Source organism: Stieleria neptunia (genome assembly GCF_007754155.1).
Classification (GTDB): Bacteria; Planctomycetota; Planctomycetia; order Pirellulales; family Pirellulaceae; genus Stieleria; species Stieleria neptunia.
In genome coordinates this window covers 5,266,236-5,700,466 of record NZ_CP037423.1, presented here as the reverse complement: position 1 = coordinate 5,700,466, position 434,231 = coordinate 5,266,236, and the positions used below count along the sequence as shown (strand labels likewise).

Below are 434,231 nucleotides of genomic sequence, written 5' to 3'. Positions count from 1 at the left end.
GATCTCCTCACCGACACGGCCCTTGTTCATTGCCCGCAGCAAGATCTCCTGGCCTTCGGTTTTCAGTTGCCCGCCGGGAAGTTCCACGTTGTGGGCGCGCAGAATGTCGGCGACCTGCGTCAGCGTCAGGTCATGACTGCGGAGCGTCGACTCGGGAATTTCCACGTCGATCTGGTACGGCCGCGTGCCCATGATGGAAGACGACGAGACGGTGGGCAGCATCAGCACGTCGTCGCGGATACCTTCGGCGATTTCCCGCAGCTTCAGTTCCGCTTCCTGCGAGCGGTCTTGGGGGCCGATGATCCCGATGCGGATCGCGGCGTCACGAAACGTGATCTGCTGGATTTGTGGGTCTTCGGCCAACACCGGAAAGCTCGGGATCCGATCGACTTCACGATCGATTTCCGACATCACCTTTTGGACGTTCTGCACATCCGATCGCAGTTCGGCGAGCACGTACGCACCGCCTTCTCGGGCGATCGAGGTGACTTTTTTGATCCCGTTGATCGAGCGAATCGCCTCCTCCACCTTTTGGCAGATCGCTTCTTCACAGTCCTTCGGCGTCGCCCCCGGATAAGGCACCGTCACCATGACGACCTCGAGTTCAAATTCCGGAAACACCTCCCGGCGCATTTGAACCAACGAGAGCGCACCGATCGTCATCAGCGCCACCATCAAGACATTCATACCGGGCGCGTTGGTGATCGCCCACGTGATCAGTCGCTTCATTCTTGAATCTCGGCTCGCGCGGGCAGCCCTTCTGGCGGAATCGAATCGAGTGGGGAAACCACGACATAGTCGCCGGCCGCCAAGTCCGACGTGTCCGCTTCGCAAACCCAAACACGATCGGGCGACTGAAGCGAGGGGGCCAAATTCGGGTCCAGTACCCGCGCGTCTCGCAACCGCAGCGAGTCGATGGGAAAGACGGTTTGCGAGTATCGGACCAAGCCCGCGTTCCAGGCGGCGGGGTCGAAGGGCTGGTCCTGCGGTGCTTCCGATTCGTCGCCGGGTTGTGGAGCGTTAGCGTCCGTTGCCGGGGTGGCAACCACCGTCGACGGAGCCGCTTGGGCCGCCTTCTTTGCCGCGGCAACCTGTTCGGTCAGCACCGCCTCGTCTTCGTGGAATTTCCAGACGCGATTGCCGGGGCGAAGGGCTTTGGCGGGAATCACGACCAGTTCGGACTGGGGGCGCAGTTGCAATCGCACGCGGACGAACATGCCGCGTAACAGAGCATTGGTACGATCGGCGATTTTTTCGCGACCTTTTTCGTCGATGTAATGCGTCGGGTCATCGACCAGCAAACGAACCGGCACGGTGCGGGTGTTGGGATCGATCCCGATTCCGTCGTAGGAAACCAGGGTGCCGTTCCAGCGATGCACGGTGCCCTCACGTCCCGCGACTTCGTACTCGATGATCGCTTCGGTCGCGGGCAAATCGTATCCCGCCGATTGGCCGGTCGGTTCCTGATCCGATCGCCGTTTCTGGTCCAGCACCCAGTGCAGTTGATCCATCCGCATGCTGGCGGCGACTTCCACTTTTTCCGTGTCCTCGATCGTCACCAGCGTGGCGCCGCGATTGACAAAGGAATTGACGTCGGCTTGCTCGCTGACGATCACGCCGCTGATCGGGGCGACGATGGTGCAGCGTTTCAGATTGACTTCGGCCGCCCGCAGCTGTGTCGCGGCGAGTTGTTCGGCGGCTTCGAGACGCAGGCGTCGCGAACGCAGCAGGTCGAGCTGGTTTTCCCACGTGACGAGTTGTTGATTGGCTTGCAGCAGCGCGCTTCGGGCTTTGTCGACTTCCGCTTGGCTGGCGAACGTTTTCAGTGCCGCCTGACGATCGACTTCTTTCTGTTGCAATTTCACGTCTTCGCGAGCGATCTCGATCGAACGTTGCGTGTTGGCAATCTCTTGATCGTTTTCGCTGATCGCCCGGTATTCGCGATCCCGTTGGTTCTTCAGTCGCTCGACTTCCAACTCGTAGTCTTGCGGATCGATTCGCATCAGGACTTCCCCTTGCGTGACGATCGATCCGGCTTCGCAGTTGGCGGATTTTTCGATCACCGTCCCGGCGACTTCCGATGCCACACGTGCCTCGCGAAAGGGAACGACCGTGCCGTCGATCACCAGTTCGAGTTGTTGACCGGTTTCGGCGAGCGAGCGGACACGTTCGACGCGGGTCGCCGGCAACGATTGAAGCACCGCGGTCGGCGACGTGTCCGGCGGGGGAACCGGTTTCGCTTCGGCAACCCCCAGGGTGCGAAAGATCAAAACACCGGCGAGCACCAACAGGATGGGGATCGCAACGTTGTACAGCAGGAACAGGTCCCAGCGTTTGGGTCTGGCGAATTCGTGCGGCGAAGCGGCGGAGTTGACCACGTCGTAGCCACTTTGATCGCCGACCCTGGCAGACGCGTGAGGCAAGCCTTCCTCGCCCCTCTTCCGGGCGGACACCTCGGTATCATCGGCGTATTCAGATTCTGTCGTCAGTGGCATCGGCAGACGGCCCATCCGTTGAAGTCAGGAAGACAAGAAAAGTCGTGTCGGCAGAATTATAGCTCGAAGGCCAAATTTTAGGCCCCCTACAAACCGGCTTCGGCGAGTTGACGGACCTCCATCGTCGACAACGAATGCTGATCCGCCAGGCGCCGCGCATCGTCATCTTCGACTTTGACGCGTTTTTTCCCGCCCGGCAACGTGACCGATTTCGCCTGGACCGGCCCCAACGCGGTGTTGATCGTGATCGACTGCCGCGGCAACGTGTCACGGTCGGCGACGTAGCGTCGGATTCCGATCGAGGGGGTGTGTTGAAAGATCAGCTCTTCCAGTCTGGCGATGTTGTCCGGACGCGTCATCACCGACAGCACCACGCCGCTTCTGCCTTTTTTCATCGTGCAGGGCGTTTGCGTGACATCGAGCGCCCCGGCGTCCATCAACCGGTTGGCACAGTCGGCGATCTGCTCGCCGGTCGCGTCATCCAGATTCGTCTCCAGCACCACGACCTGGTCGTGGTGGGTGTGGGCGTGCCCGCCGGCGGATTCGTTGGCGTGGCGATGACCGAGCAGGACGCGGAGCATGTTGGCCTGGTCGGGCAAATCCATCGTGCCGGCCCCGTAACCGATCGAGTCGACGATCATGGAGGGAATCGGCCCAAACTCGGTGCACAGTTCCTTGAGGATCGCCGCGCCGGTCGGCGTGGTCAACTCTTTGGCGATCGAACAGGGAGCGATCGGGATTCCGCACAAGATTTCGGCCGTCGCGGGGGCCGGGACCGCCACCAGCCCGTGATCGATCTTGACCGATCCGGTTCCCGTCGGAACCGGCGACGCCATCGCCGAAGTGATGCCCAAACCCGTGATCGCCACCGCGGCCCCGACGATGTCGGCGATCGAATCGATGGCCCCGACCTCGTGAAAATGGACTTTTTCCAGCGTCGTTCCGTGCACCTTGGCTTCCGCGACCGCGACATGGCCGAAGATCCGTTTGGCCAACGCTTTGGCCGCCTGGTCGATTTCGCCGGCCGAATCGATCATGTCCGTGATGTGGTGCAGGTGCCGGTGGGCGTGCTCGGGAGGATGGTTGATTTGAACCGAAACGGCACGAAACCCGCATTTTTTGACGTCGCTGGTCGTGATCGACAGATCCGGCAACCCCATCGACCGAATCGCCGCCTGGATCGCCGCCGCATCGGCCCCCAAATCGATCAAGGCCCCCAGCGTCATGTCGCCGCTGATCCCGCTAAAGCAATCAAAGTAAGCAAATCGTGTCATCGCTGGCCAAAGAGTGATTGGGAATGGGTAGGGAATCGGTAGGGTACCCCAGGGCATTCGCATGCCGTAGTGCCCCCTTGCCAAGGACGCTGATCACCCCAGAAAGCCCTGGCCACGGCCACCCAGGAATTCGCCGAGAAAAGGGAGCGGAAAGTGATTGCTCTGGACAGGGTCACAGGGTCGCTATACACAGTCCACGAAGGTCGTTATACTCCGCGACCCTCAAAGCGACCATGGATCGCGAGAACCCGGAGAGAGGCTTCGGGGCATAGACACAAATTACCAGCGTTCTTTCGAGAGCGCCACCCGGTGAGAGATTCCGATGAAAGTTGTCAGCAGCATTGGCGCACTGAAGTATCGCCACCCCGATTGCCAAGTCGTCAAACGTCGTGGTCGGGTCTACGTGATTTGCAAGAGCAATCCGAAATTCAAAGTCCGTCAGGGCGGCGCAAAGGTCAAAAAGACCCGTCGCTAGGGTTTCCTTGTGGGATAGGCTTCCAGCCTGTCATGCACGAAGGGTGATAGGCTGGAAGCCTATCCCACTTTGAAGCAAGTCCAACGAATCGGCAGTGTTATGCTGCCGATTTTTTGTTTGCGCTGCCGGGGTGACTGCGACGTTTAGATTTTTTCGACGTAGGCGAAATAGGCGCCGAAGACTTCTCCGGAGTCCGTTTCGAAGGTTGCCGTCATCGTCGTCGTTTCGGGATCCAGATCCAATTCAAAGACGACTTCTTTAGCGCCTTCGGGAACCGTTGCCGACTTTTCGACGCCGCCGATTTTTAGCGTGGCCTTCGCTGCCGCGACGGGCTTGCCAGGCGTTTCGCGGTACGCCTTTTGGCCGGGCACCGGTGCCCCGGGTGCCAGCGGACTGGTGATCGGGCGATCGATTTCTTGCGGCCAACGACGCAATCGAACCACGTACTTGCCGCCCTCGGTGATCTTGACGTTCCAAAATCCGGTGTTGGCGGGGCCGTTCATCGCCGCCCGGACTTGGCTTTGATTCCAAGGTGTCATCCGCGTGGTGATCCAATCGTGGCTGGTCAATCGGGCCGGGTTGTCGGCGGGGTGCCCCAGGTAGATCGCCGTGGATTGGTCAAAGGTCGGCTCCAGTTCCGCCCACCAACTTTCATAGAAACTTCTTAGTCGCGTGACGACATCTGGGTGCTGGGACGAGACATCGTTCTGTTGCCCGGGGTCGGCGTCGATGTCGAACAACTCTTGTCCGTTGCACAATCGCCAACGGTCGGTCATCACGGCCGAGCTTTTCCATTTGATCGGATCTTTGACGCGTTGCGAGTCGGTGACCAGGATCCGATCCGGCCAATCGGTCGCACGATCAAAGATCAACGGGGAGATGTCGACGCCGTCGAAGCGAACGCCTTGTGGCGGGTCGACACGGCACATCGAAATCAGCGTCGGCAGCACATCGACGTACCCGGTCAGCGTGTCGACGTCGCGGCCGCCGACCAGATCAGCGTCGGGCCAACGAATGAACAACGGGACGCGGTGCCCGCCGTCATAGTGGCTGCCTTTCTTGCCACGCATTCCGGCATTGAACACCTTGTCGCCGGCGGAGGTGCCGTTGTCCGTGGTGTAGATGAAGATCGTGTTGTCGGCAATCTTCAAATCTTCCAAGAGCCCGAGCAACTGTCCCACGTTCTCGTCGATGTTGGCGATCATGCCGTAGAAATTTGCCAATCCCGTGCCCTGGCTGGCATACGGCTCGCTGTACTTTTTGGGGGAATGCATCGGGCCGTGCGGCGCGTTGGTGGCGATGTAGGCCAGGAAGGGTTTGTCGGCCGAATGCGAATCACGAATGAACTGTTCGGCATAGTCAAAGAACACGTCGGTGCAAAAGCCATTGACCGGAGTCACCGTGCTGTTGTGCCAGTAGGAACCGTCGAAGTAGGCGTTGTCCCAGTGATCCGGTGTCTGGCCGACTCCACCGCCGCCGTGCCGCATCACTTCGGTAAAACCGCGGTCTTCGGGGCGATAGGGATAGTTGTCGCCCAGGTGCCACTTGCCGAACATACCGGTCGCGTAGCCAGCCGCGGAAAAGACGTCTCCCATGGTGACCTCGTTTTCTCGCAACATCGAACGGCCCATGATCGTGTGCCAGACTCCGGTCCGATTGGTCCAGTGACCGGTCAGGAAGGCACAGCGAGTCGGCGAACAGGTCGGCGCGACGTGATAATCGGTCAGCCGGACCGAATCGCGATGTAGTTGATCCAGGTTGGGTGTTTGCAGAATCGGGTTCCCATGGCAGGACAAATCGCCATAGCCTTGATCGTCTGTGATCACGATCACGACGTTGGGTCGAGTTTGTTGCGCGGAGGCCGAGTCGGCCAGAACACCGAGAGCGGGCAGGGCAAGCGCAGCGAGCAAAACTGCGGGTGCCGGGCATCGGAATGGAAACTTCATTTTCGATGAATCTCGAGGAGTGGGGAGCAGAGGGATCGGGCAGGTCGTTGAGTTCTGCAGAGGGTGCGGTGCCGCACGTTTCAGGTGCGACACAGGGGACCTGAGATCGATATGGATCGCCATTGGCTGCGTCACCGACCGAGGTCAATGTGCGGCAGGTCACCGATAGTTTACCTGCCCTCGGGCATCGGGATCTACACACCGCCGGTAAAACGTCTTGTTCAGGCCCCGACTTATTCAGGCCCCGACCGCGCGGCAAATCGTCAGGCCTCGGGAATGACCTCGATCGCCGTGTCCAGATGTCTCTGCCGCTCGGCGACGACGTCATCGGACATCAGCACGCGTTGAAAAAACAGCATCAGTAACGTGCACAAATAGCGGCGTCCCATTTCGCGCATCCGCAAATTGGTGGAGCCCCATGTCCGGCCTTCCCAGCGGATCGGGATTTCCTTGATCCGGTGTCCGCTGATCAGGGCGCTGAGTGACATTTCCAGCGTGATATTAAAATGGCAGGCGCGATACGGCCCGCAATGATCGACGACATCGGTCCGATACGCCTTGAACGCATTGGTCAAATCGTTCATCGGCGTCCAGAACATCCACTGGATCGCTTTATTGACACAGCGATTGACCCACAATTTAACAGTCGGATAGCGCTTGACTTCGGCGCCTCGGATGAACCGCGACCCGAACACGCAGTCGTACCCTTCTTGAATCGTTTCGTAATAGCGCAGCGCGTCTTCGGGGTGATCGGACCGGTCCGCCATGTAGATAATCACAACTTTGCCGCGAACGAATTGCAGCCCGCTGCGGAGCGCGCGGCCGAACCCGCCGGGCGGCTGGCGCCGGACCAGTCGGATCGACGGCCAACGCTCGCGACGTTTCAGCACCTCGGCTTCGGTCGCATCGCTACTATTGTCGTTGACCACGATGACTTCGGTGTCGATCCCCGACTGATCGACCAACAACGTCATCAGTTCCTCCAAACAGGGCCCGATGTTTTCCTGTTCGTTGTACGCAGGGATGACAATCGACAATTGGCGGTTGCGTCGCTGAACGCCTTCATCGTGGCTGATCATTCGCTGTCGCCATCGGGTGGAATGGAATCGTGGGGTTCTGCGAGGTGGACAGGTGCCGGCCGATACAAATCCACAAAACAGTTTTGGGGAATTTCACGGTTCCCGATCCGCCGTACGTGAAAACCGTCGTATTGGTTTGCCCAGCCCGCGTCGTCACCTTCCCAGGAGAGCAGCAAGTACGTGTAGGGAATCGGTTCGTCCCCCCAGTATTGCTCACGTTCCTGGCACAACCGCGTCTCGCGACCACTCAAATAAACGTCAAACACATAAGACAAATCAGCGTAGAAAACACCTTCTCGCGGCAATTCGTCGAGCACGCCATCGATGAATGCAGGCGCATAGACGGTCGGATCTTTCCAACGCGACAAGTAAACCCATGTGGTGCGAAGTCCGGCTCCGGGAAGCAACATCAACACCACCATTGCCAACAGCGTCCCGCTCACAACCGATGCGCGTCCGGCACGTGGGAACGAACTGTCATCGGCCGCCGCATTCACGGAGCGAAACGCGCTAGTGCTTGATGGGCCGCAACCTGCCTGGAAACGGCGATCACCGAAACGCCTGGCAATGAATCCGTCGATCCCGACGACGGCGATGGCGACGATCCAAACGAAGGGGTAGATCCAATAACCCTTGGTCGGGTGCAATCCGGCGACGGTGGCGGTCAGGAACACGCTCGACCAGACCAGCGCGATCAAACCCTTTCGCTCTGACGCAGAAAGTGTTCGCTGTTGCCAGAACAACGCGGTTCCCAAGACCAGTCCCAATGCAATCAGCAGACACTGAAGGGGACCGGCAAATTCATACAGCAAACGGGCGTGATGGATCATCGAAGGGATCGGCCAAACGATTCGAGCCGGCAGCCCCGGACCGGCCCGATCGAGCACGTTGGCAAAAAACTGGCTGCGAAATTCATAGGGATACGACACGATCAGCGGAATCCACCATGAAATGACCAACGCGTTTCCGGCAATGAACAGCGCCGCACGTTTGGCCTTGTGTCCGACGGTCGCCGCCCCCAACAGCATCGCGACTCCGCCCTGCATCGCAAACACAAGCGCGAACGGATGAAACAAACCCGCCAACCCCGACAGCGCACCGCTGGTGAATGCCCAGCGACCGTCCCTGGCCGGCGCGTTTCTCAACATCTGCCACGCCGCGATGACGGACAGCCATCCCGCGACGGCGCAAAGCAGATCGGGACGTGTGGTCAGCCCGGTAAACAAAAGCGGTCGAGACAGGGAAACGATCAGTGCCGCCGCGCCGGCCGCCGGCGTGCTGCCCCCGATGCGCTTGACGATCCAAAACACGATCGCGATCGTCGCCAGACCGGCCAGAAACAGCGGCAGCCGCGCGGTGGCGTAGCCCGGCGGAAAGATCGCAAAGAAGGGGGCCTGGACGTAGAACAAACCCGGCGGAAGCGCCATCAGGCAGACATCCGCGTTTTCAAACAACGTCGCGCGGTTGCGGGTCGGAACATACGGAATACGCGGAATGCCTTCGCGCCAGACCGTCAATCCTGGAACGGCGAACCATTGTTCGTCCTGCATACCGGGTTGATGGATCAGCGTGGGGAGTCGCAAAACGACAAACAGCAACATCGGCGCGGCCAACCAGGCCAACGCCAGCAGCGGCCGACGGTCCGGCCGACAGCGCGGATGACAGTGCCGACTCACGACAAAATCTCCAACCCATCCGGCGACCGCAACGCGAACTCGGCGGTTTTGTCCAAGATCATGTCGGTCGTTCGTTGCGGATTCAACCGCTACACCTGTTGGCTTTTAGCAAACAGGGCACCGGCGATACCGCCAAGGATGATCATCACCAAGAATGCACCGATCCGTGACTTCGGTTTTTGGAACACGAAATAAAACAGATAAACAATGGTGCAGCACAGGAAACCGACTTTCTTGTCCTCTTTGAATCCTTCGACGATCAGCTTGACCAGGGCGCCGAACGCGACCAGTGCACATGCCGATCCGGCCAACTGCAGGAAGGTCTGCATCGCGTTAAAATTGTCTTGCCCCGTGGTGCGGTTGGCGGACATCACGGCCATCACCGCCAATCCCGTCGCACTGGCCAAGATGAACAGGATCAAGCCGAGCATCCACCAGGGCATGCCGGCGCGCTCGGTCATGTCCTTTTGCATCTTGTCCGCACGACGCATGTCTTCGGCCGCTTTCTGTAGCGCCAGTGTTCCCGTCGAGATGTCGACGCCGGGTGTCAGGTGACCACGCACCGACTCGCCGGTGGTTTTATTGAAACCACATTTGGTGCACAGCACCGCGTCGGCCGCCATGGCGGTCCCACACGACGGACAGACCGCGGCGATGTTGGTCCCGAACCCTTCTTCGTCGAACAGATCGTTCATCGGGTTCCCGGCCGCAGTCGTACCGACCGCCTGGGCCGAAGGAGCGGCGACTTGCTGGGCGGACGCCGCGGGAACCTTGATCCCTTGCCCACAAGCGGGGCACTTGACCGCTTTACCTGCGAATTGATCTTTTACCGCGAGAGCTTTCCCGCACTGGCATTTGATTTGAATCGGCATGGAGGCAACGAACGAAAACGTGGCATGGAAATCGGCAACCCAACAATTTCCTTATTGTCCACGTCAGCTTCGGGTCTGTCTACTCGATTCAAACCGGGCCGGTTGGAATCAGTCCGCATTTCCCCCAAACTGCGTCGCCGATCGGCAAAATCCGGAAAACCGCTCGGAACCATCGGACGGCGTTGTTCGACCCAGAGGCCCCTCGGCGGGCCCCTCGGCTCGGATCAGGTATCCGGGCGATAAAGATCACTCGAAGAATGGGTTGGCCTGAACCACCGATGATTTGGACGATCGCTTTTTCCCTGCCAGGGCTTCGGCCGAAGCGTTCTCGTTGATCCATGCGGCCAAGTCGTCCGCCGATTGGTACCCCACCGCGTCGGCGATCTTGCGACCGTCCTGCAGCAAGATCAAACGCGGAATGCTGCTGACCCCATAGCGTTCGGCCATCTCCGGACGCTCGTCGACGTCGATTTTACGGATTTCGACCGGCAGACTGGTCCGCCCCAGTTTGCGGAGTTCTTTGTCGATCATCCGGCAGGGCGGGCACCACGGGGCACCAAATTTCATCAGCACCAACTTCGGGCTCGAACCCGACGCCGGGTTCGGATTCAAACGCCCCTGCCCGGACGCGTCCGTGGCCGACGCATCGGTTTCGATTTGCGACTCGTCCGCGGAACGTGTGGCGTCTGAAAGCGTGGTGAGTCTGAAATCGGACGACGACGCCAAATAAATCAAGCATCCGACAGACAACAGGGCCAAGGGGACAAGGAATTTCATCTCAAATCAACGTCGTACTGGAGGGGAAGTACTGGGGGGATCCTACTGGGGGCTCAATTCCCGGCGGCGACAACAAGGCCAACCTGCGTTATCGGAACTTAGACCACGTTTCGGTCCGCCGCATTAGAGAAATGGCCAGTTGTCGGCGAGTCCCGCCAGGCGGGCTGCCGCCCAACGCGGCCTCGACTAGAGCGCGTCGTCGAGCATGCGAGGCAATTGACGCAGCACAAAACGGGGCAGAATGGCGACGCATTTCTGGCTTGTCGGATCGACCGCAACCGCACCGATGATCTGCTCGTTCACGGCCGCCCCCTGCAGCACCATCCCCACGCGCTGTTGCGTCTCTTGGGAGCCGGCGGCATCGTCAAACCAAATCACGACGGGAAACCGATCGAGTGAGGCATCCGATCCGATCCACCAATGCTCGGCATCGACCACACGCGCCAGCATGTCCTCGGGCTCGAGCAACTGTTTCAGCGCATCGGCGGCGGAAACCCCTTCGCCGGTTCGCGGCATGCGTTTGTCGGTCGGTTTTAAATCGCGGCGTGCGGCGTCCTGCCAATTGACATAGCACGTTGCTCCATTGAGTTTTGCGAGTTGCCGAACCAGCGCCGCCAAGGTCGCCGCTTGAATTCGCGGCGGTCCCGAAACACCGGCTTGCAGTTTCGGCCACGCGTTGACTTGGTCCTCGTACGTCCCGCCCCATCGGGCGAAAATCGCGTCGGGCAGTTTTCCTGGCGCCCCCCGTGCCCGTCGGATCGCCTCGCATACGAACACGGCCAATTGCGCCGGCCCACCTTCGGTCGGAATCGTCACCTCGGTGGGATCACCGTCGGTTTGCCCCAGCAACGCTCGGGCCACGGTGACGGCAGAATCGTTTTCGGGCGCCAGATCACTCAGATCCAACAGCTCGGCGACGGCTTGATTGAATTTTTCGTCGGTCGGACGCAGCGTGATCGTGCGGGCGTTTTTGTCGAACGTGCAATCGGTCGCCGCACAAACCGCCGTCAAAATGTCTTCCACCGTCGGCCAGCCCTTGGGCAGCGGGACGCGCGAGTTGATCGGTATGCCGACGATGTCAAAGGAAACCCATTCGACTTCGATTGGCACCCCGCTGAGTTGGCTGAGCAGCAACATCAAATCGTTCAGCGGATAACCGTTCGGATCCGAGGTCTGCATCGCCACGGTCAACCCCAGGGCTTGCCGCATGTTGGCCGCATCTCTCGGGTCGAGTGCGACTTCCAAATCAACGTCCACCTCGGCGGCGCGATCCAATTGAATTTCGTCGATGGTTTCCGGAGCCGGTTGGGTTTCGGTGAATTGCGGTCGACCGATTCCGCCCAGCCCGTTGAGCAGCCCTTGCAATTCTTTGGGCAACTCCGTCAGCGTACCGGTCTCGTCGGTCGATTCGGGGGCGTCCCCAAGCGGCGGTGTTTCAAGCGGCGCCGAGGGCAGTTGCGTCATCCCGTCCAATGGGCTGGCCGACAGCAGCGGACTGTCGGTCAACAGGTCGCCCGGCGGGGCGGCGTCTTCGTTCGCCCGATCTGTTTCGACCGGCGCCCTGTCCGCCGCGTCATCACTGGGGTTGCCCGAGTCAGCGGTCCCCGGCGGTTCGTCGTCGGCAGCGGAGGCATCAGCGGTTGGATCGGTCACCGTCTGGTCGGTGTTTGCCCGGTCGTCGGTGTCGGCTGTGGCGTTGCCTGTGTCCGGTGTCGCGTCGGGCGTCGGTTGAGCAGGGTTGTTTTCCGGCTCGGCGACGGCCGTGTCGGCCCGCTGGGATTGGGCGGTACTCGAAAGGCTTCGGCGTACGACGGCGAACAGGACGGACGCAGAAACAATGCTCGCCAGAACGACGGCGACCAGCATCGCGATGCGACGTGAGCGGGCATTTTTTTGACTGTGCCAATCCGGTGGCGGCGCGGCAGGTTGTGGAGCGTTCGGGTCGCCGGGTGCTGCGGTGCCCGAGGACCGGGGGGGGGCCGAGGACTGCGGGGTGTCCGAGGACTGATGGGAGCGCGTCGGATCCGATCCGACGACCGGTGGCGGCTCGGCGAATCCGCCCGCGGGCTCGGTCGCGGGCGCCTCTGAATCCGGCCCGTCTGACTGGCTGATCGAATCTTCCGTCAAGGCATTGCTGTCGACGAGGTGGGTTCCCACCGCGATCGGGGCGGCGCCCGCCGGATCCGTCTTCGGTGGTGCCAGCTGAACCATCGACTGACACTTGGGACAGCTCACGATGCTGCCGACCAGTTCCGGGCGGCTGACGCGCAACCGGCTGGAACAGGTCACGCAGGTGACGGAAAAGGGCTGGAAATCCAAGCGGCAGGTCCTTCAGGGACGGTGGAATTCGACTTCAGACCCTCTATGTTACCATGCGATTGCGGGGACTCGACACATTGGTGTGGGCGAGATTCGCACGGTTCACTAGGATTGCAGCTCTAGCGATGACCTACACTCCGATAACCCCCTGGAAAACCAGACTCGAAACGACGCCCACTGGAACGGATTTTCTTGATCACAACGATGCTGGACACTCGGCGATATGACGACCGCGAGCACATGTTGCTCGCCAGTTTCGCGATGCGCAGCCGAGACACTCGGGGGCGCCGGTATGCGGAACCCGATCATCCCTATCGTGGCCCCTTCGCGCGTGACCGCGATCGAATTCTCCACAGCAGTGCCTTTCGGCGGCTGTCGGGAAAGATGCAGGTGTTCACCGGCGAGATGGGGATCTACCATCGAACCCGGCTGACCCACACGTTCGAAGTCGCATCGATCGCACGCACGATTTCGCGTGTCCTGCGGCTCAACGAAGACCTGACCGAGGCCCTGGCGCTGGTCCACGACATCGGGCATCCGCCGTTCGGGCATTGCGGCGAAGACGCATTGAGTGAATGCATGCAGCCGGTCGGCGGGTTCTCCCACAACGGGTTTGCCCTCGTCATCGTCGAGCAACTCGAACAGCGTTACGCGACATTCCCGGGGCTGAATCTGTCGTTGGAGATTCTGGACGGGCAAGACGTGCGGGCCCACAAGGCGGAAGCCGCCGTCGGCCGCAGCCCGCTGTTGGAAGTCCAGCTGGTCGACGCCGCGGACTCGATGGCCTATGACGCCCACGACGTCGACGACGCCCTGCAAATGGGATTGTTGTCGATGCACGAGTTGATGGAGCTGTCGATTGTCCGGCGCGCGATGGAATTGGTTCGCGAAAAACAAGGCACCGATCGACTTCGCGAAGAACGTCAACTCTTGGTACACGAGCTGATCGATCTGCAAGTGACCGACTTCCTGAGCGAAGCCACCGAACGCGTGGTGGAGTTCCAAGGCCAGAGCGTCTCGGAGGTCCGCGATGCGGGACTGAGACTGGGACACAGTGATCAATTGGCACGTGAACGGGCCGAGTTGGAATCGTTTTTGTTCGAAGCGGTGTACCGTCATCCGCGGCTGATTCCCGTCCGCCGTGCGGCCTACCATCGATTGCAGGACATGTTTGAAGTGCTGCGGCACGATCCGTCACGATTGCCGCTACGATTTCGCCGCCGCTGTGAATCGCATCCGATCGAAACCGTCGTCGGCGAATACCTTGCCGGCATGACCGACTCGTTTTGCAACGCCCAATACAAATACGCGACCGACGGCAGCACCGGCCCGCTGGCCGACTGGTAACCATCACGTGATCTCGTTCGGGCACCGTTCCCAGGCGATAAAGTGGGGTAAGCATCCTGCTTGCCATCCGCGCCGGCTCTGCCGGCGCACCGATGACGGCCCGGGAGGCGGGAGCCTCCATGACACCGTGTTCCCAGGCAGGAGCCTGGGAACAAGGCGAAAGTTCTCGTCGTCCCAGCGGCGTCAGGGAACCATTCGCGTGATTCCGCTATCTTAGTGCCATCACCCCCAGGTGGTTCCGAAGCGAACGATCCCCCCCTTCTCCTTCCCGACTGCCCTGCTTCATCCGATGAGACCGATCAGTTCCAGGGTTGCTCGACAAGCAGCCTGCTGTTTCCTGCTGCTATGGTTGTCCTGTGGCACGCTGCACGCCCAACGCCCCTCCGACGCGATCGCACCGGTCCGCGTCGGTGATCAGGTCGAAGTCCAGTGGTTTCGGACTTGGTACCCCGGCACCGTGCAGTCCTATTCCGAGGGCACCGTCAACGTCCAATACGATCGCGGCGGCGGACGGATGACCACCGGCGAATTTAAATTGGAGGACACGCGTTTTCCCAACGGAGAAGGCGCGTGGATGGTCTGGAAAGACAGTTCAGGCAAGTTCAGCGTCGAAGCACGCTACCTCTCTCGCACCAAAACGGAAGTCAAGATCCGCAAGGCCGACGGATCGGAAATGACCATTCCGATCGACAAGCTTTCCTCCGAGTTGCGGAAACAAGTGCTGAAGGTCCCGGTCACCGGCAACGAAAACATGATCGACGGTGCCAATCCGGTTCGCGTCGGCGACCAGATCGAAATCGAGTACTTTTCCAAATGGTATCCCGGCGTCGTCAAACGCGTCCTGCCCGGTCAGGTGGAAGTCGACTACGACTACGGTTCCTTCAAACGGGAAGGAACGTTTCCGTTGGCGGAAATCCGGTTTCCAAACGGCGAGGGCCGGTGGCGGCTTTGGACCGATGCCTCCGAACAATTCAAAGTCGTCGCGCGCTACATTTCACGCACCCAAGACAAGGTGACGATTCGCAAGGAAGACGGTTCGGACGTCACGATTCCCATCGCACTTCTGTCACCCAATTTGCGCAGCTTGCTGGCCAAGACGCCGATCACGGGCGAAGAAAACAAGATCGATGGCGCCAACCCGGTGCGTGTGGGGGATCAAATCCAAGTCAAGTATTGGTTCCAGTGGTACGACGCCGTGGTCACCAAGGTGCTTGCCGGCGAGGTCGAAGCGCAGTTCAAACGCCACAATCGTGATTTGACCGAACGGATCAAGTTGACCGACATTCGTTTTCCCAATGGCGAAGGCCGTTGGCGCGAGTGGTCCGATGCCTCGGGCAGTTTCACCGTGATCGCCCGATTCATCAGCCGCGACGAAACCCATGTCACGATTCGAAAGGAGGATGGGACCGACTCACGCGTCGAAATCGACAAATTGAATCCGACCCTGCGTCGGCTGCTTGCCGAGACGCCGATCATCACCCCGCGGCCGAGAAACTTTGATTTTCAATCGCCGCGCCAAGAGCTTGAAGTTTCCGCCCAGGCTGCGGATTTGGAGCAATTGGTGATCTCTGCCTCCGCCGCGACGCAACCCGTGTTCGGCACCGGCGGCACCGGATTCGCGATCTCCAAAAGCGATTCCGTTTCGGCGGCCATTCCCGTCGGCGGTGAATCGCAATGGGTTGCCGTGGGCGCGTTCTCCAAGAACAGCAGCCGCAGCGGGGGCGAAACACGACTGTATTGGGCCAGCCCCAAAACGAAAGCGGTGGTCGAAGGCCCGGTGTTCCTCGATGACGAACGGATCGTTGATTATTCGGCACAGCAATCGCGTCTGTTGAATGTTCAAGTCGGCGGATATTGGAGCCAACCGATTCGATTCTGCACCTATCGCGTCGGCGTCGGCGAAACCACGGCGCGGGCCGAAGCCAGTTGGGAGATCCCGGAGTCGAAAGGTTCCTTCGGACGACGCTCGCAGTACATGGCCAAACTGATCGGCGGCAGTCGATTGTTGTTGGGCAACGACGCCTCCGTTTCGCTTTACGATTTTGCCACCCGAGAAATCGTCTACTCCATCTCGGGCGTGTACGAGAATCGGTTTTACCTGCACCCCAGTGGCGAATTCTTTGCGGTGATGGACAACAGCGGCGGCGTCGGCGTGTTCGAGATCGATGGCGGCCGGCAATTGGCGTATCGCGGCGGCGGGCGAACCTATGGCGGCGGCGTCGGTTTCAGCCAAGACGGCCGACACTTGTTGACCGTCAGCGGCAGCGAAATCTCCGTCTGGGATTTGTTCGAAGGCGGCCAACCCAAAACGCTTCGGCAAGGCGGCCTGGCCGTCGGTCCGGCAACGCCGATCAGCATGCTATCGGGCGGTTGGATCTCTGCCGGTTCCCAGATCTACAGCACGGGATTGAAGCTGGTCGTTTGGAACTACGTCGGCAAAGGCGTCTCGATCGCCGATCGCCAGATGCTGGGACGACAAATGTTGGTCGCCGCCACCACCAGCGTTTCCGGCCAAGCCCACGCCCTGGTCGGCGTCGCGACGGTGCCCCACCAAGACGCGATCGAACTGATGAAAAAAGTCGATCCCGATTCGCTCGTGATGCTCAAACCCGGACTGGGCGTTCGCATCGAAGCGAGCGGCGATTCCCGGATCGCCCAAGGGTTGCGACGGGCCGCGGCGGCGCGTGGATTTCGCGAAGACCCGAGTTCCGAAGTCATCTTGAGCGGATCGGCGGGGCCGGGCAAACCTGAAAAACGCACCTATCAACTGACGTCGTTCGGGCGGATCGGCGGCCGTCAAACCGAAGAACACACGGTCACGCCGTGGATCCAGAAAGTGGAGATCCGGTACCGCGACCAATACGCCTGGGGAACCCAGCAAGGCGGCGTGCCGTACTTTGTGTCGTTCAAAGAAGGCGGCTCGCTCGGTGCGGAGCTGCAGAAATCATCACAGTCCTCCTACGACATGTTCAACAATTTAAAGTTACCCGAGGAACTGCTTTATCCACGCTACCAACATGGCCTGGGCACCACCGAAATCACCATCAACGGTTTCGTCGACAAAGCCAACTAGCCGCGTAAGCCGCCAAGTGGCGTAAGCTTCCAGCTTGCGACCCCAACAGCTGCCTCGCAGCGCGTCCACCGCCCCACATCACCGATCGCCCCGTTTCGTCAACACGTTGAAGCATTCATTTCCGAGTGTTCGACGAAGTGTTAGCGGCAGGGCGCGAGCCCTCCGGTCTTTGAATCTGAAATCAGCCCGCTCGCGGGCTGTTCCGCCACGAAACGCTTCACCGTTGCACGGGGCAGGTTGGCGTGCCAAGCGGGGGGGCAGGCAAAGCCTGACCGACGCAAGCTGGAAGCTGATGCCACGCGGATCGCAAGCTGGAAGCTTATGCCACGCGGATCGCAAGCTGGAAGCTTACGCCACGCGGATCGCAAGCTGGAAGCTTACGCCACGTTAGAACAGTTGGGTTCCGAATCGGTTGATGAACTCGGATCGATCGACGGCCTTCTTTTGGGGTTTGGCATCGAAGTCGAACAGGGAGCTTTGACCGGCGGTCTCGTCGTCAGCGAAGAAGCGGTCGCTGTCGGTTCCGTCGACGTCACGATCTCCATCGCTGTCGCCGAACAGGCGAAAGAAATCATCGGTCGCGTTGACACCGTAGCCGGCGCCGTTAGCATCGATGCCCAGCTTCGCTCCCTCGATGGTCAGCCGGTACTCGCCATCGACCAACATCGCATCAACGTTGCGTTTCTTTCGCGAGATCGCTTCGACCAGCTCGGTGCCCGTGAATTTCAAAACGACCACTTGTTGTCCGGCGATCACATCCGAACGGACGACCTCCAGCCCGACCCGGGTTCCACGCGACCGTCCGCTCGTCGACTCGAGGATGAAACTGTCGTCGGTGACCGCTCCGATCGGGACGCTCGTGGGGCCGCTGAACGTCACACGAATCTTGCGAATCACGGACCGTTGGCCGGTGCCGTCGGGGCTGTGATTCAATTCGGAATCGGCGTCTTCGTTGAAGTAAACGACGCTGTAGACCTGCGGCGCGGCCCCGCCGGGATCGTCGTTGCGAATCGTGGCCGTCGCTTCGGCAGCGGCGCCCGTCTGGTAGTCATCGTCTTCGGCCAAGGTCAACGTGACCGACTCGTCCGGTTCGACGACGGAATCCGCCGTCGGCGTCACCGTCACCGTCGTGGTCGATTGGCCGGCGGCAAAGGTTGCGGTATGGACGGCGTCGGCGTTGTAGTCGTTCGCGAACGTCGCATCACCGGCGAGATCAAAGTGGATGTCCAGTGCGGGCGAGTTCGTGACAACATTCGTCCGCGTCAACGTGAACACGATCGATTCGGCCGCGTCTTCGTGGACCGTGGCCGGATCCGCCGCGACCGTCACCACGCTGACGTCATCGTCGGCGATCGTGGCCGTCGCATTGGAATCTCCGATCACGAATTCGGATACGCTGGGGTTGGAGATTTGGGCGTCGATCGTTTCCTCGGTTTCGACAAACGCATCGCCCATCACGCTAACGGTGATTGAACCGACCGACGCACCATCGGGAACGCTGATTTTGGCGTCGCCTGGGATTGCGGCGTAGTCCTCTCCGGACGTCGCACTGCCGGTCAACAAATCATCCATGTCAAACGTAATGGGTGATCCCGTTTCGTTGGGGCGGCTCAGCGTGACCGTGTAGACGACGTTCACCGGACCGTTTTCGTCGCCGTGGGTCGTGACCGATAGATCGGCGGTCCCCGGGGGAACGGGGGGGATTTCCTGTATCGCAGCTCCGCTGATCAAACTGTAATCGGCACCCGAATCGCGAGTGACCGTGATTTGAATCTCGCCTGCCGCGTTGGACGTCGCGCGAACCGCGTCGTCGGCGAGGGTGCGGGTGACATCGACACTGGCGCTGTTGATCAGCAACTGATTGACCGAGGGGGCCATGACAAACGGCGATTGTGCCACCGACGCCCCCGACACGGTCACCGATTGGCCGATGGGATTGCCATACGGCCATTCGGCAAACAGCCAGACGTCGTATTCGGTATTGGGAGCCAGATCAGACCATGTCATGGTGATGCCCGAGGTGCTGAACCATCCGCCGGCGAGTTCGGCCAGAGACGTCGGATGGTCCGGTAGCGATCCGAGGGGAAAATCGTCGTACTTCCCAACACCGCCCGCGAGATGGATCGACAGATCGACGGCCGTCATCGAACCGTCTTCATCAACCAGATCGACAAAGTTGCCGGTCGAGGGATTGGTCGCGATGTTCCAGTTCGCAGGCGCTAAATTGGGGGCGGGCGAATCTTCAAAGTCGATGCCTATCAAGGGTGACTGCAGATCGTCGCTGGCGGTCACGGGTAACAAGCGATCGCCCACGACGCCGTAGTCCGAATCGGTCGTCGACGCTGTGTCGACGGACAGCCGCACACGAACCGATTGTGCTCCGTCGGCTTCGCCGTCGGCGACTCCATGGACCGTCACGGTCTGGGGCGTGTTCCAGTTCGTCGCATCAAACGTCAATGTGCTGGGCGTCACCGAGGTTTCCGTCACATCTTCGTTGGAGATGTCAATCACGACCGTTCCGGTGGGCGGTTTCTTCAAGACGACATCGAACGAGTCGCTGGTTGCGGAATCCGAAACGGTCGTCTCGTCGTCGGTTTGAATCACGCTGATTCCGGCGATGTCCGGCCCCACCTCCTGAATCGCGGCGGCGCTGATCGCGGGGGCCTGCGACAGGCCGCTGGTATCAAAAATTTCCAATCGGATTTCACCGTTCGCGTCCGCCTGAGCCATCACCCGGTCGTCTTCGATCGGCTTGGACGAATCGGCTAGTCCCTGATTGACCAACAAACCGCTGCCGAGCGCGGAGGTGTTTTGGATCACGGGATCGGGTGAGACGGCGGCGGAAATCCGAACCTCCTGGATGGCATTTCGCCCGCCAATGAAGTTCTCCGTCAGGAACGTGTAGAGGTTGTAGTCGGTGAACGGCGTCAGCCCGGTCCAAGTCAATCTGACATAGTCGCTGCCGCTGATCACGCCGTCGACGCCATCGAGCGGGGGTGAGTGCAGGGGAAAAACGGGCGGCGTGGCGGTCGAGGAACCAAGACTCGGGCCGGCCTGGAACTCCAGTCCGATCGACGAAACGGATCCGTCTTCACGTGGCAGGGTCTGCAAGTCCGCCGAGAACACGCCGACGATTTCCGTCCAATGAAGTGGGGCGCCGGACTGGATGTCAAAATCCACGCCCACGACCGGCTGCAATTCGTCATCGGCGATCGTGACGGCGACGGAATTGCCGATGCCCCCGAGCGGATAGGCTGGGTCAGTGCTGGCGGAAACCGAATGGGTGATCGATCCGCCGTGCACGCCTTCTTGGATCGTATCGTCCACGCCGCGAACGTAGATCGTCGCCGCCGTCATGTCGGTTCGTGTGACGGTCACGCTGGGCGTGAAGGTCACGCCGTCGGTACTGACCTCGGTTTGGGAGTCGGCGTTCACGGTGACATCGACCGGTCCGGTCGGCGTCGTGTTCAGCGCGATCGTGTAGCTGTCGATCGGCGAGCTTCCCAACAACCCGTCTTCGCCGACCCGCGTGTTGCCATCGCTTTGCGTCACCGTCAAACCCGGACTGGCCGAGTTCGCGGTGATGGAGAGGTCGGCGTCGGAGATGTCAAAGAAAACATTGCCGTCGGCGCGAACGCGAACACGCGCTTGGCCGGCCGTGATGTTGGGCACCGTGATCGACTCGCTGCCATCGTTCGGCGTGGTCGCAGCCAGCGTCAACGGATAGGTCAGTCCGCCGTCGAGCGACAGGTCGATCACGACGTTTGAAACGTCGATCCCGTTGGCATCCGTCCCGCCGACATTCCAAACGATGGTTTGTGAGGTTCCGCCGGTCCAGCTGACCGCGGTGTTGGGCGAGGTCACCGCGAACGGGGTCCCCGTGTCAACGACCGTCAGCAGAACATCGTCGGAGTGGACTCCGCCGGCACCGTCACGCACCGTCGCGCGAAAGTTCAAACTTCGATCGGTCGTCGGCAAGGCTTCGCCGAGCTGCGCCGTGTTCACATTTGCGGCCAAATCACTGAGACGCGGAAACACGCGGGTCGGATCTTCACCGGGCGGAAACGACCGGAACAACGGGCTACTGCCGTTGTCACTGATCGGCAAACTCATCTCGGGGCCCAGATCGAGTTGCTCCCAGGTGTACGTCAACCTGTCACCGGAATCGGCATCAGATCCCGTTGCGGTCAACTGAAACGGCGTACCGGCGGGAATCGTGTAATCGGTTCCGCCGGAGACAACTGGAATGGCATTGCCGCTGGGGGTCAAGGAATCGGGCGGCGCGCTCGATGCGAGAAAACTCTGGATCGATTCAAAGCTTGCGGCGTGAAAATAAGGATCCGAATCGTTTTGCAAATCATCGGCGCCCGAAATCCCCGCGTAGCTCATCAACGTCGTGCCGCTGGCCGGTTCATAAGCGCTGCCGGCGTCCCGATTGTTCTTCGCCGATGCAAACGCGTTGGCATTAAAGGTGTGTTCGGCGTCGAACTGGTGACCGATTTCATGGGCCACCAGTCGGACCCAATCGGCGCCTTGGGGATTGGTGGAGATCGAAGCGCCTTCGCCCTTCCTAGTCGGCGAATTCACCACGCCCAACCCCGCCAGGCCGGCGCCGCCGCTGGTCGCCGTGCCGAAGACGTGCCCGACGTCATAAGCCGAATTGCCCAACTCGTCATCCAGCACCCCGGTGTTTTGACTGAGCATCTCCTCCGTGTTGCCGTTGGTGTAGCCATCGGTCGCGGAGTCGGTGAAGACGGTGTTGGTCCCCGAGACGAGATCAAAATGAATCGAGAGTTCCGCTTCAAAGATCTCATTGACGTCGCGCACGAAGGATTCGATCGCCGCAAACGCATTCGCTTGCCCCCCCAACAACGCCGTGTATTCGGCGGTCGCCGCAATCGCCAAGCGGAAGTTCTGAATCTGGTCGCCGACGCCGATGTTGTTTCCAATCGTCGCCGACAGGACGATGCGATGCTCAAGATTCTCCTTGACCAGCCGCCGTGTGCTCCTGCGTCGCATTCCTGTGCCACGCGTGTGCTTGCTGAGTCTCCGAGACCGCCACTGCCCGCTCATGCCGCATACTCCGGTGATCGTCACTGGGGCAGACATGCCTCTCTCTCGGTCGAGACACACATCCGATCCGCCTTGCCACTTGCCATTGATTTTGGATCATCCATTCAATCCACGGGCCGAAATTACAGTTCCGCCCGTGCAGCGACTTTAATGAATCCGACGGGGGGAAACACGGTACGGGCTGCAAATGACGACTGATTTCCAAAAGATCCGTCAATCGGCGACGGGAAAGGCCATCGCGGCGCGCTGTGCCTGGTCCAGCTGGGGCACGTCTCGGGGCACCACAAATTCGATCTCCGCGCCGCCCGCGTCGGGGTTGCGGGCGAGAATCTGGCCGCCATGTGCTTCCACGATTCGACGACTGATCGACAGCCCCAGCCCGGTCCCGTGTTGCTTGGTCGTGTAAAAGGGTTCGAATGCACGGACCAGAGCTTCGGCGTAAAACGGTTGCCCATCGTTGTGAATGCAGATCCGCACGGCGGCCCGATTTCGGATCGTGGTTCGTTCATGGCTCACGCGGATGTTGACGCGACCGTGTGGCTGGTCAAAGGCATTGTCCAGAATCTGATGAAACACCTCCTGGAACTTGCCGCGGTCGACGCAGGCCAAATCATCGTCGGTGTCGTCCCCCGCGATCTCGATCCGGTTCGCCCAGGCGTCGCATTTTCTTTGCAACTCATCAAACACGCTGTGACACAGGGGGGCCAAGTGGGTCGCGGTTCGACTCAACGTGATCGGTGCTGCGAATCGCCTGACCTCGTCGTAGTTCTCCAGCAGATCGGAAAGGGAACGGCGGATCTTGCGAGACAATTCCAGGTGGCGGTCGCTTTCGCTGAAGTCCAATTCGAGCAGGTCCAGACAGGCAACGGCTCGCTGCAGCGCGTTACGACTCTCGTGCGCCAGACCGCTGATCATCTTGGCGATCGCATCGAACCGTTCGGATTCCAACCGTTGGCCATCGAGCGTGCCCGAGTCGGACCTCGAAAAATTGGCCAGGATCAACGATTCGGATTGTTCTTCAACCGGGACCAACGTGACGTCCACCACCATCTCCGAGCCGTCTTTACAGACAACGCGTTGAGGGCCCCCCTGTTCCATGTCGATCGGTGTCTGTGCCATTGCGTGCGCCGAGTGTGCGTGGTCGTCACGTTGACTGATCTCCGGTAGCAACCCATCAAGTGCTGATCCGGTGATCTCCGAACGCGCATACCCGAACCACTGCTGGACATTCTCGTTGGCAAACAAAATGGTCCCTGCATGGTTCGCAACCACGACTGCGGATGGAGAAACTTCCATCATTTGACGCGTTAGCGAAGAGCTGGAAAAGAGATTTGCGAGTGCATTCATGGTTCGAATCTGCCATGTGAGAGGACTCGTGAACACACCCCCACACCGCACGCAGAGTGCCGAACGAGAGCAAAACTCAAATTTTCTTATTCCAAAAACCGGAGGATTTGATCCGGTTTTGTCAAGTGGGCATGAGTTTCGCAGGATGTGGAATTTGACTGATGCAACGAATCGTGTTTTCCCATAGGCACCCGGTCACCCCCGGACGGCGTGCTCAAGGAGTTGATGGAGATGATGTCGACTGTGCGAACCTCCCAGACGGACTCGGATGCAGATTCCAGCGAAGATCGCAACACGGAAACGACAGGCCAAGCTGCCGGTGCCCCCGACGACCACCGCGAAAAGGATGCGTTGTTTCGCGAGATCCTTGCGAATTCCGGGTCTGGGGAACTGCGGCAAATCGAGGTGAACGTGCGAGACGGGCAAGTCGTTCTGAGCGGCCGCGTTTCAAGTTTCTACCAAAAGCAACTGGCCCAGGAATCCCTGTTGCCGGTCGCCATCGGAATGCAGATCTGCAACCAGCTCGAAGTCGACCCCTAGGGTACCGCTGTGAAGCATTGATTTTCTGTGTTCTTCGGGGTGTTAGCGGCAGGGCGCGAGCCCTCCGGTTCCTCATCGCCGCCAACATACCGGAGGGCTCGCGCCCTACCGCTAAATAATGCTTCACAGCGTTGCCCGTAGGGGGCAACGATGTGCGGAGCGCGGTACGACGTCCTTTCCAGGTCGTCGGCGAGAAGGCCCGTCGATTCTTTTTCTGCAGGATTTGGCAACCCATTTAGATTCTCTCCCTCTGGGAGAGACGGCGTTTGCGCAGCAAGCAAACGCCAGAGAGGGCCGGCGCTGCGAAAGTTTTAGCGCCGTCCGCTACGATCAAATCCGTCACTTAGACAATTGACGTCCCGGATGGGCCGCCGTCGGTGCGAAAAGCTGCCACCTGAGCCTGGACGGTGCACCCTAGATATGGGGCCTTCTCTCGGTGTACCATGCAGCGTCGGATCATCCAGATGACGTCGTTGTTCTTTTCGTCGCCGGTGCCCATGAACGAATCACTCAGCATTCTAGTTATCGAAGACGATGCTGATACGCTCACCAACCTCTGCGATATCCTGGAACTGGACGGACATCACGTCGTCGGAGCCTGTTCGTTGTCCGAAGCGAAGGCACGAGCCGAACACGACGCGTTTCAGATCGTGATTTCAGATCGCAAACTGCCCGACGGGTTGATCGAAGATTCATTGCCGGAACTGATCCAGTCGGTCAAGGGATCCGACATCATCGTGATCACCGGGTTTGCCGACATGCAAAGTACGATCACGGCGTTCCGAATGGGCGTGACCGACTATGTCATCAAGCCGATCATTCCCGATGACTTGCGGAGCACGGTTCGCCGGATCGCAGACAAAAAACGTCTCGAAGCGGAATTGGCCAATGAGCATGCGTTCGCCGATCTCGTTTTGGACACGGCCGAAGCCATCGTCCTGGTCTTGGACCTCGACGGCAAGGTGGTCCAATTGAATCCGTACCTGGAACAACTCACCGGCTGGACCCCGGAAGACCTGAGCGGAAAGGACTGGTTCGAAGTCTGCATCGCCGAGGACGAGCGGGAACGCGTCAAAGAGGTTTTCATTCGCACCGCCCACGACTTGCACACGCGAGGCGTCGTCAACTCCGTCGTCGGCAAGGACGGCAGACGGTACCAGGTGCGGTGGTCCAACACGACGCTCAAAAACCACAGCGGCGAAGTGACGTCGGTGCTGGCCGTCGGCGTCGACATCAGCGACCTGACGGCGGCCCAAACCCGGGCGTTGCGGTCCGAACGGCTCGCCGCGATCGGGCAAACGATGACCGCACTGGCCCACGAAAGCCGCAATGCCCTTCAACGCATCCAAGCCGCCGGCGAAATGCTGGGGCTGGAGATCGCCGGCAACGAACATGCCCTCCACGACCTGAAAAAAATCCAACGAGCCACCGACGACCTCAAGTGTTTGCTGGAGGAGGTTCGGTCGTTTGCCGCCCCCATCCAGATGCGTCCCACGACGGTCAATCTGCCCGAGATTTGGCGACGCGTTTGGGATGATCTCGCCGTCTCCCATTCACGACGTGACGTCCAGCTGATCGAAAACTTCGAGTCGTGTAACGTCAAGGTCGACGTCGACACGTTGCGGATGGAACAGGTCTTTCGAAACCTGTTTGAGAACGCGTTGGCGGCGTGTCACGATCCGGTCCGCATCGAATTGAACTGCCTGTGCGATGGTGATCAAATCCAACTCACGGTCCTGGACAATGGACCGGGGATGTCCGAAGAACAATTGGAAAAACTCTTTGAACCCTTCTTCACGACCAAGCAGAGTGGGACCGGCCTCGGTTTGTCGATCTGCCAACGTATCATCGAAGCACATCGCGGCTCCATCGCGGCACGAACACATCCCGACGGTGCCGCATTCGAAATCAGACTTCCCCGCCAAACCTCCTGCGACGTCGAAATCTATCCCTAACCGGGAGACGTTTGAAGGAAAGTGGAATGCATAGTCAAGATCAAGCCGTGCTGTTGGCGATCCTGGAAGCCGCCGTCGACGCCATCATCGTGATCGACAGCCGAGGTGCCATCCAAACGGTCAATCCGGCGACGATCCGGTTGTTCGGCTTTGAAAAGGGCGAAATGCTCGGGCGAAACGTCAACATGCTGATGCCCAGCCCGTTTCATGAGCAGCACGACGGCTACCTGGCCAATTATCTGCAAACCGGCGAAGCCAAGATCATCGGGATCGGACGCGAGGTGATCGGAAAACGCAAAGATGGCACCACGTTTCCGATGCACTTGGCCGTCAGCCGAATGGCCGTCGGCGACCAAATTCTGTTCGCCGGAATCGTTCGTGATATCACCGACATCAAGAACGCTCAGCAACAACTTGCCTTGGCCAACGAACGACTCGAACAACGCGTTCAAGAACGAACAGCCGAATTGCGCGCCGCACAAGCCGATCTGCTCAAGTCCGAACGGATGGCCACGCTCGGCCAAGTCTCCGGAGGCATCGCTCACGAGATCCGAAATCCTCTCAATGCCGTCCGGACTTCGGTCTACTATCTGCGGAACGTTCAGAATCCTTCGCCGGAAAAGGTAAATGAACATTTGGAGAGGATTGATCGGCAAGTCAGCATGATCGACAATGTGATCACGGCGCTTTCGGATATCGCTCGGATGCCGGAACCGGCCGTGATTGCCTGTGACGTGAAAGACTTGCTCGGCAAAATTGTGTCCTCCGTTTCGATGCCCGCTAACATTCGAATCGAATCGAATCTTCCGGACAGCGGCTTCCAAGCGGCCATTGATCCCAACCAGGTTTCCATTGTTTTTCGCAATCTACTCCGCAACGCCCGCGACGCCATGCCCGATGGGGGTAAAATCTCGATCGCCGGACGGGTCGCTCCCGATGAATTGGTCGTCCAGGTTTCCGACACCGGCATCGGAATCAAACCCGACGACTTGGCACGCGTGGTCGAACCACTTTTTTCTACCAAAGCCCGCGGGATGGGACTCGGTTTAGCCATTTCGGTTGCGATCTTAAAAAAGAACAAGGGGCGACTGGCAGTGGAAAGTCAGCTCGGAAAGGGAACAACGTTTTCGGTGCATCTGAAACCGTTCTCACAGGAGGAACGAAGCCACGATGAATGAGAGCGGATCGAGGGTACTGATCGTCGACGACGATGCGGACATCCGAATGAACTTTGCCGACATCCTCAGCGACCTCGGGTACCAAACCACGACGGCCGAGGACGCCATCGCGGCGCTTCAGTGCGTCCGCGACAGTCGCTTCGACGTCGTCCTGCTGGACTATCAAATGCCGGGCATGGACGGTGCGTCGCTGTATCGCGAAATCAAAAAACTGCAGCCCTCGGTCGCCGCGATCATGATCACCGCTTGGGCCGGCAGCGACGGTGCCCAGCAAGCGAAAAACGCCGGGACCTGGGACGTGCTGCGAAAACCCGTCGACATTCACGACCTGTTGGAAAAACTCGCCCGCGCCGCCAAGGCACCGATCGTGCTGGTGGTCGACGATGACGAAGACTTCTGTCAGTCGCTTTGGCAAGTGTTGAACCTGCGGCATTTCCGCGTCGCGTTGGCACACAGCGAAACCGAAGGGATCACGCAGGCCAGTGATTCGCAATGCCAGGTTGCGATCGTTGACCTGAAACTCGGCAGCGGTGACGGACGCAAGGTCATCCGACGGATCCATCAAGCCGTCCCCAAGGCGCGAACCATCATCGTCAGCGGCGACCGGCAGATCGCCGCCGAGGCCTATGACGAACTCGGTGATCAAGTGGTCAACGCCGTCTGTCAAAAACCCATCGACATCGATCAGTTGCTCCGGATGATCGAAACCGACGGCGGCCGAAATTAGGGCGCGATCGTCGGCCCAGCTTGTTTGAACGCCGCCTCCTGCGAGATCACGACGATCGGTGGTCCTGGCCCACCGATCGCTGCCACCGTTCCCGCTTCCGTTTTGGGTCAACCAGCAGTGTGCGGAAGAAAGCACATGGGGATTAAAAAAGTCCGTAGTAAGACAACGGAACTTCCAAATCCTCTTCCTCTCTCCCGAATTCGCCAAACAGATCGTCTTTGCTTTGTGTATCGCGGTCACTGCCAAGGTTTGACTGGTTACTAAACCGCAAACTGTCCGCCAGTTGATTCGAAGCATCCTCCAGAGCAACGTTTAGGTACGGGTTGTTGATTTCGGCGACGCGATGCTGATCCCCCTGTGTCGACTCGCTGATCGGACTGACATCCGGTACGGAATTGCCTTGCTTGACTTGAGCCGATTGTGCGTATTCGGCGCTGCCGAGATAATTGATGATCATCAAAGCGTCGATGGCGCTGATTTTTCCGTCACGGTTGAGATCCATCGCCGCGTTTCCGACGTTTCGGATGACTTCACCTTCGCTATCAACCATGCTCATCGCATTGATGATGCGAAGTGCATCGATCGCAGAGACCTCCCCATCGCCTGAAACGTCATAGCGACTGGTTCCGTCAATCTTCTCAGTGACAGCAAGAATCGGATCTGCGATGCCTTCTGGATCAGCGTTCTCACCCGCTAATGCAAACATCGCATCGGAGGATTCGCTGCCGGACACGACGCCAGTCGCGTCATCAAATTGATAGACCGTATCCGATTTTTTGTCGACAATCCAAATCGTCGACCCGCCGTTGGGGTCCACGGTAATGCCCCGTGGTTCTTCGAGCGCCTCATCAGCAATTTCCCAACTTCCGACCAGCGCTCCTGTGGCGATGGAGTACTTGAAGACTTTTTCTGTCCCGCCGTCGTCGTCGACGACCCACAACGAAACCCCGTCGGTCGTGAGTCCTTTCGGGTGGTCGTTTTTGGAGTCGATGTCGTCATCGAGATTCAATGAAAAGCTGGAGGTCGGATCGAGATCACCTCCGGAATGCGTCTTGCCGGTGGCGTAATAGAACACCGCCTTCTCTTTCTTGTCGACAATCCACAACCCGGTGTCGTTGGGATCGGGATGAACCGCAATCCCCTCGGCTTCGCCGCCTATGCCATTGGCTTTCCAGGACCGGGCCAACGAGCCATCGGAATTGTAAACGTACACATGCTTGTCCTTGTCGATCACCCATTTCAGATCGCCATTCTGATCCGCACTGATGCCGCGTGGATCGGAATTCCCGTCGGCAAGCGGTGAATCGCTGATCGGCCTGCCGCCGTCGGTGTAGCTGTAGTTTGCATCGTCACTCTTGTCGACGACGAAGAACTTAAGCGTTTCGACAAAGTGATGTGCAAGATCGCTGGCGGTGAGTTCCGCCTCGCCGGTCAGGTCGTCGACCGAGTTCGCGGTCACCGTTCCGACGTTCATCTGCTGTCCCGGCGACGAGGCGATGATCGCAGCGCTGTAAATCCAGACTTCACCGGGATCCAGGATGTTGTTGTTGTTGACATCTCCCTCGTCCAAGATCGGCAACAACCCTTGGTCGTCGGTCACCTCCACATTGGTCAAGCCGACATTGCCGACATTGGCGACCTCGTAGTAAAAGACCACTTCATCTCCGGCGATGACGCTTGGTCCGGTCGGTGAGTCGGCAGGATCTCCGAGTCCGGTCGCTTGGGTTGCCGATCCATCCTCTCCCTCGTAGCCGACCAAAACGACACTGCCGACGGTGTCGCCGAGTTGAATCGGTTGCGAACAGGACGTGTGATATTCCAAAACCTGGAGCGGATCGTCGCCCGCTTGAAAGGCCGCGAAATCGTCATAGATCTCGAAGACGGTATTCGAACCAAAGCTTCCGCCCACATCAAAGACAGCTCCCGCCGCAACAATCCCTTCAAAGAGGTCGCCTCCACCGACAACGATGTAAGACTCTCCGTCGTTATCGGGAGTGCCAGTGGCGGTCGCTTTGCTACTGTCCTGGCCGCTCAGCACGACCGTCCCCGGCGAGTATTCGAACGAGAGTGTGACGACCTTGCCATTGACGTCACATTGATCTTCGCTCGACGGCGGCGTCGGAACATATACGTACTTTTCGAACACGAGTGGGTTGACGATGTGATTGCTCATATCGGAATCCATCACCATCGTTCCCGCGGAATCTTCCGCACGGACCTTGGCCGTATTCTTGTGTTGGCCGGGTTCGGTCACGATTTCCATCGCTTGGTAGTACCAGGTTTCGTTCGGATCCAACAATCCATCGTTGTTGTCGTCGCCGATATTGAAGCCGCCTGCCTTTTCAACCGGTGCGGGCTCAAAATCGTCGCTGCCCAAACCCGGAATCTGGTCATTCGTTTCATTGTCATCAAAAACACTGATGATGCTAAGCGGAACATTGCCCGGGTTGCTGACGACGTAGGTCCAAGTGGCTTTCTCGCCCAATTGGGCAACCGGTCCGGTCGGCGAATCGGCATTCAAGCCGATGTTGTTGGGGTCGAACGGCGCGTCGGTAGTAAACAAGATTCCGCCGAAATCAATGACCGGTGGATCCATCGTCGGCGGCAGTGTCGCCGAGCCGTCTTCACCGTCGTAGCCGACCAGGATGACACTGCCGACGACGTCGCCCAGCTGGATAGGCTGCGAACACGACGTATGGTATTCAAGCGTCTGCAGCGGTGACGCATTGGCCTGGAAGGCGGCAAAACTGTCGTAGATTTCGAAGACGGTATTGGACCCAAAGTTACCACTCACCGTGAACGTCGCACCTTCAACAACGGTGCCTTCAAAAAGATCGCCGTCGCCGACGACGATGTAGGACTCGCCGTCGTCGTCGATCATCCCCGTCGCAGTCGCTTTGCTACTGTCTTGGCCAGTCACCACCGTTGTGCCTGGAATGTATTCAAACGTCAACGAGACCACTTTGCCGTTGATGTCACATTGGTCACCCTGCGTGATTCCAGCCGTGACGGTGAAGTGGGCCGGGTCCATGTCCATCACTTCTCCGCCGCCCGAATTGGTGCCGACGACCGTCGCCTTGTCAATATGCAGACCGGTCGGGGTCGTGCTTGTGACGGAGGTGGTCGACACGTAGAGCCACACTTCGCCCGAATCGAGGTTGTTGTCCCTATCCGTGTCGCCAACGTTAAATCCACCCTCGGAGACCGGATCCGGCTCAAACTCCACGCCCCCGGGCGGTGCCAATACCAGGTCTTCCACCTGGATGTTTGACAATTCGGTTCCAGGAACCGGGTTGGTCACCACGTAGGTAAAGACCACCGTGTCACCGGCTGCCGCCGATGGCCCTGACGGCGTATCCGCATCGGCATCGTTGACGCCTGGCCCATAGTCGGGGGCCTGAATGTCGCCACCCGGCGTGCCGTCGTTGTATCCGACCAATGTCGCACTCAACGGCTGGGCTCCCAAAATGATCGGGGCCGAGCAGGACGTGTGATAATGGAACGACTGCAACAGCGGCCCTCCCATTTCATCGAAGAAGAAGAAGTAGGTATTGGACCCGAAGCTTCCCGACGCGGTGAACAACTCGTCCTCGCTGACGTCTCCCTGGAAGAAGATGTCGCCAAAATCATTGGGATCGTCGTTCTTGGAAACGACAACGTAGCTCGTTCCATCATCATCGAGCCCATTGTTCGCCAACACACCAGCTTTTCCGCTCGGCTGAAGCGGATTGAAGTCCGTGCTCGGAATGTATTGGAACGTAAGGGATACCGGTTTATTTAACACCTCGCACACGTCGCCCTGAATCGCCGGCGACTCAACCCGAACAAGCTTTTCAATGTCGATCGGATTGACATCGATCCGTGTGAACTTTTCGATGTCAATTTCGGGAGCCGCGGGAGCAACGAGCCCGGCATCGAGCGTGCGGTCGTAGTCACCCGACTCCAGCGTGACCGTCTGAGTCATGCCGGACATCGCCGGGTCGGCATCGCTGTCCAAGTCATCGGGCACACCGGCGGCGTTGACCGTGGTGAACACCTGGCCGCCGGGCAGCACGAATTGCACCGAATAATCACCCGGGGTCAGGCCCGCGAACTTGTAGCCGCCGTCACCGTCCGGGGTGCCGTCCCCGTCCAGGTCGATGTTCGCCGTGACCGTGCTATCGCCGGTCAACACGCCGTCCTTCTTGAGCAACACCGTGACACCATTGACGCCCGGTTCACCGACATCTTGTTGGCCGTTGCCGTTGGTGTCTTCCCAGACAAAGTCACCCAGCGCCGCAGGCGTGATCAGCCCGGCGTCGAGCGTGCGGTCGTAGTCACCCGACTCCAGCGTGACCGTCTGGGTCATGCCGGACATCGCCGGGTCGGCATCGCTGTCCAAGTCATCGGGCACACCGGCGGCGTTGACCGTGGTGAACACCTGGCCGCCGGGCAGCACGAATTGAACCGAATAATCACCCGGGGTCAGGCCCGCGAACTTGTAGCCGCCGTCACCGTCCGGGGTGCCGTCCCCGTCCAGGTCGATGTTCGCCGTGACCGTGCTATCGCCGGTCAACACGCCGTCCTTCTTGAGCAACACCGTGACACCATTGACGCCCGGTTCACCGACATCTTGTTGGCCGTTGCCGTTGGTGTCTTCCCAGACAAAGTCACCCAGCGCCGCAGGCGTGATCAGCCCGGCGTCAAGCGTGCGGTCGTAGTCACCCGACTCCAACGTGACCGTCTGGGTCATGCCGGACATCGCCGGGTCGGCATCGCTGTCCAAGTCATCCGGCACACCGGCGGCGTTGACCGTGGTGAAGACCTGGCCGCCGGGCAGCACGAATTGCACCGAATAATCACCCGGGGTCAGGCCCGCGAACTTGTAGCCGCCGTCACCGTCCGGGGTGCCGTCCCCGTCCAGGTCGATGTTCGCCGTGACCGTGCTATCGCCGGTCAACACGCCGTCCTTCTTGAGCAACACCGTGACACCATTGACGCCCGGTTCACCGACATCTTGTTGGCCGTTGCCGTTGGTGTCTTCCCAGACAAAGTCACCCAGCGCCGCAGGCGTGATCAGCCCGGCGTCGAGCGTGCGGTCGTAGTCACCCGACTCCAACGTGACCGTCTGGGTCATGCCGGACATCGCCGGGTCGGCATCGCTGTCCAAGTCATCCGGCACACCGGCGGCGTTGACCGTGGTGAAGACCTGGCCGCCGGGCAGCACGAATTGCACCGAATAATCACCCGGGGTCAGGCCCGCGAACTTGTAGCCGCCGTCACCGTCCGGGGTGCCGTCCCCGTCCAGGTCGATGTTCGCCGTGACCGTGCTATCGCCGGTCAACACGCCGTCCTTCTTGAGCAACACCGTGACACCATTGACGCCCGGTTCACCGACATCTTGTTGGCCGTTGCCGTTGGTGTCTTCCCAGACAAAGTCACCCAGCGCCGCAGGCGTGATCAGCCCGGCGTCGAGCGTGCGGTCGTAGTCACCCGACTCCAGCGTGACCGTCTGGGTCATGCCGGACATCGCCGGGTCGGCATCGCTGTCCAAGTCATCGGGCACACCGGCGGCGTTGACCGTGGTGAACACCTGGCCGCCGGGCAGCACGAATTGAACCGAATAATCACCCGGGGTCAGGCCCGCGAACTTGTAGCCGCCGTCACCGTCCGGGGTGCCGTCCCCGTCCAGGTCGATGTTCGCCGTGACCGTGCTATCGCCGGTCAACACGCCGTCCTTCTTGAGCAACACCGTGACACCATTGACGCCCGGTTCACCGACATCTTGTTGGCCGTTGCCGTTGGTGTCTTCCCAGACAAAGTCACCCAGCGCCGCAGGCGTGATCAGCCCGGCGTCGAGCGTGCGGTCGTAGTCACCCGACTCCAACGTGACCGTCTGGGTCATGCCGGACATCGCCGGGTCGGCATCGCTGTCCAAGTCATCCGGCACACCGGCGGCGTTGACCGTGGTGAAGACCTGGCCGCCGGGCAGCACGAATTGCACCGAATAATCACCCGGGGTCAGGCCCGCGAACTTGTAGCCGCCGTCACCGTCCGGGGTGCCGTCCCCGTCCAGGTCGATGTTCGCCGTGACCGTGCTATCGCCGGTCAACACGCCGTCCTTCTTGAGCAACACCGTGACACCATTGACGCCCGGTTCACCGACATCTTGTTGGCCGTTGCCGTTGGTGTCTTCCCAGACAAAGTCACCCAGCGCCGCAGGCGTGATCAGCCCGGCGTCGAGCGTGCGGTCGTAGTCACCCGACTCCAGCGTGACCGTCTGGGTCATGCCGGACATCGCCGGGTCGGCATCGCTGTCCAAGTCATCGGGCACACCGGCGGCGTTGACCGTGGTGAACACCTGGCCGCCGGGCAGCACGAATTGAACCGAATAATCACCCGGGGTCAGGCCCGCGAACTTGTAGCCGCCGTCACCGTCCGGGGTGCCGTCCCCGTCCAGGTCGATGTTCGCCGTGACCGTGCTATCGCCGGTCAACACGCCGTCCTTCTTGAGCAACACCGTGACACCATTGACGCCCGGTTCACCGACATCTTGTTGGCCGTTGCCGTTGGTGTCTTCCCAGACAAAGTCACCCAGCGCCGCCAACCGGTAGAAGCCCTGGTCGAGGCTGAGGTCGGATTGACCGGCGGTCAACGTGGTTGTGGCCGTCATCAGGTTCATCAACGGATCGGCATCGGGAACACCGTCGCTGTCGATGTTGTCGTTGACACCCTCGTTGGCTGGACTGATCCCGCTGTAGCCGAACGGCTGGACAAACTGGACGGAATAGGTTCCCGGCGGGAGATCGTCGAACAGATACGCGCCATTGAGTCCTGTCGTGGTGTCGTCAATGATGGTGCCGCTGGCATCCTTTAGGTAGACGGTAACACCACCGATTCCAGGTTCACCCGGATCCTGTATACCATCGGCGTTGAGGTCTTCCCAAACAAAATCACCGAGGGACACATCGCCAGCGCCAGGAATATTGCCGAAGTTGAAGCTGCCGGTGACGATAATGCCTTGAGTCCGAGTCAACGTCGGGACCGCCGGTGATGGTGGCGGCACGTTGAGAAAAACAGCCGACTCGGATTTATTCAATGAGTCTGTCAGGTAGAAAGCAGCTTGATTGAGAACCGCACTCCCGGGATTAGAGGTAACCCTAAAGTTACCCGCCGAGAGATTGCCGTCCGGGTCGCCCGCGTCTGCGTCGTAAAGCAGTTCCCAAACGGCGATTTGCAAAGCAGCCGCGCTGGCAGATGGCAATGCAGATTGACCATAGTGATTGTAAAGGTACGCAACACGTTCGGCATTGTGAGGTGTGCCGCTGCCGATCGGGTTGCTATCCGGGGTGACCACAAAAGGTCCATTGACACCATTGCCCAAGTCATTGAAGAGGTCAACGCATAGGGTCAAGAACTCATCCGTCGGGTTTGGAGTCAGCGCGTTGCTGTGCAGTTTCGCTGGCAGTTGACCACCGCTTGCCGAGACTTGCGTTCCAAAAATGTTATAGGAAAAATTCCTGAACAACCCTAATTGGTTATAGCGATTGATATCGATGCTTGCCGTCAGGTCCGCCGGATCCAAGAGTTGGACATTGATACTGTTGGTTGATGTGCCCGTCACCGGACTGATTTTCGACAGGGCATCGCTGGAGGAAGCGTTGTAGCCGGAAGCAGCCAGATTGACCAACTGGTAATCGCCGGGAGTCAGGCCACCGAAGAAGTAGCCGCCCTGCGCATCGGTGACCTGAGTCGCGATCAGCCCATTGCCATTGGCCACCGACTCGCGCAATTCGATTGTCGCACCGGCGAGATAGCTTTCGGTTGTGTCGAGCTTTCCGTTGGAGTTGGAATCGATAAACGCGGTTCCAGCCAAGAAGTCATTGGCCAACAACATTCTCGGCTCAAGGGATTCGGCAATCCGGATGCGGCTTCGCATGGAAGTTCGCGCAATCTTGTTCCGTCGAGAACGACGCCGGCTATTGGTCGATGAAAATTTCATAGTTGCAACTCGATCAAAGAAATGAAAGTAAATCTTGTGAGTAAATTTCGTCCATAATCGCTTGCCGCCATTGTGCCGCTTGCGATGAATCTCTGGGGAACGCGTAAGCAAGGTGATTTGACTCTGTCATGCCCACAGTCCCCAATGCCTAAATAGGATTGCTTGTCCGGCAATCAATGCGTTGGTCGTCGCGTGGGCAAGCACTGCGTCCATCAGGTGCCCACGGCGGCAAAACGCAAACGAATAGATGCCGCCCGCAATCGTTGCTTCGATCCATCGGCCTGGATGCAGCGCGCCAAAAGCGATGGAGGAAATCAAGATTGCATTCCACGACCACTGGCTCGTCCCCGGCTCAAATTCCTTCCTTGATGAAAACCACGGGATCAGGTACCCACGAAAAGCGAATTCTTCGGCCAGCGGGACAGTGATGACTGAGCCGAGCACGCGAAACAAACACCATGCGGCAAACCATGCCGGAGCTTGTGCTCGAGCTTCGGTGTAAAACGCCACATCCGACGAAAAACGCTCTGGTGACGCTAGTGCGAGCCAAACGAAATACACCAGCACACCGCAGATGGGACCAAACCAATTGCCACTCCGCTGCCACACACGTGGAGGGTACTGTTTTGCAAACCACAGGATCGCTGCACCAATCGCCAAGAACCTCATCGGATACAGCCAGTCAAACCCGGTTTGAACCACACCGGTTAACATGACCGTCAGCATCAGCAACACGAATGGTCCTAAAAACGGCAACGATCGGGACCGGGGCGTCTCGACCGACCGCATCGGGACACGGCTAAAAAAGGGACTGACACGAGCCGTCGCCACGATTGCCAATACCACGAAGTTGAATGCCAGCCATCCTGCCTGGGAATGAAAGCCACCCACGGCAATTTCGGGCCAGCCGAAATGACCGAGCAAGATCAAGAACACGATTCGGACGCAATTGGCCGCGAACATGAGACCGACCGCAATGGGGAGTAGGAGCAGCGAGCGAGGAAAAAAATGATCGCTCCGACACCACCACAGATAGCCTGAAACGAAAACGACGGCTAAGCCCATTCCCTCGTATCCGGAGCATGAAGGCGCGATTCGCACCTGGAATTCGGACGTCCCCAGCGTAAAGCTTGCGATATCTCTGGACGCTTCCAGCCCCATGCAACGCAGCGCAAAACCGACGCAATCAAACGTCAGGCCGGCTAATACTCCCCAATACTGTGTCGCATATTGCCCCGCAGCCCATGCCAACACCCCGATCACCGCCCCCACTAAGACGTAACCTGCCAGTCGGGCAGCCAATCGTTGCCAGTTGGAGGGATGGACCAAAGCAGCGAGCCACGCCAATCCGCAGGCAGTGCCCAGAGCGGCCCAACCGGCGATCCACGCGAGCGACACCCCGCGGTTGATCTCAAAGACTTGAATCGTCACCCAATAAAACAACAAGTACAGCAGCATCTGCGCTGCCAACCAAACAGGCCAGCGACGGTGCCTACCGTCGGAATGACACAGTCTGCTCAGTTCCTCTGAGACTTGCCGACCGCCAAAGACAAGTGTCGCGACCAACATTACCGCCACTAACTGCGGAAGAATCGAAATGTGATCGCCGAACGACGCTGCCCATTCGCTCGCCTGAGAGAGGCTCGCGGTGTCAAAGCGAATGGTTAGAAATAACAACTCCGCTAGCAGAATGACGGGCAGCCCACACCACTTCAGAATCGACGCAACAGACGCGTTGTGGCCCCACTCCGAACCCGCTACATCGACAGGTCGGTCGGAATCCGAAAGTGATGTCATCACTGCACGTACGACTCGCTCGGCGTTTAACGGTGGGGGCTCGTGAGATACCGATGGCCGACACTCCCACAGGTCTCATCGAATTGCGAGGAAGCCATCTGGCCAATGACAGTTCAACGGAACGCGACGCACCCTGGTTTGCACCGAGGATGCAGGCGAGCCCCCTGGAAACCAGAGCCCCCGCTACCACAGCAGGCAGTGTCCTTCAATTGAAACCAATCTCCTCACTTGCGCCGCCCGACTCCGTATCGAAGCTTGCCCCCACGGAACGGTCGCAACTGTTTATCCATCCGCCGACTACTTACGACGCAAACCCAAACGTTCTGCGACCATCAGGCCGCATCCGCTGAGGACTGCCAACGCGCAGGCAGCCGAAGATGGATCAATTTCCGGCACGCCAGCCGGTGGTGCAGCGGAAGCTGTGGAGGCAAGATTCCAAAGAGAAACCGTAAAAGCCGACAACAACGCGATGTAAACAATTTTTCTGAACGACACTTTGAAGCTCCTCATGCGAAACAGCAGCAAATACAAAACGATTCCGGTTAGAGCGGCTAGGGAGGTTATGTCCGCTCTGCGGGGTGGTGAGTAAATTACCACTATCGGCTGGCGTGTCAAATGAAAAACCTGGCGAAAATCGATTTGCTAGCACGCGTCCATTCCCAGCTGGACAAGGCGACCTTGAACAGGAGTAACGCCATCTGGGAATCCTGCGCGGTCAGGCCAACGCGACCGCGGAGAGGCGGAACGGCAAATCGGACCAGAATGATTGGGGCTGAATCGCGGGAAAGCGATCGACAGAAGAGGGCCGACAGAAAGACTGAGTACTCGCTAACCGCTGCACTAAGCCACCGGCGCAATCGACGTGATCCAGGCGAATTTTTTGCCCCCATTCTTTTCGCCCTTCGTCATCCGCACACGCTCCACTATCCACGCTCCAATTTCGAAATCCGAGGTTTCTGATGCGGATCTGCTGGCGTTATCGTTGATGCAAAGGGAAGTGGGGGTGACCGACGACGTCGATCCAAAGGCCACTATCGATCCCGTACGCCGCCAGCGGAACATCGCGAGCACGATCAGAAACACCCTTACCGAGATCGACAGATCCGGCTCCGGGATCGCCGTCGTCCCAATGTTCAATGTCACCGAGTCGGCGTTCGCCCCCGAACCCCACGTCCAAACGAGCTGATCACCATTGGTGACCCCCATCGAACTGAAAGTCTACAGATCGATTCGACCGGTAAAGGAAAGCGGTGCCTCTGACACGTAATTGGTTGGAACAAACAGCATCCCGCCGAGGTTGAGATCGGTTGTGACCATAAACGCATCGCCATTGGACTGTGACATTTTCTTGCCACCCATTTTCCTGTCTTCCTTCTCGGTCCATCCAATCAGCCTTGTTCGCCGAGCCGTGCTCCCAGGCTCACCAGCCAACGATCACGGTCAGTGGGGCAGAGCGTTCCGACCGTCTGCAAGCCCCAACCGACTCGCCCGCGTCACTGCCGCAGTGCACCTTCGTACATCCCACCAAACCGTCAAAATCGGTCGTCTTTTCTGGAATTGGAGAACGCACCCACTTAAGATCCTTGCATTGACGGAACCCAGCGACCTTTCAACGAGCTTAGAAAGCAATGCGATCTCTATTCCGTTCCAAGCCAAAAGCAGTCATGCACGCATCAAACCGACGGCGTTCACGTGCACGCAATCAGGGACAATGGAGCCTCTCTGCCCTGGAGCAGCGGCTGATGCTGGCCGCCGATTGCGCTGCTGCGTTCAGCGATCCTGGCGGCGAAACCGCTGCCGCCGAAGTCACACCGCAACAGCTGACCGCCTCGCACAACGCTGCCTCCCAACAGACTTCCCAGATCGTCTTCATCGACTCCTCCGTCGATCAGATCGATCACCTGGTGGGTGGACTGGCGAAACATCACGAACTCGTCTTGCTTCAACCCGATCGCGGTGGCCTGGAACAAATCACCGAAGTCTTGGCAACGCGCCGCAACGTCGACAGCGTTCATCTTCTCGCACACGGTCAATCCGGAGCGTTGCAGATGGGGAACCAGCGCGTCGACTCGGAGATGATCCGGAATTATGAATCCGAGATTCGAAGCTGGAGCCGCGCCTTGACCGCCCATGCCGACCTTTTGATCTATGGCTGCGAGACCGGCGCCGGGGTGCGCGGTCTGAATCTCGTTCAACAACTCGCCGAATGGACCGGTGCGGATGTTGCCGCCTCGACAGACAAGACGGGATCCGCGTCGGCCGATGCGGACTGGGATCTGGAACGGCACGTGGGCACGATCGAAGCCGGCTTGGCGTTCGACTCGGCGACCCGCCAAAGCTACCAAGCATTCTTGCCGATCACGATCCAGGCCGCCGGCGCACGGGGCGAAGAACAGATGCTGGTCCAGATCGACCAAACCACCGTAGCGACCTTCGACAACGTCGACAGGTCCTTGCAATCTTATACCGTCGATGTCGACGGCATCGATGCCGATCAAGTCCGCGTCGTCTTTACCAATGATCTGTATGACCCCGCCAACGGAATCGATCGCAACCTCCGCGTCGACAAGATCATCATCGATGGCGTGACCTACGAGACCGAAGCCCCCGAAGTGTTCTCGACGGGAACGTGGAAGCCGGTCGAAGGCATTGTGCCCGGTTATCGCCTCTCCGAAACGCTTCACTCCAACGGGTATTTTCAATACGCCGGGTCGACCGTTGATCCAGGCGGCGATCCGAGTCTGTTGGTGATCAACGAGATTCATTACAACCCCGGGCCGGACGGAGCGGTTGATTCCGACGCCGAGTTCTTGGAACTGTACAACTCCGGTGACCAGTCCGTCGACTTGGGCGGTCTGTCGTTTACCGGCTTTAATTTGACGTTCAGCTCCGGGACGACCCTGGGTCCCGGCGCGTATGCGATCGTGTCACCTTCGATTGCGATCGCCGAAGCGACCTGGGGCGTGACGCCGATCGCCGAATTCGCTTCCGGCGGCCTGTCCGGTGGCGGCGAATTGATCCAGCTGTTGGGCGCCGACGGAGTCACGGTGATCGATGAAGTCAGTTACTTGGACGAATCGCCCTGGTCCGCGCTGCCCGACGGTAACGGTCCGTCACTGGAATTGCGTGATTGGGCGTTGGACAATTCAGTCGCGGAAAACTGGGGCGTCTCCATCGGCGCCCCGACGCCGGCTGCGGAAAACTCGATCTTCGGCGAACCCGCAGTGGATCCGATCACCGACATCGTCGTCTCACCCGGCATCGTCCTGCCCAACCAAGATTTCTCGATCAACGCCACGATCGCAGACGCGACCGAAGCGACGCTGGTCTACAAAGTCATGTTCGGCGCCGAGCAATCCCTGGCGATGACCAACACCGGCGGCAACACCTGGGACGCGACGATTCCTGGCGCCGAAGCAGGCACGTTGATTCGATATCGAATCGAATCCGATGTAGCCGTCGCGCCCTTCAATGACACCATCAACTACTTTGGGATCGTCGTCTCGCCGACCGACATCACGGGCAACACGTTGCCGCTGTTTCAGTTTTTCGTGGACGAGTCGGAATTCACCGAGCTGACGACCACCGAACTTGCGCTGACCAACACGACCATCGGCGCAGTCGTCTACTACAACGGCGAAGTGATCGACAATGCAACGGTCCGCGTTCGCGGCGGCGATTATTCACGTGAGTTTTTCCCCAAGAAGAGCTTGAAGTTTGAATTGCCCAAGGGACACACGATCGACATCGGCGCCGAAGGCAGTTATCCGATCGATGAATTCGGCATCAACGCCGACTTCGGCGACTGGTCGGTGGTGACCCCCGATATCTCTTGGGATGTCTTCAACGCCGAAACCGAGTCCTTCACCAGCTCCTTCTTTGTCCGAGCGGAAATGAACGGCGATTTCCACGGCGTGTTCCGGTTCCAAGAGCTGTACGACGGGGCATGGCGAACGGGCAACGGAATCAGCGACGCGGACGAATTTTTCAAGGCCGAACAAGGCGGCTTCGGTTCCTCCCCGAAATTCGACAAAAAATCACCTGACGATGGCGACCTGACTTCGCTGGCCCAACTCAACAGTGTGCTGACCGCGCCGCCATCGCCAGCCAAAACCGCGTATCTGTACGACAACGTCGATGTCCCGAACGTCATCAACCACATGGCGATTTCGACGCTCATGCGCCACGATGACCAAAGCAGCCAAAACTTCTACATGCTGTTGGATCAGGAGACGGGCCTGTGGTCGATCGTCGAATGGGACGTCGACCGCACGTGGACCCCTGACGGTCTCGGCCCGTTTACCACGCCCGAACCGATCGAACATGAATTGCTCGATTCCATCTTCGAAATCCCCGAGTTCCAGGACATGTATTGGCGTCGCATGCAAACCCTGGTCGACACCTACCTCAGTGACGACCGACTGCTCACGCGGTTCGATCAATTGGTCGATGGGATCGGCGCCACCAACTCGGCACTTGAATTTGCCAAATGGAATCGCAACGACATCTATGCCAACCCCTACTGGGCCAACCAATTTGAAGCCGCGATCGAGACCCGTCGTGCCGATTTTGCAAACGAAATCCGGATGCCGGGTTCGGCCAGCGGAAGTAACGACATCGTGATCAACGAATTGCATTACAACCCGTTGGACGGCGACCCCGAGTTCATCGAACTCTATAACAACTCCGCCACCGAGTCCGTCGATTTGTCGGGCTGGACGATCGATGGTGTCGGCTTGCAAATCGCCTACGGTACCGTGATCCTTCCCGGAGAATACGTCATCTTTACCGATGACTTCTCGAGTTTCCGTTCGCTCTATCCCGGCGATCTTTTTGTCAGCGGACAATACTCCGGCGGACTCAGTGGCGGTGGCGAATTGATCACGCTTTCCGACGCCGCCGGAAACCTGATCGACTCCGTCGAATACGACGATGTCGCGCCATGGCCGACCGAACCCGACGGCAACGGGTTCACGCTGGCGTTGATCGACCCGGCACTGGACAACAGCGTCGCGGCGAACTGGTCGCCCAGCAACCAAATCAACGGCACGCCGGGGCTGCCCAACAACGCGCAGAACGTCTCCACGCTGGTGAAAATTTACGCAGCGGGATCACTGGGCGACGAGATCGTGACCTTGCAGGTCGCCGGCCAACAGGTCGCGATCTTTGACCTCTCGAACTTCGGCGGCGAAGCAGGAGACCTGCTCGATCGAAACTTCACCGAGTTGCGCTGGGTCACCGATACGACCGTGGATCCGGCGGACGTTCGGATCAGCTTCATCAACGACCGTTACGATCCGGCCAACGGAATTGATTCCAATGTCGCGATCGATCGCATCGAGATTTCGGGAACGGTCTATGAGACCGAAGCGCCGACGGTTTATTCGACGGGAACCTACGTCAATGGCGTCGGCATTTCCCCCGGCTTCCGCCTGAGCGAGATCCTGCACACCAACGGCTACTTCCAATTCAACGCCTAAGCGACTTTAGCGTTTCCATAACAACAATCGCGCTACGATGTCTCTGATCGGAAGGTGGAACGGCAGGATGCAGAAAATGCACCGGCAAGGGCCAGACGACATGGCAGAATGATTCGGGGCAGAATGATGGCGGCGGGAAGAAAACACGGGACGGGGGTTGAATCGCACAGATGCAAGCGCCGGTCGATTAAAGAGACCGCAGGACCGCGTCCGATCCCAAGCGAGGTAAGCCGGGAACGAGATGCTCAGTCAACCCTCAACCGACAGCTTGCCTGTTCGGCCGAGGCCCTTTGCGAATCACCGACAGGCATGCAATGGCTCCATATCGTTGGTGTCCAGCCTTCAGACGCCTCCCCGCGACGCCTTCGGCCCCTGAACGAAGCCAGGTTATGCCGGGCCATAGCCAAGGCCACAAAAAAGCCAGCTCCCGATCGAGACGTTTCCGCCTGGAATCCCTACTAGTCTATTCTCTACGGACTAGAAGCCTGTCGGACAGAGCCCCCATTGAGTTAAGTGTATTATCCATTGCTAACGCCACGTTCTGTTTGTCCCAACTTCGCGCAGTGGCGAACGCCAAGTTCAAATTTGATTGCTAGCCAAATGACGCAGCACACAGAGCACCAAATACTTCATCGCACAATAGTTTCGGCATTGACTTGCCTTGCAATGCTATTGGCTACTCGTCCGCACGCCGCATTCTCGGACGCACCTTACCAACAGTTCCTTGGCACCTTTGAGACTCCACGAGAGGCGATATTCTCGGAATGGCATACGAAGCTTAAGACATTTAGACTTATGGGATTATTGTCGTACGAAATGAGTCGTTTTGAGCGAACCGTTGGGGAGATCGACCGGGGTGCACTTGTCGGGCAGTTGAGAGGAGCCCCAAAAATCGACCATCCCAATTTGCTTATTCCAACGTTCGAAATAGGGGAGGAACGAACAGAAAAGGAGCCTCCTTTTTTGAAGATTTTGGAATTTCAATCATACAGGGAAGGAAGCCAAGCTCTCATCGCAAGTCCGGATACCATCCGAAGAATTTCGGAACGCAAGTCGGTCCGCCCCTCCGACGTACTTATCCGGACATCACGAATGCCTTCAACTGGCATAGATCCGATGGGGAAATCCGATGGACCAATTCCGTCTATTCACCAATTTCAGAATGTGCGATGGGCGCTCTATGCAGACGGGAGTAGAAGAACAATACCTTTTAAAGACGAAAAGGAACCCAATTGATCAGCGTTGGGTGCCACCCACCAACTGTAGCCGATGCTACCCAGCTACGGGTTCGCCAGCAGTAGCGTGCGTCTGCGTTGCCGTACTGGTTTGACGGGTGAACGCCATTCGCTCGCGACCGACCACAGCATTTGTCCGACACCGGCGCGCTCGTCTCGGATGGTGGGCTGCGGATTGTCGCCGGATGATCGTAGCCATCCTTCTGCACTTTGATCGTACGTTTGCCATAGGTTGCCTGCCCAGTTCACTTGACACAGCGAAGGAATTCGCCTTGAATAGCGAATACCTTCGCTGACCATGTGACGCCAAAGGAGTTTCGATGCCCCGCCCTGCCAATTCCACACCGACCGACGTGGAGCTACAGATTCTTCGTGCACTGTGGGAGTATGGCCCATGTGGTGTGGGGCCAATCCATGAGTGCCTGCACCGCGTGAAGGGGACCAATTATTCGACAACGGTGAAAATGCTTTCGGTGATGCTCGGTAAAGGTCTCGTCAAACGAGACGAAAGCAAACGACCGCATATCTACCGCGCCGTTTGGACGCGAGAACGAACCGGCAAGAGCCTGCTGAGAGATCTGGCAAAGAAGGTTTACAACGGATCGGTCTCGTCACTCGTTATGCAAGCACTCTCGTCCAGCAAGGCGAGTGACGAAGACATCGAACGAATCCGCGAAATACTCGAAGAGATGGAGAATCGAGATGATGGCTAACGGCATGCAATTGACGTGGATGTCTCAGACGGGTGAGATTTTACTGCACAGTTTGTGGCAATTTCTGCTTGTGGCGATTGGCGTTGGGACTCTCAATCGCACCTTGAAGGACTCCGTCGGTGGCCAGTATCGGTTGGCGAGTTTCGGCATGATCGTGATGGCGTTGTGCCCCGTTTTTACCTGGTGGACTGTTTCATACGCGGCAAACTTTCCAAGCGATGACTCATCCATCGCAAGAGGAATCAACCTCTGGATGGGAGCATTGCTCCCGTCCCTTCCCATCATGTGGATCATCGGAGTGCTCCTCTTTTCGGCCCGTCCGATTGCGGGTTATTGGGGACAACTGCGTATGATGCGAAAGCCATGCCTGGACGCGCCAGAGTTGCTTACCACGAGTTTTCGGCGTACCGCCTTGCGGTTCGGCATTCGAGAAACCGTCCAATTGAGGGTCGTTTCCGAGAACATCGGCCCCATGGCGCTCGGATGGTTTCGCCCAGTCATCGTCGTACCAATTTCGTTGGTGACAAGCATGCCTCCGCATGAAATCGATGCACTGCTCGCTCACGAACTCGCTCACGTAAAACGCCATGACTGTTGGTTCAACGCGTTTCAGGTCTTGATCGAAACCGCTTTCTTCTACCACCCGGCGGTTTGGTGGGTGTCACGACAAGTTCGGGTCACACGTGAACATTGCTGTGATGACATGGCCGCGCCGGACCGTCAAGCAAAGCTGATGCTCGGGAGGGCATTGATGACGCTTGAACAGAATCGTGGGTTGCAGTTTTCGCTATCCCTTGCTGCCAACGAGGGAGATTTGCTGCGACGGATTCGTCGACTCTCCTCCCGGAAGGCACTTGACCCGACTCGCCCCTTATTGAGCTTGGCGTCGTGCATGGTGCTCGTCAGCACGATGGCATTGATCACGATGATCCTCGTGCCAAATGAACATCTTGCTCAAAGGGAGGATACCTTCAGCCCACAGATGGCCCAATCGACGAGCGGAGAGACCCATTCAGATCAATCAGAAGTCGCACATCATGAAACGCAGACTTCCCAGGCCCCAAAAAAGGAACTGGAGAGAGTCCATGAGGTCGATTCCACTGCCGCAATCGAACCGGCACCGACCGGCGAACAGACCCAATTCGAATCTTGGGATTTGACTCTCTCTGAATGTGTCGCAATCGCAGTGAGTCATTCGGCAAAAACCACCACCTCCAGCGAAGACTCGGCAATCAGCAGCGTCCAAGAGTCTGCCGAAGTGATTGCCGACGCTCCGCCGTCTCAATCGGGCGAAGCCGTTCAGCGAGCGGAACGCGTGGGAAGTGCGGCAGCCCTGCTTGCGGAATATGAGCGAATCTCGCGTCATGCTTCCACGAATACGGAGCGAATCGCGGCAGTCCATCCGACGGTCCAAGGACAGCAGTTGCCGGGGCTGGGACCATCGCAGGTCAACCGACGCCCGATCATCGTGGCCCCGCTGGAAAACGACGAGAGCCTCGATCACTTCGAGATAAAGATTCACAACCTTGTCCGGGACGTTGAAGTGGCTTACTGGGACTTGCACGTTGCGTACCGCGTCGCAAGAGCGCAATCGATTGCACGTGACGACATTCAGAAGACAGCGGAGTTCACAAAACTGAATCTGGACGCAGGTACGGGAACGATCCAAGAGCTGTCGCAAGCCGTTGGACAATACTGGAATGCCCAACGAAGGCTGACTTCTTCGCTGAACGGCTCGACCCTGCCGGGCGACGATCGATTGGGTGTTTATGGAAGAGAAAGTAAGCTGCGCGCTCTATTGGGCCTTGCCTCCGTGGACGGCCGTCTCATTCATCCGACCGACGAACCTTCCGACGCACAAGTCCAATTCGATCTGAACGAGAGTGTCAACATGATGCTGAAGGCAAGCCCGGAACGTCGTGATCAGAACGCGCGCAATGAACTTCAAAAAGCCGCACTGGCCTGGGCAAAGAAGCGAATTTCGCAAGAGGTTAATACTGCGGTTGAGGAGCGTCTCGTGCTGTCGCAGTTGAGCGAGGCGCTGGCGAATTCGACCAAACAGCATCAGCTGGTTCAAACGTACGAGCAACAAGCTCAGGCGTCGGAGACCGAAGTTGCCGTCCGATTCACGGAATTTCAAGCCGGGCGCAGCCCCGTCAATACGGTGCTACAAAGTCTTGAGCGGCGCACGGATTCTCAGGTTGCATACTTCCGCGCGAAAGCAGAATACCGCAAAGCCACTAACTATGTGGCTTACCTCAGCGGAACGCTGCTTGCAAACAACAACATCCAACTCAACGCAAGACTAGAATAAGCAATCTGTTCGGCCAAAGCCGTTTGCGAATCTCCGACAGGCACCCCGGCAGTCACGCGATGGATCCAAACCGTTGGTGTCCAGCCTTCAGACGCCTCCCCGCGACGCCTTCGACGCTCGCACGACCGGACAAGGAGAGGTTTAGAAACAGGTAGAGGCGATGAGAAATGCTACGATCACGCTGACAATCGCGACAACGACGTTGGGCAGCAGGAACGAATGGTTCAACACGAAACCGCCGATCCGAGTCGTTCCGGAGCGGTCGAACTGTATCGTGGCGATCTGGTGTCTAGCGGCGATTGGTTTTCCCGGCCGTGTTGCCTCAGCCGAGAAGGATACCCAAATGGAAGGACTAGAAAGAATGCTGGCATAGGGCTGCTGAGCGTAGCGAAGCCGCCCTATGCCAGCGGTTACATTTTTCATAGGCGAGCAAGACACTTAGGTCGCCGTGGTGCCCGTCACTAATTTCCTTGCCATGATATTCCGCCACTGACTCACGCGACGTTGAAGCGTTCGTAGTTGACCGCCGTTGTATTTGTCGGGCGATCGTTCGATGAGCCTTTCGAGTAACGACGACGCAGTTGCGTCTGGGGATTTTTCAAGCCATCCAAGAATCGTCGTCCAGTCTCCTTCAAAGGGGTCTGGACGCGTTCGATAATCTCGCGTTCGCATCGGCTTCGGCTGATGAGTTGGTCGGGCCTCGCCTTTCTTCCATAGCTCCGGTAACTGTGAAAGAAATTCTTCGAGATCAATCTGCTGCTCCTGGGAGAGCGAATCCTCCGTCGACAGCGAATCCAGCGCAGCTTGCGATTGTCGGATTGCGTGTAGTAGTTCTAGCGGGTCCTGTTCAAGACGGTTGCGTCGCAAATACTCTTTCGATTCGGATGATACTCGCGAGTCACTAAGTAGCCGTTCACATGGCGTTTGAGGTGAGTGAAACTTCTTGCTTACCCTGGCGCCGTCACGAGTCTTGCTTAAGAGCTTGAAGGATGGCTGAAACATGTTCACGTACCAACGAACACTATCGAAAAGATGTGCGATGGTTTGGCATGCGATCGGTCCCGAGAATCGCTGATAGCCGAGGTGTTTGCGAACGATAGAACCGTTCTTCTGCTCGATCCATGCCTGATCGTTTTTTCGATAGGGCCGTGATCGAGTAAATGTGATACTTTGGGAATCGCAGAATTTGATGACTGATTCGTTGATGAACGAACTGTCATTGTCAGTGTTTATTCCCAGGACTGGAAACGGAAATCTGTTCCGCAGCAATTCCAAAGATTCGACGACGAGAGACTGCTCGCGAATCAGAATCGGGATGCATTCCGTCCATCCAGACGCAACGTCTGTAGCAACCAAACTGTGTATGAATGGGCCGGATAGATTCCCTCCGCAGTGAGCAACAAAATCTACTTCGAGACTCCCAGGGGCGACATCATCCCATTCGGAAAAGGTCTTGACGGCAACTGCAGCGCGGACCTTTTTCTTTGGGCGAACGCGTTTCTTTCCAGTCGCTTCCTCACGTATAGGACGAAGCAGTCGGTCTATGGTTGAAGCACTTGCCGACAACACCCGCGTCTTGAGAGAATCATCAAGATTCATGTGACCGTGCGACTCCATCGACTTCAGCAACTCGGGAAGAATCGCTTTGAGGCGTTTGCCGCATAGGCGATCGGAAGATTCCCAGAGCGTTACAAGCACCTCCTTGACCGCGCAGTCGTATATTTTGCGGCCCACGACTTCACAACGCTCTGGGGTGGTGTTTTGGCGTTCAGCGAGAATTCGCAGCGCGTACTTACGTTGGTGTCCGGTAATCGCAACAAATTCATCGAGTATCCGCGACTTGTCTCGTTTCCGTGCGCCGTAGTATCGCGAACGAATCGAGTCAATCAGTGCAGCTTTTGCTTGCATTTCCATGGCGCCACCTACGATTTGGGTATCTTTCTGTTGAGGCAACCACCATCGTTCGGTATCCGAATTGTTGAGGCAATGCGACGGAAAGGTTAAAGAACTGCGGCGTTTGCTAGCATCTGGCAAGTCACTGGCCGCATCGTCAAGGATGACTGAGATGGATGAGAAAACGGCAAGACATTATCGAAACGACAATCGGCTCCCCTCTCAGCGGAAGAAGCCGCGAGATTACCGGACTCGCATCGATCCATTCGCCGATGTCTGGAACGAGGTGCAGATCAGGCTTGAGGCCGAACCGCGACTGCAGGCCAAGACCCTTTTCCAGTGGCTGCAAGACCGCTATCCAGGCGTCTACCCAGACTCCACTCGACGAACCTTCGAACGTCGAGTCCGATTGTGGCGCAGTACAGAAGGTCCAGACAAAGCAGTGATCTTCCCGCAGGTCCATCATCCGGCTCGGGTTGCTGCGAGTGACTTCACCGTCATGAACACACTGAACGTGACCATCGCGGGCGTTTCGTTTGAACACATGCTCTTTCATTGTGTCCTGACGTATTCCAACGTCGAGTCGGTCTCTCTGTGTTTCTCCGAATCTTTCGAAGCGCTCAGCGAGGGGATTCAAAATGCGTTTTGGGAATTCGGCGGAGTGCCCGAGCGTCACCGCACTGATAGCCTTAGCGCTGCGATCAACAATCACTCTTCAAAGAAAGAACTCACTGCTCGCTATGGAGCGTTGATGGATCACTATGGCACCAAGTCAGAGCGAATCAACGTTCGCTGTGCGAACGAAAACGGCGACGTTGAGTCATCCAACGGTCATCTCAAGAATCGAGTCGACCAAGCATTGCTACTTCGCGGTAGTCGCGACTTCGCCAGTCGTGAAGACTACATGCATTTCGTTCGATCCCTGATCGTTCGCGCTAATGATGCGCGCTTAAATCGATTTGAAATTGAACGCTCGCATTTGCGACCACTTCCCGATAGTAAGCTTGATACCGATGACAACCAACAAGGCATCATCGTCGGCAGTAGCAGCACGATTAATGTCAAGAAAAACATCTATTCGGTTCCTAGCCGATTGATCGGTCAAAAAGTCGATGTGCGGATCGGTGCCGAGTGGATCGATGTGACGCATCACGGCATCCACGTGCAACGGATGCCACGACTTACTGGCGTCGGCGGATCGGCCATCAACTACCGGCACGTGATCGATTCATTGGTTCGCAAACCGGGAGCATTCGAAAACTACAAATACCGTCAGGACATGTTCCCGACGAGTCACTTCCGAATCGCCTATGACATGCTATGCGACGCTCACAGCGAGAAGGTGGCGGTGAGGAAGTATCTTGAGATCCTGCAATTAGCGGCTCGAGAAAGCCAAGATGCGGTGCAGAATGCACTGCGTCTTCAAATCCAATCGGGACAATCCATCGATGTCGATCAGGTTCGGCTGATGGTGAGTGAAGCGATCGAGATCAAGCCGGTGACCGACATCGATGTCAAAGCACCGAACTTGAAAGACTATGACGAATTATTTGACACGTTTGACAAGGAGAGTCCAAACGATGAATCAATCAACCACACGAAAGCCCCAATCGAAAAAGACCGAATCGTCGATACGGCAGCCTCCCAAGACCCCGCCCACGAGGACGAGCAACGAACGGACCGAGGAGCGGCTGAAGGAGCAGTTTCGCAGCTTGCGTCTGCCGATGTTTCGCGACCAGTTTCAAGCGACGGCCGACCGAGCAGCCGCGGAGGATCTCAGCCATGTTCAATACTTATCGGAACTGGCGGAACTGGAATGCCAGGCCCGCAACGAGAGTCGGATCAAGCGTCTAATGACCAACTCACGTCTTCCGCTGGGCAAGACATGGGAGACGTTCAACTTCGATCGCTTGCCATTGTCAGTGACACGACAACTGGAGAGTCTTCGGGAGGGATCGTTCTTGGATCGTCGGGAGAACGTACTGATTTTCGGTCAGCCCGGTGCGGGGAAGAGTCACGCGCTTTGTGCCTTGGCGAATCAACTCGTCCAGCAAGGCCGGAGCATGCTTCTGACAACGTGCAGCTTGCTGGTGCAACAGTTGCTGATCGCAAAGCGGGATCTTCGCCTGCAGAAGTACATCAAGCAACTGTCTCGTTTCGAGGGCCTGATGATCGACGACCTGGGTTACGTGCAGCAGAATCGAGAAGAGATGGAGGTGCTGTTCACGCTGCTGGCGGAACGTTACGAGAGAGGGAGTGTTCTGTTGACGAGCAACTTGGCGTTCAGCAAGTGGGACCAGATCTTCAAAGATGCGATGACGACGGCGGCGGCGATCGATCGCTTGGTTCACCACAGCGTGATCATCGAGTTGAACGTGCCAAGCTATCGCGTGGAAACAGCCAAGAAAACGAAGTCAGCTGGACGGTCAGCAAAGGCCTCTCAATAAAAATCGGATTCGTAATCGGGAATACTAGTTGTCGCTAAAGCGGAGAACCAATTGTCGCCGAACATCTGGCTACCGTTGGCGGGAAAGAAGTGGATACCGATCACCGCCAGCCATGAAGCGACGATGAACTCCGGTGCGATTCCCATGGCCAGCGCCACCGGCGTAATGATCAGCGTGGCGGTGGACTGGCTGGTCGTCAACGCGGCCGTCGCATAGTAGGCGACCGGCAGCATCCAGACATGCTGTTCTATTTGCCCCAGCATCACGGACGACAACAACTCCTTGTGCGCGCCGATAAACGTATTCGCCATCCAGGCAATCCCCATCAACGCCAGAGCAGACACCATCCCGGACTGAAACACGTCGCTCCTGGGAATCTCGCCGGGATGAACCTTGCCGATCACGATGATCACGACTCCGGCCACCATCATCACAATGGCGATCAACTGCGTCATTGCCATCGGCTGGGTCAAGCCATCCGGCATCAAGACCTGGGGCCGCAGCGAATCAACAAACCCGAGCATGACGACCAGAAGGATGCCACTCAAGAACACTGCCACACTCCATTTGGCTCGCTTCGTGATGTGCGCCAGCTCGGGCGGTGTATAGTCCGGTTTTTGAATCTCCCCGGCTTCCAAGCGACTGAGAAAGAGCGGATCGTGGTCCAGTTCCTTTCCCACTCGGTTTTGAATCAACGCTGCCACCGCGATGCTGACGACCGTCGACGGAAGCACGATCACGAGGACATGGCCGAGTTCAAATCCCAGCGGGGACAGCATACCCAGCAGCACGGCCATGGCCGCGGAGACCGGGCTGCTGGTAATCCCCATTTGGGAGGCTTCCGGCGCGAGTGCGAGAGGTCGTTCCGGCCGCACCTTGTTGCTGTAAGAGGTCTCTTCAATCACCGGCAGTAGCGAATAATAGACATTCCCCGTGCCGGCACCGATCGTAAAGATCCATGACACGTAGGGAGCCAGGTACGTGATCGCGTTCGGCCGAGACCTAAGAATGCGATGTGCGATGCCGACTAGATAGTCGATCCCACCGGCAGCTTGCATCGCACCGGCAGCCGTGACGACGGAGAAAATGATCGTGATCGCCGCGATGGGAAAGCCACCCGGCGTCAGATGAAAGAAGGTGGAGAGCAGCAGGACGCCGATGCCGCCCCAGAGTCCCACGGCGACTCCGCCCATCCGGGATCCGATCCCCAGACAGCTCAACACAACCAGCCCCTGCGCCAGGATTTGCCAACTCATGGCATGCTCCATGCGCTCTCAGGTGGCGAGCCGAAGCAGTCCGCTTTCCGGGATATAAAGAGTCTCACTGCATGAACGTCAACGAAGGGAATGGGCAAGGCAGCATTCGACGTCTTGCGAATGGACTCATTGGCAGATCTACCACTGAAGCCGGCGTCAACACCACTCATTCTTCGATCTCTCGCGCCTTGCCCAACGCGGACGCGATCAACCCTGCGGGCACGGAGACGATTCCGAACAAGAGGTCCAAATGTTGCGGCTTCGATTTGAGAAAAGAACAGTCAGGTGTTATCGGATTGCACCGTGATAGTAACATTACCGTCATCGTCTTCGCTCCCCAATGATTCAAGCGATTTCAGCCACCGATCCAACCAAGGACAACCGGCGCGCAGCTTTGGCAAACCAGCGTCCAGAGCCGCTTGAATCCCACCGAACGATTTATCGTAGGCCGTGAAGAGATCTTCAATCCGCTTGGATGGCTTTGTCTGATAGGAATCGTTTATCCGTTCGACATGGCCAAGGACGCGATCCTTAATCTTCACAAGTTCAGCATTTCGTCTGGCGACGATTTTCTCATCCTCGCACCCCTCGGCAATTGACAATGACAACGCGGTTGCCGCGTGGTCGACGAACAACAAGGACTCGAATTCATGGAACGCAACGCACGGATGAAACCTCCCTGAAAGTTCCGGCAGATCCTCACGTAACATTCCTTCTACATAGCTACCACGATTGTCAATTGCTTGCTCCGGCGCGTTTTCGCGACCAGGCCATGACAGTGGCATTCCGTAATAATCAACCATGACACCGACGTGTCTTCCCCGCCTTGCCGCATGACGGAGCATTTCCTTGCGGTAGAGTTGCCAGGTACCGATTCCGGGGCGTTTCTTGAATGCCTTTCCTGCAAGTGTCCCGGCAAAGTGAATTCCGCGCGTGGCCAGATACGGAGCAATGACCGTTCGACAAAACTCCCGCTCGGTTTGGCCTTCGCAGACGACCAATACTTCGGCCATCAATTGCCCTCACTCTGCTGACCGACAGGCGCGGGAGGGGATTGGATCTCCGCATTGACCAGCCCCTTTTGCCATGCTTCCCCCAACGTGTATTCTTGCAACCACTGCTCAAGTTGAGCAACGTCTAATCGGCGAAACCGCGAGCAGCCTTGCTCATGGTCAATCGTAATCACGTCTTCGGCATCGAACTGCGAAAGCATTGTGGGCGACTGCGTGGCGACGATCACCTGCATTCGTTTGGATGCTGAGCGAATAAGGCCACCGAGCAACGAAATCGCTTCTGGGTGCAATCCTAACTCTGGCTCGTCGAGAACAATCACCGATGGCGGACTGGGCTGCAACAGCGCCGTGGCCAAACAAAGAAAGCGAATCGTTCCATCGGACAAGTGTCCCGCAGTAAAACGATAAGAACTACCATGCTGCTTCCAAATCAATTGGATTTGACCTTCATCACCACCACCCCCGTGAAGAAAATGGTTGAACTGGATCGTATCCAGATAAGGAGCGATTCGACGCACGGTTGATACGATTAATTCGAACACGTGTGAATGTTCAGTCCGAAGAAAATACAGGAATGCAGCAAGATTGCCAGCGTCGTACTGGAGCTCTTCGTTTTGCGCAATCCCCGACTTGCGCCGCATCCCGGCAGTGTGACTTGTGTCGTGAAAGTGATAGACGCGAATTCTCGTCAACGCGATCACATCGCTCGCCAACGCGTCTGACAAACTCGACTTGGCAGCATCATGCCAATTGGCCGGTTCGCCGATCAAGGATTCGTAAGTCCACTCCGAGATCTTGTTGCTCGCAACGGAGGAAACAGGAGCGACGTACTCTGAGCGAACAATCAATTTTTCATCGCTCGTCGTCTCTAGACGAAACCGGTAGCGCAGGGAGGTTGATTCGATCACCGCCTCGATCACTTTGGTTTCCGAAGGCCCTCCGAAGAAAAAACCGTCTACCGGGCCATGCTTGACGACAAATCCTTGGAGCCGTCGGTTGCTCATTTCTGATAGCATTCTTAAGAAGCCGATAAGATTGCTTTTGCCCGCCCCATTTGCCCCAATCACAACATTGAGCGATTCAAACTTAAATCCAATCAGCAGGGCGATGGACTTGAAGCCTTTGATTGTCAACTTGCGAATCAGCGGCGGGCCGTGATTGTCTGCCGTCATAACCGTTCCTCTGAGACTAGCCCTGGCTCCGAATCCCTCTCCTGTCACTCGCCCTGCGTCGTCTTCCGAATGCACCAGAACCGAATGAGTTGAGCCGGTGCGGCGGAGGCGGTTGGCGGGTTCGTCGGCACAATGGGCGATCGCATGATGTTTCGCCGTGCGTTGCGATCGTCGCACAAAAAAAGCCGGGTCGCATTGACCCGGCAACGTGCAAGTGCGCGGCGTTTTTTCCGCAGTACCCCCGGTAGGGCTCGAACCTACGACCCACGGATTAAGAGTCCGTTGCTCTACCAACTGAGCTACAAGGGCTTAAGCGTTTTTCAAGTGCCTGCGACAACCGGACAACAGCTGTTAGCCTATTTTAACACGCAAAACACATGAAAAACGGCCTGAATGACGCATTTCCGCCATTTTCGGCCGTCACCTCCTCGCTTTTGGGCAGCTCGGTGATGACGAAGGAAGTTGTAGCAAATGGTTGTAGGAAACGAAAGCCTTCGAAACCAGAAAAACCGTATCCGGATTTCGCTCTACCGCCCACGGCCAGCGGCAAGTGGTGCAAGAAGATCCGGGGCAAGAGAGCGTGACTGAAAACGGAACAGTCGACAACATTCACGCACTGATCGAGACCGCCCGCGATTTGAACGTGCCGGTCTTCGTTTCCCTGCACTATGACTACCCACACGATCACCAGTGGAAGTTCGAGGGTGCATTAGAGTCGCTCATGCATCGCATCATGATGTCCGACCGAAAAGACGCGAAGCAAACGGCGACGCGTGTGTTACGTTGTTCCAAGGAATCCAACACCCTGACATCTGAATCCAGAGAGCCAAAGCTCAGCGATGACAGCAATCTTGACGACAATCATGGTGATTGCGGTGGCGGGCAGCGGGCTGATGGCCGGGCTGTTCTTTGTCTTCTCCGTCTCGGTGATGGAGGCCTTGACGCAAATGCCGGCATCGGAGGGAATGAAAGCGATGCAGCTGATCAACCGAACGATCCTGAATCCGGTGTTTCTGAGCGTATTCTTTGGAACGGCTTTGGCCTGCATGCTCGTCACGATCATCTCCGCATGGCAGCGGCCACCCGCGTACGGCTGGGCGATCGCGGGAGCCTGCGTGTATCTGTCTGGCGGTTTCATGGTGACGGCAGTTTTCAACATCCCGCTTAACAAGGCCCTCGACCAATTGCCTCTCGACGCGCCGGAGAGCCATGACGAATGGGCCCGCTACCTGAGGCTCTGGACGCGATGGAATCATCTCCGCACCGCGGCGTGCATCTTGGCGTGCGTGCTCCTTACGCTTGGGCTTGCGTAGCAGCGTGCGAACAACCAATTCTGAACTCGGGAATAACGAGATGATTGGGACGATGACCGTTCTCGAGCTTGGTGCAACTGGAGCGACGGGCCGGCTGCTCGTGCAGCAATTGCTTGACCGCGGCCATTGGTCAAACCTTCGGCCTTCGCGACAACCCACTGGGATTTCGGCGAAAAACGTGTGACACGATGCGCTGGGCGCGCTCCGGCGTCGGCCGCCGGTGATTCAACGCGTCGGTGAAAACGAGTGAAACGACTTCGCGAAATCGCCAACTGCGAGAAGTCGATATAACCGCCGCGACCTCAGTTGTCAGTCATTGTTGCTCGACTGGACAACGAACGATGGGGGCAAGACGATGGGGGCAAAACGATCACAGCCTAAAATTGTTTTGCCCCCATTGTTTTGCCAATCTGCTGATACGTCTGTCGTCGGGCATTGAGCAATGAATACTGAGCAATGAATATTAAGCAATGAATGCTGTCGTTCGGCAAACGCTTCCAAACAAGCATCCTTGCTGTGACGCCTTTGATGTCTTGGTGAGCCCCGACGCGTCAGCGGGCGGGCTGCGGGTGTGATGTTGCCCGGTGCCCGACCGGCTTGATGATTTAATCGCAACGCGTTTGTTTTGGGGGAGTCGCTAGCCGTCAGGCCTCAGTTGACCGGCTGGCCCACGGCTCACGAAGGATCCGATGCGGGGCTACACGACGGGCGAGCACCAATCGACAAAGGGTTCGTCAAGGGGGTTTCACCCCCGCTCGACGTCCGCTACAGTGGAGTGGCCGATGCCCCCTCCAGGCATCGTGTCGCAGTGGAACATCGCAGCAGTGTAGGTACCTCTCTTCGGTAGGAGCTATTGTGCAGCCTTTAATCGATGTGTCCCGAAGTCGCGAGTTCGTTGATCTGGTGGATACTTACTACCAGGATGAATTTCTGCACGGATTCGCTCTCGACGTCGATCCCGTCTACGTTGCCCTGCTCCGGAGCCAACAGCCATTGAGAGAACTCAACGACGCGCTCGACGCCGAGTTGGTTCCCGCTGGCTGGCCGGAACATTGTCGGCAACGGAATTTTGCGAACGTCATGTCTCCTGTCAGGGTGATCATCTATAGCGGTGTGGATCCGGACACCTATCGCAAGACACGCAACATCCCGCTGACAATCGGACAGATTCACGAAGTTCTGATTGAGTTGCGGGGCCCGTTCATCGCCGCGTCGGGTCACGGCAAGCACCGGCCCCTCATTGGCGGCATTTGTGTGGGAAATGCCGGCCGCGGCGACGGCGGCACACTTGGTGGCTTTGTCAAGCAGCGCGGGACGTCCGATCCTGAGCTGCTGAGTTGCCAACACGTTCTCGTCGATTCGTCTTCGACCGACATTCTGCAGCGATCGAAAAATCATGGCGGCTCGGCGCCTTCAGAATCCATTGGCACAGTCAGTCATCAGGTTCCACTGACCATCACACAAACATATACCCACGGCGCGCCCTACAACGAAGTGGATGCGTGTTTGGCGAAGGTCGATGCGACGGTTCCAGTCACGGCAGGTTCGATTCGACTGACCACGGCGCCGACAAGTACGTCATCGACCGCGAGCATGTCGTTGGGCGATGACGTCGAGTTTGTCGGGAAAGAGAGCGACCGAAAACACGCCAACATCCTGCGGTTCATCAGCCGGCAAAAAATCTCGATCGACAACAACACCTATAACTTTGGAGATTTTTTTGAGATCTATACGACTTCCACGATTCCGCTCGCCGTGCGGGGCGATTCCGGGTCGTGGGTTCTGCGAAACGTGACTTCGAACAGCAGCGAGCTGTGCGGTCTTCTCTTTGCAATCGATACCTCCGCCACCGACCGCGCGTTCTGCTGTTTCATAGAAAGCGTCATCGATAAACTGAACAACGTCTCCGGTGCCGACTACGAGCTGTATTGAGTTTGAATTCGATTCACTGGCGCGATTCCAGGGGCCAATCAAATGATCGTTCCTCTCCATGTCAGCAAACGGATCGCTGCTCTATCCCTATTCATGGGTTGCGCGTCGATAGCCTGTGGCGCAGAACCACCGAAGCTGGTGATTGCGGCCGAGCCTCGGGGCGATGCGACGGACCTGAATTACCAGCTCGACTCGTCCGACATGACGTCCATGTTTTTTGTGCGGAACGCGGGCGACGAGGAAGCGAAGAATTTGCAACTGTCGGCCCGCCTGCACGAGACGGGGAAGCCGCACGGTTCGACCGTCTTGCAATTGTCGAGCGAGACCAAACGACTCGATGACGGAAGCCTCTCCCTCGGTGCGGGTCAGGCGATCCCCGTCGAACTGAAAACGACATCGCTGGAGCTCGGAACAACCACCGGTTACGTGCTCGTCGAACAAGGCGAAGAACAGTTCAGTATCGGGACTCTCACCTTCGAGTACAACGTTGCGCCTGAGTTGAAGGTGATTGGTTTAGCCGATGGCGCGGAACTGCAGGTCACAGCTGAGGCCCCTTCGTTTCAGCATGTCCTCTCCATTCAGTCACGAAATAACACGCCGATTCGAGAATTAATCGTCAAATCGACGCGCGTGACTGGCCCCGACGGCGAGCAGCGTGATGCGACGGTGGAATGGATGCCACAGACAACGATGCCACAGACAGCGATGCCCATCCCGTTAGCCGGTCATCAGCTTGTCGACGTCCGCGTGACAACGGAACTTCCGAAAATCGGAATCTACAAGTTGACGTTGATCATTTCGTACGACACTCACACTTTGGAGGTCCCCTTCGCAATCACTCGCAAGAAGAAGCCGTTGCCGTACGAGATGCTGTCGCCCGAAGCGGTGCGCACGGACCTCGCCTTATACGGTCCCGAAACGCGTGTTCGTGTCACCCTTCACGAATTGAACGGACTGCCTGCGAAGTCGACGGCACTGCCGGAGCTGGTTTCATTGCATCAGGTCGTCACGGGTCAAAAAACCTATCAGTCCACCTTCGGCGAAGTGTTTTGGACGGACGATGCCGGCACATCAAAGACCCATCTCGCGCTGTCGCCCGGCGAGTCCAAGTCATTGTGGTTGGTCATCTCGGGACTGACTGCCGCTGGGGAGCATGTTGGTAGACTGCAACTGAGTTTGCCGGACGGCCAAACCGTCACGGCGAACGTTTCGATCATCGCGCGGAAGCACATCGCCATCGTGATCGTCTTCATCGTGGCGGGGATCGTGATCTCGCAAGTCCTCAAGGTATTGGGCTCGTGGGCACTCAATCTGGAACAACAGGAGCAGTTGTTGCGACTCGACAGCAATGCGGAACGACTTTCTCTTTCGCCCGAGTTGAGCCGCGAAGGCCGATCCATTCTTGAGGAACTGCGATCACGGATTCGAATTGTCCTTGCCGATAGCCAAGCGAACCGTGGCAAGAGCTACGCCGATAAGATCAATGAGCTTGACCGCAAAATTCGCTTGACTCCGCGCTGGGCCGCCGCGGCGCAGTCCGCGCGGGCGATTCGACCGACGCAACCCAGTTTGCTGGACACGGCAGATCAGATCAAGCAGTGTCTTCGCGATGACAACTCGAGTGCACAGGAATTGGACTCCAACGAGGCATTGGTCGACGCGTTGGAGAGGGAAACGGTGACGAAACATCGCGAGATTCTGCAGCAAGCGATTGCTGAGCTGTCGTCTCAAATCACCCGCTATCGGGAACTTCAAACGTTATCGGACGAATCGAGCGAACGACTGCGACGGGTGAGCCAGGATGTCCGGCTCGCGGAGAAAACGGTCGCCGAAGACACTTCGTCTGCGCAGGAACTGTACGATCGGGCCAGGACCGGTTATGCATCGTCATTGATCCTGGACGTGCGCGAATTGGTTCGCCGTCCGCCCCGCGTGCTCGCACCGGAGATCGACGGCAATCGATGGAGCGAGACTGGCGATCGGCTCATCGTTCCACTCGATCAGCGACCGCTGCTCGCACGCGACGATCCGAACGACGCGCTGCGACTCGTGTGGCGGGTTCGAACGAACTACTGGTCGGAAAGCCTGCGTGCGGCGATTGCGACGCTGCGAGAGAAAACCCGGCCCGATCAGGAACCGCCTCCGACAGATCTGGATGAACTGAAAAGCCGGTTGGCGGAGCTGGAAGGCTTTGCCGCCAAATTGCAACAGCTTGGAACGGAGGACAACATCAGTCCTGAATCCCTGCTAGGCTTCGAGCAACAAATCGACAGGCTTGGACATCGCGCGCATGCCCCGAGAACATTGAATGCCAACATGGAGGCCGGCGTGATCGCCGAGGGCGTCGCAGGAAACCGCCTCCTCGCCGTGCTCACCGCCGTCGGCTTCCCCGGGGCAACAGACACGAGCAACATTCACTTGTCGGACATTGATGCGTTACGCACGCAACGATTGTGGAATGACATCTGGATCTTTGTGCTTTCGGGTGTGGTGGCCGTTATTCTGGGGATCAAGCTGCTCTGGGTCGATGACCTTGATTGGGGTACCAACGGCGACTACTTGATCGCAGTCTTGTGGGGACTCGGACTGCACCAGGTTGCGAATGTCTCGTTCAATTTCAATTCGCTTGCCAGCCGCCTGTCGAGCCCAGCCAGTCCGGGCGCTACGGCGAATGGTTGAGTCCCATTTGCCAGGACAGATTCCCCCGATGTCGTTGTAACGCGGGACGACACAGAAGTGGCGAAGTGGCGAAGTGGTAGCTGATGCTGTGGCCGCATCGCAATGGCGCCGACGGGATGCCAGTTGATTCGGCCAGTGAACGAAACCATGAGACGCACCTTGAGTGATTCATCCTCTCAAGATGTCGGAAAGCTTTCGATCGCACGAGTCAGACGGCTTCAGAGATTTTGGGGTTCGCCGAATGATTGACCGGTGGCGTCAATTTTGCCCGGGTTTGGGGCGGCGGAGTGGGGAGCGCGTTGAGCATTCCGGTCGCCTTGGCCCAGGTCTCGGCCTCTTCGGCCGCCGGATGGCTCCGCGCCGTGATGCCGCCGCCCACCGGGATCTGCAGCCGGCCGGCCGTGGCCGTGATCGTGCGGATCAGGATGTTGAAATCCGCGTCGCCCCCGCAACTGAAGTAGCCCATCGATCCGCAGTACGGACCGCGCGGATGAGGCTCCAGCTCGGCAATCGTTTTCATCGCTTCGATCTTCGGCGCCCCCGTCACGCTGCCGCCGGGAAAACAGGCCATCAACACTTCCACCGCGTCCACGCCGTCCACCAAGTCACCTTCGACGACCGAGACGAGGTGTTGCACGAATTGATACCGCTCGATCTCACAGAGCCGACTGACGACGACGCTTTCGTCTCGGCAGACGCGTGACAGATCGTTCCGCATCAGGTCGACAATCATGACGTTCTCGGCGCGGTCTTTTTCGCTGGCCAGCAAGGTGGCCGCCAAGTCCGCATCGGTGGCCGCATCGCCCGTGCGGGGCACGGTCCCCTTGATCGGACGTGTTTCGACGTGGCGGTCGCGGAGCTGCAAAAATCCTTCCGGCGAGGAACTGAGCACCTGAAAATCGCCTCCGTCGTAAAACCCGGCGAACGGGGCCGGATTAGCGCTGCGGAGCCGCAGATACAACGCCGCCGGGTCGAGTGACGAACTGGTCGTCAGTCGTTGGGCCAAGTTGACTTGGAACGAATCGCCGCCGCGAATCCGTTCCACGATGTCCGCGACCGACGCCCGAAACGCTTCGCCGGTGAAGTTGCTGGCCACCTCGCCAGAGGCGTCTGGTGACGAATCGACACGGTGAAGTTGATGCGGCGCGTGATCTGCTTGGGGCTTCACGTCGGAAATCAAATCGCAGATCTGGTCGGCACGTTCGCCCGCGCAGCGCAGCCGACGCGCGGCCGCCGATGCCGGGGACGAATCGCCACCGCCGTCCAAGTCTTCCGCCGTGAAGCCTTGGCAGATCAACCAGGACCGGTTCTCAAAATGGTCGATCGCGAGCGTCCAATCAAAAACGCCAAACGAGAGCGCCGGGGTCGGCAAGTCGTTTTCTTGATGCGCGTGGCAATCCGCCAACTCCTGCGGTTCCAACCAGCGGGCCGCTTCGTAGCCGATCACTCCGACCAGCCCGCCTTGGAACGGGGGCAAGGAAGCGTCGAAATCGTTGGGCAGTGCGTCAACCCAACGCGCCAGTTCGGGCCAAGGGTCCGGCTGGTCCGGGAACACGCTGAGCCGCTTGACCGGGTCCGCGGACAAAAACGAGTACCGGGAAAGCCGCCGCACCACCTCGTCGACGGACGTCTGCACGGTCGCCGAATCCAACCAGACCCGCCCCGGCAAGCCTGACAGGGCTGCGAAGAGATCGGTCACGTCCAAATCCGATGCGATCGGACGCACGACGGGCGGACGGCAAATTTCAGGACGTTTGGGCACGAAAATGGGGAGGTGAACGAAGGAAGATGGGCAGGCGGGCGGTGTGTAGCTTGACTCTCGGTCGGGCGGCGTTCAACCGCAAATGCTGGTTGGGGCGGGGGATGGCAGAAAGAGGGTCGGCAGGAAAATGGGGCAGGAGGGAGGAGTCAGGAGGGGCAGGAGGGAGGACTGGTGGGAAGGCAGAATGATGGAGTGGCAGAATGATGTTCAAGCCGAACGGGAACTAGGTGTCGGATCTGGCGAGTGGGATAGGCTTCCAGCCTGTCATTCCAGCGTCGACAGGCTGGAAGCCTATCCCATTAATCTTCTGTGTGTTGCTTAGCACGGAAGTGGCGTGGTTGACATTGCATTCGGATCGTCGGTTGTGATGGTCGTGAGCAAGTCCTCGCAATCATTCTGCCCCGTATTGATCTGCCTCCTGTCTTGCTACCCCGGTCGCCTGGCGTTCTCACGCCGAAACCTAGAGGAGGTGTCTGGAACCCCTGCAGCGGTGGTTTTTGCGCCACATTTGTCGGTTTTCTGGTACCCTAGTTGAGCGACGCCGGTGGCAGAATCCGCACAGCCCCTTTGCCTGGGCAACAGCCCCTTTGCCTGGGCAGGCGCGTTCAGGGCTGGTTGCGCGAGAGTGGATGTGACAGGCGTCTCACCGTCACATGACAACATTGCGGATCCGCGTCGCACACTTTTCCGTTCGGTCTCTTTTCAACGCCAAAGTCCCATCGGCTCGCAAATGTCCCATCCGTACCGTTGGGCTTCACGTCGGTTGTCGCGCCGAGCGAAGTCAAATCGGCGCAACACCGCATCCCGACCTGTTCGTCTAAGACGGTTCCAGTTGCTGGAATCACGCGTCGTGCTCGATGCCACGTTGATGCTTGAACCGGATGCGTTCAGCGATTCGCCTTCGCCCCCTGCAGTGTTTGGCGATCTGGCGGAAGACCCGTTACCGGTTTCGGCGGAGGCGGCGTACACCGCAAGCAGTTTGGCGGAATTGCGCGCCCTGGGCACGACGGTCAATGCCAGCACCGTGACGCTGAGCACCAGCGGAGGCGATCCGCACCCGGTGACTGGCGTCGTGACGCCGGGTGTGTATTGGATCAACGGCGATCACATCGCGGACCCGGCCAACTCCGAGCCCATTTTTCTTGAACTGGGTGGCAGCAACAATACCTATGACCTGACCGGTACCAGCATCAACCTCGATACACGAAAGCTTGACGGTTTCGGCCGACGTCTTGGCCACGACAGCGGCGTCCGTGTGGTGAAGGTGAGTGGCGATGGCAACACGGTCACGGGACTTCAGGTCACCGGCCATGACCTGGCGATGGACACCGATCCCAATGCACAACGACATGCCGATTGGGCGGCGGTCTATATCCAGATGACCGGATCGGGCAACACCGTCGATGGTGTCAACGTCTTGACTCGCGGTTCGACCCCTTATGGCTACGGCGATGTGTTCGGGAAAGGCGCCCGGAAAGATCCACAGGGATGGCCTCCCGGACCGGCACTGGATGAGAACGGCGACCCGGTTGGCGATGGAGTCGGGCTGCCATGGATTGCCCATCGAAAGACATCCGCCTTCCAGGTCATCGACGCCGTCAATGCGGTGGTCAACGACATGCATCTGGACGTCAAAACCTACGGCCACGGATTCTTCGTTCAGGGGACATCGGACAACACCACGCTGACCAACAGCACGGTCACCGGCGAGCTGTTCTCCAGCAACGACGTCATCGCCACGGATCTTTACCAGGACTACGGCTTCACTTCCCACGGCAACGTGCTTGCCCCCGACATGATGATCTCGGGAGCCGAAGACGGCGTGAGGATGTACTCCGGTCCCACCGGGTTAACGGTCAACAACGTGGTCGTCACCAACATGCGGACCGGGTTCTCCGTGGCGTTGGGCAGGGGCACGATGACTCTCGACAACGTCGAGGCCTACGGCACCGAAAACGCCTTCAATTTCAAGACCAACACGACCATCACCAACGCCAAGGGCGACATCACTCACGGCCCGTTGCTGTACACGCCTTACGACAGTTCACGCGACTCGTCGATCGAGGTGGAGTTGGTTGGCGGTGTTCCCGAAGGCGTGGACTGGGCGGTCGCGTATGTTGCGGGAAACAACATCGACGTGACGATCGACAGCGATGTGCCTGCGGGGGCGTTGCCGGAGGATTCGCTCGTCCGGTTCGGTCAGGTGTTTTCGACCAACTGGCGCGACACGAAACACCCCACCGGCCCAGATGACGGCGCGTCCACTTACGACTACATCAACTCCACGTTTCACAACAACACCAACCAGATGATGGTGCTGGGCATCGAAGTCACGGGCAACCAGGGGAGTTCCCAAGCCGGCGTGATCAGCAACGGCAAAGACAACCAATACGATGGCGTCACGGTGGTTCTCAACGATTCGCGGTTGTTGGTGCAACATGTCAACGGTCTAGGCAACAACGGCACCGCCGCCGACGGAACGCTGGAATCCAACGCGTCGATTGTCGCCGACGGAGGGACGCTGGAGATTCAACCGGGTATCCGGATCACCAACGAAAAACTGACGATCAGCGGTGACGGAGTGGATGGGAAAGGCGCGTTGTATTCGGAGGGCTCCGCCAATTCCGGCACCCGTTTTGGCAGCTCGAACAACGGTGACGAAAGCACCCTCTTTCTCGATGGCGACGCGTCTATCGGTGTAGGTGTTCAAGGCAATCAACTGTTGGTCGGCCGGATCCAGGGAACGGGCACCCTGACGAAACTCGGTGCAGGCAAGTTGTCGATGGAAAAGTCCAGTACGTTTGATGGATCACTGGTGGTCGCCGAGGGTCACGTCACGGGGCGAACCGGTGTGGTGCACCGAGAGTTGACGGTTGCCGCGGCGGCTTCGATTTCAGCCATCAGCAACAATACGTTCAACACCCAAGGCGACGTCCTTGTCGACGGCCTGATGGACCTCAACAGCCGCACCGGCGCGAGCATGCTACCCGGAAAGGTTGGCCGGTTGCTGGGTTCCGGGCAAGTTGTCTCGACGAATCCGTTCGAAGGCGCCGGCGCCCGTTTGGAAATCGCGTTCGGATCGGACGATGCGATCTTTTCAGGGCAGATTGCAACCGCGGTCTCGCTCGTCAAATCCGACACGGGCACGCAGACCCTGGCGGGCAACAACACGTACGCGGGTACGACGACGGTCAATGGCGGTGTACTACAGATCGATGGCGCACACACCGGCGGCGGCGACTACACCGTCAATGCGGGTGGCACGCTCGGCGGCAACGGGACGATTGGTTCCGCTGTGATCGTGAACGCTGGTGGGCATCTCGCACCGGGGGCGAGTGCCGGGACGCTGTCCGTGGACGATTTAACCTTGTCGCCGGACGCCCATTTCGATGTGGAACTCGGCGGGACAACGGCCGGATCGGGATACGACCGCTTGCTTGCCAGCTCCGCAACGCTTGGCGGGGTGCTCAGCGTTTCATTGCTGGATTTGGGAGACGGAATGTTTCAACCTTTGCCGACGGACACGTTCACGGTCCTTGTGTCCGAGGCGAGTTTGTCGGGCGCGTTTGACAACGTTGCCAGTGGCCAACGGCTGGAGACACTCGGCGGCGAAGGGACGTTCCGGGTGACTTACGGCGGGCCGGCCAATACCGTGGTGCTTTCCGATTATCAGCTTGTTCCGTATGACTACGGCGACGCCCCGGCATCCTACGGGACCTTGGTCGGCGACGACGGGGCACGGCATCGTGGCACCGGGCCCCGTTTGGGTGAGACACGCGATCTGGAAACCGATGGGCAACCGAGTGCGGATGCTGATGGCGATGGCAGCGACGAAGATGGCGTGCTGTTCGGCAACATCGGAATCGGCAACCCGATGGCCGGTGTGAACATCGACCTTCAAAATGCCGACAACGCCAAGGTCGATGCCTGGATCGACTTTGATCGCGACGGGATCTGGCAAGCCGACGAACAGATTCTTGCCGATGCGCCGGTGATCGCGGGGTTGCAAACGCTCAACTACGATTTGCCGGCCGCGGCACCGACCGGACAAACCGTCGCCCGCGTCCGTCTCAGTTCAAACGGCGGCTTGCAACCGGTCGGCTCGGCCGACGACGGTGAAGTCGAAGACTATGTGGTGATGATCGGCGAAGCGGTTGACCCGGCGGTGGAGAGCGTGGTGATCAATCAAGGCCAGTCCCAACGTTCGCGAGTGAGTGAATTGACGGTCACGTTTAACACGGACGTCACGGCGGCGACAGACGCCTTCTCGGTTCGCAATCGGTCCACCCATGAACTTGTGAATCTGGCGTTGAGTTCGGAAGTCCAGGATGGGAAAACGGTTGCGACGCTGACCTTCCTGCCGGGGCCTTCCGTCGTCAACGCGGTTGAAGGACGACACACTCTGGATGATGGCAACTACGAACTGGTCGTCACCGGAGCATTGATTGATGCGGGCGGCCGAACGATGAACCACAACCATCCATTCGGCGATCAGGCGGCGGATTCGTTTTTCCGCTACTACGGTGATACCGATGGAGACCGGGACGTGGATGGGCAAGACTACGGTCGTTTCGGCGCGACGTTCTTGCGACCTTCATCCGACCCCGCCTTCGATCCGGCTTTGGATGCCGACGGAGACCTTGATGTCGATGGACAAGACTACGGTCGATTCGGACAGCGTTTCTCGAAGCGGTTGGGCTTCTGATCGCTCTCGGTTGGCAAGACGATGGGGGCAAGACGATGGGGGCAAGACGATGGGGGCAAGACGATGGGGTGGCAGAATGATGGGGTGGCAGAATGATGGGGTGGCAGAATGATGGGGTGGCATTAGGAACCCCGCATTTTTTATTCCACTCTATCACACGACCCACTCTCCCACTCTCCTTGTCTCCCTCTCTCCCTCTCTCCCTCATTCTGCCACTTCTCAATCAACGACAACCCCACCGTTCCTCCCAACCTCTGGGTGCGTGCTTTGACGGCCGCGGGAAGTTCACCTAAAATGCGAGGCTTCGCGGGTGTAACTCAGTTGGTAGAGTGACAGCTTCCCAAGCTGTTTGTCGCCGGTTCGAATCCGGTCACCCGCTTGGGTGTGGCTGCTCCTCTGGGCACGCTAGATCACAAAGTGGCTGCGTTCGGCATCGGCCGCGCGAAGCAGCTCTTGGAGTTTCCGCATGTCGAGCGTGTCGTTGCTGATGCGGTCGATGATCTCCAACTTTTCGGTGTTGTGGCAAACTTCGGCCGCCTCTCGACAGGGCTCCAAGGCTTTCACCGGATCGCTTCCGGGAGCGATATAAACACCGCACCAACCGGCGAGATCCCGGCAGAGATCGTCACGCTGTTCTTTGAGTTCCAAGTACCGCTGTTCCAACCTGTCGCGAGTATCGCCCGCGATACGCGAATCGGGTGACATGGCTCTGCTCCTGGGATGCCTGTCGATAGTGGATCTTCTCGCGTTCACTAGAGGGGCAATTTTCGTGCCAATGGCGGCATCGCTGTGATCAGGCTGTCCGGCTTCAGGAAAACCGCCCAGCGGCGATTCGTTTTGGCGAGTGCCGTGCATCCACGCACAGTTTTCCACGCCCTCGACGGTCTCGGTGTGCCATCGAACGCCCTGCTGATTCGTCAAAGGTGGAATCGGCACTGGCAGGTGCGACATCGATAATCATAGGCCCGCGATGCGGGATGTCTTGTGAGACGGTTATCTGCCCGCCGCATTTTATTCTCGTCAAATCCTGATCGATTCTCGTTCAACATTAAGTCCAATTCGTGCGCCAATTTTCGATCTTGTTTTTCGTGACATTTGTCATTCAATCGTCCGCCCATGGCGCGATCATTACTTGGGGGGCGGTGCAGAACACGACGTCGAGTGCGGCGAACGACGTGGTCGATGCCGTCGTCGTTTTCCATCATCGCGTTGGGCATGACGGTTGTCGTCGCTCGCCGCAGACGCAAGTCGATTCGCTAACCGTCTACCGCCTTCAGAAACGAGCATGCCTGTCAGCCGCAGGTTCTGGATCGTTCCGCCGACTGATGATTGGCAGAAAAACGGAGGGCAGAAAAATAACAGTGCCCGGTACCGGGGCGACCAGAAGATTGGTGACAAGAAAATGCAGCACAGGAAGCGGTCAGAGCGTTGCTTTGTGTGCAGTTGGGAAAGTGGTGTTGAACGTAGCAGGGTGATTGGGACGGGCGGCTGAATGTCGTCCTTGATTCTGCCCCGTATCATTCTGCCTTTCGGATCGACGCCGTGGTCCGCTATCGCCCGGCAGGCTGCACGCAGGCGAGGGTTTGTTCGGCGATTTCGAATTCTTCGTCGGTGCTGACGACCAGGACCTTGACGCGGCTGTCGGCGGTTTGAATTTCGCCGATTGGAGGCTCGACCGCGGCGTTGAGCGCGGGGTCGATGGCGATGCCGAATGACCCCAGGTTGCTGCAGCTGCGGGCCCGGATCTCGGCTGAGTGTTCGCCGATTCCGGCGGTGAAGGCGACGGCATCCAAGCGTCCCAGCACCGCGTGGTACGCCCCCATGTACTTTTTGATTCGATAGACGAACATCTCCACCGCCAACGCCGCAGCCTGATCGCCGGCGGCTTCCCTCGCCAGTACTTCTCGCATGTCGTTGGCCCCGCACAGTCCCTTGAGTCCGCTCTGCTTGTTCAGCACCCCGTCCATCTGATCCAAACTGATCCCGGATTGTTTTCCCATCTGAATCAGAATGGCGGGGTCAAGATCGCCGCATCGTGTTCCCATCACCAGGCCTTCTAGCGGGGTCAGGCCCATCGAGGTGTCCACGCTGATTCCGCCCCGAATCGCCGTCACGCTGGCCCCGTTGCCGAGATGGAACACGACCGTGTTCACATCGGTCAAGGGGCGCCCGAGATGCCGGGCCACCTGCTTGGCAACATACGCGTGGGAGGTGCCGTGAAAGCCATAGCGGCGTAGGCCATACCGCTGGTACCAGTCCTGCGGGACGGCATAGCGGTACGCATAAGGCGGCAGCGTTTGGTGGTAGGCGGTGTCAAACACGGCGACTTGGGGGACATCAGGAAACGCCGATCGGGCGACCTCCATGCCGATCAGGTTGGCGGGATGATGCAGCGGCGCGAGTGGCACCAATGCTTGGATCGCCTGGAGGACGTGATCGTCGATCAACGTCGGACCGGAAAACGTTTCTCCTCCGTGCACGGCTCGATGACCGATGCCGACCAGATGTTCGCCGCCGGCAAAGCTTGCATTTTCCGACAGCGCACGCCGAATCAGGTCCATGCCCTGGCGGTGATCGGGAACCGCAACGTCGATCGAGCGAGACTGGGACGGGGACTTTGGCGTCGACGCCGGCAGCGTCTGCTTCAGGCAGCTCTCGCCTTCGCCGATCCGTTCGACCAATCCGGACTCGAGCGCGCGACCGGCATCCATGTCAAACAGCTCGTACTTGATCGACGAGCTGCCGGAATTGAGGACTAGGATTTGCTTCACGATTCCGCTCCGTTGCGCTGTGCCTGGATCGCGGTGATCGCGACGGTGTTGACGATGTCGGTGACGGTGCAGCCGCGGCTCAGGTCATTGACAGGTTTTTTCAGCCCTTGCATCACCGGACCGATCGCCACGGAGTCGGCGGACCGCTGCACGGCTTTGTAGGTGTTGTTGCCGGTGTTCAGATCGGGAAAGATGAAGACCGTTGCGCGGCCGGCGATTTGGCTATCGGGGAGTTTCGTTTTGGCAACCCCCGGATCGATCGCCGCGTCGTACTGAATGGGGCCTTCGATCAACAAATCCGGTCGGGCCTGGCGAACCAGCGCGGTCGCCTGCTTGACCCGTTCGACCTCTTCGCCGCTGCCCGATTGGCCCGTGGAATAGGACAGCATGGCGATGATCGGTTCAATGCCGAACGCCTTTGCCGTGCCGGCGGAGCTGATCGCGATGTCCGCCAGTTGGGCGGGATTCGGCCTCGGGTTGATCGCGCAGTCGCCATAGACGAGGACGCGGTCTTTCAAGCACATCAGAAACACGCTGGAGACGATCGAGCACCCCGGTTTGGTTCGGATCAGTTGCAGCGCCGGCCGAATGGTGTGGGCGGTCGTGTGGGCCGCACCGGAAACCATCCCGTCGGCGATGCCCTCGTAGACCATCAGCGTGCCGAAATAGCTGACATCCTGGACCGTATCGTGGGCCTGGTCCTCGGTGATGCCCTTGTGTTGACGCAGTTGGAAGAATCGCTGTGCGAACGCTTCCAGGTAGGGATTGTCACTCGGATTGATAATCTGGACGTCCGCCAGGTCGATGCCCAGTTCGTCCGCCAGCATCCGGATTTTGAGCGGATCGCCCAGCAAGATGATCTCCACGACGTCACGCCGCCGCAAGACCTCGGTGGCCCGCAGAATGCGTTCGTCTTCTCCCTCGGGCAACACGATCCGTTGGCGGCGGCGTTTGGCTTGTTCGATCAATTCGTATTCGAACATCGCCGGCGTGACGACGGTCGAGCGTGCGACGTCGATCCGCTCGACGAAGGCTTTGGGATCGATCGACGACTCGAAGACACCCAAGGCGGCTTGAATTTTGCGTTCGTTGTCGGGCGTGATGGCTCCATCGACGGCCATCACGTTTCGGACCGTTTCGTAGGTATCGGTCTCGACGGCAAAGGTCGGAATCAACGGGCGGCGAATGCCCTCGATCAATCGGGTCACGCTATCGGGAGGACGCATGCCACCGGTCAGCACAATCCCGGAGATTTTGGGGTAGTTGTCCGACGCGACCGTGGCCAGACATCCCAGTAAAATGTCACTGCGATCACCGGGAGTGATCACCAGTTTGCTTTCCTGGACGCGCTCGAGAAAATTGGGCAACTGCATGGCCGCAACCGAGATGGTCAGGATCTCTCGATTCAGATCCATCTCGCCGTCACGAATCGGGACCGCCCCGAGCGCCTCGGCCACCGCGCCGACCGTGGGAGCTTCCAAGGTCGGTTCGTCGGCGACAAAAAAGACCGGATCGTCATAGGGCCAACTCTTTTGCACCTCGCTCCGCATCGCTTCGATGTCGTCGGCCGCGACGCGATTGACGAAATTCGCCGTGACCGTGCAGCCTTCGTCGACCATCGCAATTCGCGTCGAATGCACGGCGCTGCGGACGCTTTCGGGTGACTTGTTTCGTCCCGACAGAACGTTCACAACGGGGGTCCCGAGATGGGTGGCGATCTGCGCGCTCAGATCGAATTCAAACGCCGATGTGACGCCTTCGAAATCGGTGCCCTCACAGAGCACGAAGTCGGACCGCGATTCGATCGCCTTGTACCGTTCCATGATGATTCGTAGCAGCACCGACAGCCCTTTCTCGGTCGCGATCGCTTGCGCGTCGTCCGAGGTAAACGCAAAACTGTCTTCGTAGTTTTGATCCAGCGAGTACCGATTGAGCAGCAGTTCGGTATCGTTGTCGCGTTTTCCGTGACTGCGAATGATCGGGCGAAAGAAACCCAGACGCTCGACGCGTCGCGACAAGACTTCCATGATGCCCAGCACCACGAGCGATTTGCCGCTGTCGGGTTCGCCGGCAGCAATGTAGAGGTTTTTGGCCATTGAACTCGATCCGGATGCGTCGATAACGGTCGCTGTTTCAGTGGTTTTACCGCGTCACCGTCGACAGCAACATCGGGCGTTACATTTTCCTGACACGCGTTTTCTTGTCTAATCGAACGTCGGCTTCAACCGGTTTCTTCCGCCAACATTCTTCGCTGATACTCTTTCCCATGTAAGTGATCAAGAACATACATGGATTGTGGGGTATATTCAGTCTTCCATTTTCGTCCTTGGCTCTTTCCCGCACCACCAACACAGCGGTGGTCGTGGAGATCCGCGACATGCCGCCGCAAGCGGATTTTGCGGCGCAAAGCGTTCTCTCGACCTTGGGGGTCAAAAACTAAGCTTCAATCCTGTTGCGAGATAGAACGGTGCGATACTTCTTGTTATGTGTGATTTGCATTGTCGTTCTGGCGAATGCTGAGGCGCAGGAAAATGACTTGACTGGACGAGTCTATGCTCTGTTGGCGGATTATCAAGTCAACTGCGAGGAAGTGCGGACTAAACCCTGGGCGTTCGTTGGCAAGGGCGTTTCTGTCGTGTTAGATGGTGGGCACGTTGCGAGCAAAGACCGCTGGTATGTTGGATGCCAGCAAGGCAAGAACTCGCTTTTCGCATCTGCGGAAACATACAGTTCGTCAGATAATAAATACCGCGAAGGATGGAACCAGCGATTTGAGTCCGATCGCGGCGTGTTGTTACGCACACGTATCTACAGTGACAAATCGACGATCGTTGTGGAGGATCTCAATGACGAGGAAAAGAAAAAAGCCTTCAGGCGAATTTCACGGATTGATCCTTTTGAGCAAGTGCTCTCGACCGCAGGCAATCTAAACGCCGGAGGCAAATCGCGACGGAATAGCTGGGAACTACTCTTGGCAGACGAGTGCGAACTTAGTGAAGGCCGGTATGACAAAGATGGGAATGTGATTGCCGTGTTCAAACTTGACTGGAATATCCCATCAACACTCGATATTGTGTTCGGCAAGAAATCTCGCTTTTTTCCTGTTGAAGCAAAGTGGACTCTGGTACTTCCGGAAGAACGGAGACTCCTTCTTTCACACCAACTTATTAGATGGAAGAAAAAGGGGGCATTGTTTGTCCCAGTCCAATTAAAAGCAATTTCCAATCAGCCTAGCGGCGGAACAAAGACCTTTGAAATCGATTTTGACTGGCGGCTTGACAAAGAAGTTCCTCCAAAGCTCATCGCAAGCTCGATGCCGGACTGGAGGGAAAATATCCGAACTCTTTTTGACGTTGATTGGAAACGGCAAGGAGTAGCACCTGCCGATTTGGTGATTGAAGAGGAGGACGTAGAATGAGATACGTTAGCATGCTGTGTCTGATCGCTGCGGGCTACACGAACGCCCAACCGCCCCTTCCGGAGTTTTGCTTCAGCTACTCGGCTATTCAAGGGTCTGACACGAAAGTATGTCGATAGCAGTTTTGGGTTGAGCTGCTTTGGCGGCGGTGTCTGATGATGCGGTTGCGTGCTTCTCTCCGGACTCACCGTTGTCCTTCGATACCTTTGATCGGGATCAGCGTCCCGCTACCATGCTTTCAGCGTCCGATCCAGTGACGCAAGCACCATGTACGCGATGTTGCTCTCGTGATTGTCCAGGGAAGCGCTCCGCGCGCCACTGGTATTGAGTTAGTTGATCGTATTCTCTTGGTTGCAACGCTTGTTGCTGGCGTACTTTGGCGTTCACTCGCAACCCTCCGTTGGGTGAGTGGATTGAGGTCTTAGTATCCTCCACTGCACCCGCAAGACGCCGAGGGTTTTCGAGTTTTTCTTTTTTTCTAGATCAGGTGATCGCTTGATTGAGAACTAGAGATCGACCCAGGTCGAACCGTTGGCGGAGCTGTTGACCGCGGCCTGGATGAAGTTCATTCCGTTGAGTCCGTCTTGCACGTTGGCGTACTTGCTGCCGTCACAACTGAAGGGCTGGCCGTCGTTGTAGGCTCGCACATCTTGTTCGAAGCAACGATGCAGGCGTGCATAGGCATCGTGGAAGGCTTCCGGGTGACCGGCCGGGATATTGGGCTCGGCCATCAGTTCCTCTGGCAAATCGCCGAGGAATCCGTCGTTGGCGGCAACCGCACCGCGGAAATACGTCCTGTCGGGCTGATCGGGCAACAAGATTTTCAGCTGTTCGGGGAACTCCTGGTCCCAGATCAACGTGCCCTTGGTGCCGTTGACTTCGATGCCCAGATCATTCTTGTGACCGATGGCGATCTGGGACGCACGCACGAGCGCCTTGCCGCCGTTGGACAGTTCGCAATAGGTCGTGAAGTGATCATCCAGTAGACGCCCATCGACGAAGGTGACCAAGTTGGCCTGGACCTTGGTGACATCGAGTCCGGTGATGTATCGCAGTTGCATCAGCGCGTGCGTTCCGATGTCGCCGCCGCAGCAGCTGATCCCGGATTTTTTCGGATCGACCCGCCACTCGGCCTGGGCGACGCCGGCGTCTTCGGTTCGCCCGGCCAGCCAGCCTTGCAAGTAACGTGAATCGGCCCAACGGACCTCGCCCAACAACCCGCTGGTGACGATGAATCGGGCGAACCGGCTGGTCCAGTGGCCGAGATAGGTGTGCGCGACACCGAACGGGATTTTGGCTTCTTTCACCGCATCGACCAGCTGTTGAGCTTCGTCGAGATTGAGCGTGAGCGGTTTCTCGCAAAACACGGGAATCCCAGCGCGAACGCATTTGATCGACGGGTCGAAGTGAACATGGTTGGGCGTGACGACGACCACATAATCGACGCGTTCGCCGATCGGTTTCTTGGATTCCACCTCGATCATTTCGTCGTAGTTGGTGTATCCCGTGATCGGGTAGTCCCAGTTGGCCGCTTCCTCCAAGGCCACTTTGGGATCGGGATGCAGTGCCGCGGCGACCACACGCCGGGTGCCGTCAAAATGGATCGCGCGTTGATGCGGTTGGACGATGAATGCACCACCGCCACCGCCGATCAAACCAACATTGAGGGGTCGTTGACTCATAAAATTCGTTGCCGTTGTTCGATTAGAGAGGAGTCTTGTTCGTTGCCCACCGATCTTGGGGGATGCTAAGTATAGGGCGTGGCCTTGACGGTCAACAAGCCGCCGAGCCGATCGAGTCCGCTCCGCCACAACCCGATCGTCCGCTGATCGATTCGTGCGCGTCACGAAAGACGCCAGCGGAGAAAATTGGCGAGTGGCGAAACCGAGAGCGCCGCGGTGAAGTTTTTTTTGTGGCCCCGCCAAAAATCCGATAGACTTTGGGTAGGCTGTCGCCACCGAAACTGGTGGGTCTTTTCCTTTACCCTGGCGATTGATTCGCAGGCTTCGGATCGGCGATCGCTCACAGCGATGTAACTCACAACGTTGTAGGGATCGACCGAAACCAACGAACGACGAGGCGTCAAAATGATCCACTTTCCATTCAATCTGCCGTTAGCTCAAGAAGGTGGCGGCGGCGGCGGTGTCGTCGGGCTGCTGATTTTGTTGATCCAGCTCGTGATCATCGTGGTGATCGTTGCGGGGCTTTGGAAGACGTTTGAGAAAGCCGGCAAGCCGGGTTGGGGGGCGATCATCCCGATTTACAACGTGGTCTTGCTGCTTGAAATCGCCGGCAGACCGATCTGGTGGATCGTGCTGATGCTGATCCCGTTGGTGAACATCATCGTCGCCATCGTGATCTCGATCGATATCGCGAAGAACTTCGGCAAGGGCGCCGGGTTTGGGATTGGGCTCGCCTTCCTCGGCTTTATTTTCTACCCGATCCTGGGATTTGGTGATGCCCAGTACCAGCGTGTCGCGGCAGCTTGAGGGATTCCCGAGCGCGACCGATCGGCGCTGATTGACCGGCTGGGGCCGACCGGTTGGGGGCGTGCCTGGCGTGCTGCTGTAGTTTAGTGCCTTGCGAGCGATGTTTTCCCCGCGAGCTATTTTTCACCCGCGAGCGCCTCGGCGATATTGACCAGGTGGTCGCGGACGCGTCGGTAGGCGGCCACCATACGGTTGTACGAAACCAGGGAACGCACTTCGAGCTGCTCTTCCGGCGGTTTGGAAATCACTCCCTTGTACAGCGACTTGGCATGTTTGGTGATCGACTCGCCGTGCGGAAGTGCTTCCACGGCCCCTCCGGCATGGCTCAGTTGCTCGTAATAGTGGCTGACGAGACCGAGGTAGTCGGACACCATCGTGTGCAATTCCAGCAGCTCTTGCTGCTGAGCGTTGGGCAATCGCAAGTCGTGCCGTTCGAGGTGGCGATGCGCCTTGACCACCGTTGCGATGCAGTCGCTGATCGATTCGTATTCGTCGACCAATCGCAGTTGCCGACGCGATTCGGCGACCACATCATGGGGAACATTGCCGACCAATAAGTTCGACATGAAGGTGACGATTTCGCCCTGCATGACGTCGAGTTCCTCCTCCATGTCCAGGATTTTTTTTCGCAATTCTTTGCCCGGGCCGTCGGTTTCATGCAGTTCCTCTAGCCATGCCATCATCTGCTTGCAGGCGTTGACCATGCGAAGGACTTCGACACGAGATTGCTCGACGGCGACGACGGGGGATTCCAGCATGCGAACGTCGAGATTGGTTAGGTGTTCCTCTTCGTCCGACAATCGCCTTCGATCGGGGATGACCCGTTTCAGTCCCGACGCGATGTGTCCAGCCAGCGGCAGAAACACGATCGTGTTGGTCACGTTGAATCCGGTGTGTGCCATCGCAATCGCGGCGGTGATTTCAGCGCTCGAGATCACGCCCAGCGTCATGTCCGCGTTGACATCCCCGGCGACCACATAGCGAACCAGCATCAGGTACAGGTGGAACACGGCGGTGATCCAGGCGACGCCCAAGATGTTGAAAACGATATGAAAATAGGCCGCCCGTTTGGCATTGGTGTTGGATCCGAACGAAGCCAACCAGGCGGTGATGGTCGTGCCGATGTTTTCTCCCAGCACGAGCGCCGCCGCCGTTTCAAAATCGATCACGCCGATCTGTGCCAGGCCGATCGTGATGCCCAGCGTGGCCGAAGACGATTGCACGATGAAGGTCAGGACACAGCCGACCATGGCGCACTTTAAAACGCCCAGATAGGTCCCGGCATCAAAGGCCTTGAACCAGGCCTCGAACTCGGGCAGTTCTTTGACGATCGCGAAACCGTCTTTCATCAACTCCAGTCCCAGGAACACGAGCCCCAGCCCCATCAAGGCCAAGGCACCATATCGCAGCCGATCTCGCTTGGAAAACAGGTAAACGAATGCCGCGGCGCCGGCCAACGGAAGTCCGTATTTGCCGATTTTCAAAACCAGGATCCAACCCGTGATCGTGGTCCCGATGTTTGCCCCCATGATCACTCCGACCGCTTGGGTCAGCGTCATGAAGCCACTGTTGACAAACCCCACCACCATCACCGTCGTGATCGAACTGGATTGAACCAGCATCGTGACCAAAACCCCGACACCGGTCGCCATCAGGCGATTGTCCGTGACGATGCTGATCATCCGCCGCAGCCCGTTGCCCGCGATGGCCTGCATCCCCTCGGAAAGGTTCTTCATCCCCAACAGAAACAGCCCCAGCCCACCGAGCACCGTGAGAATCAGCTTCCAATAATCGGGTTCCCACAGCTCGACGTAGAACTTGGTGTCGACGGTTTTCCCCGAGGCACTCGTGGCCCGCAACAAGACCTCGCGTTTCTTGGCCGTTTTTCGCTGCCAGTTCAATCGTAGCTGGTGTCCATCGACGACAGCCTCTGCGACATCTTTCTTGCTCCGCAGCACTTCGATCTGGAACGGTTCATCGCCGATCTCGGTTTCCGTAAAAACCTTTGATAAATCGATCAGCGTCGCCGGCGATCCGAGAAATGCTTTCTGGTCCGGAATCAGTTTGATCGTCAATCCATTTGAATCGCCTGGAGTTCCGGTTGACGAGTCATCCGAGACGTTCAGTGGTGCGGTGACCGCTGGGGTGTCGGTCTGTGGAGCGGCGACAACCGTGCCGGCGAATGGGCCGAAGAGGATGGTGGAAACCAGCAACGCCAGGCCAACGCTCCCCCAACCACGGCAACGACGCACTGAAACGACAGAGATGAATCGACGGAAGCTGTTTCTGGGGTTGCGCGTCACTGTCATGCTATGTTGTGGGCGAAGGCCGATAAGCCGGTGTGGTGGCGACGAGGGAGTGTCGATCAGCCCGTGCGTATTCGCCCATCCGTCTGCCGGCGCGGATGTCCAAACAGGCCGGTGGCCAAATCGGGGTGAAGCTTGTGTTAAGCTTTGGGGAAATGCAGGTGAATCTTAATCTCTTATCGGACCGCCGTGTTGCTGGCTGAAGTCACATCCGACTCGTTGCAGATCGGGCCCCTTTTGATGGGGTTGCTGGGCGGATTGGCGTTGTTCCTGTACGGGCTGGAGCAGATGTCCGAGTCGCTGAAGTTGATCGCCGGCGACGGCTTGAAGAAACTTTTGGCGACGCTGACGACGAATCGTTTCACCGCGGCGTTGGCCGGTTCGATTGTGACGGCCATCGTGCAATCGTCTTCGGTGACGACGGTGCTGGTCGTCGGCTTCATCTCGGCCGGACTGATGAGCTTGACGCAATCGATGGGCATCATCATGGGAGCCAACATCGGCACCACGATCACGGCCCAGTTGATCGCGTTCAAGATCACCCATTACTCGCTGCTGTTGGTCGCGATCGGATTTTTCACGCTGTTCGGAACGAAGAACGAAACCGTCCGTCACTACGGCCATCTAATTATGGGGTTCGGGCTGATCTTCTTCGGCATGCAACTGATGAACGACGGCACGGCGCCACTGCGTTCGTACGCACCGTTTGTCGACATGATGCACCAGATGGACGATCCGCTGTGGGCGATCCTGCTGGCCGCGGTCTTCACGGCACTGGTGCAAAGTTCGTCGGCGACGACTGGATTGGTGATCACGCTGGCCGGCCAAGGTTTTATTTCCCTGGAAGCCGGCATTGCGCTGATTTTCGGGGCCAACATCGGCACCTGCGTCACGGCGGGACTGGCCTCGATCGGAAAACCGCGCGAAGCGGTGCGGGCCGCCCTCGCCCATGTGCTCTTTAACGTCGCCGGCGTCGTGATCTGGTTCGCGTTCATCCCCCAGCTTTCCCAGATCGTCACGTGGATCTCACCGGCAAGCCCGGAACTGAGCGGTCTGGCACGCGTCGCCGCCGAGACGCCGCGTCAGATCGCGAACGCGCACACGGTGTTCAATGTCGCCAACACGGTCCTGTTGATCGGGTTGACGACTCCGCTGGCGTGGCTCGTCACGCGTCTGGTGCCCGAGAGCCTGGTCTCCAAAGTCGAGCCGGATCACCCCAAATACCTGGACCCGATTCTGTTGCAAACACCTTCCCTGGCGATGGACCTTGTTCGCATGGAACTGGGCCGATTGGGTGCCGCGGCGTTGCACATGATGCGAGGCGCGTTGGAGACCGTCATCCATGGGTCACGCCAAGAAATCGATGCACTTGAGGAACTCGACGATCACGTCGATGCGCTGCACGGAGCCATCGTGACTTATTTGGGGCGGCTCTCACAGGAGCAATTGACGGACCGCCAGTCAGATCAGTTGCACGACTACTTGGCCGTGGCGAATTACCTGGAAAGCATCGGCGACATGATCGAATCAAACCTGATCCAGGCGGGGCGCGAGCGAATCGTGAACCATTTGACCATCAGCGAAGAAACCGAAGCGATCCTGACGGCTTTGAACACCGAGGTGATTCGGGCAACCGAGCGGGCGATCCGATCGATCGTCTCGGGGGATGTCGAGATCGCGCGCGAGGTCTCCGCCATGAAAGCGACGATCAACGCCCTCTCCGGAAAGGCCGAACGCCACCTTTCGTCCCGTCTCGCCGCGAAGGCCCCGAATCGACTGGCCATGTATCGGCTCGAATCGGAAATCATGGAATACGTCAAACGGATGTATTACTTTGCCAAACGCATCGCCAAAGTCACCATGGCCGACCAGGCGGAAGTCGCTGTCCCGGAGCAACCGGAGGCGGTGGAATGCGGCGAAGCGGCAACACGTGATCGCGACCGCGAGGCCTGAGGACGTCAATTGTATCAGTGACGGATTTGATCGTAGCGGAAAACGCTAAGACTTTCGCGAGCCGCCGGCCCTCTCTGGCGTTTGCTTGCTGCGCAAACGCCGTCTCTCCCAGAGGGAGAGAGTCTAAATCGGTTGCCAAAAGCTGCAGCAATCGAATCGGCGTCCTGAGGCTTTACCGTCGCGTCACGGACCGACCGGATCCGACAATCCGATGTCGATCGGTTCGGCCTGGTTGTCGAAGGCCTGGTCCCAGGGGATTTCGAAGCATTCGCAGGCGTTGGTCGAACTCTGTGGCTGATGCACGTGTGGCTGCCGCGCGTGGGCTTGTTCCAGGCGTTTGAAATGGTCGATCTGTTTCGCGCGGGCGTCCAATTCGGCTCGCAAGGGGTCGATCCCAAAGGGAACCGGGTCGGTCGGCGTTTGATTGATTTGACCTTCGAGGATTTGGTTGACGCAGTGCTCGCGAGCCGTTCCGATGCTTTGGTCGAGGATGATTTGCGGGGTGATGAAGACCAGCAATTCACTTTCGCGGGTGGAGGCCGAGCGATGCCGGAACAGTTTGCCGAGATAGGGGATCCTGCCCAAGCCCGGGATGGCGCTGCGTTCGGAAATTCGGGTGCGTTGCCGCAGACCACCCAAAACGATCGTTTGGTTGTTGGCCACTCGAACGGTGGTCGTCGTCTCTCGTCGGTCGATGATCGGCGCGTTGTCCGGTTCGCTGAATCCGGTCAGCAGACTGAAACGTGGATTGACGACCAATGCGATCGTGTCATCTTCGGCAATGTGCGGCACCACGTTCAACGTCACACCGGCCTCGCGAAATTCGGTCGTGCCGATCGTGCCTCCCTCCAGGCCCTGGGTCAATTGTTGGTAGGGTACTTCGGTGACAATCTGAATTTCCGCCTTTTCATGATTCATCACGACGACGTTCGGATCCGCCAGCAATCGAGAATCATCGGCGGTATCGAGCGCCTGGATGATTGAATCCATATTCATGTATCGATTGAGACTGGTCAGGGTGACCACGCCGTTGGTGCCGCTATCGAGCGGTGCCGTAATGCTCCTGACGGCGATCGATTGTGCCGCCGAGCCGGTGGCGGTAGCGATCGAAGCGCTGTTCAGGCCGCCGCTCCAGTTGACCCCCAGGCGTTCCAGGTCATCGGTGCTGCAGTCATAAATCAGTGCCCAAATCCTGACCTGGGGCCGCGGCTGATCCAACTCGGCCAGCGCCAATGCGATGCGTTGGACGTTGGAGGCTTTGTCGGCGACCACGACTTTGTTCTCCATCACAACGGCCGCGGCTTGTCCGCCCTCACTCAACAGCGGTTTGATCGCTGCGGCCAAAATGTCCGACGAGACGTATTGGGTTTGAATGACACGCACGATGTCGCTGTCTGGAGAAGCCGGTTCGCCACCGATCGACCGCTGCTGAACACTCGCCGAGCGTTGCTCTTGGCGATACCTCTGCGCCGCAGATTCCAAGGATTCCAGGTGTCGTCGCACGGTGTCGATGCGTTCGGGATAATCGATCACGACGATCGAGTTGCTGGATTCGACACCATGGGCTCGGCCCTCAGGGGAAAGCATGGATTCGATCGAGGACAAGACGTCAGTGGGAGTGCAGTGCACCAAGCCGATGACCTTGGTTTCGAACAGCGGCAATTGATCGCCCAGGCTCGCCAGCGGAACGATCGCCAGACTGCCGCCCACGACCCGGTATCCATACCCACGCGTGATCAGCAGTGAATCCAAAATGTCATAGACGGCCGTGTCGGCGAACGACGCATTGACCGTTCCGGTGACTTCATTGCCAACGACAATGTTCAACCCACTGACATCGCGAACCGCAAACAGGGCTTCCAACAACGTGGCGTCGCGGAGGTCCAAGCTGAAACGCTTGGACAGCTTTTGCTGAATCTCCGCCGAAACGTCCTTCTGCACCGACAGATCGGTCTGTCCGGAAGCCCCACCCACCAGGCACAGACAGAGCACCAACGCGATCGCCGACGTCCATGGCCATCGCGGTGCCTCCATCCGCCTTCGTTCGAATCGAACGCACGTGGTGTGGGGATCCAAAATACCTCTCCGTGGAATGGTCCGGTCTGGCGCGAAAACACCGATCGGCGCGTCTGAGCATCCGTGCCCACCTGCTCAATCGAACGTCTCGGTAAGGTTGAACAAAGAAATCTCAACGTCCAAGATCAAATGTCCGTCATTGCCCTCACGCTGCAAGGTCATGTTTGACGGTACGGCAAACCGGTCCAGTCGGGTCAGCGCGATTGTGAGCTTTGTAAGCTCTGCGAGACTTCCGCCGACGGACAACGTCAGCGTCCGCGTCTCCAACATAAAATTCGTTGCTTCGGCGTCGCGCGACCCGTCTTCATCGAACGGATTGTCGTTGACATGCCAGGGGCGAATCACGGGATGGCTCATCGTCAAACGCCTCACGCGACACCCCATCTGCTGGGCGAGTTTCGTCACTCGCTCGCGGATCTCCGCGGCGGCGTCCCCGTCCAACATCTGGTTGCTAGCATTCGGTATCGATTCGACTTCTCGGAGCTTGGCGCGGAGCAGTTCCAGGTTGGACAACGAGCACGAGATCTCGCGGAGTTCGGTGTTGTACCGCGCCACCTCGCCCCGGGTCCCGGTGTAGTGGTCCCAGGCGGGGATCACCAACAGCAGGGCCAGCACGATGGCGGTCGCCCACACGAGGGTGCCGCGGCGGGGATGTTCAAGAAACGCTTGGACGAACTGGTTACCCACGATCAAGTTCCCCGACGATGGTCGACGCGAATCGGATGGACGATTCCGGTTGCGGCTTCGGCTGGACGATCGCCGAAACTTGGAATCGATATTGGGCGCCGACGCTGTTTCGCGTCGCGCTGGTGGATTCCAGTGCCACACGCGAAAACATTCCGGTCTGTTTCAGTCGATCGATATAGGTGTAGACGGCTTCACCGGAGTAGCTGGCGCCGCTGATTCGGACCGTCTGATCATTTTCGATCCGCACGGATTCCAGCCAGGATCCCTGGGGAAGGCTTCGTCCGGCTTTCAAAAATACGTCGGCCCAATCGCGTGTGGGAATCCCGGCGGCCAGGGTTTCGACCTGTTCGGCTCGCTGCATGCGCCGCTGCAGGGTCAAGCGAATCTGATTGCCCTGAGCGTTTTGCAGGGTCAGCGTTTCGATTTGTGCCTCGGTGCGGAGCGCCAAGGAGCGGGCGTGTTGGCCCATCAAAAACAGCGCCAGGGCGATCGATGCGGCCAGCGTGATGGGCCAGGTGTGCTGGATCAGCGGAAGCCATTGAACCCGACGTCCGGTGCGCAAGGTGGACACCAAATCGTTCGTTTCTTCGGCAGACCTCGCGTCATTGTTCAGCCGCGCCAGCCCGATCGCCGCGATCGTGCCGGAGTCTTCCGAGAGTTCGCCCTGCACCTGAAATCCGTGGCACAACTCTTCCATCGGAAAACGTTGGCGACGTAGGATCGAGGGTTCATCCAGACTTTCATCCAGCGATTCGTGGTCGGAATGTTTTTGGGTCACAAACAGGGGCGACAAGTCGGCCGAAGCGGTGGGCAATTGGGCATGGATATAGCGCCGCAAACACTTCAAGTGCCGCTGGACGATCGAACCATGGGTCACCGAGGCCTCGGGAATCGCCGGACGATAATCCAGCAACAAGCGGCCTTGGTAGGAGATCCCAAGGTCGACGCGGCCCAATTCTTCGACCATAAACAGGACCGGCTCATGGCTGTCTTTTTCATAGGCGTGCAGGATGCGGCACAGCACCAGCATGCTGTGTTCCAGGTGGGCCAGCCGCATCCCGGCGGACTGGACCGCCGCGGCGATCGCATCGACCATCTGCCGAATCGCAATCGTGACGCAGACACGTTTCCGTTTGGCGTCGATGCGATGGGTGCTCTGGCAACTGACCTTGCTGCCCAATCCCATCCCGATATAGCGTTGTGTCCGGTGTGTCAGTTCGCGGATCTCGTTGTCGACTTCTTCGTTGTCCCCGGCGACCACGCGTGTCACGCAGGGGTTGCCGCCCAGCCCGACCGTGACGGCTTGTCCGCCCAGGTTGTATTTGGACGCCAATTCGTTGAGTGCATCGGTGAGCGTGTTGTCACTCCAGTCACCGTGTCGCGGGCCGCTGTCGGCGGGAAACGCGATCCGCTCGACGATCAGCTTTGACTCGCTGCCGGACTTTTCGACGACTGCGATCGCGATGCCCGACGGCGAGACGTCCATCCCGACGGTCCGGCTGACGCCTTTTCGTCGATCGCGCCGGACCCGCCGTCGCGGGGACTGGCGCCGTTCGAGCGTCGCGGGTTCGCGATCGGTGGCCTTTAAAAGATCGTTCTGCAGTTTGCTTGCCATCGTTGCGTGTTCAACCTCCCTGCTTGACGGTGACGTGAAGCGTTCGTGTGAAGTTGCCGACGGTCCCGGTGGACATCAGATCGACGGTGCCGTCGGAACCGTCGGCGACGGTCACCCGGTAGCTCCAACCGCTTCCGGCAGGAAACTCGGTCCCCGGAATCCCGCCCCGCCACGAGATGTTTTTCTCCAGCTGCGCGAATGCATCGTTCAGACCCGCCTCGGCCAGGTAGCGGGCTTCATCCCACTGGCGTGTATTCCGGAGCGCCATGTAACGCATCATTTCGGCGTCCAGCGTCGCCACCGCCAGCGTGCTGACCAGTGTCATTACAAAAATCGCGAGCAACAGCGCGGCACCATGCCGAACGGGGCGCCGAACGGGGCGCGGTCGCGGGAGGTTCATTGGGTTCATCGGATGCCCCTTGGTCGGTTTACCATGATCGGATCCACACCTTGCACTGCGTGGTCCGCTGCGGCACGGCGGAGCGCGGCAGCGTCACCGTCGCAGCAACCTGGATGACATGAATCGCGTCTGGGTCGTTGGTCGCGGTGACACCGTCGGCGGCGAATCCCGTAAAACTGAGGTCGTCGATTTGTTGCGCGAGCATGGACTCGGATGGATTCGAAGAATCGCGAAACGTCACCACGCCCAGTTGCCCGCCGCGACTGGGGTACCATTGCCAAGTCGCGGTCTGATCGTCCGGTTGTTTTAATGTGATGGCATTGCCGTCGGCCGAGATCGCCGCGACGCCGACGGCTTCACGTGCCGCGCGAACAAAGTGCCGCGAGGTGGCGTGCGCCTGCTGCAACACCGCATACTCGCTGTCGATGGTTTCCCAGGACTGGCGGGCGGTGCGCATCACGAGCGACAACCCGGTCATCACACCGGCCAGCATGCTGCCGGCGATGACCAGTTCCAACATGCTGACACCGCGGCGTCGCGGGCGAGCACTCGATGGTGGCGGCTGTCTACGGATCACTGAACTCGCTCTCGTAGGCGACAAGTTTTGCAAGTTTGGTTGCCAGTCTGATCCGCTGCTCGTCGGCGTCGAGCGTGGCGTCGGCATCTTGGTCGTGCCAGACCGTCACATCGATTGTCGCCAGTTCGCCGGGCCGTCCACCGGCCGCGATCGCATCGGATTTCATGACTTGGAACCAGACATCGGCATGTCCGATGCTGGCGAAGTGGCCGCGATGGGAATTCAGTTCCCAATTCGCAGCCGTGTACGCCAACTCCTCTTCCAACTTGCTGGTGCACAGGGCCAGACGCGTTTCGGCGCGTTCCAGATCTTCCGTATTGGCGATCCGTGTACGCGTCAACTTGAGCGCCGGAACCAACGCAATCGTGATCACGATCGTTGCGGCGATCAGCTCCAGCATGGTCTGTCCGGTCCGCGGTTGGCTTCTGTTCATGGCGAACCCTCTTGCGTTCGGATCATCCGCGTCAGGGGTTCCACCTGGACGGAGAACATTCGATTGGGCCCCCGCAGTTGAGCCGCAAATGGTTGCGAGCCGACGCCTTCAAAGTCAAACCAGATTTCGCCGGCACTGACTGAGACCCGGACACGTTCTGCGACGCCGTGCGGTCCTTCGACGGTCACCCGAGAACCGTCCTGACGCCGCCCGACAACCGCCCAACTGGTCGCGGCCGCCGCCGGGCCTTGCAGCACCACGCCGTGCGGATCCCCGGTGCGAATCGCCGCACGCTGGGCATGAAGCATCGCCAAAGACAGCAACCTGGCTTCGGAGCGCGCCCCCGTATCACCGAAGGTGTCGCGGCCGAATCGCATCAATGCCGCGGTCGCGAACACGCCCAGGAGCGTGACGACGACCAGCAACTCGATCAGACTGAGGCCGCTTCGTTGACATCGACGTCTCAACACGGAATCATTGGGGGGCTCGAATGCTATTTGATCACACGGTGCGTTGCTGCATCGAGTTGATACGATGAATTGTCCACGGGGTTTTTCGGGATACCCTCAGGGAAATAGTTCACATCAGCCGCAATGTCCGACAGGTTCAGCTGCGGGTAGCTTCCTTTTTGGAAGTACCAACGTTCCACCGCGGCGTTGATCTCTGCCATGTTTTGTTTGTTCACTTCTTGTTGTGCGGCGACTTTCGAACTGGAGATTCGCGGCACAACGACGGCAGCGATCACTGCGAGAATTGTGACGACGGCCAACAGTTCAAGAAGCGAAAAACCGGAGCGTTTGACGTGTCTTGTTCGTTGCATGGTGTGCCCTACTTTCGAGGCTATCGGGGATCAAATGGCAAGATCGAATCGCTTGAGCCAGTTAACTGAAATATGGAAAGCCCTTTGTCATGGTGGACCTTCAGTGATCAAAGTTAGGTCAAAGCATCCCTTCGGGGCCCTCCTTTGGCTCAGTGATGATGCCCGTTTACCCTCCCCGTTGAGGCATCGATCGTGTAGCGTGTGGAATCCACCGGACATCGGGGCAGACCATCGGGGAAGAAGCGGACGTCGGAGCCGATATCCGAGAGATCTTGCATTGGCCAGCGACCGTTTTCCCGCTGCCACAACGAGACTTGCACTTCGATGACCGCTTTTCGCAGTTGACAACTGCTGTCGTTCGCCTGGCCCGCTCCGCCGCTGATGCGAGGCACAATCGCGACTGCGATCACGCCCATGATGGCCAACGCGGCGAGCAGTTCAAGCAACGAAAGCCCGATTCGTTTCGCGGGATAGAATCGCGGCAACGGAGTCACTGATTCACCTTTCCGATCAAGTCAAACATGGGCAGGTAGACGGCCAGCAAGATGCCCCCGACGGCGACGGCCAGTACGATGGTCAAAATGGGTTCGATCGCGCCGACGATCGCGTCGGTACTGTCCTCGACGTCGCGCCGCAGGTGTTTTCGAATTTGATGCGTGACCGGAACCAGACGCCCTGTCCGTTCACCGACAATCACCAACTGATTCACGACCGCGGGAAACAAATCGCCTTCGCGCTGCAACGACTGACTGAAACGTTCGCCACGCCGGATGGCGGTGTACAGCCCCAGGATTTTCTCCTGGACATGACGGTTGCCGATCGCGCGTCCGGCCGGCGGCAAGGCCTCGGCCAGCGTGAATCCGCTCTCCATCAGGTTTCCCAACACATCGGCGAACTGCAAAATCGCCAGGTTGCGAAACCACTCGCCGACGATCGGAATGCGTATCAAATTGCGATCGATCCAACGTCTCGATTGGACGTTCTTGAACAAGGTGATGACGGTGATGGCCAAGACAATCGATAATCCCAACAGATGAAAGCCATAGACCTGGACGATGGCGCTGACGTCGATCAGCAATTGGGTGATCGCCGGAAGCGTCGCACCGGCATCTTCATACATCTCTTGAAAGGTCGGTATCACGCACAACAACATGAAGATCACGCTGCCGGTTCCCGCGACGACCAAGATCGCCGGATAGGCAAGCTTTTTGAGGATCATCTTGCGATGCCCCGACGACCGTTCCAGTTGCTCGGTGATGCGAAGCAAAGCCTGATCCAGCTTGCCGGAACGTTCCCCGACTTCGACTTGGCTGACCAAGGTCATGTTGAACGCGCTGGGAAAGGTCTTCATCGACGCCGACAACGACTCACCGCCTTTGAGTGCCCGCGAGATTGAGGACAAAATGTGCTGGTACTTTTTCAGCGACCGATCGCGCGTCACGGTTTCCAACGCGTGTGTCAACGACACGCCGTTTTGCACCAGCGTGGTCAGGTTCCTCAGAAACACAATCAGGTCTTTGCGTTTGAAGCGGTGCTGGGGATCGTTGCCGAACTTGATCTCGTGCAGGCTCTTCAGCAGAGCCCACGATTCGGTCTGGTCGCGACCGTTGACGGCACCTGCACCGCCGCGGCTCGATGCGGTACTCATGGTGATTAACCTGACAGTTTGAAGTAAACTTCTTCGATAGACGTGACACCCTGTTGGGCAAGTTCCACGCCCATCGTGGCCAGATCGACCATCCCTTCGGAGCAGGCGATGCTACGCAGGGTGCTGCCGGGCATGCCGGATTCGATGGCATGTTCCAACTGGGGCGTCACGACCATGATTTCAAAGATCGGAACGCGGCCCGAGTATCCGGTGCCGCCACACTGTTCACAGCCGACGGCTTCAAAGAATCCGCCGCTCAGATCCAGACCCGAGGGAATCTCGCGGCCTTGGTAGATCAGTTCCAACAATGACCGATTGAGCTGGCACTCGCGTTTGCAGTGCTCACACAGTCGTCGCAACAGACGCTGTGCGATCGAGGCGACCAGCGCCCCGGCGATTTTGAAATTGTCGAGTCCCAGATCGCTCAGCCGGGCAACCGTTCCGACCGCGTCATTGGTGTGCAGCGTGCTGATCAGCAGGTGTCCCGTCAGCGAGGCTTGGACGGCCGTCGTGGCGGTTTCGTGATCGCGGATCTCTCCGACCAGAATCACGTCCGGATCCTGTCGCATCAAGTATTTCAGTCCGTTGGCAAATCCCATCCCGAATTCGTTGTTGGCATGCACCTGATTGATGCCGGGGAGACGAAATTCGACGGGGTCTTCGATCGTGGAGATGTTCTTCGACGCCGAGTCCATGCTGCACAGCATGGAATACATCGTGGTCGTTTTCCCGGATCCCGTCGGCCCGGTCATCACGATCATACCGTGTGGTCGGTCGAGCAATTGTTTGACGGTTGCCAATTGACGCTCGTGCATCCCGAGCAGTGAGAAATCAAACGTCTTACTCGATTCATCGAGCACCCGCATGACGACTTTTTCGCCGCGCACACAGGGGATACAGCTGACTCGAAAACTGGCTCGGGTTTCACCGTCCTGGATGGTCAGGTTGCCGTCCTGGGGACGTCGTTTCTCTGCCGTATCCAAATCCGCTAACACTTTGACACGTCCGACCAACGCGTCCTCGCTGTCGCCCGGAACGGTCATGATCTGGTGCAATTGACCGTCGATTCGATAGCGGACGCGCATCTGCGGTGAATCGGGTTCCAAATGAATGTCACTTGCTTCGGCCCGCACCGCCCCCATCAAAATGGCATCGAGCAAACGCACCACCGGCGCGTCGCTGTCCTCCAAATTTTCATCCAATTGAATCGTCTCGCTGCCGCGTTCCTCCAGCTCTTGAATGCGGATGTCGACGGCGGTTTGCTTGGCCTTGATCTTGTCATCAAACGCCGATTCGAGCATCCGGTCGATATCCGCTTCCAGGCAGATTGCCGGTTCGACCTGATAGCCGGTCATCAACTCGATTTCACTGATCGCTTCCATGTCGCTGGGATTGACCATCCCCAGCCGTAGCACTTTGTTTTGCAACTCGACCGGTGCAACTTTACGCCGACGCGCAAAGGACTCGGGCAGCAACCGAACCAATTGCCCGTGCGTGACATGTTCGTCAAAGCCACAGAACGGCAGTTCGTATTGTTCGGCGAGCGCCTTGCCCAACTGTTCCCGCGTGACCAGGCCGCGTCTGAGCAGAAAGACGCCCAACTGCAATCGAGTTTGGCGTTGATCGACCAACGCGGTTTGCAGCTGTTGTTCGGTGATGACACCATGTTCTAACAGGATGTCACCGATGCGACGAATTTTGACGCTGCTCATGTTCGTTCCGTGAGATCTCGTTGGGTCGCGATCGGTTCAGACACGAGATTGAGCAGCGTGACCAACTTGGATTCGAGAACGACCGGATCGTACGGCGAGATCACGAAGCTCTTGGCCCCGGCCTTGTAAGCGTTTTCGACCTCGACCAGGTCACCGCGGCTGGAGATGCAAATGATCGGAATATGGCTCGTGCATTCGTCCGACGCGATCTTCTCCACCCAGCGAATGCCTTCGCCCATCTCCAGATCAAGATCGATCAAGACGGCATCCGGCAACGCTTCGGCCAACGCCTCGGTCATCTCGTCGCCACTGCGCACGCCCGTCGTCCGCATCCCCAGCAACTCGAGACGAAACACCGTGACCTCCAACACCGTTGGGTGGGCGATGTAGACCAGGATTGTCTTTGCTTCGGAATTCATTGCAGGCACAAAATGGCACACTGATACGGTGAGACTGTCAGAACGCTAGGTTGCCGAAACCTTCGGTCAAACGCAGACATGACAGTTGGCAAAGATCGCACAGAAGCCACCTGAGATCGCCCTCAAGCGAGGGAAAACCGTCAATTCGCCATGCGAGTCGGCCGCCGCATGCGGGCGTGTCACAGAGTGCGACAGAGAAACGTTTTGATCAATCGACAAGTCATGTGCTGTGCCACCCATGCAACCCCTCGCATCGTCCACTCCCCAGCGTCACATCGTGTCGGCCTTCCTCGTGGCCCTGATCTGCGTATCAGGATGCGGACCGGAGCCGTCCGCGGTGATGACGCAACGCCAAGAGACGCTGCCGCTGACCCTGGTCGATCGACGCGGGCCGGCTGCAACGGCGATGTCTGACGCCGGGGCGCCCGCAACCAATGCCACCTACGCTGACACGGAAGCAGCTAGCGGAACAACGCGAGCCGTCCGGTCCCAGCCTGAGAACACCTTGAAAGACCGGAGGGCTCGCGCCCTACCGCTAACAAAAAACAACGCGTTTGACGAACAAGACATCTCAGCGATTCCCGATCATCTCAATTTCTTTCTGCCCCCCAAGACGGCGACCGTCAAAGTCGAAGTTGACGCGCCGGAACCAGAGACCGAGCAGTCGACCGTGCGACTGATCGGGTTTGTGTCGTCGGATGCAGAAGACGAACTTGCCACGCTGGCGCTGCTGCGGGTCGGTGGGAAACTGGTCCCGATTCAAGCGGGAGAAGAGTTTGAGGGCATCTCGTTGCTCTCGACGAACATGAAAAACAGGTCCGTGGAAATCCGGCACCTGGACGAGTGCATGACGTTGGCGATGATGGACCAACCCATCGAAAACCCGGCGGTTCAAGGTCTGACGCCGCAACCTGTCCGACGACGCACGACAAGCCCCAGTGCGATCTCTCGTCATTCAGCCGCACCGGACGAATTCCATCTGTCGGATCCAGGATTTGCGACTCCGCCGGATCCGGACTTGGGGCTCGGATCCATTCCCGCCGGCATGGACCTTGAGCTTCCCGAAGAACTGCGGTTGCCCGAGATGCCTGAATTGCCCGAGTTGGAGGGTTTTCCGGACTTGCCCTGAGGCGACTGAGCCGCCAGCGAATTCAACCACACCCCTTCAACGGTCCCTTCCCGTGACGCACTGCATTCCACGTTGTCGACCACTCGTCCTGATCGGGCTCTTGGTGCTGCTGCCGATGTCGACGGCTCAGGCGACCAACTACTACGTTCGCACGACCGGCAACGACAGCAACCCGGGCACCGATCGCAACCAAGCGTTTCGCACCATCGGCAAAGCCACGTCTGTCGCCGGACAGGGGGACGTTCTCTTCGTCGGTGCGGGAACCTATGACGAGAACGTCATCATCAAGGGAAGTGGCGGCGCAAATTCAAACGCATGGTTGGTGCTGTACGCAGACAAGACGGGCATCTACACGGGCGACAAGGGATCGGTCGTCATTCGCCCCCAAGCCAAGACATGGACGGTACGTGTTTTCAATACCGGCAACGTCTTGTTCTACGGGTTTGCCTTTCAACGCAACGCATCGATCGACGGCAATAGCTACGGCAGCCTGGTCACCAACACGACCGGATACGCGTATTATCTGAACTGCAGTTTCAAGAATCTGACCTACGCGCTCCGCGATCTGGGCGCCCACCGATTGCTTGTCAACGGATGCAGCTTCGCAGGGGGCAGATTCGGTCTCTACACGACCGGGATTGAATCCGCCAACGTCAGCAACTGCCAATTCGCGGCGACACAATACGGATGCATCGGATACGACGGGACGTCATTGACGGTGACCGGCACGCGTTTTTTCGATCGGATCAACGCCGGCGATGCACCCACCAAAACTCGCGGCGTGTACGCGGTCCGCACGGGATTGACGGTGTCCCGGTGCGAGTTCAACGGCAGCGCGATCGGTGTTTATGGAACGGCATTGAAATCTGCCACCATCACACGCAGCGACTTCTTGGACACGACGTCGCATGCGGCGCGTTGTGACGGCCAATCACTCTCGATGAGCCGTTGCACCATCAAGGGTGGGAACTATGGCGTTACACTCGGTGACACGACCGGAGCATCCGTTGAACTTTCTGATTTGCAAATCGAATCGATGCGTGTCGGTATCACGGCGCACCAGAGTGATTATGACTTCCGCAAGGTCACTTTGCGTGGAAACCAATACGGTCTGTACCAGCGGTCGGGCAACAAACGCTTGACCGTCTCGAAAAAAGATCGCATCGATTTCGTCGACAACAACTACGCCATCTATTCCAACCACGCCGAGGGAGAGGATGCGGAACTGATCCTGTCAGACCAGGACTTGAGCGGCAACGACCGTGGGCTGGTCAGCTACCGAACGCGAGTGTCGGTCGACAAGTGCACGTTCGGCGGCGACAAGATGGGCGCCTACTTGTCGGATAACAAGTCGGCCACCGTTTCCGACAGCAAGTTCAGTGGAAACCCTGCCGATGCCAACGCATGCACCTATGGGCTGTACGTCCGCTCGGACGACATTGATGTTCAACGATGTCGATTCGCAAATTCGCGATACGGTGTCATGGTCCACAACACCTCCGCGACGGCTCCGGTTCTGAAAAGACTGACCTCGGAGGATCATACCGCGGCGGCGCTGTACATGCGGGGCGGTACGTGGACCTATGCAGGGGCCGACAAAAATACGTTTCGCAATTGTCCTCGCGGCGTGATCGCCAACACGGTCGAGTGGTCGATCGATGACGTGACCACCAGCGATTCGTGCAAGTACCCGATCACGGATTACTACGGTGATTGCACCATCAGCAACACGACCGCACGAGGAACGACCACCGGTTTCTATGCCTATCAATCCCAATCGGTCATCATCGACGGATTGGCAATCAACGCCTGCGGTTCCTACGGCGTGGTGTTAAACGATTGCGCGAACGTGCAGATCGACCGATGCGTCGCCAATGGCAACGGCCACGGGATGTATGTCTACAGCAAGCAGAACATCCGGCCGACGATTCGCAATTGTGATCTGTCCGGCAACACTGGATACGGGTTGCTGATGACGGGGGCAACACTTGATCCGTCGTCGACCGCCAATCTCGAACTGAACAACAACCGTTACGGGCTGCGGGTCAACAATCAACCGTTGACGCTCACACCGGCGATGAACGTCCGAATGACCGGAAACCAGTATGGCGTGCTCTGTCAACGCGGCAAACTGACCATGACGGGCATCCAACTCGCCGGCAATGAAACCGGTGCCTACTGCTCTCGCGGCAGCCTGTCGATCGGGCAATGTTCATTTACCGCGACTCGGTACGGTGTGCTGGGCTACCTGGACGGTGAATGCGAGATCACCGATTCCAGTTTCAACGACGCTGCTTACGGCATTTATCTGCGAACGGTCGGAACAGCGAACCTACCGATCCAGATTTCCAAAGCCGTCGTGACGGGGGCAACCCGCGGCGGGATTTATGTCCGCGGCGATTCGGCGAACCCTTTGCCCGTGGTGATCCGCAACAGCAGTATTCGCAACGGCCGACAGGGCCTGGTCTTGAATCGCACCCGAGCGACGGTGGATTCGTTGTTGTTCGCGGATTTATCCAGCACCGGCATTTATCAATCCAGCGGATCGGGAACGATCCATGGGTGCTCCTTCAGGCGGCTGACAGGGAGCTGGGCGATCCTGGCCAGGGGCGACCGTTGTGACGTTAGGCAATCCACCATCGCCGCGGGACGATACGGAATCGCGTTGCAGACCGATCGGGGCGCGGTCACCAACACGGTCATCGCGGGAACGGACTACGGCATCTACCTGCGGGCGGCGGACGCTGACTATTCGATCGTGCACACGACCGTCGCCGCCGCGAAGTACTATGGATTGATTCGTTACGAAGGTGCGACCACGATCCGCAATTCCATTTTTGACGCGACGTACTATGGACTGTACAACGCCCGACCCGGCGGCACGTTCGACCACCAGTACAACTTGGTGCACGCGCTGCGTCGCCCTTATGGGAACAGCTCCGCGGGAATCGGCGAGACCAGCGACCCGCCGCTCTTCGCCGATCCAGCTACGGGAGATTATCACCTGTCGATGGGGTCACCGGCAATCAATTCGGGCGCCGACCTGTCCGGTTTGGTCTCGATCGACTTGGACGGGAACTCTCGCCCCAGCTTTCAGGGTTTTGAGATGGGGGCGTATGAATTCATGGAACCGAGCGGATCGATTCGCGTGTTGAAATGGGATGAAGTGGCGCGCTGAGGTTGCGTCGGGGACCGTTGGGTGAAAGACGTCCGGTTCCAAACAACCATCGCCGCGAAAGTTGCCTTTCGCGGCGATCGGTAGAGATTCGTCGAACGGGTTGCGGAGGGTTTAGTTGTTCCGCAACAGTTCCTGGATTCCGTAGGTGAAGAAGGTTCCCAGGCCGAAGTTCAGCAGTTCTTCTTCGGCCTTGTACTGCAGGATCAGCGTGTCACCGGCTTGGATCAGCGGTCGTGATCTCGGGTCGTTGATGGCCTTGGTCAAGTCGACTTCAATCGCAACCTGACCATTGCAGTCGGTTTGGCGTAAGATAAACAGCCTTCCCGGTGGGATCGTCGCGATCTGCCCGCCGATGCCGCCTGGGCGTCCTCCCCCACCCACCGCTCCATAAACGCCTTGGCCGGCCAAGGCCATGGCACCCAGCACGTCCAGGTCATAGTCACGCGGCATGGGGAACTGGCCTCCGGGCAACAGCCCGCCGGTGTAGAAGATTTCGGTTGCACGTGATTCGATGTAAACAATGTCGCCATCTTTCAGCGTGATTTGTTCTTGGGACAGATTGGGAGATTCACCTGGCGGCAGCCGCAATGGGATTCTCAGGATGTTCGGATCTTCGGGCAACTTCGGCAAACAGGCACAGGGATCCAGCATCGCCGCCTGACGTTGGGCGCGGAATTTCTTTAGGAATGCTTCTCTTGCTTCCCTGTTTTCTTTGGTGGCTCGAAGGATTTTGACCTGGTTCTTGGCGTTCAGCCCCGGCAATCCTCCGGTTTCAACCAAGGCGTGCAGAATGTCGTTCTGGTAGGCCCTCAGTTTGACGAGTCCGCCGGTTGCGCTGCGGTCACTTCCGCCCAAGACGAACTGAGCTCCGACGCTCTGGTTGGTCAGTCCTCCACCGCCACCGCCGTCTTCACGGACGACGATCACGTCGATCGTACGCTCCCGAATGATGGTCACGATGGGGCGTGCTTTCTCGGGCCGTAAGATGTCATTATCGATGTAGGCGTCGCGAATTGCATCGCGGACCTGATCGAGAGTCAATCCATCGACATTCAGTGGTTCGATCAGGGGCAACGCCAGCGTCCCATCTTCCTGCACGGCGATGGGGTAACCGATCGACGGCGGCAAGGTGCTTTCGGCGTCGGGGAAGTTCACCGGCGGAGGTTCCGGCGGTGCGTTCGGCGGGTTGAACGGCAGCACGCCTTCGATGTAAACACCGAGGATGTCGTCTGGACCGATCAAGTATTCTCGCGGCGGCTCGAGTGACAACGCCGAGATGTCCACGGGAACAAGATCGTTCTTGGGTTCGGCGAAGTACTGTTGCGGAAGTCGATCCGCGGGCACACCATCGATCGGCTGTGTCAACGCGGAGCATCCGGTCAGCGAGCCCGCCATCAGCACGGCCGCAGCCGCCTTGGCACTGAGACACCGAACGCCAGTGCGAAGGGAATCGAACAGACCGCCGCGGCAGGCTCGGCTGTCGCCGCGGTCACGCCCTTCGGCCCGCGGCTGTTTTTTTCCCAAGTTAGCAATACTGTTATTCATCCCTGCACTCGTCACTGTAGGTTTTCAGCGTGGATTGAAGCGACCGTTGGCTGCTGCTATTCAAACTTAAATGGAATCTCGTCGGAGTCGGCACTGGCCGTCTCGACGATCGCGTCAGCTTGGCCGGTAGGCTTCGATTGAGCTTGTGCCGCATTCGTTTTCAACGAGGCGTCACTTGAATTGGCGGGCATTTCGATCGAACCAAAAATCCCTTCGATCGCATCTTCACCCAGGGGAACGGTCGGGCGACCGGAGTCCTGCAAGGTGTAGGTGGTTGCCGATTGACGTGGCACCAACGTCGCCGCATCGACCAGGCTGTCCACCTCGCCGCCGAAGCCCGGCCGATCGGAATTCGATTTCAACGCGGCATCGTCTCCGAGCGCGGGGGTACCGAGCGAGGGGGCACTGAGCGTGTCCGCATCGAACGCCGGTTGGCCGCTCCCGATGGCGGGCGGGGCCAGCGTTTCCGCCGGCAACGACTCGATCGGCGTTGTCGTCTCGATGATCCGCGTCGATCCCGGGACAATGATCTCCGGAGGGACCGGTTTTCCATCGGGCCCGAGCACCGTTGAAGCCTCGGTCGGCGTCGCGGCGGTGTCGCTGTCACTCGCTGGCGGCTGCTGGACCATCATCGGGGCTCGACCCCAATAGCCAACGCCATCCTGTTCGGCTGCCTTGACCCCCAATGGATACCCGGCGAACCAGGCATCGATCGCGGCTTGCCCACCGGGGGACTGGTATTTCCACCCCCAGTATTGGCTCGGCGCGACACGGGGGATGCAGCCGTCGGAGCCATTGGCCACGTCGGCGTAGCCTTCCAGGAAACCTGCTTTGAACTCGTTCAGGTGTGGACGGTTCTTGTGGCAGTGTTTTTCTCGCAACCATGCCTTTGTGGCAAAGACCTTGTTGCGATGGGCGAGCATGAACTCGTCCAGGTACTCCGCTTTGCGTACCTGACGATACGCGTTGGAGACCAAGGAGCATCCCGAGGCGCCGGTCAGCATCAACGCTGCGGTCCCGGCGATGACAAACGATCGCAGACGGCGCCGGGCCGTCCTGCGACGCGTCGGTCGTGCGACGCGATCGCAGGTGGATTGCGGTGGTGTTTCGGAGTTGCGTCCCGACGGAATCGGGTGGTGTTCGGGTGCGCTGGCCGCACGTGTTGAACGAATCGCCATTTGGCCCCCCTTGGCTGCTGGCGGAATTCGAAATTGGGTCAAGCATTTCGGGCAGCCCACCGGTTCATGGCGTACCGTCCTAGGGGTGTTTATCGCCGTAACGGTCGAAAGGATTTAGCCAAAACTGACGGAAACGCCAGCTGTAGGGGTTCTATCGGCTTTGCCGACCGTTCTTTTAGTGATCGTTCCACCGCCCGGGAGGGGATATCCGGGCGGGCTTTCCCTCCGATCGTTGCAAAGAATACTCAAAATGAAGATTCAAAGCATTCTCTGAAACGGGTTCTGTTTTAGACTGAGTGCTTCTGTAATCGTCGGGTAAACTGTGATGACCTACACGTTTTCCCCGAGGGGGGGCGAGTCAAACGGTCAAGTTCGACGTTTCGACTTTTCTAGCCGCATGATACGACACCAATGATTTGGTTGACCCTGGTTTCGCTCCTTTGTTCCGTCCTCGCTGCGACAATTCTGGTTCCGGTCGTTCGTTTTTTGGCTCGCCGGGTCGGGATGGTCGACGCGCCTGACGAAGAACGCAAGCTTCACCGAGAGCCGATCGCGCTGTGTGGTGGAGTGGCGGTGTTCGGTTCGCTGCTGGTGGGATTTGTTTGCACGGTTCTTTATGACCGTTCCTTCGGCGACTTTGCCTTGGGATACGTTTCAGCGCGTTGGTATGGACTGGTCCTCGCCGCCTTCGCGATTCTGGTCGTCGGCTTGATCGACGATGCCTGGGTGATGCGAGGCCGCCAAAAGTTGCTGCTTCAGATACTGATCATTTCCGCACTGGTGGGCAGCGGCACGGTGGTCGAAAAGATCGGCCTGATGGGCTTTGAGATCTACCTGGGGTCGCTCGCCTTTCCCGTCACGGTGCTGTGGTTGCTGGTTGCAGTCAATGCGCTCAATTTGATCGATGGCGCCGACGGTGTGGCGACGACCGCCGGGTGTTTCATCAGTCTGGGGTTGGCGGTACTGAGCTGGGAATACGGCACGCCGCTGGGCTGTATTTTCGCCTTTTGTCTGGCGGGCAGCTTGATCGGATTCCTGTTCTTCAACAAACCCCCGGCGACCATCTTTCTCGGTGACGCCGGCAGCATGGTGATCGGCTTGCTGGTCGGCGTCCTGTCGGTGTGGGGTAGCGTCAAGGGTTCCACGTTGCTGGCCTCGGCGCCGGTGGCCATCCTGGCGGTACCGCTGTTTGACTCCGCCGCCGCGATTGCCCGACGATGGCTGACCGGCAGAAGCATTTACGCGACCGATCGCGCCCACCTGCATCACTTGCTGCAGAAGAAGTACGGGCATTTCGGCATGCTGTTCATCGTCGCCGGTCTTTGCTCGTTGACCACGGTCCTGGCGATTGCATCGGCCCGCTATGCGATGCCCTGGCTGGCGCTGCTGGGGGTGGTCCTTGCCGGCACGTTCCTGGTGGTGACTCGCTCATTCGGTCACGCAGAATGTCAGCTGTTGATGATGAAAGCCTCTCACATGACGCGATCGTTTTTTATCACGCCGCGGCAGTCATCGCTTGAAAAGAATCACCGTTGCCTGCCGTTGCAAGGCAGCGGCGACTGGAACCTGATTTGGGAGCCGCTTGTCGATTTTGCGCAGATCCACGACCTGGCCAAGATCAGCATCGATCTCAATTTGTCGTGGCTACACGAAGGCTATCACGCCAGCTGGTCAGATGTTCGGATGCCCGATCGCGACAAACAGCTGCAAATCAAATGGCCGATCGTGATCACGGTCGGCAGCAAACAAATGACGGTGAATATCGGCACGCTCCACGTCGTGGCATCGGTTGCTTCACCAAGAATTCACGAACAAATCGCGGATCTGAGTTTGAGGTTGATGGACCTTGAACCGCAAATTCAGTTGATCATTGCCGAACTGGAGCGGCAGCACGCCACGCCCGCCGACGTCCGGGTGAGCGGAGTCGTGCCGGCACCCCGATATGCAGGTGCGGAGCGTCGGGCGGAACCGGCGCCGCTGCTGTCCAGCCGTCACTGATCGGTTGCCCCCACTGATCGGTTTCGTTGCTTCGATCGGCACGTTTGAGCGCCGAAGATCGACGAAAATCGCCTTCAGTCTCTCTTCCCCTGTCCTTCTCCAGTTCGCCGCTGTCTGGGACAATCCTTCAGTAAGCTGGTCAGCGAGACAGGTACCTCAATCGGGGGCCATTCCCGCACGATCGGCACAGCAATCAAAAACGCATCGTTGCACACCGAACGCGGATTTGAATGCGTCCGGCGGTCGGGTTGCTCATTGAAGTCTGGCTGTTACGCCGACACAATTTGTAGCCGACAGGCAAAACGAGCCGACTACGCAAACTTGTCGTTGTGGATCGGCCGAAATCGTGATTGAACAAAGGTCGGGTAATCGCACGCTACCCCCATCCAAGGGCAGGGTGTCACCCACGTGGACGAAGTCCGCGCTAATCGAAGCGCCCCTTGACTTAACAATCTCCGCCGCCTTGTTCAAACTACGTCTATCGCATTTCCAATCCACCCGCCCAAGCACCACTGGGGGTGATCCCAATGCCAATACTCGCGAAAGAACCCGATCGATTTCCTAACGATCTGATCGCGTCGGACCAAGCGAAACTTTCACGCTGGTGGTTGCTGTACACCAAGTCGCGGCAAGAAAAACAATTGATGCGTCAGCTCCGCGAGCTTCAGGTTCCGCACTACGGCCCCCAGATCGAGCAGCGCCGACGCGCTCCCAACGGCCGCATCCGAACGAGCTACGTGCCGTTGTTTAACAACTACGTGTTTCTCTGTGGCGATGATGAATCGCGTTACCAGTCGATCTGCACGGGCTGTGTCCAAAAGGCGACCGAGATCACGGACGTGGAACCGCTGATCTACGATTTGACTCAGATCAGCGAACTGGTCGACATCGGCGTTCCGCTGTCGGTCGAAGGCCGGTTGCAACCGGGACAGCAGGTTCGCGTCAAGAATGGTCCCTTCGCCGGGTTCGAAGGCGTGGTGATCCGCCGTGATCAAGAGACGCGACTGCTCGTTTCAGTCCGATTCATGGACCAAGGCGTCAGCGTCAAATTGGACGACTGCCAATTGGAACCACTCGGTAGTGCCCCGGAACCTCAAGGCAGCGACGCCTGAATTCTGACATTGGTAACTGACTCTCCTTTCGCGATGGACCAACGATGACAACCACGATTCCGCCCGTTTCCAAGATTTGCTGCATCGGAGCCGGGTATGTCGGCGGCCCCACGATGGCAATGATTGCGCACAAGTGCCCTCACATTGACGTCAAGGTCGTCGACATCAACGCCGACCGGATTGCGCAGTGGAATTCAGACCGTTTGCCGATCTATGAACCGGGCTTGGACGAGATCGTTCAATCCAGCCGTGGCAAGAACCTGACGTTCACGACCGAGATCGACCAGGCGATTCGCGCCGCCGACATGGTCTTCATTTCGGTCAACACGCCGACCAAGACGTTTGGCGTCGGGGCCGGGCGAGCGGCGAATCTCGAATTTGTCGAGAAATGCGCGCGACGCATCGCCGAGGTTTCCGAAGGCCACAAGATCGTGGTTGAAAAATCGACGTTGCCGGTGCGTACCGCCGAAGCCGTCAAACGGATCCTGTCCAATACGGCCAACAACGCGAGCTTCGACGTTTTGAGCAACCCCGAATTTCTGGCCGAGGGGACGGCCATCGAAGACTTGTTGGAACCCGATCGCGTGCTGATCGGAGGTGAACGTCCCGAATCGATCGAGGCGCTGGTCGAGATTTACGCCAACTGGGTGCCGAGGGCCCGCTTGCTGACCACCAATCTGTGGAGCAGCGAACTTTCGAAGCTGACGGCCAATGCGTTTCTCGCCCAGCGGGTCTCGTCCATCAACGCGATCAGCGCCCTGTGTGAAGCAACCGGGGCGGACGTCGATGAAGTTGCCGCCGCGATCGGGACCGATTCGCGTATCGGACCCAAGTTCCTCAAATCCTCGGTCGGTTTCGGGGGCAGCTGTTTTCAGAAAGACATCCTGAACCTGGTGTACCTGTGCCAGTACTTTGGTCTGCCCGAAGTCGCCGACTACTGGGAACAAGTCGTTCGGATGAACGATTACCAAAAGGAACGCTTCGTCACCCGAATGGTTCGAACGATGTTCAACACCGTCTCGGACAAAAAGATCGGCATCTGGGGGTTCGCCTTCAAAAAAGACACCAACGACACGCGTGAATCGGCATCCATCTATGTCTGTCGCGACCTGCTGTTGGAAAAGGCCCGCCTCTGCATCTACGACCCGCAAGTCAGCGAACATCAAATCTTGAACGATTTGGAATACGTGTTTACCGAGGGCGACAACAAAATCAGTGAAGCCAAACGCGAGTTGATCGAACAACATGTGACGTTTGCTTCGAGCGCACAAGAAGCGTCCAGTGACTCCCACGCGATCGCCGTCCTGACCGAATGGGACGAATTCGCCGACGCTAATTTTGACGCAATCTACGCCTCGATGAAAAAACCGGCGTTCGTGTTCGACGGCCGCAACCGACTCAAAGACCTGGATCTGAAAGCCAAGGGATTTGAGTACCACGGAATCGGATTCTGAGCAACGCTCGGGAAACAAGTGGGAGAGGCTTCCAGCCTGTCGACGCTGGAATGACAGGCTGGAAGCCTCTCCCACTGGGAAGATCCGACACTCATTTTCCGCTGCCGCGAAAGTCATCCCGGCTTTCGTTTTCATGACCCGACCTACAGCAATCGTTTCAGCCAATGACTTCGGAACAACTCCCCAGCGGACGAATCTATGTCGCCGGCCATCGTGGAATGGTGGGCGCCGCCGTCGTTCGTCATCTCCAACGACTCGGCATCGCAGATCATGACCTGATCACCCGCGACCGGAGCGAATTGGATTTGATCCGGCAATCGGACGTCGAATCATTCTTCGAGGCCGAGCGTCCCGATGTGGTCGTGTTTGCGGCCGCCAAGGTTGGAGGGATCCACGCCAATCATACCTATCCGGCCGAGTTCATTTATGACAACTTGATGATGGCCGCCAACGCGATCCATGCCGCGTATCGATTTGGCACCGCCAGGTTTCTGTTTCTCGGCAGCACCTGCATCTACCCCCGCATGGCGCCCCAGCCGATGCCCGAAGATTGTCTGTTGACCGGCCCGTTGGAATCGACCAACGAAGCGTACGCGTTGGCGAAGATCAGCGGATTGAAACTGTGCGAGCACTATCGCACGCAGTACGGCGTCAAATTCCATTCCGCCATGCCGACGAACCTGTACGGGCCCGGCGACAATTATCATCCGGAAAACTCGCACGTGATGCCGGCGATGATCCGTCGTTTTCACGAAGCGGTGCGCGACAATCGTGATGAAGTGGTGATTTGGGGGACCGGCACACCGAGACGCGAATTTCTGCATGTCGATGATTTGGCACAAGGTCTGATCCATCTGGTCAATCTGGATCAACCGCCAAATCTGGTCAATGTCGGCACCGGAACCGATATTTCGATCCGCGAATTGGCCGAATTGATCGCCCAAATCACCGGATTCAGCGGTGAAATCACGCAGGATACCTCCAAGCCCGACGGCACGCCGGTCAAACGCACCAACATCGACCTGATCAAATCGACGGGGTGGCAGCCGCGCATTGATCTGGAAACCGGCGTCGGAAGAACCTACGATGACTTTTTACGTGCGAGCCAAACCGGCACGCTGCGGGCAGTCTAAACGGTCCAGCGGCACCACCGTGATGCGTTTCGCCGTATCCAAAAACCACACATTCTTGCTATCAATTCGACGGCGAAACGAACCATGAGCAACGCATCCGGCAATCCGAAGACAGCACTGATCACGGGAATCACCGGCCAAGACGGATCGTACTTGGCCGAGCTGTTGTTGGAGGAAGGTTATTTTGTCCACGGCATCGTCCGCCGCAGCAGCACGTTCAACACCGATCGGATCGACCATATTTACACCGATCCGCACAACGCGGACGCGCGGTTGTTCCTGCATTACGGCGATCTGACCGACGGGCAAAATCTGACGAATCTGGTTCTGAACATCGAACCCGACGAGATTTACAACCTGGGTGCCCAGTCCCACGTCCGCGTCTCGTTCGACAACCCGGTCTATACCGTTCAAACGACGGCGGTCGGTGCGTTGAACGTGCTCGAGGCCGCCCGCCAACTGAACCGCAAAAAGCCGACTCGGGTGTACCAGGCATCCAGCAGCGAAATGTTCGGCGATGTGTTGGAGACGCCGCAAACCGAAAAGACGCCGTTTCAACCGCAAAGCCCTTACGCCTGTGCCAAGGTTTACGCGTTCCACCAGACGGTCAACTACCGCCACGCCTACGACCTGTTTGCCTGCAACGGGATTCTGTTCAACCACGAGTCACCACGACGCGGTGAGACGTTCGTCACGCGGAAGATCACGCGCGCCGCAACGCGAATCAAACTGGGGCTGCAAGAAAAACTCTATCTCGGCAACTTGGACGCCAAGCGTGACTGGGGCTACGCCAAAGACTACGTGCGTGGGATGTGGCTGATGCTGCAACACGACACGCCCGACGACTACGTGTTAGCCACCGGCGAAACCTACACCATCCGTCAGTTCCTCGATTACACCTTCGAACACCTCGAGCTGGACTGGAAAGACTACGTCGAAACCGACCCTCGCTATTTTCGTCCGACCGAAGTCGACTTGTTGCTCGGCGATTACAGCAAAGCCAAGAACGTGCTCGGCTGGGAACCCGAAACCAGCTGCAAAGAATTGGCTCAGTTGATGGTCGATTACGACCTGGAATTGGCGCGAAACGAAGCGGTGCGTGCGACCATTGCGCAAGGCAAGTCAGCCTGAGCATCGCTCTGAAGCGGCATGCCACGACGCGGGAAGCAACAAGGCAGATCGTTTCCAAAGCAGGGCCCCAGAATCGTCTTGGCCGCGGGGCTCTCGAATAGTTTGCTGATGAATAGAATCCAGCCGTCGATTGCGGTTTCATTGGTGGTCTGCCTCGGGGGTCTTGGACCGGTTGTAGCAGCCGATCTTGGTGGAGTTCTTCCCTGGACGCATTACGTGGCCGCATTGGCCATTGTTGCCATTTCTGCTGTTGCAGTACTTTCCGCAGTTGCAGATCGAAGCGGAATTGGGATGCGAGGATTCACTTTTTTGTGGCCGCTGGTCGCATGGGCTGCTTACAGTTGGTTCCAAAGCTATCCGCTTAGTCCTGCATTGGTATCCGTTCTCAGTCCCGGATCTTACGCGGCCTACGTCGACTGGGTGACACCTATTTTGCCCGCTGACTTGCGACCGAGTTCGTTTCCACTTTCAGTCGCACCGGAATCCACGAAGCATTCCGCCGCGATGCTCACGCTGCTAATTCCCATCGCCTATTCGGTCGCGATTGCCTGTCGGGAACGGACAAACGTCCTGGTGCTTCTGGGAGTGATCACCATTGGAATTGCGGGGCATTCCATGGTCGGTATGGTTTTTACCGAAGTGCCATTGCTGGAAACCTTGGATGAGTTTGAGACCGCTTCTTCGACTAGCTTTGGAACGTTTTTCAACCGCAACAATACAGCGTTACTTCTAAATCTCGGGCTCAGTTGCGGCCTTGGGCTTATCGCCCATCGTCTTGCCACGTTTCGCACGGACGATATCAATCATCGAAGCCCTCAGTCGGGCAACTGGACGATGATGTTTCATCACAGCGATATGCTGATTGGCATGGCATCTGTTGGGATCTGTGCGACCGGTCTATTGGCATGTGGCTCCCGCGGCGGAGTCGTGGGTGCATTTTTGGCAGGGCTGGTCGCGTTTGGCTGGCTTAGAAGCCGCCGAGGCTTCGTGGCGATTCCGGCGATCGGTTTGGTGTTCGTTGTCTTAGTCGCACTCGCTATCTCCACGTTTCCGAACGTCTTTACCACCTTTCGACGGTTTCAGGATATCGATCTCAAGTCAGGCGCCGGAACAAACGATGCTCGTCTCGAGCACTGGCCCGATGGGGCACGCGCCGCAGCGGGTTATTTTCCCGCCGGCTCGGGACTTGGAACCTATGCGCATGCATACCTGCCTTACCAAGAAACAAGTCCGGGCTATTGGTTTCACCATGCCGACAACCTCTGGCTCGAACTTTCAGCTGAACAGGGAGTGCCTGGAATCCTGCTGGCGGCCTGGATCATTGGAATGCTTGTCTTGGCCGTCTCCCGTCTATCGCATTCGGCTGATCCGATTGATAAAGGACTTGGTACATGCGGCTGGTACCTGATCGCTGCGACGATCGTTACCCAAATGTTTGATTTCGGCTTGATCGTACCGGGCAATTTGTTCACCTTCACCGTTTTGGCATCCGCGATCATCGTCCGTGGTTGCAGGCCGGCCCTCAAGGCAACGTCTGGGGGACGGCATGCGATTCAAGATGACGCGCGTTCCGCTGGTGTGTTGTTCAGTAGCGGTTCCTTTCGACTCTCGCGGCGAACGCTCCCTGCCGCCTTTGGCCTGCTGATTGTGTTTTTCGGCGCCGCATGTCTGCCCCGCCTGAAATCCGATGCGAAAGACGACACGCTTGTGCGTTCGGCCGAACTGGAACTCGCTCGTGAGAGGGTCGATCCGAGGGCCGTTGAGCGAATTCTCGACTCGATTCAGAGCGCGACGGTCGCCCATTCGAGTCCGGAAATTCTCCTCGTCAGCGCGCAGATTTATAGCTGGATCGGTCGATTGCAGACGGTTACGGCGCAAGACTTGGACACCGTCGAAGATGTCCAGATGGCCTTTGACCGCGCCCGCCGGATCGAACAGAGGCGCCGTTGGTACCGTCAGTCATCCGCGTTGACAATGCCGGCGGAAGCTTATCTCGCCGCGGTGCAGTCCAGCCAGCTTGCGCTGACCAAACTGCCGCTTGGAATCGAGCCGAGGATGCAGCTTGCCTATCTTGATTTTGCGCATCAGGATGCCGGCCGATCGCAGATTGCAGTCACGCAGTTAGGGATGTTGCAAAGTCAGTCGGCGAAACAGTTGGCGGTCCTCGCTGTTCTAGCGGGCGATGCGGGCGATTTTGAATCCAGCGCCAAGTATTGGCGAAATGCCACGGAGCTGAATGTTCGATTGACACGCAATGCATTGCTGCACGCGGAGAGAACGTCTGGACTCAATCTGACTGATATCATCTCAAGCACACCCCAGAGCTTGCGTGCAGCGTCTCGCTATTTGTTGGAGCACGAATTCGAATCGCCTGCGATGAAGGCACAGATCGACGGGTTCTTGGAGCATGCCATCGCGAAAGTCGACTGTGACAGGTGCGAGACGATTCGAGAAACCGCGGTCTGTGAGGAGTTATTGGGTGACATGCATTTTCAACTCAACCAGCTAGACGATTGTTTCGTTCACTATGAGAAAGCTCTGCAGCTGACACCATCCAACCGTCGACTCCGGGCGAAATTGGTAAAGAAACTTGCGGCGAACAACCGAGCCGAAGAGGCCGCGCGCCTGCGGGGCAGGTGAGTGCACATGAAAAGAAATGTTGACAATCTTGTGAGCAAACGCATCGATCAAATGAAGTCAGAAAGCCGGCCTGTGCTCGAGGCTATTCTGGGACGAAGAGAATCGCTGCTGGGCGACGACATTGCAGCGAATGGGGAGGCGATCGGGCATCAGGTTCGATCGTCTCGCGTCTTAGTGATCGGCGCCGCCGGGTCAATCGGCGGTGCGTTCGTGAAAGTGTTGTCAAAGTACGCTGTTGCCGCATTGCATCTTGTCGACATCAGCGAGAATTGTCTCGTCGAGGTGGTGCGAGATCTGCGTTCATCTGGATTTGCATTGCCGGGCGACTTCAAAACGTTCGCGGTCGACTATTCACAGCCTGAGTTCAAGGCGCTGCTAAAAACACAGTCCTATGACTTCGTTTTGAACTTCTCGGCACTCAAGCACGTTCGGTCCGAACGGGACCCATTTACGTTGATGCGACTGTTGAACGTCAACGTGATTGCGAACGAGGCTCTCGTGCAGTCGCTCGAAGGTGGAGCAACCAAGCATGTATTCAGTGTTTCGTCCGACAAGTCCGTACGCCCTGCCAACATCATGGGCGCATCTAAGGCGTTGATGGAGCGAGTGTTTCTTGCACACTCCGGAAGCATGCCATTTACAAGTGCTCGGTTTGCAAATGTCGCGTTTTCAGCTGGTAGCCTTCTCGACAGTTTTCAGTATCGCCTCGCAAAACGTCAGCCATTTTCCGCTCCCAACGACGTCAAGCGATACTTCATCAGCCATGAAGAAGCGGGGCAGCTCTGTCTTCTCGGCTGCTTTCTGGGCAACAACAAAGAGATTTTCTACCCCCAATTCAAACAAGAGTTGGACATGCTCTCGTTTGCCGAGATTGCCAGGCTATTCCTTCGTTCCAAAGGTTTTGAGCCGATCGAGTGCGAATCGGAGGCGGAGGCACTTCGGATCGCCGGCTCCCTGGGAGATTCAGCCACCGGGTGGCCTTGTTTCTTTTCAGGATCCGACACCAGTGGTGAGAAGCCGTTTGAAGAGTTCGTCGACCCGCGCGAAGCGACTGATCAGTCCCGCTTCGCAAAGGTGGGCGTTGTGACAGAGCCCGTTTTCCACGGCGTTGAAAGCGTCCAGCGGTCAATGACGGCAATCAAGAACGCGTTTGCCAGGGGAGTCTGGACCACAGCAGAACTGATCGAAGCAGTTCGGTTCGGTGTTCCCGAATTGAATCATGTTGCGACTGGAAAAAATCTCGACGAAAAGATGTAGCCGGCGTGTCCCCCTCTTCACACAACGACGATCCATTGCACGGCGTCATCGCAAAAACCGTTTCGGCAATCCGCTCTGTAATCGGCAGTGATGATGCGATGCTGCATGCGCCGGTCTTTGATGGCAACGAACTGCAATACGTCAGCCAATGCGTCTCGACCGGTTGGGTTTCTTCGGTCGGAAGTTTTGTCACGCGATTTGAGGAGATGTTACGCGAGATCACCGGCGTGCAAAGAGTGGTCGCCTGTTCCAATGGAACGTCCGCTCTGTTTCTTGCGCTCAAACTCGCGGGGGTGGAAACGGGCGACGAGGTTTTGGTGCCGGCACTGACCTTTGTCGCAACTGCCAATGCCGTTTCTCATTGCGGGGCGGTTCCGTATTTGGTCGACAGTGAACCGGTGACGTTGGGAATCGATTGTGCAAAATTGAGGTCTGAGTTGGCGGAGTCAACCCGCGTTGTCGGGGGGCACACCTATAGTCGGAAAACGGGCAGGCGGATCTCTGCGATCGTGCCCATGCACTGTTTCGGTCATCCCTGTGCCATGGATGAAATCGTTTCGCTTGCCGAGGAATTCCGTTTGCAAGTCGTCGAGGATGCGGCCGAATCGTTGGGGAGCACCCGAGACGGACGACATGCCGGTACCTTCGGTAGGGTCTCCATCATGAGTTTTAACGGAAACAAAATCGTCACGACGGGTGGAGGTGGCGCGATACTGACAAACGACGCTGACTTGGGGGATCGCGCCAAGCATCTCACGACGACCGCCAAGGTCCCTCATGCATGGAAGTTCTATCACGACGAAGTGGGCTACAACTTGAGGATGCCGAATTTGAATGCGGCACTCGGGTGCGGCCAGTTGGAACAACTTGATCGTTTCATCGCGGCAAAACGGGACCTCGCAAGCCGCTACATCAAGGCCTTTCGAGACGTCGACGGTGTTTCGGCTTTTGAGGAACCTCGTGGCTGCAGAAGCAATTACTGGTTGAACGCGATTCTGCTCGACGCGACCCATGTTTCCCTTCGAGATGCGATGCTGAAAGAGACCAACGAGGGGAACATCATGACTCGGCCAGCTTGGGAACTGCTGCATCAACTCCCGATGTTTCGGTCCTGTCCACGAGTCGACTTGAGCCAGGCAGAGTCGATTCAGTCACGTCTAATCAATATCCCCAGTGGTGTGTCCGTCGCCGAACGACACTCCCAAATCCCGACCCGGGGCTCGTGAAACCGTTAGTCTTGATCGGGTGTGGCGGGCATTGCCGCTCGTGCATCGACGTCGTCGAGGCGACGGGTGATTATCAAATCACGTCGATCGTCGGCCAGCAACACGAAGTTGGCCAGCAGTTGCTTGGTTACCGCGTCGACTCTACCGATCGAGATCTGCAGGCCCTTGTGAAACGAGACGGGAACTTTCTGGTCGCGATCGGGCAAATCGAGACGAATGCGATACGCGTCAAGCTTTACAACGAGACGGCGCGACTTGGGGGGGCGTTTCCAACGATTGTTTCACCGCTCGCCCATGTTTCCAAGCATGCAGTCGTTGGGCGGGGAACGATCGTGATGCACCATGCGATCGTCAACGCGTCGGCGAGCATTGGAGAGAATTGCATTATCAACTCAAAATCACTGATTGAGCATGATGTTGAAGTGGGGAATCATTGTCATGTCGCAACAGGCGCGATCGTCAACGGAGGTACGACCATCGGTGATGATTGCTTTATCGGAAGTGGCACCGTCGTCAAACAATCGATTCAAATTGAGCCCGGCATGGTGATCGGTGCAGGGCAATGGATTGATGGGCGAGGCGGCATTCGCGTGAGGAAAACGAACCGATGATGAATGGACAAAACGTTCTTGCCGTCATTCCGGCGCGTCAAAACAGCAAGGGGTTGCCGGGCAAGAATACGATTGGCCTGGCCGGCAAGCCTTTGATCGCGTACACCATCGAAGCCGCCAGAGCGTCTTGTCTGGTCGACGAAGTTGTCGTGTCAACCGACGGCGAGGCGATTCGAGACATTGCGATTGGACTCGGTGCCTCCGTGCCGTTCCTTCGTCCCGCGGAATTGGCGACGGATGATACGCCTGGTGTTGCAGCGGTTCTACATGCCTGCCATGCGTTGCCCGGGTACGATTTGACGGTCGTGCTCCAGCCCACCAGTCCGTTGCGAAACGAACATGATATCGATGCTGCGATCCGTCGGCTTGAGGAGAGGAATGCCGATTTTTGTGTCAGCGTGACACCCGCAAAACACCATCCGAATTGGCTCTTCAAGGAAGAGGGGGGCGGGTTTCTTTCACGATATGAAGACAAGCCAATTTCGGGGACGCGCCAGTCGCTCGACAAAGTGTTTGCCCTGAACGGCGCGATCTATGTCGCAAGGACTGATCAATTGAAGCGTCAGCAGACACTGTTCGGTCGGAAAACGACCGCGTATATAATGACACCTGACCGGTCGTATGATATCGATACGGAGTTGGACCTGCGAATCTGTGAAATGGTTATCAGAGGCTAGTGGTATGGTTCCATGGTTAAGTAATCGTTCTGTTTATGTCATCGCTGAAGCGGGCGTCAATCACAACGGTTCGATCCGAATCGCAAGGCAGTTGGTCGATGCCGCCGCCGAAGCCGGTGCCGATGCCGTCAAATTCCAGACCTTTATCGCATCGAAGCTTGTCACCAAGGGGGCGGTTGCGGCCGAGTACCAGACTGCATCGACCGGTGAGTCGTCGCAGTTTCAAATGTTGAAAGAACTTGAACTATCCGCGTCGGACCACGAGGCGTTGATGGAGTATTCCGCGGCACGGAACATTCAGTTTCTGTCAACCGGTTTCGATGGCGAAAGCGTGAGCATGCTTTCTGAATTGGGCGTTCCGATGTTCAAGATTCCTTCAGGGGAAATCACCAATTTTCCGTTGTTGCAAATCATCGCGAGCTTTCAGAAGCCCACCGTCGTCTCCACCGGAATGGCGAGCCTCGCAGAGATTCGCCAATGCGTACGAGTGCTTTGTGAAAATGGACTGACGCGCGAAAAAATCTCGGTCTTGCACTGTAACACACAGTATCCCACTCCGATGGCAGACGTGAATTTACGGGCGATGCTGACGATCCGCGACGCCATTCCTGAAATCACAGTCGGGTACTCTGACCATACCCTCGGAATCGAGATCCCGATCGCGGCTGTTGCGTTGGGCGCCAAATTGATTGAAAAGCACTTCACGCTCGATCGAGCCATGCCAGGTCCAGATCATGCAGCAAGTCTCGAACCAGACGAACTCAAGAAGATGGTCTCTGCGATTCGCAACACGGAGGCGGCGATGGGAGATGGCGTCAAACGGGTCAGTCCGAGTGAGCTTCCGAATGTGATCGTCGCACGAAAAAGCATTGTGGCGGCCATTCCGATTCAGGCCGGCGATATTTTTACCGAATCCAACCTCACGACAAAACGTCCTGCGACCGGCCGCTCGCCGATGGATTGGCTCCAGGTGATCGGTTCGAGGGCCGGGCGGGCGTACCAGGTCGACGAGCAAATTGACTGAGGACATGCGTACTCCGAAGACAATTTGCGTGGTAACCGGATCACGTGCCGAGTATGGGCTGCTGCGTTGGTTCATGCGAGAGGTTCAGTCGGATCCAGATCTTGAGCTGCAGGTCCTGGTCACAGGGATGCATGTCTCTGAGAGTTATGGATCGACATGGAAAGAAATCGTGAACGACGGATTCGACATCTCCCGACGCGTTGAGATGCTCGAGGAGGATCGATCATCGCTCGCCGTGGCGCGTTCAACGGGGCGTGGGGTAACCCGTTCTGCTGAAGCATTGGCAGAATTAGCGCCCGATCTGCTTGTCGTCCTCGGTGATCGTTTCGAGGCGTTTGCCGCAGCCGTCGCCGCCACCCTTCTCAAAATTCCGATCGCACATTTCCACGGCGGCGAAACAACCGAAGGGGCGTTTGACGAGTCCTTTCGGCACTGTATCACGAAGATGTCGCATTTTCATTTTACCGCGGCCGAAGCCTATCGGAACCGTGTCATCCAGATGGGAGAGGCCCCCGAACGCGTGTTCAATGTTGGTGCGTTTGGACTGGACAATGCGGCGAAGTGTGACTTGCTGTCAAAGACGCAGCTCGAAGCCGCTACGGGGATACGATTTCGCGAACGAAACCTGCTCGTCACTTTCCACCCCGTGACACTCGAGGATCAACCTGCCCTTTCCCAATTCATGGAACTGATTGCTGCTCTTGATGAGCTCTCGGACTTCGGTGTGGTGATCACTCACCCCAACGCCGATCCTGGAAGCGATTCAGTGGCAGACGCGATCAACGCGTTCGCGGCCCGCAACTCGGAACGAATTTGGCATTTCAAATCATTGGGATTTCTTCGCTATCTGTCCGCCGTGCAAATCGTCGATGCCGTGGTCGGCAATTCGTCGAGCGGTCTGATTGAAGCGCCCTATTTTGGAACGCCGACCGTCAACATCGGCGATCGGCAGAAAGGAAGACTGGCGGGGCCAACCGTTGTGCATTGCCCCGCCGATTGTACGGCAATCAAAAATGCGATTGAACGATCTTGTAGTCGTCGTTTTCTCACTCAGATTGCGGGCGCGCCAAACCCCTACGGATCCGCCGGCGCTGGTTTGGAAGCCAAGAAAAGACTGAAGCGGGTGGACCTGGACGGTGTTCTGAAAAAGACATTCTTCGACGTTGCGGTAGGTTGAAGCCGTTGCCGAACGACGTCACGACCGACAAAGATCACCCGCGACTTGAAGCCATAGACTACCTGCGCGGAATGTTCGCCCTGTCGGTCGCCGTCTATCACTATGCCACGTGGAGCGACATTCCGCTGCATTGGTTTCCCGCACAGGTCCTGAGCAAGTTGGGCATTTATGCGGTGTGCGCGTTCTATGTCATTTCTGGTCTTAGCTTCGGTTATGTTTATGAGAAGATTAAACTCGACGGACGAAACCTGTCTTCGTTCTGGGTAAAGCGGTATTTTCGCTTGGTTCCGCTGTACGCTGTCGTCTGCGTTTCGACAATTTGTATTGCGTATGCCAGAGGGAAAGAGGGGTATTCCCTGAGTACGATTCTCAATAATATCACCCTGTTGTTCGGGGTCACCGATCCGGACGACTATATACCGGTTGGTGGTTGGTCGATCGGGAATGAATTCTCTTTCTACCTCATCTTTCCTGTTCTCATCCTAGTGAGAAGGGCAGGGCGATTGGGTGCGATTGGGCTGGCGATGTTTGCATTGTTCATGTCGCTCCTGTATTCATTTCACATGCTCGATGGAGAGGAGACGCTCTCGAGTCAGTGGCCGACCTACATCAACCCGCTCAATCAGGTCCCATTTTTTATCGGTGGCCTGCTGATCGCTCCGACAATCCACTGGGGGAAGTCGATTTCACCTCATTCCTTAGTGCGGATGCTCACTCTGCTGTGCTTGGCATTTGCCCTGATACCGATTGATTCGCCGATCGCGATGGTGACTGGATATCGCCGCATTCTTCTTTCGGCGATCACGGTATCAGCTTGCGCGGTCGCATTTTGGTGTCCGAAGACCAAGTTTGTGACGCTGAACCGGATCCTTTCCCTGCTAGGCCTTTGTTCCTATTCGATCTATCTGATCCACCCATTGGTTTACAATGTTTGTTGGAAAATCACTAACATCCTTGCGGTCCCCACGCTTCAAGTGCCAGTCGCGTTTGCGGTTACCTTGTTCGTCGCGCGTCTGTCGTATCTCTTCATCGAAAAGCCGATGATCGGAATAGGGAAAGTCGTTGCCACTCAACTTGCCCCGAAACCTAAACCGGAGTATCGACTCGCCGAGCGAGCGGATACCTGAGTGAAATTCGAAGACTCCACCCATGAGATCATGAAGACTGAGACCAGTTTGCTGAACGAGAGCAGGATTGAACGTCTGCTGGTACGTCCAGACGCCACGATTTTTCAATCGATGAAGGTGATCGACGAGGGGGCTGTTCAACTGGCCCTGGTGGTCGACGATCGCAAAAAGCTTTTGGGCGTCATCACCGATGGCGATTTGCGTCGAGCACTCTTGAGTGGGGCAGATCTCGACGCCGCGGTCTTGCCATTTGCCAATACCGCGTACCGATTTGTCAATGCGAAAACCAGTCGGAACGAAGCGTTGGATTTGATGAAATGTTTTACGATCAAGCAATTGCCCGTCTTGGATGATCAGGGGTTCGTTTGCGGTCTGCATCTTCTGAACGAACTGATTCAGGTGGAGACGTTGCCCAATGCGGCAGTGATTCTTGCCGGTGGAAAAGGAACTCGCCTGGGGGCTCTCACAAAAACGACTCCCAAGCCGATGATTAGTGTTGCCGGCCGTCCAATCCTTGAGAGGATCATCATTCATCTGGTCGGTAGTGGAATCCGAACGATCTATCTGTCGGTCAACTATCTTTCCAATCGAATCGAACAACATTTCGGCAACGGTGACAAGCTTGGTTGCTCGATCACATATTTGAAAGAAGACCAGCCGTTGGGAACTGGCGGCCCACTCGCCTTGCTGAATTCTCATCCGGTGGACAACGCAACTCTGGTGATGAACGGAGATCTGGTCGTCGACTTTGATGTTCAAGCGATGCTATCGCAGCACCATCGGGATGCGAATGCGATCACGATTGGAGTGAAAAACTACACGCATCAGGTACCATTTGGTTGCCTGCAGACGAGCGACGGTGTTGTTACCAAACTTGTGGAAAAGCCGATTCTTCAGCGAACCATCAATGCGGGGATCTACGCAATGTCCCCAGAAATCATCGCGACCGTCCGGCCAGAATTTACGCCGATCACAAGCGTGATCGAAAACGCACTGGTGGAAAAAAGGCAAGTCGGCACGTTCCAGATCGACGACTGGATTGACGTCGGCCAGCCGCAACAACTGGCTGAGGCGCGGGGCGAGTGAGATTCGCAGGGCAGTCAACTGGTGACAGCTGAAGCTTCTCCGAAACGACGCCTGAAAACGCTGCTGGACACCCTGGCCTATGGCATTCAAGGGGTGCTTCCGCAGTTGCTCTCGTTACTCCTGCTCCCTGTACTGACTCGCGTCCTGACGAAGGCGGACTACGGAATTGTAAATCTGGTTGCGACTTTCTCGGCGATTGCGAGCGGGTTCATTGCGCTTCAGTTGCCGTCTGTGGTCGGCAGATTTTTTTTCGATTATGAGGAGCATCGTGTCGCACGTTTTTTTTCGACGATTCTCATTGCCAGTTGCAGCATCGGCATTTTTGTCTTTTCGCTGCTGTGGATATTTGGTGACTTTCTGGTCGCGCTGTGTTACCCGAAATCACAACTTGATTTTTTCCCGTATTTCTTTCTCGCGGCGGTCGCGACTTACCTGGGCGTCGTTACTCGATGTTGCGGCACGTTGCTTCAGGTGCAGCGCAAGGCCACAACTCTGCTCGCCAGTTCGGCTGCCGTTGCGATCTTCCAAGCAGTCGCAACTCTGGTCCTGGTGGTGTGGCTGCGTTGGGGGCCGTTGGGAGTGTTTCTGGCGACCGCGCTTAGTGCATTCTTCAACGTACTCGTGTTGCTGTTCCTGGTTCGAAGCTATCTCAAGTTTCAATTCGATGTGTCGATATTGCGACCTTGCATGTCGTATTGTCTGCCGCTCATTCCCCACTTTTTCGGCGCGTTTCTCTACACGTCGTCCGACATATTGATCTTGGAGCGATATACGGATCTTGCAGCGGTGGGGGTTTACGGAATCGCGGTGCGGTTGACTGGACCGCTGCGGATTTGCGTCGATGCATTCAATCGCGCCAATTCGCCTCAGTTCATGAAGCGGTCTTCGGAATCCAAGCCAGACACGGTCCGTGAGTATCGGCAGGTCATCACAAAATGGACCGCTGTCATGCTGTCTGCTTGGGTTTTGCTGAGCCTGTTCGCCAATGAGGCACTGACGATTCTTGTTCCGCCGGAGTTTTACACGGTGAGTTCATTTATTCCCATCTTGGCTGCGTCCTACGTGTTCCGCGGGTGGTACTGTTTTGCCGTGCAGACGCTGTTTTATGAAAAGCAGACGAGATGGATTCCGATCATCACTCTGTCGTCGGGGGTGGTCAACGTTGTCTTGAACATCGCTCTCATTCCGGTCATGGGAGCGATTGCGGCGGCCTGGACGACACTGATAGCATTCGCGTTGTCTTTTCTGATTGCATGGGTTCTTTCGAATCGATCCTACGCGCTCGATTGGAATGCGGGAAACAATGTCGCAATGACCGCTATCGCGGTGCTCACCGTGGCACTGAGTGAACTCGTTTTTGCTGACTTCGACCCGCCTTTCAGGCTTGCGATCAAGCTTGTTTCAATGGCGATGATGAGTGCCTGGTTTTTCCACCTGAGTGGCATTCTGCGGTTGCGCCAGAGAGCATCACGACACCCGGTTGAGTCTTGACTGGATGTACCTTGATCGGTGTGGGCCCGATGCGCGGGTCGGTTTTGTAGGCGAAAAACGATGATGGCACTCTTTGACCTACCGCCCATTCTCTTCCAGGCCGTCTTCCTGGACGTCATTGAACTCAATCCAGTGAGAAGCCAAGTTGGATTCGAATTTGGTTTGCAAAGATCACTTGCGAGCGAGGAAGAAGCGAACAAAACCGATAGTCGATTCGCGCGCTTTTTTCGGCGAATCGGAAAACTGATCCGTTCGCTGACTGCCCCGGGTGTCCCGGTGGTTTTGCTTGGAGGAAGACCGGCGTGGATCGCCGGTACGAAAAATCAAGAAAATGCTCTCCGTCCGGTTCATGCACGCTTCCCGCGTGAGTCGGCGTGGGTGGATGCCAAGGCGTTAGAGGTGCTCTTGGTTTCCGCGGCAAAGTTCAGTGTTTTTTACTGCCCAGCATTGTTCGTTCGGTGGCTGAGATGCGACCGACGGCTGAGGAAGACGTTTCGGGAGAGCGTACGCATTTATCTACGGACCTACGGCGTCTACATCGCTGCAAGGTATTGGTTCAAGAAGTCCAAGCCCGGTTGCATCATCCTTTCGAATGACCACGTCGGTACCTACTGTGCCCTCAACAAAGCGGCGCAAGACGAGGGTGTGCCGACGGTCTACATCCAACACGCGTGTGTCGCAGATCATTTCCCCGCGTTGAAATTCGACTACGCCTTCCTGGATGGTCGGGATGCGTTTGACAAATACGGACCGTCAACAAAAACGAAAGTTTTTCTGACGGGAATCGCAAAGTATGACCATACCTTTCGTGCAAAAGACTTGACGCGTCCAAAAGACGGCGAGCAACAGTCGTCCATCGGCATCTGCTTCAATCTGTTGGATGATTTTGAGTACACTCGAACGGTTCTGTCGCAGTTGCGAAGCGACTTCGTTTCACGGGAGATTTTGGTGAGGTTGCACCCTGCGACACCTCCGGCAATCTTCGATGCGGTTCGGCGGCTGTGTGAAGACATGAACCTGTGCATGTCCGAAGCAGCAGTCGAGGATTCGTTCGCCTTTCTGGAGCGTGTAGGGATTCTGGTGTGTGGCGCCTCCTCCATCGCATTGGAGGCAGCACTGATGGGAGTGCCGAGTGTTGTGTATTTCTCGTCGGAGACCGAAGACGTCTACGGCTTCGTGAAGCATGGATTGTCTCGGCATGCTCGCAGTCTCGAGCGGATCGCAGCAGAAATCGTCGACTTGGACCGTCAGCCACGATCAGTTTTGGCAGAGAAGGCCGAATATTTTTGTGCCGGTTGCAGTCGACCGGACCGCCCTCCGTCGGCCGCCCTCGCAGCGGATTTGATTTCTCGAATTTGCGATTCGGAAGAACCACTCGGTTGGGAAAGAACGGACGACGGTCATTACGAGTGGAATGCCGGAAACCGAAATAGGTGAGTGGATGTTGAGATCGATCTACCGAAAGTTGCTTGCAGTGCGCAGCCGGTTCATGCGGGAGTGGAGATCGCGCAGGACCATGCGGTGTGTTGCTTCCTGCAAGTCTCGGCCCAACGTCAATGCCAAATGCAGCTTTACAAGGACAACTCACCTGGGGCACAACACCAACTTCAACGGAGTGCAGATCGTGGGTGGCGGTAAGGTTGTCATCGGAGACAATTTCCACAGCGGCACCGAAGTGAGAATGATCACGCAGAATCATCGCTACGACGACGGGGATTCGATTCCCTACGATTCGAAGGAATACCTGCTCCTTGATATTCATATTGGAGACAACGTCTGGATCGGTGATCGAGTGATCCTGTTGGGCGGAATCACCATCGGCGAAGGTTCAATCATTCAGGCTGGAAGCGTTGTCGTGAGCGATATTCCCAGATGCTCGATTGCCGGTGGGCACCCTGCGAAGGTATTTAAGATGCGGGATGTCGATCACTATGAGAAACTGAAATCCGCCGGCAAGTTTGCGTAGGATCCTGATTAACAATGTCAGTCGTTTGCGCACGTCTAATTCGAAACGCAGGCCAACGCACTCGCGCCGTGTCGACGGTGACTCTCGCACCAAGGGTGTGAGATGACTTGCCAGTGCGCGATGACGTTTCGTTACCGCGAATGTCCCGAAGATGAACCGAATCCTCCTCTTATCGAATACGTTTTATCCCGACCCGACGGTCGCGGCGATTCGAGTCACCGAATGGGCGAAGCACCTTCGAGATGAAGGTGAGCAAGTGACGGTTATTTGCAGGCAATATCTTACGCAACACCAGTTGGATTCGGCGGAAGACCTTGAAGACGTGAACATCATACGTCTCGGCGCACCGCGGGCCGCAACGAACGCGGATCGCAATGCTTCGGTATCATCTTCGAGATCCGCCTCGCAAAAGGTCAACCGAGCTGCTCGGGAGATTGCCACTGCATTGATGAACGGAATTTCTGTTCCGGACGTGGCGATTTGGAGGCAGCGTCGTTTATTGACGAAGGCACTCTCCGTTGCTGAGTCGGTCTCTCCTGATATTCTCCTGGTTTCTAGCCCTCCCCATTCGATTCATTGGCTAGGGGGCCGAATCGCCGGCGCAATGAAAGTGCCTTGGGTTGCGGACTTCAGGGATCCCTTCACGATCGACAAGCGTTTCAGTTCGTCAAAATCCAACTTTGCCAAGCGTTGCCTGACCAACCGATTCGAGAATTCTGTTTATGAACGAGCGTCGCTCGTCACGCATGCCATTCCGATTCACTTTCGATGGGCAAGACGAAATCGAAGCGAGTGGGCTCATAAGATGAGGCTCATGACCAACGGTGTTCCCGATGAGATGGCAGAAATCATTCATGCAACGGGTCAAACTCCGTTGATCGAACAGCCCCACATTCAGATTTTTTCATCGTCGACGATCGAGCCTGAAACACTCATCAATCTCGCCAAGGCCTTCGGCGAAACGTTTCCAGACAAGCGTCTGAGCGTGCGGTTTTGTGGCAACGTTCCGTCGAGCATACCGGGCGATACCGACAAACTGAAGTTTCGATTCCTGGGCAGGATTTCGCATCAGGAAGCAGTTGCGGAAACGATCGCTGCGGACGTGTTGTTCAGTCACCTTCCAGATCGCCACGCTGCCGGGATGGGGCTGAGTTCGAAGCTATTTGAATACTTGGCGTCAGCTCGTCCGGTGATTCACGTCAACCCGACGCGGTCGGATAGGCTGTTTTTAAAACGGTGGCCGCACGCATCCGTGCTCGACAGCCCATCCGTTTCCGAATTAAAACGCGCGTTGTGTGAAGCGATGTACGCTTCACGGTCATTTCTCCAGGATGAATCGTCAAGATTTATCTCCGTTTACCAACGCAAATCGCAGTGTCGGCAGCTCCACGCCTGGATGAAGGGCTTGATCCGCAAATCCGATGGTGCTCTTGAGCCGAAACGTTGAGCAGAACTGCCCCAATTGACGCGTCGAAACCGACCGCGTCTGAACGAAAAGTGCACACATGATCTTTTTTCTTATCGTTGCCAACGCGATGGTTGCAGTGTCGGTCGTTTTTCTTGTCGCGAGAGACAATCGGACAGGTAGCGTTCCGTTATTTTGCTGTCGAAACCTTTTTCTTCTCGGATTTCTTTATTTTCAAAACTTCGGTCTAAACATCTGGCTTCTCAATCGACGCGGTTTTTCGCTTTGGGCGTATAAGATCAGTGACCCCGGATCGATGACTTCATTGAAGTATATTGGTTTGGAAATCCTTTGCTTAGTTTTCTTGTTTGCTTCATACCGGTTTTTCAGCCCGAGGTTTAGGGAAACCGAAATCATCGAGCCTCAAGAGATTGGAACGCATACGCTTTTTTGGCATTCGGTCGGTCTTTCGTTGGCCGCGACGATTGTTTGGGGGCTGGGCTTCATTGCGATGCCGGACCTCATGCTCTATGCGTCTTCCGGAATTGGGGCGACCGCGACTGGAATGGCGGGTTACGCTTGGTTTCGAGACCGGCAAAACGTATTCTTGATGTGGGTTTTCCTCGCTGTTTTGGCAGCAAGCTGCGTCCCGCACTTAACCGAATACGGACGTCGGGGGCTGCTCTCGCTTGCATTGATCGTTGCCTGGGTTGGGCATTTGCAGTTTATGGCAAACGTGAATCTGCCGAAGCTCGCGATGACAGTCGTACTGCTGACCAGCCCCATGATTATTCTGCTTGCCGCATTCTCGGAGGCACGTGTCCGCCACCCCAGGACCGTTTCACAGTCGATCGAATACATGATGGAGGCGGATATAGGTCATGGCCTTCAACGACTGGCGAATTTTCAAGGGTCGGCGACGATTTCCCTGTGGTGCATGGAGAACTACCCGAAGCGTTTCGCCTATCGCCACCTTTATTCCGCTCGCGCTACCGTGCACTATTTCGTTCCACGGGCGTATTGGCGCGACAAGCCGGAAGGATTGGGGATTCAGATTCCTGGACAGGCCCGGCTTCGAAACGTCGGGGGACTCAATGTCGGGGCCGGTTTGATCGGTCATGCGATGTGCGAAGGCGGTGCGTATGCATTGGTCATCTATGCGATTTTGATCGGCTATGGACTGAAGTGGATGGACGGCTATATCGACTCCAGACGCCATTTGATTTATACACTGCCCATGCTATCCGGGCTCGGCCAGCTGTTTGCGATCCCACGTGGCGAAGTCAATTTCTTCATCGACACGATGGTCATTGGGATTGTTTGCTCAATCGTGTGCATGAAGATCATGCACCGTTTGGTGCCGATCAGTTCCAAGCCGGTTGCTTATGGGAACCCGTCTGATCCATCAACCTATTGACCAAGATGACCTCCGCTTGCAAACGATTTAGGGCGGTTGAACATACAGCCGGTGGATTTCAACAACGATGAAACTGATGCTACTGTGGGCAAGGCTGCCGAGCTATTTGGCGGGATTCTGCCGGGCAATGGAGGCAATGTACGGTCATGAAGTGATCGTTGCCGGCATCGGAAATGACAACTTGGGCGAAGGGGAGTCGCCCGTTAGCGACAGGCTCTTCGAAGGGATTCGAAGACTCGAAATGACCGAGCAAACTGCAAACGATGCGGAAGCCGTTGCAGAATTGGTGGCAAGAGTTTCTCCCGACGTGCTGATGATCAGCGGGTGGCAGTACAAGGGGTACGCGAAGCTCTATTCGAACCGTGATCTCGGTGATCTCCCAATCGTTCTTTGTGCGGACAACACATTCCGCGGGACATGGAAACAGTTCGTAGGCAAATTTGCCTTGCGGTCGTTCTTTTCTCGATCGGCAAGAGTTTGGGTGCCGGGAAAGGCGGGGCGTGAGTTGATGGGGTACTGGAACGTACCCGAGTCGAAGGTACTCGTCGGGCTTTACAATGTCGATTCGGAACGGATCCACCAATTTGAAGCCGGGGCGCACGAGAAGTGTGATCCGCCGTCGTTCTTGTTCGCAGGCCAGCTGATCCAACGCAAGGGATTCGACTTGCTTTGTGAGGCTTACTCGCGATACCGCCGGCAGGTCGACTCCCCGTGGGCGCTGACCGTATGTGGGCGCGGGCCGCTCGATCACCTTTGCCAAGCCGATGGAATCGACTTCAAAGGTTTTGTGGACGGCTCAGAGTTGCCCGCATACTTCTATCGGTCAGATGTATTCGTTCTCCCCAGCGTTTATGACGCATGGGGCGTGGTACTCGCAGAAGCGGCGTGTTGCGGAATGCCATTGATCGGGACAACGACATGTGGTGCGACCGCTGATTTGATCGTCGATCACGACAATGGTCTGGCGATTGAGCCGGGGAGTTCCGACGCGATTCTCGAAGCGATGTTGTGGTTTCACGAGACCGGCGTGGTTCGGCGGAAAGAAATGGGGAAACGGTCTCAAGAGCTTTGCGATCCGCATACGGCGGCATTCGTCGCCCATAGGATGGACGAAGAATTGAGATTGCTGATCCCAGCCCAGTAGCATGTGCGGCTAAAGGAATTCGATTGTCTTCAATACACCTTTTGATCGATGCGACCAACCTGAGTGGCGGCGGCGGCGGAACGCTGCTGCGAACGCTGATCGATGCACTTCCGGAAAATGAGACGCGAGTGATTGCATCGAGCAATACCCGTTCATCCTTGGCCGTTACAAAATCTGAGCGAACCAACGTTGTTTTCAATGCTCCATGTCATCCGTTCTCGGGCAGCCGACGGCGGTCACTCGTTGAAAACGTGCAACGGTTCCGACCCGAGCGATTGCTCTGTTTTGGGAATATTCCGCCGACTTGCGAGCTGGCCGGAGTGGAGGTCGCGACGTACTTTCAGAACGCTCATTTGCTCGCGAGTCTGGACAATCGCGTCCGGTACAATTTGAAAGACCGTTTTCGCTTTGCCGTGCTGCGGCAAGGATTGAAACGAAATGCGAAACATACCGATGCTTGGATCACGCAGACTCCGACGATCAGCCGAACGCTGGAACGAGAGGTGCAGAGCGATGCGGATCGCATGGAGTGCTTTCCCTTTTTCGATGTGCGCGGGATAGAGACCGCAATTCGCAAGGCTGAAACAGGTTTCCGCGAGCCTAGGTCCTTCGTTTACATTAGTGATGGGCGTCCGCACAAGAACCACGCCCGGCTTTTCGAAGCGTGGCGACGTGTTCAGCAAACGGAAAATGATGCAAGCCTTTACGTGACGATCTCCCGCAGCGACAGGGTTTCGTCGAACGAGGTGCCTTCCAATGTTCACTTCCTTGGTCCCGTAGCGTGGGCAGAAGGGCTCGCGTTGGCCACGAGGTGTGAGTACGTGATCTTCCCATCCCTCTTGGAAACGATCGGTCTCGGAATCGTCGAAGGCGTTTCGGCGGGTTGTAAAGCGATCGTCCCCCAGGACGCGTGCTTCGCCGATGTCGTTCAAGCATCGCGGACGTTTGACGCGATGTCGGTTGAGTCCATTGCAAGCTCGATCCGAGAGGCAATTCGCGGGTCCGAGCTGTCCAACGAATCGGACGGTCGACGGCAAGCGATTCGACCTCATCCATTACCCCCTAGCAAAATTGTGCTGCCGAATCGGCTCGATCCGTTTGTCGAATGGTTGATGCGGTGACAGGCGTTTAAAAGAAGCATTCATGAGACAAATTCTGCAAAACCTTGGCAGCGGTGAAACGCTGCTCGCCGAAGTCCCTTGCCCGCGGCGGGCCGAGGGGGGCGTATTGATACAGAGTGTACGTTCACTCGTGTCGCTCGGCACCGAGAAGATGCTCGTTGATTTTGGAAAGGGGAGCTATCTTGCGAAGGCTCGATCGCAGCCGGACAAGGTCAAGCAGGTCCTTCAAAAGATCAAGACCGATGGTCTTTTGACGACGGTCGATGCCGTTCGGGCAAAGCTTGATACACCGATTCCATTGGGCTACTGCAATGTCGGAGTTGTCGCGGAAACTTCGCGTCAATCGCGTTTTGCCATTGGGGACAGAGTGATCAGCAATGGACCGCACGCTGAAATGGTCAGCGTGCCCGAGAATTTGGTCGCAAAGATTCCGTCTGGTGTTTCCGATGAGGCTGCCGCGTTTACAGTGGTTTCTGCGATCGGATTGCAGGGCATCCGATTATTGCAGCCGACGCTTGGTGAGCGAATTGTCGTCAGTGGACTTGGTCTGATCGGACTGCTGGCCGTGCAAATGCTCCGCGCTCACGGTTGCGAGGTATTGGGAATCGACTTTGACGACGACAAACTAAAACTTGCCGAATCATTCGGCGCGATGACGGTCAATCTCGCTGCCGATCAGGATCCTGTCCTCGCTGCGGAGCACTGGACCGGCGGGCAGGGCGTTGATGGAGTGCTGGTCACGGCATCGACGAAGAGTGACGAGCTGATCCATCAAGCCGCAACGATGTGTCGAAAACGCGGCAGAATTGTGCTGGTTGGTGTTGTCGGACTGAACCTCCGACGTGCCGATTTCTATGAGAAAGAGCTTTCGTTTCAGGTGTCGTGTTCTTATGGTCCGGGACGCTACGATGCGAACTACGAACAACGCGGGTTGGACTATCCGATCGGCTTTGTGCGTTGGACGGAGCAACGGAATTTCGAAGCGGTCCTGCAATTGCTCGATGGTGGAAAGATCGAGACTGAATCCTTGACGACCCATCGCTTCGTTTTTGACGATGCATTAAGAGGCTATGAAGCGATTCACGAAAAGGGCGCGATGGGCATTCTGCTCGAATACGAGCAAGAGAATCGACCGGAACGACACTCGCGATTATTGTGGGTCGGCAACCAAAGCAAAGAGTTGCCTGGATCCAAAACGGATGATCCGTCGGTGGCGTTCATCGGTGCCGGCGGATTCACCACGCGAATGCTTCTGCCACTGTTGCCGAAGCAGAACGTGGTCCGTCATTCGATCACCAGCGGGACTGGAGTCTCGGCGTCTCACGCGGCGAAAAAATTCGGATTCTCTCGGTGCGGAACCGACACGCGTGCGGTGCTTGAGGATGAGACGGTCGACGCCGTGTTTATCACAACACCGCACAGCACGCACGCGTCGTTTGTCGTCCAGGCTTTGACGCATGGGAAGCACGTCTTCGTCGAAAAACCTCTCGCGATGAATCGAGAGGATCTCAATCAGGTGAGTGACTGCTTGAACGAGAATCCGTCACAGCGTTTGATGGTCGGGTTCAATCGTCGGTTCTCCCCGCACACCGTGGCGTTAAAGAATTGGCTGCGATCGACGAGTTCATCCAAAGCCCTGGTTCTGACCATCAATGCGGGGAAAATTCCCGCGGACCACTGGACGCAAGATTTGGAGGTAGGTGGCGGGCGAATCATCGGTGAAGCATGTCACTTTATCGATCTCGCGCGATTCATCGCCGACAGTCCGGTCGAGAGCGTGGTCGCGACCGCGATGCGAGGCGGCGACGGGATTCTCGGTGATTGCGCCGCGATTCAGTTGACCTTCCAGGACGGATCGATCGCCACCATTCACTATCTGGCCAACGGACATAAAGCGTTTGCCAAAGAGCGGATTGAAGTGTTCGCCGGCGGCAAAGTATTCGTGGTCGACAACTTCCGACGATCCTACGTGGTCGGCGACAAAAAATCACTCAAGACACGCGGCCAGGACAAGGGGCACGCCGGTGAAGTCGAAGCGTTCCTACAGCTGGCTTGTCGTGAAGGCCGTTGGCCGATCCCGACGGAAGAATTGATCGAGGTTAGTCTAGCGACGATCGACGCTGACGAGCAAATTCGCACACAGATGTCCGCCTTCTCTTAGCCTTCTCGGTCCGCAAATCTCACCAGTCAACTCCAGCCTTTCTCGCTGTATCGTTGTCCGATCAGCGACGGGCGCCGAACCACGCTGGGCTGTTGGAACGACTCGCCGCCATCTAATTGACGGTCGTTATTCATTCGCCATGAAAATTGGAATAATTTTCCCGATATCCAAGGGGATCCTATTCGAATCTGCGTGTTCAGGTGTTTGGATGCTTGCGAGTGTTCTTGGCATGGACAATCATGTAGGATCCCCCGTCGATGCGAGATTGACCGCTCAGTGATCACCATTTTCTATCTAACGCTCTTTGCTTTGTGAAAATCGTATTCTTCTCGCATTACTTTACGCCGGAAGGGAATGCACCGGCGTCTCGAACGGCAGATCATTGTTCACGGTGGCTGCGCGAGCCAAATGTTGACCAAGTCACGGTGATTACCTGCGCGCCGAACGTGCCGGACGGAAAGGTGTACAGCGGGTACAAAAACCGCTTGTGGCCGCAGCGGGAGACGATCGATGGTGTGGAGGTCGTCCGCGTTTGGACCTTGATTCAGAATAGTCCCGGGCGAATCGGGCTGATCCTCAACTATCTCAGCTATCTGGTTTCTGCACTGGTGGCGTTTGTGTTCTTCGTACGACGTCCGCATGTGATCGTCGCGACCACGCCCCAATTTTTTTGTGGAGTCACCGGGGTTCTGGCCAGCTGGTTGAAATGGTGTCCGCTGGTGTTGGAAGTCCGCGACATCTGGCCGGAGTCGATTGTGACCGTCGGTGCGATTCGCCGCGGTGTGATCATTCGAGCACTCGAGTGGATGGAACGTTGGATGTACCGCAGTGCCGACCACATCGTCACCGTCGGTCCGGGATACCGTGACAACATCCTTTCCAAGGTTGACGTGGCGAATCGAATCTCGATGGTGACCAACGGGGTGGATCCGAAACAATTCCAGCCTGAAACCGATTGTGCTTCGTTCTCCAAACGATTTGAGTTGGACGGCAAATTCGTTTGTTCCTATGTCGGGACCGTCGGCATGGCGCATGGCTTGGACGTGATCGTCAATGCGGCACAGCGTTTCGAAGCGGTCGGCCGAGAAGACGTCGTGTTTCTGGTTGTCGGTGGCGGAGCCAAGTTGGAGGAAATGCGGCGCACGGTTGCGGAGTTGGGGCTCGGCGATCTGATTCGATTGACCGGCCGTCTGGACAAATCGGAGATTCCCCAGGTCCTCTCGGCCTCGGATGCCTGCTTGGTGCACCTCAGCAAGGTGGACCTGTTCGAGCACGTCATCCCGTCAAAAATCTTTGAAACCATGGCGATGGAGCGGCCGATCATCATGGGCGTTCGCGGGCGTGCCCTGGACATCGTGCTCGCGGCCGAGAGCGGCGTTGCGATGGAGCCGGAAAACGACGCCCAGCTGTTTGAAATTCTGGATTGGATGATCGGCGCCCCAGGTGCCGTCCGGGAGCTGGGGCGAAACGGGCGCAGGTTCGTGATCGAACACTTTAACCGAGACCAGCTTGCGCGGGACATGTTGTCGATCATCCGGCGGACATCCCAAGGTGACGTGTTTTGTCTAGAGGATCGAGACTGGGGGGAAAGGTCGGGCGACGGATCAGATGATTCGAAACTGACCCCTGTCGCGTCCTCCGGCGGCACGCGTCGCTGATCTGCAAGACATTCCATGGCACCGCGCCGCCTGTCTCGTCTGGTCGCACTGCTTCGCTACCATCGACCACGTCAATTCGCCTGGCGGCTGTACCGGACCGTGCAGCGTCATCTTCGCCGGCGTTTGCCCGAGCGGTTGGTCTTTCAAGCCGGGCAAAGCCAGGCTCGCTGGAAGCCGGGCGCCCGGTCCGCGTTCCAGCGAATCGCCGCACGCAGATTACTGCTTTGGCCCGAGCGCAACGCCCAAGCAGCCGACATCGTCGCCGGGCAGTTTCGATTCCTCCATCAAACGCGCGATCTGCGAATCGAAACCGCGGGCGATGAACCCGAAATGGACTGGAATCCCGCCGCGCCACGGTTGTGGCGTTTTCATCTTCAGTGCCAGGAATACCTGACCGACCTGGCCGACCAGCAGGGCGCGGATGCCGCTTATAACATTGTCCGCTCGTGGCTGGGGCAGCCGCGTCATCAGGGACCGACGCGAGACCCCGATGCGTGGCACCCGTTTTGCATTTCAAGACGTCTGCCCGTCTGGCTTTCCCTCGCCGCTGCCCACGAACCACCCGCCGCAATCGCGGGACAATTCTGGCGCAGCGTCGCCGACCAAGTCCTCTGGCTGCGGCGCAACTGCGAATGGGATCTCGGCGGAAACCATTTACTGGAAAACCTGACCGCACTCTCCCTCGCAGAATCGTATCTGGACCTTGGGGCCGCAGCCGGTGGGACATCGGTTCAGCCCAGACTGCTTGCCGAGCTGGACGAACAAATCTTGCCGTCGGGCGAGCACTACGAGCGGGCGCCGACTTATCACGCGTTGATGATGGTTAGTGTCTTGCAATGCGCCGAAGCGGCCCGATTTGCCCAGTCGAGCGTGTTGGATCCGCTCAGGATCGTGATCAGCCAGATGTTTCAGTTTGCTCAGTGGATTCGTCAACCCGACGGTCACTTTCCCTTGCTGGCCGACTCGGCGCGCGGCGAAACACCGGATTTGGACAAGCTCTTCGAGTGGGCGGAGGCATTCTGGGATCCCGACGCGCGAGGCAATCCGACGGCCGACTATTGGGCAACGCAAACCGACCGCGGCGACCGTCTGTTGTTTGACGTCGGCCCGCTCGGATGTGATCACCTGCCGGCCCACGCACACGCCGACCTGCTTCAGATCACCGCCACACTCGGTGGCCGAGACGCGATCGTCGACACCGGGAATTTTGACTATGAACCCGGTCAGCTGCGTCAGCGTTGCCGCCGGACGTCGGCCCACAACGTGTTGCAACTCGGATCGCGAGAACAATGCGACATCTGGTCCAGTTTTCGCATGGGCCGCCGGGGAAAGGTGATCTGGCAGCACCGTGGTACGACGGATGGGTATTCGTGGTGCGCTGCCGCGCATGACGGTTTTGGTTGTCCGGTAGGCCGGATCGTCGTCTGGAGCGGATCCGCCTGGACCGTGCTTGATTGGTTCGATGGCGATCCTGGACCGGTCGATGCGGCCTCTCGCTTGCACTGGCATCCGGACTGGCGACTGGCGCCCGGTCCCGGTCGATCCATCGTCACCGCGTTTCACCCCGACGCACCAGAGTTGATCTACACGGTGAAGCGTCTCGGTGAATCCGCGAACCTTTCCATTGAAGTCAGCCTATACTGTCCCGACTTTGGCCAGCAGATTGCCAATCAGGTCATCGTGAATGTCCAACGTTGCGGTTCGAATGATTCGGCCGGCTGGCTCGGTTTTCATCTTTCACTGCCAGCCGAACCGACATCTCCGGTCCCGCGTGTCCACTTGGATGGCGGATGCTTGAACGTGTCGCTACCCGATGGCGGCGCGATTTCGCTTTCGGCCGAAGGCGGGCATCAGGTGGGATAGGCTTCCAGCCTGTCATCGCACGCTCGCTTCCGCTACTTCCCTTTCGGCCGAAAGGCCGTCATCCGTTCTGGATTTGTCTCGAGTCGCGGTCCGTTCATCAGGTCGATGCAGTAGGGGACGGCGGGGAAGACCGCGTCGAGGCACTCGGCGATTGCTTTGGGTTTTCCCGGCAGGTTGATGATCAGACTGTCTCCCAGTAGGCCGGCGGTCTGTCGGGACAGAATCGCCGTTGGGACCTTTTCCAGCGAAACCTTCCGCATCAGCTCGCCGAAGCCCGGCATCATGCGATCGCAGACCGCTTCGGTGGCTTCCGGCGTGACATCTCGCTCCGACGGCCCGGTGCCACCGGTGGTCACGACCAGGCAGCAGTCTTCGATTTCGCAGAGCTGTCGTAGCGTCGCTTCGATGGTCTCGCGATCATCGGGAATCACTCGCGCAATCGGCGTCCAGGGGCTCGTCAACACCTGGCGCAGGTAGGCGTCGATCGCCGGCCCGCCCAAGTCTTCGTACTCGCCCCGACTGGCGCGGTCTGAAACGGTCACGATCCCGATCTTGGCCGCATCGGGCTGATTCTGATCCGAGGGTGTCATGTCCAGTCGAGTCCTTCATGCAGTTGATTCAGGCTCTGGGCGTCGCCGTCACGAACGACCAGCATGTCTTCGACGCGGACGCCTCCATCCCGGCGACCGTACAGCCCCGGTTCGATCGTAAACACTTCTCGTTCCAGCACCGGTCCGCCGCCTAGGTCCAACAAGATTGGTTCATGCACGTCCAACCCGATCCCGTGGCCGGTCCCGTGCTGAATCGTGGGCTGGTCCGATACGGTTCCACGGGACAATTCGAACCCGGCATCGAGCAATGCCTGGTTGGCAGCCAAGTGCACCGACTCGGCCGTCTGGCCGACACGGAGCTGCTTGACGGCGGCTGCTTTGGCGGCAACCACCGCGTCGTGCATCTTGCGAACGGTCTCGCTCGGTTGGCCGTGAACGACGGTCCGGGTGCAATCGCCCCAGTACCGTGTTTCATTGTTCATCGGAAACAGGTCGACGATCACGGGAACGCCCGTTCGGAGGGCGCCGGCTCCGGCATGGTGACAATCGGCAACATCGGGGGCGGTCGCCACAATCGCACCGTGTGACATTGAATAATCACGCTTCAGAAATTCGGCGGCTGCCAGCGCCCGGGCACGCTCGCTGGTCAAGGTTTCGCCTTCGTGCACCAACGTGCCGTCGGCCGCGACGGTGCATCCGGCGATGGTTTCACAGAGGTATCGCATCACCGATTCGGTGACCGACTGGGCTTCAGCCAACCGCTCGATTTCCTGTTCCGATTTTTGACGCCGGTCGATGACGCCCAGCTCGGGATCGTACGACAGCTCAATACCGGCCTGTTGAAGATGCCAGGCAAAGACGAAGGGCAAGCTGCGATCGACTCGGACGGTCGCCAGGTTCTCGCGTCGGCAGAACTCTGCCACCGCTTGCGCGGTTGCGGTCTCCCGATCCGCGTCCAGCTTTCCTGCCGGCTCATAGTCCATGGGGCAGACGACACGGTCGGCGTTGCTGAGTCCACGGACGCGGTCCATTTCGATATCGCGAACCAACGCCACACGCCGATCAGTGGTTTCAATCCAAGCCGCGGGGTCTCCGAGTGGTACGCAGATACGGCGAAAGAGCGATGGGTTTTTAAGCGGAATGCCGGCGAAAATGGCCGGCGAAGGAGCGTCTGGCATCCTGGAAACTCACGGGAAAAACGTTTGTCTGGTTGAGGCGACGTTATAGCCGATCGCCCCGGGTCCTCGCGAGCCGTCCGGTTGCACCGTAAAAGACCGGCGGGCTCGCGGGCTGTCGATTTTAGCCCACATGCGTTAGCAAGGGGCGACGCGGCGCCCCTCGCTAACGCGTCGGGCTGGGGTGATCGCGTTGATTTCGAAACATCGACTAAATCGACAACCCGCTCGCGCCCTGCCGCTAAGAAATGCTTCACCGCGCCCGCCGTTTAGGGAGGGGCGGACGCCAGGTGTGAGCGGCCGGGGGGAGTTCTTTGTGGCTGGGCGTCACTTTGTCACAGCCAATCGACCCTCCCCTCGCTGCGCTCAACCCTCCCTGCCAGGGAGGGTGACGGTCGGAACTGCACGGTTTCCGATGCTGAGGCCGGAGCCGTTTTCTTGTTGTGCGACGGTGCTGGATCAGAGCTTCGGTTATTATGTGCGGCTCCCACCTTCATCCCCACCTCAGAAAGACTCTCGAATGAAGATCGATTGCTCTCGTCGCCAATTCCTGTCTCTCTCCGCCGCGGGCATCGCGGCATCGGCGACACCTCGATGGACGTCGGCCGCCGATTCCTCCGAAACCCAATGGCACGATGTCCGTGATTGGGGAGTCGAAGGCCGCGGATTCGACGACACCGAAAAATACTTCGACCGCCTACCCGCAAGAGCCAAGGGCGTTGTTCGCGATGCGGTCTGGAATCTGAGTCGGCATTCGGCCGGAATGCTGGTCCGATTTCGAACCGACGCCCGCGAGATCCGAGTCGACCATTCGGTCACGTCGTCCAACCTTGCCATGCCACACATGCCGGCAACGGGAGTCAGCGGTTTGGATCTTTACGCCAAAGACGAACAGGGGAATTGGAAGTGGGTGGCAGTTAGCAAACCCAACGCGCAGCACATGCAGACCACACTGGTCAAGGGGCTTCGTCCCGGCGCGCGAGACTACTCGATCTATCTGCCGCTGTACAACGGAACCGAATCGCTGAAGATCGGCGTCGACGCCTCGAGCCGGTTTGAACCGATCGCGCCGCGCAGCGAAAAGTCCATTGTGTTTTACGGCACGTCGATCACGCACGGCGCTTGCGCGTCGCGACCGGGGATGCCGCATCCGTCGATTCTCGGCCGTCGACTCGATCGCCCGGTGATCAACCTGGGGTTTTCCGGCAACGGCAAACTGGAACAAGAAGTCGGTCAATTCTTGGTCGAATTGGATCCCGCGGTTTACGTCTTGGATTGTCTGCCCAACATGGTGGCCGCCGAAATCACCGAGCGCACCGAACCGATGGTCCAACAACTTCGCGAGGCCCATCCGAAGGTCCCGATCGTGCTGGTCGAAGACCGTTCCTATTCGGGGTCATGGTTGCTGGAGTCACAACAGACCCGTAATCAGACCAGTCGCGAAGCGTTCCAGGCGGCCTACCGCAGATTGCTGGACGCCGGCACGGAACGGTTGTTTTATGTCGACGGTGAAAGTCTGTTGGCCGAGAATCGCGACGACACCACCGACGGATCCCATCCTTCGGATCTCGGTTTCTTCAACCAGGCCAACGCGATCGAACCGGCGTTGCGCGCGGCCTTAGGGGCCTAGTACCGCCGTGATTCATCAATTGAAGTGCCGTGAAAAAACGGACCCACGGATGGCCAGGCGTACCTACGGATGCTAGGTACGCAATCGAACCGTGGGGCCGCTTTGCCATCGGTGGGCTTTCTCACTCGGTCCACGCTTGGTCGGCGAACCCCGTTATGCTGTGGCCTCTACAAAACACAAAATCGTCTCCCGAGTATTCTGCACTGAAGATGTTCAAGACCTCCTTTTCCGCCGTTGCTCTGCTCACCGTCGCGTTGGGCAGCACGTTCGTGTTGAACAGCACATTCGCGTTGAACAGTGCGTCCGCCCAGACGCCCACGTTTCCCGCGACCGATTGGCCGTGGTGGCGGGGGCAGCAGCGAGACGGCAGCGCCGCGCCGGACCAGAACCCGCCGACGCGGTGGAGTGAAACGGAGAACGTGGCGTGGAAAACCGCGCTACCCGGTCGTGGCCACGGATCGCCGATGTTGTTTGGGCGGCATGTCTATTTGGCGACCGCCGATGACACACGCCAGGTGCAAGTGGTGCTGTGCTTGGATCGCCAGAGTGGTGCGTTGCAGTGGGAATCGGTGGTGCACCAAGGCAACTACGAGTCCAAGGGCAAACGGAAAGCGAATGAAAAAGCATCGTGGGCTTCCTCGACCGTTGCCACCGACGGCGAGCGATTATTTATCAATTTCTTCAACGATGGAGCCGTTCACACGACCGCTCTGGATTTGGCCGGAACGATTCTTTGGCAACAGAAATTGTCCGACTACGTCATTCACCAAGGTTACGGATCGTCGCCGGCGATTTACCAGGATCTGGTCATCTGCTCGGCGGACAACAAAGGCGGTGGCGCGATCGTCGCCATGGACCGCGCGACGGGCGAAATCGTTTGGCGTCGTGATCGTCCCGCAAAACCGAATTACGCCTCACCGTCGATCTTGAACGTCTCGGGCAAAGACCAGTTGGTGTTCACCGGTTGTGATCTTGTCACCAGCCTGGATCCCGGCACGGGCGCAACGCTCTGGGAAATCGAAGGTTCGACAACCGAATGCGTGACGACGACCCTGACCGATGGCACGCATGTGTTTACCAGCGGCGGGTATCCCGACAACCACGTCTCGGCCGTCCTCGCCGACGGATCGGGCAAGGTCGCTTGGCGGACCAACACCCGAACCTACGTCCCGTCGATGTTGCACAAAGACGGTTACTTGTACATGACGCTCGACGCCGGAATCGCCGAATGCGTCGACTGTGCGACCGGCCAGACCGTCTGGAAAGCCAGACTGGGCGGCGTGTTCAGCAGTTCGCCGGTTCTGGTGGGTGATCGGATCTACGCGACCAACGAGCAGGGGGAAACGTTCGTTTTCAAGGCAAGCCCACGGCGGTTCGAAAAGGTCGCCGAAAACAAGCTGGGTGAGAGCGTGTTCGCCACGCCGACGATCTGTGACAGCCACATTTACACGAGAGTCGCTCACTACGAAGGTGACCGACGCCAGGAATATCTCTACTGTTTAGGAGCCCAAAACTGATGACTGAAACGAACGTAACGGGCACACGCTGCTGGTGCCTGGGCTTCCGGGACCGTCCAGCTTGGAAAAGACGCGAAACGCAACAAAGACCAATGGTCTCGTCGATTGAGTGTGATGCGGTCAACGGACCGTTGTACGACGTCCGATCTGGGTCGTCGTTGGGAGTCCAGCGGACGACGGCCCGGAAGGGCCATCGTACCCAGGAAAACCGTCGCCTTGAGCTGGACGTTCCCAATCGCCAATGCCTCGGCGGTGCGGGACGTCTGAACGCTGTGCAGCAACGATGGCTGTCGCTGGTGTTCGGCGTCATCATCGCCGGCAACGTTGCGGCACAAACGCCCACGTTGAACGGGCAACGCATGGGCGGTTACCAGGGCATTTGGTTTACACTCGGTCAGTTCTACGGCAAGGGCAACGATGGACAGCCGTACGGAAAAGCATCGCGAAAACCGGTGTTTCCCTACGGAGACAAATACTCCGGCGGATTGGGGACCTACACCGCCAAGCACACGCCGCTTGCGATCTACTGTCCCCAAGTCGACAAGACGTTTTTTGTCTATGGCGGAACAACGGCGCCGAACCAACGGCACCTGCTGTGCATGATTTCCTACTACGATCACGCGTCAAACCGGGTTCCCAAACCGGTCGTGGTGCATGACAAACAGACGGTCAATGATCCACACGACAACCCCAGTATCGCCATCGATGATGCCGGCTATCTGTGGGTTTTCGTCAGCGGTCGTGGCCGGGTGCGACCGGGATTCAAGTACAAGAGCGTCAAACCGTACAGCATCGATGGCTTTGAGCTGATCTCTGAGGAAGAGATGACGTACCCGCAGCCGCATCATGTTTCCGGCGAAGGGTTCTTGCACTTGTTTACGAAGTACACCGGTGTCCGCGAGCTGTACTGGGAAACCAGCGATGACGGTGTCACATGGACCGCCGATCAGAAACTGGCCGGGATTCGCGAGCCGGGTGACAGTCGTGGCGGACATTATCAAACCAGCGCGACACGCGGCGACGTGACCGGCACCTTCTTCAATCGACATCCCAACGGCGTCGTCGATCAACGCACCGATGTTTATTATGTCCAGACACGCGATCGGGGGCAGACATGGACGACGATTGATGGAACGCCCATCCAACCGCCGCTTCAGGATGTCGTGTCGCCGGCGCGCGTGATCGATTATGCGTCGCAAAAGTTGAATGTCTATTTGAAAGACATGGGGTTTGACCGTGACGGACACCCGGTCCTGTTGTACGTCACCAGCCCGGGACACGAGCCGGGACCGCCGAACGACCCTCGTCAGTTCCGCGTGACCCGTTGGGATGGCCAGACTTGGAAAACGTCGGTCATCTGCGGCACGGACCACAACTATGACATGGGCAGTTTGTATTTGGACGGCGAAAGGTGGGCCTGTCGGATTCCGTCCGAATCGGGGCCACAGCCCTACCAAGGCGGTGGCGAGCTGGTGACATGGACGAGCGCAGACCAGGGGGCAACGTGGCAGCGGGAAACGCAAATCACGTCCGGTAGCGAGCGCAACCACAATTACGCGCGTCGTCCGATGGGAGCCAATGATCCGTTTTTTGTCTTTTGGGCCGATGGGGATCCGACGAAGCTGAGCGAAAGCCACCTGTACTTTGCCGATTCAACCGGCAAGCGTGTCTGGGAGTTGCCCTATGAAATGGACGGCGAGTTTGCCACGCCGGTGCAGGTCAAGGCGCCGGTTGAAGAGTAGCCGGCGTTCGCTTGACGTCAGCCGATTGGCGTGTGCCCAATGCCTCTACTTTGGCTCGAACGGTGTTAGCGGAACGGCGCGAGCCGTCCGGTTGCGTTGCAACAACACCGGGAAAGACCGGAGGGCTCGCGCCCTACCGCTAACATCAAACACCCTGCCTGGCGTCAAAGTAGATGGCACGTGCCACTCGCTGACGCGTCCCGCTGGGGTGGCGGGGCTGGAAGCCTATCCGACGTTCGACTCGGCGATCCGCAGGGCTTCGACGAGTTGTTGGATTTGTTCGACGGACAATTCTTCGGCACGCGCCGTTTCACCGTGTCCGAGTGATTGCAGTATTTCGTCGACTTGGGACTTGTCCAGCCGGTTCTTCATCGCGCTGACGACGTTGCTGCGCAAGAATTTTCGCCGGTGGAAGAACAGCGCGCGGACCGTCTGGTGAAAATAGTCCAGGTCACCAATGGCGTCGCGTCGCTGGTGATCCAGATCCAATCGGATCACCGCCGAATCGACTTTCGGCCGCGGCCAAAACACCTTGGGGCCGAGGATGCGTACGATTTCCGCGTGACACATCGACTGAATCCAAATGCTCAGTGCCCCGTAATCCTTCGTCCCGGGCACTGCGACGATTCGCTCGGCCAATTCCTTTTGGATGGTCACGACCATCGCATCGGGTGGCGGCGTCTGGTGCAGCAGATTCGAAATGATCGGTGTGGCCACGTTGTAGGGCAGGTTGGCGACCAGCAAGAACCGTGCGTCTTGGCCGATGCGCTGCATGGCATCGACGATTAAGCCTTTCAAGTCATCGCGCAAGGAATTTTTGTTCCGCAGCGCGTCGCCTTGGAGCAGTTTGACGTTCAGTCGCCCGGCCAATTCTTCGCCGGCCAGCTGATGCAGGTTCATGTCGATTTCGACCGACAACACGGCGCCGGCGGCATCGGACAGTCTTGAGGTCAGCGATCCAACACCCGTTCCGATTTCTAAAACCACGTCGGTTTTTCGCAGCTCGGCCGAGTTGGCGATCAGGTCGACCAGGTTCAGGTCGATCAAAAAGTTTTGGCCGTATTTGGAAACGGGCCGCAACCCGGCTTCGGCGAGTCGTTTGGACAGATAGCTGGCTGTTTGGCGTGGTTGATTCATCCGTCCGCTTTGCTGTTTGGATCGTGGATCTGGTCGTCCGAGAGCAATCCCAGCGAGCGTTGCACGTATTTGGCCAAAATGTCGGTCTCCAGATTCACGGCATCCCCGATGTTGCGAAATCCCAAAGTCGTCATGGCCAGGGTGTGCGGAATCAAGGCAACGGTGAAGGAATCCTCGTCGGCGTCGACGACCGTCAAACTGATCCCATCGATCGCGATGCTGCCCTTGCTGGCGACCTGGCTGGCGTACTGGGATGGAAGTCGAAACCGCAGATTCGCCCACGGCGGGTCTTCGGTACGCTCGATCAGCTCGCCGAGGGTGTCGACGTGCCCGCTGACGTAGTGGCCGCCCATCCGGCTGCCGACGGCGAGGGAGCGTTCCAAATTGACGCGGTCCCCGGTGACGAGTTTGCCCAAATTGGTCCGCGAAAGGGTTTCCTGGCCGGCCTCGAAATCGGCGACATCCCCGTCGATCGCCACGATCGTCAGGCAGCATCCGTTGATGCAGATGCTGTCGCCGATCGCGGCGTCGCTGGTGATCAGCGACGAGCGGATTCGAAGGCGTTTTCCGGGCGGATCGTCGACCATTTCGACGAGATCGCCCATTGTTTCGACCAGACCAGTGAACATTGCGGATAGCAGAACGGCGGAAAATGCGTCAAAAGTACTCGGCGGGTAGCCACTGTGACGCGCATTGGACAGAATGCCGACCAATCGGACAAGCGATGGCACGCGCTCGTCGTCAACAAAACACTTCCCGCCACACCCCCAACACTCTCGAGAGGTCCCCGATGACCCTGATCGAAGCAATTCACGCCCGCCAAATTCTGGACAGCCGCGGCAACCCGACCATTGAATGCGAAGTCCTGCTGGAAGACGGCGCCCACGGCCGCGCGGCGGTCCCCAGCGGTGCCAGCACTGGCGCCCACGAGGCTTGGGAGTTGCGTGACGGCGACAAGTCCGTCTACATGGGCAAGGGCGTTCAAACGGCCGTCACCAACGTCAACGAAAAGATCGGCCAAGCCCTGCAAGGCATGGACGCGCTCGATCAAGCCGAAATCGACTCCGCCATGTTGGCCTTGGACGGCACCGAAAACAAAAGCAACCTGGGCGCCAACGCCATCCTGGGCGTCTCGCTGGCGACCGCTCACGCCGCCGCCGCCTCGACCGGACAACCGCTGTTCCGCTATCTCGGCGGCGTCGGGGCACGCCTGCTGCCCGCACCGATGATGAACATCATCAATGGTGGCGAGCACGCCGATAACTCGGTCGACATCCAAGAATTCATGGTCATGCCGCTCGGTTTCGAACGGTTCAGCGATGCACTGCGATGCGGCACCGAAATCTTCCACAACCTGAAAAAGGTGCTCAGCAGCAAGGGCTACAACACCGCCGTCGGCGATGAAGGCGGCTTCGCGCCGGACCTGAAGAGCAACCAGGAAGCGCTCGACGTCATCATGCAAGCGATCGACCAGGCAGGCTACAAAGCCGGCGAACAGGTCTGGATCGCGCTCGACGCGGCGTCGACCGAATTCTATGACCGCGACCAGAAGAAGTATTCCATCGACGGCAAACAATTGTCCGGCGACGAAATGGTCGACTTCCTCGCCGATTGGTGCGAAAAATACCCGATCTGCAGCATCGAAGACGGTTGTGACGAAGACGACTGGGAAACCTGGAAGAAGCTGACCGAGCGCGTCGGTGACCGAGTTCAATTGGTCGGCGACGACTTGTTCGTCACCAACGTCACGCGTCTGCAAAAAGGCATCGACGAAGGAATCGCCAACAGCATTCTGATCAAGGTCAACCAAATCGGTTCGTTGACCGAAACGATCGACGCGATTCAGTTGGCCGGACGCCACGGCTACACCGCCGTGACCAGCCACCGCAGCGGTGAAACCGAAGACAGCACGATCGCCGACTTGGCCGTCGCCCTGTGCACCGGCCAGATCAAAACCGGATCGGCCAGCCGTAGTGACCGGATGGCCAAGTACAACCAGTTGCTTCGCATCGAAGAAATGCTCGGCGACGCGGCCCTGTACGGCGGACCCCACTTCGCCGCCAAGCTGCGTTAGAAACGATTGTCAGCGGGACGCGTCACGGTCTGTTGATTGAATCGGGATCAGCGGAGGCAATGGTGAGCCGCTGGCCGTAAGGCCTCGGGCGGGCGCCGAAATGCCCGGCCGCTTACGCGTCGCGGCTCACTCAATCGACAGGCCGGTCAGAGACCGTTGGTGTCAGCCTTGAGGCGATTCCCTGTCGCTGCTACGCAGCGACAGGGGGCGGCTAAAGAGACCGTCCAGCTTAGGGCTAGCGCGAAACGCGACAATTCTGAATGATCTGACCGATTGGTGAGAGGTGGTCGGCGGAGGGGTGTACGACGTCCTTTCTAGGTCGTCGCGCAGAGCCCCACGGGCGACGGCCCGGAAGGGCCATCGTACATCAGAAAAGCGATCGTCTTAAGCTGGACGGTCTCTAAAGCCTGCACACCAACTCTTATGCCCGTGCCATTCGTACCTGCCGCCTTTTCCGCTCGCAAGCTGCAGAAGCTACACGTCCAGGTTATCCAGCTGATCGATCAGACTGTCCAAGTTCTCGTCTGACCGGGGCGAGGCGGGGGCGACCGGAGTCGGTTGGCGAGGGACAGCAGTCACCGGGACCGGACGTACCGTGGCTTCATCGTCCCTGTTCCCCGTGTCCCTGTTCCCCGTGTCCCTGTTCCCCGTGTCCCTGTTCCCCGTGTCCCTGTTCGCTGCGGGTTTCACTGTCGCCGAGCCGACCGATCCCAGGCCGCCGAGCGAAACGGTTTTGACACTCAACGAAGCCCTCAGGCGATCCAGCTCCGCAACGATCGTGTGGACGTCTTGATGTTTCGTCAAATCGAACAGAAATAGGCGCCGCGATGACTTGCCCGGCGCAAACGGTCCGCCCGGATCGAGTTGGTGGGGGCAACGCGATCCATGAAACTCGATCGTTGCGAGCACCTCCATCATCTCCGACTCCGATCGCCAATCGAGGATGGCCGACGGCACCGTGATCCCGTCCAGGGTCATCCGGTCGGTTGAATCGCCGGCGAGGGAGTCGAATCGTCCGACGAGGGTCAAATCCAAGCCGGCGCGTCCGATCAGGTTGCCGACCAGGGACTCTGCAAGACCGGCAGCCGAGGCAGGCGGGTTCTGGACAAGGATGACAGGCAGTCGCATCGGAGCAGGTGGTGGGGAGCAGGGGCGGAATCGGGAAGGCGTCCGAGGCGGTCCATCGAACAGGGTACGGTTGGCGCGGAACCGTCGCAGCGAGAGGTTTACGTCAGCCGTGGAATTTTAGTTCGTGCGTGTGGGCGTCTTCGACCATATCATACATCTCGAACCACAGTTCCCGGACATTGGTCGTCGGCGTGAGCCGTCGGTCTTTTAAGTGGCCATCGATCATCTTGCGAAGCTCATAGGGCGAATCGGACAAGAGGTCGTCGGCCAGGGAGCGAATCAGTTTGGGGTTCGCCCGGGTTTCGTGAAGCACCGTCCATCCGGGCATGCGGTAGTGGCAGGTCGCAAGCAGCGTCAATTTTCGATTCGATGCGGTTCGTGCGACGCGCAACCTGGAAACGTGTGTCATCTGTTCCCAGCCGTCGACGACCAACAGGCCGTCTTGGGGAAGTTCCAGCAGTCGTTGGCGAATCCGCTTGCCGGCTCGAAACCGATCCGCCAAACGTTTGCCAAGGCTCATCGAGGGATCGTTGCTGAGCTGGTGGAACGCGACTTGCGGATAGCTCCGCTGCAGCTTGGGTAGAAAAGTATGCAGCAGCGTCGATTTTCCGGTCCCGTGGGGCCCGACGATCACCGCCCGGCGGGTGCTTTTCAGCTTCGCCAGCAGCGACTCCAATTGCGCGTCCACGTTGTGCGGATTGGTCGCGTTGGCTCCGTGGGAGAACCGATAGACGACCTGCGACGGCGCAATGAACGACGTCGAAAATGGATTCGTGGGCTGGAATTCAAACGACGACTTCAAGGAACGTTCTCGCGATCGTTTTCGGGAACAACGTGATTTGCGGCCACCGGTCGAAAATCACCGAGACCGAGCGGCCCCATTCACCGATCTCCACGACGGCCAGTATACCCGAAATGCGGTGGTGACAGTCGACCGGCCGATCGGCAACGCCAGGCATCGTTGTTTGCCAGGCCGCTCGCCAGGGTGTGGAAATCAACTCCCCTGCCCCAGTCGGCCCAGTCCGCCCCAGTCGGCCCAGTCCGCCCCAGTCGGCCCAGTCCGCCCGGCCCCCGTCAGTTCCCTGATTGCGCTTGACCTTGGTTTTCGTCAGAGCCTATGGAAAGGGCGATGGACTCGACCCCGACAATTCCGGTGCAGCGTCCCAGCCGATGGGACGAACCGCTCGACGCATCCATGACGGATGCCGATGTCGCGTGGCTGCGCACGCGCGGCCCGTTCAATCAAATGGATCAGTCCGCGTTTCCCCGTGCGACACCGCTGTCGGGAATCTTGCGTTACGATTGTCGGCTCCATCGTGTGGAGCCCGGTGAGGTGATCGTCCGCGAGGGAGATTACGGAAACAGTGCATTCTTGCTGGTCACCGGCAACGTGCGTGTGCTGGTCGATTCGTTGACCGATCAGCAACTCGGTCGCCAACCGGCTCGCTCGATCGGCTGGGGTGAAGCCCTCTCACGGTTCTTGCGACGCTCGCCCCACCCGGAAACGCGAACCGCAGAGCAGGTCAGCATCAACGCGGGCCCGGGGGGCCATCAATCGATTCGCCAGGTCGACGATCGTCCCGCGATCTTCTTGCAGGACATCGAGGGCGTGTTGCGGCGGCACGAGAGTGTTTCGCTGGGGCCCGGAGAGTTGTTCGGCGAAGTGGCGGCGATGTATCGATCGCCGCGAACGGCCACGGTGGTTGCGGAGACCGAAGCGGCGCTGGTCGAGATCCGTTGGCAAGGGTTGCGAATCCTGCGACGCGACCGACGCTTCGCCGACACGTTGGAACAACACTATCGTCGGCATTGGTTGCCCGTCCACCTGCGCGAAATCCCCTTGCTGCGGTACCTGCCGGAAGAAAACATGCAACGGGTGATCGAAGCGACGGAGCTTCGGTCGTACGGCCGGATGGAATGGAACGCCGATTACAAGAAGACCCGCAAATTGCATCCGGCGGATCAAATCGCATCGGAACCCTTGGTCGTCGATCAGGGGCAATTGCCGACCGAGTTGATTGTGGTGCGGAGCGGATTCGGGCGGATGTGCGTGCGTCACGGTGCGGCCCATCGAACGGTCGCCTATCTGGGCAAGGGGCACTTATTCGGGATCGAAGAGATCGCCTACAACGCGATGCGACCGGAATCCATGCCTGCGCTCCAGTACCAACACTCGCTGCGGGCCGTCGGGTTCTTGGACGCACTTTCGATTCCGATCGAAGTGTTTGCGACGGAGATTTTGCCCCACATCCGCAAGTCTGAATTGCCCGAGAGCGCCCAGACGCTGCAGAAAGCGTTTACGGAGAAACGGACGGATCGGCGGCGCGTTCGCAGCGACCAGCGGAGCGAACCGGCGGCCAGTTTTTCGCCCGATCCGTCGCAGGACATCGAGCACGCCGCCGGTGTCAGTTTCGATTCGACCAGCATGCTGGAGTTCATCGTTCAGCATCGCTTGAATAACGGTCGCGAAGCGATGGTGATTGATTTGCATCGCTGCACCCGCTGCGATGATTGTGTCAAAGCCTGCGCGGACGTCCACGACGGCAATCCACGATTCGTGCGACAGGGGATCGTTCACGACCGTTTGCAATTCGTCCAAGCCTGTATGCATTGCAGCGATCCGGTTTGCATGATCGGCTGTCCCACCGGGGCGATCGCGCGTGATCAGAACACGGGCGTGGTTTCGATCCACGATCCGATCTGCGTCGGCTGTGGGGTTTGCGCTGCGGCGTGTCCCTACGAGAACATCGCGATGGCGGAGGTTGTCGATCGCAAGGGCCGGCCCTACGTCGACGAGAAAAGTGGAAAAGCAATTCGCAAAGCCGCCAAATGCGATCAGTGCAGTGGGTTGCCGTCGGGACCGGCGTGCGCCGCGGCCTGCCCGCACGACGCACTCGTCCGAATCGACTTGAGCGAGTCTCCCCCCCTTTCTGATTGGCTGGAAAAACGGAGCTAAAGCGATGTTGGGCAAGATCAATGTCGGTCGCTGGACCGATCGGGCGAATGCGTGGACGCCAGGAGAGTTGCAAGCGTGAATCGTTCACAGGGGCCCAGCTTGAGAACACGTCGAGTCGTCGCCTTGTCGGTGACGCTGGTCGTGATCGCGGTCTTTTGGGGAATCACCCGCTGGGAAACAGCGCGTCTGGGGATGCCGGCATTCTTCACCGGTTTCACCTTGTTGGCAGGTCTGTTCCTGTTGATGTTGTTGGGCGTGCGCCGTCGCTTGCCGTTTTGGCCGCTGGGCAGCGTCAGCACCTGGACGCAGATCCATCTTTATGTCGGCGTTTTCACCACCGCGATCTACCTGCTTCACGTTCCGGCGTTGATCGCCGGAGGGATGCTGGAGGGTTGCTTGTCGATCGTGTTTTTGATGGTCACCGCGAGCGGCTTTTATGGGATCTATGCCAGTCGGACGCTGCCGAAAAAACTCACGGCGGTCGAAGGCCAACATCGATTCGATCGTATCGATTGGGTGCGGAATCAAATCGCCGCCACGGCCGATCACGCCTGTCGCCAAATCAGCGAAACGTCGGCCAAACAGGTGTTGGAGACGTTCTACCAACAAGCCTTGGCACCGTTCTTTGTCAGCCGTCCGACGTTTGCCTACGTGATCGCACCCAACGGGAATCGACGCCGCAGGTTGCTCGCTGACCTGAAGGAATTGGATCGTTATCTGGAGCAGGACGGACGACGCGTTGCCGGACAGTTCGCGGCACTGGTGCGTCGCCGCGACGATTTGGATTATCAATTTGCCCTGCAGCTACGACTGCGTTGCTGGGTCGTGTTTCATTCGCTCCTGTCGCTGGTGTTGTTGGCGATGTCGCTGATTCACATGGTGATCGTGTTGCGGTTCGTAGGTTGAGGACGAGGCGCAGAGCAAGCCATGCGAAGAGACAATCTTGAAATCCCGCAACCGCCCGCAAACGACCGGCCCGGCGATTGGTGGATGCCGGCCGTCGACGCAACCGGATCGACCGGTGACGCCCGCGTCCGCACCTGGTCGGGGCGACGCCGTCGTTGGACCGTTGTTTTTATGATCTGCGTTGCGCTAGGCGGCTTGGCGATGTTGGCGATGATGCCCCCGGACCAATTGCTCAAGCCCGGTGAATTGTCGACGCCGCATGCCCAGATTCTGGCCGGCGCCGTTGCCGGCGACAAATGCGGCGCGTGTCATCATCAAGCCGCCTTGTCACTGACGGCGTGGTTTCGTTCGGCAAGTGGTTCGCATGCCGGTGTCCGGCAATCGGATCTGTGCGTGGATTGCCACCACCGCACGATCGATGCCAACCTGGCTTTCGCGGCACACAATCTGCCCCTGTCGGTTCGTGATCAGATGACCGAAACGGTTCGGCTGGCTTCCCAGCGTTCGACCGCCGGCAGCACCGGCTTGTTGGCTCGACTGATTCCCGACGCGGCCGTCGACCAAAACGATGTCGCTTGCCGGACCTGCCATCAAGAGCACCATGGCGCCGATGGAGACTTGTTGTCGGTGTCAAACAACCAATGTCAAAGCTGTCACAGCAAACGCTTTGGCGGGTTCGCCGATTCACATCCGGATTGGAACGGTTGGCCCTATGGTCGCGGCGGAGAACTGTCGTTCAATCACGCCACTCACCAGCAGACCCATTTCCCGTCATGGAAGTCGGGGGCGGAAAAGTTCGATTGCTCGATCTGCCATCCCGCGGGCCCGACAGGGGAACTGGTTCGCGTGGCGAGTTATGAAACCGGCTGCCAAGCTTGTCACGATGACGCGATGAACGTGCAGGCGGGCAAGGGCATCGATTTGATCGCCCTGCCATCCCTGCCGCCAAGCGTTTTGACCGACGTCAGCGATTGGCCGGAGGGCGCGACCGGGTTTGCCGATGGAGTGATCTCGCCGCTTGCCGAGTTGATGTTGCGCGGCGATCCGACGGTGTCCGGAATCGTGCGGGTTGTACCGGGGGCGGATGTCAGTCGCTTGTCGATCGAAGACCCGCAAGCCAATCAGACGCTTGCTCGTCTGGCGAACGGTTATCAAACGCTGATTGACGACGTTGCCAGACGGGGCCAAGCGGCGATCCAAGAGCGGTTGTTGCAACAGGGGATTTCTCCCGGTCCGTTCCGGCCTGTTCTGCGATCGCTGCCGCCGCAGTTGATCGAGTCGGCCGGCAAAAATTGGTTCACGCGGACCAACAGGATCGGTCCGCAAAACGCGACGATCGCACGACCGCAAGCGAAGATCCGTTTGGTGCTTGCGGACGAGGACGACTTGTTGGAGGACGACCTGCTGGGATCGAGCCTGCTGGGCGATCCGGGCGATGACGACTTGCTGGTGGAAGATCCGCTGCTGGAGGATCCGCTTCAGCAAGATCCGCTGGCCGATTCGGCGGAACGGTCGTCAACGGGCGTGTCCGCTGTGTCGCCATCGGAGTTGGTGCGAGTCGGCGGCTGGTATCGCGACGATCAACGCATGGCGGTCAGCTATCGAGGCAATGGGCATGCCGATCCCGTGATGGCGGGCATGATTGAAACATTCGCGCAGCTGGGTGAACACGATCCGCTGAAGCAGCGTTTCTTCGCCGCATCCGTTGTCGCCGCGTGTGTGTCTTGCCATCCCGCTGCGACCGCGATTCCCGCGACCTGGCGGGCGGAACGTCAGGTCGGACGACGGAGCGAGTTCACCAAATTTTCGCATCGCCCCCACCTGAGTGTCTCCGCGCTCGGTGATTGCAGTCACTGTCACCAAGTTCGCGATCGACGGACGATGCCGGACCATGAATTCGTCTTTGCCGGGTCGGAGTTCAAAGCTCTGGGGCGTGAATCGTGCGCGGCGTGCCATCACACCAACGCCGCCGGCGAGGCCTGCACCCAATGCCACCGCTACCACATCAGCGATGGCGGTCTGCGATAGTGGCGTAAGCTTCCAGCTTGCGATTCCGGCTGCCGCGGAAAAGGGGGCAGGTACCAAAAATGCGAAGCACCCTTCGGGCCATTTGGTTTTTGGTACCTGACCCTTTTTCCGCTCAACAAACGCAATCCGAACATTTAACGCTGACACAGCACCATCGGGGCGAATCAACAGGAGGTTCAAGTCTTGGACGTTGCGATACTTGGTGGCGGAATCGCCGGATTGGCGACCGCAATTTCGCTGAAACGGATTGGGATGAAGGCGACCGTCTACGAACGGCGTCAATCCGTTCATGATCTCGGCGCCGGCATCGTATGCTGGCCGAACGCGTCATTCGTGCTGAACGAATTGGGCGTCCTGGATGTGCTGCGCCCGCACGCGGGAAAGGTCAGGGCGATGCGACGAATCTCGAAGGATGGAGTCGAACTCGGAAGTCTCGATGTCCAGCGTCTTGATGCGACGATGGGATATCCCAGTCTTTCGGTTCTACGTCAGGACCTGATGCGAGTCCTCTTGCGGCGTGTGGAGCGCGACGAGATTCCGATCCACTACGAGATGCCAGTGACATCGATTGTCGAAACCGGGGCGACATGCCGGGTGCAATTTTCTGACGGCACAACGATCGCACCCCGCATGGTCGTCGGAGCGGATGGACGAATGAACTCGATTGCCCGTCGGTACATTTTGAAGGACAACCGACCGGCGTTTCAGGGATTTGCGAATTGGATCGGAGTTTTCCGGTGCGCCCGTACTGCATTCGATCGCATGGAAATCTGCGATTACTGGGGTGTCGGTGCACGCTTCGGGATTGTCCCCGTGTCGGCGAATGTGGCCTACTGGGCTGCAGGAGCGGTGGCCAGAGGAGACGAGGAAGAGCAGGTGGACGAGCACCTTGCTGATCTGCGACAGACATTCGGTTGCTGGCCTGGTTGCATCGGAGAGATCATCTCACAAGCCGCAGATTCAAGGGCGAAGTACATTCGCTTGTACGATCATGATCCGGTGTCCACATGGCATCGAGGCAATGTGATCATGATCGGTGACGCAGCACATGCAGCGTTGCCCACGTCGGGCCAAGGGGTCGCACAAGCGTTGGAAGACGCGTGGTGGTTGGCTCGCGAAATCGACGCCTCTCCCACCGATCTCGACGCGGCAATGACTGCATTTACACAGAGGCGGTTCCAGAAAACGACCACGATCACGATGGGCGGTCGTCAGTTCGCCGACACGTTGTTCTGTTCGGACGCCGACGCGTGCGAACGGCGAGACCGACAAGCACAGCAAGCGGACTATGTGAAAATGGCAATGGGGATGGCTGCCGCGTGGAGTGCCGGACTGCCTCTCGGGGGATAGCCGATTGGTACGCCCTGTCGACCTCGATTGGGCCGTGTCGACTTCCAACCCCAAGCGTCGTCTTAGCGCGAGGGCCGGTACGGTGCCAACACACGTCGGCTGGTCATCGGACGCAACTCGATCGGTTCTTCGTGATTGACCGGTCGCAATCCACTGCCCACGGCGCGGTCGGGCTTTTGGGTGAACTGCATCGGCGTCTTGGGCGTGGGGTAAACCGGTTGATAGGTCGGCGTGAGCACGCGGCTCGCACGTTCCAGCATCGGCCGAATGGACCCGTATTGGCGCTGCAGGCGGGCGGCATCCTCTTGGAAGGGATCATCAAGGTCATCCAAGGCGTCAAAGATCGAGCCTTCTTTTGGGGGCTGCTGTGGCGGATCGACCGGGCTCGGCGTGGGGGGCAAATTCGGTCGACTCGGGGGCGACAGATCTGGAGTGCCCAAGGGGGCTGGCGATTCGGCATCCGGCTCGGGCAGGGGCATCGCAGGCCTCTCGGGACGAGGGGTCGGCATCGGTTCGGCTGGAATCGCTGGCGGCGGAGCGAGCGTGGGTGGGGCCGGCGGTTTCGCCGCCGGTGGGACGGCGGGGATGGTTTGTCGGCGCGACGATTGCGGGGGCGCGGGCGATGCCGGCGCGGCAGGCTTGGGGGGAGCAACCTTCGGTGCAGCTTGCTTCGGCGCAGCTTGCTTCGGCGCGGGGGCCAGCGGCGGGACCGTCGGCAATTGCGGCGCCGCGTTGGGCGGTTTGGCCATGGGTTGGGCCGTCGCCGGCGGATCGGGGATCTGCAACATCGGCGGGTGGGTTGATTCCAGGTCCATCATCCAGGGGGCCGAATCGCATCCACCATCGCAGGCATGCGTGGCGCATCCGGCCTCGCAACAACGATCCAGTCCCAGCAGTTTTTCGATACCGCCGGCCACCGTGTCCAGTGTTTGGTAGACCGGGTTCGACGGTCGCCCCGCTTTTCCGCAGCTGCCACAATCGCACAGGCATGGGGTGCGACTGGCGGAGTACGCATTGCTCGGCGTCTCGGCTGCCGACGCGTGGGGCTGGCCCAGCAACGAAAACGCCGAGATTCCAGTCGCAAGGCTGGTCAGCACCAGGGCTTTGCCCGCTTGCCAGCCGTGTCGGCGTGTCCGAGACGACATACGATTCAGGGGGTGAGTCAAAGTCATGGGGATCAACGTCTCTCTTACCAGCCGGAAGCCATTTAGGAATCAGTCCTTCATCGAAAAAGCTTATCGACAAGAGACAACCCGAATGACCAAGAGAATCGGTACGTCCGGTACACAGGCCGCAAGCTGCCTAGATTGACAGCTGCGGATTTTTGAATTTTTTACCGGGTCGGGCGGCGGAACCTGCCCCCGCCGGCGTGGCAATCGGCAGGGTTGAACCGACGCCAATCGCGACGACGACATGCTCTTTGGTGGGTCGCCGGCCCCAAAACCGCGATCTGAGGCGGCTAGGAAAGCATTCGTCGCTGGCTACCGTCTCCAGCGTCGGCCGTGCCCCGATTCGGTCCGTGACGGCCTGTCGCAGGGGCGATTTATTCGGAGCAAAACGCTAGACTGTGGCCGTTGACCGTCCCACTTCCGCTTTGCACTCAGAGACACACGCAGTGAGTTTTGACCCGTTTAGCGTCCGCGACCAATTCGAAACCGGCAGCGGAGCAGCCACCATTTACCGGCTCAGCAAATTGCAAGACGCCGGACTCGGACCGATTGACCGGATGCCCTTCTCGATTCGAGTGTTGCTCGAGTCGGTGTTGCGCAACTGCGATGGATTTTCGGTCAGTGAAGAGGATGTGAAAAACCTCGCCGCCTGGAACGCGACGGCGCCTGCGAAGCAGGAGGTGCCGTTCAAGCCGTACCGCGTCGTGTTGCAGGACTTCACCGGCGTGCCGGCCGTCGTCGACTTGGCGGCCATGCGTTCGGCGATGCAACGGATCGGCGGCGATCCCAACAAGATCAATCCGTTGATCCCGGTCGATCTGGTCATCGACCACAGTGTTCAAGTCGACTTCTTCGGCAGCGAAGCGTCGCTCGGTCAAAACGTTGAAATCGAATTCCAGCGGAATCGTGAACGTTACGAATTTTTGCGTTGGGGCCAGCAAGCGTTCGACAACTTCCGCGTCGTTCCGCCCAACGTCGGCATCGTGCACCAAGTCAACTTGGAATACCTGGCTCACGTCGTGGCGATTCGCGACACCGGGGACGGTCCGGTTGCGATGCCCGACACCCTGGTCGGAACGGACAGTCACACCACGATGATCAACGGCCTGGGCGTGCTCGGCTGGGGCGTCGGCGGAATCGAAGCCGAAGCCAACATGTTGGGCCAACCCTTGTACATGTTGATGCCGGAAGTGATCGGGTTCGAATTGACCGGCAAACTGCCATCGGGTGCGACGGCGACCGACATGGTGCTGCGTGTGGTCGAACTGCTGCGTGCCGAGGGCGTCGTCGGTAAATTTGTCGAATTCTTCGGCACCGGAATGAACGCGATGAGCGTTGCCGACCGGGCGACGATCGCCAACATGGCGCCCGAGTATGGCGCGACGATGGGCTTCTTTCCCGTCGACGACGTGACGCTGACTTATTTGCGTCAAACCGGTCGTTCGGAAGCCGGCGTGCAACTGGTCGAACGCTATTGCAAAGAACAAGGGCTGTTCCGAACCGACGACGGTCCCACCCTGAACTACACCAAGACGCTGTCGCTGGACTTGGGAACCGTTGAACCGAGTTTGGCCGGACCGAAGCGTCCCCAGGATCGGATTTCGCTGTCCAACATGAAATCGGCCTTCAATGAAGCCCTGACCGCGCCGATCGGCAAGACCGGGTTCGGGCTCGATCCGGGCGACCTGGACCACAAGGGCACGATCCAAGACAACGGGCACAGCAGCCAGATCGGACACGGCGCGGTCGTGATCGCCGCCATCACGTCCTGCACCAACACCAGCAACCCGTCGGTGATGATCGGCGCCGGGTTGTTGGCCAAGAAGGCTGCCGAGCGAGGATTGAAAGTCCCGTCGCACGTCAAAACCAGTTTGGCGCCGGGCTCCCGTGTCGTCACCGAGTACTTGGACAAAGCCGGATTGACCGAGCCGCTCAAGACACTCGGTTTCCACACCGTCGGCTACGGCTGCACGACCTGTATCGGCAACAGCGGTCCGTTGCCGGCACCGGTCGCCGAAGCGATCGAGTCGGGTGACCTGGTCGCATCGGCCGTGTTGAGCGGCAACCGTAACTTTGAAGGCCGCGTCAATCCATTGACGCGTGCCAACTATTTGGCGAGCCCGCCGCTGGTGGTCGCCTACGCCCTGGCCGGAACCACGGACATCGACCTGGTCAACGAACCGTTGGGCAAAGACGCCCAAGGCAATGACGTCTTCTTGAAAGAGATTTGGCCGTCGGCCGAAGAGATCCTGGAGACGATCCATACTTCGATCGATCCCGAGATGTTCACCCGTCAGTACAGCGAGGCGGTCGAAGGGAACGAGTTATGGAACGCGATCGATGCCGCCGAAGGCGCGATTTATCCGTGGAGTGAAGACAGCACTTACATCCACCATCCGCCCTTCCTGGATCACGTGACCGGGGATGCGGTTCCGCCGATCGGTCCGATCGAAGGCGCGCGATGCCTGGTGTTGCTGGGCGATTCGGTCACCACCGACCACATCTCCCCGGCCGGTGCGATCGCCTCCGACGGCCCTGCCGGCAGCTTCCTGCAAGAAGTCGGCGTTCCGATCAAAGAATTCAACAGCTTCGGATCACGCCGCGGCAACGACCGCGTGATGGTCCGCGGCACCTTTGCCAACATTCGGATCCGCAACCAACTGGCCCCGGGAACCGAGGGCGGTGTCACCCGCTACCTGCCCAGCGACGAGGTCACCAGCATCTACGACGCGTCGATGCGGTACCAAAAGGAAGGCACCCCGTTGGTCGTCCTGGCCGGTACCGAATACGGAACCGGCAGCAGCCGTGACTGGGCGGCCAAGGGCACGATGCTGCTGGGAGTCAAAGCGGTGATCGCCGCCAGCTACGAACGGATCCACCGTAGCAACCTCGTCGGCATGGGTGTCTTGCCGTTGGAATTCGCCGACGGAAAAACGTGGCAGGCGCTCGGCTTGACCGGCGAAGAAACGTTCTCGATCCCCGACCTGTCCGATGACCTGGAGCCCCGCAGCACCATCGCGGTCACGGCAACCGCCGCCGACGGATCCGTCACCACCTTTGATTGCATCGTGCGGATCGACACCCCGGTCGAACTGCAGTACTACCGCAACGGCGGGATCCTCCCCACCGTCCTCCGAAATCTGGCCCAGGCTTAATTTTTATCAACCATGAGTGACATTCACAGTCAGTACAACGACGTCGAAAAACTGATCGACGACGAGAAGTTCAGCGAAGCGATCGACGGTTTGAACTCGATTCTCCAGGAAGACGATTCGTTTGTGCTCGGGCACCTCGCCCTCGCCCGTGTCTACACCAAGACCGGACAGCACGACGAGGCGATCCGGCACGGCGAGAAGGCGTGTGAGTTGGAGCCGAACGATCCGTTTAACTTCACCGCCATGAGCGTGACCTACCAACGCGCTTGGGCGGGCACTCAGGAACAGCAGTACATTGCCAAAGCCGAAGATGCGATGGCGAAGGCGCAGATGCTGCAATCGCAGTCCTGAGTGACGAGTGGTTCATTGTTGATCACGCGTCACTGGCTGACGGTCTGTTGATGGAGTGAGTCGTGACGCGTAAGCGGCCGGGCATGCTGGCGCCCGCCCGAGGCCTTACGGCCAGCGGCTCACCATGGACTCAGCAGATCCCGATTGAATCAACGAGCGGCGTCAGCAAGCGGCGCGTGGGTGTTTTTTCACACGCGCCACTCGGTTCACTGATCCGACACCACCTGGGTCGTCACCTGCGACCGCGCGCCCTTCGGTTTGCCGCGGCTGACCGCCTCGGCGGTGATCGTAAACGTCTTCGGTTGATTGCAGGTCAACAGGATCAGGTAGTCGATCGATTCAAACGGTCGCAATGTCCCGATGTCTTTTAAATAGATGTAGTTCCCGTTGGGGCTGAACTCGCCGAGTTCGGGGCTCAGCGGTTGTGTGATGCGCACCACCTGAACACCGTCGGGAAGATTGAATCGGATGCTGACGTTGCCGTCTTGCTGCGACGACGGGTTGGTGACGCGCAAGTCATAGCGGATCGGTTGATTGACGAACACGGCCGAGCTGGGCCCCGTGATGGACAGACCCAAGGATTGCGGTTCGGCGGGTTGGCTGGGGGCCGGCCGCGGCGTGGGATCCTGAGCGGGAGCGGGCGGCGTTGGCCGCCCCGGGATCATCGGGGGAGCCGTCGCCGGGGGCAGCGTGCTGGGCGCGGCCGGTGCGGGGGCCGGTTGCCGGATCGCCGATGGCAAGATTTCGAACTGCACTTGTTCGCTCGCCCGTGCGCCTTGCTGTGACTCAACCGCCATCACCACGCTGCTTCTGGGGTTGGTACCGATGACCTGGAAATTCGCTTCCAAGGTTTCGCTGGTTTCGGGTTCCAGACGAGGGATCACCCACTCGATCATGTACCGACCGGCGCGCGGCTCGGACAGGTATTGGTCCGTCGCACCGATCGGACGCAATTGCGGATCATAGGCCATCGTGACCCGAACGTTGTCCAGGGGCACGCTGCCGGTGTTGACGACGATGCCGCGGAACAGCGTTTCGCTGCCGACCGAAGTCCGACTGCGTCCGGAGAGCGTCGCGGTGACCGCGGGCGTCGGTGGCGGCTGATTGATCACCGTCACGCAGGACTCGGTCGTCGCGCGCTGTCCCGCATCCGCGGTCGCTTCCAACTGGATGCAGCGGCGGCCCGGATCGGTCGGAATGAAGGTCACCGCGACCGGCCAAGTCTCACCCGGCTGCAACGGGATGTCTTCTTGCGTGTTCGGGTCTTGCTTGGGTTTGACGACCCGCCGCAGGTTACTGGGCGTGTGCAGCATCGAATCGTCACCGTTGGCGATCAATTGCAGATTCGTGAGCGGGCGGTCACCGGTGTTTCGCACGTCGATGTTGAACGTCACCTCTTCGCCGACCTGATAGCGATCTTTTTCCGGCGCCACGCTCAACACCAGCGAGGGGCGAAAGACGTCGACGGCGACGGATGTCGTCGCCACCAACGGGCCGTCGGCACGGGCTTCAAAGTTCAGTGACAATGAGGATTCGGTGGTGACATTGAGCAACAGATCCAATTCCTGCTGGGGTGGCAGTTCTCCGATCTCCCACACGATCGTGTTGGGCAGGTTTTGGGCGAACGAATCCGTACTCGATGCTTGAACACCCGGCGGGATCTGCATGATCACGCGGACATTGGTTGCGGGTTGATCACCGGGATTGGAAACCGCCGCGGCGGCTTGAAAAGGGATGCCGAAGGAAGCGATCTGAGGCGCGCCGGCGCGAATCGCCAACTGCGGCGCACTCCACGTGACGAAGGTTTCGCCGGTGAACAGCGTCAACGGCGGCATGTTGTCGGTTTCGCCACCGGGGCGAATCACCCGCATCGCGATCGCCGCCGTTCCCGACGTGCCCGGTGTCGGGATCAACTGCACCGTCGCATTTCCGGCGTCGTCCACCGTGGCTTCAACGAAGGAAGATCCGGTCGACGCGAACGATCCGAGTTCGGGTTGCATGATTTCGTAATAAACCTTCCATCCACGCGCCGGCAACATGCCTTCGGAGCGAGTCACCCGCGTCGTCAAGGTGACCGGGGTTCCAGCCGGGACGATTTGCGTCCCCGGAAACTGCCGCGCCGCATCGACCCAATAGATCGTCGCGGTCGCTTTTCGCTGATCCCAACACTCACTTTCCGGCGCCAGCACGGTGACTTTACTGGTCCCTTCGCTGGGGCTGCTGACGGTGATCCACGTTTGTCCCTTTTCGAGTTGGACATCATCGTTGGGATTCAGGTTCCCGCGCGTGATCTTCATGCGTTTGGTACTGGTCACGCCGAACGCATAGGCGGGATCTTGTTTGGATGCCTTTTTGATCCGTGCCAATCGGTGCATCACGCCCGGATCATCGTCACCGACTTGGATAAACGTTCCGACGCTTTCCGGCGTCAGCATCCATTCCAGCGGCTCGCCGACTTGCAAATGCCCTTGGTCGCCACAGATTCCCGACAACAGAACCACTTCGCCTCCGACCGGCGCGACGATCTTCTGGGGCGAGAGCAGGATGCAGCCCCGCTTGCCGCGTTTGGGAAGCCGGCAAAGCTCTCGCATCTGACACTCGTTGCCATACAGAATCGCCGGCGGACCGTTCAAGCAATCCGCCGGGCAGGGGGCGCTCGGAACGCACGGTTCATTGGACGCACCACCGATCGAAGTCAGCGGTGGCGTTGACGTACTGGGCACGGGCGTCAGGCAGGATGGCGGCGCGACCGGTTCGGGGAACGCCGGTTCGGGCAACGAAAACGGACGCGTGTTCAACGGGTCACCGAGTTTTCGAAGGCAGCTCCCCAGTCGGCCTTCACCCGCGGAACCGGGAAGCGCAATCGTGGTCGTCGCCGGCAGTGGATTGAAGATCCGTTGCCCCGTCGGATCAATGGCGGGAAGCCGCAGTCGCGAGCAACCGGCAAACTGCAGCAGCGAGACCATCACCACGATCGCCATCACCCTTACCATCGCACTCACCTCTCTCATCGCGCAGCCATCGCGGGCCGTCGCAAGGGAGGTTGAGTTTGAAAACAGAGCGAACATCGGCTTGAGTCAGTCGCATGCGGGTCGTCGATCCGGGTCTGAGTCCATACAGACCTCGTCCGAGGAACCCTAGCACGCAGTTGGCAGCGATGATGCGAAAATGCAACCTCGTATGATGCGGAAACGCAACGAAGGTGTACCGGTTGTAATCCTTCTGTCGAAAGTTCCAAGTTCCAAGTTCCAAGTTCCAAGTTCCAAGTTCCAAGTTCCAAGTTCCAAGTTCCAAGTTCCAAGTTCCAAGTTCCAAGTTGTTGGAACTCAAACCTGAAACCTGAAACCTGAAACCTGAAACCTGAAACCTGAAACCTGAAACCTGAAAAAAAACGGGACAGATTCCCACGTGGAGAACCTGTCCCTGGTCGGTGCAGCGGAGCGCTTCGCTGCAGTCGACGTTTCAATTCGAGCAGCGAACTCGTCTCGTTGCGATCGGTCTACTCTTCGGAATCGGGGCGCTGGCCTCCACGTCCTCCGCGTCCACCGCGGTCTCCGCCTCTTTGTCCGCCGGGGCCGCCACGACCACCGGGGCCGCCCGCTCCGCCGCGGCCGCCGAATCCGCCACGACCTTGCTGTGCCGGCATTTCAAACGGTTCGCCCTTCATTTCTTCGAAGTCTTTTTTCTGCTCACTGGTCAGCACGCTGACCAGTTTGACTTCCATATCCTTTTGAGCTTCTTCCATCTTTTCCCGCATGTTTTCGCGGTCACCGCCTTGGAACAACTCACGCATCTTGCCCATCATTTCTTCGCGTGCTTCTTCGGATTTCTTGGTCAGTTGTTCTTTCTGGCTGGCCGTCAGTTTCAATTCGGTCGCGACACGCTCATTCATCAGCGCGCCGGCTCGCATCTGCTGGACCTCGATTTGTTGCAGCCGTTCCATTTGCTCTGGCAACAACACCTCTTCGAGTTGCTCGCGGATTTTCTTTTCCCCTTCGGCGACCTTTTTCATGTACGCCTGCAGTTTGGCGACATTTTCTTCGCTGTCGCGATTTTCACGATCAAAATCGCGTGGGAATTCGACGCGTTCGCGGCCCTCGGCGACCTTCTTGACGGCCTCTTCCTGGTCGGGCATCAACTCGATTTCTTCTTGGACTTCTTTGACTTGCAACAGTCCCAGGATAGAACCGCCTCCGCCTCCGCGTCCGCCGAAGCCACCGCCCCCGCCAGGGCCGCCACGAAATCCGCCGCCGCCCGGACGGCCGCCCCCACCCCCCGGTCGGCCACCGCCACCGCGTTGAGCCATTACATCCGTGGCGACCATCGCCAAGATTGCCGCGAACAACAGGGCCATTGGGCCGCTTGTGATCTTCATTGATTTCGATTCCCAGAAATTAACAGAAAGAGAAGTTGGCTGCGGAGGAGTTCCGCCGTGCATTGAAGCCGTACACCGCCCCGCGACGTTTTTCCGATAACCGCCGAGGCGATCGATGGATTTCGTCGAGAGTTACCCTGTTCAAACCACGCCGATGCGGCAGGGTTTCACGAAAGATCGAGTTTTTTGCCAAAAAAGAGAGGCAAAAAACGATGCGTCCCGAAACGTGCGGCCAGAAACTTCCGGCCAGTGCGAGCTTCGCTGCTACGGCTTCACCACCGGATTGCTCCGCAATTCACGCTGGGCCCGCTGCAAAAATTGCATCGCGTCGATCGGAGTCATCGAATTCAGGTCCAGACGTTGCACCTGACTGAGCACCGGATGGTCGGAAAATCCGAACAGCGTCAACTGGTAAGACCCGCCGCTGCGGTCGCTGTGTCCTTGGGGCGGAGCGATCGAGGGCCGGTCGAGCGCGTCTCGGTGGTCGATTTCCAATTGCGCCAGCACGTCTTTGGCACGCTCGTTGACCTCGCTGGGCACGCCGGCCAGCCGGGCGACGTGGATCCCATAACTCTTGTCCGCGCCGCCGGGAATGATCCGGTGCAAAAACACAACTTCGTCATTCCATTCTTTGACGGCCACGTTCAAATTCGACACCCGCGGAAGCGACTCTTCCAACTGAGTCAGTTCGTGGTAGTGGGTGGCAAACAGCGTCCGGCAACCGATCTGCTCGTGCAAGTGCTCGGTGATCGCCCAGGCCAGCGAAAGCCCATCATAGGTGCTCGTTCCGCGGCCGATTTCGTCCAGGATCACCAGCGATCGAGACGTGGCGGTGTTGAGAATCCGCGCCGTTTCGACCATTTCGACCATGAACGTACTCTGCCCACGGCTCAGTTCATCGCTGGCGCCCACGCGTGCAAAGATCCGGTCGGCGATCCCGATCAAGGCGGATTCGGCGGGGACATAGGACCCGGCCTGGGCCAACAAGGTGATCAAGGCGACTTGGCGGATGTAGGTGCTCTTGCCCGACATGTTGGGACCGGTGATCAGCAGGATCATCCCGGTCTCGGGCGCGTGGACACAGTCGTTGGGGACAAATTCGCCCTGGGGTAACGTCACATCCAACACCGGGTGCCGGCCCGCTTCGATTCGCAACACCGAATCGTCGGTCATCTCCGGACGCACCCAATTTCGCTGTGCCGCCAGTTCGGCCAGGGCCGCCAGGACATCCAACTCCGCCATCGCAACGGCGACTTCCTGCAACGTCGCCAAATGATGGTGGGTTCGCGTCCGCAAGTTGTGGAAGATCAATTGTTCCCGCGCTGCGGCTTTTTCATCTGCGGCCAGGACTTTCTCTTCGTACTCTTTCAACTCCGGCGTGATGTAACGCTCGCAGTTCTTCAGCGTTTGTTTGCGAATGAAATCATCGGGCACCTTGTCCTTGTGGGCGTTGGTGACTTCTAAGTAATACCCGAAGACCTTGTTGTAGCCGACTTTCAAGTTGGGAATGCCGGTCACGTCCATCTGACGCTGTTGGTATTCCAGAATCCATTGTTTTCCGCCTGCAGCCAACTCGCGCAGCGAATCGAGTTCGGGGTCGAATCCCTTGCGGACGAAGTTTCCGTCGGCGGCGTTGAGCGGGCACTCATCGGCCAACGCCGATTCCAGTTCACTGCGCAGCTCGGGGCACAGATGCAAATGCGATTCCAGGTGCACGATCCGCTTGGGAGTCCGTCCGGCCAGCTTGGCTTTCAACGTCGGCAATCCGGCCAGCGTTCGTGAGACTTGCTGCAGATCCCGCGGCCCCGTCCGACCGGTGGCGATTCGCGCCAACAGTCGGGTGATGTCATAGGTCTGTTTCAGGATCGAACGCACTTCGGTGCGGAGGGACGCCTGGGAAAAGAACTCTTCGACTGCATCGTGTCGCAGGCAGATCGCATCAAGATCGACCAGTGGCGCGGCGATCCAATCGGCCAGCATCCGCGACCCGGCCGACGTGCAAGTTAAATCGATGGCATCGACCAGTGATCCGGCACGTGACGACGTTCGCAGTGTGCGAGTGATCTCCAGACTTCGTCGCGTCGATGCATCGATTTCCAGCACGCCGCTGCGGTGATGCGCCGAAATCGATCGAAAATGATCCAGCCCGCCGGGTTGGGTTTCTTGCAGATAGGTCAGTGCCGCGCCGGCCGCCCGAATCGCCGCGGTGTCATCGTCACGAAAGCCGAACCCTTCGAGCGAACCGACCGAAAACTGCTTGCACAGCAACTCGACCGAGGCGTCTTCGGCAAAGCTCCATGCCGGCCGCGCCGTCCAGGACCAAGGGGCGGTCGAATCCGGCGAGAATTTGGCGTCGTCTTCTCGGTAAATCACCTCCGCCGGACCGATCCGCGCCAATTCGTCTTCGACCCGTGACATCGGGAACACTCCAGCGCAGAACCGCCCGCTGGACAATTCCGCCCAAGCGATTCCCGCGACCGGCTCATCGGTTTGCTTCTTGCCTTTTCGTGGCGTGTGCAACACCACCGCGGCCAAATAATTTGCTTCCCGCGGATCCAGCAGATCGTCATCGGTCAGGGTGCCTGCGCTGACCAGGCGGGTGATTTCTCGTTTGACCAGCCCCTTGGCTTGTTTGGGGTCTTCAACCTGTTCACAAACCGCGGCGCGGAATCCCGCTTGGATCAATTTGCAGAGGTACGAATCGAGCTGGTGATGGGGGAACCCCGCCATCGCCGTCGGATTGGCACTATCTTTGTCGCGGCTGGTCAGGGTCAGCCCGAGGACACGAGCGGCCGTCTTGGCATCCTCCAAAAATAGTTCATAGAAGTCGCCCATGCGAAAAAGCAGCAATGCGTCGCCGCAAGCCGCCTTCGCCTCGTGGTACTGTTTCATCATCGGAGTCATGGCGGAAATCGTACCCGTCGGGGACGTCGATTAACAGCCTGCCAGCGGCAAACTTCGCGACGTTTCCCCCGTGACACGCCACCCGGATTCCGGTCAGCGAAACTCTGCGGGACAGGGGCGCCGTGAACGATCTTTTAGCGGCAGGGCGCGAGCGGGCCGGTGTGTTGGCAATAACAAGGAACCGGAGAGCTTGTGGCTGTCGATTGAGTGGAATGGGTCGAGGCAATGGTGAGCCGCTGGCCGTAAGGCCTCGGGCGCGCGCCTGGATGCCCGGCCGCTTACGCGTCGCGGCTCACTCAATCGACACCCCGCTTGCGCCCTGCCGTCGCCTTGTTCCCTGGCTCTGCCAGGGAACACGAGGTCGCAGAGGCTCCGCCTCGCGAGTGAAGAAGTGACGAAACCCTCCCTTTGAAGGGAGGGTCGCGGAGGAGTTTACGCTCGGAGCGGGGAGGGTTGTTGCTTGGGTCGCCCATCTAGAGTGAAGTGAACGCCGTGATTCACCGGTCGACCTCCCCTCGCTTCGCTCGACCCTCCTGCCAGGAGGGTGACTTCGTCTTGTTCCCTGGCTCTGCCAGGGAATAAGTCGGGCCAGCCCCTCAACCGCGTTTGGGGCGAGGGATCTTGCTGCGGCCGCCGGTCCCCTTGGTCCCCTTGCGTCGTCCGCGTTGACTTTGTCGACCCGTCGCACTGGACGGCTTGTCCTCTTCGACTTCCGCCAACGGTTTGCCGATGTTTTCTTTCAGCTGCAAGACTCGGTCCCGCAGCTGTGCGGCGCGCTCAAACTCCAAGTCCTCCGCCGCCGATAACATTTCTCGCTCGAGCGCTTCGACGAATTCGAGCGTGATGTAGGTCGTTTCGGATTCCTCTTGCGCCTTGGCGATCGTTTTTCGTCGCTTGGCCGCGTCGGTCTCGATTCCCGCTTTGATCTTCTTCCGCACCGTTTCGGGCGTGATCCCGTGTTCTTCGTTGTACGCCTGTTGAATCGCGCGGCGCCGTTCGGTTTCACCGATCGCCAATCGCATCGACTCGGTCACCTTGTCGGCATACAAGATCACTTTGCTGTTGGCGTTGCGAGCCGCCCGGCCGATGGTTTGAATCAAGCTCGTTTCGCTGCGCAAAAAACCTTCTTTGTCGGCGTCCAGAATCGCGACCAAGGAGACTTCCGGCAGGTCCAAGCCTTCGCGAAGCAGGTTGACGCCGACGAGACAATCAAAATGCCCGGCCCGTAACTCTTGCAACAGATCCACACGCTCGAATGCATTGAGTTCGCTGTGCAGCCAACGACAGCGAACGTTTTGTTCTTGGAAAAAGTTCGCCAAGTCCTCGGCCAACCGTTTCGTCAACGCAGTGACCAGCACCCGCTCGTCTCGTTCGGCACGGATGCGAATTTCGTTGATCAAGTGATTGACTTGCCCGCGCGCCGAAACGACTTCGACCTCCGGATCCAACAGTCCCGTCGGGCGAATGATTTGTTCGACCACCTCGCCCCCGGTGCGTTCCAATTCGTAATCGCTTGGTGTCGCACTGACGAAACAGATCTGACCGGTCCGTTCTTCCCACTCCTCGAACTTCAGCGGCCGGTTGTCCAGCGCGCTCGGTAGCCGAAACCCGTGATCGACCAGCGTCAGCTTTCTGCTGCGATCGCCGGCGTACATCGCGCGGACCTGGGGCACGGTGACGTGGGATTCGTCGACGAAGGTGATGAAGTCATCGGGAAAGAATTCGTACAACGTGTCCGGCGACGAACCCGGTTCTTTTCCCGACAGTGGACGCGAGTAGTTTTCGATGCCGGGGCAATGGCCCACTTCGGCCAGCATCTCTAGATCAAATCGCGTTCGGGCGGACAGACGCTGCGCTTCGAGCAACTTGCCTTGCTTTTGAAACAATTCCAATTGATGTTTCAGTTCCGCGCGGATCACGCTGATCGCCCGTTTGATGCGGTCGTCGGGCATCACAAAGTGTTTCGCCGGGTAGACGAAAACTTGCGAGAGCGTTTTGACGGTTTCGCCGGAGACGGGTTTGATGATCGAAATCTGCTCGATCTGGTCCCCCCACATCTCGATCCGATACGCGAACTCTTCGTAACTGGGCCACAGTTCGATGCTGTCGCCACGCACACGAAACTTGCCGCGTTCAAACGCCATGTCATTGCGTTCGTACAACACGTCGACCAGTTTCAACAGCAAATGATCGCGGCGAATCGATTCGCCCCGCGTCAGACTGACGACCAGTTGTTTGTAGTCCTCGGGTGACCCCAGGCCATAGATGCTGCTGACCGAGGCGACGATCACGACGTCGCGTCGGCTGACCAGGCTGCTGGTGGTGGCCAATCGCAGTCGATCGATTTCTTCGTTGATCGAGGCGTCTTTTTCGATATAGACGTCGCGCTGGGGGATGTAGGCTTCGGGTTGATAATAATCGTAGTAGCTGACGAAATAATGAACCGCGTTCTCGGGAAAGAACTCCTTGAACTCGCTGTACAGTTGGGCGGCCAGCGTCTTGTTGTGGCTGAGCACCAGCGCCGGGCGGCCGACGTTGGCGATCACGTTGGCCATGGAGAAGGTTTTCCCGGTTCCGGTCGCACCGAGTAATACCTGGGCCGACGCCCCGGAATTGAACCCCTTGGTCAGCTGCTCGATCGCCGCAGGCTGGTCACCGGCCGGAGGAAAAGGCTGGTTGAGGTGAAACTCGGCGCGGGGCAGCTCTGCGGCGGTCTGCAGTTCTGTTTGTTCGTCCATCCTGATCGTCACCGGGGTTGTCGCCAAAGGGGTCGTTTCACGTCGAATTATCACCCAGACGGGGAGACGACCCAAGGCCACATCAACCAGGGGGGCGTTGTAATCGGCAAGATCGCTACTGCAGCGCCGTTCTGCCGGATCGACGCGGCGCCGCGACAATTTGGCTCGAAAATGAAATCGACGACGACGATGACGAGCGAAAACAGGTTGTTTCCCCCGGCTGAAGCAATCGATTCGGAAACAAACCAAGGACCAAGGAAGGGTCTGTATGGACGATTGGTCTTCGCTGGACAATCTGTCGGAACTCGGCTCCACCGCATTGGCGAGCGAAATCCAACGCCGGCATTTCGGCCAGGCAGCCCTGGCAGCCGGCGTCTTTCCGTTGAGCCTGTTCAATTGGGGAGGAAAACCGAAGCAAGATTGTCCGATGAACACGATTCGCGAAAAGCGTTTCGACACCCTTGTGGCCATCATGGCCGCGCAAATCGACGCGCTGTGGTGCGGACGCCAAGGCGACAGCGCCTGTCAGGTCGCCAAGGATTTGCTGCGGTACGCCGATCACCTGCCCCACCGGATGCAGTTGGGGATCAGCGTCGCGCTGCTGTGGCTGGATGTCTACAGCGTCAAACACACCGCGAAGCGGTTGAAACACCACACGCCCGAGGGAGTGCGACGGGTTCTCAATCAAGGTGAAACCCCACGCCGACCCGGGGCACCGCCGTTGATCGTGTGGGACGAAGATCACCTGTTGCACATGGCGGTCAGCGGATTGGCGATGCTGGGGCGATTGGTGATTCACTCACGCGGTCCCGGCCGCCGGCTGATCGGATTGGGCTGGAGCAAAAAATGCGAAAGCGTTTCGAATCTGGTCTCATTGCCTGCGCCCCCGTTGGCCGACCTGGGCCGGCACTACGATGTCGTCATCATCGGCAGCGGCGCCGGCGGCGCGACCGCGGCCACACGATTGACGGCGCAAGGCCGAAAGGTCTTGATTTTGGATTGCGGGGATTTCGTCAGCCCCGATGCGCTGGTTCAACGCGTTCGCGACTCTGACGGAAACGTGCGGTTGGCACCGCCGCGAAGTGATGAAGTGCTCGCCCGACTCTACAAAGACGCCGGCGGCCAGATCAGTGGCGGGCTTGGCAATGTCGATTCCAAAATGGAATTGGTTCTGCCCCACCTGCGAAAAAAAATCCCGCCACGACAAACCATCAACGTCTGCCAGGCCAAGGTCTTCGGCGGCGGGCCGTACGTGAACAACGCCATTCACCTGCCGATTTCGCGGGAGATCTACGAAACGAAGTGGGCCGGGCGACAACCAGAGGGACTCGGCTACGATCAGCTCGCGCAGCTGATGGAGGGCATCAACCAGGAACTCGGCGTCAACACGGAGGTCACCGAATCGCAAATCAGCGACCGCAGCATGCGCTTCGCCGAAGGCTGCCGAGCGATCGGTGAAGAAGTTCAGCCGTTGCCGGTCGCCATGCGCACGCAATGTTTGGGATGTGGAAGCGACAACTCGGTCGATAGCTTCGGCGATCACATCGGCGGGCTGCATCCGTACGCTCCGGGTGGCGCCAATAGTTTCCTCGTCCAAGCGATGCACAACCCCGAGCCCGCGCGGGTTTCTTATCGGACCGAAGCGACACAGATTCGTGTCCAGGCCGATGACACCGGCCAACCCGTTGTCACGGGCGTCGATGTCACGCGTGTTGAACACGACGGCTGTCGCACCCGCGCGACGGTCACCGCAGACCAATACGTCGTTGCCGCCGGAATCGGCCCGACGACCAAGTTGATCGCCCAGGGTTTGAAATCCGCCGGCTATCGGAACCGACACCTCGGACAACGATTCACCGCAAACGTCGGCACGGCGGTGTATGCGATGTTTGACAAACCGATTTGGCCGTCCGACTCCGAACGCCCCGAACCCGGTGTCACGCAGTGTTTCCTGGTGGACCGGCGGATGGTCGAACGAGACGGCCGGATCGTGGAAGAGCCGACGCTGGAAAACTGGTTCCATTTTCCCGGCACCGTCGCGCTGGCATTGACCGGATGGTTCCAGGAATTCGCTTGCACGATGCGCCGGTTCAATCACCTTTCGATGGCCGGCATCGTCGTGCCGACTCAAGTCAGACCGTGCAATTCGATCGACGCCTGCGGGAACATCAACCTGTCGCTGGACTGTGACGAATTTGAAATTCTGTTGCTGGGCATCCGGCGAATCGCAAGGATCTATTTCGCCGCCGCCACGCCCGATGACGGAGTCACGTTGCATCTGCCGACCAAGGCGATGATGCTGCGGGGCGGACGCCCGTTGCGGATTCGTGACATGAACGATTTGGATTGGGCCATCAGCGAGATCCGACGACGCGGTCCGGCGTTCATCAATCTGTTGACCACACACGGCCAAGGTGGCGCGTCGATCGGAGACGTGGTCGATCCGCAATCCTTCCTTGTCAAAACGGATGGTGGCCGGCAAGTTGCGAACCTGGCCGTCGCCGATGCGTCCCTCTTTCCGGCAGGTTGTGAAATCAATCCGCAGCTGACGCTCAAGGCCCTGGCCACGGTCGCAGCCGAACAGGTGATCCGGCGGACGGCCTGAACGAGTGCTTTGCCACCGCGGCAAAGTGGCGTAAGCTTCCGGCATTGCGAATGCGCGGCGGCTGGGGATGGCAAGCAAGATGCTTACCCCACGGGGGATGGCGAGCAAGATGCTTACCCCACGGCTGATCATGGCATTCAAGATGTTCCATCGTGAAGCCTTTCTATGAATTCTCTTTCCGACCGACTCGCGCGACGCTTGCCATTTTTTTATGGCTATTTGATGCTGCCGATCGCGATGTTGATGCAGCTGGGGACCAGCCCGGGGCAGACGTTTGCGGTCAGCGCTTTCACCCCGTCGCTGCTGGCCAGTTTGGACTTGACGCAAAGCCGGCTCGGTTTGGCGTACATGTTGGGCACACTGTTTGCGGCCGTTCCGTTGACGTTTGTCGGCCCCGCGGCCGATCGCCACGGACTGAAACGCGTCGCGTCGATCGTCATCGTCGGCCTGGCGCTGGCTTGCCTGTTCGCGTCCAGCGTCAGCGGGTTTTATGGTTTGCTGGCCGCGTTCTTTTTGCTGCGTTTTCTCGGTCAAGGCTCGCTGACACTGTTGTCCGGCAACACGACGGCGATGTGGTTTCGCAACCGCATCGGACGCGTCTCGGCGGTGCTCAGCATCGGTTCGGCGGTCGCGTTTGCGTGGGTTCCCGATTGGCTTGCGAGTGCCATCGAAGCGATCGGATGGCGGTCGACGTATCAGTCGCTGGCGGCCGTGCTCGTCCTGACGCTGCTACCGCTGGTCCTGTTGCTCTATCGCAATCGGCCGGAAGACCTCGGGCAGTTCGTCGATGGACATGCCGGCCGCTTGTCACTCGGGCACGCCACCGAGACGTCTGATTCAATGGAAGTCGAGCTGGAAACCGAAGCGGAGATTGAAGAGGACCCCGAGTCGCTCAGCCTGGCTCAGGCGGCGCGGACGGGGTCGTACCACATTCTCGGCCTGTCCAACGTGATTTGGGCGATGGCCGGTACCGGTGTTTTGTTTTATTTGTTCACACTGTGCGAGCAGCGCGAGATGCCGTCGGACACCGCCAGCGGATTGTTCAAAATCCTCGGCATGACGATGCTGGCGATGCAACTGGGCGGAGGCGTGCTGGCGGATTTTTTGAAACTGAACCGATTGCTCGGGCTGGGCACCGCAATGGTCGCCGGTTCGTTGATCTGGCTGTATCTGGATCCTTCGGTGCGTGGCGCCCAGGTATTTGCGGGTCTGTTCGGCGGCGGTCAAGGGATGCTGATCTCGGTCAGTGGTGTTGCCTGGGTGCGTTATTATGGTCGCCAACACTTGGGCAGCATTCGTGGAGCGGTTTGGTGTGGCACCGTCGCCGGCAGTGGTTGCGGTCCGTTGATCATGGGTTGGGTCAACGATGCCACGGGCAGCTATGACCAAGCGATTCTCTGCTTCGCGGCGGCCATGATGCCGCTGGCGATCGCGGCCTGGTTCATCCGCCCACCCCAGCCGGTGACGGCCCGTTGAGTCGAAGCCCGCATGCGTCAGCAAGGGGCCAGACGCAACGCTGTGACGCAATTTTTTAGCGGCAGGGCGCGAGCGGGCTGTCGATTTAGTCGGGGTCTGCTGCGTTAATGGTGAGCCGTTGGCCGTAAGGCCTCGGGCAACGTTGGAGTGCCCGGCCGCTTACGCGTCGCGGCTCACAAAACCGACAGCCCGCGAGCCCTCCGGTCGCGCTTCAAAAACACCCGGAAAACCGGAGGGCTCGCGCCCTGCCGCTAACAAAAAAACACCCCGCTTGGCGTCAAAGTAAGTGGCATTGGGCTAACATCCTCGCGCGGATTGAGGAACATCCTGCCAGCCTCCGCCGCCCCCGGCGCGTTGGGGATCGACTATTCTATTGGGCTTCCGATCCATTTCCCTTCCACCCCCCCTCCTTGTTCCCAACGGATTTCTGACATGTCAACGAACCGTCGTCAATTCATCCAAACCGCCGCCGCTGGTTCGGCCGCCGCCGCAACGGTTGCCGGGCTGCCCTTCGAAGCACCGGTGGTCGCCCAAGACAGTTCCTCCAAGTTGCGTCTGGCATCGATCGGCGTCGGCGGTTCGCGGGGACGCTACAATCGAGGCGGTCAGATTGCCCGCCAGGCGGCGAAGTTCGCCGAGATGATCGCGGTCTGTGACGTCGATGATCGCCACACCGAAGAATTCAATCAAGCGTTCGGCGGCAAACTGGCCAAGTACCGCGACTATCGCGAGATGCTGGAAAAGGAAAAGCCCCAAGTCGTGACCATCGGGACGCCCGACCATTGGCACGTCCCGATCGCGATTGCGGCACTCCGCAGCGGCGCAGACGTGTACTGTGAAAAACCGCTCACGTTGACGATCGACGAAGGCAAACAGATTCGCGCGGTCGTTGAAGAAACCGGTCGCGTGTTTCAGGTCGGGACACAACAACGCAGCAACAAGAACCTGTTCTTGATGGCGATCGCCATGGTGCACACCGGACGACTCGGCGACAACGTCAACGCCTATGTCGCCATCGGCGGTGCTCCGGGGGACGGCCCGTTCGAATCCACCGACGCCCCCGACGATTTGGACTGGAACCTGTGGGTCGGGCCGGCACCGGACGCGGAGTACTGCGAAGAGCGACGACGGATGTTCCGGTGGTACTTCGAGTACTCCGGCGGCAAGATGACCGACTGGGGCGCCCACCACATCGACATCGCGCAGTGGGCTCTGGCGCCGGGAGAAGACGGACCGACGCGAATCAAAGGGACCGGCCAATTCCCCGAATCGGTTCCCAGCGATTTGGATTGGGCCGCTTTCCTGGATGGCGACATCGCGTTGCCCAACGCGTACAACACCGCGACCAAATTCAGCATCGATTTGAAGTACGACAACGGCTCGCTGATCAGCGTAAACGACCACTACAAACGTGACGGTGAAAACGTTGATTTTCCCAATGGGATCCTGTTCGAAGGCGACAAGGGACGGATCTTCGTCAACCGTGGAAAACTGCAAGGTTCGCCCGTCGACAACTTGACCGACAGCGACAAAGCCGAGCTGAATGACTACATCGTCGAACTGTGCAACGGCAAGACGCCCGGCAGCCACATGGGTAACTTCTTTGAGTGCATCGGCGATCGCGGCAAACCGATCTCGGACGTCTGGTCCCATCACCGCACGATGACCTCCTGTCACCTGTGCAACATCGCCTTGATGACCGGTCGCGAGCTGACTTGGGATCCCAAGCAAGAAGTGTTCGTCGGCGATGATGAAGCCAACAAGCTTCTCGGCCGCAAGTCGCGAGATTTCTCGACCGTCGGCTGATCCCCGCCGAGAAGGCGTCAGGCGTTGAAATCGATTCGCTTCGTTTCGCCGCCCGCCCGCAGCATCGCGTAGCTCCATTCGGCGGTGACGGTGTCGCCGCTGTCGGCAAACTCGCGAATCAACCAGCCGCGTTTGGCCGCCGGTGAATCTGCCGGCGGCGAGCGGCGTCGTCGCTCGATGCGTTCCAACGCGATCAACGCCAGCGATGGATTGGTCGCGGCGAGCTTTTGGAAATAGCCGTCCGGCGACAACTCGTGGTACCGCAAGTCGGTCTTCTTTCTCTCCAGCCACTGAGCCCCTTGCCCTAGTTGATCAATCATCCATCGTTTGCTCAACCAATCCACTCGGCCCAGCGCCGGCGTCACGTTCCGCGAGTCACGCCGAAATGCGGAAACGACGTTGACCAGATCCGACCAACGCTCGATGACCAACGCGGCTTCGCCCCGATCGCGAATCGGGGTCTCGTCGACAAACCGTTTTGCGGCTTTGAGATATCGGCGTTGAATTTCCAGGGCGCTCAACCGACCGCGACTGGTCATCACACGACGCACCAGATTCCAGTCCGAGGCGATGTCGTGCAAGGCAGTGATCGGACGCGAAATCGTGACAAACTCGTTCGTCGCTCCGGATTCAATCATGTCCAACACCAACGAGACCGAACCGAATTTCACGTACTCGGCCAACTCGGAAAGATTGGAATCGGATAATCCGATCTGAAATCGTTGCCGCCGGGCGAACATCGCCTTGGTCGATCCCAATGACAGAAACGATCGCTCGCAAAATTGTGCCAGCCAATGGCCGTAAACATAAATCGGTCGTTCACCGCGATAACCGCCCATGTCTGCAACCACATCGATTGCCATCGCTTTGGGACTCAGCCGATAACATCCGTCTTCATCCAAATCTCCGGCGCCGCAGAGTGCGACGCGGGAAACCAGCAGTGCGGTCAAGTACTTTCGCTGCCTTCGAAACGCAACGTGGCGGACGACAAACCGCAACACGATCACGGTCGGCAGATGGATGCCGCGGAGTAACCCCATGAACATCGCCTTGGCCCAAGTCGGCAATGTTTCAAACAGGATGGCGGCCGATGGAGCGTTTCCCGATGCATCCGGGGCGGCCGACGGTTCGTCTGCATCGAGCGTTGGTTTCCGTCGAAACCGAATCAGGAAGATAAACGCAAACGCGCACGCAAGCACCGGCAACGAGATCACCACGCTGATCAGTTGAAGCATCCACAACAACGCGATGCAGAAGCGGTAAACGCAAAGCCAAACGCCGCTGGCCACGACCGCTTCATAGTTCTCTTGGCAACCGTAAACGTGACCCAACGCGTCGGTGCTGTTCTTCAAAATCCGCACGTCCCATTGCCCGGCCGCCTCTTCCGCTGCGCCGGCAACCAGTTCATCAATGGAGCATTGGCAAGCGAGCAATTCATCCGGGCTGGTCACTTCCGGTGTCGCGATTTCGATCAAGCCACCTGGCAGTGCGTGCAGTGAAGGATGCGTTTCAAACGTCACCGCACCACCGCTGGCCAGAAACATCTGGTCTCGATCAAAGACACCGGGGACGGTGGGCTGATTGCGACCGATCGCCGCGCAGATCTGGGTGTAGATCTCTGTGGAACTCGGCAGATCCGCCGTGATCCGCTGGGGCTGGTTCAAAATCAGCGTCGCATACTCGGTTTCCATTCCCAGCAGTCGCGACACCAGTCGTCGCGCCGGGACGCGCCGACGAGAAGAGGATGCCTTCACCAATCACTCCCAGCCGAGGTAACGCATCGGCAATTGCCCGTCGATTGCCACGGCATGATTGTAACGGATTGGAGATCCCGGCGCGAACGAGAAGCCGCCTGCTGGACGGGGGGGGGCGCTTCCAGGCGTTTGTCGCAACCGAACCATCGGCTAGTGCTTCGTCAACTTTTATTCTTAGGGTACCGCGGAAAAGGGGTCAGGTACCAAAAATGCGAAGCACCCTGCGGGCCATTGGGTTTTTGGTGCCTGACCCCTTTTCCGCTCGACAAACGCAGGCTCGAAAATTGAAAGCTGACAAAGCACTAGCGGTCTTGCGCTTTACCAGCGAAGACCGAATCGTTCGCCGCCGGTGTCACGGTTGTTCCCGCCCTTGAGCGGCCCTTCGTGAGTGGGTTTAACGGCCACTTCGCGTTGGGGTTCCTCGACCTCTTCTTGCTTCGGTTTGGAATCCTCGGCGATCTGTTGTGCCGCTTTGATCGACAACCCGATCTTTTGGCTGTCGCGGTCGAACGACAGGATCTTCACGTCGACTTCTTGGCCTTCGCTGACAAACGCATCGACTTTGGAAACTCGATGGTGCGCGAGTTCGCTGACGTGCACCAAGCCTTCGACGCCGGCCGTCAAGCGGACGAAACAGCCGAACGACGCGATCCGCGAAACCGTGCCCTTGTGAACGCTGCCGATCGCGAATTCCGCTTCGGCGGTGTCCCAAGGATTTTCCAACAGGTCGCGATAGGACAGCGAGATCTTACCGGTTTCCTTGTTGACCGATTCCAGTTTGACCTTCACCTTTTGGCCGACTTCCAACACCTCACTGGGATGCTTGACGCGATCCCAGCTGAGCTTGCTGACGTGGATCAACCCGTCGAGTGCGCCGAGATCGACAAAGGCGCCGAAATCCTTGACGCTGCGAACCACGCCTTCCATCACATCGCCGGGTTCGATTTCGGCGAGTTGCTCGGCGCGTTTTTGTTCGCGTTCGCGTTCCAAGATCGCCCGACGGCTGAGCACCAAATTACCGCGACGCTCATTGGCCTCGGTGACCAGACACACAAATTTCTGGTCGACGAATTCGCTGGCGTCTTCCACGCGGTATTCGGCGATCTGGCTGATCGGCATGAAACCACGAACGCCCCCGACCTTGCACTCCAAGCCACCGGTGTTGTGACCGGTCACGACGGCTTCCACGACCGAGCCCTCTTCCAAATCGCTCCAGTCGGCGACGTCGATCGTCGATCCCGGCAACGAGCACATGTACAAGCCATCGTCGCGGTTGAATCCACGCACCATGACTTCCACGGCACTGCCCACGGCCGGTTCGACGTCTTTAAATTGCTCAAACGGAATCACCCCCTCGTCGGGGCCGCCCAGCGCGATGTACACGCTGTCTTGGTGGATCTTCAGCACCTGTCCCGAGATCCGTGTGCCCTCGGCCAAGGCTTCTTTGCGATCCGACATGCCCGCCGAACCACTCAACATCGATTCGATGTCCGCAGCGGCCAGCTCTGCGTCCAGTTCCGCCTGCAGGTCGTCGCTCAGGCCGGCACGCAAGGAGGGTACGGCGACACGCTGCGGTTTCTGGGACGCCGGAGCCGCGGCGGCGGGCGTTTCTTTGTCACCCGTGATCCGCGGTCGAGGCGGCTTTTTCTTCTTGTTCGGTTTGCCGGCTTTCTTTTCCACCGCTTCGAGTTGCTCGGTCGACACGCTCGGAGAGGCCGGCTTGGCGATCCCCAAGCCCCGGGAGGCGAGCGGTCCCGAACCGCCGCGGGCCGGTTGGCCTGCCTCGGTGGGTGCGGTCGCCTCGGCGGGTGCGGTCGCCTCGGCGGGTGCGGTCGCTTCGGCGGGTGCGGTTGCTTCGGCGGGCGCGGTGGCCTCGGCGGGCGATTCAGCCGGCGCCGAAGCTGCGGGTGGCGCCGCCGGTTCGGCCGGCGTGGAGGCAATGTCGGTGGCAGGTTCGTCCGTCACAGGCTGTGGTTCGTTGCTCATCGAAACAATCGACGTGGGGAAAAGTGAATGGGGTCGATCCGGCAGTCTAGCACCCCGAAAACATTGTCGGTAGTCTTCACCCCAGGTTTGTCCGCTTCTGATGGAGAACAACGCCAGATGCCCGAATTTACCGATTTTGCTCAATCGCTCAGTCAGTCCTTCTCAACCGAACTTCAATCCGCGATCCAGGCCGCACCGCTGCCCCCGCTCGGGGATGGTACGCTGCAGAAACCCCTGTTGACGCTATTGTCCGGTGGAATCGGCGATCATTTGATCGATGTCCCCGCCGCGCGTCAGATGGAAGTGATGAGCGGATTGTGGCTCGTCGCCGGTGACATTCACCGTAGCCATTCGATCAGCCAAGACCTCGGTAGCCCCGAAGGCAGTTTCCTGCACGGCATCATGCATCGGCGTGAGGGCGATTTCGGCAATTCGAAATACTGGTTCCGCCGAGTCGGCTCGCATTGCGTGTTCGATCAAATCAACACCGAAACCGACGGTCACTACGCCGACCCGTTCGAGTTTGTCGATCAGTGTCAGCAAGCTCTCGCCGGCGGATCCGACGAAGCGGTCGACCAATGCGTCGCTTCGCAGTGGATCGAATGGCAAGCATTGATGATGTATCTGGTGCAATAGCCATCACGATCTTCATCGTCGCGGCGTGCCGCAAACATGGCGTTCTAGGGCTGACCCGAACGGGTTTTCAAACCGCTCAACGTCAGCGGACGTTTCGCAGCCGTCTTGGAGACCGACACAAAGATGCCGACCGTGGGCGATTCGCCGATCGACGTCACCCCGATCGTTCCCGTCTGAATCCGGTCGCCCGAGTCGACAAACCACTGCAGCGTATCGGGCTGCTTGGCATCTCGCCAAACCGATAGCGTTGTGGTTGTGTCGGACGTCGTGAGTTTGTCCACCGGATCGCGGCGAGACGCCTCGCCACGGTCGCGGGCGAACACTTCAACGCCTTGCTTGACCGATCGCAGCCCGATCCGAATCCCGTCGACTTCGAAACCGACCTGTGTTCCCCCCGGCATCCCTGCCGATAGCGAGGAGGTGAGTGCCAGCGCCGACCCGGCGGTCAGCTTGAATTGCTTGTCGGACAGCTGGTAGGACTGCGGACCCTTGATCGACTTCAAACGGAGTTCTCCGTCGGTCGTTTCGAACCAGTCAAAACCCTGCTCCGATTCGAAGCGATCGGCCAACTGTGCCGGGAACGCGTCGACTGGGCTGAGTCCCTGAAGCGACATGAGCGCCTCGGAGGACTCGGTGAGTTTCTTTCCAGGCCCGATCGACAAACCGCCCAGCGGCCGAAATTCTCCGGGACTGCGCGGCGTTGCTTCGGACGGCATCGCGCGTTCCTCCGGTTGCTTGGCGATGTCCGAAAGCACTTCGCCAAACTTGTCACCGAGGCCCGCCCCGAGCCCGCTGCCCGTCTCTCGTCGTTTCGCAATCGGAGATCGGCTCCTGGGGACCGACACACCAGAACGCGTGGCTTGTTGGCTCGCCTTTCTCGTCCGCCTCGCCGTCCCCTCTCGCCCGCCGGAACCCGACTTCTGGTCCTGATCGGCGACATCGTTCGTGGCGGTCGTGGTCAACGAGGATTCACGGACCGGTGACTCCCGTTGCGACGGACGCGCTTCGGCCGCACGCCTGCCGCCGGGATTTCGATTGACCCAAAAAACGATTGCCACAACCGTCAACAAGACCGCCGCACTGATCCCGTGGTATTTCCAGTCGCTCGCCTTTGTCCGTGGCCGCGGCACCGTCGACTCGCGGCGCTGCGACGATTCGGATGCGACCGCAGCGGCTGGTTCGATCGCGACCGGCGTCGAAGCCCCGGGTGTCGCGTTGGTCGCGGCGCCCGATCGCAAGGATTCGTCATACGCCGATCGTGATTCGCCGCTCAGCAACGTGCGCCGGGCAATCGCCACCTGGCCCAGCATTTCCTGGACGATCTTTCGCCGCGGACCGGCCGCGATCTGATGCAGATAGGCACTCCGCGACTTCGCTGCCGATTCGATCAACGTCTCGTCGGACTCGAAGTCGTAGAGGCCCAACAGGGCATAGTGATTCGGAGGCAATCGGTCCGCCGGAATTTCCAGCCACTCTTGGTACAACGCATTCAGGTCCGCGGGATCGGGAATCGGCATCGCAGGAATAAAACAGAAGAGGAGGTTTGGAGAGCCCCTTTTATACCACGAAGCCGCACGTGTTCGGCGGCGAAATCTCGCCTGACGAGCCCATCGAGAAAGGATTTTTCATCAGCGGCGTTCACAAGCCATTCGAGCGGAAATGGTCGGCGAAACGCTTCGTGAATCAGAGACGCATGCCGAGAAGCTTGTTGACGTGAGCCGCAGGGATCGGTTCCGACACCTACAGACTGCGAGGTCTGCTCGTCGGTGCCGGCGTGTCGTTCGGCTGGGCCGCCAAACGCAGCACTCGACGGGATTTTTCAGACAGCTCGCGTTGTCGGCGATCGGCGGTCATTCGATCGTGCGGACTGATGGTCGGTAGTGTCTGCGCCACTGCGAACGCTCCCGCGGCCTGCCAATAACACTTTGATTCGAGGTCACCGTTGGAGGCGCGTTTGCCGAACCCTTCCCAGGTTTCGGCCAGCCAAAACAGGTCGTCAACCGAGAACTGAACACCTGTTGCGTCCAACTGGTTCACCGTTTCGCTGAAGTGGAACAATGCCTCCTTGCCGAGCGTCTCGTCGGAATCGAGTTGCCGTGCTTGCAAATAGACGGATCGCAGGAATTCAGAGAGCTTCAACGACGGCTGTCGCATCCGTTCGGCCGAGTTCACCTTCGGCGACAACGCATCCTGCACAGCGCCAGCTGCTCCGTCCCCGATCACCTGGGGTCTGTCCCCGGTCGCCTGGGGTCTGTCCCCGATCACCTGGGGTCTGTCCCCGGTCACCTGGGGTCTGTCCCCGATCACCTGGGTCACCTGGGGTCTGTCCCCGGTCACCTGGGGTCTGTCCCCGGTCACCTGGGGTCTGTCCCCGGTCACCTGGGGTCTGTCCCCGGTCACCTGGGGTCTGTCCCCGGTCACCTGGGGTCTGTCCCCGGTCACCTGGGGTCTGTCCCCGATCACCTGGGGTCTGTCCCCGGTCGCCTGGGGTCTGTCCCCGGTCGCCTGGGGTCTGTCCCCGGTCGCCTGGGGTCTGTCCCCGGTCGCCTGGGGTCTGTCCCCGGTCGCCTGGGGTCTGTCCCCGGGGGACTCGTTCGTTGTGGAAGCCGGGGGGCCGGCCGGTGGGATCGGTATCGGACCGCCGCGTTTGGAGGGCTGGGCGACGTTGACCGAGGCCAGGCGTCGGATCCCCAAGCGATCGCGGTAGACGAATCCGATGGCCGTCGTCATCAACAGGAATCCGATCGCAACCATGACGAAATTCCCCGCGAAGTTGGACTGGCGGTGCCGGCCCTCGATTATGGCCGCATCAGGCTGTCTCCCGCGCGACCGCTGCTCGGTAGGCTCGGCCATCGTGACGTCACTGACCGCCACACGAGTCCCGGTGCGATCAATCGCCAAGGGTTGGAAAGGCATCAGGTCGGTGCAAAACGCCGAATCCAACGCATCGACATGCTCTTGCATCACAAACACGAAACCACAGTTGCATTCTGCCGTTTGCCCCATGTCCGCTCGCGTGACGGAATATTCCCGCTTGCAACCGGGACAGGACACCATGGCTGACTCTGTTGCTGACTCTGGCGCTGACTCTGGCGCTGACTCTGGCGCTGACTCTGGCGCTGACTCTGGCGCTGACTCTGGCGCTGACTCTGGCGCTGACTCTGTTGCTGACTCTGGCGTCGCCGCTCCCACCTGCGGTTCCCGATCCTGCGTCTCATCAGACAGCTGCATTTCCGGCTCTTCGTCTTCGGTTGAACGGACCAGTCCTGCATCGACCGCCGGAGCCTGCAGCTGGTACAGATCAGGAAACGCCACGATCGGCAATTTGATCGCACACGCTTCGGCGGATTCCGCTATCGAAGCGGCTTCCGGATCGATCTGTTTGGACGCATCGACCTCCGGAAGCTGCAGCTGGTACAGATCGGGAAACGCCACGATCGGCAATGCGATCGCACACGCTTCGGCGGATTTCGGTAGCGAAGCGGGATCCGCATCGATCGCTTCGGACGCATCGACCGCCGGAGCCTGCAGCTGGTACAGATCAGGAAACGCCACGATCGGTAACTCGATGGCACTCGCTTCGGCGGATTGCGGTAGCGAAGCGGCTTCCGCATCGATCTGTACGGACGCATTGATCTCCGGAGCCTGCAGCTGATACAGATCGGGAAACGCCACGATCGGCAATTCGATCGCACACGCTTCGGCGGATTGCGGTAACGAAGCGGCTTCCGCATCGATCTGTACGGACGCATCGATCTCCGGAGCCTGCAGCTGATACAGATCGGGAAACGCCACGATCGGCAATTCGATCGCACACGCTTCGGCGGATTGCGGTAACGAAGCGGCTTCCGCATCGATCTGTACGGACGCATCGATCTCCGGAGCCTGCAGCCGATACAGATCGGGAAACGCCACGATCGGTAACTCGATGGCACTCGCTTCGGCGGATTTCGGAAGCGTAGCGGCATCCGCATCGATCTGTTCGAACGCGTCGATCTCCGGAGCCTGCAGCTGGTACAGATCGGGAAACGCCACGATCGGCAATTCGATCGCACACGCTTCGGCGGATTCCGGTAACGAAGCGGCTTCCGCATCGATCTGTACGGACGCATCGATCTCCGGAGCCTGCAGCTGATACAGATCGGGAAACGCCACGATCGGCAATTCGATCGCACACGCTTCGGCGGATTGCGGTAGCGAAGCGGGTTCCGCATCAATCGGTTCGGACGCGTCGACCTCCGGAAGCTGCAGCTGGTACAGATCGGGAAACGCCACGATCGGCAGCGGGACTGCGGTTCGGGGGGGCTCGTCGACACGTGGGGCGGAATCAACGTTCGATGGTTCGGGGGGAACTGGACTCTCGCTCTGCCCCACGGAGACTTCCGTGAGGATTGCCGTCGGGACTTTGACGATGGCCCCGCACCGGCAGGGCAATTCGACACCGGCGCCCGATCGATCGACGACGTATTTGCTGCCACACTCGACACACTCGGTCGCAATCTCTGTGACCGACGACAGGTCCGTGGCGATCAACGTCGCGTCGCACTGACAACGCAGGGTTGGCGTTCCCGGCGGCAGTGCATTCGCATCGGGAGACAGTGCATTCCCATCGGGAAGCGCAGCGACGAGCGACGCTTCGGTGAAAGCGAGCGTCGTACGGCAGGCTGGGCATTGGCCCGACAGCGTCATCGCGGAGCTTTGATAGCAAGACGGCTAGGCGAACTGGATCGCCGAGTCTAGCAATCTGGCGCGGTACAGCCCAAGATTGGTTTGTGGATCTGGGGGCCGATTCGGCGCGCAAAGCGAAAGTTTCACCGGTCCGGATCTGAGCTAAAGCTCAAACGCCTCGTCATCCAGATCTTCCGGCTCCTCGTCATACGGATCGTCTTCATCGTCCCCGGTTCGCCGCATCAGCGCCTCGGGCGGATCAGAGCCGTCGTCGGGGAACCAGCGAATCGTTTCCCGCGGCGGATCCGAAAGACTTTCTTCGCATTCGATGGCGTTCCAGCTGAGGTCACCGGGCCCATCGGCGACGTCCCCGTCTTCGAATTCCTCGTCGGTGCTCATCAGATACAGCGACGCATTGCGTAAGAACCGCTCGACTTCGGCCGGTTCGTAGCGATCGGTGTCATAGACGGCTTCCATATCGGGCATATCCAGTTGCCCCATGCCGACCGTGTCCATCAAGGCCCAGGATTCATCGACGCGAAACAGTCGCACGTTGGTCCACATGTCCAGGGGCGGCAATTCGTAGTTCCAGGCGTAATTGAGTCCTTGTCGCAGCCCATTTTGATCCCGCAGGACTTCGCCGCCCGGATTGAAATAGCAGATCGCCTGGGGCAGTTCCAGCAGCGCCGAAACGGCCTTGGTCAAGAAACGGAGTTCTGCGATCGGATCGTAGTCATCCGGGATCAGCACCACGTCGTCGGAGTCATCTTCCTCCGATTCCGATTCGTCGGCCCCCAACACGTAGCTGATCAGCAGACGAATGTGGGAGGTGTGTTGTTGGGGAACGTCTTCGCCATCTTCCCAGCCCCAGGACTGTTCCGCAGCCCGCTCCAAACATCCCGGGAACGCCAGCGGCCCGAATTGTCCCAGCGACCAGGCGACGAAGACGTCGGGAGAGGTGTCCGGATCTCCCATCTGATCAGGCCACCTTTCCGTCGAGGGCGTGACCAACAGGTGGCCCCCCACCTCGGGCCGAAAACTCATCACCAGGGTTTCCGGAGACGCACCATCCATGGCCGATTCCTGGACACCAATCATGTCAAACGACGAGAGCTTGTCCTGCAGCTCAGCCATCCCGACGGGGCTTCGCAGCAACACGCACATCCCTTGAGTGAACAAACCCTTTGCCATGATCGCCTGCAATCGCTCTTCTGCCACAATGAAAAAACGGCGACAAAGAGGGTCGCCGAGGGGTGATTCTTACCGCATCAAGCCGCCTTCGACGAGTCCAAAGGATCGCCGATCGCCAAGCAGGGTGAGAAAAAGACGGCTCACAGCCGATCGTGGGCGTTTCCGGGCCGTCGACGGGCGGTGGCGTGATGGCGTCTTGATGGAATCGAATCACGGCCGGGATTGTCCGGGACCGCGTGAGCAGCCGGGCCCGTCCGGCCCAGCTCAGCAACGCACGGAAACGAAGTGGGATAGGCTTCCAGCCTGTCGATGTTGAAAAGACAGGCTGAGATCCTACAAACAGAATCCTACAAACAGAGTCCTACAAGCCCAGGTCGCCGAACAGCGGAGTGCTCAAGTAGCGTTCTCCCAAGCTGCACATGATCGTCACGATCCGCTTGCCTTTCATTTCCGGGCGTGCGGCGACTTGGGCAGCGGCCCACATGTTGGCCCCGCTGCTGATTCCACCGACGATGCCTTCTTCTTTGGCCAGTCGTCGTCCCCAGGCGAACGCGTCTTCGTCGTCGACCTGGACCACATCATCGATGATGCTGGTGTCCAGATTTTTCGGGATGAACCCGGCACCGATGCCTTGGATCCGGTGCTTTCCGGGCGAGCCGCCGCTGATGACCGGCGAATGCACCGGTTCGACGGCGATCGCTTTGAAGTCGGGGTTTTTCTGTTTCAAGTAGCGGGCGACACCGGTGATCGTTCCGCCGGTGCCGACGCCGGCCACGATCGCGTCGATCTGGTGTCCGCTGTCTTCCCAGATCTCCGGCCCCGTGGTCGCTTCGTGGATCGCCGGGTTGGCGGGATTTTCGAACTGTTGGGGCATGAAGGCGGTTTCGTCTTGGGAAACCAATTCGGCGGCTTTGTTGATCGCCCCCTTCATCCCATCTCCGGCGGGCGTCAGCACCAGGTTGGCTCCCATCGCGCGGAGCAACGCACGGCGTTCGACCGACATCGACTCGGGCATCGTCAACGTCAGTTTGTACCCCTTCGCCGCGCAGACGAACGCCAGCGCGATGCCGGTGTTGCCGCTGGTCGGTTCGATCACATGGGTGGCCGCGGTGATCGTGCCGTCTTTTTCGCCGGCTTCGATCATCGCAACGCCGATCCGATCCTTGACGCTGTTGAGCGGCTGAAAGAATTCGCACTTTGCGAACACGCTGGCGCCGCCCTCGGGCACCAAGCGATTCACTTGGATCATCGGGGTATCGCCGATCGCTTTCGTCGCGTCTGGGTAAGTCTTTCCACGTGGCATGTTCATTCCTCCCTGGAACAACCGTTGAATGATGGCATCATCTGTAAACGTTTTAGCCCACGACCCAGGTGTCCCCGGCGTGGAATAGTTTTTCTAAATCACCTTCGCCGCGGGTCTCTTTGGCGAGGTCGACTTGATCATTGATCTGTTCGTCGTAGGTCGAGACATTGTCGACGTCGCGCAAAATACCGATCGGCTCGGGCATTTCAGGATAACGCATTCTCGCCAACATCATTTGAATCGACGGGTTGGGATCTTTTTCGTCGTGGATCAGCAGGTCATCATCGGGCACCTCGCTGCGGTTGACGATCTCCAGATGGGTGCCGACCAGACGGATGGCTTTCTCGTTGTCTTTGCCAAACACGAGCGGCTTGCCGTGTTCGAGTTCGACGACGTTGTCGGCACGCTGTTTCTTTTCTTGGGCATAGGCCATCGCACCGTCGTTGAACACGTTGCAGTTCTGATACACCTCGACCAGCGAGGTCCCCTTGTGCTGTGAGGCACGTTTGAGGACTTCGCCCAAATGTTTGACGTGGGCGTCCAACGACCGAGCCACGAAGGTTGCTTCGGCGGCCAACGCGACCGACAAGGGGCTGAGCGGATGGTCGATCGATCCCATCGGCGTGCTCTTGGTGACCTGGCCTTCGGTGCTGGTCGGGCTGTATTGGCCCTTGGTCAATCCGTAGATCCGGTTGTTGAACAGGACGATGTTGATATCCAAGTTGCGGCGCAGCACGTGAATGAAGTGGTTGCCGCCGATCGACAGCGCGTCGCCGTCCCCGGTGATCACCCAAACCATCAGATCGGGGCGGGTCGATTTCAACCCCGTCGCGAACGTCGGCGCCCGCCCGTGAATGCTGTGCATCCCGTAGGTGTTCATGTAATACGGGAACCGGCTGCTGCAGCCGATGCCGCTGACGAAAACGATCTTTTCGCGAGGCACGCCAAGTTCCGGCAGAACCTTTTTCATCTGCGCCAGAATCGAATAGTCGCCACATCCGGGGCACCATCGAACGTCTTGGTCAGAAGCGAAATCAGCGGCTTTGAGAACAGGCAGGGACATGGCGGAAATATGGGGAATCGTTTTGTGTTTGAATGGATGCTTCGGCGTTTGGTCACCCCGCTCGGTGCGTCGAGCAAGGTGACGGTCTTGCCGATGAAACGGCCGCGGCGATCTAAACGGCGACGGGGGCCGGCACGAGGGATTCAATTTGCTGGATCAGTTCGCTGACGGCGAACGGTTTGCCTTGGACCTTGTTGTAACCAATGCAATCGACCAGGTGCTCGGCACGCAACAACATGCGGAGTTGCCCCATGTTCAATTCCGGTACCAACACCCGATCGAACGACTTGAGCAGGTCGCCGAGATTTCGTGGCATCGGATTCAGGTACCGCAGGTGGGCGTGACTGACGCGGTGCCCGGCTTCCTGGCAACGACGGACCGCCGTCAGGCAGGCGCCGTAGGTGCCGCCCCATGACACGACCAACAGGTCTCCGCTGGTTTCGCCATAGACCTCTTGTTCGGGGATCCGCTCGGCGATCTTGGCGACCTTGGCGGCACGCGTTTCGGTCATCAATTGGTGATTGGCAGGGTCGTAACTGACGTTGCCGGTTTGATGTTCTTTTTCCAAACCGCCGACGCGATGCATCAGTCCTTCGGTCCCGGGAATCGCCCAGGGCCGGCCCATGTTTTCATCACGGAGGTACGGCAAGAAGGGCTCACCGTCGTTACTGTCGACCGGATGCTGGATTTCGATCTGCGGCAACGAATCAATCGTCGGGATCTTCCAGGGCTCGCTGCCGTTGGCGATGTAGCCATCCGAGAGCAGCATGACCGGAACCATGCACTCGGTGGCGATCCGCCAGGCTTCGATCGCCATGTCAAAGCAGTCGGCCGGCGACCGCGGTGCGATCACGGGAATCGGGGACTCGCCGTTGCGGCCGAACATCGCTTGCAGCAAATCACTTTGCTCGGTCTTGGTCGGCAACCCGGTGCTCGGACCGCCGCGTTGGACGTTGACGACGACCATCGGCAATTCCAACATCATCCCCAACCCCATCGCCTCGGCTTTGAGCGCAATTCCGGGGCCGCTGCTGGCGGTGACCGCCATCGTGCCTCCGAACGCCGCGCCGATCGTGGCGCACATCGCGGAGATTTCGTCTTCGGCTTGGAACGTGCGAACGCCAAAATTCTTGTGCTTGGTCAGTTCATGCAGAATGTCGCTGGCCGGCGTGATCGGATAGGTGCCATAGAACAAATCTTTCTTGCTGAGCTTGCTGGCCGCCACCAATCCCCACGCCAGGGCCTGGTTTCCCATGATGTTGCGATAGGTCCCCGGAGAAAGCTCGGCCGCCTCGACCTGATAGCTTTCGCCGAACGCTTCGGTGGTTTCGCCGAACGCCCAACCGGCCCGCAGCGCCGCGACGTTGGCCGACGCGACATCCGGCTTTTTGCCGAACTTGTTTTCGATGAAACGCAGCGTCGGATCGAGCGACCGGCCGAACAGCCAGTACACCAGGCCCATCGCAAAAAAGTTCTTGCAGCGGTCCGCAATTTTGGGGCTCAGCCCGTGCTCGGAGACCGCGGTGCGGGTCAGCTGGGTCATCGGCACCTTGATCAGCCGATAACTGTCGTTGATCACCGTTGCCTCCAACGGATTGGCATCGACCTTGGCCAGCTTGAAATCCTTGTCGGTGAATCCGTCTTCGTTGGCGATCAGGATGCCGCCCTTGCGCAGATCCTGGATATTGGTCACCAACGCGGCCGGATTCATCACCACCAACGCATCGAGCGTATCGCCGGGCGTGAAGATTTCCTCTTTGGCAAACTGGACCTGGAAACCGCTGACCCCGGCTCGGGTCCCCCGAGGGGCGCGGATTTCCGCCGGGAAATCCGGGAACGTGGCCACGTCATTACCGGCCAAGGCGCTAGTATTGGTCAGCTGGGTCCCCAATAACTGCATCCCGTCGCCCGAATCTCCGGCCAGTCGCACGGTGATTCCGGAGACGGATTTGACATGTTTTGTAGTCGTCATGAACTGCATCTTTCGCGTCGTCTGGTGGCTTCGCCGGGGCATCTGGCGGCGTTGCCGAGGTTTTTACCGCGCCATCGCTGCGGCAATCCGTTTCTGGGCCTCAAGTTTTAGCGGCCAACGGACTGTAGGGGTTGTATCGAGTGTTCCAATTCGGAAACTTCGTCAAATTCTATAATTCGGCCATCAAAACGTAATGACCGAGAGTGTTGAAACAGGGATTTTGCGCAAGAAACGCCCGGTCCAACGGGTTTTCGCGTTGCAAATCGGGTGTTTTCTTGCGGTTAGACCGCGACACGATGTCCCGGGGAGTACCGCACTTCCATCATTTCGATCTTCTGACGGGTTGCTTGAAGCACCTCGAAGGCGGCGTCTCCGATCTGGAACGTCGCCCCGGCCTCGGGGATTTCCCCCAAGTTGCACAGCACCAACCCGGCGACCGTTTCATAGTCGTCGCTCTCGGGCAGTTCCCAATGCAGCCGGTCGTTCAGGTCGTCGATCATCACGCGACCACTGACGATGACCGTGGACTCGTCGATGATTTCGAACCGCGTTTCCTCGTCTTCGTCGGATTCGTCGACGATTTCACCGACGATTTCCTCCAAGGCGTCCTCGATGGTCACCACCCCGGCGGTCTGTTGGAATTCATCCAACACGATCGCCATGTGGGATCGACTATGCAAAAATTCTCTCAACAGCGACTCGACGCTGCGATCCACCGGCACCGTCCAAGCGTGCCGCATGATTTTTCCGAGCGGATGAGAGGGCGTTTTCCCGTCGGAAAGCTCCGGCAGCAAATCTTTGACGTACAGCACCCCGACGACCTTGTCCAACGTCCCGTCGTAGACCGGCAACCGTGTCCGCCCCGACTCGATCACCTGTTGCATCACCGCCGGCCAGGTGTCGCCCAGTTCGACCGCATCGATATCCCCACGCACGGTCATGATGTGCCCGACGGTATCGTCGCTGAGGTCCATCACGTTTTGAATCATCTCGCGAATGCCGGGCCCGAAAATACCTTTGTTCGTCCCCGCAGCGATGATCGTTCGGATTTCGTCTTCGAGCAATTCTTCCGACTCGTCTTCGTTTTCGTCCTGCCCCGACAGTCGGCGGGTGATCGCTTCGAGCACTTCACCGGGAATCGAAAACGGGTTCATGACCGACGTCAATGTGCGCCAAAACGGCCAGGTGTGGTAGAGCACCGGTGCCGACGCGAATCGGGTGACCGCCGCCGGCAACCAGGCATGCACGAACATCATCGAAAGCGTCGCCAAGACGACCCATGCGACCAGCGAGCCGAGCATGTTGGTCAAGGCCAGCGAGCCGGTGCCTTGCTTGGAAATGATCAACGCAGCGGTGCCCGCGATCAGAAACAAGACCGTTCCGATCATCCGCAAGTACTCGCTGCCGCGAATCGCCGCATCCTGATGCTCCAGCACGCTGCTGAATCGTTCCCGGCGTTTCTTGACGCGGCAAAACGCTTCCAACGAACGTCCCGCGAAACAGTCCAACAATTCCGCCCCCAATCCGCCGATGCTGCTGAGCAGGAATCCGGCGGCGGAAACCATCAGGTAGGGCCATGCGTTATCCATGCGGGTCGGCCTCCGCCACAGCCGGTGTCTGGATCCCCAGATGCGACAGCACCTCGCGTTCGGCGCGTCGCATCATCGCCCGCTCGTCGGCTTCGGAATCGTCCATGCCGCCGATGTGCAACACGCCGTGAATCACATACAGCAACACTTCATTGGCGATCTCCCAACCCACCTCCGCGGCGTTCTGTTGGGCGGTTTCAACGCTGGCGACCAGTTCGCCCTCGATGCGATCGGGATCGTCCGAATAGGGAAAGCTGATCACGTCGGTCGGGTAATCGTGCGACAGGTGTCGGGCGTTGATTTCATGAATCGTCACGTCGTCGGTGATCCGGACGCCGATTTGCCCGCGTCGGAATCCACGCAGCGCCGCCGCCGCTCGCACCGCGTCGGTCATCCGGTCGTCGCCAAGTCCCAGGCGATCCTGCCAGGCCGCCACGTCGGCATCCCAGAGGATTTCAACCGCGACGCCTGCATCGTCGGACGCTCCGTCGCCGCTGTCACGGCGGTCGTCTTGATCTGGGGGAACGGTGCGAGGACTCGCACCGGAAGGCTCAGGCTCCTCGATGTCGGGAGAAGCCGGCGGAGACGTCGAATCGGTCTCAGGCTGGTTGTTGGCTCGGGTATTTGACACGTGCGTGATAGATAGCGGTAAGGGACTTCACCAAACTCTTTCGGACAAGATTCAATTGCTGGAACGTCAACCCGCACTCGTCGAATTGACCGTCCGCCATTTTCTTTTGCGCGATTTGGTCGACCAGGTTCTGGATCCGAGCCGGAGTCGGATCCACCAACGTACGGCTGGCGCTTTCAACGGTATCGGCCAGCATCATCACGGCCGCTTCCAAGGTCTGGGGCTTCGGCCCAGGATAACGGAAATCCTTGTCACTGACCTGTTTTTCGTTCGGATTGTCTTCACTTCGTTTGGCCGCTTCGTTGAAAAAGTATTCGACCAGCGTGGTGCCGTGGTGCTGCATGATCAAATCGATCAGCGGCTGGGGCAGATGGTGGTTGCGCGCCAAATCCGCTCCATCCTTCACATGCGCGATGATCACCAACGTGCTCATCGCCGGTTGCAATGAATCGTGCTGATTGACTCCGCTTTGATTCTCGATGAAGTACTCCGGTTTAAACATCTTGCCGATGTCATGGAAGTACGCCCCGACGCGGACCAACAAACCGTTGGCCCCGATCGCATCGGCGGCGGCTTCGGCGATCGATGCGACGTTGATGCTGTGATTGTAGGTGCCGGGGGCACGCTGTGCCAAACGACGCAGCAACGGGTGACTGGCATCGCTCAGGCTCAACAGACTGAGATCGGTTTGGACGCCGAACGCTTTTTCGATCAACGGCAAAATCGGTGTCAGCGCCGCCGCGGAAATCACGATGAACGCCCCGGCACGCAACCCTTCCTGCGCCAGACCGTTCAACACTTCCAAGAAGCTCACGGTCGTCGGTGCCAGACGCTCCACGCCCGTCGGGATCGTCGTCGTATCACCGGTGACGATTCCCACCCCGACCACCGTCAGGAACGTGACCGCCGCGGCGACGCCCCCGACGAACAACAGATGGCTTTGCGTTCGGATCCGCCCGGTCAACAGCGTCGACGTCGTGACCGCCGCGGCCAGCATCACCAAATGACTGAGCCCCTCGTTCAAGAACAACGTCACGCTGATGATCGCCGCCGACATCAGCAGCAACGACAGATCGCGACCGTAGACGATCGCGGTGATGATCGAGGCGATGACCAGCGGGGCGAGTTCGCTGCGATACTTGTCGCTGGCGACCCAGTAACTGATTCCGATCGTGCAGACGAACAAGAACAACAGCTTGGAAAGTTTGACGCGGTCGAACACCAGCGTGCGATCGTCGACAAACAGGATGTAAGAACCGCACAACAAATAAAGTGCTGCGATCATCCCGCCGTAGGCGGCCACCCGGGCGATTCGGTCGATCGCGCCGCGGTAATTGGTCCATTGAAGATGCTCCATGTGCAACAAACGGAGTTCGTGCCCATCGAGCGGCTCACCCGCATCGGCGAGTTCCGATTGCCCGGCATAAAACTTCTTCATCACCGGCGGGACGCTGGCGGCAATCTCCGCCCGCGCCTTTCCACTGGCCTCGTCGTCATAGGACAACGTCTCATACTCTGGCAACCGCTTGTCGATCCAACGGCTGACCATTTGCGCGACCAAACGGTGTTGATCGGTTTCGACCTGACCGCCAAATAACGAGCGAAACTCTTCGGCCAGCATCGATTCGATCTTGGGCTTCATCAACGCGATCTGGACGTCGTCGACGGTGACTTCCACGGCGTCGGACGGCTCGGTCGAATAGACGCGGATGAATCGTTGGCTGCCCTGTTCGGGCTGGTGCTTGATCGATTGCAACAAGCCATTGTCGAACTCGTCTTTCTGCAAGTTCTTGATCGCGGTGTCCAGTTTTTCCAGTTCGGGATCACTGGCGAACACCGCCTTCAACGCGCTGAATTGCTGATCGGCCGATGGCTGATCGGCGGTCGCCGATTCGGGCGTCACCGCAGCGACGGCGACAAACTCCTCAAACGCCTTGCGCTCCTCTTCATTCATTTCCTTGAGCGACTGGGCATCCAAAATCACGAACAAGCGATTCTTCAAACGTGCCCGCAACTGCTCCAACGGCGCTTTCCAGTTCCGATAATAAACCGGAACCTCACGCACCTTTTGCAGCCGCAGCGCTTCGGTTTCGATTTGGTTCTCGACCTCAAAATTCACCCGTGCGATGATGTCACGCACCGGGATCATGCCGGTGCGATAGGCGAATCGGGGTTCCCAAGTCCGGCAAACCACCAGCAGCGCGATCGCCGCGGACAGGCCGATCAGGATCCGGACGGCCCAATCGGCCTTGTCGCTGTCGATCCACCACTGAACCATCTTCGGCTTGGGAATCCCCAGCGATTCGATGCGTTCCTGTCGCGTTCGCGTCTTTGTTTGGCCGTTCATGTCTGCGGATCCGATTCCTCGGGTGGGGCTACCGATCCAACGTTTCCTCGCCACCGCTACGCCCGGACAATTCGCCTCCGATCACCCGCACGCTGCTGCGTCGCGGACGAGTCGAAGCTCCGGTATTCTCAGTCTCTTCATAGGCTTCGACGATGCGTTGCACCAATCGATGTCGGACGATGTCTTCGCCGGTCAAGCGAATCATGCCGATCGCCTTGATCCGATGAAGTCGACGGATGGCGTCTTTCAATCCGCTCGTCACCCCACGCGGCAAATCGAGCTGCGTGGCGTCACCGCTGACCACCATCTTGCTGCGTTCCCCCATCCGCGTGAGAAACATTTTCATTTGTGCGATCGTCGTGTTTTGTGCTTCATCCAGAATGATGAAGGCATCGTTGAGCGTCCGCCCCCGCATGTAGGCCAGTGGAATCACTTCGATGACTTCCTGCTCCATTAACTCACGCGCCTGGTCATAGTCAACCATTTCCCCGAGCGCGTCCAGCAGTGGCCGCAGATAAGGGTTCAGTTTCGCGCGTAAGTCGCCGGGCAGAAACCCCAGGCTCTCGCCCGCTTCCACGGCGGGGCGGACGAGGACGATTTTTCGGATCTGGCCCGCTTTGAGTGCCTCCACTGCGGTCGCCACCGCCAAATACGTCTTGCCGCAGCCCGCCGGCCCGGTCGCGAAGGTCAAGTCGTACTCGCGAATCGCATCGACATACTTGGCCTGGCCCTCGGTCCGCGGACGAATTCTGCGGCCGGCATGCTGGATCGCAATGTCTTCGCCGCCGGACACCTTCGGTTTTGCCCCCGGCTCGACCTTGGCGCCCTCTTCGACCGCGGCCGTCTCGACGTCTTCGCCGCCGATCGCGCCTTGTTTCTGCACCTTGTGGAGCAGCTTTTCCAGGGTGCGCATCGCCCCGGAGACGCCCTCGCCTTCGCCGGCGATTCGCACTCGTCCGTTTCGATGCGTGATCGTGACATCGAATAACTGCCGCAGCTTTCGTAAATGTTGGTCTCGGGGACCGAAAAGTTGCAACAACTCGTCGGGCGCCGTGACCGTTAATGTGGCTTCAGTCATTCGGGTTAGGCCGACCCCTCGGCCGTCAGTTTGGAATGATCCCGTCGAACCGTTCCGGTCGAGCGACTCCTGTCCAGGATCATGAAGTTATCAATCAATCGTATCGACTTCACCAGAAGAAGACACCGCATTATGGGCCACCAACACCCGTGGCGAAGCAGAAAAATGCCGGCACGCTGGCTGCCAGCAACGAGTCGGTCACGTCCCACACCCCCCCCAATCCGGGCAGCAGGTTGCCGCTGTCCTTGACCCCCGAGTCCCGTTTAAACAGGGATTCCGCCAAGTCGCCCACCATTCCCGAGATCGCCAACACCGGTCCCAACATGATCGCCCCGACCCAGGACGGGGCCAAAAGTGCGGATAAGCCAGTTTTAACGGCGGTCTCGTTCATCACCGTCGTAGTGTCTGCCGGGCGATCGAGTAACGCCGGAAACAGGTACGCGAGTGACAAATAGGCCACCATCGTCGACGCCAAAATGCCCCCGATCGCGCCTTCGATCGTTTTTCCGGGTGACAACCGCGGGATCAACTTGTGTCGTCCCAACGCCCGGCCCGAAAAATACGCCCCCGCATCGGCCACTTTGGTGACCAGGATCGTCGTCACCAAGGCGGCGAGTCCGAAACGGCCCGCCGTCGTCTCGGCGTGCAGGCCGCGGAGTGCGATCAGCATCGCCATTGGCACCCCGACGTACATCGAAACGAAAACCGCCGCCGAGGTTCGCCGGATCGCGTCGCCCGGGCTGGCATCGCCGTCTTTTCCATACTCCCGCATCTCGGCGATCAGGCTCAGAAAAATCGCCGCCGCCGCGGCCAGCACGATCCAGCCCAATCGGCCGACGGGGCAGTCTTTCGGATAGTCATCCGTCCCCAGCACCCACAAGAACGGGATCGCCGCCGAGGAGGCGACCAGCGTCGCGCCGACCACCGCAACCGACCGACGGACCGGTTGGCCGCCCGCGGTCAACATCCCCGCAATCTCCCACGCCGTGCCGATCGCAAAAAACAACAGCAGCGGCAACAGCCAGACGCCATCGGCATCCGGAATGCGGATCGAGTAGTCGAGCGACAGGAGACCGAGAACGATGACAATCAAGATCGCGCTGGTTCTCAAACGATCACGCAGCATCAAGTCTCACCGAAGGTTGATTCAACAGGTGTCTCGGAAAGCCCGCCGAAGCGTCGGTCCCTGCACCCGAAACTCTCCAGCGCCGCGGCGAACTCCTGGCGGTCAAAATCGGGCCAACAGGTTTCGGTGACCCACAGCTCGGCATAGCTGAGCTGCCACAGCAAAAAGTTACTCACCCGCATCTCGCCTCCGGTACGGATCATCAGATCGACATCCGGCAACCCCGCGGTGTAGAGCCTGTTGGTGATGGTTTCTTCGTCGATGGTGTCCACGTCCAGCAGTCCGGCCTGGACATCACGACAAATCGAACGCGCCGCCATCGCCAGTTCATCCCGTCCGCCATAATCAATCGCCAGCACCAATTGCGTCCCCGGGTTGTCCGACGAAACCTCGATCGTCTTGTCCATTTCCACCAAGACGCTGGCGGGCAATCGATCGCGTCGCCCGATCACTTTTAGCCGCAAGCCCTGCTTCATGATCAGCTCGCGCTCCTCGACCAGGTATTGCTCGAGCAACTGCATCAGGAATTCGAGTTCGGCTTTGGGGCGTTTCCAGTTTTCGCTGGAAAGACAGTACAGGGTGACCGCTTCGATTCCCAGTTCGGTGCACGTCTCGCTGACCATCCGAACCGAATCGACGCCACGACGATGCCCTTCGATCCGCGGCATGCCGCGCGATTGGGCCCAGCGCCCGTTGCCGTCCATGATGATCGCAACATGATCGGGCAAGCGGTTGGCAGCCGCTTTCGGGTCGGCGCTGTGAGCGTCGTCGGTTTCCGAAGACGTTGCGTCGGAAATCTTCGAGTCAGGGATCTTTGCGTTCATCGATCGCTCAGGCTCCGATCGGCTGCAAATTCAACTCGTCGGATTGCTTCGTGAAAATGGTTTGAGCGCGATCGGGGCCGACCGACAACACGCCGACCGGAATTCCGACCAGGGTTTCGATGCGACGGACATACGCCAACGCACCTTCTGGGAAATCTTCTTCACGGCGGACGTCATCGACCGGTTGTTTCCAGCCCGGAATCGTCTCGTAGATCGGCTTGCAACGGCGCAGCTGGTCGGCATGCCCCGGAAATCGCGTGATCCGCTCGCCGTCCAGTTCATACGCGACACAAATCTTGAGTTCGTCCAAATGAGCCAGCACGTCCATCATCATCAACGCCAGTCGGGTCACGCCGCTCAGTCGTGCCGTGTAGCGAACCGCAACCGCATCGAACCATCCACAACGACGCGGACGCCCGGTCGTCGTCCCGAACTCATTGCCCAGCGTGCGAATCCGATCGCCCGTTTCGTCTTCCAGTTCTGTCACGAACGGCCCGCCGCCGACTCGCGTGCTGTAGGCCTTGCAAACGCCCAGCACCGTGTTGATCCAGCGCGGCGGCACCCCGGCGCCGGCACAGACCCCGACACCGCTGCTGTTGCTGCTGGTGACAAAGGGATACGTGCCGTGGTCGATGTCCAGCAATGCCCCTTGTGCGCCTTCAAACAGGATCCGTTTGTCCTGCTCGGCGGCATCCAACAACGTATCGGTCGTGTCGGCGATCATGCCCTGCAAACGGTTGCCCCAACGCGTCGCCTGGGCAATCACCTTGTCCGCCGCGATCGAATCGAGCTCCTCTTCGGATGCCCCCATGTTGCGCAAGATCGCCAGTTTCTGTTCGGCAACGGTGCGGATCCGTTCGTCGCGGCCGGGTTGGACCAAATCGGTCATTCGGATCGCGTGGGTCCGCCCCACTTTGTCTCGATAGCACGGTCCGATGCCTCGATTGGTCGTCCCGATCGACTCGCCACGCAACGCGGTCGCGTTGATCTGGCGGTCTTCGGCCATGTGCCAAGGCATGACCAAGTGGGCTCGCTCGCTGATTTGCAAGTTTTCGTCGCAGTTGACGCCGCGGGGGGCAAGCCCCTCCATCTCGCCGATCATGGTCTCGGGGTTGATCACCACACCGGGCGTGATCAGATTTTTGACCCCACGGTGCAGGATACCGCTGGGGATATGGTGCAATTTGTAGACTTCGTCGCCGACAACCACCGTGTGGCCGGCGTTCGCCCCGCCCTGATAACGGACGACCAAATCGAATTGTGAAGCCAGCAAATCAACTAATTTGCCCTTCGCTTCATCACCCCACTGCAAACCAATGACGCAAGTTCCCGACACCAGAATCACTCCGGAAAATTTGGTGAGGCCGGGAAGATTTTGTTCCCCGGCGCAGAATCCCAGAGCCTAAGCCCCAACACCCCGAATGGCAACGGGAGAGAGAAAGGAGTTCTAAGTTCCAGGTTCCAGGTTCCAAGTCAGTTGGCAGTTGGCAGAAAAATGGGGGGGCAGAAAAATGCGTGGGGAAAAACAGAAGCAGACAAGAAAATGGGTGACAAGAAAATCTCGAACCATTCTTGAAACCTGGAACCTGGAACCTGGAACCTGAAACCTGAAACCTGAAACCTGAAACCTGAAACCTGGAACCTGGAACCTGGAACCTGGAACCTGGAACCTGGAACCTGGAACCTGGAACCTGGAACCTGGAACCTGGAACCTGGAACCTGGAACCTGGAACCTGGAACCTGGAACCTGGAACCTGGAACCTGGAACCTGGAACCTGGAACCTGGAACCTGGAACCTGGAACCTGAAACCTGAAACCTGAAACCTGAAACCTGAAACCTGAAACCTGAAACCTGAAACCTGAAACCTGAAACCTGAAACCTGAAACCTGAAACCTGGATTTCAAACTGACCATTCCCTCTCTTAAATCTGCAACACTCCGCCTATACTCCCCCGGCCGGGCACGTGTTGCCTGTTACTAACGCTAGATTCCCCACCCTTACGGCGTCCTGATGTCGGACTACAACCTGACCCACCTAAAACAGCTGGAAGCGGAGAGCATTCATATTTTCCGTGAGGTGGCTGCAGAATTCCAAAATCCCGTGATGCTTTACAGCGTCGGCAAGGACTCGGCGGTGCTGCTCCACTTGGCTCTGAAGGCCTTCGCGCCGGCGAAACCTCCGTTTCCCTTGCTGCACGTGGACACGACGTGGAAGTTCAAGGAGATGTATGAGTTCCGGGACAATTATGTCGCCAAGGAGTTGGGCCTGGATCTGATCGTGTACATCAACGAAGAAGGCCTCAAGCACGACATCAAGCCGTGGGAGGACAGCGAGCGTCACACCGAGATCATGAAGACCGACGCCCTCAAGGCCGCCTTGGATCAATACGGTTTTGACGCCGCCTTCGGTGGGGCGCGTCGCGACGAGGAGAAATCGCGGGCTAAGGAACGGGTTTTCAGCTTTCGCGACAAGGGCCACCGCTGGGACCCCAAGAATCAACGGCCCGAGCTGTGGAATGTCTACAACGCACGCGTCAACAAGGGCGAGTCGATCCGGGTGTTCCCGATGAGCAACTGGACGGAACTGGATGTCTGGCAATACATCCATCTGGAAAACATCCCGATCGTGCCACTGTACCTGTCGACCAAACGCAAGGTCGTCGAGCGGGACGGGATCCTGATCATGCGCAATGACGACCGCATGCCGCTGTTGGAAGGCGAAGTCGAAGAGGAAAAGATGGTGCGGTTCCGGACGTTGGGCTGCTATCCGCTGTCAGGGGCGGTCGAGTCCGAAGCGACCGATCTGGTGGACGTGATCCAAGAAATGTTGCTGACGACGACCAGCGAGCGACAGGGACGTGTGATTGACAAGGACGAAGGCGGAGTCGGAATGCAAAAGAAAAAAGAGCGGGGCTACTTCTAGCCACCGGTCAGTGCTTCGTCCTTTGGTCAGTGCTTCTTTCCTTCGTTCATCCGCCAACGCTTCGGCCACGTCCGCGCCACCCTCTCAACCCTTTCACCTGCAAACATGTCTCACCAGTCTGACCTCATCGCGACCGACATCAACGCCTATCTCAAGCAACATGAGAACAAGCAACTTTTGCGGTTCATCACCTGTGGCAGTGTGGATGATGGCAAGAGCACGCTGATCGGACGGCTGCTCTACGATTCCAAGTTGGTTTACGAAGACGAATTGGCCAAGGTCCAATCGGATTCCGCCAAACAGGGGTCAACCGGCGGAAATTTTGACCCGTCGCTGTTCATGGATGGGCTGAAGGAAGAGCGAGAGCAAGGCATCACGATCGACGTCGCCTATCGTTACTTCAGCACCGCGAAGCGAAAGTTCATCATCGCCGACACCCCCGGCCATGAACAATACACGCGAAACATGGCGACCGGCGCGTCGTCCGCGGATCTGGCGATCCTGATGATCGATGCCCGCCACGGTGTGTTGACGCAAACCCGACGGCATTCGTTTATCGTCTCCCTGCTCGGGATTCGTCACGTCGTCGTCGCGATCAACAAGATGGACTTGATCGATTTCTCCGAAGAAAAATACGAAGCGATTTGCGACGACTATCGTTCCTTCGCCACGCGATTGGATCTGCCCGACCTGCACTTCATCCCGATCAGCGCGCTCAACGGTGACAACGTCGTCGATCGCAGCGAGTCGATGCCCTGGTACACCGGCACGACGCTGATGGGTTTCCTGGAATCGGTCTACATCGGCAGCGATCGAAACCTGCAGGACTTTCGGTTTCCCGTCCAATTGGTCAATCGCCCCAACCTGGATTTTCGCGGCTTCTGCGGGACGATTGCGTCCGGGATTGTTCGCCCCGGCGAAGAAATCATGGTGCTGCCGAGCAAGCGAACCTCGAAAGTCAAATCGATCGTGACGTACGAAGGTGAACTCGAGGAAGCCTACGCACCGCTGTCGGTCACGCTGACCTTGGAAGACGAAATCGATGCCTCGCGCGGCGACATGATCGTTCGCCCGGGGAACCTGCCCAAGTCGCGCGATTCGATCCAGGCCATGCTGGTTTGGATGGGCGAAGATCCGATGGTGCCGGGCAAGACGTACCTGTTCAAGCACACCACCCAGACCGTTCCCGGGACGATCGACACGCTCAACTATCGAGTCGATGTCAACACGTTGCACCGCAGCCCCGCCCCCGAATTGGAACTCAATGCCATCGGCCGCGTCGGCATTTCGCTTTCCGCCCCGATCCACTTCGATGCCTACCGCCGCAACCGCTCCACCGGCGCGTTCATCGTGATCGACCGGATCACCAATGCGACCGTCGCCGCCGGCATGATCCTGGACAAGTCGGGTGACGGCGGGGCGAAGTCCGTTTGGGACGAAGAAGAAACCGGCGGGGGCGACGACGGCGCGCCCGTCTCCGCGGTCACCGCCGAAGAACGTGCCGCCCGGTTCGGCCAACAACCGGCCACGGTGCTGCTGACCGGATTGACCGGTTCGGGGAAAACCGCGATCGGCCAAGCCCTGGAGCGAAAACTGTTCGATAGCGGTCGAGCCGTTTCGGTCATCGACGGTGAACACGTCCGCAAGGGCCTGTCGCGTGACCTCGGCTTTAGCGCCAACGATCGCAGTGAAAATCTACGACGCAGCGCGCACCTGGCACACACGCTGAACGAAGCGGGAATGATCTGCATCGCCTGCTTCGTCGCCCCCAGCGAAGAGGTTCGCCAGAAAGTGGCCCGCGTGATCGGCGAGGACCGCTTCCTGGTCGTCCACGTTGCGACGCCCGTTGAAATTTGTCGCCAGCGGGACGAGAAAGGCCAGTACGCCCAAGCCGACGCCGGTCAATTGCTGAATTTCCCCGGTGTCACGGCCCCGTACGACGCTCCGCCCCACCCCGATGTCACCCTCGATGCGTCCCAGCAAACCATCGACGAGTGCGTCAACCAAATCATCGAAGCGCTACGACAAAAAGCGATCATCAAATAAGTGGCGTAAGCTTCCAGCTTGCGTTCCCCCGGCAAGCAGCACGCTTACCCCACGAGAGGTCGTCGTGCCGTTAAGATCGTGTGTTCCAATCGATTGAACACACGCCGAGGACTCCCGATGATCGATCGCTTTCCCGCTGTCCTACGCTCAGCCATTTGCGGTTTGCTTTTCGCCGCAGCCGCCAGTCCGCTCGCTGCCGCGCCGCCCGATCTGGACGATCCGGCAACGCAGCAGCGCATTCGTTCGCTCGTTCAACCGTATCTGGACTCCGAGCAAGTCGTCGGCCTTTCGTTGGGGCTGATCGCGGGCGATTCTTCGGCGACGTTCCACTTCGGCAAGACGTCCGCCGATGGTGATCAACCGACCGATCAAACGGTTTACGAAATCGGCTCGGTCTCGAAAGTGTTTACGGGAATCCTGCTCGCCGACGCGGTCGTCCAGAACAAAGTCAAGCTGGACCAAGACGCCGCCGACTTGATGCCGGGCGGTGCCAGGATGCCCGATTCGAACGGCAAGAAGATTTCATTGTTGGATCTTTCCATCCATCGGTCGGGACTGCCGCGATTGCCGAGCAACATGAAAAACGTCGGCGGCGAAAACCCCTACGCCGATTACACCTCACAGCTGGCCCTCGAATTCCTGGACGGCTATTCGTTGACCCGGGATCCCGGCGACAAGATGGAATATTCCAACTTGGCGGTTTCGTTTCTCGGTTATCTGCTTGGTCACCAAGCCGGCAAATCGTATGACCAACTGTTGACCGAGCGGATTGCCAAACCGCTGGGGATGACCAGCACCACGGTGACCGGCGATGCCGAAGTCCTCAAGCGTCTTGCGGCCGGCCATGCGACGCCCGGAAAGCCGCATTCGACCTGGGAGTTTGCCGACATGCCCGGCGCCGGCGGGATCCGCAGCACCGTCACGGATATGTTGCGGTTTGCCAACGCGAACCTTGATCCGCCAGACAGCGATCTGGGAAACGCGCTCCAGCTTGCTTGGAAACAACACCGCGCCGGCGACGCCAAAGACTTCGCGATGGGGCTCGGATGGCACATCGCCCGAGACGGATCGACGCGCTGGCATAACGGACAGACCGGCGGCTACCATGCGATGTTGTTCGTCAGCCGCGAGGTTCCGGCGGCCGTCGTGTTGCTGACCAACACGGCAACCATGGAAGTCGACCGGCTGGCCGAAGATCTGATTCGCATGTTGGCCGGTGCGGCAGTGCAACCGCGAACGTTTCAATCGGCGATCGAGGTGCCGATTGCAACGATGAAGCGTTGTGAAGGCCGATACCAAATCGCCCCCGGAGTCGTCTTTGATGTCAACGTCGTCAACGACCGGTTGATGGTCCAGTTGACGGGCCAGCCCGCGTTTCAGGTCTTTCCCAAATCCGAAACGGAGTGGTTTTACAAGATTGTCCCGGCAACGCTGACGTTCAAGGACGAGAACGACGGGCGGTTCGAAGCGTTGGAACTGTTTCAAAACGGCATCCGCGCTTCTGCCAAGCGAATCGATCCGGCCGAGGACGAGTAGCCGTTTCGCCGCCCGGGGCGACCCCGGGAGGGCGCGCGGGCCGTCGGTTTGGTGAGCCGCGACGCGTAAGCGGCCGGGCATTCAGTCGCCAAGCGGGGTGTTTTTGTTAGCGGTAGGGCGCGAGCCCAATACCGCTAAATCGAGAAGCCACTTACCCCAAAATGGCTCCCCTCTCCCCCGAACAAGCCTCTTTGTTGATTCTGATTGATCGTGTGCGTCAAGCGATTCTTAAAATGCGAAAACTCTGCGACGAGGATAGGCTTGTTTGGGGGAGAGGGGAGCCATGGTGATTCATGTTCGCTTCTCGATTTAGCGGCATGGGGCTCACGCTGTTCCGCCAACAAGAAAGGCGTCGGTTGACGCCGCGTCCACGATTGGTCGGATCGCTGCGTTTATTCCGTCAGCGGTTTGACTTTCCAGATTTCATCGGCGTACTGCTGGATCGTCCGATCGCTGGAGAACCATCCGCTGTTGGCGGCATTGAGAATGCTCATCCGGTCCCATTGATCGGCTTTTTGATAGGTTTCTGCCACACGATCTTGTGCGTCGATGAAGCTGCGTAAATCGGCGATGGTCAGCCATTGATCGTGCGGGTTTCTCAGCCCGGAGGTCAATTCGCCGAAGACACCGGGTTCGGAGCCGTGGAAATGACCGCCTTCGAGCAATTCCATCACGCGTGCGATCGCGGGATCGGCGGCGATGATCGCATTGGGGTCATAGCTCTTTCGCGCCTCTTGGGCTTCGGCGGCATTGAGTCCGAACAGGAAAAAGTTTTCGGCACCGGCCTTTTCACGAATCTCGATGTTCGCCCCGTCGAGCGTCCCGATCGTCAACGCCCCGTTCATCATGAACTTCATGTTTCCCGTTCCCGAGGCTTCTTTGCCGGCGGTGGAGATCTGTTCGCTCAACTCGGTTCCGGGACAGATGACTTCCATCGCCGAAACGCGGTAGTTGGGGAAGAAGACCAATCGCAGCAGATCACGCGCACGGGGGTCGCTGTTGACGACTCGGGCGACGTTGTTGATCAGTTTGACGATCAGTTTGGCCAGGTGATATCCCGGCGCGGCTTTGCCTCCGATCAGAACGCATCGCGGCACCATGCCGGCCGTTTCGCCTTGAAGGATGCGGTCGTACAAATGGATGACGTGCAAAACGTTCATCAGCTGTCGTTTGTACTCATGGATCCGTTTGACTTGGACGTCGAACAGCATCGACGGGTCGAAGTCGACTCCGGTGTTTTGCTTGACGTACTTCGACAAGCGTTCTTTGTTGGCGTTTTTGACGCCACGCCAGCGACTGCGAAATTCGGCGTCTTCGGCGAGCGGGGCCAGTGCCGAGATCTCTTCCAGATCCGACTCCCACCGCGTGCCGATCGTCTCATTCATCAAATCACGCAGCCCCGGATTGCAGTGGGACAGCCAGCGCCGTTGGGTGACGCCGTTGGTTTTGTTGTTGATCTTGTTCGGCCAGATGCGATCAAAATCGGCGAACAGTCCGGTCTTGAGCAGATCGGTGTGCAGTTGCGCCACGCCGTTGACGGAAAAACTGCCGACGATCGACAGGTAGGCCATCCGGATGTGCGGCGTGTGCCCTTCTTCAATCAACGAAACCCGTTTGAGCAACTCGGGTTCGTTCGGGAACTTTTTGGCGACCTCGGCGAGGAAACGCTCGTTGATTTCAAAGATGATTTCCAGGACGCGTGGCAGCAGTTGTCCGAACAGACTGACCGACCAGCGTTCCAGGGCTTCGGGCAGCAACGTGTGATTGGTGTAGGCCATGCACTGCGTCGTGATCTCCCAGGCCTGGTCCCATTCCAGTTCATGCTCATCCATCAGCAGTCGCATCAACTCGGGGACGGCGCAGGCGGGGTGCGTGTCATTGAGCTGGAAGCAGTTCTTTTCACCGAACCCGCTGAAATCTTCGCCGTGCTGCTCGACCCAGTTGGCCAACACGTCCTGCAGGCTGGCCGAGACCAGGAAGTACTGTTGTTTCAGCCGCAGCTCTTTGCCGTTCTCGCTGGCATCGTTGGGGTACAGCACCATCGAGATCTGTTCGGCGTTGTTCTTTTGCGCGACCGATTCGGGGTAACTGCCGGCGTTGAATTCATTCAGATCAAACGCGTCGGTCGCCGTCGCTTTCCAGAGGCGGAGTGTATTGACGGTGCCGTTGCGGAAACCGGGAATGGGCATGTCGTAGGGGACCGCCAAGATGTCCAGCGATTCCACCCAGCGGCTGTGCGGTTTTCCCTTCTCGTCGACGTAACGCTCGGTCCGGCCGTACAAACGGATCCGTTTGGTGTCCTCGGGCCGTTCGATTTCCCAAGGGTTTCCGTCGCGTAACCAGTGGTCGGGGGCTTCGACTTGACGGCCGCCTTCGATCAACTGGTGGAACATCCCGTATTCGTAGCGAATCCCGTAGCCCGAGACGGGCAACTGCAGATTGGCGCAGCTATCAAGAAAGCACGCCGCAAGCCGCCCCAGCCCGCCGTTTCCCAATCCCGCATCGTGCTCCTTGTCGATGACCTCTTCCAGCTCGACGCCGAAACGATGCAGCGCTTTTCGCATCGCTTCATCGAGATCCATGTTTTGGATGGCGTTATTGAGCGACCGTCCGAGCAGAAACTCCAGCGACAGATAGTTGACGTGACGCGTGTCGCTGGCCGCCTGTAATTCGCGGGTGCGGCGCCAGTCGCGGCTGATCCGATCCCGAATCGTGATCGCCGCTGCGCGAAAGCAATAGCCGGGATCTGAGTCGATGTCGTCACGCCCCAGGGTGAACAGCAGGTGCCGTCGCAATTCGTGCGAGAGCGAACCGAGGAGCACGTCGTCGGTTTCGGAAGACGGTGAGACAGCGGAATCAAGGGTCTTTTGCATCGGTAGAATCGAGGGGCTATTGGGAACCGTGTCAAGTTTCTGAAGGACTAGGGCACGCTCGAGCACCTTGTCATAAGGTGCAAGCGTCCCAGAAACAAGCGGGAGGTCTGTCAGGTCGCACAGCGGGCAAATGACCGCCCTCACAACGAAAAAGCGGGGCGTGCGGTCGTTCGCGACGTCTTCGGACGTGACGCAATCAATTTTCCTGATCGGCAAGGTCGTCTCTCGACGCGAGGTAAAGCGTCGGGATTATCTCTTCGCCACACGACACAAGCGGAATCTCCGCTGCGAAGTCCGCAATCGCTACCAACTGCGCTTTCGGTCACTGCAGCGGCCGGGGATGGCAGGCGCGAGAGCCGGCCGATCAGGCCGCAAAATCTCGCCCGTCGGCTGGTTTGGGTTCCCCTCGATCTAGGAGGCCGCGTGCATTGCCGCGACCCGGTCGGGGTTCCGTCCGTTGTCCCGCATTCTGGTTGAATTGTGCGGGCCAGCGGGGCCGGCATGCCAGGGGCAAGACAAGTTTTTCAGCCACCTTCCTCCAAAGCGTTTGATCCATGAAGCAAAGTCGACGAACCGTACTCGCCAGTGCCGCCACCGCCGCGGCCGCGCTGGCCGCTGCGCCGCACCGTGTCTTTGGCACGGCTCCCTACGGATTCGTCAGACAGCAACGCACGCTGCGGGTGTTGGGCACGCACGTGACGCTTCAGCAGCCGATCCGCGAGCGAGCGGAAAAGGACTTGGGGATCAAGCTGCACTTTCATCCCAGTGGCAGCGCATCGGTCCTGCATCAGGCATCGACGCGTCCGGAGTCGTTTGATCTGTACGAACAGTGGTCCAACAGCATCCGGGTGCTCTGGCAGGCCGGTTCGATTCAGCCCCTGGATACCTCGCGGCTGGTTTACTGGGACGAAATCAACAGCCTGACCAAGACGGGAAAGCTGACACCACACGGTCGAATCGGTGCCGGTGACGCCCCGAACCAGTTGCTTTACGTCCAACGCGACGGATCCTTGGCGGCACGGGAAACCAAGCGGATCAGCTTTCTGCCCTATGTCCACAACGTCGACTCCTTCGCCTACGACGCGTCGGTGGTGCCGCGCGGCGTGGCGTACCAGACGGAGAGTTGGGGTTGGTTGTTGGATCCCCGTTGGGCCGGTCGCGTCGCGCTGTGCAATGAGCCGACGATCGGACTGTTTGACGTCGCCCTGGCGGCCCAGTCCAAGGGGCTGATCGAATTCGACGACATCGGCAACCTTTCCAAAGCGGAGATCACCGCGCTGTTTCGAATCCTGGTCGGGCTGCGCCGCGAGGGACATTTTCGTGGCGTTTGGAACAGCGTGCCCCGCTCGGTCGAACTGATGCGTGGCGGCGAAGCGGTGATCGAAAGCATGTTCTCCCCCGGCGTGTCTGCCCTTCGCGCCGACAACATTGATTGCGTCTACGCGGCCCCCAAGGAAGGCTATCGCGCCTGGCACGGTGTGATGTGTCTTTCCGCGGCCGCCTCGCCCACCGCACAAGACGCGGCGTACGAGTACATGAACTGGTGGTTGTCCGGTTGGCCGGGCGCGTTTATCGCACGCCAGGGCTACTACATTTCCAATCCCCAGCGGTCCCGCCGCGAAATGACCGAGCCGGAGTGGGACTATTGGTACGCCGGCAAACGCGCCGCGACGGATTTGCGGGGCACCGACGGACGCGTCGTCGTGCGCCGTGGCGAAACCCGCACCGGCGGTTCCTACGAACGACGTTTCAGCAATGTCGCCGTCTGGAACACCGTGATGGAAAACTATGAGTACACGTTGAGCGCTTGGAATGAATTTCTGACCGCGAACTAATTCCCCCCCCGTCCCGCCCCCACCTCCGACACACCGTCGCGAATGTTTCAGCTGTCGCTAAAACGAAAGATCTATCTCGGATTCGGCATCATTTTGATGTTGGTGTTCGGCAATGCGCTGGCGGTCTATGTCGGGTCCAAACGCATCACGAACGAAGCGAATCGGATGAGCGAGATCGAAGCGGTCAACGCCGTCGTACTCGGTCTGGACCGCGACGTTCAAGAGTTGCGTTTGCGGGCCGACCGGTTTGTGTATTCCGGCCGTCAGTCACAATCTGACGCCGCCAAAGAGATCTTTGAACGCTTGCGCGTCGAGATTGAAACGGCGACCAGGCAGCAGACGGATCCCGAATTGGTGATGCTGTTCGGACAGATCAACTCGCGCGTGACGGAATACGCCAAACACTTCGATTCGGTCATCGTCGAACGAAAAATCCGTCAAGACCTGGTCGAACAACAGTTGCCGGCGTTGGCCAGACAGATCGAAGAACGCACCGCGCGATTGTCCGACCAGTTTTCCGGATTCGGGGTCAGCGACCAGAACCATTTGGCCTTGGTGCGCTCCCAATCCGCCTTTTCCCGCGCCGAGAAGTTTCTGTTGAAGTACTTCGAGAATCCCGACGGCGAATTGGTCGCCGAGTCGATCCGAGCGATCAACCAAGCCGTGTCTCAATTGGCCGAAATGCAGGTTCCCGGCCGCCAAGTCGAAGAGATCGTTCAGGCGATACGGGACTATGAAGGCGTCGGATTGCGGGCGGTGCAAGCGACCCGCAGTTATCTGTTTCTTCGCAACGTGGTCATCGCCGGTGAGGAATCGGAGGTGTCGTACTACTCGGCACAACTGCGTTCCCAAGCCGAAGCACGGCGTGAATTCATCGCCTCGGAATTGGCGGCCACCTCACGTCGCGTCCGGCTGCTTTCCATGGGCATCGTCGTGACCGCCGTCGGATTGTCGTTGTTGATCGCAACCCGATTGGCACTGTTGATCGTGACTCCCATCTCGGATCTGACCAAGACGTTCGAGCGGCTGTCCAGTGGCGAAGTGTTGGCCGATGTGCCGGGGACCGAGAGGGCCGACGAGATCGGGAAAATGGCCACGGCGGCACGCATTTTTAGTGACCAAAACCAGCGGACAACCGAACTGTTGCAGCAGTCGCAGACGCTCGGACGTGAACTCCGCGAAAAAGCTTCGCAGCTGCAGGCGACCAACGAAGAACTCGACAGCTTTGCCTACGTGGCCTCGCACGATTTGCGTTCACCGCTGCGCGGGATCAAACACCTGGCCCAGTGGATCGAAGAGGATGTTCGCGACGACCTGTCCAGCGACGGCGAAGTCTATCTGGATAATCTGCAAGTCAGGGTCGGCAAACTGGAAGTCCTGCTGGAGGACCTGTTGGATTTCTCACGCGTCGGCAGAATCAATCCGCCGTCGGAGATCGTCGAAGTTCACTCGGTGCTTGAGAACATTGTCGACATGGTCAGCAATCCGCAATCGATTGAAGTCAAGTGGCCGGATGATCTGCCGGTGTTCGAAACCGTCCGGCCGCCTCTGGAACAGGTGTTTATGAATCTGATCGGCAACGCGATCAAGCACAACGACAAAGGACGAGATGGCTACGTCAAAGTGACTTGGTCAAGGGACGACCAGCGGTTTCGATTCTCCGTGCACGACAACGGCCCCGGGATCGAATCGACCAACTTCGATCGTATCTTTCAGATGTATCAGCGTGTCGGTGATCCCACGGTGGAAGGCAGCGGCATGGGGCTGGCGATCGTCAAGAAGCAAGTCGAACATTTTGGCGGCAGCATTGACGTGGAATCAGCTCTCGGCCGCGGAACCACGTTTCATTTTACCTGGCCTTGTGAATTAGCGACAACGTCCCCCGAAGTCTTCTGTGGAGCATCAATATGAGCAATCGCACGCCGACAATCCTGGTCGTCGAAGACGACTTCGTCGATCTGGAAATCTTCAAACGGAGGGTGCCCAAATGCGGTCTGCAGGTCGACATCCTCAACGCGACCGATGGTGCCGCCGCGCTCCAGTTGCTGCGTTCGGACCGATTGACGCCGGAACAACGCGAACAGCTGGTCGTGTTGCTCGACATCAACATGCCGGGAATGAACGGCCATCAGTTCTTGGACGAAATCAGGGCCGACGAAACGCTGCGATCGACCGTCATTTTTGTGCTCACGACCTCGGATCACCCCCGCGACGTGACGCGTGCCTACGAACGAAATGTTGCCGGATATTTTCTGAAGTCAAACGTGGAGGGGCTGTTGGAAACGCTGTCCAGCTATCTGAACAACGTGAGATTCCCTCCTGCGGCAACGCTGCAAACCAGCTGATTGTCGGTGTTCCTTCAACTCCGCTGAACAAACCTGCATCCCATCGCCAAGCGATCTACTTTTTGATTGAAGCAATCGCCCGTCTCGATCACCCCCGCCGGCATCCCACCCCAAACGTGCCATCGGTGATCCGCACACGTGACGCGTCCTGATTGCCCGCCACTGGCTCCCCTCCCCCTCCGATCCCCACCTGGAGAACCGAAATGTCAAGCCTGATCAGCAAGTCGCCCCAAACACGCAAACGCCCCTTGCAACAGTTAGTGCAGGACCGCTTGGCAAAGCGGAAGGCCGGCGGGGACGGTGACGGATGGAGCGATCCGGCGAAGGCGATACAGACACCACGGATCCTCTGCATCGACGACGACCCCGAGATTTGCCGCACGTTGGAAATGCGGCTGAGTGGCTATCAGGCGGAAGTTTTGGTCGCTTTCTTCGGCACGCAAGGTTTTTGGGAAGCGATCACCGATCGCCCCGACCTGATTCTGATGGATGTCTCCATGCCCAGTGGGGACGGACGGTTCGTGTTGGAATCCTTGCGGAACAACCAAGCGACCGAGCGAATTCCCGTGATTGTTTTGACGGGAATGCGTGACCCCGACTTGCGAGCGGAAATGCTGGCGTTGGGGGCGGACAGCTTCCTCCACAAACCGATCCATTTCGATGTCTTGCTCAGCGAAATGCAATCCTACGTTGAACTTTCCAAACGCCCCGAATAATCCGTCGCGCATTCGAGTACCGCCACACCGCCACACCGTCGCGAACCGCTCGGACGCGACCGAAGCGGGGTGGGGTCGGGAGCGTGCAACAGCGAAGGAGAAAGCCATGGTGATCGCAGAACAGAAGACGCAGTTGAGAATCCTATTGATCGAAGACGATTGCGTTGACGGCGAGTCGGTCACGCGATCGCTGAACAAGGCGTTTCCCAATTGCGGCGTCCGACGCGTGCGTTGCTTGGGGGATGCAATCACCGCGGTCGGTGCTTCCGAGTTTGATGTGGTGCTTGCCGATCTGTCGCTGCCGGACAGCCGCGGACTGGACTCCGTCGTCAACATGGTGCAGGCCTGTCCCCAAAATCCCTTGATCGTCCTGACCGGGCACGCCGATGATGAGCTTTCGATCACCGCGATCGCCGAAGGAGCACAAGACTATCTGGTCAAGGGACGCATCAGCCCCGAACTGCTGCAACGGTCCATTCGATATGCCATCCAGCGGCATGCGATGTTGCGACACAACGACCAGCTCTTGGAGACACTGCGCGAGCGCGACCTGCTGTTGCAGAACAAGAATCAAAAACTTGAAAAGGCCTGCAAAACGGCACAAAAATTTGTCGACAACGTCTCGCATGAATTTCGCACGCCGCTGACGGTGATCATGGAATATGCCTCGTTGCTTGCCGACGGAATCGCGGGGCCGGTCAGTGACGAACAGGCAAAACTGCTCGGGGTGATCGACGATCGGGCCAGCGATCTCAACAACATGGTCGACGACATGTTGGACGTCAGCAAGCTGGAATCGGGGCTGCTGGGGGCATCGCGTTCACCGTGCGCGGTGGCCGAGATCATCGATCATGTGCTGCCGGCGATTCGACGCAAAGCGATCGTTCGTGAGGTTCGGTTGGACGTCGAAATCGATGAGGACTTGCCGGACGTGTTCTGTGACCCGGCCAAGGTCGGTCGGGTGATCGTCAATCTGGCCATCAACGCGATCAAATTCACCCGCAATCCCGGTCGCGTTTGCATTTCGGCCCGACGCCACGGTGAAAACGACATCTCCATTGCCGTTTCGGACAACGGCGTCGGCATCCCCGCCGACCGCCAACGCGAAATCTTTCAGCGTTTTGCGCAGGTCAAGACGGAGATCCGGGACAGCACCAAGGGGTTCGGGCTGGGGTTGAACATCGCACAGGAGTTGGTGGATCTGAACTTCGGCAAGATGGACGTCGAGAGCACCGAAGGCGTGGGCAGCTCCTTCAGTTTTACGTTGCCGGTCAATTGCCCCGTCGAAGTCACGCGGCGATTCGTCAGTCGACTGGCGACCGCAGCGGAGGGGCCCGGAATGGTTTCCGCCATCGGGATCGCGATCGAAGACGACGCAAACGAATCGGTGATGCTGGATGTCGAACGTTTCCTGGTTCACCTGCTGCGACAAAACGATCTGATCTTCACGCTGCCCAACCGGCAATGGTTGCTGTTGGTGTCCGTACCCTCGATCGCGTTGGACGAATTTTTGACGCGGTTGAACAAGGAACGGTTGCAGATCAATCGCAATCGTCCTCGTGGCCCACTGCCGGAACTTCAAGTCCAAGTCGAAGGGACCTGGAACGTCGCGGAGCGGCCCCGGGACATCGTTCAGATGGTCGATCAACAACTCGCTGAAGAGAAGTACTGTGTCACATGATTCAAAAATTGTCGTGATTGATGATGACCGGGGAATCGTTCTCGGCGTGCAAATGCGTTTGACGCACGCCGGATACGAGGTGCTGGTCGCCTATGACGGCACCGAAGGCCTGGAACTGATCCAGTCGGCGAATCCCGATCTGGTGTTGTTGGATGTTCAGATGCCAAACCTGGACGGGTTGGCGGTGTTGAAGGCGCTTCAGGACGACCCCGCCACCGCCACACCGCCGGTGATCATGCTGTCGGCCAGTCTGCAGGATCAGCAAACGGCGCTCGACGCCGGGGCCCACTACTTTTTGACCAAACCCTATCGCAGTAGCGATCTGTTGGACGCCGTGACGTCCGTGTTCAGCGTGCCGGCGTGTACGGGCTGACGACTCTTCCAACAGGTCCTTTTACCTTGTCCGAGTTCCTTGAACTTTCGACACACCCGCCCACCCTTGGAGAATCAAATGAGTGAGAAACAAATCTTAATTGCCGATGACGATCAAGACCTGCTGGAATTGCTCAGCCTCCGTTGCAAACAACTGGGCTTGGATGTGATCACGGTCAGTGACGCGATGGATGCACTGGCCAACGCCGATTACTATGCGCCGCAAATCGCGCTGTTGGACGTTCGGATGCCGGGAGGGAATGGCGTCAGCGTGTCGGAGATGATGGCGACGGACGAACGCCTGAGCCAAACGTCGGTGATCGTGATGACCGGCGATCCGAATGAAAAAATTCAGCAACGTTGTCACGAAATGGGCGCCCAGCTGGTCAAGAAAGACCAACAGATCTGGACGCGTCTGGAACCCCTGTTGAAAGCGCTGCTTGAAGACGGGGCCGAGCACCAAGCCACACCGCTGGCCGAGTTTTCCGACGTCCAGTCGACGCCGGCGGATGAAGGCGATGAATCGCTGCTGTCGATGCTGAAAGATTGGGGGTGGCTGGACGATTCGCAGCCGTCTGCCGTGGAAGAGGAAGCGGCCACCGACGCGGCGCCTTGGGTGCTGGCGATCGACGATGACCCCGATTTTTCCATCGGTCTGCAAAAGCGACTACTCAGCGTCGGCGTGCAACTGGTGCGGGCCTACCGGGGCATGGACGGATATCGCAGCGCCTTTCAAAGCCGCCCCGCGGCGATCTTGTTGGACTATCAAATGCCCGACGGAAATGGCGAGTACATTCTGCGTCGTTTGAAGGAATCGGCCGCCACCGACTCGGTGCCGGTCATCGTGGTGACCGGAATGCGGGATGCGTCGTTGAAACGTCGAATGCTCGCCGGCGGGGCCAGCGAGTTTCTGTCGAAACCGGTTTCCTGGGACCAACTAAAACGGGCGCTGGTGCAATACACCGACCTGGACCTGCGGACAAGCATCGTCCCCGAAGCCATGGTCTGTTCGGCCGTGTAGGGGGGCGTCCGGCACTGACTGTCATGCATCACCCCGGTAGGCAACGCTGTGAAGCATTTTTTAGCGGCAGGGCGCGAGCCCTCCGGTGTTTTGGCAAAGTTGAAGAACCGGAGGGCTCGCGCCCTGCCGCTAACAAGTCGTTCACGGCGTAGGGCAGAGCCTGGGCTGTGCGGAATTGATTGTTGCAGCCGGTCCGAATCTTAGGCGGAAACCGTTCCGCAGCATTTGCCCAAAGGGCATCAACAACATAGCCTGGGGGCAGGGAACGAGCGCAGCGGAGTGACCGCCACCCCAGGGAAAGAAAGCCAAACCTGCTCCCTCCCCCTTTCGATCGGCCGGCGGCTGAGCCGCCGGCCGATCGAAAGGGGGAGGGGTTTCGGTGGATCGTGGACCTGGGGTTACGCCCGGATTCGCTGGGGCTCATCCGGTCTCACCCCAGGCTATGTTGTTGATCGCCTTTGGCGAACCGAACCGAGTGAATCTTGATCCACCACGGAACAAGAACGACCAAAGTCTTAACCGGCACAACGCATGAAATCGCGGGCATTCTGCGCAGCCCAGGCGGAGCCTCCAAGACAGTGTGTTCCCGGCGGAGCCTGGGAACAAGTCTTGAGCCATGAATGACGTTTAACATTAGCCGCACGACTACCGCGTTGCCTGCGACGGCTCGTCCTGCAGGAGCTGTTGATACGCCGCATCGATTTCGTCGATCGGACGCTTCAGGCTCCAGATGCCGCGTGTTTGGATGCCGATGTCAAAGGCCGGGTTGGCGGCACGGACTTCGGTCAGTCGTGCGATCTCATCGGTTGCCTTTTTCAATCGTGCATCGACGTCGGGGAAGATCGAACTGGTCGCCAGCCACCACTGCGAATCGGACGCTTGGATCAGCAGTTCATGGTTTTCCGTCAGGTAGGTCAGCAACAGTTCGCTGTCCCGTTTTTCCGCCGGCGTGCATTGTTCATTCAGGTGAAACGAGAGGAGTTGGACATACTGCATCGGTGCGGATTGCAATTCCAACCACCGCGGAAAGATCTGGTCGCTTCCCACGACCGGAAGGCTGAACCAAAAGATTGATCCCAAACCGGGTTCGGACTCGACGTGCAATTGGCCCAGATTGAGTCGGCAGAAACGGGCGGCGATGGATAAGCCCAGCCCCAGCAGTTTGTCATCGGGATCGGTCGTCACTCCGGGCCTGGCAAAGCGGGCGGCGAGCTGATCGCACTGTCGGGGCTGGATTCCGATCCCATCGTCGTTGACGCCGATTCGAATGTGTTGATTGGGTTCATCGTAACGCACCCAAATCCGCACGTTCCCCGCATCGTTGCACGCATTGATGGCGTTGACGGCCAGGCAAACCAAGACGCGACAGGCCTTTTGCCCGTCGCAGTACGCGACCGGCGCTTCGACTTGCGATTGAATTTCCAGTTTCACATTCCGCATCGCGGCTCGTTGCTCGATCGAGGCACGGACCGAGTCAATGATTTCGTCGACGTGGCAGGGCCGGCGACAGATGTCCAGCAGCCCCGAATCGAGTTTGCTTGAATCCAACAAGTCATCCAATTTGTTGTTCACGTCGTCGGCTCGAATCAATGCCTTTTCCAGCATCGCGGCCTGTTCCAGATTGATTCGGCCGGCCAAGCCCTCGCGAACGATCGAGACGTGTTCTTTGATGACGGTCAACGGATTGCGGATGTCGTGCGAGGCTTTGGCCAAAAACTCGTGCGCCGTTTGGTGCATGCGTTCCAGTTTCTGGTGGTCCTGTTCCCTCAGTTCGGCTTGTTCCCGCAGCAGCCGGTGGCTGGCTTGCAATTCCGCGGTGACCCGACTCATTTCGTTGATGGACTGTTGCCGCTGGACGGCATGTTCGATTGCTTTGCGTGTCCAACTGCTGTTGGCGAGCCCTTTGGGCAGGAAATCTTGTGCACCGGCATGCAGGATTTCCCGTTCAACCGCTTCGTCGTCCAGGCCGGTCAGGACCAAGATCGGGATGGCATCACATTTCGCTTTCAGTCGCTTGACCGTATCCAGACCACTCGAGTCCGGGAGACAGAGATCGGTCAGGATGACGTCGAAGTCACGGATCTCCAGTTCCTGCAGTGCCGCGCCCAACGAGGTCGCATGCGAGAGGGAGATTCGTTTCCGTCCGTGCCGCAAGTTTTTCGAGACTTGCAAGAAATCCAGATCATTGTCCTCGACGACCAGCACGCTGAGCACGCTGAGCAGGCTGTCGGAATCCGCCGCGGAAGGTTGCGGTGGAATCGACGTCTTCATCAAGGGCACTGCGGGTTCCATGCTGTCAAGCGGATGTCGATCGGGCGGGAGCGGTGAATGCGAATTGATCATGCAGCGGTCTTGGTCGAATGGTTGGATAGGCCAAAGACGGGGATGGATCAGCTGGCCGCGTGTTCGATTGCCGCCGTGCATCATGGCGATGAACCCCTGCTCCTTCGGGAGAACAGGTCCATCTCAAAACTGTAAGCCTCAAACAACAGGGTGCAAAACGAAACCGCGGATGCTATTTTAGCTTCTCAGAATTTCGACTTTCATCGATGGCTGTTTTCCCTCGGCTGCGGGTTTGTCCTCGTCGCCCAGCGGATCCGTTCCGTCTCCCACGTGTTCCATACCCCTGGTCCCCCGGCATGAATGTTTGCATTGAATCAAGACGCGCAGCCCAACCAACCCCCGTTGATGCGTCGTCCCGGTTTTCCCCGACCGCGACAGCGGTGAGAATCGGATTCGCGTTTGCGGCGGTTTGTCTGATCTGCGTCACGTCGGCGTTGGCCCAGGATGCGACCGCTGCGGCCGAGCAAAGTGTCAAGCCTGGGATCAACGACCAGTTCGTCGATCCCGAGTTGGACGTCAGTGAATGGATGGGCCGATTCGAAGTCGAAAGCCGCGAGGTCTACGCGGCGCGAAAGGACGTGCTGGAGGCTTGTGGCATCCGGCCCGGTCAGAGTGTCGCCGACATCGGTGCCGGTACCGGTTTCTACAGCCGGCTTTTCGCCGATGCGGTTGGAAAAGAGGGCTGGGTGTTTTCCGTCGACATCTCCCCGCGTTTCCTGGAACACATCAACACCAAAGCGCGGGAAGACAACGTGCACAATTTGACCGGTGTGCTGTGTTCGGACCGTTCGGTCAATCTGCCACCCCATTCGATTGATGTCGCGTTCATCTGCGACACCTACCATCACTTTGAATATCCGCATCTGACGGTCGAATCGATTTACAAGGCGATCAAGCCGGGCGGTGCATTGATCGTCATCGACTTTGATCGGATTCCCGGAAAGTCGCGCGAATTCATCCTCGGTCATGTCCGCGCCGGCAAACAGGTGTTTCGCAGCGAGATCGAGAAGGGCGGATTCGAATTCGTCGATGAAGTCCAGGTGCCGGCATTCGAAGAAAACTATCTGTTGCGTTTTCGCAAACCGGCGGCGTCCTGAACCGAGATCGCTATCGCAAGAATTCCAACAGCCCCAGCGAATTCAGATTCGCTGTGACGGCGTAGGTGTACTGCAGCAGCGTCTGTGAATTTTCCAGACGCAGCACCGCATCGGGAAAGTCGGTGGCTTGGAGTTCGCCGATATTCGATTCGACCGAAAGCATCAAATCGTCGACGCGAAACTCCATCGTCTGCATCGTCTGCAAGGAAGTCGATTGTTCGCCCATCACGCTGAACACCCTGCTGGCGGCTTGGTCCAGTTCATTCAGTCGCCGGTCGAGCGCTTGACCATACTCGGCGGAACTCAGCTCCCTGCTGTTGCGCAGGTCTGCGGCGGTGGCGTGCAGAATCTGGAACAGGTCGGACGTTCCGGGAAACTCCAGTGAATCGTCGCCGGTCGAGCGGATGTTGCTCGAGTCGATCGTGGTGAATTGGCCGCTGTCGACGTCGGAAACCAGTTGACTGGAACTGTAGTCGATCGGGATGGTCGATGCCCCGTCGTCGACGCTCAACGTTCCCGTCGACGTGATATCGACGGTCCCGTTGAAACCGGCGGCGATGTTGGTCGTGTCCAAGTAGACTTCTTGGCCGAATAGACCCGGTACGCGTAAGTTGGTGTCCGTGTTGGAAAACGCAACCGGTTCGCCGCCGTTGAGGGAGATGGTCCCGGCCGAACCGTCACCGGCTGTGTCAACGATCGTCAACTGATGCGCACCAGCCGGGCCGAGGATGGTGTCGCCGGCCGCGGAACCGGTTCCGGCCAGGACACCGGAGCCGCCGGCATAGCTGGTGGTGTCGTGTCGAACCTGCAAGGTGGCTCGACCGACCAGCGTGTCGGTGCCTCCGCCATGCTTCGCTCCCGTGGTTCCGACCAGCACGGTCGATTCGCGACCGGAGCCTCCGAAGATTTTGGACCCGTCATAGTAGGTGTCGATCGAGATCGAATCACCGATGTGGGTTTGACTGCGTTGCAGGGACCCTTGGTAGCTGACTTCCAAGATGCCATTTTCACGCACCGGTTCAGCGAACGTGAAAGGAGGTTGGTCGGATCGCGTGCCCCCGTACAAATAGTTTTCGTTGAACTTTGCCAGTCCGATTTGTTGCGCTTGGGCCAACAACGCGTCAATTTCGGTTGCCAGCGCATTGCGTTCGTCGGAATCCAGCGCTTGTATTCCTTGTTGCACCAGGTTTTTGGAAAGCGTGATCAGTTCGCTGACATCTTGAAACTGGGCGACACTGGAGTTGAGCGTCGAGGTTGCGCGACCGATCACGGTTTTGTCGGCCTGCAATTCGACGTAGCGGGTTTCCAACGATCGGACCTGTCGATAGGCGACCGGTTCTTCCGACGGCAGTTCGAACTGCAGCCCCGAGGTAATCTGCCGTTGGGCGGTCAGCAATTGCGAGCTGTGCAGCGAGGTGAAATGGATCGCATTACGGGTAAACGTTTGCGAAGTGACTCGAGCATCCATCGGGTTAACCTATGATTCTGAACAGTTCGGTGAGCATTTCGTCGGTCGCCTGAATGATTCGGACGGCCGCCTCATATGACTTTTGGTATTCCTGCAAATAGACCAATTCTTCGTTCAGATCGACGCCTGATTTCGCGTCTCTCTCCGTTTCCAGCCGAAGTTGGTATGTGGTCAAACTGGTGCTCAACGCGGTGTTGGAATTGATCTCGAAACCGATCTCGGTGCCCATTTCACTGGCGTACTGTCCGATCGTGCGACCACCGGGCATCAACGTGGCATCATCAATGGCGATGAATCGAGCAAGATTGCTGGTGTCGGCCGCTTCGCCGGTTCGCCCGGTTGCAATTCGGCCGGGATCGGTGGCAACGTTCGTGTCGACTTGGATCGAATGGGCATCGGTTCCGCTGAAGAACGCGTTGATGCCCAGCGCGGCCAGGATACCCGTCTGATCCGGTTCACCCGTCAACCGTGTCGTGAATTCATCGCCATCGTTCATCGTGCCGGCACTGAAGGAGAGTTCGACGCCGTCGTCGAGTTCGATCGCGGAACCGGCTTCGTATCCGTCGCCGACGTTCACGCGGGTCAACAACGCACCGCTGGACGAATACACGTTGGCGAACAGCGCCGCGGCGCTACCGACTTGTCCGCTGCCCTCGATTTGGACGGTCAACGATTCGTTGCTTTCGCCGGTGTAGGTGCCCGCGACGGTCGCCACACTGGTACCGGAAAACAGCGACAGGTCGGGATTGGTTTCCACGCCGCCGGCGAAATCGAATTCCAGATCCGCCCCCGTGGTGATTTGGAACTGGTTGCTGACCGCTCGGATCGATGCGGTGATCCCCAAGATCCCGGTCAATTCCGCCGCCACGTCTTCCAGTGTGTCCACGTCGGGATCGATCGAAATGACATGCGTCTGCCGATCGCCGTTGGCATCGATCACCGACAGAGTGAGTTCTCCGGCGGTCAGGTCCCCCTCGGGGAACGCTTCGGACAACGGCACATCGGTGTCGGAGACGTTGACGTTGCCGACCAGATTCGTGAACGATCCCGTGCTGCCGATCCCCGTCGCATGAATGGTGTTGACGCTCTGGATCAGTTGGCCGGCAATTTGGTCCAGTTTTTCTTCGAAGGCGGGAATGATTTCGTTGTACGCTTCGACCAGCGCCGAGAGCCGCCCGGTTTCCACCGACAAGGGCCGCGCAGAATCGTCCAAGTAGATCTCCAGCTGTCCGCCCTCTTCCACGACGGACAGGGTGCTGGGGTGGCTGCCCTGTTCGATGCTGTGGTTGCCGATGGTCAGGTGCAATTGGCCACCGGGTTGTTCGTTCCGCGCGATGCCGACGACTTCCGCGATCCGGTTCAGAACGGCGTCGCGTTGGTCCAATTCGTTGTTCCGCTCGATGCCCTGGGCGGAAAACTTGTTGATCTCGAAACTGACAACGCTCAACTCTTGCAGGTCGCCGTTGAGCAATTCGATCTCGTTTTCGATTTGCAGCCGCACGTTGTTCTTCAGTTCGGTCAACTGTTGCGCCGCGTCACGCAGACCGCCGGACAGCTGTTTGCCGGTCTCCAACAATGCCGATCGCTGGGCCGGCTCGTTCGGGGACGCCGACAAGTTCGTGAACTCGGCGAAGAACTGATCGAGTTGTCGTCCGACCGAATTGTCGCCGGTCAGCAACGCCGATTCGATCTTCCGCTCGATGGTCAACAGCTGGTCGACATCGTTGGAATCGGAGATCACGCTGGTCAAGGAAGATTCGGTGACCTGGTCGCGGATCCGAGTGATTCCCGAGATCGTGACGCCGTTGCCGACACGAAAACCGCCGGTGTAATTTGGCGGAGTCGATTCCATGGAAAGCCGTCGCCGGTGGTATCCATCGGTGTTGGCGTTGGAGATGTTGTTGGAGACCACTTCCAGAGCGAACTGGCTGGTTCGCAGGGCGGACAGGCCGATTGAAAAATTGGGCATCGTTAGCAGTTCCTTCCGATGATTTTTTCTGTGGGGAGCTTGAACGATTGGCCATCGGCTTGGTAGCTGGCTTCATCGACGTCGCACTGCAACACACCGAGCAGGTAACGACGATGAAACTCGGTGGAGTAAAAGATGACCACTTGGTTGGCGGTCAGCCGTTGCTGGGCGGCGACCAGCCGATCGTGAAGTTGTCGCCGGCTGGCATCGAGCCGTTTGGATTCCGCGGGCGGAAGCGTTGCCAGAATCGTCTTGATCGACGTCAGGCGATCGTCGACTTCGCTCGGCGTGTCAGCCGCGTCGGTCCCACCGGTCGCTTTGGCGCCGACATAGCGGCTGAGGATCCGGCGTGACTTGCGGCTGTCCGCCTGGCGATGTTGCAGCGTTTCCATCAGGGGCGAGAGCTGTTGCAGATCCGATTGTTGGGGGCCATAGATCCCCGAGTTGTCCAGCAACGCAGCCATTTCGTCGTTGAGTGCATCGAGCGCGTCGGCGACTCCCGATTCCAATTGCAGTTGCCGCTCGACGAGGACGCCCAGTCGTTCCGTTTGTTGATTCATCGTTGAGTCACCGTCTGTGAGAGATGTCCAAAAAGGGGTTCGGCCAGGGTCATAGGACCGTGGCGACGCATGGTGATGCGGAAAGTGGATTTATGCGGAGAACGAGACGCCGGATGATGACTCCGGCTCGCCGTCGGCTTGCGTTTTGGAGTACTGCTCGACCAACAAATCGCTGACGCCGATCGCGTTGGACTGGGCAAGGTGTTGGCCGATGAACAGATCGAACATGCCGCCAAAGGAGTCACTTCCGTCGCCGCCGAACAGGCCGTCTTCGAGTGAGTTTCGCATCTCCTTCATCAGCATCGACAGAAACACGCTTTCAAACTCCGTGCCCAGTTCTTTCATCTGCTCCATGGACGGATCGCCGCCCTTGGCCGCCGCGGCGATCTGACCCGGCAAGCTCACGCTGATGTTGTTTCCGATGGATTCCATTGCATCTGTCTCCTGCGAATTATTCGATGACCAACTCGGCCTTCAGGGCGCCTTGGTTGCGTAACGTTGTCATGATGCTGATCAGCGTGGTGGGCGAAACGGCCAGGGAGTTCAGGGCCGTCGCCAGATCGCCGACCGTCATTCCGCCGGGCAAGACGTTGTAGCGTCCCCCGGATTCAAACAAATCGATCCCGGTCCGCGGCAGGACGACGGTGTCGCCCCCGGCCAGCGGGTTGGGCTGGGATGCGATCGGTGTTTCGGTGGTGGCGATCACGATGTTCTCGCTGGCGAACAGGACCGGCGCGATCTTGACGTTGTGGCCCAACACGATCGATCCCGTTTTCTGGTTGATCACCACGCGGGCCGGCGTGTCGGGTTCGACACGTAAGTTGCCGATCGTCGAGATGAATTCGGTGACGCTGTTGGCAAACGTGGATGGGATGAAGACTTGAACCGTCCCCGAATCCAGGGCGCGGGCACGGCCGGGGAAAATCCGATTGAGTGCATTGCCGATCGCGGTCGCCGTGGAATAGGACTTGTTGCGCAACACCAGACGCAGGCTTCCGTTGTTGACGATCCTGCCGCAGGGCACCGCACGTTCCACGATGGCTTCACAAACACCGACCGTGGGATGGTTCTTTTGTACGTTGGCGCCGGCACCTTCGGCGGAGATGCCGCCGCCGATGATCGCGCCCTGGGCGATCGCGTAGATCTCATCATCGATGCCCCGCAGCGCGGTTTGATTGAGCGTGCCGCCACGCAGACTGGACGCGTCGTCTGCGACCGAGACCGTCACCAAGATCGTCTCGCCGGGCCGCGCGTAGGCGGGGATTTTACCCGACACCATCACCGCGGAAATGTTCTTGGTGTCGACTTGCCCGACACGGACACCGCGACGCAGATAATAGTTGGTCAACATTTGCCGCGTCTGTTGCGACTTGCCGCCCGTTCCGCTCAACCCGAACACCAAGCCTTCACCGGAGACATGATTGACGCGGTCGCCTTCGACGAACGCAATGTCCTTGATCCGAACGCTGGGATCTTGACGCAACGGGGCCAGCGGTGTGAGCGTGGATCCCGCCGCGGGCGTCATCGCGGGCGTGATTGCGGGCGGTGGCGGCAGCGGATCCTGTAGCGTTTGGGCGCGCACGACCACGCCGCCGTTGCTGATCAACAGGACGGCCAGGCAGAGCGTCGAAAACGCGAGTCGTGGATGCTTTGAAGGAGTCTGCATGAATGAGATTGCGACCGCGGAAATTAGAAAGGCCAGAAACGATTGAATCGGCGGCTGAGCCAGCCCTGGCTGGTGTAGGCCTGTTCGGCACCGTCGGCGTCGAGCGTCAAACGCAGGTCGGCGACCAGGTAAGACGGGACGCTGTTGCCGGGAAGAATGTCGTACTGGCGCACGATCCCGGTCAGCTTCAGGTCCCGAGCGTCGCCCTGGACCGAAATCTTGCGTGTGCCTTCGACGACCAGATTTCCGTTGGGCAGGACATCGACCACCATCACGCTGAATCGATCGGTGATCATTCGTTCGCTTCTGAATTCGGCGTCGCCGGTGAAGGCGCGTTGATTGGCCGTGTTGGTGCCCAGTTCGGCGCTGCCGCTGCCGGTGCCGATCGTACCGCCGAGTCCGTAGTCGAATCCTTGCGTGGAGGACGAGTTGCCCGTCTTGTCCATCGATCGCTCATCGCGGTTTTCAACGTCCGTGCTTTCGGCGATCAGAATCGACAACGTGTCGCCGCGGTTGCGTGCGGCGTAGTCACGGTACTGGTCAATCTGATTAATGCTGCGCCGCTCGAACAGGCTCTGCCCCAGCGACGGTTGTGTGGTGACCGCGATCGCCAGCAGGACCAGCGCCGGTTTGATGAATGCGACAATGGCCGACGACGGGCGCACTTGCCGCTGCGGGTGATGTTCGTGATGCATCGTTATCGCCTCCGTGAGTTTGAAGATACGGTTGCCAGGTTGGGGCCGATGATGGAGGCGTTGAAACGCCGGTTGGTTTGGGGGTTGAGAACCTCGATCATGTCACCGATCTGTCCCGCTTCCATCGCTCGGGCGTTCTTCAATCGGATTTCGCCCTGCCCGACACTGATCACGACGTCGACCAAGTCGTTTCGCTTGACCGTTTGGGAATGACCCGCCCGGGTGTTGTGGAAATGATTGGTCAACAGAATCGTGTTGCTGGCGATGTAACGGCTTGCGGTCCGTCCGACGGTGCTGTCGGGATTGGCATAGTCGGCATTCTGTGTGATCGAGCGATCGACCAGGCGAAACATGTCGGGTTTGAGCACGGTGCCTTGAGCGATCGGCTGACTGGCGATCGCAACCTTCATCGAAAGGCTGACTTGGGCATCGAAGGAATGCGAGTATTGGTTTCCGGCCGAGTCGATGATGGCGACGGCCAGTCTGGTCCGACCGATCGGGAAGGCGTTGCGTGGGATCAGGTCGACGGCGAAATCGCCGGCGGCGAGTTTTGGTTCCAAGGTTGCCAACTGGGGCGTTTGTGTCAGTCGGATGGCGACGCGTTCGGGGGCGACGGCAAATTGTCGGCCGAGGTCCGATGCCAGCAATTGTTCCAATTTGCTGCGCAGCTTTGCCGGGGAGGACCGTCGGGCCGAGACGGTGGATGGTCCGATGATGTTGAACGAATGACGTTCGTACCCGGCCAACAACAGACGCATCTCCACGTGTTTTCGTGTGATCGAGCAATCGTCCTGATCACGCAGCGATTCCAAGTCGAGTTGCTCGATGTCGCGTCGCTGAGACGGTGTCGCATTGAGCACGTTGGCGATGTCGCCGATGCGAACCGTCGTGTCGGCGACCGTCGAAGACGTTTGATGGAGCGCAACGACAACGTCGCCGGCCGACAGGGCGTCTTGCCGGGCGAGGACCAGAAAACTGATCAGCAGCGCTACGATTCGAACCGATTTCATCATCGTTACCGAACGAGGTCACTTGCGGATGAAAGCATTTCATCGCCGGCACGGATCGCTCGCGAGTTGATCTCGTAGGCGCGTTGGGCGGTGATCAGCGAGACGAGTTCGGAAACGACTTCGACATTGGATCCTTCGATGAATCGCTGTCGTATCTCGCCGTTGCCCTGTTGCCCGGGTTGCCCGAGAATCTCGGGACCCGAAGCGGCGGTTTCCATGTACAGATTGCTTCCCATGTTCTGCAGACCGGCGGGGTTGGCGAACCGGGCCAGTTGAATGGTGGGGCCGACGGTGGAAACACCGTCGATCTGGTAGCTGACCACGCCGGTTGAGGAAATCGACAGGTTGGTCGCTTGCTGGGGAATCGTGACTTGCGGATCCAACAGGTAACCGTCGCCGGTGACCATCTGGCCTTGGTCATTGAGGGTAAACGACCCGTCGCGTGTGTAGGCGGTCGTGTTGGCCTGGGTGACTTTGAAAAAGCCGTCGCCTTCGATCGCCATGTGCGTGTCGATGCCCGTTTCGGTGGGGGTCCCTTGAGCGAACAGGCTGGTGGTGCCGACGGCCCGCACCCCGCTGCCGATCTGCAACCCGATCGGCTTGATCTCGCCGTTGGCCGAAGCGGCACCGGGCGGCGTCTTGGTGTCATACAGCAGGTCGGCGAAATTGATGTGCTTCTTTTTGAAGCCGGTTGTGTTGACGTTGGCCAAGTTGTTGGCCGTGTTGTCGATCATCAATTCCTGGGCGCGCATGCCGGTGGCGCTGGAATAGAATGCTTTTAACATGGAATACCTATGCGGTTTTCAAGCGGGTTATGATCGGATGTATTCTTTGAGCGAATCCGAGAGCGTTCGGGTGGCTTTTTCGACCGCCTCGTGTTGTCGCGTGTTGACGATCAGGGCGATCAGTTCGGAAACCGGTTGGACGTTTGAGAGTTCATGACCGAATTGCGTGATCTTGACCGCGGCATCGCTTTCGATCGAATCGGGACCGGGCGTGAACCCGAGGGCGCCGACGGGAATCAGGGTTCCGTTGTCTTCGTAGGCGACCGCTTGAATCCGTCCGACTTGGCGGTCGCCGGCCGAAACCGTACCGTCGGTTGAAATCGTGATCTCTCGGTCCGAGACGTCGCGGTCGATGGTGATCGGTCCGTTTTCGCCGCGGATGGGAACCCCCTCTTCATTGACCAGCGTGTTGCTCTGGGGGTCACGGAATAGTCTGCCGTTGCGAGTCAGGTAGGGTTGGCCACCGTTTTCGTAGACGAAAAAACCGTCGCCGGCGATCGAGATGTCGAGCGGCCGGTCGGTCGCGGTGATTCGTCCCGGGGTGAAGTCCGAGGTCATCGCTTCGACTTCGGGGCCCAGATCCAAGGTGGTGTTCGGTGATGTTTCTTCGAAGCGTTGTTTGACTGCCGGTTGAACGCGTCGGTGTCCGCTCGAATTGGCGTGCATCAGGTTGCTGCTGATCAGCTCCTGTTGCTTGGCCAATGTCTGCATCGCGGCGGCGCCGCTGTAGAGTCCGTTGATCATTCGACCTTCCTATCCATGGAGGGATCGCAGCGGGTCAGGGGACACGGAGACCGACAGCGATCGCAGGTATTGGTTATGTCGAATATCCGGCGTCTGGCGGTGAGATTATCGCGTCGGGTTGGGCAAGAACGCACGAGGGATAACCCACACTGCCGTCCGATCGCGTCACCGCAATGCCAGCGACTTTGACGCCAGGCGGGGTGGTGTTGTTAGCGGTAGGGCGCGAGCGGGCTGTCGGTTGATTGAGAATTGTTGAGGCAATGGTGAGCCGCAGGCCGTAAGGCCTCGGGCGGGCGCCGCAGTGCCCGGCCGCTTACGCGTCGCGGCTCACTCAATCGACCAGCCCGCGTGCCGTTCCGCTCACTTCTGCAGTGCCCAAGAAAGGTGGCATGGGGCGTCGGCCGAGCGGCGCGTTGGCGCTCGGCTGCGCTTGTGGGGGTTAACCCTCATCCGGTACGGAAAGACAGGTCCCGACTGAATTCCGTCACCCGGGCCGGACGATAAACTGTAACGACACGGAAAGATAAACCGGTCACGCAAAGATGGCGGGTGACCGGCCAGCGTCGGTCTCGGCCGCACCGGCCAAGCGCCTGATCAGGCGGCGATCGGATCGATCACCGCGTGACCCATTCCCTCCCAACACCTCAATGATTCATGGCAGACGACAACGAGTCCGGAGCGGACGACAAAAAGAAATCCGGCATGCTCTCCAAGCTTGTGATCTGGGGCGCGGTTTTCGTGATGGGCGCCGGAACCGGCGTGGCGGTGCCGATGTTCGTGCTGCCCTCGGATCCCAAGGCGGCTCACCGGAACGCGGTGGATGAAGACCGCATGGACATCCCCGAACCCGATGACAAGTTGGCGTTTGTGGACTTTGACGAAGTCGTGGTCAATTTGAACGACGACCGTTATTCGCGGTACCTGACCTGCACGTTCTCCCTGCAAATCGCGGCCTCGCAACAGGAGGCGATCACCAAGTTGGTGGAAGACAAGAACGTCGTCCTGAAAAACTGGCTGATCGCGCACTTGCGAGACAAAAAGCTGGAAGATGTCCGCGGGAAACTCGGGCACAACCTGCTGCGGCGTGAAATCCATGACAAATTCAACGCGATGCTGTTCACCGACGGCATCGAGCGAATTCAAGATGTCCTCTTCCAGGATTTCAAGGTTCAATGAGCGTTCGTCCGTTCGATTTTCGTGACATTGCTGCCCTGGATGACACTGCCGTTGCCATTCGAACTTGGATTTCGAAGTCGACGTCGTTCTTCTCGGACTATTGGGTCGAGGCGACCGGATTCAGTGCCAAATTGGATCTGGGGGCGATCACGACCGAGTCGTACGACAAGATCCTCAGTGAAATCCCGCGGCACGACCTGTATTGCGTCGCCGACATCAAGGACCGATTGCCATCGGTCTGGTATGCCTCGGCCGATCAGTTTCGCATCATTCTGTCCGATTTGCTGTGCTTGCCCCCCGCGGATGGTGACAGTGATGGTGACCGGGACCTCAGTGCGATCGAAACCGATCTGTCGAATTATTTTATCAACCGGGTCGCCGAATCGATCAGTCGGGGCTGGATGGGGCAGGATGAACTGGAGATCGAAGTGACGGATCTGGAGAAAGATGCGCGAAAGTTGCGTCTTTTCCGCGGCAAGGATCTGGTCACCAAGGTCTGCATCGAAATCGAATGCAAGGGCGGCACGGCGACGTTGAATTGGTTGCTGCCGAAACAGAAATTACCTGCCTTGCTCGATGAAACGGTTGACCATCGTGCCGGTGCAGAACCCGCCAAGCCGTCCAAAGAATTGATCGGCCAGTTACCCCTGGACGTCGTCACGATGCTGGGGTCGGCCAAGATCCCGATGGCCGATCTGGCGAAGTTAAAACCCGGCGAGTTGATCGTTTTGGATCAACGCATCGACGAACCGATGGTGTCCACCGTCGATGGCGAACCGGCGTTCCAGTGCTGGGCCGGCCGGTTGGGCAACACACAGGCCGTTCAAGTTTCAAAGTGTTTGAACAAGTAGACGAAGGAATTGATTGATGGCTGAGACCAAGACCGAAACGCCCGTCTCCGACGATCCGCAAGCGACGTCCGAGCAGGCCCAAGCCCAAGCGTCTGAAACGCAAGCCGACGACTCGATTCCAGAGTTCGAAGCGCTCAAACCGAACCCGCCGCAAGCCTCCAAGGATCTGGATTTCTCCCGCTTCGGGGGAGTCCACGTCACCCTGGCTGCCGAATTGGGACGCACCCAATTAACGATTCAGGAATTAATCGGACTGGCGGAGGGATCGGTGGTTGAATTAAACCGGGCCATCAGCGCGCCGGTCGAGTTAGTTGCTCAGGGTGTTCCCATGGGTAACGGCGAGGTAGTCGTGATTGACAATCAATTCGCGATTCGAATCAAGCAAATCTATCCCTCTTAGGTCAAATGAATCGGCATTCACATGGACGTCAACATGCCTTTCCGCTTCAACCGAAAATCGATGTGCGTTTTCTACGCACTCCTGATTTCATCGTCACTCGCTACGATCGCCCACGGTCAGCGCTACGCCGAACCTGAATCTCGCTCGTCACGCCAGCTGGGCGGAATGGTCGACCAACTCTCGCGCGGCGAGTCGACGGTCAGCATTCGCCGCGGGGTGCTCTCGGGCGACATCGGTTCGGTCGATCGGGATGGTCGATCCGAAATTCCGGTGAGTCCGTTACGGCCTTCGGGCAGCCGTCTCGACGGCGGCTCCGAGCACGTCGTCGCGTTGCGTCCGCAACCGATGTCGGTCCGGCAGGCCAATTTCGAATCCAATGATCACATCAACGACCTGTACTCCGGCCAGCAGCACCAACTGCAGTCGCGGCAAAGTCTGGATCGGCTGAACGCCCAGGATCACTACCAGTCATTCATCGAACGTGAAAACGCCGCACCGGAGCCGGAGCAGGCCGATGCCACGGAGATGATCAGCCGGATCGGGATCAATCTGGTGTTTGTGTTGGCCTTGGCCGTCGGCGGGATCTTGTTCGTCCGCCAGATTCAAAAAGGCAAGCAGGGTGGCCGCCAGGACACACCGGCCGATTTGGCGGGGTTGAAAATCGATCAGGTGTTGCAGGTCACGCGCGGCGTCAGTTTGTACTTGGTCGATTCGATGGCCAGCAAAATCTTGGTCGCCGTCGATGGCGGAGGCATCAAGTCGGTCAGCGTGCTGCCGTCCCGATTCGAGGACGCGCTCGAAGAACCCGAAGCCTTCAGTCGGCAGAAGGAATCCGAAGCCGCCCGGGCCGGAGGGAACGTCGCCAGCCGCCAGGCTTCGCGTCGCAGCGTCAACAAGACGTCGACGTCAGAGATTGATGAGAACCTGATCCGGCTGCTTTTGACGAAGTCGAAAGAAGCCGCCTGATCGAACCGAGGACTGAAATGGATTTCGCCTTGATCGCCCAGACCACCGCCGAAGCAGCCAGCGATCCGTCGCAGCTGTTCTCGGATCTTGCGCCGCCGTTGCAGGTCGCGGTGTTGCTCGGTGCGCTCAGCTTTGCCACCGCAATGCTGGTCAGTGTCACGGCGTTCACGCGAATCATCATTGTGCTGTCCTTCGTCCGGCGTGCGCTTTCGACGCAAGAGATTCCGCCCAACCAGGTGATGATGGGATTGAGTCTGTTTCTGACCTTGTTTGTGATGGCCCCGACGTTTGAAAAAATTCATGACAACGCGGTGATCCCGCTGTTGGAGGCCCAGGAAGCGGCCGGGCCGGAGGAAGAGCCGACGTTCGGATTCGTCGACGCCTGGAAGATTGCGTCGGAAGAGTTGAAGGTGTTCATGTTGAAGAACACTCGGACGAACGACTTGGGATTGTTCTTTGAACTGTCCGAGACGCCGCCCCCGTCGCAGCGGATGGACACGCCGCTGAAGATCGCCGTGCCGGCATTTATCATCAGCGAATTGAAAACCGCGTTCATCATGGGATTTTGTATTTACATCCCGTTTCTGCTGATCGATCTGGTGATTTCCACGATCTTGATGGCGTTGGGGATGATGATGATGCCCCCGGTGGTTGTTTCGACGCCCTGCAAGTTGCTGCTGTTCGTGCTCGTTGACGGCTGGCAATTGATTTCAAAAGCACTGGTCGCAAGTTTTGCCTAGGGGCGGATGGCGTACAAATTGATGAAAGAGACGGATTCGAATTTCGGATTTTTGCAGCGGAGTGAGCTTTGGCTTTCGGCCTCGTTCCTCGCGATGCTGGTCGTCCTGATCATTCCTTTGCCGACCTTCTTGCTGGACATGTTTCTGGCCTGCAACATCGCCGCGGCGATCCTGTTGCTGTTGGTCACCCTGGGCGCGAAAAAACCGCTCGATATCGCTTCCTTTCCGTCGCTGTTGCTGTTGCTGACGCTGTTCCGACTGTCGCTGAACGTTGCGACGACGCGTTTGATTCTGTTGGATGCCAACGCCGGCAAGATCGTGTTGACGTTCGGCGATTTTGTCGTCGGCGGAAACCTGGTCGTCGGCGTGGTGATCTTTTTGATTTTGGTCACGATTCAATTCATCGTGATCACCAAGGGGGCGACGCGGATCTCCGAAGTCAACGCCCGGTTCACGCTCGATGCGATGCCCGGAAAACAGATGGCGATCGATGCCGAACTCAACAGCGGTGCGATCGACGAGAAAGAAGCACGCGATCGACGCAAGGGGTTGACCCAGGAGGCGGAGTTTTACGGTGCCATGGATGGTGCCAGCAAGTATGTCCGCGGCGATGCGATCGCCGGCCTGATCATCATGATCGTCAACATTCTCGGCGGCGTGGTGCTGGGGGTCAGCGACGGGCAAGCGATCTCCGACGCACTGCAGATCTATTCGATCCTGACGATCGGCGACGGGCTGGTGTCTCAGATTCCGGCACTGATCATCGCCACCAGCGCGGGCATCCTGGTCACCAAATCGGCGTCCGAATCCAACCTCGGCGACGAAATCAACGATCAGGTTTCCGGTGCCTATCGGTCGTTGTACCTGGGACCGATGATCCTGGTGTTGATCGCGTTCACGCCGGGGTTTCCGAAATTTCCCTTCATGCTGCTTGCCGGCGCGGTGTTCGCGTTTGTGTTTTTCGCCAAGCAACGCGAGACGGCCAAAACCGAGGAAGCGGAGAAAGAGCCGGAACCTGTCGCGGCGACCGAGACACCGGAAGAGAAGGGATTGCAGAAATTCGTCCAGCCCGAACGGATCATCATCGAAATCGGTGCCGGCCTGATCGCGCTGGCCGAACCGAAGCGGGGCAAGGGCATCGCCGAACGGATTTCGACGTTGCGCGAAGACGTGGCGATCGAGCACGGGTTTTGGGTGCCCGCGGCGCGGATCCGAGACAACTTGCAAATCGGTGTCAATGAGTACCGCTTTCTGATTTGCGGACGTGAGATCGCGCGGGGGCAAGTGTTCGTCAACGACTACCTGGCGATCAATCCGGGCAGCATCAATGCGGAGCTGGAGGGTGAGCCAATTCGGGACCCCGCGTTCGACCTGCCGGCCAAATGGATTCCGGAATCGCAGCGTCGTCGGGCCGAAGTTTTAGGGTTTACCGTCGTCGACGCGCCGACTGTGTTGATCACACACCTGAGCGAGTGTTTGCGGAAGCACGCCCACGAGCTTTTAAGCCGCCAAGACCTCCAATCCATGCTAGAGAAATTGAAGGAGATCGCCCCGACGACGGTCGAGGAAATCAAACCCGATACGGTGCGGCCGGCCACCTTGCATCAAGTGCTGTTGAATCTGCTCCGCGAACGCATCTCCATCACCGCCTTGGAAAAAATCGTCGAATCGGCGGTTCAATTCGGTCCGCAAATCAAAGACCCCGTTCAGTTGACCGAAAAGATAAGAGGCGGTATCGGACACATCATCTGTGACCGATTCCGAGACAGCAACGGAAACGTGAGGGTCATCATCCTGGAGCCGAGATTGGAACACTATTTCCGAGAACACCTCAACGGGGACGCGATTGTGCTGCGACCCGATCAGCTGGAACGCCTGATCATGGAACTGCAAGCGAAATGGGAAGCGTCGCGATTGAAAAATCAAATGGCGACCGTGTTGGTGGATTCGTCGGTTCGTTTCCCGCTGCACCGAACGATCTTTCGGTCGCTGCCGGAAATCAGTGTGGTCGCCTACAGCGAGGTCCCCTCGGACATGCGGATCGAATCGGTGGGGATGATCCGTTACGAAGACGTGTTGGGCGATGGAGAGAATCCCTCACCCGACCCGTTCGTGCTCGGGCTGCATGGCAAAGACGGCAATCAAGAAGGGCGTAAATGAGCGGAAAGTCAACTACTCGGCGTGCATCGTTTCGGCGTCAAAAGGCGTTTCCGGTGGGGACGTTGATGGCCCTGTTGACCGCGGTCGCGGTGACCTTGGTCGGCGTCATCTTGGGGTTGGAATCGTCGACCATTCTGATGCGTGCCATCGTTTCCTCGGTCCTGGTCGGATCGGTCGTCTCTATCGGCGTTGGAGTGATTCGACTCGCTGACGCGGACTACAAGGACTGAGCGGCTTTGCAATGAAAGCGACGATCGAAACTACCTACAAGCCTTCCACGCAGACCGATCGCGATCGGTTGGTGCTGGACAACATCGACTACGTCGGGCGGATTCTCAGCACGATGACGTTCTTTAGCAAGAACGACGATCATCGGGAAAACCTTCACTCCGCCGGAATCCTGGGGCTGGTCCAAGCCGCCGCCAGCTTTGATGCCGAACAAGGCGTCGCGTTTCGAACGTTCGCCTATCCACGCATCCGCGGCGCGATCGTCGATGAATTGCGCAAACAGTCTCCCATCTCGCCCCGGATGATGCGCCACGTCGGCAAGATCAAGAGACTGTGCGAGACGCTCGAACCGCCGATCACGCCCGAACAACTCGCCGAACGTTCCAGCCTGCCGATCGATGTCGTGCTGGAGTCTCTCGAAGCGATGCGGTTCATCAAGCCTGACGATTGGAACGATCTTTCTGACGTAGTTCACCAAACTTGGCGGACCAGTATCGATTCTCCGGAAGATCTGGCCGAAAAAGAAGAAATCGGACAACTGCTTGCAGAATTGATTGAGCAATTGCCAGAGAAGGAACGCTTGGTGATGACGCTGTACTACAGCGAGGAATTGAACCTGGCGGAAATCGGGGCCGCGATGGGATTGTCCGAATCGCGCACCTCACGCCTGTTGGCCGCAGCGAGATTCAGACTCAAGGAGGCAATTCGATGGAAGACCAGCTAGCAACCGTGTTGAAAGAACGCACCACCAAGGTCGGCGGACCGCGCGTCCGCGTCGGCCCCACCAAACATTGCAACACGGAACCGGAAGTCCGTGTGATCAAAGACGGAAATCGTATCGAATCGATCGTGATCGCTTGCCCCTGTGGCGAAGAGATCACGGTGATTTGCGGCTATGACGAGACAGCGAGTACGTGATTAAACCGCGCAGCAATGACCGACCGTGTGCACGGCACGCGACGACCAAGTGCGACCAGAGCACCGCCGAGTGGCGCTGCGCAGCACGCCGGGTTCCGATCGCCGCCTTGTTGCTGCTGTTCACCCTGGGATGCTGGGGCGGATCGACGGCGATCGCACAAGACCGGCATCACACCCGCCGTGAGCAGAATCCGAATTCGGCGTTGCGTAAATTGGATCTGCTGCAACAAAGCGTCAAGCAAAAACTGAAAAACGCCTTAGGGGTCAAGGGACAGCACGATTCCAACGAAGACGCACAGGGGAGCGGTGCCGACGGGGCGATAGCAGCCGACGACCGCCACGCCCAGACCCATGGCCGCAGTTCCGGCAACGGCGTGATCGCACAAGCCGGAAACCCCACGCAATCACAGGTCCACCCCAAGTGGACTCCGCAGCCGACCAGTCCGGCCGGTGCCGAGCATCCCCGTTGGGTGCCGCCCAACAGCCGGACCGACGACGGCAGCCGCGCTGTCGCCGCCGCCGCGGAAAATCGCTGGCAGCCCGAACGCTACACCGAAGAACAGTACTACCAAGAGTCGTACGCCCGGCAGCCCTACCAACAGCAACCGTACCCGCACGAGCAATACGCCCCAGCGCAATACGCCAGCCCGAACCCGATGCGGGCCGCCGAACCGGCCGAGCAGCACGCCGTCGGGCCCGCGGCGTACAACCAAATCCAACGGCCCTTGCCGCCGCCGATCGCAGACTTGGCGACGGGCGAGCTACCCCAGCCGGCCGGACAACCGGGCCGCGGACCGACCCGCCGTTGGGATGGCCAGCGTTGGGATGGTCAGGAACAAGGTTTTGCCGATCCACGTTATTCCAATTCATCCGAGATGGGATATCGCGGCGAGCCATCGCGGTTGGCAAACGCATCGGTCAACACAAACGCGCCCCTGGCGCGGGGCAGCGTGCTGGGCGACAACCAGATCACGGCGACACAGCACGCGCTTCGATTGCTCGAAGAGAACGGGGACCTGAAAGCCAAGTTGGCGATGCTGGACGCCGAAAACAAACGGCTCAAGGAAAAACTCGACCAGACGGAAACGTTGCTGGGACGTTCGACCAAGGCCGTCGAAGGGGCGTATGAGGAGATCGAAGCGACGCGTCAGATCAACCGCGAACTGCAAACCAAGCTGGACGATGCGGAACAGAAATACAACCGTTATCTGATGGAAACCGATCGGATGCTGCAATCGATCCGCGAAGAGTTGGACGACGTGTTGGTACGAGAGATTTCGGCGAACGGGACTTAGCATCGTGCATACTTTCAGAAATCGACTGCTCGCCACGACCTTGATCTTGGCTTGGTTCATCCAGTGCTGCCCGGCCGGACCGCCGCGATGGTGGACCCGCTGCATGGGAGATTGCGGTGCGACGTGCCATTGCCAGCAATCCGCCGATTCGGCGGGTAAAACGGCGGCGCCCCAGTGTCCTGTGCAGCCGATCCGAACGTCGCCGTTGTTGGGCCAATTGAAACCGAATCGCGTCTTGATCGTCGTGCCGCTGGATCGCCAGGATCGCTTGAAAGAACAGATGGCGTTGATGCAAGACTTGGCCGGCGCGTTGCGGGCAAAAGCCGGCGTCGACGTGGTCGAAAGTCCGCGGCGGGTTTGCGAAGCGTGCTTTCCGATTCACAGCGGTCGATTTGATGAACGAAAGCTTGTCGAGCTCGGCAATCAATACTTTGTCGACACGGTGTTGTACTGCAACATCGAGTCGATTGATGCCTACAGCCCGATGCGGCTGGAGGTTCAATTTCTGGCCATCAACGTCGCCCAATCCGTGGCCATCGTCTCGGGGGCCCATACGTTTGATCTGGCCGATCCGGCAATGAGCGAGTGCTTTTTCGCGGCGATGAACGCGGACCCCAAGGTCGATACCACCCTGAAGAATTCTCCGACGCGGCTGATCGATTTCGGGGCATCTCGCTTGGCAGCCGCTCTGGCGCAGTCCTGGAAGTAGGCGCCGTCGCGAAAGTGGCGTAAGCTTCCAGCTTGCGTTTCAGGAGTGAAACGAGACGGCAAGCTGGAAGCTTACCCCACTCTGAAAGATTGACCGAGCATTAGGCTGTCGTGAACGCCCCCGCCCCACCCCACGGAAACGCACCCGTCCGACACGGTGAAGAGTGGGCCAACGCGCTGACACACGGCTTGGCGGCGTTGATGTCACTGGTGCTGGGAACGTGGCTGGTGCTTGAGGCGTTGCCCGACAACCCGGGGTTGGCGCTCGCCTGTGCGGCATACATCGCATCGGTGTGCGCGACGTTTTCTTTTTCGACGTTGTCCCACGCGATTCTGCAACAACCGCTGTTGGACAGGCTGCGGGCGTGGGACCAAGCGATGATCTACGCGATGATCTCGGGAACGTACACGCCGATTATTTTTCGATATGCGCCCGACGCGGTCCGCACGCCCTTGTTGATTGCAGTCTGGGTGGCTGCGTTTACCGGGATCGCCGGCAAGCTGCTGATGCGGCATCGCGTGAACAACGTGGCGACGGTCAGCTACCTGTTACTCGGATGGTTGCCGGCGATTCCGTTGTATGGGAATGTGCCTGCCGGGCTGGGCTGGGGCATGCTGCTCGGCGGCGTGCTGTATAGCCTGGGCGTGATCGTGTTGTTGAATGATTCCAAGGTCAAATACCTGCACGTCGTCTGGCACCTGTTTGTGATCTCCGCGGCGCTGTGTCACTTCCTGGCGATTCAGTGGTACGTCGTGCCCTAGCGGCAGAGCCGTCCGGTTCGTCCATCGCTTCTCCGATGTACGACGGCCCTTCCGGGCGGTCGATCCTTGCTGATCTTTAGCGTGAAAGACCGGAGGGCTCGCGCCCTACCGCTAACAGAAACACCCCGCTTTGCGTCAAAGCAAGTGGCATTGGGCTTGTGCGCGCTGCCGCTCAATCTCGTCAATCACATCAAATACATGCTTGCCAATCATTCCCCTGCCAGCTCCGGAAACACACTCTCATCGAGTTCGGCGCGTTTGAGGATCGATTTCAATCGGATCTGGAAGTCACTTTTGTAATTGGCGACTTGCTGTTCGGAGAGGTCCAGCTGTTCGGCGACTTGCTTGTTGCCCCAGCCGCGAACAATTAACAGTTCGATCGCTCGCAGCTTGATCCAATTTCCCGACTGTTTCCAGCGAACGATTTGTTCTTGCATGGCATCGCGGATCGCTTGCTCTTCGATCCGTTTTCGTTCGACGCTGCGGGCAATCGAACTGGCGACGCGTGCGCTTCCCTTCAGATCGAAATCTCCGGCCGAACTCGACCTGCCATGCAATTGCAGCGCGGGGCGTCGGCCTTCGCGTCGCAGGTGATCGGTCAGTTTGTAGGCACAAATCGAAAACAGATAACTTTCCAGCGGACGGCCGCCGTCATAGTTGGGCAGGCTGATCAGGAACCCGACAAAGGCTTCTTGGACGATGTCTTCGGCGGCGGCCGAATCACGAATGCGGCTGCGGGTGTACGCCAGCAGACGCCCTTCGTAGCGATCGATCAGGGATTGCCAGGCATCGGAATCGCCGTCGCGGATCTGGGCGACCAGAAGCTCGTCCGCAGAGGGACCATTGGAATCGGCAGAAACATTCATGCAACATCGTCGGTCGGTTGGAGGTTCTCGATGACACGTTTGACGTTTTCGACCGCTTTTTCACCGGCCCGTCGCCCCGCTTCGATCAGCGGATCGACGGCGTGAAAATCTTCGATCCGAAACGCGCTGGTCTGGGGGATAATGATCAGGTCGCTTTCTTCGCGATGCAGGGCGCTGGAATGCCGCCGCGAAATGTCCATGGTGCGGAGCAATGTCGACAGATAGCTTGGTCGACGCAGTTTGCCGCTCCGATCTTTGGCGTAATCGGTCGCCAGCGTCGATCCGACGTCGATCGAGACCACGTGATCACAGCCTTCGCTTCGCAAGACCGAGGCGGGCACATTCATCAACACGCCGCCGTCGACCAGCATCTGGCCGTCGTGAATGATCGGCCGACCGAAGACGGGATGATTGATGCTCTGCAAGACGGCTTGAACCAGGTCGCCGGATCGGCGGATTTGTTGTTCGCCGCTGATCAGGTCCAGCGTTGTGATCGCCAACGGCAAACTGGCTTGTTCGAACGTCAGGTGATCGAGGTAGCGTCGCAGTTTGGTTTCGAAACGCCCGCCACGAAAACTGTGCAGCAAGAACATGCGTCGCATCGACGGTCGGCCGGCCAGGTACTTCGGTGGAATCATCTCTTTGCGAAAGAAATCGCCGATGTCCCACGGAGTAAACCCGGCACCATAGGCCGCAGCCACGATGGCACCGGCGCTGGTTCCGGCGATCGAATCGAAAACGACGTTGTGCTGCTGCAAGATCTCCAGGACGCCGATGTGGGCGATCCCGCGGGCGCCACCCCCGCCGAGCGCGAGCCCGATCCGTTTGCCGATCATGGACCGATACAGCCGGGTGATCGATGCCCGAACGAACTCGGCGTGGTGGGCTTCGCCGCGATACTCACAACGCACCGCATCCACTTCGGAAAAGTCCATGTCCGGTCGTGGCCAGCAGTCCGATGGAAACATCAACGCCACCATCGCGCGACGATGCAGCGGAATCGATTTCAACAGCGATGCCGCGTGAGCGGAGAGCCCTTGACGGGCGTCGGCGGCAAACACCACGCGATTGGATTCTCGCACGGCGGCGTCGGTCGCTTGGGGGCCGCAGGCGACCGCGACCGCCAACGCCTGTTTGCTGCGACCGGCGATCGTGCACCCCAGGTCGGCGACCGAAACACAGATCGCGTCACGGTCAAAGGATGCGGGGGCAAACGGCAGTTCCTCGTCACTGACCAACAACGGTTGCACCAACGGATGGTCCCCGCGTAGTTGGCCGATCAGTTGCTCCGCCAGCGGCCAGCCGCTGGGATCGTCGATGATGATCGCCAGTGAATGCACGCCGCGATTGGTTTGCCGTGGCGACGATGCCGCCGTGTTCATCTTGGACAACCGCTTGGTCAACGACCGGCTGAGGTTTTCCAGCAGTTGCGGATAGCTTTGCACCAAACGGCGATAATCGTCTCCGCCGAGCACCAGGGTTTCGACATAGGTGACGGCGGTGACGGTGGCGGTTCGTGGTCCGCCGGCGATCACCGAAGCTTCGCCGAAATGGTCCCCTGCTCCCATCATGCCCAGGGTCCGTTCGGCCACGGCCGGACCATCGCCCGTCCAAACCCGCACCTTGCCGGCCGTGATCAGGAACAACTCGTCGCCCTCGTCACCGAGCTCGATGATCGTCGCGCCGGCGTCAAACGATCGCGGCTGAAATGCCGATAGCACGTTTTCCAGCCCGTCGTTGCTGAGCCCCATCAACAGCGAGCGAGTCACCGATTGTTCGCGATCCATCCCGAAATTACCCAGCGGAAAAGGTTTGTCATCAATCGATACCCTACCCGACGGGGGCACCCGTCGCCAACGTGATTACAGAAATCGTCTGCATCGACGATGGTCGTGCATTCCGCCCAGTCATCCTCCCTGGCAGGCAACGCTGTGAAGCATTTTTTAGCGGTAGGGCGCGAGCCCTCCGGTGTTGTGCCAGAGAGGAAGAACCGGAGGGCTCGCCCCCTGCCGCTAAATCCTCAAGAAACACATGGGAAAAATGCTTCACAGCGTTGCCGGGCAGGGGCGCTCCCGCCTCCTGAATGTCATCGGTGCGTGCCGGCGGAGCCGGCACCGATGGCAAGCAGGATGCTTACCCCACGACGAAAGATTCACACCCATGCTTTCCCCATCGCGCCGAGTCTGGGATCATGGAGTGCGTCCGATCAGCTGAACTCCTACCCATCCCCCGAACAAGAATGACCACTGAATTGACGCTCACCGGCGGGGACACGATCCCGGCAGTCGGCCTGGGACTTTGGAAAATTGACCGAGAATCGACCGCCGAGATCGTTTATCGAGCCATCGAAATCGGTTATCGCCACATCGATGCGGCGTGTGATTACGGCAACGAATACGAAGCGGGCGACGGAATTCGAAAGGCGATCGACGACGGCTTGGTCAAACGCGAAGAGCTGTGGGTGACGAGCAAGCTGTGGAACACCTATCACCGGGCCGAAGACGTTCCCGTCGCGCTCGAAAAGACGCTCTCCGATCTGGGACTGGACTACCTGGACTTGTACCACATTCACTTTCCGATTTCGCTCGCCCATGTGCCGATCGAGAAACGGTATCCGCCGGGCTGGTTCTACGATCCCGACGCCGAAAATCCGCAAATGAAAGAAGACCCGGTGCCGATTCTGGAAACCTGGCAAGCGATGATCGAGTGTCAAAAATCGGGGTTGATCCGCCACCCGGGCGTGTGCAACTTCGGCGTCTCGTTGATCCGCGATCTGATGGCATCTTCATCGGTCAAGCCGTCCGTGCTGCAGGTCGAGCTGCATCCCTATCTGACCCAGGAAAAACTGCTTCGATTCTGTGCCCAGCACGACATCCACGTGACCGGTTTCTCACCGCTGGGGGCTCAATCGTATTTCTCCATCGGGATGGCCGAAGAAGGCGAAGGCGTGATCGACCGCAAGGAAACCAAGGCGATTGCCGACCAGCTAGGCAAGACTCCGGCACAAGTCGTCCTTCGTTGGGGGATTCAACGCGGAACGTCGATCGTTCCCAAAACGTCGCGCGTCGAACGGCTGAAAGAAAACCTTGATCTGTTCGATTTCGAATTGACCGACCAGCAGATGAACACGCTGTCGTCGCTCAACCAAAACCGTCGCTTCAACGACCCCGGTGATTTCGGAGAAAAAGCGTTCAATACGTTTTTCCCGATCTACGAGTAAGCACTAGGTTGCGATCCGCTGCTGCCGCGGAAAAGGGGTCAGGTACCAAAAATGCGAAGCACCCTGCGGGCCATTTGGTTTTTGGTACCTGACCCCTTTTCCGCTCGACAAACGTCGCCCGAAGATTTAACGCTGACAAAGCACTAGGTTGCGATCTGCTGTTGGTAGACCACCAATCCGTGTAGGGCGTGGTACAGCACGCCGCACTCCAGATCGACGTCGCGACACTGCTGCAACACGTCACACAGCTTGCGCACGCTGCGGACGACCCAGTCCGATTGCAAGGTTTCGCGATCGGCGGCGGTCGCCAGAAATTCGAGCACATGTCCGGTTGTCCCCAGCGTCTCGCCCAAATCGTTGCACCAGCCCGCACGATGCAGGTAGGACGTGCTGTACGACCCGTCCGGGTTCTGGTTGACGCGGGCCAGTTCGATCGATGCGTCGAGGTGTTCTCTGGCATCGGCCCAAACGCCGGCGATCGGATTCCCTTCACTGACTCGATTGCGCAGCGCGGTGGCGATTCCGATCAACCGATGTGTCCCGCCGCACACGCTGGTCGACAAATCGTGTTCCACCTCCAGCTCTAACAACAGTTCGGTGCTGTAGGTGTTGCCGTCACGTGCGGTCCAGCGATGGTCGGTCGATCGATAATAGGACAGCGGAATCAAGGTCCAACTGAATTCCGCTTCGTAGTTGAGCGGAATATCCAACTCGGCTTGCCGCATCCAGTCGTCGACCGTCAACGTGCGCTCTTCGACCACCCATGAGGCATCGGCGGGCAGTCCGGCCTGGGCGACGACGGCCAGCCATTGGTCGCGGTGGCCTTGGCCTACCTTGGTCGACGGTTCCAAATCGACTCGGATACCGAATCGCCCTTCTTCACCCAGCGGATCGCCGATCATCGGGCGAAACCCGTCGCACGTCCCACCCGCGCGGAAGTAGTCCAGGGCACTTCGGCGACCACGCGGCGTGTCGATTTCAAAGTCGTTGCCATAGGCCAGGATGCCGTGGAAAATCTGCCAGGCGCCGTTGACCATTGTCGAAAGTCCACGGTGCCGCTTTTCCGCCGCCAATGTTCGGGCAACCAAATCGGCAATTGGAACCGACGAAGCGTCCGACGTTAACGCCGCGTCGGGCAACGATTGGGGAATCGACAGCGGGCATCCGGTCGTGACCAATGCCGATGCGGCAAGGGTCGACAACGCGGCGCGACGGTTCAGGGGACGCTGGAGAGGCGAATTCTTCATGGTGGGGGAGAGTGATCTCGATTCAAATTCGGCGATCCGCCTGTCGCGACTCGGTGCGACGGTAGCGGAACTCGTCAAGAGTTGCGATCGTCCCTGAATCATGTCGAAAGTCTTGACGACGTCCGCGACGGTCCTGGCACGAAGGAACAAACTACTCCGCTGATTGGAACAATAAACCCCCACCGACCGCAATCGGGGCGCGGCGGTCGGGAAACGGGGCCCGGCGGGCTGTCGCTGTGAAGCATTTTTTCCAGGTGTTTCTTGAGGTCTTAGCGGCAGGCCGCGAGCCCTCCGGTTCTTCAGCTCTGCCGAAACACCGGAGGGCTCGCGGGCTGTCGATTGAGTCGGGATCTGCTGAGTCAATGGTGAGCCGCTGGCCGTAAGGCCTCGGGCAGTGTCGCAGTGCCCGGCCGCTTACGCGGCGCGCGCGGCTCACAAAAACGACAGCCCGCTCGCGCCCTACCGCTAAAAAATGCTTCGCTGCCTTGCCGACACGGGCCAAATCCGGGGCCGAAACACCCGGAACCGCCCGCCTGCGACCAAATTGACGCGAATAGGGACTCGTCGATTTTTGACAACGCGCGTAGACTTAAATAGAACGGCGGTCGATCGCAGACCGCCCAATCCATTCGACAAACGTCTCTTGTTTCCCCCGTCAGACCATGCCCAACGAACAAGACATCTACGAAGAACACGTCTTGGACCACTATGAGGATCCTTACCACCGCGGCGAGCTGGCGACAGCCACCCACGGGGACGAAGGCAAAAATCCGCTCTGCGGTGATGTGATCCAGGTGATGCTGCGTTTGGGAGCCGACGGAAAGATCGAAGAGGCCTGGTTTGACGGCGAGGGGTGCGTGATCAGCCAGGCGTCGGCGTCGATGTTGATCGAAGCGATCGAGGGCAAGACGGTGGAAGAGGCGAAGGAGTTCACGGCCAACCAGATGCTGGAGCTGTTCGGCCCGCAATTGACTCCCAACCGCCAGAAATGCTGCTTGTTGTCGTGGCGTGTGTTGCAATCGGCCTTGCACGCCCCGCTCGATGAATCCGCCGACGATGACGACGCCGGGCCCCATTTTGGCGGGCCGAGTTTAAGTGAAGAGAGCTGAACATGCCGCTTGACCCCCATTCGATTCGCCCCGATTTTCCGATCTTGAAGCGGGAAACATCCAGCGGCGCGCCGCTGGCCTTTTTAGACAATGCGGCCAGTGCCCAGCGTCCGCAGGTCGTGATCGATGCGATCAGCGATTGTTACCAGCGTTATTACGCCAACGTGCATCGCGGCATCCACACGCTGAGCGAAGAATCGACGGCGGCCTACGAGGCGGCGCGTGAAACGACGCGGCAATTTGTCGGGGCGCAGTCGCAGACGGAAATTGTGTTTGCCGCGGGAACGACCGCCGCGATCAACACCGTCGCCCATTCCTGGGGCGGCCGCAATCTGTCGGCCGGTGATGTCATCCTGCTGACGATCGCCGAACATCACGCCAACATCGTGCCCTGGCATCAGTTGGCCGAGCGAACGGGATGCCGCGTCGAGTTCCTTCCGCTCGGTGACGATTTCACCATCGACGACGCGGTCGTCCAGTCCAAACTTCAGTCGCTGCAACCAAAACTGTTCTCGTTCGCTTCGTCCAGCAACGTCTTGGGCACCAACTTTCCCGTCGCACGTTGGACTCGCATGGCCCACGACGCCGGTGCGACCGTGCTCGTCGATGCGGCCCAGGGGGCTCCCCACCAAGCGCTCGACGTGCAGCAGTGGGACGCGGACTTCGTCGTCTTTAGCGGCCACAAGATCTGTGGTCCGACCGGGATCGGAGTGCTGTACGGCAAGGAAACGCTGTTGGATGCGATGCCGCCGTTTCTGGGCGGTGGCGGGATGATCGATCGTGTCACCACCGCAGGGTTCAGCCCGACGGGATTGCCGGAAAAATTCGAGGCCGGTACGCCGCCGATCACCGAAGCGATCGGCTTGGCCGCGGCGATGCGGTACCTGCAATCGGTGGGACTGGAAGCGATCGAGGCGCACGAGCACCTGCTTTGCCAAGCCGCCGACACGGCGCTGCGAAACATCGACGGCGTGCAGATTTTGGGGCCGACGCCGGACAAAAAGGGAGGCATCGTCAGCTTCACCGTCGACGGCGTGCACGCGCATGACATCGCCCAGTGGCTCGACACCCGCGGTGTGGCGGTCCGCGCCGGGCATCATTGTGCGATGCCCTTGCACGAATCGCTCGGCAAGACCGCTTCGGCCCGCGCCAGTTTTTATCTGTACAACACACTCGAGGAAGTCGACCGATTGATCGAGGCGGTCAAGGAGGCCCGTGACAAGTTCGCCCGTGGCGGCCGACGACGACGAAGGCGAAGCCCCTCGCCGGCTTAATCGGCAATCCGGAATTCCCTTGTTCCCGGGCTCCGCCTGGGAACACACTGTCACGGAGGCTCCCGCCTCCCGCCCGTGAACGGCGTGTGGCAGAGCCACACCTGCCTCGCGTTCCCAGGCGTAGCCTGGGCTGCGCAAAATTGCAACTCAGAAGGATAGCAGATTTAGGCCGTATCGGTTCCTGGGGATGACGGTAGTACGCTGCGGCGGAACATCGTCATGGTTTGTCTGAGGTTGTCCTTCACCCAATTGCATAGGGTTTTGTGGGTAACGGAGGCGAGGCTCGTTTCAATGGCTTCCGCACTGACGTCGGCGACGCTGGCAGCCATTGATAAGACGTTGCGGGTGAAACCGCTGCGAGAATGTTGTCGACCCATCTGCTTGCCCTTACCGATCAAGGATTCAAGGATTTCGCTGCTCGCCGGCAACCTCTCCCCGGGGGCAAGAATGCTTGAATTCTCTTCGATCGCCGAGACGATCTCGTCGCGAAACGCTTGGCTCTGCCAATCGCCTACATCACACGAAAGTTTTTCAGCCAGGGAAGCAGCCGAGTCTGCGTTAAAACCGACTGTTCGTGAGTGCTCTAACGTCTTGTCGACCATCCGCATCAGACGTGCCCAGACTGCGATCGATTCACGATAGTCAAGCACCCAAGCGAATTTCTCTTCCAGGCGACCAAGTCGATCTTGTTGCTGACGTTCTCCATGGGGGGTGTCAAGCAGACGCAACATCCGCTCTGCCCACCCGATCAGACTGTGCAGATTCATGAAGCGTGCCTTGACCTTGAGTTTGGGAGGCAACAACGATCCCAGCTCAGTCTGTTTGGCTTTCGGTTGTGTCTTTCCACAGTGCCCGAGAAACGAATCCCATTGAGGGTCTTTCTGCAGGACATGTTTGAGTGCCGTCGCAGTTCGGTGACACATGTCGGTCAATGCGATCGTCGACTCGCTTTCCTGTTGAAAACCAGCGATTCCGTTGACCAAGTCGGAACCTTGGTCGGAAATGATGGCCTTGACCTGACCGACTCGGTCAGCAGCTTTCTTCAGTTGCTCGGCAACAATCTTGCCGTTGGATGTCTGGACAATCTCGATCAGGATGGCCGAGAGATCGCTCAGTCGGATAGGCCGATCGAGATTGAGCCAATGTTCAAGGCGAATCCCAACGATCAAAAGACATTTCTCGTTTCCCAATTGGATCGTGTGGTCGACCAGGAGAATCCAATCGTCGGCCTGTTCTTTGGGACGCGTTAATTCATGCAGCCCCCGTCGCAGCGTCCAGTTCTGAATCGTGTTTGCCGTAGGGGCGTGAGACAATCCAGAATGGATGGTGCCTAGCGTGCGGGCAATTTTCTCACAAGCTCGATAGCTGATGGTTGCTTGGAGCACCCAAGAAATCGTGAGTACAACGAGACTCAACGAAAAAGAATGTTGGGGGGCCGGCGGCAGCAATTGAGTCGACGGCTGCGTCGGGCGATTCTTCAGGGGCTGCTCCGCGTTTTTAACTGCTCTAATTCACTCTGCAGCTCGGCGACGCGCCGCCGCAGTTGGCTTGCCTCGCCTCTCCATCGCTGGCGGCTCTCTCTCGCATTGCAGAGGTTTTGCTTGAGTTCCTTAATCAACCGCTTGGATTGCATGGCGTTGTTCTTCCATTTCTCTCGTCCACGGCGTGCCGAACCAAGAAGTTTGGAAACAGGTGACTTATACTCAATCGTGGCTTGAGACATGACTGAACCTCCATGACGCGGAAAAACTGCATATAAGAGAACCAATTCCGTCAAATTCTCAAATAGCAATTTCAACACAAAACCGGTCGGTTTTGCGCAGCCCAGGCAGAGCCTTGGAACGAGTTGAAGATGACAGGCTGGAAGCCCAGGGCTGTAAGGGTATCGCGTGACCGCGATTTTTGTGTATTCCCGTGTTTTACGCTACACGGAGGTTCGCGATGTCATCGAAAGTTTTTGATCGGTTTGTAACCAAGGCACCATTTGCTGTCATGACCAGGGCGCTCACGCAGGACTTTATCGGGAGCGATTTGCAACTGGTTTTCGATAACAATCGAGAAAAGCAGTATGAGTACCTCGCCACATTCCAGGCAGTGGCGATGACGGTCGCTGACGTGGCCTTGGATTTCAGCGAGAATTTCAATCAAGCCTACAAGGAGCACAAAGAGAATCTCGACGTTTCTCGACAGTCATTCTATGCCAAAACCAGAGGCATAGAACCAGCGGTAAGTGAGTCGCTCGTTTCGCACGCGGCAAAGCGGACTATCCAAATGCAAGACGCGATGGGGTTCACACCCTGGGAATTGCTTCCAGGTTATCGTTGCTTGAGTATTGATGGGAATGTCTTGGCGAAGTCTGACAAAAGATTGAAAGACCTTCGAGACGTCAAGGGTGCACCGTTGCCGGGTAAACTAGTCGCGAGGTTTGACCTACAGCGACAGGTGTTTGACCGCGCGTACGTGCTGCTTGACGGCCACGCGCAAGAGTCGACGTGTTGCGATCGGATCGTGGATGATATCCAGCCGAATGATGTCGTAATTGCGGACCGGCATTATTGCATCGTCCCATTCCTCAACAAACTCGCTCAATCCAAAAGCTTCTTCGTGATCCGCCAGCACGGGCGTTTGAAAGGCGTTTTACTGGGAAAACGCAAACGCATTGGCCGCAGCAGCACAGGCGTAGTCTACGAACAAGCGTTGAAACTATCTGCTGCCGAAGATGCCATGGTGGTTCGCCGAATCACTGTCATATTGGACTCGCCAACGCGAGATGGCGACGAAGAGATTCACGTGTTGACGAATCTTCCCGCCACAGTTTCGGCTAAGGACGTGGCAGAGGTTTACCGGCATCGCTGGGAAGAAGAAACCGCGTTCAATATTTTACAGATGACGCTCACTTGCGAGAAATCAGGTGTCGGTCATCCCAAAGCAGCAACGTTCCTGTTTTGTATGTCGCTGCTCGCGTTCAATCTTCGACAAACCATCTTTGCGGCTTTGTTTGCGACCCATGACGAATCAGAGGTGGAAGCGATCAGCCACTTTCACGTCTCAAAAAATGTCTCCGATAAAACCGAAGGGATGTTGATTGCGATCACCGAGGACGAGTGGGCAGAATTGATTCCGACGACAATCAAAGGCCTCGTCGCGATGCTGAAGAAGATCGCTCGGACGATCGACCTAAAGGAGTACAGAAAATCGGTCCGCGGCCCGAAGAAGAAAAAGCCGCACCGATCAAGGAATGTAGCCTCGTCTCATGTTTCGACCGCGAAACTGCTAGGATTGACCTAGCAGGATACCCTTACAGCCCTGGGCTGGAAGCCTATCCCACTGTTGCCTTCCCTTGTTCCCGGGCTCCGCCTGGGAACACACTGTCACGGAGGCTCCCGCCTCCCGCCCGTGAACGGCGTGTGGCAGAGCCACACCTGCCTCGCGTTCCCAGGCGGAGCCTTGGAATGAGTTGAAGATGACAGGCTGGAAGCCTATCCCACATTTCCCTTGTTCCCGGGCTCCGCCTGGGAACACACTGTCACGGAGGCTCCCGCCTCCCGCCCGTGAACCGCGTGTGGCAGAGCCACAGCTGCCTCGCGTTCCCAGGCGGAGCCTTGGAACGAGTTGAAGATGACAGGCTGGAAGCCTATCCCACTGTTGCCGCTCTCTGATTCCCTTGTTCCCGGGCTCCGCCTGGGAACACACTGTCACGGAGGCTCCCGCCTCCCGCCCGTGAACGGCGTGTGGCAGAGCCACACCTGCCTCGCGTTCCCAGGCGGAGCCTTGGAATGAGTTGAAGATGACAGGCTGGAAGCCTATCCCACTGTTGCCGCTCTCTGATTCAAGCCGCGGCCGCTTTCGGCTGTGTCATCAACGAAACCACAATCAGCGTGACAAACGCCAAGGGAATCGTGACGATGCCGGGTTGGCTGAACGGTGCATAGGCCAGCTCCGGATCCCAGCCATAGACGCTCTTGTAGGTGTCGGCCGACAGCAGGATCCAACCGAGTGAGCTGGTCATGCCGACCAGCACGCTGGCCACGATGCCTTCCTTGGTCGTCGCTTTCCAGAACAGCAGCATCACCAACGCGGGCAGGTTGGCGCTGGCGGCGACACTGAAGGCCCAGCCGACCAGGTAGCCGACGTTCATTTCTTTGAACAGGATTCCCAGCACGATCGCGATCGCGCCGACGACGACCGCGGCGATCTTTGCGATCCGTACCTTTTTGGCTTCGGACAACTGCATGCCGACCACGCCGACCAGGATGTCGTGGGCGACGGCGCCACTGCTGGCCAGGATCAATCCGCTGACGGTCCCCAGCACCGTCGTGAATGCGATCGCGGAAATGATCGCGAACAACCACGTGCTGATGCTGCGTGCCAGCAGCGGAGCGGCCATGTTGCTGTCGGTCAAATCCATCGAGCCGCTGGTCATCGCACCGAGTCCCAGGTACAGCGTCAGGACGTAGAAGAAACCGATGCTGGCGATCCCGACGATCGTGCTCTTGCGGGCCGCCGCGCCGTCTTTGACGGTGTAGTAGCGGATCAGGATGTGGGGCAGCGATGCGGTCCCGCAAAACAAGGCCAGCATCAACGAAAGAAAATTCAACTTGCCGCTGGGCGCGTCGCTTCGAATGCCGGCGAATTTGGGGTGTTCACCGGGGCGGAGGACTTCGTTGCCGGGTGTCAGTTTTTGAAAGTAGACCGTCGATTTGGTTTCATCGTCGTGCTCGACCGTCTTGTTCCGCCACAGCACGACTTCGCTGTCACCGAGGGTGTTGAAGAAACTGACCGGCCCCAGCGGCCCCGTCTCTGACTGGCCATCGGGTAGTTTGGTGAGCGTGCCGACCGGCTTCAGTTCCTTCTGCTTCGCGTCGCGTCCCAGCGGTGCGCCATCGACCAGGTCTCCGTCGGACGTTCCCCGGATCGCTTGCGCCTGCCGCAAGATGACTTGGTCCTCGCCGGCCGGTTGGACGTGAAAAAGATCAAAGCCGACATCATCGCTGCGCGTGAAACGGACCAGATCCTCGTGTTCCTGCCAACCATCCGCGGCCGGCAAAACGGACCGACCGGCGATCTCGGGTTGATTCAAGTCGGACGCCGGCATCGGGCCGATCGTTTCAAACGCATCGGGCTGGGCCACAAACCCGCGGCCGAGCAACAACACGACCAGTACGGCGCTGAAAATGACCAACAAGGATCCTTTCAGAAACTGCACCCACGTCGTCGAAACCATGCCCGCGGTGACGACGATCGTGATCACGACAATCCCGACCAGCACGACGCCCACCCAGTGCGGGAAACCGAGCAACGGCTGGATCAGCGATCCGGCACCGACCATCTGGGGAATCAGATAAAACACGCTGACCACCAGCGTGCTGGCGCCCGCGGCGGCTTTGATCCCGCGTGAATCAAATTTGGCATCCAACGCGTCGGCGAAGGTGAATCGCCCCAAGCGTTTCATCGGCTCGGCGATGACGAACAAGGCCACGATCCAACCCGCCAAAAAGCCGATCGAATACAAGAAGCCGTCGTAGCCGTAGGAGGCGATCATTCCGCAGATGCCCAGGAACGAGGCCGCGGACAAGTAATCCCCCGCGAACGCGATCCCATTGACCGCCCACGGGATTTGGCCGTGAGCGGCAAAATAACCCGCCGACGATTTCGCTTTTCGTCCCAAGTAAAAACTCAGGCCGACCGTCGCACCGACAAACGTAAAAAAGACAAAAACGGCAATCCATGAAGGGTCGTAAATCACGCCGGGTCCCCCTGCGGCTTATCGCCAGTGGACGCACCGTGTGATGCCGAACCGTCTGTTGATTCGTTCAACGGTTCGGATTTGCAAAGCACTCCATAGAGCAATGCCATCACCAAGGCGCCGACGATCAATCCGAACCCATAGACGATGGCCAGGTTCAATCCGGCGAGAACGGGGCGTTCCATCACGTCCGCGGCAAACGCGCTGAGAAACACGAACCCCAGATAAAGCACCAAATAAACAGCGAACAGCCAGAGCCCCAAGCGGGCGTTGGAGCGTTGTGTGTCCGAAAGCGACGACATCGAGACCTCGGGAAAAAACAAACAATCAATTCACGACCAGCGGCGAAGTATAGAGCAACTCACACCGCCCATGTGCCCCGGACGAACGTTTTGACTTCCGGCGTCCCCAGCCCCAGGTTCTGGGTTCTGGACCTTCCGTCATCAGACGATGCAAGAAATTTTCCTGTCACCCATTTTCTTGTCTGATTCGTTCCTTTCCGACGTCCATTTTTCTGCCCACCATTTTTCTGCCAACTCCCAACTCCCAACTCAAACCCTGATGTCGACTTGCAAACCGTCGTAAGCCATGTCGATCCCGGCCGGCAGCCAGTCGCAGGTTTTTTGGTAGTCGAGCTGGTGACCGGTGTGGGTCAGCAGGGTCCGTTGGGCACCCACGGCGCGGGCGACGTCGATGGCTTCCTGCAGATTAAAATGCGTCGGATGGGGCTCCATCCGCAGCGCCCCGATGACCAGGGTTTTCACGCCCCGCAGTCGTTCCAGAGATGTCGGCGGGATGAAGTTGGTGTCGGTGCAGTAGGCGAAATCACCGATGCGAAATCCGAGCACGTTGAAGTGCGGGCCGTGTTTCATCGGGATCGGGATGAAGGTCGTTCCCAGGGCTTCAAAGGGCGACTCGTCGATCCGAGTGAACTCCAGCTTCGGTGTCGCCCCCGGGTGGGTGTCCTCGCGATCGGCGAAGGCGTAGGCGTAGGCCCGGCGGATGTTCGATTCGACGGTCTCGTTACAGAACAACGGCACCGCGTGGCCGAGCCGAAAGGGGATCAAACGCAGGTCGTCCAGGCCGAAAAGATGGTCGGCATGTTCGTGGGTGTAGACGACCGCGTGGACCAGACGGATGCGTTCGCGGATCAGCTGAACCCTCAGATCCGGAGGGGTATCGATCAGCACCGTGCCTCCCGGCAGCCGGACCGTGATCGCGCAGCGGGTGCGATTGTTCCGCGGATCCTTGCTCTGGCAAACCTCGCAATCGCATCCGATCGCCGGCACGCCGACGCTGGTCCCGGTGCCCAAAAAAGTGACCAGGCCTTCGTGGGGACGGCTGGATTCGGGAACAAACGGCATGGATGCAGATCGGATCGGGGGCGGATCGGGCGGCAGATAACAGGCAGCGAGCCGGCATCCTACGACAGCAGTGGTGACGACGCGAGAGGCGGGAAACGCCGCGATGCCGTTCAAATTGGCAGGTCGACGCCCCACTCGCAGGCCGGCAATCGGCCCGTCGATGGCCGTCTGCGACCGCTGTTCAGGCCCCGGTTTGCTCGCAACGCCTGTTTGGGCTTGCAGAGATCGTCCGCCCTGACATACTTACCCGCTTCGCCGTAAACGTATCGGCGTGCCAAACGCACCCCAAACGAGAATTTTGGTGGCGTTTGAGGGAACAAAACACAAGAATTTAACGACGTCAGGGTGATCCGCAATGGCGGAAGTGGTACAGGTCCAGAAACGTGATGGCAGCCTAGGAACGGCAGCATCGCGCCGGTTACGAAAGGCGGGGTCCGTCCCGGCCGTTTTGTACGGGCACAAGCAAGAAAACCAGCATCTCGCGATCTCGCAAAAGACGGTCGAGTCGATCTTGCGGCATCACAGCAAGATCGTCGAGCTGCAAGGTGACGTGGTCGAGACCGCACTGGTCAGCGATCTGCAATTCGATCCGTTGGGGATCGAGGTGTTGCACATCGACCTGCAGCGAGTCGACATGAACGAAAAGGTCGCCGTCTCGGTGCCGATTCGATTCAAAGGCGAGCCGGTCGGTGGAAAGCAAGGCGGAATTGCGATCGAAAACGCTCATGAGGTCGAAGTCGAGTGCCCGGCCGTGGCGATCCCCGAATTCGTCGAATTGAACGTCACCGGCGTCGGCCTGGGTGAACACCGCTCGGCGTCGGATTTGTCGCTGCCGGAAAAAGTCGTCTTGGTCACCCCCGGCGAAACCGTGGTCTACCACGTGGAAAAAGTGAAGGGTGAGGCTGCGGCCGACGAGACCGAGGAAGAGGGCGAAGAAGCGTAGTCTACGGACTGCTCGGCAAGGCCAACCGGCCTTGGGCCCTTCGACAGTGCGATGAAGCTAATCGTTGGACTGGGCAACCCCGGTCGAAAATACGAACAAACGCGGCACAATGTCGGTTTCATCGTGGCCGAAAAGGTTGCCGTGCTGACTCGCGCCGGGACGCCAAAGATTAAATTCGAAGGCGAATTGGCGGAGTCTTCGATCGGCGGGGAGAAAGTCGTGATTCTTTGCCCCCACACGTACATGAACGCGAGTGGGCAAAGTGTCCGCAAAGCGTTCGACTTTTATAAGTTGGATTTGAGTGATATCCTGGTCGTCTGTGATGATTTGAATCTCGACAGCGGCCGGTTAAGGATCAGGCCATCGGGCAGTGCCGGTGGCCAAAACGGGATAAAGGATCTCATCCGGCATCTCGGTTCGGAGTCGTTTCCGCGGCTTCGCGTCGGCATCGGACGGCCTCCGGCAGGTTGGACGGTGACCGATTATGTCTTGGGGAAATTCTCCAAGAGCGAACGCGATACATTCGACGCGGCGACAACCCGCGCGGCCCACGCCGTGATCAGCTTTGTCACCGATGGAGTGGATCGCACGATGAGTCAGTTCAACGGTGATCCGGCGGCTGATTCCAAACCGAAACAAAAGAAAACGTCCGATCGGTCCCCAAGCGATCCGCGATCCGTCGGCCAGCAGCAACCCTAATTCAAATCATCGTCCCCGTTTCACAGCAGCATCAGCCCGATCGCGTTTCGCAAATCAGGCTGGAGCCAACCGTAGCAAGTAGAAAAGTAGAAAAGTCGTGGCCAAAAACACTTACGAAACCCTCTGCATCCTCGATAGCAACCACTACGCCCGCGACCCCGGCGGAGTGAGCAAGCAGATCGAAGATCTGATCACCGAAGCCGGCGGAAAAGTCGAAGTCAATCGTTTGTGGATGGAGCAAAAGCTCGCCTATCCGATCGACGGCCACCAAAAGGGAACCTACTGGTTGACCTACTTCGAAATGGAAGGCAGCGAAGTTCCCAAGCTGGATCGAGCCTTCCACCTGTGCGAACCCGTGCTGCGTCAGATGACGCTGAAGCTGGACCCGCGTTTGGTCGAGCCGATCCTGGCCAACGCCCGTGGTGCAACGCCCGTCGTCAGCAAAGACGCCGCGGCCGAAGCGGAAGAATCCAGCGACAAGCCCGCCGAGACCGAATCGGCTTCCTGATCGGGATTCCCCATTCGGGCGGTTGGTCCCTGGCCGGTGGGCGCGGTTTGCCTACAATGGTCCCCGCGGCGATGCAGCCGGTTCGGGCCGGGACGACCACGTTTTTTTACCTCCTTTCACTTTCCCAGCAACTCACAGGACTACGATGGCCAGCTACAACCGCGTCATTCTGGTTGGGAATTTGACGCGTGATATCGAATTGCGTTACATCCCCAGCGGTCAAGCCGTTTCCGACGTGACCGTTGCGGTGAACGATCGCCGCAAGACCAGCAGCGGCGAATGGGTCGATGAACCGACGTTTGTCGATGTCACCTTGTGGGGACGGAACGCCGAGGTGGCCAGTGAGTTCCTGTCCAAGGGATCGCCGGTTTTGATCGAAGGCCGGTTGAAACTCGACCGCTGGGAAACCGACGGCCAGAAGCGAAGCAAGTTGCGTGTGATCTGCGAAAAAATGCAAATGCTCGGCTCACGCTCGGGCGGCGGATCCGAACAGCGAACGGGGCAACGCCCGGCGCAGCGGTCCGGCGGTCAGACGGCTGAAAACCAAGTCAGCTATGATTCGCAATCCGTGGAAGATTATTCCACCGATTCGGGGGCGCGCGATGCCCAGCCGACCGGGAACGGTGCCGGTTACGAAGACCCCAATATTCCGTTTTAAACCAAACAACAGTATCGTAGACGTCCCCGGGCATTGACGCCCCGGTTCGTCCTCCTTTGTCAACAACCACCCACTCAACCTATCGCCAGAGCACAACGATGTCACGCAACGGCCGAACCATTAAACGACCCTACAAACGATTGCCCAAAGGCGAACACGGTGGGATCCAGCTCCTGTTGATTCACAACGTCGAACACCTCGGCAAGCAAGGTGACATCGTCGAAGTCAAAGCCGGCTACGCACGCAACTACCTGCTGCCGCACGGCATGGCGACGATCGCGACCGAGCACCACAAGCGGATGGTGGAAAAGCACCGCGAAAAACTGCGTGCGATCGAACTGGAAAAACTCAAGAGCTATCGCGACCTGGCAGACGAACTCGGCAAGCAGTCGATCACGATCGAAGCCAATGCCAACGACGAAGGCCACTTGTACGGCAGCGTCGGACCGCACGAAATCACCGCGGCACTCAAGGAAGCCGGCTTCAGCCTGGCCAACGACCAGATCCGTTTGGACGGCCCGCTCCGCGAACTCGGTCTGTACACCGTGCGTGTCTACCTGCACAGCGAAGTCGAAGCCAATTTGAAGGTCTGGGTCGTGCCCACCGCCGCCGAAGACGCCGCCGTTTCCTGATCCAGCGGGATCGAGACGAAAGTCGCCGACGACCTTCGTCACTCGACACCCAACCACCCCACCGGTCACCCTGCCAAGGACCGGTGGGAGCCCGTGACCGCTGCCGTCATCACCCGGCGGCACAAGCGGCCACGTCGATTGCTCATCAGGGGCTGTGGCGGACATGCTGGATTTACGTAGATTCAGCGAAGTTCACAGCATGTCGAGGTTCTTATCGGAAAAATCGAATTTGATATGCCGTTGACTGCTGGCAAATGCCGGCAGTTCCGGGCAGATTTCCAAAAAACAATGGCCGAGTGGCGGAACTGGCAGACGCGCCGGATTTAGGTTCCGGTCTCTTCGGAGGTGCAGGTTCGATTCCTGTCTCGGCTATGAATGACGCCCGCCGGCTAATGTCGGCGGGCGTTTTTCGTTTGGTTTCGGCCCGATCCAGTCCACACGAAGATGCCGTTTGCACGGGGTTTCAGGCAAGTCTGACCCGCACGCAACACACCGATTTGCATGGTTTCGTCGGCACGGACACACTCACTCAAAATTTTTGATTGCGTGTAGTTGATCCTTGAGCGACTTGATCGTTTCCTTGTGTCGGTTATTCTCCGCCTTTAATTCATCGGCTGACATTGAAAGCTTCGCTATCTGCATTTGTAGATCCGCCCCATTAGAGGCTTGTGTATTCTTAAATGAATCGCGTTCCTTCTTGATTGCTTCGATTTGTGTTTCAAGTCGTCTGATTTCCTGTCGCATCTCGTCCATTTTTTCGTTCAACTCATCTCGATTTGTTCCGCCCCTGCCGACTGGTCGAACACATAGGACGACAAGTCATGTCTCTTCTGAGCGTTTGACACACGGAGATTCAAAAGTTTCGCGTCGGATTCCAGTTTCTTTTCTTTGCTCTTGTTGTTTACGTGCGTCGTATACATGGACACTCCATAAGTGATCCAGGGACTAGCTAGAACGTAAACGCCTGAAAGGACCAGGGGCAGAATCCAAGTCTGCCAATTTGTGTACCAAAAATCTGGATAAAGTTCGGAAAGCAGTTTCATCTCGCTTGCGAACGACTCGTCGCTGAAGACAACCGCAATTCCCTTCCAGTTGCATATGCACCATGCGATGACAAATGCCCCTGGGAGCGGATTGCGTACGCGTTCGTCAAGACCTTGCCTGATGGACTGTAGAATTTCGTTTATCACTGGCTCGCTACTGCTCCTCTGGCTTTGATTGGGAATCGCTGGGCTACTTGGTTTCACTCTCCAACGTCATCTGCACGCGGCCGATTTTTCCATTGCGCTACGTGGTAGCAGTATTCTCTTCCGTCTAAGTCGCGATCAAAGAGTTGCCTAATTGGCAAGTATCTTTCAAATGCTGCTTTGTGCGACTCGGATGCCCTCACAGTGCAATAGAGAAGCAGGTTAATCAATAGCCATGCGAATGGATTCCCGACCTCCCAGGCCGCAAACAGGATTTCCGCGTGCTTTCCACTTGCCTTGTCGATCTTCTTCCTGTCCTGACCTGCCAACTCGTTGTGGAACCATCCGCCCCGACAAAGTCCGAGCTTTGAACCCGCAACAATCATCTCGGGAAGCCTATTGCAGTCTTCAAGATGCACATTCTTTAAGTCAATCCATTCTGAAACATGATCAGCAAATGCTTCTTTTCCTTTCACCGTCGTGTCGTACGCGAATACCGCAGTTGAAGGCCGAAAACCAGCTCCTTCAAACGGCGACAATGAAGTCACTGAGTAGCAGTTTTCGATGGCTTGGTGAAGCTTGGGCTTGTCGATTTGAGACTTGACCTCAATTGCACAAATAACACCTTCAATAGGGTAGAGCCCTTGGCCCGGCTGCGTTTCCATAACGGGAAAGTCCGGGTCATACACAATGACGTCAATCTGCTTTGATCGGCCTCCGTTTGCGTCAACAATGACCCCTGTCCCAAAATGTAACCTTGGCGGAACGACAGTTCGAAGTACGCGCTGCACAAAGAACTCTCTTGCATTGCCAACCATGGCACCATGCCCTAGCAACCCGGCCAAACGTGCCTCAGCCTGGAGCACCTTGGCGAGTTCATCGATCCACAAAAGTAGCGAGTCCTGACCTTCAAGTGGTGGAATTGAGCCCAACTCGCGTCTCTGCCTGGGAACACGCATAAATACTCGCAATTTCGACATCACCCCCTCCCACTCCCAGCCCTCTGAATGAAACGCTCGGTCGCGATCAACCACCCGGCCGGCATTGGCAACGCGCCACAACAAAGTCGCAGAACGGAACACCCTGAACTCTGCGTGTCGATCAATCTTCTGCCAAGGTTTCTGGATCAACTTGCGAAGACACAAACTCAAAGTCATCGTCTGTCATCCGTAACGACTCGTTGTATTCGAGTGCTTCGGGTTCTGCGATGTAATCTACCTTTGCGCGGCAGCGTTCAACCGCTTCGGCTATCTCGTCAATCGGCACCCGAAAAAACTCCTTTCGAAGGTTAATTCGGTTAACACGGTTTGACTTGAACTCGCGGTGTAGTGCAGCTTCGAGTGACGGGGCATCATCGCTCGAAATCATCATGTGGACATCAAACGGAAACGGTACCGAAGCGTCGCCGAGTTCCTTGACGCGGTCGAGTGGCTCAAGTCGGCGCGTCAAACCAATCTTGAACACCCCTTCGCCAAAGCTACCATAATTCGAGATCACGTAGACGTTTCCGGCGCGGGTCTGTTGAGCCATTGACATGGCACGTGCTGACTTCGCCTCTGCTTCAGCCAGTCTGCGACGCAATTCTTCGACTTCTGTCGAGTGTTCATCGTGCGTGCGTTCCAATGCAGCGGCAATCGCTTTTTCGATTGCCCGTCGTTCCGCATCCAAACGTTTCATTTCACGTTCAAGCTCACGCTCTGCCTTTTGCTCTTCGCGGATTTTCTCCTTGATTCTCGCTTGCTCTTCTTTCGCAAATTGTGCCCTAACGGCCTCTTCATAGTCCTTTTTTAACTCGACTTCAAACTCATCGATGGTTGCTTGATCGATGGGATAACCTTTCTTCTCGCAAAACGCGACGGTCTTCAAAAACCGGTCTTTTTGTGTCGCGTAATTGTTTGGCGTAAGACGAGATTTGATACTCCTACGGACCTCGGTAAACAGTCGCTTGCTAATTGCGGACGCGGCGGACGCATGTTCCGAAGCGGTTTCGTATTCGAACGCGGCAGCCTCCCGGTCGTTTTTTGCGTCTCGCAACAATTGCTCAAACTCGGCATCAAGGTTGGATCGGGCAACAGCGACCAAAGCGTCGAAGTTTGTTTTCAATCCTTGATGGGCGTGGACCAGGCGCGTTTGGTTCTGTTCGTGGAACCGCACGCGTGAATCAAGTTCGTCGCTGGCCTCGTTGAGTGCCGCAATCTTGCTTTGCCCGTCTAAGAAAACGCTGATCGCGACAACCCCGCCTACGAACATTAAGCAACCAATCGCGAAAAACAGGGTCAATTGTCCCGAGATAAAGGCGACCAGACCGACCAGCAACAAAAACAGGACTGTCCCTGTGATCATGATTGCCAGTTTTTGATCGATTTTGGGGTCGCGAGTCTTTATGTTCCCACTTTCGTCCTGAATCGCTGGGATCGGTTCTCGCGAGTAGTTTAGGAAGAGAACACGCGTTTTGCAGTTAGGGCAAATCTGTGGCGATTGGAATTTGTCTTCAGTCGAGACGACCTTTGATCCACACTCTGGGCAGTACCTTGTTTGTTTTTGATCGGACTCCATCGGCCTTTCTCCCCAATTCCTCGACGATGCAGAATCAACATATGTGGGGTAACAACATAGCCCCTCGCTAGGTGCGTTCCAATAGCCCCCGGGCTTTGCAGAATTGGCGATGCCCTCGATCCGCCGGCCGCTCGGTGTCGGGACGCTGCCCTAGGTCTCAATCAAGCGTTCGCTTGATTGAGACCTAGTACGCCCCCACAGAAAAGTTTGGGATTCTCAGAACGACAATGTCTGCACCATTGGTTCTGCTGCCGACTCGGCGCCCTTGCCGGTCAGCCAATCATGTACGGCCTTGCTGACCGCCATCAGTCGCGTGCGTGCAATCGCATGCGTGTACGTGGATGATTCACGCGTGAATTCCTTCCCAAACGTCTCATGGCCCATCACCCATTCAACTGCCTCGGTGTCGCCGCAGTTGCCGGCGTAAGTCCGGAACGTATGACGTAAGGATTGGAAACCTCGGTATGCCTTGTAACAGTCTGCCAACTCCATGCATGAACGAAACCGCCGCGTGAATTGGACGTTGCTGACTTCGGGCCTCAGCGGTCGCCCGTGGGCATTCAGAAACAGTCGATCCTCGAATTCGTCTTCGGCCGGTTCCGGCCGGACTTTCATAGCCGCCTTGACCGCGTCGATCGTCTCAGGCCAGACGTGAGCCAATCGGGGTTCACCGCTCTTGATGCGGTTCTCTCCAAACCACCATTCCCCTGCGCTGTCCTGCGAAAAGTCCCCAGCGCATAGATAGCTGAGTTCTTTGTTCTCGAGGGCAAGATTCAATCCAATGTAAATCCATGCCTTCACGTCATCGTCTGCGACGTCCAACATGGCGGTGATTTCGGGCCGCTGAAACAGCTTGACACGGGACTCCGTGATCTTGACGCCTTTGGTGCGCCGTTGGCGGTTTGCCTCGCGTTCGTATGCCTGTCGCCCCATTGGGAAGTTGGAGCCATAGTCGGGCAGTGCGGGGAGCAAGTTTTGTTTCCTCGCCCATGTGAGGATATGCCGCATCTTGGAGATCTCGGACTGATAGCCTTTCCAGTTCCGGCGTGATCCATCGACGCGACTGATCATGACCTGTTCGCTGACCGCGTCGAAGTGTTTCGGCGTGAGCGCTGCGACCAAGGTCTTTGCTCCAAAATACTTCACCAGACGGTCACATCTCCCCTTCATGCAGGCAACATGTTCGGGGCTGACCTGCCCTTTCTGGAGTCGCTCGGCTAACGCCAAGCGGTAGGCCGTTGCCACGGCGCCTACCGTGTAGCTGTGATGACTTGCCGAAGTGATCGGACTCCATGGCAGACCGCTCTGCAGGATCGACCTACCCTCACGCCATTGATTGACCGCGATCGCTCGATCCTTGCCCAGGGAGACTTGCCGGCCTCCGGTGAGATTGTTGGCGACGTAGTAGTAACCATGCCGGGAGTGATATTTGACTTCCGTCTCGATCGTGCAGGGCGGGCGTTGAGACTTCGACGCGTCGAACCAATGATCCGGATTACAGCATCCGGCGACCTTGCAGATTGATCCCATGCGGGTGGGGTATTGGCCGTCGTTTTTGTGAGCCCACCAGAGTTGTCGGGCTCGATAGCACTTGCCGTCGATGGTGATCTTGCCGCTGCCTGGATACTTCCAGTGACCACCGTCGGCATCGTAGTCGGTTTGATCGTCAAGCTGACGAAAAAGGGCTTGTGTGATGGTAATCTGCGGCATCGTTCGACCTCGGAGGCAATTGGCTGAGGTTTGACGTGGGCCATCGATCGAGTTGCCGCTCGGTCGGTGGCCGGCTCTTTGGGGGTTATGAATCTACCCCCTCTGACCTGCCTTGGCAATCTTACTGGGAAAATTCTGGGTTGTGCCAGGTTGTTGCGTGTCTTGCTTATAATGGATAGGCGTTTCCACGCTGGATTTAGGTTCCAGTTTCTTCGGAAGTGCAGGTTCGACTCCTGTCAGCCCTATGCCGTTTCTCTGCCAGGAGAAACGGCTTTTTTGTGCGCGGCGCGAAGCGAGTGGCCCCGATCACCGATGTCAGATCGACTCGTTCAGCCTCCCGCCCGAGACCAAGCAGACCTCGGAGACCAATCGGTCATCCGCGTCTCACCGGTCCGATGTGTCCCATCGGTCGCATTCGTCCCATCGTTCCTTGGCCCAGGACGACATCTGGTCAGTGCCACCCTGCATCAGTCGGTTCAATTCAATTCCGCCACCGTCACGGGATCTGTTAGGATCAAGCGGTTACCGGCTGTTCGGTAACGACTCGGCAAGTCGTTGCACATGACGGAACGCCGCCGTTATCCCATCGTGTGGCAGAGCGGAATGACGATTCGATCTTTGCTTGCGGTCGTGGCTGTTGTCGCAGTTTGCACTTCAATTCTGGGCATGCCCCATGCGGCCTCGACGGTGACGATCGTTGAGGCCCATGAATCAAGCATGGAGATGCCAACCGAAGCGTTCGGCATGCGGGCATTTCTTCGCTGGTGGCCCGTCAGGGGATTGGCGTTTGTTGGCAGCGTTACCCTGACCGTTCACGTCATCGCTCGGTCACTTGGCCTGGAGAACTGGCGTCGATGGTTGTTCGCTGTCGCTGGGCCCACGATCGCAATGGTCGCCTGGCATGGGGTTTCCACGAAAATGAACCTCAGTGACCGACACTGGTTTTCAACCTGGGACCTCATTGAGATTGGTGTGGTTTTCAATGCCGTCTGTTACGCTGTGTTAAATCTATTGCTAATCGTTCCGACTTGGTTTCTGTCCGCTGGCGCCGAGCTGAACGAGGCTCCCGGAAAACGATCGGACGGGGGGAGTTAAGTTTTTTCGGCCATCGCTCTGTCATCCGCGGTCCGTGGTTCATTCGAAACATGCTGTGCCAATGAATCTGATACACACCCTCTTCGAAAATCGTCGTGTGTCCCCTGGATGGGCGATGCCGATGGGGTGGTTTGCCTGGTTCGGCGTGATGATGCCCGTCTTGTTCGAGCTGAATGGTTGGGTGCAGAACGTGGTGATGGCATGGGCAGGTTGGTTGACGCTGTGGATGACGGGATGCGTTGGAACCGCGTTCATTGGGTACGATGCTGCGCGAAATATTCGTCGCTTTGGATGCTTCGCCATTGCACGACCCCGATTCTTCTTTGAGCTTTCACGTGCATTGCTCGCGATTGCGTTCTTGCTTTGGGCACCGGCCCTGACGTTTGCATTGCTGCTTCCAAAGATCAACATTCCGCTGCCCGACGTCGTCAATATTCGGCATCTCGTGATCGTTCTCTCGGTGTTGTTTTGTGTCACCGCTGTTTGTGGTTACGTCACTTCCTTTCTCACGGGACGACCACGATGCGGGCGCGCCTATGAGTGCACATCCTGGTTCTTTTGTCTCGGCGGCGGAATTGCGATGGTGACGTTTGGCTACACCGCGATTCCTGACCCACCGCGGGGGATTTGGCCAGCGATTCCCGGTGCGCTGGCTTGCGGTTTTGGGATACTGTTGCTCGCTTGTGGAGTCTTCTCCGAGGCAATGCGTGCGGAACGCTCTGAATCAAGCGACGCACGGGAGCTGAGCCTGCGGCGTTGTCCGAAGGGGAAATCAAAATTCTCGGTCCGCTGATCGCGGGCGCTCGGTGGCCCTGAGAGGTATTGTTTGAAGATTCTCCTAGCGCTCGTCGCATTTCAGCTTTCCCCCAAGCACGACTCGACGAAACATGTTGCTGACTCGGATCATGCTTTGTCCATCGTTGGGCGTTGGAGACCCGATCGTCCAGGCCGATGGGAAGATCTTGCGTTTCTTACCAATCGGCATGCACAGCATGCCCTACGGTTTTAAGTCACATCGACGACGGGAACCAAGATGTCCGTTCACGGGGAAGCGGGGCGATTGGTGATCCACAGCGATTGATACGGAGCCACGTTCAGCACGGCGTTTTGATCGTCGAATCGGGTTCCCGAAATGGCGTCATGCCAGGCATCCATCGCGATCAGGTTCAGGTCGGATAGGCGTAGTTCCTGCACCGTGTCGCTCATGTTATTCACGCAGAAAACACTTTGGCTGCGGTCGGTGCTTTGCCGCCAGAACGCGAAGAATGGATCGTGGAGTTGCAGTGTGAACTGCGTCGCGTTGGGGTGGAACGGTAGCATCTGCCGGCGCAAACTGATGCGGCGGGTCAATTCGCCGAACACTTGATGGTGCACCGATCCTTCATCGCTCAGTTGCCGTTGCAATTCCTGCCAATCCCATTTGTGCCGATTGATGGCGCGGTTGATTTGCGTCGCTTCCACACCGGCTTGATCGTTCGGGGTGGCCAGCAGGCTGTGGATGTAGAATGCGGGGATGCCTTCGAGTGCCATCATCACGGTTTGCGAGCACAAAAAACGTTCCACCTGCCAGGGGTCTTCGCCTTTGACCGTGCCCCGCAGTGCATCAAACAGCGCCACGTTCAATTCGTAGACGCGTTCGCCACCGTCGGCGGTCCTTCGCGTCGAAACGCGTCCGCCGAAACGGCGGACGGTCTCGACCAGTTGCAATTGTTCCTCGTCGGACAACAAACCTTCGGCCGGCCGCATGCCGATGCCGTCGTGCGAGGCGGTGAAGTTCAGGTAGGTGCAGCCCACCGGCGCCGGAGGCATGGTCATCATCCAGCGCTTCAGGTACTCCGTTTTGCCGGTCAACAACGAGTGCACCAGCAGCGGCGCCAGGCTGAAGTTGTAGATCACGTGGGCTTCGTTGCGGTTGCCGAAGTACGTCAGGTTTTCGTGGTTGGGGACATTGGTTTCGGTGATCAACAAGGTTCCCGGTGCAAAGAAATCGGTGACCGTGCGGATCAGTTTGACCACTTCGTGCGTCTGGGGCAGGTGCATGCATGTGGTTCCCGGTTGCTTCCAGAGGAACCCGACCGCATCGAGCCGAAAGATACTGACGCCGTGTTCCAGGTACAGCCGGATGATTTTGAGAAACTCCAGCAAGACCTGAGGGTTGCGGAAATCCAGGTCGACTTGATCGTGGCTGAAGGTGCACCAGACATGTTTCAGGCCGTCGGACGTTTCGGTCGGTCGCAGCAGTGATGACGCGCGGGGGCGGACGACTTCCGACAGATCGTCGCCGACATTGGCTTCCATGATGTAGGACGCCCCGGGTTCGACTCCCTTGCGATAATTCTCGAACCATTGACTTTCCGACGACACATGGTTGATGACGATATCGGCCATCAATCGATAGTCATCGGCGATTTGCGAGATCTCTGACCAGTCGCCCAGCTTGGGATTGACTTGCGTGTAATCGATCACGGCAAACCCGTCGTCGGAGCTGAACGGGCAAAACGGCAGCACGTGAACGGCCGAGATGGAGTCTTTGACGTGCTGCTTGAGAAAACTGTGAAGCGTTTCCAGCGGGGCCGAATGGTCATCGACGATCGAGTCGCCGTAGGTGATCAACAGGCAGTCCTGCTGCGACCAAAGTTGGTGAAGCGGCAATGGGCGTTGTTCTTCGAGATGGTCGAAGATCGCGATGACCTGATCGGCCAGTCGCTCGGCATTGGAGTCGGGGTAAAGGAAACCGAGGTGTTGAGCAAGTTGCGCGCGAACGGGCGAGTCGTCAGTGTCCGTAGAAGCCATGGAATCGATTGCTTAAAGCGGGATAATCAAAGTTGGAGCGATTTGTTTCAGGCATTGTCTGCCTCCACAGCACCCAGAATCTGGTCATAGATGTCCGGCACCGCGCTGGTCACGCGGGACCAGTTGTGGATGAAGGGACTTTCGTCTGGACGATTGAGGAATTCATCTCCCGCCGCAACGATGACACGGCTGAACAATTCAACCGTGTTTTCCTCTCGGTGTCGATCCAGGTTCAGTCCACTCATCACGGCGTCGTTGTGGTAATGATCCACGACGTCGAGTGCTGTACGGTAGTAACAGGCTTTCAAGGTTCGCAGCATGCTGTTGCTGATCACGAATCCTTGGACGGCCAGTTTTCGAATAAAGGCTTTGCAGATGTCGGTCGCCATGCGATGCAGCCCGCTGGTGCGATCGTCTTCGGAAACCAGTTGATGTTTGTGATCGTACGCGTCGGCGATGTCCACCTGGCAGATCCGATTCAAGTTGCAATTGCGGTACATTTCCGACAGCGTGCCGATTTCCAGTCCCCAGTCGCTGGGGATCCGCAACGAGGTGACGATTTCGGAGCGCATCGAAAATTCGCCCGAAAGCGCGTAGCGAAAACTTCCCATGTAGTCGAGGTATTCGACGCGACCCAGCACCGTCTTGAGGGCACGGATCAACGGCACGACCAGCAGCCGGAACACGCGGCCGTTGAGTTTTCCGTTGGCGGCACGATAGTAATAGCCTTTGCAGAACTGATAGTGGAATGACGGATGCGCCAGCGGGTACAGCAGTCGGGCGGGCATCGAACGATCGTAGGTCAGGATGTCGCAGTCGTGCAGTGCGATGGCTTTGGATCGTCCCGATGCCAGGAAGTACCCCAGGCAATACCAGACATTTCGGCCCTTGCCCGGGTCCATCGGGGCCAGTCCTTCGGCTTGCAGCGCGGCATCGACGTGTCTCAGCCGTGTCCCGTCATTCCAGAGCACGACGTGGTTTTGCGGCAGTTTTTCGAAGAATCGTTTGGCGGCGTAGAACTGTTCTTCGTTGGCTCGATCGAGCCCGATAATGATCTCGCTCAGGTAGGGAATCTTCGCCAGCGCTTCGACGATCGGCCCCATCGCCGGGCCTTCCAGTTCCGAGTACAGGCACGGCAACAGCAACGCCATCGGGGTCTCAGCGGAAAACTGCACCAATTCTGACTCGAGCTCGTCAGTGGAGCGATTTCGCAGGTTGTGAAGCGTTCCGATAATTCCGTTCTGCGAAAAGTCCGCCATGGTGTTCGCCTAGATCAAGGGAGGGGAGATTGGGGAGGAGGAGTCGTGTCGTATTCTAGCCGTGTGAGCAGTTGGGAGACTGCTTCGGCCCAGCCGGCGGCTCCTTGCGCTGTGGCAACGATCCCCCGGTCGGCGGCAACGTGGACTCCCAGGCCGGCAGGAGTCGGGATGCCGATCGGGACGTCGGCCACGTCCAGCATGCTCTGGTCGATCGGGCTGTCACCGATGGCCGCCAGCAACGGTCGAGCGCTGGGCTGCGACGATGGATCGGCCTGCGACAAGCGATCGGCGACCGTTTGCATCGCCCGGCCCTTGCTGGTCTGGCCGGCGACGTGCCAAAAACGACCGCCGCGGGTCAAAGTCAGCTGGTGATCGCGCAAGGATTGTTCGAACTTGCACCGCTGGTCGTCGCTGTCGTCCCACAGCAGCGGCTCGGTTCCTTGACGCGCTAGCGCCATCCGGGCGCTGTCTTCGGGCAGTTGGGTTTCCGCCACGACACCTTCCAAACCCAGGTCGGCAAAGGAGCGAAACCGATACTGTGGTTTCAAAGACTGCAGTACCTCGAGAATCCGATCTCGCAACGCACCGATGATTTCAACGTCGCCGACCGGCTGATCCGCATCACTGCCCCAGCAAATCACGGACCCGTTCTCGGAGACAAAGGGATAATCGGCCAGACCCAGTTGCCGGCCCAGTTGGGTCATTTCCGGCACGGTCTTGCTGGAATTCATGACCACGGGGATCTGCCGATCACGCAACGTTTGCAACGTCGCGGCCGCCGGCGACCAGTCATAGTCATGCTTGTTGAGCAAGCATCCATCAAGGTCCGTAAACAGAATCAGCGGTGAAGCGGTTGGCAGCATGACGCCAAGTTTATGCAATCGACGATGCGGTCGCCACTGCGACTCCGGGCCGGGCGGGTTCGCTGACCTCGTAGAGCGATAAGGGGAAAGATGCCCGTGCTGTGGCGTGAACCCGCCATCGTGAAAAAATCCCTGGCGGGTTTCGCCGAGCGGTTTTGATCTACCAAGAGTTCCCTTTCCGGAGCGGCGGACCGGGACGGGATCCAGGAGGTGGCTGCACATCGGACGCACGCCATCCTGCTTCATTGACGCCAAATTGACGCTGAATCAGTTGGGCCATGTCGACCTACCATGTCATCGAGTGTCGGAGAATTGAACGCGACGTTGGAACCGGATGCATCGTCGCAATCATCAATTGGGATGACGGGCGAACGATCCTTGTCCGACAGACGCTCGACGAGGACGGTGCGTATTCCTGGGATCGAATCATGATGTACGGCATTCGCACGGCCGACACGCTAGATTCGTTGATGCCGGCCATCGATCGTTTCTTCGACAGCAGCGATGTGGAACGACGGATGATGGTTTCCTCGTCCCAGTTGCGACGCGAGTTGATTGCGGCGACCGGTCGTCTGTTGGGGTAAGCGGCATTGGCATTCATCCAACCTTCCAATCCGTTCGCGGTCGGTCGGCGTCAAGGTTTGATTCCATTCTTGGCCAAGACGTCCAGCAGCGGAACCTTGTAAGCTTTTCCGTCCGGGGCCATCACTGCCGGGCTACGCGCTGTCGTGAATGCCTCTTTGATCATTCGATTCCATTTGTCCTGACCGGTGGCGCTTTCCCCATGGTCGGACTCCGTCGGCAAGTCGTACTTGTCCATCAACTTCTTTTCCGTCCCGTTGTATTTAGCAAGAATGGGGCGGACGTCCTTGTTCAGTTCCGCCTGATTCTTGTAGTGATTTCCCTTCAGCTGCATCAATTCGATAAACAGGTCGCGGGCCAACAGGGCGACAATGTCGTAGTGACCCTGCTCATGTTTCAGGATCTGATCGGGTGTGCGTTTCTTCTTCCGATTGATCTCCTCCATCTTCTTCCAGCTCTTGGACGCGTTGAACTTGATCGTCACGTTGATGTTGTCGTGGACCAGTGACGAGAGCAGGATGGTCGGAACGGAAAACGACGTGCTCGTAAACGCGAGGTGGGAGCTGCTGGCGTCGGGCGTGCCCACGAAATCTGACCACCTGAGCGTCTTGAAAAGGCCGGTAAGCTTTGACGGCATCGGAGTGTCTCCATTGAATTGAGTCGGGATCAGCCAGGATTCTGGTATCACCTGTTATCGTTTCAATGGCAGGAATGTTGTGCGGAAAGTTCTCGGTTACGGCGAACCGCTGTTTGGGGCCAGTCGTTCACTTCGTCGGCCGCTCGATCACGCCGCCCTGATGGTTGCGATCGCCAACGGCATCTTGCCCCAATTCTGCTTGCCGGCGGCGTTGAGATGAAAGAGATGGACGGGAGTACTTGCCTGACGACCGATATCGAGTGTCTCGTCGATCGCTTCGAGCAAGCGGTCGCCTGCGTTTCGCATGTGCGTGTAATAACCGCCTCCGTATTCTGGTTCGGCAGCGTTACCGACGGAAAAAGACGCGACAGAAAGGGCAATCAGCAACGTAAAGGATCGAGACATTGCTGCAGCCTCTTCTCTCACTGGTGCTGGTAACGATCGCATGACAGATGACCCGGTCGGGTCAAGACGCCTCACTGGAACACCAGCGTGCCGAATTTCTTGAATTCGTGGAAACTTGAACCCACTCGCGCCCAATCCCAGCCGGTTGACGTCCGATCGTCATAGTCCACGCGATAGAAATTGGCTCGCCATCGCGTTCCCGGTTCGGGCGGCAGATTTCGAAGCGGCTTCAACAACGCGTAAGGGATAAACACTTCCGCACTCCAGCCGGTGACCGCGGCCATGGACTCGTTTGTTCCGCCCTGCGCCGAAACCGCTTTCTTGATCTTTCGATCGCCCTCATAGTGCCACGGACGCCAGCCCAGGAAACGGCCGTCCAGGTTTGGAATCAGAATCGGAAGCTCATAGCCGAGCGGTGAAATTTCATACTCGAAGTAAACCGGATCTTCTTCGTGAGTCCAGAAGAAACATTCATAGACATCTTCGTTCCAGAGGTCCAAGAAATCTTCATTCATGGTTGCAGTCAGCTTTCGATCGCTGCCGTCAAACAGCACGTAGACCCCGGTCCCGGAGTACAGCATCTTGATACGTGAGGTGTAGTCGTGGCTTCCCTTCGGGCGACGGTTTAGCGTCACCCACTCGGCCGACTCCCACGCCGCCGCGTCGCCCTTGCCGTTGACCGTGAAGTCTTCGCAACGGTTGACGTTCATGGTCGGCGGCGAAGCTTCTTCGGCGTGAGTTGGCCGGCTGACACAGACTTGGATCGTGGCGATCGAGAGCAGCAAAATGCCTGACGTGCAGACGCTTCCAATTTTGGGATACATGCTGATGTCCGAAAACAGGTGCAAAAGAGATTGAGTGTCGCTGAACGTCGTCGGTGGCGTCCTGTCGCCGGCATTGTATGCGAATCAGATACCGCTGCGTTGCCTCGGTAGAAAGATCCCACGTCCTCATCAATCTTTTAAAGTTCGTGCAGTATTAAAGCCACCCTCCTGGCAGGAGGGTCGAGCGCAGCGAGGGGAGGTCGATTGGTGCATCGCGGCGTTCACTTCACTCTTGATGGGTGACCCCAAGCAGCAACCCAAACCCTCTCCTCGCTTCGCTCGACTTTCCCAGAGGGAGAGTGACAAGAACCACTCTTGTCAACGACTTAAAAACTGCACGACCTCTTCAAGGAGGGTGACTGTGGAAACGTGTCTTCGACTGATGTGTCGGGGCGTCGCGTCTCCGTACCTCATGCTTTCACGATGCGTTGATCTAGCGGGCTACGCGATGATCTCGTGGGCGACGTTACCGTGAACGTCGGTGAGTCGGAAATCGCGGCCGGCGTAACGGTACGTCAGCCGCTCATGATCGAATCCCAGTAAATGCAAAATGGTGGCATGCAGGTCATGGACGTGGACACGGTCTTCGACCGCCTGGAAACCGAACTCATCGGTCGCGCCGTGCACGTGACCTCCTTTCACTCCGCCGCCGGCCAGCCACATCGTGAACCCGTAATGATTGTGATCTCGGCCGCTGTTGGTCCCGGCATTGGCGCCCGGTTTGGGCAGTTCGACGGTCGGCGTGCGGCCGAATTCACCTCCCCAAACCACCAGGGTGTCGTCCAGCAACGAACGTTGTTTCAGATCTTTCAACAACGCGCCGATTGCTTGCGAGCACTCGCCGGCCAAGCGACGATGGTTGTTCTCGATCTTGTCGTGACTATCCCAGGGCTGTCCCGCGCCGTGCCACAGTTGGATGTATCGCACGCCGCGTTCGACCAGTCGCCGCGCGATCAGGATCTGTCGTGCCTGGATCGAATCGCCGTACATGTCGCGAATCGATTGGGGTTCGTTGCTGATGTCAAACGCATCGGTCGCTTCGATCTGCATGCGATAGGCAAGCTCGAAACTTTGCACGCGCGATTCCAGTTCGGCATCTTGCTGACGAGCCTGTTGATGACGTTCGTTTAGCGTTTGCAACAGATCCAATTGCCGACGTTGCTGGTCGCGGGGCAGCCCGGTTGCGTTGCGGATATTCGCGATCAGTTTTTCGATTTCCTGGTGTCTGCTATCGATGTACGTCGCCTGGTACGCACCGGGCAGAAAACCGGCCTGCCAGTTCTCGGCGCCTTTGATCGGGTAGCCGCTCGGGCACATCGAGATGAAGCCCGGTAGATTCTGATTTTCGCTGCCCAGTCCATACGTGACCCAGGATCCCACCGAGGGACGCACGAGTTGGCCGCTGCCGCAATTCATCAGCATCAACGAGGGCTCGTGGTTGGGCACGTCGGCGTGCATGGATCGCACCACGCAAACGTCGTCGATCATCTCGCCCACGTGCGAGAACAACTCGCTGACTTCGATCCCGCTTTCGCCATACTTCTTGAATTTGAACGGCGATCGATAGGCGGCCCCGGTTTCGCGTTCGGTGCGCAGATTCAATGGAATCGATTTTCCGTGGTATTTGTCGAGCGCCGGTTTGGGATCAAACGTGTCGACTTGCGACGGCCCGCCGTTGAGGAACAGGTGAATCACCGCCTTCGCCTTGGGCGCAAAGTGCGGCGTCTTGGGAGCCATCGGGTTCGTGGCCGTCGCAGCGTGCAGCAGACCGGACGTGTCGTCGGACAGGACGCCCGCCAAGCCCAGCGAACCGAGCCCGATCCCGCTACGACGCAGGAAGTCGCGGCGAGTCGCGGGCAGTCGGTTCAGTGCGGAAAGGAAATCTGACATCGTACAATCCAAGGTGGGATAGTCTTAATCGACAAACGCGAACTCGTTGCTCAGGAGCAAAACTTGCGCGAGTTGAACCCAGGGATCCAACGTGGCCTCTGATCCAGGGGTGACAAATTCAAGCGTCACCTGCAATTCGGCCGGTGCCGGGTCGCGAGCCAAGGCGAGTCGATACAGTCGCTTGATACGTTCGGCCGTGCGGTCGGTGGCGACTTGTTCGGTATCGTCGCCGGTCGGGCCTTCCGGTTCCGCTTTGCTGCGTTCCGCTTCGCTGCGTTCCGCCAACGCTTTGGCCTGCTCGATGACGAATCCGGAATTCATCAGGTAAAGTGCTTGTTGCGGAACGGTTGTTTTGGCGCGTTTGGCTTGACTGGCATCGGGGCTGGGAAGATCAAAGCTGGCCAGCAGTCCGGGCAAGTCTTCGCGATCGATGTAGGCGTACAGGGCGCGACGCGTGGCATCCTGGTGGATCATGACGGATCGCCCGCCCACCGATTCATCCAACCGTCCGGCGACCGACAACAATCGATCACGCAGCGGTTCAAAATCCATCCGCCGTCGCGGCATGTGCCACAGCAGTCGGTTTTCGGGGTCTGTTTCAATCGCGGCAGGACGCGTGTCGCTGGACTGTTGCCAGGTTGCCGAGAGCATGATGCGGCGTTGCAGACGCTTGATTGACCAGCCGTCGGCGATCAGCCCTGCCGCAAGGTCGTCCAGCAGATCCGGGTGCGTCGGCAGTTCACCGCGAATCCCAAAGTCACTCGGCGTGCGGACGAGGCCTTCGCCGAATTGGTGTTGCCAGACGCGATTGACGATCACCCGTGCGGTCAGCGGATTTTCCGGGTCGGCAATCGCTTGAGCCAATTCCAGACGCCCGCTTCCCTGTTCAAAGGGCTTGCCGCCATCGACGTGCGACAAGACCTGCAAAAATCGTCGCGGGACGCGATCGCCTCGATTGCCGGGCACGCCGCGGCGAAAGATCACCGGTTCGACCGGCTTGGGCTTGTCGAACATCACCATCCCACGCGGCGGGGCGCCCGGATGCGTGACGCTGACCCCGTTCACGCCGCCGAGCAATTGGTTGTATTTGCCACGCTCGGCCTGATCCAAATGTGCGATCGCCTGGCCGCTGTCCAGGGTGGTCGGTGCGTCGGCGGACCACAAAACCTGGCGTAACGTTTCGTCACCGGCGTCGGGCAAGCGTTCCAGACTCTCATCTGCTTTGCGTGCTTCGATCCATTGGGCATAGACCGCTTCCAACACATCACCGAACACCTGCGCCGCCTCGGGCAAGGATGTCGGCTGTGCCTCGCGCAACGAATCAAGCAAGCGTTGAGGGATCGGATTCGCCGGTTCCTGCCCTTCTGTCGTTTCCGTCGCCGTCGCGGCTTGGTCCAAGAGTGTGGCCGACTTCGCGGCAAACTCATCCAGCGGCAGTGCGGCCAGTTGACGAAGCAGTTCCCAGACGGGATGCGGCGATGCGTTGGCGTTGACCAGATACTGTTGCCATCGCCGCGAGGCCGGCAAACGCAACGCCCCCCGTTTCCCTTGGGGCTGCACCTTCCCCTTGCTGTATTGGGGCAGCGACTTGGCGATGTAAACCAGATAGTCGGCGACGCGTGAACGCAGTTCGTTTTCGATTCCTTGGCGTCGCTCTTCGACCCACTTGTCGACCTCTTGCTGTTTTTCTGCCTTTGCTTTGAGGAACGCCTCGTATTCCGGAGTGGATTGTGGATCGCCAAGAAGCGGCAACTCGGACGGTTCTTCGGAACTGGCGAAGACGCCGTACAGCGAGTAGTAGTCGGCCGTCGGGATCGCATCGAACTTGTGGTCGTGGCAGCGGGCGCAGGCGACGCTCATGCCGAGAAAACCTCGGGTGACCACGTCGATTTGGTCATCGATGATGTCGTGTTTGCGGTTCATGAAACGCCGACCGACGGTCAAGAACCCCATCGCCGCCAGCGCGCTGCGGGCCTCACCGGTCAGATCCAGTTGGTCGGCGGCAAGCTGCTCGATCACAAATTGGTCAAAAGGCTTGTCGCGGTTGAAGGCATCGATCACGTAATCGCGATAGGTAAACGCATACGGGTATCGCGTTTCCCTGTTTCCGGCCAAGTAGCCTTTCGTGTCCCCGTAGCGGGCGATGTCCAACCAGTGCCGCGCCCAGCGTTCTCCATAGTGCGGGTTCTCCAATAGACGATCGACAAGACGGGCAAAGGCATCAGGCTGCTCGTCCGCTACGAATGCCTGGACCTGTTCATAGGTCGGTGGCAGTCCCAACAGCGCGTGGTAAGCCCGATGAATCAGGGTGCGGCGATCGGCTCGCGGGTTCGGCGCCAGTCCGCCGTCGGACAACCGTGCCAGCACGAAACGGTCGATCGCCGTCATGCCATCGCCACCAAAGGCGTCCACCTGGTCTTGACCCACTCGCGCTACCAGATCCGCGATCGATGGCGGCGGCGTGGTTGCGATCGGTTGGTAGGACCAATGCGAGCGTCGTTGAGCTTCGATGTGCTCCTCCGGCGACATGCTGACCGTCTGATCTGTTTCGATCGCTTCTTCCGGCCAAGACGCCCCGCTGCGAACCCAATCGGACAGCACGCGAATCGCTTCCTCGGGCAACTTGCTGTCCGGCGGCATTTGCAAGCCGTTGTCTCGATAGCCGATCGCACGGATCAGCCGACTTGCCTTGACATCACCGGGAACCACAACCGGTCCGCTGCCACCGCCACGTTTGAAATGGTCTTGGCGATCCAGTCTCAGTTCACCCGACTGGTCCTCCGGTCCATGGCACTCGACGCAATGCTGCACCAACAGCGGACGCACCTTGGTCTCAAAGAATTCCTCTTGCTCGGACGAGGTTGCGGTCTTGTCTTGCGGCACAGGGGCGCCGACGGCGGGAAGGCACGTGGCAAGAAACAGAATCCCCAAACCGACCGCGTAGCAACTCAATCGACTGGTGCGGGTCAGGCAGGAGGCAAAATCCTGGCGATGAGAATACACGCGAGGCATCTCTTCTCGGGGGCAGGCGGGGCAAAACGCAGTGGAAAACCGGGCGGCTCTCTCGGACGTTTCGAGCTGGGGCAGGCGGGGCGGACGAGGCCGTGTGTCTATTCTACGAGATCTTGCCGTCCCGGGCGAGTGTTATTCGCGATCTAGCCCAAGTGGGGTAAGCATCCTGCTTGCCATTGCACGGAACGCAAGCTGGAAGCTTACGCCACTTTAGTTTGACAGATTCGCCAGTGTCAATTTTTTGGTGATGACACGTTGCCCCCCGAGATCACGAATCTCAAATGCCAGCGTCGGAGCGTCGCCCTGCCAATCGATCGCCAGCAGACCGTAGTTTTCGCGGTGGTAGGTCGACTCGCTGACCCGATAGCGATTGTCGGTAGGCGTGCCACGTGGGTGAAGCTGATTCAAACTGCTGCAGGTGATGTCATAGATCGGGTAGGGCGTTTTCTCGGCCAGCGCTGACACCTCCGACCAGTGCCGGTCGCCGCTGATGAAAACGACTCCGTTTGCTCGGGTGTCACGGATCAGGTTCAACATCCGATCGCGTTCCAGCGGCAAATTCGCCCAACATTCCTGGCCGGCGTCCTGGGCAACGAATTGAATGCTGGAAACGATCAGCCGGACGTCGGCGGGCTGACGGAACTGTTCCTCCAGCCACCGCCATTGGGCGTCACCGAGCATCGTCTTTTCCGCATCGTCGTCAGGGTAATAAGGACCGCCGACACGTCGCTCGCCCTTCTTCAATGGAGATCGAAAGTAACGCGTGTCCAGCAAAATGACTTGCAAACGCTTTCCTTCGGGGCCGAAGGTTTGGGAGTCGTAGACGCCCGGCCGCCGACGCAGCGGCGAGTCGGCCGGGATGTTCCAAAAATCGAGGAACTGCTTCTGAGATTCCGCGCGTTTGGGATAGTCGGCGCCTCCGTCGTTGACGCCAAAATCATGATCATCCCAGGTCGCCATGACCGTGCCAGAATCGATCAGTGACGCAAAGCCCGACTTCTGAGACAACGTCTGGTACTTGTTCCGCATCACCGCCATGTCCTCGGTGTCGGCATAAATATTGTCGCCGGTAAACAGCAGCAGTTCAGCCCGCTCGGCCGCCATGGCCGAAAAGATCGGCGCGGGCTGGTCTTGTTTGATACAGGAACCAAAAACGACGCGTGTGACCGCGGCTGATGAATCGGCGTCTGCGGAAACGGAGAGCGGAGACAGGACGATGGAAATCAACGAGGCCAGAGCGAGGGGCTTGAACATGGTGCGGCAATCGAAACAGGCTTTTAGAGTTGGATTCAAACGATGCTGAGGTAGTTTAGAGAAGTCGGGCAGGCCGTGTGTGCAGCAGGGGCAAAACGATGGGGGCAAAACGATGTAAGGCAGTAGGAGGGAAGGCAGAATAATACGGGGCAGAATGATGGGTGGCAGAATGATGGAAAGGAAGAAGAAGGAGGCGGGGGGCGTATGATGTTGGCTTTGCGACCTGAGCGGTCAGTCCATCATTCTGCCCTGTATCATTCTGCCATTTCTAGTCATTCCGAATCTATTTCCATTGATCAAGCAACTGTTTCGCGGCCTCGGATTCTCCATGGACGCCCGATTCGGCCAGCGTTCTGAGCATCGGCACAAAAGTGGATCGATGCTGCCTGGCGATCTGCGTCAAGAGTTTGGAAAGGTAGACTGCTCGCAACGAACGAATCGTCGTCTGATCGCCCCTCTTGATCTCCGTTGCCGCCTCGGCCAGGGCGGGGTGACGAAAGAGTTTGATGATCAGCTCAGACAGTTTGGGTTGATCGTTCATCGCCGTGATCAGCTCGTTAAACAAATCAAACCGGTTGATCGAATCTTCCGCAAAGCGTTGATCGACGATTTCATCCGCCAAATCGTTGTCTCTGCCCCAGCAATAGATTCCGACCACCAGGTCAAGCCATGCGCGATTGCTGTCACCACTTAAATGCTTTCGAATTGCCGCGCGATTGACAGGCACTTGGACCCAACGGTGAAGATCCGTCGATGCATCCGCAATACGATCCACTCCGAGCCATCGAATCAGGTGGAAGATTTTGACAACGCCCTCGACTTGCTTGTCTGGCGCGAAGTCGTCGATCAGATCTAGGAAGGACGTTGCGGCACCCGGGTAACGGTCGCCCAGAAGTTCGATCAGAAATTCTGCATAGGTTGCTTTCCAGTTCTCTTGTGACTGAATCATCCGGATTGCGAGTGCTTGGTATTGCTGAAGTGTCTTCGTTCGAAATTCCTGGTCCGCTTCGTCTATACTCAATGCGGCATACGACGATTGACGGCGATACATGGACTTCAATACCGATTTTGGATCGTCGAACTGAGCGAGCAACTCGATCATGCGGATTTCAAGTTCAAGTGCTTCGTCATCGGGAAGGCGACTGGCCTTTTCGATGACCGCACGTGCACTTTCACGTTCGAACGGTTGTGAAATGGGCAGCAGCTGTTCCGCGATCTCCGACAGACCTGCCGTCGTTCGGCGGTGGCGATCATCGAACGCGTTACGATATGCAATGTCAAGCGTTCGTCCGTCGATGGACCACACGAGCACGCTTGTCCGATCGGGACGTCTAGCGACGTTCGGGCGTCGGCCGATCAACCTTTTGATCGATGCGGCGACCCAGTCGGGTTGGTAGGTCGCCGAATTGCCGTAATCATTCAGCTCCCGCAATTCTGATTTGGTCACTTGTCGACGTTCGAATGCTCGCCGATTCCATTCTTCAATCAGCAACGGAGCAACCGATTCGTCACCAATCTCTCCGAGAGCGTGAATCGCGGCATCTTTGACACTCGTTGTGCCGTCGGAAGTGTGGTAGACACCAGCGAGAGTGACCGCGAGATCCTGATCTTCGACACAATGGACCAGTTCCGGCACAGCGGATTTTGCTTCCGGACCGATTTCTCCCAACAGCCAGCTTGCCTGCGCACGACTCCTGAGATCACTGGACAACACAACCTCACGGAGCGCCGAGACGACTTCCGCAACGTGTGCGTCCAACTCGATCAGCCGATTCGCCGCGTACAACCGAACACCAACCTGGGCATCGTCCAGGGCGGACCGCAACAATCGTTCGGTCGTTTCTTCCGAACCGATCGCCTTAAACGCATTCAAGGCGCTGATTCGTTGAGAGGACAGGGGAGTCGCCGCAATGGTTTGTATCTGATCGACTAGACCATCGGTTTCAACCGGCTCCAAAAGACTGGCGTGATCGGACGCGTACCGGAGGATGAACGGCGTGTTCGCTTGACCCTCGTCGTTAAGCGATTCGGCCATCGCTCTGGCAACAACCGTTTGATCGAGTGCAGCCAAGACGTTTTGAACCGAAGACCAAATCGTGTTCACGCTCCCGCTCGGTTTGGAACTCCCGGTGTGATACTTTACCGCAAGCAGCAGGGCATCGACGGTTGCGGTGTCGTCCTCCGAGCCGAGTTTTTGCAGTGCTTTACAGGCTTTGTCAACCTGATCCGCACTCCGTTCGGTACGCAAGAGCGATAACCACTGGGGCAACGTTTTCCCTTCGTAGGTCGGCTGTCCCGCGCTGAGAGATCTCGACGCGTCGGCCATTGAATCAGCCAGTGAATCAGCCACGGGAGCGGTCTGGTCAGACGGCTCGCGATGGACGATCTTTGCGAGCCAAGTGTCGCCTCGTTTCAGCGTGTACTGACCGTTCTGGATCTCTAGTCCGTCGGCGTCACTGATGATCTCGATCCGATACTCACCCGCCCCCAAACTCAATGACTTTGGTTTTTGACTGAGCGTCAACTCGCGATAGACTTGGCCGGCTTTGAGAATCCTGACTTCGACGTTCGGTGAGGCGGTCTCGATCACCAATCGCCCGGCCGTCGTCTCCAGCGTGATGACGGCTCCCAAACCAAGTGAAATCACCAGTAAGAGTGCGACCGCCCAAGAAAGCAATCGTCTGGTGCGACTGGCAACGGCCGCCGGTGGAGGTGGCAGCGCATCGCTGTGCAGCGCCGCCGTCGCGTCGACGGAATTCATCGGAATAACGTTTCGACGCTGTTTCTGAATTTTGGCCGCCTCCTTCGTTCGACGGACAAGATCGCTGGAAACCGTAAAAGGCTTCAGCATCTCAGCGACCGATTCCATCGACACAGGCCGATCTTCCACGCGACGGGCCAACAACCCATCGACCAGTTCGCATAACTCATCCGGCGCGTCATCGCGGCGCTGCTTCAGCGGCGCCGCCGGTTCGGACGCAATTCGACGAAGTTTTGACAAAAACGGCTCACTCAGATCCGAGGCGTGGGGCGAATCACCGGTAAGCAGTTTGTAGAGCGTCGCCCCCAGAGAGTACAGGTCGGCGCATTGATCGACGTCGTGCGAGTTTTCCAATTGCTCCGGCGACATGTAGTCCAGCGTCCCCATCAATTGGCCGATCGTCGTCAACTCATCACCGGCCAGTTGCTCGTCCACCAGTCGTGCCAGCCCCAGATCCAAGACTTTGACGTCACCCCTTCGCGTGATCATTAAGTTTGACGGTTTCAGATCGCGGTGAATGATCCCTTGCTGATGAACGTAGGCCATGCCCTCGGCAACCTGACGGGCGATTTCGCAGGCATCCGCGGTCGGCAGCGGCCCCAGCAAACTCGCCAGCGTCCCACCATCAAACCCGTCGACCAACTCCATCACTAAAAAATGAACGCCATCCACTTCGCCACCGTCGGTCGCTTGCACGATGCTCGGATGGTTGAGCGATCCGACGGCCTGCATTTCACGCTCAAATCGCGCGACCGCGGCCGGGTTTCGCAGCCATCGACCGGGCAGCACTTTCAATGCAACTTGGCGATTGAGCCGTGTGTGACGGGCGCGATAGACCGTTCCCATGCCGCCGCGGGCGAGCGGTTCCAGGAGTTCATAATCACGCAGTTTGGGGGCATCGGAGACGCCTTCGATGCCAGATTCCGACGCCGCATCGCGCCATTTGGACTTCGCGGATTTTACCGCCTGGCGATACGCTGATGCGGGTTCTGGTTGGTCGACGGGAGTGCGTAGTGATTGGACCAGCGTGTCCGATTCGCGGTCCAGCAGCGAGATGGTGGATTCGCAATCGCTGCAGGAGTCGATGTGGTGCGCAACAGCATCCGAAGCCGACTCGGGCAACTCGCCCAGTAAATAGCGGCGCAGTTCTTCGGTGGAGAAACAGGCGGCTTGGTTCATGATGGTGTCCATTGGGGCGTGTGACTAGTTTAGCCATTACGTAACCACGGACGGGCGCGACACGAAAATCTGGAATCGCCCGAATGAACCTGACACCACCAACGACATCGGCGCCTGGACGCTTGCGCGGCGTAGGTCAGGCTGTGCCTGTCGGCCCATTGGCTTGCACAGCATGCCCTACTTCCTACGCAGCAATGGCTCCATCATTCATGATCTGCCAATTCCAGCCTTAGCCGCCGCAGCACCCGGGATTTGGCTTGTCGCACTTGATTCGGGGACATGCTCAAGCGTTCGGCGACGTCGGCTGTCGGCATTTCTTCGACGACCGACAAAAAGAAGGCCTGCCACGTGTGCGGCTGAAAATCAGTGCGAATCAGCTCCATCGCGCGATGATACAACGCCCGGACTTCGTGACGTGTCACGTCGGACGCATCGTCATCCCACTGTTCGGGAAGCTGGTCGGGGTATTCAGCCAATTCGCCGAAGGCCGTGTCGCCGCCGCGTGCTTTGGCTTCGGATGTGCGGTGATGGTCGCGAATTTTGTTGCGTGTGATCGTCCACAGCCAACCGCGAAAGCGTCCACGAGCCGCCGGATCGAAGCGCCGAATCGCTTTGGCAACCGACGTGAAAACTTCTTGCATCACATCCGCCGCGTCTTCAACGGACAATCCGCCGCGACAACCCCACGAGAAGATCAACGGACCATACAGGTCGACAAGTCGCTGCCACGCGGCCTGGTCATCCGCTTGAACGCGACCGACCAGGGTCAACGAAGTTTGACCAGAGGAGGAATCGTTTTGTGGGGCGGGAGGCATGTCCGAGGTAGGGTTTCCGAAGGGATTAGAGCGGTGTGATGGGGCTATGATAGCTTGTTGTCGCGGTGGGACGCAGGCGAGGTGTGGCGTGATGATGGGGGCAAGACGATGGGGGCAAGACGATGGGGGCAAGACGATGGGGGCAAGACGATGGGGGCAAGACGATGGAAGGGAAAAGAAGGGTAGGCAGAATGATAGGGGGCAGAATGATGGGTGGCTGGAGGATGGGTGGGGCATCCGTGGGGCTGCTTTGCCAGCGGTGTCAATCGTTGCCCGGTGTGGCGAGAGGCCGGTACACTGGTCGCTGCAAACTTCGATTCACAACGGGAGAAACCGATGGTCAAGACGACTTTTCGATTGATGATTTGGGCGACGATGATGTTCGGTGTGCTCAATCAATGCAACGCAGAACAGATGCCGCCCGCCGAACCCTATGTGTTCGGCTACACCGATCAACTCAGCTACGTTGCCGGCGAGTCCGTTGCCTTTCACCTTTCGTCCAGCCAGCCCCGTGTGGATTTGACGATCACTCGGGTCGGTGCCCAGAGAGAACAGGTCCATCGTGAGGTCGGTGTTGCGTGTGCGGCCCACCCCATTCCCGATCGGGCTTCGTCGGACGGTTGCAACTGGCCCACTGCCTGGACATTGACAGTTCCCGACGACTGGAAGACCGGCTACTACGAGGTCGCGATGAAGTCCGGTGATGACGATGACGTGCGAGGGTCTCTGTTCTTTGTCGTCCGCGCTGGTGATTCCCAATCGAAATCCAAAATCTTGCTGCAACTGTCAACCAACACCTACAACGCGTACACGAACTGGGGCGGCCACAGTCTGTACAGCTACCATGATCGCGACGGATTGCAAGGCCATCAGGTGTCGTTCGATCGGCCGATCAATTCTCAGTTCGGTAATTGGGAGTTGCCTTTTGTGCGTTGGGCTGAAGCGAACGGATTTTCGATTGACTTTGCGGTCAACAGCGACTTGGAGTTTCATCCCGAGATCCTAAAAAATTACAAGTTGGTGTTGAGTGTCGGGCACGACGAATACTGGTCTTCGCCGATGCGAGATCATCTGGAGCGTTTCATCCGTGACGGTGGCAACGTTGCGTTTTTCAGTGGCAACACCTGTTGTTGGCAAGTACGCAGTGGCAGTGATGGCCGAACGCTGACGTCATGGAAACAGACACCGAACATGGATCCGTTGTATCGTACGGGCGACCACCGTTTGCTGAGCACGGCGTGGAGCCACCACTTGGTGGGTCGACCCGAGAATGAATTGACCGGCGTCGGTTTTTTGTGGGGCGGCTACCACCGCAGCCACGGCCAGTTCATGGACGGCTCCGGCGCGTTTACCGTCCACCAACCCGATCATTGGCTGTTCAAGGGCACGGGATTGAAACAGGGCGACGCGTTCGGTGGCAAGGACAGCATCGTCGGTTACGAGTGTGACGGATGCGAAATGAAGTGGATCGACGGAGTTGCCACAGCGACGCACAACGACGGGACGCCCCAGTCGTTCCAGATCCTTGGCACCTGCGAAGCCCGTTGGGCGCCCGGCGACAGTTACTGGTACGACCGATTTCCGACCGATCGAGTGGGCGCAGCGGTGTTGGGAGTTTATACGTCCGCCGCAGGTGGCACGGTGGTGACAGCGGGCACGACCGACTGGGCCCATGGACTGCGCGGCGCGGACCCCGCGGTGGTTCAAATCACAAAGAACGTGCTGGATCGGTTGTCACAGTAGACACGCGCCACTGGCTGACGCCACGTGCTGAGATATCGGTCTACGTGATCACCAGCGAATCGACGCACAGGACATGCTTTTCGTCTTGGGGATCGACCAGAACCCGCACCGCTGCGTTTTGATCGGCAAGCGATCTCGCCCGCTCGATCCCTGAATAAACGTTGGCGGTCGTCTGCCGCGATTGACCGTCGACGTCATACGTGACGTGCAGCACATAGCGACGTCGCGAATTGATTTCCGTGTTCGTCCGCTCGACACGCTCGATCCGCCCCGTATGAACCGTACCCTCCCGAAGCAGTCGGTATTTTCGGCGCCCGTGCCGAATCGAAAAGAACAGCATCAAGCCGCCCGCGAGCAGGAAGGTGGCGGCGAAGGGAATGCCGAACAGACGGTCATTGCCTTGCAGCACCAAAAAAATCAAAATCGGGACGACGACCCCTGCGACAGTGAATACGATTCCCATGGCAATCAGCATTTTTACGTCCGGAATGACCTGACGATGCATTCCCGAGGGGATATCCAGCCGCGGGACCGGTTGGGCGAGAAACTGTCGGACTTCATCGCTGGACAATGCGATCCGATCAAGTTCGTTGCGCAGGATACGGCCGGCGATTCCACCCATGTTTTCGGCCGCCGCATAGGCATCTTGAACCCGGGCTTCACGATTGATTTCCGGGTGCCGGTCGAGTTCCTGTTCGCCCTCTCGAATCAACCGAAAGATCTCGGCCGAAGCGTTGACAAACTCATCCAATTCTTCGCTCTTGCAAACGCGCCCTTGCTGGAAGACGGCGATGCGGCCGCGGTTTCCACGCAGACTCCAGCCCGCGTGCTGGGAAAAATATTCGCGCAGCTTCGGTGTGAACAACAGACGGACCGCTTTTTCATTCCAGGCGTGTAGCAAATAGTCGGCCGAGAATTTCGGTGAGTCGTCAAAGTTGACGTCGTTCATTCCCCCGATGGCCGAAAAGACCGCTCCAAGGATCCCTTTGCGATGGGGGAACATCGCGACGTAGGGAAGATGGATCTCTTCATCCAACACGGCCACGGTCTGCCGGACGCGCCGTGACGATTCGGATTCAGCGTCCGAGGACCGGTAGCGGATCTCCGCAATCGTAACGTTTACGCCGCCCTGTTCACTGGACTGCTGATGATCGACCGTCACATTCTCAGAAAAGAGATCAGAAAGCGATTCGGCGAGTGATTCGGTGGATCGATTCATTGCGTCTCGGAACGACTGGAAAAGGAAAGGAGCGACTTCGGAACCTGCTCCGGCCATGGTCCGCTGATTCGAACCTTTCGAATCCGCGCGGATGTCTGTTCGCGGTTGTGGAACAATCCGAACACCATGTCACCGAGTCGCGTTTGTGGCTCTCGGTTGAAAATTGATTCACCGTTGAGCACGATTTCCAGCTTGGTGCCTCGGCGTGTCAGTTCTACCTGGTTCCATTGAGATGCCTTCAGCGGCAACGCTTTGGGTTCCACGCCGGGCAAGGAGACTTCGAATCCTTTGGGAATCGTCCAGGCCGTGTTTGGGGCATTCATCAAGTGCAGCTGCAAACCCGTCGGACGCATCACGTAAGCAATTCGGCCGATCGAGGGGTGAGCCTCCGTTTTCCCTGCTTCGTAGAAAAATTCATAGGAGATCGTTTCGCCGTCGCCGAGTGGGCGTTCATAGCGGATGCTGTTCTGCCCATTGAAGCTTTGTGGCAGGACCTTGCCGCTGACCAATTCTCTGTTCTTGACCGTCCAGGCTAGGTTCTTGATCTGGTCGGGTTTGGGCCCCGATCGATAGCTTCGGGGGGCGTTTTCGTTTTTGTCGTGTTGATCGAGATTCACGTCGGCCGTGGGGAGTTTTGCATTCAAGTACTGTCCCGACCAACCCCGCAGCGTGTCGTCGGGGATCAAGTCGACGTGGCGAGCAATGGTGGGTTGTCCGGTGATTTTGATGTTTTGCACGGACGTGCGTTTGTCACCGGCAAGCATGATCGCGAGCCAAGGCGAGTGATTTTTTCGCGGTTCGCGATAGATCAATCGATCGTTGACGCGATAGCTGAGCGATTCGTCATCCAGCGTTACGCTGCAACGGTTGAATTCGTTTTTCTTGGTGACGTCAGAGTAGAATCTCGACCAGTCGTTGCTGTTTTGTGATTTCACGTAGACACTTTTGTTATGCGCCAACGCGGCGAACTGCAGCCCGTCGAACACCAGTTCCGATTCTCGCCAACCGCCGTCCAACGTTTCGACTTCGACGGTGAAATTGCCTTGCAGCGGATAGCGGAACCACAAGAAGTCGGTGCCAAATCCACAAACATGATGGATTCGACTGTCGCCATCGGTCACCCAGACTGCCGGCGTTTTTCCTTCCGAAAAATCTTTGGCGCTGGCGTGCGTCGCGCGGATCCAGTGCGTCAGATCATCGGCCGAACGCAAGGATGACGTTTCCGCCGAACCTCGCGTGTGTTCGTACCGCGCCACCCAAGGCATCAAATACCCGCGTGATTGGGTGTGCGTATGACCGATCAGGGCCTTCGTCACCTTTTTAGAAAACTCATCGTGAGCCGGGTCGGCTGCCAGGATCGACGCGAGTTGCAGTTCCGCCAGCGGTGCCTGCGATGCCGGTTTTCCGTCGCCCGGTTGAATCGAATCCAGCGACTGGGTGATGCCGGAAAGCAATTCTGGCGCGACGGGTTGCTTCATCGCCGCCAGACAGATCGCCATCGCGGTGTCGGCTTCCGCGCGCCCGTCCGATTGTGCTTTTTGCAATCGTTTCAAAAGATCGTCTGTCGCATCGATCTGCATCGCCAGTCGCGCCAGGGAGTAGTAGTTCGTCGCGATCGGCAGGGACTGATCGGGAACGGGCGGGAACGGCGGGTAATAACCGCCGACCGACGGGGGAATCCAGGTCGGCAACGGCTGACGCCGAGCGAGCGTTCGGATCGTTTGCAGCGGACCATCGCCTTGGAAGGTCCAATCGGCCAGGATTTGGTAGGCCGCTTTACGATCCGGCATGGCCTGAATCGACTCCAACGCCCAGCACCCGACCCAGTCATTTCCGCGATCGAAGCCTTGTGCGAATCCGCTTTGCCGCATCGCCAGGTAGGTCAATGCTTGATCGAGTCGCCCTTTGGGTATCAACAACTGGGCGACCTTTTCTAATTGGCCCAAACGTCGCGTGACGCGGCTGCTGATCGCCGAATAGCGGTCGTTGTCGTGGGCGGTCAATTCAAGGTAGTTGTTGATCGACACGTCGACGAACTCTTGCTTCATTCCATGGTCCATGGCTAGCTTTGCCAGGTGCAACGAAAACGTATCAAACGGTTCGATGTTGGCGTATCGCTGGGACGGTCGGTTTTGGTCGATCAGTGCCAACCCCAACTCAAGCGCGCGGGGGCGACAATGCGAATCATCGAGCGCCAACAGCAACGATTGCATGACCAATTCTTTGGGAAGCGTGTTGAGCGCCGTGGCGTCAACGGCCTGGTACCGTGGCAACGCCGCTTCGCCCCGTTTGTCATTGAGCAGCACCAGTCCGGCCAACAGATTCGTTTCGGAATCATCGCCGGTCAGCAGGGACATCAATTTGTCCGTACGCTTTGACCAGCTCGCCCGGCGGGCCAAGCGATCGAAAACGCTATGAATGACGATCCGATCATTCGGCTTGATGGAAACCGGTGTGCACAGCGTTCGAATTCGCGAGCCGGGTTTTCCCAGTGTGAGTTCAACGAGAGGATCGAAGACGAATTTTGTGTACAGCTTTTTGACGCGCCACGCTTCATCGAGATCCAAAATGCGTTGTGCCAGTCGGACTTCGTCTGGATCCAGTTCGTTGGCCGACGACGTGGACGACGTGGATTGTCGCGGGCGAGCGCTGCCGAGCAACTGTCCCAAGGAACCTGCCGAGTTGTCTTCTGATTCGTCTATCTCGATCGGACCGGCGGGTGCCGTGACGGCCGTGGCGAACGCGGACGCCGAAATGTCGGGCATCCCTGCGTCGATCGCTGCGTGTGACAGATCCAACAACATCCATTGGCTGGCGCCCAATTCAATCGCCCGTTTCCACAATCGCTGTGTGGTTTCCTGGTCACTCCGCGCCAGTGATTGCTTTGCCAACGCAGCGATGAAACAGGTTTGTTCGATTCGGCTGGTTCCCGGAATCGAATCGAAATCCAGCTCCGCAAACTTCTTTCGTGTCGCAACAGCTTCGTCACCGGATGCTCCGCGGTCGGCTCGCAGTATCGACGCCATCAGCAACCGCCCCCGTAGCCGATGATTCGTCACCTCGGGATCGTCTTGTGTGACGCCGGTCCAACGGTCGATCAGATCATACAGCGGTTGATGGACTCCGACGACATCCGAGGCGATCGCGTGGGCGGCGGAGGCGGCATCGTCTTGCGGACGCTTCTCGGCGAGCGTTTTCATTTCGACGGCAAACTCATTCAACGCTTCGGCGTTCTTCGGATCATCGGCCGCGTCTTCCAGCATTTCAATCCACAGCGACGACACGGCGAGATCGGTAAACGGTTGATCGCCTAGGGTGATCGCGAAATCAACGGCGGTGGGACCGTCGGTGGTTTCATTGACCATCGAGCGGACCGTGGCCAATCCGCCCAGCTTTCGGACCTGATCCAATAACTCGTTTTGCTGCTTTTCAAACTGCTCCTGGCGTCCCGATTGATAGCGGCCGGCTTTCCCGAACAGCGATTTGTCGAATTCGCGTGCGACACGGAGGGCATCGGAGGGATAGTCGATTTTCGCCAAGAATTCCATCATGCTCAGCGTTGATCGGATCTTTTGATAGGCTTCGTACTCGGGATTGCCGAACTGTTGACCCGGATTGGTCTTTTCGTCCGCGATGGCTGCCAGAGCCAGTTCGCGGGCGCGGCTGTTGTTGCCAATGTCGGCCATGAAGTTACAGATCCGACCTTTCAACGAATACTGAAAGTCGCGGTTGCTGCGGTCGGTCGTGTTCTCCAACGCGTACTCATAAAGACGCTCGGCCAACGGCTGCATCGGCGGATGGGTATCGATCAAGCTGCCGACCAACCACAGCACGTCGTGCGTCGGTTGCGGATTGTGGTCTTTCTGGACCAGCGGCTCAAGTAACTCCTTGGCTTCGTCGTATTCCTTGTTCGCCGTCAACACGAGCGCGAGCCAGACCTTGCCTTCCAGCCAATCTTCGTTCTCTTGTAGTTTGGCCCGCAACAATTCTTCGACCGCTTGGGCGTTTTCCTTACTCTGGGAGACGTGGCGGACGAAGTAGGTGGTCACGTTGTTGTGTCGACCGTCGCTGCCGGTGGAATAACCGTTGAACAGCGTGCTCCATGTGTTTCCGTTTTCGGACGCTTCGATCATGAAACGCGCCGTCCGCATCACGAGTTCGCGATCGGTTAGGATCTTGCTGGCCGAACCCATGATGTTGCTCATCGAGTACATCGAATTGGTGGCGGTCGGCGGGATGTCCAGCATAGCTGAAAACAGCGCACGGGCTTTGTCGACGGCATTTGCATCGCGAACCAAATCGCTGCAAATTTCCGACACTCGATGATCGGTAAACTTTTGCACGCCGACTTCGATCATCAGATCGGCCAGGTCGCCGAGTCGCTGTTGGCTATCGAAGGGGCGTTTGATCTCGTAGAAGTTTTGGTTGAAGGAATCTTGCTTGCGTCGCAACAGTTTTAGGTAGGCGTCGCAGGCTTCGTCCATTTTTCCGGCGGCCACGAATTGTTGGGCGGTCGCTTCCAGGGCACGCGCGCTGTTGACATCCTTCAGTTCGGTTTCGCCGAGCAGCGCCTGTGATTTTTCCGTTTTGCCGGCGGCCACGTACAATTCGGCCAGCTCCGACCGGATCCGTTGGCTTTTGGGGGCTTTTTCGAGTTTTTCTTCGGTCGCGGCGATCAGCGACGTCAAGTGTCCCGTCGTCGAGAGCGTTTGCAGGGCGTTGCGGCGTCGGACTTGATTGGTCGTCGTGTAGCGGCTGCCCGAGCGGCGTGGTGGGGCGCTGCGACGCAGCAGTTCCATCGCCACTTCGGCGGCCTGATCGTTTTCGCCTTGGGCGACGAAGTAAGTCATCAACGATTGCAGCTGGTCGGTGTTGCTGCCGCCGCGGCTTCTTAGTCGCCGGACGAGGTCCGAAGCGAGCTGTCGCATGTCCAATTTACGCATCAGTTTGGCGAGCTCGATCTGGGCGTCGGTGTTCAGACGAACGCCGAACAATCGCCGCGCCGCCAGTTGCGCCCGCTCGCGGTCTCCGATCGCGGCAGCCAATCGAGCCGCGGCGAACTCGCGAACCGCCATCGTGTTTTGGTCATAGACGGTCAACGAATCGATCGCGTCCAAGGCTTCGCGTTTGCGGTCTTGTCGCAACAGCAAATCAGCCGACATCAGACGCAATTCCGGTTCCATCTGGGGCAGTTCGTTCGATGCCAAGCGGTTCGCCAGCTGGAGTTGCTCGATCGCTTCATCGACGCGTTTTTCCCAATACAACACCGATGCCGCGGCGAGGTGTCGCTGGATCGCTTCACGCGGAGACTCGGACGCGTCGATGCCCGTTCGCAGCGATTGGAGCCATTCGTCGGCGTGATCCTTCATGCGTTCCCAGACGTTGTATTGGGCAAACACGAATGGATCCTCTGGGCCGAGGCCGGTCGGGGGGAATTCGACGCTGACTTGGACATAACGTCCGGCCACCACGCGGCCTTGATTTCTGGGGCCACCAATTCCCGTCAATCGAATGACGCGTCGTCGCAGGGGCTTGGTCGCTTCCTCTTTCAGCATTTCGTCCATCAAGGAAAACACACGCTCTCGATAGGTCGCATCGCTGGGCCCCTTGGACAACCCATCCTCGATGCGTTTTACGGCGCTGAATATCGAAAGTAGTTGAGCCACGGGCGTGTTGCCGTAAGACCGTCGGAGCTCTTGTTGGCGTTGGATCGCATCTTCCAAGAGCGGCCAGAGCTGTGCGTCGGTGCCGTAGGTCGACGCTTGCTGGATCGCAGTGACCAAGCCGACCGAGTCGGCGTTTTCGATGGCATTGTTGAGATGTTGCTTGAAGTATTGATCCGCTTCGTCGGTTTTGCCTGCGATCCGAAGCTCCGATCCATAGATCATCTGCCACGACGCGCCGCGGCCATATTGATCGGAGACGGATTCGTCCGGTGATTCCGCTTTCGATTTCAACCAAGCCATGCGATCATCGGGCAGTTTCCGCAATGCGATGTCGCTGCGCTGGGCGTAGCTGATTCGATTGACGAACAAGCTGACCAGTTGCGACATCCCGATCTCTCGATCGACTTCCGCCAGACGCCAGATCGCTGTCCATTCGGCGGGGTTTTGGGGGCTCATGAAGGAGCTTTGCTGGACGGATGCGGCAATCGTGGCGGTTTCGTACCAGGTCCAGACTTGGTCGGCCGATGCGTCGGCGGCCATGGCGGCTTTCTCCAGACCTGCGAGGTGGTCGTTGATCGCCGAGCCTTGGGTGGCCATTTGTTTGAGCTGGCAATAGCGTGCCATCAATTTTGCGTGGCCGAAATCCATCGGTTGGGGCAGCGACATCGTCGATGGGTAACCGTATCGATCATCAACGATCTGGTAGAGCGAGTACATGTTTTGAAGTCGCCCGACTCGAATCGACGGCCGTGTGTAGCTCTGGCCGGAACTGGTTCGCACCGTTCTCTCGTACGGCTTGCCACCGTCGGGGAGCGTCGCGTCGTCCAGGTTCATCGCGATCAAGTTTTCGGCGGTCTGCGCTGCGGTTTCCCAGTCGCCTTCATCGGCCTGCAGCACCATCAGGCGGAAACGTGTTTCCCAATCGTCACTTTGTCGCTCCAGGATCTGTTTCGCCAATTTGATCGCCGTTTCGTTTTCGCCGGCCGCGTACAGACGATTGATATTGCGGGCCAGGAGAGTCTGATCCGAACTCGTCTCGGTCATCCGAAACCACATCACTTGAGCCTCGTCGACTTCGCCGATGTCGATCAGCAGCGACGCGAGTCGGGCTTCGTTCTTGCGGTCGGGGGCCAGGCGTGTGAGTTGACGTTGCAAGGCGACCGCTTGGTCGTACTCGCCGACTTGTTCGGCCAGTGACACCAATCGTTCCAACAGCAACGTGTCGCGACCGTCTTCGGCCAACAGTCCTTCTAGTGCCTGGCGTGCCAGTCCCAGGTCGCCCGCCTGTTGGTGTGCGGTCGAAATCAGGTCGATCGTGGTGCGTCGATCACCGGATTCCCGCCCGCGGATTTCCAAACGGGTGATCAATTGATCCAGTCGGTTGGTCCGCAAGTAAAGATCCGTCAGCGTGTTGACGAGGTTGCGTCGATCGTCCAGGTCACCGGCGCTGTCGAGCATTTTCCAATACAATTCGATCGCCTGATCGGTCTTGAAATCCTCGGCCAGTTGGCTGGCGAGCATTTGCTGGGCCTCGTTGCTGCGTGGATTCAACCGCGCGCAGCGTCGTAGCGTGTCCAGGCGTTGATCGATCCGTCCGATGTTCCCGCACAAATCGGCGTAGAATCGATAGGCCTCGATGGAACCCGAGGACGCGGCCAACAGCTCTTTGCCGACGGCGACCGCCTGGTCGGTTTCTCCGACTCGCAAATGCAGCGAGGAGAGTTTTTGCAGGTGCCCGTTACGAAATCGAGAATCGGTTTCGGCCAACAGTCGGCGTTTTTCGATCGCCAAGGGAAGCCGCCCCGAATCCTCGTACATCCGCGCGGCGATTTCCAACGCGTCGATCGAGTTGGGATCGCGATCGAGTGAGGCTTCGATCGCCTCGAGTGCGTCCGGTATTTTTCCGGCGGCGTTGAAGAGGATGGCCAGTCGTCGCCACGCATCCGCATCGCTGTCTTCGGCCTCGGTTTCCGCGCGGGCTTGCGCGATCCGTTGCTCCAGTTTTCCCGAAGCTTGATAGGTTTTCAATTCAGCCGCGAACACCCGCTCTCGTTCGTCAACGTTTTCGGTCGCAGCGGCGGCCAAGGCGATTTGTTCCAATGCCGCATCGAATCGTTCGGCGTCGCGCAGCCATTCGGAATACCGCAAGCGATCTTCGATCGTGGGATCCAATTCACAGGCTTCGGACATCACCTTCAACGCTTCCTCCGGTCGGTCAAACTGGTGGAACACCTCGGCCAATCGAATCAAGTTCTTTTGATTGCGGAGTTCGCCGGCGACCAGCGATCGCCATACGTCCAACGCTTCGGCTTCGCGCTCAAGCCCGTGCAGGTACTCGCCGAGATACTCCTTGTACTGCGGTTGATCGGGTGCGAGTTTGATGGCGGCTTGGTATTGCCCGATCGCGTCGTCGACCAATTCGGCACCACGTAGCAGATCGGCGACCTGGGACTGGATGACGGCGTCGTCGGAGCGGGAGTTTGCCAGTCGTTTCCAGACGTCAGCGGCCGCTTTGATACGAGCTTCTTTGGGTTGCTTGCGGTTTTCGATCAGGATTTGGCCCCAACGCACGAAGTGGTCCGGATTGTTCGGTTCCAATTCGATCAGCGTTTCGTACTGCCGGGCCGCCTCGGCGTAGTTTTCTGCGGCGACGTGGGCGTTGATCAGTGCCAATCGGGGCGTGGGATCGCTGGGCGCCAGTTCGATCGCCTTTTCGAACCAGGACAACGCTTCGGGGCCGCGGCCCTGGATCGACAGCGTGCGGGCGAGTCGAATGACCGCGCCCAAATCTTCGGGATGGTCGTCGACCCAGGTTTGGTAATACTCCGCCAGACCGGCATAGTCACCGCTGGACAGGAACGTGGCTTCGATACGCCGGCGAGCTTCGTCGTACAGGTAGCTGCCCGGGCGAAGTTTCCCCAACAGCGTTTCGAATTGACGGATTGCGGTCGGCCGGTCGCCTGCTTGGGCGCGGAGATCGGCGGCCCGCATCGCAAACACGATTTTGTCATTCGGCGAGCGGGCGTCTTTTGCCAAGGCGTCGTACCGTGCCAATGCTCCTGGCACGTCGCCTTCTTCGATCATCACACGGGCGATCCGCTGTCGCACCCCGTCGTCGCCCGGAAAACTTTCTTCCAATTGCGTCCAGATCCGCAGCGCTTCCTCGGTCTTTCCGGCGCGTTGGTACAGGCGACCGAGTTGACCGGCGAACTTCAGGTGGTCCTGTCGCGACGGTTTCAAATCAATCGCCCGCTGCATCGCCGCGGATGCCTCGTCGGTCCGTCCGACCATCAACAGGGCTTGGCCGTGGTAGTAGGCGGCCAGCGGGCTCTCGGGCAGTTTCGCTTCGGCCGCCGCCAAAGCCTCGATCGCCGCGGCGTCTTCGCTGCGTTGCAGTTGCAGCAGTCCCGCGACCATCCAGTGGCGACCGGACTCATCCTCGTCGGTCGCGGCTTCGGCCTTGTCGGTCAGTCCGTCAATCAACTCGCCGATGTCGCCGACGCCGATGTGGTAACCGAACACGCGGTCCAGCGCGGTTCCCGCGTTGGGGCGTCGCAGCAACACCTCCAAAAACTTCGCCGCGGTGGTGCGTTCACGCTGCTCTTCTGCCGAAAGAGTGGGTTCTTGAGCAGGGCAACGGACTGTGAAACAGACACCGGACAAAAGCAATACCAAACAGATGACGGTCCGCTTCCATCGCCCGCCGTACGGGTCGGCGAGGTGATTGTCAGCGTTGGCGGAAAGACAATGCATCCGGTAGGCCTCCTGGCTCAATGAGATCGTGCGTCGTCCCGTTTTGGGGGACCACCTTGTAGAGCTATAGGCTATCACAGACCGACGGCCGCAATGGGACGCCGGGAATTGAAACGACAAGAAAATGGGTGACGTCGTCGGATTAAATCATCAAGCTGCTTGCGCGTCGGATCGGTGTAAGGCTATACTGGAACCGTGTCGCACGCGACGCACCAACTCGCAGCCACTTCTCTTCGCGTTCCGGTTGTCGCGGGGCCATTCCGTTTGTCGAATTCCTTCGAAGACTCCTCGACGCGCTCTTTTCGTGATGATGAGTTTATCATCTCGGATGAACTGCAGGCATTGCTCGACCGGTGGGAAGCGATGGTGGCCGAGGGGAGCAATGTCACGATCGAGCAGCTGTGTGACGGTGACTTGAAGCTCGCGGAGCAATTGCGGGACTACGTCGCTTGGCTGGAGATGTTTTCTCGGTTTGAAAGTCCCACTGCGGCGACCATTCCCGAGACGATCGGCCGCTACAAGATTCTGGCGGAAATCTCCCGCGGCGTGTACTCGGTCGTCTATCTGGCCGAGCAGCAGTTCCCGGCCCGCAAGGTGGCACTCAAGCTGTTGCATGACATCACCGCCCGCCCCCGAATCAAATCGCGATTTCAATTGGAAGTCGAGATGCTGGGGACGCTTCGCCACCCCAACATCGCCCAGATTTTCGACGCCGGCGTCGCGGAGGTGTTCGGGGCACCGCGTCTGTACTTTACGATGGAATGGGTCGAGGGGACGGATGTGCTGCGATTCGTTCAGTCCAAACAGATGACGTCGGATTGGTCGCCACACGATACCCTCACACTTTGTCTGAAGTATTGCGATGCGCTGTCCGAGGCACATGCCGAGGGGATTGTGCATCGGGACTTGAAACCGGCCAATCTGCTGGTCACCCATGACGGTGTTCCCAAACTGATCGATTTCGGGTTGGCGCGCCTGCGTCGAAACAGCGCCGACGAGCGGGGCCAGGAGTCGACGACCGAGGCCTGGATCGGGACCCGCAGCTACATGAGTCCCGAGCAGTTCAATGCCCAGCCGTCACAGATCGATGCTCGGACCGATGTCTACGGTTTCGCCGTCGTGCTGTACCAGCTACTGTCGGGTCAGCTTCCTTATCAGATCGCCAAGAAGTCGATGTGGGAGACGGCGGAGGTCGTCAAAAGTGAGGCCCCCGTGCCGATCGGCCGTCTCGACCGTCGATTCCGCGGCGATCTGGAACTGATTTTGGAAACCGCGTTGGCGAAAGAGCCGGCGGAGCGCTATGCCTCGATCGATGCGTTCGCCGCCGATTTGCGAAATTACCTGCAAGGCAAACCGATCCTGGCCAGGCGGCAGGGTGCCGGCGATGCGCTGTGGAAGTGGTGTCTGCGGCACCGCCGGGCGGCGTCGCTATCGCTGATCGCGTTGGCGTTGCTGACCACCCTGGCCGTCACCGCCGGCATCGCCGCCAAGGTTGCGAACCAACGCGCGCTAGACCTCCGCCGGGCGAATCAGATTCTCGAAGCCAACCAGGCGGCTCTGGAGCGGGCGAACCGGCGCTATTCCGATTCCGTTCGTCAGCTTCGACGCACTGCCTCGAATCAAACGTTGTTGCGTCTGGGCGCGATGGTACACCGCGAACCCGACCATGTCGCCGAACAATTGGCCGACGAAACGATCTGTCCCGAGGATCTTCGTGGTTTTGTTTGGCGATTGCTTGACGCTTCGACGACCGACACGATTTCGGGGTGGAATGCCGACGACCGAGGACTGTTGGATGTGGCCATTTCCGATGACGCGACGTGGTTGGTCACCAGCGGGCCGTCGGGAGTCCGTGCCTGGGAAACATCGACGGGGAAACGGATCGCGGCGATCTCCGGTCAAATCGATTCGCCGGCGGTACGCCTGGCTCTGGATCGAGACTCCCGCCGCGTGCTGTTCGCTCGACGTGATGGGAAAGCGGCTGTGTTGGATGTCGATTCCGATCAAGCACAAGTGCTGGAGCCGGCGCCCGGCGCCCGGGTGACGGCCCTCGCGACCGTCCCGGGATCCGACGCCTATCTGGTTGCCGATCAGACCGGCGGGCTGGCTCATTACAGTCGTCCCGGCGGGGAACAAATCTGGGAACGCCGACTCGATGAATCCGCGATCATCGGCCTGACCGTTGCCGCGGACGGCGATCGCGTCGGCGCGGTGTCGCAGTCGGGGGTGTTGACCGTCTGTGATTTGCACAGTGGAGAACCGATCGAACGTCGACAAGCGACCTTCTTCGCAAACCAGACCGATCCGTACGTTCGAGGCCGCTACTCACCCGACTTGCGCCTGGCCAGCCTCAGCCGTCGACTCGATAGCGTCGGTATCTGGGATCTCGCCTCGGATCAGCCGTATCAGACCTGGAGTGACCAAATTTTTCTTCCCGATCTGGACTTCGTCGGGAACGGCTCGGGGGCTCGGCCGCACCGTTTCTTGCAAGTCGGTCGTGGGCGTGTCGATCTTTGGGGCAGCGATGGAAAACTCGCGACGCTCTATCGCAGTGATCGCGCCAAACGAGTCGGAAAACGCTTGGCGGCGTCCAGTCCGCAACAGCTGGTGGATCTGGATCCGTTCAGCTTGGACGCGTCGCTGGACGGTGACAAGGTGGCGATCGGACTGCGGGGAGGGCGGGTGCTGGTTGCGTCGGTGACTCCGCCGAAGCTTTACCGAATTTGGCCATCCCTTGGGAACGTGGTCAGAAGACTGGCTTTTTCGCCTGACGGAATGCTGCTGGCGACCTACAGCCCCAACGGAAAGATCGGGATCTATGAAACCGATTCGGGAACCTTGCAACGTCAATGGGACACCGACACCAAGGGAACCTGTCAACTCATGTTTGCCGGATCCGGTCGCTGTTTGATCACCCGGCAAAGAGGACGCGATCTTAGAGTTTGGAACGTCGGCACCGGCCGGCAAATCGATTCTCCGAATATTCCTGGCGGCGCGCGTGAAATCATGTTGGATGGAGATCGATTGCTGCTCGGGTTCAGCGAATGCAATCCGCTGTGGCAACCGTTAGTACGAACCGACGAAGGGATTCGTCTGGGACATTCCGACGTCCACGTCGAATCGAAACTGTCCCGTTCGGTCAAAGACCGTTCGTCAGGATTGATCGCCACAGCCGACGAAAATCAGGTCGTCACGCTGTGGCGGGAATCGGAATCTGGCCAGTGTGAACAATTGGCCCGGCGGCAACTGGCCGACCTGAAGACGATGAAATTCTTGCCCGGCGGCAAGGCGTTGGTCACCGGCACGCTGGCCGGAGTGATCTCGGTTTGGTCGATGCCCGAGTTTGAGGAAGTGGCGCGTCGTCAACCCAATCCATCTCAATTGGGTGAAATCGATTTCGCCAGCGATGGGAATGTGATGGCGAGCGGCCACTTCGACGGCGAGGTGTTGTTCTGGGACACCGAAACCTGGGAGACCCAATTGGTCGTCCAAACCGACGTCGCCCCGATCCGCGATCTGCAGTTCTCACCGACCGCAGACCGCCTCGCCGTCGGTGGCAAGGCGGGGCACCTGGCGGTGTTTGACGCAGGTTCACTCGCGGCCAAAGAACTGCTCTTCCGACGGCAGGGCGACGAAGACCCAACTGGCCGGAAAAAAACGGACGATTTCACCCGGACGATAACCTTCCAGAAGTAGGCCGCACTGCAGCTGAATCTGCACGCCGCAGCAGCCCGGCACGATCGGGACCTGATTGGTTCTTAAAATGTTGCCGCCTTTGCGGTCGTTGAGCGGCTCGTAGGTCATCAGACTCCGACGGGCCACGGCCAGCGTCCCTTTCGGTTTCAAATCGTCTTTCGCACCGCCCGAGGTTGGCCAACCCAGGGGCTCGGCAACGACGTCGTCCAAGCTGTCCAACAGGCTCATGTCCAGGCCGTCGAAAAACGTGACCGTGACCGTGGATGCCTTGTCGTCCACCGCGTCGATCCAACCCGGGATGCCGCGCTGGTGGATGTGGTCGCGATGACGCCGCAGTTGGCGGTCGCGGGCCAGGTCGCGGCTCTCCTGGTCCAGCCAGATCTGAAACACGCGGCCCGGGCCATAAAGCGTGGCCCAGGTCAGGTTCAGTTGCACTTCCTGGCCGGGGCGAATGCTTGCCAGGGTGCCAAAGCCATGTCCCTGGTAAACCACCGTGCTTTCAAGCAGATCGAACAGTCTGGTGTCGCCTTGCGGTTGACCGTCGCTCAGCAACGTCGCCTTCAGTTTCATCGTCTCCTGATCGACTTCGTCAACTCTCCAGACCTGATCGCGCCGCGCGTGGTAACTGAAGTCATCTTCGATCCGAATGCATTGCCGGAACGCCGCTTCCGGAGAAATCCGATTGTGACGTCTCGCAATCGGCGGACGAGTGTCGTCCGGGTCGGTCGGGTAACACCAGGTATGAAGATGGGTGCCCAGCGGAATGTCTTGAAGCGCCGCCGGCTGGCCGTTGTATTGGATCGAACCGTAGGGCAGCATCGTCAGCAACAGCGGCAGATCCTTGACACCGGCGCCCTGTGAATCATCCCGATCCACGCGAATGTGCAGCTCGCGCTCGGCGTGATCGACCCAGATCAATTCACCCTTGATGGCGTGCGCCGAGCCCTCAGGCGGAAACTCGCCCTTGACCGGTTGATACCACGGCAGGTCCTTGTCCTGGTTTTCATCGGTGCGGAATCGGGGGGCCGCGTCGTCCGCCAGCGCCGCCGCTCCCGCCGCCGCAATCACAACCGCGGCAATGACAACCGTTGCTGCGACAACCGCCGGCAACAGGAATCGCAGTGTCCGCACCATCCTCATGCCACGATCTCCGAGATCGTACCCAGGCTGTCCTGAAACTGATCGACTTCGACGTCCGCGCGGTGCAACATCGTCAGGAACAGATTGCTGAGGTGCGCGTTGCTGTCGACCGGCCGGCCGCAAATCTTGTAGTGGGCGCCGGCGTCGGCGACGTTGTATTGCCCGATGACCGGTAAATTGAAATCGAGGTGCTGGCCGTGCTTCCATCCGAGCTTGCGGCCCCCGGCCAGGATCGTGGGCAGGTTGGCATTTCCGTGGCTGTGGCCGTAGGACATGCCGCTGCCCCAGAGCACCTGCGTGGTGTCCAGCAAGCTGCCGTCGTCCTCCCGGTGTGCTTTCAACTGGTCCAGGAAATAGCTCAATTGCTCGACAAGGAACGTGTCCGTTTGCGTGAGTCGACGCAGTTGCTCGGGGTCGCCGTTGTGATGCGACAAACCGTGCCGGGTCTGCGAGATGCCGATGTCCGGAATCGCCCCGCCGTTGGATTCGCTGCAGATCATGCAGGTGATGACGCGGGTCATATCGGTGCGCAGCGCCAGAACCATCAGGTCAAAGAAGATTCGGTGGTATTCTTGAACCCGGCTGATGTCCATTTTCGCGGTGAAGCGATCTGCAGCTCCCCGCGGCAGTCCGGGGCGGGGGACGTCCAGCCAGGCATCCGCCCGGTCGGTGCGGATTTCCACTTGGCGAACGGCGGTCAGATACTCGTCTAGCTTGCTGCGATCGGCCGAGCCCATTTTCTGGTTCACACGCCGGGCGTCATCCATCACCGCATCCAGAATACTGCCGCGGCGATTCAGACGCCGGCGCACGACGTCCTTGCCACCTCGTTCACCCACGAACATGCGTTCAAAAACCGTCTTGACGTTGCGATCGGCCGGCAGCTGAATGCCGTCCCGCGACCAGGCCAGTGAGTGCCCCTCGATCGCGAGTTCCAGGGACGGGAATCGAGTCGAAACGCCTTGCACTTCGGCCATCAACTGGTCGACCGAGACGGTGTTGCGAAACGAGACGCCGCTGGACGGAACGTTGGCACCGGTCAGCCACACTTTGTCACAATTGTGATGCTTTCCCAGCACCATCGGATGGTGCAGACCGCTGATCGGCGTGACGTCTTGACGGTGGCGCTGCAGTGAAGCGAGTGGCGCGGTGAACTCGAAATCCGCGCCGGCTTTCTCGATCTGCCACGTCAGCGTGTTGACGCCGTTGGGGATGTAAAGAAAGACGCTGCGTTTGGGTTCGGTCGGCGCCGGCAGGCTTCCACCCTCCGCCATGCAATCGAGCAGCGGCAGCGCGATGCTGGCACCGATTCCCCGCAGCACGTGGCGGCGGTTGAGACGCCAGTTCTTCGTCTGGATGTTCATAGAATCTTTCTATCGTTTTTGAAAGAGGTCGGAGAGGACGAATGTTTCCAGGATCGTTCGCACCCGGTAATCGTTTTCACGGCTGATCTCGGCGATCGCGTTCAATCCCTCGCGATCGTCAATCGTCATCGTGCGTCGCATGCCGTAAATCGCCAGTTTTTCGATAAACGTTCGGTTGAACGCGTCGAGGTCAGCCAGCAACAGTTGCTGAAACTCTTTGGCGTTTGCAAACGTTCGGCCGTCGGGCAGTTCGCCACTGGCATCGACCGGAGGGTCATCGCCGGTGCCCTCGACCTTCTCATGCGTTCGCCATTGGCCGATCGCATTGTAGTGGTCGAACGCCAAGCCGAGTGGATCGATTTTTTGGTGGCACGAGGCACAATTCGGATGGTGCTTGTGCGCTTCCAGTTTCATCCGCAGCGTCGCTTTGGGGGCGTCCGTCGGAGTCGGCTCGATGGGATCGACATTGGCCGGCGGAGGCGGAGGTTCTTTGCCCAGAAAAACTTCCGACAGCCACGCGCCACGATGCACCGGGCGGTGCCGCGTGCCGTCGGACGTCAGCGATAGGACCGACGCGTGCGTCAGCAGACCGCCGCGATGATACTGCGGTTGCAGCGCGACGCGTTGAAAGCAGTCGTCGACGACGTTTGGAACGCCATAAAACCGGGCCAGCCGGGGATTGAGCATCGTCCAGTCGGAATCGATGAACTCGCGCAGCGTCAGACCTTGACGCAACACTTCGGCAAAAAATGCCTGACTCTCGCCGACCATACTCTGTTCCAAATGGTCGTCGTAGTTCGGGTAGATGTTCCTGTCCGGCGGAAACATGCCCACCTTGCGCAGATTCAGCCATTGGGAGGAGAACGAATGCATGAAACGCTCGGCGCGGGGATCGGCCAGCATGCGGTTGAACTGTGCCCGCAGAACCGCCCGATCGCGGAGTTGTCGATTCTCGGCCAGCGCAAACAGTTCGTCGTCCGGCATCGTGCTCCAGAGCAGATAGGACAGCCGGGTCGCCAGTTCCCAATCGTTCAACTCGCCCCGTTCGGCCTGTTCGTCGCCCTCCGCGATGAACAGGAAACTCTTGGAACTGAGGATCGCCACCATCCCCGTTTTGACGGCGCTGCGAAACGTCTCACCCGCCTCCAATTCACCCTCGACGATTCCGAGATAGGGCTCTAATTCATTCTCACCGAGTGGCCGTCGGAAGGCACGCCGGGCGAACCGCGACATGCTTTCGGCGGCGGCGCTGAGCGATTCTTCGGTCGCCAGAGACTCGTCGCGACGCCGTTGCTCCTGGTTCGTCACCATCGGACCGCGGATGCTGATCGAATCGATGATCAGGATCGGATACCGCGGGCTACCATCCTGGTTCGTGATCTTCATCTGCCAGGGCGCGCGGCGATGCTTTGTCGTAATGAACGGAATCCTGCTTGTGGCGTTGGTGCGCGGATGATTTGGGACTTGATTCTCGTTGGTCACGTAGATTTTCGGCGGGCGACCCGGTGGATTCGGAAAGTGGGCCTGAAACGTCACGGTGACCGGTTCGTCTTCCGACGCGATGATGTCTTGTTCGAATAACACGCGATCCAGATCCGGCTCGGTCACCTTCATCCGCGGCGCGATGCCATTTTCCGGCTTCAAACCGCAGACGGTGTAGCTGATTTCGTACACGCCGGGACCGGGGAATCTCAGCTCAGGCCCACGCCATGGATTGGAATAGCGATAGATCTGGCCCGAGGTCGTCAACGGGGCTCTGACCTTGTCGAGCAATCCTGCTGCGTTGAGCCGCTGGAAATGATTGTCTGTCTCCTTGACCTCCATCGCCCGCTTGCCGGCTTCGAGGAACTCGATGGGCTCCTCCGGATACGCTTCATCCAAAATCACTTCGGCCGCTTTGATGTACTTTTCGATGTGCGACGGCGAAAGGGTCAGGACCGAACCGATCCGCTCGAATCCGTGCCATTGGGGATCTTCAAAAAGTCCGCCGGGATCGCTGGCGTCGTATTCCACCCCGATCAGATCGCGGACGGTGTAAACGTATTCTTCCCGTGTCAGCCGCCGATAGGAAACCCGCTCGCGCTTCGCCAGCCGCGCCGACTCACCTTCCTTCATCCGCGCAGCGATCCACTCGACGATTTCGGCTCGCAGATCCGCAGTCGGTTGCTCCGCGGCATCCTCCGGAGGCATCTCGCCCGACTTGACCCGCTCCATGATCTCAACCCATTGCGGCGTGTCTTCAAAACCGACGCTCGGCGACAGATTGTCGACGCGGAAATCGCCATTCGCGGCGTCCTTGTCATGGCACTCGATGCAGTGCACCTCGAGGAACGCCCCGACCTTGGCGTCGAGTTGTTTCGCATCGAGTTGTTTTGCATCGAGCCCTTCGGCACGCAGCGTCGTGATGAGTGAACAAATTGAGACCAGGCAAGCCGCAACGGATGGTTTCATGATGAGAAACTTCATGATTCACGATTCATGTCAAATGCATTTGTTTCGTCATCGCAACATGCCTGGCGCCTCCATGGTGCGAAAAAACGGTTGACGAGTCGAAAGTATATCTACTTTTTCGCTCCCGGGTTCCAGCGACCAATCCCCCGTCAGCTCTTGACTTGGGTGTCGCGGAACTCACCAACGGATTGTCGATCGAAGCCCGCATACGTAAGCGAGGGGCCACACGGTGACTCTCGCAAACGCGTTCGGGCCAACAACATCATGTTGATTTCGGAACATCGACTCAATCGACAGGCCACCAAGAATTTCGGACGGCACGTCAAGTTGTCGAATGTCTGAACGGTTCTGGCCAACACAAGAACCCAAATTCTTGATTTGAAAAAATACACCTGCAATTCAGACCGCAAGCGTGTTTGATTACTGAGATCCGACGTTTCCGATCCCAAATTTTCTCGTCGCCCATTTTCTTGTCGCCATTCGCTTCCCGATGCGAATAAAACCCCCAGCCCCTTTGAGGGTTCCAGCACCGTTTAGGGGTCTCAACCGGGGTGCGAACGAACAACGGGCGGCGTTTCTGAGCGACGAATTTGCGGCGTGGAGGTGTGTTCGATCCGCGGTTCCCAGGCATCACGTAGCTCGTATTTGAACTCTGCCGGAAAGCTGATCGGGGCCAAGCCGAGGATGGTTCCCGCCAGCACAACGCCGGCCACCGCGAGGGCGCACGCCAGTTCGCGTTTCATGTTGACGCGGAGTGCGGCGCGTTTCTTGATGTAACCGACCAGACGCGAACCGTTCATCACGACGTGGGCGGAAGCCGCGACGCCGAACAGGAGGCTCGCGTTGATGTGGACCGCTGCCCATTGTTGCCGGCCGAGCGAAATCGCGGTCCAAGACGTGGCATGGGCGACCCGGCCTCGTGGGGCGAGATACAACGCCAGTCCTGATGTCAGCATCATCAGCATGCCCAGCACCAGGACGATGGAAGTGAATCCCCGCACACTAAATGGCCTTTGGACGGCGACCGTCGTCGGGCGTGTCGCTGTCGGGGCTTTGTTGGATGGGTGGGCGATACTCATTGCCTCAATCCTCCGTTTGACATTCTTAAACAGGATGAATCGTCCCCTGGTTCTTGCCGTATCGAAGACAGCAAATGGATCCCAGCGGGAAGCGTTACGGGCTATTGATTTAAGCGGGATCCGCTCAGTCAATGGTGAGCCGCTGGCCGTAAGGCCTCGGGCAATGCCAGGATGCCCGGGCGTTTTTGCGTCACGGCTCACTCAATCAACAGGCCGGTAAGCGAGCGGCCCAGTTGTTTGGCGGCTGAGGGCTTGCCGCTCGTTCACACATCTCGCTGGGTGATTGCAGTGAAATGGGATCAGTTCGTACCGGACGCTTCGAGGTTGTCGTCCGCAGACTCTGCTTCGGCGTGTTCGAAGCCGCGTGCCCAACCGCGTCCCATACCGAGACCAAGTCCGAGGCCCGGGCCGCCGTGGTTCGCCAGCGACTGATCGTTGGCGCGGTCGTGCTTGCCTTGGGCATGCTCAGAGTTCCGCGGTGCGGATGTGGACGCCTCGGCCGGATGATCGCAACCTGATTGGCTGCACGGTTGGCGGCGAGCTGTTTGTTCTCCATGCCCCTGCCCTTTGCCACGCCCGGCGGATGCGTCTTTCCCATGACCACCGGACTGTCCATTGCAATGACCAGCCGACTGACCTTTTCCACCGCACGCCGACTGACCGTGACGGGCGCCGTGGGCTGCGAATGCTTGGCCGCCGACTCCCTTCGCTGCCTGTTCACAACCGCCGTTGCGACCGCGTCCATCGTGGCGTCCAGGGCCAGCGGCGAAACTGACTTGATGGGCGTTGCTGACGCGATCCGAAGCGGAGTTGGTCAAGTCGGGACCGTATTTGGGCCAAAAGGCGCCGACGGCGATGCCGATGACCAACGCGATCACGAAACCTGTTGAAAATTGACTGTTCATCACTCTTCTCCTTCTGCGTTGCAAGCTGTGGTTTGCCGTCCCAAGTCTTTGGGGGCCGGCGGGTAAGTCAGTCGGCATAGAATGCAACTGCGATGCCGAGCCATGCGGCTGCATCGGATCAAACGTCGATGCGTGTTCAAGCCGTTACGGAGACAAGACTTGCGGCCGATGATTTTGATGACGCTTCGATGCGTCTTGATGGCTGCTGTGAAATACTTGGTGATTGCCATCCGAACGGGTGTGAAAAGTTTTCACACCGGGTCTTCGCGCCGATCCCTTACACTGGTCCGCTATCGGGCGTGGTCGGACATCCCGCCTGGCCACGTCGTTGTTTCTTCTTCAACCCTTCCCTTGAACTGTTGAACCCATGTCAGAACGTATCATCTTGCGGACCGGAGAATCACTCGTCGCCGGCGGCCCACCGTTTACCGCCGCGGAACCCGAAGTCGTCATCGGGGAGTTGGATGGCCCGGTGGGAACCGCTTTGGCAACCCTCACCGGCGATCAAACCAAGGGACACACCAAGGTGTTTGCCATCCTGAATACGGATATCCAAGTTCGCCCGGTCACGTTGTGCGTCAGCAAAGTGACCGTCAAAGACAATCGCTACACGAACATTCTGATGGGCACGGTCCAGGCCGCGATCGCCAACGGCGTCTTGGACGCGGTGCGCGCCGGTGACATCCCCAAAGAGAAATGCAATGACCTGGGGATCATCTGCAGCGTCTGGTTGAATCCCGGTGTCGCGACCGCGGACAAACTGGACCACAAGGCCCTGTTCGACATTCATCGCAAGGCCATGGCCCAAGCGATCCACAAAGCGATGGCCTGCGAACCGTCGATCGACTGGCTGCTCGAAAACCAAGACAAGATCACCCACAAGTATTATCAAATGGGCCTGGACGGAAAAATCTGAGCGGCGGCGTCCCGCAGCAGCAGGCGGGATGACAGAAAAATGGTGGGCAGAAAAATCGGTGGGGAGACACGAAGACAGGAAAATGGGTGACAAGAAAATGGAAGAGGCCGCGCTGATCTAGCGGGGTATTGTGTCAGGACCCCGTACGTTTTCGTGACATCTCGTTTCTGGTCGTCGTTCCCACACCGTGTCACAAATGGGAACGTCCGGCGTGTTGCGGTATTCGAGTCTAAAGCACCGCTTGTTGAAGATCGATCGCAAGCTGCGTGACAAGGTCTTCCGGCGCTGTTTCGTCATCGAAGTCACCTGCCGTGTGCTGGTTTCCGAACGGCCAGTCTTCGAAGCGAATTGAGCTCTCGGTCGATTGTGTCGCCGCAATCGAACTCGGTTTCTCGTCGGCGTCGATGAGCGGCATTTCAAGACCGCTCGTCCGTCGCCAATCCTGATCGCTCGGAGGGGCAGGCGTCAGCGGAGAATCGGTGCGCAAGCTCGGTGCGGCGAGGGGGCTGCCGGTCGCTACCACCATCTCCTGTTCCATTTCTTCTTGCTCGAGCGCGACACGGTTGATGACCAACAGTGCGTCAAGCGGTGACACCATGCTGTTGCCGTTGACGTCGGGGAAGGTGCCGTCATCGGGTAACGCTTCACCGAACGGTTGCGTCTCCTGTTGCCGGGCAAGGAAATTGATCACGATCAGGGCGTCCCCGGTTGAGACGGAACCTTTGGTGTCCACGTCGAATGGATTCGCAAAATGATTCCATCGGCTGAACAGTCCGACGTCGATCGAAGTGAGCGATGCGCCGGCGACCAAGTCGATTTGTCGCTGCGTCGTCGCGGGATCGATGTTGCTGTCGTGGGCATCGCTGCCGGGGCGATCCTGCCGCGTGATCTTGTCGATCGTTTGCGTGTCGACTTCCAGGATGTAGACGCCCGGCACGACGCCGACAAATTCAAAGCTGCCATCTTGCGGCGTGACGGTTTGGGCCACTTGAATGCCGGTTGTTTCGTCGATCAACCGAATCGTCACTTGTTCTCGCACTGCTTCCCAATCGTCGTTAAAGCCATCGCGATTGACGTCTTGCCAGACGACACCGCGGACCGAGGCAGGCTCGATCCGAATCCCGAAGTCGACATCCTGGACCTGTCCGTCGCTGGCAAGTTCAACTTCTTGTGCCACCCCGCCCGTCGGCGCGGATTGAATGAATCCATGTGGCGTGATCATTGCGATGGAATGGGTGCCGATGGGCAATTCAGCCAATCGGTAGTGGCCGTCGGCGCCCGTGATCGCAAACGATTCGTCGTCGTCCAGCGCGGCGTTCCCATTGCTGTCGACGAAGACGGCGACATCGGCGGCCGGGGACTCGCCCGCGTCCATCACGGCGTTCGCGTTGGCGTCATGGAAGACCTGGCCAACAATACGTCGATGGGTGATCGAGACAGGGGCTTGCGAATACACCACGACGGGTGCGTTGATCCCGTCGTCGATCATCATGTACACAAAGTACTCGCCGTCGGGCACTCCGGTCGTGTCCCAGGTCGATGCCCCGGGGCCGTCAGACTCGGTGATCCCGGAATCGATCAAGATGCCGTCCAGTCCGGTTGCATCGGAATCGAAGAACAGCGAGACCGAGGCGTCATTGTCGCTATCCATGGCGTTGTAGGAAATCGAAACGGGCTGTCCAAAGCCGCCACCGGTGAGCTGCGTGATGGCTCCGCTGGGAGCATCGTTGTTGGAAACGACAAAGTACTCAACCTGACCGGTGCCGCTATCGGAATCGACACTCAGAGTCCAAACGCCCGCATCGGGTTGTGAGACGACGACGACGCGTCGCTTGTTGTCGGACAGCTCTTCGACGATCGCCATATCGGGGTCAGCGATGATGTCGGATTCGGTCAGGGTCTGGCCCGACGGAGTCGAGAGCACGATTTCGGTTGCGGTTTCTTGCTCCCACTGGGCGGTAAGCATGGCCCATTGCTTTCCCGGTCCCAGTTCGACTTGGTGCGAATTCGTGGTCGATTGAGCCAACCATTCGCCTTCACCGGCAGCGATCAAGGCGTCGATTTCCTCCGCGCCGATCAAACCGATGCCACCATCAAGCCAGAGGCGAAACCCCAATCCGGTGTCGCCGATCAGGGGCAGGGGAAAACTGGCATAGGCGCCGGTGGAATCATTGGAAAGATCGCCGTCGTCGTTAAATTGCAAGAAGAATTGACCCGCCAAGGCTTCGGTGCCGCCGATCAACGGGAACGATTCGGGAACCGTAAAGGTCGCACTCGCCGACGCGCTGATGTTCAAACCGCTGTTTGCATCGACGTTTGCCGTGAAGCTCGCATCGTCCGACAAGATGGTTCCGTTCAAGACATCGAACCCGCCGCTGGCTTGCAAGACCCCATCGACCCAATTCCAGGTCGTTGTTCCGTCAACGATTGCCAGATCGTTGAGGATCGACAGGTCTGCACCGATCGTCAGTTGTTGGCTGTTGAAGGATGCGGCGCCATTGAATCCGAGCAACTTGGCTTCCACCGGCCCGCCGGCCCAATCCGGTAAATTGACGCTGACTTCCGGTCCCAGCGTCATCCCGATCGATCCGCCAAACGTGACCGGAGAGGGGTCGCTGGTCGCAATGTGATTGACGCTGCCGGAAACACGCTGCAAGACGGCCGCCGGTAAGACCGGCACCGGAATCCCTAATCCGTCGACGCCGATTTCGATCGAATTCCACTCGCTGTTGAGAAAGCCGAGGTCGACTGCCAGGACGATGTCCCACGGTCTGAGCGCCAGTTGTGCACCCGCCGTGAGCGTCTTCTCAATCGTATTGATGCCGATGTTGGCCCCCTTGACTTCAAGGAATCCCGGCACAACGGGAATGTCTTCCGCGGTCACCGTGCCGACCAGATCGATGTTGCCATCGGCCAGTTGAATGCGATTGTTGTCGGTGAAGTTCGCGGTGACGTTAAAGAAATCGGGCAAACGCACCTCGCCCTGCAGCCAGATGCTCGGATCCGGCGCGAGCCGGCAACTGGCCATCATGCCGGTGGCTTCGACATCCAATAAGCCGAGGACGCTGAACTCGATGTCCGAAAGCGTGAACGGCTCTTGCTGCGGATCGCAAGGCGTTGGCCCGATCGCCGCCAAGACGGGGGTTTGGAAATCGTGCCAGATTTGTCCGATGGTTTGCCGTTGGACTTCCGTGGTGCTGCGGAACAGCAGCGAAGCGGGCAAGTGTCGGTAGGGCCGCAGCGTGTCGCTGGCGTTTGCCACCGCGTACATCACCGACAACCACGTCAGATAGTCGGCGTCGTCGTGGAAGTACAGCGGACTGTTCAGCCAATCGGTATTGTCAAAGAATTCAAACGTCGTGTCCTCCGGCCGATCTCGAGTTTCCGTCCGCGACTCGCCGGTGAACGTGAACGGCACGACGACCGGATGGGTGTGGTTTGTCGCCAGGTTGATCGCTGAGAAGGTGGCTCGCACCCAGTTGCCCGAGAGGAATGCGTCGCCGGCCATGCTGACCGGGTCACCGTTGGTGACAAAGTGGAGCACGTGGTCGGCAAGTTCGGCATTGAACATGGCGGCATAGTCCGCATTGATGCCGGGTGCGTTGAACGTGTTGATGCGAGCGAGAACGCCACCGTCGCCGGTGTAGCGTGCTGCCATCAATTGTGTCAGACCGCCGCCCAAGCTATGTCCGACAATCGAGGGAATGCCGTGAGCGCCGTTGACGGCGGTCAGCCATGCGGCGACGTCGTCATAGTTCGCCAGAAATTGCGCGGTCCCGACGCCATCGGGATGGAAATCGTCGAACCAATCGGTCAAGAAATCGACGGACCCACGGATGGCGAGCACCGGATCGACCGAATTGCTGACCAGCCCCACGGCGTCGAACCCGGTCACCGGATCCTGAAAGAATTGATCGACGGTGAATTCCACGGTGGAGATTTGCCCGTAACCAAGATCCGAAAGTGAGACGGTTTGTCCAACCACCCAGTCTTGGTAGGCGACGTCCTTGGCCAGGATTTCCATCACGCCGGGGGTGAGCGAGTGTTCCAACGGAATGCGATAAATCTCACGCCCCAAAATCCCGTCGTCACCGATCAGAAACAAATTCGAACCGGCGATCGTTAATTCAGCCGGTTCGGGATTGAGATCATAGTGCAACGCCGTACGGTGGAGCGTCCCGTCGAGATCCAGTCGCCACAGGCCACGGCCATTTTCGTCGGTCGCCTGAAAATACAGGGCATTGCCGATCATGGTGAAATCGTCGGGATCGGACGAACGACCTTCCTGGCCGATCACGATCGGGATGTCTTCGTACAGATCTTCCAGCAAGTGCGTGCCGGCCGCCGTGCCGTCGCTGATGAACAGTTCGCAGCCGTGTTCCAAATCGTTGGCCCGGAACACAATCTGGCTGTTGAATTCAATGATGCCGCCGTCGACGTAATCCCCGAAGCAGCGTGAACCGTCCGTGCCGGTTTCAAGATCGACCACGGGGCGTGTTCCGTCCTCGGTTCCGTCGCTGATCCAGAGTTCGTTTCCTAGATTCGTGGCGACCACGCCGTTGAAGTTGTCATCGCGGCGGAACGCGACACCCTCGCCGAAGGCTGTCAGCGAAAACAGCCGCGAGCTGTCGCTGCCAGGGTCCAAGTCCGCCACCAAGCGGGGATCGTCGGAGCCGCTGTCGATCACCCATAGCTCCGATCCGTGATCCGGATCCTCGGCGATGAAGAATAGTTTCTCGCCGGAAACGACCAGCTCTTCCGGGTTCGAAGAAAACGGAAACGCGCTACCCGGGTAAAGATCCGCGCGCAGCATCGTGCCCTCGGGCGTTCCGTCGCTGCTCCAAAGCTCTCGACCCGTCTGGGGGCTATAGGCGCTAAAGTAAAGTTGATTTCCGTAGCGGACAAAATCCAGCGGTTGCGAGGAGAGTGCAAACGGCGGATTGCTGGTCGTCTGCAACGTCGGATCGATGTCTTTGAGCAACGTCGCTTGACCCGTCGCAGCGTGGAGCGCCCAGGGTTCACGCCCAGAGCTTGGTTCATCGGCGGTGAAGAAGAGCGTGTCACCGATCGCGATCAAATCACGCGGCGCGTTGGGGCCCGCAACCGGGGTTCCGTCGTCGCCGAGCGTCGCATAAGTCGTTCCCGCCTCGGTTCCGTCGGTTTTCCAAAGTCTTGATGCGGTTCCGTCGAAGGCTGCAAAGTAAAGCATCCCGTTGAATTCGACCAAGTCACCGACCGTGGCCCCTTGGGGAACGTTGCCGACAAATTGTGGATTGATGTCTTTCAGGACGCGTGTGCTGAATGCGTCTCCGTCGGAGACCCATAACTCTTCACCGAACTGATGCGATGTCGCGACGAAAAACAACTTGGATCCCACTCGTGTCAAGTGTTTGGGGGCCGATGAAATGGTCGCGTCGGTTTGGACGCCGACCCACTCGGTGCCGGCGGCCGTTCCGTCGGTCCGCCAGACATCAAAGCCGCGGAAAAAGTCGCTCGCACCGAAATAGACGTGGGTGCCGAAGGCGGTCAAATCTTGAGCCAAGCTGTGGGTGTTCGGCCCGCCGGGACGAATGTCTTTGACCAGAACCGTGCCGTCGTCGGTGCCGTCGCTCCTCCAGACTTCGCGGCCGTTCGCACTGTCGTTGGCAGTGAAGAACAGTGTGTTCCCGAGCGCCGTGAAGTCCTCCGGGTCGGAATCGAGTAGGCCCGGAGCAATGTTTTTCACGAGAACCGTTCCTGCGGTTGTCCCGTCACTGGTCCACAATTCGACACCTTGGTCCGAGTCTGCGGAGAAGAAGACGCGATTGCCCACGCTCGTGATCTGCGCCGGCCAGGAATCAGCCGACTCGGGAAAAATATCCTTGACCAACTCGCTTGTTCCAACACCCGGGATCCCAGTGGCACCGCGCGCGTACAACTCTCGACCCGTCGCGGCGTCTCCCGTTGCGGAAAAAAACAATTGGTTTGCAGCCGTGACCAGTTCACGCGGCGACGAACTCAAGGGGCGGCGGATGTCCACGCTCGCCCCGGTCACATCCGTCGCGGTGAACACAAAATCTCCTTCGGCCAAATCGCTTGCCACAAACGTGCCGGCGGCGGTGCCGTCGGTCGCCCAAAGTTCTCGACCAATCGCGCTGAATCCACCCGAGTCCACCGCGACGCCATCGGCAGAAAAGTACAGTAGCCCGTCAAAGGCCACCAGATTCTGAGGGTTGGAGGAATACGGGAAAAAATCAGACGGCATGACTTGGGTTCCGTCCGCTTCGAAGAAGACCCAGTTGTTGGACGCGTCACGCTGGCCAACGATGGGGTGACCACTGGCGTTTCGGATCACCGGGGCGTCACCGACATCGGTCCGTTCAAAGAAGAGGGGAGCGCCTCCGGAATTCGTTTCCGGAAACACATTGGTAACCAGCGATGCGACACCCTGTAAGTCCGATTTGAACAGCTCGCGGCCGATGTTCGGCGATTCGGCTGTGAAGAACAACGTTCCTTGACCGATCGCCGGTGCAAACGTCAGCTGGTCGGGAGCTGAACCCGTTTGTCCCGCGGCCAGATCGGATACCAAGACCGTGCCCGCTTCGGTCCCGTCACTCATCCACAGTTCGTCACCGTGCGTCCCATCGTTGGCGACGAAGAACAGTTGATTGCCGGCAGCCGTCAGATGAGATGGGTAGGAGGAATCGCCGTAGCTGTACGTGATGCCGTCGTATTCATACGTCGTCACCGTCGGGTTGATGTCGCGGACGCGCACCGTGCCCGCCTCGGTGCCATCGCTCTTCCAAAGTTCCTGCCCCGCATCGTCGGTAGACGCGGTGAAGAAGAGCGTGTCGTTGACGGCCGTCAGATGTTGGATTTCGCCGTCGATCGGGCCTGGGCCGATGTCTTTGACCAGGACTCCGCGACCCTCACCGTGGATGACGAACAGTTCATCACCGTGCAGCCCATCATCGGCGACAAAGAACAACCGATCACCCACGGCGACAAATTGTTGAGCCCCCGACGCCGGAGCTTGTGGGTTGAGATCCCGCAGAAGGGACGTTTCCAAGAGCGCGGCTGCCAGCAGGTGCCGCTTTTCCAATGTCTCGATTTGAAGCCGTCGTTGGCCAGATGGTTTGTGCCCCCAAGATCGAAATTTCATCGCGAATTCCTGCGCAGTAAATTCTTGAGAACGGTCTGGGTAGGAGCCCATCCTACCACAGCGGTGGTGCGAATGCGGGTAGGATTTGCGTGGTTCGGTTGCCCCACAGGCTCGGATTCGATCGCAACGTTTTTTCGTAACCTTCTCTGCGAAAACGGGTTGCGTCAATATCCGGGGATGCGCGCGTCGTGTTCGGCCTCCTCCGCGTCAACTTGCTTTATCGAGGTTGGCGGCGAACAATAGCGTGTCAGATTCTCCGGGCGTGTCGCATCGATTACGGGCACGACATCGGATCCCTAGGAAACAACGGTTTGGAGAGAACAGATGAAGGCTTTGATTGTCGGTTTGGCGTTATTGGCATCGGCGACGATGGTTTCCAGTGCCGAAGCGCAGTATGGCGCAGCGCAATACGTCGGGATTGACATCTACGCACCGCGCTACGCCGCCCCGGTCGCTCGCCCCGTGTTCGTGCCACCGGTGCTGTACCCCGCACCGGTCGTGGTCCGTCCCTACGCCGTCGCGCCGGTCGCGCCCGTGGTCGTCCCGCGACCACGCTATCGGTTCTACACACCCTATGGCGGATCCGAAGTGCGCGTGCCGGGTCGACCGGTGGCAAACACCTTGCGTGCGATCATTCGCTAACAAGAAGACCGCAGCTAAGCCCCGCCGTTGATTTCATCAAACCTAGGGGACAGACCAGGGGACAGACCAATCCGATTCGGTCCCTCGAAGCGAGACGCGGTCGAACCGGTGATCATGAATCGTTTCTAGCGAAGGAATGTTACGCATTAGATGAATCCTTACGGACCACCATCCGCTACGCCTCCTGACAATTCCGTCTCGCTCGTTGCTATCGGAGTCCTCGCAGTTGGAACCATTGGTCTTGGGGCAATCGCTGCTGTCCTTTGCGGCGTCTCATGCTATTTGGATATTCGTGGAGACAATGATGATGACTTCATGGCAATCCTGATCCTGTTCAGCGTGCCTGTGATCGTGTTCGCGTGCATCGGGATTCCGGCGGGATTGTATCACCTGCGACGCAGATCGAAACTTGGTCAGATCCCCATTGCTGTTTACATCGTTGCTCTAACGGCATTGATCGGTGCCTCGCTTTTGGGCGATCCCATCGTTCGTTGGTTCTCCATCTTCCTGCTCTGCTGCATGATGTCGATCGTGGTTTCAATTCGTACTGCTACTCGATATCACGGTGCAGTAAGTGGATGACAGTAGCCGCCACCGCAGCTTTCGATTTTCTGCCGAGCCATCCATGATGGGCAAACGTGTCAAGCGAAGGCTGCGTTTCATTCATGGAGCCGTCTGTCTATTGCGTTTCTCGCTCATCGTCAGTTGGATTGCGATGTTTTGGGGGATTGTGAAGCACGTCCCCGCGATCCAACCTCAGGCACGTTTCTTCGGCTTCATTGGGGCCACGGGACACTTTGCGATTGCCCTGCTGATGAACCACCTTGGTTTCTACCTCGGCCGCTACCTCGCAACCCGATTCGGGTGGTTGTCGGTTGCGGAGGCTTTGGTTTTCGATCATTGGATGTATCGATGGCCGGAATGCTGGCTTGAGACTCGGCCCGGGGATATCGAACGGCACCCGCTGGATCATGACGGCAAACCATGCCGTCCACCAGAGCACTCGGTCGGACGTCTCTTGCAGGCACGCTCCTCCGCTCGCTCCCGGTGAGGGAGGACGTACGACTTTCAGGCCCGGAGGGCCGGTAGAGTGTCTGCCGGTGGCGTCAGCCACCGGGGTGGATTCAATGAAATGCCCAAGGCCCGGAGGGCCGGCACAATGCCGGGCGTCGAGTGGACTGGGAGAACGATTGTGCCGGCCTTTCAGGCCTCCGTGATTCGGTTCTTTCGATTCCGGTGGCTAACGCCACCGGCAAGCATTGTGTCAGCCCTCCAGGCTTCATCTCGACTCCACAAAGAAGTCGGTACAGCAAGGGGAGTGATATGTCCCACGGCGATTCCGATCGAGTACATTGGCAGTGTGCGACGCTGGCCCGTGCCGTCGTCGTGGCCGGACGCGCCAACCATGTGGTACATCGCAGTCGGCGTGTCGAGTTTGTTTTTAAGTTCAGGTCGATCGCGTCGATGCGGTGACCACAGGAAATTCCGCCTACTGCCTGACGATCAACCGGTGGCATCGTTGACCTATCTCGTGATTCTTGTTGCGGCCTGCATCGCCGGATACCTGGCTTTGCATTATGGCGAGAAGGCAGCTTGGAAGCGTCGGGCGGCAAGGCTTCGCAGACGCGATCAAACGTCAATGGACGATTGGATTCACGCTATTCCAAATATTCCATCCGAATCAATCGTCTGTTGCGTTCAACTGATTGCCAATACAATTCGAGTCGATCCGCGGGATTTACGACCAAACGATGCATTTGAAAACCAGCTTTCAATTGTTGATGGTTTCTTCTGCATTGTGGAGAGCGACGATACTGACGAATGCATTCGCGACAGGATCGAGGAGACAACCGGTGTACGTCCTCGGAAAGGATGGCAAACCCTTCGTGATGTCGTCGAAGAATTTTCGGAGATACGGAACCAACGCAAGGATGGCGGAATCATCGAATGCACATGAGCGACGGAGTCAAGTTTGAGTCTGTGTTTAGGTCTTTCGCCCGTCCCCGTGATTTGTACCGTTCACCCAACAAGATCTACTTTCCTGGGAAAATCAATGTCGTGGGACGCAATCATCATGCGATTCGGTGATGCAAAATCGATCGATGAGTTTCCTCCAGACTTCACTCCGCCACCGGTTGCTGACTCTGCTACGCTGCAAGAAACGCTACGCCGATTGTTCCCGGATGCTGACCACGAAGATGAACGCTCATTTCTCGTCGGTGATGACTACTGGCTTGAATTCAACCACGGATGCCATACTGATGAATTTGGCAGTGTTTCTGCCGTTGGCATTCGATCAAACGCAGGTAGCGGCTCAATCCCGCACCTAAAAGCATTGTGTGACGCGCTTGATGCACGGTTGCTCGACATACAGACGAGCGAGTTCGCAGATTTTTCTTCGGACACAGAGAGTAGTATGCACGCTTTCTCGGAATGGCGAGATCGTGCGTTGTTGCAGCGACGGAACCAAGACTAAGACGGGAGAACCCGGCGAACGCACGTAAGTCGCCGAGTTGAGTTGATTGAAGTGCTTGGTCGTTCGCGGCGACCACGTGATCGCTACCGTTGAACTTAATCGAATTGCTTTCCGCTTCGACGGTTGATGTACGTTCACGGTGGGGCGGGGGTGCATGAAATTTGCAGCCGCAAGGCTAACGCCAGCTTCTTGAGTGCTCTGGCCGTAGGTGATCAGCGATTTGGTGCGACAGCCGTCTTGATCTCTTGTGGCCCATCGTGTGATCCACCGGCGCAAGACTCCCCCGTCACTCGCGTCGTGTGGTCGAAGGGTGCTTTTCTTTGACTGAAAGACGAGTCCGACTCTGCACACGACGCGGCGCTGCTTGGGAGTCGAGCGCCTTGGCATGTTTGCAGTGCACCCATGAGATCAAAACGCGGCTTGCACCGCGACGCTGATGAAGGGCGTGCAAGAGACTCCAGAAGCGGTCGGTTTGCGGATGGCCTGGTCGTGCGATGTGGCCGGGCGCCGTGAGGTGCGTCCTTGCGAGAGATCGCGTCGGCATCCGTGCCTGATGCAGGTGTGCAGAAAGGATGTGCGACCCCGTCCGGGGTCGATGGGAGGATGGATCGCGTGGTCCGGAGGTGGCGCTGCGCTGACCTCCGGCTACTCGCTGTGATCCCTCCGGGATATCGTGGACGCTGCGACGGTGGTGTTGGTTTGGTGGTGCTTGTCCGTTGGGTAAACGAGGCTGGTCCAGACTGGAATCGCGAGTGGTTGGGGCTTGACGAAGCGTCGCTGTTGGGACGCCGCGATGAAGGAAGTTTTTTCGCACTTGGTACGACTGGTATCTGAAAAGTGAACAAGAAAGTGCAAAGCAGCCGCACTCGGCCCCAACTCCTGCCCCCCAGTTCGAGTTCGCTTGGGCCTGAGAAACTGGCACGGTCTGATAGGATTGGTTCTAATCAACTTTTCTGACCGGCCCACCTGAGAAGCAACAAAGTTCTGGCTGACGATCTATCCCCGTTCCTGCGCATGCTCAGATCGATCGCAATTCGTTGCCCGACCCAAATTGAACATGATCGCGACTGCTCACATCACTTTTGACCGCAGCTATTTCGAGCTTCAATACGATGAGTGGTTACGCCACCGTTCGAGATTCTAGCGGTACGAAATCTGGTTCGCGCTTGCGCTGACATTGTTCGGCGTAACTTTGGCGGTTGCATTTTCGAACCAACGGCTTGTCGGTGCACTTTTTACAGCGGCCGGTGTCTACGAGTTTGTGATGGCTGCCACGCACAAGCGAAGATGGGTGAACGCACGAGTTGCGGCCGTCCGTGTTGACAAATCAGTCGATTTGCATTTCGCTGGGGATTCGCTCACTTCAACGTCCGCCAATTGTTCTGCAACGATGCGTCTGTCTCCATTCACTGGCTTCACGGCGGCGTCGAAGGGGTTCTTTCTTATTCCGGACACAGGAGTGTCAATTTACGTTCCGCGTGCTACCATTGATCCGAGCGACTCGTATTCTTCGCTGATCGAATTGCTTGGCTCCAGAATCACCGCGTCCAGAGATCGAATCAGCGGGTAACGATCGCGTGCACTCGAGTACGCGAGTCGGCCGCGACATCATCGATTGCCGTTTCCCAATCTCTGTCGATGGATCGAACGATGATTCACTGATTGCGGCGAGCATTGAATGTTTGCGCGCGTTACTCAAACGTAATTTCCGAACTCTTGTTGCTTGTCGTTTCGCCGGTGGTGATTCGCATTGACAACTTACGCAGACATTTTTGGAGGATCGGTGGGCGCAACTGGCCTGACTTTTGTCCTGTCGGCGATCGGGGTTTGGCCAACTTGCCGACTCGATGGTCAACCCAAGGGGCCGATTCGCATCCTGCACCTGCTTTCACTGCAATTGATCATTGCTCTGATCTATGTGTACGTAAATTCGTTCTTGCCTCATGTCGGTGAACGTCAGCATCTGCCCCTGGCGATTGGATGCTCCATCGTGGGGACGTTCTGGTGGTTCCGGGTTGCACGGAGAACGACCAGGGTAAATGATCCAATCCGGGTGTCGATTTACCTCACATCGACAGTGCTGTTTGCATACATCTGCCCGGTGATGATCGTCCTCAACGCAATTCCGCTGTTCAAGCGGATCCATCCAACAATGACGGCATTGCCAACCCTCTTTGTCTTCATGACGCACGTGTTGCTTTTCCTTCTCGTGTTTTGGACTACGAGGTGGTTTGTGAGGCTATCGCAAACGAAGGACAAGATGGGCGAGCCATGACATGTAGATGAGAACCGCTTGCGGCGTAATTTGAACTGGTTTCTCTACGCTGTGTTCCTCGTGATGTCTAACGTTCGTGCTGCGAACCAACGCCTGTCGATTCGAGTACAAGCACCGCGATGCTGAGTACGACTTTCAGGCCCGGAGGGCCGGTAGAATGTCTGCCGGTGGCGTCAGCCCTCCAGGCTTCATCCCGACTCTACAAAGACGAGGAAAGGGGGCAATGATTAACCCGTGAGTGGTGCATTGGCTGAAGATGGAGGTCGGAAAATTTGGCGTAGGAAAAGAGTGCGCGGCGTTTGCCGGGTTTCTGGGCTTTCAGTCAGCGATTTTTCTACCCGAAATCTTCCTACTTTCTTGCTGTTGTCGGCTGGTTTGGGGCGTGTTCTGGAGGTGCCGCTGCGCTGACCTCCGGCGACTCGCTGAAATCCCTCGGGATTCCGTGGACACTGCGTCGGTTTGGCGGTGCATGCCCGTCGGGCAAACGAGGCCCATTGGACTGCGACTCCGGCTTGGTTCTCATCCGTCCAACGCGTTCATGTTACACTAATGACTCTCCGAAAAACCTCACCGAAGGGAAGACGGAACGATGAGATACACGCGAGAACGGCATCGCGGTTTTTTGGTCTGCTCGCCCGTACCGTGTGATAACCGACGTTCTGTTGCTGGGAGTTTAATGTGGCGATGATTACCGATATCGAACAATATTTTTCGAATGGCTGCGGCCGTTGTGAGCGTTTCGCCACGTCAGATTGTTCAACTCGGCAATGGAACGGTGGCCTCGCAAAATTGCGTCAGATTTGCCTTAGCATGAATCTGGTCGAGACCGTTAAGTGGGGGCATCCATGCTACATGCACGCTGATCGCAATCTCGTCATTTTTGGCGCCTTTCGGAACGACTTTCGTCTCAGTTTCTTCGACGCCGCATTGATGAAGGACCCCGAGGGAGTGCTGAAGAAGCAGGGGCCGAACACACAATACCCAGACATGATCCGCTTTACGAAGAACAACCAAGTGGCGAGCATGAAGCCAATCATTGAATCCTACTTGCAAGAGGCGATGGGGTATGCTGAGGAAGGCATCAAGCCCCCGAAACAACAAAGCGAAATCGAACTGCCTCCTGAGCTGTTAGAGGCATTGGACTCCGATCCCGATCTTGCGGAAGCATTTTATGGTTTGACTCCTGGCCGTCAAAAAAGTTATGTGATTAATCTGAGTTCAGCGAAAAAGCCTGCAACACGAATTTCCCGTATCTCCAAATTTCGTGATAAGATCCTCTCGGGAAAAGGCGCGATGGAGCGATGAGGGCGAATCGCAACAGAATCCAGTCTTCCTGAAAGAGTTCAGGCTTTTCGATTGATTTGGCCAACACCTCGAATCGGAAGCCGACTGTCGATTCGCTCGCGATTGATCCACAGCAATTCACCAACCGCAATGCGGCTCCTGTGTCTGCCTTGGGCACCTGAGGGCCTCATGTGGCGGCGTTCGAAATACGCACGGACGATTCGACCCCGTCTGGGGGCGTTGGGGTGATTGGGGCGTGGTCCGGAGGTGGCGCTGCGCTGATCTCCGGCGACTCGCTGTGATCCCTCCGGAATACCGTGGACGCTGCGTCGGTGGCGTGGGTTTGGAGGTGTATCTCGTTAGGCAGCGAGGCGCACCGGAATGCGATTCCTGCCTGGTCTGCGAGCACTGCGGCAGCGAATCGCTGACGCTGTTCGATGAGGTCGACATCCGTCGTGGACAGACCTCTTTCGTGTAGAAAACGAGGCTTGTCCAGACTGGCACGGTCTGGCAGGAGCCGCTCTACTCAGCTTTTCCGGACGGCCCACCTAAAAATGCCGACAAAGCTCCACTCCCGATCCACCCCCGTACCTCCACGTGTGCGGATACATCGCAATTCGTTACCCGACGGGATCAGATGCCCCAAACGCATGACTATCCGCCAGACGAATTCCTTGTTGAAGGCCGCGCTTTTCGCGAGACGCTGAAGAAACTGACACGAACCTTCTTCGCCGATGTTCAACAACAAACCGGTTCGTATTGCTATCGTGGATTCCTTTGGCACGCGTTCAGCTATGGCTACCAATCTGCACTAGAACGGACCGATGCCTTGTCTGCATTTGAGAACTGCGACGAAGACGAACTTTACGTTCACGACGAACAACTTGACATGCTATGGTTGTGCCCTCGGTCGATCGCCATTTCTGGGACCAATGCCTGCAATGACACTTACATCTTCCCTACCACCTACGACTGGCTGTATATCATGACCCATGAGTACGCTCATGGCATTGGGCCGTTCTTTGTCCGCAACTCGTCTCGGCGGCAAGGGAGCGAGTGACCATCGCATGCATCGAGGCATTGGAATCGATTCCCACGGCAATCGCGAGCTTTGCGATAACACCCAACGCCTACCAAGAAACGATTGGCAATGTTGTCTTTCTTGGCGGCGAATTGCTCTTCGCTTCGACGGCTGACGTGCGGTCAACGCGGGGCGGTGTTGCGTGAGACTCCGGGCCGAAAGGCGGACGCCAGATTCTTGAATCCACTGGCCGTAGGTCGTCAGCGTTTTGGTGCGATAGTCGTCTTGATCTCTTGTGGCCCATCAAGTGATCCAGCGGCGCAAGGCTCCCCCGTGACTCGCGTTGTGTGGTCCAAGGTTGATTTTCCTTGACTCAAAGACGCTCCCGCGCTGGGCAAGATTGCCCGATTTGCAAGACGGTAATGCGCGAATCACCAGGACATCGTCAGGCCTGATCCTCACAATATTCGGATCACGTCACAGATTTCGCATCCGAATCAAATCCACTTGAAAGCGTATTGATGAGAACATTCAACATTGCCATGCACGGCGTCACTGGTCGCATGGGAACCAACCAGCACTACATTCGATCCATTCTTGCGATCATGCGACAGGGAGGTGTGACGCTCACAACGGGGGAAACCGTTGCGGTGAACCCGATCCTGCTGGGGCGCAATGAACAGAAGCTTCGTCACCTTGCCGAAGTCGTTGCCCCAAAAGAGATCGGCCGGACGGTTCGCTGGTCGACGAGCGTGGACGATGTGATTGCAGATGACGACACCGACATCGTGTTTGATGCATCCAGCACGAAAATGCGAGCTTCGATCATTCGCAAGGCAATCCAGCGCGGCAAACCGATCTACTGCGAGAAGCCGATCGCCACCGACGCGGATGAAGCCTACAGACTAGCGGATGAGTGCACTCAAGCCAGCATCAAGAACGGCGTCGTACAGGATAAGTTGTGGTTGCCGGGAATGCGTAAGCTGAGGATGTTGCGTGACCAGGGATTTTTTGGCGACATTCTGAGCGTCCGAGGCGAGTTTGGCTATTGGGTTTACACAGGATTTGATGCCGATCAACCGCTGCAGCGTCCATCGTGGAATTACCGCAAAGAAGATGGCGGCGGGATGATGATCGACATGTTCTGTCATTGGCAGTACCTGATCAATGATCTGTTCGGCCCGATCGATCAGGTGCTCGCGCACGCGACGATCGATTTGCCGCAGCGACAGGACGAAGCCGGACAAGCCTATCGATGCACCGCAGACGATTCTGCGTACGCGATTTTTGTGCTCGAATCTGGCGTGACCTGTCAATTCAATAGCTCATGGGCGACGCGTGTTCGCCGAGATGACCTGTTGACCGTGCAAGTGGATGGTACGAAAGGTTCCGCGGTTGCGGGGTTGCGTGAATGCTGGACTCAGAACATCAGTTGCACGCCGCGACCGATATGGAATCCCGATAGACCCCAGCCGATCAACTTCTATGACGGTTGGCAGCAGATGCCGACGACAACGGACTATGACAACGCGTTCAAGATTCAGTGGGAGTTGTTCCTTCGCCACGTCGCTGAGGATCTGCCGTTTCCTTGGACATTGGAAAGCGGAGCGGATGGCGTCGCACTGGCCTGCGCCGGTGAACTCTCTTCACGCGAACGACGTTGGGTTCCTGCAAAACCATGAACAAACCGACCCGCTCACCGACCGAAACTTCATCGCCCGGTCTGGATCGTCTAGCTGTGCTCCTGTAACAGCCGAGTGAATTCGGCGTGGATTTCGGGTTGAACGGCGGACAGGTCGTTTGATTCTCCCGGATCGTTGTTCAGATTAAAGAGTTGCACGGGTGCCTCCTTGCCGTAGCGAACCGCCTTCCACTTTCCTCGGCGTGCGGCTTGGAAAACATCGCCGACGATGCCGGAATTTGGATCGCCGACCTGCTTGCCAAATTCCCAGTAGAGGGTGCGTTCGGGAATCGGCGTCGGCGAGTCGGTCAAGCGAGGACGAATGGACGTGCCGTTGGTTTTGACTCGCGGCACGGATGTAAGCGGCACGCCCGCCAGTTCGGCGAAGGTTGGCAGCACGTCGGCGAAGGCCCAGGGGGTGTGATCGACGCGTCCCGTTTTGATCGCAGCCGGCCGTCGCGGCCCGTGAACAGCGAGACACGCGACGGCGAACAAACCGTGTTGCCGGCGTACGCCTGAGTGAAACGAATTCCCGTCTCAGCCAGTCGATCCAGATTCGGCGTTTTGATCGGTGTGTCACCGTAGGCACCGATCTGATTGAAACCCAGATCATCGGCCAGGATGAAGACAAGATTCGGTCGCTCACCAGCATCAACCGGTAGGCATGACCATCCAATTAGAATCATCAATCCAGCGAGGAGACGTGGTTTCATGGCGGTGGATTGCTTCGGGTTGCGTCGGTCATTCACGGTGGTGTTCTCCTGCCAAGATGGGAAGCTGGTCCCAAGTGATGTTGCTGACACGTAGCGGCGATGGGGGGCCGTCGATTGCGTCGGGTGAATCGGTCACAATGATTCGTGACGGCTCGTCTTGATGGTAGACCGACAGCGTGTGATCTTGTTCCCATCGCGCAAAATCCACCACGGCGTCGCCGAACGCGGAATAACGCCTGGGCAATCGAAGCTGACTCCAACGCCACGATTGGCGCGCCGCATCGGGCAAGCCCTTGGCGAGGAATAATTCGCCTTCGTCGCTGTAAACCAAAACAAGTTTTCGATCGGGGGTTCCAAGCAACTTGGGCCGACGTCCAACGATCGGCAGGGCTTCGTGATTCCAATTCCCCTCGCTATCGCGCCAGTAGTGAAAGTAGCGTAATTCCGGCGCGGCGGACGGCTCACCCGCAAGTCGATGTCGCAGCATGATGTGAATGCTGCCGTCGGGGTACGCGTAGTGTGTGTTTTGATTCGACAAGCCAGAGTGGATCGGAATTTCGGCGACCACCAAGCCAGGTGAATCGAGGTGGATGAAGTCCTGTCCGGTGCGACCGATGATTGTGCCTGCCGAATTGCACCAAGTTCGACCGTGGTCATCGCTGTAGGCGTAACACAGATCGTGTTGATTGGCGACATTCGTTCTTTCGAAACGCTCTCGCCAAACCCAACTCGCGTGCAGTCGTTGCCCTGAAAACGTCAATGCGTTCATGTAGGGGCAGCGACGTTGACTTTGGCGGCCATTCGCTTTGAACGTGCCCACGTCGCGAGCGATGAACTTGCCCAGGCCGGGCGTCCAATCATGCTGTTCACCGTCATACTCTTCGATCATCCCGTCGCCATCAGCGGACGTGACCGACCGGTAGTAGAACATCAGATTCCCATTGGGGGCGGGGAAGAACCTCGGGTAGGTGACTCGTTCATCCGTCGTCACGGAGCCTAGGGTGTGTGTGATCGGGCCGAAGAGATCGGCGGTCCATGGCGTCGACTCCGGTGCATGCGCGACTCCCAATTTTGACACGCGGTAGTTCAGTTGCGTCGCATGATGATCGAACGCCATGTGAATCGATCCGTCTTTATCACAAATGCCTATCACCGACGTGTTGTGTGAATCGTTGGACTCAAAACGATGATCATCGAAACGGATGATCTCCCAAGGGCTTGAGGGGAGTTCGCGGCGGCCGATGCAGATCCGTCGACTGGCATCCACGTAAGTAGCGTATTGATGCCCGCGGTAGGTGATCAAAGCCTCTTGCTGATGCGTGCGGCCATTGACGGTGTTGCCGAATTTCGAAGCCGGCCCAACGGCGAACGTGAGTGCTTTTTCATCAACCGTCGAGGTTTGAATCGACCCGGATGCGTTGGAAAGCGGCGATTTGAATTCGTCGGTGAGCTGCGAGTGCGGAGGTGATTGCGCCAACGCCGGAAAAACAACTAAAACGCTGCATGTATAGAGAACCAACGTCGAAAGATGCAAACGGTGTAACATCATCACGGAACAATCACCTGGATGCTGCAACGGACTTCTGTCGTCTGTGCTTGCGGGAATCGAGCGATAATCGGAACGGCTTCGGCACCAGGAACCATGTTGAAGACGCGTTCGTTCTTGCCGCCGTGGATCGTCATTGGCACATTTGACTCAACAACGACGATGCCGCCGGGTTTAGTGATCTCGATCCGAGTTTCGGAAACCGGACGCACTGTCTCATCACTCGACGACACGATCGGGATCACCAATGCCGTTTCCCCGGGTGCCGGGCTTCCGCCGAAAGGTGTCGCGGAAATCGTGACTCGATCCTGATCAAGCACGTATTTCAAGTTGAATTCAGACGGTCCTTGCTCGATGGTCTTGCGGTTCTCGTCCTGCAGCGTCGTGCGGATGTCGAACTCAGAGAACTCGGCTTGATCCTTGACACGGACATCCGCCTTTAAGTCGTACAAGTTCGTGTACCAAGTGCCGTTTCGACGGGTTTCGACTCGCGTCGTGAGCGGAAAGTCTTCGCCGGGCTGGGGCTGCATGTTCAACGGTTCCACCATTTCGTAGCGCGCCATGCTGGAGACCAGTAGCGTGCCAACTTTTTTGTGGTACAGCACCGAGAGCGCGCCGCCGGTTGGTTGTTGCAACAGACCGGACTTTTTCGTTTTATAGATCGAATCGTACGCAGAAATGGTCGCTCGCCAAGGACCTTTCGCAGCCAAGTAGACATCGAGTTCGGGGAAGTGCTTGACGCCTTGAGCGGTCACTCGCGGCAGCGGAGCGGAGGCGTCAACCTTCGGCATCGCGTGCAGTTTGTCTTGCACCAGCGCCATCACTTTTGCATGTGCGAACGTGTGGTGGATACAGGGTTTGATACCATGCGAAACGTAATGCGGTCCTCCGTGCAGAAGCCCGTCGGCGGTGCACCGCTGCAACAATTCGGCATTCTTGATCGCCGCCGTTCCAAACGCCGGGTTGTAACCGGCCATCAAACTGAAAGCCGGCTGACATCCATCCGAAGTGCGACTGCCCCAGTAACTCCACTTTTGCGATCGCGTGCCCCAACTGTTGTCCCAGGCGCCATCGGGCAGCATGAATTCCAAGTGCCCGCTCAGCGATCGGACCATCAAATCCTGCAGCTCGGTATCGTTGACTTCCAAAGCATAGAGAACAACGCCGTTGAGCGATTCTTCGACGTTGTAACCCAGGTCGATCGGCAACAGCCCGCGTCCGCTGCGATTATTGTTCGGCTTGCCTTCGCCCCACAGCAACGTGTTCGGCTCGGTGAAGAATTCCTTGACCCGTTTTGCAAACTGTTCGCTGCGTTGCGTGTACTTTGGATTATCCCAGAGTCGGCCGAACAGATGAAAACCGTAAACCCCCGTCATGCCGTAGTTCAGGTTGGTGAAGTCAATCTTCTTGAAATCACGATAGAGGTATCCGCCAGCCGCCTCGTCCAGTCGAGCCGTCCAGGCCTCGCGGCGTTCCTTGTCTAGAACGTCACCGTGGTAGTGCAACGCTTCGGCCAAAGCGATCGCACCGAAGATGGACGTCCCACGCCACGCTTTGGGGTTGATGTCATTGGTCCAACTGCCATCGGGCTGGCTGACGTTGTTTTCCGCCCAGTCATAAACGGCGATGGCAGCGCTGAGATACTTTGGGTCGCCGGTTGCATGGGCCAAATGGAGAAACGGATACAACGCATCGCTGCACCGGCCGTGAATATGAGTGCACGCCGGACACTCAAGGGCACCATGTCGTTTTGGATTCTCAGGTTCGATGATCTGACGCCGGATCATGCCGTCGCACCAATCGACCAGCAAACTCTTGGTCAGCTGGGCAAAGCGCTCGTTGGCATGTTGGGCGTCTCCGGCAGCCTGATGCTCCGCGGCATCGGTAACGATGGGAACCAGCATCCCGTTTGCCGCCAATGAAAACCCGGTCAGACTCGTGGTGGTTGATCGGAGAAAATTTCGTCGGTCCATGGGATTGCCATTTCTGTGAGGGGGATTCGTTTCGCGACGTCCTTGTCGAGCCATTGTTTATCTAGCCCCAAAAGCTTTCGCACCTTGGCCGGGGATGAAGGAAGTCCTGAGCATGACTTTCTACTTGCGTGGTACTTTTCGGGGCACCCAAGTTTTGGGCTGATCGAGCATCAGCGGCGGATGGAAAACGGTCAGGTTGTCACCCTGATCTGAAATCCACTGTTTCAACTCAGTTGTCAGGTCTTGCTGAACGGAGGCAAGTTCTTTTCGACCGGCAAGATTGCTGCGTTCCAATGGATCTTGCTGGAGATCGAAGAGCTCGTACTCGGGGCGGCCGTGGTGGCGAGCAACCACCTCGGCAGCGCGCGGGTTCGTCTTGGCTGCCTCCGTCCATTCCTTAAAGTAGTCGCCCGAGGTTTCGCGGAGCAGCAAATCAATGTGAGTGGTGAACGCGAACTCGGGATGCGGGTTCCAAATCAACTTGTATCGATCGGTGCGAATCGAGCGACTCAGGTAGACATTCATCATTCGGTCGCCGCTGTGCGTCGTGAAAATGCGTTTGCGATGTGAATCGCTTTTGCCGTGAAGGACCGCGGTGAACGAGCGTCCGTCGATTGTTTCGGGGACAGAGCCGCCGGCGATGTCGATCAGCGTTGGGAAAATATCGACCCAGCTCACCATCGCATCCGTTCGACTTCCTTTTTGGATCTTCCCCGGACGCGCGACAATCAGCGGCACACGGATGCCTTCGTCGTACAGTGTCCACTTGCCGAATGGGAATTGGGCTCCATGATCGCTGGACAACACAAACAGTTTGTCTTCCGCCATGTGCTTGTCGGTTAAGCCGCGAAGTTCGCCGAGATAAGCATCCAGATCTTTGACTTCCTGCAGATAACGCGACCGCTGGACTCGCGTTTGCGGCGTATCGAGCAGTTTGGGAGGCAGATGCATCGATTGGGGATCGACGGTGGATTCGCTAGGCCACGGCACGTGGGGGTTGGAGACACCGACGAACAACGCCAGTGGTCTGGGATCGTCGCGATTGACCAGGAAGGTCTTCACCGTTTCTCGCAGCTGGGGAATGTCTTGCTTCAGGTCGATGGTGTCGAAACCATAGTCTTTCGCACTTTTGGAGTGGGCGACCTTTCCAAACGCTGCCGTCTGGTAGCCGAGTTGACCGAGGATGCGTGGCAGACGAACCGTTCCCTCGCGCGGATACGTGTGATTTTCTTCGGCGCCGTTTCGAGCCGGCATCAAGCCGGTGAGCAGAGCGGCGCGGCTGGGAGCGCACGCGGGACTCGCCACAAACGCGCGATCGAACGTCATGCCGTCGGCAGCCAACGCATCGATGGCCGGCGTCTTGATGTTCGTGCCGCCGTAGAGCGACAGGTCGAGTGCAGAGAGGTCGTCTGCCAAATAGACGACGATGTCGGGCAAACGATGTTCTGCCGCGAAACCGTACGAGCAAACGGCGATGATGGACAGGCAACAAGCAAGAATTCGACGCGACATATTGATCCTTTTCATTGCGTTTATTTCACTTCGAAACGGACAGATCCGGTGACTTCCCCGTCGACATGCCAGCGGTCGCCACGTTGGATCGCGGCCCGTGGTGCTCCGTCGACGAAGACGCCGGTGGAGTCATCGGGGGCGGGTAGTTCTACCACGGCTGACATGCCTTCGGGCAAGGACAGCGACAGATTGAAGGTCGCCTTGTTCGTCCAGTCAATCTCGACCGGCCCCCGCGGCGTCGGGACCTTGCCGTGGGCAAGCATCAATTTTCCGGGGCACGGGCGAATCGTGGCGGTGGTCCAACCGGGCGTTCGCGGCTGGGCGCCGAGAACGTGTCGCGGCAGTAGGTTTGCCGGGGCGGCGCCCCAGGCGTGGTTCCAGTCCTGATTGGGTTTGTATTTCATTTCCCACGCTTCCCAGCTGATCGTCGTCCCGCTGTCGGCCATGTGTTTCCAGCTGCGGTCGCCGTCGGCCAGGATCAGGTCCAGCGCCTTTTGGCCGGCTCCGGCCGTAAACAGCGCGTCCATGAAATACTGTGCCGCGTAAACACTGCACTGCATCTTCTTCTGCTTCAGCCACGACAGCACGCCGTCACGTTGCTCGGCAGGGACCAGGCCGAACGCCAGGGGGAAGAAATTGGCGTGGACGCTGCTGTGATCGGTCCCAATGCCATCGCGGTAGATGCCGGCATCTTGATCGAACAGTTTATCCTGAAACGACGCGCGAGCCAGTTTGACGCGGGCCGCGAAAGCTTCGGCGTCCGCCTGCTTGCCGATCGCCCGCGCCATTTCCTCCATCTGCTCCATGGCTTTGATGTGAAACGCATTGACGACGGTGTTGATTTCGGTGAACACAAACCCGTCCCGCTCCTGCTTTGGCCAGTCGACGATGTCGTGTCGATTCTGATCGGCTTCATCGCTGCGAACCAATCCGTCGTCGCCGCTGCGGTGCATCAACGTTTTCGACTTCAACGATTCGTACCGATGTTTTAACCATTCGGTGTCGCCGGAATACATCCACTCGGCATGTGCCATGAACACCATGTGCGGTGACCATTCGCTCGGCCACGTTCCGTTTTCCATCAGCCAGTCAAACGTCCGGGCAGCCATTTGGACGTCATCGTCGGTCGTGTAGTGGCTGAGCTGGTTCAAATACGCGTCGGCTTCGTAGGGGATGCGTTCGCGGTCGCCGTCGACGTAAACACCAGCGAACGTGGTCGCTTTGATGCTGTATTTGCACAAATCCCAAATGCGGTTGAGTGTTTCGTCGGAACACTCGAATGCACTCGCGTCGTCGTTCCAGGTTGCCGAGTAAGCGGCACGCCGGCGAACGAGATCGAATGGAAAGTCGGCGGCAACTCCTTCGATCTCGACCCAGCGAAACGGCATCACGGACTGCCAAGCCGGTGGCGTCAGCACCGCGGGCGGGTTCGCGTTCATCAAGCCGGATTGCGCAACGTTACGGGTGTCAACCGGAGCCGGTACGACCCAGTTGCCGAGTTGCTGACCCAGACGAATGGGGGTCATTCCGTATCGAACGGTGCCCGGCGGAGTTTGGTCAATTCGGCCGTCTTTTAACTTCTCCCCGAAATGCACGCTCGCTGTTCCTCGCCCCGGTGGCACGGGCATGACGATGTTGCCGAAGGCTGCTTTCCCAAAATCGATCTGCGTGACCGTCTCATTGATTCGTTTGATGGACACAGGCTGCTGCTCGGTCAACGCCACATGGCGGTCGGCAGGAATCTCGGGCAACTCCTTGATGAACAGATTGCGGAAGCGATAGGTCTGGCCCGCTTCACCGTGATGCTGAATTCCGATGTAACCGCTCGCGTCGGTGGCATCGCGAAATCGAACGGTTTCCACGCCATTGACTTCAATCCGGATGACATCCTTAAGGCAAGTGATTTCGTAGCGATTCCATCCGTTGCGATTGAGCGCATTGCGGACACGTGGCGTTGCGAAGAATTGCTGCGATTCTTCGGCGTGCGCGAGGAATTGATCCGTTGATCGCCCTTTGGTGCTGGGCCAAATCCATCGGCGTCTGGCTTCATCAAAGAACCCGCCGGACCAGCGCCGATCCGAACCGTCACACTCAGCCTGGTAGCCGTAGACCTTCTTCTCCGCGTCGTCGTCGACGTGACATCGAAACATGACTCCCGAATTGGCTGGGCCTTCGGGAAGGTGGATTTCAACGCTCACCCGGAAATCCGAGTAGGTTTTCTCGGTGACCAGAAAGAACTTTTTATCCGCGAGCAGGTGAATTTCTCCGTCAACGACCTTGGCTTCGCCGTGAGGGTACGGGTTTCGCCAACCCGTCAGGTCCTGGCCATTGAACAACGGCGTGTACCCGCGGCTGAGCAGCGCACGGTATCCCGATTCACCGTTGGGATCGATCGCCGGTTTCGAGATCGATGCCGCTGGCGTCTGGGCGGCACCGACCTCCGCGATCAGAATCACCGCGAGGATGGAGAGAACCATTCGAAATCTCATGTTGAAAACCAGGTTGTTTGGGAGCAGCACGGTCGTGCCTCTGCGTGAAAATCAATGTTCTGCAGCAAACTGACGGATGGAATCCACGCCGGGGTTGCATGCGATCAGCCAGTGCCGATCCTCGGCAATCGGTTTGGTCTTCGAGGGAATCGAGTCGCATGAACGGAAAGCGTTCAGAATTTCCATCGGTAGACCTCCTCGCCGTCGTCGGTGGTCAGCCGGATGTTGGAAAGTCGAGCGCGACCTTTTGCCGTCGCCGGATCGATGCGGATTGCCAAGACGGGATTGTCGGCAGTCCATGAAATGCTGTACTCGTGTGCTTCGCCATCGTGGTGAACGTCAAAGTGCTTGGAGCGATCCGCTAAAAAAGGCGGAGCAACCCCCTGCTCCTGCCAGAAAATCTGTCCGTGGCCACCGGCTCGCGACGCCAGGCTGAACTTCAGCATCAGCGATTTCTCTTTGACAGGGTCAGGCAGCGTGAAGCTCAGGTACGGATCACCTCCGACGCTCGTCACGATCAGCGCCCCCTGTTCGAGCGTCAGTTCGCAGGTGCCGCCGGGCTTCCAGCCTGCGACGGGCTTTACGTTGCGCCGCGGCTTCTTTTGATTCGTTCCTGTGCCCTTCAACGCGGCCTTGCCGATTTGGTTCGGATCGTACTTGGCCGGATCAAATCTAGGATTCGGCAAGGGAAGTACCGCCCCCGTGTCCTTCAGGAACTCGTCGATCATCGCGTCCAGTCGGCGCACCCGTTCTGGGTGTACCTTCGCGAGATTGTTCCGTTCGCCGATGTCTTCTCGCAAATGAAAAAGCTTGTAGTCGTGTTTGCCGCCATCGCCGCCGAAGAAAACACGAATCAGTTTCCAGTCGCCCGCATGGACACTCACCGCCGGCGGCAGCCACTCGGGGATCCGCGGCGAGTGTGGGAAGTAAGTGAAAATCGCTTCTCGATCGAGCGACTTGCCGTCGAGTGCTGCAGTGATGCTGATCCCATCGAACGTCTGTTCCGGCTGCGCGTTGATTTCGAGCAACTCCAGCAGAGTCGGGTAGTAGTCGCTGGTTTGAATACGAGCGTCGCTTCGAGACCCGGCTTTGACATGCCCGGGATAGACCACGATGGCGGGGCCGCGGACTCCGCCTTCGTACATTGTGGCCTTGCCGCCACGAAGCGGAGCGTTGCTGGTCGCCGATGTACCGTCGACCTCGTTGTACATGTTTCCACCGTTGTCGGAAGCGAACACGATGATCGTGTTGTCGGCGATGCCAAGCCGGTCGAGCGTATCGAGCAACGTGCCGACGGCATCGTCCATGCTTTCGATCATGGCGGCATACGTTGGGCTGCGCTGCGGATCGTTCGGGTCGACCTGCTTGCGATACTTGTCGATCAGCGATTGCTTTGCATCGAAGGGCGCATGCACGCTGAACATCCAGTAGTTCAGGAAAAACGGTTCGTCTTTGTGCTGCTGAAGAAACGCTACGGCTTCTTTCGCCATCCGGTCTTCCAGATGCTGGTCGGGGACGTCCGGATCGTGGTCAAAGTCTTTGAACTTCCAAGGGGCAACATAACTGCCCGCCGGGCCTGGACCCGGATGATGAGGAACGTCCACGTTGAATCCGTGTTCAAGCGGCGAATAGGGTTCAGCACCCAGATGCCACTTTCCAAAGTGCCCCGTTGCATAGCCGTTGTCTTTGAACATCTCGGCGATCGTGTAGTAGTCTGTCTTCAACCGAGTCACCGGTTTGGGAATCGTCGCCTTTTGGTTGGCAGGGCCGGACGGCGTGGCCGTTGCCGCCAGGGTGACGATCGGCAAATGGCAATTCGGCGTCGTGATTCCATGTCGCGCGGGGCTCAGTCCGGTCAGAATGCTGGCTCGCGTGGGCGAACACAACGGACTGTCGGAGTAAGCGCGGGTGAACGTCATGCCGCGGGCGGCCAGACGCTTGATGTTCGGCGTCTTATAAAATGACGTCGTGCCATAAAGCGTCGTGTCGCTCCAGCCAAGATCATCGGCAAGAATAAAGACGACATTCGGTTTCGCTGACACGGTGGGAATCAGCGAGAGCCACGTTGCCAACGTGCATCCGAGCAAAGTCAGTAGCCGATCGTTCGCTGTGTTGTTTGTCATGTTCAAGGGGCACCATGAATTCAAGGATGTGGGGTGTATGATGCGACTCGGGAGGCTTGTTTCGTTTGGCAGTAGAATCGCGCTGCCGAAAAATTCCAATTCTCAAATAGAAACCGCTCGCGAAATTGTGGACAGCCCTTCGACAGATCGACAAGATTGGCCAAGTTGGGGTTTGGTCAATCGCCACAAAAAACACGAGAATGCACAAAAATGAGCTGGGGAAATATTAACGCACTGTGTGACATTGTCAGAGAAACAAGCTTTGCGATTCATAAGTACCACCGAAACGGTCACCTCGAAAAGGTTTATGAGAATGCGTTGGTTAATCGGCTTGGCAAGCAAGGTTTGAAGGTGCGGCAGCAGCATCCATTGACGGTTTACGATGAAGACGGAACGGTCCTGGGTGAATATTTCGCCGATCTATTCATAGAAGACTGCCTCATCGTCGAGCTCAAAGCATGCAAAGCGACGACCGACGAACACGTCGCGCAGATTCTTGGCTACCTTAAATCGTCCAGAATCGAAACCGGCCTACTGATCAATTTTGGTGCAGCAAAACTACAGGTGAAAAAGTATTTAATGACTGTTGATTTCCTTTAACGCTGCAGGAACTGCCATTCTTGCTGCGGGATTTTTGTGTTTTCTCGTGTTTTTTGTGGCTATCCATCTGTTCGCTTTCATCACTCGTCCGTACGCCGCGATGCTTAGGCTGTCCGGAAACGCCACCAATAGGGGCCGTCGTTCAGTGTTCCCGATGGCCTGCCGCCGACTTAACTAAGTCATGCGACATACCTCGTAATGTTGCAAGACAGCTTGGCGTCGAGGCAATGAAATCGGTTCGGAACAGAGTGCATCGAAGATCTGTGAATCACTGTGCGAGCTGATAGACAGAGATTGATTCGATCAGCATTTCGCCAACGTCGGCGTACCGGTCATAGGTTGCGAATGGATCGAAACGAATTTTGCCGACGCGCTGTTCTCCGGGAATCAAAAACAAGTAGGCGTTCAGCTGATCGGATTCTCGAAGCGTCCGTTTGCTTTGTTGCTGGCCGTTGAAACCTCGTCCGGGTTGTGCCCAGAAAAACTGACTGGTCGCGCCCCTTGCCGGCATCGCACGCAACTCAATGACCAGCTTTCCCGAGGCCGGCGTGCCAAGCCTTGCCGCCATCTGCGAATCCTCTCCAGTGGCAAGCAAAAATGCCTTGCCGCCTCGCTGGCGGATCTCGACACTTTTCCGCTCCGCCCACTTCGCCAGGTCTGACGGTTTCGTGAAATCCCATGACGCCAGCTTGGTCGCGTCGCTCAGGTCGATGCCGTTGGGATTGATCGAGTTGTCTTTGGGCTGCGATGTCTTCAGTGCGACGGATGCCGGAGCGATACCGCTGGTTGCAGAAAACTCGTAGCTGCCCGATGCGACCACCAGAACGGCGACGTTGGCATCACTGCGGAGGACACTCACGTGTCGATGTCCCTTGAGAGGGTTGCCACTCTCCGTGATGCTGCCCGTGTCACTGGTCGGAAGGTAAACCGTCGCCGTTGTATTGGCAGGGACTGAAACGCTCAGGTGGAAACGGCCATCGGCCAGTTTCCAATCGCTGCGGATCGTGCCTCGGATCGACTGGTAGGAAGCACGCACCCAGTGGATCGGCTCGTGCATCGCATTGCTGCCCGGTGACGGTGGCGTCGGGCGAATGATGATTTTTTTGAATCCCGGCCCGTCCGATTGAATCCCTGCCAAGGTGGCAAACATCCATTCGCATACCGCACCAAACGCATAGTGAGAAAATGAATTCATCGCGGCGTTGTGTCGGCCGAACGCATCTTCTTTGGTATAGCTGTCCCAGCGTTCCCAGATTGTCGTCGCTCCATTAGCGATTTCGTAACCCCAGGAAGGGAACTCTCGCGATTGCAGCAGGAACGTCGCCAAGTCATGCTGGCCGGAGGCCGAAAGAACTGGCAACAGGGGACGGGTGCCGAGAAACCCAGTTGCCATGTGGTTGCCATTTTCGCCAAGCATCGTCGCAAGATGTTGTCCGGTCGACGCACGTTGATCTTGAGGGACTAGATCGGCGAACAAAGCAAGGGCATGAGCGGTTTGCGTGTTGACATTGATGCTGCCGTCGTCGTTCAGATACTTCGCCTGGAAGGCGGCTTTCGTCTTTTCAAACTGCGTTCGGTATGCTTGTGCCTCGGACTGTCTTCCCGTGGCGTCGGCCATCTCGGACATCATCCGGGCGGAAATCGCATAATAAATCGTGTCGATATAGTCGAGCGGCGTTTCGGCACCTTGGGCAAGCCAATCGCCCCAGGCGTTTCCGTGCGTGATGCCAAGATCGCCGACGCTGGTTCGCTTGCGCCAACGCATGAACCGTGTCATCGGCTGCCAACAATCATCGATCACTCGTGTGTCGCCGTAGAACTGCCAGATCGTCCACGGACAAATGACACCCGCATCCGCCCAGGCCGTACCGAAATCCCAGCCATGCTGGAACGGAAACGGCGCGTAGCCGGGGAACGCACCGCTGGGACGCTGCGATTCCATCAACTCGCGCAACCACTTTGTATAAAACGCACCGATGTCCGCATTGTAGGCCGCGGTCGCCACGTAAGCCTGTGCGTCACCGGTCCAACCCATCCGCTCGTCACGCTGCGGGCAGTCCGTGGGCAGATCCAGGAAATTGGAACGCTGCGTCCAAACGACGTTTTTGAAGAGCTGATTGACCATTGGGTCGCTGCACTCAAACTCGCTGGTCAACGGCGTGTCACTGTGCAGCACCAGCCCGGTAACGGTATCCAGCGATGGCTGGCCCGGAAAGTTGGCGACTTCGACAAACTGAAATCCATGAAAGGTAAACCGTGGGACGTAGATTTCGCCGTCGGGATCGCCGTTGCAGGTGTAAAAGTCGGTCGCGCGGGCTTTCCGCAGGTTCTCAGTCATCAGCCGACCATCCGGATGCAGCATTTCACCGTAGCGAATCTGGATCCGTTGGCCGGTTTCGCCTTTGACCTTCAGCCGAATCGTGCCCGCGAAATTCTGTTTGAGATCGAACACGAACGTCCCCGGCTCACGCTCCGTGACGTGCTTGGCCGGAATCTCTTCCGTCACCCGAACGGGCACACCGGGGAAGGCTTCCAGTTTGGGACGCTTGAAGCCGAGGTCCCGTTGGGCACCCAGATTCTTCACACCCCCGCCCGGCTTCGTCGGGTTACGACGCTGAAAAAACGTTGCGGATTGGCTGCCGTTGTCTATGGCAAGGATTGCCGACTGCCAGCGACTGTCATCAAATCCGGCCGTCGCCCATCCATCCAGTTCTTTTCGAGCGTCATAGGATTCGCCCATCAGCAAGTCGGCTTCTTGAATCGGTCCATCGCCGGTGACCTTCCAGGTCTCATCGGTCGCGATGACTTGTCTTGTCCCGTCGGTGTACTCGATTTCCAGTTGCGACATCAGCGCGGGCGTTTTGCCGTACGTTGCGCGACCGGTCTTCTCCGTTCCCATTCCCGTCAGCAAGCCGAAGCCGACATAGCCGCTGTACCAGCCGTCGGCGACCCAGGCGCCGATCGCGTTGTCACCGGATTGAACCAAGTTGGTGACGTCGTAGGTGTTGTAATAGGCACGTTGTCGGTAGTCGGTCCAACCGGGGGCAAACAAGGCATCGCCGACGCGGGTACCGTTGAGATGCAATTCATAGATGCCGAGTGCGGTTGCGTAGATCGTCGCACGCTTGACTTGTTTGGTCGCGGAAAATTCTCTGCGATATTGTCTTGCCGCAGGAAGGTGAAGCTCTTTGACGTCCTTGTGGATCGGGAAATCATCGCGAAAACTGATGTATTGGGCGGACCAATCCGAGTCGTCCAACAGTCCCATCGACCACGAAGCTGGTTTGCCGGTCGTCGGAGTGGATTCATCGGGGGCCCACACCTGCACCGTCCAAAAACACTGCTGGCGACTCTCAAGCGGCTGTCCTGCATATTCAACGAAGAGCGTCTGATCGGAAGCCACTTTTCCCGAGTCCCAAAGATCCCCGATGTTATCCGCGAGGTTTTCGGCGGTGGATGCCACGGTGACACGGTAGGCTGACTGCGTTTGACCACGTTCGCTGGATGCGATTTGCCAGCTCAGACGCGGCGTGGTGATGTCAATCCCCACAGGGTTCTCGACGTATTCGCACCGCAGCTGCACGGGTTCGATCGCGCTGACATGGATTGTCAAGCAAACGGTGACGAGCGATGACGCGATGAAAGTTGCAAAGGACTTCAATTTCCCACCAATCAGTAGAGTTTGCGTTCGGATGGATCTGAGTGAATGGACCGCGAGGAATCCCGGTCGTCGACGAATCCTTAGATCTCGACCTGGTTGGCGTCGACCGGCAACTTACGACTCATCCACAGGGGCGTGGAAATGAACCATCCGATCGTCCCGGCCAACGCGGCCCACTTCACGGCATCGAGTTCGATCGCGCCGAGGAAATACAGCAGGCAGGGGAAGACAACGAGACCGAGGGTGATCAGCGAGATAACTTTGGCGATTTTGTCCATGGTATGACTCTGTGACGTTTTAAGAGGATGCGGTTGCTTGAGAATCACTCGATGCTTTCTGCGTGAACTTACTGAGAACGATGTACAGCGCTCCGCAAGCGATCCAGCAGGGAATCACCGCGTAAGCGGCAAACACGCCCTGCTGAAAAATCAGATACAGACCAACTGCGACGGGAAGCAGCCACGCGATCATCACGGCAAGGTTGATTTTCGTTCCGCTGTGGGTGGCGTACTCGTTTTGCAGACCAAACTTTTTCATCAGATAAAAGTCGACGAAGATCACCCCTCCCATCGGACCGAGCACGGTTCCGTAGGTGCCCACGAAATCAAGCAGCTTCGCCGACAGATTGGGAAAGGCACCCGCAATCGTGGCAACCGCCCCCGCAACCAACGTCATCGCGGTCCGCGAACTGTTCGGCAAGATGCCTTGGAAGGCAAGTCCGGCGCGATAGATCGTCGGGTTAGCGGTCGTCCAACCGGCGATCACGACGCAGATGATGCCGGCCCAGCCGAGTGATTGAAACGCCAGCAGGCCGGGGTTTGCGGTGACCTTGCCGTCGGCACCGAGTGCCAGGCTGGGTTGAAGTTTGATCAGGGCCGCCAACAACAACCCGGCAGAGATCCAGGCCATGTAGTGGCCCAGGAACATTCCGATGGCAGGTGCCCAGCCCGATGCCTTGGATTTTGCGAATCGGAAGATGGACAGATCCGCCATCCCGAAGTGCATCGCTCCGTTGCACAGCCAAGCGAACACAACGATCTGCCAAAAACCGAACGTTTGTGGCCCGTTCTTTTCCTGCACGAAAGCGATCGCGTCGGACCAGAACTGGCCTTCCGAAAGCGCGGCCATGCTGGTTGCGTCCATCTGCCCGAGCGACACAATTCCGCAAGCGGCAAACACCGCGATCATCCAAGGTGCGGCGATATTGGCGACCCGAGCGACACGCTCGTAGCCACCGGCTGCAACCGTCGCGATGACCACACCAACAATCGCCACCAGCACCGTGAACGACGGATTGCTCATGCCGAACATGTTCGCCGGAACATCAAAGGTGATGCCGAAGGGGACTCCCACCGCGGACGCCGAGACGGTGACCATCGCACCGGCAAGAAAGCAAAACAGCAGGCCATTGACCAGGTTGTAAAACTTGACCAGCGAACCACCGGCGATGCGTTCCAGTTGGTAGTACAACGTCATCCGTTTCGCCATCGCAATCGGCACGACCAGGAATCGCCACGTCAACACCGCCAGCATGTTGCCCAGTAGCAGTCCGAGAATCAGGTCGGACAAACTTGCCCCGGCCGCCAGAAACAGCGGTCCGATCATGAACTCCGTTCCCGCGGCGTGTTCGCCCGCATACATCCCCCAAAACTTGCCGCTCCCCAGTAATGCCGAATCCGGCACCGGTTCGCGTTCAAATTCTCCGCCCGAATTTGAAGTTTCTTCGCTCATGGAATTTCCTGGTTAGTGCTTCGTTTAAGTTAGGGTTTCCGGGTTGAGTTGATCGAGCGGAAACGGTTGCTGAGGCCCTGTTTATCCCGCAACCGATTCTTGGCTACGACGAGACGTGACCGCGGTTTCGTATTGCCGAACCTTTTCAAGCCACTCCGCACCAACGGGAACGCCCATTGACTCACAGTAGTGGTCCCAAACCGCTCCCAGTGGCATCGTCTTCTGTTCTTCCATCAACGCCAGCCGAGCGGTCAAGTCGCCGTCTCGCTCCAACTGCTGAAGCGTCTCGGTCGGTTCAAGCAGCGCCGCAAGCAGGGCTTTGAGCGCATTGCGAGTGCCGATCGCCCAAGCGGCGACACGGTTGATACTGGCATCAAAGAAATCTAATCCAATGTGGACCCTGCTGAGATAATCGCCGCGAACGATTTCCTGCATGATCGCCTGCAGTTCATCGTTGTAGGTGACGACGTGATCGCTGTCCCATCGCACTCCACGGCTGACGTGCAGCAACAACTCGGGCACATACATCAACGCTGAGGAAATTTTGTCCGAGATGACTTCGGTCGGATGAAAGTGCCCCGCATCCAAGCACAGCACTTTGTCCCGCGAAATGGCATAGCCCATGTAGAACTCGTGCGAACCGACGACGTAACTCTCACTTCCGATCCCGAACAGCTTACATTCGACCGCGTCCAATGTTTGGTCTCGTGGCAGGTCTTCGGCAAAGATCGCGTCGAGCGATGCCGCCAATCGTTCCCGTGGCGCTTTTCGACTGGCGGGGGTATCTTTGAAACCGTCTGGCACCCAAAAGTTGTTGACGCAGGCATTGCTTTGCGCTGCTCCCATTGCCGCCGCGATCTTGCGACAAGCGATTCCATGATCGATCCAGAACTGGCGAATCCCGGCATCCCGATGCGCCAACGTGAATCCGTCCGATGCTTTGGGATGTGAGAAGTAGCTCGGGTTGAAGTCCAGTTTGATGCCGCGGTCGCCCGTCCAATCGATCCAGCCTTGGAAGTGTTCGACATCGATTTCATCACGATCCACCGGCCCGTTGAATTCCCCGTAGATCGCGTGCAAATTCAAGCGGTGTTTTCCGGGGATCAAGGAGTAGGCGAGTTCCAGGTCGCCACGCAACTCATCGGCCGTTCGGGCGCGGCCGGGATAGTTTCCGGTAACGGCCAGCCCATCGCCGAGCGATCCCGCATCACCTTCGAAACCGGCGACATCATCACCTTGCCAGCAGTGAACTGAAATCGAGATTTCTGCAAGTCGTTGGAGTGCAGCTTGCACGTCAACTCCGAGAGCCTGGTACTGCTCCGACGCCAACTCGAACGCGGCAGCAACCTTCGTCGCATCGCTCATGATTTCATCCTTTGGGGCTCGATTTATCTGACAAGATACGCGTTGATGGCCCCCAGTTTACCATTGCGAGAAAACCCAAACCTTGAGGATCCGCCCGCCGACTAGCACAATAGTCCCAGCGTGGAATGTTGGTCCGCCGATACGGTAGAATGCAATCAGGATGTCTGATGTGCGGCATCAAGATCGCAATGGAACCGGGAGAAAGAAGCGGATGAGCGAGATCAAGGTGAGCGTCGTCTGTTGTGAGGACAGCGCAGCGAAACGATCGCAGATTGTGGAAACGACAGTCGATGCATCGTGGTTGTCCGATCGATTGATTGAATCGGCCGAGCAGGAAGTCGCTGCAGACGAAGCGAGAGGGTTGCACAACGGCGCGCTCCATCCCGAGCACGGCGCGGTGACGTATTTGCAGGAAGTCAAAGAGGGCGGATTCTCGGTCTTGGTGGGCGATCCGGAGAATTTGCAAGAGACATTCTTCGGCGTCGGTTCGTTCGTGGCGTTTATCGATACGGAAGGGCCTGGCCACGCTTCCAAAGTCGGCCCAGAGGGAGTCAAACGGACATTTCGATTGCTGAAGGGGCACGTTGACGTCTGAGTGGAAACGATGCGATGAGCCGAACCGCCGAATCGTCCGCCGCCAAACCAATTCTGTGGTGCCTGATCTTTGTCGGAGCGTGGTTTGCGGTTTCCGGCTTGGCGTCGTTTGTGGTGCAATGGAGAGCGTCCAGATGGCCGACGGTGGAAGGGGCGATTCGCCGCGCCGAAGTGGTCCCCGGAAAGGACTACTACTTTGTTCGGCTGGAATATGCATTCACCGTCGACGGTGTGGAGTACACCAGTGACGACGTCTATTTGAATTCTGGCATCGGCGGTATCTCGGTCGCCAGCGAAACGATGGGGGCGAAAACGCAAGCCTCCGCGGAGAGGCTCCGCGAGAACTACCCGGTCGGCAAGTCGGTGAAGGTCTACTATCAGCCCCAGAATCCCAGCCGCTCGGCATTGGTGATCGAAACGACCGGGATTCTGGTGATCGGCTTGTTCGGGTTGGTCCTCGCGGCGATCGCCTTCGTGCCGCTCAAGTTTCCCAAGCTGTTTCAATCGACGCGCGAGCGAGTCGACAGTGACGACCGGGATCGCTGGGATTCTGTTCCCGTTATCTACAACGCGGCTGTGTTCGATCGGCTCCAAGAGAAATTTGGAAAGGACGATACGGCGAGTTCATTCCATTCGGGATCGATCCTGGATGCGTCGGAAATCGAACTCGTCCATTGGCAACCAGGCGATCGCGTGCAATGGAAGCGTTGTGATGGCGGCCTGCTCTCGCGCGCGCCCGTCTACCTGACGTGCATCGATTGGCAACAGCAAAGGTTGGTGGTTGGAAACGAGGGCGAAACCGAGTCGATTCCGTTTTCTGAGATCAACGAACTGCGTCTCGGTGGACTACGTGAAAAACGCAGCAGCGGTGGCAAGAATTCACAACGCTACGAAGCTTGGGATGTGTGGCTGGATGTGATCGTCGGTGCCCGACGGATCCGATTGGCCAGCCAAGGCGATTATCGTGATCCCGATCGGGCGTTTTGCCAAGCGTTGCGGCCGGCGGCGCCACTGGCGGTCAGCTTGGGCCGACAACTGCGTTGGGTGGGGTTCGACGGCCATACAACGTATCGACCGCCCCGATTCGTCCCGGGGATTGAGATCGCCGACCTGGAACGGCGCGACGCGGACCAGACGGTTCATCGCACCGAAGCAACGGACGATGCGTTGTCCATCGACGCGGAAACGCCCAGTGATCAGAATCTGGCGATGGTGCAAAACCAATGGCGACCATTGTACAAGCCGCCCAAGACGAAGATCTCCATGCAGCGTTCGGATGACTTTCTTCATGTCGCGTTGCCGCGGCAGTTTCGATCTTCTGACCTGCAAGGTTTGGGTGTGGCCGTGCTGGTGGGCGGATTCATTGCGATGATTTCTCCGGCCGCATTTCGCGATCCCGAACCGGGCCCGCGAATCTTTGTCGGCGTGTTGTGTCTGATTCCCCTGACCGTGCTGATTTATGCGATCACCCGATGGGCGAAATCGGGGGTGATTGACGTGACAGGAAATCGACTGGCCGTCACCGTGCGGGGGCTGTTGCGATCCAAACGCCGTCAGTGGTCAATCGGTGAGCTCTTGACGGTCAGCGTCGTTCCCTGCGGCCAAGAGCGAAGTGGATTGCCGATCGAAGAGTTGGTGGTCATCTCCGTCGACGGAACCTACGAGCGTTACTTCAAGCGATTCAGCAATCGTGAACTCGCGTGGATCGCGGGTTCCATCCGTCAGTTTCTCGCCTTCCCCGAGCCGCCCGCGATCACGCAGACCGATCCAGACAAAGCGGTGCTGGAAATCTCGCGCGGGTTGATCCAATCCCAGCAGCAGGTGATGGAAGACGCGCTGCAGGAAATGAAACGCCAGGCCCGCCGTGTCCACGAAGGACTTGAGCAGCGCGATGCGATCCTTCAGACCGATGACGTCGAAACGGTGATGCCGGACATCGCCGATGAGATCGTGGACCGATTCGATCGGGCGTCGCGCGCTCCAACGGACGCCGTTCGCGCCGAGTTCGGTCTGATCGATTTTGACGTTTGGGATCCGGGAAATTTGATTCGGTACCGAAACACCACCCTGGATCCGAAGGAGAATCTCACCCATGCGCTGATCAGCGGTGTGGGATATGCGTTCGTTTTGCTGTTCGTCGTTCCCTTTGCGATCCCGATCCTGGGGGCGATTGTGTTGATCCCGATCGACCTGATGGGGTCAAGGCGATGGCATTTCGTGGTCACCGACATGATGGCGTTCGGCGGCGGGCTGCTGTATTGGATCGCCACGCTGTCATTGCTGACGGTCGCCTGGACCTATCTGAAACTGGCTGCCGGATTCGCGCCACGAGAAATCGAATTGGACTGGAAACATCGACGATTGACGATTCGAGACGGGCGCGGCGAGCAGAGTTACAGTTTCCAAGAGATTCGACGACTGAACCTGCGCGAGGCTCGACGTCCCAGCGCGAAGAAAAACTACTCGCTGTTTCGCGTGGAAGCGCAGTTGCCCGGACGCTCGGTGATTTTGTTGGAGGCGGATGAAGCGGATGAAATCGTCGGATTGGCGGTGCCGGAGATGCCATCGCAACAGCGCGTGCGGCTGTTGGCAGAAGAGATCGCGTCACACCTGGACGTCGGCATCGATCAAGCAGAACCGGTGACGGACCGATTCAATGCCGTCGGCTATCCCGGCGAGGCACAGCTGACGGATGTTTTTCGTCTGTGGCGAAACGTCGGTGGGCGCACGCGATTACAAATCTTCCTTGCCCTCGCGGCGATCCTGCTGTTCTGGATCTTTCGGATCGTGCGCAGCTATCAGGCCAATGCGGATGTCGGGTGACTGGCGAACGCTCGTTCCCGGATTCTGTTCTACGCAGTGAACGATTTGTTAGCGGCAGGGCGCGAGCCCTCCGGTCTTTCACGGTGCAACCGGACGGCTCGCGCCGTTCCGCGATTACGCTATTCCACTTCCGCTTTTTGAGCGGCTGCGAGATCGCCGTGTTTACTCGCCTTTCAGCTTCCAAATCAAATAGTCGCTGGTCGTTTCGTGTCGCACGTTTTCCGCTCCCGGGTAGACCAGCTCACACTCGACGCCGACGTTGCGGCAGTGCTGTTGCAGTTGCACGCCGAAGTTTGCCGTGTGCGTGGGATCTTTGGCGGGTTTACCCATGGCGGGCGGGCCGCTGTAGAGCAAATGCACCGGCGGGTCATCATCGCTGACCAGGGCGTAGGGCGAATACTCGGCGATCCATGGCAAGATCGAGTCACGCTGGGCGAGGAATTCGTCAAACTGTGAAAGTTTTTTTTCCGCATCGCCGGTGAATCCAAACGCGTGGCCCCCGTAGCGGCTGTTGGGAGTCCAGGTTTTCATTTGCAGCGGGTCGAGCGTGGTTTGTGCTCCGCGAACGGCCGCGCAGGTCAGTCGCGTCGATTGGCGTGCGATCGGATCGTCGCTGGACGGATCCGCCATGTCGCCATGAAACGCCAGCCACAAGCTGGAGCATGCCCCGGCGGAGCCACCGGAGGCGCCGATGCGGTTGGGGTCGATGTTCCATTGGTCGGCCTTGCTGCGGACGAACTGCAGCGCGCGGGCGGCGTCGTGCAGCGGCCCCTTGACCGGCGGGACCACGCCATCGACCGTCGCTTCGGGGATGAAGCGATACTCGACCGAGACGACAGAGATGCCCGCATCGAGCATCTCGGGCAGCAGATTCACCAGACCGCTCATCCGACCGCCGGCCATCCAGCCGCCGCCGTGGATGAAGAACAGCAACGGTGTCGGCGCGTCGGACTGTGCTTTCCAAAAGTGCAACTTCTGTTTGTGATGGGGACCGTAGGCGACGTCAAACTCGGTGGGATTGGGCAGCAGCGGACGGGACGCCAAATATCGTTCTGCTTCCTGTTCATTGATCTCGCGAACAAAAATGTTGCGCCAGCGAATTTCGCCGCCGTGTGTTTGCAGCATGATCGGACCGGTCGACGGCAGCGGCAGCGCGCGGTCCCAGTAGTTTTCCATCACCGTGCCGTCGACGACCAGGCGATTGTTGAGCCAGACCCACGTGCGGTCGCCGATCTGGCGAATCTTGAATTGGTTCCATTGTCCGAACGGCCGATCCGCTTTCACCATCGGGTCGCGGCCCAATGTATTCGGGTTGTTGTTGAATAGGCCTCCGGAACCGAGATGCGGACGGCGGGTGGGACGCTTGGCGTCGAAAACTTGATTGGCGTCCCAGATCTGGACCTGTGGCGTGCCACGCAGATAGATGCCGCTGTCCGCTGACGGAACCGTTTTGTATTCCAGCAACAGTTCGATGTCGCCAAATTCCTGGTCGGTCGTCGCGTACGCTCCATGGCCGTCGTTGACCAGTTCACCGTTTTCCACCCGCCAGTGATTGCCGAATTCACGCTGTTGTTCGGCGAGTTTTGCTTCCTTTTTTTCGCCCGTCAGCTTCACCACTTGGTGGGGATTCAAACCGTGCCATCCGGACAAATCGGTGCCGTTAAAGATCGCTCGAAAACCTTCGGGCGGCTTCGGTTCGGCGGCCGTGGCGAGGGGGATCAGTTGCAGAAACACAAACAGGGCGAAACAGCGCGCAGCGACACGAGACATGGTGAGCTCTCTGGAGGGGATGGGGTGGGAAGAGGACGATTGTAACCCGACCGGGGTCGGAAGGCTCGGCTCCAATGCCGTAAAATGGTGGCGGACTGGCCGACCTTGGGCTCATGGGGGTGGGTTAGGCTTTCAGCCTGTCATTTCGTTACCGTTTGCCATCAGCTGCGAGCGCGGACGGCCTATCGATTGACTGAGCCATGACGCGTAAGCGGCCGGGCATCCTGGCGCCCGCCCGAGGCCTTACGGCCAGCGGCTCACCATTGTCGCAGCAGTTCCCGATTCAATCGACAGGCCGGCGGAGCCACCTGCGTCGTTTTGGATTCAACAATTTTCCAGCAGCGATTTTGCCAATCATGCAAACCTCACCCCCCCACGCCAACGATGACCCGTTTGATTTGGCACGCTTTGTTTCCGCACAGCGTGACTGCTACGAACAGGCTTTGTCCGAAATCGAATGCGGTCAAAAACGCACCCATTGGATGTGGTTTGTCTTTCCACAACTTCGTGGCCTGGGCTTTAGTTCGACGGCCAGGTTGTACGGGATCAGCGGAATCGACGAAGCCCGTGCCTATCTGGCCCATCCCGTGTTGGGGACGCGACTGATGGATTGCTGCGAAGCGATGCTGTCGGTACCCGATCGCACGGCGGCGGAGATCTTGGGGCCACCCGATGATTTAAAACTGCGTTCTTGTGCGACTTTGTTCGCGTCGATTGCGGGGGAGGATTCGGTGTTCCAGCGAATCCTCGACCGGTTCTTTGATGGAAAGTCAGACCAACGTACGTTGCATCTGCTGGGCAACGCGTAACGCTGGTTGATCTCACAGCCGCCGTCGGGAAAAGTCGCCACGAGGTTTGGTAAGCCGACGTGACGGCCGAACAGGGGGTGACCGAGAATGGGTTGCGACCTCAATCCGCGTTCCCGCCCGGTGCGATCGCGGCCCCGTATCGATAGTCGGCGGCCCCGATAAAGCTGCCATCGGAAACCAGAATCGTGTTGGCGTCACCCTGGCTGTTCGTGTCAACGATGGTGTGCCCGAGTTGGCGAAGTTGTTCGACCAACCGGGCGTGTTCGGGATCGTCGGCCCCCATGAATCGGACTCGATCGGGAAACCACTCGTGATCGGTGCGGGGGGCGTCGACGGCCTCGCGCGCGGACATCCCGAATTCCAAGACGTTCAACGTGACGCAGAACACAGTATTGATGATCGTCCTACCACCGGGGCTGCCGGTGATCAGGTACGGTTTGCCATCTTTCAGCACAATCGTCGGCGTCATCGAACTGAGCATCCGTTTTTGTGGGCGAACTTCGTTGGCCACCGTTCCGATCGAGCCTTTCGTATCGGTCACCCCTGGACGGCGGTTGAAGTCACCCATTTCGTTGTTCAGCAGAAAACCCGCGCCGCGGACGACGATGCCGCTGCCATAGCTGGCTTCCAACGTGTACGTGTTGCTGACGGCCATGCCATCACGATCGATCACAGAAAAGTGCGTGGTCTGGGGACTCTCGTCCGGTTCGGTCAGTGGCGGCCCCAACAGATGACTGGGCGTGGCTTGGTCCATGTCGATCGTGCCGGCCATGTATTTGGCGAAATCGACACTTGTTAGATGCTTTGGGATGTGGGCAAAGTCGGGATCACCCAGGTACATGGCGCGGTTGGCGTACGCCCGCCGCATCGCTTCGATCATCACGTGGTTGGTCTTCACCGACCATCGGCCCCAGCGGCGGAGATCAAATTGTGCGGCGATCCCCAGCATCTGCGAAAGCGTGATCCCGCCGCTGCTCGGTGGTGGAGGCCCGAGGACTTCGTAGCCGCGAAATCGGCATCGGGTCGGCTGGCGAACGCGGGCACGGTACCGCAGCAGATCGTCGGTTGAAATCAAACCCCCGCCGGCCTTCATTTCCGTCGCGATCAATTCCGCTGTCTTCCCGGCATAAAAACCGCTGGGCCCATCATCCGCGATCCGCTGCAGCGTCGCCGCCAGATCGGAGAGCACGATTCGGTCACCGACCGCCCAATCCGATCCATCGGGTTTGCCATAAACGCGGCGGAATTCATCGTTGGTGCTGCGACCCAATTCTCGGTTCAGCTCTGCCGCCAAGCCCACGTGGATCTCAAATCCGTCGCGGGACAGCGCGACCGCGGGCGTGACCAGGGCGCGCCACGCCAGTGATCCATACAGCTCGTGAGCCAACTTCATCCCGCGGACCGTACCGGGAACGCCGACGTAGGGATGCGTGTGCGTGTCGTTGTTGTCGACAAACATCTCGCGCTCTGCCGCAAGCGGTGCCTTTTCACGATAATCGATCATCAGCGGCGGGCTGCCGTCGCCGGGGTAAACCAGCATGAACCCACCACCGCCGAGATTCCCCGCCGAAGGATGCGTCACGGCGAGTGCGAAGGCGGTCGCGATTGCTGAATCGACCGCCGTGCCGCCCTGCTGCAAAATCTCCGCGCCGACCGCCGCCGCATCCGGCGACACGGCGACCACCATTCCGTCGCGGCTTTCCGCATCGCGAAGTGCTTGCCCAAACGCCGGCGAACCTTCAACGGCGAAACCCACGATAACAATCAACCATCCCAACTGGCAAACTCGCTGCACGTCTCCACCTCTCCAAAGTACGTCCGTCATTGACCGTCGCTAAACTATAACAGCACGGCGGGCGATCGGCCTGTCGATTTAGTCGATCTTGCCAGATCGATGCGATGCTCCCAGACAACGACTGCCGTTTGATCGCACCCTTTCCAAGGAAGTTCATTGGTCACCATTTTCTCTCTTGTGATGGGGTTGGTCCTCCTGACGATCGGGGCGGAGTTGTTGGTGCGTGGGGCATCGAAGTTGGCGCTCGCGGTCGGACTCTCACCGCTGGTGGTCGGGCTGACCGTGGTCGCGATCGGCACCAGTGCGCCGGAGTTGGTCGTCAGTCTGCAATCCACGTTGCGTGGACAGCCTGATGTGGCGATGGGAAACGTTTTGGGCAGCAATATCTTCAACGTGCTGTTCATCCTGGGCGTGTCGGCCCTGATCATCCCGCTGCGAGTCTCTCAACAACTGATTCGTTTTGATGTGCCGTTGATGATCGGCCTGTCCTTGCTAGTGTTGGCATTTTCCCTGGATGGACGGATCGGCCGAGTCGACGGAGTGATACTCGTCGCGGGGCTGATCGGGTACGAGGCATTGGCCGTCATCAAAGGCCGCAAGGAACAGGCCGGAATCATGGCGGAATACGAAGCGGAGTATGGAACCAGGCCGGCGAGGAACTCCGCGGGGCAGTTATTTCTGAGCGTGTTGGTGTTGATCGCCGGACTCGCGTTGCTGGTCTTGGGTGCCCGCTGGTTCGTGGACGCGGCGGTGCTGTTGGCCAGACAATTCGGAGTCTCGGAGTTGGTGATCGGGCTGACGATTGTGGCCGCGGGGACCTCGCTTCCCGAGGTGGCGACATCGATCGTGGCCGCGATTCGTGGGGAACGTGACATCGCGGTGGGAAACGTGGTCGGCAGCAACCTGTTCAATATCATGGGCGTGCTGGGGATATCGTCCCTCGTTTCCACCCAGGGCGTTGCGGTTTCGAACACCGCCATTGAACTGGATCTCCCGGTCATGGTCGCGGTCGCAGTGGCCTGTTTACCGATCTTCTTTACTGGTCATCTGATCGCCCGCTGGGAAGGCGGTCTGTTTCTTGCGTATTACGTCGCCTACACGGCATACCTGGTCACCGCGGCGACCGTGCCCGCCGTCAATCGCGCCTTTTCGATCGTCATGATCGGGTTCGTTATTCCGCTGACCGTGATCACGCTGGGGGTCGGAGTCGTCCGCTATCGACGCGAGTCATCTGCGACTGAATCCGACGCGTAGTTGTTTCCGCCATCGCTTGACGTGTAAACTAAACGCCGCAATCCAACACGATCCGCGAGAGGCAATCATGACAGGCGGCCGGTTACAGCGAGAGTTGAAGAAGAAGAAACCGTTTGCGTCACCCGAGCAGGAGGCGTTGCTGAACCTGATGCGGACCAGCGACCAGCTCCAAAACCGTTTCGGTCGTCTGTTCCGCCAGTTCGGGTTGACGGCGTCCCAGTACAACGTGCTGCGGATTCTGCGGGGCGAAGGCAAGCCGATGCCGTGTTTGGAAATCGCCGAACGGATGATTCAAGTGGTTCCGGCGATCACGGGATTGATCGACCGGCTTGAAAAACAGTCGATGGTCAGTCGGCGGCGCAGTACCGAAGATCGCCGTGTCGTGTTTGTCGAGATCACGAAGAAGGCGCGTGCCGTTCTGAAGAAGATGGACGGCCCGGTCGGTGATCTGCACAAACAATTGATGGGACACCTGACCCGCGCGGAACTCAAAGAGTTGAGCCGATTGTTGGAAAAGGCTCGGGAATGAACCCGATGCCGCCGGTTACGATCAGTCTTCGCCGAACACGGATCCGTACGAATCGAAGTCCAATGCGGTGGTCAGCGATGATTCCATGTACCGTTGGCGGGCCTGTTCCAATAACTCCTCTGGGTCGACTGGCATGTCCGCGTCGACACCGTAAACCTCCAGCTCTAGCTGAACTTCGTCGCGACACTCCAAGGCCAATTCAATGAATTCGTCGATCGTGACATTGAATCGGTCTTTTAGCCATCCGCGGCAGGCCGCAATCGATTCGTCTCCGGCGTACCAGAGTGCGTCGGTGATGAGCGTGCCGCCGTGGACGGCCACCGCGAGTGGATCTTCGAGGTCCGGGTTGAGATGGGTTCGAACGGCATCGCAAATCACGTCGGGAAACTGCCATTTGGACAGGACGCGTGCCCCGATGTCGACATGATCAATGTCGTATTCTCGTCGTTCTAAATGAACCAGACGCTGTCCTGAGGCGCTCCGGTACAGCGACAGGTGCTTTTCTCCTTCGACCTGTGCAAACACCAGCGTGCCCAGATGGCTGAGCAGCCCCGTCGTGTAGGCATCGTTGTGATCCACACCGTCCAAGTGGACGGCAAGTCGGCGGGCTGCCGCTGCGGTCGTCAATGCCTGTCGCCAAAAGTCGTTGTACAGCTCACGCGCGGCGCCGGTCGAAAACGCGTTGGCAATGCTGAACGTCATCGCGATCAAGCGAACGCTTCGTTCGCCTAATAGCGATACGGCTTGGTGCAGGTTGGTCACCGACGTTTTCAACCCGTAACGCGAGGAGTTGACGACATGCAACACGCGGCTGGACATCGCCGGATCGGCCCGGATGCAATCGACAATTTCGTGCAGACTGAAGTCATCGTTTTTGGTCAGCTGTAGCAGCGATTGCGCCACTTCGGGAGGGGAATGGAGCAATTCAGGGCGGTCAATCAACGCCTCGATTCGCTCAATGGTGCTCGAACCGGTCATGGTTTGGCGAGTCATGCAACGTTTTCCAATCTTTTCACGAAGTGCTTTCATCGACGATTACATCAATCCGCGTCTGTTAGGGCGCGTACGCAAATCTAGTTCAGGACTATCCACCTCGATCAATTGAACTGCGGGATTGCGGTGAAACGCCGGACGGTATGGGGAAAACCCTCGTGGTTGTTGCGCCGCTGGCGCCGTTGCGGCAACTCAGTTGCCCAGCGTCGCAGTGAATGTTAGCGGCAGGGCGCAAGCCCTCCGGTCTCGCGGAACCGGACGGCTGGCGGGCTGTTGTTCTTGTGAGCCGCGGGCGGGTCAGCGGCCGGGCACTGCGACGCTGCCCGAGGCCTGACGGCCAGCGGCTCACCATTGACTCAGTAGATCCCGACTCAATCGACGGACGGCTCACGCCGTTCCGCTAACACCTGCGCGGAACCGGAGGGCTGGTGCCGCTCTGCTCCAACGCCCGGTTGTTCGCGGGGGGGCAAAGCTGCCCCAAAACTTGCAGTCCGGTTGGGACGTGCGTTATACAGGTCCATTTGAGTCTTGGGACAAACTGATTCACCCTCGGAAGATTCTGCAATGACCAACCGAAAAGCATCCATCATCCAGGGCGTTTTCGTCTTGGGATCCGCGTTGGCGATCGCGTTGACGTTCACCGCGGTGCCGACGTATGGCGATGGCACGCAGCGTGTGCCCGATTGGATTCGAGGCAGCGGCGACACCCTGGAAATGCGACTCCGCGGCAAAATCAACGACAAAGATGGTCAATCGGTCCATGACGCGGCGGTGCGGATCAACATCACTTACAACGATCAGGTGTTTGAGACGTTGACGCCCGATGTCAAAGACGGCGGCTTTGAAGTCTGGCTGCCGGTGAACAAACACCGCTGGTACAGCATCGTGATCGATGCGACTTGCCGGGACGGAAGCCGAGCCCACGAGATGATTGTTCGAAATCAATTGCGACAACGGGTGATCGATGGCGTGACGCTGCAAGCCGAACGTCCCAGTCGCTCCGTCACGTTCTTGCTGCAACACGCCGGTCAAGGCGTCGCGAATGCCAAGCTGCGGGCGAAAGTCAGCAGAGGTATCGAATTGTTCGCGACAGCCGACGATGATGGCAACGCCGAGTTGGATCTATTACCGCAGGAAGAACTGTTGGCCGTGACCGCTTGGTCGCAGAAAGAACTGATCGGCGGATACCAGTTCTCTCGCAAACCGATGCGTGATCCGCAGGCGGCCAGTCATACGGTTGACCTGTTCAAGTGCAAACCGTGTCCGATCACGATCAAGGACACCGACGGACAACCCGTCCCTGGCGTTGAACTTGATCTCCAGGTCGCAACCGCACCGCCGGAATACAATTTTATTGGGGCTCCCGACGATGTCGATTTGGTTACCGACCAGCGTGGTGTCGCGGTCTATCCGTATTTTCCACAGATCGACGCGCCCTACACCGACGTCGACCTGCACCACAATGGCTGGCATCGGGTCGAAAGCAAGTTCGAGGAGAATCGATTTGAGATGACGGTGAAAAAGTCGGTCGGTCGAGCAACCATCGCTGGACATGTTTCCGGTGACGCCGTGTTCCGCGGTGGTTTCGATGTCCGGCTCGGCACGTTTCAAGCCGAAGAGGAGGGGCGGATCGACTTTGTCTTTACCACGACCAACCCGGACGGCAGCTTCACGGCCGATGTGTTGCCCGATGCCACCTATTGTGTCTACGTCAACGATGAACAATGGGTCACGCAAACGATTGATTTGATTCCCTATGAATCAGACTCGCAAAAGACGAACACGCTCGCGTTAAACTTGGGCAAGGGAATTCCGGTTCGGGTTCGCTTGACCGCTGGTGATGACGCGACACCCATGCAAGGCGTCCGTGTGCTGTTCCGGTCCAAGCATCCGTTCACTTGGCGAGAAAACGGAGAGAAGCGATCGGGAAGCCTGGGACGGGACTCGGACGGACACACCGACGGTCAGGGAATCGTGCGAATGCTTGTTCCAGCGGGCAAATTGGAAGTCAACGCGATGTCGTCCGACTGGCGGGCGAACCAAAAAATCGTCGTGGAGCCGGATGCGAAGAACGAAATCCATCTTCACCGAGAACTCGCCAAAGCGGTCGCGGTTGGCGGAACAATCGTCCCGTGGAGCGATGCCGTCGAGCTGAACGACGCGAGCGTTCGAATCGGAGCCATCGACGGGCAATCCGGTGACGAATTTTCCTTCAAGACCGACAGCGGCGGCAGATTTGAATTCGAAACCAAGGCCACCAAATTGGCCGCCGTCGCGTTTTCAGCCGACAAACAATTTGCCGGATCGGTTGTCATCAACGATCTAAAGCAGCCGGTTCAGATCCAACTCTATCCGACCAAGTCGTTTCGCGGCCAGGTCCTTGACGGACAAGGTCAGCCGGTCGCGGGGCATCCGGTCCGCGCTTCGATCCGTGTCTCCGACGGCACCGTGTTCGGCAGCGGTTACCCGACCACATTTTTTCTGCCTTCGATTGAGCAAGTCACCAATCAGCAGGGACGCTATCGTTTCGATGCATTGCCGTGCAAGACAGAGATCTTGGTCAGGACCGATCCGCTCGACCATGCCCCCAATCAATTTCGATCGATTGACACCATTTATCTGTTGCCCGACGACGAACGCGAGGAGGTCGTCACACGGTTGGGGGCGACAGAGTCACCGGCCGAACGAAAGACACTGGCCGAACGATTTCAAATCACCCAGCGCGATTGTGAACTGGGAAACTATCGTCAAATGGTGATTGTCGCCGACACTGACGACCCCACCGTGAAAGCATTCATCGACGACGCTTTATTGGACTATTCACGGCAGCGAAAAGTCACCAGCTTCATGCAATTGCATGTCACCCCGGACGACTTGAATGATCCCCGAAATCGAAAATTTGCCGAGCAAATGAAGTGGCCCTCTGTTTCCCAGGGTGTCGTTTTTGTTTGCGCCTACGATGTCAATGGAAAAGAACTCACGCGGTCCTTGTTCGACGCCGAGGATGACCAAGCCGCATCGGCGGCAGACGAATTGATCGAACAACATGCGCCCGATCAGCAAGACGCGAAATTGAAATGGGACAAAGCATTCAAGTTAGCGATTGAAACCGATCGTCGCGTTTGGATTCGCACCGGACAACGCTACTGTGGCCCCTGTTTCCGACTCAGTCGCTGGATCGACGATCACCGCGAAGTGCTTGCAAAAGACTTCGTGCTGGTCAAAATCGATGACGTGCGAGACCGACACGGATCCGAAGTGGCCGCGTTGTTGGCCAATGGCCGACGGGTCGGAGTTCCCTTTCACGCCATCTATGATGCCGAGGGCGGATGGATCACCGACAGCTATGGTCCGATCGGCAACATCGGGTTCATGTCAGGCGTCGAAGGGAAACGACACTTCCGAGAGATGCTGCAAGCAGCCTGCCGCAACATCACTCCGGAGGAAGTTGCGGCGTTGATCGAAAGTCTCGACGACTGACCCGCCCGATTGTTTCCGCCTATTTTGACCAATCCCTTTTTTGACCAATCACTCTTCAAATCGACGATGCCCGCAGCTCCTCGTTGACGTTTGCCCCAAACATCAAGTCGACCGAGCACAAAAACAACCGCCGCCCTGTCCTACCATGAAGACGGGCGGCGGTGGATCGGAGTGAGTTTGGGCAGCGGACTCAGCTTTGGGCTTCGACCAATTTAAAGTCGACTTGGTTTTCGCCGGCGACGACTTCGATGGTCGACGGTTCCAGTGTGACCTCGCCCTTGGGTTTGCCCTTGCCCTTGGGACGAACCAGTCCGGGATCGCCGGGTTTTGCCTTGGCGATTTCGAAACGGATGCGGTGTTTACCGGGAACAGCGCCCGGCACGTTGGGCAGGTAGTACGCGGTGTAGCGTCCCTGTTCATCCGTCAGCGCCAACGACGGTCGACCGCCGGCGCTGGGGATAAATTCGATACTGCCGTTCTTGATCGGTTCTCCGTCCATCGTCAAAACACCGGTGACTTGACCGAGTTTGGGTGAGGAATCGCATCCGGTCTGCAGGCACGCCAGGACCAGGATGGCGGCCGCCCAGCGGAGCGGCCGGCGAAATGTCGAATGATACGTCATCGTTGTTCTCTGTTTGGTAATGGTTGAATTCCGTTCTGTCATCCTTTGCATGGACTACTGCACCCACTCCTGGTCGAACACGTAACGGTCCGAGCGACCGCACAATGCGGTGAAGATGTTGTCAAAGTCGATGCTGTCGGTGATGAAACGAACCGAACCGTCGCCCATGGTGAACTGCACCCCGCCGACGTGCTGCGAGCGGAACCCGTTGTGCAAGGTGTGTTCCATGTTCTGAGTCCAGTTTCCCGAAAACAGGCTGTTGTTCGGATAACGCGGCACCGTGACATTGGCGGTCTTGCCGTGAAAGGCACCCCAGGCATAGTGCATCGGACGAGCGGCCCAGAAGCCTCCCGGACCACGCCCGGGACGCGAGTCTTCTTGAGTGCCGTCAAAGTGCTGCAGGAAGGCACCGTGCTCCCCGACCGCAATCGTGTTGCTCAATCCGTCCAAGACGCTGGAGAATCGACGCTCTCGGAAACGGTTGTTCAACATCGACAGGAAGCCATCGTCTTGCAACCATCCCCATGACCAGGTCGCGGTGTTGGCGTAGTAGCGATCCCAAGAGAAGACGTTCGATCCCGGGGGGTTGTAGTATCCGACCGATGCGACGTAGTCGGGAATCTGGACTTCGTAGGTGTCCGGTGCATCCGGATCAAAGTCTTTGGTCGCGTCGCTGGTTTCCTGAATGCGAAATCGTTCCAGGGCGCTGGAGGGGCAGTTGTAGGTCGGAACGTTGGTTCGAGACATCAGTTCCCAGTTGCGGTTGGGAAGGATTGAGTCTTCGCTGAAGTCGGTGCCTTCATAAATGATTGCATCCGCTGCCGACGACTGCTCCAGTTGTGGCAGAATCACCGTTAACCAGGAAACGCCCGAGTGCGGACGTCCCGTCGACGGCAGATCGGTTCGCAGTCCATGGTTGGCCGGCATTTGACGAAACGTGTCATGATAGTTGTGGATCGCCAACCCGATCTGTTTCATGTTGTTGGAGCACTGCATCCGCCGTGCTGCTTCGCGGGCAGCTTGCACTGCGGGGAGCAGCAGACCGACCATGACGCCAATGATGGCAATCACGACCAACAACTCAACCAGTGTGAAGGCGGAACGCTTGTGAGTGAGATTTCTCATCGCTTAAAAGTTTGCATTGTGAAGGAGGCAGGATTCGAGTGAGCCGGTAAGCAACGTGCAAATTGACTCTTCGATGCCTGACCTCTCCAGGCAAACCTCATACCGGTGTCGTAAATTCAATTCAGCAGAATCTGTGTTTCGGCGGCGGTGTGAACGAATCGAACAGCAATGACCTGCAAGGTGAAATGTTCGCCCATATCAACTTGAGCCGTTTCGGAAAATTCTTCGATCGTTAACGGCATTCGCCAACATGTCGCATCCTAAAAATGAGCATTCGCCTCGATCGTGAGCACACACAATTAGCATCAGGCCCTCCACTGGCGTGTAAGCAATGTGTTCCGTAGCAGGAGCTTGGTGACAGGGTTGCAACGAGGCATGGAGCACCACCACTGATCGTCGAGATGGCAACACAGAAATGTCTTCTTGCACGCCTGCATCCATCTCAAACGCTGTGCACCTTTCAACAACGACGCCTATTCTTGATGCGTCTCACTTCCCAATCTCGGGACGCATCAGCATGTTGCGATAACGCGGTGTGCGCGTTCGTCGGTACAAAGGATTGATCGCGCACATTGCGTTGAAAGTAGAGATTTCAAGAATTGGTTGACATATCCATTATTTGCACAAAAAGGGGTTGCAGCGCCTGAATGCTGTGACCCCGTCCGGGGTCGATCCGCAATCGATTTCGGGATTCCGGTGGTGCGCTAAGGCGACCACCGGCTACTTGCTGCAACCCCTCTCGGGGTACAAGCTGCTCCGCAAGCGGATTGAGTCCGCGAGATGTGGCCAACTCCGCTATCGATGGAGGTAGAATCCAGGTTTTGCGGCCCCGACAGGATCAAGACGTCGCGAGGATTTCCTTGCCGATGACGTGCTTCCGGAAGATGGATTTTAATCGTGGTCTCCATTTTGAGGTTTTTGGGAAGTTTGGTGTGACAAGCCGTAGCGGCCTGTGTTTGGCTGGTAGGAGAAATCGATGTTGCAAGGTCCGGAAACACGAGCGTCACTGATCGGCAAGCTGAACCAACCGGCTTCGGAAGAGGTTTGGATGGAGTTTGTCACGATCTACCGGCCGCTGGTGGTTCGGGTGGGGTTGGCGAAGGGCCTGCAACACGCCGACGCTGAAGATTTGGCGCAAGACGTGTTTGCGGCCGTGCGACGGTCTCTGGGGACCTTCACCAAACGCGGTCAGGGGTCGTTTCGAGCGTGGTTGTTCCGCATCACCCGTAATCTGGTCGTCAATCACTTGACGCGATCCAAGGGGCCGGTGGGGTCGGGCGACAGCCAGATGAACCGGTTGTTGATGCAGCAACCGGATCGTCAAAACGAAACGGCCACGTTGTTCGATCACGAACTCCGTCGTCAGCAATTTCACCTTGCGGCCGAACGGGTGCGTCCGAAATTCGAACCCGCCACCTGGCTAGCGTTTTGGAGGACGGCGGTCGGGGGCGAATCGATCTCTACCGTCGCGTCGTCGCTCGGAAAGTCCGAGGGCGCCGTTCGAATGGCAAAGTGCCGCGTGTTTGCACGTTTGCAACAAGAAGCTCAACAACTTTCCGGCCTGTGGGAGACCGACGGATGATTGCACGTATTCATTACGACCGCGAAACGCTCGACGAATTTTTGCACGATCGTCTCGCAGCAGGCACCGAAGAAGTCACCCGGCACATCGAGTCGTGCGACGATTGCCAGTCCATCATCGAGGACATGGCGGAAGCAAACTTGACCTGGCAAGATGCCGCGGAGTTGCTGCGCGACGCCCCGCAAGACTTCCTGAATTGCGCCGCAGACTTCCCGATCGGCGCCGCAACGGACGCGAGCTCGGCGGACCGTCCGAGGGGCCAACCCGATGCCGTTTCTTTTCTCGAACCGTCGGACGATCTCGAATCGATCGGGCGTTTTGCACGCTATGAGATCATACGAGTTCTCGGCCGCGGCGGCATGGGGATTGTGATGCAGGCCATGGACACTTCACTGGGGCGACTCTGTGCCGTGAAAGTCTTGGCCCCCGAATTGGCCTGTTCCGCCGCCGCTCGCCAACGGTTTTCGCGCGAGGCGAAGAGTGCCGCGGCGGTCGTCCACCCGCACGTTGTTCCGATTCAAACGGTCGATGAACACGAAGGGCTTCCCTATTTGGTCATGCCCGTTGTGGAAGGTCCCAGTCTGCAACAGCGGGTGGACCAAAACGGTCCGCTTTCGCTGATCGAAACGGTCCGAATTGCGGCTCAGATTGCCGACGGTCTTTCCGCCGCACACCAGCAGAGTCTGGTTCACCGCGATATCAAACCCGCAAATATCCTATTGGAGAACGGAGTCGAACGCGTCCAAATCACAGATTTTGGTCTGGCCCGAGCGGTGGACGACGCCAGCATGACACGCAGTGGCGTGATCGCGGGAACGCCACAATACATGTCGCCCGAACAAGCCCACGGGGATTCGATCGACCACCGCAGTGATCTGTTCTCACTCGGCAGTGTCATGTACTTCATGCTCACCGGTCGTAGTCCGTTTCGCGCCGAGACGACGATGGGGGTGCTCAATCGAATCGGCAATGACGACCCGAGATCGCTGCGGGAGATCAATGCCGACGTTCCCGAGTGGCTCGAAGCGATCGTGATGCGACTACTCAGCAAGGACGCCGACGGACGTTATCAAAGTTCATCGGAACTGGCTCAGCTGTTGAAAGGCTGGCAAGCCCATTTGCTCGATCCGACACGGGCCGACGCGCCAGAGCCCCAACGCCCCACAAGCCTACGGACGAACGTCTCAGGCAGCGGTCGCAAGTTCGGCAACAAATTGCCGTGGATCCTTGCCGCGGGAATGTTCGGGTTTTTGGTTTGGGCGGCAACCCTCATCATCTTGCAGACCGACCACGGGACATTGCGGATCGAAAGCAGCACGGACGAGAATCTGCCGATTGTGATCCGGAAAGGTGATGAAATCGTCGACGAGGTAACGGTGACCCGAGAGGGCGCATCGATCCAGGTGAAATCAGGCATCTACATCGTTGAAATTGCTGGCGATGTGGATGGTTTCGAGATCCAGAACGATTCGGTGGTGATCAAACGCGGGGCGACTCAAGTGGCCAAGATTATCGAAACGAAATCCGTTGGCGACCCACAGACTGATGTGATCTCGCAAATGCCCGATCGATCAGAGCCGCCCAAGCTGTCACCGTTCACACGGATGGAGTTCCGAGGTCAACAGGTCCTCGTCACGTATCGCTCTGAACAATTCGAACTGCTCGAGATCGACGGCTTCGCGATCCAAGATCTGGTCAAACAAACGAAGCAAGCTTTTGGTCAGAAATGGAAGAAGCGATTGAGTGAAGACCTGGTCGAGGTGTTTTGGAAACTGGGACATCTTCCCGAGGAGTCTGTTCATCTCAAACTGAAGCGACTTGATTCCGGGAAAGTGGTGTCTGGCGATGCGAAGATGACCGAAGCGAATCGCCAGGCACTCTATCGTGACAACGCCCACAACCAACCGGTGGGGCGCAGTGTTGAGGACTATTACAAAACGGTTCTGTCGGGCAATACATCCGTCAAAGCGGACGCCGTGCCGCTCGACGAGTTCCTGGAGAAGCTTTCCGAGCAGCATCGGATTCCAATCATCTTGGACCAGAATAATTTGAAGCGAGCCGGCATCACCACGAATACGGCAGTCAGCATTGAAATGCAGAACGTCAGTCTGCGGATGGTGCTGAACATCGCCCTGGCGAAAGTCGGCTGTAAATACGAAGTGAAAAACGAGATCATCCGCGTCTTTGCCGCACCGAAACCGTAACGCCCGATCAAATCTCCGTCACTCTTCCAAGTCGCCGATCAACATCAGCGACGAAGCGTACCAGGTGTGCTGTTTGTACTTGTCAGGCTTGGCATCAAAATCGGCTCGATTGCGTTCAAACAAAATCTCTCGCTTGTCCAGCCGTTGCGGTGTCAATTGAATCTCGACGCTGTGCCGGCCGGGGGCGAGTTTCGAGCCGATCGTCAACGTCGCCATCCGGTGGTAGGTGCAATAGCCATCGATGCGGTTGCGGGTGACTTCGTCGCCGTCGATCTGGACGCGGACCTGACCGCCATCGGGTCCCAACACGTCAAACAGAGCGGCGTGCGTGCCTTCGAACGTGAATGCCAACGTCGCACCCGGTGCGTCAGCTTGATAGAGCTCGGGCATGTTACGCCTAAATCGCTTGGCCAGCGCATGATCCGCGGGAAGCTTGGTCCAGTTCCCGGTCAACATCTCGGGGTTAATGGCCACCATTTTGGCTCGTTCCCAGTTGTCCTCGCGAAGGGGGGCGATCAAGGCATGGGTTTGCGGGGCATCGTCGGCCGCGGTGAACTTCGGCCAAGATCGCGCGATCGCTTCGGTATAGAGACGGTGCCCGGTTTCGACATGCGGATGAACGCCATCGGTTGAGAAGACCATCGGTTCGGAATCGATGTCCTTTGGTTTCGGGGCTTTGAAAATCAGCTTTCCCGCCGACTCCAAACGAGCGACTTCGACGCCGAAAAGAATCGAAGGGATCGAATAGTGATCGGCCAAGTCTTCCATGGCGCTGGCGGCACGAGGCATCTTGCCGGACTGCAGATCGGGCAGCATCGCTTGCGTGAGCGTGTAGACAAAACAAATGTCGGTTTTCGGATTGGACGCCCAGGTTTGACGCACGATGCCTTCCATTGATTGATGGATGCGTTCCGGGGCGGCTCCGCCGTCGTTGACCGCAAATTCCACGAACAGCAAATCCGGTTGGTGCTGCAACGCATCTCGCTGCAGACGAAACACGCCCAGGTCCGAGCCCGTGCCACCGATCGCCGCGTGGATCTCGTTGACGGTCGCATCGGGGTATCGCTCCTGAAGCCACTGTCGCGATTGAACGCGCCAACCCGGCGCGGCGGTGATGCTGCCACCGAGGTACGCCACGCGAACCGTCTCGCCGGCCTGGACTTTGGCGATGAAATTCGGCAGTCCCTGGCGTGGAATGCATTCAACGGCATCGCGAAGCGGGAATTCACCGCGAGCCGCAACGGCGGTGGACAACAAAACGGTGGCGAGACAAAGGAAACGAATGGATAGGCGCATAGCAGTGGTGAAAAACAGGGATGAAATCAATTCGTGGGCGTTGCTTCGCGATCGAATTCTTCTTGCAACTGAGACACTTGATCGAGAATCTCGACGAATCGCAGCCCGAACGGTGTCAGACTGTACTCGACTCTCGGCGGGACTTCCGGGAAACTGTTTTTTTCTGTGATCCCGAAACGCACGAGCTTGACGAGCCGTTCATTCAAGACCTTGGTGGTCAGCCCGTCGGCGGTGCGCTCGAGTTGTCCGGGACGCTTCACGCCCTGACGGATCTGGGACAAGACATGCAACGTCCACTTGCAGCCGACGCATTGCTCAAAAATCTCTGTCACCGATGGATGTGAATTCTCGTTGCTCACCGCAAACCTTACCATTTAGTGCCTACCGTACCAAAAAGTGCTCGGTTGATCGCTTCTTTGCCAAGCCTATTCTGCTGCTATCGACGCCGATCGGCAACGTGAGCCGACGGCGCAAGTTACGATGACTTTTTAGGAACCGAAGCCATGAAAACCAAAGCCCAATTCTACCACGCCGGATGTCCCGTTTGCGTTGCCGCCGAGCAGTCCGTTGCCGAAGCCCTCGATCCCGCCCGCTTTGATGTCGAAATCGTACACTTGGGTGAGACCACAGATCGGCTGCCGGAAGCAGAATCAGCGGGTGTGAAGTCGGTCCCCGCCTTGGTGATCAACGGGCAGCCGTTCCATATTAACCATGGAGCCGATCTGTCGGCGCTCAAGTAAGCGATACGTCGAATGGTACTCGGACAAATCGAATCGATACAGGTCGGTCGCCCTCGCCGCTTTGACGGCGAGGGCGATTCTGCCAAGCCTTGGACCTCAGCAATTCGCAAGCAATCGGTCGTTGGAAAGATCAACGTTGGCGCGACCAACATCGACGGCGACGAACAGGCCGACCTGAAGCATCACGGTGGTCCTGACAAGGCCGTACCCCGAGTTTACCGTCGCATGGGCATTGTCGGTCATGTACGCCAAGCCACGGTCCAGCGAAGACGACAGACGTCTTTCGGAATGTGCCGCCCTCTCAGCCTCGTGGAAGCGAACTTTGCACAATCGGGCATGGAGCGGGATCGAACGCGATGCGTCGTCCCGGCTGTTTGGCGACTAGTGCTGCGTCTAAATCAGAAAACTGGTTGCCCGACCGAAGCAGCATTCAATGCGGGAGCCGTGGTATGTTGTAGCGACATTTCGCTCTCCACACAGAAATGAGATCCAGTATGTATCGTGTGTTCTTCGTTTGTGCCGCCGTGACGGCGTTGACCGCTGTCGCGACTTTTACGAATCAACTTCACGCCGACGATGCGACCGACAATCGCGAACAGGAACGTAAGGTGCGTCTGGAGTACCTGACGCAAAAGGCGAAGGAATTCAAAATGTCGCCCGCCAGCCGGCAAGACCGGTTGCTTTCATTCGAAGAACGTCCCGTCTTGCGATACACCAACCCCGTTCGCAACTTCTTCACCGACGGCGTGGTGTTTCTGTGGAGGCACGATTCAAAACCGGATCTCCCGGGCGCACCGGCACTGCTGGGCGCACCGGCACTGCTGGGCGCACCGGCACTGCTGGGCGCACCGGCACTGCTGGGCGCACTGTCGGTACGGGGAAATGGGGACGTGTTCTGTGAATTCGCATCGCTGACATCGTCGCCGCTGCATTGCGATCTCGGTCTGCGACGGACTTGGACCCCTGAAAAAACGACTCAGGTTGACGTTCCCTTGAAAGTGCAGATCTCAAACGTCAACGACGAGCGACGTCAATTGCTTGCGATGCGTCAGCTGATCCGTCGATTCTCAGTGCGGATGTCTGAAGCCGACAACCCAGAACAGAAAAAGGAGTTGCGCCGATTGAGCAATCCGTTGGTCCAGTGGTCGGATTCAGCCAGCGGATCGTCGGCGATGTGTTTCGGATTTGCCGAGACCAATGACCCAGAGGCGTTAGTCCTACTCCGTTACACCCCCAACTCGAATGCAAAGGGTGGCTCTTGGACTTACACGCTTTCGCGAATGACATCGCGGCCGCTGGTTTTCGAGTTGGATCAGCAGGCGATTCATGAAGTCAAAGCCTATTGGAAGAACCCCCAATCCGACAACGACAGTTACCTGGAACGGCGACTGGGAGAGTATTCAGCGGAATAAGATCGTAGCAACCAACCAGCGGATGCCGATGGCGTCAAGTTGGCAGAGGGGTGATGACGTTGAAAGCGATCGAGCGACGGACGACTGGCACATTGAACAAGAGGACCTGATGAGACAGAGCTTGCAAAATCTACGACTTCCCCGGCCGGTCTTTCCGGACTGCTGCTTTGCATTCGTCGGCGTGAAAACGTCGTTCGATCTCAGCTGGAGACTGTTACTTGTCATCGGTTTGCTGCTTGTACCGCTGGCCGCGTCGCACGCCGCTGATCGCGTTGCTGACCGGACGGAATCGCCCGATGTGCAACGCTGTGATGCATGTGTTAGCGGTAGGGCGCGAGCCCTCCGGTGTTTTGGCAAAGAGGAAGAACCGGAGGGCTCGCGCCCTGCCGCTACAACCTTAATCAACACAGGGGGGAAATGCTTCACAGCGTTGCCCGATGTGGTCGTTTACGGGGCCACGCCTGCCGGCATTGCCGCCGCGCTGAATGCTGCGGAAGCTGACCGCAGCGTCTGGCTGGTCGAGCCCACCGGACAGATCGGTGGAATGACGACGCATGGTCTATCACATTCGGATTTTCACAGCTTCGAAGCGCTCAACGGACCGTTTCTGGATTTCAGTCAGCGGGTCTTGCAGCACTATCGGGAAACGGATGGTGAAGAGTCGGAGCAGGTCAAAGACAGTTGGCGGGGCACCCACGGTGAGCCTTCGGTCAATCTGCTTGTCTTTGAAAAGATGCTCGCCGAAGCGCCGACCATTTCGGTTCTGACGAACCATCGGTTGCTCGAAGTGGACGTCGAGGAGTCGGCCATTGCGGCGCTGCACTTTGCGATTCCTGGTTCAACGCCAATCACGGTCAAGCCGCCGATGGTGATCGACGCCAGCTACGAAGGGGACTTGCTCGCAGCGGCAAACGTCCCGTACCGCGTGGGGCGGGAGGCGCGGTCGGAATACGGCGAATCGCTCGCACCGGAAACTGCCGATGACCAGCTACAGGGCTACAACTTCCGTTTGTGCATGACGCAGAACGAATCGAACCGTGTGCCGATTCCCGTGCCCGAGAATTACAATCGCGAAGACTACGCGGCGATCATTCCACTGGTCAAATCCGGCCAGTTCGATGCCGCCTTCGGGTACCCCGGTCGGCGTTTCATCCTCAAGGCTCATCTGCCCGTGATGCCTAACGGCAAGCACGACATCAACGACGTTTCCAAGGGGCTCGTCCGGCTCTCGTTGCCGGGGCACAATCGCGACTATCCCGAAGGCGACGTCGCCACCCGACGTCGGATCGAAAAGAAACACCTCGACTGGCAACTCGGCCTGATGCACTTCGTCCAGACCGATCCCGAACTGCCGGATGCGTTTCGCGAGGCCGCCAGAACATGGGGCTTGTGTCGCGATGAGTTTGCCGACAGCGGCCACATCCCGCCGCAGATTTACGTTCGAGAAGCGCGCCGTATGGTGGGGCAGCGAGTCTATACCGAGTCAGACACGCAATACGCCCCGGACGACGCCCGCGCCCGCTTGCATCCCGACGCAATCGCCATCGGAGAATACAGCCACAACTGTCACGGCACGGACCACGCAGGACCGCTGATCGGCGGACGGCACACCGGCGAGTTTTACAAAGGCGTCGCACCCTATCAGATTCCCTACGGAGTCCTGGTGCCGAAGACGATGCGGAATCTACTCGTTCCGACCGCCTGCAGCGCCAGCCACGTCGGCTTCTGCGCGCTTCGTTTGGAACCGATCTGGATGTCGCTCGGCGGTGCTGCTGGATACGCCGCCGACTTGGCCCTGACCGAAAACGTCAGGGTCCAGGAGATCGATGTCGAAGCGTTGAAGCGGCGGGTCTGGTCGCGCGGCGGTGCAACGATCCACGTCAGTGACGTGCGGCCAGGGCACCCGGATTTCGTCGCCGTGCAATGGTGGGGCAGCCTGGGCGGGTTGCACGGAATCGAACCTGCTCCCGAGAAGTCGGGGGCGCGCGGCAAGCACATCGTCAGCCAGTATTTCGAAGCGTTTCCCGGGCATGCTGCAAGGCTCGACCAGCCGCTCGATAACGCATTGACGACACGTTGGAATCAACTCGCCCGTCGGCATGGCCTGTCCGTTCCCGCCACCAGCGGCACGCGTGGCGACTGGATTCGAGCCGCGTTCGCGGCTGCCAATCAGTAGGTGCTTGGTATCCGATGAGTGCTGGAGACTGGGATGGCAGAAAAATAGCGGGCAGAAAAATGGGAAGCCCGCAGCAGACTCCAGTGGGGCGATTGAGTCACACGCGAACACGGATCAGCTTCCCGACGTCCCGATTTCACGATGCCCTATTTTCTTGTCACCCATTTTCCTGTCTCCCATTCTCCCCGCTGTCCCCACCAATTTTTCTGCCCCCCGTTTTTCTGCCATCTCAGTCGGTGGTTGATGTCCCCATTTCCGGCGCGTTCGGACCGTCAACGTGGCCAACGAAACGTGCATGGAAAAACGAGAACGAGTAACATAAATCGGATGAAGAAACTACTTACATTGGCGTTTATTCTCGGCATGGCCGCGGCGTCTGCGGGAGCAAACGAGCCGCGGGAAGCAGACGTCATCGTTTACGGCTCCACACCGGGGGGCTTTTGCGCCGCGATCGCTGCGGCCCGCGAAGGTGCTTCGGTGATTCTGCTGGAGCCGACCGATCACGTCGGCGCGATGAATACCGGCGGGCTGAGCCACTGCGATTCAAACCAGATGGTTCGCAGCACCCTGATGGGGCTGTTCGACGAGTGGCACACGCGTGTGGTGAAGGACTACACCGATCGTGGACTCAAGGCGCCCTACGACCCGGCGAAAAAAGACCAGTCGCGTTGGACTTTCGAGCCGCATGTTGCGATGCGAGTGACGATGCAGATGCTCGACGAAGCTGGGGTCACCGTGCTGACCCAGCGCTATCTGAAATCGGTCACGAAAGAAGGTCCGCGGATCAGGTCGCTGGTCACAAAAAACGGCACGTTCACGGCCAGCGTGTTTGTCGATGGCAGCTATGAGGGGGACCTGATGGCGGCAGCGGGAGTCGGCTGGACGATCGGTCGCGAAGGCCGTGACGAATATGGCGAATCGCTGGCGGGCAAGCAGTACCCGAAGAAGCAGATGAACATCAACGGCTTCGCCGATGACGGCAAGCTGCTGCCGCTGATCACCACCGATGATGCAGGACCTGAGGAGGCGGGCGACAGGAACATCATGACCTATAGCTTTCGGCTGTGTCTGACGACGGAGCCGACGAATCGCGTGCCGATGCCGAAGCCCGACAATTACGATCCAACCCGGTTCGAGATCGTCCGTCGTGCGCTGAAGGCGGGCGAAACACGAATCGGATTCGACCTTTACCCGCTGCCCGGCAATAAACTCGATGGCAACAATTCAATCGGAGGACAGTTTTCGATCGGTTTGGTCGGTGGGGGCAACCACTGGCACTCCGCTGACGAAGCCGGCCGAAAGAAGATCTGGGAAGCGCACAAACAATTCACGCTCGAATTCATCCACTTCCTGACCACCGACCCCGTCGTGCCGAAGTCGATCCGCGACAAATACTCAGAACTTGGCTTGTGCAGAGACGAATTCGCCCACCACGACCACTTCTCACCTGCACTTTACGTGCGCGAGTCGCGGCGGATGAAGGGGCTGTACGTCATCAGCCAGAAAGACATTCTGGAACAACCCGACAAGGACGATCCGATCGCAATCTCCTCGTTTCCGATCGACTCGCACGACGTGCAGCGTGTTGCGTCCCGAGACGGAGGCGTGATCAACGAGGGGACGATCTATCCCGTGCGGAATCAGAGGTTAAGGCAAGGCTACGCCTACCACGTGCCCTACCGCTCGATCCTGCCCAGGCCAAAACAGTGTGAAAACCTGCTCGTCCCCGTGGCGCTCTCTTGCACGCACGTGGGGATCTCGTCCCTGAGGATCGAAGCCGCGTGGATGGTCATCGGTCAAGCCGCAGGCGTTGCCGCGGCACTTGCAGCGGATCAGGACGTGGCTGTTCAAAACGTGCACTACAAAACACTCCGCCAGCGCCTGCTGGCTCAGAAACAGGTTCTGGATTTGCCAGAGCTGTCCGAGCCGCCATCTGCGGACGGCTCGATCGCCGCGAAAATGCTGCCGGGATTGGTGCTCGACGATGCACAAGCAAAGCTGACCGGCAATTGGTCCCGATCAACCCATTTCAAGCCGTACCTCGAACGCGGGTACGTGTTCAGCGGAGAAAAAGAGTCGGAATCAACGCCTGACCGTGAAGCGACCGCGAGTTTTCGATTCACGGCATCGACGTCCGGTCGATATCAACTGCTGATGGCATACTCGCCACACGAAACCCGAGCGCAGCATGTCCCCTTGACCGTGTCGTCGGGGACTCACCGCAAAACCATTTCGGTGGATCAAACCGTGCCACTGCCCGAGGGCAAAGCCTTTCGCCCGATTGCCACGGTCGATCTACAGGCGGACACCGAAACCGTCATTCGAATCACCAGCGCAGGCACAACCGGCTTCGTGATCCTGGACGCCCTGCAACTGCTGCCCGTCCAACCGGAATAGAGTCCTGCCGGGGGCTCGCAACAAAGGATCGCATCAGCCGGTCATCCGGTCATCCGGTCATCCGGTCATCCCCTGCGCTGGCGAGATTCCGACCAGCAAGATCTACGAACGACCAATCATCCGATCGGTCAGACGCGGATCGGCCGCTGGCACGACGGTTCTTCGGCCCGGGATGCGGGCCGTCAGGATCGAAACGGCCTGCGTTCGGCGTTTTCACAGCCACTGATCGGAACCCTTTCCCCAAGCTTTGGCACGCCGCTTGCGAAAGTCCCTGCCGACTCGATCAGAAAGTTGCCCCCCGGTACGTGCCGGGGTGTCAGCGACTTTGAAACTCGATTTCTAGCAGGAATGACGATGAAAACCTTATTGACGATGCTGGCCGTTGCCATCGGATTGACGTTCACCGGTTGCGACGACTCCGTTTACGACGAGCGAGCCGAGCAGGTGCGGGACAGCTCTCAGGATGTCGCCGCGGAGGTTCGCGACAGCTATGATGCTGCGGCTGAAAATGTCGAAGACCGATACGAATCGGCGCGCCCGGCGCTCGAAGAATCGGCTGACGAACGAGCCGACGAAATGGAAGACCGCGGCGAAACCGTCGCGGACCAAATCGAAGACGCCGGCGAACGTCGGGCGGACAATCTCGAAGAGCAGGATGACGACCAGGTCGTCACCGAAGATGAATAGATCCCGTTGCGGACTCGCGCGAACGGCTTAGCAACGCACGGAAATGAAGTGGGATAGGCTTCCAGGTTGTCGATGCAGGAATGACAGGCTGGAAGCCTATCCCACTTGCTAGTTCCGACACTTATTTTCCGTTCGATTCTTATTCACCTTGTTCAACAGCCGGCGTTGTCGTCGGCTGTTTGCCGGCAAACGTCCAACTCCAAGCCGTAGAAACAGACCTTCTTCTGCAATCCTTCTTCTGTGATCGCGAGACGCCGTCGCACGATCGGTAACCCTGTGATCATCACCATCGGATTGGGTTTGCCGATCGAATGTTGCGACAGCACACAAATGAATTGCGACGCGCGACCCACGTTGCGACCTGGACAGTTCTGCCGGACGCTTCGGCAGCCCTGAAATCGCAACTTAAAAAGTGGATTCTTTTTTCGTGACCGATACGTGATTCGGGTCCGGTATGAATGGGTAGCGGTGCCAGATTTCCCTTACCCGACTTTCGTGCGATTGGGGGTGTCAGCTTACTGCTTGATTCGCCAAACACCATCGAACTAGGTTTGGCTGTACGAGTGCATCGCGATCGAGAGACCCGTCCACTGTTCGGGTAGGCGGTTCCCGCGGGCAGGTGGTCTTTCGATTCCTTGTCACGGTCGCTCGTCAGATACGTCTGGTTTTTTATTCTATTCTACAAATGCTTTCGTTCAGACATTGAGCGAGAGAGGAGAGGACCCGCATGAAGGTCAGAACACAGAGGCGTGGTTTCACGCTTGTCGAATTGTTGGTTGTGATCGCCATCATTGGCATCCTTGTCGGCTTGTTGCTTCCCGCTGTTCAAGCAGCGCGTGAGGCGGCTCGACGCATGAGTTGCAGCAACAACTTTCGGCAAATCGGGCTGGCGATTCACAATTACCATTCCGCCTACAAGCAGTTGCCTCCGCATGGAGGAGGAACCAAGGGGCCGCATGCCGGACGTGCGGCGAGCGATGTTCGAGGGAACAATCGGATTGAGTTGTCCGCTCTGGTCGGTTTAACCGCCTTCTTTGAACAACAGGGACTTTGGGATCAGATCAAAAACCCATTCCAGACGGTTGACTCATCCGGAAACATCAAGACCTACAACCCGATGGGCCCCTGGCCAGGGATGCCTTTGTCGGCGCATCTGTCGCAGGGCAACTACGATCCTTGGCTGACCGAGATTCCGACGCTGCGATGCCCCAGTGACCCGGGAACGGGGATTCCGGCATCGGGACGCACGAACTACGCGCTTTGCACAGGCGATTCTTGTGACACCGGGTATGGTGGCGCGTTGAACCGATTGACCGGAGCTCGCCAGTCCGGTGGAACGCCGCCGATGTATCAGCGCGTCCAAGCGTCACAGCGAGGCGCTTTTGCCGTTCAGCTCGACTCCAAATTCAGGGACTGCCTTGACGGACTCTCCAATACGATCTTCATGGGCGAGATCGCGACGGACCTCGGCGATCGAGACTCCAGGACTCATCTGTTGGATTCGTCGATCAACATCTTGAACCAGGGTGGCAACATCCATTGTCGACAAAGCCTCGACCCGGAGCGACCGCAGTTCTGGTCCAGCACTCCCGCTCCCAATCGGTTGGCCGGCAGCGCGGAAGAAAAACGCGGGTTCAAGTGGTCCTCGCTGCTGCCGCTCTACACGCAGATGCTGACCATCTTGCCGCCCAATTCCGAGCTGTGTGGCAATTCGAACGCCGTGTCCATCGTCGTCGCACCGCCCAGCAGTCGCCACCAAGGCGGTTGCCACGTTCTGATGGGCGACGGTGCGGTCACCTTCGTCACCGATTCGATCGAAGCGGGGGATGTCAGCCGTGGCCAAGTGGGAGTCCATGCACAACATACCGATCCGGATTCGCTGCCCGGCATCGAGAGTCCCTACGGCCTTTGGGGGGCACTCGGTACGCGTGCGTCTCGTGAAGTTCTTCAAGATTTCCCGTGATCCCAACCGGCGCTCGTTTTCAATCCATTTGCTACGTTCTACTAAGAGTCCTGTCCATCATGTCACGAAAGATTAGTCTCCTATCGATGCTGTTGTGCGTCTGCTGCGTTTTCGGATGCAGCGAAGAGACGCCGACGGTGTCAACCAACTCGAATGAAATCGAAGCCTTCCTGGCGGAAAATCCAGAGCTGAATATCAGCATGGAAGAGCTCGATGCGCAGGCGGAGCCGGGCGGGGAGACGGAATAGAGTTGGTGGTGCATCGATCGCAAATTGGTGCAACCCGGTTCGGGCGTTGAACGTCCGGATCGCCTCAAAACGAATTGCATTTTTCTGGTCCAGCGCGAACTTCGATTCCGGAGTCGCGCGGGTGGACAAGGCGCTCGGACTTTCGCAGCGCCGGCCCTCTCTGGCGGTTGCTTGCTACGCAAACGCCGTCTTTCCCAGGGGGAGAGAAACGAAATGGGTTGCAAAATTCTGCCGCAAAAGAATCGACGTCGGCTGCCACACACGGTCTGGATTCTCTCGTTCCCAGGCTCCACTCCTACGCCGTGAACGATTTATTTTCTGTTTTTGACGAGGTTGTAGCGGCAGGGCGCAAGCGGGCTGTCGCTTGAGTGAGTGAGCCGCGACGCGTAAGCGGCCGGGCATCCAGGCGCCCGCCCGAGGCCTTACGGCCAGCGGCTCACCATTGCTCGACCAATCTCACTCAATCGGCAGGGCGCGAGCCCTCCGGCTTGCGCATCTTTGCCGAAGCACCGGAGGGCTCGCGCCCTGCCGCTAAAAAATTGTTCACGGCGTAGGGCTCCATCTCCCTCGTTCCCAGGCTCCAGCGAGCGTCTCCGTTCCCTGCCCCCCGCCGACCAAAAACCAGGTGTCCAGTGCATTTGCGAGCGATCCACGTCGCTCGTCGATCTTGTTGTGGCGGTTTCTTCGGCGCCGTTTTGGGGGGGCGTCGACTTCTGACCGGATAACCGTTCATAATCTCAAAAACGAACCCCGGACGCTTGTTTCTCTCCGAGAACCAGACCGCTGCGGGATCTTTGTTCCGGCTCGAAATTAGCATCAAGTTTGCCTTCGCGCGTCGGTTTTTTCCAATTCAAGTTCCCCCCAGTTCAAGTCGCTGTACGAATTCCATGAACTCCATCTCAATGTGGCGGGCTTCGCTTCGACGTCACTGGTTTGCCGCTTCGTTTTCCTTCGTCACGGTGATTGCGATTGCAGTGGCGGTGATTTTGTATGCCCCGCGGCAGTACCGTTCCGTTTCCAAATTGCTGCTGCGTGTCGGCTACGAAAGTGCGACGCTGGACCCGACCATGTCGGTCGTCGGGAACCCCGACGCGCCCGTCAAGACCCGCGAAGACGAGGTCGAAACGACGTTGGATGTGATGCACAGTCGGACGATCATGAAGGACGTGGTCGATCGTCTGGGCCCCGATTTGATCCTTGAGGAAACGCTACCCGGCGCCGAAGGTGGTTCCGACGAAAGATCCGAAAGTCGCATCGCATCGTGGATCGGCTCGTTGAAGACTTGGGTCGGCAACATCGATCCGATCAGTAGCGAAGAACGAGCGATCCGGGCGTTAGAGACGTCGTTTGATATTTCGGCGTCAGAAAAATCCAGCCTGGTCAAGGTGGAATTCAAATCAAAGAACCCTCAGGTCGCCCAGACGGTCGTTTCCACCTGGGTCGATGCCTACTTGGCCCATCACGCGCAAGTCAACCGCACACGCGGCACCTACGCGTTCTTTCTGGAGCAGGACGCGGAGCTGAAGCAGCAACTCGATGACGTTCAGCGCAAGATCCGCGACGCTAAAAATGCGGCCGGGTTTGCGACGCTGGATGGTCGCCAAAAGCTCTTGGAATCACAGCTTGAAAAGGTCTCCAGCGAACTCTTCAAAGTCGAAGCGGACCTGGTCGAGTTCGGGATGCGTGCGGAAACCTATGCCGATCTTCTGGCCAACGCGGTCGAACGCACCGTGACGGAAGAAACCAGCGGGATCGAACGGAAGTCGCACAACGACATGAGGGCAACCCTGTTCCAGTTGGAAGTTCTGGAAAACGAGTACGCGGCGAAATTCAAAACGGGGCACCCCAAGCTGACCTCGATTCGGGAACAACTCGAAAAAGCGCGCGAGATCGTTGACGCTCAAGCATCGGAATCGACCGAGTCGCGGGAGGTGATCAACCCGACGCATCAGCAACTGTTCGCCAACCAGATCATCGACCTGGCCTCAGAAAAGTCGCTGCGACAGCGGAAGGGGAAACTGCAAGAACAACGGGACTTCCTGCTCACCGAAATCAACTCGCTGAACGAACACGAACAACAGCTCTCCAAGTTGCAACGCAACGCCTTGGTGCTGGAGGATCGTTACAAACTGCATTCGGTGATGCTTGAACAGGCTCGGTTGAACGAGGAATTGGAGTCACACCGAATTACCAGCATCAATGTGTCCCAGCCGGCGACCCTGGAGGAACGGCCCGTCTCGCCGAACAAGCCGCTTTGTGCGATGGCCGGTCTGATCGCCGCGTTCGGCCTGGCGATGGGGGTTCCCGTCTTGCTGGATTTTCGGTCCTACCTGCCGATCGAACCGACGCACCATTCGTTCGATCCCGAATCGGCGGCGCTGTGGGAGCAATCCGCGTCCGATCTCGTTGAAACGCCGGATCGCACCCCGGATCGCACCCCGGATCGCACCCGTCCGTCGGTACCGATTCGGATCGACAAAGCGGAGGTCGCGACGCACGAGACCGAGGCTGAATCGCCCCTGGCCACGCGTCCACGCTGATCATCGTCCCCTCGGATTGTCATGTTTCGATCAGACGCCTACCTACACCGCATCACGACCTTCGGGGTTTGGGCATTACCAATCCTGACGTTCACGATCCCGAGTCGTCTGGAACCGTCCACGTTCGCATCGCTTGATGCGCTTGCGATCGTCAAACTGTTGATCTTGCTGGTCGTCTTCTTTGGCGGCTCGGCTGCCGTCCTCGCCCGGATTGCCGACGCGAAGACGCAGTCCGTCTTGCGGCCCCTGTTGCCGTTCTACCTGTATTTCGCCTGGGCGATGTTGAGTGTGCTGTGGACGCCGCGGCCGGCCATTTCGATCGGGCAAGCCGGCGGACTGGCGAGCCTGCTGGTGCTGGCCTCGCTGATCGCGTTGGTGGCAACCCGGCAAGACCGCGCCGAATCACTGTTGCGGATGCTCGGACAAATGTTGCTTGCGTTCAGCATCTTTGTGATTGCCGTCCAGCTATTCGTTCCGGAGCTTTCTGGATTGGACCGACGCATGATGATCGGTGGAAACTCGGGGATCGTTCACCCGACGGCGGCAGGTGCCAACGCGTCAATCGGTTTGTTGATCTGCATGCTTTGCCTGTTCGTCGGAAAGTACCGGTGGGCGTTGCGGGCGGCACTGATCGGCGGCGTGGTTCACGGGACGGTGTTGTTCTATGCCAGTAGCCGGATGGCGTTGTTGATGGCGGCGTTGACCGTCGGCATGGTGTTGTTTCTTTACGCCGGGAACCTGGTTCGCGCCGCGACGATCAGTCTGTTCGCGGTGCTGCTGCTGGTCATCGTGCTGGTGGATCCGTCGTTCGGCTCGGTCCTGGATTCCAAGAGCCCGACGGTTCAGTACATCACCCGTGGGCAATCCGCCCGGCAGTTGACCAAGGTGTCGGGCCGTGAAGAAATGTGGACGAAAGTTTGGCGGGAGTACACCAAATCCAAGTGGATCGGTCACGGTTACTTCATCACCAGCGAAGCGGGCGAAATTGAAGTCTGGTCGATGAAAGCCAATCACACGGCGCACAACATCTATCTTCAAATTCTGGTGTCGACCGGTGTCATCGGTTTGCTGTTTTTCCTCGCGGCGATCAGCAATCTGGTGCTGAAATTCAGCCGTTTGGTCCGGGGCGATCGTTCGATGCAAAACTTAGTCACCCTACTCGTGGTGGTCGGCATTTGGTACCTCGGCTGGTCGCTCCTATGTGTTTCCTTCATGGGCCCGGTGCGATCCGAATCCGTCGCCTTTTTTGCCTTGATCGGGATCGCAATGGGCCAGCTGCCGAGAGTCGCCGAATACGAGGCAATCCAAACTCGGATGCGGCAAGTTCCGCAATTCGCCATTCGCTGAATCTTTTGTTGTCAGACAGCTGTTTCATTTGCCCAACGTCGAAACCCATCCTCCGACGGGAGCCCTCACGGCTTCATCACAAAGCCACTCGGCAACGGACGAGTCCTGCGGAGGCGTTGCGCGCGATCGCTTGGTGACGGCGCTGTTGGACCAATTTTTTGTCAGCGGAACCAGTTTCCTGTCGACAATCGTGGTGGGGCGTTATTGTGGCATCGAAGGATTGGGCTTATTCAGCCTGGCCGTCAGCGCCATCGTCTTGGTGCGCGGCATTCAAGAAACGTTGGTTTCGGCGCCGTTCACCGTGTTTCAAGAACGGCTCCGAGATCGAATGACGTCCCAAGAACACGCCGGGGGAGCGTTGGCAGGGGCGATGATCCTGGCGGCGATCACGGTGATCTTGACATCGTGGCTCGCCTTGGGGCTGGCCGTGACGGGCCAACCACTCGGCATCCGTGTGCTGGCCTACGCACTCATCGCGTGTGCCCCGTTGGCGCTGCTACGCGAGTTTTCAAGGCGTTTTTGCATGGCGCGACGGAACATGATCGGGGCCTTAAGAATCGACGCGTCTGTCTGTCTGCTGCAACTCGGCTGCCTACTGGCGCTGGCATGGCAGGGTCGCTTGACCAGTGTGGCGGCGTTGTGGGTGATCGGGCTTTCCAGTGGCGTGGTCAGCCTGGCATGGTGGTACGGTCAGCGGAAACAATTCGTTCTTCACCGCACGACGATTCGAACGGTACTCCATCATGATTGGCGATTCGGGCGTTGGCTGCTGATGGATCAATTGGTGTGTTTCATGCAGCTGTACGCGATGCATTGGATTTTGGCTGGGATGATCGGTGCGTCGGGAACCGGAGCGTTTGCCGCCTGTGCGACGATCGCGGCGTTGGCCAGTCCGCTGCTGCAGGGCGTGGGAAACTATTTGTCGCCGCAATTTGCTAACGCAGCTTTCCGCGGTTCGCGCGCCGAGGTCGTCAGTCTGTATCGCAAAACAACGGCCTCGCTTGCCATTGCGGTGACCTTGTTCGCGGCCTTGGCCGGATGGTTCGGCCGCGAAATTTTGTCGCTGCTGTATAGCGATTCGGCCTACGATGCCTATGGCCCCGTGGTGGGTGTTTTGGCGTTTCGAACCGTGTTCGCCATTCCCGCACTGGCGGCCCACCACGCCGTCGTCGCGATGGAACGCCCGGGCCGAAGTGCCGCGGCAACCGCGATCGGACTCGTCGCGACCCTTTGCATCGCCCTACCGTTGATTCAGCACTACGGGGTACTCGGCGCGGCGGTGGCCGTTTTCATCGGCACGGGAGTTGAATGTCTGGTCCTGGTCACGATCTTTACGCGGCTGCTGGGGCAATGGAATTGGTCAGACGAGTCGTCCGAGAAGACCTGAGGCGCACGTGAAAGTCCTGCTTTGTCACAATTTCTATCGACAGCCTGGCGGCGAAGACCAAGTCTATCGAGACGAATGCTGGCTGTTGGAACACTACGGACACGATGTGCTGCGTTTTGAACGCTTCAATCAATCGATCAGTCAGACAGGTACGTTGGCACTGGCCGCGATGACGATGTGGAATCGTCAGGTCTATCGCGAACTCCATGACCTTGTTCGCCGCGAACAGCCCTCCATCGTTCATTTTCACAACACCTTTCCACTCATTTCTCCCAGTGCATTTTATGCGGCGCATCGGGCCGGTGCCGCAGTCGTTCAAACGATGCACAACTTCCGCACAATCTGTCCCGGATCTACTTTACTGCGTCAGGATGCCATCTGCGAAAAGTGCATCGCTCGCACCTTGGCCGTTCCCAGCGTGATCCACGGGTGCTATCACGGAAGCCGCGTGCAGTCCGGACTGACCGCAGCACTCAATGCCTGGCAACGCATCGGTCGAACAATCGACAGGTGTGTCAACCGAACGATCGCCCTGACCGAGCATTCGCGAAACCTGTTTATCAAGAGCGGGATGGCGGCAACAAAGCTCGCGGTCAAACCGAACTTCGTCCGCCCCGATCCCGGCGTCAGCGCAATCGCTCGCAGCGGTGCGGTCTTTGTCGGTCGGCTCTCGGCGGAAAAAGGAATCGAAACGCTCTTGAACGCCTGGAAACAGCTCGACACGCCGATCCCATTGAAAATCCTCGGCGACGGACCGATGCGTGATCAAGTGGAACAGGCGGTTCGCCAGAATCCGAATATCTCCTGGTCGGGGCAGGTGCCGTTTGAGCGTGTGCTGAGCGAATTAGGACAGGCACGCGTGTTGATTTGTCCATCGATCTGGTACGAAACATTCGGCCGCACGATGATTGAAGCCTTTGCGACCGGGACACCGGTCATCGCATCGGACGTCGGTTCGATGAAAGAGATTGTGACGCACGGTAAGAACGGTTTTCATTTTCGAGTCGGTGACTCGAGTGATCTGGCGACTAAAGTAACGCAATACTTTGCCGATCCGCGTTGGCAACAAGACGCCAGCCGGATGGCGAGAGCCGAATACGAAACCCGCTACTGTGCCGAAACGAATTACGAAACGATCATGGCAATCTATCGACAGGCGATCCGAGATCGCAGCCCCGAGTCTCAGGAACCGACGGCATGAATGGTGATCCGGCGGAAACCACGACGGCACCCGTTGCCCAACAGGGCTGCATCCAATGGCCTGCCAAGGCGTCAGTCGCCGGTGTCAACGTCAGTCTGGTGGACTACGATCAGGCGGTCGCACACCTGATGGCAGCAGCACGGGTCGGGGCGTCCGCCGTCGTGGCCTGTCACGCCGTCCATGCGATCGTCGTCGCGGGGCGTGACCCCGAGCTACGGCAGCAAGTGAATCAGTTTTCGATGATCACTCCGGACGGCCAACCGGTCCGCTGGGCACTCAATGCCTTACATCGCGCCGCGTTGTCAGACCGTGTTTATGGTCCTGAACTGATGCTCCGCGTCTGTGCCGCGGCGGCGCAAACCGGTGTGCCGATTTATCTTTACGGCGGAACCCCTGACGTGTTGGCCAAGCTGCAAACGAACCTGTCGGCCCAGTTCCCCAACCTGCAGCTGGCCGGATCCGAGGCACCGCCATTTCGCGAATTGTCCGACGACGAGAACGAAGCGGTCTGCCGACGGATCAATGAGAGCGGGGCAGGGATCGTGATGATTGGTTTGGGGTGCCCCAAACAGGATCGGTTCGCCGCCCGAAACCGCGAGCGAATTCGATCCGTCCAGCTTTGTATCGGTGCCGCGTTTGACTTTCATGCCGGCGTCAAGCCGATGGCACCCAGGTGGATGCAGAAACATGGCCTTGAGTGGGTCTTTCGCCTCAGCTGCGAACCGCGACGGCTATGGCGTCGATACCTGGTGACCAACACGCAATTCACGCTCGCGATTCTGATGCAATTTGCAAAGCTTCGGATGCAACGTCGAGCGCCAGCCCGGTAGCGGATCGTCAGGGACCGACGGTGCATTCAGCTGACGGTGTGTCTGGTTACATTAAACAGAATCGGAACAATCAGAATCGGACGGTTTGCAACTCCATAAAACTTGTCGTCGCCGGGAGTGCATTCGCCGCCCCCCCAACCAACATCGGACACTGACTGACAACCAACTTCTGTCCTTTGAATTTCATGTCTGACTCAACTGATTTTGACCGTCCCGTTTTGGTCGCCGGCGGTGGTGGTTTCATCGGCGGTCACTTGGTGGCAAATCTGCTCGACCAGGGATACCGACGGGTACGCGCCGTTGACCTCAAACCGCTCGATCAGTGGCACCAGCTGCACGACGCCGCCGAGAATTTGCAGGCCGATCTTTCCTTGCTGGAAAACTGCAAGGGAGCATGTGAGGACGCCGGATCCGTTTACAACCTCGCCTGCGACATGGGCGGAATGGGCTTTATCGAGAACAACAAGGCACTCTGCATGCTCTCGGTATTAATCAATACCCATCTCTTGATGTCCGCACGCGACGCGGGAACGAAAACGTTTTTTTATGCCAGCAGCGCGTGCGTTTACAACGCCGAAAAACAAAAGACCCCCGACGTGATTCCGCTGCAGGAGTCGGACGCGTACCCGGCGATGCCGGAAGACGGCTATGGATGGGAAAAACTATTCTCCGAACGAATGTGCCGCCATTTTCAAGAAGACTTTGGAATCGAAACACGAATCGCACGTTTCCACAACGTCTATGGCCCCGAAGGAACCTGGGACGGCGGTCGCGAAAAAGCTCCTGCGGCGATTTGTCGAAAAGTCCTCGAAGCGGTTGCCAGCGGGAAGCACGAAATCGAAATCTGGGGCGACGGCCAACAGACACGCAGCTTCATGTACATCGATGATTGTCTACAGGGCATCCGTCTGATCATGCAAAGCGATCTCTCCGCGCCCATCAATCTCGGCTCCAGCGAATTGATCACGATCAATGGGCTGGTCGATATCGTGGAATCGATCGCCGGCATCCGGCTGAAACGAACCTACAAGCTCGATGCTCCCAAAGGCGTCAACGGACGGAACAGTGACAACACCTTGATTCAACAGAAACTCGGTTGGCAGCCCGGCGTTCGATTGAGTGACGGAATGCGAAAAACCTATCGCTGGATTGAACGCGAATTTCAAAAACGTCAAACCGAACACGGACGCGCCCCTTCACCCTCCGTCCGTCACATTCCACAATGAACGCAGATCCACCGCGAGTCTCCATCGGCATGCCGGTCTACAACGGAGAAAAGTATCTAGCCGAAGCCATTGAATCGCTGCTCGGACAGACGTTCGCGGACTTTGAACTGATCATCGCGGACAACTGTTCCAGCGACGGCACCGAACAGATTTGCCGTCGTTTTGCACAGCAAGACCGCCGAATCCGTTACCACCGCCATCGCGAAAATGTTGGCGCGATCACCAACTTCAATGGCGTTTTTGAAGAAGCCCGCGGCGAGTACTTTAAGTGGGCCGCCCACGATGATGTCTGCCAACCGCAGTTCCTGCAATCCTGTGTCGACATCTTGGATGAACATCGAGACGTTGTCTGGTGTCATACCCGCTCCGATATGATCGATGCACAAGGCGATTCCTGGCTGCACCAACTCCCCGCGGATGCCGAGGAACTTGAACGACAACCGGACGGGTCTCGCTGGTGGAGCGGATTCCCGCGAAAACATTTCGATTCCGCTGATCCCCACCTCCGCTATGCCGGTGTGCTTCTGGGCACCAACTGGTGTGTCGATTCCTACGGGCTGATCCGCGCTTCGGCATTGCGGAAAACGCGATTGCTGATGCCGCTTTATGGTGCCGAAAAAGTGTTGATGGGAGAGTTGAGCCTGGTCGGTAAATCGATGGAATGCCCCCAGCTTCTGTTCGCTCAGCGCGTCCACGCCGATGCGTCGAGCAATCTGGACACGGCGTCGGCCCAGGACACGTTCGCGGCCAATCGAAACGCCAAGCCTTTCGTTTCAACGCGATTGGCGATTCTCGTCGCCCATCTCGGTGCGGTCAGACACGCCGAGCTATCGTTGCCGGAAAGATTACGCTGCAACGCCGTCATCCTTCGTTATGTCTTTCAGGTCCACAAATGGCGCCGAGTCCTGAACATGATGCGGCGTGGCGCGGGGATCGGCGGCGGCGGAAAACGTATGCTGGACGCTAAACGCCGACAATCTCCCGTGGACGCGAGCTGACGTTGCCATGACACCATCATTGCCTGCTGACGATGAGCATCGATCGGGACAATCTGACGCGCCACCGAGTCCGCCGGTCCCGACGGAGATTCCGTTGCCTCTCGATCCACGACGCTTGGCAAAGTTTTTTGCGTTCGTTATCCCGCTGATTGTCATTTTCGGCGCGGCGGCCAATTATGCCGTCTACAATCTGGCCCCCGATCCCGATCACCCCGTCGCTGACGTTCTTAAACGTTTCGACCTTGGACACGAGCCGAGCATTCCGGCCTTGTACTCAGCGACCGTGATGTTGATGATCTCCGGGGTACTGTTGTTCTTCGGACACTTCGATCGATCCGACGGCGGCCGGCACCGGCGGGGGTGGCTGTTACTCGCAGCCCTGTTCCTTTGCCTGGGAATTGACGAAGTTGTGATGTTTCATGAGATGGCCAACGCGGCGCTCGAGCGGCTCCATTTGGACGGCCCCTTTTATTTCTCATGGATTTTGCCCGGAGCGATCTTTGCCGCCACGATCGGTTTGCTGTCGTTGCGTTTCCTCTGGTCGCTCCATGCCGTCACACGACGACTGATGGTGCTCTCCGGTATGGTATTTCTGTCCGGAGCACTTGGCATGGAATTCATCGCCGGATTGATCTTCTCGGCCGCAGAAAACGAGGAGGCTGCGATCAGTTCGGTTTCACACGTGTTGATCCAAGCCGTGGAAGAAGGTCTGGAAATGGCGGGCATGGCGATGTTCCTGTGTGCCCTCGTCAATCACGCACGTCTTGTCGGCCTGGTGATTAGCGTCCGTGACAATTCGTCTTGCCGATCCGCGGAGACAACATGACTGCGATCACTTCGTCAAACTGTTGTCGCGGGTGCAACGCATCCGACCCCAAATTGTTTTACCGCAATCCGCAGATACCGGCGAGCGTCGGCACGCTACCACATTCCCGGGACGCGGCACGACAGATGCCCTGCGGTCAAATTGAATTGGTCGCGTGCGACCGATGCGGTCTGATTCAAAACCGGGTTTATGACGTCGATCGCGTGGGTTTTGTCCCCGGATACGAAGTCTCGTTGTTCCATACACCGACGTTTCGACAATACATTCAAGGCGTTTGCGACCGCTTGATCCGGCGTTACGGGCTGCACGGAAAGCGTCTACTGGAGATCGGCTGTGGCGGCGCTGACTTCTTACGATTGATTTGCCGCAGCGGTGGCAATCACGGCGTCGGTGTCGATCCGACCATTGCCCAACCGCTGCAGGAGTCGGTCGGCGACGGATCGATTCGTCTCGTTCCCGGGTTCTTTTCCAAAGCGCACGATGCCCTGATCGGCGACTTCATTTGCTGTCTCTCCGTATTCGAAGACATCCCCAATCCGCTCGCATTCTTGACCCAGTTGCGTGAATCCATCGGCGATCGCGACGTGCCGATGTACTTCGAAGTCTTCAACGGTTTTCGATCGATACGCGAGTTGGAAGTTTGGAGTATCCACTACGAGCAGTGCAATTACTTCAGTCTGGAATCGTTGACGGGGTTGTTTGAAAGAGCGGGTTTCTCGGTCATTGACGCTGACGTCTGTTATCAGGGTGACCAATATCTGTACGTCGAGGCCCGCCCGGGGACAGCCAGATCCCCGCGGTCGGATTTCTCATCGATGATCCCCGCGGTAGACCGCTTTGCCGGTGAATATGAGAAGCGGCGCGAACGATGGCAACACAGGCTGGACACATGGCAGGACCAGAACAAGACCGTCGTACTATGGGGATCGGGGGGCAAGGGAATCAGCTTTCTTACCTCGCTGTCGAATTCCGGCACCGTCGCGTACGTCGTCGACGTCAATCCTGACCGCCAGGGATGCCACATTCCGATCAGCGGGCAGGAAATCATCGCCCCCCGGCGACTCGCTGAGATTGCCCCCGACGTGGTGATCCTCTCCAACCCGCTCTATCAGCACGAAATCAGCCGGCAATTGACGGAGTTGGGGTTGCAACCGGAAATACTGGTTGCGTGAACCCTGGCAGAGGCTTTTTCACTCCGACCGGATCTGGAGCGTCCCCGTCTTCGGACTAGTCTGGACAGCTCGACGATTCATCAAAGGATCACGGATTTTCAAATGACACAGCTTGATCGAACCTACTCTCAAATTTCGGAATTCGTCTCGCGCGCCTTCCCCCTGGCAAAACAACGGGAAATCGGGCCCGACGACTCGCTCTTCGACAACGGCATCATCGACTCGATGGGAACGCTGGAAGTGATTCAGTTTTTGGAAGATGAATTTGGGATCGAAGTGAGCGACGAGGAAATGGTCGATGACCACTTCGAATCGATCAATCGCATCGCCCGACTGGTGAATTCAAAACTGCCGGACGGACTCCGGGACGGACAGTAAGATGCGTTTCTTGGTTCACCACATGCTCCGCGATTCCGCGTCGGCTCGGCCCGACCACCCCGCGATTGTCGGGAACGATCAGTGTGTCGATTACCAAACGATGACCGCGCGGGTGGCGTCACTGGCAAATGGACTGCGTGAGGCCGGCGTTCGGCGTGGTGATCGTGTGGCGGTCTTTCTTCGTCCCGGTCTTTCGTTGCCGATCGCCATCTTTGCCGTCGCCCAGGCTGGTGGAGTGTTTGTGCCGATCCATCACGGATTCTTTGCCGAACAGGCCGGACATATTCTGCGTGACTGTGGCGCAACGGCGCTGATCACCGATTCAACCCGATGGGATCTGGTCGACGAAGTCCTGGCGACGATTCCCCAATTGCAATTCGCTGTCATCGACGGCACTGCCAAACGCTCCGGCCGTTTCCCCACGCTCGCACTGGACCAGCTCGTTGCCGCGTCGGCAAAGGACATCGAACCCCGCTGTATCGAAAAGGATCTGGCTGCGATCCTTTACACCTCGGGGTCAACCGGAAAACCAAAAGGCGTGATGCTCAGTCACGCCAATCTGTTGTCCGGAACGGAAATCGTCGCGGATTACCTCGCCATCGGTGAACACGACCGAATCCTCGCCGCCTTGCCGTTCAGTTTCGACGCGGGACTGAATCAACTGATGACGGCGGTGCTCAAAGCCGCAACCACCGTGATGATCGAGTTTCGATTTGGTCGCGACATCGTCGGGAAATTGGCCGCGGAGCAGATCACGGCACTCGCGGGAGTCCCGTCGCTGTGGAGCTTGCTAGCGCAACCCAGTGCGGGACTCGCCAAGCAGTCGCTGCCGCATTTGCGTTACATCACCAACACGGGCGGCGCGATCCCGCAGAACGTGCTCGCTCAATTGCGTCAATTGCTGCCACAGACCGACATTGTGTTGATGTACGGACTAACCGAAGCATTTCGTTCGACCTACTTGCCGCCGGCAGAACTGGATCGCCGTCCCACCTCGATGGGCAAGGCGATTCCCAACACGGAAATCGTGGTGGTCGACGAACACGGCCGACCGTGCGAACCGGGACAAGTCGGCGAACTGGTGCACCACGGACCGACGGTTTCGCTGGGCTATTGGGGGCACCCGGAACTGACCGATCGCATCTTGCGTCCCCATCCCTTTCCCGCGGCAGGTCAACACGTCAAAGACCGAGTGTGTTATTCCGGTGATCTGGTCAAGACCGACGAGGACGGATTTCTGTATTTCGTCGGCCGCCGCGACAACCAAATCAAGTCCTCCGGATTCCGTATCAGCCCGAACGATGTCGAAGCTATGATTTGCAAAGTCGCATCGGTGCGCCAAGCCGCGGTGATCGGCGTGCCCGACGCAATCCTCGGCCAACACTTGGTCGCCTTTGCCATTGCCGAGGAAAACGCAGGCGTCTTGTCCGCCAACGACATTCTGGCTCGATGTGCGGGCGTGATGCCACGCCACATGGTTCCCAAACGCATCGAGTTTGTCGACGTGCTGCCGATGACATCCAGCGGGAAAGTCGACTACCCTGCGCTCCGCCAGAGAGTGTCCGAAAACCACTCTCAAAACACTTGAATCGATGTCCGCTACAGCAAAGAAAAGAAAGCCGCGTCCCTCGATCGACCACGTCGCACGGCTGGTCGAACAGTTCTATGGTCGACGCGACAACGAACTCTACGTGGGTGGGATCGCCGTTTCGGAAATCGCAGAGACATTCGCAACGCCGTTATTTGTATACGACGCCGGCGTGATGCTGAAAAAACTGGAACAACTCCGCGCAACCTACCCCGAACGCTTTGAGCTTTTTTATTCCATCAAAGCAAATCCCAATGCCGAAATTCTGAAACTGTTCCTCGCCCGCGGCTGCGGTCTCGAAGTCGCCTCCGGCGGTGAACTTCATCAAGCGTTGGCAGCGGGCTGCTCGCCCGACCGACTGATCTTCGCAGGTCCCGGCAAGACCCAGGACGAACTGCGTTCGGCGCTCGACGCATCGATTCGCGAGATTCATGTCGAATCGATCGAAGAAGCCCGTTTGCTCGATTCCCTGTCTGCTGGCCGCGCCAAACCCACAAACATCGCGCTCAGGATCAACCCCGCCACGGACGCCGGTGGTGCAATGCGGATGGGCGGCCAAGCGTCTCCGTTCGGGATCGACGAAGAGTGTTTGCCCGACGTGCTCGATCAGATTCTGCAACTTCAACACGTCCGTGTGGTCGGCGTTCATCTATTCATGGGGACGCAGATCTTGGATGCGGAAACGCTGCTGTCACAATACCACCGGGCGATTGAGATCGCGTTGCAAGTTGCCCACCGGATTAATGGACCGCTGGAATCGATCGATTTCGGCGGCGGGCTGGGAACGCCTTACTTTCCACACGAGCAGGAGCTCGATCACTCGAGACTGGTTGACGGACTTCGAGAGGTCGATGTCAAACTGAATGCGGAACCCAAACTGGCAGCGGCCCGTGCGATGGTTGAACCCGGCCGGTTTCTGGTCGCCGAAGCGGGGATTTATCTGTCCAGAGTGCTTCGCGTCAAACCATCACGCGGCAAAACGTACGCGGTGATTGATGGCGGCATGCACCACCACCTCGCCGCATCGGGAAATCTGGGGCAAACGATCAAACGCAACTTCCCGGTCGCGGTGGCCAACAAGATCGCGGTGCCGTCAACACAAGAGGTGCAACTGGTTGGCCCGCTCTGCACTCCGTTGGACTGTTTGGCCCGCAATGTTGTTTTACCGCCCATCGCCGCCGACGATCTGATCGCCGTCTTTCAATCAGGCGCCTACGCGAGAACCTCCAGTCCCCATGGGTTCCTCAGTCACGACACGCCGCCGGAGGTGTTGGTCGTCGACGGGCAGGTGCGTCAGATCCGACGTCGCGGCCGAGCGGATGATTGGTTGCGTGATCAGGTTTCACTGTCCTAAGCGAGTGGAACCATGGTCAAACTGGAAAAAATTCGATCGCAGCTGTTCCCGAATCTGTACGAATCCTTTTTAAAGGACGACGATCCGCTATCGGATCAACAGGACTGGCGGAACGTGTTCGATTACCGATGGCCGACCGACCACGACCATTGCGGTTACGCACTGTTGGACAACGACAAAGTCGTCGGCATGATCGGAATGGTCTTCAGCCAGCGTTTCATCAATGGTGCAAAGCGAAACTTTTGCAATTTACACACCTGGTGGGTCCACCCCGACCATCGCGGCCGAAGTCTGGCTTTGTTGCGCCCGGTCTTGAAACTGAACGATTACACGATCACTCACTTTACGCCGGATGCGGAAGTTCGTGCCGTCACCAAACGACTCGGATTTTCAAGTCTCCATTCACAGCTGAAGATTTTGCTGCCGTTACACAAGCAAAACCGACACGTCACGCTTCTGGATGATTGCCAGGAAATCGCGGGTTTGCTTGACGAACATGAACAGCGCATTCTCAAGGACCATCTTCCTTACAATGTCGGGCATCTGTGCATCGTCGACGGGAACGAATCTTGCTACGTCCTTTACACCCACGTGGTCCGTCACCGGTTGCCATATTGCCATGTTCACTACGTCGGGAACCAAGCCGTCTTCGCCAGACACGAAGCGGACGTCCGCAACGCGTTGATTGCCAAGCACCACGTAAAATTTGTCGCCTTGGACTGCCGGCTTGCTGCCGACATCCGCTTCCCGCGCAGTTTCAATTTTTGGGCTCCCGAACACGCCGTTTACCGCCCCGTCGGACTTAAACCTCATCAAATCGATCATTTGTATTCCGACGTCGTGTTTCTGAAACTGACGACGTTGCCTGATTTGAGTCACGAACTGGGCCAGATTTGGCGGCGATTTGTCCCGGGATTCCTGGCGTCGAAGTAACTTATCAACGGTGATCTACACTTCATTGCCGGTGTTGTCGCCTTCGCTCATCCCTTTTTGATTGACACGACGATGAATTTTGTCGAACAGCAAATCTTTCGCGGAAAACGCGTTTTCCTGACCGGACACACCGGTTTTAAGGGCTCGTGGATGGCGCTCTGGCTGCACCAACTCGGCGCAGAGGTCACCGGATATGCACTGCAACCGCCATCCAATCCGAGCCATTTCGAAGCGGCAGACGTGCAATCGTCGCTCGCCCACCATCACTTGGCAGACATCCGCGACGCGGACCGGATCAATGCTGCGATGAAATTGGCCGATCCCGACATCGTGATCCATTTGGCCGCCCAAAGCGTGGTCCGTACCGGTTACGCGATTCCCCGTGAGACGTTTGACGTCAACGTGATGGGAACCATCGGTGTGCTGGACGCGATCCGTGCCTTGGACAAACCTTGTGCCGCATTGATGATCACCAGCGACAAGTGCTACGAAAACGTCGAACAGGTCTGGGGCTATCGAGAACACGATGCCCTCGGCGAACACGATCCCTATGGCGGCAGCAAGGGCGCGGCTGAAATTGCGATCCGCACCTATCGTCATTCGTTTTTCCCCGTCGATCGAATTGCCCGGCACGGTGTGCGACTGGCCAGTGCCCGCGCCGGAAATGTGATCGGCGGAGGCGATTGGACGAAAGACGCTTTGATCGTCGATGTTGTTGCCGCACTGTCGCAGGATCAGCCGATTCATCTCCGCAGCCCGCACGCCCTGCGACCCTGGCAACACGTGCTGCAGTGTTTGAGCGGGTATTTGACGATCGCCGCACGACTGCTCGGCGACGATGCGGCAGACTACTGTTCGGCTTGGAATATCGGCCCGCTGCCGGGCAACGAGCTGCCCGTGCAGCAAGTCGTCGAACACTTCATCCGTTGTTGGGGCGACGGTCAATGCGTTGATGCCTCCGATCCGAATCAATTGCCCGAAGCAAACATCCTCAGGCTCTGTATCGACAAAGCGATTTGGAAACTCGGTTGGCGTCCGCGTTGGTCGGTTTATGAAACGTTGGAAAAGACCGTGGATTGGTATCGGGCATACCTCGCCGATCCCGATTCGATTCGCGACGTCAGTTTGGGCCAGATTCGGCACTATGAACAGGCACTGGCCGGCGACCACCAGACGTTGCAAGCAGCTCAGCGGAGTTAGCCCATGGAATTTTCAAAATCACGAGCAATGCAGCGTCGCGTTCACCAGGTCATTCCCGGTGGCTGTCACACCTATGCCAAGGGCGACGACCAGTTTCCGTACCTCGCTCCCGGCTTTATCAGCCGCGGCCACGGATGCCACGTTTGGGACGTCGATGAAAACGAGTACATCGAGTACGGGATGGGATGTCGCGCGGTGTCCTTGGGGCACGGGTTTGAACCGATCGTCCAAGCCGCCGCATCGGAAATGCAACACGGCGTCAACTTCACACGCCCCGCCGCGATCGAATTGGAGTGCGCCGAAGAATTGCTGGGCATGATCCACGGCGCCGAACAGTGCAAGTTCGCAAAGGATGGATCGACCGTTACCACGGCGGCGCTCAAATTGGCCCGCGCCGCGACCGGCCGAGACCGTGTTGCATTGTGTCGCGATCACCCGTTCTTTGCGATCCACGATTGGTTCATCGGCACGACGTCGATCAACGCCGGCATTCCCAAAGCCGTCCAGGATCTGTCGCTGACCTTTCGCTACAACGACCCCGAGAGTTTGGAACACCTGTTCCGTCGGTATCCTGACCAGATTGCCTGCGTCATACTCGAACCGGCCAAACACGAAGATCCCCAAGATCATTTTTTGCACCGTGTCCAGGAAATCTGTCAACGGCATGGCGCTGTGTTTGTGCTGGATGAAATGATCACCGGGTTTCGCTGGGACAACGGCGGGGCGCAAAAAACTTACGACATCGTTCCCGACCTGTCGACGTTCGGAAAGGCACTGGCAAACGGGTTTTCTCTGTCAGCGCTGGTCGGCAAACGCAAATGGATGGAGCCGTGCGGACTGTTTCACGACCAGCAGAGGGTCTTCGCGCTATCGACGACCCATGGCGCCGAGACACATGCGTTGGCCGCCGGGATCGCAACGATGCGGTTTTACCAACAGAATCCGGTCATTGAAGTCTTGCACCGACAGGGGGCTCGGTTGGCCGAAGGAATCCGCAGGGTGATCGTCGAGCAGGGCGTCGAAGGATCCGTCGAAGTCCTCGGAAAACCCTGCAATTTGGTGTTCGCCACGCGCGATCGCGAAGGCAAACCATCGCAAGGCTTCCGGTCGCTGCTGATGCAAGAGCTGATTCGCAATGGTGTGCTCGGCCCCTCGTTGGTGATCAGCTATTCGCATTCCGATCAAGACGTTGATCAGACCATTGAGGCATTTCGCGCTGCAACCGCCGTTTATCGTCAGGCACTCGACGAGGGATACCAACGGTATCTGGTCGGCCCCGCAACCCAGGTGGTCTACCGTGACTTCAACGCTCCGGCGTATCAAGGAGTCGACCAGGGATGAAATTGTCCGAGTGCCCGATTGATTTCGATGTCGAAGGCCAGCAGATGCATCGACTGGCGGCCGAGCTGTTCCCCCTGCATCGCTCCGTCACGGGGCAAGCGGTGCGGTCGACGCACGAGATTCTTTCCCGGCTGATCCCGTTGACGGTCACCGAGGTCCCCAGCGGCACGGACGTGTTTGACTGGACCATTCCGCAAGAGTGGCGGATTCGAGATGCATTCATCGCCGATGCTGACGGGCAACGCGTCGTGGACTATGCGGATTCAAATCTACACGTCGTCAATGGCAGCCGACCGGTGAATGCACAACTGTCGTGGGATGAACTTGAGCCCCATCTTCACAGCGTTCCCGACCAGCCGACGGTGATTCCCTATCGAACCGCGTTTTTTCGCGATGCCTGGGGCTTTTGCGTGACCGAGTCGCAGCGCGATCAACTGCGTCGGGGCGGGCCCTGGCAAGTGGTCATCGATGCGGAGTACTTTGACGGCTCGTTGACCTTGGCGGATTCGCAGCTGGGCGGTTCCAGCGATGAAACCGTCTTGTTTCACTGCCACACCTGTCATCCGTCGCTGGCCAATGACAATCTCTCGGGCCTCGTCGTGGCGACTCATCTGATCAAGCACCTGCAGACGCGAGACCTACGTTTGTCGTATCGTTTTGTGTTTGCCCCTGCCACGATTGGAGCGATCGCTTGGCTTGCACATCAGCCTCGGTCGTCTCTCGAACGGATCAAGCACGGCATGGTGCTGACGCTGCTCGGTGATTCTCGGCCCTTTGTCTACAAGCAATCTCGACGCGGAAATGCGATCATTGACCGATTGGTCCCACGCGTCCTCTACGAGATCGGGCAATCCCATCGCGTTCAATCCTTTTCACCGACGGGTTACGACGAGCGTCAGTATGGATCGCCCGGCATTGATCTTCCGATCGGGTGTCTGAGCCGCAGCGTGCATGGGGAGTTTCCCGAGTACCACACGTCGGCGGACAACTTGGATTTCATCCGTCCGGAGAACTTGGGGCAATCGCTGCGAGCTTGCATTGAGATCGTCAACGGTTTGGAAGCCAACGTTTTCCCGATCAACCGATTCCCGATGGGCGAACCGCAATTGGGGCGTCGCGGCATTTTCCGAGCCTTCGGCGAACAGGACGACCGGGGACTCTTTCAGTCGGCCATGATGTGGATCCTGAATCTGGCCGACGGCGAACACGACCTGCTGTCGATTGCCGAAAGATCCGGGCTACCGCTAAACGTCATCAACGATGCAATCGAAATCATGTCGACCCACGGCTTGATCGATACAAGCTGCATTTCCGACCGCGAAAGATTTCGGCGGTATTGCGATGTCGCCAGGTTCGTTGAAGGTCGGTCGCCCCCTGATCACACTTGATCCCACGCGAACTGCCAATCGGTCGAACTGCAATACGCTTATGCACGAATCGTGCAACCTCCCAATCGCCCAATAGCCCCAACCATGGAATCGACACAGATCCAACGCAGAAGTTCTGCAGAGATGAGCACCGATATTCGCGGATGCCGCCTCTGTCGATCGCCTCTGAAGCACACCGCCATCGATCTGGGATTGTCACCGCTGTGCCAGAATCTTGTCCCCAGGGAGAATTTGAACAAGGGAGAAATGTTCTACCCGTTGCGGGCGTTCGTTTGTGATCAATGTTGGTTGATCCAGGTTCACGAGCTTGTCAGCGGCGAAGACATCTACAGTCACTACGCGTACTTTTCGTCGAACTCCGATTCGTGGCTCCAACACGCCAGCGATTACTGTGACGACATCGTCGAACGTCTATCACTCGATCAAGACAGCCAGGTGGTGGAGATTGCAAGCAACGACGGGTACCTGCTCAATTTCTTTCGCGAAAAGGGAGTCCCCGCCTATGGCGTGGAGCCCGCGGCGAACGTCGCGCAAACGGCGATCGATCGCGGGCTGGATTGCGTGGTGAAATTCTTTGGAGTCGAGACCGCCAAACAGTTGGTCGCCGAGCGAGGCAAGGCAGACCTGGTGTTAGGAAACAACGTGATCGGACACGTGCCCGACCTGAATGACTTTGTCGCCGGATTAAAAATCTTGCTCGCCGAGCACGGAACGGTCACGATTGAGATTCCCCACGCGATCAATCTGATCAAAGCCAATCAATTCGACACCATCTACCAGGAACACTACTCGTACTTCTTGCTGCTGACGATGCGGCAAGTGTTCGAGCGTCACGGCATGGTGGTCTTTGATGCCGATGAGATTCCCACCCACGGTGGCTCCCTACGCTACTATGCCTGCCACGCCGAAGGCACCCGCCGGCCCGTCGCGCCGATCGTCGAAGCGATTGAGCAACGCGAGATCGACGCCGGGCTGCAAGACCTAGACACCTATCGTGACTATTCGAGATGTGTCAGTGAAACGAAATGGAACCTTTTGGAGTTCCTGATCCAGGCTCGGCGTGACGGAAAATCTGTCGCCGGATACGGTGCCCCGGGGAAGGCGGCCACGCTGCTGAATTACTGCGGGATCCGAGAAGACCTGCTCGAGTACACCGTCGATCGCAACACGATGAAACAGGGCACGTTTCAGGTCGGGACACTGATTCCGATTCACGCCCCCGAAATGATCTCCGTCACCAAGCCCGACTACATTCTGATACTTCCGTGGAACTTAAAGGAAGAAATCATGGAACAACTGTCCTACGTGCGCCAATGGGGCGCAAAATTTGTCGTGCCGATCCCCGAACTGATGGTTCTTTAACTCGATCAATCTTACCACGCGACAGTTTGCCGCCGATCGGCCACGGTTGTCCAGAAATCGAAACCACAAAAAAAGCGTCTCATGAAAACGGTGTATTTTAATTCGTCAGACAACGAGCGTTTGCGCCGCGAAAGGCTCTACGCCGGCGAGCTGTATGTTTACTCACCAACACCCAGCGGAATTGCGTTGTGCGATTTCGCCCGAGATCTGTGTGAAGAAGCCTTTGCACCGCACGATCCACGCGAAGCCCAGCATCAGCTTGCCGTCGAGACGTATGTCGAAATCCTCAAAACATTGAAACCGAAATTCATTCACCATCCCGAATGCAAAAAGCTGATTCCGGCGCTGTTGGAAGAATTGGGATGTGACCTCGAACAGACATACTTTGACGTGCCGCGGCTGCGAACGGCGTGTGCGGGGGACTACCTCAATAGCGGACTGGCGTATGCCTTTAAACCGCATCGCGACACGTGGTACTCCACCCCGATGTCGCAGCTGAACTGGTGGCTGCCCGTCTACCCGATCGAATCCAACAATGCGATGGCGTTTCATCCGGCCTACTGGGACACGCCGATCCAAAACAGTTCCGCACTGTTCAACTACCAGGACTGGAACGATCGAGGGCGTCGGGAAGCGGCCAAGCAAATCGGCAAAGATACCCGAGTCCAGTCCGAAGCGCTCGAACCTTTGACCCGACTGGACCCGCAAATTCGGCTGGTTCCCGAGCCCGGCGGTTTGATCGTCTTTTCCGCCGCGCACCTGCATTCAACCGTCCCCAACACCACCGATCAGACTCGTTTCAGCATTGATTTTCGCACCGTCGATGCACGTGACACCCGCGCGATGCGTGGGGCGCCCAACATTGATGGACTTTCAACCGGGACGACGATGATGGATTATCTGCGCGGCTCTGACCAATTGCACTTTCCGGATGACGAAATCCAGCGATTCAAAGACGCCCAACCGGTTGCCCAATACCCGACACCCGACGAAGTGCTGTCACGCCTGTTCTCCGCTTAAGTCCGACGGTAACGACTTGCCGCGTTTTTCAAACCCACGATGATGTTCGAGAGTACCCAATCATGAAAGTCGTTCTCTTCTGCGGCGGCTTCGGGATGCGGCTCCGCGAATATTCCGAGTCGATTCCCAAGCCGATGGTCACCATCGGATACCGCCCCATCTTGTGGCACGTGATGAAATATTATGCCCATTACGGGCACAAAGACTTCATCCTGTGCCTCGGATGGAAGGCAAACGTGATCAAGGACTATTTCCTGAACTATGACGAATGCGTCTCCAACGATTTCGTCCTCAGTGGAGGAGGTAAGAACATCAGCCTGCTCAACAGCGATATCCACGACTGGAATATCACGTTTGTCGACACCGGTGTTTCGGCGTGTATTGGTGAACGATTGAAAGCGGTCCAACCGCATCTGGAGGGCGAAAAGACCTTCCTGGCAAATTACACCGACGGCTTAGCATCGGTCGATCTGCCCCGACTGATCAACTTTCACGACCAATCGGATTCTGTCGCAACGTTTGTCTCCGTGCGTCCCTCGCAAACCTTCCACAAGGTTTCCATCGACGAAGCGGGAGGGGTCCAGTGCATTCAGGAAATCTCCAAAACTGATACCTGGATGAACGGCGGATTTTTTGTCTTTTCCAACCAGTTCTTTGATTACTTGGACGAAGGAGAAGAGCTCGTCGACCAACCGTTTCAACGGCTGATCGCGGAGGGGAAACTGCGTTCGATGCGACACGAAGGTTTCTGGGGATGCATGGATACCTACAAAGAAAAGCAGATGCTAGAAGACATGTACGACCGGGGCGACATTCCATGGGCGGTCTGGGATAAATCGACACAGCGTGTCCAGGACGCCGACCACCCCGTGACGTCAAACGCGCAATTCGCCGCCAAACCCTTGCCCCGGTAAACCAGACGCCATATCGATGCTCGGTTTTCAACTCCGCAACATTCAGACCGTCCTATGCTTGGGCGCCCATAGCGACGATCTCGAAATCGGATGTGGCGGCGCGATCCTGGACCTGATCGCCTCAAATCCCGACGTGCGGATTCATTGGTGTGTTTTCTCCGCTGATCAGCAGCGCGCTGCCGAAGCCCGTACCAGTGCAGCGAAATTCCTCGCGGGAGCAGCTGATCATCGCGTTGAAATTTTCGCGTTCCGCGACAGTTTCTTTCCGAATCATTGGGGCGAAATCAAGGAAACCCTGTCGGATCTTTCCAAACGCGTGCAACCCGATCTGATCTTTACCCATCGGCTAGAGGATCGCCACCAAGACCACCGTCTGATCGCCGAGTTGACGTGGTGCGCGTTTCGAAATCACCTGATTCTGGAATACGAGATTCCGAAATACGAGGGTGACCTGGGACAGCCCAATTTGTACTGGACGCTCTCCCGCGCGATCACGCAACAAAAAATAGACCATCTCTTGGAAGCGTTCGCCACACAGGCTGACAAACCCTGGTTTGATGCCGAACTGTTTCAATCGATGCTTCGTTTACGCGGCAGCGAGTGTCACGCACCGTCAAAACTTGCCGAGGGGTTCTATTGCCGCAAAGCGGTCATCGGGCGATCAGGAACAGATTGACAGGCTAAAACGGCCTTTTTGACCTGAGCGTTCTCTCGGCCACGCTGGCGGTGTCCTCGGCCACCGCCTTGGTGCCCTGGGCGTACTTCAGCAAAAACGGACGGACGAAACGCGTGTCGCCGATCACCAGTTCCTCTTCCTGGTGCACTTGGATCTCCTCGCCCGCCCGATGGTCATACACCATCAAGTAGTCCAGCAAATTCAGAACACGGATCCCCTGCCCATCGCGATCATAAATGCACAGGTAGGCGTATCCATTTTCGCGAAGATGAGCGGTCTTGATGTCTCGTCCCAGCGTGTACGGGACGATCTGCAGGATGCCGCGTTTGACCGCGTTGACGAACTTGGGATCGGGGATGCCATCCCGCATCATGTTGATCGCACCCGTGGTCGTGAACAGGGCGCGGGGGTAATTCAATTCCTGGTGCTCGGCCACGGCGCCGTAGAGCACCTCGTACATCTCCAGATCGGAAAACTCCGGAGCGACTTGCAACTTGTCGATATAGAACAACAGTCGGTACACCGCCCCCGATTGATCTCGAATGGCGTTGATCCAGCCCTCTTTTCCGTCCTTGTTTTCCCCGTCGACGTACAGCGAAGACAGCAAGGGATCGGGACGAATCATGCGACGGACCGCATCGCGACGACTCTCCGCCTTGACGAAACTGCGTGAAGGCGACTGGTAGGCGGGCTTTTCTGGCATGAGAAAGCATCCAAAGCGTGAGTACAAAACGACCTTCGAAGCCAATCCTATCGGGCTTTGATCCGATCATCAATGGATGACTCGGGGGCTTCATTCGACAGCCCGCTGTCGATTTTGCCGCAATCATCTGAAACATTTCCCGCGGCGGTCCGCTTGGATTCCTGTCAACGGAATCTTCACCAGCCCACCTCAGTCACGGGAATTCGAACCATGTTAAGAAAATTGACCTTTTGCCTCGCTCTGGCAGGACTTTGCGGCGTCGCCAATGCAGGTGTGTTCGCCTTTGACGACGGCCCGACCCGCGTCGTCATGATCGACGGGACATCGGCCAACGACGAGTGCGAGATCAAGTTTCGGGACGACGAAGACGACGATGCCATCGAGGCCGGTCGAGTCGAAGTGGAACTCAATGGCCAGGAGTATGAATTCGAGGCGATCGCCGGTCCGTACACCCGACTGTACGTCGTGTTTCGCGGCTGGAGTGGAAGTGACACGCTGGTCGCCAAGGACGTCGCACTCGATTTCCCCGAGTTCTTCTACATCTACTTCGATGGCGGAAACCACCACGACGATTTTGACAACCAAACCGACATCGACAGCACCGCACGTGGCGGCAGCGGGGAAGACGTCTTGATCGGCGGAGGCGGCAACGATGACCTCTCTGGCGGCAAAGATTTCGACATCTTGATGGGTGGCGACGGAAATGATGACATGAGTGACTACGGCGACGGAATCCGTGACCAGATGTATGGTGGCGACGGTGCCGACCACTTCGGACGAATCATCTATCAACGCAACTCCGGATCACGAGGCTACACGCTGATCAGCGGAAACCGATTCATGGACTACAACAGCAACGAGGGTGACAGCTACGACTTCGAGCTGCAGTGAAACGCCGACGCTGGCCAACCCCGACGGCAGACGCACACGATGCGTCTGCCGTTTTTTCGTTCCCATGGCAAGTCGTCTGCCGCAACTTAGTCTTCGGGTAACGTGTCGTGAGTCTTGTCAAAGATTCTAAGCAGAAGGATCGTCAACAAGATCCGCCAACCGAACATGGAGTGGTGCCCGGCGCATTGGGCGAGATCGTGGCCCCCGGTGTCGCCGAGCCGACGGATTAGCGGCGGGTCTCGGACGAGCGATTCTCGATCAATTGGTCAAGACGCGGACCGATCGCATCGAGCGGAAGCACCGAATCGACCGCACCGGCCTCGATGGCGGCACGCGGCATCCCGAACACGACGCACGACGCTTCATCTTGGGCGATCGTCACGCCGCCGGCTTGATGAATCTTCATCAGTCCCTCGACACCGTCGTTGCCCATCCCGGTCAAAATCACGCCCACCGCATCGCAGCCGAACGCATCGGCGACGGTCTGGAACAGATGCGTGCCGGCTGGACGAAAGCCGCCGACCGGAGACGCGTCGGAGAGTCGGATGCGTGATTGGCTGACACCGAGATGCCGATCCTGGGGCGCAAAATAGACCGTCGCGGGCAACAACGGTTCATGGTCCTTGGCAATCTTGACGTCCAGCGAAATGACCTCGTCTAACCAGTTCGCAAAACCGTCCATGAACCCATCGGCGATATGCTGGACGATCAAAACGGGTACCGGAATGTCGGTCGGCAGCGCGCCGAGAATCTTGACCAGCGCCGGCGGTCCACCGGTCGACGCGGCGATCGCGATCACGCGGATCCGATGTGGCTTGGTCAGGTAATCAGGCGGCGAGACGGCGTTGACCTGATCGGCCTGTTTGGGCATCAGATGTCGTCGGCGGCGGATGACAAACACACCCGCCATCGCTTTGACGACTCGGACGACTTCTTTCGCGCGGGCATCGTATTCAGGGGATGACGGTCCGACCGGTTTAAGCAACAGGTTGACCGCCCCGGCGCGCAGCGTCTCCATCGCCGTCTCGACTTCGGCGGCTCGGTCGGCCCCGGAAATGATCACAATCGGCGTCGGTTCCTCGATCATGATTTCGCGGGTGGCGGCAAACCCGTCCATGACCGGCATGTTCAAATCCATGGTGACCACATCGGGTTTCAGCTTTTTAACCTGTGCCACTCCTTCGCGTCCGTTCCTGGCAAACCCGACCACCTCCAGTTCCGGGTCGGATCCCAAAATGGTTGCCAGTACCTCACGCGCCGTCGGTGAGTCGTCGACGATCAAGACCCTCGGCATGCTCTGCGGCTTCCTAAATAAGTTGGGCGACGGTTTCGAGCAGATTCTGTTGCTCGAAATTTCCTTTGACGATGTAGGCGTTCGCGCCGGCTTGAACGCCGCGCTGTTTATCGGCATCGGAGCCTCGCGCGGTGACCAGCACGACGGGCAGATCCGCAGCCGATTCCAAACCGCGCAGCGCCGCGGTCAACTCAAATCCGTCCATCCTGGGCATGTCCACGTCGGTGACGAGGATGTCGAACGGCTTTTCTTGGATCAGCTCCCACGCTTGTTGCCCATCGGCGGCCGTCGTGACCTCATAGCCGGCCGATTCCAGGATATTTCGCAACAACACCCGAGTGGTGACCGAGTCTTCGGCCAACAGCAGCGTTCGGCCGTGGGTATCCGGACCGGCCACCGTTTGTTTCCGCGCGCTGGCCGACGCCCGCGCCGCCGCCACCAGGTCCAGCTTCATCCCCAGTGCCGTTCGAACCACATTGGCCGCGTTGATGACCAGCGCGATCTTGCCGGTCGGCAGCAACGTACAGCCCGAAAAATGTCGCAGCCGTCGTACCCGCGATCCGAGGTTCTTGACCAACACTTCTTGCTCGGACAAGACCTCGTCCACGACCACCGCGACGGATTGGTCAGCCACATTCAACACGATCGCCAGTCCCTTGGCCGCGGTCCCTGCCAACAATCCCTTCGACGGTAAACGCAAGGTCTGGGCCAGCGACGCGACCACCATCGGAGCCTCACCGAGCAGCAGGGAATCGCGGCCCGCCGACGAGCGGAGGTCGTCGGGGCCGAAACGCACCAAACGCTGAATCGCCGACGTGGGAATGGCGTACGTCTGGTCGGCGACCTTGACCATCATCGACCGAATCGTGGTCAACGTCAGCGGGACGTTCAACGTAAACCGGGTCCCCAGCCCAGGTTTGGAGGACACATCGACCGACCCGTGCAACGATTCCACTTGGCTTTGCACCACATCCAGACCCACGCCGCGACCGGAGATGTCGGTGATCAGTTTTGCGGTCGAGAAACCCGGCGCGAAGATCAACCGAGCTTGTTCTCTCGGATCGTCGGGAACCTCGATGTCTCGCTTTCGCGCGATCTCGCAAATGCGTCGCAGATTGAGCCCGCCGCCGTCGTCTTCGACCCGCACCTGAACCTGGCCGCCGCGCAATTCGGCCGAAACCGTAATCGTCGCCCGCTCCGGTTTGCCCGCTTCGGTGCGCTGTGCCGGAGACTCGACCCCGTGATCGGCGGAGTTTCGGACCAAATGCAACAGCGGATCCTTGAGCCCCTCCAACACCGATCGATCGACTTCCACCTCCGCCCCGACAATTTTTAGTTCGATCTTTTTGTTGCCTCCGGTCGCGATGTCACGCACGGCCCGTTGCAGCCCACCGCAGGCATCCGAAAACGGCAGCATTCGTACGTTGTAGACTTCGTCATCGAGCAGTCCACAGGTTTGTTGAAGCAGACGATTGTCCGATTCGATCGCACTGGCCAGTGCGTCCAGTCGCGACGAAAGGGCCGTCAGTCGGCTGGCGGTGTGCTCGATCACCGCAGCAATCCGGCGCGGATTGGCGATGTCGCCGTCGTCAATCGTCCGCTCACCCAAGTCCCGCATCGCTTGTTCGTTTTCACGCCAAGTTCCCCGCAGTTCCGCGGCCAGGTCACGCACCGCAGCGGTGTCCTTGGCGCGAAATGCCAACCGGCCGCGGGCGACGAGCAATTCGCCGCTGTGCGACAGCAAGGCGTCGAGTTTCTCCGCCGGAACGCGAATCGATGCCCCCTGGTCGGATTTCACTCGCTTGGGCGACGGCGTCTTGCCTTCGGACTTGGTTTCCAAACCGAGCTTGCCTTGGGACTCGACCGCGACCGGCTCCGTCGTCTCCTCAGGCAGCTGCTTGGGTTCTGCCGGCTTGGTGTCGGCAATCTCGGTTTCAGGCGTCGGACGCGTGTCGGCCACAGCCGGCTCCGCCGATCCCGACAGCAGGTCGTCGATTCTTGATGTCCGTGATTCAATCTCGCCCAGATCCAACTCACGGCCTGCTTTGAGCTGACTTCCCGCGTCCCGAATCACATCCACCGCTTCAAGCATCGCGGTTGCCGAGCGTGTCGAATATTCCGTAGCGCCCGAGCGGATCGATTCCAGTTCATCTTCCAACCGATGACAGAGCTCTTGAACCGGCACGAGTTTGACGACGCCCGCGGCTCCTTTCAAACTGTGCGCCGAACGGAACAGATTCGCGAGCAGCTCGTCCCGTTCGCCGGGATCCGTCACGCTTTCCATCGCGATCGCATCCTGGCTGAGACTTGCGCAGCGGTCTTCCAGTTCTTCTAAGAAGATGGGAAGCAAGGCCGCGTTGATCGGCGGCATTTTGGGTGCTGCATCGCGTTCGGTTTTCTCCGCCGCCTGCTCGACCGCAGGGCTTGCGTCAAATTCAAAATCGTCGTCGTCATCGAATTCGTCGTCGCCATCGACGACCGAGTCGGCGTCCTCTTTGACCGAGCCGGCGCCTTCTTTGACTGAGCCGGCGTCCTCTTTGACCGAGTCGGTCCCGGTGACTTGGTCGGCCAGGCGTTCTAGTTGCGGCAACATCTCGGTCAACGGTGCGCCTTCGATCCCTTGTTCGGCGCGAATTCGCATGCCGATCTCTTCGATCGCATCGACGACTTTCAACAGAATCGAAGTCGTTTCTTGGGACAAGGTCTGATCGGAGTCGCGGTAGAATTCGAAAATGTCTTCCAGCCGATGACAGGCGACATGAATCGGATCGACGTGGACCACCGCCGAGGCCCCCTTGAGACTGTGGGCGGCGCGAAAGATCGACGTCCAGGCCTCCGCCCGTTCTTCGGCGGAAAGGTTATTTTCCAAGGCCAACAGGTCTCGCCCCAGACTACTGACGTGCACGTGCAATTCATCCAGGAACGTGGCCATCAGTTGCTGCACGAGTTGATCACGGTTCATCGGTTCGGTTTCCCATGGGGTTTAGCGATCGGTCAATGACGCCAATTCGTCACTGAGCGCGGCCAGGTTTCGAGCGGCATCTTCGATGTGTCCGATCGCTTCGACGCTTTGTTTGGTGACCGTATCAATGTTGCGGATACCGTGATTCAATTGTCCCACCGCGGCGGCCTGTTGATTGGCGGTCGCCGAGATTTGTGACGCCGTTTGCGCCGACTCGGCCAACGTCGTCGCCAACGAATGGATGGTGCCGCCGGCTTGGCCGATGACTTCATTGGCATCGTGGACCGTGCGCGTGCCCTGTTCGGTGGACAACACGGCGGCATTGGTGGCTTGTTGGATCTCGCCCAGGATCACGCGGACCTGGGCGGTTGCCCGCTTGGATTCTTGTGCCAACGACTTGACTTCGGCGGCGACGACGGCAAACCCCTTGCCGTGTTCCCCGGCGCGGGAGGCTTCCACCGAGGCGTTGAGTGCCAGGACGTTGGTCTGCTCGGCGATCTCGCTGACCGTGGCGGTGATCTCACCGATCGCCGTGGCCCGCTCGGCCAAGGACAACATGCTGTCGGCGATTGATTCGACCTGCAATTTGACCTTGTCCATGGCCTGGACCGAATCTTCGATGGCCCGGAGCCCGACGTTGCCGATCTCGTCGGTGTGACGCGCGGATTTGGCGACGTCATCGGCTCGTAGCGCGGCTTGCGCCGCGGATTGCGAGATTTGATCCGCCGTGGCCACGACTTCGGCGACCGTTGCCGCTTGCTCCTGCGTCCCGGCCGACTGTTGACTGGTGGTCGCAAGGATTTGCTGGGTCGCCACGGCCAAACGGTGCACCGCGTCCCGAATGGCCTGGAACAATGTAAGCCGTTCGGCCTCGGCCTGCTTGCGTTCGGTGATGTCTTGGATCAGTCCGATGAAGACCGTCTCGTCGTGCCGTTTCAATTCCGAGACGCGCAGCGAGATCGGGAACGTCGAGCCGTCTTTGCGGACCGCATCGAGTTCGCGGTCATGCCCGATGATTCGGGCTTCGCCGGTGGCAAAGTAACGGCGCAAGTAGCCGTCATGTTGTTCGCGATGCGGTGAGGGCGTTAGCATCGAAACATTGTTTCCGATCACTTCGTCGGCTCGATAGCCGAACAACGATTCGGCGGCCAAATTGAACGACGTGACGATTCCCGTTGAATCGATCGTCACCAAGCCGTCGGCCGTCGCATTGAAGAGCGCCTTGGTGCGAGCCTGCTGATCGGAAGCCTCGCGGATCATCGCGTTTAGTTTTTCCGTCATCGAACGGAACGACGACTCCAACTTTCCCGCCTCGCCCATCCCGTGCGACGCGGCGATTTCCGTCTCCAGATTGCCTGCCGCGATTTGGTCCGCCGATGCCAAGAGTGCCGACAGCGAAGCGGTCAGTTTTCTGGCGATGAAGAAGACCAGCAACAAAGCGGCCAGGGTGACGACCGATCCGATCACCACGTAGGTCGTTGCCAACTCATTGACGCTCGCCAGCGACGTTTCGCTGTACTCGCTCAAGGCCACGAACCAGAATCGACTGTTGTCCTCCGGTGCGTTGTAGAACATCCGCCGATAGGTCGCCACCATCCCGCGGCCATCCGGTCGCTCGGCGGCGCCGACGAATGCGGCGTACGTGTCGAGTTCCCGATCATAGGCTCCCGCGGTGTCGCGACGCGTGAGACGCTCTGCGCGGACGGGCCGGACCTCCTTGAAGACCGACGGGCTGAACAGCGGGAACGCGTTGGCACCGCTCGAGTAGAGAAATTGCATCGACTCGTCCGCGATTTCGACCTTCAGTTGATCGATTTCACGGTCGGCATCCCGTCGAGACGGGTTAAACGCGACGGCGCTCTCCAACAGCCGGCGTCCATCGACGGTGATGATGAAGACGCCCTTGAGCGTCTGCCGTTGGCGGCCCGCTGCCGCGGAGAAAAATGGCGTGCAGAAGTGAACCGCTACCTTCCCCGATCGATCTTGCATCATCGGCGAAATGTACACCTGGGCCTGATTCAACTCGATCGCCGACCTGAAATAACGTTCCGATGCGATCGAGTCGATGCCCTCGGTGATCAACACCGATGAGGTTCCCTGCTTTTCCACCTCCATCACGCCTTCGCCGTCAGCGTCATACACCGCACAGCGAATCCGCTCGGGATAAAACGCCATCTGCGCCGAAACGATTTGCCCCAACCGGGTGATCCACAGTTCGGTGGTTGACCCCGATTGGACCGGGTCCTGTCCGGGGTTGATCTCGTTTTCCCAGCACCTGACGATTCCGGGAATCGGTGGAAACGTGGGGATCGTCAGCGTGTCCGCCCGGGTCTGGTCGACGACGCTCATGATCTGATTGGCGACCGCGTCGGTTTCCGCCTTCATCTTGTCCAACGTCATCTCCGTCACGACGTCGCGGCTGCGGTTGAACGCGATCCGGCCCATGGCGGCCATCGAGATGACGATCGCAACCGCCGTCAGCGCGCTAAACTGCCAACGCAGGGAGATCGATTGAAATCGTTCGGGCCAGCTCATGCCGGGAGTCTCGATCGAAGGGGGAGGGTCAATCAAGGTTGATCGTTCTGATCAATGTAAATTCGGTCGCATCGAAGCAAGGCGTCGCCGTCTAAGATCATGATCGCGTCGGCGGTGCAGCCGACCAATAGATCGACGACGCTGCCCAATCCGCCACTCGGTTCGCGGATGTCTTGTTTGCGGATGGTGGTCACGTGTTCCAGTTCGTCCACCAGAATCGCACACTCGGGTTTTTCCGTCCCCAGAACCAGCACCTGGGAATCGCGTTGCGTTTGGCCGGAAAGCCCCAAGAAACATCCCAAATCTATGATGGCCGTGATCTCGCCTCGCAGATTGGTCAGCCCCAAAAAAAAGTCGTCGGTATCGGGAATCGGCGTGATCGACTGCGGGCGCATCAGCGCCAGAACGAATCGGGTTTCGATCGCGGCCTCTTCGCTGCCGAGACGAAAGCGAACCACTTCGATCAACTCACTCGTATCGATCACCCGTTCGGGAACGCGGGCCAGTTGCCGGGACCGTTCGGTCATCAGGCCTTTGATCTGCGCGTCGGACAGATTTTCCGCGCTGCAAAGTGACTCCTGTGCACGCGACAGACGCGTCTTGATGCCTTGCCAGTCGAAAGGTTCCCTGGGCGATCCTTCGTTGGTCATCATGGATCTCGCCTCGATTCGAGTCGTGCCAATTGAGACTGGGCCGCCACCGCGATCTCGGCGACCGTCTCGCCGTTGGACATCGGCAACACCTCGTTCGGATTCCCGAGGGCGCACAATTCACAGACCCGCCGAAAGTGTTTGTGTGCCGAGCCATATTGTCCCTGCCGGTTCTGGATCGACGCAAACAGAAAATGAGACATCACCGAAGATCGATTAAGAAAAATCGCCTTTCGTATCGATTCGAGTGCCATCAGCGGCTGATCTGCGTCGGCCAGCAAGACGCCATGTAAATAATGAAGCTCTTCCACCAAGGGGTGCCGCTCGGCGGCCGGGCGGCAAATCTCCAGCGCCCTGATCGGATCCGTCGCGGCGACCCGTTTGATCTCCGCCAAACACGCGTCGGAATCGTCCAACAGATCCCGCGACGATCCCGCCCCCCGGGATGCGCCGTCGGTATCCCATGTCGTGACCGAGCCCGCGTGGTTCGCCACCGGCTGCACGGACGGGCGCAGCGCCGACTCGGCCTGCAGTGAGTTCGCCGGCGCTGTGTTCGCCGGCAGTGAGTTCGCCGGCAGTGAGTTCGCCGGCAGTGAGTTCGCCGGCAGTGAGTTCGCCGGCAGTGAGTTCGCCGGCAGTGAGTTCGCGAGCGGCGATTCGGTCGCCCGATGGAGGGCTTCGAGATCGGACGCGGGGCGGGTCGGCAATCGTGAACCGGCCGTCGTTTTCGACGCCGATTCGGCATGCCGGGGACGGCGATAGAACACACCCTGGTCGCACGCAACGACCTCATAATCGGCGTGTTGGACAAGCTGTGGGTCGCCCGAAGCGGTGATCAACCATCCGCCCGGCGCCAGGCACGCGAACAGCCGGCGGCTGATCTCACCCACCGTCTCGCTGCCGAAGTAGATCAGCACATTGCGACACAGGATCAGATCCATGTTGCACGTGCCGTTGGCCGAGGAGGGATACGTGTTGGACGCTAAATTCAATCGCTGGAATTGAACGCGTCGGGTGATGCGGGGTGACAGGGTGAATTGATCTTCCGACTCGGTCACGAAGGGGCGGACCGCGTCGGAGGCTTGACCACGAAACGACCACGGCCGGAAAACCGCTCGCTGTGCTTTTTCGATCGCCGCGGTGGACAGGTCCGTCGCCAAAATCGTCGACGCGGCATGTTCCTGCGTGAACACGATCGCCAACGAATAGGCCTCTTCCCCCGTGGCACACCCGGCCGACCAAGTCCGGATCGGTTCGTGATGCCCCGAGCGGGCACGGAAATCAGGAATGACCGTCTGGCGGATGAACTCGAAGTGCTGATGCTCGCGAAAGAAATAGGTTTCGCCAACGGTCAATTGATCGATCGTGTCGGAGAGCAACTGGGGGTTCCGTGCCAAGCTCCGTTGAAACTCCGCAAACCCCTCGACGGCAACTGCTTTCATCAGTCGCCGGAGGGTCGTCATCGTGTGCCGATGTTGATCGTTACGGAACTTGAGACCGGTGTGCTTCGTCAACCAATCCAAAAGGTTTCGAAACTCGGACTCGTTTTCCGCGCCACCCATCAGCCGTTCGCCTCCGCCGCCGGCGCGGACGAGACGATGGACGCCAACTCCGCCCGATCATCGGCGCTCAACAAATCCCAGGGATTGAGCAACTGGACGAACCCGAGCGAGGTCTTGGCGAGCTGTCCGGCCGGTTCGGAATCCTCGTCGTCGGTCGCATCGGCCTGCAGCGTTGCCAGATCGACCGCACGATCGGCGTGCAAGGCATAACACAAGGCGTCGTCGCGAATGATCACCAGGTGATCCGTGTGGCGAACCGGCATTGCCGATAATCGCAAACACTTGCGCGTGTCCAGCACCGGAACCACCTCGCCGCGAAGATTGATGATCCCCATCACGGTTTCGGGAACACGAGGCAACGACAGGGGCGTCACTGCGCGGACGACCTCGACCACCAAATCGGCGGAAATGCCCAGTTGCCGCTCATCGATCTCGAATACGAGGATGTTCTTCACCACATTGACCTCGACCAGGGCGCAAACGCCCACAAACGACACGCGCTTTTGCAGGAGGGAAAAGACGCTGACAACATTCTACTGGGAACGGATCGACACGTGTCGCGATTCGCGCGATTCGCGTTACAACGTGCACATTTCGATGTTGTCGAAGTTGCGTCCGTAGTACTGCATGTAGTCCACTTTGCGTTCGATCGCCTCGATCACGTGTGCCGAGAAGTTGACCTTTTCGAACTGTTGGGCGCTCCCCAACCCGCCGGGGCTGAACACATTGATTTCCATCAATTTGTCACCCACGATGTCCAAACCGACCAAAAACATGCCGTCTTGAACCAACTTGGGACGCACAATCTCAGCGATTCGCAGCGCGGTGTGGTCGATTTCGGCTGCCGCCTTTTGCCCCCCCGCATGAATGTTACTGCGCATGTCGCCACCGCTGCGGACGCGTCGAAATGCGGCGTACTTGCCTTTGACGCGGAGCGGTCGACCGTTCATCACGAACAATCGAGTATCGCCCTGCTCGGCCGCGGGCAGAAACTCCTGGGCGATCACAAACCCGTCTCGGCTGACCGCGTCGATCATCTGGTTCAGGTTGGGAATGTCCTCCGGACGCACCAAGAAGACGCTCGCGCCCCCGGAACCCTGCAGCGGTTTGATGACGATCTTTCCCTCCTCTTTGGCGAAATGCTTGATGTCATCGCGGTCGCGGGTGATCAGCGTCTTGGGCCGCACCTCTTCGGGAAACAGTTGAAAATACATCTTGCTTGACGCTTGCGACAAACCTGTCGGGTCGCTCAGCACGATCACCCCGTGTCGCATCGCGGTCCGTGCAAATTCGCTGGCTGTGGTCGCCGCCCAAGGGCGTGACAGATAGTCGTCCGAGGGGACGTTGCGCAGCATCAACACATCCAACTCGTCGACGGTGATGCGACTGCGGACGCCCTTCTTGCCTTGCAGCTCCGCCGTGTAAGTCTCCGAATTGCTATAGCGTTTCTTGGGAACCGAGCAGGCTCGAGCGCGAATCATGCCGTCGGGGTCGTATGCTAAATCGCCCACGCCCATCACCCAGACTTCATGTCCGAGATTGACCGCCGACTGGCCTAACCGACTGGTGGTGAAATTGCCCGCTTCTGTGGTGACGTCGTTGACGAGAAAGCCGATGCGCATCATAAACCCTTTTCGTTGTCGATGAGATCAAGAACCGTGGTCCGGGAATGGATACCGTCGAGTCGCACCTGCGCCTCGGGCGAGTCCAGGTATTTGGGGCGCAGCGCCGGTGGACGCAGGATGCCTCGGAACAGCAGTTCACGGACGACCGGAACATGTTCGACGGCGATCTTGCCGGTCAACAGCGGCTCGACTTCACCACCGCCGCCCAAATAGTCCAAGATTTCGACCAAGCCCTGCAGGTACAACGCATCTTTCGTCAAGCCGCCGCCACGAAACACTCGCATCGTGATCGTGTAGGCCGTCCGCGGTTCGAAACCGAATCCGTCGACGAGTTGCGCAAAGACACTCGCGAACGTCTCGCCCCGAATCATATCGCCGACGGCGATCACGCGTGCGGCCAGCGTTCGCATTCGCGCACCACTCAATCCGCCGACCAGGTACTCCGCCAGCACGGCCAGCCCCTCCTGCAACGCGTCATAACCCGACAACCCGACCTGTAACAATCGCAGCGGCTGACTCGCTCCGTTGAAGTAAGTGACCAAATGCGTTCCGACTTCATGTTGCAGCAGCGCGTCGGCGCGTCGTTCGGCGATCCGAGTTTCGCGACCGATCAACAGTTCCGCGCCGGCCACCATCAACCCCGAAAACATGTCGTCGCGGACGCTGGCCTGGGCCAGAAACGCGGGGGATTGATCCCGATAGTATTGGATTTCGGCATTCGCCCGTTGGGCAAAGGCGGTTGCGTCGAGCAGCGGCAATTCCTTGGACGCCGACTCGCGATGGCTCAGCGTTTTCAGAATCTCCAGGGACAGCTCACGAAGCTTCGGTTTGACGCCTTCAAAGACTTGCAAACTGCCCGGCAAAAAGCGACGGGTTCCGATATCGGCCAGCATCGAAATCTGCCGATCCAGTTCGGACTGGGCTTGCCTGAGCACATACGCCAACGTCGGATCGGTCACACGTTCGGTGGGAATCTTCATCAGCCGCCGCTTCAGCAGCAACGGGTCAACATCCAACGGCCGGTACTGAAAGACCGGGGTTTTGCGGAACCCCGATTCGGAAAACTTCTCCCAGGCGCGTTCGGCATTGATCGGAGTGACCAACAGCAGAAATTTGAATTGTCGGCTCAGGTCGGCCAACTGCCGATCGATGACCAGCACTTGCTTGGACAAACGACTGACGCCGAGTGAGAAATAGTGCTGCGGGCGAACCTCTGTTCGATGGAGCGCGAAGGCGAAGAAGCCTTTTTTCAACGAATGAGACACGTCGCGAACAAACGAGGTCGCCACACGGTCGTAGACTTCGCCGGATTCCGGGTCGCGATAGACCGGTCGGACCTCCAGTCCCAACACATGGCATCCGATCTTTGTTTCGATCGATTCGGGAATCAACGCCGTCATGCCGGGTGGATGATTCTGGGCATGCATGTTGACTCGCACCGCGGCCTTCTTGCGATGAAGACTGATCTGCTGCAGCGCGAACTGCAACGTCGCCACCGTGCCTTCGGGTCGGTGCGGACGCCGTGTCAACAACTGAAACTCGGGACGCGGCAATTCGATCTCCCCGGTCGACGGATCGTACTGGGGGCGATCTTCGCCGGACCAGACTTCGAGGATCAAAAACGAACCGAGACGCTCGATCGCGGTTTCGGCAATCCGGAGCACCAGACGCTTCAAACCCGTGCGGACGGGAGCTGTGCCGGGGGCGCACAGGAACGACGCCTCGGACATCACCAGCCGCGCCGTGCCTTCATCACGTCGTCGAGGGTTGCGGCGATAGACGCACAGAAATGGCAACAACCGATCCATCTGCAGGATCCCGCCGCCGGGCAGCCGCTGCCGAATCCGCTTGTCTTCGGCCAAACGCACACAAATCCCTTCGATCACCGCGTCGGAAATCGCCTCGTGGTCTTCGCTAACCTGGGACGTCAACATCACAGCGTGCACATGTCGACGTTGTCGAAGTTGCGTCCGTAGTACTGCATGTAGTTCACTTTGCGTTCCAACGCCGCGATCACGTACTTGTTGAAATTGATTTTTGTAAACTTCTGGGCGCTGCCCAGCCCACCGGGGCTGAACACGTTGATCTCCATTAATTTGTCACCGACGATGTCCAAGCCGACCAGGAACATCCCGTCTTGGACCAGTTTTGGACGCACGATCTCGGCAATCTTCAGTTCCAACTCGCCGATCTCTGCCGCCGCCAGCTTGCCGCCGGCGTGGATGTTGCTGCGCATGTCGCCGCCGCTGCGGACACGTCGAAACGCGGCGTATTTTCCTTTCACCTGCAGCGGTCGGCCGTTCATGATGAACAACCGCATGTCGCCATCGGCAGCCGCCGGCAAATACTCTTGGGCGATCACAAATCCGTCTCGGCTGACCGCGTCGATCATTTGGTTCAAGTTCGGGATGTCGCTCTCGGTGACCAGAAACACGCTCGCCCCGCCCGAACCCTGCAGCGGCTTGAGCACGCAGCGGCCTTCGGATTTGGCAAAGTCCTTGATCTCGTCGCGATCACGGGTGATCAGCGTTCGCGGACGGACTTCTTCGGGAAACAGTTGAAAGTACATCTTGGTCGACGCTTTGGACAATCCGTTCGGATCGTTGACCACGATCACACCGTGCCGCATCGCCACGCGGCCGAACTCGGCGGCCGACGAGGATGCCCAGGGGCGTTTCAGATAGTCGTCCGAGGGCACGTTGCGAAGCATCAGCACATCCAGATCATCCACCGTGACTCGCGATTTGACGGACTTCTGGCCCTGCAAATCCTTCAAATACGCTTCGTGGTTGCCGTACTTTTTTTGCGGCACGCTGCGGGCCCGGGCGCGGATCGATTCGTCCGGGTCGTAGGCGAAATCGCCGACACCGATGACAAACACCTCGTGGCCTTGATTGACGGCTTCACAGCCCAGACGCGTGGTGGAATAGCCCGCCTCTTCGGTCAAAACATCGTTGACTACAAATCCAATTTTCATCGATCCGCCTTGGGGTCACGAGAGTAGTAAAACAGCATCAAAGAGTAGCCAGCTCAACGTTGCTAAAGTTGCGCCGGTAGTACCGCATGTAGTCGACCTTTCGTTCCAAAGCGTCGAGCACCGCGTGGGTGAAGTTGACTTTTTCGAATTTCTGGGCACTGCCCAAACCGCCCGGGGAGAAAACGTTGATCTCCATCAGCTTGTCGCCCACGATGTCCAGCCCGACCAAGAACATGCCGTCCTCGACCAATCGCGGACGGACCATTTCGGCCAGTTCGAACATCGTGTCGTTGACAACGGCCCTACGGAGCCGACCGCCGGCGTGAATGTTGCTGCGTATGTCGTCGCCGGTGCGAACGCGTCGGAACGCGGCGTATTTTCCCTTGTGACGCAGCGGCAGCCCGTTCATCAAAAACAACCGTGTGTCGCCTTCCGCCGCAGCCGGCAGGTACTGTTGGGCAATCACGTAACCGTCACGGCTGACCGATTCAAAGATGTCCTCCATGTTGTGGTTTTCATCGCTCCGCGCGATAAAAACCCCCGTCCCACCGGAACCCTGCAACGGTTTCAGAATGATCGTTTTTTCCGCTTTAAGAAACGCCGTCACGCGACTCAGACTGCGGGTGACCACCGTTCGTGGACGAACCGGTTCGGGAAAGGTCTGCAAATACAACTTGTTCATCGCTTTGGACAATCCGTTGGGATCGTTCAACACGATCACGCCATGACGCATGGCGAGTCGACCGAAGTGGATGCCGGCGGATTGAGCCCAGGCACGCTGAACCGATGGATTGCTGCGCAATAGCAACACGTCCAAATCGTCGACCGTGATCCATTCGTTGATCGCCTTGGGGCCTTTGAGCAGCGTTAGGTACTTTTGCGAACTGTATTTCCCTGGCGGCACCATCCGGGCGAACGCACCGATCGTGTCGTTGGCGTCGTAGGACAGATTTCCCGTACTGACGATCCAGACCTCATGCCCCAGGCTGGTCGCTTCGGCGGCCAAACGATACGTGGTCGCACCGGCTTCTTCGCTGCCCATCACATTGACGACGATTCCCAATCTCATCCGACACTTCCATTTGTCTTGAGTTCCGACACCAAATCGACGACAGAGCCGACGCCGCCCCGTAGCTTTGCCAGCCGCCCGATCGCTAGCGGGTCTTGCATGAATCGTGGCGTGATCGGCGCCTTGCTGAGCACGCCGCGATATTGCAATTCTTTGATGATCGGTATGTGCTTAACCGCCATCTTGCCGACCAGCAGCGGATTCAAGTCGCCGCCCTTTTGCACGTATTTCAAAATCGCGATCAGCCCGCGTAGATAAACGCAGTCTTTCGTCAATCCGCCGCCGCGATAGACCCGCATCACGACATTGTAGGCCGCGCGCTTGCTCAAGCCAAAATCGTCGTGGATCGAATGAAAATTCTCGACGAAGGACGCGCCGTCGACCATCTGACGGACCGCGACGACACGGGCGCCGAGCTGCCGGATCCGCGAGGTGGTCAATCCGCCGACCAAGTACTCCGACAACACCGCCAGACCTTCCTGTAACTCTTCATATCCAGCCAGCCCCGAATAGAGTTGCTGAAACGGTTGCAATCGGCCGTTGTAATAGGTCACCAGGTGTGTTCCGACTTCGTGTGCCAGCAAGGCCGCCACTCGGTCCTCTGCGAGCATCAAATCGGAGTTCACCATCAGCCTGCCGCGAGAGACGATCAACCCGCTGGCGTCATCCGAAATGACGACTTTGGCTTTGAAATCCGGACAAACGCCACGGTAGTGGTCAATCTCCTTCTGAACACACGCGGCAAACTGCTTGGCTGAAAACAGGTTCGCCTTGCTCGGGGAAGACTTCGCCGGCAGTGTCGTCAATAACTCTTTGGCAATGCGGAGCACGGCATCGTTGACTCCGCCGAACAGCGCCATACTGAGGTGCTTGAATCGCGGCGTGTCTCGGTCCCTCAGCATGGTGAGCTTCAATTCCAGCTCTTCCTGCTTCTCTTCAAAAAGTCGCTGCAATGAGGGATCTTCGACACGTTCGATCGGAATCTTATAGAGTTGTCGTTTCAACAGCGCCGGATCGACCGGCAGCGGACGATAATGAAACTCGGGCGGATGCTTGCACTGACCGGCTTCGAACTCTTTCCAAGCGCTGGTCGGATTGACCGGCGTTAATTGAAGCAAATAATCGAATTGATTACTGACTTCGGCGAGTTGCCGGTCGATGTCCCAAACCGCTTTGACCACCGCTTTTCGACCCAGCGTATGGAAGTGATCAGGGCTGTGCGTCGTCCGGTCACAAGCAAACTGAAAATAAGCGTGTCGAAGCGCATGACTGAGACTTCTCCGCAACTGGCCCATTAGGAGCGGAAACTCGACGGAGGTGTTCGCTTTGCGGAACACGGGTGGGACCATCAAACCGATCTTCCAACAGTTCATTTCACGCGCACGTGGCGAATCGATCAGCGGCTTCATTCCCGGCGGACAGATCGTGCCGCCGCGAACCACTTGGACCTCAACTCCGTGTTTCAGAATCTTCATTTTCTGAAGACGTTTGCGAAGTGACTCGACGGCGTTGTCCAGTTTGGCGGTGCCGGGTGCTTGAATCGTAAACGTCGGCAACACCGATGGCACCGCGGGATCGTTGGCCTTGCCACCGTCGGGCGACGACCAGATTTCGACGATCAGAAACGCGCCAAATTCCGCCGACAGCGTCTTGACGACCGTCCCCACCAGCTTCGACAGACTGTCATGAAACTCTGACGCTCCCGACCCGATCAAGTACGAGGCCTCGCCCCGCACCAGCTGCTCGGTTCCGGCATCATCGTATTCCGGCGGTTGGCGATAAACGCACAGAAACGGAACTTGTCGGTCGATGTGCAGGCGCCCCTTGTGCGGCAACGTCCGACGCACGCGTTCGTTCCGTGACAATCGATCGCGAACCGCCGCGATCAACGATTCCGGGACGCGGTTCGTTTCGGCCTTGGCAATCGTTCGTTTTCCGTGTGTGGTGGTGGTCATCGTTCTAAACAAGCCGCGGGTGGTTGAAGGCGTCCATGACAAAGGGCACCGAGTATTGAAGGGCATCCGAAATCGCGTCGACGGCGGCGGGATCCGGCTGGCCGCTCCACTCGTCCATGAAGAACTTTTTGAATTCGATCGCGATCGCGACACCGGACGTCGGAAACGTTTCATGAATCCAACGCGGCCAATTGCCGCCACGAAACTTGACGTTCTCTCGGACATCCAGTTTGCCGCCCGGGAAGTCGAACTCTCGCAACCCTTCGATCAAGGCGTCCACCACGTGCCCCCAACGCCGGCGGTCCATCGTTCCCGTGCCGATGTTGACCTGTGGGTTTTCCAGTGGATCGGCGATTGCTCCGGTCGGCCCGGTCCGTCGGTGATTGTAGGTGTGCAAATCGTAGAGGACGAAGTGTCCCTGCTCCGCCACGATGCCGCTCAGCATCGCTTGCATCGCAGCATAGAACGCATCGTACTGGTCCAATGATGTTGCAAACATTTCATCGGCCGGATGGTCCTTCCAAACCGTCAACCCCCACGCATCCTCAGGCGTCCGGTAAACCGCTTTGTCGCGAGGGCGGTTCAAATCGACTTCGAACCGTGACCGCAATCCGATGACCCGTGTGGGCGCACACTTGGTCCAGAGTCCGGTGAACGGGTCTTCTTCACGGAGCCGACCACGGTCATCGAGTTTGACCTGCGACAACACGTCGTCGCGCATCGCGTGTCCGTCGTGGACCGCGGTCGCCACCAACGGGCCTTCGCCTCGCTGAACTCGCCAAATCGCGTCGCTCATTCCACACCTCCCCCGGTCGGTTGTCGTCTTCGTGCTGACATCGTGCGGGATTCAACACGATCGAACGATCAAACAACAGCTGCAAGGATCGGATCGATGTGCGGAGACTGCACCGCTAACATCCGATGCTGACGCGACGCACAATGCATGCCAGAGCGCATGCCAGAGCGTTGATCAATGCTCTCAGCCGGGAATTTACCGGCCGAAAGCGGGCGGGGTGCGGCATGCTGGGAAATCCTTTTCAGCCGGCGGCAAATTTTTTTCCACCTCCCCCCCGGTGACCGAACCGTTCACTCCGCGGTCGTCAGCCGGAAACGGATCTTGGTGGCGCTATCGTTCTTCATCTCCAAAACCTCCGCGACCGCTCCTTCCAATTCGATGCGATCACCCTGGGTCAGAATCTTCTGATGAAAATCCATCAGCATGCCGCTGATCGTGTCCGCCTCGTCGGATTCGTTCAGCGGAATGGCCAGTCGCCGTCGCACCTCATCGATCGGTGTCGTGCCGTTGACCACAAATTCAGCTTTGCCTTCGGGAACGATGTTCGGATCGGCGTTGTCAAACTCATCGTCGACTTCACCGACGATCCGCTCCAGCACATTTTCCAGCGTCACCATCCCCGTGATCGTGCCGTATTCGTCGATCACAAACGCCAACAACTGATGCGTCGCCTGAAAATGTCTCAGCACCTTGCTGATCGGCATCGTCTCGTGGACTTTCTTGGGAGGACGAATGATGGTCCGGACATCGAAATCCGAATCCGCCTCGGGAACCGTCAACAAGTCCTTGATGTGCACCACGCCGAGCACCTTGTCCAACGATCGGTCACAGACGGGGTAGCGCGTGTGCATGGTCGTCCGAACCAGGTCGCGAAGGACCGAAATCGGTTCGTTGACATCAAAGAAAATGACGTCGCCGCGGGGCAACATCACGCGACGCACGATCAGATCATCGAATTCAAAGACGTTGTTAATCAGACGATGTTCGCTGCGCGTCAGATTGCCATGCACATGGGCCTCCGTCAGCAACGCGCGGATCTCGTCTTCCGTGCTGACCGATTCGTGATCCGACGCCCCGCGGATACCCACCAATTTCAACAGATACGTCGTGACGATATTCAGAACCGTGAGAAACGGATACAGGATGACGTAGAAGAACTTGAGCGGAATCGCACACCACAACAACACCTGTTCGGGGCGGCGAATGGCAAAGATCTTTGGGAACTGTTCGCCGGTCACCAAATGCAACCCGGTGATCACCGAAAACGCGATCGCAAATCCGATCACCTTGACGACTGCTTCATCGGTCACGCCCACCCAGCCCAGCAACGGTTCGACCAGTTTGGAAAACGCCGGCTCACCGACCCAGCCGAGCGCCAGGGAGGCCATGGTGATCCCGAGCTGGCATGCCGACAGCGATTCGTCCAAACGCTCGGCGAGCCAGCGGGCGGTGTTGGCAAAGAGCTTGCCTTCGCGGGCGAGTTGCTCAATCCGCGACACACGCACTTTGACGAGCGCAAATTCCGCGGCCACAAAAAAGCCGTTCAAAATGATCAGAAACACTGCGATGGTCAGATACAGCAGCGTCCGACCGCTGCCCCCCGCCTCGCTGCCCTCGATGACCGGTTCGACTTCGGCGACCAGCGCCAGACAAAAACAACAGAGTGATCCGATCATGCGAATTGATGAGTGTGATGAAGGTTCGGCTTTTGATGAGCGACGACAAGGGTAGCCGTCCGAACCGAGAAAGCGACCTCCGACCAGTGGAAAAAAACTTTCCAGCGTCGGGCATTCTACCGAGATCGCTCCACTGCGGCGCAGCGCGTGATTGCGGGATCATCGCCAAAAAGCGAGTTCGCGTCTACATATCGTCGCGTCATTCGCCGCGGCCGGTAGAGCCGTTGCGACAGGTTACATCCATGAACCTGACCGCCATCTGGCGTTTGCAGCGACGCAGCAGCAGACAGTCACCGTCCGCTGGAGAAGACGGCGTTCTCGATGGCGGAACGGCAGGATGATTGGAAGTGGCAGAATCATGTTCTGACCGCTCCGGTCTTGGAGCCAGAATCATTCCGCCGTCCCATCATTCTGCCGTCCCATCATTCTGCCGTCCCATCATTCTGCCGTCCCATCATTCTGCCGTCCCATCATTCTGCCGTCCCATCATTCTGCCGTCCCATCATTCTGCCATCCCATCATTCTGCCATCCCATCATTCTGCCATCCCATCGTTCCGCCGTCCCATCGTTCCGCCGTCCCATCGTTCCGCCGTCCCATCGTTCCGCCGTCCCATCGTTCCGCCGTCCCATCGTTCCGCCGTCCCATCGTTCCGCCGTCCCATCGTTCCGCCGTCCCATCGTTCCGCCGTCCCATCGTTCCGCCGTCCCATCGTTCCGCCGTCCCATCGTTCCGCCGTCCCATCGTTCCGCCGTCCCATCGTTCCGCCGTCCCATCGTTCTGCCATCCCATCGTTCTGCCACCCCATCGTTCTGCCATCCCATCGTTCTGCCATCCCATCGTTCTGCCATCCCATCGTTCTGCCATCCCATCGTTCTGCCATCCCATCGTTCTGCCATCCCTTCGTTCTGCCATCCCATCGTTCTGCCACCCATCGTTCTGCCACCCATCGTTCAGCCATCACCGTCTCGTCGAGGCCGCCGTCTGGTGCCTGCAGCGACGCCTGGGCTCGACAGGAATGGCCCCGACCTGGAGTCGCAAACACGCCTCCACGGACGTGCTCACAAAACTGGCATCCGCCGGGCCGTCTGCACACGGGATGAGCATTGAAACATGTGTTTAGTTGGCTTGAATGATTTTCCGCGTTTTTGAAAGTTTTTTAAGTATTTGCCATCAAAGGGTTTGCGCTTCTGGTCAGACGGTCACTTTAGGCATTGGTCCGCCAGTTGCCAACTCGGTGCTTCCGATGTGCATGCCACAGATTTGAGAACGCTTTCGACTCTTGAGCATCGTGAAAGATGGCCCAGGTAGGAGTTCCCGGCGTCTCGGTCTGGTCACTGGCTGAACAAGTGAGTGAGAGTCCCCAATCCCCCGGGACCGCTCAGCAAATTTCCTAATTTCGAGAAGGTTTGGAATCGAATGTCTAAGTTAATGCGAGCACCATTGCTCACGGGTCTGTTTTTTGCCGGGGCGTTATGCCTTGGCGCCGCGTTCACTCCCGAGGTCCTGGCACAAGCCGAAGAGGTCGCAGCGGAAAGCGCCTATTCGTCTGAAGAGTACGTCGCCTCGGATGGCTATGCCGTCTTCGCAGTGAACAACTTGTGGATTTGCATTTCGGCCGCCCTGGTGTTCATCATGCACCTCGGCTTCACCACACTGGAAGCGGGTCTGACGCAGAAGAAAAACGCGGTCAACATTATCTTCAAGAACGTCTGGATCGTCTGCACAGGAATCCTGCTGTACGCCTGCTGGGGCTTCAACGCGATGTACCCCGGCGACTTCAATGGCTACTTCGCGATGGGCAGCTGGTTTGGGCAATCGCTCAACGACGTCAGCATGACCACCGCGGACTACAACGCCGGTTACACCTGGTGGGGTGACTTCATCTTCCAAGCGATGTTCGCGGCGACCGCTGCAACGATCGTTTCGGGTGCCGTTGCCGAACGTGTCAAGCTTCCCGTCTTCATGTTGTTCTCGACCCTGTTGGTCGGTTTCGCCTACCCGATCATCGGTAGCTGGAAGTGGGGCGGCGGCTGGTTGGATCAAATGGGCTTCTACGATTTCGCCGGATCCAGCATCGTGCACGCCTTCGGCGGCTTCGCGGCGTTGGCTTGCGTCCTGATCCTTGGCCCGCGAACGGGCAAGTACACCGAAAGCGGCATCAAGCCGATCGTCGGTCACAGCATGCCCTTGGCCGTCATCGGTGTGTTCTTGCTGTGGCTCGGTTGGTTCGGGTTCAACGGCGGTTCGGCTCTTTCGGCTGACCCCAAAGCAGTCTCTTACGTGTTCGTGACGACCAGCCTTGCAGCCGCCACGGGTGCAATCACCTCGATCGTTGCCTCCTACGTGTTGTTGAAGAAGCCCGACGTGTCGATGGCTCTCAACGGTATCCTGGCCGGTCTGGTCGGAATCACGGCCGGTGCCGACACCGTCGGCGAAGGATCGGCGATCGTGATCGGTGCCATCGCCGGACTGTTGGTGGTCGTCGCGATCCTCGGATTCGACAAGATCAAGATCGACGATCCGGTCGGTGCGATTTCCGTCCACGGTGTGTGCGGCATCTGGGGCACCATCGCCGTCGGCATCTTCTCCCTCGATTCAAGTCACAGCTTCATGACCCAACTGATCGGCACCTTGGCCATCGGCGGGTTTGCCTTCGCCTTCTCCGCAATCGTCTTCGGACTGCTCAAAGTCACCCTTGGTGTGCGAGTCAGCTTGGAAGAAGAAACCCTCGGGTTGGATATCAGCGAGCACGGTATGGCGGCTTACAACGGTTTCGAAACTGCGTGAGACTGCTGTAACGACACCGTCGTGACCTATTGAAACTTCTCGGCTCTTGCCTGGGCCAGAAGATCCCAGTTACCCGGGCGTGTTTTACATGCCCGGGTCTGGGTATTTTATGGGGGTAGGTGGTGGGTCAATGTCGACCGTTCGAGGTAGAAATTGATGACCGACTACTTGCATGACAGGACAATTCGAGAGAGAGTAGGGTTTCAAATCAGCCCTACACTTCCTTCTCTCACGAACGAGCAATCGCAATGTCACGCCTGATTTATTCATTCATGTTTGCCTTCTGCGCCTCCATCCTTTCGATCTCAGCGGTCGGCTGCGGCGAGACAAACACCGTCATCGAAGACACTCGCTCGGAAGCTGAAATTGAGCAAGAAGCAGAAGATTACGAAGCACAGATGGAAGAAGACATGGATTCGGACGTCACGGAATAGTCCGCCATCGCGGATGGTTTTGTGCGACGCACGCCGTTTCCTGGTGGCGCGGCGAAGAAACCATTGACGCACAGCCCGCCAAGCAGCCCGCCAAGCGCCCGCCAAGCGCCGGCGGCGGCGGCGGAAGCTGAGTCTGCAGCCACCGCGTTTGCAAATCCGGCTCTCGGTACACTTCTCCTGACGGGCAATTCACTTTTCCGGCGAGCATTCGCATGCTCGCTTTTTTTCTGCGCTTGATGAATCTGCCGCGTCGGAAACAACCGACTCGTGCTGCGGAAGCGACGTGCCCGTGACTCCCAATTGGTGCCACCCACTAAACGTGGCGGGGGCGACGCGGATTGTGCCGCTAGCAAATTAGGCGGTGCCTCGAAGAGACTGCAATTGGTGGGTGGCACCAATCGTCGGTGGCACCAATCGTCAGCCCGATCGGCAGTCGGCGACCAGCTGGCCGCCCGCGAATTCTCTCCATTGCTGGATGTCACGAGCCAAGGAATCGCTGAGCCGAATCCACTCGTGCTTTGCCCCCATCCTCATTTCGGGCCTGACGCGGAAACCGCCACCGGCTTTCGGTTCTCCGCTGCTGCGCGGCCGCGGAGAAACGCTTGGCGAGCTGTGCGGCCGGAAAACGAGGCGTTCCGCATGCACCCCTTCCATCGACACTCACCAAAGCGGCGGATTCGGGGGTGGCCGTAGGAGTGGAGTGGTCAGGTATCGTTAAAAATGAAGATTTTGGCAAGTTTTTGGCCACAGGAGGTGAGAAAACGGTTAGCATCGCTCTTGCGGGGGAAACTCTTCCTCTATTCTATGTAATGTTCTTTTCTCTGGAGTCTGGTATGCAGATGCGTCGTTCTACGCGACAGGGTTTCACATTGGTGGAGCTGTTGGTCGTCATCGCCATCATTGGCATTTTGGTTGGCTTATTACTTCCGGCTGTTCAGGCAGCCCGCGAGGCAGCACGGCGAATGTCGTGCAGCAACAATTTCAAGCAGATTGGGCTTGCGATTCACAACTATCACACCGCGTTCAAGCAGATTCCGACAAACGGAACGGGTACGGCGCGGACTCCGTCCACTCCCAACGGAACGCAAGACTGCAACCGACTTTTCCTCAGCTGGTTGGTTCCCATCCTTCCCTACATGGAGCAGCAAGCGTTGTGGGATTCGATCTCGAACCCCAGCACCCAGGCGACTCCCGGCCAGAGCGTGCAAGCGACCGGCGGCGTTTGGTTTCCGATGGGACCCTGCCCCTGGGAAACGCGGTACGTTCCTTGGGTGACCCAGGTTCCGGCATTCCGTTGCCCGAGTGACCCGGGGCAGGCTCGCGGCCCCGGCCAGCTGGCACGGACGAACTACGCTGCTTCACTCGGCGACGCGGCCGACCGGTCTCACAACGGTGGTGTCAACGACTATGGTTTCTTCGGCAACCGCAATAACCGGGACGAAAACTGGGCGGTTGAACGTGCACGTGCCGCGCAGCGTGGATTCTTCTGGAATCGGAATGAGATGAAGTTCCGCGACGTTCTGGATGGTCTCTCCAACACCATTGCTGCCGCTGAAGTTTGCACTTCGGGCGGCAAACGTGAGGTCAAAGCAGACTTCGTCCGGAATATCAGTGACATGGCGAATCCCAACAACACCATCCTGATTCCGGCGCGTTGCAAAGAGGGGGTTCACATCGATCCGGAACGCCCCCAGTTTTACGATGAAACTGCAAACGTTCGCTCCTCCTTGTCGCAGTCAAAGCACGCTCGTTGGGCGGATTCACGAGCCTATTACTCCGCGATGCACACCATGCTGCCACCCAACAATGCCAATTGCGTGAACACCGGCAGCGATGGGAATCACTCCGGAGTGATCTCAACCGCGGGGAGTCGTCATACCGGTGGTGCTCACGTGTTGATGGGCGACGGTGCCGTGATCTTCATGACCGATAGCGTCGACGGCGGTAATCCCGAGCTGCCAACGGTCTGTGTCCAGCGTAGCGGGAATTCGTTCCCCATCTCCTCGCTTCCCGGCAGCGAGAGCAACTACGGATTGTGGGGTGCTCTGGGCACACGTGACGCCAGCGAAACCATCGAGGAACAGCTGAACCAGTAACGGTGAAAGCAACCGATCGATCTTCACAACCTCGTCCGCCATCAGCGGGCGAGGTTTCTTTTTGCCTGGAAGCGAAAGCGTCGTCGGAACAAGAAGTGGGATAGGCTTCCAGCCTGTCATGGCGAAAACGACAGGCTGGAAGCCTATCCCACACTCAATTCCCGTCACTGATTGTTCCGAAGTTCCTTAGCGTCGGCGACGAACCAGGACGCCGCCGACCACGACCATCAGTGCGAACGCACCGGTCGGCTCGGGGATCGCTGTCACGGTGCCGCGAGCGACGAGCGTTCCGGTGATGTCCAAGTCACCAGCGTCAAGCGTTTCGGAATCCACGATGTCCATGCTGAAGAACAAATCGTACTGATCGCCGTTCTTGGTGGCCGTCAGCGTCCCGGTTCCGCCCCCGTTGATGTCGGTCCCGGCCAGCGTCACGCCCACCGGTGAGACCGTTCCTCCGGTCAGCGGAATCAAGTGTTCGGTTCCATCGAAGTTACCCCCGTCAACGTCGCTCGATGCGGGAATCGTGTCGGCTGTCGCAGTCGTCCCCGCCCCCACCAACGTCATCGTCTCGGTGGGATTAGTGGGGTTCCCGGTCGGAACGCCAGCCATGCTCCACTCGCTGCCGAACATCGTGCCGCCGGTGAAATTCAGCGACGAGATCACTCCGGTCGCAAAATCGATTTCGATCTCGGCGTTCATCGTGCCCGACAACTCCGTCGCGGAAGCGCCGAGTGGGAAGCCCATTGCCGACAACGATAAATCCAGCGTGTTCACGGTCGGTGTCGCCGCATCAAGCGTCAAAATGGTACTGACCCGGGCGCCGTGCGAAGACGCTCCCTGGGTCAGCGCGAACAACAGACTCGTCACAAAAGCAAACTTTCTCATTGATGTAAATCCTCGGGTGAACCAGTTAGAGACCACCCAGTATACAAGGCGAGATCACGCCAGTGCAACTTTCCGCACGCCGGGGATCTCGGGATCGAAATGGACCTCGCCGATCGTCAAAAACGAATCGCAGACAACGCACGCGACACCAATATTCGCCGAATCGATTGAAGGCCCCGCCCTTAAGTAGACCGCAACGCGATCTGAATGGACGGCGATTATTCAAACCGTTTGCTTCGCGAAAAACGTAGTAAGATGCCGTCTCGGTCCCCGTCGTGCGATGAATCCGATCCACCGATTCCGCGGACGAATTTTTGCGGGCACGCCAACACGTCGAAATCACTGAATTGGACGAACGCTACGATGATGCATCGCTTTTTGATCACGGCACTCTCGCTGGTCGCCACCGCGGTTGGGGGCGTGCCGAACCGCTGCGTCGCCGCGCCGCCGAATGTGCCGCCGAATGTGCCGCAGAATGAGCACCCCAATGTTCTGTTTATCGCCGTCGATGACCTGAACGATTGGATCGGGTGCATGGGCGGGCACCCGCAATCGAAAACCCCGAACCTCGATCGGTTGGCCGAAAGCGGGGTCTTGTTCACCAACGCCCACTGTCCCGCGCCGGCCTGTAATCCGTCGCGGACCGCAATCATGACCGGGATCTCGCCGCACGTGTCGGGGCTGTACGACAACGGCCAAAAGATGCGCGAGTTGTTGCCCGAAGCGGAATTGCTGCCCAAGTATTTCTCCCGGCACGGCTATTGGTCTGCCGGATCGGGAAAGCTGCTTCACTACTTCATTGATCAACAATCTTGGGACCAGTATTTCCCGCCCAAGGAAACCGAAGACCCGTTCCCCCGCACGCTGTATCCCGAAAAACGTCCCGTCAGCCTGCCCGTCGGTGGGCCTTGGCAGTACCGAGAAACCGATTGGGGGCCGCTGGATGTTTCGGACCGGGAATTCGGCGGAGACTATTTGGTGTCGCAGTGGGTCGGCGAGCAACTGGGCAAACAACATGACCAGCCGTTCTTTTTGGCGTGCGGCATTTATCGTCCGCATGAGCCTTGGTTCGTCCCCAAGAAATACTTTGATCGCTTTCCCCTGGAGAGCATTGAATTGCCGCCGGGTTATCGCGAAGACGATTTGGAAGACTTGCCCCCGGCGGGAAAGCGACGCGGCCCCAACCGATACTTCGAACACATCCTGAAACACGACCAATGGAAGCAAGCGTTGCAGGGGTATCTGGCATCGATTTCGTTTGCCGACGAGATGCTCGGGCGGGTCATCGATGCACTGCAGCACGGACCGCACCGAGACAACACGGTCGTCGTGCTGTGGAGCGATCACGGTTGGCACTTGGGTGAAAAGCAGCATTGGCAAAAGTACACGGGTTGGCGAGCTTGCACCCGTGTCCCGCTGATGATCCGGGTTCCCCCAGGGACGCCGGGTTTGATGGCCGGTACCAAGGCAAACACCGTTTGCGACGCGCCGGTCAATCTACTCAGCCTGTACCCGACGCTGGCCCAATTGGCCGGTTTGCCGCCGAAAGCGTCCAACGACGGACCCTCGCTGATTCCGCTGCTGGAGAACGCGGAAGCCGAGTGGCCGCACGTCTCGATCACCCATCTCAATCGGCCCGGCAACTATGGACTGAGCGGACGACGATGGCGATTGGTCCAGTACGACAACGGCGACCAGGAGTTGTACGACACCGACGCCGACCCTTACGAGTGGACGAATCTTGCCGAGGATCCCCAGCACGCCGCACACCTCGACCGCTTGCGAGCGCTCGCGCCCGCCGAGTTTGCCCCCTATGTCGCGCCCAGTGACGCGGCGCTGGCGAAGCTGAGGTGGCATCCGGCAACGGAATCGGCCGTGCCTGCGTCGAAGCCCGACGGCAATCCCTTCAGCGTCGTGTTCACCAATCGTCGCGACCAACCGGTGAAAGTGTTCTGGATGGATCGCGATGGCAAACCGAAGTCGTTTGGGACGTTGGAATCCGGTTGGCGAAAGCCCCTGCAATCGCGCCCCGGAGCCGTGTGGTTGATCACCGACAAAGCGGAAAACCCACTCGGTTACTTTGTCGTCGGCGATCGCACGGCGCACGCCGTGATTGATGCGGAGAAACCCTGACCGGCCGGCGCGCGCGGCCTGTACCGTGCGGAACCGGACACTCGCGTGTGCGGTTTGAACGCTTTCTTCGGTTCGCCTTCATTTCACTTCGAATCGTGATCGTCGAAGCGTTTTCGGAACGCTATAGTGGGGTCAACGAAGGAGGACGAAGCGAACATGTCCAGTGCACATCATTCATCCCGACATCTTCAATCTGCGGCCGTCTTGGATCAGCTCGTCGGATCGGGTCGTGGGATTCAGATTGTCGAAAGTCTTTCGGCCGGTTTGAACACCGTTCGCGACTTGGTTTTTCACCGGATTCATCTGGACGTGGAGCGTTATTTCGGGATGGACTCGATGTGCATTCCGCTCTCGCTTGATCAAAGCGAATACAACGCCAAGGCGGAGATCGACATTTGGCAGATCATCGAGGCGGCCGAGTTTGCCGCTGCGTCGGGCTTTATCACCGATGTCGACTGGATCCGCAGTTGGCTTGGTGAACTACGGCTGGGCGGCAGCTTCGGCAACGGCCCGATTACCGAGCGTGTGGGGCAGTACATGCAACTGGACGAAGATGGCCGTCGGCGTCATTTCGCAAGCTGCCTGGAAAAGGTTTATCCGGAAGCCCGCAAGTCCCCGTTGGTGCTTTATCAACTGATGCCGTCCGCGGTTCGGATCGTCGTCGCGGTCGCGTTTGGTGCGACCCAGCAGGCGGCCAAACAACGTGACCATCAAGCGTTCTTGCTACCCGGCATCCTGGATTGTGGCAGCTGCCAAGGCGGCGTGTTGGACAACGGGGAAACCTGTGTCGAATGCGGCAACCCGGTCTGGAATTACAACTGGTTGTTGGCGGACGATTAGCCCGGGCCGCGTCGTCCGCAAGAAACCGCGGTGGGCAACCAACGCCGGCCAACGGCCGAGGTGTGTGCCCGCCGGAGACACCGCCTAACCGATGCTGCAAACTCGCCTCGGTCGATGCAACCGCCGCACCATCAGTTGTCAGTCTTTGTTGCTCGACTGGACAGCGAACGATGGGCAAGACGATGGGGGCAAAACGATCAGAGCCGAGAATTGTTTTGCCACCATTGTTTTGCCGTTGCTCCGAGGATGGGGGAACAATCGTGCAATGGGACCAATTGGACAAATAGGACTTATAGGTCGCATCTGTCCTATTCGTCCTATGGATGAATTGATGAATGGCGCCACCCACCGCGTGCAGTCTGTGCGACCAGCCTGCTGCTCTGCGAGCAAGGGCAATGATTTCGTTGCCCCACAGGTTTGGTGGGTGGCACCAAATCGCGCCAAATCGCGCCATGCCTCAGATTTCTGGAAAAAACTCGCATAGCGTTTTTGCAGTGATTTTCCTGTTTCTCCACCGCTCGCTAGGTAGGATCGTTTACTGTACAAGACGGAACTGGGGCGAACGTCCATCTTTGAAAGAAACAACCATGAGCGGTCCGACACCCTTTCGTCGCATCATCCTTGTCTTGTTTGCTGCATTTTTTCTTTTCATGAGCGGCCGTCCGGTCCAAGCTGAGTTGACGTTCACGCTGCTGGGTGAAACTCAGACGATCGACTTCCAGGACTACACCGGCGCAGGGTTGGCGTCTGGAGGTGGTGGGGGAGCATTGGATTCGAACGACTGGGAACTCGTGATTGGTGACGATAACGGCAGTCTGCAAACAAGTTTCGGCGACACGGTCGGTGTCGGTGTCTTTGGGCGTGGGATGAGCAGCGGAGGTGTCAGCGATTCTGGTTACTACAGTTTTGAAACTGGCGGCGGAAACCGAGCACTGGGAATACAGCTGGGTGACGCCGGCTTTTCCTTTGGCATTCCATCTCTGCGAATACGAAATCAGACGGGACAGGTCGTCGATGCCCTGACCGTACGCTACGACGTTTGGGTCTACAACGACAGTAATAACAGCAATTACTTCGACCTCGAATTCAGCAATGGTTCGGCATTCATCGATCCCGTCTTTCTCGACACACCGTCAGCGGCGGACGGAACGCCAGAATGGGTCCAGACGACTCTCCAATACGATCTGCTGTTACCGGAAAACGGTCTCTTTGGCGGTGTACTCCAACCGCTTGCTGATGGTGATTCGATGCTCGTCGAATGGTCCGGAGGCGGTAGTTTTGATGCGTTGAATGGATTCGACGAGATGGCGATCGACAACATTCAGATCACGGCTTTCTCCACAGCGATTCCGGAACCCGGGACACCCCTCGCGTTATGCGTCGTTTCCGGTGTGATGGCTCTTCGCAGACGGCGTCGCAAACGCTGATCAGGTGAAATTGTCACTTCGACCGAATGTCTACAAATGTCGAGCCCGCGATTAGGCAGCGGTTGCAACCGTACGTTCGGCAACGTTGCCAAATCCGGAGGGACCGATTCCAAGTGACAGTTGTTGGGCCGCTCGCTGTCACAAACAAGATCCGCTCCGCCGCTTCGGTACCGACACCGATGCAGGTTATCGTCTTCCGCGTGGTTTGCCCAAGTTCCGGTCCCATATTTCGAGAAAACTGCAGCGAGCCGAATTTTCGAAATGCGAGCGGACGATGCAACCGCCGCAAGTTCGATTGGCAGGGAAATACAGGAGGTCATCACACCTCTGCAATTAGCGAAACCGAGTGCGATCGACCATCTCGGCTTTGATCTCTGCTTCCAGGCGATCCAGAAACTCCTTTGCTTCCGTCGTTTGCTCCGAGCGTCTCGACGCACCAAATTCTTCTTGGACCTGCCCGAGCGCGATCTCAGAGAGGGTCTTTTCCCATTGGTCGCCGTGTTCCTCGGCAAGCTTGAAACCTTTGAGGTGAGCCCAAAGCATTCTCAGCGAGCTTCCGCAGCAAACGGTACTTCCCCAGAAGATCACCGCTCGGCATTTCTTCGGTCGCGGAGCGGTCGGCCATGTGAGTCGACGCGAAACCCGCGTCTGGCGGCTGTGCGATCGAGACGGTCTCGTAAAACACACCACGGATGACGGCCGAATGCTCTGGCATTTCCCGAATGTAGTCCTCCGTCTGCGGGACCTCGCCTCGGCCCCTCCTGTGGCGTAAATCAATGTGCAGAAGATTCCGGAGCAGAGCAGGTTGTCCCGAAGGCTCAATCTTTCGCACGAGTTGCGGGATGGCGGGCGCTGAATTCGCGCGGCACTGGGCCAAGAATGCCGTGCAGGTCGCTTGAATCTGGTCAAAGGCAAGCGTCGAAGTTTGGTCCGAGTCTGCTGAGATATTGTCGTCGAAACGCATGTGACGCCACTTATAGAATCCTATCGTCCAACTCGGTGGCACGGTGCGACGACCCCCATCCGACTCGCTCTGCAAACTCAAACAATGGCGACGTAGCACGGTCGTCAATCACCGCTGAGTAGTCGCCTTACACACGGCAACGTGACTTTATCCATTGTAGTCCATGTCTCAAGCAGGAGCGGCCACGAATCCGATGGAGGTGCAAGTCGCAATGAGCAATGTTCTCCCCCACGATCGCGGAATTTCACGATGCATAAATTTTTGATGCGCGTACCTCTTGTGATTTGAAAAACTAAGGTCAACGCTGCTTACATTATTTCGGAAGCGGTGTCGCCCCACGCGGGAGGTTTGGCCGAACGTCGATCTTCGACGGCTATGATGAGGGTAGCAATCAAGGCGTGAACCAGAATCACCAGACCGGCTCCCGCAACTGCCGAGTTTTGAATGTAGAAACCGATTCCGTAGTCATTGAAGTCCATCGCGCCGGACGCATTGGAAAGGTCCGTCGACGAGTAAATGAGTTCCGGGTCGTTACCGGATTCACGAGTGACGGTGACCGACAGCCAGATCGGGAATCAGGTCTCCATCAATGTCACCTATTCCAGCGATAGAAGTTCCCCCGCCGTACCTCCCGAAGGAGCCCTCAGGGATAACGCCCTCCCCCGCCGTGTATACTTGGGTGCTCTGTATCGAGTGGTCTGCGGTCTGCGAGAGGCATGGTCGAGAAGGCGATGGGTTACGATTTCGAGTGTTTCAGCGACGTGGTCGCGGCGAGCAGTTCGAGTAAGTTGTCGGACAGGTGCTCTTTGGACTCGCGCTGGTCGGCGATCACGGAATCGATCGCTCGAATGCGGCCGGTCAAAATCGCGGAGATTGGGCCGCTTGCCGCCAAGGCCAGCTTTTGCGGAACCGACTGGAGTATCGGCCGGTCTTCGGTGTCTTTGCTGTTCTGGCTGACATCGGATTCGGTGCGCGTGCTGAGATTGAAAACAACCGGAGCGGCAATCGACGCTTCGGACGCTGTCTCGATCGGCGGATCGATCACGAAGTAGGCGACTTGTTCGGTCGTGTGGTTGCGTTCGGAATCGCGCTGTTGATCTTCATCGATCGACAGGCTGATCGCACCGCTGGTTGCTGGCACCGGATTGTTGCCGCGAAGGACGGCCCAGCCTCCGTCGCCGCCGTCCATGCCGGCGCTACTCAGCACGGCCGTCTTCGCATTGGGCATTGCGTCGTAGCTGTATTGGTAGGTTCCGTTGCCGACGCCGCGAATCGAGTCACCTCCCACACCGGCCACGAACGGCAGGCCTTCGATCGTGCCACTTTGCGTGGCTTCGATGACCAGGTAGCCGATCGTTTCGCTGGCTCGAGTCGTGTCCGGATCCTCCGCCACGTGCTTGCCGACATTCAGGGCGGTGGACGACGGCGGACTGGTTCGACTGCCGCTACTGGCCCAAAAGACCGACCAGTCTTCGTCGTTGGCAGTCATCACTTGGCCAACGACGACGGGCGAAATGTAGGACTGTTGATAGCCGACCGTATCGATCAACCAACCGCTCTTGCGACTGGTTTGATCCTCGGAGTATTTCACCGCCTCCAACTTGAAACCGGCTTCGTCGTACACGCCCTCCTCAACAACGACGTAGTGAACACCGCCACTGAAGGCACTCGCCCCGACGTTGTCGACGCGAACTTGAAAACGACTGCCGGCCGCGTCGCGAATTCGCACCACACCCGGCCCCGAACCGCTGTTGTATCTCGGCGTTGCGATCACGACCATCGACGTGTACGAGGCCGCCAGGTTCACGGTCTGCCAGCTATCACCGACGCTGACGACTTCGCCATGCGAAAGATTGGGGCCGACACTGACGGCGTTGACGGTCAACGTGACGGTCACCGTGTTGCCCGCGATCGAGCCGTCGTCCACTTGGTAACTGAAACTGTCGCTGCCGACGAAGCCGGGATCTGGCGTATAGTCGAATGATCCATCACTGCCGAGTGTCAACGAACCGTTACCGGTTGTTGTCACCAGCACGGCCGTGATCGAATCACCGTCCACATCGACGTCGTTACCCAGCACTCCAGACGCGGGGACGGAAAGCGTGGTGTCCTGGTCAAGCGGATGAGAATCGGCGGTCGCAACCGGTGCATCGTTGACGGCCGTGACATCAATCGAAACGGTCACTGCGGGGCTATCGACTTGGCCGTCGTTGACTTTGAAGGTAAAGCTATCTTCGCCGTGGAAGTTCGCATCCGGTGTGTACGTGCGATTCGCACCACTTCCGACCAGTGTTCCATTGGCGGGACCAGCGACAAGGATGTAGCCGAGCGAATCACCGTCGATGTCGTTGCCGCTGAGCGCTATCCCTAAAGGACTGTCCTCGGCCGTGCTGACCGATTGAGCATTGGCGGTTGGAGCATCGTTGATCGGATTGACGGTCAATGAGACAGTCGCCAGACCGCTATCGTCTGTTCCGTCGTTGACTTGGAAGGTAAAGCTTTCGTTACCGTTGTAATTTGCATCGGGCGTATAAGCGAGGTTGGGTGCCGTTCCGGACAACGTGCCGTGCAGCGGGGCAGCAACGATCTGAAACGTGATCGGATCCGAGTCCTGGTCCGATCCGGTCAACCCGATCGCGACGCTACTGTCCTCGTTGACGGCGATCGCTTGCGGATCGGCAACCGGTGCGTTGTTGTCCGTCACGTTGATAGTGATCGTCGCGGTCGCACTGTCGGCGGTCCCATCATTGGCGACAAAGGTAAAGCTGTCGCTGCCGGTAAATCCAGTGTCCGGCGTATAGATCAGGTTGGGCGCCGTACCGCTGAGGTTGCCGGAGGTCGGTCCGGCCAGCACAGCGAACGAGAGCGAATCGCCTTCGACGTCGCTTCCAGACAGGGTGACCGTTTTGGGCGTGTTCTCCTTGGTTGATACGCTTTGACTGTTGGCGACAGGCGCGTCGTTAACAGTACTGACGGTCAGGTTCACCGTGGCCACGTTCGAGTTGCCGATGCCGTCGAAAGCGGTGTAAGTAAAGCTATCGCTGCCGTTGAAGTTGGCGTCGGGCGTGTAGGTGAATGACCCATCCGGGCTGAGGACGACGACACCACTCGACGCCTGAGAAACCAATGACGCGGTCAACGGATCGTTGTCGGCATCGGTATCACCGTCGAGCACGCCTGACACGGGGACGCTCAATACGCCGTCTTCAGCAATTGCATAGGCATCGTCATCCGCGACCGGCAGGTTGTTGACCGGCATGGGATCGTTGTCAATGAGGGTACCGACACCTGTGTCGTCGGCGATCGCGACGCCATTCGGATTGTCGAGCGTCACTTGGAATGTTTCGTCCAACTCGAATTGCGAGTCATCGATACTCGATACCAGTATCGTTTGGTTTGTGACTCCCGCAGCAAAAGTCAACGTGCCGCTGGCGGAAAGGTAATCGCTGGCTGAAATCGCCGTTCCATTCGTCGTGCTGAAGTCAACCGTGACTGTCTGACCGATAGGCGATGAGAGGGTTGCCGTGAATGCCGCGCGATCGCTGCCGGAGTACCGAAGAATGTTGCGTGTTCCGGAGCTTACAACCAGCAAGTCACCTTCGGATGTGAATGCCAGGCCTTTGGGATCGACCAATCCTCCTGTCCCCGACTCCACGACCTTCTCCAGCAGAGCGCCGGTCGTGGGGTCGAATGCCAACACCTCGGCGGGACCATCACCATTACTGGCGTACAACTCTCCAATGCCGTCGCCATTCAGGTCAGGACCAAAGATCAGCCCGGCGGTTGGCACCAACGCCAGCGTCGAGGTTCCTGAGGCGTCAAACGCGTCGATGAAGTCGCCGGTCGCGCCATCGAATCTAAGAATGCTGTTGTTGTAGGTCGCGTGGGCTCCACTGGCGACATAGAGCGTGCCATCGGGACCGAAGGTGAGTGTAGTTGGGCTATCCATTCCTCCTTCGCCCGCGGAAACGAACACGTCGATCAGTTGACCGGGATTTGGGCCCGTCGGGCCTTGATAACGCAGGATCTCGTCGGAGTTCGCGTTGGCAACATACAGGTTGTTGTCCGTTCCAAAGACGATTGCGCGGGGAACGTTGAGGGCGCCTCCCGCTGCAACGAACACGTCGATGAAGTTACCAGTCGTGCCATCGAACCTCAGAATCTTGTCGGTTCGGTTGTTGGTCACGTAAAGATTTCCATCGGGACCAAACTCCAGATCCTTGGCGCCATCGAGTTCATGGTGTGTGGCAAACGCTCCCATGAATTCCCCCGTGTCAGCGTTGTAACGCAACACGGCGCCGGGATAGGGTCCTTGTTCCACCGTGACGTACAGATTGCCGTCTGGTCCGACATCCAGCCCGCGAGACATGGTCCAGAGACCATCAATCGCCGGAGCGACAAATTCATCTGAAAATGTGAATCCTGGGTCTCCCTCGACGGCCGATGCATCACTGATGGAAATCACCGCATCGTCATTCAAGATCGTACCGGTCGCGCGATCATCCACGACCGTTACTTGGCCCGATGTGACACTTAGGTCAACGAAGAAGTCTTCAAAGGCTTCTTCCGATGTGTCACCCAGGATCGGCACTGCGACCTGCTGGATGTCGGGGCCTCCCGCGGCAAATTGGATGCTTCCCGATGCGGCGGTGTAATCACTGCCGGCGATCGCCGAGTCGTCCGCGGTATTCCAATGAATTCCCGCTGCTGCAGTCCCAATTCGCTGGACCTGAAAAACCAGTTGCTGTGTTCCGTTGTCGCCTTCCAGAATCTCCGCATCGTGGATCCCAATCCTCGTGCTCAGGTCTACCAAAGGACGGAACTGCCAGCTCAAGATTTCGTGTCGATTGTTTCCCGAAGTGAATCCAACCCAGGCCTGACCGAAATCCAAATCGAGCAATTCATTGATGTCGACGCTTGCGGACAGTATTGGTGACGCGAGGTCGTCAACAAAGACACTCAGGACACCGGATGCGTAGCGAATCATTGCGGTGTGCGATTGGCCGTCGTTCAGGTCCGACAGACTGGTCGCGGTGCCGAGTAAAAACTCGTGGTCAGCGGAATTGTGCTCAAGCCCTCGCGATTGAATGCTGACATGGTTGTCGTTCGGGTCATTTTGGTTCGACTGCATTTTGGTGTCGAACTCAACGGCAAGACTGTTCGGAATCCCATCGAATCCAGCGCCGCCGCCAAGCATCTCAGGTCGCGTGTTCTGAATGACAAAGACAAGTCCATGCGCATTCGGATCCAATACAAAGTCAAACTGAGTTTCAAACGACGTCGAAACCGACTGCTTCGTCTTGTGCCATACACTTCCCTGCCGAAGACCCGCGTCAGTTAATTGGATCCGATTGTCTGTCGTTTTGGTTGCGTGGCCGACGAGGTTCAGGTCACTGACATCGGAGAAATTCACGTAGTCGATGGTCGGTGGGTAGATCGGAACGACATCATCGTTGACAATCGTGCCGACGCCGGTGCTGTCTGTGATCGAGGCCGAGACGGGATTCGAGAGCACAAGTTTGAAGGTTTCGTCGGACTCAAAACTTCCGTCGTCATTGGTTTGAATCGAAATCGTTCGTGAAGTGACGCCCGGCGGGAAGGTCAGCGTTCCGCTGTGCGTGGTGTAGTCTCCATTGGCCGTCGTCGCGGTTTGGTCCTGTGTCGTGTAGTCGACACTGACCGGAAACGCCGACGGTTTGGAAAGCGTCACCGTGAAGACAGCCTTGGAGCTCTCTGCGAATCGCAGTACCTTGTCGGGGCCGCCGATGCTGGCAACGAGCAGATTGCCGTCTGGTTCAATGACGAAGCCGGTTGGTCGGTAGAGTCCGCCCAGGCCAGTTGGTAGCAGTTCCTGCGCCAGGCTTCCGTCGACACCGTCAAAAACAAGCAGACTATCGGTGTTGTAGCTGCTGGCGTAAAGGTCTGGAATTCCATCGCCCGTTCGATCGGGGCCGAACTGGAGCCCGCCGGCAGTCGATGCGTCGTATATTCCCGCGGCCGGTTGAACGAACGTGTCGACCACTCCGGTGACGGCGTCGACGCGAAGCACACTGTCGTTCGAGCCGTCGGAGATATAGAGATCCCCGCCAGGTCCGAACGTCAGAGCGTCCGGGCTGCCTAAGCCTCCGTTAGCAGCAGAGGCGACAACGCCCATGAACGCGCCTGGTTCCGCTGCAAACGGTCCTTGATAGCGAAGGACCTCACCCGAGTTTGCGCTGGCGACGTACAGATTCAGGTCCGAGCCAAACGCCAAGTCTTTGGGAGTGTCCAGGCCGCCCAGCCCGCTGGTCACGAATGCTCCCTTGGACATACCGGTGGAAGCATCGAATCGCAGCACGCGTTCGTACATGACGTCGGCAACATAGATATCGCCGTCAGGACCGAAGACGAAACCCCTGTACGTGGAACTTGCGAGATTGACGTCTTCAGCAACCAGGCCGACAAATGCTCCGGTGTCATAGTGATACTTGCGGACGCTCGGGGGAACACTTGCACCGGCGTACAAGAATCCGTCCGGACTGAGATGCAGGGATCGTGTCGCATTCAATCCCGTTGCGCTGGACTGAATGTAAGTCTCGACGAACTGAAAATCAGTTCCCCCTTCGGATGCCGTTGCATCGCCGACCGAAAGACTTGTCTCATCGTTTTGGATGGTCCCCGTCGCCTGGCCGTCCACAATCGCCGCCGAGCCTTGACTCAGCAGGATGTCGACTTCAAAAGTCTCGTGCTCTTCTTCCGTTGTGTCACCGATGATCGCAACGGTGATGATCTTCTCCGCTGCGCCCGCTGCGAAAGTGACTTGTCCGCTGGCTGCCGCGTAGTCAACGCCCGCGGTCGCGGAACCTGTGCTGGTCACCCAGTCGACGGTATGGGATCCAGAGAGATCCCCAAACCGTTTGACCACAAAATCAAGGCCGCTCTGGCCGGCGTTACCCTCAGCCGAAGCAGAATCCTCGATCCCGATGGTGGTCGTCGTATCGGTCAGATTGGCAAAACTCCAATTCAAGATATCATGGTTCTGCCAGCCGCCTCCGGTCGCGGCGGTGAAGCCGACATAGGCGCTCCCCAGATCCAAGTTCAGCATGCTGTCCAGGTCGAGCGGAATCGTCAGCGCGGGGCTGGCCAGGTTATCGAGAAACACTGACATCGTCCCGGGCGTGTAAGCGATTTTCGCAGTGTGAACGTTGCCGTCGTTCAGCTTGAATCCAGACGTGTCGAACGAGCCGAGCGAGAACTCCTGCTTGGACGAGTTCCGCTCGGTCCCGCGCGTGTGAATACTGACGTGACTGTCACTCGATTCGTCCGTTCCTTGAGTGGTATCAAATTCAACTGCCAAGGAGTTGGGGATCTGGTGGAATCCACTGTGCCCACCACCGGCACCGATGATCGTGTCTGACGTGTTTTGAATCACAAAGGCAAACGCGTCGGCGCCGCCCCCTGCGTCCGGTTCCGTTATCTGGAATTGAAATGTTGTCTCGAAGCCGACCGAAACGAACTGTTTGCCATGATGCCAGGCCGCACCGATCCGACTCGACTCGGCCGGCGTGAGGCGTAGCCGGTCGGGCGTGGTGGCGGCGTGGCCGACAAGATTCAACTCGCTCGCATCGGAAAAATCCGCGTAGTCGATGCTCGGTGGAAACGCCGGCGTCTGAGGAACAGCGGTGATCTTCACGTTGTCGACGTTGGCGTCTTCGTTGGATCGGCTAACCTTACTGCGAAATCGGACCAGCAGCTGTGAAGTCGTATAGGAACTGAGATCAACTGTTTCGTTGTGCCAAGTGTTTTCGGCGTCCACGTTACCGTTGAGTCGACGCACGTCGGTTTGCCAGCTTGTTCCGCCGTCGGTCGAAAGATCGAGCGACAAATATTCCCCGCCGTCAAACCCGCGTTCGATCAGCCAATCGAAGGTCAGCTCCGTCGAGCTGTACCCGCTCAGATCGATCGGCGTGCTGGTCGTCAACGTCGCGTTACTGGCCCATCCATCGATTTCTGCCGAACGCGAACCGTCGGTCGATCGCTGAGATGACGTGAACCAGTCATTCTGGCTGTCCTCGACCCAATTGCCGGCCCACTGTCCCGATTCAAAACTGTCGGCCAGCAACACCTCGGCCGCCAACAGTTGTCGTCGCTCCAGTGTTTGCAGACCGGCGGCCAGCCGGCGTCGCTGCGGTTTGCTCAATAGACGCTGTAACTTTCGGCGGGCGTGAAACATCGAACACCTCCTACAAGTGAACTGGAACGCGTCGCGAGAATCTGCAGTTCAGGGATAAATACACCGCGAGCGTCGACAACCCGCCGGAGTCCAAGAACAGCCGGCCAGAGTTAATGTTTTGCGGCATCGATCGAGAACTTCCGGCATCGAGCATGCCGACATGCTTGGATCCCCAAAACGCACCGGACCGCTGGAATGCAATGGCCCCAGGACTGATCCGGGAAAAGCGATCGAGAACGTCACAGGAAAAAGGTCACGTTTTGTCAGATGGAGCGAAATAAGTGGGAGAGGCTCCCAGAATCAGTGGGCGAGTTCTGGGAAAGCAAGGCAGGCCGAAGGACGTGTCGGTGGTCTACCGCAACTTGTGGATGAAACTCCTTTCCGGCGTAGCGAACGTGCCGGAACATTCGCAGAAGTTGGCTTCGGTTGGCAAGCGGCTGACCTGGTCACTACCGGGTGATACTAGCGGAGAGCAAGCCGAGCAAATTCTGGTACGGACAGTGGCCGCGTTGGAAGCTGCCGTGGCCAAAGCCCGCGAAAATCAACGCCTTTCTCAGACCTCGATTGGTATTGAGGAGGTCTTCGCAAATGAAGAACCTGGAGCTGAGTTCGAGTCTGATCAGGCGACGTCCGCGTTCCTGCTGGCGAAAGTTGAAAGCGCGCTGCGCCAGACACAACGCGAGTTGCGGAAATATCGACCGGTTTCAATCAGCAATCACGAGGCTACTGAATTGCTCAGCAGCTATAGCCAATACCTGGAACGCGCGGACTTCCTCCGAGCGTTAGGCGACAACACAAACGCTATCCGCGACTACAGCGCGGCGATTGAATTGGAACCGATGCAAACGCCTCCCTATATGGAACGAGGCGGTCTTTATTCCAAGCTGGGCCGGCATCGTGAAGCAATCGCGGACTACGACCGGGCGATTGCGTTGAGGCCTGATAGTCCCGGGGGCTACACGCATCGAGCCCGAACATACGAAGAACTGCAGATGTACGAGGCGTCTGTGGCAGACTGGGAAAAGGCAATGGAGCTGTTGCAAGAGAATAGTCGTCACCTGACGTGGCTCCCCCTGGACGAGGTGGCCGCCCAACCGGACAGCGCCTTGCACGAGCGTTTGATTTTGTTGGTGGACCGTATTTCTGAATTGCCCGTGAATCGAACTGGCAAGGCTCGTGTCGCGATCGGTGACTTTTTCCATCGGCTTGGGCAGTACGAACGCGCTCGCGAGACAATGCTGGCTGCGGTAGAGCTGGCACCGGAAGACCTGGTCGTGCTCAACAACGTGGCCTGGCGAATGGCCACCTCACCGGCCGCTGAATTCCGCAACGCGGATCTCGCACTCGATCTGGCGACAAAGGTCTGTGACGCGACTGATTGGAAGAACTGGCAATACGTGGATACGCTCGCCGCAGCCTACGCAGCGGATGGCAATTTTGATGAAGCGGTCCGTTGGCAAGAAAGATCGATCGAATTGGCGTTCGACCCGTCTTTGAAGGAGCGGCTGTCCCTGTACGAGTCTCATGAACCATTTCGCGTTGTCGAGGAGGAGCCTGCATCTGAGTGATCGATCGCGTCAGCACGATGCGATCTGCCGACGAGGGAAGAGCATGCTCCTGAGTGCGAAGGCCTGATGGCGTTTCGAGCAGAGACCATGCAACTCCTACAAGACCTCTGATGCCCGAGAAGAGAGAATGTTTGAGGCGCAACCGGCCGCCACACCGACGCGACTTTCAGCTTCTTTTTCATGACTTCGGTTGGACCAACCGAACGCAGGAAACCTGGCCGCTGGGACGCTTCGGTCCCGACACCGATGCAGATTAGCGGCCTCGGCGCACTTTCGCCACGATTTGGTCCGGGATTGCGAGAAGAGTGCAACGAAAGAATTTCGCTACGACGCTGAGTTCGATGCACCCGCCGGCACGGAGGACTCGCGTTTCCTCTCTTCAGTGCGATCGCACTCATTCATTCTGGCTCCCTTCTCCCCCGCGGCGAGAGCGAGTGGTGCTCGCTCTTGCCGCGGGGGAGAAGGGCTGGGGATGAGGGGGCAATGTGCTACAGAAGTGCATCAATTGCATGTTCGATCTGGTGCCGCACCGCAACTGGATTTTGCAAGGCCTCGTAACCCGGGATCCGCACGACTTGGTATCCTCGCTCGGCCAAATACTGGTCGCGGCGCTGATCATGCTGACGGCCCTCATTGGTCTGATGAGGTTTACCATCAACTTCAATGATCAACTTCAAGTCCACACAACAGAAGTCAACGGTGTACGGTGCAATCGGGTATTCGCGCCGAAACTTCTGATTTCGACAACGGCGATTGCGCAACATCTGCCAGACATCTCGGGCGAACTCATTTGCGCCGGCACGTTGATCGCGGGCGAATGAAATCGCCTCTGGATCCCGTCGAGGTCGTCTGTTCATGATGCCCCTAAGATTCGTTGGTGCCGTCTGCGTGCCCCCTCATCCCCAGCCCTTCTCCCCCTGCGATGAAAGCGAGCACGACTCGCTTTCATCGCAGGGGGAGAAGGGAGCCAGTATAAAGTAGGCAGGCCATAGAATGGAGACCGCAATTTCGTACTCTAACAGACACCGAAGCCAGTTTCGAACGTTCCTTCACCGCTTCGGTTGGACCAACCGCCGCGCTGCACTGTTTTTTCTAAAGCGCATCGGTATTTCAATCCTCCTCGCCGAAACCTGGATCGCTTCGAATGGCTGGGGGCGTCCCGTATCGGGTTGTGCGATTGGCTTGCTGCACTCGCTGCCCACGAGCGATGGCCGGGCGGTTGCTAGCGGGGTTTCAGTGGCGGGCCTTCGGGGGCTGAACCCGCTTTGTCCCGGCTTCCCGGTGGGCGTGAAACGAGCACGACGACGGAGCGGTCGGAGACCCGGAATTGTGACGACCGGACATGTGGGCCGTGACCGGGGGCATGGATGTCTTCCGGCGACAGTGCGGCGGTATCGACGGCGACTTCCCAATCGACTGCATCATACTCCTGGATCGAAAACAGATGTGGGCGCCAGTCGGCGTTGACCATCACGTACAGATCGACATCGTATTGCGAGGCGCCTCGCAGGAAATACGCGAACTGTCGTGATTCACTCGACCAGTCGACGTTCGGTCCCGTTCCGTACCAGCGCACGTCGTCACGCCAAAACCGGCTTCGCGCGATCGTCGGGTGTGACTTGCGAAACGCGATCATCATGCGAAAGAAGCGATGAAACGCAGCGTGTTCTTCAAGACGGTCCCAGTCCAGCCAGCTGAATTGGTTGTCTTGGTTGAATGGATTGTTGTTGCCATGTTGGGTCTGCAGAAATTCGTCGCCGGCGCGAAACATCGGGGTGCCGTTGGAGAGCATCAACAGGCAACAAAAGTTCTTGGCCTGCTGCACCCTCAGTTGCATGATTTCGTCGGTCACACCGGCATCGCCTTCGGTGCCGCAGTTCCAACTGTGGTTGTCACGATGTCCGTCGCGGTTTTGTTCTCCGTTGATCCAGTTGTGTCGTTGGTTGTACGAGACTTGATCATACAGTGTGAACCCGTCGTGCGAATTGACGTAGTTGACGCTTTGGTAGGGATGGCACGCTTCGTGAATCGAGTCGGGGAACAGATCATCGCTGCCGTACAAGCGGCGAACCATGTTGGGCACCAATCCTGCGTCGCCCTTGACGAAGCGGCGAACGTCGTCGCGAAACAGCCCGTTCCATTGCAACCAACGTTTGCCCGGAAATTCGCGTCCGAGCTGATTCAGACCCGCGGCGTCCCAGGGTTCGGCGATCAATCGCACCTTCCCCAACACCGGGTCGGCGCGAATGGCCGCGACCAATCGTGACTGGCTGGAGGAGACCGAACCGTCGCCGCGTCGGTTGAAGACGGAAGCGAGGTCGAATCGGAATCCGTCGACATGGTACTGATTGACCCAGTTGCGCATGCTGTCCAAGATCATGCGAACACAGTGACGATTCTTGGTGTGAAGCGTATTGCCGGTGCCCGAAAAATTCGCGAAGGGATGTTCCGGATCGCCGCTGGTGATGTAATAGCTGCTATTGTCGATTCCCTTGAAACTATAGCAGGGACCGTGCTCGTCGCCTTCGGTCGTGTGATTGAACACGACGTCCAAAATCACTTCGATGCCCGCTTGATGAAACGCGCTGACCATCTGGCGAAACTCGCGGGCGGCGTTGCGTTGTTGACTGGCGTATTGGGAATGCGGCGCGAAAAAGTTCAGTGGCATGTAGCCCCAGAAGTTGTCTTCTTGAGGGTCGAACTGAAAAACCGGCATCAGTTCGACCGCGGTGATTCCCAGTTCGACCAAATACGGAATCTTGTCGATCGCGCCCAGATAGCTGCCGCGGCGAGACGATTCGACACCGCTATTGCAATTCCGTGTGAACCCGCGGACGTGCAGTTCATAAATCACCAGATCGTGCTCGTGGAACCGAACCCGATCGCCTTTCCATGGATACGCCTCCTGCTCTTTGACGCTGGGAAGCACACCCAGGGGTGCTTTGCCGACGTTGGATCCCGGCCGAATCGCCGCCAAGCGATCAAAGGTCTCGGGAAAGTAGATTTCGGTCGCGTAGGGATCGATCAGCAGTTTCTGTTCGTCAAACGCATGAAGGTCGTACTTGCGACCGCCATGCGGACCTTGAACCTGATAGCCATAATAAACCGCACCGGCCAAATCGGACTCCGGCACGCGGCAATGCCAGATCCGTCCCGATTTGTTGACCAGATAGTCCAGATCGATCCGCCGACAGGGCTGGGCGAGTTGATCCGGTTTAAAAAACAACAAGGACACGCCGGTGGCATGGTTGGAATAGAGGGCAAAATTAAAGGCGCGTTCTTCTTCCAGCCAAACCACGCCCAGCGGGTTCGGGCTGCCTTCACGGCTATACCAACTGGTCGTGACCGTCGTGTTGCCAATCGCTCCCACGGCATCGTTCTCGCTTGTTCAAGGTGCTGCTCAACGTCAGAACTCCCTTCGATGTGTCGCGTCCTGCTGGATTCAGTTTGAAAACGCCCCGGTGTGCCCGCTCCGCAACGTCGCCAACGGACGCGTGTGACGATGCGTCACTGCGTCTCGCGTCGATTCGCAGGGTGCAAATCCCACGCCAGGCGCATCGATGCCCACGTGACAGGCTGGAAGCCTATCCCACTCCAATCAATCCGACACTTCTTCCCCAATCCATCGTCAGCCGGCCGGCCTCGATTGGAACGGCACAGAAAATGCCGCCCCGCATTGTGTGGAGGAATGACCATGATCGATGCACGCGACCGACCGCAAATCATGGCGGTGTGCCTGATTGTCTTTGCCAGTGGCATCTTCAACCGTGCGCACTGCGGCGCGGCGGAGCCAACTGTGCTGCTGGGGCACACCGACGCCGTTTACGACGTTGCCTTCTCCCCCGACGGAAAACTATTGGCATCGGGTAGCTATGACAACACGATTACGGCTCGCTGCGGTCCTGCCACAATTTCCCCAACAGCTTCACCATTCTGGGGTCGTGCGCTTCCAGCTCGGCGCGGTCGAAGGGATAAAAATCATTGCGACCAAAATACGCTTCGGACGTCTCGGCAAAGTACTCGCGGTCATTGGACATCGCGTACGCTTTCTCGGTCTTGCCGTTCCCTCGCAACACGGCATCGTAGCTGCCATTGTTTTTGGCGACTTCGTACAACGTGCGCACTTCGCTGTTGTCGAATCCCAGCACTTGGTGGTGATAGGCGTGGGCGAGTTCGTGAATGACCAGCACCGGCATCCGCTCGACTTCACGTTCAAAAATCGGGATGTTCGTGAATTCGACACAGCGGTGCAGTTTTGGATGACGCCCTTGTTTCTGCAACCAGTCGGCGCCCGGGTGATACTCGCCCGAATGGCCAAAACCGTCGTACTTCGGTGAGAACCAAATCGGAACATCGATCAGCTTGGCAACCGCCGATTCCGGCAGCACCCGCTTGACCGTCTGCAATTGTTCGGCAAGCAATTCGATCGCGCGATCGGTGGCTTCGGGGTGCGAATGCATCAATGCTTCGCTGACGCGGACCGGCCAGCCTTCGACGGCCCGCGACACGTATCCCGGCACCGCGGCCCGGGGATCGTTGCTCCGGATCCACTGGGCGACTCGCTTCGGCCCCGGATTGGCGGGGGACACCTCGCCCGGTTTCCGGCTCTCCTCCTCGCCACGGGCGCCGGCAACCGGCCCGATCCAGAACGTCCAAACAAGCACGACGCCCGACAAAAGACCCACAAAACCGGTCTTCATCAAATTCTCTCCCCAGGCAGTTGGTGTCTACACATCTCAAGTCACCCTCCTGGCAGGAGGGTCGAGCGAAGCGAGGGGAGGTCGAACGGTGAAACGCGGCGCTCATTTCAATATTGATAGGCGCGCCCCAAGCAACAATCCGAACCCTCTCCTCGCTGCGCTCGACTCTCCCAGAGGGAGAGTGACGAAAACCCTTTACTATCAACGACTTAAAAACTACACGACCCCAGGTCGGATAACGATCAATTGCTTTGCAGCAAACTCAATCGGCCTCAGATTACGTTGCACCGTGGTTTTCGGGTAGGTCGGGATGCCAAAGCGGACATTCCGCGGCTTTACTTCGCCCGCTTCTTCTTTTTGGGCTTCTCGGCAACGCCCATGTACTCCTTCATCCGGCCGACGTAGCCGCCGTGATCGAAATTGCACTGTTTCATCGACTCCGCATAGGGCTCGATGTCGTCTCCGATCCAATCGATGATGTTGAACACTTTCAACGAGGCATAGGAACTTTGTTGCAACAACTGGTTCCAGCATCGTTGCGCGGCCGCTCGATCGCCTGCCCGATACAGGATCCAGGCCGCCATCGCACGCACGTGGTGTGATTCATCCTGGAGTGCCTTGCGGACGAGGTTCATGTCCAACGGGGTCGATTCTTGTAGATTGAAACAACCCACGATGGCCCAGTAACGCACGCCGGAGTCTTTCGCGGCCAAGTCCTCGTACAGTCGATCGATGTTCTTGGGATCTTGTGCCAAGGCCCGCGCGGAGGCCTGTTGCAATGCGGGCAGATCGTACAGTGAGGGGGTTCGCACCATGTCAAAGATCGTTTTGCCGCTCACTTCGCTACGCCGAACCACTTCGCTTTCGGGCAACAAGCCGCTGTCAAAGTGGTCGAGTTGCCAACGGTCGAGCGCCCCACTCAATCGTTTGACGTCGGCAGCGTAGCGGGGATCGTCGATCAAGTTGTTGACGTTGTCCGGATCAACCGAGGTGTCATAAAGCTCTTCCATCGGTTTGGTGCCGAAGAATCGGCCGGTCACGGCATCGGTCTTGCCGGCCTGGTGATGTTGCTCCCACGCCTGAGTCGCCCGCATGATCCACAGGTAATTGAGGTGTTGTCCCCACGGTGCGTAGGGCATGTAGTTTC

The 434,231-nt window shown here is 58.3% G+C and carries 303 protein-coding genes, 3 tRNA genes and 3 pseudogenes (1 of these 309 only partly in view); 155 read left to right on the top strand and 154 right to left on the bottom strand.

The window, feature by feature from the left end; translation table 11 throughout:
- The 3 genes from Enr13x_RS19730 to larC all read right to left on the bottom strand — a co-directional run.
- A partial coding sequence (locus Enr13x_RS19730) for an efflux RND transporter permease subunit (RefSeq protein ID WP_145392499.1) occupies positions 1–729 on the bottom strand: 729 nt, incomplete at its 3' end.
- Complete coding sequence (locus Enr13x_RS19725) at positions 726–2,495, bottom strand: efflux RND transporter periplasmic adaptor subunit (protein ID WP_197455215.1); 1,770 nt, start codon at positions 2,493–2,495, stop codon at positions 726–728. The genes Enr13x_RS19725 and Enr13x_RS19730, both read right to left, overlap by 4 nt.
- A gap of 86 nt (positions 2,496–2,581) precedes the next feature.
- Positions 2,582–3,769: a nickel pincer cofactor biosynthesis protein LarC gene (larC, locus tag Enr13x_RS19720; protein WP_145388650.1), complete on the bottom strand. Its 1,188-nt coding sequence runs from the start codon at positions 3,767–3,769 to the stop codon at positions 2,582–2,584.
- Between the two features lie 322 nt (positions 3,770–4,091).
- Between larC and ykgO the strand changes: the two genes are divergently transcribed.
- Positions 4,092–4,244 (top strand): type B 50S ribosomal protein L36, encoded by a 153-nt coding sequence (gene ykgO, locus Enr13x_RS19715; protein ID WP_094417406.1) that lies wholly within the window; start codon positions 4,092–4,094, stop codon positions 4,242–4,244.
- A gap of 143 nt (positions 4,245–4,387) precedes the next feature.
- Here ykgO and Enr13x_RS19710 read toward each other — a convergent pair whose 3' ends face one another.
- From Enr13x_RS19710 to Enr13x_RS19685, 6 genes are all read right to left on the bottom strand, one after another.
- Positions 4,388–6,190, bottom strand: a complete 1,803-nt coding sequence (locus tag Enr13x_RS19710) for an arylsulfatase (RefSeq protein WP_145388649.1) — start codon at positions 6,188–6,190, stop codon at positions 4,388–4,390.
- Positions 6,191–6,453: 263 nt separating this feature from the next.
- Positions 6,454–7,269, bottom strand: a complete 816-nt coding sequence (locus Enr13x_RS19705; protein ID WP_145388648.1) for a glycosyltransferase family 2 protein — start codon at positions 7,267–7,269, stop codon at positions 6,454–6,456.
- Positions 7,266–8,945, bottom strand: coding sequence for an ArnT family glycosyltransferase (locus Enr13x_RS19700; protein ID WP_145388647.1), 1,680 nt, complete (start codon positions 8,943–8,945; stop codon positions 7,266–7,268). The genes Enr13x_RS19705 and Enr13x_RS19700 overlap by 4 nt, the downstream gene beginning before the upstream one ends.
- A gap of 89 nt (positions 8,946–9,034) precedes the next feature.
- Positions 9,035–9,817, bottom strand: a complete 783-nt coding sequence (locus Enr13x_RS19695; RefSeq protein ID WP_145388646.1) for a hypothetical protein — start codon at positions 9,815–9,817, stop codon at positions 9,035–9,037.
- A 246-nt stretch (positions 9,818–10,063) separates the two neighbouring features.
- Positions 10,064–10,594 carry a thioredoxin family protein gene (locus Enr13x_RS39015; RefSeq protein WP_231743655.1) on the bottom strand — a complete coding sequence of 177 codons (531 nt, stop codon included), beginning with the start codon at positions 10,592–10,594 and terminating at the stop codon, positions 10,064–10,066.
- Positions 10,595–10,780: 186 nt separating this feature from the next.
- Positions 10,781–12,913 (bottom strand): hypothetical protein, encoded by a 2,133-nt coding sequence (locus tag Enr13x_RS19685; RefSeq protein ID WP_145388645.1) that lies wholly within the window; start codon positions 12,911–12,913, stop codon positions 10,781–10,783.
- Positions 12,914–13,117: 204 nt separating this feature from the next.
- On the opposite strand from Enr13x_RS19685, the gene dgt reads away from it, so the two are divergent.
- Positions 13,118–14,260, top strand: coding sequence for a dGTP triphosphohydrolase (gene dgt / locus Enr13x_RS19680; RefSeq protein ID WP_145388644.1), 1,143 nt, complete (start codon positions 13,118–13,120; stop codon positions 14,258–14,260).
- A gap of 289 nt (positions 14,261–14,549) precedes the next feature.
- Entirely contained in the window at positions 14,550–17,333 is a 2,784-nt protein-coding gene (locus Enr13x_RS19675; protein ID WP_145388643.1) for an SHD1 domain-containing protein, read from the top strand.
- Between the two features lie 387 nt (positions 17,334–17,720).
- Here Enr13x_RS19675 and Enr13x_RS19670 read toward each other — a convergent pair whose 3' ends face one another.
- Together Enr13x_RS19670 and Enr13x_RS19665 are read right to left on the bottom strand one after the other, a co-directional pair.
- A complete protein-coding gene (locus Enr13x_RS19670) occupies positions 17,721–22,352 on the bottom strand; it encodes a reprolysin-like metallopeptidase (protein WP_197455214.1) in 4,632 nt (1,543 codons plus the stop codon).
- A gap of 267 nt (positions 22,353–22,619) precedes the next feature.
- Positions 22,620–23,753, bottom strand: coding sequence for an ATP-binding protein (locus Enr13x_RS19665; protein ID WP_145388641.1), 1,134 nt, complete (start codon positions 23,751–23,753; stop codon positions 22,620–22,622).
- A gap of 231 nt (positions 23,754–23,984) precedes the next feature.
- Here Enr13x_RS19665 and Enr13x_RS19660 point away from each other — a divergent pair, with 231 nt between their 5' ends.
- The 4 genes from Enr13x_RS19660 to Enr13x_RS19645 all read left to right on the top strand — a co-directional run bounded on the left by Enr13x_RS19660 (position 23,985) and on the right by Enr13x_RS19645 (position 28,153).
- A complete protein-coding gene (locus Enr13x_RS19660; RefSeq protein ID WP_197455213.1) occupies positions 23,985–24,293 on the top strand; it encodes a BON domain-containing protein in 309 nt (102 codons plus the stop codon).
- 464 nt (positions 24,294–24,757) lie between these two features.
- The gene (locus tag Enr13x_RS19655) at positions 24,758–26,248 is read left to right on the top strand and encodes an ATP-binding protein (RefSeq protein WP_231743654.1); all 1,491 of its coding nucleotides are present in this window, start codon (positions 24,758–24,760) and stop codon (positions 26,246–26,248) included.
- Between the two features lie 26 nt (positions 26,249–26,274).
- The gene (locus Enr13x_RS19650; protein ID WP_145388638.1) at positions 26,275–27,426 is read left to right on the top strand and encodes a two-component system sensor histidine kinase NtrB; all 1,152 of its coding nucleotides are present in this window, start codon (positions 26,275–26,277) and stop codon (positions 27,424–27,426) included.
- Entirely contained in the window at positions 27,419–28,153 is a 735-nt protein-coding gene (locus tag Enr13x_RS19645) for a response regulator (protein ID WP_145388637.1), read from the top strand. The genes Enr13x_RS19650 and Enr13x_RS19645 overlap by 8 nt, the downstream gene beginning before the upstream one ends.
- Before the next feature lie 142 nt (positions 28,154–28,295).
- Here the strand turns inward: Enr13x_RS19645 and Enr13x_RS19640 are convergent, their stop codons facing one another.
- From Enr13x_RS19640 to Enr13x_RS39425, 5 genes are all read right to left on the bottom strand, one after another.
- Positions 28,296–36,071 (bottom strand): SdrD B-like domain-containing protein, encoded by a 7,776-nt coding sequence (locus tag Enr13x_RS19640; protein ID WP_197455212.1) that lies wholly within the window; start codon positions 36,069–36,071, stop codon positions 28,296–28,298.
- A gap of 189 nt (positions 36,072–36,260) precedes the next feature.
- Positions 36,261–37,931, bottom strand: a complete 1,671-nt coding sequence (gene xrtE / locus Enr13x_RS19635) for an exosortase E/protease, VPEID-CTERM system (RefSeq protein WP_145388635.1) — start codon at positions 37,929–37,931, stop codon at positions 36,261–36,263.
- Positions 37,932–38,228: 297 nt separating this feature from the next.
- On the bottom strand, positions 38,229–38,462 hold the full coding sequence (locus Enr13x_RS19630; RefSeq protein WP_145388634.1) for a hypothetical protein: 234 nt from the start codon (positions 38,460–38,462) through the stop codon (positions 38,229–38,231).
- Positions 38,463–38,771: 309 nt separating this feature from the next.
- The gene (locus Enr13x_RS39010; RefSeq protein WP_145388633.1) at positions 38,772–39,137 is read right to left on the bottom strand and encodes a hypothetical protein; all 366 of its coding nucleotides are present in this window, start codon (positions 39,135–39,137) and stop codon (positions 38,772–38,774) included.
- A 12-nt stretch (positions 39,138–39,149) separates the two neighbouring features.
- Positions 39,150–39,275, bottom strand: coding sequence for a hypothetical protein (locus Enr13x_RS39425; RefSeq protein ID WP_261344139.1), 126 nt, complete (start codon positions 39,273–39,275; stop codon positions 39,150–39,152).
- A gap of 320 nt (positions 39,276–39,595) precedes the next feature.
- Here Enr13x_RS39425 and Enr13x_RS19620 point away from each other — a divergent pair, with 320 nt between their 5' ends.
- The 3 genes from Enr13x_RS19620 (at position 39,596) to Enr13x_RS19610 (ending at position 47,673) form a co-directional block, all read left to right on the top strand.
- Positions 39,596–43,411: a DUF4347 domain-containing protein gene (locus tag Enr13x_RS19620; protein ID WP_197455210.1), complete on the top strand. Its 3,816-nt coding sequence runs from the start codon at positions 39,596–39,598 to the stop codon at positions 43,409–43,411.
- Between the two features lie 1,555 nt (positions 43,412–44,966).
- Positions 44,967–45,359: a BlaI/MecI/CopY family transcriptional regulator gene (locus tag Enr13x_RS19615; protein ID WP_145388631.1), complete on the top strand. Its 393-nt coding sequence runs from the start codon at positions 44,967–44,969 to the stop codon at positions 45,357–45,359.
- A gap of 148 nt (positions 45,360–45,507) precedes the next feature.
- The gene (locus tag Enr13x_RS19610; protein ID WP_197455209.1) at positions 45,508–47,673 is read left to right on the top strand and encodes a M56 family metallopeptidase; all 2,166 of its coding nucleotides are present in this window, start codon (positions 45,508–45,510) and stop codon (positions 47,671–47,673) included.
- A 438-nt stretch (positions 47,674–48,111) separates the two neighbouring features.
- Here Enr13x_RS19610 and Enr13x_RS19600 read toward each other — a convergent pair whose 3' ends face one another.
- On the bottom strand, positions 48,112–49,626 hold the full coding sequence (locus tag Enr13x_RS19600) for an integrase catalytic domain-containing protein (protein WP_197455208.1): 1,515 nt from the start codon (positions 49,624–49,626) through the stop codon (positions 48,112–48,114).
- 22 nt (positions 49,627–49,648) lie between these two features.
- Between Enr13x_RS19600 and istA the strand changes: the two are divergent.
- Together istA and istB are read left to right on the top strand one after the other, a co-directional pair.
- Positions 49,649–50,749: pseudogene (gene istA / locus Enr13x_RS39840) on the top strand (IS21 family transposase); the annotation flags it as partial.
- A gap of 355 nt (positions 50,750–51,104) precedes the next feature.
- A complete protein-coding gene (gene istB / locus Enr13x_RS39835) occupies positions 51,105–52,013 on the top strand; it encodes an IS21-like element helper ATPase IstB (protein ID WP_390621100.1) in 909 nt (302 codons plus the stop codon).
- Here istB and Enr13x_RS19590 read toward each other — a convergent pair.
- The 4 genes from Enr13x_RS19590 to Enr13x_RS19575 form a co-directional block, all read right to left on the bottom strand.
- The gene (locus Enr13x_RS19590; RefSeq protein ID WP_197455206.1) at positions 52,007–53,269 is read right to left on the bottom strand and encodes an anaerobic C4-dicarboxylate transporter family protein; all 1,263 of its coding nucleotides are present in this window, start codon (positions 53,267–53,269) and stop codon (positions 52,007–52,009) included. The two genes, istB and Enr13x_RS19590, sit on opposite strands and share 7 nt — an antisense overlap.
- Positions 53,270–53,550: 281 nt before the next feature.
- Positions 53,551–54,282 (bottom strand): DUF4276 family protein, encoded by a 732-nt coding sequence (locus Enr13x_RS19585; protein WP_145388627.1) that lies wholly within the window; start codon positions 54,280–54,282, stop codon positions 53,551–53,553.
- The gene (locus tag Enr13x_RS19580; protein WP_145388626.1) at positions 54,282–55,454 is read right to left on the bottom strand and encodes an AAA family ATPase; all 1,173 of its coding nucleotides are present in this window, start codon (positions 55,452–55,454) and stop codon (positions 54,282–54,284) included. Before Enr13x_RS19580 ends, Enr13x_RS19585 begins: the two co-directional genes overlap by 1 nt.
- A gap of 236 nt (positions 55,455–55,690) precedes the next feature.
- Positions 55,691–55,763 (bottom strand) — tRNA-Lys (locus Enr13x_RS19575).
- A gap of 68 nt (positions 55,764–55,831) precedes the next feature.
- Here Enr13x_RS19575 and Enr13x_RS39830 point away from each other — a divergent pair.
- The 5 genes from Enr13x_RS39830 (at position 55,832) to Enr13x_RS19545 (ending at position 61,378) form a co-directional block, all read left to right on the top strand.
- Positions 55,832–56,038 carry a hypothetical protein gene (locus Enr13x_RS39830; protein WP_145388625.1) on the top strand — a complete coding sequence of 69 codons (207 nt, stop codon included), beginning with the start codon at positions 55,832–55,834 and terminating at the stop codon, positions 56,036–56,038.
- Positions 56,008–56,622 (top strand): cysteine hydrolase, encoded by a 615-nt coding sequence (locus Enr13x_RS39005; protein WP_231743652.1) that lies wholly within the window; start codon positions 56,008–56,010, stop codon positions 56,620–56,622. Before Enr13x_RS39830 ends, Enr13x_RS39005 begins: the two co-directional genes overlap by 31 nt.
- Positions 56,513–56,767, top strand: coding sequence for an anthrone oxygenase family protein (locus Enr13x_RS39825; RefSeq protein WP_390621110.1), 255 nt, complete (start codon positions 56,513–56,515; stop codon positions 56,765–56,767). The genes Enr13x_RS39005 and Enr13x_RS39825 overlap by 110 nt, the downstream gene beginning before the upstream one ends.
- A 903-nt stretch (positions 56,768–57,670) precedes the next feature.
- Positions 57,671–58,699: a hypothetical protein gene (locus Enr13x_RS19550; protein WP_231743651.1), complete on the top strand. Its 1,029-nt coding sequence runs from the start codon at positions 57,671–57,673 to the stop codon at positions 58,697–58,699.
- Between the two features lie 42 nt (positions 58,700–58,741).
- Positions 58,742–61,378, top strand: coding sequence for an AAA family ATPase (locus tag Enr13x_RS19545; protein ID WP_145388621.1), 2,637 nt, complete (start codon positions 58,742–58,744; stop codon positions 61,376–61,378).
- 208 nt (positions 61,379–61,586) lie between these two features.
- Here Enr13x_RS19545 and Enr13x_RS19540 read toward each other — a convergent pair whose 3' ends face one another.
- Positions 61,587–63,140, bottom strand: a complete 1,554-nt coding sequence (locus Enr13x_RS19540; protein WP_231743650.1) for an anthranilate synthase component I family protein — start codon at positions 63,138–63,140, stop codon at positions 61,587–61,589.
- 832 nt (positions 63,141–63,972) lie between these two features.
- Here Enr13x_RS19540 and Enr13x_RS19535 point away from each other — a divergent pair.
- Positions 63,973–67,845 (top strand): GEVED domain-containing protein, encoded by a 3,873-nt coding sequence (locus Enr13x_RS19535; protein WP_197455204.1) that lies wholly within the window; start codon positions 63,973–63,975, stop codon positions 67,843–67,845.
- Positions 67,846–68,151: 306 nt separating this feature from the next.
- Positions 68,152–68,224, top strand: a tRNA-Gly gene (locus tag Enr13x_RS19530).
- 26 nt (positions 68,225–68,250) lie between these two features.
- Here the strand turns inward: Enr13x_RS19530 and Enr13x_RS19525 are convergent.
- The 3 genes from Enr13x_RS19525 to pta all read right to left on the bottom strand — a co-directional run bounded on the left by Enr13x_RS19525 (position 68,251) and on the right by pta (position 72,712).
- Positions 68,251–68,550 carry a hypothetical protein gene (locus tag Enr13x_RS19525; RefSeq protein ID WP_145388619.1) on the bottom strand — a complete coding sequence of 100 codons (300 nt, stop codon included), beginning with the start codon at positions 68,548–68,550 and terminating at the stop codon, positions 68,251–68,253.
- Between the two features lie 845 nt (positions 68,551–69,395).
- Entirely contained in the window at positions 69,396–70,616 is a 1,221-nt protein-coding gene (locus tag Enr13x_RS19520; RefSeq protein ID WP_197455203.1) for an acetate/propionate family kinase, read from the bottom strand.
- Positions 70,613–72,712, bottom strand: coding sequence for a phosphate acetyltransferase (gene pta / locus Enr13x_RS19515; RefSeq protein ID WP_145388617.1), 2,100 nt, complete (start codon positions 72,710–72,712; stop codon positions 70,613–70,615). Before pta ends, Enr13x_RS19520 begins: the two co-directional genes overlap by 4 nt.
- Positions 72,713–73,083: 371 nt before the next feature.
- Between pta and Enr13x_RS19510 the strand changes: the two genes are divergently transcribed.
- On the top strand, positions 73,084–74,034 hold the full coding sequence (locus Enr13x_RS19510) for a hypothetical protein (protein WP_145388616.1): 951 nt from the start codon (positions 73,084–73,086) through the stop codon (positions 74,032–74,034).
- A 506-nt stretch (positions 74,035–74,540) separates the two neighbouring features.
- On the opposite strand, the gene Enr13x_RS19505 is transcribed toward Enr13x_RS19510, so the two are convergent.
- Complete coding sequence (locus Enr13x_RS19505) at positions 74,541–75,716, bottom strand: Gfo/Idh/MocA family protein (protein WP_145388615.1); 1,176 nt, start codon at positions 75,714–75,716, stop codon at positions 74,541–74,543.
- Between the two features lie 405 nt (positions 75,717–76,121).
- Here Enr13x_RS19505 and Enr13x_RS19500 point away from each other — a divergent pair, with 405 nt between their 5' ends.
- Positions 76,122–76,523 (top strand): DUF5684 domain-containing protein, encoded by a 402-nt coding sequence (locus Enr13x_RS19500; protein ID WP_197455202.1) that lies wholly within the window; start codon positions 76,122–76,124, stop codon positions 76,521–76,523.
- A gap of 116 nt (positions 76,524–76,639) precedes the next feature.
- On the opposite strand, the gene Enr13x_RS19495 is transcribed toward Enr13x_RS19500, so the two are convergent.
- Positions 76,640–78,775: a Na/Pi cotransporter family protein gene (locus Enr13x_RS19495; RefSeq protein ID WP_231743649.1), complete on the bottom strand. Its 2,136-nt coding sequence runs from the start codon at positions 78,773–78,775 to the stop codon at positions 76,640–76,642.
- 243 nt (positions 78,776–79,018) lie between these two features.
- On the opposite strand from Enr13x_RS19495, the gene Enr13x_RS19490 reads away from it, so the two are divergent.
- Positions 79,019–80,782, top strand: a complete 1,764-nt coding sequence (locus Enr13x_RS19490; protein ID WP_197455201.1) for a Na/Pi cotransporter family protein — start codon at positions 79,019–79,021, stop codon at positions 80,780–80,782.
- A gap of 183 nt (positions 80,783–80,965) precedes the next feature.
- Here Enr13x_RS19490 and Enr13x_RS19485 read toward each other — a convergent pair whose 3' ends face one another.
- The 12 genes from Enr13x_RS19485 to Enr13x_RS19430 all read right to left on the bottom strand — a co-directional run bounded on the left by Enr13x_RS19485 (position 80,966) and on the right by Enr13x_RS19430 (position 91,169).
- Entirely contained in the window at positions 80,966–82,816 is a 1,851-nt protein-coding gene (locus Enr13x_RS19485) for a type II secretion system protein GspD (protein ID WP_145388613.1), read from the bottom strand.
- Positions 82,817–82,933: 117 nt separating this feature from the next.
- Positions 82,934–83,545 (bottom strand): hypothetical protein, encoded by a 612-nt coding sequence (locus Enr13x_RS19480; RefSeq protein WP_145388612.1) that lies wholly within the window; start codon positions 83,543–83,545, stop codon positions 82,934–82,936.
- Complete coding sequence (locus Enr13x_RS19475) at positions 83,538–85,160, bottom strand: PilN domain-containing protein (RefSeq protein ID WP_145388611.1); 1,623 nt, start codon at positions 85,158–85,160, stop codon at positions 83,538–83,540. Before Enr13x_RS19475 ends, Enr13x_RS19480 begins: the two co-directional genes overlap by 8 nt.
- A gap of 10 nt (positions 85,161–85,170) precedes the next feature.
- Positions 85,171–85,560, bottom strand: coding sequence for a hypothetical protein (locus Enr13x_RS19470; protein ID WP_145388610.1), 390 nt, complete (start codon positions 85,558–85,560; stop codon positions 85,171–85,173).
- Between the two features lie 28 nt (positions 85,561–85,588).
- Entirely contained in the window at positions 85,589–86,137 is a 549-nt protein-coding gene (locus Enr13x_RS19465) for a hypothetical protein (RefSeq protein WP_145388609.1), read from the bottom strand.
- Complete coding sequence (locus Enr13x_RS19460) at positions 86,127–86,570, bottom strand: hypothetical protein (RefSeq protein ID WP_145388608.1); 444 nt, start codon at positions 86,568–86,570, stop codon at positions 86,127–86,129. The genes Enr13x_RS19465 and Enr13x_RS19460 overlap by 11 nt, the downstream gene beginning before the upstream one ends.
- The gene (locus tag Enr13x_RS19455; protein ID WP_197455199.1) at positions 86,567–87,037 is read right to left on the bottom strand and encodes a prepilin-type N-terminal cleavage/methylation domain-containing protein; all 471 of its coding nucleotides are present in this window, start codon (positions 87,035–87,037) and stop codon (positions 86,567–86,569) included. Before Enr13x_RS19455 ends, Enr13x_RS19460 begins: the two co-directional genes overlap by 4 nt.
- A 26-nt stretch (positions 87,038–87,063) precedes the next feature.
- Positions 87,064–87,390, bottom strand: a complete 327-nt coding sequence (locus tag Enr13x_RS19450) for a type IV pilin protein (protein WP_145388606.1) — start codon at positions 87,388–87,390, stop codon at positions 87,064–87,066.
- 149 nt (positions 87,391–87,539) lie between these two features.
- Entirely contained in the window at positions 87,540–87,884 is a 345-nt protein-coding gene (locus Enr13x_RS19445) for a prepilin-type N-terminal cleavage/methylation domain-containing protein (protein ID WP_145388605.1), read from the bottom strand.
- Positions 87,881–89,038, bottom strand: coding sequence for a type II secretion system F family protein (locus Enr13x_RS19440; RefSeq protein ID WP_145388604.1), 1,158 nt, complete (start codon positions 89,036–89,038; stop codon positions 87,881–87,883). The genes Enr13x_RS19445 and Enr13x_RS19440 overlap by 4 nt, the downstream gene beginning before the upstream one ends.
- A gap of 5 nt (positions 89,039–89,043) precedes the next feature.
- Positions 89,044–90,750 carry a GspE/PulE family protein gene (locus Enr13x_RS19435; RefSeq protein WP_145388603.1) on the bottom strand — a complete coding sequence of 569 codons (1,707 nt, stop codon included), beginning with the start codon at positions 90,748–90,750 and terminating at the stop codon, positions 89,044–89,046.
- Positions 90,747–91,169, bottom strand: a complete 423-nt coding sequence (locus tag Enr13x_RS19430) for a response regulator (protein WP_145388602.1) — start codon at positions 91,167–91,169, stop codon at positions 90,747–90,749. Before Enr13x_RS19430 ends, Enr13x_RS19435 begins: the two co-directional genes overlap by 4 nt.
- 340 nt (positions 91,170–91,509) lie before the next feature.
- On the opposite strand from Enr13x_RS19430, the gene Enr13x_RS19425 reads away from it, so the two are divergent.
- Both Enr13x_RS19425 and Enr13x_RS19420 read left to right on the top strand, forming a co-directional pair.
- Positions 91,510–92,298, top strand: a complete 789-nt coding sequence (locus Enr13x_RS19425) for a hypothetical protein (protein WP_145388601.1) — start codon at positions 91,510–91,512, stop codon at positions 92,296–92,298.
- A gap of 52 nt (positions 92,299–92,350) precedes the next feature.
- Entirely contained in the window at positions 92,351–95,476 is a 3,126-nt protein-coding gene (locus Enr13x_RS19420; RefSeq protein WP_145388600.1) for a right-handed parallel beta-helix repeat-containing protein, read from the top strand.
- Between the two features lie 111 nt (positions 95,477–95,587).
- Here Enr13x_RS19420 and Enr13x_RS19415 read toward each other — a convergent pair whose 3' ends face one another.
- Both Enr13x_RS19415 and Enr13x_RS19410 read right to left on the bottom strand, forming a co-directional pair.
- Entirely contained in the window at positions 95,588–97,021 is a 1,434-nt protein-coding gene (locus Enr13x_RS19415; RefSeq protein ID WP_145388599.1) for a polysaccharide biosynthesis/export family protein, read from the bottom strand.
- A gap of 56 nt (positions 97,022–97,077) precedes the next feature.
- On the bottom strand, positions 97,078–98,199 hold the full coding sequence (locus tag Enr13x_RS19410) for a hypothetical protein (protein ID WP_145388598.1): 1,122 nt from the start codon (positions 98,197–98,199) through the stop codon (positions 97,078–97,080).
- 411 nt (positions 98,200–98,610) lie between these two features.
- Between Enr13x_RS19410 and Enr13x_RS19405 the strand changes: the two genes are divergently transcribed.
- From Enr13x_RS19405 to Enr13x_RS19290, 25 genes and pseudogenes are all read left to right on the top strand, one after another.
- On the top strand, positions 98,611–100,197 hold the full coding sequence (locus tag Enr13x_RS19405; protein ID WP_145388597.1) for an MraY family glycosyltransferase: 1,587 nt from the start codon (positions 98,611–98,613) through the stop codon (positions 100,195–100,197).
- Positions 100,198–100,724: 527 nt separating this feature from the next.
- The gene (nusG, locus tag Enr13x_RS19400; protein ID WP_145388596.1) at positions 100,725–101,309 is read left to right on the top strand and encodes a transcription termination/antitermination protein NusG; all 585 of its coding nucleotides are present in this window, start codon (positions 100,725–100,727) and stop codon (positions 101,307–101,309) included.
- 44 nt (positions 101,310–101,353) lie between these two features.
- Positions 101,354–102,763 (top strand): UDP-glucose 6-dehydrogenase, encoded by a 1,410-nt coding sequence (locus tag Enr13x_RS19395; protein WP_145388595.1) that lies wholly within the window; start codon positions 101,354–101,356, stop codon positions 102,761–102,763.
- A 164-nt stretch (positions 102,764–102,927) separates the two neighbouring features.
- Positions 102,928–103,896: a GDP-L-fucose synthase family protein gene (locus tag Enr13x_RS19390; RefSeq protein WP_145388594.1), complete on the top strand. Its 969-nt coding sequence runs from the start codon at positions 102,928–102,930 to the stop codon at positions 103,894–103,896.
- An 84-nt stretch (positions 103,897–103,980) separates the two neighbouring features.
- The gene (gmd, locus tag Enr13x_RS19385) at positions 103,981–105,027 is read left to right on the top strand and encodes a GDP-mannose 4,6-dehydratase (RefSeq protein WP_145388593.1); all 1,047 of its coding nucleotides are present in this window, start codon (positions 103,981–103,983) and stop codon (positions 105,025–105,027) included.
- A gap of 108 nt (positions 105,028–105,135) precedes the next feature.
- Positions 105,136–107,667, top strand: coding sequence for an O-antigen ligase family protein (locus tag Enr13x_RS19380; RefSeq protein ID WP_197455198.1), 2,532 nt, complete (start codon positions 105,136–105,138; stop codon positions 107,665–107,667).
- A 6-nt stretch (positions 107,668–107,673) separates the two neighbouring features.
- Positions 107,674–108,924 (top strand): polysaccharide biosynthesis protein, encoded by a 1,251-nt coding sequence (locus Enr13x_RS19375; RefSeq protein ID WP_197455197.1) that lies wholly within the window; start codon positions 107,674–107,676, stop codon positions 108,922–108,924.
- Positions 108,925–108,929: 5 nt separating this feature from the next.
- Positions 108,930–110,150: a LegC family aminotransferase gene (locus Enr13x_RS19370; protein WP_197455196.1), complete on the top strand. Its 1,221-nt coding sequence runs from the start codon at positions 108,930–108,932 to the stop codon at positions 110,148–110,150.
- Positions 110,147–110,761 (top strand): NeuD/PglB/VioB family sugar acetyltransferase, encoded by a 615-nt coding sequence (locus Enr13x_RS19365; RefSeq protein WP_197455195.1) that lies wholly within the window; start codon positions 110,147–110,149, stop codon positions 110,759–110,761. The genes Enr13x_RS19370 and Enr13x_RS19365 overlap by 4 nt, the downstream gene beginning before the upstream one ends.
- Positions 110,758–111,438, top strand: coding sequence for an acylneuraminate cytidylyltransferase family protein (locus Enr13x_RS19360; protein ID WP_145388590.1), 681 nt, complete (start codon positions 110,758–110,760; stop codon positions 111,436–111,438). Before Enr13x_RS19365 ends, Enr13x_RS19360 begins: the two co-directional genes overlap by 4 nt.
- 4 nt (positions 111,439–111,442) lie before the next feature.
- Positions 111,443–112,462 carry an N-acetylneuraminate synthase gene (gene neuB / locus Enr13x_RS19355; protein WP_145388589.1) on the top strand — a complete coding sequence of 340 codons (1,020 nt, stop codon included), beginning with the start codon at positions 111,443–111,445 and terminating at the stop codon, positions 112,460–112,462.
- Positions 112,463–112,466: 4 nt separating this feature from the next.
- A complete protein-coding gene (gene neuC / locus Enr13x_RS19350; protein ID WP_145388588.1) occupies positions 112,467–113,639 on the top strand; it encodes a UDP-N-acetylglucosamine 2-epimerase in 1,173 nt (390 codons plus the stop codon).
- Between the two features lie 5 nt (positions 113,640–113,644).
- A complete protein-coding gene (locus Enr13x_RS19345; RefSeq protein WP_145388587.1) occupies positions 113,645–114,766 on the top strand; it encodes an acyltransferase family protein in 1,122 nt (373 codons plus the stop codon).
- A 30-nt stretch (positions 114,767–114,796) separates the two neighbouring features.
- Positions 114,797–114,970 (top strand): annotated as a pseudogene (locus tag Enr13x_RS39820) (CBS domain-containing protein); the annotation flags it as partial.
- Positions 114,971–115,165: 195 nt separating this feature from the next.
- Positions 115,166–115,852 (top strand): sugar phosphate nucleotidyltransferase, encoded by a 687-nt coding sequence (locus tag Enr13x_RS19340; protein WP_231743648.1) that lies wholly within the window; start codon positions 115,166–115,168, stop codon positions 115,850–115,852.
- Between the two features lie 21 nt (positions 115,853–115,873).
- Positions 115,874–117,343, top strand: coding sequence for a lipopolysaccharide biosynthesis protein (locus tag Enr13x_RS19335; RefSeq protein ID WP_145388585.1), 1,470 nt, complete (start codon positions 115,874–115,876; stop codon positions 117,341–117,343).
- A gap of 447 nt (positions 117,344–117,790) precedes the next feature.
- A complete protein-coding gene (locus Enr13x_RS19330; protein WP_145388584.1) occupies positions 117,791–118,780 on the top strand; it encodes a hypothetical protein in 990 nt (329 codons plus the stop codon).
- Positions 118,758–119,309 carry an acyltransferase gene (locus Enr13x_RS19325; protein ID WP_197455193.1) on the top strand — a complete coding sequence of 184 codons (552 nt, stop codon included), beginning with the start codon at positions 118,758–118,760 and terminating at the stop codon, positions 119,307–119,309. Before Enr13x_RS19330 ends, Enr13x_RS19325 begins: the two co-directional genes overlap by 23 nt.
- A 151-nt stretch (positions 119,310–119,460) precedes the next feature.
- Positions 119,461–120,756 carry a glycosyltransferase gene (locus tag Enr13x_RS19320; RefSeq protein WP_145388583.1) on the top strand — a complete coding sequence of 432 codons (1,296 nt, stop codon included), beginning with the start codon at positions 119,461–119,463 and terminating at the stop codon, positions 120,754–120,756.
- Positions 120,757–120,814: 58 nt separating this feature from the next.
- A complete protein-coding gene (locus Enr13x_RS19315) occupies positions 120,815–122,131 on the top strand; it encodes a hypothetical protein (RefSeq protein ID WP_145388582.1) in 1,317 nt (438 codons plus the stop codon).
- Positions 122,132–122,198: 67 nt separating this feature from the next.
- Positions 122,199–123,275 carry a glycosyltransferase family 4 protein gene (locus tag Enr13x_RS19310; protein WP_145388581.1) on the top strand — a complete coding sequence of 359 codons (1,077 nt, stop codon included), beginning with the start codon at positions 122,199–122,201 and terminating at the stop codon, positions 123,273–123,275.
- A gap of 23 nt (positions 123,276–123,298) precedes the next feature.
- A complete protein-coding gene (locus tag Enr13x_RS19305) occupies positions 123,299–124,396 on the top strand; it encodes a glycosyltransferase (protein WP_145388580.1) in 1,098 nt (365 codons plus the stop codon).
- Between the two features lie 22 nt (positions 124,397–124,418).
- Complete coding sequence (locus Enr13x_RS19300; protein WP_145388579.1) at positions 124,419–126,557, top strand: bi-domain-containing oxidoreductase; 2,139 nt, start codon at positions 124,419–124,421, stop codon at positions 126,555–126,557.
- Between the two features lie 311 nt (positions 126,558–126,868).
- Positions 126,869–128,215 carry a glycosyltransferase family 4 protein gene (locus Enr13x_RS19295; RefSeq protein ID WP_145388578.1) on the top strand — a complete coding sequence of 449 codons (1,347 nt, stop codon included), beginning with the start codon at positions 126,869–126,871 and terminating at the stop codon, positions 128,213–128,215.
- Positions 128,216–128,230: 15 nt separating this feature from the next.
- Positions 128,231–130,078: a heparinase II/III family protein gene (locus Enr13x_RS19290; RefSeq protein WP_145388577.1), complete on the top strand. Its 1,848-nt coding sequence runs from the start codon at positions 128,231–128,233 to the stop codon at positions 130,076–130,078.
- 32 nt (positions 130,079–130,110) lie between these two features.
- Here Enr13x_RS19290 and mog read toward each other — a convergent pair whose 3' ends face one another.
- Both mog and Enr13x_RS19280 read right to left on the bottom strand, forming a co-directional pair.
- The gene (mog, locus tag Enr13x_RS19285) at positions 130,111–130,668 is read right to left on the bottom strand and encodes a molybdopterin adenylyltransferase (RefSeq protein ID WP_145388576.1); all 558 of its coding nucleotides are present in this window, start codon (positions 130,666–130,668) and stop codon (positions 130,111–130,113) included.
- Positions 130,665–131,807 carry a M24 family metallopeptidase gene (locus Enr13x_RS19280; protein WP_145388575.1) on the bottom strand — a complete coding sequence of 381 codons (1,143 nt, stop codon included), beginning with the start codon at positions 131,805–131,807 and terminating at the stop codon, positions 130,665–130,667. Before Enr13x_RS19280 ends, mog begins: the two co-directional genes overlap by 4 nt.
- A gap of 517 nt (positions 131,808–132,324) precedes the next feature.
- Here Enr13x_RS19280 and Enr13x_RS19275 point away from each other — a divergent pair.
- The 3 genes from Enr13x_RS19275 (at position 132,325) to Enr13x_RS19265 (ending at position 136,693) form a co-directional block, all read left to right on the top strand.
- Positions 132,325–133,434 (top strand): SGNH/GDSL hydrolase family protein, encoded by a 1,110-nt coding sequence (locus Enr13x_RS19275; RefSeq protein ID WP_145388574.1) that lies wholly within the window; start codon positions 132,325–132,327, stop codon positions 133,432–133,434.
- A gap of 209 nt (positions 133,435–133,643) precedes the next feature.
- Positions 133,644–134,951, top strand: a complete 1,308-nt coding sequence (locus tag Enr13x_RS19270; protein ID WP_145388573.1) for an outer membrane protein assembly factor BamB family protein — start codon at positions 133,644–133,646, stop codon at positions 134,949–134,951.
- A 92-nt stretch (positions 134,952–135,043) separates the two neighbouring features.
- The gene (locus Enr13x_RS19265; RefSeq protein ID WP_231743646.1) at positions 135,044–136,693 is read left to right on the top strand and encodes a BNR-4 repeat-containing protein; all 1,650 of its coding nucleotides are present in this window, start codon (positions 135,044–135,046) and stop codon (positions 136,691–136,693) included.
- Positions 136,694–136,918: 225 nt separating this feature from the next.
- Here the strand turns inward: Enr13x_RS19265 and rsmA are convergent, their stop codons facing one another.
- A complete protein-coding gene (gene rsmA / locus Enr13x_RS19260; protein WP_145388572.1) occupies positions 136,919–137,830 on the bottom strand; it encodes a 16S rRNA (adenine(1518)-N(6)/adenine(1519)-N(6))-dimethyltransferase RsmA in 912 nt (303 codons plus the stop codon).
- Positions 137,827–138,459 carry a riboflavin synthase gene (locus Enr13x_RS19255; RefSeq protein ID WP_145388571.1) on the bottom strand — a complete coding sequence of 211 codons (633 nt, stop codon included), beginning with the start codon at positions 138,457–138,459 and terminating at the stop codon, positions 137,827–137,829. Before Enr13x_RS19255 ends, rsmA begins: the two co-directional genes overlap by 4 nt.
- 161 nt (positions 138,460–138,620) lie before the next feature.
- Here Enr13x_RS19255 and eno point away from each other — a divergent pair, with 161 nt between their 5' ends.
- Positions 138,621–139,904 (top strand): phosphopyruvate hydratase, encoded by a 1,284-nt coding sequence (gene eno / locus Enr13x_RS19250; RefSeq protein ID WP_145388570.1) that lies wholly within the window; start codon positions 138,621–138,623, stop codon positions 139,902–139,904.
- 474 nt (positions 139,905–140,378) lie between these two features.
- Here eno and Enr13x_RS38090 read toward each other — a convergent pair whose 3' ends face one another.
- Entirely contained in the window at positions 140,379–141,032 is a 654-nt protein-coding gene (locus Enr13x_RS38090) for a hypothetical protein (protein ID WP_197455192.1), read from the bottom strand.
- A gap of 103 nt (positions 141,033–141,135) precedes the next feature.
- The gene (locus tag Enr13x_RS19240) at positions 141,136–141,834 is read right to left on the bottom strand and encodes an NACHT domain-containing protein (protein ID WP_145388568.1); all 699 of its coding nucleotides are present in this window, start codon (positions 141,832–141,834) and stop codon (positions 141,136–141,138) included.
- 327 nt (positions 141,835–142,161) lie between these two features.
- On the opposite strand from Enr13x_RS19240, the gene Enr13x_RS19235 reads away from it, so the two are divergent.
- From Enr13x_RS19235 to Enr13x_RS19220, 4 genes are all read left to right on the top strand, one after another.
- A complete protein-coding gene (locus tag Enr13x_RS19235; RefSeq protein WP_145388567.1) occupies positions 142,162–143,988 on the top strand; it encodes a cyclic nucleotide-binding domain-containing protein in 1,827 nt (608 codons plus the stop codon).
- A 75-nt stretch (positions 143,989–144,063) separates the two neighbouring features.
- Positions 144,064–144,894: a hypothetical protein gene (locus tag Enr13x_RS19230; protein ID WP_145388566.1), complete on the top strand. Its 831-nt coding sequence runs from the start codon at positions 144,064–144,066 to the stop codon at positions 144,892–144,894.
- A gap of 21 nt (positions 144,895–144,915) precedes the next feature.
- Positions 144,916–146,922, top strand: coding sequence for a cytochrome c3 family protein (locus Enr13x_RS19225; protein ID WP_145388565.1), 2,007 nt, complete (start codon positions 144,916–144,918; stop codon positions 146,920–146,922).
- Positions 146,923–147,105: 183 nt separating this feature from the next.
- Positions 147,106–148,272 carry an FAD-dependent monooxygenase gene (locus Enr13x_RS19220; RefSeq protein ID WP_145388564.1) on the top strand — a complete coding sequence of 389 codons (1,167 nt, stop codon included), beginning with the start codon at positions 147,106–147,108 and terminating at the stop codon, positions 148,270–148,272.
- 62 nt (positions 148,273–148,334) lie between these two features.
- Here the strand turns inward: Enr13x_RS19220 and Enr13x_RS19215 are convergent, their stop codons facing one another.
- Positions 148,335–149,417 carry a hypothetical protein gene (locus Enr13x_RS19215; RefSeq protein ID WP_145388563.1) on the bottom strand — a complete coding sequence of 361 codons (1,083 nt, stop codon included), beginning with the start codon at positions 149,415–149,417 and terminating at the stop codon, positions 148,335–148,337.
- 470 nt (positions 149,418–149,887) lie between these two features.
- Here Enr13x_RS19215 and acnA point away from each other — a divergent pair, with 470 nt between their 5' ends.
- A complete protein-coding gene (gene acnA / locus Enr13x_RS19210) occupies positions 149,888–152,596 on the top strand; it encodes an aconitate hydratase AcnA (RefSeq protein ID WP_145388562.1) in 2,709 nt (902 codons plus the stop codon).
- 12 nt (positions 152,597–152,608) lie between these two features.
- On the top strand, positions 152,609–152,947 hold the full coding sequence (locus Enr13x_RS19205; RefSeq protein ID WP_145388561.1) for a tetratricopeptide repeat protein: 339 nt from the start codon (positions 152,609–152,611) through the stop codon (positions 152,945–152,947).
- A 206-nt stretch (positions 152,948–153,153) separates the two neighbouring features.
- Here Enr13x_RS19205 and Enr13x_RS19200 read toward each other — a convergent pair whose 3' ends face one another.
- The 4 genes from Enr13x_RS19200 to uvrB form a co-directional block, all read right to left on the bottom strand.
- Complete coding sequence (locus Enr13x_RS19200; protein ID WP_197455191.1) at positions 153,154–155,940, bottom strand: DUF11 domain-containing protein; 2,787 nt, start codon at positions 155,938–155,940, stop codon at positions 153,154–153,156.
- Positions 155,941–156,446: 506 nt separating this feature from the next.
- Complete coding sequence (locus tag Enr13x_RS38085) at positions 156,447–157,322, bottom strand: hypothetical protein (protein WP_197455190.1); 876 nt, start codon at positions 157,320–157,322, stop codon at positions 156,447–156,449.
- A gap of 264 nt (positions 157,323–157,586) precedes the next feature.
- Entirely contained in the window at positions 157,587–160,226 is a 2,640-nt protein-coding gene (mutS, locus tag Enr13x_RS19180; RefSeq protein WP_145388558.1) for a DNA mismatch repair protein MutS, read from the bottom strand.
- A 596-nt stretch (positions 160,227–160,822) separates the two neighbouring features.
- Positions 160,823–162,964 (bottom strand): excinuclease ABC subunit UvrB, encoded by a 2,142-nt coding sequence (gene uvrB, locus Enr13x_RS19175; RefSeq protein WP_145388557.1) that lies wholly within the window; start codon positions 162,962–162,964, stop codon positions 160,823–160,825.
- A 268-nt stretch (positions 162,965–163,232) separates the two neighbouring features.
- On the opposite strand from uvrB, the gene Enr13x_RS19170 reads away from it, so the two are divergent.
- The 3 genes from Enr13x_RS19170 to Enr13x_RS19160 all read left to right on the top strand — a co-directional run bounded on the left by Enr13x_RS19170 (position 163,233) and on the right by Enr13x_RS19160 (position 168,851).
- Positions 163,233–165,569 (top strand): GMC family oxidoreductase N-terminal domain-containing protein, encoded by a 2,337-nt coding sequence (locus Enr13x_RS19170; RefSeq protein ID WP_145388556.1) that lies wholly within the window; start codon positions 163,233–163,235, stop codon positions 165,567–165,569.
- 165 nt (positions 165,570–165,734) lie between these two features.
- The gene (locus Enr13x_RS19165; protein WP_145388555.1) at positions 165,735–167,045 is read left to right on the top strand and encodes an MFS transporter; all 1,311 of its coding nucleotides are present in this window, start codon (positions 165,735–165,737) and stop codon (positions 167,043–167,045) included.
- Between the two features lie 432 nt (positions 167,046–167,477).
- Positions 167,478–168,851: a Gfo/Idh/MocA family protein gene (locus Enr13x_RS19160; RefSeq protein ID WP_145388554.1), complete on the top strand. Its 1,374-nt coding sequence runs from the start codon at positions 167,478–167,480 to the stop codon at positions 168,849–168,851.
- A gap of 17 nt (positions 168,852–168,868) precedes the next feature.
- On the opposite strand, the gene Enr13x_RS19155 is transcribed toward Enr13x_RS19160, so the two are convergent.
- Entirely contained in the window at positions 168,869–170,605 is a 1,737-nt protein-coding gene (locus Enr13x_RS19155; protein ID WP_145388553.1) for a proteasome accessory factor PafA2 family protein, read from the bottom strand.
- Between the two features lie 318 nt (positions 170,606–170,923).
- Positions 170,924–172,591 carry a 30S ribosomal protein S1 gene (locus Enr13x_RS19150; RefSeq protein WP_145388552.1) on the bottom strand — a complete coding sequence of 556 codons (1,668 nt, stop codon included), beginning with the start codon at positions 172,589–172,591 and terminating at the stop codon, positions 170,924–170,926.
- A gap of 117 nt (positions 172,592–172,708) precedes the next feature.
- On the opposite strand from Enr13x_RS19150, the gene Enr13x_RS19145 reads away from it, so the two are divergent.
- A complete protein-coding gene (locus Enr13x_RS19145; RefSeq protein WP_145388551.1) occupies positions 172,709–173,227 on the top strand; it encodes a hypothetical protein in 519 nt (172 codons plus the stop codon).
- Between the two features lie 44 nt (positions 173,228–173,271).
- Here Enr13x_RS19145 and Enr13x_RS19140 read toward each other — a convergent pair whose 3' ends face one another.
- The 13 genes from Enr13x_RS19140 to Enr13x_RS19080 form a co-directional block, all read right to left on the bottom strand.
- Positions 173,272–174,744 carry a DUF3681 domain-containing protein gene (locus Enr13x_RS19140; protein WP_145388550.1) on the bottom strand — a complete coding sequence of 491 codons (1,473 nt, stop codon included), beginning with the start codon at positions 174,742–174,744 and terminating at the stop codon, positions 173,272–173,274.
- A 223-nt stretch (positions 174,745–174,967) separates the two neighbouring features.
- A complete protein-coding gene (locus Enr13x_RS38080; RefSeq protein WP_197455189.1) occupies positions 174,968–177,916 on the bottom strand; it encodes a hypothetical protein in 2,949 nt (982 codons plus the stop codon).
- Positions 177,917–178,057: 141 nt separating this feature from the next.
- Positions 178,058–179,086 (bottom strand): DUF4261 domain-containing protein, encoded by a 1,029-nt coding sequence (locus tag Enr13x_RS19130; RefSeq protein WP_145388549.1) that lies wholly within the window; start codon positions 179,084–179,086, stop codon positions 178,058–178,060.
- A gap of 361 nt (positions 179,087–179,447) precedes the next feature.
- The gene (gene cysK, locus Enr13x_RS19125; protein ID WP_145388548.1) at positions 179,448–180,389 is read right to left on the bottom strand and encodes a cysteine synthase A; all 942 of its coding nucleotides are present in this window, start codon (positions 180,387–180,389) and stop codon (positions 179,448–179,450) included.
- Between the two features lie 52 nt (positions 180,390–180,441).
- Positions 180,442–181,452: a 2-oxoacid:ferredoxin oxidoreductase subunit beta gene (locus Enr13x_RS19120; protein WP_145388547.1), complete on the bottom strand. Its 1,011-nt coding sequence runs from the start codon at positions 181,450–181,452 to the stop codon at positions 180,442–180,444.
- A 112-nt stretch (positions 181,453–181,564) separates the two neighbouring features.
- Entirely contained in the window at positions 181,565–183,424 is a 1,860-nt protein-coding gene (locus Enr13x_RS19115) for a 2-oxoacid:acceptor oxidoreductase subunit alpha (protein WP_231743645.1), read from the bottom strand.
- Positions 183,425–183,705: 281 nt separating this feature from the next.
- Positions 183,706–185,013, bottom strand: coding sequence for a hemolysin family protein (locus Enr13x_RS19110; RefSeq protein ID WP_145388546.1), 1,308 nt, complete (start codon positions 185,011–185,013; stop codon positions 183,706–183,708).
- Entirely contained in the window at positions 185,006–185,644 is a 639-nt protein-coding gene (gene ybeY, locus Enr13x_RS19105; RefSeq protein WP_145388545.1) for an rRNA maturation RNase YbeY, read from the bottom strand. Before ybeY ends, Enr13x_RS19110 begins: the two co-directional genes overlap by 8 nt.
- A complete protein-coding gene (locus Enr13x_RS19100) occupies positions 185,613–187,991 on the bottom strand; it encodes an HD family phosphohydrolase (protein ID WP_145388544.1) in 2,379 nt (792 codons plus the stop codon). The genes ybeY and Enr13x_RS19100 overlap by 32 nt, the downstream gene beginning before the upstream one ends.
- A 28-nt stretch (positions 187,992–188,019) precedes the next feature.
- Positions 188,020–189,069, bottom strand: coding sequence for a PhoH family protein (locus Enr13x_RS19095; RefSeq protein ID WP_145388543.1), 1,050 nt, complete (start codon positions 189,067–189,069; stop codon positions 188,020–188,022).
- 130 nt (positions 189,070–189,199) lie between these two features.
- Positions 189,200–190,195 (bottom strand): phosphatidate cytidylyltransferase, encoded by a 996-nt coding sequence (locus Enr13x_RS19090; protein ID WP_145388542.1) that lies wholly within the window; start codon positions 190,193–190,195, stop codon positions 189,200–189,202.
- Positions 190,195–191,019: a polyprenyl diphosphate synthase gene (gene uppS / locus Enr13x_RS19085; protein WP_145388541.1), complete on the bottom strand. Its 825-nt coding sequence runs from the start codon at positions 191,017–191,019 to the stop codon at positions 190,195–190,197. Before uppS ends, Enr13x_RS19090 begins: the two co-directional genes overlap by 1 nt.
- A 7-nt stretch (positions 191,020–191,026) precedes the next feature.
- Entirely contained in the window at positions 191,027–192,355 is a 1,329-nt protein-coding gene (locus Enr13x_RS19080) for an adenylosuccinate synthase (protein ID WP_197455188.1), read from the bottom strand.
- A gap of 675 nt (positions 192,356–193,030) precedes the next feature.
- Here Enr13x_RS19080 and cysD point away from each other — a divergent pair.
- From cysD to Enr13x_RS19060, 3 genes are all read left to right on the top strand, one after another.
- A complete protein-coding gene (gene cysD, locus Enr13x_RS19070; protein WP_145388540.1) occupies positions 193,031–193,942 on the top strand; it encodes a sulfate adenylyltransferase subunit CysD in 912 nt (303 codons plus the stop codon).
- A gap of 105 nt (positions 193,943–194,047) precedes the next feature.
- Positions 194,048–195,988, top strand: a complete 1,941-nt coding sequence (cysN, locus tag Enr13x_RS19065) for a sulfate adenylyltransferase subunit CysN (protein WP_145388539.1) — start codon at positions 194,048–194,050, stop codon at positions 195,986–195,988.
- A 117-nt stretch (positions 195,989–196,105) separates the two neighbouring features.
- Positions 196,106–197,524 (top strand): serine hydrolase domain-containing protein, encoded by a 1,419-nt coding sequence (locus tag Enr13x_RS19060; RefSeq protein ID WP_145388538.1) that lies wholly within the window; start codon positions 196,106–196,108, stop codon positions 197,522–197,524.
- Between the two features lie 392 nt (positions 197,525–197,916).
- On the opposite strand, the gene Enr13x_RS19055 is transcribed toward Enr13x_RS19060, so the two are convergent.
- Positions 197,917–200,397 carry a glycogen/starch/alpha-glucan phosphorylase gene (locus tag Enr13x_RS19055; protein ID WP_145388537.1) on the bottom strand — a complete coding sequence of 827 codons (2,481 nt, stop codon included), beginning with the start codon at positions 200,395–200,397 and terminating at the stop codon, positions 197,917–197,919.
- Between the two features lie 554 nt (positions 200,398–200,951).
- On the opposite strand from Enr13x_RS19055, the gene Enr13x_RS19050 reads away from it, so the two are divergent.
- From Enr13x_RS19050 to Enr13x_RS19020, 7 genes are all read left to right on the top strand, one after another.
- Positions 200,952–202,232: an ABC transporter substrate-binding protein gene (locus Enr13x_RS19050; RefSeq protein ID WP_145388536.1), complete on the top strand. Its 1,281-nt coding sequence runs from the start codon at positions 200,952–200,954 to the stop codon at positions 202,230–202,232.
- A gap of 42 nt (positions 202,233–202,274) precedes the next feature.
- Positions 202,275–204,143: a sensor histidine kinase gene (locus Enr13x_RS19045; RefSeq protein ID WP_145388535.1), complete on the top strand. Its 1,869-nt coding sequence runs from the start codon at positions 202,275–202,277 to the stop codon at positions 204,141–204,143.
- Entirely contained in the window at positions 204,140–204,577 is a 438-nt protein-coding gene (locus tag Enr13x_RS19040; protein WP_145388534.1) for a response regulator, read from the top strand. The genes Enr13x_RS19045 and Enr13x_RS19040 overlap by 4 nt, the downstream gene beginning before the upstream one ends.
- A 203-nt stretch (positions 204,578–204,780) precedes the next feature.
- Positions 204,781–205,293 (top strand): response regulator, encoded by a 513-nt coding sequence (locus tag Enr13x_RS19035; protein ID WP_145388533.1) that lies wholly within the window; start codon positions 204,781–204,783, stop codon positions 205,291–205,293.
- A 106-nt stretch (positions 205,294–205,399) separates the two neighbouring features.
- Positions 205,400–206,974: a hybrid sensor histidine kinase/response regulator gene (locus tag Enr13x_RS19030; protein WP_197455187.1), complete on the top strand. Its 1,575-nt coding sequence runs from the start codon at positions 205,400–205,402 to the stop codon at positions 206,972–206,974.
- Positions 206,964–207,347: a response regulator transcription factor gene (locus Enr13x_RS19025; protein ID WP_145388531.1), complete on the top strand. Its 384-nt coding sequence runs from the start codon at positions 206,964–206,966 to the stop codon at positions 207,345–207,347. Before Enr13x_RS19030 ends, Enr13x_RS19025 begins: the two co-directional genes overlap by 11 nt.
- Before the next feature lie 78 nt (positions 207,348–207,425).
- Complete coding sequence (locus tag Enr13x_RS19020) at positions 207,426–208,367, top strand: response regulator (protein WP_145388530.1); 942 nt, start codon at positions 207,426–207,428, stop codon at positions 208,365–208,367.
- 645 nt (positions 208,368–209,012) lie between these two features.
- Here Enr13x_RS19020 and Enr13x_RS19015 read toward each other — a convergent pair.
- On the bottom strand, positions 209,013–210,638 hold the full coding sequence (locus Enr13x_RS19015; RefSeq protein ID WP_197455186.1) for an ATP-binding response regulator: 1,626 nt from the start codon (positions 210,636–210,638) through the stop codon (positions 209,013–209,015).
- Positions 210,639–211,090: 452 nt separating this feature from the next.
- On the opposite strand from Enr13x_RS19015, the gene Enr13x_RS19010 reads away from it, so the two are divergent.
- Positions 211,091–211,807 carry a class I SAM-dependent methyltransferase gene (locus tag Enr13x_RS19010; protein WP_231743644.1) on the top strand — a complete coding sequence of 239 codons (717 nt, stop codon included), beginning with the start codon at positions 211,091–211,093 and terminating at the stop codon, positions 211,805–211,807.
- 10 nt (positions 211,808–211,817) lie between these two features.
- Here the strand turns inward: Enr13x_RS19010 and flgL are convergent, their stop codons facing one another.
- From flgL to Enr13x_RS18965, 9 genes are all read right to left on the bottom strand, one after another.
- Entirely contained in the window at positions 211,818–213,275 is a 1,458-nt protein-coding gene (gene flgL / locus Enr13x_RS19005; RefSeq protein WP_145388527.1) for a flagellar hook-associated protein FlgL, read from the bottom strand.
- A 4-nt stretch (positions 213,276–213,279) separates the two neighbouring features.
- Complete coding sequence (flgK, locus tag Enr13x_RS19000; RefSeq protein ID WP_145388526.1) at positions 213,280–215,244, bottom strand: flagellar hook-associated protein FlgK; 1,965 nt, start codon at positions 215,242–215,244, stop codon at positions 213,280–213,282.
- 2 nt (positions 215,245–215,246) lie between these two features.
- Positions 215,247–215,804 carry a hypothetical protein gene (locus Enr13x_RS18995; RefSeq protein ID WP_145388525.1) on the bottom strand — a complete coding sequence of 186 codons (558 nt, stop codon included), beginning with the start codon at positions 215,802–215,804 and terminating at the stop codon, positions 215,247–215,249.
- A 90-nt stretch (positions 215,805–215,894) separates the two neighbouring features.
- Positions 215,895–216,236 carry a rod-binding protein gene (locus Enr13x_RS18990; protein WP_145388524.1) on the bottom strand — a complete coding sequence of 114 codons (342 nt, stop codon included), beginning with the start codon at positions 216,234–216,236 and terminating at the stop codon, positions 215,895–215,897.
- A gap of 19 nt (positions 216,237–216,255) precedes the next feature.
- Entirely contained in the window at positions 216,256–217,470 is a 1,215-nt protein-coding gene (flgI, locus tag Enr13x_RS18985; protein ID WP_145388523.1) for a flagellar basal body P-ring protein FlgI, read from the bottom strand.
- Positions 217,471–217,493: 23 nt separating this feature from the next.
- Positions 217,494–218,165 (bottom strand): flagellar basal body L-ring protein FlgH, encoded by a 672-nt coding sequence (locus Enr13x_RS18980; protein ID WP_145388522.1) that lies wholly within the window; start codon positions 218,163–218,165, stop codon positions 217,494–217,496.
- Positions 218,166–218,167: 2 nt separating this feature from the next.
- Complete coding sequence (gene flgA, locus Enr13x_RS18975) at positions 218,168–219,178, bottom strand: flagellar basal body P-ring formation chaperone FlgA (RefSeq protein ID WP_145388521.1); 1,011 nt, start codon at positions 219,176–219,178, stop codon at positions 218,168–218,170.
- Between the two features lie 2 nt (positions 219,179–219,180).
- Complete coding sequence (gene flgG / locus Enr13x_RS18970) at positions 219,181–219,960, bottom strand: flagellar basal-body rod protein FlgG (protein ID WP_145388520.1); 780 nt, start codon at positions 219,958–219,960, stop codon at positions 219,181–219,183.
- 27 nt (positions 219,961–219,987) lie between these two features.
- Entirely contained in the window at positions 219,988–220,704 is a 717-nt protein-coding gene (locus Enr13x_RS18965) for a flagellar hook-basal body complex protein (protein WP_145388519.1), read from the bottom strand.
- Between the two features lie 654 nt (positions 220,705–221,358).
- Between Enr13x_RS18965 and Enr13x_RS18960 the strand changes: the two genes are divergently transcribed.
- The 12 genes from Enr13x_RS18960 (at position 221,359) to trhA (ending at position 230,908) form a co-directional block, all read left to right on the top strand.
- Positions 221,359–221,880, top strand: a complete 522-nt coding sequence (locus Enr13x_RS18960; protein ID WP_145388518.1) for a flagellar basal body-associated FliL family protein — start codon at positions 221,359–221,361, stop codon at positions 221,878–221,880.
- The gene (locus tag Enr13x_RS18955) at positions 221,877–222,731 is read left to right on the top strand and encodes a FliM/FliN family flagellar motor switch protein (protein ID WP_145388517.1); all 855 of its coding nucleotides are present in this window, start codon (positions 221,877–221,879) and stop codon (positions 222,729–222,731) included. The genes Enr13x_RS18960 and Enr13x_RS18955 overlap by 4 nt, the downstream gene beginning before the upstream one ends.
- Positions 222,732–222,747: 16 nt before the next feature.
- Positions 222,748–223,131, top strand: a complete 384-nt coding sequence (locus tag Enr13x_RS18950) for a FliM/FliN family flagellar motor switch protein (RefSeq protein WP_145388516.1) — start codon at positions 222,748–222,750, stop codon at positions 223,129–223,131.
- Between the two features lie 33 nt (positions 223,132–223,164).
- On the top strand, positions 223,165–224,097 hold the full coding sequence (locus Enr13x_RS18945; RefSeq protein WP_145388515.1) for a hypothetical protein: 933 nt from the start codon (positions 223,165–223,167) through the stop codon (positions 224,095–224,097).
- Between the two features lie 17 nt (positions 224,098–224,114).
- Positions 224,115–224,837 (top strand): flagellar type III secretion system pore protein FliP, encoded by a 723-nt coding sequence (gene fliP / locus Enr13x_RS18940; protein WP_145388514.1) that lies wholly within the window; start codon positions 224,115–224,117, stop codon positions 224,835–224,837.
- A 21-nt stretch (positions 224,838–224,858) separates the two neighbouring features.
- Positions 224,859–226,997: a flagellar biosynthesis protein FlhA gene (gene flhA, locus Enr13x_RS18935; RefSeq protein ID WP_197456151.1), complete on the top strand. Its 2,139-nt coding sequence runs from the start codon at positions 224,859–224,861 to the stop codon at positions 226,995–226,997.
- Positions 226,994–227,227, top strand: a complete 234-nt coding sequence (locus tag Enr13x_RS18930) for a hypothetical protein (RefSeq protein ID WP_145388512.1) — start codon at positions 226,994–226,996, stop codon at positions 227,225–227,227. Before flhA ends, Enr13x_RS18930 begins: the two co-directional genes overlap by 4 nt.
- A gap of 11 nt (positions 227,228–227,238) precedes the next feature.
- Positions 227,239–227,949, top strand: a complete 711-nt coding sequence (locus tag Enr13x_RS18925; protein WP_145388511.1) for a sigma-70 family RNA polymerase sigma factor — start codon at positions 227,239–227,241, stop codon at positions 227,947–227,949.
- Complete coding sequence (locus Enr13x_RS18920; RefSeq protein WP_145388510.1) at positions 227,934–228,143, top strand: hypothetical protein; 210 nt, start codon at positions 227,934–227,936, stop codon at positions 228,141–228,143. Before Enr13x_RS18925 ends, Enr13x_RS18920 begins: the two co-directional genes overlap by 16 nt.
- Positions 228,140–229,438, top strand: a complete 1,299-nt coding sequence (locus Enr13x_RS18915) for a hypothetical protein (protein ID WP_145388509.1) — start codon at positions 228,140–228,142, stop codon at positions 229,436–229,438. The genes Enr13x_RS18920 and Enr13x_RS18915 overlap by 4 nt, the downstream gene beginning before the upstream one ends.
- A gap of 4 nt (positions 229,439–229,442) precedes the next feature.
- Positions 229,443–230,147, top strand: coding sequence for a hypothetical protein (locus Enr13x_RS18910; RefSeq protein WP_145388508.1), 705 nt, complete (start codon positions 229,443–229,445; stop codon positions 230,145–230,147).
- Between the two features lie 110 nt (positions 230,148–230,257).
- Positions 230,258–230,908, top strand: coding sequence for a PAQR family membrane homeostasis protein TrhA (trhA, locus tag Enr13x_RS18905; protein ID WP_231744373.1), 651 nt, complete (start codon positions 230,258–230,260; stop codon positions 230,906–230,908).
- 209 nt (positions 230,909–231,117) lie between these two features.
- On the opposite strand, the gene Enr13x_RS18900 is transcribed toward trhA, so the two are convergent.
- Positions 231,118–231,774 (bottom strand): RNA polymerase sigma factor, encoded by a 657-nt coding sequence (locus tag Enr13x_RS18900; protein ID WP_145388507.1) that lies wholly within the window; start codon positions 231,772–231,774, stop codon positions 231,118–231,120.
- Positions 231,771–233,561, bottom strand: a complete 1,791-nt coding sequence (locus tag Enr13x_RS18895) for a patatin-like phospholipase family protein (protein WP_145388506.1) — start codon at positions 233,559–233,561, stop codon at positions 231,771–231,773. Before Enr13x_RS18895 ends, Enr13x_RS18900 begins: the two co-directional genes overlap by 4 nt.
- Before the next feature lie 452 nt (positions 233,562–234,013).
- Between Enr13x_RS18895 and Enr13x_RS18890 the strand changes: the two genes are divergently transcribed.
- Positions 234,014–234,994, top strand: coding sequence for an aldo/keto reductase (locus Enr13x_RS18890; RefSeq protein WP_145388505.1), 981 nt, complete (start codon positions 234,014–234,016; stop codon positions 234,992–234,994).
- Between the two features lie 143 nt (positions 234,995–235,137).
- On the opposite strand, the gene Enr13x_RS18885 is transcribed toward Enr13x_RS18890, so the two are convergent.
- Positions 235,138–236,241 (bottom strand): hypothetical protein, encoded by a 1,104-nt coding sequence (locus tag Enr13x_RS18885; RefSeq protein WP_145388504.1) that lies wholly within the window; start codon positions 236,239–236,241, stop codon positions 235,138–235,140.
- Positions 236,242–236,903: 662 nt separating this feature from the next.
- Here Enr13x_RS18885 and sufU point away from each other — a divergent pair.
- Positions 236,904–237,350, top strand: coding sequence for a Fe-S cluster assembly sulfur transfer protein SufU (sufU, locus tag Enr13x_RS18880; protein WP_145388503.1), 447 nt, complete (start codon positions 236,904–236,906; stop codon positions 237,348–237,350).
- Positions 237,351–237,352: 2 nt separating this feature from the next.
- On the top strand, positions 237,353–238,624 hold the full coding sequence (locus Enr13x_RS18875) for an aminotransferase class V-fold PLP-dependent enzyme (RefSeq protein ID WP_145388502.1): 1,272 nt from the start codon (positions 237,353–237,355) through the stop codon (positions 238,622–238,624).
- Between the two features lie 164 nt (positions 238,625–238,788).
- Here the strand turns inward: Enr13x_RS18875 and Enr13x_RS18870 are convergent, their stop codons facing one another.
- Positions 238,789–240,009 (bottom strand): hypothetical protein, encoded by a 1,221-nt coding sequence (locus Enr13x_RS18870; RefSeq protein WP_145388501.1) that lies wholly within the window; start codon positions 240,007–240,009, stop codon positions 238,789–238,791.
- A gap of 92 nt (positions 240,010–240,101) precedes the next feature.
- Positions 240,102–240,347 (bottom strand): hypothetical protein, encoded by a 246-nt coding sequence (locus tag Enr13x_RS18865; RefSeq protein WP_145384425.1) that lies wholly within the window; start codon positions 240,345–240,347, stop codon positions 240,102–240,104.
- A 269-nt stretch (positions 240,348–240,616) separates the two neighbouring features.
- On the opposite strand from Enr13x_RS18865, the gene Enr13x_RS18860 reads away from it, so the two are divergent.
- On the top strand, positions 240,617–241,912 hold the full coding sequence (locus tag Enr13x_RS18860) for a transposase (RefSeq protein WP_197455540.1): 1,296 nt from the start codon (positions 240,617–240,619) through the stop codon (positions 241,910–241,912).
- Positions 241,913–242,453: 541 nt separating this feature from the next.
- On the opposite strand, the gene Enr13x_RS18855 is transcribed toward Enr13x_RS18860, so the two are convergent.
- The 3 genes from Enr13x_RS18855 to Enr13x_RS18845 all read right to left on the bottom strand — a co-directional run bounded on the left by Enr13x_RS18855 (position 242,454) and on the right by Enr13x_RS18845 (position 245,734).
- Entirely contained in the window at positions 242,454–244,370 is a 1,917-nt protein-coding gene (locus Enr13x_RS18855; protein WP_145388499.1) for a sodium/solute symporter, read from the bottom strand.
- Entirely contained in the window at positions 244,367–244,672 is a 306-nt protein-coding gene (locus tag Enr13x_RS18850) for a DUF485 domain-containing protein (protein WP_145388498.1), read from the bottom strand. The genes Enr13x_RS18855 and Enr13x_RS18850 overlap by 4 nt, the downstream gene beginning before the upstream one ends.
- 249 nt (positions 244,673–244,921) lie before the next feature.
- Positions 244,922–245,734, bottom strand: coding sequence for an MBL fold metallo-hydrolase (locus Enr13x_RS18845; RefSeq protein ID WP_145388497.1), 813 nt, complete (start codon positions 245,732–245,734; stop codon positions 244,922–244,924).
- Between the two features lie 355 nt (positions 245,735–246,089).
- Here Enr13x_RS18845 and Enr13x_RS18840 point away from each other — a divergent pair, with 355 nt between their 5' ends.
- From Enr13x_RS18840 to Enr13x_RS18815, 6 genes are all read left to right on the top strand, one after another.
- Positions 246,090–246,677 (top strand): 50S ribosomal protein L25, encoded by a 588-nt coding sequence (locus Enr13x_RS18840; RefSeq protein ID WP_145388496.1) that lies wholly within the window; start codon positions 246,090–246,092, stop codon positions 246,675–246,677.
- Between the two features lie 51 nt (positions 246,678–246,728).
- Complete coding sequence (pth, locus tag Enr13x_RS18835; protein ID WP_145388495.1) at positions 246,729–247,376, top strand: aminoacyl-tRNA hydrolase; 648 nt, start codon at positions 246,729–246,731, stop codon at positions 247,374–247,376.
- Positions 247,377–247,473: 97 nt separating this feature from the next.
- Complete coding sequence (rpsF, locus tag Enr13x_RS18830) at positions 247,474–247,884, top strand: 30S ribosomal protein S6 (RefSeq protein ID WP_145388494.1); 411 nt, start codon at positions 247,474–247,476, stop codon at positions 247,882–247,884.
- 145 nt (positions 247,885–248,029) lie between these two features.
- On the top strand, positions 248,030–248,542 hold the full coding sequence (gene ssb, locus Enr13x_RS18825; RefSeq protein ID WP_145388493.1) for a single-stranded DNA-binding protein: 513 nt from the start codon (positions 248,030–248,032) through the stop codon (positions 248,540–248,542).
- A gap of 98 nt (positions 248,543–248,640) precedes the next feature.
- Positions 248,641–249,174: a 50S ribosomal protein L9 gene (gene rplI, locus Enr13x_RS18820; protein ID WP_145388492.1), complete on the top strand. Its 534-nt coding sequence runs from the start codon at positions 248,641–248,643 to the stop codon at positions 249,172–249,174.
- Between the two features lie 290 nt (positions 249,175–249,464).
- Positions 249,465–249,546 (top strand) — tRNA-Leu (locus tag Enr13x_RS18815).
- A gap of 153 nt (positions 249,547–249,699) precedes the next feature.
- Here Enr13x_RS18815 and Enr13x_RS18810 read toward each other — a convergent pair.
- The 5 genes from Enr13x_RS18810 to Enr13x_RS18795 form a co-directional block, all read right to left on the bottom strand.
- A complete protein-coding gene (locus Enr13x_RS18810) occupies positions 249,700–249,939 on the bottom strand; it encodes a hypothetical protein (RefSeq protein ID WP_145388491.1) in 240 nt (79 codons plus the stop codon).
- A complete protein-coding gene (locus Enr13x_RS38075) occupies positions 249,936–250,094 on the bottom strand; it encodes a hypothetical protein (protein WP_197456150.1) in 159 nt (52 codons plus the stop codon). The genes Enr13x_RS18810 and Enr13x_RS38075 overlap by 4 nt, the downstream gene beginning before the upstream one ends.
- A gap of 323 nt (positions 250,095–250,417) precedes the next feature.
- Entirely contained in the window at positions 250,418–251,518 is a 1,101-nt protein-coding gene (locus Enr13x_RS18805) for a DUF6602 domain-containing protein (RefSeq protein WP_145388490.1), read from the bottom strand.
- A complete protein-coding gene (locus Enr13x_RS18800; RefSeq protein WP_145388489.1) occupies positions 251,463–252,917 on the bottom strand; it encodes a GIY-YIG nuclease family protein in 1,455 nt (484 codons plus the stop codon). Before Enr13x_RS18800 ends, Enr13x_RS18805 begins: the two co-directional genes overlap by 56 nt.
- 216 nt (positions 252,918–253,133) lie before the next feature.
- Positions 253,134–254,627: a site-specific integrase gene (locus tag Enr13x_RS18795; protein ID WP_145388488.1), complete on the bottom strand. Its 1,494-nt coding sequence runs from the start codon at positions 254,625–254,627 to the stop codon at positions 253,134–253,136.
- Positions 254,628–255,843: 1,216 nt separating this feature from the next.
- Between Enr13x_RS18795 and Enr13x_RS18790 the strand changes: the two genes are divergently transcribed.
- Positions 255,844–256,515 carry a hypothetical protein gene (locus Enr13x_RS18790; protein WP_145388487.1) on the top strand — a complete coding sequence of 224 codons (672 nt, stop codon included), beginning with the start codon at positions 255,844–255,846 and terminating at the stop codon, positions 256,513–256,515.
- 248 nt (positions 256,516–256,763) lie between these two features.
- Here the strand turns inward: Enr13x_RS18790 and Enr13x_RS18785 are convergent, their stop codons facing one another.
- Genes Enr13x_RS18785 through Enr13x_RS18775 form a run of 3 tightly spaced genes read right to left on the bottom strand, consistent with a single transcriptional unit; the run spans position 256,764 to position 260,637 of the window.
- A complete protein-coding gene (locus tag Enr13x_RS18785; RefSeq protein WP_145388486.1) occupies positions 256,764–258,515 on the bottom strand; it encodes a sugar phosphorylase in 1,752 nt (583 codons plus the stop codon).
- Positions 258,516–258,562: 47 nt separating this feature from the next.
- Positions 258,563–259,774, bottom strand: coding sequence for a glycosyltransferase family protein (locus tag Enr13x_RS18780; RefSeq protein WP_145388485.1), 1,212 nt, complete (start codon positions 259,772–259,774; stop codon positions 258,563–258,565).
- Positions 259,775–259,788: 14 nt separating this feature from the next.
- Positions 259,789–260,637, bottom strand: a complete 849-nt coding sequence (locus tag Enr13x_RS18775; protein WP_197456149.1) for an HAD-IIB family hydrolase — start codon at positions 260,635–260,637, stop codon at positions 259,789–259,791.
- Positions 260,638–260,915: 278 nt separating this feature from the next.
- Here Enr13x_RS18775 and Enr13x_RS18770 point away from each other — a divergent pair, with 278 nt between their 5' ends.
- Positions 260,916–261,221, top strand: a complete 306-nt coding sequence (locus tag Enr13x_RS18770; RefSeq protein ID WP_145388483.1) for a hypothetical protein — start codon at positions 260,916–260,918, stop codon at positions 261,219–261,221.
- Between the two features lie 50 nt (positions 261,222–261,271).
- Here Enr13x_RS18770 and Enr13x_RS18765 read toward each other — a convergent pair whose 3' ends face one another.
- The 8 genes from Enr13x_RS18765 to Enr13x_RS18730 all read right to left on the bottom strand — a co-directional run bounded on the left by Enr13x_RS18765 (position 261,272) and on the right by Enr13x_RS18730 (position 273,996).
- On the bottom strand, positions 261,272–261,856 hold the full coding sequence (locus Enr13x_RS18765; RefSeq protein WP_145388482.1) for a DUF922 domain-containing protein: 585 nt from the start codon (positions 261,854–261,856) through the stop codon (positions 261,272–261,274).
- Between the two features lie 147 nt (positions 261,857–262,003).
- On the bottom strand, positions 262,004–262,261 hold the full coding sequence (locus Enr13x_RS18760) for a hypothetical protein (RefSeq protein ID WP_231744372.1): 258 nt from the start codon (positions 262,259–262,261) through the stop codon (positions 262,004–262,006).
- A gap of 71 nt (positions 262,262–262,332) precedes the next feature.
- Positions 262,333–263,085, bottom strand: coding sequence for a carbohydrate-binding family 9-like protein (locus tag Enr13x_RS18755; RefSeq protein WP_145388481.1), 753 nt, complete (start codon positions 263,083–263,085; stop codon positions 262,333–262,335).
- A 441-nt stretch (positions 263,086–263,526) separates the two neighbouring features.
- Entirely contained in the window at positions 263,527–264,975 is a 1,449-nt protein-coding gene (locus Enr13x_RS18750; protein ID WP_145388480.1) for a DUF1501 domain-containing protein, read from the bottom strand.
- Between the two features lie 24 nt (positions 264,976–264,999).
- The gene (locus tag Enr13x_RS18745) at positions 265,000–267,978 is read right to left on the bottom strand and encodes a PSD1 and planctomycete cytochrome C domain-containing protein (protein WP_197456148.1); all 2,979 of its coding nucleotides are present in this window, start codon (positions 267,976–267,978) and stop codon (positions 265,000–265,002) included.
- A 219-nt stretch (positions 267,979–268,197) separates the two neighbouring features.
- Positions 268,198–269,241, bottom strand: coding sequence for an alkaline phosphatase D family protein (locus tag Enr13x_RS18740; protein WP_145388478.1), 1,044 nt, complete (start codon positions 269,239–269,241; stop codon positions 268,198–268,200).
- Positions 269,242–269,524: 283 nt separating this feature from the next.
- Positions 269,525–273,181: a serine/threonine-protein kinase gene (locus Enr13x_RS18735; RefSeq protein WP_197456147.1), complete on the bottom strand. Its 3,657-nt coding sequence runs from the start codon at positions 273,179–273,181 to the stop codon at positions 269,525–269,527.
- Positions 273,182–273,384: 203 nt separating this feature from the next.
- Complete coding sequence (locus Enr13x_RS18730) at positions 273,385–273,996, bottom strand: RNA polymerase sigma factor (RefSeq protein ID WP_197456146.1); 612 nt, start codon at positions 273,994–273,996, stop codon at positions 273,385–273,387.
- Between the two features lie 336 nt (positions 273,997–274,332).
- Here Enr13x_RS18730 and Enr13x_RS18725 point away from each other — a divergent pair, with 336 nt between their 5' ends.
- Positions 274,333–275,739 carry a N,N-dimethylformamidase beta subunit family domain-containing protein gene (locus Enr13x_RS18725; RefSeq protein WP_197456145.1) on the top strand — a complete coding sequence of 469 codons (1,407 nt, stop codon included), beginning with the start codon at positions 274,333–274,335 and terminating at the stop codon, positions 275,737–275,739.
- 40 nt (positions 275,740–275,779) lie between these two features.
- Here Enr13x_RS18725 and Enr13x_RS18720 read toward each other — a convergent pair whose 3' ends face one another.
- Together Enr13x_RS18720 and Enr13x_RS18715 are read right to left on the bottom strand one after the other, a co-directional pair.
- Positions 275,780–276,958, bottom strand: coding sequence for a DUF3592 domain-containing protein (locus tag Enr13x_RS18720; protein WP_197456144.1), 1,179 nt, complete (start codon positions 276,956–276,958; stop codon positions 275,780–275,782).
- Positions 276,955–286,377, bottom strand: a complete 9,423-nt coding sequence (locus Enr13x_RS18715; protein ID WP_145388474.1) for a DUF1583 domain-containing protein — start codon at positions 286,375–286,377, stop codon at positions 276,955–276,957. The genes Enr13x_RS18720 and Enr13x_RS18715 overlap by 4 nt, the downstream gene beginning before the upstream one ends.
- 195 nt (positions 286,378–286,572) lie before the next feature.
- Here Enr13x_RS18715 and Enr13x_RS18710 point away from each other — a divergent pair, with 195 nt between their 5' ends.
- Complete coding sequence (locus Enr13x_RS18710; protein ID WP_145388473.1) at positions 286,573–290,073, top strand: WD40 repeat domain-containing serine/threonine-protein kinase; 3,501 nt, start codon at positions 286,573–286,575, stop codon at positions 290,071–290,073.
- Here the strand turns inward: Enr13x_RS18710 and Enr13x_RS18705 are convergent.
- The 5 genes from Enr13x_RS18705 to Enr13x_RS18685 form a co-directional block, all read right to left on the bottom strand.
- Positions 289,969–291,213: a hypothetical protein gene (locus tag Enr13x_RS18705; protein WP_145388472.1), complete on the bottom strand. Its 1,245-nt coding sequence runs from the start codon at positions 291,211–291,213 to the stop codon at positions 289,969–289,971. The two genes, Enr13x_RS18710 and Enr13x_RS18705, sit on opposite strands and share 105 nt — an antisense overlap.
- Positions 291,210–292,577, bottom strand: coding sequence for a DUF1552 domain-containing protein (locus tag Enr13x_RS18700; RefSeq protein WP_145388471.1), 1,368 nt, complete (start codon positions 292,575–292,577; stop codon positions 291,210–291,212). The genes Enr13x_RS18705 and Enr13x_RS18700 overlap by 4 nt, the downstream gene beginning before the upstream one ends.
- 9 nt (positions 292,578–292,586) lie before the next feature.
- The gene (locus Enr13x_RS18695) at positions 292,587–295,028 is read right to left on the bottom strand and encodes a DUF1592 domain-containing protein (protein ID WP_231744371.1); all 2,442 of its coding nucleotides are present in this window, start codon (positions 295,026–295,028) and stop codon (positions 292,587–292,589) included.
- 542 nt (positions 295,029–295,570) lie between these two features.
- Positions 295,571–296,107 carry a DUF4405 domain-containing protein gene (locus Enr13x_RS18690; RefSeq protein ID WP_145388469.1) on the bottom strand — a complete coding sequence of 179 codons (537 nt, stop codon included), beginning with the start codon at positions 296,105–296,107 and terminating at the stop codon, positions 295,571–295,573.
- Positions 296,108–296,406: 299 nt separating this feature from the next.
- Positions 296,407–297,012 carry a hypothetical protein gene (locus Enr13x_RS18685; protein WP_145388468.1) on the bottom strand — a complete coding sequence of 202 codons (606 nt, stop codon included), beginning with the start codon at positions 297,010–297,012 and terminating at the stop codon, positions 296,407–296,409.
- A gap of 367 nt (positions 297,013–297,379) precedes the next feature.
- Between Enr13x_RS18685 and fae the strand changes: the two genes are divergently transcribed.
- A complete protein-coding gene (gene fae, locus Enr13x_RS18680; RefSeq protein WP_095738669.1) occupies positions 297,380–297,928 on the top strand; it encodes a formaldehyde-activating enzyme in 549 nt (182 codons plus the stop codon).
- A 229-nt stretch (positions 297,929–298,157) separates the two neighbouring features.
- Here fae and Enr13x_RS18675 read toward each other — a convergent pair whose 3' ends face one another.
- Positions 298,158–305,069, bottom strand: coding sequence for an ELWxxDGT repeat protein (locus Enr13x_RS18675; protein WP_197456143.1), 6,912 nt, complete (start codon positions 305,067–305,069; stop codon positions 298,158–298,160).
- Between the two features lie 324 nt (positions 305,070–305,393).
- On the opposite strand from Enr13x_RS18675, the gene Enr13x_RS18670 reads away from it, so the two are divergent.
- The 8 genes from Enr13x_RS18670 (at position 305,394) to Enr13x_RS18635 (ending at position 314,449) form a co-directional block, all read left to right on the top strand.
- Complete coding sequence (locus Enr13x_RS18670) at positions 305,394–305,711, top strand: hypothetical protein (RefSeq protein ID WP_145388466.1); 318 nt, start codon at positions 305,394–305,396, stop codon at positions 305,709–305,711.
- 150 nt (positions 305,712–305,861) lie between these two features.
- On the top strand, positions 305,862–306,293 hold the full coding sequence (locus tag Enr13x_RS18665) for a hypothetical protein (RefSeq protein ID WP_145388465.1): 432 nt from the start codon (positions 305,862–305,864) through the stop codon (positions 306,291–306,293).
- A 928-nt stretch (positions 306,294–307,221) separates the two neighbouring features.
- Positions 307,222–307,668, top strand: a complete 447-nt coding sequence (locus Enr13x_RS18660) for a hypothetical protein (RefSeq protein WP_145388464.1) — start codon at positions 307,222–307,224, stop codon at positions 307,666–307,668.
- Between the two features lie 96 nt (positions 307,669–307,764).
- Positions 307,765–308,187 carry a hypothetical protein gene (locus Enr13x_RS18655; protein ID WP_145388463.1) on the top strand — a complete coding sequence of 141 codons (423 nt, stop codon included), beginning with the start codon at positions 307,765–307,767 and terminating at the stop codon, positions 308,185–308,187.
- A 1,750-nt stretch (positions 308,188–309,937) separates the two neighbouring features.
- Entirely contained in the window at positions 309,938–310,462 is a 525-nt protein-coding gene (locus Enr13x_RS18650; protein ID WP_145388462.1) for a hypothetical protein, read from the top strand.
- Positions 310,463–311,146: 684 nt separating this feature from the next.
- A complete protein-coding gene (locus Enr13x_RS18645) occupies positions 311,147–311,767 on the top strand; it encodes a YdeI/OmpD-associated family protein (RefSeq protein WP_145392473.1) in 621 nt (206 codons plus the stop codon).
- Positions 311,768–312,383: 616 nt separating this feature from the next.
- The gene (locus Enr13x_RS18640; RefSeq protein WP_145388461.1) at positions 312,384–312,806 is read left to right on the top strand and encodes a DUF4275 family protein; all 423 of its coding nucleotides are present in this window, start codon (positions 312,384–312,386) and stop codon (positions 312,804–312,806) included.
- Between the two features lie 482 nt (positions 312,807–313,288).
- Positions 313,289–314,449, top strand: coding sequence for a Gfo/Idh/MocA family protein (locus Enr13x_RS18635; RefSeq protein ID WP_231744370.1), 1,161 nt, complete (start codon positions 313,289–313,291; stop codon positions 314,447–314,449).
- A gap of 50 nt (positions 314,450–314,499) precedes the next feature.
- On the opposite strand, the gene Enr13x_RS40045 is transcribed toward Enr13x_RS18635, so the two are convergent.
- From Enr13x_RS40045 to Enr13x_RS18605, 8 genes are all read right to left on the bottom strand, one after another.
- A complete protein-coding gene (locus Enr13x_RS40045) occupies positions 314,500–314,817 on the bottom strand; it encodes a hypothetical protein (protein ID WP_449337464.1) in 318 nt (105 codons plus the stop codon).
- Complete coding sequence (locus Enr13x_RS40040) at positions 314,757–315,134, bottom strand: sulfatase-like hydrolase/transferase (RefSeq protein ID WP_449337453.1); 378 nt, start codon at positions 315,132–315,134, stop codon at positions 314,757–314,759. The genes Enr13x_RS40045 and Enr13x_RS40040 overlap by 61 nt, the downstream gene beginning before the upstream one ends.
- A gap of 55 nt (positions 315,135–315,189) precedes the next feature.
- Complete coding sequence (locus Enr13x_RS18625; protein WP_231744426.1) at positions 315,190–316,710, bottom strand: BNR repeat-containing protein; 1,521 nt, start codon at positions 316,708–316,710, stop codon at positions 315,190–315,192.
- Positions 316,710–318,680: a hypothetical protein gene (locus Enr13x_RS18620; RefSeq protein ID WP_145388460.1), complete on the bottom strand. Its 1,971-nt coding sequence runs from the start codon at positions 318,678–318,680 to the stop codon at positions 316,710–316,712. Before Enr13x_RS18620 ends, Enr13x_RS18625 begins: the two co-directional genes overlap by 1 nt.
- 120 nt (positions 318,681–318,800) lie before the next feature.
- Entirely contained in the window at positions 318,801–320,207 is a 1,407-nt protein-coding gene (locus Enr13x_RS18615; protein WP_231744369.1) for a sulfatase family protein, read from the bottom strand.
- A gap of 5 nt (positions 320,208–320,212) precedes the next feature.
- Positions 320,213–322,681, bottom strand: a complete 2,469-nt coding sequence (locus Enr13x_RS18610) for a family 78 glycoside hydrolase catalytic domain (RefSeq protein ID WP_145388459.1) — start codon at positions 322,679–322,681, stop codon at positions 320,213–320,215.
- Positions 322,682–322,732: 51 nt separating this feature from the next.
- Positions 322,733–322,867 (bottom strand): hypothetical protein, encoded by a 135-nt coding sequence (locus tag Enr13x_RS39420; RefSeq protein WP_261344193.1) that lies wholly within the window; start codon positions 322,865–322,867, stop codon positions 322,733–322,735.
- Positions 322,855–324,804, bottom strand: a complete 1,950-nt coding sequence (locus Enr13x_RS18605; protein ID WP_145388458.1) for a sulfatase — start codon at positions 324,802–324,804, stop codon at positions 322,855–322,857. The genes Enr13x_RS39420 and Enr13x_RS18605 overlap by 13 nt, the downstream gene beginning before the upstream one ends.
- A gap of 210 nt (positions 324,805–325,014) precedes the next feature.
- Between Enr13x_RS18605 and Enr13x_RS18600 the strand changes: the two genes are divergently transcribed.
- Positions 325,015–325,404, top strand: coding sequence for a GxxExxY protein (locus tag Enr13x_RS18600; RefSeq protein WP_145388457.1), 390 nt, complete (start codon positions 325,015–325,017; stop codon positions 325,402–325,404).
- 268 nt (positions 325,405–325,672) lie between these two features.
- Here Enr13x_RS18600 and Enr13x_RS18595 read toward each other — a convergent pair whose 3' ends face one another.
- The 4 genes from Enr13x_RS18595 to Enr13x_RS18580 form a co-directional block, all read right to left on the bottom strand.
- A complete protein-coding gene (locus Enr13x_RS18595) occupies positions 325,673–329,065 on the bottom strand; it encodes a glycoside hydrolase family 78 protein (protein ID WP_145388456.1) in 3,393 nt (1,130 codons plus the stop codon).
- 80 nt (positions 329,066–329,145) lie between these two features.
- Positions 329,146–329,343 carry a hypothetical protein gene (locus Enr13x_RS18590; protein WP_145388455.1) on the bottom strand — a complete coding sequence of 66 codons (198 nt, stop codon included), beginning with the start codon at positions 329,341–329,343 and terminating at the stop codon, positions 329,146–329,148.
- Between the two features lie 19 nt (positions 329,344–329,362).
- Positions 329,363–330,796: a purine-cytosine permease family protein gene (locus tag Enr13x_RS18585; protein ID WP_145388454.1), complete on the bottom strand. Its 1,434-nt coding sequence runs from the start codon at positions 330,794–330,796 to the stop codon at positions 329,363–329,365.
- Positions 330,797–330,877: 81 nt separating this feature from the next.
- Positions 330,878–332,161, bottom strand: coding sequence for an L-rhamnose isomerase (locus tag Enr13x_RS18580; protein ID WP_145388453.1), 1,284 nt, complete (start codon positions 332,159–332,161; stop codon positions 330,878–330,880).
- Positions 332,162–332,372: 211 nt separating this feature from the next.
- Here Enr13x_RS18580 and Enr13x_RS18575 point away from each other — a divergent pair, with 211 nt between their 5' ends.
- Together Enr13x_RS18575 and Enr13x_RS18570 are read left to right on the top strand one after the other, a co-directional pair.
- Positions 332,373–332,756 (top strand): hypothetical protein, encoded by a 384-nt coding sequence (locus Enr13x_RS18575; protein ID WP_145388452.1) that lies wholly within the window; start codon positions 332,373–332,375, stop codon positions 332,754–332,756.
- A 14-nt stretch (positions 332,757–332,770) separates the two neighbouring features.
- Entirely contained in the window at positions 332,771–335,578 is a 2,808-nt protein-coding gene (locus Enr13x_RS18570; RefSeq protein WP_145388451.1) for a DUF3592 domain-containing protein, read from the top strand.
- Positions 335,579–335,740: 162 nt separating this feature from the next.
- Here the strand turns inward: Enr13x_RS18570 and Enr13x_RS39000 are convergent, their stop codons facing one another.
- Positions 335,741–337,348 (bottom strand): family 16 glycoside hydrolase, encoded by a 1,608-nt coding sequence (locus Enr13x_RS39000; RefSeq protein ID WP_145388450.1) that lies wholly within the window; start codon positions 337,346–337,348, stop codon positions 335,741–335,743.
- Positions 337,349–337,704: 356 nt separating this feature from the next.
- On the opposite strand from Enr13x_RS39000, the gene Enr13x_RS18560 reads away from it, so the two are divergent.
- Entirely contained in the window at positions 337,705–338,157 is a 453-nt protein-coding gene (locus Enr13x_RS18560; protein ID WP_145388449.1) for a DUF1810 domain-containing protein, read from the top strand.
- A 100-nt stretch (positions 338,158–338,257) separates the two neighbouring features.
- On the opposite strand, the gene ggt is transcribed toward Enr13x_RS18560, so the two are convergent.
- Positions 338,258–339,913 (bottom strand): gamma-glutamyltransferase, encoded by a 1,656-nt coding sequence (ggt, locus tag Enr13x_RS18555; protein ID WP_197456141.1) that lies wholly within the window; start codon positions 339,911–339,913, stop codon positions 338,258–338,260.
- Between the two features lie 195 nt (positions 339,914–340,108).
- Between ggt and Enr13x_RS18550 the strand changes: the two genes are divergently transcribed.
- Together Enr13x_RS18550 and Enr13x_RS18545 are read left to right on the top strand one after the other, a co-directional pair.
- Complete coding sequence (locus Enr13x_RS18550) at positions 340,109–341,206, top strand: calcium/sodium antiporter (RefSeq protein ID WP_145388447.1); 1,098 nt, start codon at positions 340,109–340,111, stop codon at positions 341,204–341,206.
- A 67-nt stretch (positions 341,207–341,273) separates the two neighbouring features.
- Positions 341,274–341,735, top strand: a complete 462-nt coding sequence (locus Enr13x_RS18545) for a MarR family winged helix-turn-helix transcriptional regulator (RefSeq protein ID WP_145388446.1) — start codon at positions 341,274–341,276, stop codon at positions 341,733–341,735.
- A 21-nt stretch (positions 341,736–341,756) separates the two neighbouring features.
- On the opposite strand, the gene Enr13x_RS18540 is transcribed toward Enr13x_RS18545, so the two are convergent.
- Positions 341,757–342,728 carry an HDOD domain-containing protein gene (locus tag Enr13x_RS18540; protein ID WP_197456140.1) on the bottom strand — a complete coding sequence of 324 codons (972 nt, stop codon included), beginning with the start codon at positions 342,726–342,728 and terminating at the stop codon, positions 341,757–341,759.
- 564 nt (positions 342,729–343,292) lie between these two features.
- On the opposite strand from Enr13x_RS18540, the gene Enr13x_RS18535 reads away from it, so the two are divergent.
- On the top strand, positions 343,293–346,208 hold the full coding sequence (locus Enr13x_RS18535) for a thioredoxin family protein (RefSeq protein ID WP_145388444.1): 2,916 nt from the start codon (positions 343,293–343,295) through the stop codon (positions 346,206–346,208).
- Between the two features lie 190 nt (positions 346,209–346,398).
- Here Enr13x_RS18535 and Enr13x_RS18530 read toward each other — a convergent pair whose 3' ends face one another.
- The 3 genes from Enr13x_RS18530 to Enr13x_RS39415 all read right to left on the bottom strand — a co-directional run bounded on the left by Enr13x_RS18530 (position 346,399) and on the right by Enr13x_RS39415 (position 348,197).
- Positions 346,399–346,830, bottom strand: coding sequence for a carboxypeptidase-like regulatory domain-containing protein (locus Enr13x_RS18530; RefSeq protein ID WP_145388443.1), 432 nt, complete (start codon positions 346,828–346,830; stop codon positions 346,399–346,401).
- Positions 346,831–346,884: 54 nt separating this feature from the next.
- Complete coding sequence (locus Enr13x_RS18525; RefSeq protein WP_145388442.1) at positions 346,885–347,955, bottom strand: DUF1559 domain-containing protein; 1,071 nt, start codon at positions 347,953–347,955, stop codon at positions 346,885–346,887.
- A 116-nt stretch (positions 347,956–348,071) separates the two neighbouring features.
- Entirely contained in the window at positions 348,072–348,197 is a 126-nt protein-coding gene (locus Enr13x_RS39415; protein WP_261344192.1) for a hypothetical protein, read from the bottom strand.
- Positions 348,198–348,931: 734 nt separating this feature from the next.
- On the opposite strand from Enr13x_RS39415, the gene Enr13x_RS18520 reads away from it, so the two are divergent.
- Both Enr13x_RS18520 and Enr13x_RS18515 read left to right on the top strand, forming a co-directional pair.
- Positions 348,932–349,537 carry an RNA polymerase sigma factor gene (locus Enr13x_RS18520; protein WP_145388441.1) on the top strand — a complete coding sequence of 202 codons (606 nt, stop codon included), beginning with the start codon at positions 348,932–348,934 and terminating at the stop codon, positions 349,535–349,537.
- The gene (locus Enr13x_RS18515; protein WP_145388440.1) at positions 349,534–351,741 is read left to right on the top strand and encodes a serine/threonine-protein kinase; all 2,208 of its coding nucleotides are present in this window, start codon (positions 349,534–349,536) and stop codon (positions 351,739–351,741) included. Before Enr13x_RS18520 ends, Enr13x_RS18515 begins: the two co-directional genes overlap by 4 nt.
- 18 nt (positions 351,742–351,759) lie before the next feature.
- Here Enr13x_RS18515 and Enr13x_RS18510 read toward each other — a convergent pair whose 3' ends face one another.
- Together Enr13x_RS18510 and Enr13x_RS18505 are read right to left on the bottom strand one after the other, a co-directional pair.
- A complete protein-coding gene (locus Enr13x_RS18510) occupies positions 351,760–352,995 on the bottom strand; it encodes an SGNH/GDSL hydrolase family protein (protein ID WP_231744368.1) in 1,236 nt (411 codons plus the stop codon).
- Between the two features lie 68 nt (positions 352,996–353,063).
- Entirely contained in the window at positions 353,064–353,396 is a 333-nt protein-coding gene (locus Enr13x_RS18505) for a winged helix-turn-helix transcriptional regulator (RefSeq protein ID WP_231744367.1), read from the bottom strand.
- Between the two features lie 144 nt (positions 353,397–353,540).
- Here Enr13x_RS18505 and Enr13x_RS18500 point away from each other — a divergent pair, with 144 nt between their 5' ends.
- A complete protein-coding gene (locus Enr13x_RS18500) occupies positions 353,541–353,777 on the top strand; it encodes a thioredoxin family protein (protein ID WP_145388437.1) in 237 nt (78 codons plus the stop codon).
- A gap of 96 nt (positions 353,778–353,873) precedes the next feature.
- Here the strand turns inward: Enr13x_RS18500 and Enr13x_RS38995 are convergent, their stop codons facing one another.
- Positions 353,874–354,020: a hypothetical protein gene (locus tag Enr13x_RS38995; RefSeq protein ID WP_231744366.1), complete on the bottom strand. Its 147-nt coding sequence runs from the start codon at positions 354,018–354,020 to the stop codon at positions 353,874–353,876.
- On the opposite strand from Enr13x_RS38995, the gene Enr13x_RS39815 reads away from it, so the two are divergent.
- The 5 genes from Enr13x_RS39815 (at position 354,019) to Enr13x_RS18475 (ending at position 360,449) form a co-directional block, all read left to right on the top strand.
- Entirely contained in the window at positions 354,019–354,162 is a 144-nt protein-coding gene (locus Enr13x_RS39815; RefSeq protein ID WP_390621090.1) for a 3-alpha domain-containing protein, read from the top strand. The genes Enr13x_RS38995 and Enr13x_RS39815 overlap by 2 nt on opposite strands.
- 97 nt (positions 354,163–354,259) lie before the next feature.
- Positions 354,260–355,189: a hypothetical protein gene (locus Enr13x_RS18490; protein ID WP_145388436.1), complete on the top strand. Its 930-nt coding sequence runs from the start codon at positions 354,260–354,262 to the stop codon at positions 355,187–355,189.
- Positions 355,190–355,628: 439 nt separating this feature from the next.
- Positions 355,629–357,365 carry an FAD-dependent oxidoreductase gene (locus Enr13x_RS18485; RefSeq protein WP_231744425.1) on the top strand — a complete coding sequence of 579 codons (1,737 nt, stop codon included), beginning with the start codon at positions 355,629–355,631 and terminating at the stop codon, positions 357,363–357,365.
- A 327-nt stretch (positions 357,366–357,692) separates the two neighbouring features.
- On the top strand, positions 357,693–359,762 hold the full coding sequence (locus Enr13x_RS18480; RefSeq protein WP_145388434.1) for an FAD-dependent oxidoreductase: 2,070 nt from the start codon (positions 357,693–357,695) through the stop codon (positions 359,760–359,762).
- Between the two features lie 354 nt (positions 359,763–360,116).
- On the top strand, positions 360,117–360,449 hold the full coding sequence (locus tag Enr13x_RS18475) for a hypothetical protein (RefSeq protein ID WP_145388433.1): 333 nt from the start codon (positions 360,117–360,119) through the stop codon (positions 360,447–360,449).
- Positions 360,450–360,601: 152 nt separating this feature from the next.
- Here the strand turns inward: Enr13x_RS18475 and Enr13x_RS38065 are convergent, their stop codons facing one another.
- Complete coding sequence (locus Enr13x_RS38065; RefSeq protein WP_197456139.1) at positions 360,602–360,739, bottom strand: hypothetical protein; 138 nt, start codon at positions 360,737–360,739, stop codon at positions 360,602–360,604.
- A 437-nt stretch (positions 360,740–361,176) separates the two neighbouring features.
- Here Enr13x_RS38065 and Enr13x_RS18470 point away from each other — a divergent pair, with 437 nt between their 5' ends.
- From Enr13x_RS18470 to Enr13x_RS18365, 22 genes are all read left to right on the top strand, one after another.
- A complete protein-coding gene (locus Enr13x_RS18470) occupies positions 361,177–362,412 on the top strand; it encodes a DUF1559 domain-containing protein (RefSeq protein WP_145388432.1) in 1,236 nt (411 codons plus the stop codon).
- A gap of 59 nt (positions 362,413–362,471) precedes the next feature.
- Positions 362,472–362,660: a hypothetical protein gene (locus Enr13x_RS38990; RefSeq protein ID WP_231744365.1), complete on the top strand. Its 189-nt coding sequence runs from the start codon at positions 362,472–362,474 to the stop codon at positions 362,658–362,660.
- An 887-nt stretch (positions 362,661–363,547) separates the two neighbouring features.
- The gene (locus Enr13x_RS18460; RefSeq protein WP_145388430.1) at positions 363,548–365,200 is read left to right on the top strand and encodes a GumC family protein; all 1,653 of its coding nucleotides are present in this window, start codon (positions 363,548–363,550) and stop codon (positions 365,198–365,200) included.
- A gap of 21 nt (positions 365,201–365,221) precedes the next feature.
- Positions 365,222–366,547 carry an O-antigen ligase family protein gene (locus tag Enr13x_RS18455; protein WP_145388429.1) on the top strand — a complete coding sequence of 442 codons (1,326 nt, stop codon included), beginning with the start codon at positions 365,222–365,224 and terminating at the stop codon, positions 366,545–366,547.
- A gap of 133 nt (positions 366,548–366,680) precedes the next feature.
- Complete coding sequence (locus Enr13x_RS18450; protein WP_197456138.1) at positions 366,681–367,934, top strand: lipopolysaccharide biosynthesis protein; 1,254 nt, start codon at positions 366,681–366,683, stop codon at positions 367,932–367,934.
- Between the two features lie 7 nt (positions 367,935–367,941).
- On the top strand, positions 367,942–369,135 hold the full coding sequence (locus tag Enr13x_RS18445) for a glycosyltransferase family 4 protein (RefSeq protein ID WP_197456137.1): 1,194 nt from the start codon (positions 367,942–367,944) through the stop codon (positions 369,133–369,135).
- Positions 369,132–369,965 (top strand): WecB/TagA/CpsF family glycosyltransferase, encoded by an 834-nt coding sequence (locus Enr13x_RS18440; RefSeq protein ID WP_145388426.1) that lies wholly within the window; start codon positions 369,132–369,134, stop codon positions 369,963–369,965. The genes Enr13x_RS18445 and Enr13x_RS18440 overlap by 4 nt, the downstream gene beginning before the upstream one ends.
- Before the next feature lie 185 nt (positions 369,966–370,150).
- Entirely contained in the window at positions 370,151–371,191 is a 1,041-nt protein-coding gene (locus Enr13x_RS18435) for an NAD-dependent epimerase/dehydratase family protein (protein WP_145388425.1), read from the top strand.
- The gene (locus tag Enr13x_RS18430) at positions 371,188–372,189 is read left to right on the top strand and encodes a glycosyltransferase family 2 protein (protein WP_145388424.1); all 1,002 of its coding nucleotides are present in this window, start codon (positions 371,188–371,190) and stop codon (positions 372,187–372,189) included. The genes Enr13x_RS18435 and Enr13x_RS18430 overlap by 4 nt, the downstream gene beginning before the upstream one ends.
- Positions 372,190–372,196: 7 nt before the next feature.
- On the top strand, positions 372,197–373,015 hold the full coding sequence (locus Enr13x_RS18425) for a hypothetical protein (protein WP_145388423.1): 819 nt from the start codon (positions 372,197–372,199) through the stop codon (positions 373,013–373,015).
- Entirely contained in the window at positions 373,012–374,187 is a 1,176-nt protein-coding gene (locus tag Enr13x_RS18420) for a class I SAM-dependent methyltransferase (RefSeq protein WP_145388422.1), read from the top strand. Before Enr13x_RS18425 ends, Enr13x_RS18420 begins: the two co-directional genes overlap by 4 nt.
- Positions 374,188–374,289: 102 nt before the next feature.
- Positions 374,290–374,565 carry an acyl carrier protein gene (locus tag Enr13x_RS18415; protein ID WP_145388421.1) on the top strand — a complete coding sequence of 92 codons (276 nt, stop codon included), beginning with the start codon at positions 374,290–374,292 and terminating at the stop codon, positions 374,563–374,565.
- A gap of 1 nt (position 374,566) precedes the next feature.
- The gene (locus Enr13x_RS18410) at positions 374,567–376,153 is read left to right on the top strand and encodes an AMP-binding protein (protein WP_145388420.1); all 1,587 of its coding nucleotides are present in this window, start codon (positions 374,567–374,569) and stop codon (positions 376,151–376,153) included.
- A 4-nt stretch (positions 376,154–376,157) separates the two neighbouring features.
- Positions 376,158–377,507 (top strand): type III PLP-dependent enzyme, encoded by a 1,350-nt coding sequence (locus Enr13x_RS18405; protein ID WP_145388419.1) that lies wholly within the window; start codon positions 376,158–376,160, stop codon positions 377,505–377,507.
- Between the two features lie 12 nt (positions 377,508–377,519).
- Complete coding sequence (locus Enr13x_RS18400; RefSeq protein WP_145388418.1) at positions 377,520–378,440, top strand: GNAT family N-acetyltransferase; 921 nt, start codon at positions 377,520–377,522, stop codon at positions 378,438–378,440.
- A gap of 72 nt (positions 378,441–378,512) precedes the next feature.
- Positions 378,513–379,640, top strand: a complete 1,128-nt coding sequence (gene rfbG / locus Enr13x_RS18395; protein ID WP_145388417.1) for a CDP-glucose 4,6-dehydratase — start codon at positions 378,513–378,515, stop codon at positions 379,638–379,640.
- A 3-nt stretch (positions 379,641–379,643) separates the two neighbouring features.
- A complete protein-coding gene (locus tag Enr13x_RS18390) occupies positions 379,644–380,981 on the top strand; it encodes a glutamate-1-semialdehyde 2,1-aminomutase (RefSeq protein ID WP_145388416.1) in 1,338 nt (445 codons plus the stop codon).
- Positions 380,978–382,369, top strand: a complete 1,392-nt coding sequence (locus Enr13x_RS18385; protein ID WP_197456136.1) for a DUF4910 domain-containing protein — start codon at positions 380,978–380,980, stop codon at positions 382,367–382,369. The genes Enr13x_RS18390 and Enr13x_RS18385 overlap by 4 nt, the downstream gene beginning before the upstream one ends.
- A gap of 123 nt (positions 382,370–382,492) precedes the next feature.
- Positions 382,493–383,731, top strand: coding sequence for a class I SAM-dependent methyltransferase (locus Enr13x_RS18380; RefSeq protein ID WP_145388415.1), 1,239 nt, complete (start codon positions 382,493–382,495; stop codon positions 383,729–383,731).
- Positions 383,732–383,812: 81 nt separating this feature from the next.
- Complete coding sequence (locus Enr13x_RS18375) at positions 383,813–384,751, top strand: phytanoyl-CoA dioxygenase family protein (RefSeq protein WP_197456135.1); 939 nt, start codon at positions 383,813–383,815, stop codon at positions 384,749–384,751.
- A gap of 62 nt (positions 384,752–384,813) precedes the next feature.
- A complete protein-coding gene (locus Enr13x_RS18370; protein WP_145388414.1) occupies positions 384,814–385,665 on the top strand; it encodes a glucose-1-phosphate cytidylyltransferase in 852 nt (283 codons plus the stop codon).
- A 16-nt stretch (positions 385,666–385,681) separates the two neighbouring features.
- Positions 385,682–386,341, top strand: coding sequence for a PIG-L deacetylase family protein (locus Enr13x_RS18365; protein ID WP_145388413.1), 660 nt, complete (start codon positions 385,682–385,684; stop codon positions 386,339–386,341).
- Between the two features lie 4 nt (positions 386,342–386,345).
- Here Enr13x_RS18365 and Enr13x_RS18360 read toward each other — a convergent pair whose 3' ends face one another.
- Positions 386,346–387,044: a hypothetical protein gene (locus Enr13x_RS18360; protein WP_145388412.1), complete on the bottom strand. Its 699-nt coding sequence runs from the start codon at positions 387,042–387,044 to the stop codon at positions 386,346–386,348.
- Between the two features lie 210 nt (positions 387,045–387,254).
- On the opposite strand from Enr13x_RS18360, the gene Enr13x_RS38060 reads away from it, so the two are divergent.
- Entirely contained in the window at positions 387,255–387,935 is a 681-nt protein-coding gene (locus Enr13x_RS38060; RefSeq protein WP_197456134.1) for a calcium-binding protein, read from the top strand.
- 226 nt (positions 387,936–388,161) lie between these two features.
- On the opposite strand, the gene cheB is transcribed toward Enr13x_RS38060, so the two are convergent.
- The 14 genes from cheB to Enr13x_RS18280 form a co-directional block, all read right to left on the bottom strand.
- On the bottom strand, positions 388,162–389,229 hold the full coding sequence (gene cheB, locus Enr13x_RS18345; RefSeq protein WP_145388409.1) for a chemotaxis-specific protein-glutamate methyltransferase CheB: 1,068 nt from the start codon (positions 389,227–389,229) through the stop codon (positions 388,162–388,164).
- A 13-nt stretch (positions 389,230–389,242) separates the two neighbouring features.
- Positions 389,243–392,191 (bottom strand): hybrid sensor histidine kinase/response regulator, encoded by a 2,949-nt coding sequence (locus tag Enr13x_RS18340; protein ID WP_145388408.1) that lies wholly within the window; start codon positions 392,189–392,191, stop codon positions 389,243–389,245.
- 21 nt (positions 392,192–392,212) lie between these two features.
- The gene (locus tag Enr13x_RS18335) at positions 392,213–394,762 is read right to left on the bottom strand and encodes a methyl-accepting chemotaxis protein (RefSeq protein WP_145388407.1); all 2,550 of its coding nucleotides are present in this window, start codon (positions 394,760–394,762) and stop codon (positions 392,213–392,215) included.
- Complete coding sequence (locus Enr13x_RS18330; RefSeq protein WP_145388406.1) at positions 394,759–395,379, bottom strand: chemotaxis protein CheW; 621 nt, start codon at positions 395,377–395,379, stop codon at positions 394,759–394,761. Before Enr13x_RS18330 ends, Enr13x_RS18335 begins: the two co-directional genes overlap by 4 nt.
- Positions 395,376–396,818, bottom strand: a complete 1,443-nt coding sequence (locus Enr13x_RS18325) for a CheR family methyltransferase (RefSeq protein WP_231744364.1) — start codon at positions 396,816–396,818, stop codon at positions 395,376–395,378. Before Enr13x_RS18325 ends, Enr13x_RS18330 begins: the two co-directional genes overlap by 4 nt.
- A 119-nt stretch (positions 396,819–396,937) precedes the next feature.
- A complete protein-coding gene (locus Enr13x_RS18320) occupies positions 396,938–397,393 on the bottom strand; it encodes a chemotaxis protein CheW (RefSeq protein ID WP_197456131.1) in 456 nt (151 codons plus the stop codon).
- Between the two features lie 123 nt (positions 397,394–397,516).
- Positions 397,517–398,563, bottom strand: a complete 1,047-nt coding sequence (locus Enr13x_RS18315; protein WP_231744363.1) for a glutathione synthetase — start codon at positions 398,561–398,563, stop codon at positions 397,517–397,519.
- Positions 398,560–400,497 (bottom strand): flavohemoglobin expression-modulating QEGLA motif protein, encoded by a 1,938-nt coding sequence (locus tag Enr13x_RS18310; RefSeq protein WP_145388403.1) that lies wholly within the window; start codon positions 400,495–400,497, stop codon positions 398,560–398,562. The genes Enr13x_RS18315 and Enr13x_RS18310 overlap by 4 nt, the downstream gene beginning before the upstream one ends.
- Positions 400,497–401,540: a glutathione synthetase gene (locus Enr13x_RS18305; RefSeq protein ID WP_145388402.1), complete on the bottom strand. Its 1,044-nt coding sequence runs from the start codon at positions 401,538–401,540 to the stop codon at positions 400,497–400,499. Before Enr13x_RS18305 ends, Enr13x_RS18310 begins: the two co-directional genes overlap by 1 nt.
- 37 nt (positions 401,541–401,577) lie before the next feature.
- Positions 401,578–402,609 carry a glutathione synthetase gene (locus Enr13x_RS18300; protein WP_145388401.1) on the bottom strand — a complete coding sequence of 344 codons (1,032 nt, stop codon included), beginning with the start codon at positions 402,607–402,609 and terminating at the stop codon, positions 401,578–401,580.
- Positions 402,606–404,564 carry a flavohemoglobin expression-modulating QEGLA motif protein gene (locus Enr13x_RS18295; RefSeq protein ID WP_197456130.1) on the bottom strand — a complete coding sequence of 653 codons (1,959 nt, stop codon included), beginning with the start codon at positions 404,562–404,564 and terminating at the stop codon, positions 402,606–402,608. Before Enr13x_RS18295 ends, Enr13x_RS18300 begins: the two co-directional genes overlap by 4 nt.
- Positions 404,565–404,568: 4 nt before the next feature.
- Complete coding sequence (locus tag Enr13x_RS18290) at positions 404,569–405,360, bottom strand: N-formylglutamate amidohydrolase (RefSeq protein ID WP_145388399.1); 792 nt, start codon at positions 405,358–405,360, stop codon at positions 404,569–404,571.
- A gap of 290 nt (positions 405,361–405,650) precedes the next feature.
- Positions 405,651–407,036, bottom strand: coding sequence for a hemolysin family protein (locus Enr13x_RS18285; protein WP_145388398.1), 1,386 nt, complete (start codon positions 407,034–407,036; stop codon positions 405,651–405,653).
- A gap of 518 nt (positions 407,037–407,554) precedes the next feature.
- Positions 407,555–407,923 carry a hypothetical protein gene (locus Enr13x_RS18280; protein ID WP_145388397.1) on the bottom strand — a complete coding sequence of 123 codons (369 nt, stop codon included), beginning with the start codon at positions 407,921–407,923 and terminating at the stop codon, positions 407,555–407,557.
- Between the two features lie 531 nt (positions 407,924–408,454).
- Here Enr13x_RS18280 and Enr13x_RS18275 point away from each other — a divergent pair.
- From Enr13x_RS18275 to Enr13x_RS18265, 3 genes are all read left to right on the top strand, one after another.
- The gene (locus Enr13x_RS18275) at positions 408,455–409,825 is read left to right on the top strand and encodes an ammonium transporter (protein WP_145388396.1); all 1,371 of its coding nucleotides are present in this window, start codon (positions 408,455–408,457) and stop codon (positions 409,823–409,825) included.
- 248 nt (positions 409,826–410,073) lie between these two features.
- A complete protein-coding gene (locus Enr13x_RS18270) occupies positions 410,074–410,259 on the top strand; it encodes a hypothetical protein (protein WP_145388395.1) in 186 nt (61 codons plus the stop codon).
- Between the two features lie 809 nt (positions 410,260–411,068).
- Positions 411,069–412,355 (top strand): DUF1559 family PulG-like putative transporter, encoded by a 1,287-nt coding sequence (locus Enr13x_RS18265; protein ID WP_390621089.1) that lies wholly within the window; start codon positions 411,069–411,071, stop codon positions 412,353–412,355.
- 186 nt (positions 412,356–412,541) lie between these two features.
- On the opposite strand, the gene Enr13x_RS18260 is transcribed toward Enr13x_RS18265, so the two are convergent.
- Entirely contained in the window at positions 412,542–413,240 is a 699-nt protein-coding gene (locus tag Enr13x_RS18260; protein WP_145388393.1) for a PEP-CTERM sorting domain-containing protein, read from the bottom strand.
- A gap of 363 nt (positions 413,241–413,603) precedes the next feature.
- Between Enr13x_RS18260 and Enr13x_RS18255 the strand changes: the two genes are divergently transcribed.
- From Enr13x_RS18255 to Enr13x_RS18245, 3 genes are all read left to right on the top strand, one after another.
- Positions 413,604–415,373, top strand: a complete 1,770-nt coding sequence (locus Enr13x_RS18255) for a sulfatase-like hydrolase/transferase (protein WP_261344191.1) — start codon at positions 413,604–413,606, stop codon at positions 415,371–415,373.
- A gap of 156 nt (positions 415,374–415,529) precedes the next feature.
- The gene (locus Enr13x_RS18250; protein ID WP_145388392.1) at positions 415,530–416,213 is read left to right on the top strand and encodes a hypothetical protein; all 684 of its coding nucleotides are present in this window, start codon (positions 415,530–415,532) and stop codon (positions 416,211–416,213) included.
- Between the two features lie 395 nt (positions 416,214–416,608).
- Entirely contained in the window at positions 416,609–417,640 is a 1,032-nt protein-coding gene (locus tag Enr13x_RS18245) for a PEP-CTERM sorting domain-containing protein (protein WP_197456129.1), read from the top strand.
- 333 nt (positions 417,641–417,973) lie between these two features.
- Here Enr13x_RS18245 and Enr13x_RS18240 read toward each other — a convergent pair whose 3' ends face one another.
- Entirely contained in the window at positions 417,974–418,183 is a 210-nt protein-coding gene (locus Enr13x_RS18240; RefSeq protein ID WP_145388390.1) for a hypothetical protein, read from the bottom strand.
- A 1,157-nt stretch (positions 418,184–419,340) separates the two neighbouring features.
- Entirely contained in the window at positions 419,341–426,816 is a 7,476-nt protein-coding gene (locus Enr13x_RS18235; RefSeq protein WP_145388389.1) for an Ig-like domain-containing protein, read from the bottom strand.
- A 368-nt stretch (positions 426,817–427,184) separates the two neighbouring features.
- Here Enr13x_RS18235 and Enr13x_RS18230 point away from each other — a divergent pair, with 368 nt between their 5' ends.
- Positions 427,185–428,384, top strand: coding sequence for a tetratricopeptide repeat protein (locus Enr13x_RS18230; RefSeq protein WP_145388388.1), 1,200 nt, complete (start codon positions 427,185–427,187; stop codon positions 428,382–428,384).
- Positions 428,385–428,872: 488 nt separating this feature from the next.
- On the opposite strand, the gene Enr13x_RS39810 is transcribed toward Enr13x_RS18230, so the two are convergent.
- The gene (locus tag Enr13x_RS39810; RefSeq protein ID WP_390621088.1) at positions 428,873–429,148 is read right to left on the bottom strand and encodes an endonuclease domain-containing protein; all 276 of its coding nucleotides are present in this window, start codon (positions 429,146–429,148) and stop codon (positions 428,873–428,875) included.
- Positions 429,149–429,606: 458 nt separating this feature from the next.
- Complete coding sequence (locus tag Enr13x_RS18220) at positions 429,607–431,754, bottom strand: glycogen debranching protein (RefSeq protein WP_145388386.1); 2,148 nt, start codon at positions 431,752–431,754, stop codon at positions 429,607–429,609.
- Between the two features lie 132 nt (positions 431,755–431,886).
- Here Enr13x_RS18220 and Enr13x_RS39805 point away from each other — a divergent pair.
- Positions 431,887–432,258: pseudogene (locus Enr13x_RS39805) on the top strand (hypothetical protein); the annotation flags it as partial.
- 10 nt (positions 432,259–432,268) lie between these two features.
- Here the strand turns inward: Enr13x_RS39805 and Enr13x_RS38980 are convergent.
- A complete protein-coding gene (locus Enr13x_RS38980) occupies positions 432,269–433,084 on the bottom strand; it encodes a hypothetical protein (protein WP_231744361.1) in 816 nt (271 codons plus the stop codon).
- Positions 433,085–433,419: 335 nt separating this feature from the next.
- Positions 433,420–434,231, bottom strand: the final stretch of a protein-coding gene (locus Enr13x_RS18210; RefSeq protein WP_145388385.1) for a sulfatase-like hydrolase/transferase. The gene runs 1,057 nt beyond the window's last position; the window shows 812 of its 1,869 coding nt (coding positions 1,058–1,869); the start codon falls outside the window, past its right edge — the gene reads right to left on this strand; the stop codon is at positions 433,420–433,422.

Coding starts and splice junctions, on each gene's coding strand:
- Enr13x_RS18530 (WP_145388443.1), bottom strand. CDS start 346,830: ATGACGTATCATTCGACATTTCGCCGGCCGCTCCGCTGGGCGGCCGCC.
- flgG (WP_145388520.1), bottom strand. CDS start 219,960: ATGTTAAAAGCATTCTATTCCAGCGCCACCGGCATGCGCGCCCAGGAA.
- Enr13x_RS19150 (WP_145388552.1), bottom strand. CDS start 172,591: ATGAGCAACGAACCACAGCCTGTGACGGACGAACCTGCCACCGACATT.
- Enr13x_RS18615 (WP_231744369.1), bottom strand. CDS start 320,207: ATGAAAAGGATCAATATGTCGCGTCGAATTCTTGCTTGTTGCCTGTCC.
- Enr13x_RS19165 (WP_145388555.1), top strand. CDS start 165,735: ATGAATTCTCTTTCCGACCGACTCGCGCGACGCTTGCCATTTTTTTAT.
- Enr13x_RS18645 (WP_145392473.1), top strand. CDS start 311,147: ATGATTACCGATATCGAACAATATTTTTCGAATGGCTGCGGCCGTTGT.
- Enr13x_RS18865 (WP_145384425.1), bottom strand. CDS start 240,347: ATGTCTCAAGCCACGATTGAGTATAAGTCACCTGTTTCCAAACTTCTT.
- Enr13x_RS19205 (WP_145388561.1), top strand. CDS start 152,609: ATGAGTGACATTCACAGTCAGTACAACGACGTCGAAAAACTGATCGAC.
- Enr13x_RS19170 (WP_145388556.1), top strand. CDS start 163,233: ATGGACGATTGGTCTTCGCTGGACAATCTGTCGGAACTCGGCTCCACC.
- larC (WP_145388650.1), bottom strand. CDS start 3,769: ATGACACGATTTGCTTACTTTGATTGCTTTAGCGGGATCAGCGGCGAC.
- Enr13x_RS18805 (WP_145388490.1), bottom strand. CDS start 251,518: ATGACTTTGAGTTTGTGTCTTCGCAAGTTGATCCAGAAACCTTGGCAG.
- cysD (WP_145388540.1), top strand. CDS start 193,031: ATGTCGGACTACAACCTGACCCACCTAAAACAGCTGGAAGCGGAGAGC.
- cysK (WP_145388548.1), bottom strand. CDS start 180,389: ATGCCACGTGGAAAGACTTACCCAGACGCGACGAAAGCGATCGGCGAT.
- Enr13x_RS18390 (WP_145388416.1), top strand. CDS start 379,644: ATGGAATTTTCAAAATCACGAGCAATGCAGCGTCGCGTTCACCAGGTC.
- Enr13x_RS18890 (WP_145388505.1), top strand. CDS start 234,014: ATGACCACTGAATTGACGCTCACCGGCGGGGACACGATCCCGGCAGTC.
- Enr13x_RS19580 (WP_145388626.1), bottom strand. CDS start 55,454: ATGACGGCAGACAATCACGGCCCGCCGCTGATTCGCAAGTTGACAATC.
- Enr13x_RS18280 (WP_145388397.1), bottom strand. CDS start 407,923: ATGGGATGGCAGAACGATGGGATGGCAGAACGATGGGATGGCAGAACG.
- Enr13x_RS19615 (WP_145388631.1), top strand. CDS start 44,967: ATGCCCCGCCCTGCCAATTCCACACCGACCGACGTGGAGCTACAGATT.
- Enr13x_RS18330 (WP_145388406.1), bottom strand. CDS start 395,379: ATGATGACCAACGAAGGATCGCCCAGGGAACCTTTCGACTGGCAAGGC.
- Enr13x_RS18240 (WP_145388390.1), bottom strand. CDS start 418,183: ATGCTTTGGGCTCACCTCAAAGGTTTCAAGCTTGCCGAGGAACACGGC.
- Enr13x_RS19390 (WP_145388594.1), top strand. CDS start 102,928: ATGACTTCGGAACAACTCCCCAGCGGACGAATCTATGTCGCCGGCCAT.
- Enr13x_RS18620 (WP_145388460.1), bottom strand. CDS start 318,680: ATGGACCGACGAAATTTTCTCCGATCAACCACCACGAGTCTGACCGGG.
- Enr13x_RS18780 (WP_145388485.1), bottom strand. CDS start 259,774: ATGGCGGACTTTTCGCAGAACGGAATTATCGGAACGCTTCACAACCTG.
- Enr13x_RS18545 (WP_145388446.1), top strand. CDS start 341,274: ATGACAGGCGGCCGGTTACAGCGAGAGTTGAAGAAGAAGAAACCGTTT.
- Enr13x_RS18725 (WP_197456145.1), top strand. CDS start 274,333: ATGGTCAAGACGACTTTTCGATTGATGATTTGGGCGACGATGATGTTC.
- Enr13x_RS19415 (WP_145388599.1), bottom strand. CDS start 97,021: ATGAATAACAGTATTGCTAACTTGGGAAAAAAACAGCCGCGGGCCGAA.
- Enr13x_RS18950 (WP_145388516.1), top strand. CDS start 222,748: ATGGCTGAGACCAAGACCGAAACGCCCGTCTCCGACGATCCGCAAGCG.
- Enr13x_RS18930 (WP_145388512.1), top strand. CDS start 226,994: ATGAGCGGAAAGTCAACTACTCGGCGTGCATCGTTTCGGCGTCAAAAG.
- Enr13x_RS18425 (WP_145388423.1), top strand. CDS start 372,197: ATGACACCATCATTGCCTGCTGACGATGAGCATCGATCGGGACAATCT.
- Enr13x_RS18700 (WP_145388471.1), bottom strand. CDS start 292,577: ATGAACATCCAGACGAAGAACTGGCGTCTCAACCGCCGCCACGTGCTG.
- Enr13x_RS18925 (WP_145388511.1), top strand. CDS start 227,239: ATGAAAGCGACGATCGAAACTACCTACAAGCCTTCCACGCAGACCGAT.
- Enr13x_RS19045 (WP_145388535.1), top strand. CDS start 202,275: ATGTTTCAGCTGTCGCTAAAACGAAAGATCTATCTCGGATTCGGCATC.
- Enr13x_RS19280 (WP_145388575.1), bottom strand. CDS start 131,807: ATGCCAGACGCTCCTTCGCCGGCCATTTTCGCCGGCATTCCGCTTAAA.
- Enr13x_RS19360 (WP_145388590.1), top strand. CDS start 110,758: ATGATGAATGGACAAAACGTTCTTGCCGTCATTCCGGCGCGTCAAAAC.
- Enr13x_RS19665 (WP_145388641.1), bottom strand. CDS start 23,753: ATGAATGCACTCGCAAATCTCTTTTCCAGCTCTTCGCTAACGCGTCAA.
- Enr13x_RS18860 (WP_197455540.1), top strand. CDS start 240,617: ATGACCAGGGCGCTCACGCAGGACTTTATCGGGAGCGATTTGCAACTG.
- Enr13x_RS18340 (WP_145388408.1), bottom strand. CDS start 392,191: ATGAACCGTGATCAACTCGTGCAGCAACTGATGGCCACGTTCCTGGAT.
- Enr13x_RS18370 (WP_145388414.1), top strand. CDS start 384,814: ATGAAAGTCGTTCTCTTCTGCGGCGGCTTCGGGATGCGGCTCCGCGAA.
- Enr13x_RS19145 (WP_145388551.1), top strand. CDS start 172,709: ATGCCCGAATTTACCGATTTTGCTCAATCGCTCAGTCAGTCCTTCTCA.
- Enr13x_RS39425 (WP_261344139.1), bottom strand. CDS start 39,275: ATGTCACAGTCCAATGGCGATGCGTTTATGGTCACAACCGATCTCAAC.
- Enr13x_RS19395 (WP_145388595.1), top strand. CDS start 101,354: ATGACAACCACGATTCCGCCCGTTTCCAAGATTTGCTGCATCGGAGCC.
- Enr13x_RS19645 (WP_145388637.1), top strand. CDS start 27,419: ATGAATGAGAGCGGATCGAGGGTACTGATCGTCGACGACGATGCGGAC.
- Enr13x_RS18515 (WP_145388440.1), top strand. CDS start 349,534: ATGATTGCACGTATTCATTACGACCGCGAAACGCTCGACGAATTTTTG.
- Enr13x_RS19675 (WP_145388643.1), top strand. CDS start 14,550: ATGAGACCGATCAGTTCCAGGGTTGCTCGACAAGCAGCCTGCTGTTTC.
- Enr13x_RS18260 (WP_145388393.1), bottom strand. CDS start 413,240: ATGAGAAAGTTTGCTTTTGTGACGAGTCTGTTGTTCGCGCTGACCCAG.
- Enr13x_RS19650 (WP_145388638.1), top strand. CDS start 26,275: ATGCATAGTCAAGATCAAGCCGTGCTGTTGGCGATCCTGGAAGCCGCC.
- Enr13x_RS18580 (WP_145388453.1), bottom strand. CDS start 332,161: ATGAGCGATGCGACGAAGGTTGCTGCCGCGTTCGAGTTGGCGTCGGAG.
- Enr13x_RS19055 (WP_145388537.1), bottom strand. CDS start 200,397: ATGCAAAAGACCCTTGATTCCGCTGTCTCACCGTCTTCCGAAACCGAC.
- dgt (WP_145388644.1), top strand. CDS start 13,118: ATGCTGGACACTCGGCGATATGACGACCGCGAGCACATGTTGCTCGCC.
- neuB (WP_145388589.1), top strand. CDS start 111,443: ATGGTTCCATGGTTAAGTAATCGTTCTGTTTATGTCATCGCTGAAGCG.
- Enr13x_RS39010 (WP_145388633.1), bottom strand. CDS start 39,137: ATGGGGGTCACCAATGGTGATCAGCTCGTTTGGACGTGGGGTTCGGGG.
- Enr13x_RS18750 (WP_145388480.1), bottom strand. CDS start 264,975: ATGTCAGATTTCCTTTCCGCACTGAACCGACTGCCCGCGACTCGCCGC.
- Enr13x_RS18315 (WP_231744363.1), bottom strand. CDS start 398,563: ATGATGCGCATCGGCTTTCTCGTCAACGACGTCACCACAGAAGCGGGC.
- Enr13x_RS18610 (WP_145388459.1), bottom strand. CDS start 322,681: ATGAGATTTCGAATGGTTCTCTCCATCCTCGCGGTGATTCTGATCGCG.
- Enr13x_RS18540 (WP_197456140.1), bottom strand. CDS start 342,728: ATGACTCGCCAAACCATGACCGGTTCGAGCACCATTGAGCGAATCGAG.
- Enr13x_RS18955 (WP_145388517.1), top strand. CDS start 221,877: ATGAGCGTTCGTCCGTTCGATTTTCGTGACATTGCTGCCCTGGATGAC.
- Enr13x_RS38060 (WP_197456134.1), top strand. CDS start 387,255: ATGTTAAGAAAATTGACCTTTTGCCTCGCTCTGGCAGGACTTTGCGGC.
- pth (WP_145388495.1), top strand. CDS start 246,729: ATGAAGCTAATCGTTGGACTGGGCAACCCCGGTCGAAAATACGAACAA.
- Enr13x_RS19120 (WP_145388547.1), bottom strand. CDS start 181,452: ATGTCCCTGCCTGTTCTCAAAGCCGCTGATTTCGCTTCTGACCAAGAC.
- Enr13x_RS38090 (WP_197455192.1), bottom strand. CDS start 141,032: ATGCGACTGCCTGTCATCCTTGTCCAGAACCCGCCTGCCTCGGCTGCC.
- Enr13x_RS18375 (WP_197456135.1), top strand. CDS start 383,813: ATGAAAACGGTGTATTTTAATTCGTCAGACAACGAGCGTTTGCGCCGC.
- Enr13x_RS19475 (WP_145388611.1), bottom strand. CDS start 85,160: ATGGCAAGCAAACTGCAGAACGATCTTTTAAAGGCCACCGATCGCGAA.
- Enr13x_RS19100 (WP_145388544.1), bottom strand. CDS start 187,991: ATGAACGGCCAAACAAAGACGCGAACGCGACAGGAACGCATCGAATCG.
- Enr13x_RS18665 (WP_145388465.1), top strand. CDS start 305,862: ATGAATCCTTACGGACCACCATCCGCTACGCCTCCTGACAATTCCGTC.
- Enr13x_RS18945 (WP_145388515.1), top strand. CDS start 223,165: ATGCCTTTCCGCTTCAACCGAAAATCGATGTGCGTTTTCTACGCACTC.
- flhA (WP_197456151.1), top strand. CDS start 224,859: ATGAAAGAGACGGATTCGAATTTCGGATTTTTGCAGCGGAGTGAGCTT.
- Enr13x_RS18635 (WP_231744370.1), top strand. CDS start 313,289: ATGAGAACATTCAACATTGCCATGCACGGCGTCACTGGTCGCATGGGA.
- Enr13x_RS18275 (WP_145388396.1), top strand. CDS start 408,455: ATGTCTAAGTTAATGCGAGCACCATTGCTCACGGGTCTGTTTTTTGCC.
- Enr13x_RS18235 (WP_145388389.1), bottom strand. CDS start 426,816: ATGTTTCACGCCCGCCGAAAGTTACAGCGTCTATTGAGCAAACCGCAG.
- istB (WP_390621100.1), top strand. CDS start 51,105: ATGACGAATTATTTGACACGTTTGACAAGGAGAGTCCAAACGATGAAT.
- Enr13x_RS18360 (WP_145388412.1), bottom strand. CDS start 387,044: ATGCCAGAAAAGCCCGCCTACCAGTCGCCTTCACGCAGTTTCGTCAAG.
- Enr13x_RS18305 (WP_145388402.1), bottom strand. CDS start 401,540: ATGAAAATTGGATTTGTAGTCAACGATGTTTTGACCGAAGAGGCGGGC.
- rsmA (WP_145388572.1), bottom strand. CDS start 137,830: ATGAATCAACCACGCCAAACAGCCAGCTATCTGTCCAAACGACTCGCC.
- Enr13x_RS38995 (WP_231744366.1), bottom strand. CDS start 354,020: ATGACCGACAATGCCCATGCGACGGTAAACTCGGGGTACGGCCTTGTC.
- Enr13x_RS18715 (WP_145388474.1), bottom strand. CDS start 286,377: ATGCATTGTCTTTCCGCCAACGCTGACAATCACCTCGCCGACCCGTAC.
- Enr13x_RS19660 (WP_197455213.1), top strand. CDS start 23,985: ATGATGTCGACTGTGCGAACCTCCCAGACGGACTCGGATGCAGATTCC.
- flgL (WP_145388527.1), bottom strand. CDS start 213,275: ATGGATGCTCGAGTCACTTCGCAAACGTTTACCCGTAATGCGATCCAT.
- Enr13x_RS18270 (WP_145388395.1), top strand. CDS start 410,074: ATGTCACGCCTGATTTATTCATTCATGTTTGCCTTCTGCGCCTCCATC.
- nusG (WP_145388596.1), top strand. CDS start 100,725: ATGCCAATACTCGCGAAAGAACCCGATCGATTTCCTAACGATCTGATC.
- Enr13x_RS38065 (WP_197456139.1), bottom strand. CDS start 360,739: ATGGTGATGATCACAGGGTTACCGATCGTGCGACGGCGTCTCGCGATC.
- rplI (WP_145388492.1), top strand. CDS start 248,641: ATGTCACGCAACGGCCGAACCATTAAACGACCCTACAAACGATTGCCC.
- Enr13x_RS18980 (WP_145388522.1), bottom strand. CDS start 218,165: ATGCATCACGAACATCACCCGCAGCGGCAAGTGCGCCCGTCGTCGGCC.
- mutS (WP_145388558.1), bottom strand. CDS start 160,226: ATGACTCCGATGATGAAACAGTACCACGAGGCGAAGGCGGCTTGCGGC.
- Enr13x_RS18885 (WP_145388504.1), bottom strand. CDS start 236,241: ATGAAGAATTCGCCTCTCCAGCGTCCCCTGAACCGTCGCGCCGCGTTG.
- Enr13x_RS19450 (WP_145388606.1), bottom strand. CDS start 87,390: ATGCAACGAACAAGACACGTCAAACGCTCCGGTTTTTCGCTTCTTGAA.
- Enr13x_RS19435 (WP_145388603.1), bottom strand. CDS start 90,750: ATGAGCAGCGTCAAAATTCGTCGCATCGGTGACATCCTGTTAGAACAT.
- Enr13x_RS18245 (WP_197456129.1), top strand. CDS start 416,609: ATGATTTCGTTGCCCCACAGGTTTGGTGGGTGGCACCAAATCGCGCCA.
- Enr13x_RS19585 (WP_145388627.1), bottom strand. CDS start 54,282: ATGGCCGAAGTATTGGTCGTCTGCGAAGGCCAAACCGAGCGGGAGTTT.
- Enr13x_RS39815 (WP_390621090.1), top strand. CDS start 354,019: ATGTACGCCAAGCCACGGTCCAGCGAAGACGACAGACGTCTTTCGGAA.
- Enr13x_RS18435 (WP_145388425.1), top strand. CDS start 370,151: ATGTCTGACTCAACTGATTTTGACCGTCCCGTTTTGGTCGCCGGCGGT.
- flgA (WP_145388521.1), bottom strand. CDS start 219,178: ATGATGAAATCGGTTCGAATCGTAGCGCTGCTGATCAGTTTTCTGGTC.
- Enr13x_RS18460 (WP_145388430.1), top strand. CDS start 363,548: ATGAACTCCATCTCAATGTGGCGGGCTTCGCTTCGACGTCACTGGTTT.
- Enr13x_RS19440 (WP_145388604.1), bottom strand. CDS start 89,038: ATGAGTACCGCATCGAGCCGCGGCGGTGCAGGTGCCGTCAACGGTCGC.
- mog (WP_145388576.1), bottom strand. CDS start 130,668: ATGACACCCTCGGATCAGAATCAGCCCGATGCGGCCAAGATCGGGATC.
- Enr13x_RS18490 (WP_145388436.1), top strand. CDS start 354,260: ATGAGATCCAGTATGTATCGTGTGTTCTTCGTTTGTGCCGCCGTGACG.
- Enr13x_RS19425 (WP_145388601.1), top strand. CDS start 91,510: ATGACGCAACGCCAAGAGACGCTGCCGCTGACCCTGGTCGATCGACGC.
- Enr13x_RS18900 (WP_145388507.1), bottom strand. CDS start 231,774: ATGAATGTTTCTGCCGATTCCAATGGTCCCTCTGCGGACGAGCTTCTG.
- Enr13x_RS19405 (WP_145388597.1), top strand. CDS start 98,611: ATGATTTGGTTGACCCTGGTTTCGCTCCTTTGTTCCGTCCTCGCTGCG.
- Enr13x_RS18310 (WP_145388403.1), bottom strand. CDS start 400,497: ATGTTGACGTCCCAGGTTAGCGAAGACCACGAGGCGATTTCCGACGCG.
- uvrB (WP_145388557.1), bottom strand. CDS start 162,964: ATGGACGAACAAACAGAACTGCAGACCGCCGCAGAGCTGCCCCGCGCC.
- Enr13x_RS19325 (WP_197455193.1), top strand. CDS start 118,758: ATGCCGGAAACCGAAATAGGTGAGTGGATGTTGAGATCGATCTACCGA.
- fae (WP_095738669.1), top strand. CDS start 297,380: ATGTCAGAACGTATCATCTTGCGGACCGGAGAATCACTCGTCGCCGGC.
- Enr13x_RS19275 (WP_145388574.1), top strand. CDS start 132,325: ATGAAGATCGATTGCTCTCGTCGCCAATTCCTGTCTCTCTCCGCCGCG.
- Enr13x_RS19470 (WP_145388610.1), bottom strand. CDS start 85,560: ATGAACCTCCCGCGACCGCGCCCCGTTCGGCGCCCCGTTCGGCATGGT.
- Enr13x_RS18255 (WP_261344191.1), top strand. CDS start 413,604: ATGATGCATCGCTTTTTGATCACGGCACTCTCGCTGGTCGCCACCGCG.
- Enr13x_RS18325 (WP_231744364.1), bottom strand. CDS start 396,818: ATGAAAGCAGTTGCCGTCGAGGGGTTTGCGGAGTTTCAACGGAGCTTG.
- Enr13x_RS19610 (WP_197455209.1), top strand. CDS start 45,508: ATGATCGTGATGGCGTTGTGCCCCGTTTTTACCTGGTGGACTGTTTCA.
- gmd (WP_145388593.1), top strand. CDS start 103,981: ATGAGCAACGCATCCGGCAATCCGAAGACAGCACTGATCACGGGAATC.
- Enr13x_RS19040 (WP_145388534.1), top strand. CDS start 204,140: ATGAGCAATCGCACGCCGACAATCCTGGTCGTCGAAGACGACTTCGTC.
- Enr13x_RS19410 (WP_145388598.1), bottom strand. CDS start 98,199: ATGGCGATTCGTTCAACACGTGCGGCCAGCGCACCCGAACACCACCCG.
- Enr13x_RS18845 (WP_145388497.1), bottom strand. CDS start 245,734: ATGCCGTTTGTTCCCGAATCCAGCCGTCCCCACGAAGGCCTGGTCACT.
- Enr13x_RS19035 (WP_145388533.1), top strand. CDS start 204,781: ATGTCAAGCCTGATCAGCAAGTCGCCCCAAACACGCAAACGCCCCTTG.
- Enr13x_RS18730 (WP_197456146.1), bottom strand. CDS start 273,996: ATGCCTCCCGCCCCACAAAACGATTCCTCCTCTGGTCAAACTTCGTTG.
- Enr13x_RS18735 (WP_197456147.1), bottom strand. CDS start 273,181: ATGAACCAAGCCGCCTGTTTCTCCACCGAAGAACTGCGCCGCTATTTA.
- Enr13x_RS18405 (WP_145388419.1), top strand. CDS start 376,158: ATGTCCGCTACAGCAAAGAAAAGAAAGCCGCGTCCCTCGATCGACCAC.
- Enr13x_RS18640 (WP_145388461.1), top strand. CDS start 312,384: ATGCCCCAAACGCATGACTATCCGCCAGACGAATTCCTTGTTGAAGGC.
- ykgO (WP_094417406.1), top strand. CDS start 4,092: ATGAAAGTTGTCAGCAGCATTGGCGCACTGAAGTATCGCCACCCCGAT.
- Enr13x_RS18455 (WP_145388429.1), top strand. CDS start 365,222: ATGTTTCGATCAGACGCCTACCTACACCGCATCACGACCTTCGGGGTT.
- Enr13x_RS18605 (WP_145388458.1), bottom strand. CDS start 324,804: ATGACAAACAACACAGCGAACGATCGGCTACTGACTTTGCTCGGATGC.
- uppS (WP_145388541.1), bottom strand. CDS start 191,019: ATGAACGCAAAGATCCCTGACTCGAAGATTTCCGACGCAACGTCTTCG.
- Enr13x_RS38980 (WP_231744361.1), bottom strand. CDS start 433,084: ATGAAGACCGGTTTTGTGGGTCTTTTGTCGGGCGTCGTGCTTGTTTGG.
- ssb (WP_145388493.1), top strand. CDS start 248,030: ATGGCCAGCTACAACCGCGTCATTCTGGTTGGGAATTTGACGCGTGAT.
- Enr13x_RS19545 (WP_145388621.1), top strand. CDS start 58,742: ATGATCGTTCCTCTCCATGTCAGCAAACGGATCGCTGCTCTATCCCTA.
- Enr13x_RS19640 (WP_197455212.1), bottom strand. CDS start 36,071: ATGCGAAGCCGCATCCGGATTGCCGAATCCCTTGAGCCGAGAATGTTG.
- Enr13x_RS19590 (WP_197455206.1), bottom strand. CDS start 53,269: ATGAGTTGGCAAATCCTGGCGCAGGGGCTGGTTGTGTTGAGCTGTCTG.
- Enr13x_RS19140 (WP_145388550.1), bottom strand. CDS start 174,744: ATGCCGATTCCCGATCCCGCGGACCTGAATGCGTTGTACCAAGAGTGG.
- Enr13x_RS19670 (WP_197455214.1), bottom strand. CDS start 22,352: ATGCGACGCAGGAGCACACGGCGGCTGGTCAAGGAGAATCTTGAGCAT.
- Enr13x_RS19215 (WP_145388563.1), bottom strand. CDS start 149,417: ATGTCGTCTCGGACACGCCGACACGGCTGGCAAGCGGGCAAAGCCCTG.
- Enr13x_RS19030 (WP_197455187.1), top strand. CDS start 205,400: ATGGTGATCGCAGAACAGAAGACGCAGTTGAGAATCCTATTGATCGAA.
- Enr13x_RS19270 (WP_145388573.1), top strand. CDS start 133,644: ATGTTCAAGACCTCCTTTTCCGCCGTTGCTCTGCTCACCGTCGCGTTG.
- Enr13x_RS18770 (WP_145388483.1), top strand. CDS start 260,916: ATGTCGACCTACCATGTCATCGAGTGTCGGAGAATTGAACGCGACGTT.
- Enr13x_RS19060 (WP_145388538.1), top strand. CDS start 196,106: ATGATCGATCGCTTTCCCGCTGTCCTACGCTCAGCCATTTGCGGTTTG.
- Enr13x_RS19710 (WP_145388649.1), bottom strand. CDS start 6,190: ATGAAGTTTCCATTCCGATGCCCGGCACCCGCAGTTTTGCTCGCTGCG.
- pta (WP_145388617.1), bottom strand. CDS start 72,712: ATGGCCAAAAACCTCTACATTGCTGCCGGCGAACCCGACAGCGGCAAA.
- Enr13x_RS19225 (WP_145388565.1), top strand. CDS start 144,916: ATGCGAAGAGACAATCTTGAAATCCCGCAACCGCCCGCAAACGACCGG.
- Enr13x_RS18230 (WP_145388388.1), top strand. CDS start 427,185: ATGAAACTCCTTTCCGGCGTAGCGAACGTGCCGGAACATTCGCAGAAG.
- Enr13x_RS18420 (WP_145388422.1), top strand. CDS start 373,012: ATGACTGCGATCACTTCGTCAAACTGTTGTCGCGGGTGCAACGCATCC.
- Enr13x_RS18250 (WP_145388392.1), top strand. CDS start 415,530: ATGTCCAGTGCACATCATTCATCCCGACATCTTCAATCTGCGGCCGTC.
- Enr13x_RS19115 (WP_231743645.1), bottom strand. CDS start 183,424: ATGACGACTACAAAACATGTCAAATCCGTCTCCGGAATCACCGTGCGA.
- Enr13x_RS18265 (WP_390621089.1), top strand. CDS start 411,069: ATGTTCTTTTCTCTGGAGTCTGGTATGCAGATGCGTCGTTCTACGCGA.
- flgI (WP_145388523.1), bottom strand. CDS start 217,470: ATGCAGACTCCTTCAAAGCATCCACGACTCGCGTTTTCGACGCTCTGC.
- Enr13x_RS18785 (WP_145388486.1), bottom strand. CDS start 258,515: ATGGCTTCTACGGACACTGACGACTCGCCCGTTCGCGCGCAACTTGCT.
- Enr13x_RS18570 (WP_145388451.1), top strand. CDS start 332,771: ATGAGCCGAACCGCCGAATCGTCCGCCGCCAAACCAATTCTGTGGTGC.
- Enr13x_RS19160 (WP_145388554.1), top strand. CDS start 167,478: ATGTCAACGAACCGTCGTCAATTCATCCAAACCGCCGCCGCTGGTTCG.
- fliP (WP_145388514.1), top strand. CDS start 224,115: ATGGATTTCGCCTTGATCGCCCAGACCACCGCCGAAGCAGCCAGCGAT.
- Enr13x_RS18585 (WP_145388454.1), bottom strand. CDS start 330,796: ATGAGCGAAGAAACTTCAAATTCGGGCGGAGAATTTGAACGCGAACCG.
- Enr13x_RS18795 (WP_145388488.1), bottom strand. CDS start 254,627: ATGCCGCAGATTACCATCACACAAGCCCTTTTTCGTCAGCTTGACGAT.
- Enr13x_RS18430 (WP_145388424.1), top strand. CDS start 371,188: ATGAACGCAGATCCACCGCGAGTCTCCATCGGCATGCCGGTCTACAAC.
- Enr13x_RS18840 (WP_145388496.1), top strand. CDS start 246,090: ATGGCGGAAGTGGTACAGGTCCAGAAACGTGATGGCAGCCTAGGAACG.
- Enr13x_RS18895 (WP_145388506.1), bottom strand. CDS start 233,561: ATGGATCGCGAACAATCGGTGACTCGCTCGCTGTTGATGGGGCTCAGC.
- Enr13x_RS18365 (WP_145388413.1), top strand. CDS start 385,682: ATGCTCGGTTTTCAACTCCGCAACATTCAGACCGTCCTATGCTTGGGC.
- Enr13x_RS18920 (WP_145388510.1), top strand. CDS start 227,934: ATGGAAGACCAGCTAGCAACCGTGTTGAAAGAACGCACCACCAAGGTC.
- Enr13x_RS19320 (WP_145388583.1), top strand. CDS start 119,461: ATGAACCGAATCCTCCTCTTATCGAATACGTTTTATCCCGACCCGACG.
- Enr13x_RS18760 (WP_231744372.1), bottom strand. CDS start 262,261: ATGTCTCGATCCTTTACGTTGCTGATTGCCCTTTCTGTCGCGTCTTTT.
- Enr13x_RS18380 (WP_145388415.1), top strand. CDS start 382,493: ATGAGCACCGATATTCGCGGATGCCGCCTCTGTCGATCGCCTCTGAAG.
- Enr13x_RS19110 (WP_145388546.1), bottom strand. CDS start 185,013: ATGGATAACGCATGGCCCTACCTGATGGTTTCCGCCGCCGGATTCCTG.
- Enr13x_RS18415 (WP_145388421.1), top strand. CDS start 374,290: ATGACACAGCTTGATCGAACCTACTCTCAAATTTCGGAATTCGTCTCG.
- Enr13x_RS19200 (WP_197455191.1), bottom strand. CDS start 155,940: ATGGTAAGGGTGATGGCGATCGTGGTGATGGTCTCGCTGCTGCAGTTT.
- Enr13x_RS18685 (WP_145388468.1), bottom strand. CDS start 297,012: ATGAACAGTCAATTTTCAACAGGTTTCGTGATCGCGTTGGTCATCGGC.
- Enr13x_RS19015 (WP_197455186.1), bottom strand. CDS start 210,638: ATGAAGACGTCGATTCCACCGCAACCTTCCGCGGCGGATTCCGACAGC.
- Enr13x_RS19095 (WP_145388543.1), bottom strand. CDS start 189,069: ATGACTGAAGCCACATTAACGGTCACGGCGCCCGACGAGTTGTTGCAA.
- Enr13x_RS18400 (WP_145388418.1), top strand. CDS start 377,520: ATGGTCAAACTGGAAAAAATTCGATCGCAGCTGTTCCCGAATCTGTAC.
- Enr13x_RS39015 (WP_231743655.1), bottom strand. CDS start 10,594: ATGAAATTCCTTGTCCCCTTGGCCCTGTTGTCTGTCGGATGCTTGATT.
- Enr13x_RS39415 (WP_261344192.1), bottom strand. CDS start 348,197: ATGCCGTTAACGATCGAAGAATTTTCCGAAACGGCTCAAGTTGATATG.
- Enr13x_RS18520 (WP_145388441.1), top strand. CDS start 348,932: ATGTTGCAAGGTCCGGAAACACGAGCGTCACTGATCGGCAAGCTGAAC.
- Enr13x_RS18695 (WP_231744371.1), bottom strand. CDS start 295,028: ATGAAACCATCCGTTGCGGCTTGCCTGGTCTCAATTTGTTCACTCATC.
- Enr13x_RS18850 (WP_145388498.1), bottom strand. CDS start 244,672: ATGTCGTCGCTTTCGGACACACAACGCTCCAACGCCCGCTTGGGGCTC.
- Enr13x_RS18690 (WP_145388469.1), bottom strand. CDS start 296,107: ATGAGTATCGCCCACCCATCCAACAAAGCCCCGACAGCGACACGCCCG.
- Enr13x_RS39000 (WP_145388450.1), bottom strand. CDS start 337,348: ATGTCTCGTGTCGCTGCGCGCTGTTTCGCCCTGTTTGTGTTTCTGCAA.
- Enr13x_RS18990 (WP_145388524.1), bottom strand. CDS start 216,236: ATGGAATCCATCGGAAACAACATCAGCGTGAGCTTGCCGGGTCAGATC.
- Enr13x_RS18440 (WP_145388426.1), top strand. CDS start 369,132: ATGAATGGTGATCCGGCGGAAACCACGACGGCACCCGTTGCCCAACAG.
- Enr13x_RS18295 (WP_197456130.1), bottom strand. CDS start 404,564: ATGACCACCACCACACACGGAAAACGAACGATTGCCAAGGCCGAAACG.
- Enr13x_RS18705 (WP_145388472.1), bottom strand. CDS start 291,213: ATGAGGATGGTGCGGACACTGCGATTCCTGTTGCCGGCGGTTGTCGCA.
- rfbG (WP_145388417.1), top strand. CDS start 378,513: ATGAATTTTGTCGAACAGCAAATCTTTCGCGGAAAACGCGTTTTCCTG.
- Enr13x_RS19310 (WP_145388581.1), top strand. CDS start 122,199: ATGAAACTGATGCTACTGTGGGCAAGGCTGCCGAGCTATTTGGCGGGA.
- Enr13x_RS38990 (WP_231744365.1), top strand. CDS start 362,472: ATGTCACGAAAGATTAGTCTCCTATCGATGCTGTTGTGCGTCTGCTGC.
- Enr13x_RS18675 (WP_197456143.1), bottom strand. CDS start 305,069: ATGAAATTTCGATCTTGGGGGCACAAACCATCTGGCCAACGACGGCTT.
- Enr13x_RS18525 (WP_145388442.1), bottom strand. CDS start 347,955: ATGAGAAATCTCACTCACAAGCGTTCCGCCTTCACACTGGTTGAGTTG.
- Enr13x_RS19500 (WP_197455202.1), top strand. CDS start 76,122: ATGATCCACTTTCCATTCAATCTGCCGTTAGCTCAAGAAGGTGGCGGC.
- Enr13x_RS18800 (WP_145388489.1), bottom strand. CDS start 252,917: ATGGAGTCCGATCAAAAACAAACAAGGTACTGCCCAGAGTGTGGATCA.
- xrtE (WP_145388635.1), bottom strand. CDS start 37,931: ATGACATCACTTTCGGATTCCGACCGACCTGTCGATGTAGCGGGTTCG.
- Enr13x_RS19525 (WP_145388619.1), bottom strand. CDS start 68,550: ATGTCACCCGATTCGCGTATCGCGGGCGATACTCGCGACAGGTTGGAA.
- Enr13x_RS19020 (WP_145388530.1), top strand. CDS start 207,426: ATGAGTGAGAAACAAATCTTAATTGCCGATGACGATCAAGACCTGCTG.
- Enr13x_RS19705 (WP_145388648.1), bottom strand. CDS start 7,269: ATGATCAGCCACGATGAAGGCGTTCAGCGACGCAACCGCCAATTGTCG.
- cysN (WP_145388539.1), top strand. CDS start 194,048: ATGTCTCACCAGTCTGACCTCATCGCGACCGACATCAACGCCTATCTC.
- Enr13x_RS18655 (WP_145388463.1), top strand. CDS start 307,765: ATGTCGTGGGACGCAATCATCATGCGATTCGGTGATGCAAAATCGATC.
- Enr13x_RS39420 (WP_261344193.1), bottom strand. CDS start 322,867: ATGGAAATTCTGAACGCTTTCCGTTCATGCGACTCGATTCCCTCGAAG.
- Enr13x_RS18995 (WP_145388525.1), bottom strand. CDS start 215,804: ATGAATCAACAAACGGAACGACTGGGCGTCCTCGTCGAGCGGCAACTG.
- Enr13x_RS39830 (WP_145388625.1), top strand. CDS start 55,832: ATGAAAAACGGCCTGAATGACGCATTTCCGCCATTTTCGGCCGTCACC.
- Enr13x_RS38085 (WP_197455190.1), bottom strand. CDS start 157,322: ATGAAGATCACAAGCGGCCCAATGGCCCTGTTGTTCGCGGCAATCTTG.
- Enr13x_RS18960 (WP_145388518.1), top strand. CDS start 221,359: ATGGCAGACGACAACGAGTCCGGAGCGGACGACAAAAAGAAATCCGGC.
- Enr13x_RS38080 (WP_197455189.1), bottom strand. CDS start 177,916: ATGACGCTGTCGGGCCAATGCCCAGCCTGCCGTACGACGCTCGCTTTC.
- Enr13x_RS19380 (WP_197455198.1), top strand. CDS start 105,136: ATGAATAGAATCCAGCCGTCGATTGCGGTTTCATTGGTGGTCTGCCTC.
- Enr13x_RS19235 (WP_145388567.1), top strand. CDS start 142,162: ATGGACTCGACCCCGACAATTCCGGTGCAGCGTCCCAGCCGATGGGAC.
- Enr13x_RS18500 (WP_145388437.1), top strand. CDS start 353,541: ATGAAAACCAAAGCCCAATTCTACCACGCCGGATGTCCCGTTTGCGTT.
- Enr13x_RS18575 (WP_145388452.1), top strand. CDS start 332,373: ATGAGCGAGATCAAGGTGAGCGTCGTCTGTTGTGAGGACAGCGCAGCG.
- Enr13x_RS18480 (WP_145388434.1), top strand. CDS start 357,693: ATGAAGAAACTACTTACATTGGCGTTTATTCTCGGCATGGCCGCGGCG.
- Enr13x_RS18755 (WP_145388481.1), bottom strand. CDS start 263,085: ATGTATCCCAAAATTGGAAGCGTCTGCACGTCAGGCATTTTGCTGCTC.
- Enr13x_RS19050 (WP_145388536.1), top strand. CDS start 200,952: ATGAAGCAAAGTCGACGAACCGTACTCGCCAGTGCCGCCACCGCCGCG.
- eno (WP_145388570.1), top strand. CDS start 138,621: ATGACCCTGATCGAAGCAATTCACGCCCGCCAAATTCTGGACAGCCGC.
- Enr13x_RS18625 (WP_231744426.1), bottom strand. CDS start 316,710: ATGATGTTACACCGTTTGCATCTTTCGACGTTGGTTCTCTATACATGC.
- Enr13x_RS18470 (WP_145388432.1), top strand. CDS start 361,177: ATGAAGGTCAGAACACAGAGGCGTGGTTTCACGCTTGTCGAATTGTTG.
- Enr13x_RS19255 (WP_145388571.1), bottom strand. CDS start 138,459: ATGTTCACTGGTCTGGTCGAAACAATGGGCGATCTCGTCGAAATGGTC.
- Enr13x_RS19130 (WP_145388549.1), bottom strand. CDS start 179,086: ATGGCAAAGGGTTTGTTCACTCAAGGGATGTGCGTGTTGCTGCGAAGC.
- Enr13x_RS40040 (WP_449337453.1), bottom strand. CDS start 315,134: ATGATTCTAATTGGATGGTCATGCCTACCGGTTGATGCTGGTGAGCGA.
- flgK (WP_145388526.1), bottom strand. CDS start 215,244: ATGCCCAATTTTTCAATCGGCCTGTCCGCCCTGCGAACCAGCCAGTTC.
- cheB (WP_145388409.1), bottom strand. CDS start 389,229: ATGCCGAGGGTCTTGATCGTCGACGACTCACCGACGGCGCGTGAGGTA.
- Enr13x_RS18535 (WP_145388444.1), top strand. CDS start 343,293: ATGACCAACCGAAAAGCATCCATCATCCAGGGCGTTTTCGTCTTGGGA.
- Enr13x_RS18765 (WP_145388482.1), bottom strand. CDS start 261,856: ATGCCGTCAAAGCTTACCGGCCTTTTCAAGACGCTCAGGTGGTCAGAT.
- Enr13x_RS19290 (WP_145388577.1), top strand. CDS start 128,231: ATGGCACCGCGCCGCCTGTCTCGTCTGGTCGCACTGCTTCGCTACCAT.
- Enr13x_RS38075 (WP_197456150.1), bottom strand. CDS start 250,094: ATGTATACGACGCACGTAAACAACAAGAGCAAAGAAAAGAAACTGGAA.
- Enr13x_RS19430 (WP_145388602.1), bottom strand. CDS start 91,169: ATGAATTCCGAAGCAAAGACAATCCTGGTCTACATCGCCCACCCAACG.
- neuC (WP_145388588.1), top strand. CDS start 112,467: ATGCGTACTCCGAAGACAATTTGCGTGGTAACCGGATCACGTGCCGAG.
- Enr13x_RS18285 (WP_145388398.1), bottom strand. CDS start 407,036: ATGATCGGATCACTCTGTTGTTTTTGTCTGGCGCTGGTCGCCGAAGTC.
- Enr13x_RS18670 (WP_145388466.1), top strand. CDS start 305,394: ATGAAGGCTTTGATTGTCGGTTTGGCGTTATTGGCATCGGCGACGATG.
- Enr13x_RS18740 (WP_145388478.1), bottom strand. CDS start 269,241: ATGTTCAAGCCCCTCGCTCTGGCCTCGTTGATTTCCATCGTCCTGTCT.
- Enr13x_RS18790 (WP_145388487.1), top strand. CDS start 255,844: ATGGGGTGGTTTGCCTGGTTCGGCGTGATGATGCCCGTCTTGTTCGAG.
- Enr13x_RS18290 (WP_145388399.1), bottom strand. CDS start 405,360: ATGAGCGACGCGATTTGGCGAGTTCAGCGAGGCGAAGGCCCGTTGGTG.
- Enr13x_RS19300 (WP_145388579.1), top strand. CDS start 124,419: ATGAGACAAATTCTGCAAAACCTTGGCAGCGGTGAAACGCTGCTCGCC.
- Enr13x_RS19265 (WP_231743646.1), top strand. CDS start 135,044: ATGGTCTCGTCGATTGAGTGTGATGCGGTCAACGGACCGTTGTACGAC.
- Enr13x_RS18385 (WP_197456136.1), top strand. CDS start 380,978: ATGAAATTGTCCGAGTGCCCGATTGATTTCGATGTCGAAGGCCAGCAG.
- Enr13x_RS18965 (WP_145388519.1), bottom strand. CDS start 220,704: ATGATCAACGGACTCTACAGCGGCGCCGCCGCGATGCAGACATTGGCC.
- Enr13x_RS19725 (WP_197455215.1), bottom strand. CDS start 2,495: ATGCCACTGACGACAGAATCTGAATACGCCGATGATACCGAGGTGTCC.
- Enr13x_RS18410 (WP_145388420.1), top strand. CDS start 374,567: ATGCGTTTCTTGGTTCACCACATGCTCCGCGATTCCGCGTCGGCTCGG.
- Enr13x_RS18720 (WP_197456144.1), bottom strand. CDS start 276,958: ATGAATCGATCCACCGAATCACTCGCCGAATCGCTTTCTGATCTCTTT.
- Enr13x_RS18300 (WP_145388401.1), bottom strand. CDS start 402,609: ATGAGATTGGGAATCGTCGTCAATGTGATGGGCAGCGAAGAAGCCGGT.
- Enr13x_RS19695 (WP_145388646.1), bottom strand. CDS start 9,817: ATGCCGATTCAAATCAAATGCCAGTGCGGGAAAGCTCTCGCGGTAAAA.
- Enr13x_RS19505 (WP_145388615.1), bottom strand. CDS start 75,716: ATGAGTCAACGACCCCTCAATGTTGGTTTGATCGGCGGTGGCGGTGGT.
- Enr13x_RS18875 (WP_145388502.1), top strand. CDS start 237,353: ATGCCGCTTGACCCCCATTCGATTCGCCCCGATTTTCCGATCTTGAAG.
- Enr13x_RS39810 (WP_390621088.1), bottom strand. CDS start 429,148: ATGTTGCGCAATCGCCGTTGTCGAAATCAGAAGTTTCGGCGCGAATAC.
- Enr13x_RS19655 (WP_231743654.1), top strand. CDS start 24,758: ATGACGTCGTTGTTCTTTTCGTCGCCGGTGCCCATGAACGAATCACTC.
- Enr13x_RS19485 (WP_145388613.1), bottom strand. CDS start 82,816: ATGGAGGCACCGCGATGGCCATGGACGTCGGCGATCGCGTTGGTGCTC.
- Enr13x_RS18475 (WP_145388433.1), top strand. CDS start 360,117: ATGAAAACCTTATTGACGATGCTGGCCGTTGCCATCGGATTGACGTTC.
- sufU (WP_145388503.1), top strand. CDS start 236,904: ATGCCCAACGAACAAGACATCTACGAAGAACACGTCTTGGACCACTAT.
- Enr13x_RS19315 (WP_145388582.1), top strand. CDS start 120,815: ATGATCTTTTTTCTTATCGTTGCCAACGCGATGGTTGCAGTGTCGGTC.
- Enr13x_RS18775 (WP_197456149.1), bottom strand. CDS start 260,637: ATGCTGCCAACCGCTTCACCGCTGATTCTGTTTACGGACCTTGATGGA.
- Enr13x_RS19375 (WP_197455197.1), top strand. CDS start 107,674: ATGAAAAGAAATGTTGACAATCTTGTGAGCAAACGCATCGATCAAATG.
- Enr13x_RS18590 (WP_145388455.1), bottom strand. CDS start 329,343: ATGGACAAAATCGCCAAAGTTATCTCGCTGATCACCCTCGGTCTCGTT.
- Enr13x_RS19460 (WP_145388608.1), bottom strand. CDS start 86,570: ATGAACAGAAGCCAACCGCGGACCGGACAGACCATGCTGGAGCTGATC.
- Enr13x_RS19090 (WP_145388542.1), bottom strand. CDS start 190,195: ATGCTGCGTGATCGTTTGAGAACCAGCGCGATCTTGATTGTCATCGTT.
- Enr13x_RS19620 (WP_197455210.1), top strand. CDS start 39,596: ATGCACGCATCAAACCGACGGCGTTCACGTGCACGCAATCAGGGACAA.
- Enr13x_RS18560 (WP_145388449.1), top strand. CDS start 337,705: ATGCAAACCTCACCCCCCCACGCCAACGATGACCCGTTTGATTTGGCA.
- Enr13x_RS18600 (WP_145388457.1), top strand. CDS start 325,015: ATGAGCTGGGGAAATATTAACGCACTGTGTGACATTGTCAGAGAAACA.